The organism is Bradyrhizobium sp. 482_C4_N1_8 (genome assembly GCF_052075965.1).
Classification (GTDB): Bacteria; Pseudomonadota; Alphaproteobacteria; order Rhizobiales; family Xanthobacteraceae; genus Bradyrhizobium; species Bradyrhizobium barranii.
On record NZ_CP197231.1, the window covers coordinates 1799660 to 2254618 of the forward strand.

Genomic DNA, 454959 nt, shown 5'->3' on the forward strand with positions numbered 1-454959 from the left:
CAGCGCCCAGTCGCGGCCGAGATGCAGCGCATGGACGTTGGAGGAGAGCAGCTTCTCCTTGCCCTTGTACTGCTCGCCGATCAGCTGTTCGATCAGCTTCGGGTCCATGTCGAGCAGCGCCGAGAGGCTGCCCAGATAGATGATGTTCTTGAACAGCTGGCGCTGGCGCGGATCGGTGTAGGTCGAGTTGGTGATCGCGGTGAGCGGCACGCCGATCACAGTGATGTCGTCGCGGAATTTGGTCGACGGCATCGGCTTGGTGGAATCGTAGAACAGATAGCCGCCGGGCTCGATGCCGGCGATGTCCTTGTCCCAGGTCTGCGGGTTCATCGCCACCATCATGTCGACGCCGCCACGGGCGCCGAGATGGCCGTCTTCCGTCACCCGCACCTCGTACCAGGTCGGCAGGCCCTGGATGTTGGAGGGGAAGATGTTGCGGGGGGAGACCGGAACGCCGTGACGCAGGATCGCGCGCGCGAACATCTCGTTGGCGCTGGCCGAGCCCGAGCCGTTGACGTTGGCGAAGCGGACGACGAAGTCGTTTACGCTGCTGAGCGGCTTTTTGTCGGACATGTCGAACCTGCGTAAGTCATCTCGATGAAATATTTCTGCATGTCCCAGGCTCCGGTGGGACAGCGCTCGGCGCACAGCCCGCAATGCAGGCAGACGTCCTCGTCCTTGACCATCACGCGCCCGGTCTTGAGGTCGCTGGAGACGTAAAGGTCCTGGTCGGGATGTGGCGAGGGCGCCTTCAGGCGCTGGCGTAGGTCGCTTTCCTCGCCATTATCAGTGAAGGTGATGCAGTCCATCGGGCAGATATCGACGCAGGCGTCGCACTCGATGCAGAGCGAGGTCGAGAACACGGTCTGGACGTCGCAGTTCAGGCAGCGCTCGGCTTCGCCCAGCGCCAGCTTGACGTCGTAGCCGAGCTCGACCTCGGTTCGGATGTCCTTCAGCGCAATCACCTTGTCGCGATGCGGAACCTTGAAGCGCTTGTCGTTGGAGATGTCGTTGTCATAGCTCCATTCGTGGATGCCCATCTTCTGCGAGGAGATTTGCACCTCCGGCAGCGGCCGTTCGGTGATGTCATCGCCCGAGAGCATCTTGTGGATCGACAGCGCGGCGTCGTGGCCCTGCGCCACGGCCCAGATGATGTTCTTCGGGCCGAACGCGGCGTCGCCGCCGAAGAACACTTTCGGATTGGTCGAGACGAAGGTCTTCGGATCGACCTTGGGCATGTGCCATTTGTCGAACTCGATGCCGCAATCCTGCTCGATCCAGGGGAAGGCGTTCTCCTGGCCGACCGCGACCAGCACGTCGTCGCAGGGAATGGTTTGATCGGGGTCGCCCGAAGGCACCAGATTGCGGCGGCCTTTGGCGTCGTATTCGGCTTTGACGTGCTGGAAGGTGACGCCGATGAGCTTGCCGGCGACATGCTTGAATGCCACCGGCACCATGTAGTTGAGGATCGGAATGTCCTCGTGGATCGCGTCTTCCTTCTCCCAGGGCGAGGCCTTCATCTCCTCGAAGCCGGAGCGCACAATGACTTTCACGTCTGCGCCGCCGAGGCGGCGCGCGGTGCGGCAGCAATCCATCGCGGTGTTGCCGCCGCCGAGCACGATCACGCGCTTGCCGATCTTGTCGATATGGCCGAATGACACCGAAGACAGCCAATCGATGCCGATATGGATGTTGGCGGCAGCCTCTTTCCGGCCCGGAACATCGAGCTCGCGTCCGCGCGGTGCGCCGGAGCCGACGAAGATCGCGTCGTATTTCTCCGCGAGCAGCGCCTTCATGCTCTCGATGCGGTGGCCGCCTTTGAATTCGACGCCGAGATCGAGGATGTAGCCGGTCTCCTCGTCAATGACCGAATTGGGCAGGCGGAATTTCGGGATTTGCGTGCGCATCATGCCGCCGGCCTCGGGATCGCCGTCGAACACGGTGCAGTGATAGCCGAGCGGGGCAAGATCGCGCGCCACCGTCAGCGAGGCGGGGCCACCGCCGACGAACGCAACGCGCTTGCCGTTCTTCGGCGACGGACGCGGCAGGCGCTGCCTGATGTCGTCCTTGAAGTCGGCGGCGACGCGCTTGAGGCGGCAGATCGCCACCGGCGTTTCCTCGACGCGTCCGCGACGGCACGCCGGCTCGCATGGACGATCGCAGGTGCGTCCCAGAATTCCGGGAAACACGTTCGATTTCCAATTGATCATGTAGGCGTCGCTGTAGCGGCCTTGTGCGATCAGTCGGATGTATTCGGGAACCGGGGTGTGTGCAGGACAGGCCCACTGGCAATCGACCACTTTGTGAAAGTAGTCGGGGGCCGCGATGTCGGTCGGTTTCATTCCTACCCTGTCCGCACAGGCCCAAAGACCCGGCGGCCTTTTCTTGAGCTTGGCGAACGCTAATGCGCGTCGATCTGGTTTATGAATGACGTCATTGGGTTAGCTTATTAGAATCATTCCGAAGTACAACGGCAAATTTATGCGATCACCTGCTTTCATAGGTGCTGCGCGCGCTCAGCATTAACGGCCGCACGCAAGGTGCGTGCGGTGCAATATGTTGCGTTGCGGATGGCCGCTAGCCGGACGCGATATCGCTCTTCGCGAGATCCCACATCAGGCTGTAAGTGCCGACGGAGACAGGAAGCGGGAAGGGCGATGCGGCGGGGCCGGTGAAGCGTTCGGCAATGACCGCGGAGACCGCGCCGACATGCGTGCCGTCGATCAGCACGAACCAGTCGCGCGCGCCCTCATTGCGCACCGCTGGAATGTCTGCGGTCGCGCCCGACAATTCCGGCTCGCTTTCGAGCAGATGCATCGAGATGATGCCCTCGCGCTCCCCGGGCGTCAGCTTTTCGTGCAGTGCATCACGCCATGTCCCGGCATTGTCGGCGCTCGGCCGCAGCCGCACCAGCCCGAGTGCTGCGCCGCGACCGGTGCCCTTGCTGATGGTGATGCGCGCGACCACGCGCAGCATGTTCTTGAAATGCGCCATGGTCCGCCGCGACCATTCGGTCTGGTTGGCGAGGCGGGCCCGGTAGGCGGGACTGTCGAGCACGTCGAGCGTCGCGGTCGAGTACAGCGAGAGATATTTGGGATTGGCAGCATGCGCGACATAGCGCCGCGCCTCCAGGAAACCCTCGATCGCGACGCGCTCTTCCAGATGCTCGCGATCGTACCAGCGATTGAAATCGGCCTCATCTGGAACGTCGATGTTCATCGACGTCAGCAGCATGCCTTGCCCGGCGAGCGGCATTGTTCTTGTCCTTCCCATTCAGACCCTCATGGCGAGGAGCCACGAAGTGGCGTCGCGAACCATGAAGGCCCCACTGCTAGATCCGGGCCTTATCCTTCGAGACGCGTTCCTTTTGGAGCGCTCCTCAGGATGAGGAGATCGATCTAGCGCGCGGCTTTCGACGCGAGATCGGCGATCGACTTCATGACCGCGTCCCGCACGCCGGCATCATAGAGCGAATGTCCGGCTTCTTCCACGATCCGAATCTCGGAACCCGGCCAAACTTTCGCAAGCCGCTCGGATGTCTCAGGAGGGCACAACAGATCGTAGCGGCCCTGCACGATGATGCCGGGAATGCCAGCGAGCTTGCCGGCGTTCCGCAACAGCTGGTCGTCCGTCATGAAGCTGTCGTGGACGAAATAATGTGCCTCCATGAATGGCGTCGCAGGCAGCGTGCGCCACACGTTCAGCGATGCGAGGTCCAGCCCCGTCTTGGCCGCCTTGTGCTCAGACAGGACGCGTTCGGTGTCGTGCCAGGCCCGCGCGGCGGGACCATGCAGGGCCGGATCGGCATCGAGGATGCGGCGCCAATAGGCGTCCACCGGGTGTGCGCGCTCATCGGGCGGCAGCACGCTGAGAAAATCCTCGTGGAGCGCTGGATAGAATTGCGACAGGCGCGACGTGAAAGCGGTTTCGACCTCGGCACGGGTGCCCAGGAAGGTTGCGCGGAGCGCAATGCCGGAGATGCGGTCGGGATGGGCCTCGGCATAGGCCAGCGCCAGCGTCGCGCCCCAGGAGCCGCCGACCACCATCCAGCGGTCGAAGCCGAATTTCTCGCGGATCTTCTCCATGTCCGCGATCAGATGCGCCGTCGTGTTATTTTCCCGCGATCCCTTGGGACGGCTGCGGCCGCAGCCGCGCTGGTCGAACAGCACCGCGCAGAAGCGTTCGGGATCGAACAGCTTGCGATGGTCGGGTTGGCAGCCGCTGCCGGGCCCGCCATGCAGATAGATGGCGGGGATGCCGTCAGCGCGGCCGACGCTCTCGACATAGAGCTCGTGGCCGTCGCCGACGTCGAGCATGTCGGAGGTCAGCGGCGCAAAGGGATCGGCACGTTTGGCGGATGCGGCCGCGTCGGCGTCAGGCATCATTCCCGGATTCCAGAGTGCCGCCGGCGAAATTGCGATAGAGGAAGCGGTTGGTCTCGCCCTCGGCCTCGCGCTCGGCCTGCTTGAAGATGGTCTCGTGCAGCGGCGACAGCGCGCAGGCGGGATCGGTGTTGGCGGCGTCGCCCGTCAGCGCAAAGGCCTGGCAGCGGCAGCCGCCGAAATCGATCTCGCGGAATTCGCAGGTCTTGCACGGCTCCTTCATCCAACCGGTGCCGCGATAGCGGTTGAAGGCGTCCGAGTTCTGCCAGATCCAGGCGATCGAATGATTGGAGCGCACGGATTCGAAGTCGAGCCCGGTGATGCTCTCGGCGGCGTGGCAGGGCAGCACCTTGCCGGCCGGCGAGATGTTGAAGAACTGCCGGCCCCAGCCGCCCATGCATTTCTTCGGCCGCAGCGCGTAATAATCGGGAACGACGTAGTCGATGGCGAGCGTGCCCTTCAGCCGCTCGCGCGCCTCCTCGACGATGCGGGTGCATTCGTCTAACTGCGCCACGGTCGGCATCAGCGCGGCGCGGTTCTTCAGCGCCCAGCCGTAATATTGGACATTGGCGACCTCGAGCCGGTCGGCATCGAGATCGATCGACATCTGGATGATGTCGGGGAGCTGGTGCAGGTTCTGCCGGTGCATCACCGCGTTCACGGTGAGCGGCAGATCGAGCTCGCGCGTCCATTTCGCCACTTCGAGCTTCTTGCGATGCCCGTTCTTGTAGCCGGCGACGCGGTCGGCGAGACCTTCTTCAACGCCCTGGAAACTGATCTGCACATGGCAGAGCCCGGCATCCGCCAGCTCGCTCAGCCGCTCGCGCGTCAGCAGCACGGCCGAGGTGATCAGATTGGTATAGAGGCCGACGTCGCTGGCATGCTTGACCAGCTCGACGAGGTCCTTCCGCGCCGTCGGCTCGCCGCCGGAGAAATGCACCTGGAGCACGCCGATCTCGGCGAGCTCGCTCAAGACCTTCTTCCACTCCTCGGTCGTCAGTTCCTTGCCGGAGCGGTCGAGCTCGACCGGATTGGAGCAATAGGGGCATTGCAGCGGGCAGCGATGCGTGATCTCGAGCAATACGGCGAGCGGAATGCCGAACGTCTCCGCTGTCGAGCGTTGCTTCTCCAGCACCGCGAGGCTGTCGCTGATGTCGGGCGGAAGATTGCCGAGCAGGTCGCTCATGACGTCTTCTCCCGGGCCTCGGTGAGGAAGCCCTTGTCGGCGAGATCCTGCAGCATGACGATGATGTCCGCCAGGATCGCTTCGCGCGGCGCGGCGTATTTCGCGGCCAGCTGGTCGGCGACGTCGCCGACATTGCGCTCGCCATCGCAGAGCTGCAAGACCTCGACCGCGATCTCGTCGGGCGCCAGCACCCGTTCCGGCGCCAGGATCACCCAGACCTTGCGCGTCTCGTCATATTTCAGCTTGGCATGCCGCGGCAGCACCGGGCGGCTTGCCTCGCTGACGCTGATGTTCCGCGGCCCGGCCATTGCTCTGATCCCTCAGCTCGCTTTGGGCACGAAGGCGCCCGGCGGAATGTGGCCCTCGACATAGGCGTGCTGGAGCGCATCGAGCTGCACCCACAGCACGTTGGTCTTGAAGATCAGCGCGTTGCAGACGGAGGCGCGCTGCTCCGGCGTCGTGGCATGCGCCTTGACGTAGTCGAGCGCGAAACCGGCATCGCGCGGCGCCTGCGCTAAGCGTCGCTTGAAGTAGCTCATGATGTCGGGATTGACGAAGTCGTAGTGCTCCAGCATGCCGGAGATGCGCTCCTCGTGCAGGTTCGGCGCGAACAATTCGGTGAGCGAGGAGGCGATCGCCTCCAGCGGGCTCTTCTCGCGGCAGTAATGGACATAGGCTTCGACCGCGAAGCGCGTCGCCGGCAAGATGCCTTCGGTCGATTCCACATAGGCCGTGTCGAGGCCGAGGCCTTCGGTCAGCTTCAGCCAGCGCTCGATACCGCCCTCGCTGCCGACGTCGCCGTCATGGTCCTCGATGCGGTGGCGCCATTCCAGCCGCGTAGCGCGGTCGCGGAAGCGCGAGATCACCACGGCGTCCTTGATCGGGATCGTGCTCTGGTAATAGTAGCGGTTCAGCGCCCAGGCCTGCACCTGGCCCTTGTTCAGCTTGCCGCCGTGCAGCAGCTTATGGAACGGATGCAGGCTGTGATAGCGCGTAGCCCCGATATGGCGCAGCGTCGCCTCAAGCTCCTCGGCCGAGTTGAGCCTGATGTCCTTGCCAACAGAGAGCGCGGTCATTCCAGTCAGTGACGCGGCATTCACAGCACGATCTCCGTTCCGTCGGCGGGTATCCGCCAGCCCGCGGCCTCAAGCGCTTTACGCTCCGGCGTATCGGGCAGCAGCGCCGGATTCGAGTTATTGATATGCAGAAACATCTTCCTGTCGAGAGTGAGGTCGGCGAGGCGCGCGATCGCGCCATCGTGACCGGACATCGCGACATGGCCCATGCTCTTGCCGGTCTTGTGGCCGAGCCCGGCCTTGATCATCTCGTCATCCTGCCAGACCGTGCCGTCAAAGAACACCAGTGCTGCGCCATCGATCTCGGCCTTGAGCGCATCGGTCACCTCGGCGCAGGCGGCGATGAAGTAGAAGCACTTGCCGGTTGATTTGTCCGTGATCTTGAGTCCCAGCGTATCGCCGTCGCCGGTCTCGCCGCCGGGATGCGCCTTACCTTCCAGATACCAGGCCGACTTGCCGGGCACCGCGAAGGGCAGCACCTCAAGTCCTGAGCGCGCGCCATCAGGCAGCCGCGGCTCGAACGGCTCGTGGATGGAAATCGGCTGGCGCTGTACGTTCTTCTCGTTCAGGACGTTGAAGATGCTGTTGCTCTTCAGGATCGCCAGCACCTTCTGATGCGCATAGACCGTGAAGGGTGAGCCCTCGCGCATCGACAGCAGGCCCGCGACCGCATCCACCTCGCTGTTGGTCAGGATCACGCCTGCAACAGGTGTATGGCGCAGCGCGCCGGCCTTGGGATGCAGCTGCGGCGTGGCGTTCAATTGCTGGCGAAGATCGGGGGAGGCGTTGATCAGGAACCAGTGCTCGCCGTCGCCACTGAAAGCGACCGAGGCTTGGGTTCTCTGAAGCTCCTGGCCATTTTCACGGGCCGCCCGGCAGCCCTCACACCCGCAGTTCCATTGCGGGACTCCGCCGCCGGCCCCGGCGCCCAGGACGACGACGCGAAGCATAATACGTCTCCTGGAGGGAACGTCGCGAGGTGGATCTCAGGCCGACACGGATGCCGACAAAGTTCGTGTCTTCCGGAAACCGATCGTGACCGAAAGATCCACCTGCGCAGAAACCACCAACCGCTTACTTGCGGGTGGCGCTCACATACATGTTGATTTCCATGCCACAGGGCACTTCGACGATCTTCGGGGCTTTCCAAGCCATTTTGGCTCTCCATTTTCACGAATTCGGACGTATCCGCCCAACGGTTAAAGTAATGCGAGCGGAAAACTTCGCTAGTGAAATCTTCCCGAGAAAGCCATGTTGCGCCGCGAAAATGATGGTGGAACATCACTTCCCGTGATGCTGCCTTGCGCGTGGCGCATTCGGTCGCGAACCCTGTCCTGATAAAGCAGTTGTGAGTGCAGTGCAGCTTTCAATCCGGTACAGGCCTCCCAATTTGGACTCTCGTGATGCCCAGATACTTCTTCAACACCCGCATCGGCGACGAATTGATCGTGGATCCCGACGGAGAGGACCTGCGTAACCCCGATCGCGCCTGGGAGGTCGCCCGCCAGATGATCCTGGAGGTGGTGAAGTCGGAGGGCGCCCAGCCGGCGCTCATGGAGGCCGTCATCGAGGTGACCGACGACGACGGGGAGATCGTGCTCGAATTCCCCTTCACCGAGGCCCTGCTGGACATCCCGGATCAGTCCGCGACCAGGCATTGAGGCCCCCGCGCGCTCCCCTGTCATTGCGAGGAGCCCTTGCGACGAAGCAATCCAGATTGTCTCCGCGGAGGGATTCTGGATTGCTTCGCTGCGCTCGCAATGACCGGGAATGAGGCACCACCCGGCGCCAAGCCCGCTCTTCCTCCCCGCGAAATCCGCATGGCTTTGCCGCGTTCCCGGCGCTAAAAGACGCCGGTTAAACGGAGCAAACCATGCAAGATCTCTGGCGCCTGTCGGCCGCCGACCTCGCTACCCTCGTCAAATCCAAAAAGGTCTCCGCCAGGGAGGCGGCCAAGGCCGGTCTGGCCCGCCTGGACGCCGTCAATCCCCAGCTCAACGCGGTGATCGACCACCGGCCGGAGGACGTGCTCAAGCAGGCTGATGCCGTCGATGCCGCCATCGCCAGGGGAGACGATCCCGGTGTGCTCGCCGGCGTGCCCGTCACCATCAAGGCCAATGTCGACCAGGAAGGCTTTGCCACCACCAACGGCCTGAAACTCCAGCGCGACCTGATCGCGCGCGAGGACAATCCGGTGGTCGCCAATTTCCGCAAAGCGGGCGCCATCCTGCTTGGCCGCACCAATTGCCCGGCCTTCTCCTATCGCTGGTTCACCACCAATCTGGTCCATGGCGACACCAAGAACCCCCGCGATGCCTCGCTGACCCCGGGCGGCTCGTCCGGCGGCGCCGGCTCGGCGGTCGCGGCCGGCATCGGCCATATCGCCCACGGCACCGACATCGCCGGCTCGATCCGCTATCCCGCCTATGCCTGCGGCGTGCACGGCCTGCGCCCGACGCTCGGCCGCATCCCGGCCTTCAACCCGGCGCTGCCGGAGCGTCCGATCGGGCCGCAGATCATGGCCGTCTCGGGCCCGCTGGCGCGCACGGTCAACGATCTCAGGATCTCGCTCGAAGCCATGTCGGCCCGCGACATCCGCGACCCCTGGTTCGTGCCGGCGCCGCTGGAGGGCCCCGCGCGGCCGAAGCGCGCCGCGCTCTGCCTCAACCCGGACGGGCTTGCGACCAAACCGGAGGTGAAGGCCGCGGTGACCGACGCCGGCAAGCGGCTGGAGCGCGCCGGCTGGACTGTCGAGGTCATCGAGAACACGCCGCCGATGCGCGAGGCGGTCGAGTGGCAGAGAAAACTCTGGCTTGGCGACGGCTATGAGGCGCAGCTGGAGATGGCTGAGCGCGAAGGCGATCCCGGTGCGCTGGCCTGCCTGCGCGGCAATCGCGCCAAGGTCACGCCGATGGACCAGGCGGACTACGCCAAGGCGCTCACGCGCCGCGCCACGCTGACCCGCGACTGGATGCTGTTCTTCGAAAAATATGCCGTGGTGCTCACGCCGGTGTCCGGCGAGTTGCCGTTCCCGGATCATCTCGACCGCAAGGACAACGAATCCTTCGAGCGCGTCTGGGAGGCGCAGATGCCGCAAATCGCGACCCCGTTCATGGGACTGCCGGGCCTGGTGGTCTCCACCGGTCTGGTTGGCAAGGCGCCGGTCGGCGTGCACATCGTGTCCGGCCGCTATCGCGAGGATCTGTGTCTGCTCGCAGGCGAAGCGATCGAGGCGGGCGGCGTGCCGCCGTCGCCGATCGATCCCGTGGGTTAGCGATGTCTGTGATCTACGACTTCAAGGCCAACTCGCTTCTCGGCGAGGAGGTGCCCATGCGCCGTTTCGAAGGGCAGGTGCTCTTGATCGTCAACACCGCGAGCAAATGCGGCTTCACACCGCAATATCGCGGGCTCGAGGATCTCTATCGCGACCTCTCGCCGCGCGGCTTCTCGGTGCTCGGCTTTCCCTGCAACCAGTTCGGCGCGCAGGAGCCGGGGCCGGCGAGCGAGATCCAGTCCTTCTGCTCGACCAACTACGACGTCACCTTTCCCCTGTTCGAGAAGATCGACGTCAACGGCGCCCATGCGCACCCTCTGTATGAGTACCTGAAACGCCAGCAATCCGGCCTGCTGGGCGCCTCCATCAAATGGAATTTCACCAAATTTCTCGTGGACCGTGCCGGCAAGGTGATCGCGCGCTACGCGCCGACCGCACGGCCGGAAGGACTGCGGAATCAAATCGAGACCCTGTTATGAGCGAGACAATCATGAGCGACGAATTTCCGGACCGCCTGTCGGTCGACCCGAACAGCCCCTATTACAACGCGGATATTCTCTCGCGCGACGTCGGCATCCGCTTCAAGGGTGTCGAGAAGACCAATGTCGAGGAGTACTGCATCAGCGAAGGCTGGGTCCGCGTCACCGCCGGCAACGCCAAGGACCGCCACGGCAATCCGCTGACGATCAAGGTGCATGGTCCGGTCGAGCCGTATTTCAGGGATAAGAAATAGTTTCTAAGCGCGCCGTGCTCTCTCCACCCGTCATTGCGAGGAGCGCACACTCTCTCCACGTCATTGCGAGCGACTTGTCCGCCATAGCTCGAAGAGCGACGGCGGAAGCGAAGCAATCCAGAATCTTTCCGCCGTGACAGTCTGGATTGCCTCGTCGCTTCGCTCCTCGCAATGACGAAAGTAAAAGGCCAACCCCATGTCCGTCCGCATCGTTGACGTCCGCGAGATCACGAAGCCGATCTCTTCGCCGATCCGCAACGCCTATATCGACTTCACCAAGATGACGACGAGCCTCGTCGCCGTCGTCACTGACGTCGTCCGCGACGGCAAGCGCGTCGTCGGCTACGGCTTCAATTCCAACGGCCGCTACGGGCAGGGCGGCCTGATCCGCGAGCGCTTTGCCTCGCGCATCCTGGAGGCCGATCCGAAGTCGCTGCTGAATGCGGCTGGTGACAATCTCGACCCCGACAAGGTCTGGGGCGCGATGATGACCAACGAGAAGCCGGGCGGCCATGGCGAGCGCTCGGTCGCGGTCGGCACCATCGACATGGCGGTGTGGGACGCGGTGGCGAAGATCGCAGGCAAGCCGCTGTTCCGCCTGCTCGCCGAACGGCACGGCGTGAAAGCAAATCCGCGCGTGTTCGTCTACGCCGCCGGCGGCTATTACTATCCCGGCAAGGATCTCTCGATGCTGCGCGGCGAGATGCGCGGCTATCTCGATCGCGGCTACAACGTCGTGAAGATGAAGATCGGCGGCGCGTCGATCGAGGACGACCGCACCCGCATCGAGGCGGTGCTGAAGGAGATCGGCAAGGACGCGCAGCTCGCGGTCGATGCCAACGGCCGCTTCGATCTCGAGACCGGCATCGCCTACGCAAAAATGCTGCGGGACTATCCGCTGTTCTGGTACGAGGAAGTCGGCGATCCCCTCGACTACGCGCTGCAGGCCGCGCTCGCCGAATTCTATCCGGGCCCGATGGCCACGGGCGAAAACCTGTTCAGCCACCAGGACGCGCGCAACCTCATCCGCTACGGCGGCATGCGCCCGGATCGCGACTGGCTGCAATTCGACTGCGCGCTGTCCTATGGCCTCTGCGAATACCAGCGCACGCTGGAGGTCCTGAAAACCTACGGCTGGTCGCCGAGCCGCTGCATCCCCCACGGCGGCCACCAGATGTCCCTCAACATCGCAGCCGGCCTCGGCCTCGGCGGCAACGAGAGCTATCCCGACCTGTTCCAGCCCTACGGCGGCTTCCCGGATGGTGTGCGCGTCGAGAACGGCCACATCACCATGCCCGACCTGCCGGGCATCGGCTTCGAAGGCAAGTTCGATCTCTACAAGGAAATGAAGGCGCTGGCGGAGTAGGATTGGGCTCGACGGCCGCGCCGACACTCTCCGTCATTGCGAGCGCAGCGAAGCAATCCAGAGTCTTTTCGCAGAGGCACGGCTGCAAGCTTCTCGTCTGGTACGAACTGCACGCGACAATGACCGATGCGATTGTACGTGAGAAGCAGATCAAGGGTGGCAGCAGAGCGAAGAAGCTTGCGCTGATCGAGAGCGCCAATCCGGACTGGACGGATCTCTACGAGACGCTGATCTGACGACAGGGGGAGTGGCGGTAGTAGGCGAGAGGGCGCCACTCATCCCGTCATTGCGAGCGTAGCGAAGCAATCCAGAATCTTTCCGCGGAGGCAGTCTGGATTGCTTCGTCGCATGTGCTCCTCGCAATGACGGCGGAGGGACCTTGGTCACTGCACGCCCTCCACCCGTGACAACAACATCGGCTGCAGTGCACCATACATCAGCGTGCGCCACAGCCATTCGATCGGGCCGTATCGGCAGTGGCGCAGCCACCATGCGCTGAACAGCACCTGTCCGACGTAGACGGCGATGCCGATAGCGAGGGCCTGGGTGATGCCGAGCCGTCCGAACAGGCCAAGGCCGTAGCCGTAGAAGATCCAGCCGAAGATGAGCGATTGTGCGACGTAGTTGGTGAATGCCATCCGGCCGAGCGGCGCGGCCCAGCCGAGCAGCCTCTTGCCGCGTCCGAAACTGGCGATGAAGAGGATGGCGGCACCATAGCCCAGCGCCAGCAGGATGTTGCCGAGCGGCTCGATGCCGACGTAAAGCAAGGCCGCGCCGAGACAGATAGCCGGAAGCGCGATGACGAGCAGGCCGCGGGCATTTTGCAGAATGCCGCTCCGCCAGGCCAGCGCTCCGACGAGAAACAGCCCGATCGTGCGCAAGAAGACGAACGCGTGCAGGGACGCGATGAGAGGAATTTCGCGGAGACGAAACGCCAGCACGTCGAGGAAGCCGCCCGTCGCATAGATGCGATTTGCATCCATGACGTCCCGCCAGATCGCGGTCCTGCCGGGAAACAACCCCGCGGGCGGAAAGGCCTGCATGGCCAGATACAGCGCGAGAGACGCCAGCGCGGCGAGCGTCAGCAACCAGCGCGGGCCAAACAGGAACGGCAGCACGATGAATCCCGCCAGTGCATATTCGGTGAGGATATCGCCGTTCCAGATCAGGCACAAATGAATGACGCCGAACACCAGCAGCACAGCGAGCCGCCGCAGGAGCAGGAAAGTGCGGCGCTCGCTGTTCGCGAGCCGGTCGAATTGAATGGCAAGGCCTGCGCCGAACAGCAGCGAGAACAGCGCAAACGCCTTGAGCTCCACGGCCTGCGTCAGGATCGTTTCGACGGCGCGATCAACCGGCGAAGCAAGCGTCCTGGCACCAAGAAACTGCTCGAAGATCGAAATGCGAAATTCCATGACCACGTTGATGGCCATGACGCCGAACAGGGCAATGCCCCGCAGCACGTCGATGGCGTCGATCCGGTCCGAGGGGCTTATTGGCCGAGGAGATGCGGCACCATCGGATGTCATGGAAGAATTCCAATTGTAGCTCGACGATGCGTGGCGCGGGGCGAGATGCCTGCCACACGCTCCGTCATTGCGAGCGCAGCGAAGCAATCCAGAATCTCTCTGTGGAGGCAGTCTGGATTGTTTCTTCGCAAGAGCTCCTCGCAATGACGATGTGGCGAAAGTCTGCCATCCCTTACGAAATTTCGCTCCTCACACGCGTTGCAGCAGCGGCCGCAAGCTGCGGATGTCGGTCACAGCCTCAATCTCATACACCGACTTGATCAACCGCTCGGCCTTCTCGCCGCCGACCACTGGGGCAATCAGATCGCGCGCCTTGTCGATGACCTCGTCGCGCGTCATCGGGTTGCGCGGCGTGCCGCGCACGGCGGTGACGCGCTCGGAGAGGCGGCTTCCATCAGTGAGCTCTATCTCGACGACGGCGACGCGCACCGGCAATAGTTTGGCCAGCTCCTCGTCGCGCACCAAATTCACCTTGGCGCGCTCCTTCAAAACCGCCGCGTCCTGCAAGCGCGGCTTGTCGTGCGCGGCGTGGAACGAGGCGGTCTTGTCGAGCAGCATCACGGCGACCATGTGCTGGAGACAGATGTCGGGGATGTCGCGGTTGTCCACGACCTCGGCGACCGACGGCGCAAGACGTACGGTGACGCGCTTGACCTCTCCGGCCTCGAACGCCTGCTTGCTGCGGATGGCGTAGACCGCATCGAGCGGTCCCTGGATCGGTGAACCCACCGTCCATTTCTTGATGTCGGTGCCTGCGATCTCGTAACGCTCGCCAAGCTTCTCCACGAGTTTTCCGGTCGCTGCCTTCGGCGCATAGGCCAGGAAGTAATTGTCTGGCCCTGAGAACACGTCGTCGACGCCGTTCCAGTCCGAACGCACCAGCAGTGCCGACGTCACGCCGTTTCGGGCCGGCATGCCGGCGAACACAAACCCCTTCTCGATATGGTCGACGTCGCGCCGCCACACGATGAAGCCGGAGGATTGCTGCGCGGCATAGTCGAGCACCCAGCGCATCCGGTGCGCGTCGAAGCCGGCGACGCTAGCCGCCGCAGCGGAAGCGCAGAACGTACCGGAAATGCTGTGCGTGCTCAGCACGCTTTCATAGCTGAAATCGGCCCCGCCCATCGCCATCACCACGCGCGTGCCGACGTCATAGCCGAGCGTCACCGCACGCAGAAAATGGGCGCCGTCGATTCCGAGGTGTTCGCCGAGCGCAAGTGCCGCGGGCACAGTCGAACTGCCGGGATGCGAGCGCGACGGGCTGTGCGAATCGTCGGTCTCGTCGGCATGCGCCATAACGCCGTTGGCAAGCGCAGCTTCGACTGGCGACGCGGTGAGCGATGTGCCGGCAATGGTCGATGTCCCCTGCGCAGCATTGGCGCGAATGTAGCGCTGCGCCGCCTGACCGGGCGGCAGCTCCGATCCTGATATCATCGACGCCAGCGTGTCGAGGATGTGGTGCTTTGCTTGTTCGACGACTTCGGGCGGCAGCGCGCGGGTTTTCGCAGCGCTCATGTAGTCGCACAGCGCCGTCATTTCTGGCCCGGAGCCAGATCCCTCCGCGAAACTGCGCGCGGGCGAAAGCGAGAGGCCGGTTGCCGCCGCTGCGGTCAGGCTGAGAAAGTCGCGTCGTTTCATGGTGTCCCGTCTTTGGTGCAGGAACTGATGAAACGGATAGCGCCTGGGATAGCGGTATGTCCAGTAGCCGCCGCGCTCCGCTGTCATGCCCCGCGCAGGCGGGGCATCCAGTACGCCGCGGCGGATGTGGTCAGAGCGAGTTTCTCCAACGCCGGCCTCTGGAATACTGGATCGTCCGCCTTCGCGGACGATGACACCGCAATTGTCCCTACGACAGCCGCATGTCCAGCAGCCTGCGCCCCTCGCCCTTCAGCAGCTTCTTCACCGCGCTCGACGCCACGACCTCGCCGTCATTGGCGTAGGCTTCGTGGTTCTTCTCGATGTCGTCGAGGCGGTAGAGGTAGTTGACCATCACGCCGGCGGACTCGCGCGCGCCTTTCGGCGAGAGGTCGCCGAGCCAGTTGATGCGCTCGAGCCGTGCGCCGTTGCCGAGATGGAAGCGGGCGACGGAATCGATCAGCTTGCCCTTCGGCGTGCGCGCTTTCAGGAAGTAATAGGCCGCGAGCGGCTCGATCACGGTGCGGAGCAGCGTCGTCGTCTCGGGGTTCTCGAACCATTTGGGATCGTCGAGGCGCTTCAGCACCTCGCGGTCCTCGTCCGAGAGCGGCAGGTCCCTGTCCTGCTTCACCCATTGCATGAAGCCCGGCACCGGCGACAGCGTCACGAAGGTGTCGAGTTTTGGCGTCTCGCGGCGCAGCTCTTCGACCACCTGTTTGATCAGGAAGCTGCCGAAGGAGATGCCGCCAAGCCCGCGCTGGGTGTTGGAGATCGAATAGAACACCGCGGTGCGCGCACGCTCGATCGGCAGATGCTGGCGGTCGACCGCCAGCAGCGGCGCGATCGCACCGGGGATCGTCTCGGTCAGCGCCACCTCGACGAAGATCAGGGGCTCGTCAACCATGGCGGGATGGAAGAAGGCGTAGCAGCGCCGGTCGACCGGATCGATGCGGCGGCGCAGGTCGTCCCAGTCGCTGATCTCGTGCACGGCTTCGTAACGGATGATCTTTTCGAGGATGTTGGCCGGGGTCGACCAGTCAATCCGGCGCAGCACGAGAAACCCCCTGTTGAACCACGACGAGAGAAGGTGCGAGACGTCGCGATCGAGCGCGGCGAGATCGGTGTGACCGTTCATCATGCCGAGCAGATCGGCGCGCATGTTGACGAGATCGCCGGTGCCGCCCGGCGCGCGGTTGAGGCGGCGGATCAGCTCCTGCCGGCGCGGCTCGGAGGCGAAATGCAGCGAGCTCGCGTCTTCGTCACTGGGACTGGCGCGCCATTTTTCGATCGCCTTGGACAGGCGTTCGCGATCGGGGCCGAAATCGCGCACCAGGGCTTCGAAGAAGGCGCGGCGTCCTGCCGCATCCAACTCCTGGTAGATGTCGAGCACCTCACGCGCCATGGCGGTGCCCGAAGCTTCGCCACGACCGGACAGCAGCGCACCGCAGAGCTCGATCAGCCCGTCGGCATCGTGCTTGGCGTCGGCGGAATCCCCGCGGCGCAGCAGCGTGCGGCCGCGATCGGAGATGGTGGCGAGCAGGTCTGAGAAGAAGGCGTTGGCCATCTGGTCGTTTCGATTCCGGTTTGTGCGCTGCGGAAGCTTACACGGGATTTAGGCGGAAGCCGATCACAATCAAGCAGGGGAATTTTGTATCTTTCGTGGTGCCATGCGCCACCAGGAAAGCTGTCATGCCCCGCGAGGCCGAGAGTGCCACCAAAGCTGTCATGCCCCGGCTTGACCGGGGCATCCAGTACGCCGCGGCCTCTCGGCTCAATCACGGCCGTCTCTGGAATACTGGGTCGCCCGGTCAAGCCGGGCGACGACACCGTGACTATTTCCCCGCAAACTCCGTCGGCGTCCGCCCAGTCACCTGACGGAATGCTGCCGAAAACGCCGGCACGCTGGCATAGCCGAGCTGGGTGGCGAGCTGCTTCACCGACACATTGGGGTCGGTCGACAGCCGCTGGATCGCTGCCGCAACCCTTGCGCGCTGGCACCAGCTCTTGAAGCTCAATTGCGTCTCGGTCGAAAACAGCCGCGACAACGTACGCGCGGAGGTTCCGACCTCACGCGCCAGCGTGTCGATGTCGTGCAGGCCGGTGGGATCGTCGAGCACGATCATCGCGGCGCGCCGGCAGCGCGGCTCATGCGGCAGCGGCACGAAGGTCGCGGAATCCTCCGCCTGGTGCAATTCCAGCATCACCAGGCGGACCAGCAGCTCGGTGCGCTCCTCGGTGTTGCGCGCGTCGAACAGCGCGAGGATCGCCTGGTTGAGCAGCGGCGATACCCGCACCACGAATTCCTTGGTCAGCCCCTCATAGCGTTGTTCGCGCTTGAGCCAGGGCAGGTCGAAATACAGCGTGCGCATCTCGATGTCGGCGAGCAGGTCGAGGGCATGCTCGAGCCCGGCCGGCACCCAGACGGCGCGGTCCGGCGGCACCAGCCAGCGCCCCGCGGGCGTCGTCACCTGCATCGTGCCCTTGGCGGCATAGATCAGCTGCGCCTCGCGGTGCATGTGCAGATCGATCCGCATGCCCTTGGGATAGTCGCGGGCGACGAGGTGCACACCCGCTGGCGAGCGATGGTTGCTCCGGACCTCCCGCAGGATTGGCGTTTCCAAGACAGTCATTGGCAGCATCCCGTCATGGCTCCGACATATAACCCATTTCGGAGCAGGAGAGGATTCGGAATGAATAGTCCCAGCCGGGTGATCAGTTTCGTCAACGCAGGCCATTTCATCGACCATTATGCGATGCTGATTTTCGCCGCCGCCGTGATCATCATGGGGCCGGCGCTCGGCATGGCCTATTCGGAACTTCTGCCCTATGCGACGCCGGGCTTCGTCGCCTTCGGCGCCGGCTCGCTGCTCACCGGCTGGCTCGGGGACCGCTGGAGCCGCCGCCACATGATGCTGATCTTCTTCGTCGGCATCGGTGCTTCCATGATCTCGGTCGGCTTCGTGCAGACCCCGGCACAGCTCGGCGCGGCGCTGTTCGCGATCGGCATTTTTGCCTCGATCTATCACCCCGTCGGCACCGCGATGATCGTGTCCTATGCCGACCGGCTCGGCCGCGAGATGGGGATCAACGGCGTCTGGGGCAATCTCGGCGTTGCCTCCTCCGCGCTGGTGACCGGCGTGATCGGCCAGTATCTCGGCTGGCGTTTTGCCTTCATCGTGCCCGGTGTCGTCACCATCCTGATCGGCATCGCCTTTGCGATGATGGTCGTGCATGAGGACCGCAAGGGCTCGAAGCAGGCGGCAGCTCAAGCGCGCGTGGCGAAGAAAGACATGTGGCGCGTGATCCTGTCGCTGCTGATCGTCGTGATCGCGATCTCGACGACGTTCAACGCGGTTACCGTCGCGCTGCCGAAGCTGTTTGCCGAGCGGCTCGCGGATTTGACAAAAAGCCCGGCGCTGCTCGGCGTCATCGCGGCCTGCGTCTACGTGTTCGGCGCGATGACCCAGTACACGATCGGCCGGCTGCTCGACCGCTACTCGCTGAAGACGGTGGCGCTGCCGCTGTCCTTCATGCTGGCGCCGTTCCTGTATCTCGCCGCGAACCTGTCCAATCTGCCGCTGATCCTGGTCTCGATCGGCATCGTCATGGGCGCGTTCGGGCAGGTCACGGTGAACGATGCCATGGTCGGCAAATACACCAGCGAGGAATGGCGCTCGCGCGCCTATGCCGTGCGCTATTTCATCGGCTTCACCGCCGCGGGCGCCTCCGTCGGCCTGGTCGCCTGGCTCTATGAGCAGGGCGGCTTCGTCACCATGCTGCACGCCTTCGCTGCCCTGTGCCTGCTCGCGATCGCCGCCGCGATCATCCTGCCGCGCGAGATCAGGACGCCGCAGCCGGCGTGAGGGATTGCCGAGAGACGGGCGCCTCTCGCCCCATCGTCATTGCGAGCGTAGCGAAGCAATCCAGAATCTTTCCGCGGAGGGACTCTGGATTGCTTCGCTGCGCTCGCAATGACGGGGGATGGACCGGCGCATCGTGCACCCCGCCCACAATGCCATTCTGCCGGTGTTTTGCCCGACGGGTCAAAGCACCGGAACGCTCAAATGCCATCAACGCCGTTCTACTGTGCATGGGGTTGTTTTCGACTTTTTTGTTTGTCGGCAGCCCGCCTCCGCGGAAAAACTACGGTTTCACCTCGGCCGCCGTCTTTGCCTTCGGCGCCTTCTTCGACGTGCGCCAGTTCTCGAAGCGCTGCACCACCACGAAGAAGGCCGGCACGAACAGCACCGCAAGGCAGGTCGAGGCCAGCATGCCCGAGAACACGGTGATGCCGATCGACTTGCGCGCGCTGGCGCCGGCGCCGGTCGCGATCACCAGCGGCACCACGCCGAGGATGAAGGCGAACGACGTCATCAGGATCGGCCGGAAGCGGGCGCGCGCCGCCTCGATCGCGGATTCCAGCACCGGCTTGCCGTCGCGGTTATGCAGCTCGAGCCCGACCTCGACGATCAGGATCGCGTTCTTGGCCGACAGCGCGATCAGCAGGATCAGGCCGATCTGGCAATAGAGGTTGTTGTCGATCTTCAAGGCGTTGAGGACGAGCATGGGCCCGATCAGCGATAGCGGCACCGCGAGGATCACCGAGATCGGCGCGTACCAGCTCTCGTACTGGCCGGCGAGCACGAGATAGACCAGCAGCATGGCAAGGCCAAACACCCAGTAGATCTGGTTCGAGACGGCCTTCTCCTGATAGGACATCGCGGTCCACTCATAGCCCGTGCCCGGCGGCAGCGTCTTGTCCGCGATCTCCTCCATCAGCTTCAGCGACTGGCCGGACGAGTAGCCCTGCGCCGGCAGGCCGACGATGGTCGAGGAAGGGTAGAGGTTGTAGAGGCTGATCAGCGACGGACCGGTGGCCGGCGTGATCGTGGCGACGGTGCCGATCGGGATCATGTCGCCGTTCGAGTTGCGTACCTGCATGTTGGCGATGTCGCGCTCGGTGACGCGGAATGCCGGATCGGCCTGGGTATAGACCTGGAACACGCGTCCGAACTTGTTGAACTGATTGACGTAGGACGAGCCGAGATAGGTCGACAGCGCCGCGAACACCTGATCGGTGGTGACGTGCAGCGTCTGGGTCTTGATGCGGTCGATCTCGACGTTGAACTGCGGCACCGACGAGCGGAACGAAGACGATACGCGCTGCAGCGCGCTCTGGCTCTGGGCGTTGGAAACCATCGCGCCGGTGATGGCCTGGAGCTTTGCAAAATCGCTGTTGCCGTCGCGCAGCTCGACCTGCATCGAGAAGCCGGCCGCGTTGCCGATGCCCTGGATCGGCGGCGGCGGCAACACCAGGGTGCGTGCCTCCATGATGGTCGCGAGCTTGTCGTTCAGCCCGTAGACCAGCGAACGCAGATCTTCGCCGGGCCCTTTGCGCGCCGACCAGTCCTTCAGGATGATGTAGGCGACGCCGGCATTGGCGAGGCTGGCGCTGTTGTCGAGCGCGGAGATGCCGGCGATGGTGATGACCTGCTGGACACCAGGCGTGTCCTTGATCAGCTCGCTCGCTCTGTCGAGCACCGTCTGGGTCCGCTCCAGCGCGGCGCCGTCGGGCAGTTGCACGGCGGCGATCAAATAGCCCTGGTCCTCGATCGGCAGGAAGCCGGTCGGCACCCGCGACAGGCCGTAGCCGCCGATCCCGATCAGCACCAGTGCGAATGCGACCGAGATCGTGCTGTTCCTGCACAGCACGCCGATGAGGCGCGTGTAGCCCCGCTCGACACGGTTATAGACGGCGTTGAAGCCGCGGTAGAAGAAGTTGCGCTGCTCCGGCGGCACCGTGGGCCGCAGCCAGAGCGCGCATTGCGTCGGCTTCAGCGTGGCCGCGTTGATGGCGGATAGCAGCGCGGTCGCCGCGATCACCAGCGCGAATTGCGAATAGATGCGCCCGGTGAGGCCGGCGAGGAACGAGGCCGGCAGGAACACCGAGATCAGCACCAGGGTGATGCCGACGATCGGCGCGAACAGCTGGTCCATTGCCCTGATCGCGGCGTCGTGGCCGTTCATGCCCTGCTCGATGTTGTGCGCGGCGCCTTCGACCACGACGATGGCATCGTCGACGACGATGCCGATCGCGAGCACGATCGCGAACAGCGTCGACATGTTGATGGTGAAGCCGAGCGCCGCCATCGCCGCGAACGCGCCGATGATGGTGACGGGCACGGTGGTCGCCGGCACCAGCATTGCGCGCCAGTCCTGCAAGAACACCAGGATCACGACCAGCACCAGCAGGCCGGCCTCGATCAGCGTCATGTAGACCTCGTGCACCGAGGCTTCGACGAATTTGGTGGTGTCGAACGGCGTGTCGTATTTGATGCCTTCGGGGAATCGCTTTGCAAGCTCCGCCATCTTCTTCTCGACGGCCTGCTCGACCTGGAGCGCGTTGGCGCCCGGCGACTGGAACACGCCGATGCCGGTGGCCGGCTGATTGTTCAGCGAGAAGATCTGGCTGTAGGTCTGCGCGCCCAATTCGACCCAGCCGACGTCGCGCACGCGCGTGACGTCGCCACTGGTGCCGGTCTTGACGATGATGTTCTCGAACTGGGTGGTGTCGTCGAGCCGGCCGTTGACGTTGAGCGTGTACTGGAACGCCTGTCCCGGCGGCGTCGGCGGCGCGCCGACCTGGCCGGCCGAGACCTGCTGGCTCTGCTGCTGGATCGCCGTGACGACGTCCGACGGCATCAGTCCGCGGACCTGGAGCTTGTTCGGATCGAGCCACACCCGCATCGAATACTGGCCGGCGCCGAACACCGTGACGTTGCCGACGCCGGGCAGGCGCGAAAGCTCGTCGCGGATGTTGATGGTGGCGTAGTTGCTCAGATAAAGGCTGTCGAACGTCTTGTCCGGCGAGGTCAGCGTCACGAACAGCAGGATCGAGGTCGACTTCTTCTGGACGGTGACGCCCTGGTTCTGCACGGAGGATGGCAGTTGCGACAGCGCGCTGGAGACGCGGTTCTGCACCAGCACCTGTGCGAAGTTGAGGTCGGTGCCGATCTTGAAGGTCACGGTCAGCGTATAGGTGCCGTCGGAGCCGCTGTAGGACTGCATGTAGAGCATGTCCTCGACGCCGTTGACCTGCTGCTCGATCGGCAGCGCGACGGTGTCGATCACGGTCTTGGCGCTGGCGCCCGGATAGCGCGTGGTGACCTGCACCGTCGGCGGCACCACGTCGGGATATTGCGCGACCGCGAGGTTGAACAGCGCGACGCCGCCGATCAGGATCATCAGAAGCGCGATGACGTTCGAGAGGACCGGCCGCTCGATGAAGAATTTCGAGATCATGGCTGGCGCCCCCTCACTTGGCAGACGCCTGCGGCTGCTCGATCTTCGTCAGTTGCGGATCGATCTTCTGACCCGGGATCACGCGCAGCAGCCCCGCGATCACCACGCGGTCGTCCGGCTTCAAGCCGCTTTCGATCACGCGCAGGCCGTTGTCGACCTGACCGATCTGCACCTTGCGCTGCTCGACAATGTTGTCGCTATTGACCACCAGGAGATAGCGGCCGCCCTGGTCGCTGCCGAGCGCGGTGTCGGGGACGAGGAGGGCGTTCTTGTCCTGGTCGAAGGGCACCCGGACCCGGACGAAATAGCCGGGCAGCAGCGCTCGCTTGTCGTTGGGCAAGACGCCGCGTACCGCGAGCGTGCCCGTTGATGTATTGAGGGTCGGCGAGACGTAGTCGAGGTGGCCTTCATGCGGATAGCCGGTCTCGGTCTGGAGGCCCACCTGGATCGGCAACTGTTTGAGGTCGGCCACGGTCAGCCCGCGACGGGCCGCTTCGGCGCGGATGCGAAGGACGTCCTGCTCACTGACCGTGAAGTTCACCCAGATCGGATCCAGCGCGACGATGGTTGCGAGCTGGGTCGGGGAGGAGACGCCGACGAGCTCGCCGATCGAGACCAGGTGCGCGCTGACGATGCCGTCGAACGGCGCGCTCACCTTGGTGTAGCCGTAATTGACCTCGGCGAGCCTCGTATTGACCTGGGCCTGCTGGAGACTGGCCTGGGCGTTGTCGCGGGTGGATGTCGAGGTGTCGAGCGTCGCCTGCGAGACAGCCTGGCGCTGCACGAGGTCGACCTGCCGCTTGAAATCGGCCTCGGCCTGCTTGAGCGTGGCCTGCGCACCGACCTCGGCCGCCTGCGCCTGCTCGAGCTTGAGCTTGTAGGTCTCAGGCTCGATTAAGAAAAGCTGGGTGCCCTGCTTGACGAAGCTGCCGTCCTGATAGTCGATCGATTGCAGGAAGCCCTGCACGCGCGCCACCAGATCGACGCTCTTGACCGGCGCGGTGTTGCCGGTGGCTTCGACATAGCGCGTCACGGCCCGCTGTACCGGCGTGGCGACGTCCACCTTCGGCGGCGGCGGCGCCACGAACGTGTTCTTGTCCTCGCAGCCGGCGAGCGCCACCACGGCCGCCGCGGCAACGAGTGCCCGCCCGACATGTCTCCACGCTCCGTTCCGTTGTGCGAGATCAGCGGGATTCGCGCAGGTCATTCGGTGGCCCCCGATTATTGTCTGTCGGTGTGGCAGGCTACCAACAAATGCCCGGCCGTGGAACACCATAGCCATGGCGGTCACCAGCCTTACACTGTAAACGGCGCAGTGGCCTTTGACAGGTTTGTCATGGCAAACCGCTCTTCATCGGGTGCATGATCGACCAGAATTGTGTCAAAGGCCGAGTGACGGAAACGAAACGGTCGAGAAGCAGAGAAGAAAAGGTGAGGAGAACATGACATGCCCACGTCGCTCCAGGCGGCCCTTGCCGGCCTCGTTTTCGCAGCGGCAGTCGCCATGCCCGCGCTAGCCGATGGCCTGAAGGACGAGATCGCGCCGACCGGCAAGCTGCGGGTCGCGATCGCGATCAGCCCGGCGGGCGGCGCGTTCTGGTCGACCAAGACCGAAGCCGGCTATGCCGGCGTGCCGGTCGACCTCGGCAAGGAGATGGCCGGCCAGCTCGGCGTACCCGTCGAATATGTCGTGCACCAGAATTCCGGGCAGATCACCGACGCGGCGTCGAAGGGGACCTGGGACGTCACCTGGCTGCCAAAAGATCCCGAGCGCGAGACCAAAATGATGTTCGGCCCGATCTACGAGGTCGCGGATGCCACCTACATCGTCAAGCCCGGCTCAGCCATCACCAACTTCGCCAGCCTCGATCAACCCGGCATCAAGGTCGCGGCCGTCAACGCCACCACGACCATGCGCGGCGCGATCGCGCATCTGAAGAATGCGAAAGCCACGGGCTATCAGACCTATGACGAGATCTTCGGCCTCCTGAAGAGCGGCGAGATCGACGCCTTCGCGCTGTCGCGCGACCAGCTCAACAAGATGGCGCAGAAGATCCCGGGCACGAAGGTGCTGGACGAGACCTTCAAGAAAACGGTGACGGCGGTGGCCGTGCCGCTCGGTCACAGCCAAGCGCTGGCGTTCGTCACCAAGTTCATGAACGAGGCGGTGACGAACGGCGCCTTGCGCAAGGCCTATGACAACAATGGCCTGAAGGACACGCCGATCCGGACGGAGTAGCGGCAGCGGCTCCATGGCAAGCGAGATTCAGATCCGCGCTTTCTTGCTGGCCGATGCGGCCGCCGTGCGCGAGCTGTTCATCCAGGTCAATCGCCTGTTGGCGCCGGTGCATTTGGCGGAGGCGTTTGAAGGATACATCACCCGCTCCCTCGCGGAGGAGATAGATCGTCTCGCCGATTATTATTCGGGTCGGAGCGGCGGTTTCTGGGTCGCCGTCGATGACGATGAAATCGTCGGCATGTTTGGACTGGAGGCCTCTGGCGAACGCGCGATGGAGTTACGGCGCATGTACGTTGCTCCCGGCGCGCGGCGCCGGGGTATCGCGCGAAAGATGCTGGCGTTTGCGGAAGAGGAGTGCCGCCGCCGCAATCGTCCGCAATTGCAGCTGAGCACGTCCGAGCTTCAGCAGGATGCGCTGGCGCTGTATCGAAACGCAGGATACGAGAAGGTGCGCGAGGAGATCGCCGATGCCGCCAGCAACAAGACATTGGGCGGCGGCATTCGTCGCTACCATTTCACCAAGCGGCTCTGACGGCCATTCCAGGCTCTTCGCCTGCTGTTACGACTGGCCTCACGGCTCCGCGGTGCGAATGCCTGCGGGGCTCACCTGCAGCTTGAGTGTGGACGTCCTGGTCAGCGCCTTGCCGTCGAACGAGAACGCGATCAGCTCGTTCTCGACCATGCACTGCGCCACGACATGTTTTGAGTCCTTTGACCACACCATGCCCTGACACCAATGGCCGATCTTGGCCTCCGCCACCGGCGTGAGGTCGGTGCCCGAGATCTTGTAGACTTTGAGCAGGCCGAAATCGTTGAAGAAGGGCGAGGCCGATGGCTTGTTCGAGCCGTTCATGACGGTGACGGCGACATGGCTGCCGTCCGGCGACATCTTCACGGCCTCAGGTGTCTGTCCAACGGTAACCGTCGTGACGACGCGGATCGGCTTGGCGGTCATGTCGATCAGACTGATCGTGTCACTGTCGCCGCTGCTGGCACCGACATTGCCGACGACGGCCACCGCGCTGCCGGTGAGGTCGATGTCGTAGGGGCGGATGCCGGCGGAGAGGTCGCGCTTGGTGTATTCGACCTTGGTCCCGTCCACGCTCAGAAGCGAGATCTTGCTGTCGCCGTCGCGGGTGACCAGCGCGGTGGCTCCGTCGCGGGAGAACACTACATGGCTGGGGCCGGACTTGGCATCGCCGAGTTGAATCTTCCCGCCTGCGGTCAGCGTATTGCCGCTGATCGCGAAGACCGAGACGGTGCCTTCGCTGCGGTTGGCAACCAGCGCCAGCGTGCCGGCACGGTTGATCGAGACGCCGGCGGCGCCTGGGCCGGCCTGCAATGTCGCGAGCACCTTTGGCGGGGTGGATTTGAGGTCGATCACCGAGAGCTTGTCGTCGGGGACCGTCTTGGTCGTGTCCGCGGGATCGAGCTTCATCGCACCCGTGACCAGCGCAAGCGAGCCGTCCGGCGCAATCGCGACGCTCGGCGGCGGCCCGACTACGCTGGCGGGTGCCGGGACCTCGCCCAAAAGCTTCAGCGCGCCATCGGCGAGATCGATGACGCTGACCGTGTCCGGCAGCGGCTGCTTGCGCACCACGGCATTGCCGTTCTCCAGCATCATCTTGCCGTCATTGGCGGTGACGACGATCTCGGCATGAGCGGCGAAATTTGCAAAGCCGGCAAAGGACGTTGCGACCAGAGCCGACGCGACATCGCGCGTGCGCCTGTGAACAGCGGCTTTCATGTTTCCCCCTGAGACTTTGTTCTTGTCCGGCAAAGCTAAATGCAACCGGGGGCATTGCGCAACAATCTGAACGCGATCATTTTTGCCTTCGCCCTTGGAATAAAACGGCAAGACGCGCTTCGGTACGGCCGAAGCGGGTGGCTGCATAAAAAATTATGCCTCGACCACTGCGCAAAGTGTCTCGTGCGTCAAACTGACACGGCTCTGTCACTCGCGATGTTTAGAACATTTCTGATCGTAAACATCCTCATTTCCGGGGCGTCAAAAAAAATGAAATCGAGACTACTGACGACGGCTGCGATTGTCGCGGCCGCGAGCGCGCTCGCGTGCACTCTTCCCGTCCTTGCGGACGACTTCGGCCGTGACCGCGATCACGGGCATGATCAAGGTCGCGACAACGATCACGACCGTGATCATCACCGTCATCCGCATGACATCCACACCGAGACGCCGATCAAGCATCTCGTGATCATCTTCAACGAGAACCGCTCGTTCGATCATTACTTCGCGACCTATCCGAACGCGGCCAATCCGTCGGGCTCGATCCCCTTCGTGCCGAAGCCGCATACGCCGAAGGTCAACAATCTCGCCAACGCGCATTTGCTGGTGAACAATCCGAACAACAGCGCGGCCAACGGCACCGGCGCGACGGATCCGTTCCGCCTCGACCGCACTCAGGCCAACACGCGCTCGCAGAACCACTCCTACACGCCCGAGCAACAGGCCGTGGACAACGGCAAGGAAGACCTGTTTCCGAAATTCACCGGCCGCGGCACCGCCGGCGGCGCCGGTGCGTTCGGCACCAACGGTCAGGTCATGGGCTATTTCGACGGCAACACCACCACCGCCTTCTGGAACTACGCCCAGCACTTCGCCATGAGCGACAATGCCTGGACCGACACTTTCGGTCCGTCGACGCAGGGCGCGCTCGCGGTGATTTCCGGCCAGACCAATGGCGCGCAGAACATCGTCGGCACCTCGGCGTCGATCGCCGACGGCCAGGGCGGCCTGACGCTGATCGGCGACACCGACCCGGCCTACGATTCCTGCTCGAGCACGAGCAGCACCGTGCTGATGACAGGCAAGAACATCGGCGACCTGCTCAACGACGAGCGCATCAGCTGGGGCAGCTTCATGGGCGGCTTTGACCTGACGCTCAAGAATGCCAACGGCACCACCGGCTGCGCGCGCACCACGTTCTCCAGCAACGTGAACGGCACGATCGTGGACTACAGCCCGCACCACGCCTGGTTCCAGTACTACAAGTCGACCGCCAACCCGACCCATGCGCGGCCGAGTTCGGTCGATGCGATCGGCCACACCTACGAGAAGGGCGGCAAGACCGTCGATCCGGCCAACCACGCCTACGACCTCGAGGACTTCTACGCCGCCGTGAAGGCCGGCAATTTCCCGGCCGTCTCCTACATCAAGATGTCGGCCTACCAGGACGGTCACGCCGGCAACTCCGATCCGCTCGACGAGCAGGTCGGCAATGTCGAGCTGATCAACTTCCTCCAGAAGCAGCCGGAGTGGCGCGAAACCGCGGTCATCATCACCTATGACGACTCCGACGGCTGGTACGACCACCAGTACGTTGCGCCGAAGACCGCCTCTTACGATCCGACCGCCGATCAGGTCAACGGTCCGGGCCTGTGCGGCCTCGGCCCGCAGAAGCAGCCGGCACCGAAGGGTCTCTCCGGCAAGCCGGTGAACGGCCGCTGCGGTCCCGGCACGCGCATTCCGTTCATCGTGGTCTCGCCCTACGCCAGGACCAACCACGTGAGCAGCACCTACATCTCGCAGGCGTCCGTGGTGCGGTTCATCGAGGACAACTGGCTGCGCGGCCAGCGTATCGGTGGCGGCTCGTTCGACGCCAGCTCCGGCTCGATCATGGACCTGTTCGACTTCGATCAGGATCACAGCCATGACTACCGGACCGACGCGCTGTTCCTCGATCCGACCTCCGGCACGGCGATCACCAGCCCGCCGGACGAGCACCACCACCACTAGTCCAACGGGACGCTTGATGAACAGCCGCACCATGTGGCTCCTCGGCGCCGGCCTGCTTTGTCTGGCCGGCGCCGTCTTTGCGGCCGGGACGCAGGGACTTGCGGAGACGAGCCAGCTCGGCGCGAACCCGAATCCGGTTCGCCCCATGCGCCCGCCCGTCGCGCCATTGTCCGCGATGGCGCAGCTCGGCAAGGAGATCTTCTACGACGCCTCTCTGTCGTCGTCCGGCGCGCTGTCCTGCGCATCCTGCCACAGCCCGGATCACGCCTACGGCCCGCCCAACGACGGGCCGGTGATGCTCGGCGGCGCCGCCCTGTCGCGGCAAGGCGCGCGCGCGGTGCCGTCGCTGACCTATCTCGATCGCCACCCCAATTTCAGCATCGGCCCCGACAAGGGCGACGACGACAACGTCATCGATCTCGCGCAGATGGCTGCAATCGGCCAGCAGGCTGCGCGGACGACGAAGACGGCCGGCGGCAGCGGCGCATCGGCGAACATCGTGCCGCAAGGCGGCCTGTTCTGGGACGGCCGCGCCGACACGCTCCAGGACCAGGCGCTGTTCCCGCTGCTCGACCCCAACGAGATGGACGGCGGCAGTGCCGAGATCGTCGCGGACAAGCTGCGCCGTGCGCCTTACGCCAATCGCTTCGTCGAGCTGTTCGGCGCCGGCGTGCTCGGAAATCAGCGACTCCTGATCGCGGAGGCGATGTTCGCGGTTGCGCGCTATCAGGTGGAGGAAGTCAGCTTCCATCCCTACACCAGCAAGTACGACTACTGGCTCGAGGGCAAGGCGCGGCTGTCCGAAAGCGAGCTGCGCGGCCTGCAGATGTTCAACGACCCCGACAAGGCCAATTGCGCCGGCTGTCACACCTCGGCGCCGACCCGCGACGGCCTGCCGCCGCTGTTCACCGACCACCAATACGAGGCGCTCGGCGCGCCGCGCAATGCCGCGCTCGCCGGCAACCGCGATCCCAACCATTTCGATCTCGGCGTCTGCGGCCCGCAGCGCACCGACATTCCCGAGCAGACGCAATATTGCGGCATGTTCCTGACGCCGACGCTGCGCAACACGGCGACGCGCCACGCCTTCTTCCATAACGGCGTCTTCAGTACCCTCGAGCAGGTCCTGGATTTCTACAATTTTCGCGACACCAATCCGGAAAAGGTTTTTCCGCGCGGCGCCGACGGCGCGGTGCGGAAATACGACGACCTGCCGCAAAAATATCATGCCAATGTCGACGTCACCGATCCGCCCTTCGATCGCCACCCCGGCGACAAGCCGGCAATGACGGAGCAGGACGAAGCCGACATCATCGCGTTTCTGAAGACACTGACGGACGGCTACAAGCCGGAGAATTAGAGTGCCGACGAATTAGAGTGTCGACGCATGATTCCGGGATGCGGATGCGGCGAAAAAGTCAGTCATCGCCTGCATGAACACTCCTGCCGCCGTGTCGGATCGCGTGGCCGTATTCAAAAGAACTCAAGCGAAGGAAAGTGATTGACCAGTCTGTCCCAGAGCGAGGACGGCGGCCGTGGCTGCCTTTTGGCATCCTGGAGGGACAGGCACCGCGGTGCCAGTCTCATTCCATAATAGAGGTTCGCTCCAGAGAGGCTCTGACCGCCCTGTATGCTGACAGTCGGATCGAAATTATTCCTTATCAAGTCCGTCGTTTGCTCCACGGAGCCTGCCGCTGAATTGTCATAGGCCGCGACGTATTTCGTCGACGCCTTGAGAACCCGCTGTCCCTGGCAAACGTATTCCCCGTTTTCCAGATAACGTTTCACTTCCCGATCGCAGGACTCGCGGCGGAACAGCTCCTCCGCGATGATTGATAGATCTTCAAGTGAGATTTCCAACACCTGAACGTCATCAAGCTCGAGCTTTACAGCTTCTGCCAATTTTGCATCGGTATGTGACTGAATCGAACGCACGACTTTTGAGTCGAGCGAATACTGTGTCTTTCGTAGCTCCGAAGTGACCTGGGTCGCTGAAGATGAAGTACGAGTGACGCCGACCAGCCGATCCGGCGAGACTTCGCACAGCATGTCGTAATCCTGGCCGTTCGGAGAGACATGATAGATGGAGCCTGGAGCGCGCAGGAGGACCGGTGGCGTTATCGGGTGAAAGCCGATAGCGGTGATTGCTTCGTTGAGCTTATTTGGGGGCGTGCGTAGATGTATCGCGGCCACGGATGCCAGTGGTGCGATGCTCACGATCGCGACTAATGCCCCCCACTTGACCAATGGGCGCATTGGAATTCTCCGCCGATTATCCGCAACAATAGTGTCCGCAGGGGCGCGCGCACGCGTTGGCCGAATCTGCAGGAACAGTCGTCGTGAGTGCGGCGAGAGTGAAAACAAAAAGCAGTGCTGCGAACTTCATGGCCTGTCCTCCTATGGATTGACAGATGTTCGCTCGGCTTGACGTCCGGAAACCCGCAACGCTTTGGCGCCGGGACGCGAGACATCTCCTTGCAAAACTACGCCCGGCATGGGGTCGCTGATATGAACTAGCTCACACTCTATCTATAATTGTGCTGAGTCTCGCGGGGCGTCGCCCTTCTGTATGTCCTCAGCGCCCCTTGATCTCCGAATATTTCACCATCGCGCGCTCGAACTTGCGGTTGAACAGCCACATCGCAGCGAGGATCTCCCGGAAGCTGGCCGAGTTGCGCGCCCGGTCGGCCTGTCCAAACGCGAAGATGCTGTTGTTGCGCAGGTGCTTCATAATCGTTGGACTGGACACCCTGTAATTCAGGAGATCGCCGGACTTGAGCGCGGACCGCGTCGGGGTCGGCACGATCTGGATCAGCTCGAACAGCTTCATCTGGTCGATCGGGTCGGGCAGTGTCTTCACGATTCCCGGAATCTCCGGGAAGACCTCCGCATGCGCGTTCATCAGGCCGTCGCGCACGTTGGTCCAGTGGTTGAAGCGATAGTCCGTGCCGCGGGCGCGCGCCTCTTCCTTGTCGTCGCGGGCGCTCAATTCGGGGTCGGCCGCCGCGATGTCTCCCTTGATGGCCTCCCATTTTCTGCGGCCGTTGCGGTCCTCGGACGGGCCGGTCTGGAAGCTGCCCATATAGGTGTTCGAGCGCCCGTTGCGGACATTCTGCTTGCCGTTGGTCTCGGCGAAGAACAGCCCGAGGCTGATCCGGCCCGCAGCTTCGGCGTGAGCCGGTGCAAGCCCCTTGGCGCGCGCGATCGCTGTGGCGAGATCGACGACGTCCTTGAACGGCGTCGCCGAGTTCTGCGCGCCCGCGGGCGGCGCCTCCATGACGTCGAACAGCTTTGAATATTCGTCGATCAGCGGCTCGATGTCGGCGTCGAAATAGGCCGGTGGTATCTCGAACTTGTTGGGCTTGCCGATCCGCGACGGCATGGCGTCGGTGAGATCCTTGTAAGCACTGATGACAGCGACGCGCGCCAGATAGAGCGCCTGTCCCGGCAGGTTCGGCAGCGGTTCCTTCGCCTCGATGTGTCGGCGCCGCTCGGCAAGGATGGATTTGAAATCGCCGAGCGCGCGATCATAGGTGGCGAGCGCCTCCGATTGCTTCGCGTTAGGCGTTTGTGCGTGGCTGACTGTGAACGTCGTGAGGATCAGCCCAAGCACCGCCAGGGCTATGGCGGCGTGACATCGTCGTCCCATGGCCGGTTCCCATGTGCCGGAGATTCGTCGGTCACGGGATCGTAAACATCAAACGCGCGGACTGGCGAGTTGCAAATCACGCACAGTCCGGGTTCTCCGACCTTACGCTGTGGCCCGGTACTCCGGCGCCGTCGCCAGGAACTTCGCATAGGCATCCGCATCCGGCGGCTGGAAGTGTCCGGCGAGCCCGCCGCGTTTCTGGTTCTTGGCGCCGATATCGGCCATGAGCTCGTCGAAATGGCGATAGTGATAGGGCGCGACGCAGAGGCCGCCATAGACGCCGGCGGCCGGCCGTTCGACCCGCTTGAAGTGCAGCATCATCTCGACATTGTCGCGCATCGCTTGCGCCGTCGGCTGGTTCGCGAGCTGTCCGTCGGCATAGCGCACCAGCCAGTTCGCCGCCAGATCAGCACAGAGAACGGTGCAGAACGACGAGTTGAAGCCGACGAAGCCCATCTCCGGCAGATCAGGGTTGGCGATCAGGCGGTAGAGCCGGTACTGCCCGTCCGCATCGACAAGTTTCTGCCGATAGGCCTCGGGCAGGAACGGCACGCCGAGCTTGTAGCCGATCGCGAGCACGGCGACGTCGGTCGCGACGCGCTCGCCGCCGCTCATCACGATGCTGTCGCCTTCATAGTGGTCGAAGCTGCCGAACACCGCCTTGATGCGGCCGTCGGCGACCATCGGGTAGAAGTCCGGCGTTGCGATCGGCACCGAGCAGTTGACGCCGTCCTCGATCCGCTCCTTCGGCACCATCTTGCACCGGTTCAGCTTGAGCTGCGCCTTCAGCAGGCTCTCCAGCCCGCGCCAGTTCGCCCAGATCAGCGGCGCGGCGATGCGGTGCGCGAGCCGTGCCATGGAGCTCGCGCCCCAGCCCGGAAACATCTCCTCCTGCGCGCGGATGTAAAGGATGCGCTTGAAGTTCACGAGCCCGCCGATGAAATAGGGAATGCGCCACACCGGCTCGCGCATCACGATGGTGACTTCGCGCGCGCCCGATTTCACCGCGTTCACGGCGATGTCGGTCGCCGACTTCGAGCCGCCGAGCACGACGACGCGCCGCCCTTTCGCCAGCGTCGGATCGCTGTATGTCGACGAATGCAGGATCTGGCCGCCCTGCGCCAGAAAGCCGTCCTCGCCCGGGCAATGCAGCTCGCGCGGCTCGTTGAACTGCCCGGTGCAGACCGCGACGAAATCGAAATTCTCGTTCGTGGTCGCGCCGTCCTTGCCTGATAGCGTGAGCGTCCAGCCCGGTTTGCCATCGGCGCGGCGCTCCATGCCGGCGACCCCAGTGTTGAGGCGCAGCATGTGATCGAGGCCAAAGTTTTTCGCATAGTCGCAGAGATAGGCATGGACCTGCGGCCCGGTGGGCCATTCCGGATAACTGTCCGGCATGGCGCGATCGGTGTAGCGGTAGAGCTCCTTCGGGCTCTGGGTCTGCACGTCAGGATAGGAGCGGGCCGGCTCCCAGACGCCGCCGAGATCGGCACTGCGCTCGACGATGGTGACGCGGTGGCCGTGGCTGGAGAACGCCTTTGCGGCGGCGAGGCCTGAGACGCCGGCGCCGATCACGCAGACATGCTTGGGGCTGACCATGGGATTCCTCGCGATCAATGTGTTTCGGGCGCAAGCGGCCACGTTCGGCCGCGATGCGCGGCCGGCGGACCTGCAAGCAGATGAAAGTGGACGGGGAGGCCGCTGCCTAGTCGTTGGCCTCGGGCGGCAGGAAGTCGACCTCGTGCAGCGCCGAGATGCGCACGACCTCGGCGGGGTCGGTCAGATTGTGGAGCTGGTTGAACAGCGCCTCCAGCTTCTGCATCGGCGAGACCCAGAACAGCGCGCGGCACGGCTTGTCGGACTTGTTGAAATAGCCGTGCGGTATGCCGCGCGGCATGCGCACCAGATCCCCGGCATGGGCCTTGACCCATTGGCCGTCGAGCTTGAGGTCGAGCGTGCCTTCCTGCACCAGGATGAACTCGTCCTGGGTCGGATGGATGTGCACCGGCACGAACTGGCCGGGCTCGCTGTTGGTCTCGAACGCGAAGGTGGAATCTGTGACGGCCTTGGGAAAATAGACCTGACCAAGGATGTTCCAGCTCTTGCCACCATAGCCCGTGCCAACAGCGGTTATGCCCTTTTCGAGTGCAGTCATGGCTCGCTCCTCATGGATTCCGGCGAGGATGGAGCTTCGACCCGTCGACGGTCGGTGTCTATCCGCTAAACGAATCCGGACGCGACTGTTGCCGTGCAGCATGATGATTTTGCGACGCGGCCCTTTCCGCGTTCGAGGAACCATTATAGGCTTAAAGCAATTCCGTGACGCGAAGCGTGGTCGATGATGTCCGCAGCCGTGCTGGAAATGACCGCAAGAACGTCTGCAGCCGAACGGCTTGCGGACTTCGCCCGCGTCACCACGGACGATGTCGACGAAGCGGCAGAGCAGATCGGACGCATCTTCTGCCCGCACAATCTCGAGCCGGTACGGCCGCGCGGACCCGGTTTCTCCGCCCGGCACAATTGCGCGGCGTTCGACGGCTTCTCCATCAACTATGTCGCCTATGGCGGGTCGGTGAGCATCGATCCCGGCTGCCTCGAGCGCTTCTTCCTGGTGCAGGTCCCGCTCACCGGCACCGCCCGCATTCGTGCCGGCGTCAGCGAAATCGATGCTGCGCCGGGCCGGACGGCGTCGCTGCTGTCGCCGACCATCCCGACCCGGATGATGTGGAGCGACTGTGCGCAGGCGATCCTGCTGCTCGACCGTCGCATGGTCGAGCAACGCGCTGCGTCGCTGTCGGGCAGGGCGGCCGGCCCGGTCGAGTTTGATGCCGCGATCGACCTCGACGCACCGGCGGGGCAGGCCCTGCAGACCAGCCTTGCCGAGCTGATGCTGCTCGCCGAGCGTCTCGGGCCGTCCGGCAGGCTTTCACCGGTCGCGATGGCCGATTGGCGCGAGGTGCTGCTCGATCATCTCCTCAATGGCCAGCGCCATGGCCTGTCGGATGCCATCAGGAGGTTCTCGGGGCAAGCCGAGCGTTTGCCGCGTGCACTGCGCGCCGCGCGGGACCATCTTGCGGAAAATGCCGGTGAGCCGCTCGACCTCGCGCAGCTCGCCTGCGCGTCCGGGATCGGCGTCCGCGCGCTCCAGCTCGGCTTCCGCCGCCACTTCGGCGTGTCGATCTCGGAGATGCTGCTCGACATGCGCCTCGCTGCTCTGCACGCCCGGCTCGCGCAGGCTTCGCCAGATGTCTCCATCACCGAGATCGCCTTCGATCTCGGCTTCACCCATCTCGGCCGCATGGCGGGTGCCTACCGCGAAAAATTCGGTGAGACGCCGTCGGCAACGCTGCGGCGAAGGATGAGCTAGCGAAAAGCGCCGCGCTTCCCGATCAACCTTTGTCGAAAAGCGAGCGACAAGGACAATGCATCATCATCTAAACATCGTCGCCTGGTTGACGTCACCCCAGCAATACTCGCCGTCGCAGTCCTTGAACTTGTCATTGATGGACCATTCCAGCATGCCGCCCCGCGTTGGAATTCGCACAGTCACGTTTCGCTTGTCGTCCCACAATGTCAGGAAGTGCGGTGTGAAGCTCGTCTCCGTATATGTATAGAGAGCTGAGTTATCCCTCAGAAGCCTTTCTTGCCAGACGCCGGCTGCAATTCGCTCGATGGTGCTTTTCGGGAGGTCATAGCGCTTGATGGAATCGAGGTATTTCTTCGATCCCGTGTCTTGGGCAATTGATATTTGTAGTGGCCATCCAAGCAGGATCGACGACATGATCGATGTCGCTCCCAGGATGAGAGCGACGGTTGCAAACCAGGACAAGACCTTCACCTGGAGCCGCGCATTTTGCGCAAGAGGATTGGCGTTGGCAGTCGTCCCAATCTCTAAGTTGACGACGATGAACATCAGCAAAATGAAGAACATCAGGCCAGCCATAGCGTAACCTGCGACTTCGGGGGCTATCGACAATGCCGCTGTCGTCGCGACCGCGACCACACCGCTTGCTCCCAGTGCCCACTTATAGGTGTTCGGCGTTTGCTCTTTGAATTGTTGATTTGCGACGTCCGCCATGGGCTGGTCCTCGAATGATGTCAAGTAGGGCTTAGGTCTTCAAAACGTCTGGCGTCTGAAATGGTAGGTTGTCCGGGGCAGACAATATTCCGGCCGCCCGCACAGGTTGCAAGAGAATTGTGCATAAGCCATCGTTGGCTCGGTCCGGCCGGCCAGCGGAAACCTACGTCTTCCGCGATCGAGTCGCGCCGTCTTCCAATGCCTGCCTGCGTAAAAAGCCCTCAACATCCGCCTGCACCGAGTACGGCGTCGGGATCGGATCGCCCGCGGCGTCAACGGCGGTGTCGAGGGAGCGGCGCAGCATGCGCGCGAGCTCGGCTTTTCGGTACGGCTTTGCCAGAAGCGGCGCGCCCATGGTGGCACGCCCCTGCGCGTGCAGCGAATCGTAGGCATAACCCGACGTCAACAGCACCCGCAGCGAGGGCCGCGCGGCCACCATCTGTTCGGCGAGCTCGCGTCCGTTGACGCCGCCGGCCATCACGATGTCGGTGAAGAGCAGATCAAACGGCGCGCCGTCGGCCACGATGGCGAGCGCTTCGGTCGCGTTGGCGGCGGAGATGACCTTGTAGCCGAGGCTTTCGAGCTGGACGGTGACATATTGGCGGACGTCGCGATCGTCCTCGACGCAAAGGATGGTTTCCGTGCCGCCCACGACCTTGCGCTCGTCATAGCCGGCCGGACGGAGCGTACTGGTCTCGGCCTTCGGCAGGTAGATCGTGAAAATCGTGCCGCGGCCTTCTTCGGACGTGACCTTGATGCCGCCGCCGGACTGCTTGACGAAACCGAACACCATGCTGAGGCCGAGCCCGGTGCCCTTGCCGACATCCTTGGTCGAGAAGAACGGATCGAAGATGCGTTCGAGAATGGCTTGCGGAATGCCCGTGCCGGTATCGGCGATCTCGATCTCGACATAGTCGCCGGCATAGCCGGCGCCCACCGCGACGGCCTCGCGCACGCCGAACACCACGTTGCGCGTCGTCAGCGTGAGCTTGCCGCCATCCAGCATCGCGTCGCGTGCGTTGATCGCGAGGTTGAGCAGCGCCGCGCTCAGTTGGCCGCGGTCGGCGAAAGCCAGCCAGACGTTGCGGTCAAGCCTGGACACGATCTCGATCTTCTTGTCGAAGGTCGCCAGCAGCAGCTTTGCCACCTCTTCGAGCAGCTCGTTGACGTCGATCTCGGCCGGCTGGAGCGCCTGCTTGCGGGCAAAGGACAACAGGCTCGACGTCAGCGCGGCGCCGCGATCGGCCGCTTCGCTGATCAGCTTGGTGATGGTCGCAAGCGGCGGGTCGTCCTTCACGGCGTCGGCGAGGATCTCGATCGTCCCCGTGATCACGGTGAGCATGTTGTTGAATTCGTGCGCGATGCCGCCGGTGAGCTGGCCGACCGCCTCCATCTTCTGGGCCTGGATCAGCTGCTCCTCGGCGGCGCGCTTCTGGGTGACGTCCTTGACGAAATTGTTGATGATGGTGCGCCCGCCGAGCTGGAGCGCCGTGCTCGACGCCTCGATCAGGATCTGGTCGCCGTTCCGATGCAGCAGCGTCGCTTCGAACCGGATGCCGATCGGCGTATCCGACAGTTCCGGCAAAAGCCGCATCATGCGTTGCCTGAAGCCGTCGCGGAGCGACTCGGCGATGAGGAGGTTGACGACGTCGGCGCCGAGCGCCTCCTTGCGCGTCCATCCGGTGAGGGCCTCGGCCTGGACACTCCATTCCAGGACGATGCCGTTCGCATCGGTCTGAACGAAAGCGTCGAGCGCGGTCTTGATGACGGCCTGGGTCATCTGTGCGCTGGCCTGGGCCTGCTCGGCCAGTTGCGCGGCGGCGCGTTTGTCCTGCGCCGTTTCGATCGCGCGCGTGCACAGCCGTGCGAGCAGGACCGCGACGGCGCCGCTTACCAGCAAAGCGACGACCTGGGCCAAGCCGAACCCGGTCCCGGCATAGGAGGCGAGGAGGGCCGCGGCGGTCACGGCGACCTGCGCGGCCATCGCGAGTGTCAGAAGCGGTCTGAGTTTCATGGTCTCACACCAGCGACGTCAATCGCGGGACCCTCGCGTTCGCGCTGTAGATTGCTCCGGCTTCACGTCAGCTACAGGCTCCGCGAGCCTGCGTCGAGGGGCAATTTCCGGCGGGGCGCCGGCGTTCCTCGCGCTCAACCTGCCGGCGAATCGGTCTGGCGCAGCGTCGTGACCCAGATCACACGCGCGGCCTGCTGGGTCGGGTTGTCGAACATGTGCGGCACGATGCTCGGAAAGCGGAAACTGTCGCCGGCCTCGAGCAGATGAGCCTGGTTGTCGAGCCACAGCCGCAGGCTGCCGGACAGGATGTACCCGGCCTTCTCGCCGGTGTGCTGCAAGAAGTCGGTGCCGGACGAGGCGCCGGGGTTGAGCGTCAGCTCGTAGAGTTCGAGCTGGCCCTCGTCTGCCGGCGTCAGCGCTTCCTTGACGACGCCGCTGGCGGTGAGCCGCAACAGGCGCCGGCTGTTCTTGCGCACGATGTAGCGCTGCACGTCGGCGGGATCGGTGGTCTCGAAGAAATAGGAGATGGGAACGTCGAGCGCGATGCTGAGCAGGCGCAGCGTCCGTATCGACGGCATGGCCCGCGCGCGTTCGAGCTGGCTGATCATGCCGTTGGAGAGCCCGGTCTTGGTGGCGACGTCCTGGATCGAGAGGCCGGCGCGCTGCCGCAGCAGCCGCACGGTTTCGCCGAGCCGCTGGTCGACCGCATCGTCAGCCTCGATCGCCGGGGCGTCCTTCGGGCTGTTGGTCTCGCCGCGACCATCCATGTCGCTCTCCCATGCATTGCCTCGCCGCCGGAATGGCCGGCGGCGTGAAAAGGTCGCGCATCCTAGCAATGTGATTGACAGCTGTATTTAGTCATGATGAACTTTTGACTGAAAAATTTAGAAGCACTAAAGCCCACTCCTGTCCCTTTGCCGGGTCTCGGGGGCGCGGGAGACGGTGCCGTGTGCGGGAACGGAGACTGGTCATGGCAGACAGCACCGGCAAGTTCGGCGTTGGCGGACTGCGTCATCTCGGCATTCCGAATCGCCGACAATTCTTCCAGCTCGGCGCGGGTGCCGCGGCGGGATGGACCCTTGCAGGCAACGCCTTTGCGCAGAGCGAACGCCCGACCAATCCGCCGGACAAGCCGCGCAGGCAGGTGATCGCGGCGCTGTCGCAGGAGCCGACCGTCTTCCATCCGCTGATGCCTGGCATCGAGGTCGATCAGGGCATCTGGTGGCAGGTGTTCTCGCCGCTCTGGTTCATCGAGCCCGATGGCAAGTTCGTTCCCGACCTCGCGCGCGAAGTCCCGACCATCGAGAATGGCGGCCTGTCGGCCGATGGCCTGACCTGGAAGATCAAGCTGCGCAGCGACGTGAAGTGGCATGACGGCAGGCCGTTCACGGCCGAGGACGTGAAGTTCTCGCTGGACCTGATCAACAATCCCGACTTCCGCGTCCGCAACCGCGTCGGCCACAACCTCGTCAAGGACATCAAGGTCGTCGCGCCCGACGAGATCCACTGGCGGATGGAGGCTCCCTATTCGCCCTACATGTCGATCCTGTCGCTCACCTTCATCGTGCCGAAGCACATCCTGGAGAAGCTGTCGGATCCGAACGCCTCGCCGTTCCACAATGCGCCTGTCGGCACCGGGCCGTTCCGCTGGGGCGAGCGCGTGCCCGGCGACCACATTCAATTGAATGCCCACGCCGGCTACCACGGCAAGGGACCTTACGTCGAACGCGTGGTCTTCAAATACATCCCCGACCTCACCGTCCTCTACACCCAGTTCCGCACGGGGCAGGTCGACTACACCGGCCTGCAAGGCATTTTGCCGAATTTCGTGCAGGAGGCGAAGACGCTGAAGGGCCGCAAGATCTTCGTCTCCGCGACGTCGTCGGTGGAGCACGTCGCGCCCAATCTCGAATTCGGCCCCTTCGCCGATCGCGCGGTGCGCGAGGCGCTCTACCTTGCCATCAACAAGCAGGCGATCATCGATGCGCTGAACTACGGTCTGCCGACGCAGACCGAGAGCTTCGTGCCGCAACAGGCCTGGTCGTTCCAGCAGGGCCTGCCGCAACACAAATACGATCCGGCCAAGGCCAACGCGTTGCTCGACGCGGCCGGATGGACCCGGGGCTCCGGCGGCATCCGCGAGAAGGGTGGGGTCAAGCTCGAATTCACCAACTCGACGACGTCGGGCAATGCGGTGCGCGAGCAAACCCAGCAGCTCCTGATCCAGGACTGGCGCGCGATCGGCGCGGCGATGCGGGTCAACAACATGCCGGCCGCCGTGATCTGGGGCGATTTCTGGCAGCAGTCGAAGTTCAATTCGGTGCTGGTGTCCGTGAACTTCATGCTCGGCAGCGACCCCGACGTGACGCCGCGCTTCGGCTCCGGCGCTATCCCTGCCAAGGGCGGCCGTGGCTTCAACACCTATCAGTACAACAGCGCCGAGGCCGATCGTCTGCTTGCCGAGGGCGCCAGACAGTTCGATCTCGCCCAGCGCAAGACGACCTATGGCGATCTGCAAAAGCTGATCCGCAACGACCTCGCCATCCTGCCGCTGTTCCAGGGTTTTATCGCCGAGGGCGTGAAGGAGGGGCTGCAGGGCTTCCGTCCCAACATCAACACGTCCATCAATTGCTGGAACATCCGCGAATGGTACTGGGCCTGATGCCTCAGGCTCGCTGGATCGCCTGAGATGGCCCGTTACGTCGTCAACCGCCTGGCGCAGGCGATCATGCTGCTCGTGATCGTCTCCGCGATCGGGTTTGCCATCCTGCATCTGGCCCCCGGCGGTCCGCTGTCGCAATACGCGGCGTCCGCGCAGATGACGCAGGAGGACCTCGACCGCGTCACGAGGCAGCTCGGCCTCGATCGCCCGTTGCCGATCCAGTATCTCGACTGGTTCGGCCGTATGCTGAGAGGCGATTGGGGCAAGTCCTATCGCGACGGCGAGGCGGTGCTGTCTGTGATCTCCTCCCATCTCGGCGCCACGCTGGAGCTGATGGCGACGGCGACGATCATCGCGGTTTTGCTCGGCTGCTGGATCGGCGTGCTAGGCGCGCTGCGCCGCTATTCGCTGTTCGATACGCTGGCGACCGTCGGCGCCATGATCGCGCTGTCGATCCCGACCTTCTGGTTCGGCCTGGTCACCATCTACGTGTTCTCGGTGAAGCTCGGCTGGCTGCCGGCCGGCAATCGCCAAACGGTCGGCGATGGCTCCTTCCTCGACCTGCTGCATCATCTGATTGCGCCGGCGCTGGTGCTGGCGCTGGTCGAGACCGCGATGTGGGGTCGCTTCATGCGCTCCTCCATGCTCGAGGTGATTAACCAGGACTACATCCGAACCGCGCGCGCCAAGGGCATGCCGGAATTGCGCATCCTCACCGTGCACGCGCTGCGCAACGCCCTGCTGCCGATGATCACTGTGGCCGGCCTCCAGTTTCCGACGCTGCTCGGCGGTGCGCTGGTCGCCGAGACCGTGTTCACCTGGCCCGGCATGGGCCGGCTGTTCCTGGATTCCATCGGCTACCGCGATTATCCCGTGGTGATGGGCATCCTGATGTTCTCGGCGACCATGGTGCTGATCGGCTCGCTGCTTGCCGACATCCTCTATGCCGTCGTCGATCCGCGCATCCGGGTGGGCTAGGAATGACGGCTGCGACCCTCTCGACCGCTCAGCTCGCGCCCGGCCAGGCCGCATGGCGGCGCTTTCGCCGGCACCGGCTTGCGCTTGCGGGGGCTGTCATCATTCTGGTTCTCGTCCTCGGCTCGGCGTTCGGTCCCTATCTGCTGCCGTTCGACGACACCCATATCGACATCATGAAGCGGTTCGCGCCGCCCTTGTCGGGTGCGCATATCCTCGGCACCGACGAACTTGGCCGCGATGTGCTGGCGCGACTGATGATGGGCGGACGCGTCTCGCTCACGATCGGCATCGTCGCGATGGTGATCGCGATGGCGGTGGGAATCGCCGTCGGCGCCTTTGCCGGCTTCTATGGCGGCGTGGTCGGCGCGGTCCTGATGCGGCTGGTCGACGCCGTGCTGTGTTTCCCGACGATCTTTCTCCTGCTGGCGCTGGCGGCGCTTACCGAGCCCGGCCTGATCACCACGACCGTCCTGATCGCGGCGACCGCCTGGATGTGGGTGGCCCGCGTCGTCGAGGCCCAGGTGCGCTCGCTGCGAGAACGTGAGTTTGCGGTTGCTGCGCTCGCCTTCGGCTCGTCGAACCTGCGGATCATGTTTCGCGAGCTCGTGCCCAATGCGATCGCGCCAATTGTGGTCGCGGCGACGCTGAACGTCGCCAAGGCGATCCTGCTGGAATCCTATCTCAGCTACCTCGGCTACGGCGTCCAGCCGCCGGCCGCGAGTTTGGGCAACATGCTCAACAACGCGCAGATCTATCTCACCAGCGCGCCGTGGCTTGCGATCGTGCCGGGCGTCGCCATCACGCTCGCGGTGACGAGCTTCAATTTCCTCGGCGACGGCCTGCGCGACGCGCTCGATCCGCGAATGAATATCCCATGACGAGCCTGCCCCCGAGCCGACTTGCTTCGATCGAACTGAATAGCTGGAGTGTCCCATGTCCCCGCCGCTCACCCGTATAAACAGCGACGAACGCCTGCCGGCGCAGGTGGACGTCGTCGTCATCGGCGGCGGCGTCATCGGCGTGTCCGCGGCCTACCATCTGGCAAAGAAGGGTCTCTCCGTCGCCCTCGTCGAGAAAGGCCATGTCGGCGGCGAGCAGTCGAGCCGCAATTGGGGTTGGTGCCGCCAGCAGGGCCGCGCCCGTGAGGAGATCCCGCTGGCCCGCGAGGCGCTCCGGCTGTGGGAGGACATGCAGAACGACGCCGGTGTCGATGCCGGCTTCCGCCGCACCGGCGTGCTGTTCCTGACCAAAAGCAAGGACGAGCTGGCCAGTTGGGAGCGATGGGCCGCAACGGCGCGCGAGATGCAGGTCCACTCGACCGTCCTGACGCCGGCGGAAGTCGCCGAGCGCCTGCCCGGCAATTCCGAGAAATGGGTCGGCGGTCTGCACACGCCGAGCGACGGGCGCGCCGAGCCGTCGATGGCCGTGCCCGCGCTCGCCACCGCTGCACGCAAGCACGGCGTGACCATCCACCAGGGCTGCGCTGCACGCGGGCTGGAAACGCAGGGCGGACGGGTCAGCGCCGTCGTCACCGAGAAGGGCACCATTCGCACCCAGTCCGTGCTGCTGTCGGGCGGCGCGTGGTCGTCGCTGTTCTGCCGCCGTCACGGCATCGAGCTGCCGATCGGTCTCGTCAACGCCACCGCATGCCGAACCACGCCGGGACCGGAGATCACGTCCGGCGCGCTCGGCACCGACTTCTACTGTATCCGTCGCCGCCTCGACGGCGGCTTTACACTGGCGCTGCGCGGCCGCGGCACGGTCGAACTGTCGCCAGACCTGTTCCGCTACGCGCGCACCTTCTGGCCGACCTACCTGCATCGCAAGAACGGGCTGAAACTGTCGTTCGGCAAGTCGTTCTTCGACCAGATCGTGCGCGGCACGAGCTGGAGTTTGGACAAGCCGTCGCCGTTCGAGACCGAGCGTGTGCGCGATCCGGCGCCTGACATGTCGCTGGTCAACGCGGCGCTGGCTTCGCTGATCAAGTCGAATCCCGAATTGAAGGACATCGAGATCGCGGAAGCCTGGGGCGGCACGATCGACTGCACGCCGGACACCATTCCTGTGATCTCGCCGGTCGATGCCTTGCCCGGCTTCTTCCTCGCGACGGGCTTCTCCGGCCATGGCTTTGGCATCGGTCCTGCGGCCGGCAAGCTCGCCGCCGACATCGTGACCGGCGCGACGCCGCTGGTCGATCCCGCGGCCTACAGCCACAAGCGCATGATCGACGGCCGGCGTCTCGCGCCGGTCAGCCCGTTCTGAGAGTGCTGGTGGCATGACGGTTCTCTACAAGGCCAACATGGTTCGCGGCGCCGAATGGGCGCGCTTCTTCGCCGAGCGCGCGCCCGATGTGTCGTTCCGGCTCTGGCCCGACATCGGCGATCCCGCAGAGGTGCGCTACCTGGTGGCGTGGGTACCGCCGGACGACATCGCGACGACCTTTCCCAATCTCGAGCTGGTCTTTTCGGTCGGTGCTGGCGTGGATCAGTTCGATGCCACAAAACTTCCACCGCACATACCGCTCGTCCGCATGCTGGAGCCCGGCATCGCCGAGACCATGGTGGAATACGTCACCATGGCCGTGCTCGCCCTGCATCGCAATCTCCTGCACTTCATCAGCCAACAGAAGGAGCAGGTCTGGCGCGAGATCCGGATCACGCCGGCCAAACGTCGTCGTGTCGGCGTGATGGGGCTCGGCCAGCTCGGCCAGGCCGTGCTCGACCGGCTCAAGGCGTTCGACTTTCCGCTTCTCGGCTGGAATCGTTCGCCGCGCGCGATTGAAGCCGTCACCTGTTACGCCGGTACGGACACCTTGCCAGAGTTTCTCGCGCAGGCCGACATTCTCGTCTGCCTGCTGCCGCTGACCGACGAGACCCGCGGCATCCTCAATGCCGATCTGTTCGCGCGCCTGCCGCGCGGAGCAGGGCTCGTCAATGTCGGGCGTGGCCCGCATCTCGTCCAATCCGATTTTCTCGCGGCGCTCGACAGCGGCGCACTGTCCGGTGCGGTGCTCGACGTTGCCGATCCCGAGCCGCTGCCGGCCGGCCATCCGTTCTGGAGCCATCCGCGCATCCTGCTGACGCCGCACAATGCCAGCATGACGACGCCTGATACGGCCGTCGATTTCGTGCTCGACGTCATCGCGCGCCACCGCCGCGGCGAAGATCTGCCGGGGCGCGTCGATCGCAGTCGCGGCTATTAGGGCAATCGCATGAGCACCGGCGCAAGCAGGCCTGATCCGATCGTTGCCGAAGCGCAGGCGCCCGTGTTGTCGGTCGCGGGCCTGACCACGTCCTTTCTGCGCGAGCGGCAATGGATTCCCGTCGTCCGCGACGTGTCGTTCGATATCGCGGCCAAAGAAACCGTGGCGATCGTCGGCGAGTCCGGTTCGGGCAAGAGCGTCACCGCGCTTTCCATCATGCGGCTCATTCCGAAGGAGAGCGGCCGGGTCGAGGGGCGCGTCACGCTCGCGGGCCGCGATCTGCTGACGCTGTCCGAAGCGAGCATGACGGATGTTCGTGGTAACGATGTCGCCATGATCTTCCAGGAGCCGATGACGAGCCTCAATCCGGTGCTCACCATCGGCTTCCAGATCGCCGAGGCGCTGATCCAGCATCGCGGCCTGTCGCGCGCGGCGGCGGAGGCCGAGACCATCCGTCTGCTCGATCGCGTCCGCATTCCCGCGGCGGCATCACGCTTCCACGAGCATCCGCATCGTTTCTCCGGTGGCATGCGCCAGCGCGTGATGATCGCGATGGCGCTCGCCTGCAAGCCGAAGCTGTTGATCGCCGACGAGCCGACCACGGCACTCGACGTCACCATCCAGGCGCAGATCCTGGAGCTTCTGAAGGAGCTCCAGCAGGAGGAGGGGATGTCGATCCTCTTCATCACCCACGATATGGGCGTGGTCGCGGAGATCGCGGACCGTACCGTGGTGATGTATGGCGGGCAGGCGGTCGAGACCGATGCGACCGCGCGCATCTTTGCTGCGCCCTCGCATCCCTATACGAGCGCGCTGCTCGCGGCCGTACCGCGCCTCGGCTCGATGGGCGGGCGGACGCGGCCGATGCGGTTTCCGATCGTCGACAAGGTGACGGGCACCTCGGACGAGCCGACGGAGACACCTGAAACGGTCTCAACCGCCGAGCGGCCGCTGCTCGAAGTCTCCAACCTCACCACACGCTTTCCGATCCGCTCCGGCTTGTTCGGCAAGGTTTCGGGCCGCGTCCACGCGGTCGAGAACATCTCCTTCACCCTGCGCGCCGGCGAGACGCTGGCGCTGGTTGGCGAATCCGGTTGCGGCAAATCGACGACAGGCCGTTCCATCCTCAAGCTGACGGAGCCGGACAGCGGCACCGTCCTGGTCGACGGCCAGGACGTCCTCGCCATGAACGCCCGGACCTTGCGCGACTTCCGCAAGCAGATGCAGATCGTATTCCAGGATCCGTTCGCGAGTCTCAATCCGCGCATGTCGGTGGGGACGGCGATCGCAGCGCCGCTGCTCGCCAACGGTCTCGCGACTGCCTCACAGGCACGAGACAAGGTGGCCGATCTGCTCGTACGCGTCGGCCTGACCGCGGATATGGCCGCGCGCTTTCCGCACGAATTCTCAGGCGGCCAGCGCCAGCGCATCTGCATTGCGCGCGCGCTCGCGCTCGGGCCGAAGCTAATCGTTGCGGACGAAGCGGTCTCCGCCCTCGACGTCTCGGTCAAGGCGCAGGTCGTCAACCTGATGCTCGACCTCCAGGCCAGCATGGGCCTTGCCTATCTCTTCATTTCCCACGATATCGCGGTGGTCGAACGCATGAGCCATCGCGTCGCGGTGATGTATCTCGGCGAGATCGTCGAGACCGGCCCGCGCGCAGCCTTGTTCGGCAATCCGCAGCATCCCTACACAAAGAAGCTGATGGCCGCGGTGCCCGTGCCCGATCCATCGCGCCGCGGCACGAAGCGCGAGACCTCGAACGACGAGATCAGAAGCCCGGTGCGCGCACCGGATTATCAGCCGCCGGTCCGGCAGTATCGCGAAGTCTCGCCCGGCCACGTCGTCCAGGTCTGGGGCGAGGAATGGTCGGCCTAGCGGCGCAAAGGCGCGCAGCGGATGCTTTCCAGAACGCACGATAAAATCGTGCCATGATCTGCCGCACACGTTAACGGTGTTGTCCTTCGCGATGCCAAGCCTGTGAAATCGTGCTGAAATCACAATGAATTCACCTCGTCGCGACGGAGTGCGACCGGCTGCCACAATCTATATGCTAATCCGGCGAAGCTGGACCGTCGGTCGTCGATCTCCGATAATGCATCGACTCGGAAAGGCCGACGCAGACGTGCCTTTCACGGATGGAATATTGATAATGACACAAGCAGGCGTCTACGGGCAGAGGCTCGGGCGGGGCCTTCACGTGAAGGAAGCTCCGGTTCTGATCACGCGCTCGCTGCGCAGCGCGGAGCTTGCGGTCACCGAAGTCCGCAATGACAAGCCGACGTCCGAACTTTCCGGCTCGTTGCCGGCTGAAGATGCTTACCTCGTCAGCCTGAAACTCCGCGACTATCCCGCTTGCGAATGTTGGGAGGAAGGCCGCTACGTCACCAGGGAGGATATTCGTGCGGGCGCGACCTATCTGTACGACCTCAAGCGCGACCCGCGCTATGTGATCGACAAGCCGTTTCACTCGCTCTTCTTCTATCTGCCGCGCTCGGCCCTTCACGACATGGCAAGGCAACCCGGCGCGCCGCGCATTGGCGAGCTCAGTTACGAGCCCGGTGTGGGCCATGACGACGGGGTCATCCGTCATATCGGCGCCAGCTTGCAGGAAGCACTGCGTCGGCCTGACGAGACCAACCAGCTTTTCGTCGATCACATGATGCTCGCGCTCACCGCCCACGTCGCCCAGACCTATGGCGGGCTGAAGCCTGTCGCAGAGCCTAACCGTGGTGGCCTCGCGCCATGGCAGGTGAAGCGCGCCTGCGACCGGCTCGACTCCGATCTCTCAGGCAAGGTCGCGTTGGAGCAGATCGCGACCGAGCTCGGCCTTTCGGTCAGCCACTTTTCACGTGCATTCCGGATCTCCACCGGCCTGCCGCCGCATCAATGGCTGCTGCGCCAGCGCGTGAAGGCGGCCACGCAGCTGATGACCGTCCGCAACCTGCCGTTGTCCGAGATTGCGATCTCGGCCGGATTTGCCAATCAAAGCCATTTCACGCGGGTGTTCACCCAGATGGTCGGCGTCAGTCCGGGCGCATGGCGCCGCGAAACCCATGGCGGGCGGGACGAGTAGAGCGTTTTCGCGTCAAAATCAGAATCCAAATCAGTGCCGCTTCGCCAGCGAGATCGCCATCTGACGTGGCGCAACGCGGGACAGCTTGCGAACTCACGGCGCCTGTCAGTTCGCGCTTCTGCGCTCCCGCGTATGCAACGATGCAAACTTAGTCCTCCTGAGATCGTGACTGGATGGAGCGACAGGGAACAGGAGTATGTGAACAGTCTCATAGTCCATCACTCTCTTTTCGAGCTAACTCTCCCCCAAGAAATTGCTGCACCCAGAGCTGACTGACAGACACGGGTGAGATGCAATGCCTGCGAAGCCGCGAGCTCGCAGCTTTGGACTGGCTCTCGTCTTGGTTACGAGCAAGCCAGCCCCATCACTCAGCCACATCTTTTGGAAATTGGAATCAAGGGCATCGCGAAGCGCGTCCACGCAGCTTCTAATCGGGGTCGGCCGGTAGGCTGCTACTTATTGAGGAGCCCCCAATGAAGATAGGCAACGCAGTTTTCAGCGCATTTTCCCTAACGAGGTACGCCGGTAATCTTGGGATCGCCCGTTCCAGTCTTATCAAGTCGGCCCATCTCCTCGAAAGAATTGGGCTAGCAGCCGTTGGGGCCTCTTGCGGCCTCTATGTGGGTGCGACCCTGTTGCGTCAGAAAGGCGGGCTTTTTGAAAGCGGCTGGATCGTGCTGCTAACAATGCTCTACGGAGCTCTCAGCTATTATGTTGGAATTGATTTGTCCCGGTCTGTCGCTCGGAGGTCGATTTCGAGCACCTCGGAAGAATACAACGGCTCTGAGGTTGCTGAGATCATGAGTGCGGCCGGTACGTTCGGCGCGGCGATTGCAGCAACTCTGTCCGTCAGCATCCTTGTCCTTGATCAAAGCCTACCCAATGCGCTGATAGCGTTTCTCGCCGGCTGTTGGGTCGTTGGGTCTTCGCTTCAAGTTGCGGCGGGAACGATGGCGCGCAACTACGTAGTGCCCAAGGATGAAGAATGAAGACAATTGTGCTCACGGAAAAACGTCTGCTTGGCGTCGTGATGTGGGCACCAGTGCCAGTGCTGACGTCAGGTCTGAAGGCGAGTGGTTGACGGCTCATCGCAACTTCTGTCGTTCAACGCTGCGTGCAGACGATTTTTAGTAGCGCGACCGTTTGCATCGAGCAATGTCCTTGCTTGGAAGCGGCATCGGTACTGAGCAACCTAAGTTATCGCGCAACAAACAAGACGTGCCATCATGGTGGCGTTGGGATATTGTCCCCGCGCCGTGGTCCAAAATTCTGCTAACCGCCAACCGCACGATCGGTGGAGCCAATGCAGATTGCGGAGTGGCTCGAGAAGCTGGGGCTTGGACAATACGCAGAGCGTTTTGTCCAAAATGGGATCGACATGGGCGTCCTTCCCGAACTGATGGCCGAGGACTTCGATAAGCTCGGAGTCCTGCTTGGCCATCGCCGCAAAATGCTGCGTGCCATTGCCGACCTCGATCCAGCCGCGTTGATCGCATCGCCGGCTCCTCCTCACGACGCCGAGCGGCGTCACCTGACCGTTATGTTTTGCGACCTGGTCGGCTCGACTGCGCTCTCCGCGCGTCTCGATCCCGAGGATATGTGGGAAGTGATCCGGGCCTACCGCGCCGCCTGCGCGAGCGTCATCGCTGCTTATGACGGCAGGATCGCCAGGTTCGTCGGTGACGGCATACTGGTCTATTTCGGCTATCCCCGCGCCCACGAGGACGATGCGGAGCGCGCAGTGCGAGCGGGCCTCGACACCATCGCTGCGGTCGGGCGACTGAGGACGGGCGCCACCGAACGGGTTGAACTGCGGATCGCAATCGCGACCGGGCTTGTGGTGGTCGGCGACCTCATCAGCGGCGATGCGTCGGAGGAGCACGCAACGGTCGGCGATACACCAAACCTTGCAGCCAGGCTTCAGAGCCTGGCGGAACCGGGAGTGGTCGTCGTCGCCTCGTCGACGCGGCGGCTGCTTGGCGATCTCTTCACTTTTCGCAATCTCGGCCGTCGCGAGGTCAAGGGGATAGCCGAACCCATCGCGGTCTGGGCGGTCGAGGGGGCGGCCGCATCGGAAAGTCGCTTCGAGGCGGTCCGCGCGGCGCGTTCGATCGGCTTTGTCGGTCGCAGGGAGGAGATCGAATTCACGCTCTCGCGCCAGCGGTTGGCATGGCAGGGGCAGGGCCAGATGGTGTTGATCTCCGGCGAAGCAGGCATCGGCAAGTCGCGCATCGTCGCAACGCTGTGCGAAAATCCCGCGTTGGGGGCGCACCGCCGGGTGCGATATCAGTGTTCGCCCTACCACACCAACAGCGCGCTTCATCCCTTTGTCGCGCAGCTGGAGCGCGCAGCCGGTATCCGCTCGCACGACACGCCGGGGCAAAAGCTCGACAAGCTTGAGGCAATGCTGGCGCTTGGAACGCAACAGGTCGCCCGGGCGACACCGCTCATTGCGGCTCTCCTTTCGATTCCAACCGGCGACCATTATCCGCCGCTTGGTTTGAGCCCGGCGCAGCAGCGGCGACAGACATTTGCCTCGCTTCTCGATCAGCTCGAGGGGTTGGCGCGAGAGCAACCCCTGCTGGTTATCTGCGAGGATATGCATTGGGCCGATGCCACGACACTTGAACTGTTCGATCTCGGGGTCGACCGGATCAGGGGACTGCCGATACTCATGCTCATGACAACCCGGCCAGAGTTCGAGCCCTCCTGGTCGGGCCTCGCCAACGTCAGCCTGTTGCGGCTCGACCGGCTCGACCGGCAGGACACGCGTGCGCTGGTCGAGCAGGTGACCGTTGGCCGCCAGCTGCCGCGCGAGATGATGGAGCAGATCATCGACAAGACGGACGGCATCCCGCTATTCGTCGAGGAACTGACCAAGATGGTGCTGGAGTCCGGACTGCTCGTCGAGGATTCCGGACGCTATCGCCTCGATAGTCCGCTCCCGCCGCTCGCTATTCCCGCGACGCTGCAGGATTCGCTGATGGCGCGGCTCGACCGGCTGGCTCCCGTCAAGGAGGTAGCGCAGATAGGCGCCGCCATCGGCCGCGACTTTTCATACGCGCTGCTAAGATATGTGACAGGACGCGATGATCTGACGCTGAGCGCTGCGCTGGGGCAACTCGAAGAGGCGGAACTGCTGGTGCGTCGCGGGACACCGCCCGACGCAAACTATAGCTTCAGGCACGCTCTCGTTCAGGAAGCGGCCTATGAAGGCCTGCTCAAGAGCAAACGGCAGGTGCTTCACAAGCGGATCGGCGATGTCCTGCGCGAGAAGTTTCCCGTCGTTGCCGAGACTGAGCCGGAAGTTCTGGCACACCACTTCACCGAGGCGGGGCTGAGCGAGATCGCCCTCGAATGGTGGCGCAAGGCGGGCCAGCAAGCGCTGAAGCGCTCGGCCTATTCCGAGGCGATCGCGCATCTCGGCAAGGCGATTGCGTCCGCCGATGAGGTGACGGATGATCCCCGCCGGATGATGAGCAGGCTGCATCTTCAAATCGAGTATGGCCGTGCATTGCGAGGCAGCCTCGGCCATAGCGCTCCCGAAACGGTAGCCGCATGGACGCGTGCCCGACAGTTCGCTGCCGACATCAATGATCCCGTCGAACTCGCGCCGGTCCATTCGGGTCTTTTCAATGCTTGCCTGACACACGGCGAACTCGCTCCGATGCTGGAGCTGGCGGATGCCATCAGGAGCGCCGCCGACCGACGACCGGATTCACCGGTGGCCGCCGTCGTTGCACATTGGACGGGCGGGGTCACCTGCTGGTTCGGCGGTGACTACTTGAACGCGAGGATGCATCTCGAGCAGGCACTCGAGATCTATGGTGCCGAGCCGGATCCCGCGACGTTCAGGGCTTCGGCACTGGATCTCCCGTTCGTGATCATGAGGTTTCTTGCCCTGGTGCTTTGGCCGCTTGGCAAGATCGCGCGCGCACGCCGCCTCGCCGCCGAAGCGGTGAGTGCTTCGGGAGAAAAGCGGGCGCTGTCCCAGGCCAACGCGCTGGTTCATCGCGCTGTGTTCGACGGACTATGCGGAGGCATGTTGCAGCAAACGGAGACGATCCTGGCGCTCGGTCTCGCGCGCGACCACACGATGCCGTTGTATGTGGCCGCCGGCACCTATCTGAATGGCCTCGCCAAGTGGCGTGCAGGCGACCAAATGACCGGACTGACGGAAATGCGTCGCGGCTGGACTTTGCTGCACGAGAATGACTGCTATCTCTGTGAGCCGTTTTGGGGGATGCATGTCGCCTTGGCGAACGCAGCGTCGGGCCAACTCGAAACCGGGCTGGAAATCTTGAGCGAATTGATCGCGTGGACCGGGCAATCCGGCCAGCATTGGCTTGATGCCGAGCTGCATCGCGCCCGCGGCGAGCTTTTGTCGCGTCTTGATCCTTCGGACGAAGCCAGTGCCGAAGCTTCCCTCAACCGAGCGCTTGAGATCGCACGACACCAGCAGACGAAGACTTTCGAGCTGCGCAGCGCCCTTGGACTTGCTCGCCTGCACAAGAGAAATGGCCGAGCAGGCGGGGCATCCGAAATGCTCGCTCCCGTGCTGGCCGAATTCGATGCGGAGCGAAATCTTTCTGAAGTCGTGGAAGCGAAAGAGCTGGTCGAGCAAGTGCATTAGGCACGTGCCGTTTGCCCCCAGTCTGGGGACAGGGAATGACAGTCAGGAATTCACGTGCACGAAATCCCGCAGCAGCGGATAGATCTCGTTATTCCACCGCTTGCCCGAGAACACGCCGTAATGGCCGACGCCGGCCTGCATGTGGTGGACGCGGCGATAGGCGCGCACACCGGTGCAGAGGTCTTGCGCGGCGAGCGTCTGGCCGATCGAGCAGATGTCGTCCTTCTCGCCTTCGACCGTCATCAGTCCCATGCGGCTGACGGCCTTGGTGTTCACGGGACGGCCACGGTGCATCAACTTGCCCTGCGGCAACAGGTGCTCCTGGAACACGTCACGCACGGTCTCGATGTAGAACTCGGCCGGCAGGTCCATCACGGCGAAATATTCGTCGTAGAAGGTCTTGATGCTCGCGGCCTTCTCCTTCTCGCCCTTGGCGATATGGTTGGCGAGATCCATGTGCTGCTTGATGTGGCGCTCGAGATTCATCGAGACGAACGCCGTGAGCTGCACGAAGCCGGGATAGACCTTGCGGAGCGCGCCGCGGCATTGCACCGGCACGTAGTTGATCAGGTTCTGCTCGAACCAGTCGATCGGCCTGCTCTTGGCGAACTCGTTGACCCTGGTCGGCTGGATGCGCGTGTCGATCGGGCCTGCCATCAGCGTCAGCGTCGCAGGCCGCGAGGGGTGGTTGCCCTCGCACATGACCGCGGCGGCCGCCAGTGCCGAGACCGAGGGCTGGCAGATCGCGACCATGTGCGGACGCGGGCCCAATTGGCCGAGGAAGTCGATGAGATGATCGGTGTAATCGTCGAGCCCGAAGCGGCCTTCGCGGCGTGGAATGTCGCGCGGATTGTGCCAGTCGGTGATGTAGACGTCGTGATCCTGCAGCAGCGTTTTCACGGTGCCGCGCAGCAGCGTGGCGAAATGGCCCGACATCGGCGCCACCAGCAGCATGCGCGGCTGCTCCGGCACGCCGTCCTTCCTGAAGTGCAGCAGCGAGCCGAACGGCGTCGCGTAGGCGACCTCCTCGGTGACGCCGACCTCACGGTTGCCCACCATCACGCTGTCGATGCCGTAGGCTGGACGGTGATAGGTGAGGGTGGAGCGGGAGATCAGCTCCAGCGCGGCGGAGAGCCGGCCGACGACCTGGTCCGATAGGCCCTGCGGCACCAGATTGAGGAATCTGAGCGCGGACGAAGCTCCCGCCCGCCACGGCGCGGTGAGGTCCATATGGTTCTGAAAGGCCTGATAATACATCGACATCATACTGAAACGCCCACCCTCCCGTGCTGTCATGCAATATCGAAGCCAAACGGGAGCCCTACCGCCCTCAAAACTGGCACATCGCTTGCTCCTCCTTTTGCGGGAAGCACAGGTCATGAGCACTCCCGCGGGCCGGGCGGCGTGCAAGTCACAGGCGTAGGGAATGGGCCATATGGCGAAGGCGACACTGACGATCAGCAGCAAGAACTATTCGTCCTGGTCGCTGCGCGGCTGGCTGCTGACGAAATTTTCCGGGCTCGATTTCGAGGAGATCGTCACCGCGCCGGACGATGCGTCGGCGCGCGCTGAAATCCTGCTGCTGTCGTCGTCGATCCTGGTGCCGTGCCTGCGCCACGACGGCGCCGTGGTCTGGGATACGCTGGCGATCGCCGAATATCTCAACGAGGCGATGCCGGATGCCGGTCTGTTGCCTGATGACCGCGTCCAGCGGGCGCATTGCCGCTCGATCTGCGGCGAAATCCATTCCGGCTTCACGACATTGCGCGCTTCGCTGCCGGTCAATCTGAAGGGGCACTTCCCCGGCTTCAAGATCTGGTCGCGCGCGCAGGCTGATATCGACCGCGTCTGGTCCATCTGGCGCGACTGCCTGGAGAAATCAGGCGGTCCCTTCCTGTTCGGCGCGAGGCGCACCATGGCGGATGCGATGTATGCCCCCGTGGTGACGCGCTTCGTGACCTATGACGTCAACCTCGAGCCGCCGCTGAAGGCCTATGCCGATACCATCATGGCCATGCCCGAGATGAAGGAATGGATCGCGGCGGCCAAGGACGAGCCGGCCGAGATCGAGGAGCTCGAGGTCGAATATTAGGCAGGCTTGGCGCCCGCCTGCCTGTTTTGGGAGCGAGGCCCGGGCTGCCGCACCCGGCAGCCATGTCTTTGAAGCCGTTAACTTTTAGCACCCGTGGCCGGCTCGGGCCGGCCCATATGCTGCGCAGATATTGTATACGCGTGCGGGCTTGTTGCGACATCTAGCCGTGAACAGCCGCGTACACGGCGTTTCGGCTGATTCGGACGTGATTCGTTCGGGCCGCGTTCCGTTCGTTAAGGCAGAGCGCGGCCCCGTTGCATTTTGAGACAGACGCCGCTCGTCAGGCGAAGCCCGAGTGCTTGGCGCGCGGCACGCGCCAGCCGATGACAGTGGCCTCCACCGGGACGCCGGCCGCGTCGTTCTGCCAGCGGCCCTCGACATAGCGGCAGGCGAACGGCAGTTGATACGTTCCGCTGTGGTCCTCGCACAGCACCTCCACCGGCAGGCCAGGTGGCGGTTCGCCGGCGCCATCGAATTCCGCCAGACGTCTATCGCGCGTTGCCATTCCAAAAATCTCCCCTAATCAAAGTCGCGGAAAGAGCGCCCACTTTCTTCCGCGCACGGTTCACTGATCCCCGTCCAAGGGAACAAGCCAAGCTCAACGCGAGAATGCGGTACGAGTGTGGTAGCCTCCGGCGTCGGCGAGCAAAAAGCGCACATTGCCGTGATTGATTTGGACGAGGAACCTGCATGCTGCTTCGAAGCGCCGACGTCTGTTTCGCGATGTTGTTGCTCGCCCCGCTGGCGATTGCGCCGGTCCGCGCGCAAGACGTGCCCGGCATCGAGATCTGTACCGTCGAGAAGACCATGGAGCGGCGCACGAGCTGCCTGCAGAGCAACGTCGACTTCCTGCAGAAGACGATCACCAAGCTGACGCTCGATCATCAGCAGAAGCACGATGCCGCCAACCGCCAGATCGACGCGCTGAAGACGCTTGTGGCCGGCCTGCAGAAGACGCTGGCCGATCTCCAGGCTGCACAGGTGAAGATCGCGGACGATCTGAAGAAGAAGCAGGACGCGCCGCCACCGAAGGATGCGGCGAAATAGGCGTCGCCGTCACGCCACGCGGTAGCGCTCCATCACGCCGCGATCGGGCTCATAGCCGAGCCCGGGTCCCGAGGGCACCGCGACCTGGCCGGTGGCATCGACATCGGCGCGGCCGCCCCAGAGGCACGCTTCGCGTTTCAGATAGAACATCTCGACCAACCCGTCGTCGCGCGTCGCCAGCAGGTGCAATGTCGCCAGCAGGCCCGGACCGAAATACGGGGAGTGCGGGACGATTTTGACGCCGAGCTGATCGGCGAGTGCGGCGACCTTCAGAAATTCCGTGATGCCGCCGACCTTGGTCACCGACGGCTGGGCGTGGCTCACCGCGCCTGCATTCATCATCTGGCGGAATTGATACTCCGTGCAGGCGTTCTCGCCGGCGGCGACGCCGAGCCCGCCCTTGCGGCGGACCTCGGCGAGTGTGGCAAAATCCTCCGGCGGCCAGACCGGCTCTTCCAGAAACATCGGCTGCGCGTCCTCGCACGCCTTCGCGAATGCGATCGCCTGCTCGCCTGTGAGCGGGCAGTTCATGTCGACCATCAGCGGGATGCCGGGCCCGATGGCCTCGCGCGCGGCAAACACCGCCGGCGTCGTGGTCTCGTGCAGCTTGATGGCGCCATAGCCGAGCGCGAGCGCCTTCTTGCATTCGCCCGTGATGTTCTCAGGCGAGCCGATTCGCAACAGGCTCGCATAGGCGGGGATGTTCGAGCGCTTGCTTGCTCCGAGCAGGCGATGCAGCGGCGCGCCCTCGATCTTCGCAGCCAAGTCCCACAGCGCGATGTCGAGCCCTGATATCGCGAACATCGTGATGCCGTAGCGGCCGAACAGATGCAGGTTGCGCTGGATCTGTTCCATCACCGCCGGAATGCCGGCGGCATCGGGAACCTTCAGCCCGCGGGCCTGCGGCGCGATCATCTCCTCGACGGCGCATCGCGTGGTGCGCGGGGAGACATAGGCAAAGGCATCGCCCCAGCCGGTCAGTCCGGCATCGGTCGTGACCTCGACCAGCACCATGTCGAGCGCGGAGATTGCGGACGCGCCCTGGCGAAAGCTCGCGACACCGGCGTCATAGGGGATGCGGATATGGTGCGCCCGCACATCGGTGATTTCCATGACGCGGTTCCTCTTTCTGGTGAGCGGTTGCAACGAGTGTAGCTGCGAATGCCGGGGCGTTGCCAGTGGCTATTCCGGAACTATTCTCATGCGAGGACAGCAATGCCGATCAAGCGAGGCGGTGGCCGTCAGCGCATCATCGCCAGGCTTCGAACGAGGGCCCTTGACGCATGAACCCAGCCCAGCGCGCGCTCTGGTATATCGAGAGCCATCTGGCCGAGCCGATGACGCTCGACGAGATTGCTGCGATATCTGGCGTGTCGCGGTTCCACATCGTGCGGGCGTTTGCCGCAGCCACCGGGCTTCCGGTGATGCGCTACGTGCGCGCGCGGCGGTTGACGGAAGCGGCGCGCAGTCTTGCGAACGGCGCGCCGGACATCCTGTCGCTGGCGCTGGAGGCCGATTACGGCTCGCACGAAGCGTTCACCCGCGCGTTCCGCGACCAGTTTGGCACCACACCCGAAGCGGTGCGGGCGGCAACGTGCCTCGATAAACTCAAGCTTCAGGAGCCGATCCTCATGGACTCCACCATGCTCGATCATCTGGTCCCGCCGCGTTTCGAAACCGCGAAGGCCTTCCTCGTCGCCGGCCCCGCCGAGCGCATCTCCTGCGACAACGGCGCCGCCATTCCGGGACTGTGGCACCGCTTCCATCAGGAAGTCGCCGACATTCCCGCGCGCGTCGGCCAGGGAAAATCTCAAGTCGCCTATGGCGTCTGCTGCAACGGCGATGATTCCGGCAATTTCGACTACATCGCCGGTGTCGAGGTCGCCGATTTCTCCGACCTGCCGCGCCGCTTCGGTCGCATCCGCATTCCCGAGCAGCGCTACGCGGTGTTCACCCACACCGAGCACGTCGCCTCGATCCGCCGCACCGTCAACACGATCTGGAATCAGTGGCTGCCGGCGTCCGGCCTGAAGGCCGCGGATGCGCCGAACTTCGAGCGCTATGACGAGAAATTCGATCCCGCGACCGGCAATGGCGGCTTCGAGATTTGGATACCAGTGCGGGAGTAAGCACGATCCGGACCCGAAGGGCCGCGTTCGCGCAAAGTGCGCAGCGGTTTTCCGAAGAGATCATGCTCAAACGAGACCTAAGGCGCGATATGTCATCGCGCTTTACGTTGCAACGCTGGCATACCATCCCGCTTGCTTGGCAAGCCCCGGCGACTTTGTCATAACCGCAGGCAAATCTTGCGTGTGGGGCCCGTGCCGGACATCCCGTGCAAGCCATAACAAGCAGCCGGGAGGGTCCCCATGACCAACGTTCGCGTTCTCGCCACCGACCTCGAATTTCCCGAAGGGCCCGTGGTGATGCCGGACGGCTCGGTCGTGCTGGTGGAGATTCGCGGCCAGCGCCTGACCCGAATCCATCCCGACGGCCGCAAGGAGGTCGTCGCCAAGGTGCCGGGCGGCCCGAACGGCGCAGCCCTCGGCCCCGACGGCAAGATCTACATCTGCAACAATGGCGGCTTCTCCTGGATTCCGACCGGCAAGATGATCATGCCCGGCCCGCAGCCGGACGGCTATCTCGGCGGCTCGATCCAGCGCGTCGATCTGCAATCGGGCAAGGTCGAGACCGTCGTGACCAAATGCGGCGAGCACGATCTGCGCGGGCCGAACGACCTCGTCTTCGACAAGCACGGCGGCCTCTGGTTCTCCGATCTCGGCAAGCGCCGCGCCCGCGAGATGGATGTCGGCGGCATGTATTATCTCAAGCCCGGCATGACCGAGATCGTCGAGGTCGTGCATGGCGTTCTGCCGGCCAACGGCATCGGCCTGTCGCCGGACGAGAACACCGTCTACATCGCGGAGACGCCGACGGGGCGGCTCTGGGCCTACGAGCTCTCCGCGCCCGGCACGCTCAAGCCGCGCGAGGTGATCTATCGCGGCGAGCGCGGCAAGCCGATCTGCGGCCTCGGCGGCTACCAGATGTTCGACTCGCTCGCGGTAGAGGCGAACGGCAATGTCTGCGTCGCCACCCTGGTCTCCGGCTGCATCTCGGTGATCGCGCCTGATGGTACGCTGGTGGAGCAGGTCCCGACCGGCGACCGCGTCACCACCAACATCGCCTTCGGCGGCGAGGGGCTGAAGACCGCCTACATCACGCTGTCGGGCAAGGGCGAGCTGATCGCCATGGACTGGCCGCGCGGCGGTTTGCCGTTGAACTTTCTGAATAAGTGATTGTATCTGAGCAGCCGTGCCGATGCGTCGGTCGTCATTCCGGGATGCGTGCGCCAGCACGCAGGCCCGGAATCCATAACCCCGAGCGGTGATTATGGATTCCGGGCTCGCGACGTCGTCGCGCCCCGGAAGGACGGCAGTCATTATGGAGAGAGAAATGCCCTGGCCTGATCCCGTCACCCTGCGTGGGCAGCACGCCCGTCTCGAGCCGCTGTCGAAAGAGCATCGCGAGGGGCTGGTGGAGGCCGTGAAGGACGGCGAGCTCTACACGATCTGGTACACCGCGATCCCGACGCCGGAGAACGTGGCCAAGGAGATCGACCGCCGCTTGGGCCTCCAGGCCGCAGGCTCGATGCTGCCGTTCACCGTGTTCGATGCCGGCGGCAAGATCGTCGGCCAGACCACCTATATGAACATCGATGCCGCCAACCGCCGCGTCGAGATCGGCTCGACCTGGTATGCGAAGAGCGCGCAGCGCGGGCCGCTCAACACGCAGTGCAAGATTCTGCTGCTGACCCACGCCTTCGAGACGCTGAACTGCATCGCGGTCGAATTCCGCACGCATTTCTTCAACCATCAGAGCCGCCGCGCCATCGAGCGCCTGGGCGCCAAGCAGGACGGCATTCTGCGCAGCCACCAGGTCACGCCGAACGGTACGCTGCGGGACACCGTGGTTTACAGCATCACCGCCGCCGAATGGCCGACGGTGCGGACGCATTTGAACTATCAACTCAACGACAAGCCGCGCTGAGCGGCCGAGGCACCATGGACAGATTCGATTATGTGATCGTCGGCGCGGGCTCCGCCGGCTGCGTACTGACCAGCCGGCTCAGCGAAGATCCGAACGTGAGCGTCTGCGTGCTCGAGGCGGGCCCGAGCGACTGGCATCCCTACATCCATCTGCCGGCGGGCTTCATCAAGACGTTCCACATGAAGAGCATCAACTGGGCCTACCAGCAGGAGCCGGGGCCCTACACCGGCGGGCGCAGCATCTATGCGCCGCGCGGCAAGACGCTCGGCGGCTCGTCCTCGATCAACGGCCACATCTACAATCGCGGCCAGCGGATGGATTTCGATACCTGGGCGCAGATGGGCAATCGCGGCTGGGGTTATGCCGACGTGCTGCCTTACTTCAAGCGGCTGGAAAAGCGGGTCGGCGAGGGCGAGGACACCTATCGCGGCCGCGACGGCAACCTCACCGTCACGACCATGGAGTGGCGCGATCCGCTCTGCGAAGCCTTCATGGAAGGCGCGGTCTCGCTCGGCATTCCCCGCAACCCCGATTACAATGGCGCTAAGCAGGAAGGCGTCTCCTACTGCCAGCGCACCATCGACAAGGGCCTGCGCGTCTCCGGCTCGACCGCGTTCCTCAAGCCCGCGATGAAGCGCCCGAACGTGCATGTGCACACCCACGCGCACGCGACCGAGATCATTTTTGAAGGCAAGCGCGCCGTCGGCGTGCGCTACACCAAGGGCGGCCGCGGCGGCACGCCGGTGGAAGTGCGTGCCAACAAGGAAGTGATCCTCTCCGGCGGCACCTATAATTCGCCGCAGCTGCTCCAGCTCTCCGGAATCGGCTCACCCGATCTGCTCGGCGCGCACGGCATCGCGGTGCGCCACGCGCTGCCGGTCGGCGAAGGTCTGCAGGATCATTACGCCCCGCGCACCGTAGCGCGCGTGAAGGACATCAAGACCATCAACGAGCTCCGCCGCGGCTTCTCGCTGTGGATCGAAGCGCTGAAATGGGCGACCGCGCGCCGCGGCCTGCTCTCGCTCTCGCCGACCATGGTGTATTGCTTCTGGCACTCCGGCGAGAGCGCCGACAGTTCCGACCTCCAGCTCACCTTCACGCCGGCGAGCTACAAGGAAGGCGTGCAGGGCCAGCTCGAGGACGAGCCCGGTATGACGGTCGCCTCCTGGCAGCAACGCCCGGAGAGCCGCGGCTATGTCCGCATCCGCTCATCTGATCCGTTCGCGCCGCCGATCATCCAGACCAACTATCTCGACGCCGAGCTCGACCGCCGCGTCATCGTCGGCGGCATGAAGCTCGCGCGCAGGCTTTTGAAGAGCGCGCCGCTGTCGCCCTATTACGCCTACGAGGATTTCCCGGGTCCGAACATCAACACCGACGACGAATTCCTCGCCGCCGCCACCGAACGCGGCACCACCACTTTCCACCCCGGCTGCACCTGCCGCATGGGCCCGGCGGACAGCACGTGGGCGGTGGTCGACGACCAGCTCCGCGTCCACGGGTTGGAGGGCCTCCGCGTCATCGACGCCTCCGTGATGCCGCGTATGATCTCGGCGAATCTCAACGCCTCCACCATGATGATCGCGGATCGTGCCTCGGACCTGATCCGCGGCAAGCAGCCGATGGAATCCGCGCGGATTCCGGACGCGGCGGTAGCGTAGGCACAGCTACGTAGGGTGGGTTAGCGAAGCGTAACCCACCACTTCTCTCGATGCGGAAATAAAAGAGGTGGGTTACGCTGACGCTAACCCTAACCCACCCTACGGTCCCTGAGAACGGACTGAAACATGATCGATTATGGTGAAGCCAAGTTGCTAGCAAGAAATACCGTGGCGGCCATTGCCGCAAAGGTTTGCGATGAGTTTGTTGTGCTTGATGAGTTTACCAAAGAAGTAGAGGAGGGATGGCTCTTCTTCTATGATTCGAAGGAGTTTGTTGAAACGGGCAACCCTAGTTCAACTCTCGCCGGGAATGGTCCCATACTGGTTCGTCGAAATGGAGAAGTCAGAATTCTCCCGAGCGCCAGTTCTTGGCAGGTAGCGATCAAAACCCCTGATGAAAGCTCGTAGCCCATAGGATGTGGTTCGCTTCGCTTTACCCACCCTGCGGTCGCTAATTATGAGAAGCGGCTATGTCGAACGCCAGAAAGAGATCGGGCTACACCCGGAAAGATCTGCGCGAGGTCAGCGAAAATCCGAGGCTGAAAAAAGCTGATATCGCCAAGGTCCAGCCATTCTCCGAAGTCTTCCCTGATCTCAGTGCATCTATCCGAAGGTCCCGTAGCTCGGGTGGAGCGAAGCGCAATCCGGGATAGCTGTATCGATCTGCCTGCATTCCCCGGATTTCGCTGCGCTCCGTCCGGGCTACGATCCCTGCGCATTTGGACGACGTCATTTGAGCACAGAGCACAATCGTCCTCTCACAGATGCCGAGCGCGATCTTGCGCGCTGGATGCTGGAGCATGGCACGGAAGAAGCCAGGCAATATCTGGATCAGCTCAAGCTGGCTGAGGTCACGCCTTGGAGATGTCGATGTGGATGTGCCAGCATCAACTTCCAAATCAAGGGACATGCTGAAGCGCCGCCCGGCGCTGAGATTCTCGGTGAATTCCTGCTGAACGATGGTGATCACCAAAGTGGAATATTCATCTATTCGAGTGGTGGCTTGCTGAAGGGCATCGATGTGTATGGCTTGGCAGGCGATGCGCCGTCTGTGTTACCGCGACCCGAAAACCTGTCTCCCTTCAAGCCTGGCAATCCGCTGCGCACGTGAAGGGGAAATCGGCAATGAGTATCGCGGAATGATGACCTTTGATCGTGTAATTGCTGCGCTTCGCAGCACTGGTGTGCAGGCCGAGGTGCTGAACGAAATTGATAGCCGAGCCATCGTGATCAGGGTGCTGGAGCGACTCGGTGTCGACGTGACGAGCCGCGCGCCGTGGGATCAAGCCACATCCGAAGGGAGGCAAAGGCCCGATGGTTGGGAGCTCATTCCGAAATACGTGGGGACGAACCAATGTTTGATGTTTCTGGAAGGCGCCCGATCGATTTGGAAATTTTCGTGTGGTGCGGACCTGCTTCGGGTTCTGGAGGACTGTCCGGCGCTCGAGATTTATGTCTGTGACGAGGAGGCGAGCTATCTCCTTTGCAGCAATCACCATGACTTTGTCGTGGGCTGGGGTGCAGCGCTGCCATGGGTGGCACGATGTTGAATGTGGACGAAGAAATCTTGTTGAACCAACTGGCGCAGGGGGTCGCAAGCGATTCGGAGGGGGACGCTTGGTTCAACGCGCGGAGCAAGGACGACAAACGCAGGCTGCTTCGTGGCTTAAGTAACTTCATATTGCAGGCAGGGCCGAAGCCAGACGATGTGGCAGGTGCAATTGCCGAGTCGCGGCTGAAGCGGACGCTTACTCCGTGTGTCTTGATCGCGATGCCTAACCTCAAGATTCAATTGGCGAAGCTCTCGACGCTACCAGAGTTTGAGTTGCCTCGAGTGTTTCGGCTCCTCATCAAGTTGCTCGCAGCCGCAGACAACAGGCGTCGCAGGGAACGGCCACTGGATCTCGTAAACCATTGGTGGCACCGCGACTTAAGCGACCCGGAGGTTGTGAATGAGATCAAGCGAGCCAAGGGGGCGTAGCCTCGGTTACTCGCCGCGTGTTGGGCTACGATCTTCTCAAGTTTGCCCGTCGGGCAAAACACCCCGCCACCCGTCAATCCCTCCTCGCAAAAAGATTCCACTTTACCGAAATTCGGAATTGCGGCATACATCGAAACAGCCCGGCCCGAGGAAGAGGGGCGGTTCGCGAGTCGTTCGAAACGCGGGCCGGGTTGCGGTGGACGCGGCAGCGTCGGGCGCGAGAGGCTAAGGGCAGGGCGGATTGCTCTCCGTGAGCCCTGAGGCTTCGTGCGGACGAGCGGCGCTGTGTGCGTACGGCAAAACCGTGTGGTCCTGGCCGTCGCTGCTACGGTCAAGCTCTTGCGGATGCGGCATTTGCGTCAACCGGCGCGGTGTCGGCGACTTTCGCAGGGGTGAGGGAGGCCAGAACGAACTCGGCTCCCGGGAGAGCACGGCATACGCCGTCCGACCACTGCGCAGGGAAGGCCGTGTGTTTGGCTTCACCTGTATGCCGCTGTGCAGTTCTTCTGCGTGTGCTTTCGCACAGCGGACCGTGGGTGCCAGCCGGCACCCGGCCTTCCCTGCGCCCTCTTTCCTGGAGGGCGTGACGGAGACAGCAAAGCTCGGGCGAAATGCGCCGCGAGGATGCTGCGGTGTGTCTGCGCTCGCAATGACGATGTGGAGAGCGTGCGCTTTCCCTCTTTCCTCGAGCGCGGGCTCCTCGGGACATTCACCCTTAAATTGCAGGATGCGCCTTGACGTAGTAGAAACAGCAGATGCGCTTCATCTCAATACTCTGCTTCTTGATCCTCACGATCTCTCCCTGCTTTGCCCAGTCTCCCCGGGCTTCCGCAGAGGTGACGACCCTGATCAGCCAGGAACCTCTGCTCGCGGTGCTCGATCATGACAATTCATCCGCGCTTTCGCTGGTGACCCTGTTCAGGAAAGTTCACGCCGCGCAAAAGCTGCTGCAGCCGTCGGTCGCCGACGGCCCGACGCGGGCGAGCGATTTGTCTCAATTCAGTGGGACCTACGCGCAGTTCGCTGCCGTGATGTCCGCCGACATCACGCGTATCACAGCGGGACTCGGCATCGATTGGGAAAAGGAGATCCTGAAAACCTACGACCCGAAGTCGGCCAAAACGGACGCTGGCAAGACGCTGCGGCTGAATGGCAATGTTGCGCGCGTGTTTAACGAGAAATGGCTCGGTTCCAGCGACGGATTGTTCTTCCTGTCGGGTGTGGTCAATCGGATGGACCGCCGCGATTTCGATTCCGCGCATTGCGGCGAATTGCGCTTCATCTACCGGCTCGGCTACGAAGTGAGGATGAACGGCAAGACTTACGCGTCGCGCATGCCGTTCACCGTGAACATGGTGTTCAGTTACGCGGATGACGGCAGGAATTGCCAGGACGTCGCCTCGCTCTGGCGCGTCGCCGGGATCGATGCTGACGATCCGGCAGTGGTTGCCCAACGCCTGCTGCAGGGGCCGCTGGATTTTTCGCGACTCATCTTCAAGCAGATGGAGATCAATGCGCAGGTGGTGCGCTTCCCATCAGACCTCGAAAACATGGAGAACCGCAAATTCGCCGGACAGGCGATCTACTGGATGCGGATCTTCGCGCTGAGGGATGGCAAGTTTCAGCCGACACGGCTGGAAAATACGCCTGATGTGCAGGCAATCCTGAAGGATCCCGCCAAGCAGAAGCAGTTGCAGGACTATCTCGCCGGCCACATCGCCGAGATCGACAACGGCACCTTCAGGATACCGGAGAGCCTGGAGGCCGACATCGCACTGAGTTTTTCCACTGCCGGCAGCGCGCGCATGGCCAATCGTCCCTTCGATCTCGCAATCGGCAGCGAGCAGGCGGCACGGATCGTCGCGGCGGCGGGTGTCCCCGGGAGGTCACCAAAATTCGTGCAATCCGGCGCGGGTCTGCTCGAACGCCTGAACACGTCGTCCTGCATGGGCTGCCATCAATCATCCTCGACCGCCGGATTCCATCTTCTCGGCGTGGACCGGTTCGATTTCGGCCGCGACGCGGACGCGATCAGGAGCGCGCTTGACGGTAACCAGTTGCAATTGCCGTTCTCGCCCCATGTCTACGCGGAACTTGTTCGCCGCAAGGACTATGTCGAGCGGGTTTCGCTCGGTCAGGCGCCGAACAGTTTTCGCCCGCATCCTTCGGCGCCCCCGGCGGCCTGGGAAAGCGGAAATCCGGCCTATGTTGTCGCCGGTGACAACATGCCGTGCCCTTTGAATGCGGATCTGGCGCAGGCCGCGAAATGGAGCTGCAATGCCACGCGTAACCTCACTTGTCAGGCGTTGGTGACGAACGCTGCGACTTCCTCCAATCTCGGCCAATGCGTGCCCGCGGCACAGAATGTCGCCGCGGGTTTGAGCTGCCGCTCAAACGTCATCGAGGACTCCACAGCGAAGACCGCCGCCAACAACCCGCTCGGCTTCAACCTGCGCGCGTTCAGCGACCGCGTCAGCAAGGAAGAACTCGTCTACAAGCTGTCGGAAGGAAAATTGAGCGGCTACGGCTACAACTGCCGTCCAACGAAGATCGGCGTGCCGCTGGGCCGCGTCACGCGTCCCTGCAAGCCCGAGGAGGCGTCGCTGGCGGTGATCCGGCCGGGCAGCGTGCCCGAGGAAATCTGCGCGATCGTCGGAGGCAAGGGCTTTGAGCAGATGGCCAAGGGATATTTCGACAGCGGCATTTTCGCCGCTGGCGTCGGCCGCGGCCTCCTGAACACATGCTCGCCGTCGCGGTTTTGCCGCGAGGACTATATTTGCCAGCAGATGCCGGATTTTGTCACGAGTGCAAGGTTCAACGTCAGGGCCCCGGCGTTGAATAACTTGAGAAGCCGAAAGATCGGGTTCTGTACCCCAACCTATTTCGTTTATCAGCTCCGCCTTGACGGTCATCCGAATCCGAGATGACGCGGGGAAGCGCGGCCCAGAGTAGCGGTAGGAATTGCGGTCAGGTTGTCTCTGCGCGCTTGCAGATCAAACCTCCCTCCGGCTCAAAAACGCCAGCCGCTCGAACAGGTGCACGTCCTGCTCGTTCTTGAGCAGCGCGCCGTGCAGCGGCGGGATCAGCTTGCGCGGGTCGCGTTCGCGCAGTTGCTCGACGCTCATGTCCTCGTTGAGCAGCAGCTTGAGCCAGTCGAGCAGCTCGGAGGTTGAGGGCTTCTTCTTCAGACCGGGCACCTCGCGCACTTCGAAGAAGATGCGCAGCGCTTCCTCGACCAGGCGCTTCTTGATGCCGGGGAAGTGGACGTCGACGATGCGGCCCATCGTGTCGGCGTCGGGAAACTTGATGTAGTGGAAGAAGCAGCGGCGCAGGAAGGCGTCCGGCAGCTCCTTCTCGTTGTTGGAGGTGATCATCATGATCGGGCGCTGCTTCGCCTTGATCGTCTCGCCGGTCTCGTAGACATGGAATTCCATGCGGTCGAGCTCGAGCAAGAGGTCGTTCGGGAATTCGATGTCGGCCTTGTCGATCTCGTCGATCAAGAGCACCGGGCGCTGCTCGGCGGTGAAGGCGTCCCACAGCTTGCCGCGCTTGATGTAGTTCCTGATGTCGGAGACGCGGGCATCGCCGAGCTGGCTGTCGCGCAGGCGCGACACTGCATCGTATTCGTAGAGGCCCTGCTGCGCCTTGGTGGTGGACTTGATGTGCCAGGTCAAAAGCGGCGCGTTCAGCGCCTTCGCCACTTCCTCCGCCAGCACGGTCTTGCCGGTGCCGGGCTCGCCCTTGATGAGCAGCGGGCGCTCCAGCACGATCGAGGCATTGACGGCGACCTTGAGATCGTCGGTCGCAACATAGTCCTTGGTGCCGGTAAATTTCATCGCGCGTCCTTGTTGGTCGTCGGCCGGGCATCGCCCTGGTCCAACAAACGGAACGGCCGCTCATGGCGGCCGTTCCTGGTTCGGTCAGGCTTTCAGACCCGTTTTATCAGCGAAAGGATGACGAGCACAATCACCGCGCCGATGGTGGCATCCACGATGGCGCCGACCGTGCCGGTGGCCAGCGCAATATGCAGTTGCGGCAGCACCCAGCTCGCAACCAGCGCGCCGATGATGCCGACGACCATGTTGCCGATCAGGCCAAATCCCGCCCCATGGACAATCTTGCCGGCAAGCCAGCCGGCGATCGCGCCAATGATGAGCGCTGCGAGAATTCCCATTGCAAACGTCCCCAAAACAACCCCGTGAGACGGTCAATTCTAGAGCAAAAAGCCGACCGGTCCAGCGTCCCGCGGCGGGCTCGGCCCCTTGACGTTCGCCCCCCGACGGGCAATCTGTCACCCATGTTCCTGCAATTCTTCACTTCTCTGCGCGATGCGCAGGTCCCCGTGACGCTGCGCGAATACCTCACGCTGATGGAGGCGCTCGACGCTGATCTGTCGGACTACTCGGTCGAGAATTTCTACTATCTGTCGCGCACCTCGCTGGTGAAGGACGAGCGCAACCTCGACAAGTTCGACCGCGTCTTCGGCACGGTGTTCAAGGGGCTGGAAAGCCTGCTCGACGCCATGGAGAAGGCGGAGATCCCCGAGGAGTGGCTGAAGAAGCTCGCCGAAAAATACCTCAGCGAGGAGGAGAAGAAGCAGATCGAGGCGATGGGCTGGGACAAGCTCATGGAGACGCTGAAGAAGCGGCTCGAGGAGCAGAAGGGCCGGCACCAGGGCGGCTCGAAGTGGATCGGCACCGCGGGCACCTCGCCGTTCGGCGCCCACGGCTACAATCCCGAAGGCGTCCGCATCGGCCAGGAGAAGAACCGCAACAACCGTGCCGTGAAGGTGTGGGACAAGCGCGAGTTCAAGGATCTCGACGGCAATGTCGAGCTCGGCATCCGCAACATCAAGGTGGCGCTGCGGCGCCTGCGCAAATTCGCGCGCACCGGCGCGCCTGATGAGCTCGATCTCGACACCACGATCCGTGAGACCGCCAATCACGGCTATCTCGACGTGCACATGCGGCCCGAGCGGCGCAATGCGGTGAAGCTGCTGGTGTTCTTCGACATCGGCGGCTCGATGGATTCGCATATTGAGCAGGTCGAGGAGCTGTTCTCGGCGGCGAAGAGCGAGTTCAAGCACATGGAGTATTTCTACTTCCACAACTGCCTCTACGAAGGCGTGTGGAAGCAGAACAAGCGCCGCTTTACCGACCGCACGCCGACCTGGGATGTGCTGCACAAATACCCGCACGACTACAAGGTCGTGTTCGTCGGCGACGCATCGATGTCGCCTTACGAGATCATGGTGCCCGGCGGCTCGGTCGAGCATGTCAACGAGGAGCCCGGCTCGGTCTGGCTCGACCGCATCATCCGCACCTATCCGCATACGGTGTGGCTCAATCCGGTGCAGCAGAAGCACTGGGACTATTCGGAATCGACCACCATCATCAAACGCATCTTTGCCAACCGCATGTACCCGATCACGATCGAGGGGCTCGAGGGTGCGATGAAGGAATTGACGCACTAGCTGTACGCGCCGTCAGTCCGGACGGCCGCGCAGAGGCCGACAAGAGGGAGAACCACATGCCCCAGACCATCACCCGCGGCATCAAGGCGCTGATCGACGAGGCCAATGCCGAGATCGAGACGCTCAACGCCAAGGAGGCCATCGAGATCTCCAAGAACGGCGATGTCGTCATCGTCGACATCCGCGACCCCCGCGAGATCGAGCGCGACGGCCGCATCCCCGGCGCGTTCGCCTGCACCCGCGGCATGCTCGAATTCTGGATCGATCCGCAGAGCCCCTACGCAAAACCGATCTTCCAGGAAGACAAGAAATTCGTCTTCCATTGCGCCGGCGGCATGCGCTCCGCGCTCGCGGCGAAGACCGCCAAGGACATGGGCCTGAAGCCCGTCGCCCACATCGCCGGCGGCTACGCCGCCTGGCGCGATGCCGGCGGTCCGGTGGAGCAGTGGGAGCCGAAGAAGAAGGGGTGAGAAGTGCTGCGCTGTCGCGTCAATCTCCGCTGTCATTCCCCGCGAAGTGGGGAATCCAGTACGCCGCAGCGTCTCGACTCAATCACAACCGCCTCTGGAATACTGGATCGCCCGGTCAAGCCGGGCGTTGACAGCGGAGTTTGATGCGCATTGCTTCAACTTCGGAATGACAAGAAAGACCTCGCATGACCGTCACCGACCCCCTCGTCTCCACCGAATGGCTCGCCGCCCACATTGGCGACGCCAACGTCAAGATCCTCGACGCCAGCTTCAAGCTGCCGGGCGTGCTGCCGCTGCCGAAGGACGACTATCTCGCCGCGCATCTGCCGGGCGCCGTGTTCTTCGACGTCGACGCGGTGTCGGATCATTCCAACCCGCTGCCGCACATGTATCCGAGCGCCGAGCAGTTCGGCCGTGACGCAGGCCAACTCGGCATCTCCAATGCCGACACCGTCGTCCTCTACGATGCCGGCGGATGGGTCGCTGCGCCCCGCGCCTGGTGGATGTTCCTGGCCTTCGGCCACAGCAATGTACGCATTCTCAATGGCGGGTTGAAGAAGTGGCGCGCCGAGGGGCATCCGGTCGAGAGCGGCGAGGTAAAGCCGAAGCCCGCGACGTTTAGGGCGAGCTACGACTCAAAACGCGTGCGCAGCATGCAGCAGCTGATCGCCAACGTCGAAAGCAGCGCAGAGCAGGTGATCGACGCACGCGCCGCCGACCGCTTCGAGGGCCGCGCGCCTGAGCCGCGCGCGGGCATCCGCTCGGGCCACATCCCCGGCGCGCGCAATGTGCCCTACAATCAGCTGTTCGATGCCGCGACCGGCGAGATGAAGCCGCTCGACGATCTCCGCGCCGCCTTCGCGAACGCCGGCGTCAGGCTCGATGCGCCGATCGTGACGAGCTGCGGTTCGGGCGTGTCCGCCGGCGTGTTGACGCTCGCACTCTATCGCCTCGGCATCACCGACACCGCGCTCTATGACGGCTCGTGGTCGGAGTGGGGCCAGGCCGGCGGCCCGCCGGTCGCGACCGGGCCGGCGTAGCCTTACTGGCGCGTGCGCGTGGCCGTTGTCGCCAGCATCTGCTGCTGGCCGAACGGATCATAGCTCTGCCGCAACTGCTGGGGCGGAGGACGCTGCACCATGCGGTGCCGCTTCTTCGCCTTCGCCTGGCGCTTGGCCGCCTTGCTGTCCGGGGCGCTGCTGTCCGCCTTCGCGTCTCCCTTGGTGTCCCCCTTGGCCTTCGCCGGCGCATCCTTCAAGGCCGGCGCCGCCGGATCGTTCAGCGCGGCCACCTTGGCCGGGGCAATGTCGGGCGCCGGGGAGGCGAGGGCCGCACCGGGATCGGGATCGGCCGGCGCCGGTTCGCTGGCGGTCACGGCAGGCGTGGGCTCGGGGATCGATGCCGTTGTGTCGGCCGGGGTGAGTGTGTCGGCAGGAGCCGGCGCGATGGCTTCCGTCGTGGCCTCGGCCTGCACCGGCTCGGCGGCCGGAGGCGCGGCCTCGGTGACCTGCGGCGGCACGTTGGCCTCGGTCGTCAGGGCGGCCACCTGTTCGGGCTCGTTCACCGGCAAGCCGATGGTCGGCACCCGGTCGCGCAGCGATGGCGCGGGCTCGGCGGCCGCCTCCGGCTCGGCGCGGAGCGCCGCTAGCACCGGCTGGGCCGGCTCTGGGCTTTGCGCAAACACCTTTTCCTGCGGGCCGTTCCGCCAGGAGGGGTTGCTGACATACTGCTCGTGGGTGGCCCGCAGCAGCGCGGCGGCACCTAGGCCGAACACCAGGATGGAGGTTGACAGCAGGATCGCGGCAAACAGGAAGCGAAAGCCGGGAAGCATCGGACGGGTTACGAATTTCCGCCCCGGCGGGTGGCGGCCGGGACCCAAGAGCCATCTGAACGCGGTGACGGTACTGATTGCCGTTCGCCACGCCGGGACAGAAGCTCAAAGCGGAGGCGAATCAGGCTGATTCGAACATATCGCAACGCCTCCGCGCCGTTCCCTTAAATTCGGGGCCGGAGACTCCGGCAATCTACAGCTCGATGCGATTTCCGCCCCGTGATGCAACGGGGCAACTGTGTGTGCCTGCATCACAAATCGCTAACTCGGGCACAAATCAGCCTGTAATGTCTTGAATGTGCCGCTATCTTCGGTCATCTGGCCGTTAACGGTCCGGATGGGCTCGGGGACTATACAAGAGCGATGATGATCAAACATTTTCTGACGATATGCGCTGCCGCAACAGTCGCTGCGGCGGGAACCTCGCTCGCACAGGCTCAGAGCTATCCGGTCCAGCAGGCGCCGAGCTATGGCGCTCCGGCCGAATATCGCCCCGGCGACCGCACGCCGAATTTCGACTCGCTAGACGATGAAGACGACGCGATGCCGCAGGCGTCGCTGCCGCCGCTTGGTCCGGCCGACGATCCGCGTTACGGCCGCCCGGCTGGTCCTCCGCCGGTCTATTCCGCCGCCCCGCCGCAGGGGCCGGTGATGTCGCCCGATGATCCGCGCTATGGCCGTCCGGCTGGCGCTCCGCCGGTCTATTCGGCGGCGCCGCCGCAGGGTCCCGTGATGTCGCCCGACGATCCCCGCTACGGCCGCCCCGCTGGCCCGCCCGCGGTGATCTATGCCGATCGCCCGGGTCAGGCACCCGGCAGGGACGGCCTGCGTCCGCCGGAGGCCGTTGGCGGCCCCGCCGCGACCGGAACGGTTCAGTCCGGCCAGCCGCCCGTGGGCAACGATGGCCGGCCGATGGCGATCGCTTCGCTGCCGCCCGAGGAGCAGCCCGACGCTGCTCCCGCGCAGTTGTCGCCGAACCTGCGCCGCCAGGAAGTCTCGCTGGCGACCAAGGAGCCGGCTGGAACGCTCATCGTCGATACCCCGAACACCTACCTCTACTACGTGCTCGGAGGCGGCCGTGCGATCCGCTACGGCGTCCGCGTCGGCCGCGATGGCTTCACCTGGACCGGCGTGCAGAAGATCACCCGCAAGGCCGAGTGGCCGGATTGGCATCCGCCGACCGAGATGATCGAGCGTCAGCCCTATCTGCCGCGCTTCATGGCCGGCGGCCCCGGCAATCCGCTCGGCGCACGCGCGATGTATCTCGGCTCGACCGTCTACCGCATCCACGGCACCAACCAGCCTTCGACCATCGGCAAGTTCGTGTCGTCGGGCTGCATCGGCATGCTGAACGAGGACGTCTCCGACCTGTTCGACCGCGTCAAGGTCGGCACCCGCGTGGTGGTGATGCCGGGTGGCCCGCCGCCGGGAACGGCGACCGCCTCCGCTGCGCCGACGTCGGGCGCTGCCGGTCCGGCTCCGATGGCTGCCCAGGCTGGCCCCGTCCCGGGCACCCAGCCGACGGTGGTGCCGCCGCTGCCCGCGCCGGTCACCGTGCGCTAAGCGCTTCGAAACAGCTCAAATCGCGAAGGGCGTGCCGTCGGCACGCCCTTTTCGTTTCAGGCCAGCTTGCGCGGCAGCTCGCGACCCCCGGTGAAGGCGTCGATCGCCTCGACCATCTGCCCGTAATGGATGCGCAAGCCGTCCTCGGTGGCGTAGCCGAGATGCGGCGTCAGCACGAGATTGTCGAGCTTGCGGAAGGGATGGTCGACCGGCAGCGGCTCGACCGAGAATACGTCGATGCCGGCGCCCGCGATCTTCCGCTGCTGCAAGGCTTCCAGCAGCGCCTGCTCGTCCACGATCGGGCCGCGCGCGGTGTTGACGAGGAAGGCCGTCGGCTTCATCCGCGCGAGATCGGCAGCTCCGACCAGTCCGCGCGAACGATCGCTCAGCACCACATGGATGGTGACGATATCGGCCTTGGCGAACAGCTCCTCCTTGGTGGCGTAGCCGACGCCGGCCGCCGCGCACTTCTCCGGCGTGAGGTTCGGGCTCCAGGCGATCACGTTCATGCCGAACGCTTTCGCAATACCCGCCATCTTGCTGCCGAGCTTGCCGAGCCCGACGACGCCGAGCGTCAGTCCCTCGATCTCGACACCGGCAAAGCTCTGCCAGGGCTCGCCGGCATGCATGCGCGCGTTCTCGCGGCCGATGCCGCGGGTCAGTTCGAGGATCAGGCCCATGGTCAGCGGCGCGGTCGGATCGCGGGAGTATTGCGTGCCGCCGATGGCAACGCCTTGCGCCTTCGCAGCCTCCATGTCGATCGAGGCGTTGCGCATGCCGGAGGTCAAAAGCAGCTTCAGCTTCGGCAGCGACGCGAACTGGTTCTTGGGGAACGCCGTACGCTCGCGCATCGCGCAAATGATCTCGAAATCGGCCAGCGCGCTCGCCGCGGCCTGCTCCGAGGCAAAGGGATGGCTGAACACGGTGACGTCGACGCGGTCGGACAGTTTTTGCCAGTCGGCGACGTCGAGGGCGAGGTTGAAATAGTCGTCGAGAATTGCACAGCGCAGCCGCGTCATCAGCTTTCATCCATGGCGAGAGGTGACGGCGCCAGGCGGGGAGCGCCATCGTCGGAACCTGGCCATGGTTGCGCGCAATCACGCCTGCGCGCAAGCAGCTGACGTGTTCAAAAATCCGATAGGAGAGAAGGGCTCAGAGGTCGCGGGGCTTGAGGCGGAACGGCGTATCCATGCCGTGCTTGGCGCGCCAGGCGGGGCCGGGCCCACGCATGTAGTGCAGCTCGGGGCGGTAAGGGTTGAAAGCGGTGGCGAAGAAGCGCTTCCAGAAGCCCTTGATCTCCGTGACGAGTCCGGAAGCGCTACCGGCTCGTGCCGGAACGGCGATGGAATTGGTCTCGATCAGAGCCATGATGCGGCCTCGCTGTTCTCCCCGTCGCTTCTGCCGCGGGTGGCGTCTTTTTCGGCGCCATGACGAGCTTTGGCCCACTTTATTAAAAAATGGTTTCAATTGTCCGGATCGGCGGCCGGATGGTGTCCATTCCGTATTGATCCGTGGTGAACGGAGGGAAAACATTGCCCTTTGGGGGCGGGATCGTTACATCGGCGGCAAGCAAATTTCCTCAAATCGAAGGTTTCACGGGACCGATGGCGCGCCAGTTCATCTATTTCATGCAGGGCCTGACCAAGAGCTACCCGACCCGGAAGGTGCTCGATAACATTCATCTGTCGTTCTACCCGGACGCCAAGATCGGCGTGCTCGGCGTCAACGGCTCGGGCAAGTCGACGCTGCTCAAGATCATGGCCGGCCTCGACAAGGAGTATAACGGCGAGGCCTGGGTCGCCCAGGGCGCCCGCGTCGGCTATCTCGAGCAGGAACCGCATCTCGATCCGGCGCTCTCCGCGCGCGAGAACGTCATGCTGGGTGTCGCCAAGCAGAAGGCCATCCTCGATCGCTACAACGAGCTGGCGATGAACTATTCGGAAGAAACCGCCGACGAGATGACCAAGCTGCAGGACGAGATCGAGGCCCAGGGCCTCTGGGATCTCGACAGCAAGGTCGACCAGGCGATGGACGCGCTGCGCTGTCCGCCCGACGATGCCGATGTGACGAAACTGTCGGGCGGTGAGCGCCGGCGCGTCGCGCTGTGCAAACTGCTGCTCGACCAGCCCGAATTGTTGCTGCTCGACGAACCGACCAACCATCTTGACGCCGAGTCCGTGTCTTGGCTGGAAGGCCATCTGCGCAACTATCCCGGCGCGATCCTGATCGTCACCCACGATCGCTACTTCCTCGACAACGTCACGAGCTGGATTCTCGAGCTCGACCGCGGCAAGGGCATTCCCTACGAGGGCAACTACTCGTCCTGGCTGGTGCAGAAGCAGAAGCGGCTCGAGCAGGAAGGCCGTGAAGACGCTGCGCATCAGAAGACGATCGCGCGCGAGCAGGAATGGGTCGCGTCCTCGCCGAAGGCGCGTCAGGCCAAATCCAAGGCGCGCTACCAGCGCTACGAGGATCTGCTCAAGCAGGCGAGCGAGAAGCAGACCCAGACCGCGCAGATCATCATCCCCGTCGCCGAGCGGCTCGGCGCCAACGTGGTCGATTTCGAAACGCTCAGCAAAGGCTATGGCGATCGCCTTCTGATCGACGATCTTACCTTCAAGCTGCCGCCTGGCGGCATCGTCGGCGTGATCGGCGCCAACGGCGCCGGCAAGACCACGCTGTTCAAGATGATCACTAAGCAGGAAACGCCGGACAAGGGCACCATCACGGTCGGCGAGACCGTGCATCTCGGTTATGTCGACCAGTCGCGCGACGCGCTCGACGGCAACAAGAACGTGTGGGAGGAGATTTCCGGCGGCAACGAGCTGATCCTGCTCGGCAAGAAGGAAGTGAACTCGCGCGGCTATTGCTCGTCGTTCAACTTCAAGGGCGCCGACCAGCAGAAGAAGGTCGGTGCGCTCTCCGGCGGTGAGCGCAACCGCGTGCATCTTGCAAAAATGCTGAAGTCCGGCGCCAACGTGCTGCTGCTCGACGAACCGACCAACGATCTCGACGTCGACACGTTGCGCGCGCTCGAAGAGGCGCTGGAAGATTTCGCCGGCTGCGCCGTCATCATCAGCCATGACCGCTGGTTCCTCGACCGCATCGCGACCCACATCCTGGCCTTCGAAGGCGAGAGCCACGTCGAATGGTTCGAAGGCAACTTCCAGGACTACGAGAAGGACAAGATGCGCCGCCTCGGCCAGGACAGCATCATTCCGCACCGCGTGAAGTACAAGAAGCTGACGCGGTGATGAGGGCATGATGCGGCGGGCGCTCATAGCTGCGGTGATCGCTATCATCTGCGGCCTGTCGCCCGCCCGCGCTGCCGACGCCGCCTTCACGCAGTTCATCGCCTCGCTCTGGCCGGAGGCGCAGGCCGCCGGCGTGTCGCGCGCGACATTCGATGAGCAGACGCGCGGGCTCGAGCCTGATTACAAGCTGCCCGACCTGATCCTGCCCGGACGGCCCGCGACCGGCGCACCGTCGCAGGCCGAGTTCGTGCAGGTGCCGGCCGACTACGTCAAGGAAGCCTCGATCGCGCGGCTTGCGGGCGAGGGGCAGCGGCTGCTGCAAAAATATCGCCCGGCGCTGAGCGAGATCGAGAAGAAATCCGGCGTGCCGGCCACCATTATGCTCGCGATCTGGGGCCGCGAGACCGATTACGGCCGCTACACGCTGCCTTACGATCTCGTGCGCGTGCTGGCGACGCAGGCCTATGTCGGGCGACGCAAGGACACCTATCGGAATGAGTTCATCCTGTCGCTGAAGATCCTCGGCGAGGGCGTGGTGACGCGCAAGGACATGCGCTCGTCCTGGGCGGGTGCCACCGGGCTCACACAATTCCTGCCGTCCGAATATTACAAGCACGGTGTCGACTTCGACGGCGACGGCCGCATCGACATCTGGCATTCGGTGCCGGATGCGCTGGCCTCGGCCGCGCAGCAGCTCGTCAACAAGGGCTGGCAGAGCGGTGTGCGCTGGGCTTACGAGGTGCAGGCGCCGGCCAAGGTCGATTGCACCAGCGGCGTGCCCGAGGTGACGAAGCCGATCGGCCAGTGGCTGCGCGAAGGTTTTGTGCCGGTGCGTGGCGAGAAGCTGAGCGCTGCTGAGCAGGCGCAGCCGGCCTCGCTGCTGCAGCCGGAAGGCATTTACGGCCCGTCGTTCCTGACGACGAAGAACTACTTCGTCATCAAGGAGTACAATTTCTCTGACCTCTACGTGCTGTTCGTCGGCCATCTCGGCGACCGCATGACGAGCCCGCTGCCGTTCGCGACACAATGGGCGGCCTCCAAGCAGTTGCGCACCAAGGACGTCGAGACCATGCAGCGCGGGCTCACGCGCGTCGGGCTCTACAAGGACAAGATCGACGGCAAGGCCGGGATGCAGACGCGCGCGGCGCTCGGCGCCTACCAGAAGTCGGCAGGCCTCAAGGTCGATTGCTGGCCGAGCGAAGAGGTGCTGCGCTCGATCCAAGCGGCGCGGTAAACGGCCTTAACTCTTCACCAAAGAAAAAAGCCCGGCCGAGGTGCTCGGCCGGGCTTCGATCGCGGCACGGATGCGCCATGCGATCGGATCTTGCGATCAGATCAGTAGCAAACGCGAACCGGGCGGATGACCCAGCCGTAACCGTCCCAATAGCGCTGGCGCTGCCAGTAGCAGGGCGCGGGCGGCGGGGGCTCGGCAATGTAGACCGGTCCGCCATAGGCGGGACGGCTCGACGCGATGGCGCCGCCGACGATGGCGCCACCGATCAGGCCGGCTGCGATGCCGGCGCCGACGCCGTCATGGGCCTTCGCGGACGGAGTGGCGGTCACCAGCGAACCGGCGATCGTCGCAACCGTGAGGGCGGCAACAAAAGTCTTCTTCATGCTCTTGGCTCTCCTGGGAGATGGACGTCCCTTGTTAGGAGCGCCCGGGTTTCAAAGGTTCACGCACACTCTGATGAAATCGACCGTGCAGCTAGGAAGCGCGCAATTGGTCAATCCACGGTAAACGCGCACGGAGCTGTGACGAGAAAAAGCGGTCTTTTTCAGGCCCGGAGATGAACGGCGCATCCGTAGCGAACCTGTTCAGCGCGCCTCAGCCACAGACTCTGACGCGGCGGGTGCGCCAGGCGTAGCCATCCCAGAAGCGCTGCCGCTGCCAGACGCAGCCGTCGCCGTAATAGTCGTCGGCGACATAGCCGGGACCCGGCGCGTAGTAGCGGGGGGGGTAATAGCCGGGGCCATAGGAGTAGCCCGGACCGGGTCCGTAATAATACGGAGACGCCAGCGCGCCGCCGACAATGGCGCCACCGATGATCCCGGCGGCCACGCCGGCGGCGACACCACGCTGAGCGTGGGCCGGTGTCCCGGCCGTGAGGGCCAGGGTGGCGACGGCGGCGACCGTCAGTAAGAACTTCTTCATTGGCGTGACCTTTCGCACGAACAGGTGGGAACTCTTTGGGGGGTAAAGTTCCATACTTCGTTTGAATGATCAATGAACGGCACCTTCGCTGAGGGCGACCAATTAATGGATCGCAGGTCCGCGAGGGAGACGACGATGGGCAACGCGATGATGAATACTTTGATCGCTGCCGGGGTCATTTTCGCGATTGGCTATGGCTGGTTCGCCCATCTCCAGAACCGCGGCCGGCGCTCGCGCGCGGGTGCTGGCGGTGACGGAGGAAGTAGCGGCGACGGCTATTCAGCGGCCAGCGACGGCTTCTCGCTGGGGAGTTGGTTTTCCAGCGACAGCTCGGGGAGCTCGAGCGACAGCTGTTCCAGCAGCGATAGCGGTAGCAGTGGCGGGGATTGCGGAGGTGGCGGCGATGGTGGTGGAGGCGGTGACTAGGTCCGCCAAGATATTGATCCAGCACAACTCCCTATTTTAGAGCCGTTCTAGGCTGTTTCCGGGCTAGTTTGGAATAGCTTCAAATACCGGTTTTTCCCTTTGCATCCGGACGGCCCCTTAAATATCGATGATGACGCATCACCGAAGGGCCTGCCGCTTCCATGATCGTTTGTTCCTGTAACGTGCTGAGCGATGACGACATCCGAGCCGCGGTCGCCGAGTCCGACGACGCCGTACGTCATGCCAAGCAGGTCTATGGATGCCTCGGCTGTAGCGCCGAATGCGGCCGCTGCGCCCGTACCATCAAGACCATCATCGACGAAACGCTTGGCCCCTGCGCCAAGTCCTGCTGCTCGGGCTGCCCGCACAGCCACACCGTGGCCGCCAATGACGAGACGGCCGAGCTCCCCCGGTTCGCCCTCGCGGCCTGCTGAAAACTTCCGCAATTTCGACTGAGCTTTCCCCGGCTGCGTCCCCGTGGCCGGTTGCTCTCGTCCTTAAACTGATTTAGAAGCGTTCTAAAGTCGGTTAGGGCCGATTTGGACGCAAGATTTGGAGTGCATCATGCAGGGCGACGCAAAAGTCATCGACTATCTCAACAAGGCGCTGCGCCACGAGCTGACTGCAATCAACCAATACTGGCTGCACTACCGCTTCCTCGATAATTGGGGCCTGCGGGACATGGCCAAGGTCTGGCGCAAGGAGTCCATCGAAGAGATGGAGCACGCCGACAAGCTCACCGAGCGGATCCTGTTCTTCGACGGCTTCCCGAACATGCAGGTGCTCGACCCCCTGCGTATCGGCCAGAACGTCAAGGAGATCATCGAGTGCGATCTCGCCGCCGAGATGAGCGCGCGGGCGCTCTACCAGGAGGCCGCCGGCTATTGCAACGGCGCCAAGGACTACGTCACCCGTGACCTGTTCGAGAAGCTGATGAGCGACGAGGAACACCACATCGATTTCCTCGAAACCCAGCTCGACCTGATCGGCCGCATCGGTCTCGAGCTGTACACGCAGAAGCACGTCGGTGGGCTCGAGGGCGAGGGGCACTAAGCTCCGGCACCGGCTCTCTCCTTCGTCATGGCCGGGCTTGTCCCGGCCATCCACGTTTGGCCGCGCGACGAAGACGTGGATGCCCGGGCCTTCGCCTCGCCGAAGCGGCTTCGGCTACGCAGGCGGGACTAGCCCGGGCATGACGGTTCTTTCGAGCGGCGAACGCTCTCACCTACAACTGCGTCTTGTAGCGCTCTTCCACGATCTCCTGGCTCTCCGGCTCCCCCAGGCCCGTCTGGTCGTGAATGACCTGGCCGATGCTGGGCATCACCGAGCGCTGCACCTTCTCCGGTGACCACAGCTTCGAGCGCATCAGCGCCTTGCCGCAGTGGAAATAGACTTCGCTGACCGCGACGTTCAAGACCGCGCGCGGCGGCTTGCCGAATTCCACCATCGATGCGAGCAGATCCGGATCGGCCGAGAGCGTGCCGCGTCCGCCGACGCGCAGCGTCTCGTCGATGCCGGGGACGAAGAACAGCAGATGCACGAAGCCCGAGCCTTCGACGACGTTGCGAAAACTATCGATCCGGTTGTTGCCGGCACGGTCGGGCATCAGCACCTGGTTGGGGCCAGCGACATGGACGAAGCCAACCCCTCCGCCGCGCGGCGATGCATCGACGCTGCCGTCGACGCCTGACGTTGCAAGCACGCAGAACGGCGACATCTCGATGAATTTCTTCGCATGCGCATCGATCGCGGGACGCGCCTTTGCGATCACGCGTGGGCTCGGCTTGGCATAGATGGTGGCGAGGTCTTCGGCGCAAAGATCGGTCACGAAGGTCTCCCTGATTGAGGGCGACAAGATAGCATTCTCCGGCTCGATCGCTATCCCCGAAATAGCAGGTGCGGCCCAGTGTAGCCACGGCATGACGCAGGTGGCGTAGACCAGAAATTTCGCTTATAACGGGTGTCGTACTTTGTTGCTTTTCAAGCGAGGAATTCGTCATGGCCCCAACGCAGGCAATGCGGGTGGCGGGCGATCGGCCACGCCGTCGCAAGCATGTCCCGGGACAATTGATCGTTCGGTTGAAGCCGGCCGCTGCCCGGCAGATCGCGGCAGCCTCGCTTCAGGCGACAACGTCACGCGCGCTGATGGCTGCAATGCCCGACGACGTCAGAGGTCCGATCGATTTCCTGCGCGACAATTTCGGGCTTCAGTCGATGAAGCCGCTGTTCGTGGTCGGCGACGATGAGGCACCCGCGCAGCCCCAGGCGATGGCTTTGGCCGCGGTTCATCGCTCGATAGCACGCTCCGCAACGGCGCCGCCGCGGGAGGCGCTGGCCGGATTTCAGATCGTGCAGTTGAAGGACGGGAAGGTAGATGCAGGCACCCTGAAGCGCCTGCGCGCCTCCAGGGCGGTGGATCTGGTCGAGCCCGTTCCCAACCGGTGGCTCAGTGCCGCCGCCGATCCCATGAAGATCCGGCAGTGGGGCCTTCGCGCCATCAGATGGTTCGATCGACCGCGGCCAGGTGCGGGGCGGGTTCATGTCGCTGTGCTCGATAGCGGTGTCGACGCCGGACATCCCGATCTCGTGGACGCGATCGAGGAATATCGGCACGACGGCAACGGACCGCGTGATTTTCTCGGTCATGGCACCCATGTCAGCGGCACGATCGCGGCCGTGGTCAATAACTCGGTCGGTATCGCAGGCCTGGCCAATTGCCGGTTGCACTGCTGGAAGGTGTTCGACGATCCCAAGCGCGCAGGCGACGACGAGAATTTCAACTTCGATTTCTACAGCAAGGCGCTCGTGGCCGCGCTCGATTCCAACATCAAGGTCATTAACCTCAGCATTGGCGGCGAGGACCATTCAAAGACGGAAGCGACGGCCTTCGCCGAACTGATCGATGCCGGCGTCGTCATCTCCACCGCGATGGGGAACGAGTTCGAGGACGGCAATCCGAAGGAATACCCGGCGGGCTACGTGGACACGATCGGAGTTGGCGCCGTCGACGAGTCCCATCGGCGCGCTTCGTTCTCCAATACGGGGAAGCACATCAAGCTGGTGGCGCCGGGTGTCAACATCCTGTCGACGGTGCCCCGGGTGAAGGCAAGCTTCGCCGACCATACCAGCTACGATTCCTGGCCCGGGACGTCGATGGCAACACCGCATGTGACGGGCGCCGCTGCACTCGTCTACATCAACAAGACGAAATCCAGGGCGGCCGGGCTTGCGGTCGCCGGGCGCCTGATCGCGACTGCGACCAAATTGCCGGCGATGCGAGGCAAGGATTTTACGCCGGAATACGGCGCCGGCCTGCTGGATGTTGCCGCTGCGCTTGGCCGCGTGAAACCGGCGAGGAAATCGGGCAGGAAGGCTGCCAAGAAAACTGCCAAGAAAACTACAAAGGCGAAGCCGGCGAGAAAGGGACGAAAATAGATTCCGCGCCCTTGATCGGGTGCCGCGAGCGGCTAGCTTTGCATCATGTCCGTGCAATTCAAATTCCACGACCATGTCGATCAGCGCCGGCGGCGCATGATCATCAAGACGCTCGGCGATGCCGGCTACGCCGCCGAGAGCCTGTTTCCGGGACAGAAGCGGCAAAACCTAGCCGCGATCTTCACCGTCGCCGAGGCCGACGCCAAATCCGTTCGTGCCGCGCTCGACGATTTCGGCGATGACATCGAATATGTCGAGGCCTCGCCCAAGCGAGACCTCAAGGCCTGAGCGGTCTACACCGCATCGGCCGGCACGAAGCAACTGATGATGATGGCGCCGCGGTGGTGGACGTACCACACCACGGCCTGGCCGACCGGATTGCCGCGATCGCGGATGATGGCGCGCTCGGGCACCTCCATCCACTGTCCCTCGATCGGTACCCAATAGGTGCCGCCTCGCACATCGTAGTCGGTGCGATGGCCGTCGGAGATGTCGCAGCAGGGTACGCCGTTCGGCGCGATCACGCTCTTGAACCAGGCGCGGATGTCGGGCGGCACATGGTCGTATTGGCCGTTGTCGAACGCGAACGCGGCGCTCGTCTGCGCCATCGTCGCGGCCAGCCAAACGCACAGCGCGAGCCTGTGCATGCGATCCTCCGTCGCGCTCGATTCGTATCGTTGATGTGATTAAGCCCGAGCTGTCAGCGCAATGCATGCTCAAATAATATGCGGCGTGAGAGGCGCCGCATATGATGCATTGCGGTATGATCGGCCAGCCAGACGCACAGCGCGAACTTGCGCGTACGATCTTTCCTATCCCGTCTCGAGCGATGCAAGCAGCGATTTCGGCGCGACATTGCGCCATGCCATCGCGAGTGCGCTCCGCAACGTGACCTGATCGATCTTCGCCAGCTTCACATTCGTGCTGCCGCTCCTGCCCCAGGCGCCGGGGACCGGACGAAACATCTCCGGTTCCGCGTCGATGAGCACGGCCTGCTGGTTGGGAGTGAGCTTCACCATGCCCCATTTTTCATCGGGATAGCCCAGCGTCGCGAACACGCGCTTGCCGACGCGAAAGTCGGCATGGCCGTGATGTGCGCCCTCGATGACGCCGGGAAGCGTCAGCGCAGCCTTGCGAAAGCGAGCGTTCGACATGCGGTCTTGCTGCTCGTCTCACATCGTCCGCTGCGGCGCGGTTTGCAGCAATTGCCTGACCTGCTCGACGTAGAATTTCGCGTTGCCGGTGGTGCCGTGGCCGCGCGTCTCGGTGCTCGCGGGGATCAGATACAGCTTGCCGTTCTTGACCCGCTTCATCGCGGCGTCCGTGATGCCGGTCTCCGGCGGGTTGCGCTCGTCGTCGGCGGAGTTGATCAGCAGCAGCGTCGCCTCGATCTGCTCGAGCTTGTCGCCGGCATTGTAGTCTTGCGAGGAGCCCCACTGGTAGAGGAAGTCGTTGGCATCGGACGTGATCGGTGTCGCCAGCCGTTCGTCGACGATCTTGTCGGCCTTGGCCGCGGTCGGCGCCTGCTGCTGATAGGCGAGCGTGCCGCCGATGCTGGCGATGCCGTAGGCGGTGATGGCATATTTCATCATGCGCGGCTGGCTGGTGTAATTGCCGCCATTGTAGTCGGGATCGTTGCGGATGGTGTCGAGCATGATCCGTCGCATCATCCAGTTGCGCGAGGCCATCTCGGTCGGCTGCGAGGCCATCGGCACCAGCGCGTCCATCTCCTGCGGATATTTCTCGCCCCACAGCCAGGTCTGCATGCCGCCCATCGAATTGCCGATCACGAGCCGCAGATGCTTGACGCCGAGGCCTTCCTTCACGAGGCGATGCTGCGCCTCGACCATGTCGTCGTAATTGTATTTCGGGAAGCTCGTCTTCATGCCGTCGGACGGTTTTGACGATTTGCCGTGGCCGATCGCGTCGGGAATGATGATGTAATATTTGGACGCGTCGAGCGGCTGTCCCGCGCCGAACAGTTCGCCGGCGAAGGCGGGCGACAGCATGCTCGCGCCCGAGCCGCCGGTGCCGTGCAGCACCAGCACGGGCTGGCCAGAGGGCTCGCCGACGGTGGTGTAGTGCAGCTTCAATTCCGGCATGGTCTCGCCGGTGTGCAACTTGAAGTCCTTGGCGATCCAGTCGCCTTGCTTCGGCGCCGGATAATCGGCGGCCATAACCGGCGTTGCGATGGACAGCAGGATGGCCGCTAGCGCAGCGCAAGACGTTTTCATGTTTCTCTCCCCATGCGGCTCATGGTCGGCCGCGTTGGACGCGATCTTATCAGCTGGTCACGGAGGATCGAGACCGGACCCATCATCGCCCCCCGAAAAACATTCCCCGATGGTGCGGCGCGCAAGGGGAATAATTGCGGATCAGATATGGCTGGTCCTGCCTATGACACGGCTGCGCCCGGGATGTAGGATTTCGGCCTCGCCGATCGTCCTCAGGGGAACACCGCTACGGGAGAGCCTGCATGTGCCGCAACATCAAGACGCTGTTCAACTTCGAGCCGCCCGCGACGGAGGACGAGATCCACGCCAGCGCGCTCCAGTTCGTGCGCAAGCTTTCCGGTTTCAACAAGCCGTCGCAGGCCAATGAAGAGGCCTTCGAGCTTGCGGTCGCGGAAGTGTCGGAGGCTGCGCGAAAGCTCCTGACTTCGCTGCACACCCATGCGCCGGCGCGGGACCGTGAGATCGAGGCGGAGAAGGCCAAGGAACGTTCGCGGCTGCGGTTCGGTTAGGCGGTCCTGCGTCCATTCCGTGATCTGGCTCACGGTGAGAGCGGCCTCAACTTGCGATGATGTCTGCCGGGGTTTTGACAGCCCGGAGCACGACCATGAGCCGCCCCCTTATTCCTCTCAGAGCAGGTGCCGTCACCTTCACCGTGCTGTGGACCGCATGGATGATGTGGTGGAGCGGCTCCTACAGCAGCGTCAACCTCGTCATCCTGACGCTGCTCGGCACGCTGGTCGGCTATCTCTGGTACCGCGCCATGCGCTGGCAGTTCGAGCGCATGGGCATGCTGCCGCGCAAGGATGAGTCCTCCGGGGCGTCGAAGCAACTTCCGCCGGGTTAGTCCTTGTGGCCGTGCTTCTTCTTTTTCTTCTTCTTCCGGTGATCATCGCCTTCGCCGTCGTCGGCCTCGTCATCGACGATCGCCTCTTCAACCTCATGCACGGCGGCTTCCAGCGCCTCGCGCTCGGCGGCTTCACGCTCGCGCTGGCGGCGGCGCTCGTCCCAGGCGTCGAAGAGTTGATCGAGCCACGGCAGCACCTGTTCGATCGACGGCAGCTGGCCGGGCGGTCCGGGCTCGCCGCGTGGGCCTTGCGGCCCCGCCGGCCCGGCCGCGCCCCGAGCACCGGCTTCGCCGGGCTTGCCCGGCAGGCCGGCCTTGCCCTGCGCTCCGGCCTTTCCGGCCACCCCGGGTTTGCCTTGTGGTCCCGGCTTGCCGCGCTGGCCGTCCGGCCCTCGCTTCCCCGGATGACCCTGCGGTCCCGGCCGTCCCGGCTCGCCCTGCCGCCCACGCGGCCCCTGCCGTCCCTGATCGTCTGCCACGCCACTACTCCCTCTAAGGAAGCAAGCTACTTAGCGGCGTTTGACGACAGCAGCAATTCCGCCCGCGCATCGCGACGGGCTTGATCAACATCAATCGACAGCAGGAGACACCGTGTCATTGGATGGCGCGGAGCCACAACCTTGCGAGGAGCGACCCATGCGCGCAGCGTGGAAACTATTCTGCATTTCGACAGTCATCCTCGCGGCAGCGCTCGGCCTCGCTCATCTGCTGGTGCCCGATATCGTGCCGGGCGCGTTCGCCGAGGAGCCGCAGGCGGCATGGGCGGTCTTGACCGCCTTCATGCTCCGCGCCATCGAGATGATCGCGGCCGCGGTCGCGACCATCTCGCTTGCGGTTCTTGCCGGCGGAACGATCCAACTTGCGTGGTCGCGTGCTAGTCGTGATACGCGGGCACGTCGATGCCGGACGCCGCATAGATCCTGATCTTGTTGCGCAACGTGCGCACCGACAGGCCGAGCACGCGCGATGCGCGCGTGCGGTTGCCGTCGCAGCGTGCGAGCGTCTGGAGCACGAGCTCGCGCTCGACCTCGTCGACGGTCGCGCCGATCAACAGCGGAACGATTTGGTTAGGGGCAAGAAATTGCGCGCCCGGTTCGGACGCAGCGACATGAACAGTGGTCATCAACACACCTCCCGATCAACGCCCGCTTCCATCTTTGGAAGCGATCGAGAACCAACGGCCCCCTAGCCGTAGATCTACGGTGGGCGGGTTTGGTTAACGAGTGGTTAATCGCGGACGATCGCACCAATTGACCTTGGGATTGCCGCGAAGGTGCCGCGATTGGCACGGGATGCATAGCGATGCGGGCCGATTTTGCGCGCCCGCTCACACCGTCCGATACCCACCGTCCACCATCACGATCGTCCCCGTGACATAGGCCGACAGATCCGACGCCAGGAAGATCGCGGGGCCCACGATGTCCTCGGGCTTGCCGGTGCGCGCCAGCGGGGTGTGATCGACGAAGGCCTGCACCAGCGCCGGATTGGTCGCGCGCACGTTGGCGTTGATGTTGGTCTCGATGAAGCCCGGCCCGATCGCGTTGACGCGCACGCCTTCCTTGCCGAGCTCGGCCGCGAGCGCCTTGGTGAAGCCGAGCACGCCGTGCTTCGAGGTCGTATACGCCGCCGAGCTCGGTGTGCGCAGATGCACGAAGGACTGGATCGAGCCGATATTGACGATGCGGCCCTTGGCGGCCCGCAGCGGCGCGAGGAACGCCTGCGTCACGTTGAAGACGCCGTTGAGGTTGAGCGAGATGATGTCGTTCCAGTCCTTCGCCACCGTCTCCGTGTCCGCGGTGAAGGCGTTGCGGCGGGTGATGCCGGCATTGTTGACGAGGATCGAGACCCGCCCGACCTTGTCGGCGACCTGCCTGGCGAGCGCAAAGCAGTCGTCACGCTTCGTGACATCGAGCGCAAAGCTCTCGGCGTTGCCGCCGGCCTTGCGGATCTCCTGCGCGGCCTCCGCGACCGTGTCGGCGTTGACGTCGAGCAGCACCACTCGCGCGCCCTCGCGGGCGTAGCCGGCCGCGATCGCCCGGCCGATGCCGGATCCGGCGCCCGTGACGACGGCGACGTGGTTTGCGAGCAATGCCATGACAATTTCCTCCCGGATTCGTTTCGAAGTTTCATGAAAGGCTAACTCGAAATTAAGGGGTCGGAAACGGCCGCCTTGGCATACTGATCTTCATTGCTAAACGTTGCGCGCATGATGGGACGGCTTGAATCCTGGAAACTCGCTCTCGAACGCCTGCGGTCGGCGCAGCCGGCCGACTGGGCCGAGGCAGGCCGGCTCGTCGCCGAGATCGTGCGCATGAGCACGGATGCCACGCTGCGCCAGGCTGCCGAGCAGGCGCTTCCGGTGTTGCGCCAGGCCGTGGACAATGACGATCACAGCGTCACGCTGGCGGCCCAGCGCCGCGTCGGCGTGATCCTCGAGGTCGTCCATGATCTCACCGCGCCACGCTTCGGCCGCCGCAACGCCATGCCGAAGAAGCTCTCCAGCGAGGATCGTGCCCGCAGGATGCTCGGCCTGCCGCTCGCCGTGCAGCTCACCTGCGACGACATCAACCAGGCCTATCGCCGCGCCGCCAAGGGCAAGCATCCCGACCAAGGCGGAAGCGCGCAAGCCTTCATCGACCTCGCCGCCGCGCGCGACATCCTCATCCATCCCGGCGCGCACAAGGACGCGTGAGAGCGCGCTGTCGCTGCACCTCGCCGGTCCGCTCTGTGCAGGCCATAAAAAGAGCGGGCAAGAACGCGTCGCGCCCTTGCCCGCTCGTCGATCCGCCGATCGAAATCTTACCAGGTGCAGTGACCGCTCTTCAACGCGTGATCCTTCAGCACGAGTGCGTCGACGAAGGTCGGCACCGTCGTGCTGACGCGGGCGTAGTCGGAGGGCCACGGCGCGGTCGGGATGCTCTCGTCCCAGATCTGGCAGAAGCCGGTGTCCTGCCAGCGGATCAGGTGATAGCTGGCTTCGGCAGGGCTCGCGGCGACGAAGGCAGTGACGGCAAGACCCGCAGCAACGCACAGCACGGAAATACGACGCATGATCAGCTCCTCAAATGAAAGATGTGATGCACCTCCCGACAATGACGGGGAGGGATGGTGTGGGACGTTTTTGGGGATGCGCCCCGGACAAGTTGTGAGTAGCTCCGTCGGCTGATCAGGTTCAAAGCGTGCGCGCATGAAATGCGCCATTTGAGCCGGAAAAAACCAGCGCGCGCCCGCAAAGGAAAAGGGCGGGTCGCTCGCGCGGCCCGCCCTCAAGATCAAATTCGTCGCGTGACGCTCAGAGCGTGCAGCGGCGCTCCGAGCGCAGCTTGATCTGGAGATCCGAAGCCGCGGTGAAGGTCGGGACCGGCTTGCTGACGACCTTGTAGGTCGAAGCGCCCCACTGGAACGGCTTGTACTTCAGGTCCTCGTTCCAGACCTGGCAGATGCCGGTGTTGTCCCAGCGGATCACGTAATAGCCGGCTGCTGCTGCCGACGCCGGCACGGCAAACACGGAAGAGGCGATGCCGGCAACGGCACAGAGGGCGAGAACGCGACGCATGAAAAATCTCCTTGTGGGGATGTGTGACCCGAAAATCCGTGCGGTAAAAGCAGGTCCTTGGCAAGCCGAGGGGCCGCCGTTTCACGGATATGTCAGAGGGAGCCGTGCACTTGGTTCGGCCGAGTGCCTGGCAAGACACATGCGCCAAGACACATACGCTAAGCGTGGTTCACTTCGCCAGTGACGCCACCGCCTCGATCTCGATCAGCATTTTCGGGTCGGGCAGGGCCTGCACCACGCACGTGGTGCGCGCCGGATAGGGCGGCGGGCCGAACGCGCCGGCATAGAGTGCGTTCATCGCGGCGACGTCCGAGGCGCGCGTGAGCAGCACGTTGACCTTGACGAGATCGCGGACCGTCGCGCCGGCCTCGTCCAGCACGCGCTTGATGTTGACGGCGACGTTGGCGAACTGCGCCTCGAAACCGTCCGGCAGCGCGCCATTGCCGTCGAAGCCGGGAATGCCGGAGACGAACAGGAGATCGCCGACACGCGTGGCAAAGGACAGCGGCGGCGCCTTGACGTGCGGCGGGGGTGCGAAATGCTGGATCGACATGGGATCACCTCGGATGGAACGGTCGCGTCGTCCGCACGAGCGTAGCGACATGCGGGGGAGTTGCAATCGGCATTGGGGAAGGCGGGTAAAACAAAAACGCGAAAACAACCCCATGCACAGTAGAAATCGTGAGTGTTTCAAATTCGGTATAGCCGAACAATTCGCTTGCTCCGTCGGGCAAAACAGGGGCAGGATGGCATCATGGCGGTGGTGTCGGTAGGCGGTCCCAAACTCCGCCGTCATGCCTCGCGACCCGGCTACGCCAAGGCTTCGCCGGGGTCGAGGTTCAGGGGCGCCGAAGCTTTAGCGTAGGCGGCAGGCGGGGCATCCAGTACGCTGCGGCTTCTCCGCATCTCATTGCCGTCTCGGCGTACTGGATCGCCCGGTCGAGCCGGGCGATGACGGTTGAACGCGCTGCTGCATCTCGCGTCCCACATCGCTCCATCATGTTGCCGCCGCGATCCATCGGATACATTCGCTGCGTCTGATTCGAATCCTCCCTTGAAAAATAGCCCCCGGAGACGCCCCATGAAGCTCGCTACCACCTTCCGCGCCGCGCTGGTCGCCATTGCCGCTCTGGCCGGCCTTTCGACCTCGGCGCTGGCCGACGGCGGCACCGTGGTGCTGACGATCTACAAGGCGGGCTGGATCATCGGCGGTTCGGGCGGCTCGGGCGTGCTGAACTTCCGCGGCCGCTCCTATTCGCTCTCGACCGGCGGCCTCGACTACGGCCTCGTCTTCGGTGGCTCCAAGACCGTGCTGCGTGGCCGGGTCTCCAACATCAACCGCCCCTCCGACGTCTCCGGCGTCTATGGCGCGGCCGGTGCCGGCCTCGCCGTCGGCCGCGGCGCCCGCGCCATCGTGCTGACCAACCAGAAGGGCGCGGTGCTGGAGCTGTCGGGCTACCAGACCGGCCTGATGGCGAATGCGGATCTGAGCGGGCTCGCGATCACGATGCGGTAAAACAGGTACGTAGGGTGGGTTAGCCTTGCGGATGCGCGAAGCGCGTCCGCTGGGCGTAACCCACCTCTTTCGTCTCCGCTGTGACAGAAGTGGTGGGTTACGCTGCGCTAACCCACCCTACGAATTACGCCCGCTCACCGCCGCATGAATCCGCTCGCAATGCGCGACGAGATTGGCGTGCGCATCGACGAAGGCCTTCAGCGGCGTCGGGATCGGAAAATAAAAGATGTTGGCGATGAAGCCGTAGATGCCGGCGTCGATGCTGGTCGGCGCCGCGCCGTGGACGAAGCCTGCCGTAGGCACGATCTCGGCCAGCACTTGCAGATCGGCAAGCCCCCGCGCGTAAGCCTGCTCGGGCGTGTAGCGGCCGATGCCCTGGAAATAATAGCGCTGCGAATTATACGCCTTCGCCTTCTCCAGTCCCTCGGCATCGAGTTGCGGATGCTGCGCGATGAAGGCGTCGCGGAATGCCGGATAGAAGCGATCGTCCTTCCAGCGCGAATACGACATCACCCAGTAGAGATCGTCCAGCATGCGGGTGACGAGATGATTGGTCCGCCGTGCGTCCGGCGACAGCGCGGCATCGATGCTCAGACGATATTTGGCGATCGCATGCGCAATGATTGTCTCGCTGTCGCCGATGGTCTCGCCGTCGTCGACGACGTAAGGCAGCTGCCCGCGCGGCGCGGCAGAGGCATCGAAGAGATGCTCGTGCACGAACGGCTGGCCTGCGAGCTTCAGGAACGCGTAGACCTTGAGGCCGTAGCCGTTGTTGTCGGCGACGCCGAACAGTTCCGGGTAGGAATAGAGCGTCAGCATGGTTGTTCCCTTCAGCGCGATGGCACCTTGGCGTGTTGCTCCGTCGTGGCCGCTTGCGCGGCCTTGCTGGCGCGGATCATCAGGAACGCGCCGGAAGAGCCAGGCAGCTGCCAGCGCCCGTCGATTTCGGTCGCCTCGGCGTTCACCGTGCCTTCGTAATGGACCGTGTCGTAGCCGTGGCCGGGCGGCTCGTAGTGTTTGACGAACGAGACCGCGTTGCCGGAGCGCTGACCCGCGATCGAGGCGTTGTGGGTGCGGAGCGGGCATCGCGGGTTCGAGCAGGGCTCGGTCACGCTTCCGGTGAGCGCGCCGCCGGTTTCGACCAGAGTTGCGGTGAAGGTGACCATTCCGGTGCTCGGTTGAATGTAGCTGCCATCCCAGACGCCGGAGAGATCGTTGCTCATGCGGTGCCTTCCTGGGATGATGCGGGCCGGTTGATATCAGGCTCTTCCATCTCAAGTCGTATCGCCGGAGCGACGGGCTGGCAACAGTCCTTGCGCATTGTGCGCAGCGTCATTCGATCGGAGGACGCCCGGCGTCGCCCGTTCGACGTATGGGATCGGAGATGTACCGGTTCTCGGTGAGAGGCGCGGCCTCTATATGCCGATCGATGCGGCGGTGAACACCGCCAGCTGCCCATCGAACGCCCGCCGGAACGCAGGCCGCGCTTCGCCGCGGGCGACGTAGGCTGAGAGGTCGGGATATTCCTCCAGCAGGCGAGATGCGTTCAACCGGCGCAGCACCGTCACCATCATGAGATCGCCTGCGCTGAACGCGCCGTCGAGCCACTCGGCCCCGCCGAGGCGACGGGACAATTCGCCCAGGCGGACACGGACGCGATCCTTCAGGACCGGCAGCCGCTCCTCGTACCAGCCCTTGTCGCGCTCGAACAGCATCGTCATCCCGAACTCGACGATCGGCGGCTCCAGCGTGTTGAGCGCGGCAAACATCCATGCGATCGCGCGGCTCCTCGCATTCGCATCTTTTGGCAACAATCCAACGTGGCGCTCGGCGATATGGAGCACGATCGCGCCCGACTCGAACAGGACGAGATCACCGTCCTCATAGGTCGGAATCTGCCCGAACGGATGCAGCGCAAGATGGGCAGGGTCCTTCATCGCCGCGAACGACACGAGGCGGACGTCGTAGGGCAGGCCCACTTCCTCCAGCGCCCAGCGAACCCGCATATCGCGCGCCTGTCCCTTGCCGCGGTCGGGCGAGTTTTCAAAGGCTGTGATGGTGGGCATCTGGCGGCTCCGGGGTGATCGGCGTTGCATTCAAAGGACGAATGGTCGGCTCGGGTTCCGACAGGGGCGCCTTAAAAAGACCAGCGCCCGTGTCGGAACACCGTCCCGCCGCTCGTCCTTGGAGCGATGGTCGCGCGTCCGGTCCAAGACGAAAGGATACAACTTCATGACGTCAATCACGCCATTCCTCTGGTTCGCCAACAATGTCCCGGAAGCCGTCGCCTTCTACAAAGCGGTGTTCCCCAACGCTGAAGTCGAGACCGTCAGCGACTTCATGGCGGTGTTCGAACTCGAAGGCCAGCGCTTCCACGCGCTCAACGGCGGCCCGCAATACCGCTTCACCGAGGCGGTCTCGTTCTTCATCAGCGTGGAGACGCAAGCCGAGGTCGACTACTTCTGGAGCCGCCTCACCGCCGACGGCGGCGAGGAATCCCGCTGCGGCTGGCTCAAGGACAAATTTGGACTGTCCTGGCAGGTGATCCCGTCGGCGCTCGGCCGCTACCTCGGCGATCCCGACCGTACCAGAGCGAACCGCGTCATGCAGGCGATGATGGAGATGCGGAAGATCGTCATCGCGGACCTCGATAGGGCGAATGCGGGGTGAGGGGCTGACGGTGTCGTAGGGTGGGCAAAGGCGTGCTCTTCGCGCGCCGTGCCCACCGTTCGTCCGGATTTGTGGAGAGATGGTGGGCATGGCGCAAGAGCGCCTTTGCCCACCCTACGAAGCCAGCGATCCGCATCGCCAATTCGTCTTGTATCGCTATACTGCCGACCATCAGCAGGATGGTGCCCCCATGGGAAACGAATTGGAAGGCAAGGTTGCTGCCGTGACCGGAGCCGCGTCGGGCATCGGGTTGGCGAGCACTGAAGCAATGCTGGCCGCGGGCGCGCGCGTGGTGATGGTCGACCGCGACGAGGCCGCGCTGAAGGCGCTCGGCAACAAGCATGGCGACGCCGTGATCCCGCTGGTCGTCGACCTCCTGGATCCCAAGGACTGCGCATCGTTGCTGCCGCGCGTCCTGGAGAAGGCAGGCCAGCTCGACATCCTGCATGCGAATGCAGGCACCTATGTCGGTGGCGATCTGGTCGATGCCGACAATATGGCCATCGACCGGATGCTGAACCTGAATGTCAACGTCGTGATGAAGAACGTGCACGACGTGCTGCCGCACATGATCGCGCGCGGGAGCGGCGACATCATCGTCACGAGTTCGCTGGCGGCGCATTTTCCGACGCCCTGGGAGCCGGTCTATGCGTCGTCCAAATGGGCGATCAACTGCTTCGTCCAGACGGTGCGGCGCCAGGTCTTCAAGCACGGCATTCGCGTCGGCTCGATCTCGCCCGGCCCGGTCGTCACCTCACTGCTCGCGGACTGGCCGCCCGAGAAGCTGCAGGAAGCCAGGGACTCGGGCAGCCTGCTGGAGGCCAGTGACGTGGCCGAAGTCGTGATGTTCATGCTGACGCGGCCGCGCGGCATGACCATTCGCGACGTGGTCATGCTGCCCACCAATTTCGATCTTTAGTGTGTAGGATGGGTAGAGCGCAGGCAACGGTGTCGTCCCGGCGAAGGCCGGGACCCATACCGCGGAATCTATCGGTTACGGCCGGTAGAAGTACCGAACCACGAGTCTTCGCCAAACCGTGGCCTGTGGTTATGGGTCCCGGCCTTCGCCGGGACGGACGGCTGAGTTTGGAGCGCCAGCGCCAATCCACACTACGCTGCGATCCAGGCAGCGAGCTCGCGCCACGGCTCCAGCGTCCAATGCCCTGACGCGGCACCGGACGGCGAGGGCAGCACGAAAACCTCCGGCAAACCTGCATCGCGCGGCTGACGCCCCAGCGCGATCCCGCTCGACGGCCTGCCGTAAAACAGGCTCGCCGCCTTCTTGCTCGTGAACGCAATCGCGCGCGGCCGATACTTTTCGATCTTGGCCCTGAACCCCGGCACGTCGATCGTTTCAGTCGCGATTTGGTAATCCATCCCGGTGCCCGACTTGGAGAGATCGGTGAAGCCGATCCCAAGCTCGATCAGCGCAGCGAACTCGCCCGGCTGATAGCGTCGCGGCGTGATGCCGGCCTCATGGATCGCGCGCCAGAAGCGGTTGCCGGGATGAGCGTAGTAGTGCCCGACCTCGGCCGAGCGCGTAGAGGCGGCGGTGCCGACGAAGACGAGAAGGAGGTTGGGACGGAGAAGGTCGGGGAGGCGGTGGGGAGCGACTTCAGGCAAACCGCGGGTCCATCTGTGATTGTGGCAAACCGTAGCAAAACTGATAGATGTAAGAGTTGAAAGAAGCACGAATGGACTTTAAGCGCCTTACCGATCGTACAAGCGCTTTGCGCTGCAAGAAGGGGGATGCCATGGACTGGAAGTCGGCAAAGGGAAAGGAAGGAGGATCCGTCGAGATACCGAAGCGCTGGCTTCTTCTGCACTACTACGAGGCCTTGAATATCTTGTTCAGGATGGAAAACGCATTGCGCGTTTTTGTCTACGTCGTTTTGAAGAATCGATACGGAGAGAAGTGGACAGAAACTGCCTTGCAAACTGTTGATGAAGAGCAATCAACAATCGCCGCCGTCGCGAGCAAGCGCGTGGCGCAGGCTAAGGGGTACGGCTATCTCGGCTATGAAGTGAGCTCTCCCTTGATGTATCTCAATAGTGGAGAGTTAACACGAATCATCACGTCGGACACCTATTGGGATCTGTTCAAGCCTCATTTCCGAGGAAAGCGGGAGATCATAAAGACAAAACTTGATGAGATTGGCACTGTACGAAATTCACTGGCGCACTTTAGGCCGGTCAAACATGACGACATCGAATTGATCAAGCAGAATGTAAATCACGTATTTGTTGGTATTGAACAATATCTAGTCGAGATGACGCAGGCAGATAGAGTGGTTCCTACGAACACTGAGGCCGAGTGGTACAGAAATCTATCTTCGATTGGATCAAGTACCTGCAAGGTGCGGCTGTTTCAGGATAGATCGGACCGCTGGATTCGGGTCGAGGTCGATTATGCTTCTGCTATCCTGCAAACTTCTAACGGCGTTCAATTCCGCAGTTTTCAGGTGACGAATCTAACTTCTCCCCAGATTGTCGAGAGCTTTCCAAAGCTGTTCGCTTTCGTGACGTTTATGACTGAGTACGTTCCGCATGTTCGAATGTCGGCGGATATAGTGCCTAGATTTGGGAAGCAGGTCTCGCTGATTTTCAGTAAAGCGATTCTCGTTGCCGCCCACGCTGAGGTGGGCAATCTCCTGAAGGAATTGTTGACAAAGATCGATACCGAAACTGAGCTGATTCAGCAGGACAACTTGGCGCGAGGGCATGTTGTCGACTCCGTTAGCGCCTGGTCGTTTGTTCAGAACGATGTATGGAGTACCAGCACGACGAACATGAAAAATGAGTTCAGGAATAGTGATCCTCCAGAGTACTGGGGTGACATGAGTTCGTATCGTGGCGACTTTATTGCTGGGGCGACAAAATATCCGTGGATGCCATCTGACATCTCAAGTGAGGAGGATTTCGTCTTTTGAGGTGGCTCGAAGGGGACGAAAAGAAGGCCGGGCTTTCGCTCGGCCTTCTGACGACAACAAAGCATATTCTCGGGTTCTTGCAGTCTAGAGCACCCGATTGCTCTCCTTCACCTTCTCCGCATCGAGATACACGCTGCTGCCCATCTCCTTGAACTTCGCGCTCATCTTGGCCATGCCGTCTTCGGCAGTGCCCTGCATCGACATGCCGATCGAATTCGGATCGTTCAGCGTCGCCGCATAATCCCGCACATCCTGGGTGATCTTCATCGAGCAGAATTTCGGCCCGCACATCGAGCAGAAATGGGCGACCTTGTGGGCTTCCTTCGGCAGGGTCTCGTCGTGGAAGTTCTTGGCGGTATCAGGATCGAGGCCGAGGTTGAACTGGTCGCTCCAGCGGAAGTCGAAACGGGCGCGGGAGAGGGCGTCGTCGCGGAGCTGGGCGGCCGGGTGGCCCTTGGCGAGATCGCTGGCGTGGGCGGCGATCTTGTAGGTGATGACGCCCACCTTGACGTCGTTACGATCGGGCAGCCCGAGATGCTCTTTCGGCGTGACGTAGCACAGCATGGCGCAGCCGAACCAGCCGATCATGGCGGCGCCGATGCCCGAGGTGATGTGGTCGTAGCCCGGCGCGATGTCGGTGGTCAGGGGCCCGAGCGTGTAGAACGGGGCTTCGCCGCACTCCTTGAGCTGCTTGTCCATGTTGATCTTGATCTTGTGCATCGGCACGTGGCCGGGGCCTTCGATCATGACCTGGCAGCCCTTGTCCCACGCGATTTTAGTCAGCTCGCCGAGCGTTTCGAGTTCGGCAAACTGTGCGCGGTCGTTGGCGTCCGCGATCGAGCCGGGACGCAGGCCGTCGCCGAGCGAGAACGAGACGTCATACTTGCGCATGAGGTCGCAGATCTCGTCGAAATGCGTATAGAGGAAGCTCTCCTTGTGATGCGCCAGGCACCACTTCGCCATGATCGAGCCGCCGCGGCTGACGATGCCGGTGACGCGGTTGGCGGTGAGGTGGATGTAGGACAGGCGCACGCCGGCGTGGATGGTGAAGTAGTCGACGCCCTGCTCGCACTGCTCGATCAGCGTGTCCTTGTAGAGCTCCCAGGTCAGCTTGACCGGATCGCCTTCGCACTTCTCCAGCGCCTGGTAAATCGGCACGGTGCCGATCGGGATCGGTGCGTTGCGCAGAATCCATTCCCGGGTGGTGTGGATGTTGCGGCCGGTGGAGAGGTCCATCACGGTGTCGGCGCCCCAGCGGATCGCCCACACCATCTTGTCGACTTCCTCTTCCACCGACGACGTCACGGCGGAGTTGCCGATATTGGCGTTGATCTTGGTGAGGAAGTTGCGGCCGATGATCATCGGCTCCAACTCAGCGTGGTTGATGTTGCAGGGGATGATGGCGCGGCCGCGCGCGATCTCGCTGCGGACGAATTCCGGGGTGATGAAGGCAGGGACTTCGGCGCCAAAGCTTTCGCCGTCGGCCAGCGCGGCCTCCGCGCGATCGAGCTGTTTTTTGCGGCCGAGGTTTTCGCGCTCGGCGACGTAGATCATTTCCTTGGTGATGATGCCGGCGCGGGCGAATTCGAGCTGGGTGATCTTGTGGCCGTCGAGGCCGCGCAGCGGCTTGTGGTGCGCGGTGAAGGCCTTTGCGGCATGCGAGGCGCCGACGTTGCCATTGTCCTCCGGCTTGATATCGCGGCCCTGATACTCCTCGACGCCGCCTCGCTCCTTGACCCAGGCGAGACGGTTGCGCGACAGGCCGGCGTTGACGTCGATGGTGACGGTCGGGTCGGTGTAGGGGCCCGAGGTGTCATAGACCGGCAGGTTCGGCTCGCCGGCACCTTCGGAGAGGATGATCTCGCGCAGCGGCACGCGGATGTCGGGCGCAGCGTCCGGAGACGCGAAGATTTTTCGCGACGAGGGCAGCGGGCCGGTGGTGACGGCGGGGACGGTCTTTTCGGGGTTGGAGCGGATGTTCATGGGATCCTCCGGTTTAATTCTGTTGTGCGTGCGTTTGAGCGACGGCGGTGAATTCTTGCTCCGTCATTGCGAGGAGCCCTTGCGACGAAGCAATCCAGACTGTCTCTGCGGAGAGACTCTGGATTGCTTCGCTTCGCTCGCAATGACGGGTGGAGAGAGCGATGCGCATCATGCCGCCTCCAGCGATAGGCCGAGCCACTGCCGCACCCGCGCGTCCGGGTCGGCGTTTTGCGTGACGTCGCTGACGACGGCGATGGAATCGGCGCCGGCGGCAAAAATCTCCGCGGCGTGCTCGAATTTGATGCCGCCGATCGCGACCAGCGGGATGCTGCCGATCCGCTTCTTCCATTCCGTGATCTTTGGAATGCCCTGCGGTTCGAAGCGCATCGATTTCAGCGTGGTGAAGAAGATCGGACCGAGCGCGACATAGTCGGGCTCTGCGGCAAGCGCGGTCTCGAGCTCCGCGTCGTCATGGGTGGAGACGCCAAGCGACAGGCCGGCCTCGCGGATGGCCTTGAGGTCCGCGTCCGCCAGGTCCTCCTGGCCGAGATGCAGATATTTTGCGCCGGCGACGACGGCCGCGCGCCAATAGTCGTTCACGACCAGCTTGGCCTGCGTGTCCTCAGTGATCGCCAGCGCGTCGGTGACGATCTGGAGCGCGTCGGCGTCGTTGAGGTCTTTCGCGCGCAACTGGATGGTGCCGACGCCGAGCTTGGTCAGGCGTTCGACCCATTTGAGGCTGTCGACGACGGGATAGAAGCGATCAGGATACGGCATGCCAGAATGGTGTCCCAACGACAGGGGTGGAGGGGGAGGCGAAGTCGCGGGCGTTCATCAGCCCGGCTTCGTAGGCGGTGCGGCCGGCATCACAGCCGAGACGGAAGGCGTTGGCCATCGCGACGGGATCGGCGGCTTTTGCGATGGCCGTGTTGAGCAGCACGGCGTCGTAGCCGAGCTCGAGCGCCTCGGCCGCATGTGACGGCGCGCCGATGCCGGCATCGACCACCAGCGTGATATCAGGCAGCCGTTCACGCAGCAGTTTCAGCGCGTCGCGGTTGGTGATGCCTTTGGCACTGCCGATCGGCGCGGCCCAGGGCATGACGACCTTGCAGCCGGCATCGACCAGGCGGTTCGCGACCGAGAGATCCTCGGTGCAATAGGGGAACACCTCAAAGCCGTCCTTGATCAGGATGGCGGCGGCCTCAACCAGGCCGACGACGTCGGGCTGCAGCGTGTCGTTGTCGGCGATCACTTCCAGCTTGATCCAGGACGTGCCGAACAGCTCGCGCGCGAGTTTTGCGGTGGTCACGGCCTCGCGCACGCTGCGGCAGCCGGCGGTGTTCGGCAACACGCTGACGTCGAGCTCACGGATCAGATTCCAGAACGCGTCCCCGGTCTTGCCGCCGGCGGCTTCGCGGCGCAGCGACACCGTGACGATGTTCGAGCCGGAGGCACGGATCGCCGCCTGCATGATCGCAGGCGAAGGATAGAGCGCGCTGCCGATCAGCAGGCGGGAGGGGAAGGTTTTGCCGTAGAAGGTCACCATGTCCAAGGTGTCTCCTCAAGTTCAACTGTCGTCCCCGCGAAGGCGGGGACCCATACCGCGTGATTTCTCTTGGGGCACGTGGGGAGAGACCGGCCGCCATAGCCGCTCCCTGTGGTTATGGGTCCCCGCCTTCGCGGGGACGACAAGTGGAGAGAGCGTGCCATCATCACCTCACCCTCCCTGCCGCGGCGTGATGATCTCGATCTCGTCGCCGGCCTTGAGGTGGGTCTCGGCCCAGCGGCTCTTCGGCACGACGTCGTAGTTCAGCGCGATCGCGAAATGGGTGCCCTCATAGTCGAGCTCGCTGAGCAGCGCGTCCACGCTGGCCGAGTTCACCTCGCGCTGCTCGCCGTTGACGATCACCCGCATTGCATCACCTCATTGTCGATCTGGCCGCGCTGGACGTATTGCAGCGTCAGCTCGGCGAGCGCCGGGGCGATCAGGAAGCCGTGGCGGTAGAGGCCGTTGACGGCGATCCTCTCGCCACGAATGCCGATGCGCGGCAGATTGTCGGGGAAAGCGGGCCGAAGGCCGGAGCCGAATTCGATGATCCGAGCCTCGCCGAAGGCCGGATGCACGGCATAGGCCGCGCCCAGCAGCTCCAGCGCCGAGCGCACGCTGACGCCGGTGTCCTCGGCCTCGATCGAGGTCGCGCCCAGCATGAACAGATTGTCCTCGCGCGGGATCACGTAGAGCGGCCAACGCGGATGGATCAGCCGCACCGGGCGCGCCAGCCGCACCTCGCCGGTCTCGATCAAAATCATCTCGCCCTTGACGCCGCGCAGCTCCGGCTGCTCGTCGCGCGCGCCGAGGCCGCGACAGTCGATCACGATGCCGTCGAGGTCTTTGGCGCTGACGTCGCTATCAAACTTGATGGTGCCGCCGGCGGCGCGGATGCGCTCATGCAGCTTCGGCAGCACGCGGCGCGGCTCGACATGGCCCTCGGTCGGGAAGAACAGCGCGTCGCGGAAGCGGCCCTCCAGCGACGGCTCGAGCTCGGCAAGGCTGGCCGCATCGAGCCGGCGGTGGCCGTCGGTCATCCGGGCAAAACGCTCGAAATCGTTGCGCTCGCGCGGGTGGGCGACGACGAGCGAGCCGTTGAAGGGGGTGTCCGGCAGCTCGCGCCGCCAGATGTCCAGGGAGCGCTGGCCGAGCCTGGAGATGATGGGTTCCGCGACCTCCGCCTCGCACCAGGGCGCGAGCATCCCGCCGGCCCAATGGCTGGTGGAATCGGTCATCGCGGCGTCACCGCGCTCGTGTAGCGTCACGGCATGGCCGGCCTGCGCGAACAAAAGCGCCTGCCAGGCACCTGCAATGCCTGCGCCGATGATGGATACCGGGGAATCCGATCGCTTGGTGGTCTGCAACATCCCTGTCCCTTCGCCGGCATGACCCGGATCAGGTTCAAAGGGTCACCGCGGTCCTGGGCCTTCTGACCCATTTAGCGGTATCTCAGCTCCTCCTCGGAGCACCCCTCGGAACGGCTCTAATGTATGCCAGCGGGACGGGGTGGTCAACGCGCTAGCCACAGGGCTGACATTCCGGCGCGGTCCGCCGGACCGAACCCCGGGTGCGCAATTGCGCACCGGGGAAGCTCGAGATTCCGGGCTCGATGCTTCGCATCGCCCCGGAATGACGCTGGCTAGTGGTTGGGAACCTCCTGCGCCCGCGCATTGCTGACGCGCTGGGCCAGCTTCTTATGCGGCGCCATCCCGAGCATCGGCTGCGGATTGCCGTTCGGCTCGAGCCAGGTGTCGTTGCTGGCCTGCTGCACCATTTCCTGGCGCTGCCGCTTTGCAACGTAGTAATAGCCGCCCGCGAAATAACGCACGGCTCGGGCGTGGTCGCCATTGGCGGCGCGATAGGCGCCGGCGAGGTATTTGACGGCGTAGGTGAGGTTGGTGTTGGGATCGCGCAGGCCGGCGGCGTCGCCGGTGTAGCCGACCCCGCGGGCGGTCGCGAGCTTGATCTGCATCAGGCCGATGGTGCCGCCGCGACCGATCAGGCCGGGCTGATAGCGGCTCTCGCGCATGATGACGCGATGCACCAGCGCTTCCGGCACGCCGTTGGCGCGGGCATGGGCCGCGACCATCTCGGCATACTCGGCTTCGCCCGCGAATGCGGCCTGCGGCAACATCAGCCCGGCCGCAACGAGCGCGGCAATACGCAAAATTTTCATTGAATTATTCCTCGGCAGAACGAACCTGCACCCGTGCGCGTTAGGCCGTGGGAACACGGCGATGATGTGGCGAAACGCCGCCAGCGGCGATTTTCGCGGGGCCGTCGTTTTTACGACTCAAACCCAGGTTAGGATTGCACTTGGCGATGTGCGTTACGCGACAGCAGGTCTGTCTATTCGTGCATTCGCCCAAAAATCGCTATTCAAAATTCGGGAGAACGTCCATGACCCGAGCAGACATCGGCGACATCCCCAAGCAGAACCCCTGTGCGCAATGTGGGGCACCGATCCCGTCTCCGGACTGGATCGAGCCGGGCGAAGGCCGCGTTTCCTATCTCTGGAAATGCCACGCCTGCGGCTACCGCTTCGAGGCGGTGGCGATCTTCGAGGAGCACCCGATCGAGCATCCGCCGCTCGCCGCCTGAGGCGTGCCTTACGCCGCCCGCCGCGGCTGCTGCCACACCGGCAATTGCATCCGTACGATCAGCCCGTGCGGCGCGCGGTCGTGCAACGACAATTCGCCGCCATGAGCGATCGCGATCGCGCGCGCGATCGACAGGCCGAGCCCGAAGCCGGTGTGCTCGTCCATGGTGCGCGCGTCATCGCCGCGCGCGAACGGCTCCAGCATCTCCTGCTTGCGCGCATCCGAGATGCCGGGGCCGTCGTCCTCGACGTCGATGACGAGCGTGGTGCCGGATACGTCGAGGCGGATCGTCACTTCGGCGCCGAAGCGAACCGCGTTCTCGACGAGGTTGGTGACGCCCCGATGCAGCTCGTCGGGCCGCGCGGCGGCCGTCGCCGAAGCGGGGCCGTCATAGTGCACGACATGGCCCATGTCGCCGAACTGGTCGGCGATGACCTGGAGCGTGCTCGCGATGTCGACCAGCGTCACCGCCTCGATCTTGCGGTCGTTGCGCAGCAGCGACAACACGGATTCCAGCATCGAGCGCATCTGGTCGAGATCGATCAGCATGCGCCTGCGGTTGCCCTCGTCCTCGATGAACTCGGCGCGCAGGCGCAGCCGGGTGATCGGCGTTCGCAGGTCGTGGCTGATCGCCGCCAGCATCCGGGTGCGATCCGACATCAGCCGCGCGATCCGCTCATGCATGCGGTTGAGCGCGCGCGCGACCGAGCGGATCTCCTCCGGGCCGCGCTCGGGCAGCGGATCGGCCGCCCCGTCCAGGCTGAAATTCTCGGCGGCCCTGGCAAACGAGGACAGCGGCGCGGCCAGCGCGTAGGCCGCCCACAGGCCGAGCATCGTGACGCTGATCAGCGCGAACAGCAGCGTTATCATCCAGGGGCCGCCCCAGAACCGCGGCGGATGCGGGCCCTGCTCGACGCGACCTGCGATCACACTGCCGTCGGGAAGCTCGACCGCGACGCGGTGCACGCCGAAGTTCGGGGTCAGCGCGATCACCTCGTACTGATGGCCGAGATGCCGGCGCACGTTGCGCAGATGCGGGCCACCGCTGTCTTCGGCGACGGAGAAGGTCCCCGGCGCGAGGAGCTCGATGCCGGCATTCGGAAACGCACGCACGATATTGGCGAGGATGCGCGGCCGCTCGCTCGCATCCGTGCCGTTGAGCAGCAGGGCCGCGTCCGCAAGCTGATGGGCGGCGTCGGGCGGCGGCTCGGCCCGGTCCGGCCGGCTGATCAGGAAGCTGGCGGTGAGGATCAGATGCAGCGCGACGATCGACGCCACCACCAGCGCGGCGATCTGTCCACCGATGCTTTTGAGGTGGAAGAAGCGGAACGGCGTCATGACGACCGCTCCACTAACTGCTCAGGGTCGCCGCGACCGCTTCGTTGCCAGCTGCTTCAGTCCCGGCCGCTTCGGTTCTGGGCGTGAACAGATAGCCGCCGGAGCGCACCGTCTTGATGATGGTGGGATCGGCCGGATTGGGCTCGATCTTGCGACGGATGCGGCTGACCAGCACGTCGATCGAGCGTTCGAACGAGCCGGTGTTGCGCCCTTGCGTGAGGTCGAGCAGGCTGTCGCGCGACAGCACGCGGCCGGGCCGTTCGCAGAACGTCCGTAGCAGATCAAACTCGGCGCTGGTCACCGCGACGCGCGCGCCTTCCGGATTGCGCAATTCGCGCAGGCGCAGATCGATGCGCCAGCCCTCGAAGACGAGCGTGGAGGCGCCCTCGATCGAGCTTGCCGCCTGGGCTGCGACCTGGCGGCGTAGCACCGCGTTGATGCGCGCGAGCAGCTCGCGCGGGTTGAACGGCTTTGGCAGATAGTCGTCCGCGCCCATCTCGAGGCCGACGATGCGATCGACGTCCTCGCCGCGCGCGGTCAGCATGATGATCGGCGTCTGCGCCTCCGAGCGTACCTTGCGGCACAGGCTCAGGCCGTCCTCGCCGGGCAGCATGACGTCGAGGATGATGAGGTCGACCCTGTGATCGGCCAAGGCACGCGACATCTCCCGGCCATCGCTCACGGTGGTGACGTTGCAGGCGTTGTTGCGCAGGTACTTTGCAATCAACGTCCGGGTTTCGCGGTCGTCCTCGACGACCAGGATGTTGGGATTGGCCATGCGCTTTGTTTGTCCAAGATTCGGGCCAAAAGGCGAAGATTTTTGTTTCGGATTGTTTCTGACTGTCCGGGCGCAACAGCAGGCAATACCCGGGCAGGGAAGCGGCAAGGTCTCGTTAAGGCCGCTAACCATACCGTGGCGGTGTCGCTTACGAAACCCCGCAAAAGCCACGGAGCCATTATGACCTCGATTTCGGCGGCCTCCGCCGGTAACTACCAGTCGCCCCTGCAGCGGCTTCAGCAGCAATTGCAATCGGACGTTTCCGACGGCACGATCTCGTCGTCGGACCAGTCGGCGCTCTCGACCGCGCTGACCGACATCGACACCGCCTTGCAGTCGAGCCGATCCAGCGATCAGTCGAGTGGCACGCGTCCTTCCAAGGACGAGATGAAGTCGAAGATCGACGATCTCATCGCCAACGAAGTGTCGAACGGGACGCTGACCTCGGACCAGGCGGACGAACTGAAGAACGTGTTTCAGTCCGCTTTCGCCAAGGGGCCAGGCGGCGCCGGCGGTCCCGGTGGTCCGGGTGGTCCCGGTGGTGCGGGCGGACCGCCGCCCGGTCCGCCGCCGGATGACAGCTCGTCGGATTCGTCCTCGACGGACTCGACCAGCAGCACGTCGACCAACACGACCACGGCGGACATTCTCCAGCAATTCCTCCAGGCGCTCCAGCAGTCGCAATCGTCGAGCGCGTCCTACGGCGCCAGCGGCAGCTCATTCGGCGGTTCGGATTTCTCCGCACTTCTGATCGACTTCAAGAGCTGACCTGAGCGACGCAGGTCGGCGCGTTCCTCGCCGCGATCGTGCTTCACCCAGGGCGCATGATCGTCGGCGGGGAACTGTGCATCAGGAACGTTCCTCATCGAACGTTCCTGAGTGACGCAGGAACTTTCGTCGCAGCGCAGCGCCATCATCGCGTGACGAAATTGCCGCAGAAAAGGAACTGCGGATGATCGCCGCTGTTCTCTCCGCATAAGCTTTCTGCTGAAGGAGAGGACAACAATGTTGATGAAATCGATCGCCGCCGGCCTTGCCGGCACCGCACTGCTTGCGACCGTTGCGTTCGCGCAAAACCCGACGGCCACCACCGACAAGGCGGCGCCCGCGGCCACCACCACCACAACGACGACGACGACCGCGTCGGGCGAGTGGCGTGCCTCGAAGATGTCGGGCCTGAAGATCTACAACGACGCCAACGAGAACATTGGCTCGATCAACGACCTGCTGATGGACAAGAGCGGCAACATCAAGATTGCCGTGATCGGCGTCGGCGGCTTCCTCGGCATGGGCGAGCATCTGGTCGCCGTCCCCTACGAGAAGCTGAAGTTCGTCAACGAGGCCGTCGCCTACACCGGCACCGGCGCGAAGCCTGCGGCGACCACGACCACTGGCGCTGCGACCGGCACCGAGAAGACCACGACGACCACGACGGCTACGACCGCCTCGTCCACGTCGAAATGGTATCCGGACCACGCCGTGTTCAATGCCAGCAAGGACGAGCTGAAGAACATGCCCGAGTTCAAGTACTCGGAGTAATGCTGCTCACGTGACGGCCGAAACGAGGCGCGCCCGGTTTTCACCGGGTGCGCTGTCGTGTCTTTCGTCTTTCACCTCGCCCCGCTTGCGGGGAGAGGTCGGATTGCATCGAAGATGCAATCCGGGTGAGGGGGAGTCTCGACGAGCCCAACTGGCGCCGTCCCCGCGGAGACTCCCCCTCACCCCAATCCTCTCCCCGCAAGCGGGGAGAGGGAGAAGACGTTCAGTGCGTCACCAGCGGGCAGCCGCCCTTGTCGAGGGGACGGAAGGCTTCGTCGCCGGGGACGGTGGCGATCAGCTTGTAGAGGTCCCACTCACCCTTGGACTCCTCCGGCTTCTTCACCTCGAACAGATACATGTCGTGCACCATGCGGCCGTCGATGCGGATCTTGCCGTTCCTGGCGAAGAAGTCGTTGACCGGGGTTTTGCGCATCTGCTCCATCACCTTCGGCGCCTCGTCGGTCTTGATGGCCTCGATCGCCTTCAGATAGTGCATGGTCGCCGAGTAGAGACCGGCCTGGATCATGGTCGGCATATGACCGACCTTCTCGTTGAACCGCTTCGAGAAGGCGCGCGTCTCCTCGTTCATGTCCCAGTAGAACGCGTCGGTGACGATCAGGCCTTGCGTCGCCTTGATGCCGAGCGAATGGGTGTCGGTGATCTCCTGGAGCAGCGCGATCATCTTCTGGCCACCCTGAACGAGACCGAATTCGGCCGCCTGCTTCAGCGCGTTGGTGGTATCGCCGCCGGCATTCGCCAGCGCGACCACCTTGGCCTTGGAGGCCTGGGCCTGCAGCAGGAAGGACGAGAAGTCCGAGGAATTGAGCGGATGGCGGACCTCGCCGAGCACCTTGCCGCCGCTCTCCTTGACCACGTTGGCGGCGTCGCGCTGCAGCGCCATGCCGAAGGCGTAGTCGGCGGTGACGAAGAACCAGGTGTCCTCGCCGCGCTTCACCATCGCCTTGCCGGCGACATTCGACAGCGCATAGGTGTCGTAGGTCCAGTGCACGGTGTTGGGCGAGCAGGCGACGCCGGTGATATCCGATGACCCGCCGCCGGAGTTGATGTTGATCTTGTTCTTCTCGCGCGTCAGCGCCGAGATCGGCAGTGCCACCGAGGATGTCGGCACGTCGAAGATCGCGTCGACCTTGTCGTTGTCGTACCAGTTGCGGGCGATGTTGACGCCGACGTCGGGCTTGTTCTGGTGATCGGCGGCGACCACCTGTACCGGCTTGCCCGCGACCTTGGCGCCGTAATCGGCAACCGCCATCTCGACGGCGGCGAGCGAGCCCTTGCCGGTCGCGTCCGCATAGAGGCTCGACATGTCCGTGAGCACGCCGATCTTGACGACGTCGTCTGAGATCTGCGCGTGGGCCGTGCCTGATGTGGCGGCGAGAGCAAGACCGGCCGCGACGGCGGCGATGAGTTTTTGCATATGTTTCTCCCTGTGTTGTTGTTTGGGTTTTGTTGCGGGGACTGTTCTAGCGACAATCGGTCGCGGGGGCAAAGCCGGGGATGTGTGAGGTGGCGTGAGAAATAAGTAGGGGGCTGCGGTGTTCTTACCCTCTCCCCTTGTGGGAGAGAGTGGCTCGCCGCGTAGCGGCGAGACGGGCGAGGGGTCTCTCTCCGCACGTACCCATCTTGCATTCGTACTTGCGGAGGTAACCCCTCATCCGGCGCTTCGCGCCACCTTCTCCCACAAGGGGAGAAGGAAGAAAGACGCCTTTCAGGCGCTGCTGCCCTTGAGCCGTTCGTTGCGCCGGCGCAGGCCTTCCAAAGTCGCGAGGAGGATGACCGATACTGTCGTCAAGATCACCGCCGCCGCCGTAATGGTCGGACTGATGTTCTCGCGAATGCCGCTGAACATCTCGCGCGGCAGCGTGCGCTGCTCCGGGCCTGCCATGAACAGCACGATCACCACCTCATCGAAGCTGGTCGCGAAGGCGAACAGCGCACCCGACGCCAAGCCGGGCAGGATCAGCGGCAGGATCACGCGGCGGAACGCATAAAGCGGCGAGGCGCCGAGTGAGGCGGCGGCGCGTGCCAGATTGGTGTCGAAGCTTTGCAGCGTCGCGCCGACCGTGATCACCACAAAGGGCGTCGCCAGCGCGGTGTGGGCCAGGATCAAGCCGAGATAACTGCCGGTCAGTCCGATCGGCGCGAAGAAGAAATACAGGCCGACCGCGGTGATGACGCCGGGCACGACGACCGGCGACAGCACGAAAGCCAGCACGAGCGGTTTGAACCGGCTCTTCCACTGCGCCAGCCCCAGCGCAGCCAGCGTGCCAAGCACCATCGACAGCAGGGTCGAGGCGACGCCGATGATCATGCTGTTCTTCAGCGAATTCATCCAGCGCGGCGAATTGATGAAGTCGTCGTACCAGCGCAAGGAGAGGCCCGGCAGCGGATAGGTGAGGTACGAGCCCGAGCTGAAGGACAGCGGCATGATCGCAAGGATCGGCGCGATCAGGAAGATGAACACCAGCGTGGAGATGACGATGGTCGCGGTCCACGCGATACGCTGGCTGGGCGTGCGGAGGGAAGAATGATCGCTCAATTCTTCATTCCTCCCGTGACCTGCTGCCCCTGCACCAGCTTGCCGTAGACGAGAGCGAGCAAAAGAGTGGCCAGCAGCAGCACCGCTCCCAACGCCGAAGCAAGGCCCCAATTGGCCGTCTCGGTCGTGTAGAGCGCGATGAAGTAGCTGATCATCTGATCGGCGGCGCCGCCGACGAGGGCCGGTGTGATGTAGTAGCCGAGCGCCAGGATGAAGACGAGCAGGCTTCCCGCGCCGATGCCGGGCAGGGTCTGAGGCAGGTAGATCCGCAGGAAGGCAGTGGTCGGTGGCGCGCCGAGCGAGGCGGCGGCACGCATGTACGCAGGCGAGATCGCTTTCATGCTGCTATACAGCGGCAGGATCATGAACGGCAGGAGAACGTGGGTCATGGCCACGCAGACACCGAAGCGGTTGTAGATCAGCCGCAACGGCTCGTCGATGATGCCAAGCCAGTGCAGGCTGTCGTTCACGACGCCCTTGCTCTGCAACAAGACGATCCAGGCGCAGGTGCGGACCAGAAGCGACGTCCAGAACGGCAGCAGGACGAAGATCATCAGCAGGTTCGACCGGCCCGGCGGCAGCGTTGCCAGTAGGTAAGCGACCGGGAAGGCGAGGATCAGGCAGAGTACCGTGACGCTGAAGCTGATGAGGAAGGTGCGGGCGAAGACGTTGCGGTAGATCGCCTGGTCTGATGCGGCCGCGACGATCGCACCATCGACGTTCCGCGTCAGGTCGAGCGCCGCCAGCAGATAGAATCCGGTCACCGGGCCACCGGCATCCTTGATCGTCGTCCAGGTGGCCCGTTCGCGCCAGGCCGGGTTGATCTTGCCCAGTGTCTCCCTGGCGGTGCCGGGCTCCGGCTGCGCCTTCAGATTACGTGCCGTGCTGGTCAGGATCGTACGAAAACCGTTCAGGGCGTAATTGAGCCGCTTGGCCGCGATGGCGATGATGCCGGAAGCGCGCGCCGCCAGGATGTCGCTTGCCAGCGCTGCAAAGGCCTTTTCATCCGGCAGGTCCTTGCCTTCCCAGCTGGCGAGAGCAGCGATGGTTTGCGGCAGAACCTGACGCACCTCGCGGTCATCGACCGCGCGCCACAGCATGCCGGCGATCGGGCCTGCGAAGGTGAAGAGCAGGAAGACGAGAAGCGGCAGCACCAGCGCCAATGCCTTGACCTGACGTGTCCGCTCCGCACGCCGCAATCGGCGCTTGAGCGGCACCTCGGTCGACGCATTGGCGCCGGTCAGGAGCGAGGCCGTCATTGGTCGAGCCTGGTGGGGCGCGCTATTTCGCGGCCCATTTGTTGAAGCGCTCGGTCAGGCGGTCGATGTTCTCGAGCCAGAAGCCAACGTTGATCTCGACCGCGTTCTTGATGTTGTCAGGCGCTGTCGGCAGGTCCTTGAGAACGGCGGGCGCGAGGAGGGCGGCTGCGTCCTTGTTCGAGGTGCCATAGGCGATGTTCTGCGACAGCTTTGACTGGTTCTCCGCCTTGCCCGCGAAGTCCAGGAACTTGTAGGCCGCGTCCTTGTTCGGGCTGCCCTTCAGGATGACCCAGCTGTCGAGGGTGAAGAGCGCTCCGTCCCATACGATGCCAAAATTCTTCTTGTCGTTCTTGTTCGCGGTGTCGATGCGGCCATTGTAGACCGAGGTCATCGCCACCTCGCCGGAGGCGAGCAATTGCGGCGGCTGGGCGCCGGCCTTCCACCAGACGATGTCGCCCTTGATGGTGTCCAGCTTCTTGAACGCGCGCTCGACGCCCTCGTCGGTCGCCAGCACCTTGTAGACGTCCTTCGGTGCGACGCCGTCGGCCATGAGGGCGATCTCCAGCGTGGTCTTCGGGCCCTGACGCAAGGCGCGCTTGCCCGGAATCTTTTTGGTGTCGAAGAAGTCGGCCCAGCCGTTGGGGGCGTCCTTCAGCTTGTCCTTGTCGTAGCCGAGAACGAAATCGTAGAGGATGGCGCCGACGCCGCAGGGATTGACCGACGGCGGTATATAGGCGGCCTCGCCGCCGATTTTGGAATAATCCATCTTCTCGAACAGGCCTTCCTCGCAGCCGACCGCGAGTTCGTCGCTCTCGACCTGGACGAGGTCCCAGGTGGCGGCACCACCCTGCACCTTGGCGCGCAGCACGCCGACGCCGCCGTCCCAGGACTCGTCGTTCATCGCGACGCCGGCTGCTTTCTTGAACGGCTCGAAATAGACCCTCTTCTGGGCATCCTGATAGGCGCCGCCCCACGACACGACGGTGAGGTCACGCGCCTGCGCGACCGTGGCCAGCGCGGCGCTGGCGCTGAACGCCACGGCGAACCCCAGAGCAATCTTGCCAGTCTTGCGCTTCAGCATGGTCCTTGTTCCTTCTTCATCTGCGTTGCGTTGAGGTTGATCGATGCCGGTCCGGATCAGACGGGATCGAGGGCCAGGCAGTCCTCGGGACGGAAGGTGATGAATACGCTTTCACCAGATCTTAGACTGCCATGTCTCAATCCGTCATGCGTCCCCGGCTGAAGCTTGACCATGAACTCCCCGTTGCCGGCGACATCGAGCACGGCCAGTGCGTGGTCGCCGAGATAGATGGTGTTCTGCACCTTCGCCGGCAGCCGGTTCGGTCCCTCGCTGGAGGTGCCGTCCGGGATGATGGCGATCCGCTCCGGCCGCACCGACAGGGAGGTCGACGCGCCCGCGCCGGATACATTGACCGCCCGTGCGGTCACGGCGCCGCCACCAGCCAGCGTGACGCGGCAATAGTCCTTCTCGATCGTCTCGACGGTGCCGGACAGCACGTTGTTCTCACCGATGAAGTGAGCGACGAAGCTGTTCACCGGATGCTCGTACAGCGCGTCGGGCCGGTCGATCTGCTGCACGATGCCGTCGTTGAACACGGCGATGCGATCCGACATGGTGAGCGCTTCGCTCTGATCGTGGGTGACGTAGACGACGGTGATGCCCATCGTCTCGTGCAGCTGCTTGATTTCCAGTTGCATCTGCTCCCGCAGGCGCTTGTCGAGGGCGCCCAGGGGCTCGTCCATCAGCACGAGCTGCGGATTGAAAACCAGCGCGCGGGCCAGCGCCACGCGCTGCTGCTGACCGCCGGACAGCTGCCCGGGCCGCCGGTGCGCCAGGGTTTCCATCTTGATCATGCGCAACGCCGCGTTGACGCGTTCCTGCGCCTCGGCCTTGGCCGTGTTGCGAACGGATAGCGGGAAGGCGATATTCTCCGCGATCGTCAGGTGCGGGAACAAGGCATAGTTCTGGAACACCATGCCGATGTCGCGCTTATGCGGCGGCACGTTCTTGATCGGCCGTTCGGCGAGGTAGATTTCGCCATGGGTTGGAACCTCGAAGCCGGCCAGCATCATCAGCGTGGTCGTCTTGCCCGAGCCCGACGGACCGAGCAGGGTGACGAACTCGCCCTTCCTGATTTCGAGATCGAGGTTCTTCACCACGAGGTGCTCGCCATCGTAGGTCTTCTGAATGCCGGAAAAGCGCACCAGCGCCGGCGCAGGCGTGACCATGCCGGCTTCCATGTTGTCCTCGCGTTGTCCCCTGCAGTGCTGTCAGCACCTCGTTCGAGGTTGCGAGAAACAGCTTAGCATCCTCCGACGAGAATGCCAGCGGCGCAAGCGACGCGCGCGGGTCCGGCGAGTGAAGACGCGCTACATCCCCGACAGCTTCGTCACGTAGACGTTCAGCGAGCCGCCGGCTTCGGCGACGATGCGCAGCGTCTTGGAATCGAAGGCGATGTCGGCGAGGGTCAGGCTGTCGATCTTGGCGTCGACCTTGAGGCCATCCTCGCTCTTCTGGTAGTCGGCGATCGCGGCCGCGATCTTCTCGCGCGCATTGGCGGCGATCGGCTTCAGATCGAGCGTCGCCTTCTGCACCAAGGCCTGCTGCATCTGCGGCACCACCGCGCGTGCGGCCGCGCCGAGCAGGCCGAAGGCGGCCTCGGATTCCACCGCGAGCTGGATGTCGGCGAGCCGCAGCGTCTGCTGCGCCTGGTCGAGCATCGGCCGGCCCCAGATGTGCACGGTCGCTTCGGCGCCGAGACCGAGCCAGCTCTTCTTCTCCTTGGCACGCACCAGCAGCGAGATCAGGAGACGATCGCCTGACGGCACCACGTTGACGCCTTTCACGGTGACGTCGACCGGGCCGGAGCCGTCCTCGGGATAGGTGTGGCCGACCATCTGCGCCGCGATCAGCTTGTTGATCTCGGTGAAGGGCACGTCGATCGGCACGCCGATGTTCACGCCGGTGCCGGTCGGCGGCACGATCGAGATCTTGTCGGGGAAGGGACAGTCCGGCTTGGTCGACGTCGAGGTCACGCGCGTCTCGAGCTCAAGGCCGAGCAGCAGCGTCACGTTCTGCGCGTCGACGCGCGGCTGCGCCGCGATGGCACGGGTCGGTTTCATCTCGAGCCAGAGCGGCGGCAGCGAGGCCGAGGAGCCCGAGCCCTGCAGCGGGATCGAGCGGCAGGCCTTGGCCCATTGCAGCTTCGCATTCTCGCGCAGCGAGGGATCGTTGCGGATGCGCTCGGAGACGATGTTGATCTGCTCGCCGACATTCTTGTCGATCAGCGGCTTCACCTGCGCCGGCACGTTGACCTTGGCGCCGGAGACGTTGAGGTTGGTGTCGCCGAGATTGACCTGGGCGCCGAGATTTGGCTCGAGATGCCAATTGGCCGCGAGCTTCGGGCGCGAGGTGACGACCACGTTGCCCTTGATCTCGGCGCTGGCGTTCAAATTCTTGATGTTGACCGCGCCGATCCGTTTCGCTGCGTCGCCGCCGAGCACGCTGCCGAGCGCGTCGCCGAGCGCGCCGGTGGCTTTCGACGACAGCGAGCCCGTCACGTTCAGCTTGCCATTGAGCGGCGTCGAGATCGTCAGCACGTCCTTGTCGCCGGCAGCCGCCATCGGCCCGCGCACGGCGGACCAGCCGATGTCGGCATTCTCCAGGATCTGCGAGATTGGATTATCGGCCTTGCCGGCGAAATTGCGCGGCGCGGCTTTCTCGGCCTGTTCGCGGATCGCCGATATCGCGATCGCCACCGGCGCCACCACGATCGAACTCTTCGCGACCGGCGGCAGCGGCGGCAATTGCGCGACCGGCGGCGCAGTCGTCGCCGCGCGCGGCGACAGCCAGTCCATCGCCTTCAGGCTGACGAAAAACGACGCCGCGAGCACCGCCACGGCGATCAGGACAGTCTTCAAGTTCAGCGTCAGTCGCATCAATCCCCCAAGCCACCCAGGGTCGGAAGTCTACAGGGCAGGCGAGGGGGGCGCTAGAGCGCACCGGTGGGGTGGAATTGGGGCGAACAGATTAACGGTTGCGGCAGCATCGGTGCCGCGCATCCGTCATCGCGCACCTTAGCTGCGCCGCGGGCGGCGAACCGCCCTCACATTGCCGCGATCGCCACCGCCGCAGAAGAAGCGGTCGCCGCCGTCGGACTCCAATCCTGACACCATCGTCCCGGCGGGCAGGTCGAGCTGCTCCAGCACCTTGCCGGTCTCGGGATCGATCCGCCGCAAATCGCTTTCCTCGCCCTCCCAGGTGCCATGCCAGAGCTCGCCGTCGACCCAGGTGACGCCGGTCACGAAGCGCTTGCTTTCGATGGTGCGGAGGATCTTTCCCGTCTCCGGATCGACCTGATGGATCTTGCGCTCGCGATACTGACCGACCCACAGCGAGCCCTCCGCCCAGGCCAATCCGGAATCGCCGCCGCCGCCCGGGGCCGGAATCGTGCTGATCACCTTGCCGGTGGCGGCGTCGATCTTCTGGATGCGATCCTCGGCGATCTGGAACAGGTGCCGGCCGTCGAACGCCGTCCCCGCATGCGCGGCGACATCGATGCAGCGTGCGATCTTGCCGTTGGCCGGATCGACCGCATTCAGCTTGTCGCCGGATGCGAACCAGACATGGGTGCCGTCGTAGGTGACGCCATGCACGGCCTCGACACCCGCAAAAGGTCCGTACTCCCTGACGATCTCGGCGGCGGAACGCTTCATGTGCTTGATCCCTCTGATGTGATCCAACTTACGCCTTCAGGAGCGGTCCGGGGAGTAACAAGCCTGTCGGGAAACCCGGGACGGGCGGGGTCATCCAGCGCCGTGCCCGGCCGTGTCCGAACGATTGCACCTTGTTCGACCGCGCCAGCTCTTCGAGGGCCCGCTGCACGGTGCGGGCGCTCGTCCCCAGCGCCAGCGCGAGCGCCGAGCTTGACCAGGGCTCGCCGTCGGAGAGGACGGCGAGCACCGCGGCGTGCTTCTCCTCGACGGGACGTGCCAGCACGAGGACGTCGCGCGTCTTGCGCGGCGCCAGCACAAAACCCTGCTTCGTCGCGCTGATGTCGGCCAGCGGCTTGAGCTGGGTGCGGAGCCGCCCGATCTCCACGCGCAACCGCGCGCGATGCGATTCGTCGGCGTGCTTCGCCCGGAACGCGCCTGATATCAGCGCCTCTCGCGAGACATCGGCGGGCCATGCCTGCGCCAGGAGGCGGGCGAGCGCGAACAGCACCGGGCGCGTTCCGAGCGATACGACGCGGCCTTGCCTGCGCAGGGCATGATGAAAGGTGTCCACGACGAGCGCCGTCGAGGTCGCCAGTCTCTCGACCTCCCCGAGCAACAACGGATGCTCGCTGCCGCGCGCGATCAGGCGCGCCGCCGGCGTGTCGAGGATCAGGTTCGCGTTGTCGACCTCGGCCACGAGCGCCGGGATCTTCGCCTGCCGCGCTGCGTGAGCCGCGCGGTTGAGCGCCGCGCGCGCATCTTTCGCTCTCAGTCGTCTGATGGCGATGCCGGCGACCACGAGCTCGCGGACGACCTGAGAGGCAGGCGGGAGCGGGGAGGGGCTGAGCTCGGCCAGCGTGCGCTCGGCTTCGTCGAGCTGCCCGACGAGGAGGAGGCGGCGCGCCTCGATGTGGCCTGCATGAGCTGCATTGGCGAGATCGCCGTGCTGTTCGAGCGTCGCGCGGGCCGCTGCGAGCGTTTTCACCGGCCAGCTCAGGTCGCGCGAGACGAGCGCGATCTCGGCTTCGGCCACCACGCATCTTGCGCGCGCCACCGCCTCTCTCGGACCGAACGCGCGCGCAGCGCTCCGCAGCAGCGTCTTCGCCTTCGCGAGATCGCCGAGCTGCGCCATCGCGATGCCGCGTAGCGCCAGCGACGGTGCATCGTTGCGCAGCGCAACGCGGTTCAGCGCGCCGAGCGGATCGCCGGCCTCAAGCGCGCGCGCGGCGGCCGTGATCAGCGAGTCCATTCAAATCCCGCCACACTTGTTACTCCCTCCGCGCAACCGCTTGGTGCCAGAAATCGTTGACGACCGACAATGTGCGGTGAGGGTCGAGCGGTTCCGCGTCCGTCGTAGCGCGACGCGGAATGACCGCCCGGGCAAGAGGAATGGAGAGCCATGATGACATCAGCAGACAACGCAGGAACTAACGGACAGGCCGCCATGCAAACACCGCCGGTGGTGTCGCCGCAGGACTGGGAGGCCGCCCGTCAGCAACTGCTCGTGAAGGAAAAGGCGCATACCCGTACCCGCGACGCCCTCGCCGCCGAGCGCCGGCGCATGCCGTGGATGGAAGTCACCAAAACCTATGCGTTCGAGGGGCCCGGCGGCAAGATCAGTCTGGTGGATCTGTTCCAGGGCCGGCGGCAGCTGATCGTCTACCGGGCCTTCTTCGAGCCGGGCGTGCTCGGCTGGCCCGATCAAGCCTGCCGGGGCTGCTCCATGGTGGCCGACCAGGTCGCCCATGTCTCGCATCTGAACGCCCGCGACACCACGCTCGTGTTCGCCTCGCGCGCGCCCCAGGCCGACATCATCAGGCTGAAGCAGCGGATGGGCTGGACCATGCCCTGGGTCACCGTCACCGACAGTTTCGACGCCGATTTCGGCGTCGACGAATGGCACGGCACCAACGTGTTCTACCGCGACGGCGACCGCATCTTCCGCACCTACTTCATCAAGAGCCGCGGCGACGAGCAGATGGGCGGCACCTGGAACTATCTCGACATCACGCCGCTCGGCCGCCAGGAGGTCTGGGAGGACTCGCCAAAGGGCTATCCGCAGACGCCGACCTACAAATGGTGGAACTGGCACGACAGCTACGCGGAAGGCGCTGCGCCCGACAAGAAATGGGTCGAGATCTCGACGGCCGGCGAGAAGGCCTTTCGCGACGAGGCCGCGGAAGGCCGTGACTAGTCCCGCCAACGTGGCCACCGGCGCGAGCCGCGATGGCGTGGTGGCCGCACGCCACCTCGCCAGATGGCTGGCTCTGGCGGCGACGCCGACCTTCGCGATCATGGCCGTGCTGACGGCCGTGCTCGGCGGCCCGGCGGACATGCTGTGTGCCGCCGGGTACGGCTCCGTGCTGAGTGGGATGGTGCCGATGTATCTGCTGATGAGCGCGTTTCATTCAGCGGCATGGCTGAGGCTGATCGCGGAGCGGCGGCGGGCGCGGTAAGCGGTAAGCGGCTTCCGCCGGTGTGAACGCCTCGTCCTTCGAGACGCGCGCAAGAGCGCGCTCCTCAGGATGAGGCTAACTAGCGCTTCGTAGGTTAGTGCAGGTCCTTCGAGGAAAACCTCGAGCCGCGCACTCCGCCCTCATCCTGAGGAGCCCGCCGCGGGTGGGCGTCTCGAAGGATGATGAGATCCGCGCTTTGCCAATTCATGCAGCTCGGCAAAATCTCCGCGCATGAAGGCTTCCTTCTTGGCGCGGCTCCATTTCTTGAGCTTGCGCTCGCATTCGATCGCGTCGGTAATCCGGTCGAACCATTGCGAGAAGACCAGGGTCACGGGCCTGCGTGACTTCGTATAGCCGCCGAACGTGCCAGCGTTGTGCTGCGCGATTCTGAGCTCAAGCTCGGTGCGCGTCGTGCCGATGTAATAGCTGCCGTCGACGCATCTGAGAATGTAGAGGTACGCGCCTTCTGTCATCGTGCCCGCCCCATCCTTCGAGACGACCGCTTCGCGGTCTCCTCAGGATGAGGCTAACTGGCATCCATGACGTGGTGCAAGCACTGTGGACAGATTTGCGGCCACGCACTCCGCCCTCATCCTGAGGAGCCCGCCGGAGGCGGGCGTCTCGAAGGATGCGCCGCAATCGCATCGCAAACCAAAATGCAGCGGTGCACCGTGGCCCGCTACTGTGAACCCGATGTCGCCTGCAGATACGCAACCACCCTAGCCGCGTCCTCCGCGGAGACGCCGCCATAGGGCTGCATCTTGTTGCCGGACACGACCTCATCCGGCTTGACCATGAAGCGGGTCAGCTTGTCCCGGTCCCAGACGAAGCCGGCGTCCTTCATCGACGGAGAGTAGTTGTAGTCCGGCAGCGAGCCGGCCTTGCGTCCCACGATCTTGCTGAGATTGGGACCGAGGCGATTGTCGCCATCCTTCACCGAGTGGCAGGTGCGACAGGAATTGTTGAAAGCCTGCTGGGCCGCCTCGTCGTTCGCCGGCTGCTGGGCGAGCGAAGGGGGCGCTGACAGGAGCAGCGTCAATGCGCCGGCACCAACGATCGAGCGCAGCCATGGACCTGGCGACCTTTGCAGGCGTGATCGCATCCGCGCCTCCGAACAGTGCTTCTCCAGGCGAGGCCGCCCGGAGAGCATGATGCAAACGAAAACGGCCCCGGTGGGTTCCGGGGCCGTTTGCGTCACAATGTCCTGTCGCGTTAGCGCGTTGCGGCGCCGAGATCCGCGCGGCGTTCCGTCATCGGCAGCACGATCACCTTGGTGCCGACGTTGACGCGGGAGTAGAGGTCGGTGACGTCGTCGTTGGTCAGGCGGATGCAGCCGGACGAGACGTGCTTGCCGATCGTGTCGGGGGCGTTAGTGCCGTGGATGCGGTAGATGGTGCCGCCGAGATACATGGCGCGCGCGCCGAGCGGGTTGCCGGGGCCGCCGGCCATGTGGCGCGGCAAATAGGGCTGGCGGGCGATCATTTCCGGCGGCGGGGTCCAATCCGGCCACTCGGCCTTCTTGGTCACCGACTGTACGCCGGACCAGGTGAAGCCGTCGCGGCCGACGCCGATGCCGTAGCGAACGGCCTGGCCGTTGCCGAGCACGTAATAGAGATAGGTGTTGGGCGTATCGATGATGATGGTGCCCGGCGCCTCACGCGTCGCATAGGAGACGGTCTGGCGGCGGAAGCGCGCCGGCATCTCGACCGCATCCTGATCCTCGGACGGCGCGGCCTGGTAAGGCGTCGCCTGATAGGGCTGGTAAGGCTGCGGCGCGGCCATCGGCGGCAGCGGCTGGAAGAAGGGGAAGAGCTGCACGGGCGCAGCCTTCACCGGACCGGCAAATGCGATTGCGGAGATCGCGACGGCGCTGAGCGCAACGGCGCACGAATACGTCTTGAACGTGTCCAGATTGATCATTGATCGCCCCTGTTTGATCGGTGTTTCTTGACCACCGCGGCACCGTTTCGGTGCTCCGTTGCCCAAATCACTAACGACAAAACGTTTCGGGAGCTTTGCGCGGAAAACCGAAAACGGTTTCATGGCGGAAAGGATTTGTTTCATGACGGTTTCGTGGCGGCGCGGACCCGTTAACCAACAAAACAGCGGGCCGACACTTCTGTGACGTCACACGCCTGAAATATCCGTGGTTGATGGTCCTAAGCCGAGAATCATCAAACTCTCGGGATTTCCCCATGCGGGTATTAATCGCGACTGACGCCTGGCATCCGCAGGTTAACGGTGTGGTCCGGACGCTGACCTCGCTGGCGAATGCGGCCAAGGCGCTCGACGTCGAGATCGACTTCCTCACCCCGGACGGCTTTCGGTCCTGGCCGCTACCGACCTATCCGGGCCTGCGCATCGCGCTGCCGAGCGGCAAGGAGATCGCGCGGCGGATCGAGAAGGCCGCGCCGGAAGCGCTGCACATCGCGACCGAGGGGCCGATCGGCTGGGCCGCGCGCGCTTATTGCCGCCGCAACCGCCTTGCCTTCACCACCTCCTACACGACGCGCTTTCCCGAATACATCTCGGTGCGGACCGGTATCCCTGATGCCGTCGGCTATGCCGTGCTGCGCCACTTCCACGATGCCGCCGCGATGACCATGGTGGCGACGCCTTCGCTGCGGCAGGAGCTCTCCGAGCGCGGCTTCAAGCGGCTCGGCTTCTGGACGCGCGGCGTCAACACCGAGCTGTTTCATCCAGACAGCCCGGCCAAGCTCGATTTGCCGGGCCCGATCTTCATGACCATGGGCCGCGTCGCGGTGGAGAAGAACCTCGAAGCGTTCCTCTCGCTCGACATGCCCGGCACCAAGGTCGTCGTCGGCGACGGCCCGCAGAAGGCGGCGCTCGAAAAGAAATATCCGGATGCCGTCTTCCTCGGCGAGAAGAAGGGCGCGGATCTGACCGCGCATCTCGCCGCCGCCGATGTCTTCGTCTTCCCGAGCCTGACCGACACGTTCGGTGTGGTGCAACTCGAGGCGCTCGCCTGCGGCACGCCGGTGGCGGCGTTTCCGGTGACGGGCCCCAAGGACGTCATCGCCGATCATCCGATCGGCGCGATCGACCATGATCTGCGTACCGCGTGCCTCCGCGCGCTCACCATGTCGCGCGAGACCTGCCGTAACTTCGCGCTGGAGCGTTCCTGGGAAAACAGCGCGCGGCAGTTCGTCGGAAACCTCACCTCACTTCAGCCCAGCCGCATCCTGCGCGCCTCGCCGGTCATGGCGCGGCGGCCGGTGCGCGGCTGATCTGCAACGTTTGACCCACAGCGAGAACCTCATCGATGGCTAAGATCATGAACCTTGACGGCACCCAGCAGCTCGACCTCACCCGTGGCACGGTTGAGCAGGCCTATGACCGCTGGGCGCCCGTCTACGATCTCGTGTTCGGCGGCGTGTTCGCCAAGGGCCGGCAGGCCGCGATCGCGGCCACCAACAAGATCGGGGGCCGTGTGCTCGAGGTCGGCGTCGGCACCGGCATCTCGCTGCCGCTCTACGCGCCGCATCTGCGCATCTTCGGCACCGACATTTCGGAAGCGATGCTCGACAAGGCGCGCCAGCGCGTCACCGAGGGCAATCTGAAGAATGTCGAGGGCCTCGCGGTGATGGACGCCGAGAAGCTCGAATTCCCCGACAATTCCTTCGACGTCGTGATGGCGCAATATGTCGTCACCGCCGTGCCGAACCCGGAAGTGGCGCTCGACGAATTCGCCCGCGTGCTGCGCCCGGGCGGCGAGCTGATCATCCTCACCCGCGTCAGCGCCGATACCGGCATGCGCCGCTTCATCGAGCAGAAGCTCCAGCCGGTGGTGCGTCCGCTCGGCTTCCGCACCGCCGAGTTCGCCTGGTCGCGTTATGCGAAGTGGCTCTCCGGTGCCAAGGGCATCGAGCTCGCCGAGCGCCGCCTGATTCCGCCGCTCGGCCATTTCTCGCTGGTGCGCTTCCGCAAGGTCGACGTCGCCAAGGCAGCCTGACCGTCACTCCTTATGGTGAGGAGGCGCGTAAGCGCCGTCTCGAACCATGAAGGCCCGTGCTGATGCAGCTCGGCCTTCATCCTTCGAGACGCGCGTTCCGCGCTCCTCAGGATGAGGGGAGAGAGTAACACGTGCGTCATCGCGCCGCTGCACATCGTCACATGACAAAATGATGATGTCACACGGCCTACATCGAATCCCTGTAAATCCTGAACCCGAAAGCATTTTGGGGGAGAGCATGATCAAGAATTATCTCGAGCAGCTGCGGATCCAGCGCTGGGACGACCATCGCTACTATCACCACAGCCGCATCAATCAGAGCCTGCACTTCGTCAGCGCGCTGAGCTTTCTCTTCGCCTATGTCTGGCTGTTCGTCGATCCCATGATCTCGGCGCTGGTCGGCTGGCTGGTGTCGATGACCTCGCGCCAGGCCGGTCACTTCTTCTTCGAGCCGCACGATTACGACCACATCAACCAGGCGACGCACGAGTACAAGGAAGACATCAAGGTCGGCTACAACCTTCAGCGCAAAGTGGTGCTGATGGCGATCTGGGCGCTGTCGCCGCTGGTGCTGGTTGTCGATCCGACGCTGTTCGGCCTGTTCACGCCCTGGGCGAGCGCGACCGATTTCATGCGGCAGGTCGCCAAGATCTGGCTGGTGATCGGCGGCGGCGGTCTGTTGTTCCGCACCGTGCACCTGTTCTTCATCCGCGATGTCGAGACCGGCCTAGTCTGGATGACCAAGATCCTGACCGATCCCTTCCACGACCTGATGCTCTATCGTAGCGCGCCGCTCGCCCTGATGCGCGGCGAGCTGATGGATCCCGGCCTGCACCTCAACCCCGAGCACACGCTGGGTTTGATCTCCGAGCCCACGCTCGAAGAGCAGCACGCCTGAGCGCGCTGTTCTCACACAACACTCCGATGTCTGATGGTTACGTCATGCCCGGCCTCGTGCCGGGCATCCACGTCTTGGGGATACCTTTAAAGTGACTCAGCGGAGCCCAGCGCTCTCTTCACCTCGCCCCGCTTGCGGGGAGAGGTCGGATTTGCGCGTAGCGCAAAGCCGGGTGAGGGGGGCTCTCCGCGGGGGGGCTGCTAGTGGATCGTTGATCAACTCTCACCGCATGCGCGGAGACTCCCCCTCACCCCGACCCTCTCAGCGCGAGCGTAGCTCGTCGCGGCCCCGCATCCGCCTTCGCCAAGGCTTCGGCGGACAAGGGCGGGGCGAGGGAGAAGGGCGGGCGGTGATCGGGGTTAAGAGTGAGAAAGCCTCAGCGCCCGAAACGCTTGGCCAGCATCTCTTTCAAAATCTGCCGCTTGATATTCTTGTTGGTGAGCACGCCGTCGTGCCACCAGAAGCCGTCGGCTTTCATCTTCTCGGCGGCGCGAACGAACCGCTCGGCGACCTCGGTGAAATCGGCGTCGGTGTAGTTCAGGCTGAAGATCAGTCGGCCAGTGCCGACCCAGCTCAGCGACAGGCCTTCGGCGCGCAGATAGTATTGCAGCATCCAGTTGTAGCGGGACGGGGTGGTGTATTTCACCGTCCAGATCGACGAGAAGTTGGCGAACCGCACCGGCAGGTCGGCGTCGGTCATCATCTGGTTGAGCTTTTGCGCGCGGCCGTTCCAGGTAGCGTCCAGCCCATCATAGATGGCACGGAAGTTCGGGCTGGCGAGGCGGCTCAAGAACTCGTCCATCGCCGTCATGACGTAGGGGTGCGAGTTGAAGGTGCCGCGGGCGAAGCAGATATCGGCGGGACGATCGTCGCGGAAGCGGCGCATCAATTCCTTCTTGCCGCAGACGACGCCGACCGGCAGGCCGCCGGCAAGGCTCTTGCCGTAGGTCACCATGTCGGCCTTGACGCCAAAGTACTCCTGGGCGCCGCCGGCGGCGAGACGGAAGCCGACGAAGACCTCGTCGAAGATCAGCGCGATGCCGCGCTCGGTGCAGACTTCGCGCAGCTTCTTGAGCCACTCGGTATACGCCGCGCGGTCAAAGTTGCCGCCGCGGGAGGAATCGACCAGCGAGGAATCGCCGGGCGCGTTGCCGTTCGGATGCAGGCCCTGCAACGGATTGACCAGGACGCAGGCGATGTCCTTGCGCGTGCGCAGCACGTGCAGCGTCTTCTCGGACATCTCGGCGAGGGTGTAGGTCTCGTGCGCGGGAATGGGGTTGCCGACGCCGGGCTGCACGTCGCCCCACCAGCCGTGATAAGCGCCGGCGAAACGGACGAGATGGGTGCGCTTGGTGTGGTAGCGCGCCAGCCGCACCGCCTGCATCACGGCCTCGGTGCCGGACATGTGGAACGAGACCTCGTCGAGGCCCGAGATCTGGCAGAGCCGCTGCACGTTCTCGAGGATGACGGGGTGGTAGGGGCCGAGCACGGGTCCGAGTGCATGCGCGCGCTTCTCCGAGCCCTCGATGCACTCCTTGTAGAAGTCGTTGCCGAAGATGTTGACGCCGTAGGATCCGGTGAGGTCGTAGGAGGTGTTGCCGTCGACATCCGTGACGGTGACGCCGCTGGACGATTCCATGAAGGTCGAGGTGCCCAGATGCTCGCGGACGAGGCGCGAGAACTGGAACGGCACGCGGTAGGTTTCGGTGAAGTGCAGGTCGGAGATCTTTTCCGCCGCTTCCTTCGTCATCGCGCGGCCCTTGGGGTAGCGCTCGGCGTAAAGGCTGGCGAGGCGGAAGAAGGCGTCCTTGCGCTGCTGCACCACGTTATCAGGCGCGCCGTCGCAGCCGAAGTACTTGTCGCCCTCGAACTCGTAGAACGGGAGCAGCTTGGCCACCCGGCGCGACATCTTGGAGTGTCCGGCGAGCGACCGGTGCTTGGCGCGGGACAGTTCGATCCGCGCTTTGATCTTCGGGAAGGCGGCGGCAGCGGACGCTGCGGCGGCCACGGAAAATGAGAGAATCGGGAGTGTCGTTTCCATGACAACAAGCGCTAATACTGCGAGCTGACAGATTCATGACAGTCAAAGCCCTCATTGCCTCTTTCACCCAGCAGGAAGACCTCAACTTCCTGTTGACCAACCGCATCCCCCGCGCGGCCCTGACCCGCTTCATGGGCCGATTCTCCAAGATCGAGAACCCGCTCGTCAGGGACTTCTCGATCGCGCTGTGGAAGCTGTTTTCCGACCTCGATCTATCGGAGGCGCGCAAGACCCACTTTAGGAGTCTGCACGATTGTTTCACCCGGGAACTCAAGCCGGGGCTGCGGCCCTTTGATCCCGACCCCTCCATTGTCGCCAGCCCCTCGGACGGCATCGTCGGCGCCCATGGCCGGATCGCCGACACCGAGCTGTTCCAGGTCAAGGGCGCGCCCTATTCGCTGCTCGACCTGCTCGGTGACTCCGCGCTCGTGGATCAGCACCGCAACGGAAGCTTCGTCACGCTGCGGTTGACCTCGAGCATGTATCACCGCTTCCATGCGCCCTATGATGCACATATCGAGCGCGTCACGCTGATCCATGGCGACGTCTGGAACGTCAACCCGATCGCGCTGAAGCGGGTCGAGCGTCTGTTCTGCAAGAACGAGCGCGCGGTGATCCGCACGCATTTGTCGACCGGCGAAGCCGTGACGCTGGTGCCGGTCGCCGCGATCCTGGTCGCGAGCATCCGCCTGCACTTCCTCGACATGGTGCTGAACGCGCAGACTCGCGGCCCGGTCAATTTCCCCTGCGACGTCAACGTGACCAAGGGCGAGGAACTCGGCTGGTTCGAGCACGGCTCCACCATCATCATCCTGGCGCCGGGTGATTTCAACTTCTGCGACGGCATCGGCGAGGGCACCCGCATTCGCGCAGGTCAAGCGCTGTTGAAGAAGAACTAGCCTTCAATCCGCCGCGTCGGCAGCCTATATCGTCGGCGGGCCGATTGGATCGACACGGAATGTTGTGATGGCGCGGGCGCCGGTGATGGCGGCGGGTGGTATTGTGCTGCGGCGTGGCGCACCGCCGCTGGTTGCGGTCGTGCGCCAGCGCAAGCGCAACGAATGGGTTTTGCCCAAGGGCAAGCTCGACGACGGCGAGACGCCGAAGGAAGCCGCGCACCGCGAGGTGCTGGAAGAGACCGGCCACGATGTGGCCATCCACGAATTCCTCGGCACGCTCGTCTACCAGTCGGGAGGGCGCTCCAAGGTCGTGCATTTCTGGCGCATGGAGGCCGAGGGCGGTCCCGTTCGCAAGCTGATGAACGACATCAAGGCGGTCGACTGGCTCACGCTGGAGGATGCGCTCGCGCGCCTGTCGCGTGAATATGAGCGCGCGTTCCTGGTGCAGGTCGGTCCGATCGCGCTCGCGGCGGCCGGGCTTGAGCCTACGCCGGTGCCCGAGCCGGCGCCAGCAACCGACGACATCGATGTAGCTTTGCAGACGCTGACGCCCGCCGAAGCCGCGTCAGTTGGCGAGCTGCCTCATGGGCTGTTGCAGAAGGTGAAGGCCTGGCTGCGGGGAGAGGCGTAAATTGTCTTCACGCTGCTCTGCTCGCGAGTTTGGAAACATCCGCGAGCTAGCAAGTTTGTGGGAGCCTTAGTTCCCTCCAAGTCGTCATTGCGAGTGCAGCGAAGCAATCCAGAGTCCCTCAGCGGAAAGATTCTGGATTGCTTCGCTTCGCTCGCAATGACGGAGGAGAGGGCCGCGCACTCGACGTCGGCCCTCATGGTGAGGAGCGCGCACCGCGCGCGTCTCGAACCATGCGGCCCGACTGTGGCCTCGCCCTTCGAGATGCTTGCTTCGCAAGCTCCTCAGGGTGAGGGGAGGCACCGTTCACCGCCGCTCTTTCTTCTCCTTCGGAGCGGGCGCCGGTCTGCGCGGTGCTGCGGGACGTTGCGCGGCGGGGAGGCGCTGCTGGAATCCGCCCTGGCGCTGGATGCCGCCTGGCTGCTGAGCCGCGGGCGGCTGGCCCGGCTGCAATCCGGTGCGCGGCGTTTGCGGCTGCGGCGCCGTGCCCGGCTGTGACGGCACGACTCCGCCGGGCTGCGCCGGGGTCTGTCCGTTTCGCTGTGGCTGCGTCTGCAACGCGCCGCCGGGCTGCGTGCCTTGTCCAGTACGCGGCGCACCTGCCGGCTGTCCCGCACCTTGCTGCTGACCTGGTTGCTGCTGGCCCTGCTGCTGCTGGCCTCGCTGCTGCTGACCCTGGCCCGCGCGCGGCGTACCCGGTTGCACGGCGCCGCCTTGTCCTTGCCGCTGCGGCGGCTGCGCGCCCTGGCGGCCCGGCGTGCCCGGCTGCTGCTGGCCCGGACGGTTGTTCTGGCCGGGCTGGCCGTTCGGCCGCTGCGGCTGCTGACCGGGTGCTGTCGTCGGCCGCAATTGCTGCTGCTGCGGTGGCTGGGTCGGCCGCGGAATGCGGCTGATTGCGGTCGGATTGGCACGGCGGAAGTCGCGCTGCTCGGTGACGATCTGCCGGCCCGTGGTCTGCGCCAGATGCACCTGGCTGACGAAGCCGCGGTCGCGCGTGATCTGCTGCGGAGCGATCGTGATCGGCACGGCGGCAAAGCGCATGCCGCCTGTGCCTCCGGCGCCCGGGCGGATCGCAAAACCGCTTGCGGCCTGCGTCAACGCGCCGAGTCGCGTGCCGCTGGTGCGATCGTTGACCTCGATGTGGCCGACCCGGCCGTCGGCGTCGGGATAGAGCTTGATGTTGACGTTATTCGCAGCACTGGCCGCCGCGCCTTCGGGAACGTCGACGACGCCGGTGGTGCCGCGGATGCCGAGCGTTGCGGTCGGCGTTGCGATCTTCATGTCGCCGGTCTTCGCCACGGCTGCCGCAACGAAGGCAACGGTGCCCTTGCCGATGTCGAAGATCGCCGAAATTTGCTTGCCGCCGTCCTCATAGACGTAATTGTCGATGGTGATCTTGGCGCTGGCGGAGAGGTTGAACGTGGTGGCGTCGTTGAAGGTGATGCCGAGCGAGGAGTTCGACGAGGTCTGCACGACGTCGTTGAGATAGATGTCGTCGCGCACGCGCAGCGGATACGAGTTCTTGTCGCGGACCCCCCGTCACGGTCGCGACGTTGCCGATCGGCTCGACGGCAGCGGGTTGCGCGTCCGTGGCGGGCGCAGGTGAAGCCGACGGCGTCGGGGACGGGGTGGGATTTGGCTGCGCTTGGGGCTGGGCCTGCGCAAGCTCGATTGCATCGGATGCGAGCGCCACGCTCGCGCCGGCCAGCGGCAACGCCAGCAACGGAAGCGCGAAGACGAAGCGGCGCCAAGCCACCATTGATGTCACGAGGAAGTCCCGGTGAGAGCGCGAGGCGAGATCGGCCGATATCAGCCGGGGTTAGCTGAATGGCGGATGAACATGTGTCGCATGGACGGGGCGAACGTTCAAACGGCGCTCTCTCCCCTCATGGTGAGGAGCGCGCCCTTGCGCGCGTCTCGAACCATAGAGGCCCAGCTGTTGATTCGGGCCTCGCCCTTCGAGACGCCTGCTGCGCAGGCTCCTCAGGGTGAGGGGATAGAGTTTGCTTGCTTGTGGCGCAGTGTCTCTCGGATCGTCATGGCCGGACTTGTTCCGGCCATCCACGCCTTGACGCGCGGTACTGAGAACGTGGATGCCCGGGCCTTCTCCTCGCCGAAGCGGCTTCGGCCGCGCAGGCGGGACAAGCCCGGGCATGACGATCATTGTGCACCTGTCGAGGATGACATCGTTGATGTCAGCTCACGCGCTTCCAGGTCTGGCCGCCGCAGAACATGCCGCCGAAGGCGCAGCCCTGCACGCGCATCGCATTCGGGCCCTTCATCGCGATCATGGAGTCGTAGTTGCGGCCGGAGTCGGGATCGTGGATGCGGCCGCTCCACTTCGCGCCGTCGGGCTTCATGTTGATCAGGATGCGCTCGTTGGACTTCACGGCGTAACCGCAGAGATTGGCGCCGCACTGTTCGACGCGGACATTGCCCTTGTTCTCTTCGGTCGCCCAGACGCCGATCGGCGTATTGGCGGCTTGCACGGGCGCGGCAGCAACCGGCGCCGGAGCGGGCGCGGGAGCAATCGCGACCGGTGCGGGCGCGGCAACGGGAGCCGTGACCGGCGCGGTGTTGTCGTAGCCGGCGGCCGGAGCGGCGGCAACCGTCGTGGCGGGCGCCGCGGGGGCGGCGACAGCAGGCGCTGCCGGCGCGGTCGCCTGCAGCGGCGCCTGTTGCACGGGCTGCTGCTGCACCGGAGCCGGCGCGGGCTGCGCGGTCGTCGTGGACGGAGCTGGCGTGGTGTCGTCGTCGTCCTTGGAGCCGCCGAGGCCCTTGAGGTTGATGTTGTTCAGCTTGATCGGCTTGTCCGACAGGCCCGGTGCGACGATCGTCACGCAATCGAGCGAGGCGCAGTTGGGCGGCGTCTCGATGCGGATGTGCTGGCCTTCGATCTGGAACGCAATCGAATTGCCGGCATGCGCGGCGGCGGTCGAAGCGAGGAAGAGCGCGGTGGCGGCGATGGTGAGCTTGTTCATGGCAACCTCTGAAAATTGTGCCGGTCTGAACTGGTGTCGCTGGTGGATGAAGCGTGGTTCGATCCTACGCCGGGCCTGTCCCGCCTTCTGTGATGGACGTCACAACGGACCGCGTCGGCTGGGTGAGGCAGCGCACATTCAGCGGCAAGTCAGCCCGCGTAACCTCGTCGCGACACAGAGGGAGGCACCGATGAAGCGGCTTGCGACATCGCTTGGCACATTGATCGCTTTGGCGGCGATGGCGTCGTCAGCCCAAGCCGGTTCCTACACCTTCTCGATCGGCGGCCACCGGTTTCATGTCGAGGCGCCGCGGAATTGCCGGTCTGCTTCCTGCGTGTCGGTTTCATCCAATCGCAGGTTCCGGCCGACGAACGACGTCGACACGACATCTGCTCCGCCGCCCGCGGTCGCGCCGTCGCAACCGGCTTGTCCGGCAGCTCCGGTCAGGCCGGCGCCAGCGGCCGTCGTCGTGACACCGCCCGCGCCGCCCGCCCCCGTCATGGCCGCTGCCACATCGCAGCCCGTTGTCTTGCCGCCGCCAAGACTCGAGGCGCCGAGCCCCGATCCGCCGAGAGTTGAGCTGCCGCGCATGGATCCGCCGAAGACCGTCCTGCTCGATCCGCCGCGCATGGAGGCGACGGCCGTCGCTCCGAGGCCCGACGAGACTTCATCGATCGCCCAGGTCAGCGATAACGAGCCGGCTTATTCGCCGCTCGGCGAATGGGAGAGCGCCGGCGCCAAGGGCACGGTTCGCATCGAACGCTGCGGCGCCGCGCTGTGCGGCTATGCGCTGACCGAAGCCTTGAGCCGGGGCGAAAGCGTGCTCGTCAACATGAAGCCGAAAACGCACGAGGCCTGGACCGGCAGCATCTACAGCCGTTCCAGCGGCAGCACCTATTATGGGACGATGACGCTGACGGCTTCCGGCAGGCTCCGCGTCGAAGCCTGCGCGCTCGGCCACTTCTGGTGCTCCGGCAACGACTGGACGCGCGTCGAGGAGCGGCAGCAGAAGGTGATCACGACATCACGGCAGTGGGGCGCAAGGTCGTAGCGTTTCTTTTACCCTCCCCTCCAGGGGAGTGTGGCAGCTTGCCCCTGTCCAATTTGTAATCGTCCTGCACCGAACCTGCTTCTCGCTTGCACGCGACCGATGGCTGATGACGCATGCAAGGAGAGCCAACATGAAACGTTTAGGCCTCATCGCCGCGCTGCTGATCGGCTGCGCGATCCCAGCCCACGCCGACACCGACATCTGGAACAACATGCTGAAGCAGCAGCGCGGCGACGATGCGCTGCATGTCGACAGCGCGTTCTGCGACGCGCAGCTCGGCGCGCCGCAGAACGGCACGGTGACCTCAGCGCAATACAAGCGCTGCATGCGCATGCGGGGCTGGCGCTTCAGTCATACGGATCGCGAGAAGGACGACGGCTATCCCGATCCCGATAATCCCGGTCTCGTCTGCCACGACTTCAAGATCGGCGGCGTCACGGGATCGTCCTGCTCGAATTTCTGAGCACGGCAATAGGCTCGACGGCCGGATGATCCGGCGCCGCCGGGCAATCCCGTGATGCGGTCGGTGATGTCTCTAGATCATGCCGAGCACGATGGCGCCGACAAAGGCCATGGCGAGGCACGCGGTAACAACGCTCAGTCTCCCGGCGAACGTCATAAAATCGCTCCCGCTGTTGCCCCCGTGCGAGCGCATTATAGTTAACAGAGAGTCTCTTTCCGAAAAAGTCAGCCTTGCTTCCGCTGCTGCCGGGCGGCGTATGCGTGTGCGCGCCGGTATGGTTAAAGAACACTAAAATCAACACGTTGAAGAGTCTTTAAGTAAATTCACCGAACGTACGTGCATGACGCGCGGAGTTCGTTTGTATCTCGTCGGCTCCATCGTCCTTGTTTCGCTGGCGGGTTGCGGACGCGGCTTTTTCCAGGCCGAACGTGAACCGTGGCGGGCCGAGGCCGAGGCCGCATGCCTGAAATCGGGCGCGGTGAAAGAGGGGCCGGATCTCGTCCGCATCGACCCGATCTCGGGCCCCGGCATGTGCGGTGCCGAGTTCCCGTTGAAGGTCGCTGCCATCGGCGAAGCCTCGAGCAGCTATGGCTTTGCCGACGAGGAACTGCGCCCGCCGGGGAGCATCGGCAACCAGCCGCGGTGGCCGGTGACGCAGCCGCGATCGAACCCTCCGCAGAGCCAGAACTATCCCTCAGCCTCCTACCCGCAGCGGTCGAACTATCCCGAGAGCGCGGTGCGCCAGCCCTCCGGCTATGGCAACGCGGCCGGCCCGATGTCGCTGAACGCGCCCGGCGTGGCACAGCAAGAGGACGAGATCGACCTGCCGCCCGAAGGCACCGATGCCGCGGGCGCCGCACGCTACATGAATGCGCCGAGCTATCCGGCGCGGCCGGCGCCGTACTCGCAGGCGCCCGCGCAGCAACCTTTGCCGCGTCTTGGTCCGGCGCAGGGCAATCCCGTCATCGCCGTCGGCCCCGTCGCGATCAAGCCGACCGCGACGCTCGCCTGCCCGATCGTGTCCGAGCTCGATCGCTGGCTCGCCGACACCGTGCAGCCATCGGCGATGCGCTGGTTCGGCGCCCGCGTCGTCGAGATCAAGCAGATCTCCGCCTATTCCTGCCGTGGCATGAACGGCAACTCGCACGCCCACATTTCCGAGCACGCCTTCGGCAACGCGCTCGACATCGCCGCCTTCGTGCTCGCCGACGGTCGCCGCGTCACCGTGAAGGACGGCTGGCGCGGCATGCCGGAAGAGCAGGGGTTCCTGCGCGACGTGCAATCGGGCGCGTGCGCGCATTTCACCACGGTGCTCGCGCCGGGCTCGAACGTCTATCACTACGATCATATCCATGTGGATCTGATGCGCCGCGCCAGCCGCCGCCTGATCTGCCAGCCCGCCGCCGTCTCGGGCGACGAGGTCGCCGGCCGCGCCCAGCAGCGCAACCCTTACGCCGGTCGGCGTGATCCCTATGTCACGGGCTCGCTCGGAACGCGCAAGAGCGCGACGCGCAAGCAGGAAGAGGACGAGTACGCCGACGAGTAAGATGACCGCCGATATCGTCCGCTATCTCACCCATCCGCAGGTGCAAATCGATCCCGCCGTGCCGGTGCCGCAATGGGGCCTGAGTTCGGTCGGTCGCGCGCGCGCCGAAGCGCTGGCGAATGCGGGCTGGCTCGCGAGCACCACGCAGATCGTCTCGAGCGCCGAGCGCAAGGCGATCGAGACCGCGGAGATCATCGCAGGCCGCCTCGGACTCATGATCGAGATCCGCGAGGCCATGCATGAGAACGACCGTTCGGCGACCGGCTTCCTGAAACCGGCCGAGTTCGAGGAGGTCGCCGACCAGTTTTTCGCGCAGCCACATCTCAGCGTCCGCGGCTGGGAGCGCGCCGTCGATGCGCAGGCGCGCATCGTGCGCGAGACCGAGGCGGTGCTCGCCCGCAACCGTCCCGGCGATGTTCTCTTCGTCGGCCACGGTGCCGTCGGCACGCTGCTGTTCTGTCACCAAGCCGGTCATGCCATCGATCGCGTTCACGATCAGGCGGCCGGCGGCGGCAATTGCTTCGCATTCACCCGGGAGGGGCGCCGCGTCCTGCATGGGTGGCGCAAGATGGAAGAGATCGGGGCCTAGCTCCGGGGTGCCGGGCAGTCACTTCGAGGCCGGCTTCGACGGTGCGGGGACCAGCCCCATGCACCGCTGCACCTCGCCCGGAACGTTGTAGGTCCGCATGATATGGCGGCTGTCGCGCAAGCCGGTCGCCTCACGTTGCACCACGAGCATCCAGAGCGCCTGGCCGGCTTCCATCACCAGCTTGCGCCTCGCCGGTTGCATCGAGGTCGGCGTCTCCGCGTGCGCGTGCGCGGCGTCGAATTCGCGCAAGCGCGCAAGGCTCTGTTCGAGTGCACTGCCCATCCGTCCAAGCGCTGAGGCCTGTTCCTGGACGATCTCGTAATGGAGGATATCGACAGGCGGGCGAAGATCACGGGACATGGCGCTTAATATAGTGCCGCGGCAGCGGCCTGCGCAACGCGTGGCCCGCTGCTGCTACGTCGCGCGGTACGCCGCCAGAAACATCCGCGTCGCGCTGTCGACGACCTCGGTCATGCGCTCTTCCGAAGGCGCGGGCGCGGCCTGGAAAACGAACGGCAGGAAGAGCGAGGCCTTGCACAGCTCCATGAACTGCGACGCGGCAAGGTCGCAATCGTCGATCTTGAGATCGCCGGAAGCGACATGGATTTTGAGATATTCGGAGAGCCGGTTGATGGTCTTGTCCAGCACGCGCAGATAATAGCGGCGGCCCACGTCAGGCATGCGCTCGGCGATCGCCATCACGGTGCGGATCGCCGAACCGCCGCCGGGCCGGCACAGCAGATGGATATAGGCCCGGCCAAAATCCTTCAGCGTGGTCTCGGCGTCGCGCGCGGGATCGAAATTGAAAACGACCTGGCCGTGCTGGAGCGCCTCCTGCTCGAGGATGGCTTCGAACAGCGCGCATTTGTCGGCGAAGTAGACGTAGAGCGTGCCCTTGGAGACCTGCGCGGCGCGCGCGATCTCGCCCATGCTGGCGCCGTCGAAACCGAGATCCATGAACACCTTGCGGGCTCCGTCCAGGATCTGGCGGCGCTTGGAGCTGTCCTCCTCCTGGACGACGTGGAGATGTTCGCGGCCGGCTACAACCATTGGTTCAGCGTCTCGGAAGGTTTCTGGATCGGGCTCGACCCATGAAACCCAAATAAAGGATTCGGGCCAGTAGGGTCCTGCCCGGGAATATTATCTATGTTGACCGAACCGTTCGGTCAATGATATTTGGGATGGGCGAGAGGGAACCGGCCGCAGGACGGCCGTCCCTGGTCGCTGCTTTTTTGTTGGGGAGGCCTTTATGGCCGTATCGAGAGACCAGGCTGCGCGTGTCCTTCGCCAGGAAGCGGTGGAGACGACGCCGGGGCAGGCCGGCAGTGAAGCTGCGACCGAGAAATCCGTCGCCCTTGCCGAGCAGTTGCGCTCTCATGTGGCCGAGGAAACCAAGCGCCGCACCAATGAGGCGCCGGAGACGCCCGTGACCGACAAGCCGGCTGCACCCGCTGCCGCCGACGCGCCGAAGCCCGGCAAGCGCAAATTCGTCCTGATGGGTGTTGGCCTCGTGCTGGCGCTCGCGGCCGGGAGCTATGCCGGCTACTACACGCTGGTCGGCCGCTTCTACGTCGCCACCGACGACGCCTATGTCCGCGCCAACAACACCATGCTGGGCGCGCGCGTTGCCGGCCACATCTCTTCGATCCTCGCCGGCGACAACACGACCGTGCGCGCCGGCGACGTCGTCTTCCGCATCGATGACGGCGACTACAAGATCGCGGTCGATGCCGCCGCGACCAGGATCGCGACCCAGCAGGCCACCATCGATCGCATCGGCCGCCAGATTGCAGCGCTCGACAGCCAGGTTGCACAGGCCAAGGCGCAGCTCGTCTCGGCCGAGGCGGGCCTCAAGCGCGCCGATCTCGATTATGAGCGCCAGCAGGCGCTGAGCAGCAAGGGCTTTGCTTCGCGCGCCACGTTCGAAAGCTCGGAAGCCGGACGCGACCAGGGCGCCGCCGCGGTCAAGGCCGCCCAGGCCGCCTACGACGTCGCGGTCAGCAATGTCCACGTCACCAAGGCGCAGCAGGCCGAAGCGCAGGCGCAGCTCGCCGAGCTCAAGACCTCGCTCGCCAAGGCCGAGCGCGATCTCGCCTTCACCGCGGTGCGCGCGCCGGTCGACGGCACGTTCTCGAACCGCCTCGTCAGCGCCGGCGACTTCGTCGCGGTCGGCCAGCGCCTCGGCAACATCGTGCCGCTCGACGACGTCTATATCGATGCCAATTTCAAGGAAACGCAGCTCAAGCGCATCCGTCCCGGCCAGCCGGTGACAATCAAGGTCGATGCCTACGGCATGCGCAAGTTCTCCGGAATCGTCGACAGCATCGCAGCGGGCGCGGGCTCGGTGTTCACGCTGCTGCCACCCGACAACGCCACCGGCAACTTCACCAAGATCGTGCAGCGCGTGCCGGTCCGCATCCGCGTGCCGAAGTCGGTGGCGAAGCAGAACCTGCTCCGCGCCGGCATGTCGGTGTATGCGACCGTCGATACCAACAAGGGCGCGGCCGACGCCGACAGCGAGATCGATCTCGACGATCCCACCGCGATCCACCCGCAGTAGCCACAAATCGAGCGCTGCGAGGTCAGACCATGGCCAACGCCACCACCGCCTCACCCGCCATGATGGCGAACCCCGACTCGGAGCGCATCGCGCCGAAGCGGCTGTTCGCCTTCATCATCATGGTGTTCGGGATGTTCATGTCGATCCTGGACATCCAGATCGTCTCGGCGTCCCTCAGTGAAATCCAGGCCGGCCTGTCGGCAAGCTCCAGCGAGGTCGCCTGGGTCCAGACCGCCTATCTGATCGCCGAGGTGATCGCGATCCCGCTGTCGGGCTTTTTGTCGCGCGCTTTCGGCACGCGGCTGCTGTTCGCGATCTCGGCCGCGGGCTTCACGGCCTCGAGCCTGCTCTGCGGCTTCGCCACCACGATCGAGGAGATGATCCTCTGGCGTGCCCTTCAGGGCTTTTTGGGCGCCGGCATGATCCCGACCGTGTTCGCCTCGGCCTATACCGTATTCCCGCGCTCCAAATTCCACATCGTCGGTCCCATCATCGGGCTTGTTGCGACCCTGGCTCCCACGATCGGCCCGACGGTCGGCGGCTACATCACCGATCTGATGTCGTGGAACTGGCTGTTCTTCATCAACGTCGTGCCCGGCATCGGCATCACCCTGGGCGTGCTGGCGCTGGTCGATTTCGACGAGCCGCATTTCGAGCTGCTCGACCGCTTCGACTGGTGGGGCCTGCTCTTCATGGCCGGCTTCCTCGGCACGCTGGAATACGTGCTGGAGGAAGGTCCGCAACATGAGTGGATGCAGGACACGTCCGTTGCGATCTGCGCCTGGATCTGCGCGATCTCGGCCATCGCCTTCTTCTGGCGCGTCTTCACCGCGGCCGAACCGATCGTCAATTTGCGCACCTTCTCCAACCGCAATTTCGCGATCGGCTGCGTCCTGCAGTTCTGCATCGGCATCGGCCTCTACGGCCTGACCTACATCTATCCGCGCTATCTCGCCGAGGTGCGCGGCTACAGCGCCCTGATGATCGGCGAGACCATGTTCGTCTCCGGCATCACCATGTTCCTGGTCGCGCCGCTGGTCGGCCGTCTCATGGTGAAGGTCGACATGCGCTACATGATCGCGTTCGGCCTCGTCGTGTTCGCGATCGGCTCCTACCAGATGACATGGATCACGCGCGACTACGATTTCTACGAGCTGCTGGTGCCGCAGATCCTGCGCGGCATCGGCATGATGTTCGCGATGGTGCCGACCAACAACATCGCGCTCGGAACGCTGGCACCCGACAGGGTGAAGAACGCCTCCGGCCTGTTCAACCTGATGCGCAATCTCGGCGGCGCGGTCGGCCTTGCCGTCATCAACACCGTGCTCAACAATCGCACCGACCTGCACATCACCCGCCTTCAGGAGCGGGTGACCTGGGGCAATGCGACCGCGACCGAAACCCTGACCATGTTCATGCAGAAATTCCAGGGGCTCGGCGATTCCACGCTGATGGCGATGAAGCAGCTCAGCCAGATCGTGCACCGCCAGGCCGTGGTGATGAGCTTTGGCGACGCCTTCTTCGCGCTGACGCTGTTTTATCTCGGCCTCAGCCTGCTGGTCACGCTGCTGAGCAAACCGGCATCGATGACCGGTGGCGGCGACGCGCATTAGGCAAGCGGCTTACGAGGTGTCATCGCCCGCGGAGGCGGGCGATCCAGTACTCCGCGGCGGAAGTTGTGTGAGCTAACTATCGCCGCGGAGTACTGGATGCCCCGGTCAAGCCGGGGCATGACAGCGGAGATTGAGGCGGCGGTGATGCCGGACCAAGGCGCCACGCACCAAATTGCAACACTCGTCCGTGATCTTGCGGGAGCCCCGTTGCAAACCGGAAACGATACATCTATAAAGCGCACCTCATTGAAGCCAACCGGGGAGGGATTTGCATGATTTCGTCGCATTCGCAGATCGTACGCCCGCGCTCGATGATCGCCTGGTTCGGTATGTACGCGGCCTGTTAGAGGCCCCTTCCGCCAGATTCGATCGGGTCACGAGTCCCGATCTCTCCACTTCCCAAGTCAAAATCAGTTGTGAGTGACGCCGGTCAGCCCTCCGTGGCGGGCTTGCGTCCGTCGATGGAGCCGGCCCGCGCCGAAAGCGGCCGGATAATGTCATGACCTCTCTGTCAAAAAGGCCCGCAGCCATACGCGTGGTGCTGCCCTTCGTATTCCGGCACTGGCTGAAGCAGCCCGGACGCGGCCTGATCGTGGCCGGCGGCCTGCTGGGCGCAACCATCGCCGACCTGTTCATGCCGGTATTCTCCGGACATCTGGTCGATGCGCTGACGCGCGGCTCGTCCGATCCCGACGCGCGCCGCGCGGCGCTGGTCGCGTTCGGCGCCATCGTGGCGCTCGGTGCGGCCTCCGTGGTGCTGAGGTTGATCGGTCTCCAGGCGATCGTTCCGTTCACGCTCAAGATCATGTCGGATGTCGCCCAGGAGGCCTTCACGCGCGTCCAGCGCTTCTCGACCGACTGGCACGCCAACTCCTTTGCCGGCTCCACCGTGCGCAAGATCACCCGCGGCATGTGGGCGCTCGACCTGCTCAACGACACCATCCTGATGGCGTTGGCGCCGTCTCTGCTGGTGTTAATCGGCTCCATGGTCCTGATCGGCCTGCACTGGACGTCGCTCGGCGCGGTGATCGCGGTGGGCGCGCTTTTCTACGTCGCCATTACCGTGCTGTTCTCGACGCGCTACATCGCGCCGGCCGCGCGCGTCTCCAACGCGTGGGACACCAAGGTCGGCGGTACGCTGGCGGACGCGCTGACCTGCAACGCCGTGGTGAAATCCTTCGGCGCCGAAGCGCGCGAGGATACGCGGCTCGCCCGCGTCATCAACCGCTGGCGCGTGCGCGTGCGGCGGACCTGGTTTCGCTACAACTACACGGCCATGGCGCAGCTCTCGCTGCTGCTATGCCTGCGTGCGTCCGTGATCGGCGGCTCGGTGCTGCTGTGGATGTCCGGGCACGCCTCGCCCGGCGACGTCACCTATGTGCTGACGAGCTATTACGTCATCCACGCCTATCTGCGCGACGTCGGCATGCACATCAACAACCTCCAGCGCTCGGTCAACGACATGGACGAATTGGTGGCGATCCATGGCGAGCCGATCGGGATTGCCGATGCGGCCAGTGCGCGGCCGATCGCGATCGAGGCCGGCGAGATCGTGTTCGACGACGTCACGTTCCACTATGGCGGCCACCGCGCGCCACTGTATGACGGACTGTCGGTCACGATCCGCGCCGGCGAGCGCGTCGGCCTGGTCGGCCGCTCCGGCTCCGGCAAGACGACCTTCGTCAAGCTGGTGCAGCGGCTCTACGACGTCTCCGGTGGCCGCGTGCTGATCGACGGGCAGGACATCGCGCTCGCTACGCAGCAATCGCTGCGCAGCCAGATCGCGATCGTGCAGCAGGAGCCGATCCTGTTCCACCGCACGCTTGCGGAGAACATCGCCTATGGCCGGCCCGGTGCCAGCCTGGAGGCCATCGAGCATGCGGCGCGGCTGGCGAATGCGCACGACTTCATCCTGCGCCTGCCGAAGGGCTACGGCACGCTGGTTGGCGAGCGCGGCGTGAAGCTGTCGGGCGGCGAGCGGCAGCGCGTGGCGCTGGCGCGCGCCTTCCTGGCGGACGCGCCGGTGCTGATCCTGGACGAGGCGACCTCGAGCCTCGATTCGGAATCGGAGGCGCTGATCCAGCAGGCGATGGAGCGGCTGATGAAGGGCCGGACCTCGATCGTGATCGCGCACCGGCTGTCGACGGTGCGCAGCCTCGATCGGATCCTGGTGTTCGACCGCGGCGAGATCGTCGAGCAAGGCACCCATGCCATGCTCGCGAGCAAACCAGGGGGCATCTATCGCGGTCTGTTCGAGCGCCAGGTGGTGGAGCTCGGGCGCATCGCAGCGGCGGAATGAGAGGCGCGCGGCAGCGGGACGCAAGTCCCGCGGTCACGCCGTTAAGGATGGAATGAGATGAAGGACCTGACGCGCGGCTCCATCGTGAGCCACATCCTGAGCATGGCGCCTCCGATCGTGGTCGGCATGATCACGATCATGATCTGTCAGCTCGTCGATCTGTATTTCGTCTCGGGTCTGGGCGAGGCGGCGATCGCCGGCGTCGCGGCGGCCGGCAATGCGGGCTTTCTGGTCAATGCGCTGATGCAGGTGCTCGGCGTCGGCACGGTTGCGCTGATGGCGCATGCCGTGGGGCGGAAGGACCGCGGCGACGCCAATCTGGTCTTCAACCAGTCGGTCGTCCTGTCGGTGCTGTTCGGGATCCTGACATTGGTCGCGGGCTTCGCGCTGTCGCGCCCCTACATGCGCGCGGTTGCAGCCGACGAAGCTACGGTCGAAGCCGGTACCGTCTATCTGCTCTGGTTCATGCCGGCGCTGGCGCTGCAATTCGCCACGCAAGTGATGGCGTCCGCATTGCGGGCGACCGGCATCGTGCGGCCGAGCATGCTGGTGCAGGCGCTGGCCGTGGTCATCAACATCGCGCTGGCGCCGGTGCTGATCACGGGCTGGGGCACCGGACATGCGCTCGGTGTGGCCGGTGCCGGCCTTGCCAGCTCGATCGCCGTCTTCGTCGGCGTGCTGATGCTGCTCGGCTATTTCCTCAAGCTGGAGCGCTACGTCGCGTTTCACCCCGAGCAATGGCGGCCGCAGCTGCGGCAGTGGAAGAGAATCCTCAATGTCGGCCTGCCCGCCGGCGGGGAATTTGCGATGATCTTCATCATCATGGCCGTGGGCTATTACGTGCTGAGCATTTTTGGCCCGGCGGCGCAGGCGGGGTTTGGCATCGGGACGCGTCTCCTCGGGCTGATCCAGATGCCGGCGCTCGCCATCGCCCTCGCAGCAGGGCCCATCGCCGGCCAGAATTTCGGCGCCGGCAATGGAGCACGTGTGCGGGAGACCTTTGTCAAGGCGTCGCTTATCGCGACCGCCGTGATGATTGTCTTCATGATCCTCGCGCAGTTCGCACCCGGTCTGTTGCTTGCCGGCTTCTCGAGGGATCAGGAGACGATGGGGGTTGCGTCGCTGTTCCTGCGCCTCGTCTCGCTCAACATGGTGGCGCAGGGGCTGATCTTTACCTGCTCCAGCATGTTTCAGGGGCTTGGCAACACCAAGCCGGTGTTGTGGACCTCGGCGACGCGGGTTCTCACCTATTCCGTGCCGTCGATCTGGCTCTCGACGTGGCCGGGCTTCCGGATGGAGCATGTCTGGTATTTGTCGATCGCGACGACCACGCTACAGGCCGCCCTGAGCGTGTGGCTGTTGCTCCGGGAGTTCAGAAAGCGTCTTGCGCTGCCGGCACAGGAGAAGACCGCGAAGCCGGCAAATCCCGAGCCGGTTGTGCCTCCCATGCGCGAGCCCGCGTAGCAGATCGAACGGACGCGCGCTTGTCGCCCACCCACGGCTCCGGCTAGTTTGCCGCGCCGTGGGTGGGCCGCGAATCTGCAAGGGACTGCAATGACCGAGGTGTTGAACGAGCAAGGACGAGCGTCCTGGCTCTCCGCGATCTGGGCGGCGCGCTACCGCACACCGGCCCGCTTCGTTGCGCTGGTCGCGTTGCTGCTGCCCTGGAGCACCACCGGCGTGACTTTTGCGCTCGTGCCGTGGCTGATCGCCTTTGCTTTCATCGACCTTCGCGAGCTCCCGCGCTCGCTGCTGCGCCCGATTTGCCTGCTGCCGATCGCGCTGTTCGTGCTGGCACTCGTCGGCACGCTCTGGTCGGTTGCGCCCTGGGCCGAGCGGCTGCACGCGCTCGGGCCGCCGGCAAAACTGCTGGTGATCCCGCTGCTGATCTACCAATTCGAGCGCTGGCCCTACGGCAAATGGGTTTTTGCGGCGTTCCTGGTCTCCTGCACGCTGCTCATGCTGTACTCCTTCACTGTTGCGATCGATCCCAGGCTCTCGCTCAAGCTCTATCTGTCGCGCGGGCCCTACCAGGTCGAGAGCGGGATTGCCGTGCGCAACTATATCGACCAGAGCCAGGAATTCGCGCTCTGTGCGATTGCGCTGGTGTACCCGATCGTGACGCTGGTCCAGCAGGGCCGCGTTCGGATCGCGGCGTTGTTCGCCGTATTGGCGCTCGGCTTCCTCGCCAACATGATGTTCGTCGTGGTCTCGCGCACGGCGCTGGTGACGCTGCCGGTCCTGCTCGTGGTGTTTGCACTGCTGCATCTGCGCTGGCGGGCGGCGCTCGTCGCCGGCGCTGCGACGGCGTTGATCGCCGTAGCGCTCTGGGCCGTCTCGCCGCATCTGCGCGCGACCGTCGGCAAGTTCCAGAGCGATTACGAAAGGAGCCTGGAGGCCGACAACAATTCGATCAGCGGCATGGGCTCGCGTCTCGAATACTGGCGGAAGTCCCTGAGGTTTATCGCCGACGCGCCGCTGATCGGCCACGGCACAGGCTCGATCCGCGGTCTGTTCGCCGGCGTGGCCGCCAATCCGCACGACGACCCGCTGCGCGGCGAGATCGTCAGCAACCCGCACAATCAGACCCTCAGTAATGCCGTGCAGTGGGGCGTCGTCGGCGTGCTGGTCCTCTACGCGCTGTGGATCGCGCACCTTCTGATGTTTCGCGGCGAGGGACTGGCCTGCTGGATCGGCATGTTGGTTGTGGTGCAGAACATGCTGTCCTCACTGCTCAACACGCATCTGTTCGATTTCACCTCGGGCTGGATCTACGTGCTCGGTGTCGGCGTCGCCGGCGGCATGGCGCTCGCCGCGAAGAGGATGCAGATCTAAAGCGCTGCAAGGCTGTTCCGGACGAGGGTGAGGCCCGACAGGAACAACAGGCCGAGCACGACATCGCCAAAATGCTTGTCGTTCAGTGCGTGATAGACGCGGGCGCCGGCCCAGGCGCCGATCAGCGTGCCCGGGAAGGCGACCAGCGCGAGCCAGACCACCTTGAATGCGACGAGGCCCGACGCCGTCTGCAACACCAGCGCGGTCGCGAGCACGGTGAAATTGAAGAGCTGGAAGATGCCGCGCCGCTCGTGCTTGTTCCAGCCGCGGATATTGGCCCAGAGGATCGGAAGCGGCCCGGACAATCCGGCGAGGCCGCCGAGAATGCCGCCGGCAAAGCCGATCGCGCCGTCGGCGATGCGGCCACCGAACGTCACGGCGAGGGGCCTCTTGTTGAGATAGAGAGCGGTCGAAAAGATCAGGATCAGCACGCCGACGCTCAGCTTGAACACTTTTGGATCGGCGGAGGCGATCAGCATGGTGCCGAGCGGCACGCCGATCAGCCCCCCGATCAGGAACGGCCAGACCAGCGACAGGTCGAAACTCTTCCACATCGACGGCAGCGTCGAGGTCTGCGCGATCACCGAGCAGATCAGCACCAGCGGCACCGCGAGCGAGGGCGGCAGGACGTAGAGCCAGATGCCGAGCGCCATCAGCGCGGTCCCGAAGCCGGCCAGTCCCGAGACGAAGCCGCCGGCCAGCGCGCCGAACAGCAGCAGCGCATAAGTGAGCGTTTCCAACAGATTGTCCTTGTCGCAATGGGCGATCCCGAACTGTTGATCGCCAACGCCCGCATAGCACGGCTGCGGCCGTGCAGGTCAATTCCAAAACCGCACGCAAGCGTGATCCTCAACCGCGGGCATTCGCCAAAGGCAGGCCTACATGATGACCATACTTCAATCCGGGGGCCTGCCCGACGCCATGATGCGCTCTCATTGGCCTTTCCCCGAACGAGATGATGGAGAACGACCATGACCCGCACGAAGATTGCCGTTGCAGCCGCGCTGCTGTCTGCGGCGGCCCTGATGCCGACGATGGCGCAGGCGCAGTTCTCCGAACCCGCGGCCTATCAGGCCGCCCATCCCGACCGCGATGTGCTGAACGGCGGCCAGCTCACGCCTGCGGCGCGCGCGGCTCGTGGCGAGACAGTGGCACCGAGCGAGGCCTATGCGGCTTATTCGTCAGGCGTGACGCCGGTCGTTCGCCCGCGCCACCGCCGTCACCACCAATAAGAAGAGTCTAGACGATCTGCCTGGTGTCGGCCGGCCTGTGCAGCGCGCCGACCAGGATGCGCAGCGCTTCCGTCAGTTCCGATCGATTGCGCGCGGCGCCGAGCGAGACGCGCGCGGCATGCGGCGGTGTTCCGTCCACAGTGAAGGCTTCGCCGGCGACGACTGCAAGTCCGTTCCGCAACAGATGCGCGGCGACGTCGGGGCGGCCTTCCGGCAGCCGCAGCCAGAGATGGTGGGCGGCGGGCTTGGCCAGGAACTGAATGCCTTTCAGCGCGCGCTGCGCAAGCTGCTGGCGGCCGATCGCCTCGTTGCGGATGGCGGTGATGATGCGATCGGCGATGCCGGTCTCGATCCAATGCGTCACCAGCGCGACCATCAGCGGCGCCGGCATCTGCACGGTGGCCTGCAAGCCGGCACGCATGTCCCGCTGCGCGGCGTTGTCGGGTGTCACGAGATAGGCGACGCGTAGCGCCGGCGCGATGCATTTCGACAGCGTGGTCGCGAGATAGGTCCGCTCCGGAATGAGGTTTGCGATCGGCGATGCCGAACGGTCGAGCAGCCCGTAGGCATCGTCCTCGATCAGCGTCATATCGGAATCGCTGATGATCTTTGCGATGGCGTTGCGCCGTTCGGTGGACAGCGTCGCGGTGGTTGGATTGTGCAGCGTCGGAATGAGATAGACGGCCTTCGGCCTGTGCGCGCGACAGGCCTTCGCCAGCGCATCGGGCAAGATGCCGCCATCATCCATGGCGATACCGACGAGCTTGACGCCGAGCCGCGCCGCGGCGGCCTTGATGCCGGGGAAGGTGAGCGCTTCCGTCAGCACGACGTCGCCGGGCCGCGCGAGCTGAGCGAGCAGGTTGAACAGGATCGTCTGCGTACCGGGAAAGATCACGAGCCTGTCGGCGTGCGCGTGCGGAACCCGTGCACGCATCCAGCGGGCCGCGACCTCGCGCTCATGCGCGCTGCCGCCGGGCGGCTGATAGTTGAGATGCGCCGTCAGGCCTGATTGTGCGCGGATGGCTTCCATCCCGGCAATGATCCGCTCGTCGAGTTGCGCTTCGAGCGGATGCGGCGGCACGTTCATCGAGAGGTCGATCGCGACCGGATGCGGCAGGTCGACCGCGCGGCGCGCGCTGGTCTCGGATACGAATGAGCCTTGTCCGACACGGGCTTCCATGATGCCGCGGCGCCGCGCCTCGGTGTAGGCACGCGTCACCGTGGTGAGGTCGATGCCGAGGGCCTTGGCCAGCGCGCGCTGCGTCGGCAGCTGCTGGCCGCGCACCAGCCGGCCCGCGGCGATGTCGGCCTCCATGGCCTCGACGATGCGCTGGTAGCGCGGCCCGCTCAGCTCCGAGATTGTAGGGGTCCAATCCATGCAATTTAGGCCCATATCCTTTGAATGTATGGATACAAGATATTATTGTATGGATCAGCGAAAAGGAAGAGGTGCTGTCATGGCAACCGGTTCAGTCTCTCTCACGAAGGCGATGTGGCGCGGCTTCTTGGGCAAGTGCCCGAACTGCGGCGAAGGACACATGTTCGGCCGTTTCCTGAAAGTCGCGGACAGCTGCGACCATTGTGGCGAGGAGCTGTTTCACCAGCGCGCCGATGACTTCCCGGCTTATCTGGTGATGGTCGTTGTTGGTCACCTCGTCGTGCCGGCGATCCTCGCGGTTGAGACGGCCTACGCGCCGGCGGTCTGGCTGCAACTGGCCGTGTGGTTGCCGGTGACGCTGTTCGCTTCGCTCGCGCTGCTGCAGCCGACCAAGGGCGCCATCGTCGGCCTGCAATGGCAGATCGGCATGCATGGTTTTGAGGCGGGCAAGCTGCGGCGCGAGGCCGTCGCGCCCGTCCTCGTGAAGGCGAACACCCGCGCGGCCTGAGAGGCCGCAGCGTTTACATCGCGCGCGCGGCCGCTACACTCCATCGTAGAAACAAGAACGATGGAAACGCCGATGGCCGCACGCGCGAAGACTTTTCTGCTCTGTCATGGCGCATGGTCCGGCGGATGGGCCTGGAAGAAGATGCATCCGCTGATGGCGCAGGCCGGCCACCGCCTGGTGGCGCCGACCTACACCGGGCTCGGCGAACGCGCGCATCTCGCGAGTCCCGCGATCGATCTGGATACGCATATCCAGGACATCCTCAACGTCATCAAGTTCGAGGACCTCGACGACATCGTGCTGCTCGGCCACAGCTATGGCGGCATGGTCGCGACCGGTGTTGCCGACCGCGCGCGCGAGCGCGTGGCGCAGCTGATCTATCTCGACGCCTTCGTGCCGCGTGACGGCCAGTCGCTGTTCGATCTCAACGAGGGCGGGCGCGAGCCGATGCGCAAGGCGGCTGCCGCAGGCGACGGCTACCGCATCCCGCCGAATCCGCCGCCGCCCGATACGCCGCAGGCCGATCTCGACTGGCTCAATGCGCGCCGCATCAACATGCCGATCAAATGTTTCGAGACCAGGCTCAAGCTCGAACACGGCGAGCCGGCGATCCCGCGCAGCTACATCTATTGCAAGCGCATTCCGCCGGGCGATGTGTTCGGGCAGTTCGCGAAGCGCACGAAGAACGAGGAGGGCTGGCGCTATTTCGAACTCGATGCCAGTCATGCGCCGAACGTGACAGCGCCCGAGGCTTTGATGGCGGTGTTGGAGAAGATTGTGGCCTAGTTCACCCTCGTCATTCCGGGCTCTCGCTTCGTCGCGCCTCGGAATGACAACGGTGAAAAATGGTGAGGGGTCCGATGCGGTCAGCATCGAACCCCTCGTTGCAAGATATCAGCCGGCCTGTAAGCCGGGTTCTGTAAGGCACCGTCCGCTTGCGCGAACGATACGTGACGGCCATTCCTCTGGGACCATGTTTGCACATGGCCTCGAGCAACCTACCCGGACGGCGGGCCTGACATCGCCCCGCGGCGTTATCGCTTGCGCGAACAGCCCGCTACGCCGTCCCTATTCGGTTTTGCTCCCGGTGGGGTTTACCATGCCGGCTCCGTTGCCGGAGCCGCGGTGCGCTCTTACCGCACCTTTTCACCCTTACCTGCCTACGCAGCTTGCGCTGCTACGGCACGGCAGGCCCGAGGGCTTGCCGCGCCAGAGCCCCGAAGGGGCGTCGGCGGGCGGTTCGTTCTCTGTGGCACTTTCCCTGGGGTTGCCCCCGCCGGACGTTATCCGGCACCGTATGTCAAGGGAGCCCGGACTTTCCTCCCCGGCGGCCTTTCGGCACCTGCCGGAGCGGCCGTCCGGCCGACTGACCGGCTACGCATGGGGCATTTGTGACGGTTCCGTCAAGCAGAGATCGCCGCGCAAGCCGGCTGCGAATAATTTATCCTGAACATGTCGTTGGGCGTGGGCCCAGTTCGACTGGATGCCGGCAATCCAGCCGAGCAACAGGAGTTAAGCGATGCAGTATTTGCTGCTGATCTACCGGAACGAAGCTCAACAGAGCAAGATGGACCCCGCAGATTACCAGAAGCTGTTGGCGGAGTATTCCGCCTACACCCAGTCCATCGTCCAGAGCGGCAACTTCAAGGCCGGCGACGGGCTCCAGCCGACCTCGACTGCGACCACCGTTCGCGTTCGCGACGGCAAGGTACTCGCGACCGATGGTCCGTTCGCCGAGACCCGCGAGCAACTCGGCGGCTATTATCTCGTCGAGGCGAGAGACCTCGACGCAGCGATCGCGATGGCCGCGCGGATTCCCGGAGCCAGGGACGGCTCGATCGAAGTCAGGCCCGTGATGATCTACAAATGATCTCGTCCCCTGATATCGAATAATTATCCCGAGGATGTCGTTTGATGTTGGCCCCGTTCGACTGGATGTCGGCAATCAGGCCGAACAACAGGAGTAAGCCATGCAGTACCTACTGCTGATCTACCGGAACGAAGCGAAAATGATCAACATGTCCCCCGCGGACCGTCAGGCGCTGTCGGCGGAGTACGGCACTTACACGCAGTCCATCGTCCAGAGCGGCCATTTCAAGGCCGGCGACGGGCTTCAGCCGACCACGACGGCGACCACCGTGCGCGTGCGCGAGGGCAAGACCCTGACGACCGACGGTCCCTTCGCGGAGACTCGCGAGCAGCTCGCCGGCTACTATCTGGTCGAGGCCAAGGATCTGGACACCGCCGTCGGACTGGCTGCTCGGATTCCCGAGGCCAAAGAGGGATCCATCGAAGTCAGGCCGGTCATGATCTACAAGTGATCTGTCCTGCCGACATCGCTCGGATTTTTCGCGACGAGGCGGGGCGGGTGCTTGCCACGCTGATCCGCCTCGTCGGCGATTTCGATCTCGCCGAGGACGCGCTCCAGGATGCCTTCGCGGTCGCGCTGGAGCGCTGGTCGGCGGGCGAGGTGCCCGATAATCCGCGCGCCTGGCTGGTCAATGTCGGTCGCAACAAGGCGATCGATCGCATCCGGCGGCAGGCCGTGTTCCGCGGCAAGCAGCGGGCGCTCGTGCATGAGCTCGAGTTCAACGCGCAGGCGCCCGACGAGCCGACAGCAACGCTCGATGACGATATGCTGCGGCTGATCTTCACGTGCTGCCATCCAGCCTTCGCCATCGAGGTCCAGGTCGCGCTGACGCTGCGCACCGTCTGCGGGCTGTCCATGGCGCAGGTCGCGCGCGCCTTTCTCGTCGGCGAGGATGCGATGGCGCAGCGCCTCGTCCGCGCCAAGCAGAAGATCAGGCTCGCCGGCATTCCTTATGAAGTGCCCGAGCACGCCGCGCTTGCGCCGCGGCTCAACGGCGTGCTCGCCGTGATCTATCTCGTCTTCACCGAAGGCTATGTTGCGACCTCGGGCGCGGATTTGATGCGGCCCGATCTCGCGGTCGAAGCGATCAGGCTCGGCCGGTTGCTCGACCGGCTGATGCCGGATCGCGCCGGGATCAAAGGCCTGCTCGCCTTGATGTTACTGCACGATGCGCGCCGTGCCGGGCGCGAGACCACAGCCGGCGACGTCGTTCTGCTGGAAGAGCAGGATCGTTCGCTCTGGAATTGTGTGCAGATCGAGGAAGGTCTGCGTCTCGTGGACGACGCGCTCCGCGTGCCTGGCCGCCCGCAGCCCTATGCTGTGCAGGCCGCGATCGCCGCGCTGCATGCCCGTGCGCCGAGCTACGAGCAGACCGACTGGCCGCAGATCGCTGGCCTCTACGAAGTGCTCTTGCGCATCAATCCGTCGCCGGTGATCGAGCTTAACCACGCCGCCGCAGTCTCGATGGTCGACGGCCCGGCGCGCGCGCTCGATCTCGTCGATGCGACCGCCGCGCGCGGCGGGCTTCGTGGCTACGAGCTGTTGCCCGCGGTGCGCGCGGATCTGTTGCGACGGCTTGGGCGCAAGGACGAAGCGCGCGAGGCGTATGTCGCCGCGACGGCGGCGACGCAGCTGGAGCCGCTACGGCGGCTGTATGCGCGACGGATGCGGGAGATGGAGTAGTCGCCACACATTCCGTCATTGCGAGGAGCGAAGCGACGAAGCAATCCAGACTGTTTCCACGGAGGCAGTCTGGATTGCTTCGCTGCGCTCGCAATGACGAACGCCATTACTTCGCCGCGACTGCCGTCGCATCCGCCGGCAGGCTCGCGAGCAACGCCTGCAATGTCGACAGCGTCGAGTGATCCGCGACACCATCGAGCCGCGCGGGGCGGAAATGGCGCTGGAAGGCGGTGACGACTTCCATCGTCGCGGCGTCGTATTTGCCGGTCAGCGGCACGCCGTAGCCGTATCGGGCGAGCGCCTGCTGCAGGCTCAGCACCTCGTCGCTGATGGTGCCGAGCATCAGGCTCTCGCCGCGCACGACCGGCGCGGGCGTCACCCAGTGTCCGACGCCGGAATTGGCCAGCGAATGCCACGGAAATTTCTCGCCGGGATCCTTCTTGCGCGCTGGCGCGACGTCGGAATGGCCGAGCACCCGGTGCGCGGCGACGTTGCGGCGAAGCATGATGCCGCGGCACAACGTGATCACGGCGGCGATCTGGCGCGACGGATATTCCGGATAGCCCCAGTCATGGCCGCGATTGATGATCTCGATGCCGATCGAGCAGGAGTTGATGTCGTCCTCGCCGGCCCAGGACGAGACGCCCGCGTGCCATGCGCGCTTGGCCTCGGGCACGCATTGCACGATGCGGCCGTCCTCCAGCACGACGTAATGCGCCGACACTTCGGTGCCCGCCGTGCACAGCCGCGCCAACGCGCCCTCGACGTCGGGCATGCCGGTGTAGTGCAGCAGGATCATATCCGGCTGCCGTCCCTTGTTGCGGTCGCCATGGTTCGGCGAAGGGATGATGTCGGAGACGATCGAGGAATCCGGCTCGAACGTCCGCGTGTTCGCCGCGGCCTTGGGAACCGGGAGAACGCGTTGACGTTTCGAATCAGATCCAGACGGCGTGGAAGGACCGGACGACATAGACAGCTCAAGTCGGACAGAGAGTGGGCCAAGCCCTTCTCTTTACTATTCCTTTACCCTCCGCCGCGCGCAATCGCGCGGCGCGGTTAATGGATGCATTTTGGCGCATGTGTGTGGATGGAGCATCACCGATGCGTCACCTTTTCGACTTGTAACAAGCCGATCAACGCTTTCTTAACGCTAAGGGCCGTTACTGAGGATTGAAGAGCCGACCCGCGTCCGGAGGCGGCCAAAGCGTATTTTGGCTCGAAATCCCATGGCTGCCCGACAAATTCCACTGGGAACACTGGGTTTGCGGCCCGGGATGACCGGGCTCGGTAACCATGCTGGACGAGGGTTGGGTCGTGGAACCGCCGCGACGCGGAATTATTCGAGGCGTAATGGACTCGCTCGTCCCAGATCTCGCATGGACGCTCTGCGGGTGTGGCGCATGAGCTCGGTTCCGCACATCCCCGTTCTTGGCCGTGAGGCGGTCGATCATCTCGCGCCGCGCGCGGGCGGGATCTATATCGACGCCACCTTCGGCGCCGGCGGCTACAGCCGCGCCATTCTCGACGTGCCGGGAACCCGGCTGATTGCGATCGATCGCGACCGCACGGCGATCGCCGGCGGGGCCGAGCTGGTCGAACGCTCCGCGGGCCGGCTGACGCTGGTCGAGGACCGCTTCTCCAATCTCGCCGAGGTCTGTGCGGCGCAAGGCGTCGATGCCGTCGACGGCGTCGTGATGGATGTCGGGGTCTCCTCGATGCAGCTCGACCAGGCCGGCCGCGGCTTCTCCTTCCGTCTCGACGGTCCGCTCGACATGCGGATGGGGCAGGCGGGGCCGACGGCGGCCGACATCGTCGCGCGCGCCTCGGAAAGCGATCTCGCCGACATCATCTATCTCTTTGGTGAGGAGCGGCAGTCGCGCCGTATCGCCCGCGCCATCGTCGCCGACCGGCAGGAGACGCCGTTCACGACAACGCGCGCGCTCGCCGATCTCGTCGGCCGGGTCGTGCGCTCGAAACCCGGCGATATTCATCCGGCGACGCGAACGTTCCAGGCCCTGCGCATCTTCGTCAACGAAGAGCTCGAGGAACTCCAGACCGCGCTCGCTGCGGCCGAGCGCGTGCTCAGGCCGGACGGCCGCCTCGTGGTGGTCTCGTTCCATTCGCTGGAAGACCGCATCGTCAAGAATTTCCTCTCCGAGCGTAGCAAGACAGGCGGCGGTTCGCGGCATCTGCCGGAAGTGGCGCAAACCGCGCCGAGCTTCCAGCTGCTGACGCGCCGGCCGGTGATCGCTGGCGAAGAGGAAGTCGCCCATAACCCACGCGCGCGTTCCGCAAAACTGCGTGCCGCCGAGCGCACGTCCGCGCCCGCGCACGACGACGGCGAGACCTCGTCCTGGCCAAAGCTCGCCGACGTGATGAGGGGTGGCTAGCGCATGCGCTTCATCCACCTCCTCGTCATCGGCGCGCTGATCTTCGCGGCGGCCTATGTCTACCGGATCAAGATGGACTCCACGGCGCGCACCGAAAAGGTGCTGCGGCTGCATGCGGAGATCCGCGAGCAGCGCGATGCGATCGCGGCGCTGCGCTCCGAATGGGCCAAGCTCGATGCGCCCTTGCGCCTGCAGGGCCTGTCCGACCGGCATCTGCCGCTCAAGCCGGTCAACGGCACGCAGTATGACTCGCTGAAGAACCTGCCGGAGCGTCCGCCGCGGATGTTCAGGCCGGGCGAGCCGGATCCGATCGGGGCCATGCTCAACACCATCGAAGCCGCGAGCGATCCGGATACGGTGACGGGCTCCGTGCCTCAGCCCGAGGACAAGCAATGAGCGCTGTGACCCCGGCCAAGCCAACTCAAAAGCCGCCCGAGCCCTGGCGGCAGCGGCTGATCCGCAGCCTGCTCTACGGGCGCAACGTTGACCGCGCCGCGAAGGCGCGCGCGCGCGTTGGCCTCGCGATGATCGCCTTTACCTCGGTCTACGTCCTGATCGGCGGCCGGCTCGTGATGTTCGCGATCGGTGCCGACGCCCACAGCGCGCGCCGTGCTGCCGCGCAAGAGGTGGTCGCGACCGCGCGGCCCGACATCGTCGACCGCAACGGCGCGATCCTCGCGACCGACGTCAAGGCGGCGAGCCTGTTCGGCGAGCCGCGCCGCATCATCGACAAGGACGAGGCGATCGAGCTTCTGACTGCGACCGTGCCTGACCTCGACGAGGCCGAGGTGCGCGAGCGCCTGTCGGCGCGAAAGGGTTTTGTCTGGCTCAAGCGCGAGATCACGCCGAAGCAGCAGCAGGACATCCACAAGCTCGGCATTCCCGGCATCGGCTTCCTGCGCGAGAACAAGCGCGTCTATCCGACCGGCAACGAGGTCGCCCACCTCATCGGTCTCGTCAACATCGACAACCAGGGCATCGCCGGCATGGAGAAGTGGCTCGACAATCAAGGGCTCGCCGATCTCCACCGCGCAGGCTTTGCCACCGACCGGCTGCAAAAGCCGATCGAGCTGTCGGTCGATCTGCGCGTCGAGCACGCGCTGCGCGACGAGCTCTTGAAGGCCAAGGAGAAGTACCACACCAAGGCCGCCTCCGGCATCGTCTCGAATGTCAAGACCGGCGAGATCGTGGCGATGGTCTCGCTGCCGGACTTCGACCCCAACAATCCGAAGGAAGCGCACGACCCCGACCGCATCAACCGCCTGACCACGGGCGTCTACGAGATGGGCTCGACCTTCAAGGCGTTCACGCTGGCGATGGCGCTCGATTCTGGAAAGATCAATTTGAACTCGTCGTGGGATGCACGCGGAAACCTGCACTACGGCAAGTTCACCATCCACGACAGTCATTCGCTCGGACGTTTCATCAACACCAAGGAAGTGTTTTATTACTCCTCCAACATCGGCGCTGCGCGGATCGCGCTCGGCCAGGGTGTCGAGGCGCACAAGGCGTTCCTTGCCAAGATGGGCCAGTTGACGCGGCTGCGCACCGAGCTGCCGGAGAGCGCAGCTCCGCTGGTGCCGCGCCGCTGGAGCGAGCTGAACACGGTCACCATCGCGTTCGGCCAGGGTCTGTCGGTGGCGCCGCTCCAGGCGGTGATGGGCATCAACGCGCTGATGAACGGTGGCTACCTGATTCCGCCGACCTTCATGAAGCGAAGCGAAGCTGAAGCGGCGGCGATGGCCAAGCGCGTGATCAAGCAAGAGACCAGCGACAAGATGCGGTATCTGATGCGGCTCAATGCGGAGGTCGGGTCGGCGAGACAGGCAGACGTCAAGGGCTATTATGTCGGCGGCAAGACCGGCACGTCCGAGAAAGTCATCAATGGCCGCTACGCCAAGAAGCGGGTGCTCAACTCCTTCACGGCGATCATGCCCTCCGACAATCCAAAATATCAGATCCTGATCATGCTGGACGAGCCGCAGGCGCTGCCCGAAACGCATGGTTTCATCACCTCGGGCTGGAACGCAGTGCCGACCGGCGGCAAGGTGATCGAGCGGATCGCGCCACTTCTGGGCATCGAGCCACGGTTTGACCTGCCGCCGTCCGACCGCCTTATTCTTGCAGCATCCAGGACAACCCAGTAATCAACGGGGGTGGGCCGTCGCCGCTGCTGAGTCGGGGCTTTTCCGAAGATCCGGCTTTCCGGACGGCATGTCGACTGGAAGACCATGAAGCTGCGCGACCTCCTAGGTCAGGACGTTCCAGGCAATGATGCCGCAATCGAGCCCGCTGTCGCGGCGCTCGATGTGACCGGCGTTGCGCTCGACAGCCGTGTGGTCAAGCCCGGCGATCTCTTCTTCGCCCTCGCGGGCAGCAAGACCGACGGCGCGCGCTTCGTCGATGCCGCGATTGCAGCAGGCGCGGTGGCGATCGTCGGCGACCATGCACCTGATGGCAGCAAGGTGCCGTTCGTCACGGTGGCCAATCCGCGCCGCGCGCTGGCGCTGGCCGCGGCCAAATTCTTCCCCGCACAGCCGGCGACCATCGCGGCGGTGACCGGCACCAGCGGCAAGACCTCGGTCGCCGCGTTCACGCGCCAGATCTGGGAGCGGCTGGGGCATGCCTCCGCCAGCATCGGCACCATCGGTCTCGTCTCGCCCAAGCGCACCGTCTACGGTTCGCTGACGACGCCGGATCCGATCGCGCTGCACCGGCAGCTCGATGAGATCGCGCGCGAAGGCGTGACGCATCTCGCCTTCGAGGCGTCCTCGCACGGGCTCGACCAGTACCGCCTCGACGGCGTGCGTGTCTCCGCCGGCGGCTTCACCAATCTCTCGCGCGACCACATGGATTACCATCCAACCGTCGCGCATTATCTTGCAGCAAAACTCCGCCTGTTCCGCGAACTGGTCCCGGCGGATGGGGCGGCGGTGATCTCCGCCGATCATGATTGCTCGGCGGAGGCAATCAATGCTGCCAGGTCGCACGGCCTGCGCGTGATGGCGGTCGGCCGCAACGGCGACGGGGCAGGCGAGGGCATTCGTCTCGCCGGGGCCGAGGTCGAAGGTTTTTCGCAAGTCCTTGCCGTCGAACATCGCGGCAAGCGTTATGCGGTCCGGCTGCCGCTGGCCGGCGAATTCCAGATCGAGAACGCACTGGTGTCGGCCGGTCTGGCGATCGGTACCGGCAGCGATCCGGCCAACGTGTTTGCGAGCCTCGAACATCTCGAAGGCGCCAAGGGTCGGCTCGAGCGCGTCGGCGAGCGCAACGGTGCGCCGATCTTCGTCGACTACGCCCACAAGCCCGACGCGTTGGAGAAGGCGTTGCAGGCTTTGCGGCCTTACGCAAAACGCCGGCTGGTCGTCGTGTTCGGCGCCGGCGGCGACCGCGATGCCGGCAAGCGCCCGATCATGGGCGAGATCGCGGCCGAAAACGCCGACCGCGTCATCATCACCGACGACAATCCGCGCAGCGAGAAGCCGGAAGCCATTCGCGCAGAAATCCTCGCGACTGCAAAAGGTGCCCGCGAAATCGGCGACCGTGCCGCGGCGATCCGCACCGCGATCGAGGAGTTGGAAGACGGCGACGCGCTGCTCGTCGCCGGCAAGGGCCACGAGACCGGGCAGATCGTCGGCGGCGAGGTGCTGCCCTTCAGTGATCACGAGGCGGTCGCCGCCGCATTAGCGTCGAGGGATGCATGAGCGCGCCAATATGGACGGTTGCCGAAGTGGCGCGTGCGCTGGGCGCTGCGGGATCATTTCCGGACACGCCGATCGAGTTCGTCACCCAGGACAGCCGCCTGGTGAAGCCGGGCTGCCTGTTCGTCGCGCTCAGCGGTACGCCGAGCGGCGGCTTCATCTCGGCCTTCGCCAGCGCGCGCGACGGCTGGGAGTTCGCCGACAAGGCGGAAGCTTCGGGCGCGGTCGCGATGATCGTGCCGCACGAGATCGCCAGCATCCGCATTCCCCAGATCGTCGTCAAGGACACGCTGATCGACGGTCTCTGGGGCCTCGCGCGCGCGGCACGCGCGCGTTTCAACGGACCGGTGATCGGGCTCACCGGCAGCGCGGGCAAGACCAGCACCAAGGAATTCCTCGCGGCCTACCCCGGCGCCTATGCCAGCCCATCGAGCTTCAACAATTTCTGGGGCGTGCCGCTGACGCTGTGCAACGCCAGGCCCGATGCCAGCCTCTGGGTCGTCGAGATGGGCATGAACCAGACCGGCGAGATCGCGCGGCTCAGCGAGCTGACGCGGCCGACCGTCGCGCTCGTCGTCAACGTTCAGCCGGTGCATCTGGAAAAGCTCGGCTCGCTCGAAGCCATCAGGCGCGAGAAGGTCTCGATCGCGCTCGGCCTGCCCGAGGATGGCGTGCTGGTGCTGCCTGCCGGGATCAAGGCGCCGGACTGGAAGGGCAAGGTGGTACGGTTCGGCGAGAAAGCCGAGGTGCACGAGGTCGCGCACGCGCCGCATGGCGAGAGCTGGCAGGTCGTGGCCGCGCTCGGCAAGAAGGAGATCGCCTTCAGCCTGACGCCGGGCGCACCGCACCGCGTGCAGAACGCGCTCGCTGCGCTCGCCTCGATCCGCGCCGCGAACCTCGATGCGGCGACGCTCGCGATCAAGCTCGACCGGGTCGGCATCATGACCGGCCGCGGCGTCGAGCAGGCGATCGGCGGCGTCACCGTGATCGACGACAGTTTCAACGGCAATCCGGCCAGCGTGGCTGCTGCACTGCAAAGCCTCCAGGCGCGCAACGTGACCGGCGGCCGTCGCATTGCGGTGCTCGGCGACATGCTGGAACTGGGCGATGACGCACCAAACTACCACACGGCCCTCGCCAAGCATCTCGACGGCATCGACGGCGTCTACTGCGTGGGTCCCTTGATGCGCCATCTGTACGACGTGTTGCCGGCGGGCAAGGGCCTTGGCTGGCACGACGACCCCGCCACGCTGAAGCCGGGTGAGGTCGCAAATCTGCTGAGGGCAGGCGATGTCGTGGTTGTCAAGGGCAGCAAGAAGATGTTCTGGGTCAACAAGTTTGTGCCGGGCCTAGTGGCCGCCTTGCAGGCAAAGGCGTAAACTGCTTGGAAGGCGCTGTTCCCGAATCCCACCTTTTGCGGCGCGAAGCCGTCCGTTTTCCCAGAGGTCGCCCGACCCCATGAAGAAGACCCGCGAATGCGCGTGAGGCAAGTCAAGGCCAACACCAGGGCCGCGTGCAAAGGCGCCATAGGACCGTCTGAATGTTTTACTGGCTGATCGAGCTCTCCAACACATTTCCCGGCTTCGGTGCCGTTCGCACCTTCCTGAACGTCTTCCGCTACATCACCTTCCGCACCGGCGGCGCCGTCGTCACCGGCGCGCTGTTCGTGTTCCTGTTCGGGCCCTGGATCATCGACCATCTGCGCATCCGTCAGGGCAAGGGCCAGCCGATCCGGACCGACGGCCCGCAATCGCATCTCGCCAAGAAAGGCACGCCCACCATGGGCGGGCTGATGATCCTGTCCGGTCTCACGGTCGGCACCGTGCTGTGGGCCAATCCGCTCAACCCCTATGTCTGGATCGTGCTGGCGGTGACGCTCGGCTTCGGCTTCGTCGGCTTCTATGACGATTACCTCAAGGTGACCAAGCAGACCACGACGGGCTTCGGCAGCAAGCTGCGCCTGCTGATCGAGGCCGCCATCGCGCTGGTCGCCTGCTATGCGCTGGTGCGATTGAACCGCGATCCCGCGTCGACCGCGCTGACGATTCCCTTCCTCAAGGACACCGTGCTGCATTTCGGCTGGTTCTTCGTCGTGTTCGGCGCCTTCGTCATCGTCGGCGCCGGCAATGCGGTGAACCTCACCGACGGTCTCGACGGCCTCGCCATCGTGCCCGTGATGATCGCGACCGCGAGCTTTGCGATGATCGCCTATCTCGCCGGCAACGCGGTGTTCGCCGACTATCTCCAGATCAAATATGTCGCGGGAACCGGCGAACTCGCGGTGCTCTGCGGCGCGCTGCTGGGCGCCGGTCTTGGGTTCCTCTGGTTCAACGCGCCGCCGGCCTCGATCTTCATGGGCGACACCGGCTCGCTCGCGCTCGGCGGCATGCTCGGCGCAATCGCGGTCGCGGTGAAGCACGAGATCGTGCTCGCGGTGATCGGCGGCCTGTTCGTGCTGGAAGCGGTTTCCGTCATCGTGCAGGTGGTGTCGTTCAAGCTCACCGGCAAACGCATCTTCCGGATGGCGCCGATCCATCACCATTTCGAGCAGCTCGGCTGGACCGAACCGCAGATCGTGATCCGCTTCTGGATCATCTCGGTGATGCTGGCGCTCGCCGGTCTGTCGACGCTGAAGCTGCGGTGATCGATCGATGATCCCGGTCACATCCTTCGCCGGCAAGACGGTCGCGGTGTTCGGCCTCGGCGGCTCGGGGCTTGCGTCCTGTCACGCGTTGAAAGCGGGCGGCGCCGAGGTGATTGCCGCCGACGACAATGCCGAGAACGTCGCCAAGGCCGCGCAAGCGGGTTTCATCACCGCCGATTTGCGCAATGTCTCCTGGGCGAATTTCGCGGCGCTGGTGCTCGCGCCCGGCGTGCCGCTCACCCATCCCGTGCCGCACTGGAGCGTGCTGAAGGCGCGCGAGGCGGGCGTCGAGGTGATCGGCGATATCGAGCTGTTCTGCCGCGAGCGTCGCCGTCACGCGCCCAACGCGCCGTTCGTCGCGATCACCGGCACCAACGGCAAGTCGACCACGACCGCGCTGATTGCGCATCTCACAAAGGTCGCCGGCTACGACACCCAGATGGGCGGCAATATCGGCACCGCGATCCTGTCGCTGGAACCGCCGCGCACGGGCCGCGTCCACGTCATCGAGATGTCGTCCTACCAGATCGACCTCACGCCCTCGCTCGATCCCTCCGTCGGTATCCTGCTCAATGTAAGCGAGGACCACATCGACCGTCACGGCACCCTCGCGCATTACGCTGCGGTGAAGGAGCGCCTTGTCGCCGGCGTGCAGGCAGGCGGCACCGCGATCGTCGGCGTCGACGATGGCTTCTGCCGCGACATCGCCGACCGGCTCGACCGCGCCGGCAAGAACGTGGTGCGGATCTCCGTCAAGAACCCGCTGGCCTCCGGAATCCATGTCGAGCACGGCACCATCGTGCGCACCGCGGGCGGCGCGAGGAGCGAGGTCGCAAAGCTCGGCGGCATCGGCTCGCTGCGCGGCCAGCACAACGCGCAGAACGCGGCCTGCGCCGCCGCCGCCGCGCTCGCGATGGGCATCAGCCTCGATGTGCTGCAGAACGGCCTGCGCAGCTTTCCGGGCCTCGCGCATCGCATGGAGCAGGTCGGCCGCCGCGGCAACGTGCTGTTCGTCAACGACTCCAAGGGCACCAATGCGGATGCCACCGCGCATGCGCTGTCGTCCTTTTCGGAAATCTTCTGGATCGCCGGCGGCAAGCCCAAGGCCGGCGGCATCACTGGCCTGACCGGCTTCTTCCCGCGCATCCGCAAGGCCTATCTGATCGGCGAGGCCGCGCAGGAGTTTTCGGGAACGCTGGGCACGCAGGTGGCGCACGAGATCAGCCAGACGCTGGACATCGCCGTCGAGCACGCCGCGCGCGATGCCGAAGCCTCGGGCCTCGCGGATGCAGTGGTGCTGCTGTCACCCGCCTGCGCGTCCTTCGACCAGTACCGCAATTTCGAGATCCGCGGCACCAAGTTCCGCGAGCTGGTACAGGCGCTGCCGGGTGTGAAGCCGGTGGTGTAGGGCGCGGCTACTCCTTGCTCCGCTGTCGTCGCCCGGCTTGACCGGGCGACCCAGTATCCAGAGGCCGTGCTTGAGCCGAGGGGCCGCGGCGTACTGGATGCCCCGGTCAAGCCGGGGCATGACCACCATTTGTGGTCGCGTTGTGCGCTATCTCCAAAGTTATCGATCTCCTTAACCCCCCGGTAACCAACCTCGGCGACCAATGGACCGACCTCTGTCCGAAAGCGGCCGCCCATGCTCTCCCGTGAAGAACGCACCCCCTTTTCCGAGTGGTGGTGGACCGTCGACAAGCCGCTGATGGGCGCCATCCTGGCGCTGATGCTCACCGGCGTGATCCTGTCGCTGGCGGCGAGCCCGCCGGTTGCGACCCGCATCGGGCTCGATCCCTTCCACTTCTTCAGCCGGCACGTGATGTTCCTGGCGCCGTCCTGCCTGGTGCTGCTCGGGGTGTCCTTCCTGACGCCGCGCGCGATCCGCCGCTCGGCCCTGATCATCTTCGCGGCCAGCATCATCCTGATCGTGCTGACGCTCGCGATCGGCCCCGAAGTGAAGGGATCGCGGCGCTGGATCACGCTGCTCGGCGTCAACATCCAGGCCTCCGAAGTTGCAAAGCCGTCGTTCGTCGTCATCGCCGCCTGGCTGTTCGCGGAATCGACCAGGCGGCCGGAGATGCCGGCGACCTCGATGGCGCTGGTGCTGCTCTTGATGCTGGTCTCGCTGCTGGTGATGGAGCCCGACTTCGGCCAGACCATGCTGATCCTGATGGTGTGGGGCTCGCTGTTCTTCATCGCGGGCATGCGCATGATCTGGGTGTTCGGCCTGGCGGGCGCCGCCGCGGCCGGTCTGTTCAGCGCTTATCTGTTCGTCCCGCACGTCGCCGGCCGCATCAAGCGTTTCATGAATCCTGCTTCCGGCGACACCTTCCAGGTCGATACCGCCATGGAAGCCTTCTACAACGGCGGATGGTTCGGGCTCGGGCCCGGCGAGGGCATCGCCAAGCGCAGCCTGCCGGACAGTCACACCGACTTCGTGTTCGCGGTTGCCGCCGAGGAGTTCGGCATCATCCTGTGCCTTGCGATGCTGGCGCTGTTCGCTTTCGTCGTGATCCGCACGCTGTCGCGCGCCTACGCCAATGAGGACATGTTCTCGCGCTTTGCGGCGTCCGGCCTTGCGATCCTGTTCGGCGTGCAGGCCGCGATCAACATGTCGGTCAACCTCCAGCTCATCCCCGCCAAGGGCATGACGCTGCCCTTCATCTCCTATGGTGGCTCCTCGATCGTGTCGCTGGCCTATGGTGTCGGCATGATGCTGGCGCTGACGCGGCTGCGCCCGCGCACCGAAGTCGAGGCAAGCGGCCACGCCGAGGCGATGCGCAGTTACGCGTGACCCTCTCGTGTCCCGGACAAGCGTAGCGAAGCGGAGCGCAGAGCCGGGACCCAGAATGCCGCGCCCATGGGCCCCGGTTCGGCGGCGCGCTGCGCTGCGCCCGGGGGCGCGAGCACGGTGTCGCTACGCTCGCAATGACGGCGGAGGGCTTGTAAAAGGGGCACCCATGGACACTTCCCCCCTGATTCTTCTCGCCGCGGGCGGCACCGGCGGCCATTTGTTTCCGGCCGAGGCGCTCGGCGTCGAGCTGATCCGGCGCGGCTTTCGCGTCCGCCTCGTCACGGACGAGCGTGCCCTGCGCTATAGCGGGCTGTTCAGCAAGGACATGATCGACGTCGTCTCGAGCGAGACCGCGCGTGGCCGCAATCCATTGCAGCTCGCCTATGCCGGCCTCACGCTCGCCGCCGGCACGCTGTCCGCCTACGGCCTGATCAGGCGATTGAAGCCCGTCGCCGTCGTCGGCTTCGGCGGCTACCCGACGCTGCCGCCGCTGGTCGCTGCAAAGTTTGCGGGCGTGCCCAGCATCATCCACGACGCCAATGCGGTGCTCGGCCGCGCCAACCGGTTCCTGGCGAGCCGCGTCCGCGCCATCGCGACGTCGTTGCCCGGCGTGCTCGACCGCGATCCGGCGCTGGCAGGCAAGACCACGACCGTGGGCACGCCGATGCGTCCGGCGATCCTCGCCGCAGCCGCCGTGCCATATGTCGCGCCTGAAGCGAACGGACCGCTGCGCCTGCTCGTCGTCGGCGGCAGCCAGGGTGCGCGCATTATGGCCGACGTCGTCCCCGGTGCGATCGAGCGCCTTGAGCCTGCGCTATGGAGCCGGCTCGTCCTGACCCAGCAGGTGCGCGACGAAGACATGGCGCGCGTGCGCGCGGTCTACGACAAGCTCAAGATCAATGCCGAGCTCGCGCCGTTCTTCACCGATCTGCCGGCGCGGCTCGCCTCCAACTATCTGGTGGTGTCGCGTTCAGGCGCCGGCACGGTCGCCGAACTCGCCGCGATCGGACGGCCCTCGATCCTGGTGCCGCTACCCGGCTCGATCGACCAGGACCAGTTCGCCAATGCCGGCGTGCTGGCCAAGGTCGACGGCGCGATCCGTATCCCGCAGACCGAGTTTACCTCCGACCGGCTCGCCGCCGAGATCTCCGCCTTCGCCGCCGAGCCCGCGCGTCTTGCCTCCATGGCCGCAGCCGCGAAGAGGGCGGGGCGGCTCGATGCGGCCGAACGGTTGGCCGATCTGGTGGTCAAAGTCGCGGGAATCTGACGCGAAAAAGCCCTTGTCTTGGCCTTCCAAAGCGGGGCATCCAGTAACAACGGCGCGGCTGATTTGGCCGTGACCTTCGCCAGATGCCGCCTTTCCGGCGGCGAGGTCAGGGAACAGAGCATGAGACTGCCGCGCGAGATCGGACCCATCCACTTCGTCGGGATCGGCGGGATCGGCATGAGCGGCATCGCCGAGGTGCTGGTCAATCTCGGCTATGTCGTGCAGGGCTCGGACGCCTCCGACAATTACAATCTCGACCGTCTGCGCAAGGCGGGCGCGAAGGTCTCGGTCGGCCACAAGGCCGAGAATGTCGACGGCGCTGCGGTCGTCGTCGTGTCCACCGCGATCAAGCGCGACAATCCGGAATTGATGGCGGCGCGCGAACGGCGCATTCCCGTGGTGCGCCGCGCCGAGATGCTGGCCGAGCTGATGCGGCTGAAGAGCTGCGTCGCGATTGCCGGCACCCATGGCAAGACCACCACGACCACGATGGTCGCAACGCTGCTCGATGCCGGCGGCCTCGATCCCACCGTGATCAATGGCGGCATCATCAATGCCTATGGCTCGAATGCGCGCCTCGGCGCCGGCGACTGGATGGTGGTCGAAGCGGACGAGAGCGATGGCACGTTCCTGAAGTTGCCGACCGATGTTGCGATCGTCACCAATGTCGACCCCGAGCATCTCGATCACTTCAAGACCTTCGAGGCGGTGCAGGACGCGTTCCGGCATTTCGTCGAGAACCTGCCGTTCTACGGCTTCGCCGTGATGTGCATCGACCATCCCGTCGTGCAGAGCCTCGTCGGCAAGATCGAGGATCGCCGCATCATCACCTACGGCGAGAATCCGCAGGCCGATGTGCGGTTGCTTGACCTCACTCCGATGGGGGGTGGCTCGAAGTTCAAGGTCGCGTTCCGCGATCGCAAGACCGGCGCCGTGCACGAGATCGCCGATCTCATGTTGCCGATGCCGGGACGCCACAACGCCTCGAACGCGACGGCCGCGATTGCGGTCGCGCGCGAGCTCGGCGTGTCGGACGAGGCGATCCGCAAGGCGATCGCAGGCTTCGGCGGCGTCAAGCGCCGCTTCACCAAGACCGGCGAGTGGAACGGTGTCACGGTGATCGACGATTACGGTCATCACCCCGTCGAGATCGCGGCAGTGCTGAAGGCGGCGCGGGAATCCAGCAACGGCAAGATCGTCGCCGTGGTGCAGCCGCATCGCTACACTCGCCTGCAATCGCTGTTCGAGGAATTCTGCACCTGCTTCAACGATGCGGATGCGGTGATCGTCGCCGACGTCTACGCCGCCGGCGAGACGCCGATCGACGGCATCGACCGCGACCATTTCGTCGCCGGCCTGCGCGCCCATGGCCACCGCGAGGTGATCGGCCTGCCGGCAGCGCCGGAGCTCGCAGGTATCGTCAAGGGCCTGGCGAAGCCGGGCGATCTCGTCGTGTGCCTTGGCGCCGGCAACATTACGCAATGGGCGTATGCGCTGCCCAACGAATTGAAGGCGTTGGGGTAGGCGCTCTCATGAGAGTCTCACAGACCGCCACACGGCACACTGCGCTCCCTCCCCCCTTGCGGGGGAGGGTTGGGGAGAGGGGTAAGCCCCGGGCGCTGGCGGACAACGTCACACGGCGCAATCTCAATCCAGCTCGCATGTCGGTCAGCGCACCATGAGCTTCCCGGACATCACGCCCGAACTCAAAGCCGCAATGCCGCAACTTCGCGGACGACTGCTCGCCAACCAGTCGCTCGCCGAGCTCACCTGGTTTCGCGTCGGTGGTCCCGCGCAGGTGCTGTTCACGCCGGCGGACGAGGACGATCTCGCTTACTTCCTCGCGCATCTTGCGTCCGACATTCCCGTCTATGTCGTCGGCGTCGGCTCCAACCTGATCGTGCGCGACGGTGGCATCGCGGGCGTGGTGATTCGGCTGGCGCCGCGCGCCTTTGGCGAGGCGAGCGCGAGCGGCGATGTCGTCACCGCTGGAACTGCCGCGCTCGACAAGCGCGTGGCGGAAGTGGCGGCCTCCGCCAATATCGGCGGGCTCGAATTCTATTTCGGCATTCCCGGCACCATCGGCGGTGCGCTGCGCATGAATGCGGGCGCCAATGGCGGCGAGACCAAGGACGTGTTGATCGAGGCGACCGGCGTTGCGAGGGACGGCAGCAAGCACGTGTTCTCGAACGCCGACATGAAGTTCGTCTACCGCAACAGCGGCGTCGACCCCTCCATCATCTTCACCTCCGCGCGCTTTCGCGGCGAGATCAGGGATACTGATACGATCCGCGCGCGCATGGCGGAGGTGCAGACCCACCGCGAGACCGCGCAGCCGATCCGCGAAAAGACCGGCGGCTCGACCTTCAAGAACCCGCCCGGCCATTCCGCCTGGAAGCTGGTCGACGCCGCCGGCTGCCGCGGCCTGCGCGTCGGCGGCGCGCAGGTCTCGGAGATGCACTGCAATTTCCTGATCAACACGGGCGATGCCACCGCGCACGACATCGAGACGCTGGGCGAGACCGTGCGCGAACGCGTGAAGGCAAACTCCGGAATTGAGCTACATTGGGAAATCAAGCGGATTGGAATTCCCGACTAACCTGGACAAGCGACGAGAGAACATGCGCATCACCATCCTCTTCGGCGGCTCCAACCGGGAGCGTCTGGTTTCGGTCGCCTCAGCCCAGGCGCTACATCAGGCGCTGCCCGAGGCCGATCTCTGGTGGTGGGACGTCGAGGACAAGGTGCATGTCGTGCAGTCGAAGCAACTGCTCGAACACGCCCGTCCGTTCGAGGACGAGTTCAAGCCCGGCACATCAGGCATTCCGCTGGGGCAGGCGCTCGACCAGGCCAAGACGGACGGCCGCGTGCTGGTGCTCGGCCTGCATGGCGGACGCGCGGAGAACGGCGAATTGCAGGTGATGTGCGAGGCGCGCGGCGTGCCTTTCACCGGATCGGGCTCGGCCTCCTCGCATCTCGCCTTCGACAAGATCGCGGCCAAGCATTTCGCCGCGCTCGGCGGCGTGACGCCGCCGGCCAACGTCGCGCTGGACAAGATCGACGAGGCCTTCACCGAATACGGCCGGCTGATCGCAAAGCCGGCGCGCGACGGCTCGAGCTATGGCCTGATCTTCGTCAACGCCAGGCAGGATCTCGTCGCCGTCCGCAATGCGGCGAAGCACGAAGACTATGTGATCGAGCCCTACATCGCGGGCGTCGAGGCAACCTGCGGCGTGCTGGAGCGCACCGACGGCTCGATCATGTCGCTGCCGCCGATCGAGATCATTCCGGGCGAGGGCAATTTCGACTACGCCGCAAAATATCTCCTGAAGTCGACCCAGGAGATCTGCCCCGGCCGTTTTGCGCCCGAGATCACCGCCGCGCTGAAGGAGCAGGCGATGCTGGCGCATCGCGCGATGTCCTGCACCGGCTATTCCCGCTCGGACTTCATCGTCTCCGACAGGGGCCTGATCTATCTCGAGACCAACACGCTGCCCGGGTTGACCAAGTCCTCGCTCTACCCCAAGGCGCTGAAAGCCGAAGGCATCGAGTTCGTCGACTTCCTGCGCGGCCTGGTCGAGCTCGCCGGGCGGGGCGTGAGAAAATAATTAGGACTGGTTAACGGCCGAACCGGCGAAATGGCCGGTTTTGGAACCCAAAACCGGTAAAATGCCGGACATCGCGGCATAAATGCCTCACATGCCTGGGCAAAACGCATCCCGCGTTAACGAAGTTTACCTTTTGTTTACCAGGACGTCCGAAGGTTAACGCTGGCGGCGCATATGACGCTTTGGCTGCCGGCGCGTGGGCTGTTGCGGGTGATGTCACCTCCAGCGAACGCTTTGAAGGGGAGAGGTTTTCTTCTTCTGAAGACCAGCACCCGGCCCGGCAAGTCCGAGACGTCATGTTCGCCAGGACCCGCGCGATGTCGCGGGCTAACTGTTGACGAGCTCGTGCAATGGATGGTGCAGGAAGCCTCACTCGGTCGTTTCTGAGATCGCTGAGGCCCCAAGCTGACCTGAAGGCGGCCGCTATCGGAGCGGTCGTGCTTCTGCGCGAGTGGGTACAGGATAAGCGCGACCAGAAGCGCGCTGTCGCCCAGAACAAGATCAGGTCCAAGACCAAGGCCAAGCCCGTCGTCGAGCGCGAGCCGCCGCCGCGCGTGGTCGCGCTGGTCGAGCGCTATGCGCCGCGCCGGATCGGGATCACCATGACCGTTCTGCTGCTGGTCGGAAGCTGCGGCTTCGGCATTGTCAGGGGCGGCCACCTCCAGGATTTCATCGCCGCAGTCAGCGACACCCGCAACGCGCTGGCCAATTCCGCGGGCTTCCGCATCACCTCCGTCGTGATCAACGGCCGCAAGCAGCTCAGCCAGGACGAGATCCTCGCGGTCGGCGGGGTCAGCGGCCGCTCCTCGCTGCTGTTCCTCGACGCCGACGTCGTGCGCGACAAGCTCAAGGCCAATCCCTGGATTGCGGATGCGACCGTGCTGAAGCTCTATCCGGGCCGGCTCATGATCGACATCACCGAGCGCCAGGCATTCGCGCTGTGGCAGGAGGCCGGCCGGCTCTCCGTCATCGCCGATGACGGCGCGGTGCTCGAGCCTTACGTCTCGCGCCGGTTCCTGTCGCTGCCGCTCGTGGTCGGCAAGGGCGCCGACACCCAGGCGCGCGATTTCCTGGCGCTGCTGGCGCGCTATCCGCAGATCAATTCGGTGACCAAGGCCGCGATCTATGTCGGCGAGCGGCGCTGGAATCTGAGGCTCAAGGATGGCCTCGACATCCGTCTGCCCGAGCAGGACGTCGGCAACGCCCTCGCGATGCTGTCCAGGCTCGACAAGGAGGACAAGCTGTTCTCCCGCGACATCGTCGCCGTCGACATGCGCCTGCCCGATCGCCTGGTGGTGCAGCTGTCCGACGACGCCGCCAAGGCGCGCGAGGACCTGTTCAAGGACAAGAAGAAAAAGAAGGCCGGGGACGCCGCATGACCGGTCTTGATCGCACCCAGACCCCGAAGACGCGCCCGATGCCGCACAAGCGCGGCGGCATCGTCGCCTGCCTCGATATCGGCACCAGCAAGATCGCCTGCATGATTGCGCGGCTGAGGCCGTCGGCGCCGAGCGAAGCCCTGCGCGACCGTACCCACGCGGTGGAGCTGATCGGTTACAGCCAGATCCAGTCGCGCGGCATGAAGGCCGGCGCAGTGGTCGATCTCGCCGAATGTGAGCAGGCGGTGCGCCAGGCCGTCGGGCTGGCGGAGAAAATGGCCAAGGTGCGGGTCGAGTCCGTGCTGCTGTCGGTCTCGGGCGGGCGCCTCTCCGGCCAGCTGGTCGAAGCCGCGGCCGACATCCGCGGTGGCGCCGTGACGCCGGCCGATGTCAGCCGCGTCACCTCCACCGGCATGCGCCACGCCACCGGCGAGGGCCGGACCGTGCTGCACGCGCTGCCGGTCGGCTACACGCTCGACGGCGTCAAGGGCATCCGCGATCCCCGCGGCATGGTCGCCCATCAGTTCGGTGTCGACATGAACGTCGTCACCTGCGAGGCCACCGTTGCCCGTAATCTGATGCTGGCGGTGGAGCGCTGCCACATCAATGTCGAAGCCATGGCGGCGAGCCCCTATGTGGCCGGCCTGTCGGTGCTGACCGACGACGAAGCCGATCTCGGCGCCGCCGTCGTCGAGATGGGCGCGGGCACCACCACCATCGCGGTCTATTCCGGCGGCCGCTTCGTGCATGCGGCGGGCTTTGCGGTCGGCGGGCAACACATCACGATGGATCTCGCGCGCGGACTCTCCGCGACCATTGCCGATGCCGAGCGAATCAAGACGTTATATGGGACCGTCATCACCGGCGGATCGGACTCGCGTGAGCTGATGTCTGTACCGACAGCCGGTGACGAGCAGGATCTGCCGCAGATCGTCTCCCGCGCGACCATCGCCAACATCGTCAAGCACCGTGCCGAGGAAGTCTTCGAAATGGTTCGGGACAAGCTGAAGGATTCGCCCTTCGCCTCAGAGCCCAACGGCCGCGTCGTGCTCTCCGGCGGCGCCTCGCAGCTCACCGGACTCGTCGAACTCGGCACACAGATTCTCGGCCGGCCCGTGCGGGTCGGACGTCCGCTCGGTTTCGGCCGGCTGCCCAACGAGGCGAAGAACGCCGCGTTCGCGGTGCCGGCCGGGCTCCTCGTCTACCCGCAATATGTTCATCACGAGCATGTCGAACCGCGGCATACGCGGCAGCAGGTCAAGACAGGGACGGGCGGTTATTTTGGAAAGGTCGGACGATGGCTACGCGAGGGCTTCTGATGAACCGGTTCCGCAACCTTCGCATTTCACCAACTCCCGCGGCCGCCGGCCGGGGCGAACCCACGCGCGCGTGATCGAGAGGCAAACATGACCATCAGCATCAATGTTCCTGATATTCACGAATTGAAGCCCCGGATCACCGTGTTCGGCGTCGGCGGCGCCGGTGGCAACGCCGTCAACAACATGATCACGGCGGGCCTCCAGGGCGTCGACTTCGTGGTCGCCAACACCGACGCGCAGGCGCTGACGATGTCGAAGGCGCAGCGCATCGTGCAGATGGGCACCGCGGTCACGCAAGGCCTCGGCGCGGGTTCGCAGCCGAACGTCGGCGCGGCGGCGGCGGAAGAGGTGATCGACGAACTGCGCGACCATCTCTCGGGCGCCAACATGGTGTTCGTCACCGCCGGCATGGGCGGCGGCACCGGCACCGGCGCTGCACCCGTCATCGCCAAGACCGCGCGCGACATGGGCATCCTCACCGTCGGCGTCGTGACCAAGCCGTTCCACTTCGAGGGCGGCCGCCGCATGCGCACCGCCGAGGCCGGCATCAACGAGCTGCACAAGGTCGTCGACACGCTCCTGATCATCCCGAACCAGAACCTGTTCCGGGTCGCCAACGAGAAGACCACCTTCGCCGACGCCTTCGCGATGGCCGACCAGGTGCTTTACTCCGGCGTTGCCTGCATCACCGACCTGATGGTCAAGGAAGGTCTGATCAACCTCGACTTCGCCGACGTTCGCGCCGTCATGCGCGAGATGGGCAAGGCGATGATGGGTACGGGCGAAGCTTCCGGTGACAAGCGCGCGCTGACCGCCGCTGAAGCCGCGATCGCCAACCCGCTGATCGACGATAGCTCGATGAAGGGCGCCAAGGGCCTCCTCATCTCGATCACCGGCGGCAAGGACCTCACCTTGTTCGAGGTTGACGAAGCCGCGACCCGCATCCGCGAGGAAGTCGATCAGGACGCCAACATCATCGTCGGCGCGACCTTCGACGAAGCGCTCGACGGCCTGATCCGCGTCTCGGTCGTCGCCACCGGCATCGAGCAGGCAACGATCGCCCGCAACACCCAGGCCACCAGCGCCCCGGTCGCGAACGCGGCGCCGCAGCAGATTCAACAGGTGCAGCAGGCTCCCGCTGCTCCGGCCGCCGCTGCCGAGAGCCGTCTCGCCGATCTGACCGCGCGTCTGCGCGCCGACAATCAGCGCATGGCCGAGCGCGCCCAGAAGCTGGAAGCCCAGATCCCGGCCGCCGCCCCGACCGCGCCGCGTCAGAATGTCGAGCGCGCCGCGCTTGCCGCCATCGCGGCTGCCGTTGCCGAGGTCCCGCAGGCGCCCGCGCCGATGCAGACCTATGGCGACGTCACGGTACGCCCGATCGCGCAGAAGCCGACGCTGTTTCCGGAGCCTGACATGGCCCCGGTCGCGATGCAGGAGCCGATGACGCCGGAAACCTTCATCCCGCCGCAGGCCGAGCGTGGGCCGGTCCGTGCACCGCGGATGCCGCGTATCGACGAACTGCCGATGCCGGCCCAGGCCGAGCTTCGCCAGGCCCGCGGCGAGGTTGAAGAAGAGACCCCGCAGAAGACCCGCCTGTCGTTGCTCCAGCGCCTCGCCAATGTCGGCCTCGGCCGCCGCGACGAGGAGAGTGAGGCGCCGGTCGCAGCCCGCACCGCCGGTCCCGCGATGCCGCCGCTGCCCGATCGCCGGCCCCAGAAGAGCGTGGCGCAGCAGATCGCGGCGAGCGAGCCGGTATCGGAGTATGCCCGCCGTCCTGCGCCTCAGGGCCTGGACATGCATGGCCGCCCGGCGCCTGTTGCGCCGGCGCCACAGGGTGACGACCATCTTGATATCCCGGCCTTCCTGAGGCGTCAGGCGACCTGAGGATTGTTACAATAAGGCCGACGAAAAAAGGTCCCGGCGGGAAGCTTGCCGGGACCTTTCCTTTGGTCCCGTGCATGCCCGGATTGCGGGATCAAACAACTGATTTTAAATCATTAATTACGCATTTGGTGGTTCAGTAAAACTGCCGATAACGGTCCCAAACTCCGGCGCAATTTGGTTAAGCCTTGGCGCGAATACGGCAGGTTTGGGGTAACAATCGGTAAAAAAGCGTGAGTTGGCGCTGTTTGAGGCTGTGACTATGGTTTGCCGTGACTTGGGGATACGGAGATTCGCAACCGTCGGCACTGGCCGGCCAAGCGGGCCTAGTATAAGTCGCAGTGGGTCGTAGTGGGGCGGATTCCTGATGAAATTTAGCCGGCAAACAACGCTTCGTGCGCAAGCCACCGTGGCCGGCGTTGGCGTTCATTCCGGGCTTCCCGTCACTCTCACGCTGGGGCCTGCGCCCGTCGATGCGGGGTTTGTTTTTGTCCGCACCGGCCTCGAGGGAAGTGACCGTGAGATTCAGGCGACCGCCGACCAGGTGATCGCGACCGACTTCGCCACCGTCCTCGGCGATCGTGACGGCCCGTTGGTTTCCACCGCCGAGCATGTGCTTGCCGCGCTGCGGGGCATGGGCGTCGACAACGCCACCATCGAGATCGACGGCCCTGAAGTGCCGATCATGGACGGCAGCGCCGCGGCCTTCATTGCCGCGATCGACCAGGCCGGCATCGTCAGCCAGCCGGCACAGCGCCGCTTCATTCAGGTCTTGAAGCCGATCTCGGCCAAGGTCGGTGACTCCTTCGGCGAGATCCGGCCCTACGCCAACGGGTTCCGCGTTGATATCGAGATCGACTTCACCAATCCCGTCATCGGCCAGCAGAGCTACGGCTTCGATCTGAGCCCGGAGCGCTTCCGCCGCGAAGTCGGCCGCGCCCGGACTTTCGGCCTGATGTGCGACGTCGCCCGGCTCTGGAGCGCGGGTTACGCACTCGGCGCCTCCTTCGACAATACCGTCGTGTTCGACGACGAGCGGCTGCTCAACACCGAGGGCCTGCGCTACGCCGACGAATGCGCCCGCCACAAGGTGCTGGACGTGATCGGCGACCTCGCGCTGGCCGGCCTGCCGCTGCTTGGCGCCTACCGCTCGGTGCGTGGCGGTCACAAGCTCAACCACGCTGTCCTGACCGCGCTGCTCGCCGACCGTACCGCCTGGCGGGTGGTCGAGGGCGAGGCCGTCCGCCGCACCACGCGTCCCGTGGGCGAAGTCGGTCGCGGCATCGTCGGCGGCCGGATCGCCGCGGCCTACGGGCCGGACGTGTCCTGACGAGACCTGTCGCCACTGGCGTTCTGTTGCCGCCTGCGTTTGGCGGCAGCTTTCCCCGGGAAACTCCTGGTAACGATGATCGGCTAGGATTGCGGCGCGTTCGCCTTAATCCGGGCGAAATGCCTGCCTATCCGGTTGGTTCGAGATCGTTTTTCGGTTACACGGCGTGGTCGCATGGCAGGCGCCACGGCTACATTTCGCGCCCATGACGGGGTTCATGGGCTGGCGGACACCGCATCACAGGGCGTCAGGGCTTAAATTCATGTCGGCACAGCGTATGACGCGCGGATATCTCTCGGTCTCGCCTGGAGTTCGCGGGCTGCTTCAAGCCGCCACCTTCGTGGTGCTCGCGCTGCCGCTGGCCGGCTGCGGCACCGGCGCGCTCTGGGACAAGTTCACCGCCAAGGACGACACCTTCACCGAGGAGCCCGCCGACAAGATCTATAATGAGGGCCTGTACCTCATGAACGAGAAGAAGGACATGAAGGGGGCGAACAAGAAGTTCGAAGAGGTCGACCGCCAGCATCCTTATTCCGACTGGGCCCGCAAATCGCTGCTGATGTCGGCCTATGCCTCCTACCAGGGCGGCGACTATGACGGCTGCATCGGCGCCGCGACCCGCTACGTCACGCTGCATCCCGGCAGCCCGGACGCGGCCTATGCACAGTACCTGATCGCCGCCTCCCACTATGACCAGATCCCGGACATCAGCCGCGACCAGGCCCGCACCGAGAAGGCGATCGCCGCGCTGGAAGAGGTGAACCGCAAATATCCGAACTCGGAATATGCGACCTCGGCCAAGGCCAAGATCGAGGGTGCGCGCGACCAGCTCGCCGGCAAGGAAATGAATGTCGGCCGCTATTACATGCAGAAGCGCGACTACACGGCGGCGATCAACCGCTACAAGGCCGTCGTCACGCAGTACCAGACCACCCGCCATGTCGAGGAGGCTCTGTTCCGGCTCACCGAGGCCTATATGACGATCGGCATCGTCGCCGAGGCGCAGACCGCAGCCGCGGTGCTTGGCCACAATTTTCCTGACAGCCGCTGGTACAAGGACGCCTATAATCTTGTAAAATCCGGGGGTCTCGAGCCGAGCGAGAATCAGGGTTCCTGGATGAGCAGGGCCTTCAAGAAGATAGGCCTATAGTCTCGGCTAGGAAATTTGATTCCATGCTGGCGCGTCTGTCGATCCGTGACATCGTCCTGATCGAGCGGCTCGATATCGAATTCGCCACCGGACTTGCGGTTTTGACCGGTGAGACCGGTGCGGGCAAATCCATCCTGCTCGATGCCTTTGCACTGGCGCTCGGCGGCCGCGGCGACGCCGGGCTCGTGCGCCATGGCGCGGAGCAGGGGCAGGTCACCGCCGTCTTCGATATCCCCAAAAATCACCCCGCGACGAAGATTCTGGCCGAGAACGGCCTGGATGATACCGGCGAGATGATTCTCCGCCGGGTGCAACTCGCCGACGGCCGCACCCGCGCTTTCATCAACGACCAGTCGATTAGCGTGCAGACGCTGAAGGCGGTCGGTGGCGCCCTGGTCGAGATCCACGGCCAGCATGACGAGCGTGCGCTGGTCGATGCTGCCACCCACCGTCGCCTGCTCGACGCCTTCGCAGGTCTCGAAAAGGACGTCACCGCGGTCGAAGCGCTCTGGGACGCGCGCCGTACGGCCAGCGCCGCGCTGGAAGAGCACCGCGCCGCCATGGAGCGCGCCGCGCGCGAGGCCGATTATCTGCGCCACGCCTCTGACGAGCTGAAGCAGCTCGCGCCCAAGGAAGGCGAGGAGACCTCGCTCGCCGGTCGCCGCACCACCATGATGCAGGGCGAGAAGATCGCCTCCGATTTGCGGGAGGCGCAGGAAGCCGTCGGCGGCAATCATTCGCCGGTCGCCTCCCTGTCGGCCGCCGTGCGCCGGCTGGAGCGGCGCGGTGTCAACTCGCCGGCGCTGGTCGAGCCCGCCGTGAAGGCGATCGACGTCGCGATCAACGCGCTGGAGGAAGCCGACCAGCATCTCCTGGCCGCGCTCGCCGCGACCGACTTCGATCCGGGTGAGCTCGAGCGCATCGAGGAGCGGCTGTTCGCGCTACGCGCCGCCTCGCGCAAATATTCGACGCCGGTCGATGGCCTCGCTGCGCTTGCCGCCAAATACGCTGCCGATGTCGTCCTGATCGATGCCGGTGCTTCGCGGTTGAAGAAGCTGGAGCAGGCGGCGATCGAGGCCGACGCGCGCTATGCCGCTGCCGCCAAGAAATTGTCGATGGCGCGGCAGAAGTCGGCGGACAAGCTCAACAAGGCGGTCAACGCCGAGCTCGCACCGCTCAAGCTCGAACGCGCCAAGTTCATGACGCAGGTCGAGACCGATGAGGCCGCGCCGGGCCCGCAGGGTTTCGACCGCGTCGAGTTCTGGGTGCAGACCAATCCCGGCACCAAGCCGGGTCCGATGATGAAGGTCGCTTCCGGCGGCGAGCTCTCGCGCTTCCTGCTGGCGCTCAAGGTCGTGCTGTCCGACCGTGGCTCGGCGCCGACGCTGGTGTTCGACGAAATCGACACCGGGGTCGGCGGTGCGGTCGCGGACGCCATCGGTGGGCGGCTCGCGCGGCTTGCCGGCAAGGTGCAGGTGATGGCCGTGACCCACGCCCCGCAGGTCGCCGCCCGTGCCGGCCAGCATCTGCTGATCTCCAAGGACGCCCTCGACAAGGGCAAGCGCGTCGCCACCCGCGTCAATGCGCTGGCCGCCGACCACCGCCGCGAGGAGATCGCCCGCATGCTCGCCGGCGCCGAGATCACGGCCGAGGCGAGGGCGGCCGCCGATCGGCTGCTCAAGGCGGCGAGTTAGACTTTGTGTCCCGGATGCGCGTAGCGCGAGCCGGGACACGGAATGCCGCCACACAGGCCCCGGCTCTGCAGCGCACGGCTCCGCGCTGCGCAGCGTCCGGGGCACGAGACCAACCGCCTTTACCCTCCCGCCCGCTCCGTCGTATCCAAGCACCATGGCAAGAGCAGCAAAATCCAAAGCAAGGCCGCTTCGCGACGTCGCCGACCTCACCAAGGCGCAGGCCAAGGTCGAGCACATGCGGCTCGCACTCGAACTCGAAGAGCACGACAGGCGCTACTATCAAGACGACGCGCCCACCGTGACCGACGCCGAGTACGACGAGTTGCGCCAGCGCTTCAACGCGATCGAAAAGCGCTTTCCGGATTTCGTCAGCGCGGAGTCGCCGTCCCAGAAAGTCGGCGCGGCACCGTCGGGTCGCTTCAGGAAAGTCCGGCATTCCGTTCCGATGCTGTCGCTCGACAACGCGTTTGCCGAAGAGGACGTCCGCGACTTCGTCGGCCGCATCGTGCGCTTCCTGAAGCTCGACGACGACAAGGTCGATTTCTCGGCCGAGCCGAAGATCGACGGCCTCTCGATGTCGCTGCGCTACGAGGGCGGCGAGCTCGTCACCGCGGCGACCCGCGGTGATGGCGCCGAAGGCGAGGACGTCACCGCCAACATCCGCACCCTCGAAGACGTGCCGCAGAAGCTGAAAGGCCGCAACGTCCCTGACATCTGCGAGGTGCGCGGCGAGGTCTACATGACCAAGAGGGCCTTCCTGACACTCAACAAGAAGCAGGTCGAGGCCGGCGAGGCGCCGTTCGCCAATCCGCGCAATTCGGCCGCAGGCTCGCTCCGGCAGAAGGACCCGACCATCACCGCCTCGCGCCCCCTGGGCTTCTTCGCCTATGCCTGGGGCGAGATGAGCGCGATGCCGGAGGGTACGCAGAGCGGCATGATCGGCTGGTTCGAGCGCTGCGGCTTCAAGACCAATCCGTTGACCAGGCTCTGTCATTCCGTTGAGGAGCTGCTCGCGTTCCATCATTCGATCGAGGAGCAGCGCGCAAAACTCGATTACGACATCGACGGCGTCGTCTACAAGGTCGACCGCATCGACTGGCAGGAACGGCTCGGCTTCGTCTCACGCACGCCGCGCTGGGGCATCGCGCACAAATTCCCGGCCGAGCGCGCCGTGACGGTGCTGCGCGACATCGAGATCCAGGTCGGCCGCACCGGCTCGTTCACGCCGGTCGGCAAGCTCGAACCGGTCGGCGTCGGCGGCGTGATCGTGCAGAACGTCACCCTGCACAACGAGGACTACATCAAGGGCATCGGCAACAAGGGTGAGGTGCTGCGCGAGGGGCGCGACATCAGGATCGGCGACACCGTCGTGATCCAGCGTGCCGGCGACGTCATCCCGCAGGTGGTCGACGTCGTCCTCGACAAGCGGCCGAAGACGGCCAAGGAATTCCATTTCCCGACGAAGTGCCCGTGCCCGCTGCACACCGACGTCACGCGCGAGGAAACGGCGGCCGGTGAAGAGGGCTCGCGCGCCCGCTGCACCGGCGAGTTCGCCTGTCCCTATCAGAAGATCGAGCACCTCAAACTGTTCGTGTCGCGGCGCGCCTTCGACATCGACGGTCTTGGCGAGAAGCAGCTCCAGTATTTCTTCGACGAGGAATGGGTGAAGGAGCCCGCCGACATCTTCACGCTGGAGAAGCGCAACGCGAAGCTGAAGCTCGAGGAGATCGAGGGCTACGGCGAAACGTCGGTGCGCAACCTGTTCGGCGCCATCGAGAGCCGGCGCAGAATCGCGCTGGAGCGCTTCGTCTTTGCGCTCGGGATGCGTCATGTCGGCGAGACCACGGCGCTGGCGCTCGCACGCGGCTATGGCTCGTGGGACGCTTTCCACGACGCCTGCCTCAAGGTCGCCAAGGGCGACGAGGAGGCGATGGCCGAGATGGACGCGCTGGACCAGATCGGCGACACCGTGATCAAGAGCATCGCCGACTATTTCGGCGAGAGCCACAATCGCGGCATCGTCGAACGGCTGACCAAGGAAGTCGAGATCATCGACGCCGAGAAGCCGAAGAGCAACTCCGCCGTCGCCGGCAAGACGGTGGTGTTCACGGGATCGCTGGAGAAGATGACGCGCGACGAAGCCAAGGCGACCGCGGAGCGTCTGGGGGCGAAGGTGTCAGGCTCGGTGTCGAAGAAGACCGATCTCGTCGTCGCCGGTCCCGGTGCGGGCTCCAAGCTCGCGGAAGCCAACAAGCACGGCGTCAAGGTGTTGACCGAGGACGAGTGGCTGACGCTGATCGGGGAGTGAGAGGGGCGCGCTCGTGCCACTCACTCCGCTGTCGTCGCCCGGCTTGACCGGGCGATCCAGTACTCCGAGACGGCTGTGATAGAACCGATGGGCCGCGGTGTACTGGATTCCCCGCTATCGCGGGGAATGACACCGAGATTGGTGCGAGGCCAATCGCCCCTCTCACATCATCCCCGTCTCTTCCTCTTCCGCCTGCTCGATCAACTCCTCGCTCACCACCACCTCGCGGCGAGGAACGACGAAGATCATCATGCAGGCGCAGAGCAGCGAGATCGCCAGCACCGCGGAGGTCAGCGGCAGCGTGGTGGCGGAGTGGCCGCCGAGATAGGCGCCGAATTGCGACATCAGCGCGCCGATGCCCTGCTGGAGGAAGCCCATCGCGCCTGATGCGGTGCCGGCGGCTTCAGGGCGGATGCTGATGGCGCCGGCGGCGGAGTTCGCCATCACGAAGGCATTGCCGACCATCACGATCATCTGCGTGCCGAATAGCCAGCTCGGAGCCTCGTTCCAGCCGGTGAAGCTCCAGAGCAGGTTCAACAGGCTGCCGCAGAGTTGCAGGCCGAGCCCGAACCAGATCAGCTTTTCCAGCGAGTGTCGCGGCGCGAAGCGCACGCAGAGCAGATTGCCGACGAGATATGCAAAACCTGTTGTCGCGAACCAGGCGCCATATTCGGCGCTGGTCCGGCCCATCTGCGTCACCACGATGTAGGGGCCGCCGCCGGCGAAGGTGAAGATAATCTGGGACGCCAGCACCTGGCACATCACGTAGCCGATGAAGGCGCGGCTCTTGATCAGGGTGCCGACGTCGCTGCGAAAGCCGCCGCTGCCGACCGCGCGATCGCGGCGGGTCTCGGGCAACGCGATCGCGATGCCGATTGCGACCGCGATCGCGGCGAAGGTGACGGCGTAGAAAATGGCCCGCCAGCCGAATGCGGTCTCGATCAGGCCGCCGGTGAGCGGTGAGACCATCTGGCCGATCATGAGCGCTGCGATTACGAGGCTGATCATGGAGGCGACGCGGTCGCGCTCGTAGATATCGCGGATGATGGCGCGGCTCACCACCATGCCGGAGGCGCCGCCGAGCGCCTGGAAGAAGCGCGCTGCGATCAGTTGCGGCAGGGTTTCGGCGAAGATGCAGGCGATGCTCGCCGCGACCATCAGCGCGAGGCCGCCAAGCAGCACCGGACGCCGGCCGAACCTGTCCGACAGCGGTCCCATGATGAGCTGCGACAGTGCGATGCCGACCATGTACAGGGACACCGTCATCTGCGCGATCGAGATGTCGCGGCCGAACGTCGTCGCCAGCACGGGCAGCGCCGGAACCAGGATATAGAGCGAGATCGGCGCGATCCCGGTCATGACGACCAGCAGCAGCAACACCACGCGCGAGGTCGCGATGTTTTTCGTCGCCGCGTCCGGCGGCCTGCTGATCATGCCGTGCATAGTCGTCCGTCTTTCGAAGTCGAATCGACTGTAGCGTGCTCACGCAAGACGGATATCGGCGTTTCGGAATGCGGCTATTCGGATTTCGGGACGGTTGTGATAACAGCGTGTGGAGACCGTTATCCTACGGGTGCGTGTGCTGAGATGTTGTGCGGTCGTGCCACATCTTCGGTGTCATTCCCCGCGAAGGCGGGGAATCCAGTATTCCAGAGGCCGTAGTGATTGAATCGAGAGGCTGCGGCGTACTGGATGCCCCGCCTTCGCGGGGCATGACAGCGAGTGTGAGGTGAGAGCGTTGCGCAAATCGCGTAGCGCCATGCATCTCCGGCGCGAGCTTACGCCTTCAGCTCGGCCGTCGCCTGATCGAGCCAGGCCTTCGTCGCTTCGTCCAGTGCCGGCCGCACCTCGGCGCGGACGCGCGCGTGGTAGGCATTGAGCCAGTCGAGCTCGTCCTTGCCCAGCATCGCGACATCGATCAGCCGGCGGTCGATCGGTGCCAGGGTCAGCGTCTCGAACGCGTTCATCGGTTTTTCCGCGCCCTCGATGTCGGCGGCGACCACCAGCTCGAGGTTCTCGATGCGGATGCCGAAGCCGTCGGTCTTGTAATAGCCGGGCTCGTTGGAGAGGATCATGCCGCGCTTCAGCGGCGTCGTGCCGAGCTTCGAGATCCGCGCGGGTCCTTCGTGCACACTGAGATAGCTGCCGACGCCGTGGCCGGTGCCGTGCTCGAAATCGACGCCGGCGGCCCAGAGATATTGCCGCGCCAGCGTGTCGAGCTGCGCGCCGGTGGTGCCGTCGGGAAACACCGCGCGCGCGATCGCGATGTGGCCGCGGAGCACGCGGGTGAAGCGGTCGCGCATCTCGCCGGTCGGCTCGCCCACGGCCATCGTGCGGGTGACGTCGGTGGTGCCGTCTTCATATTGCGCACCGGAATCGATCAGCAGCAGATCGCCCGGCGCGATGCGCCGGTTGCTCTTGCGGGTGACGCGGTAGTGCACGATGGCGCCGTTCGGACCGGTGCCTGATATGGTCGGGAACGAGACGTCCTTCAGCGCGCCGGTGTCGCGGCGGAACGTCTCGAGCGCCTCGACCGCGTCGATCTCGGTCAGCTTGCCGCTTGATGCCTCGCGATCGACGAAGGCGAGGAAGCGCGCCAGCGCCACGGCATCGCGGCGGTGCGCCGTCCGTGTGCCCTTGATCTCGGTCGCGTTCTTGACGGCCTTGAGCAGCGCAATCGGATCGCTGCCGCGCACCGGCTTGCCGCCGGCGCTTGCGATCAGCCGGCTGAGCGCGTCGGCCGCGGTGGCATTGTCGAGTGCGATCGCGGCGCCGCTCTTGGCGAGCGCCATCAGCGTCGGTGCCATCGCATCGGGCTCGCGCACGTCGGCGGACTGCTCCAGATGGTCGCGGGTCAAATTGGAGAGTTTTCGGTGGTCGATGAATACGGTCGGCCGGCCGTCCTTCGGCACCAGCGCGTAGGACAGCGGCAAAGGAGTATGGGCGACGTCGGCGCCGCGGATGTTGAAGGTCCAAGCCACGGCGTGGCTGTCGGAGAGCACCAGCGCGTCGACGCCGAGCTTGGCGATCTCGCTTTTGATTTGCGTGATCTTCTCGGCCTCGGCGACCCCGGCATTTTGCAGGCTGTGCACGGCGACCGGGGCCAGCGGCGGCTGCGGCCGGTCCTGCCAGATCGCGTCGACCGGGTTGCTGTCGACCGCGACCAGCTCGGCGCCGGCCTTGGCGCAGGCGGCGGCGAGGCGCTCGGCTGCCGAAGAAGTGTGCAGCCACGGATCAAATCCGAGGCGGTCGCCGGCTTTCAGGTGCGTCGATACCCAGCTCTCCGGCGGCGGATCGATCAGCGATTCCACCGCCCAGGCCTTTGCGTCGACCTGCTTGGCCGCCTGGATCGTGTAGCGGCCGTCGACGAAGATCGCGGCCTCATGCGTCAGCACCACCGCCAATCCTGCGGAACCGGTAAAGCCGGTCAGCCAGGCCAGCCGCTCTTCCGAGGGGGGCACATATTCGTTCTGCTGCTGATCGGCGCGCGGAACGACGAAGCCGGTCAGCTTGCGGCGGGCGAGTTCTTCACGGAGCGCGGCCAGGCGCGCCGTCAATGCGACGCCGGCCTCGGGCTCCTCGAATGTCTGGAAGTGTGCTTCGAACATGGCTCAGTTTAGGATCATGCCGATCAGTCCGCAATGTAGACGCATTTGGGGTCGCATCTGGCACGGACCGTGCTTGAAAATGGTCCATTCGAATTGAGTGGAGTAGAGGATGCAGCAGTTGCGCTTCGTCCGGATAACAGGGAAATTCGAGCGGGTGGTTCATCTCAACGGCGAGGGGACACACGATGCCAGCGTTCATGTTTGAGAAGATTTCGCCGCCGGCCCACCGCGCCCCGGCTGCAACGACACCGAAGAAGCCGCGCGGCCTCATCAGCCAGATGATCGACCGTTTCGCCGAGCGCCGCGCCAGGCGTGCCTTGCAGGGTAAGCGCGCGACACGTCGGGACGAGAAGCCGGCGGAGTAGGGCGGTGTCGTAGGGGGCACCGCCGTCGCTCTTCGAGCTATGGCGGACAAGCCGCTTTGCCCACCCTACGGCGCCTACGCTGCCTTACCCCATCTTCCGCAGCAACAAACTGCTCCACCCCTCGATCCGCACGTGCCGCAGCGGCACGAGGCCGCGTGCGCGGTAGGCGGCGATCACGGCGGGGGCCTGGTGGGTCAAGAGGCCCGAGAGGATGACGCGCGCGCCGGGCACGAGGTGCCGCGCCATCGGGCCGGCCAATTGCCTTAACGGATTGGCAAGGATGTTGGCCAGGACCAGGTCGAACGGGCCGCATCTGGCAAAGTCCGGTGCGGCAAATCCGGTCGCGCGGATCACCCGCACCTGGTTGCCGACGTGGTTCAGCGTCGCGTTCTCGGCCGCCACCCGCACCGATGGCGGGTCGATGTCGGAGGCGAGCACCGCGCGATGCAGCGCCTTCGCGGCGGCGATGCCCAGCACGCCGGTGCCGGTGCCGAGGTCGAGCAGATTCCTCGGCCGGGAACTCTTCAGGACGTGGTCAAGCAACAGTAAACAGCCGCGGGTGGTGCCGTGGTGGCCGGTGCCGAAGGCGAGCGCTGCCTCGATCTCGATGGCAAGCTTGTTCGGCGCGACGTGGTCGCGGTCGTGGCTGCCGTGCACGACGAAGCGCCCGGCCGGCACCGGGATGAGATCTTCGAGGCTCGCCTTGACCCAATCCTTGGCTTCGACAATGTCGAAGATGAGCGTTTCGGCGATCTCGTTTCCTGCCGAAGTTACAATGAGTTCCCGCAGCCATGCCTGATCGGGCGTCTCGGCGAAATGGAGCGTGACGTCCCACTGTCCGTCCGGCCGCTCAAAGGCGGCGACCGCCGCGTCGCCGTCAAAAAAGACCTCCGTGAGCACGTCGACGACGCGCTTGGCCGCGGCCTCGGTGCCGATCGAAAAGCAGGCGCGATGAGTGGGAGAAAGCTGCATTCTAGGGTTCCGTCAGTTCAATTTTTGGGACTTTTGTTCCCAATTTTCCGCATAACTTGCAGGTTCCGATTTAACCTGACTGCAGGTTGTACCCCGTACATTTCCGGGTGTTGGATTCAGCCAACGCATCTTGGAATTGAAACGGAGGCGAGTCTTGAAGAGCATGGTTTTGAAGTTCTGGTCGGACGAATCCGGTGCAACCGCGATCGAATACGGCCTGATCGCAGCGGGCATCGCGCTGGCGATCATCACCGTGGTGAACAGCCTGGGCACCAGCTTGAACGACAAGTTCGGTTCGATTAGCAGTTCCTTGAAGTAATTTCCGCCTCCCATTTCCTGGCGGGGGCTGTTTTTCTTTAGAGGCTGTTACCTGACGATCGCCCGCACGGGGAGTTGCCCCCGGCGGGCGAGGTCGTTTTGGGGGCACCGGAATGCCCACAGGCCCTCCACCCGTTTCCCCAAAGTTGTCCACGGCTTTATCCCGCCACTCATCCGCAGCTTTTGCACCGCCTTGTACGGGGCGCGCCGGGCCTGCCGCGCGCAGGCGACCCACTGCTTTCTCACAGCCTTGCCAACAGCCTGTCCACAGCCCTTTCCACAGACCTATCCACGGCTTCCGAACAGCGAGCGGTGATCCCTCAAGATCGCCTGTGCGGCGTTGTGGCCTGGGGCGCCGGTGACGCCGCCGCCGGGGTGAGCGCCGGAGCCGCAATGATAGAGGCCCTTCAGGGGACCGCGATAGTCGGCATGGCCCAGCATCGGCCGCGCCGAGAACAGCTGGTTCAGCGTCAGAGCGCCGTGGAAGATGTCGCCTCCCAGCAGGCCGAATTGCCGTTCGAGGTCGAGCGGGGAGAGGATCTGGCGGCCGAGCACGCTTGCCGCAAAGCCGGGTGCGTATTTGTCCACCGTCGCGATCATGAGATCGGCGACCTCCTCGCGATGGTCGTCCCAGGACTTTCCGTCGGGCAGTTCGGGCGCGACGTGTTGGCAGAACAGGCTCGCGACGTGTTTGCCCGTCGGTGCGAGCGTGTCGTCGAGCGTGGAGGGGATCAGCATTTCGACGACAGGCTCCCGGCTCCAGCCTAGCGCGCGCGCGTCGAGATAGGCGCGGTCCATGTAGCCGAGGCTTGGCGCCAGGATGATGCCGGAGGTGAGGTGATCGCCGTCGCCCGGGAGCGTGGTGAAGGAGGGCAGGCGGTCCAGCGCCACGTTCATGCGGAAGGTGCCGGAGCCGTTCTTCCAGTGCCGGATGCGCGCGAGGAAGTCCGGGGGCAGGGCGTCGGCCGCGATCAGCCGCGTATAGAGCAGCTTTGGATTGACGTTGGCCGCGACATATTTCGCGCGGATCGTCTCGCCGTTGTCCAGCACCACGCCGACGGCGCGGTCGCGCTCGACGATGATCTCGCGCACACCCGCATCCGTGTCGATCGTGACGCCGCGGCCCTGCGCGGCGCGCGCCATCGCCTGCGTGATCGCGCCCATGCCGCCGATGGCGTGGCCCCAAACGCCCTTCTTGCCGTTCACCTCGCCGAAGGCGTGGTGCAGCATCACATAGGCCGAGCCCGCCGCGTACGGACTGGCATAATTGCCGACGATGGCATCGAAGCCGAACAGCGCCTTGACCAGATCGTGCTCGAAGCGCTCGTCCAGCATCTCGCCGGCCGAGCGGGTGAAGAGATCGAGCAGGCTGCGGCTTTGCTCCAGCGTCAACCCACGCAGGATGTTGGCACTCTGGATCGCGTTCACCACTTCGCGGATCGCGTTCGTGCCAAAACCGTCGAGCAGGTTCGGCGGCGCACGCAGCACGAACTGCCGCAGCACGTCGGCGATGTCTTCCAGTTCGCGCGAGAACCCGTCGAGCGCGCTCGCGTCGCGCGTGCTCAGCCGCGCGACGGACTCCTTCGTCCGCCCCTCGCCGGTGAGCAGATAGCTGCCGTCGGGCGCGGGCAGAAAATTCTGGGCGCGCCGCTCGACGATCCGCAGGCCCTGTTCAGTGAGGCCCAAGTCGCGGATCACCTGCGGATTGAGCAGGCTCACCGTGTAGGCCGCGACCGAGTTGCGGAATCCGGGGTGAAACTCCTCCGTGACCGCGGCCCCGCCGACCACCTTGCGGCGCTCGACGACGCGCACGCGCAGGCCCGCCATCGCGAGATAGGCCGCGCAGGTGAGGCCGTTATGGCCAGCGCCGATGATGATGACGTCGGTTTCGCTCATGAAGGATTCAAAATGTTCCGCGGTCTTTCCGGGATGGTCCGAAGGACCAGACCCGGAATGACATCTGTATATCAAGCAATCGTCGCTGCAACATCACGAGACCCTTTATTGCCCGTTCATGCGCCCTGTGCTCCATTGCGCGCGTCCGGCGCCCGCCGGGGTTTGAGCCGGAGCTTCCATGGATTCGATCGTGCAACCCGCCGCCACGGAGCAGCCGTCCTCGTCGCGCAACCGGCTGCTGCTGACGGTCTACACCGCCGCGATCTTCGTCAGCGCGCTGCTGCTGTTCTCGGTGCAGCCGCTGTTCGCCAAGATGGTGCTGCCGCGGCTCGGCGGCTCGCCGGCAGTGTGGTCGGTGGCGATGGTGTTCTTCCAGTCGCTGCTGCTGGCGGGCTATGCCTATGCGCATCTCTTGATGCAGATCAGGAATCGCATCGTTCCGGTCGCGGTGCATCTGGTTTTGCTGATCGCAGCCTTCGCCACGCTGCCGCTCGGCGTCGCCACGGCCTACGGCGATCCACCGGCCTCCGGCTATGCGTTCTGGCTGCTCGGCCTGTTCGTGGTCTCGATCGGCCTGCCGTTCTTCGCGCTCGCAGCCAACAATCCGCTGCTGCAGGCCTGGTTCGTCCGCACCGGCCATCCTGCCGGACACGATCCCTATTTCCTCTATGCATCCTCCAACATCGGCAGCTTCCTCGCGCTGTTGTCCTATCCGTTCCTGCTGGAGCCGATTTTCACGCTGCACACGCAGAACCGGTTCTGGACCCTTGGCTATGGCCTCCTGATCCTCCTGATCGCCGCCTGCGGCGTGCTGCTGCTGCGTTCGCCGAAGCTGGCCGTGGTCGACGCAAAGACCGAGGACGTCAATGCGCCGGCGCCAGGCATCGTGACGCGGCTGCGCTGGATCTTCCTCGCCGCAGTGCCGTCCGGCCTGCTGATCGCCGTCACGGCACACATCTCGACCGACGTCGCGGCGGCGCCGTTGCTCTGGGTGCTGCCGCTGTCGCTGTATCTGCTCACCTGGGTGGTGGTGTTCCAGTCGCGGCCGCTGCTGCCGCACAAATGGATGCTGATGCTCCAGCCGGTCGCGATCGCGGGCGTCATCGTCCTGCTGGCGTTCGGCGGCGAACAGAATCTGCTGCTGACCCTCGGCGGCCACCAACTGTGCTTCTTCGTCATCGCCATGGCCTGCCATGGCGAGCTGGCGCGGACACGGCCGGCCGCCAAATATCTCACGGGCTTCTATGTCGCGCTGTCGTTCGGCGGCATGGTCGGCGGCCTCTTTGCCGGCCTCGTTGCTCCATTCACCTTCTCCTGGATCGCCGAATACCCGATCCTGGTCGCGCTCGCCGCGCTGTGCCGGCCGCCGGCGAACGAGCGGCTGGCGGGCATCGTTAGATGGTACTGGCTGGCACTCGCCGTGCTCGCGGTGGCGCTGGTCGCGCCGTCTTACATGACCGGCGATCTCTCGACCTGGTTCGAGGATCATCGCGTCTGGGTCGCGGGGGCCGTCGGCGTGCTCGCGGCACTTCTGGCGCTCGCGCTCAACGCCAGCCGCTGGAAGATCTTCGCCACCGCCGCGCTCGCGCTGGCGTTGATCCGCGTCTATCCGGCGGACGAAGGCCGCGTCACGACGGTGCGCAGCTTCTTCGGCGTGCACAAGATCGTGGTGACGCCCGGCGGCTACTTCCATGTGCTGATGCACGGCACCACGATCCACGGCGCCGAGCGCTTCCGCAACAATGACGGCACGCCGGTCGTCGGCCGGCCCGAGCCGATCACCTATTACCACAAGGACGGCGGTATCGGTCAGGCCATCACCGCGATCCGCGAGCGCAAGGGCGCGCCGCTGAAGGTTGCGGCAATCGGCGTCGGATCGGGCACGCTCGCCTGTGCCGCCGAGCCCGGCGAAAGCTGGACCTTCTTCGAGATCGACCAGTCCATGGTCGACGCGGCGAGCGATCCGAAGAACTTTCGCTACATATCGAGCTGCATGCCGGGCCTGAAGCCGGTGATCGGCGATGCTCGCCTCACCTTCGCGAAAGAGCCCGACGGCGCTTATGACCTGATCATCGTCGACGCCTATTCGTCGGATGCGATCCCGATTCATCTCGCCACCGAAGAGGCGATGGGTATCTACAAGGACAAGCTGGCGCCGCACGGCGCCGTGGTGATGCACGTCTCCAACCGGCACCTCGATCTCGAGACCGTCGTGGTCGGCATCGCCGATGCCAACGATCTGAAGAGCTGGGTCTTCAACGAGGATTCCGGACGCGACGGGGACTACATCTTCTCGACCGACGTCGTCATCTCCGCGCGCGAGGAGGCCGACGTCGGCCGGCTCGCCTCCTCCAAGTCATGGGAGCAGACCGAAGCCGACGACCGGGTGCGGGTCTGGACCGACGACTATTCCAATATTTTGGGCGCGCTGTACCGGCGTCTGCGGGATGGGGAGTAGGGCTGCTACGACACCATCGCGCGCCGCGGACGCTGCGCAGCGCGTAGCGGTGCGCTGCAGAGCCGGGGCCTACGTTTCTGGGTCCCGGCTCTGCGTCGCGTTATTTCATGCCGCGCCGCGTCCGGGACACGAGATCGAGCGCTACGGCACGACCGGCGTTCCCGCCGGCAATGCAATTCCCTTCTCGCCCGCGACTTGCCGCAGCAGGTCCGGCCTGTCCGAGATGATGCCGTCGACGCCGAGCTCGATCATGCGCGCCATGTCCTCGCGCTTGTTGACGGTCCAGACCACGATACGCAGTCCGAGCGTGTGTGCCTCCGAGACGACCGCCTCGGTTACATCGCCGAAATAGGGCGACCAGACCGTGCCGCCCGCAGCCTTGATCGTCCGCGGCAGCGAGCCGCCGTGATCGGCCGGGCTGAAACCCGCCGTCCAGTTCGTCGCCTTGTCCAACGCCACCGTCTGGCCCGAGCCGCGCTGGAGCGTCAGGTAGACCGTCGGAATCGTGGGCGCCTGCTGCTGGACGAGCAACAGGGTCCGCCAGTCGAACGACTGGATCATGACGCGATCGGAAAATCCTTCGGCCTCGATCAGCTGGAGCAGCTTTGCGACAAAGCCTCGCGGATCGAGCGACTCGTCCGGATGGTTTGGATCGATCTTGGTCTCGATGTTGAAACGCACGCGCGTGTTGCCGGCCTTGCGCACCAGCGCGAACAGCTCGCCCAGGGTGGGAATGCGTGTCCCTGGCACGGCCCGCTGGTCGGGGAATTGCTTCGCGTAGGAACTGTCGGGCCGGATCTGGCCGACGTCATAGGTCCTGACGTCGGCCAACCGCAGCTTCACGAACGGTGTACCGGGCGCGGCGACATAAGCGCCGCCTGCATCGCGCGCGAGGTCGGGATTGAGCCCGCGTTCATGCGACACGACGACCTCGCCATCCGCGGTCACGCCGGCGTCGAGCTCCAGCGTGTCCACGCCCATCGACAGCGCGTTGGCGAAGGCCGGCAGGGTGTTTTCCGGCAACAGCGCGCGCCCGCCGCGATGCGCCTCGAGATCAAAGGCCATGGCTTGTCCCGCAGTGAGAACCGAGAGCACGATCAGGATTGTCGCGGCACGTGACGGCATCAAGGTTCGCAGCCCAGGTGAAAAGAGGAGCTTATGAAATCTTCGCCCGGTTCGTCCAGCTTCGTGGTCGACAGGTGCTTGACGGCGGCCGGGGAAGGCGGAAACTGGCTCTCAAAAAACAACGGTTCAGGGAGCCATTCATATGCGGCTTATCTTCATCGCAACGATGGCGATTCTCATGGTCGGACAGGCGCTAGCCAAGGATGTGCTCTCGGGTGCGAGCCTCTACGAAGATGTGGCGCGCTATGCGTCCTTCGGTCTGCACCGCTTCGGCTCGGCGGGCGATCGCGCGACGGCCGACTGGATCGCCGGCGAGATGAAGCAGGCGGGTTTCGAAATCAGCTTCCAGCCCGTCGTGCTCGGGCGGCAATATGTCGTCGAGCGGGCCAGCGCTGAAGCTGCCGGCATCTCTGTCGAGGCGACGCCATTCTGGTGGCCGCCGGAGGACAAGGCCAGCTTCCATCTCGCCGCGCCGCTCGCGCGCGATGGCGATGTCACCGGCAAGATCCTTCTGCTCGATCTGCCGTTCGATCGCGGCGCCTATCTGGGGCCGACCCATCGTACGGCGATCGCGGAAGCCGCGGCAAGGAAGCCGGCGGCCATCCTGCTGATGATCGGCAACCCCGCCGACGACCGCTTCGCCTATAACGTCACGCAGGAGGATGCGCCCTGGCCGGTGCCGGTGATCGTGGTCGGCGCGGCGTCGCGAGCGGTGTTCGAGCGCGCGCTCGCCTCAGGCGCGCGCGTCACCTTCGACGTCAAGGGCCATTACGAGCGCGATGTTGTTGGCCGCAACGTCATCGCCGAGATCGGGGCCGGCCGTGGGCCGGTCATCGTCGTCTCGACGCCGATGACCGGCTGGTACTCGTGCGTCTGCGAGCGCGGCCCCGGCATCGCCAACTTTCTCGCGCTGGCGCGCACCGTCGCCGCCGAGAAATGGCCGGCGCATCTTGTTTTCATCGCCACCGCCGGCCACGAGATCGGCCATGGCGGCATGGAACTGTTTTTGAAGCACGGAGCGCCGGCACCGAAGGACACGCTGGCGTGGATTCATTTCGGTTCGTCGAACGCCTGCTATGCCTTCGCGGAAGGCGCCCGCACCGATCGGCCCGAGCAAGAGCGTTATCTCGTGCTGAGCAAATCCGCCGTCGCACTGACCGACGAGGCTTTTGCGAATGTCGAGGCCAAGCGCCTGGTGACGGAGAAGCAGGCGGTCGGTGAGCTGCGCGATGTGCACGCGGCGGGCTACGCCAATTTCCTCGGCATGGCTGGGCGCCATCGGACGTTTCATACGCCGTCGGACGATCTCGCCGCGACCGGGCCCGAGATCCTCGAGCCGGTCGCGCGTGCCTTCGTCGATGCTGTGCGAAAGATCGTCGAACGCGGCAACGCCGCGTTTCGGTAGCGTCAGTTCTGATAGTAACCGCGCGGCTGATAGTATTGCCGGGGCTGTGGCTGATAGTAGCCCTGCTGGCCGTAGCCTTGATTGTAGTACTGCTGCGGCTGCTGCTGCTGCTGATAGACCTGTGCGTCATACAGCGGGCGGCTAGCCGAGCGCGGCGCGGGATAGCGCGTGCCGGTGTCGCTGCCGTCGGCCGGGTAGATGTAATTGTCGTCCTGCGGCATGTAGCGGCGGGCGGGCTGCGCCGGCGGTGCGAGATTCACGGGATCGCCTGAGGTGGCGTACTGCTCTTCGGCCGGCTGCGGCGCGCGGGCCACTGCTGTGGGGTTGCGGCCGCGCGGGTTGCGGGCCAGAGCCACCTGGGCCGAGCCGGTCAGCGTCACCGTGGTGTTGAGCACGCCCTGCTGCTGCACCAGCGCATAGAGCGTCGAGGCATTCTGACGCGACAGTCGCACGCAGCCGTGCGACGCCGGCGAGCCGAGGCGGCTGACCGAGTCGGTGCCGTGGATGGCGTGCCCGACCTTGGTGAAGAAGATCGCGTGCGGCATCGGCGCGTCGTCGAATTCCTTGGAGTAGTGATCCTCTTCCATGCGAAAGGCGCGGAAGGCGCCGCCCGGCGTTTCGCGCGAGGGGATGCCGGTTGACACCGGCCAGCGATAGCGCGCGACGCCGTCAACGGCGACGGTCATCTGCTGATTGTCCTTGTCGACGGTGATCTCGACCTTGGCCTGGGCGGCGCCCGCGCTCAAAAACATCAATGAGGAAAAAGCGATGAAAAAAGAACGCATCTGGAAACGCATTTGAGTTCTGGCCTCCGGCCTGTTCACGCTAGGCGCCGCGGCTCTCCGTCCCCCGGCGTGCAATATGCCTGCAATCCGGCTTTCGTTCCAGCGGGCTGCCCCTCCATCGTTAACGCGATGCCGGGCGTAAGCAAGGCCGCTTTGTGCCGCGTGGCTGGCGGCGGCGCTGACATTTTCGCGAGCGTGCCGAGCAGTCACAACGCCGACAATTCGTCACAAAGGCGCAACCATTCGGCCGCTTCAGGCGTTGATCGTGGCTGCCCTCGACGGGCGGCTTCCGCTGCCCTTTCCCCTTTAATTCCCTTGGGACCGAAGATGAACAAAGCCCGTATCGCCGCCGCGCAATTGCCGGCCGGTTTGCCCATCCGCCTGCTGTTCGCAGCCACCGCCATCCTGCTCGCGCTGTTGTCGCTGCCGCAACCCGGCCACGCCCAGGGCATCGTGCGCGGCGCCCAGGAAGGCTCCTATGAAGGCAACCGGATCGCCGGGCCTGTCGGTGGCGTGGTTGGCGGCGCGGTGGGCGCCGGTGTTGGAGGGGCCGTCGGTGCGGTGGAGGGCGTGTTCGGTATTCCGCATCACCGCCACTACCGCTGCCGCGGCTACTATGACGGCTACCATCGCTTCCACTGCTACAGGTAAGTCCACCATCGTCATTCCGGGGCGCCCGAAGGGCGAGCCCGGAATCCATTCATCCACCAACTCTGCCGCCCGATGGATTCCGGGCTCGCGACTTCGTCGCGCCCCGGAATGACAGCTCAGTTCTTCAGCCGGTACCCGGTGCGGAAAATCCACCAGATCACGGCGAGGCAGATCACCAGGAACGCCGTCGTCATGCAGATGCTGACGGACACGCTGACATCCGCAATCTCGTAGAAACTCCAGCGGAAGCCCGAGATCAGATAGACGACCGGGTTCAGCAGCGCCACCGTGCGCCAGCCTGCCGGCAGCATGTCGATGGAATAGAAGCTGCCGCCGAGGAAGGTCAGCGGCGTCACCACCAGCATCGGGATCATCTGGAGTTTTTCGAAGCCGTCGGCCCAGATGCCGATGATGAAGCCGAACAGGCTGAACGTCACCGCCGTCAGCACCAGGAAGGTCAGCATCCAGACCGGATGATGGATGTGCAGCGGCACGAACAGGCCGGCGGTGGCGAGAATGATCAGGCCGAGAATGATCGACTTCGTCGCGGCGGCGCCGACATAGCCGAGCACGATCTCGCCATAGGAAATTGGCGCCGACAGGATTTCGTAGATCGTGCCGGTGAATTTCGGAAAGTAGATGCCGAAGGAAGCGTTGGCGATGCTCTGCGTCAGCACCGAGAGCATGATCAGGCCCGGCACGATGAAGGTGCCGTAGCTGACGCCCTCGACCTGGCTGATGCGCGAGCCGATCGCGGCACCGAACACCACGAAATAGAGCGAGGTCGAGACGACAGGCGAGACGATGCTTTGCAGCAGCGTACGCCAGGTGCGCGCCATTTCGAACAGATAGATGGCGCGGATGGCGCGATGGTTCATGACGTCCTCACGAGGTCGACGAAGATGTCCTCGAGCGACGATTGCGTCGTGTCGAGATCGTTGAAGCGGATGCCGGCGTTGCGGAGGTCGCTGAGCAGGCTGGTGATGCCGGTGCGCTCGCCCTTGGTGTCGTAGTCGTAGACGAGCGTCGCGCCGCCGTCGCAGACGTCGAGCTCGTAATGGCTGAGGCTGTCCGGCAGCGTCGTGACCTTGCCCTGCAGATGCAGCGTCAACCGCTTCTTGCCGAGCTTCTCCATCAACGTCGCCTTGTCCTCGACCAGCACGATCTCGCCCTTGTTGATGACGCCGATGCGGTCGGCCATCTCCTCGGCTTCCTCGATGTAGTGCGTGGTCAGGATGATGGTGACGCCGGATTGCTGCAGGGTGCGCACCACCTCCCACATGCCCTTGCGCAGCTCGACGTCGACGCCGGCGGTCGGCTCGTCCAGGAACAGGATCTGCGGCTCGTGCGACAGCGCCTTCGCGATCATCACGCGGCGCTTCATGCCGCCGGAGAGCGTGATGATCTTGTTGTCCTTCTTGTCCCAGAGCGAGAGGTCCTTCAGCACCTTCTCGATATGGGCGGGGTTCTTCGGCTTGCCGAACAGGCCGCGGGAGAAGCTCACCGTCGCCCACACGCTCTCGAAGGCGTCGGTGTGCAATTCCTGGGGCACGAGGCCGATCAGCGAGCGGGCCTTGCGGTACGACGTCTGGATGTTCTCGCCGCCGACGAGGACCGTGCCTTCGCTTGGGTTGGCGATGCCGCAGATGATCGAGATCAGCGTGGTCTTGCCGGCGCCGTTGGGGCCGAGCAGCGCAAAAATCTCGCCGCGCTTGATGTCGAGATTGACGTTCTTGAGCGCCTTGAAGCCGGACCCGTAGGTCTTCGACAAATTGGCGACGGAAATGATGGAGGACATGATGGCCGCAGGGCTGAAAGGTAAAGACTGGGGAGGGGGAGGCTGGAACCGTCCGGGGAGGAGGTCAGCGGAGCCCTGAAATAGGAATGCACTTGCCCGGCCGCAATTGGCCGGAGAAAAATGGTCTCAAAACAGCCCCTTCGGTGGCAGGTTCCGGGCAAGTGTTGCGCGAGGGTCACGACTTGTGGCTAAGATTGCCGCTCACGCGCCTCTTTGTTGCGTCTGCGAGCAGGCCGTGGCTACGATTCCGGCCAATCGCAAAGCGTATCGTCCCCAGGGAAAACATCGAGATGAGACCGAACGGCCGTCACACCGCCGGCGCCAGCCAGTTGCCCGCCCTCCGTGTGTGGGCGATCTGCCTGCTCCTGCTGTCAGCTGTTGCCATTAGCCCGACCACCGCCAGGGCGGCGCCGAGCCAGTCCGCGGCCGCGACCACCCATGTCTACCTGCTCCGCGGCGTGCTCAACATCTTCTCGCTCGGGCTCGATACGATCGGCTCCCGCCTCCAGGCGCAGGGCGTCCAGGTGACCGTCGCGAACTTCGTGTCCTGGTCCTCGCTCGCTGATGAGGCCGCGGCCAACTACAGGGCCGGTCGCGTCAAGACCATTGTCCTGGTCGGCCATTCCTCCGGCGCGACCGCGCTGCCGGACATGATCGCCAAGCTCAACCAGCTCGGGGTGCCCGTGAAGCTCGCGATCGGCCTCGATTCCGTATTCAAGACCAGGCTGTCGACCGGCGCCGAGCGCTACATCAACATCTATATCGGCGATGGTCCCGGTGAGCCGGTGCGCGCCGCGGCTGGCCTCCGCGGCAAGCTCGACAATGTCGACGTCCGCGGCACCGGCGTCGGCCACATCTCGATCGACAAGAACGAGGCGATCCAGCGCCGCGTCATCGGCGAGATCGACGCCGCCATCTTGCGCTCGCGCGCCCCGGCAGGTCCGGTCGCCGAACCCGGCGCACCCAGGGCCCCGCGGCAGGCGCGCTCGGCGGCGGCGACGGCGCCGGCCAGGAACTGAGGGCGCGTCGCGCCCGCAGCACCGCGTGATGCCGCCTAAGCGGCGGTCACGCGGACCGGCATGCTCTCCAGCCCGCGCAGGGAATTGTTGAGCGTGCGTTTCGGCTCTGCCGTGAGCTCGATGGTCTTCACGCGTCTTGCGAGCTCGCCGAAGATCAATTCGCCTTCCAGACGCGCGATCATCTGGCCGACGCAGGCGTGAATGCCGGCGCCGAAGCCGACATGTCCGGTCGCACTTCGTTCGACATCGAAGCGGTCGGGTTTGTCCCACCGCGCCGGATCGCGGTTGGCGGAGGCCATGAACAGCAGCACCTTGCGGTGCGCGGGGATCACGCCGCCGCCGATCTCGACATCGCGCGAGGTGGTGCGAAAGAATGTCTGCACCGGTGAGTCGTAGCGCAATCCCTCCTCGAAAGCGTTGCGCGCCAGCTCCGGCTTGTGGTGCAGCTTGCGATATTCATCCGGGTGCGTGGCGAGTGCCAGCAGGGTGTTGCCGATGCCGTTGACGGTGGTGTCGATCCCGGCGGTGAGGAACGGCCGCACCAGATGCGTTGCTTCGTGCTCGGTGATCTCGCCGTCGTCGGCCGCCTGGTAGATCATCATGCCGAGCCCGTCGGGCTGCAACGCGTCCCGGGCGCAGCATTCCATGATCCAGCTCTGTGCGGCGAGGCCCGCCTTGCGCGATGTGGCCAGCATTTCGTTCTCCGGGCCAAAGCTGTCGAACACGAAGGTGCTCCAGGCGAGCAGCTTCTCGCGGCCATCCGGCCGGATGCCGATCGCATCCGGAAACACTTTCATGGGATAGGCTTCCGCAAGATCGGCCACGGCATCGAAGGTGCCTTTGTCGATCAGCTCCGAGACCTTCCTCTCCGCCTCCTGCTGAAACGTCTCGCGCAGCTTCCTTGCGACGCCCGGGGACAGGGTGCGGCCGAGGACGCGGCGGCCCTTGTCATGATCGGGAGGATCGATCTGGAGTGTCAGCGGTTTCGGCAGGGCAGGATTCATCCCGTGAAGCCCGACACCCTCGCCGCTGATGAACGTCTTCCAGTCCTTCAGGGCCGGCTCGACTTCGGCATAGCCTGCCATGGCCCACACGCCATACCGCTCCAGTGCGAACGCAGGCCCGAGCGCGCGCAGCGCTTCATAGGCGGGATAGGGGTCCATCAGGAAGTCAGGCGCGAACGGGTCGACCGGACTGGATGCAATGCCGCTCATGGTCAGCTCCCGGCCGTTATTGCGTGGTCAGCGGACACTTGCCTTCGCTCTCCGAGCGGAATGCGTCCTCGCCCTTGATCGTGGCGACGACCTTCAGCAGGTCCCAGGCCGAATTCGACTCCTCGGGCGCCTTGACCTGGAGCAAATAGAGCGGGTGGATATTGCGTCCGTCCTTGCGGATGTAGCCCTTGCCGAACAGCGGATCATCGGTCGGCATCTCCTTCATCGCCGCGACGACGGCCTTGCCGTCCTTGGCGCCGCCGACCTTGTCGACCGCCTTGAGGTAGTGAATGACCGAGGCATAGACGCCGGCCTGCATGTCGTTGGGATAAGCCTTCGAGGGGATGCGCTCGGCGAAGCGTTTGGCGAAAGCCCGCGTGCCGTCGTTCAGATCCCAGTAGAACGGGTTCATGATCTGCGCGCCCTGCGCAAACTTCAGTCCGAGTGAGGGAAGGCCGTTCATCCCCAGGATCAATCCGACCAGCTTGTGGTCCTTGGTCAGCCCGAACTCGGCGGCCTGCTTCATCGAGGTGATGGTATCGTCGCCGGCATTGGCGAAGCCGACGACGTTCGCGCCCGAAGCCTGGGCCTGGAGCAGGAAGGAGGCGTAGTCGGCCGTTCCCAGCGGATGCCGCACGCTGCCGAGCACCTCGCCGCCGGACGCTTTCACGGCCTCCGCGGCCTGCCTCTCCAGATCGTGACCGAACGCGTAGTCGGCGGTGATGAAGAACCACTTCTCGCCGCCTTGCTGCACGATCGCCTTGCCGAGGCCGCGCCCATAGGCATAGGTGTCGTAGGTCCAGTGCACGGTATTCGGCGTGCATTTCTCGCCGGTGAGCAGCACCGTGCCGGCCCCCGATCCGACGAAGACCTTGTTCTTCTCGGCACTCATGCCGGCGACGGCGAGCGCGATCGACGAGTTGGGGATATCGAAGATCGCGTCGACGCCGTCATTCTCGTACCAGCGCCTGGCGATGCCGATCCCGATGTCCGTCTTGTTCTGATGGTCGGCCGCGACGACCTCGACAGGTTTGCCGGCGGCCTTGCTGCCATAATCCTCGACCGCCATTTTTGCGGCGACGACCGAGCCGATACCCTGATAGCTCGCGAACGGACCGGATTGGTCGTTCAGGATGCCGATCTTCACGGCATCCTGGGCAAAGCCCGGCGCGGCAACCAGCATCGAAGCCAAAATGCACAATTTGTGCAGGAATTTGCTGTTCATTGTGTCCCTCCCATATGCGGTCTTGGTGCCGCTAAATAATAGTTATATTTTATAGCTATTTTTGAGAGTGTCAATTCGGCTGTGGCCGCCGCGGATGAGGATCATGAGTTCGAGAACCGTAAGACCCGGGTTGAAGTCCGATCAGCAGCCGGAGAAATCGCTGGACCTGCGCGCGCTCCGGCGGACGCCCGGCTTCATGCTGCGCCTCGCGCAATTGAAGTTTTTCGAAGGCTTTTACGAGGAGTTCGCCGCGTTGGGCCTGACCCCGGCGACCTATGCGATCTTCGCCGTCATTCGTGACAATCCCGGCGTGCCGCCGAGCAGCCTCGCCAGCCTGCTTCGGCTGCGCCTGCCGAACCTGATCAAGATCCTGAATGAGCTTGAATCGTCCGGCTTCATCAAGCGCAACCGCTCGAAGGCGGACCGCCGTGCCGTCGAGCTGATGCTGACGCCGAAGGGCGCAAAGCTCATTGCCGAGGGGGCAAGGCTGACGGAGCCCTACAACGAAAAGATGCTGGCCCCGCTCAGCGCGGCCGAGCAGCGCATGCTGCTGGAATTGCTGAACCGGCTCCTGCCGCTCTAGGGGCGGGCTCTATCGCTTCCTGACCAGCTTCAGGGGACGACCGGTCTTCTGAATGCGGGGCTTGATCGCAACGCTCTGCGCGTCGGGCGGGTTCAGGAAGCGGACGAGCATCGTTCTCAGATGCTCTACGCTCTGCTTGATATCCAGCTTCGGATTGCGGATCGGCATGGCGCGTGATCCGTCGACGAGGGCGATCAGGATGTTTGCCGTCGCGTCCGGATCGAGTCCCGGATCCACCCGTCCCCGGTCTTGCGCCTGGCGCAGGAAATCGCTCCACATGCGGCGGACCGCCCCGGTGTGGCGTTCGATGATCTCAGCGAATTCGGGATTGCGGGCGGCCTCCGCGAGGCCATCCAGATTGAGGATCTGGGCGGGACGAAATCGCAGGCTGGATTCCTCGATGTCGACGAGCAGCGCCTCGATCACGTCCGGGGCGGCCAGAATTTTTTCGAACTTTTCGGCCGACCGCGCGAGACCGAGGTCGATCATCGCCTCGATGATCGCCTCCTTGCTCGCGAAGTAGTGATAGAGGTGGCCCGGACTGATGCCGGCTTCGGTGCAGATATCTGTCGTGCTAGCGCCGCGGAAGCCGTCCCTGATGAAGCAGCGGATCGCCGCGCCGAGGATTTCCCCGCGCTTCTGCTCATGCTTGACGGGGTCGACTTTCCTCAAACCGGACATCTCCATTCACACTCGCCCCGTTTAGCACGACGATCCGCCACGAGAAAATCAAAATTAGAGAGTTCCATCTATTTATGTTGACGGATGTTGCGAGGCGTGAGAAGTGATTATTAGAGCGATCTCTCTAATAAGCTGCCGATGCGGGAATGGGACTATGCGCTTTCCACGGACGGCCCTGATGGGTGCCGCGCTTGCGCTCGGAGGGTGTGCGACCGCGCCGCTCGAACAGGCCGGCTCGCTCAGGAGCTACGACCGGATGTCGGAAGCGAACGGGCTGGTGACGCGATCGAAGATCCGCGTGAACAAGCAGGATGTGCTGGCGGCGAAGACGATCCGGATCGCATCGACCGTCTTTCCCGCGCGCACCGATGTCGTGTTGAACGAAAAGGAACGTCGCCTGGTTGCGAACGCCATCAGCCGCGAGCTGTGTCTCCGCTTGAGCGAGCGCTTCCGTATCGTCTCATCCGATGACGACGCCGATCTCACGGTGCAGGCGACGGTGACGCATGCCGCGCCGACCAGCCCGACCGCCTCCGGCGCATCGAAAGCCCTGTCGATAGCCAAGACCGTTGCGCTTCCCGGCGTGCCCGTACCGGTGCCGAGGCTTCCGGTCGGGCTCGGCAGCCTGTCGGTCGAGGCGGAAGCGCGCGATTTTGCAGGATTTCAGAAGGCGGCCATGGTCTGGGCGCGCGGCGCCAACTCGATTACGAACTCTCCGCGGGTCGCCAATGAGGGCGATGCCTACGATCTCGCCGCCGATTTCGGCACGGACTTCGCAAAACTGGTTACGACCGGAGAGTCGCCGTTCGGCGGCATCCCCGCGCTGCCGCCGATGGACAGCATTCCCGTGCGGCTCGGCGGTGCGCCCAAATATGTCGCCTGCGAAGCGTTCGGACGGTTTCCCGGCATCACCGGCATCGCGGGGCAGGGGCTCGGCCTGCCGCCGGCCTGGACCGATTCCGGCGCCAACGAGAGCCCGGCCAACAATCCGGCCCCGCCGCCTGTGCCCGGAGCGAATTCAGAGCAGGCGCTGACACAGTGATGCGGCTGCGCGCCCCGCAACATCCGAGCTCGACATATTGGTAGCCGATCAGAGTTGATGACATGCTGACATCCGGAATAACTCGCCCTTCCCAACGCGCTTTGCGCCAAAGCGCAGCGCGTGACGATGCGCGCGCGAGCAGCGTTCCCCTGTTCACGGCCGATGAGGCGTGGAGCCGGACCAACGCAGATCGGCATGCAGTCGACGAGAGGGATGACCAGGACTCGATGCTCGAGCCCGGCTTCTGGATGACGGCCCTGGTCGCGGTCCTGCCCACGGTCGCCGGCTGCCTCTATCTCGTCCTGACCCAGGGATGAGGCGCGCAGCGAGCGCGGCACCGGGGACAAGCGATGCATTCACGATATGAGTTGGCGTGCTGCCAGCGAAGGTCCGTCTTCGGCCGCCGCAGATCTCTGGCGGCCTTGTCCGCCGTCTTGACGCTTTTGCTGGCGGGATGCGCATCGAGCGGGAATTTGCCTCCTGTCTATCATCCTCCGCGTCCGCCTGGTGCCAAGGCGGTGCAGGAGGGCGTCAGGAAGGCAGCCGCCGAAGTCAAGCTGACCGGGGGACTCGAGACATCCGCCGTCCGTCCTACCGACCACGGGCCGGCGTCGTATTTCGTCTGCCTGAGGCAGCGCGGTGGTCCGTCCGATAGACACCCGGCCTATTCGGTCTTTTTCGACGATGACGCCTACAAGGGAATCCAGAGCTCGGTGATCCTCGACGCCTGCGAAGCCCAGCCATGGGTTCCCTTCAACTGATGCCGGGGATGTAAGGGGCAGAATGAGAACCTCGACCGACGGGCGTCACGGGCCCGGTTCCGTGCCCCAAAATCCACCCAATCGGTGGTCACTAAGCCCGCGGAGGAGGCCTTTGCCTCCCATGGCGGGACTGCTGGACGGATGATCGATTTGAGGCGGCTAGTCGTGCTGGCAGCGGTTGCGCTGCTCGCCCTAGGCACCGGCATGGCCGTTGCCTCACCTGCGAAGCCGAAGCGCCCCGCGGTCGCGACCGCTGCGCCGCCGCCTCCCGCTCCGCCGGTCGAGCCGCTGCCGCCGCCAAAGATCTACCTGTTCCGCGGCGCCATGGGGCCGATCTTCTCGACCGGCATGGACCGGCTCAGCGAAAAGCTGACGAAGGCCGGCTTCTCGGCCGACGTCTATGAATTCACCATCTGCCGATGGATCGGCGATCGTGTCATCTCCAGCTACAAGGAGAGCCCGGCGCCGATCGTGCTGATCGGCCACTCCATGGGCGGGCTGTGCTCGGTCGTGATCTCCGAGATGGCGGCCAAGGAGAACATCCGGATCAGCCTCGTCATCGCCATCGATTCCGCGCATGCGACCGGCGACGTGCCGCTCAATGTCGAGCGCTTCATCAACATCTTCCTCTCCGACAGCGTGCTCGGCGGCGGCGACGTCGTGGCCGTGCCCGGCTATCGGGGCCATTACGCGAGCTACGACCTCAAGGAGAACAGCCGCGTCTCGCACATCAACATCGAGAAGTCGGACGACATCCATCGCCAGATCATCGAGATGGTGACGCAGCTGCCACGCATCCCCGCGCAGAGCCAGGCCGATGCCGTGCCGCTGCGCTATCTCGTGCCGCCGAACACGCCGGTGGAATTGTGGGACAGCGGCGTGCGGGTGCCGGTGCGCACCGGCGACACCCTGGAGAGCATCGCCGCCGCCCGCCGCGTGCCGCTGTGGACGCTGGCGCAGAGCAACTCGCTGGCGGAGAACGCGCCGCTCACTCCCGGCCAGTCCATCATCGTCCCGCGCCACCTGACGCCGCCGGAGCCTGTGGCCGCGATGGCGGCGCCGGCGCCGCCGCCGCAAGGGCGGAAGTAGTTGATCCACAACTCGTCATGGCCGGGACAAGCCCGGCCATGACGTCGAGTAGCGATTACACGTTCGTCCCGTGGATCGCGTCGATCACGGCGTCCGTGACTTCCTTCGTCGTCGCCTTGCCGCCGACATCGGGCGTCAGCACGCCGGCCGCGCAGACGCGCTCGACCGCCGACATCAGCCGCATTGCCGCGTCCTTCTCGCCGAGATGCTCGAGCATCTGGACGCCGGTCCAGAAGGTCGCGACCGGGTTGGCGATGCCCTTGCCGGTGATGTCGAACGCCGAGCCGTGGATCGGCTCGAACATCGAGGGGAAGCGGCGCTGCGGATCGATGTTGCCGGTCGGCGCCACCCCGAGGCTGCCGGCGAGCGCGCCGGCAAGATCGGAGAGGATGTCGGCGTGGAGGTTGGTCGCGACGATCGTGTCGAGGCTCTTTGGATGCAGTGTCATGCGCACGGTCATGGCGTCGACCAGCATCTTGTCCCAGGTGACGTCGGGGAATTCGGCCGCAACTTCGGCTGCGATCTCGTCCCACATCACCATGCCATGGCGCTGCGCGTTCGACTTGGTCACGACGGTCAGGAATTTGCGCGGGCGTGACTGCGCGAGCTGGAAGGCGTAGCGCATGATGCGGGTGACGCCGACGCGGGTGAACACCGCGACCTCGGTGCCGACTTCTTCCGGCAGGCCCCTGTGCGCACGGCCGCCCATGCCGGCATATTCGCCTTCCGAGTTCTCGCGCACGATCACCCAGTCGAGATCGCCGACGCCGACATTGCGCAGCGGCGAGGCGACGCCCGGCAGGATCTTGGTCGGGCGCACATTGGCGTATTGGTCAAAGCCCTGGCAGATCGGCAGGCGCAGGCCCCACAGCGTGATGTGGTCGGGCACATCAGGCGCGCCGACCGCGCCGAAATAGATCGCGTCGAATTTCTTCAGCTCGGCAAGGCCCTCGGCCGGCATCATCACGCCGTGCTTCTTGTAATAGTCCGAGCCCCAGTCGAACGTCTTGACGTTGAAGGCGAGGTCGCCGCTGCGTTTTGCCAGAGCCTCCAGCACGCGGATTCCGGCCGAGATGACCTCGGGGCCGATGCCGTCGGCGGGAATTGCTGCGATCGAATGGGTGCGCATGAAGATGCTCCGTTTGAGATGTCAGTGGGATTGCGGGACGGGTTCGACGGGCGCGGTCTGCGCGCGCGACAATAGCAGGGTCAGGACCGCGGAGAGAACGAGCAGGCCGCTGACGAAATAGAGTCCGCCGACAAAACTGCCGGTCTGCTCCTTGATCCAGCCGATCATGGCGGGTCCGACGAAGCCGCCGAGATTGCCGATCGAGTTGATGGTGGCGATCCCTGCTGCGGCCGCGGGGCCGGACAGGAACAGCGTCGGCATGCTCCACAGCGGCGGCTTGGCCGAGGAGATGCCGATGTTCACCAGCGCCAGCGCCACCAGCACGGTGACCACGCCGGTTGCAAGCCCGGCAAAGGCGAGCCCCACGGCCGCGAGCAGGCAGGCGAGCACGACGTGCCAGGTGCGCTCGCCGGTGCGGTCCGAATGCCGCGCCCACAGCACCATGGCGACGACGGCGGCGGTTGCCGGCAGCGCATTGAGGAAGCCGACCTGGAGCGTGGACAGGCCGAACTGCTTGATGATCTGCGGCGCCCAGACGCCGAGCGTGTAGAGGCCTGCCGAGGTGCCGAAATAGATGAGCGCGAGCGCCAGCACGCGCGGATCGGCGAGCCCGCGCCAGATGCTGTGGCTCGCGGTCGCGGCCTTGCTGGTGGTTTCCGCATTCATGACATCGACCAGCCATCGCCGCTCGTCGTCCGCGAGCCATTTTGCCTTTTCCGGGCGGTCGGTGAGGAATGCCAGCACAACGAAGCCAAGCAGCACGGCCGGCAGCGCCTCCAGCACGAACAGCCATTGCCAGCCCTTGAAGCCGAACAGGCCATCCATTTCCAGCAGCGCGCCGGAGACGGGCGATCCCAGTACGGTCGACAGCGGCGCCGCCGCCATGAATAGCGCGGTCACCGCGGCGCGCTGGCGCGCCGGGAACCAGTAGGAGAGATAGAGGATGATGCCGGGGAAGAAGCCGGCTTCGGCGACGCCGAGCAGGAAGCGCAGCACATAGAAGCTGGTCGGGCCCTGCACGAAGGCCATCGCGGCCGACACGAGGCCCCAGGTGATCATCACCCGCGCGATCCATATCCGCGCGCCGACCTTGTGCAGGATGATGTTGGAGGGCACCTCGAACAGGAAATAGCCCCAGAAGAAGATGCCGGCGCCGAAGCCGTAGACGGTGGGCGACAGGCCGATGTCCTTGTTCATCGTCAGCGAGGCGAAGCCGATATTGACGCGGTCGATGAAGGCCACGAAGTACAGCAGCATGATGAAGGGAACGATGCGCCAGGTGATCTTGCGCAGCACGCGCGTCTGAATCTCGCTCGCCACCCTGGCCTCCTCGAGTTCCGGTTTGTTGTTGTATCGGCGGACCCGGAGGTCCACGCCGGCAACGAGCCTAGGCGGGGGAAGGAGGCATACTCAATTGGCGCTGGTTTATACAAAAAAATGATATAATCCTCGCCTGGCGAGACGAGAGGACCTTGGATGGAATTGCATCAGTTGCGATGCTTCGTGGCGGCGGCCGAGCGGCTGCATTTCGGCCATGCGGCGCAGCAGCTCCAGATGCTGCCCTCCGCGCTCGGCCGGCAGATCAGGCTGTTGGAAGAAGATCTGGGAACGCGGCTGTTCGCACGGACCACGCGCGCGGTGTCGCTGACGGAAGACGGTTCGACGCTGCTGCGCGATGCCCGCGCCATCCTCGCCAAGGTCGAGGCGGTTGAGAGCAATCTGCGCAACCGCTCGCGTGCCGGCGCCGCGCGGCGGCTGCGGGTCGGCGCCATCGACAGCGCGGCAGCGGGATTGCTGCCGCCGCTCTTGCGCGATTTCCGCGACAAGCATCCTGAGATCGCGGTGCAGCTGCTCGAAGACAAGACCGTCCGGCTGCTGCCGAAGATTTTGACCGGCGCGCTGGATCTCGCCTTCGTCCGCCCGCCCGACAGTGCGGACAAGCGGCTCGAATTCCGCGATCTGCTCCAGGAGACCGCGATCGTGGCGTTTCCGCAACGCCACCCGCTCGCCGAGCGCAAGTCGATCACGCTGGCGCAGATCGCCGACGAGGCGATGCTGGTGCCGGACCGCCGCTCGCGGCCACACAGCCATGACCTCACGATCAAGCTGTTCGAGCAGGCCGGGCTGACGCCGCGCATCGTGCAGGTCGCCGACGAGAAGCAGACCATCATCCATCTGGTGGCAACGAAGCTCGGCGTTGCGATCGTGCCGCGCTGGACCACGCGGATGGCGGTATCAGGCGTGCGCTTCGTGCCGCTGCGGCCGAAGCAGAGCGGCCCCATCGGCCGGCTGCCGCTTGCCGCCGCATGGCTGCGCGGTTCGCGCGACCCGGCCCGCGATGCCATGCTGGCGGTGCTGGAGGCGCGCCTGCGCAGCTATGCGCGGGAGGCGTGAGCGGCTATGACATTGGCCTGGCGAGAAGGTGGGACGCGATGACTGCACAGAAAGCTTCGAACGAATTGCGGGTTGCCATCGCAGGCCTGGGCTCGATCGGCACCAAGATCGCGACCGCACTCGATCAGGGCATCGAGGGGCTGACGCTGTCCGCTGTCGCCGTGCGTGATCCCGCCAAGCATCAGGCGTTTCTGGGCGGCCTGCGTCGTGCGCCATCCGTGCTGCCGATCGATCAGCTCGGTGACGCCGCGGATATCGTGGTCGAATGCGCGCCGAGCGGCCAGTTGCGCGCGATCGTCGAGCCCGCGGTGAAGCGCGGCAAGGCCGCCGTCGTCGTCAGCGTCGGCGGACTGCTCGACAATTTTGATCTGGTCGATCTCGCCCGCGCCAATGGCGGCCGCATCATCGTGCCGACCGGAGCGCTGATCGGGCTGGACGCCGTCAACGCCGCCGCAATCGGCACCATCAACTCGGTGAAGATGGTGACGCGCAAGCCGATCGACGGTCTGAAGGGCGCGCCCTTCATCGTCGAAAACAACATCGATATCGACAATCTACGCGAGCCGCTCAAACTGTTCGAGGGCACCGCGCGCGAGGCCGCAAAGGGCTTTCCAGCCAATCTCAACGTCGCGGTCGCGCTGTCGCTCGCGGGCGTCGGGCCGGACCGCACCTCCGTGCAGATCTGGGCCGATCCGACCGTGACGCGCAACGTTCACCGCATCGAAGTCGAGGCGGATTCGGCGCGCTTCTCGATGTCGATCGAGAACATCCCGTCGGAGAATCCCAAGACGGGCCTGATCACGGCGCTCTCCGTGATCGCGCTGCTACGCAAGCAGCGCGCCACGCTTTGTGTCGGGACGTAACCTCTACGCGCCCGTGACGCGCCAGATCACGTTGCCGACGTCGTCGGCCATCAGCAGCGACTTCTTGTCGGGTCCGATCACGACGCCAACCGGACGGCCGTAGGATTCCTTCTCGTCCGGGGACAGGAAGCCCGACAGGATGTCGCGACTGGGGCCGGAGGGCTTGCCGTTTTCGAACGGGATGAACACCAGTTTGTAGCCCGAGAGAGTGCTGCGATTCCACGAGCCGTGCTGGCCGATCACCATGCCGTCGGGGAAGCCGGGCAGGGTCCCTGCGGGCATCCAGCACAGGCCGAGCGAAGCGGTGTGGCCGCCGAGTGCGTAGTCCGGTTGAAGCGCTTTGGCGACCATCGCGGGATCCTGCGGCACGCGATCGTCGACCGTCTTGCCCCAGTAGCAATAGGGCCAGCCGTAGAAGCCGCCGTCGCGCACCGAGGTGAGATAGTCCGGCGGCGTCTCGTCGCCGAGACCGTCGCGCTCGTTGACGACGGTCCAGAGCACGTTCGTATTGGGCTCCCACGCGAGTCCAACCGGGTTGCGCAGTCCCGCACCAAAAATGCGATGCGTGCCGGCGGCGAGATCGAGCTCATAGACCGCGGCGCGGCCTTCCTCGACCTTCATGCCCATCTCGGCGATGTTGCTGAGCGAGCCGACACCGGCATAGAGCTTCTTGCCGTCGGGGCTTGCGAGCAGGCTGCGCGTCCAATGGCCGCTCGGCTTGAACGTCGTGAGCCGCTTGCCCGGCGCGGTGATGCGGTCGGCATTGGCGACATAGGGGAAGGCCATCACGCCGTCGGTGTTGCCGACATAGAATGTGTTGCCGACCAGCGCCATGCCGAAGGGCTGGCTGAGGTTCTCCATGAAGGCGCCGCGCACTTCGGCGACGCCGTCGCCGTCCTTGTCGCGCAGGAGCGTGATGCGGTTGGCGCTGACTCCGAGCGCTGCGGCGCGCCGCATCGTCGCCTGCATCGCATAGTGAAACACCGACCTCGGCGCGCCCGCAATCTGCGTCGCCTCCGCGATCAGCACGTCGCCATTCGGCAGCACCTCGATCCAGCGCGGATGGTCGAGCCCGGTTGCGAACGCATTGACCTTGAGCCCGGGGGCGACCGTCGGCTTCTGGCCCTCGCTCCAGCCCCTGGCCGTCGGCATCTTCAAGGTCGGCAGCGCCCCCTGCGGCTTCGCTTCGGGAATCGCCGGCGCCTGGCCCCAGGCCGGCGCGGGCGCGGTGCCCGACAGCCGCCGCCATTGCAGCGCGGCACCGCCGATCAGCGCGACGAACTGCGCGAAGATGCTGGAAAAGGTCATGGAAATCCCCTGTTGAACGTACGGCACAGTCCAACGACGGATCGCCCAAAGCCCCGCGCGGGCTCAGACCTTATCGTCGACCTCTCCAGATCCACGATGGGATGTCGTCGTGCCTTTTTGCGCGCGCATCCAACTGGGTAGCGGCAAAAAGGTCAACCGTTACGGAACTCGATCAGCGCCTATTCCCGAGGAATGGCAGCCGACCAAATTTGCATGGAGAGGAAAGTCAGCGGCCGATGTGCCGGTCCAGCCGCCGGCGCGAGCCTCTGCTGCTACGCTAGGCACGCCCAAAGAACTGACTAATTTTCGGTGCCATTGCCCGCCGCGCGCCGTGACGACATCTCCAGGCATGCAACTGTTTAACCATCCGTTAACCATAGCTATTCATGATACTGCCCGTGTATATGTGTTCGCGACGAGCTTGAACTGCATGGCGCAGCGTGGTTCCAGAGCGCCAGTTGGAGGGGATGAGGGCATCCTGAGCTTTCCCTCACCGCTGGCACCAGACAAGGGAGCAACAGCTCTCGATCTGGTATATCAAGCGGCCGATGTCTTCCGCGATATGGAGAAGCACGCCCGCGAGACCGAAGCCCGTGCCCAATCACTTTGCACGAGCGCCATAGAAAGATTGCGGCTGGCCGAAGGGCGAGCGGAGGCCGCCGAGCGGGCACAGCGTGAACTCACCGTAGCCACCCAAACTAAGCTGCAAGATGCTTGCCGAGCGCTGGAGCAAGCCCAGTGCTGCATTGAAGCTCAAAAGGATAAGTTGACGGCCGTAGAGCTTCGCGCCGAAGTTGCGGAAGCCGAAGCGCGACAAGCCAAGGAAGCGCTCGCGCTCGTTGAAGAGGCCATTCGCAAGCGTCTGCTTTGCGCAAACCCGCATGCCGATGGCAGGTTGGCAGCGGTAGCCTGATCGATTGCGACTGCAATGACTCACTGGGGGCTACCGCGCGGGCAGGCGCGGAGCGGGCGAACTACCCCTGCTGCAAGCCTGGCGGTAGCCACCTCCTTTAGCATTTGAAATCGGCTGGGATTGGGTTCGATCCAAACAGGGGCTGGTGCAGCCTGAGAGGCTCATTTTACTTGCGGGACAAGACGCCGCGTGACCCGCGCGCCAATCCAAATGACAGAGCCAAACGATAACGAACTATTAACCATGTTGGGCTATCTGGAGAATTGGGCATTCGGGGCGCGTGTGCTGGCTTGCGGGCCAGCCGGTAGCGTAGGCGTGGACCCATGGCCCTTGACCCGGAAGAACTCGTCACCCTGACAGATCACGGCTCGATGAAACTGCGCGCGGCAGTATCGCGCGCGATGACGTTGCCACCCAAGGAACGCAAGCGGACGACAATCGTCCGCGAGGGTGAACCGGCGATCCTGCATTTCGAGCAGATCAAAAACCTTGCGGCGCGGTGGAACGCACGGCTCGCGCCAATCGACTGACTAGTTTCGCTGTGCTGGTGTCAATCGAGCCCCGAGCCCCCAAAAGAGGCGGCCCGTGCACGGCCTCGTCGACCCTCGGTAAGCATGAGTTTGATGCCGGTCGCCGCATGCGGATTACCGTTCGTTGCGACCTGCGTCCGCGAGCGCTGCCGAGATCTCTCGCAATGAGCGCCGACCGCCCCTGAGCGGCACCCGCGCGACGCTTGGCTTCCGCTGCCCCGTTAAGATTTCATTAACCCTACGAGAGCAAGTCTTTTGGCTGGGGCCGGGCGGATCATTCGCAAGGAAAATCCCATGCCAAATCTGGAAGGGGCAATTCGCGAGCGCGCCTACCACCTCTGGGTCGCCGATGGGCAACCCGACGGAAAGGCGGAAGTCCATTGGATGCATGCTCAATACGAAATTCTCGAGGCGTCAGTCGCAAACCCTGCTGTGGCTGACATCGCAGTGACAAAGCCCGCCAGAAGGGTGCGATCCCCGAAAAAGCAAAACTCGCGCTGACGGGTCCAGCGCGAGGACGTGCGCCATTCGCAATTCGGTCGGCGGGCTGCCGGTCGTCGTTAGAAATGACATCCAACGATGCGGGAATTGGCAGCCTCGCTAACCCAAATTTCTTCGAGAGGAACAGACAACAACACCTAGACTATTCGTCGGGTCGGCAGTTCAATTGGCATTGGTTGATCGAGTCGGTTTCTCGCACCATCCAGCGCCGAGAGCGCCGACGTGACCAGAGCCCATGGCAACCAGTGTCCGACGGGACCAGCGTCCATAAGGCCAGCGTCAAAGAGGCCAGGGTCCAGAAGGCCAGCGTAGAGCGAGCATCAACCCTGCAAGCAGCCCGCCAAGTCTGCTCGCAGCCCAACTTGGCAAGACACGGCAAGGCCTTTGCCAGCGAAGAGCCTTTGAGGCTTTTGGGACCATCGGTTACTCCGATGGTCCCTTTTCATTGTGGTGCCATTGGCGCGAGACATCGGGCGGCTGTTGCTTCCGCGTTCACCATGCAATCGAGCGAGGAACGCTATTTGATCGTCGCGTGCACAGTGATTACCGACATGCCAGAAGCTGTCGGTCCCTGCCCCGTCGCTTTGATGGCAAAGGTATCGCTACCCTTATATTTAGCCTTCGAACGTAGACAGGTTGAGCCTTCTCAGCTTGCCGTGTGACGGCTTTTGAGAGATGTCCGAGCCACTCACCGTGCCGCGCATCTGGATTGGAAATTGGCAACTTCCTCCGGACGTGAGGTCAATGTCGGCCGTCGAGTTCTCGCCCCAATCCGCTAGTGTGCCAGAGATTGAGCATTCAGAAACGGCCGCCGCCCGAGATACAGACAGTAGGCTTGGACAGCTAGCGATGAGCGCCAACGCGGCGACCTTTGACAACTGCATAATAGGCTTCTCCGTAGCGTTGTCAGTTTACGGACATCACTCCTCTGGAACCCCGGCTAGGGCTAGGCCGCATGCCCTCGCAGACCCGCTCTCGTCCTGCGAGATATTTCGTATCGTCGCTTGCTTGGCTGACAAGCAAGCGACTGATGGTAAAGCTTGGATCGAGCGCAAGTCCGACACTAGCAGTAACGTCGTGCAGAGAAAGCGGAACGCAGCGACCGCGCCTTCAGGACGCTTCACCGCGGCGACAGGAACGGAATGATCATCGGCACGCGACGGCAATAGGCGCCGTAGGCGTCTTCGCCGAGCTCCTTGGACAGAAACACCTCTTCCATCCGGCCCTTCTGCCACATGCCGAGCGAGATCAGGATGGCGCCGAGGATCGTCGTTACGAGGCCGATCGCGATGCCGGTGACGAGCATGCCTGCAATCAGTCCCGTGTAGATCGGGTGACGCACGATGCCGTAGGGGCCAGTGTCGATAACGCGGTGGTCTTCCTTGTGGGTGATGGTGTTGGACCAGAATTTTCCGAGATGCAGCCGGCCCCACCAGGCGAAGGCGATGCCGGCGGCCGAGAGGACCGCGGCGATGTAGATGCCGGTGTTGCCGAGCACCCAGAGCGGCTTCCAGCCCAGGACCTGTGCAACCCACGGCGTGTACAGGATTCCGCCGACCAGGATCGGCAGGCGATAGCGCTGCGACTCCAGCGTCATGACCTGCTTCTGGGTGCGGCCCTGCCAGAACGAGGCGCCGACCCAGCTGGCGAGAAAGGCGAGCCAGATCAAGGCCAGGAGTTCGGTCGGCCAGGTCGTGGTCCAGCCACCCCAGGCCACGGAGAGAAGCTTGCTGAAATCGAAGGACATGAAGGTTCTTTGCGTTTGGGCGGAGGCCTTAGCTCGCGCGCGAGGAAAGCGCGTGATGCTCGATGGCGCCGGAGGGCCGCTGGCCGTTGCGGGCGAGCAGATGGGTGATGGTTTCGCGCAAGACCGGTTCGATCGGGCGCGGCGCGTAGCCGAGCTCGGTGCGCGCCTTGCCGATCGAGAGGTCGCTCGCGGCAAGCGCGATGCGCACGCCCTCGGCGGTGCCGTTGGGCGGCCGGCGCGTGATGCGATCGGAGATGGATTCGAGCATGATCGCGGAGAGCTCGGCGATCTTGCCGGGCACGACGACCGGGAACTGCCGGCGGCCGCTCATCGCCGACATCATCCGCAGGATGTTGCCGAGCGGGACGCAGTCGCCGCCGAGGATGTAGCGCTGGCCGATGCGGCCGCGCTCCATGGTCAGCACAAGGCCCATCGCGACGTCGCGGACATCGACGAGATTGACCAGGAAGTTGAGATGCGGCTGCACCTTCTTCTGGAGGAAGTACCACAGCATCGCGGTCGGCGGCGTCAGGTTGTGGTCGGCGGCACCGATCGGCATGGTCGGCGTGCCGATCACGAGCGGAAAGCCCGCGGCCGCCGCCTTCGCGGCGTGGTGCTCGGCGAGCGACTTCGACCGCGTATAGGCGCCGGGCATCGCATCGGCCGGCTGCAGCGCCTCTTCTGCGGCAACGCCGTTGAGGTCGGAATAGGGGAACAGGATCGATTCCGTCGAGCAGTGCAGGAAGCGCGACACGCCGCGCCTCATCGCCGCGGCAAGCACGATTTCGGTGCCGCGGCAATTGACGTCGTGGAAGTCCTGCTTGTTGGCGACCCACATACCGGGCAGGCCGGCGAGGTGATAGACCTGATCGACACCGGCGATCGCGGCGTCGACCGCGGCGCCATCCAGCACCGAGCCGTGGACGTGTTCAACGTCGGCGTTCGCCGCGGCCGGCGCACGGACATCGAGAACGCGTACCCGCTGCCCACGGGCGCGGAGCGCTTCTACGAGATGATGTCCGATGAAGCCGCTGCCACCGGTAACCAGTACGAGAGCCATGCAGAAGGTTTGCTGTTTCGCTTCTAGAGCTATCGGGTTGAAAGGGAATTGGTCGGAACAGGCGCCAAAATCGCGGCAAGGTCGCGACGGAAGCCCAGTGCAATGAATAATTTCGCCATGACAAACATCGGTCCAAGCAGGAAATGCGCGGGGTGGTCGACCATCGACGGCTGCCGTTCCTCGAAAACCCTGTGGCCCACGATCTGCGCTGCGACGCCAGATCCGATCAGCACCGCAAAAATCGACCACATCATGACGATCGAGGCCTGATTGCCGATTGCGGTTGCGACCGAAAGCAGCACGGTCATCGCGGCAAGGATGCCGAGTCCAATCCCGGCGTCCAGCATCAGCCAGTAAACCAGCACCGGCAGGGCCGCAACCACGGCCAGGCTCACCTCGATCCCGAAGATGGGAAAACGCACGAGGGTGAGCGGCAGCACGGCGCCGGTGAAGAGCAGGAGGATTCCGACCACGTGCATCGCGCAGTTCCAGGGATCGCGATGATATTCGACGTAATCGGCCAGTTGGCGTTGAAAATAACCAGCCATCTCGGTCTCGTGCAGCATGGGGTCGGGGAAGGGCGAGAACTGGCTATAGCACCTGATAGGGCAGTGCACAAACCGGCTCGCGTGTCGCGCAAAGCATGGCTGTTGCGCTTTCGACAGGCCGCAAAACGGTTGGAACTTCAAAGAGTTCCGTCAGGGGAAGCGATCTTGCTCAGCGCTTCTTGGCGGGCTTTTTCGCCGCAGGCCCGGGCGCCGCAGCCGGATGCGCAGGCGCCTCCTCCGGCACCTTGGCATAGGTCAGGATTTGCAACTGACCGTTGACCGCCGAGGTCGGCTTGGCACGGTCGAGAAACTGCTCCTCGCCGAGGCCGATCGGATGCAGCCGCTTGGTCGAGATCTTGAACGTGTTCACCAGGACGTCACGGATCGCATCGGCGCGTCGCTGGCTCAGGATCGCATTGGCCTCGCGCGTTTTCGCATTGGATTCGACATGGCCGACGATCAGGAACGTGTACGGCAGCAGCGAGGAGTTAACCAGCGCGTCCGCGATGCGGCCGACGGTCTGATAGGACGCCGGCTGGATGATCGGCGTGTCGGCGTCGAACTGGATCTGCGCGTTGAAGGCGGGCAGGTTGGCGAGGTCAGGCGCGATCAGCGGGCGGTTCACCGGACCCGGATCGTTCTTGATCCTGGCCTTGGCGCGCTCCATCACCTGCTGCTTCAGCGCGGGAAGGTCGACCTCGGCGGCCTGTTCGAAATGGTTCAGCTTGCCGACAATGTCGTCACGGGTCGGCGCCGCCGTCTGCGCGCTTGCTGCGCCCGCGAGCAGGGCCAAGACCACGACCAGCGTGATGGCGATTCCGTTCGCGCGCATCACCGATACCCCGCGTCGTCGACGGCCTTCAGGCAGTTGTTGCTGATGCCCTTGGGCGTCGAGACCAGGCAGGGGATCGACTTGCTGGTCTCCTTGGTCGAGCCGCCGCAGACCTTGACGATCTCGCGCTGGCAGGCGTTCGCCACCGTGACGCGCGCGGCGACGCGCTTCTGGATGGCATCGAAGGCGCCGAGATAGTCGCTCTGGCATTGCTGGGAGAGCACGTCGCGGTTGCGGGACAGGCACTCTTTCAGCCGGGTCGAGTCCGGGTTGACGCCGCGGCAATTGGCGACGATTTCCGCGCCGCAGCTCTTGGCCAGGAGCCCGATCGAATCGCCAAAGCTCATGGTCTCCGCCGCCGCTAGCGACGGCATCCCCAATGCCAGCAAGATCAGTGTGATGGAGCCCCGGACCATGGGCGCATCTGATACGGGGAAGTTCGCGGTGGTCAAGGGGCGTTCGGGCGAGAACTGTCGAACGTCCGGCCAGTGCGGCGAACAGTCCTCACTCGGCCTCAGGGAGGGGCGGCCATTCGATCAGGGCGACCGTGTGTTTCCTGAGGTCGTCGGCCACAGCAGGGTCGGCCTTGAGCTCGTCCAACGTCCGCGGCGGGGGAAGCTGGCGGCCGTCCGCGCTCAGCTCCTGCGCATAAAATGCGAGCGCCTCGGGCGCACTCTCCAGGGCCTCGTCGACGTCGTCGCCGCCGGAAATGCAGCCCGGCAAGTCCGGAAACCACAAGCTGACGGCGTCGTCCGGGTCGGCGTCCTCGATGATGGCGACGTACTGAGGCATATCAGGCGTCACGCCCGCTGCACAAAACTGTCCACGACCTTCTTCTCGCCGGCCTTGTCGAAGGCGATGGTGAGCTTGTTGCCGTCGATCTTGGTGACGCGGCCGTAGCCGAATTTCTGGTGGAAGACGCGGTCGGAGAGGGAAAATTCCGAGGTGGTGCCGGTGGATTTGGCGACCAGCTCGCCCTCGATCGTCATCGGCCCGCGGCGGCGTGAGGAGAAGCTGCCGAAATCCGGGCCGGATGAGGAGGAGAACGACGAGGCTTGTTCCTCGAAGCCGCCTTGGCCGCCGCCACTGCGTCCACCGCCCCGGTTCCGGTTGGCCTGGGCGCGCTGCCAGCCCGGGGTCGAATAGGTGGAACCGAACGCCTCCATGTCGTCGAAACGCGAGGCGCCGTAGCCGCCGGTGCCGCCCCAGGCCGAGCCGCCCTTGGATTCCGTGATCTCGACATTGGCGGACGGCAATTCGTCGAGGAAGCGCGACGGGATCGTGGTCGACCAGGTGCCATGGATCCGGCGGTTGGTCGCAAAATAGATCTTTGCGCGGCGCCTCGCGCGGGTCAGGCCGACATGGCCGAGCCGGCGCTCTTCCTCGAGGCCGGCACGGCCCTGTTCGTCCAGCGTGCGCTGGCTCGGGAACAGGCCTTCCTCCCAGCCGGGCAGGAACACGTTGTCGAATTCGAGACCCTTGGCCGAATGCAGCGTCATCAGCGACACCGCGTCTTCCTCGGCGCCGCCGTCGCGATCCATCACCAGCGAGATGTGCTCCAAAAACCCCTGCAGGTTCTCGAACTCCTCCATCGAGCGCACCAGCTCTTTCAGGTTCTCCAGCCGGCCCGCGGCGTCGGCCGATCGGTCCTTCTGCCACATCTCGGTATAGCCGCTCTCGTCGAGCACGATCTGGGCGAGATCGGTGTGCGCGGTGACCTCGCGCTGGGCACGCCAGCGGTCGAACTGGGCGACGACGTCGCGCAAGCTTCCGCGCGCCTTCGGCTTCAGCTCGTCGGTCTCGACCACCGCGCGCGCCGCCTCGAACAGCGGGATGCGGCGCTTGCGGGCGTGGTCGTGCAGCATCTGCACGGTGGCGTCGCCGAGGCCGCGCTTGGGCACATTGACGATGCGCTCGAAGGCGAGATCGTCGGCAGGTGAATTGATGACGCGCAGATAGGCCAGCGCATCGCGGATTTCGGCCCGCTCATAGAAGCGCGGGCCGCCGATCACGCGGTAGGGCAGGCCGAGCGTGACGAAACGGTCTTCGAATTCGCGCATCTGGTAGGAGGCGCGCACCAGGATCGCGATCTCGTTGAGCTTGTCGCCCTGGCGCTGGATCTGTTCGATCTCCTCGCCGATGCCGCGGGCTTCCTCTTCCGAATCCCACGAGCCGGTGACGGTGACCTTCTCGCCGTCATGGTCCTCGGTGCGCAGTGTCTTGCCGAGCCGGCCTTCGTTGTGCGCGATCAGATGCGAGGCGGCGGCGAGGATGTGGCCGGTCGAGCGGTAATTGCGCTCGAGGCGAATGACCTTGGCGCCGGGGAAATCGTGGTCGAAGCGCAGGATGTTGTCGACCTCGGCGCCGCGCCAGCCATAGATCGACTGGTCGTCGTCGCCGACGCAGCAGATGTTTTTGACGTGGGGCATCTGCTCCCTCGCCCCGCTTGCGGGGTCGCGACGAGCTTCGCTCGCGCTGAGAGCGTCGGGGTGAGGGGCCGTCTCCACGAGTTCAGTCTGCGGAGAGTCCCCCTCACCCGCATCGCTTTGCGATGCGGCCTCTCCGCGCACGCGGGGAGACGCGAAGGAAGAAGCCGTCGGCGCCTGCGACAGCAGCCGCAGCCACAGATATTGCGCGACGTTGGTGTCCTGATATTCGTCGACCAGGATGAATTTGAAGCGCTGCTGGTACTGCCGCAGGATGTCCGGATGCTCGCGGAAGATCCGGATGTCTTCCAGCAGCAGGTCGCCGAAATCGGCGGCGTTCAAGATCTTCAGCCGCTCCTGGTAGCTCGCATAGAGCTTGCCGCCCTTGCCGTTGGCGAACACGGCGGCTTCGCCTGACGGCACCTGCGACGGCGTCAGGCCGCGGTTCTTCCAGCCGTCGATCAGGCCGGCCAGCATGCGTGCCGGCCAGCGCTTGTCGTCGATGTTGTCGGCCTGCAAAAGCTGCTTGAGCAGCCGCACCTGGTCATCGGTGTCGAGCACCGTGAAGTTCGACTTGAGCTGCGCCAGCTCGGCATGGGTGCGCAGGATGCGGCCGCCGATGGAGTGGAAGGTGCCGAGCCACGGCATGCCTTCGACCGCATGGCCGAGCATCTGGCCGAGCCGATGCTTCATCTCGCGCGCGGCCTTGTTGGTGAAGGTCACCGACAGGATCTCGGCGGGGCGGGCGCGGCCCTGGCTGAGGATGTGGGCGATGCGCGTGGTCAGCACGCGCGTCTTGCCGGTGCCGGCGCCGGCCAGCACCAGGACCGGGCCGTCCAGCGTCTCCACGGCGTCGCGCTGCTCAGGATTGAGCCCGGACAGATATTTCGGGCCCACGGAGGCGCGCGCACGCGCGGCGATGCCGCCGGCTGCGGGCTGGTGGTCGGGTACGCTTGTGATCTTGCTCGGCTCGGTCATGCGAATCATTGGCCCCACGATGGCACCGCGGGGTGGTGGAAGGGAGCCTTCTTAACAGGGATTGCTGCCTATATGGGGCGTCGGGGCAAGGTTTTCCACGTGCGCGGCGGGCCGATTTGTTCCCTCCGCGAGGGCGAATTTCCAGCTTGCGTGGGCCGGAACCATCGTTCCCGCGTCGAGATTGTCTGGACAGGTGGCGCGGCCAGCCGCGCCGACGCAGACAGACATCAAGACGAGGATTTGACCATGCTAGGCTGGGTTGTGACGTTTCTGGTTATCGCACTGATCGCCGGCATCCTGGGCTTCGGCGGCATCGCCGGCGCCTCGATCGAGATCGCCAAGATCATCTTCTTCATCGCGGTCGTGCTGTTCCTGGTCTCGGCCGTGGTGGGACTAGCGCGCGGACGAAGGATATAGGTGTGATCCTCATGGTGAGGAGCGCGGAACGCGCGTCTCGAACCATGAAGGCCCGACTGTGGCCTTGCATCCTTCGAGACGCCCGCTTCGCGGGCTCCTCAGGATGAGGGGTTAGAGCGAGCTGTTCAGCTACCGCTTCGAGGGCATCGCCACGTTCCGGCCGATGCCCTCGGGCCGCGGCAGGGCGCCGTGGGCGCCGACGACGGCTGCGATGCGCTGCCGGATATCGGGCGGAAAGGCCGCCACCTTTCGCGAGCCCATGTCGATGTGGAGCGACATGTTTTCGGAGGTCGCCGACAGCCAGCCTTCGGTCGCGTGCCGCAACTCCTGGAACGTATGCAGCCGCTTGTCGTCGGCTTCGAGCAGCCAGACCGACACCTGCACGGGATCGCCAAGGTGGATTTCGCGCAGATACCGCACATGGCATTCGGCAGTGAAGGTCGAGCCGCCTCGCTCCTTCATGTAGCCCGGCCCGATCCCGAGCTGTAACCACATCTGGTCGATCGCGCGGTCGAACATCACGTTGTAATAGGCCATGTTGAGATGGCCGTTATAGTCGATCCATTGCGGCTCGATCTGCATGATCGACGAGCGGAACGGCTCGGCAGCGGCGGTCTCCGGCATGTGTCTTTCCTGCTATGCGCGCGGTCGCTTGACTTGACCGGTCAGATGTCCTTTGCCACGGTTCTTCTGTCGGGAGGAATGTCCGTGGGTACGACCATCACCAATAATCCGCCGCGGGTTGAGCCGAAAGCCCTCGCAAGCGCGCTGGAGCAGCTTGCCGCACGGTTCGGCAACCGCCTCATCACCTCGCAGGCCGTTCGCGAGCAGCACGGCCATACCACCACATGGATCGTCAACCAGCCGCCGGACGGCGTGGTGATGGCGCAGGAGACCGCCGACATCCAGGACGTGGTGCGGATCTGCGCCAAGAACCGCGTGCCCGTCATCGCCTTCGGCACCGGCACCTCGCTCGAGGGCCAGGTCAACGCGCCCGCCGGCGGCATCTCGATCGACCTGCGCGACATGAACAAGGTGCTCGCGGTGCACGCCGAGGACCTCGACTGCGTGATCCAGCCCGGCGTCACCCGCAAGGCGCTGAACGAGCATCTGCGCGACCAGGGCCTGTTCTTCCCCATCGACCCCGGCGCGGATGCTTCGCTCGGCGGCATGGCCTCGACCCGCGCCTCCGGCACCAACGCGGTGCGCTACGGCACCATGCGCGACAGCGTGCTCGCTTTGAAGGTCGTGCGCGGCGACGGCGAGATCATCACGACAGGCACGCGCGCCAAGAAATCTTCTGCCGGCTACGACCTGACGCATCTGTTCGTCGGCGCCGAAGGCACGCTCGGCATCATCTCCGAGCTGACCATTCGCCTGCGCGGCATCCCTGACACAATCGCGGCCGGTGCGGTGTCGTTCGAGACCGTGCACGGGGCATGTCAGGCCGTGATCCTGGCGATCCAGACCGGCATTCCCGTGGCGCGCATCGAGCTGCTCAACGCCGCGCAGGTGAAGGCCTGCAACGCCTATTCGAAGCTGACGCTGCCGGAAACGCCGTTGCTGCTGATGGAATTCCACGGCAGCGAGGTCGAGGTCGGCGAGCAGTCCAAGGCGTTCGGCGAGATTGCAAAGGATTGCGGCGGCGGCGATTTCTCCTGGACCACCAAGCCGGAGGATCGCACCAAGCTGTGGCAGGCGCGGCACGACGCCTATTGGTCGGTGAAGGCGCTGCGTCCCGGCGACAGCATCGGCGTGGTTGCAACCGACGTTTGCGTGCCGATCTCGCGGCTTGCCGATTGCGTCGGCGAGACCGAGGAAGATCTCAAGCGCCTCAACCTGCTGTCGCCGATCGTCGGCCATGTCGGTGACGGCAATTTCCACTGCTCGCTGGTCTGCGACACCAACGATGCCGACGAGATGGCGCGCGGCGAGGAGTTCATGCATCGCCTGGTCGAGCGCGCGCAGGCGATGGACGGCACCTGCACCGGTGAGCACGGCATCGGCCAGGGCAAGCAGAAATATCTCAAGGCGGAACTCGGCCCCGAAGCGCTCGACGCGATGCGGGCGCTGAAGCAGGCGCTCGATCCGCTGAATATCTTCAATCCCGGCAAGATCGTGCCGGAGGCATAGCGCGCCGTCCGCTGCGTCGCGGTCGCGGAACTTTCGGCAGTCAGGCCGGTTCCAATTCCGTCAATTTCCGATGCCTCGATGGCGCGGCTCTGCGGGAGGATGCGATGTTGCGACCTGTCATTGGAATTGCCGTGATGGCGCTTGCCTGCATGCTGGCGGGCACGGCTCTGGGCAAGGGCGGGCACGGTGGCGGCCATGGTGGTGGGCACGGAGGCGGGCATGGCGGCGGCCATCATGGTGGCGGCCATCACGGCGGCGGTCATCATGGTGGTGGTCATCATGGAGGCGGCCATTTTGGTGGTCATGGCTTCGGGCACGCGCATGGCGGCGGGCATCATGGCGGGCCCCGCTTCGCAACTGGCGCGCGACATCGCGGCCCGAACTTCGGCCAGATCCGCAATGCGGCCGTCCGTCCTGCGAATTTTCGCAACGCCCTCAACGTGCATTCCAGCGCCTTCCGCAACGGCCGTCTGATCAGCAATCCGGCCGCGCGAGCCCAGATCGCAGCGGCGGCCGCACTGGCCGGCTGGCACGGCGCCAGCAGCGGGTGGTGGCAACATGCGGGCGGCGGTTATGGCTGGGTCGGACCGCTGTTCTGGCCGTTCGCCTACAACGATCTCTACGACTACACGATCTGGGGCGACGGTCTCGGCTTCTGGGGCTACGGCTATCCGGACATCTATGCCGGCATCTTCGGGCCCTACGGCTATGACGGTCTCTCGGCCTATCTGCCGCAGCGGCCGGTGGGACGGCGCCAGGCGCGCGGCGTCCCGCTGGATCGGCTCTGCGGCAGCGACCGCCGCGAAATCGTCGGTCTGCCGATCGACCAGATCGCCGCCGCGGTGCAGCCGACCGAGGCGCAAGGCGCAAGCCTCGACGAACTCGGCAATGCCTCGATCCAGGCGTCCGAGATGATCCGCGCGTCCTGCCCGTCGCAGGTCGCGGCGACAGCGCCAGGTCGGCTGACGGCGATGCAGCAGCGCATCGAGGCGATGGAGAAAGCCGTCGATCTCGTTCAGCCCGCGCTCGATCGATTCTACGGCTCGCTCACCGACGAGCAGAAGGCGCGCTTCAATGCGCTGGCCGAGGATCAGCGTCGTGCGACGGCTTCCAGCAACACCGGGGGATCGCTGATCCAGAATTGCGCGACGCCTGCTGCGCTCGATTGGCCCAGCACTGACATCGACGCGAGGCTTCATCCCAACGACACTCAGCGCGCCGCGCTACAGGTGCTCCAGGATACCAGCGCCAAGGTCAGCGCATCGCTCAAGGCGGCCTGCGAGCCCAGCGACGTGATGACGCCGCCGGCGCGAATGGCCGCGGTTCGCAAGCGGCTCGACACGATGCTCGACGGCGTCAAGTCGGTTCGCGCAGCGCTGGAGGATTTCTACGCCACGCTGAATGACGAGCAGAAGGCGCAGTTCGAGGCCATCGGACCACGTCGGACGTCCTGACTGCATATCGATAATGCGTGGCGGAAAAATCGCCTCGCCGATCTCGATCGGCCTCTCTATGCTGGGCGAGGCGGGAGCGCGGAACTACGGCGGCTGGAAGACCATTGGTGACGGGGCGATGAAGTGGTTCGCGAAGCAGAAGCCGGCGGACATCTGGGACGAGACGATCGAAGGACCGCTCGGCGACATCGAGGCCGCCGAGCGCATCCGCGCGATTTGTGACGCCGCAGCCGCGAGCGCGGCCGGTTCGGCGCGCAACGACACGCGCGAAGGTGAGCGCTATGAACGCGCGGCCAAGGTGGCGATGGAAATCGCGATGAAGATCTCGGATGGATTGATGCGCGACGCCGCCGTCCATCGCATCGTCGATCTCTGCATGACAGCGAACGACCTCAAGACCGCGCAGATCCTGTTTCGCGCGATCCATGCCAGCTGGATCCGTGAGGCGATACAGCGGGATCATCCGACCCTGGCCTAGAGGCGTGTACTCGTAAATCCGGTGTGCCCGGCAACGAGCCAAGTGCCATCGAGCTCTCCGGGCGTCATCGAAGCTGGTGACAAGAAGGCGAATTCCCGCTCACCGGTGGAATTGATCCTCTGCCGGGGTTAGATGGCCGCCTCGGTCTGCGCGTCGAAAACATGAAGCCTGGAAGGCCGCATGGCAACGCGCAGCCTGTCGCCCACCCTCACCCTCGCGGTCGGCTCGACGCTCGCCACCATGATACTCTCGCCGACCTTCATATCGAGCAGGATTTCCGAGCCGAGTTGCTCGACCACCTCAATCACAGCATCGAAGCATGAGTGGCCGAGATCAGCGCTACCCGCCACGGTAAGGTCCTCCGGCCGCACGCCGAGCATGACCTCGCGTCCGATATGGCCGCGCAGCCGCTGCGCGGTCTCGTCCGGCAGCTTGATGCGCAGGCCGGAGTTCTCGGCAATCAGCGATCCGTTCGCCTCGGTCACCGTAACGGCGGCGAAATTCATGGCCGGGGAGCCGATGAAGCCGGCGACGAACTTGTTGGCGGGCTGATTGTACAGTTCGAGCGGCTCCCCCACTTGCTGGACCACGCCGTCTTTCATGACGACGACCCGGTCACCCAGCGTCATGGCCTCGACCTGATCGTGGGTAACGTAAATGGCGGTGGTGCCGAGACGGAGATGCAGTTTCTTGAGCTCAACGCGCATCTGTACCCGCAGCTTGGCATCGAGGTTCGACAGCGGCTCGTCGAACAGGAACACGCGGGGGTGACGCACAATGGCACGACCCAACGCCACGCGCTGGCGCTGGCCGCCGGACAGCTGGCGCGGCTTGCGCGTTAGCAATTCACCGATGCCGAGGATGTCGGCCGCCTCCCGCACGCGCTTGTCAATCTCGGGCTTTTCGAATTTGCGCATCTTCAGGCCAAACGCCATGTTGTCGTGCACGCTCATGTGCGGGTACAGGGCGTAGTTCTGGAACACCATGGCGATGTCGCGGTCCATCGGCGCCAATTCATTGACCACGTTTCCGTCGATGGAAATGTCGCCGGAACTGATCGCTTCAAGCCCGGCGATCATTCTCAGCGTCGTGGTCTTGCCGCAGCCGGACGGTCCGACGAACACCACGAACTCCTTGTCGCGGATCTGCAGATTGACGTCTTTGACAGCGTGCACGCTGTCGTAGAACTTGTTGATCCCCTTGAGGACGACCTGGCCCATTCGCTCCACCCGCCTTCCGCATGCCCACTTTCCTGATGATCCGGGGTGCTGTCAGCCCTTCACCGATCCAGTCAGTCCTGCGACGTAGTGCTCGACGAAAAACGAATAGGCGATAGCAACCGGAATCGATCCGAGCAGGGCGCCAGCCATCAGCGGTCCCCAGAAGAATACATCGCCGCGGATCAGCTCCGATGTGACGCCGACCGGCACGGTCTTCTGTCCAGGCGAGGACAGGAAGACAAGTGCGTAGATGAACTCGTTCCACGACAGGGTGAAAGCGAAGATGCCGGCCGAGAGGATGCCCGGGATCGCCACCGGGATGACGATGTAGAGCATGGCCTGCCAGCGCGAGGCGCCGTCAATGCGCGCGCATTCCTCGAGCTCCTTGGGCACCGCCTTGAAGTAGCCCATCATGAGCCAGGTGCAGAACGGAATGAGAAAGGTCGGATAGGTCAGGATCAATGACCAGGGCGTGTCACCCAGCCGATAGTTGCGGATGATCTCTGCCAGCGGAATGAAGAGCAGCGTTTGAGGCACCAGATAGGTGATGAAGATGCCGGTGCCCAGGCTGCCTGCAAATGGAAAGTTCAGCCGCGAGAGAGCATAGCCGGCGAACACGCCGCACACGAGCGAGATGGCGGTTGACGCGAGCGCGATGAACGTCGTGTTCCACAGCCACGATGCAAACAGCGTCTCCTCGAACAGGTACCTGACATGGTCCCAGGTCGGGTTCCAGGTCCAGAACGGATTGTAGTTGATCGAATTCCAGGGTCGGTAAAGCTCGCCGTCCGGCCGCACCGAAGTGATCACCATCCAGTAGAACGGGAACAGCAGGAAAAGCAGGAACATCGCCATGGGGACGTAGAAGAACGCCCACTTTCGCCACCTTGCGCCCTCGATCATGGCTCAGCGGACCTCCACGCGGCGGATGTAGAGAAGTTGGATGATGACGACCAGAAACAGGACCGGAAACATGGCGAGCGAGATGGCAGCGCCCTCGCTTAGGAGGCCGGTGCCGATGCCGATCTGATAGGCGTAGGTGGCGAACAGGTGCGTTGCATTGGCTGGTCCGCCGCCTGTCATCACATAGACGATCTGGAAGTCGGCGAACGTCTGAATCACCGAGAACAGCACCACGACCATGGTCACGGGCAGCAGCAGGGGCCAGGTGATGTGCCAGAACCGCTGCCACGGCCTGGCACCGTCTATGGCGGCGGCCTCGCTAAGTTCGGGACTGATGGTCTGCAGGCCGGCGAGCAGGCTGATGGCGAAGAATGGCACTCCGCGCCAGATGTTGACGATGATGATCGAGATCATGGCGAGGTCTGGATCGCCAAGCCAATTGATCCGACCGCTGATCAAACCGAGATGGTAGAGGAGCCAATTGAGGACGCTAAATGTCGGGTCGAACATCCACTTCCAGGCGAAAGTCGAGAGCACGGTCGGGATGATGAAGGGCAGCAGGATGAAAGCACGGGTGAAAGCCTTGCCGCGGAAATTCCGGTTGAGCAGCATGGCCAGCCACAGCCCGAGCGCCAGCTTGAAGACGGTGGTTACGCCCGTATAAAGAAACGTGTTGTAGACGGAGGTGCGAAAGATCCCGTCATTGAAGATCTTGTAGAAGTTGGCGAGGCCGACGAACTCGCCTGGAACGCCGACGCGCGAGTTGGTCACCGACAACAAGATGCCGCGCAAGAACGGATAGGCGATGAACGTACCGAGCAGCGCCAGGGTCGGCACCAGCAGCACGAATGCGAGCCAACGCTCGTCCTCAAGCAGCCGGATTCTGGGCCGCGGCGCCTGCGGCATGTAGACTTGGGTCTCGGCGATCGCCATCTCGCTTCACCTCTAAGCGCACGCCAACAGACGCGTCATGCGAAACTTTGATCGCGCCGCCTCACAGAGAGACGGCGCACCGTACAAGTCCGAGACGCGGGGCGCGCGGCAGCCACTTCGCAGCCGTGCGACGTGCTGCGCACGTACTTTCAAGAATAGACCTTCTTGAGTTCGACTTCCGCCCATTTCACGGAATCCTCCGCCGGAGCGCCCTGGATCGCTTTGGCGTACATATCTGTGATGATGTATTTGGTGAGCACTTCGGCAGCCTTCTTGCCTGATGAGGGCAGAGGGTACCCGGGCGTCTGACCCAGGAGGCCGGCGATCTTGAAGGGCGCCATGACCTTGTCCTCTTCCCACAACTTGTGTTTCTCCCATTCGTGGGTCGGCGGTGTCGCGAAACCTTTCTGGGAGACGAACCAAGGCTCGTAGTTCGCCTTGGTATGGACCCACTTCAACAACGCCTTCGCACCGTCCTGATTCTTCGAATAGTTCGGAATGACGTGAGAGAAATAGGTGTGCATGGCGAATTGGCCGGCCGGGCCTTTGGGCAACGGCGAGTGCTGGATGTCGGTCTTCAGCTGTGCGCCTTTTTCAGTAATATATTTGTCGGGGTTGCGCAGCGATTCGATGTAGATCGAAGCGCCGTTGAGGGTGGCGCAGATGGTTTGCGACAGGAACGCACGGTTGTTGTTGGTGTCATCCCAGGCAAGCCCGCCCTCGTCGTGGGCTTCCTTCCAGAAAGCCGTCATGAACTTGACGGACTCGATGACCTCTTTCTTGTTGATGTTGACAGTCTTGCCGTCCTTCTCGACCTCGGTGCCGCCCCACGACCACATGTACGGGTAACTGAACGTCGGCGCGTCACCGAACGTGTGGCCGAGCGTCTGACCGATCGGCCGGCCCTGGGCCTTGAGCTTCTTGCCAACCTCGCGATACTTCTCCCAAGTGTCCGGGAAGGTCGATGAGCCGATCTCATCGAACCAGGATTTTCGGTAGGCGATCATGGCGCCGACGATGGTCCACGGCAAAGAGATCCATTTTTGGCCGTCGGCGGAGTTGGACTTGCACAGATCATAATAGCCATCTTCGGCCTCGCTCACACGACCTGCGATGTCGGACAGGTCGATGACGCTCTCCGAATAGATCTGCGGGTGGTTGTTGAAGAGCATGATGATGTCGGGACCTGAGCCCGACTGGATCGCCGAGGTGATGCGCGGCTGCAGGTCGTTGCCATTCACAGTCTCAAGATTGATCTTGATTCCCAGCGCCTTCTCGGCAGCAGGCAGGAGCTCCTTGCGCAATAGCTGATCGGAAGCTGGCACGAAGTCATTCCAACGCAGCCAGTGTACCGTGGTGCCCTGTGCAAAAACGGGAGCCCTGCCAGTGGCCAGGATGCCGGCCATGCCGCCCACAAGCGCCGTGCCGCCCTTGAGGATGTTACGTCGGGTTACCGTCGTCATGCATTCCTCCCTCGGTGTGTCTGAGCTAATATCCTTTGGCCAGTCTAACGCCGGCTTGGAGTCTCTTTCAGTCTATCGCGCCTCCGTGGCCCAACGCATGCGCCCGCGACAACGTCCGCAATGTATTGGCTCGATGATCATTTGGTGGCGTTCCACTTGCAGCGCCGGGGTGGCGAGTTCGCCGCGAACCAGGGGGCGTTCTTCGCGGAGCAGCGGCGCGATTGCATCGCACCCAATCGTAACGGCGATACGATCGGCGGCCTGGATCATGTCGGCGCTGCAGCCAGCGCTTGAACCCTACCGTCATAACGATCCCTCCCGCGCAGCGACGGTATAGCCGCGGCCAAGCGGGTTTTCCCCGTCTTATATGAAGTTCGGTACCGGAAGCTGGCGCGACATCATTGTCGCCCGTCGCAGCAGGAAATCAAGTGCTAGCTTTGACGCGGCGGCCATGGTCTTACTCCGCGAACTGGCCGGCGACCAAAAGTATCGCTCCCTTTTGGGGCGGCGGACCGAGTGAAGGCGGTGGTTATTTCGCCAGCTTGCGCACGGCTTCATCGACGCTGTGGAAGACGTGTTCGCGGGGCAGGGCGTCGAACAGTCTGAAACGTTCGAACGCGTTCTGCGCGCGCACCGATTCCAGCCGCGCCAGTGCGACGGTGACGCCCTGTTCGCTGCACGCCTTGAAGACGTCGAGCAGGATCTGCGCGGCGGTGAAGTCGATCTCGACCATGCCGCTCGCCTCCAGCACCAGCAGTTGCGGCGTCGAGGTGCCGAGCACTTTGGCCACGTCGCTGCGAAAACCCGGCGCGTTGAGGAAGGACAGCGGCGCCTGGAGCCCGATCACGGCGACGCCGGCGATGCGCTCGCCGGTGATGTGCGGATGCGCCGGCCACCAGATCGTGGTGCCCGGCACGCGCTCGAACTCGACGAGCCGCGCGCGCGTCGTGCTCCAGATGCCGTGCAGCAGCGACAGCACGATGCCGAGGAAGGCGCCCTGCTGGATCGGCAGCACGATGATCAGCGCGGCAGTGGCGACGATCAGCAGGAACTCGCTGAACGATTGCCGGTAGATCATGGCGATCTGCTTCACCCGGATGATCCGCAGCGCCACGAACAGCAGGATGCCGCCGAGCGCGGCGTCCGGAACGTGCTGCAGCAGCCCCGTCCCGAACGCGAGCAGCGCCAGCACGATTGCCCCGGCCGCAAGGCCCGCGAGCTGCGATTGTCCGCCGGTCTCGGCGACGATCCCGGTTCGCGGCGGGCTGGCATTGACCGGAAACGCGCCGAACAGGCCGGACAGCACGCTGCCAGCGCCCGCACCGAGGAAATCGCGATCGACATCGGCAGGCTTGTCGGGATCGGACGGGAACGACCGCGTCGTCGCGGCCGTCTGCACCATCACCACGACCGTGATGACGAAGGCGAGCGGCACCAGGCGCACCCACAGCTCCGGTGCAAGGTCAGGCAAGGTCGGTCGCGGCAGCGTGCCCGGCACCGCGCCGACGACGCTGACGCCCTTGCTTTCGAGGCCGAGTGCGATTGTGGCCAGCGTCGCGGCGACGAGCCCGATCAGCGCACCCGGAATTTTCGCGCTGACCCTCTCGGCGATGAAGACCACGGCGAGCACACCGAGCCCGATGCAGAGCGTGAACGGGTTGGTGCGGCCGAGTTCGGTCGCGAGCACGCCGATGCGTTCGAGTGTCGGCCCGCTTGGTGATGGAAGCCCGAGCACGCCCGGCAGTTGCGAGACGATGATGTGGACGGAGATGCCGGCGAGGAAGCCGACCATCACCGGCACGGACAGAAGATTGGCGATGCCGCCGAGGCGGAAAGCGCCGCTGGCCAGCATCATCGCGCCGACCATCAGCGCCAGCGCGATCGCAAGCCCCTGATACTCAGGCGAGCCGGTGGCAGCGAGCGCGGCAAGTCCGCCGGCGAAGATCGGCGTGATCGTGGAATCCGCGCCGCAGGACAGGAAGCGGTTGCCGCCGAGCAGCGCGAAACCGAGCGAGCCCGCCATGAACGCGAAGAAGCCGATCTGCGGCGCAAAACCACCGAGCCGCGCCGTGGCCATCTGCTCTGGGATCGCAATCGCCGCCAGCGTCAGTCCCGCCATGAGGTCGCCGGGCAGGGAATAGGACGCGAGTGACCGGAACAGCGGCCATGAGTTCTTGGCGGGCGCGTCGTGCGGCATCGATATGGAATCCCCGAAAAGGCTGGCGTCGCTCAGACTACAGCATTTCGCGAATGTCCACGATCTGCGTGTCTCGGACGCGGCGCAGCACGTAGTGCTGCGCCGCAGAGCCGGGACCCATCGTGCTACGCCGATTGCTGCCGCGTGGGCCCCGGCTCTGCAGCGCACCGCACCGGACGATGCGTCGCATCGCCGGGAGCGCTGCGCTGCGCCCGGGGCACGCGAGTTGCTGGCCGCTCACCATCAACAGAAATGTCCGCAGGCAGGGCCTGCGGACATCCATTCGCTTGGTGAACTGGGGCTCAGTACCTGCCGCGGTTGTAGTCGCCGCGTCCGTAGCCGCCTCCGCCACGGCCGCCCATGCCCATGCCGAGACCAATCCCGACGCCAATTCCGACGCCCACGGCTTCAGGTGGCGGGCCAGGGGGTGGCGCGCGCTCGTAGATCACTTCGTCGGGCGGCGGCCGGCGCGGCTTCGGCGGCGTCTCGACCACCTTTCGCTTCGGCGGGGTATCGTCGACGCGTTTCTTGATGACGGGCGCCACCGCCGGATTGACCGGCGTTGCCGGTGTCGACGGCGCCGAGCACGGGCAGGTCGGGGCCATTGCGACCGCGACCGGAGCAGGGGCCGCTGCGGCCGCGACCGGCAAGGCATAGTTGCGGTTCTGCACGCGGAGCAGCAGCCGGCGCGCAGTTGCGGCGAGATCGCTGTTGTCCCAATTCGCCAGATAGGCCTCGAACGAAGCGCGCGTGTTGATGGCGGTGGCGCGCTCCCAGGCCAGCATCTGACGCCGGCGCTCCAGGATCGTGCGCAGACGCGGCGTGTAGGAGGCCTGTGCGTAGAGCTCGACATAGGCCTGATACGCCTCGACGGTGTCGTCGGCGATCACCAGCTCATAGGCAGCCTTCGGCTCCTTGCCCTGCAAATCCTTGCGCCAGTCCGCGACGCTGCGCGTGCCGCTGGCGAGTGCCATGGCGGATGCGCCCGGGAGAGCAGGCTGTCCGCCGCTGCTTTCGCCGCCGAAGAACTTGAAGTCGGTCGTCAGCGACGAGCTTTCCCACGGGATCTGCCGCCCGTCGGTCGATTGCGCCACGGCGATGCGGATGCGCTTGAACACTTCCTCGATCGGCAAATTGGGCTGCTTGGCAACGGTCAGCGCCGCCGTGGTGTAGGGGCTGTCGACGCCGGAGCCGTCCTCGGCTTCGGCGCCGGGCGAGGTCGAATAGGAGATGAAGGAGCCGGGCGCGCCGGCTTTGGTGTCGACGATCGCAAGCCCGTGGCCAGCGCCGCTGAGCGCAGGGAACGGATTGTTGCGGCATGCATCTAACATGAAGATGCGTGCCCGCGTCGGCAGCGCGCCGAGCGTGTTGAGCAGATCGTTCAGCCGCACGCCCTGGAGTGGAATGTCGGCCTCGCGCTTGGGATCGAGATCGACCGGCACCAGATAGTTCTCGCCGTCGATCTGGAGGCCGTGGCCGGCATAGAACACCAGTGCGACGGTGTCTGCGCCGCTGGCGCTGACCTTGCCGGCGAAATCGGAGATTGCAGCGCGCATCTCGTTCTGCGCCAAATTGGCCGCCGTGGTGACGGTGAAGCCGGCATTGCCGAGCAGCTCCGTCATGCCCCTGGCGTCGTTGGCTGCGTTGGGCAGCTCCGGCACGGTCCGGTAGGCCGATTGGCCGATCACGAGTGCGAGCCGCGCCTCGGCGTCGGCGTCAGTCGGCGTTATCAACTGCGTGAGCGCGACAAGGCTGGAGGCAAGAAACAAATTGCGAAGGACCGGACGGCGCATGGTGTCACCTCCATCGGCAATGCGCGCGATGATGTCATCATTCCTAGGTCGCCGCCACGCGTCTGTCTGTGCACTGGATCACGCTGCAAGCTGCGGCAAAATGGGGCAGGGCGTCTGCCGGAGCCGCCGGGGCATCGCTCGGGCGGCATCCATGTGAATTGCGCATTGATCCATGCACCAATTGGATTGATCCGTGCTGCTGCGCGAAGCGTCCTGTCGCACATCGGCCCCGAGGCCGATCCGATCGAGAATCCCGGACAAACATGGTTGTTTTGACGGCGCCGATGCCGTCGATGTTCGCAACCCGCCGCTTTGCGACGGCCGGCTGCAACCCTTGCCTGCCCCGTCGCTTTGGCCATACAGTCCGCGCAACAGGCCGTGGCAGCGATCTCGGCCGTAAGCAAGAATATTCGGGGAGAGACCGCGCCATGACCATCGTGCCTGTGAGCCGTCGCACGTTCATCAAGTCGTCGACGGCGGTCACCGCCGGCCTCGTTCTCTCTCCTGCCATCATCGGTCGCGCCGAAGCGGCGACGCTGAAGCTGAAATGCTCCTCCTCGCTGCCGAACGATCCGAAATACGCCAACGGCCGCGTCTACTATGACAACCTCGTCAAGAACCTGAAGGGCAACGGGCTCGGCGAGCAGGTCGAGGTCGCCTTCTTCCCGGACAACCAGCTCGGGCAGGAGATCGACGTCATCAATTCGGTGAAGCTCGGCGTCATCGACCTCATGGTGTCGGGCTCGTCGATCTCGGCCAACCTGGTGCCGCTGGTCGGCACCTTCGACCTCGGCTTTCTGTTCTCGAGCTTCCCGCAGCAGACCAAGGCGTTCGATTCCGGCGCCGCCAAGCCGATCGAGGACGCGCTGCTCAAGAGTGGCAACATCCGCATCATCGCCTGGGCCTATAATTTCGGCTCACGCAGCGTGCTCGCGAGGAAGCCGGTGAAGACGCCGGAGGATCTCGCCGGCCTCAAGATCAGGACGCTGCCGAATCCGGTGATCACGGAATGCCTGCGCCTGATGGGCGCCGCCGCGACGCCCCTGGCCTTCGGCGAGATCTACACGGCGCTCCAGGCCGGCGTGCTCGACGGGCTGGAGCACGATCCGCCGACGATTCTGGCCAGCAAGTTCTTCGAAACGGCAAAATTCTACTCACTGACGCAGCACAATTTCTCGCCGCTCGCGATCTACTTCAGCGACGTGACCTACAACCGCATGGATCCGAAGCTGCGCGAGGGTTTCCTCGATGCCGCCAAGAAGGCCGCGGCCGATACGCGCGCCCATGGGCTTGCGGTCGAGAAGGAGGCGCTGACGGCTTTGACCGAGAAGGGCGTGACGGTGGCCGAATGCGACCGCGAAGCCTTCAAGAAGCGCGTCGCGCCGCAGCACGAGAACTTCATCAAGGCGCGGCCGGAGTCCAAGCCGGTCATCGACATCATCCGCGCGACGCAAGCTTGAGATGACCAAGTCTGAGATGGCGTTGACAGCCGCCGTGCCCCTCTCGGGCGGCCGCCACGGGAGCATTACGCTGCTGCTTCGCCTCAGCGACGCGATTGCGGCCATCCTCCTGGCCGCCGATCTCGTGGTCGTCTGCGCGTCGGTGCTGCTGCGCTTCTGCTTCAATGCGCCGGTCGAATGGTCCGACGACGTCGCGCGCGGCCTGATGGTCGGCTCGGCCTTCTTCGGCGCGGCGAGCGCGCTGGCGCGCGGCGAGAATGTCGGCGTGTCCTTCTTCCGCGATCTGCTGCCGGTGCGGCTGCGCACGCTGGTGGATGCCGCGAGCGCGCTTCTGGTCGTGCTGATCTCCGGCTATGTCGCCTACAACGCGATCAAGCTGGGATCATTGACTTCAGGCCAAACCACCGGGTCCGGCCTGCCGCTGGAGCTGACCTTCTACCCGATGGGCATCGGCGCGCTGTTCATGACGGTGTTCGCGATCGACCAGCTCTGCGCGCGGCCGCTGCCTGACATCGTCAGGGGCCTCGTTGCGGTCGTCATCGTCAGCGGCCTCTATCTCGCCTGGGATTATCTGTCGCCGTCCACGGTGCCGTCAGCGGGTACGCTGATGTTTATCGGCTTCTTCGCAACCCTGTTCGGCGGATTGCCGATCGGGTTCGCGCTGGCGCTGGCCGCGCTGATCTTCATCTGGGTCGAGGGCGCGCTGCCCGGCGTGATCTTCGCCCAGCAGATGGCGCGCGGCATCGACAATTTCGTGCTGCTCGCGATCCCCTTCTTCATCCTCGTCGGCTACCTCATGGAAGCCAACGGCATGTCGGTGCGCCTGATCGAGCTGTTGCAACGCGGTGTCGGCCGTATGCGCGGCGGACTCAACGTCGTGATGGTGGCGTCGATGGTGCTGTTCTCAGGCATATCCGGTTCGAAGATGGCCGACGTCGCCGCGGTCGGCTCGGTGCTGATCCCGGCCGCACGCCGCTCGAAGCAGAATCCGGGCGGCGCGGTGGCGTTGCTTGCCGCATCCGCGGTGATGGCGGAAACCATTCCGCCCTGCATCAATTTGATCATCCTGGGTTTCGTCGCGAACCTGTCGATCGGCGGCCTGTTCGTCGCTGGCCTCCTGCCGGCGGCGCTGATGGCGCTGGTCCTGATCGCGGTGTCCATCATCTTCGGCAAGCGGCCGGCGGATACCGAGGACGTTGCGCCGCAGATGCCGGTGTCTGGCCTTTGGAGCGGCGCGATCGCCTCGTTCGGCCTGATCTTCATGATCTTCTTCGGCTTCAAGAGCGGCTTTGCGACGGCGACGGAGATCTCCGCGTTTGCCGTGGCCTATGCGCTCGTCGTCGGCAGCGTCGTGTTCCGCGAGCTCACCTTTAAGTCGGCCGCACACAGCTTCGTGCAGGGCGCGACGCGTGCGGGGCTCGTGCTGTTCATCGTCGCCGCCGCGCAGTCGCTGGCGTTCACGCTGACCCTGCAGCAGGTGCCGCACGCGGTCGGCGACTTCATGTTGGGATTGTCCAAGACATCAGGGACGTGGCTGTTCATCCTGCTCGCGATCGGCGTGCTGATCGTGATGGGCTCGGTGCTGGAAGGCGCTGCCGCGCTCATCATCTTCGGGCCGCTGCTGCTGCCGGTGGCCGTGCAGCTCGGCGTCGATCCCCTGCATTTCGGCGTCGTGCTGGTCATCGCGATGGGCATCGGCCTGTTCGCGCCGCCGCTCGGGCTCGGACTCTACGGCGCATGCCTGATCGGCAACGTGCCGATCGAGCAGACGGTGAAGCCGATCATGGGCTATCTCGGCCTGTTGTTCCTCTGCCTGCTCGTCATCGCTTTCGTGCCATGGCTCTCGACCGCACTGCCGCGGGCATTCGGCTACTGAAGGAGTCTTGTCGTGAAAGTCTTGCTGGCTCACACGCCGGAGATGCGCCGCAATTACTACGGCGACCGCAGCCTGAATGGCCTGCGCGCGGCCGCCGAGGTGATCCTGCACGAGAGCGACGACACGCTGGACGCGGTTACCCTCGTGCGCGCGGCTGGTGATGCCGACATCATCGTCGCCGATCGCATGACGGAAGGGCGCGGCGAGATCTTTGCGCAACTGCCGCGCCTGCGTGCCTTCGTCCGCTGTGCCGTCGACATCCGTAATGTCGACGTCGATGCAGCCTCGAACGCCGGCGTGCTCGTGACCCGCGCCGGTCCGGGCTTCGTGCAGGCGGTGGCCGAGCTTGCGATCGGCTACATGGTCGATCTCTCCCGCGGCGTGTCCCGGGCGACGGCGGATTACCAGGCCGGCCGCAGGGTCGAGGCGCGGATGGGCCGCCAGCTCGCCGGCAGCCGGATCGGCATCATCGGCTATGGCAGCATCGGGCGCTATCTCGCCGAAATCGCCAAGGTGATGCGCATGGAGGTGCTGGTCTCCGATCCCTTCGCTGATGTCAGCGACGGTTCGATCCGGCAGGTCAGTCTCGACGAGCTTCTTGGGGCTTCCGACTATGTCGTCTGCCTCGCCATCGCCAACGAGCAGACCGAGAATTTGATCGGCGAGGCGGCGCTGGCGCGCATGCAAAAGGATGCTGTGTTCATCAATCTCTCGCGCGGCAATCTCGTCGACGAGGCTGCGCTGGCACGCGCGCTGCGCGAAAACCGCATCGCCGGCGCGGCGATGGATGTCGGCCGCGCGCCCGACCAGATGCCGAGCCCGGAGCTGGCGAGGCTTCCCAACGCTATCGCCACGCCACATGTCGGCGGGCTGACGCCGCAGGCGATCGAATACCAGTCGCTTGAAACGGTGCGGCAGGTCGAGGCGATCGTCAAAGGCGAGGTCCCGCAAGGCGCCGTCAACGCGGAGTGCTGGACGCGCCGGCCTTGATGACTTTCTAGCCGACAGCACAGCTCTCTCCGTTCCCTCCCCCCTTGCGGGGGAGGGGCAGGGAGAGGGGTGCCGCACGGGGATTCCTTCCGTCGCGCACCGAGCGGTGCATCGTCGGCAACAAGCACCTTTTCCTGGGCGACCCCTCTCCCCAACCCTCCCCCGCAAGGGGGGAGGGAGCGCACCTTTTTCGTGGCGCTAGTCGGGGTTAGCCTAAAGCCGATCCACCGCCCTGAACGTCCCGTCCTTCTGGATCACGGTCAAGAACACCTTCGGCGGCGCGTCGGTCATGCGCGCGCCGACGGTGACGATGCTGCCGCTGATGTCGAAGCGGCCGACGTCGTTGATGGCGCGCAATAGGCTCGCGCGGGTCGGCTGCGGCCCGGCCTTCTCCAGCGCCGCGGCCGCGAGGCGGCCGGAGAGATAGCCTTCGAGCGACACGAAGTCCGGTGTCAGCGTCGGGTCGAACGCCCTCTGCGCCGCCTGGTAGTCGGCGACGAGCTTTTGCGAGCGATCCCAGGGAAACGGCACGACCTGCGAGACGATGACGCCTTCGCCGTCGGGGCCGAGCTCTCTGGCGAGCGCATTGGCGCCGACGAAGGAGATGTTGACGAAGGTCGGATGGAAGCCGCTGCGATGCGCGAGCTTAATGAACTCCGCGCAAGGGCCGTAGGTCCCGACCATGACGACGGCTTCGGGCTCGGCGCGCTTGATCATGCGCCAGGCCGCGCCGACCGCGCGGGTGTTGCGCTCGAAGGTGCCTTCGGCGGCGAGCTCGAGGCCGCGCCTGGCGAGTGCGCGCTTTACGCCGGCGAGACCGTCGCGGCCGAAGGAATCGTCCTGGTAGAAGATGCCGATGCGGGTGAAGTGGCGATCCTCGGTGAGGTGCTTGACCCAGGCCTCCGCTTCAGCGCCATAGCTTGCGCGAATGTTGACGACGTTCGCAAGCTCGAGGTCGCGCAGGAATTCGGCACCGCTGAACGGACCGATGAAGGGAATGTTCCTGGTACTGGTGATCGGTATCGTCGCCATCGCGGTCGGCGTGCCCACCGCGCCGATCAGCGCGAACACCTTGTCGTCCTCGATCAGCCGCAGCGTCTGCGCCACCGAGCGGTCGGGATCGTAGCCGTCGTCGCGGCTGATGAGCTGGAGCCTGCGGCCGTGGACGCCGCCCTTTTCGTTGATCTCGGTGAATGCCGCGACGATGCCTTGCCGCATCCGCTGTCCGAGCGCGGAGGAGGGGCCTTCGAGCGCGGCCGCCTGGCCGAACAGAATCGCATCGTCGCTGACGCCGACCTCGTCGCCTTTCGCTGCAGGATTGGCCGCGGCGAGTAGCGCGACGGCCAGAGCGACGCAGGCCGCTGATCGCGATCGTGTCATGAGGATGTTTGCCGGATAAGGGAATACCTGTCGGAAACGATAGTCCCGTCGCCCTGAACAGCTCGCTAACCCCCGATGTAACGGTGCTCCGTAAGAGTCCGGGGAAAAGCGGCAAAATGCTCGCACAATGGCCCCTGCTTGCAGGCCAATCGTTAACTAAGCCGCGCAATCTGCGACGACCCGGTTCTGAAATTGTGCGGTTCTTAACCCCGATCCTTGTCCGATAGCAGTTCCGGCAGCTCAACCAGAAGTGGGTTGCCGCGCCGAGGGGGACTTGCGGGATCAAGATGGGCGGTCGGGGTCAGAACGATCAGGATCGGGAACGTAGGACCGGATGGTGGCGCGCCGCGCCGCTGCTCGGACTCTATCGCCCTGCGCTCGTCGCAGTCGGCGTCGGTCTCCTGTTCTCGCTCGTGGGCGCCGCCGCCGTGGCGCGATGGGAAAACCGCGTCAACAAGATCGAGTTCGAGAACGCCGCCGAAACCGAAGCCATCGTCATGCAGAACGGCATGAGCGAGTACATCTCCAGGCTCGTCGCGCTGCGTACGCTGTTCGAATCGACCAACGAGGAAATCACCCGCAGCGAATTCGAGACGTTCAGCTCCCGGCTGTTCGAACGTCATCCCGGCATGCTGCGCATCTCCTGGCTGCCGCGCGTCAACCGCAAAGAGCGCGCCGAATACGAGGCCGCCGCGGCCACGGACGGCGTGTCCGGCTATCGCATCAAATCGCTCCAGGGCGAGACCTTCGCGACCGCGCCGCAAGCCGATGAATATTTCCCGGTGTTCTACTCGACCCAGCCGAAGACGTCGTCGGTCTACGGCATGGATTACGCGACCGTTCCGGAGCGCCGCGCAGCCCTCGAGCGCGCGCGCGACAACGATCGCGTCGCCGCCATTCGCACGCGCCTCTACGAGCCGAAGGAGGGCGGCCGGCAGCCCGACGTGCTCGTTGCCATTCCCGTCTACGCCAAGGGAACCTCGCGCGAGGCGGTGGCGGACCGGCGCCGCAATCTGGCGGGCTTCGTCGTCGGCGTCTTCGACCTGCCGCTGCTGATCCAGTCCATTCGCGTGACCACGGGAGCAAGCCCCGCGGTCAGCGTGAACGTCTATCCACCCTTCACGGGGCAGATCGTCAGCCTGGAACAAACCCTGCCGGACTATGCGTCGGCCGCCACGTCGATGCGGGACGTCGCCCGGGCGCTGCACTGGTCGGGCAGCCTCAAGATCGGCGATACCGACTGGCAGGTGCGCGCCATGCCGACGGCCGGAGGTTCGCTGGAGACGGCCTACGACCGCGCCGTTGCCGTCATCGTCGTCGGCATGCTGCTGACGCTGTCGCTCGCGACCTATCTCATGCTCGCAAGCCGCAGCTCGCGGCGGCTCTCGCTGGCGAACCGGCGGGTGCTGGAGCTCGCCCAGACCGATATCCTGACCGGGCTGCCGAACCGCGCCTTCTTCCTGACCCGGCTCGACATGATGAACAGCCAGTTGAGCGTGCGGGGCCTGCCGTTCGCGATCCTGATGCTCGATCTCGACCGCTTCAAGAACGTCAACGACTCGCTCGGCCATGGTGCGGGCGATGCGCTGCTGCGCCAGGTGGCGCTGCGGCTGAGATCTGCGCTGCGCGCCACCGACGTGCTGGCGCGGCTCGGCGGCGACGAGTTCGCCATCATCCAGGAGGCTTGCGACGATCAGCGGACTTGCGCGACCGAACTCGCCGCGCGGATCGCGAAGCTGGTCGCCGAACCGTTCCTGCTGCCCGGCCATCGCGTCGAGATCGGCACCAGCATCGGCATCGCGATCGCACCGGACCACGGCAGCGACCAGGAGCAGTTGCTGAAGAAGGCGGACCTCGCGCTCTACCGCTCGAAATCGGCCGGCCGCAACTGCTTCACCATCTACGACGAGGCGATGTCGGCCGAGCTCGAGGCTCGCAACACGCTGGAAGGCGATTTGCGCGATGCCATCGCGCAGTGCCAGCTCGAAGTGCACTATCAGCCCTTTATGGACGTCGCCAGCGGTGGCCGTCGCGGCTTCGAGGCGCTGGTGCGCTGGCGGCATCCGAGCCGCGGCCTGATCCCGCCGGACCAGTTCATCGGGCTTGCCGAGGAAACCGGGCTGATCGTGCCGCTCGGCGAATTCGTGCTGCGGCGCGCCTGTGCGGACGCCGCCGCCTGGCCATGCGATCTCATGGTTGCGGTGAACCTGTCACCGATCCAGTTCAAGGAAGCCGAGCTGTTCGAGACGATCTGCGCAGCGTTGGCAGATTCCAGCCTTGCGCCGCAGCGGCTGGAGATCGAGATCACCGAATCCGTGCTGCTGGAACGCGGCGTCGAGAACCTTGCCTTCATGGAGCGGCTGAAGCACATCGGCATCGAGCTGGCGCTCGACGATTTCGGCACCGGCTATTCGTCGCTCAGCTATCTGACCACGTTCCCGTTCGACAAGATCAAGATCGACAAGTCCTTCATCCGCAACCTCACGCATCAGCCGCGCAGCTCCGCGATCATCGCCTCGATCGTGACGCTCGCACGCGGCCTCGATATGTCGGTTACCGCCGAAGGCGTCGAGACACGCGAAGAGTTCGAGCGGCTGACCGCGCTCGGCGTCAATTTTGCACAAGGCTATCTGTTCGGACGCCCGCAGCCGGTCGACCAGATCGAGTTCGACGCGCCCGTCCGGGCTTCGCAGCGCGACGCGGCCTGAGCGCGGGCCTGGCAACATTTGAACATATACGAGAGGTCGTCATGCCCGGGCTTGTCCCGGGCATCCACGTTCTTTGTTCCGCGTAGCGAAGACGTGGATGGCCGGGACAAGCCCGGCCATGACGATGTGGCAACTTCTGCGACCCGCCAAGAAACACATTCGTGAAAATCGCTTGACCCAGACGGCCCTGGATGGTCGGTAGCACCATCTAGGGATGAAATAAGCACAACATGCGGCTTCCGTTCTTCTACGGCTGGGTCGTGGTCGCGGTGACCTTCGTGACCATGGCGATCGGCGTCAACGCGCGCACCGCGTTTTCGCTGTTCTTTCCTCCCATCATCTCGGAATTCGGCTGGGAACGCGGCGTCACTGCCGGCGCATTCTCCTTCGGCTTCGTCGTGTCGGGCATCGTCAGCCCGCTGATCGGCCGCCTGATGGATCGCGCCGGCCCGCGCGCGGTGATGGAGCTCGGTGTTGTGCTGATGGGCGGCGGGCTGCTGCTCGCGCCACTCACCAGCACGCCCTGGCATCTCTACGTGACCATCGGCGTCATGGTCGGCGCCGGCTCGGTGTGTCTCGGCTATTCCGGCCAGTCGCTGTTCCTGCCGAACTGGTTCATCCGCAAGCGTGGCTTCGCCATCGGGATCGCCTTTGCCGGCGTCGGCATCGGCTCGGTGACGCTGCTGCCCTGGGTGCAGCACATGATCGAAGAGACCGGCTGGCGCACCGCCTGTACCGCGATGGGACTGCTCATCCTCGTCGTGCTGGCGCCGATCAATCTGTTCCTGCACAAGCGGCCCGAAGACATCGGCCTTCAGCCGGACGGCGATGCCACGCCGGCGGCGGGCGCGGCGACACCGGTGTCCAACATCGTCGATCCCGTCTGGGTCGGCACCGACTGGACGCTCAAGCGGGCGGTTGCGACCGCACGCTTCTGGTGGATCGCGCTCGGCTATTTCAGCGGCCTGTACATCTGGTACGCGGTGCAGGTGCACCAGACCAAATTCCTGCTCGACATCGGCTTCAGCCCGGGTGTCGCGGTGTGGGCGCTCGGCATCGTCAGCCTGCTCGGCATTCCCGGCCAGATCCTGCTCGGCCACGTCTCCGACCGGATCGGGCGGGAATGGGTGTGGGCGATCAGCTGTGCCGGCTTTGCGATCTGCTTCGCGGCGCTGATGGCGCTGAAATTCCAGCCGTCGCTGTGGCTGGTCTATGTCATGGTGTTCGCGCAAGGCGCGCTCGGCTACGGCCTCACCTCGATCATGGGCGCGGTGGTGTTCGAGATCTTCCAGGGCAGGCACCAGGGCAGCATTTTTGGAACGATCATGCTGGCGGCCCTGGCCGGCGGCGCGGCGGGTCCCTGGCTCACGGGTTTCCTCTATGATCGCACCGGCGACTACACGCTCGCCTTCGCCATCGCCATGGTCGTGAGCGGACTGTCGGCGCTCGCGGTCTGGCAGGCCGCTCCACGCAAGGTGCGGGCGGTGGCCGGCCGGCTGCACAAGCTCAAGCCCACAAGCGCGGCCGAATAGGTTCCGAATGCATCGGATTGCCTTCGCAGCTTTCGCGAGCCGTTAAACATGTCGCGTCTTGGCCGGACGCGACCTGGCTGCAAAAACGTCTTGGACACCATCGCGGCGCTAGCCTCGGCCCCCCTTGCCATCTTCCCGATGCATCCGGGTCCAACGATGTCCGCCGCCGATTGTCCCATGACAGAAATTCCGGACGTGCTGCTGGCTGCGCTCGAATGCGCCGACGGCGGCATCGTCATCGTCGATGGCGCGCGTCGCATCACGCATTTCAATGCCGGCGCGGAGCGGATCTGGAAACTCGCGCGCGCCGAGGTGCTCGGCCGCGACGCCGAACTTCTCACGCTCAAATGCCTTCGGGCCGATCCGGTCGCGGAGTTCCGCGACGAGATCAGCCTCGTGCGGCGCGACGGCACCCGGATCCGGGCGGCCATCTCGCTGTCATCCGTCACGCGTGGCGGCGTCACCCATCACGTCGTGTTCGCGCGTGACGTCACCGCGGAGGCCGAGCGCCGCGTCAGAATCGGGCTTCTCCACGCCGTCTCCGACCAGACCAACCGCGCGGTGCTCATCACCGACACGGACCAGAACATCGTCTACGTCAATTCCACCTTCGCGACGCTGTTTGGCTACACCAGCGAGGAGGCCGAGGGCCGCCGCGCCGGCGCGCTGATCGCCGGCCGCCACACCGATCGGAAGGCCGTCGCGAAGCTCGTCAAGCGCCTGATGACCGGCGGCCGCCGCGGCGAAATCGAGACGCTGGTCTACAACAAGGGCGGCGAGGAGATCTGGGTCTGCGCCCGTATCGACGTCTTCCGCGACAAGAAGGGCCGTGCCAGGCACATCTTCGCGCTACTCGAGGACATCACCGAGACCAGGCAGCTGCGCTCGCTCCAGCAGCTCATCATGAGTGCGCTGGCCGACGAGGTTCCGATCACCGATATCGCCGACAGGCTGTGCCGAAGGGTCGAGGAGATCGCGCCTGACGTGGTTTGCTCGCTGCTCCACGTCGATGCCGCAGGCCTCGTCCATCCGCTCGGCGGCCCCAGCCTGCCCGAGGACTATTCGCGTGCGCTGGACGGCATCGCGATCGGTCCGAATGTCGGATCCTGCGGCACCGCGGCCTTCTACGGTGAACCGGTGCTGGCCGAAGATCTCGACACCGATCCGCGCTGGCAGCCCTACAAGACGCGTCCGCTCGAAGTGGGCCTGCGCGCCTGTTGGTCGACACCGATCAAGGCCAAGGACGGCCGGGTCATCGCCACCTTCGCCTTCTATTTCCGTGAACCGCGCGCGCCGAGCAACTGGCACCGCCGTATCGTCAACGCCTGCGTCGACCTCGGCGCCTTCGCGATCGAGCGCAAGGAAGCGCGGGCCGAGATCGCGCGGCTCGCCTATCACGACATTCTCACCGGGCTGCCAAATCGCGCGCAACTGCGGCACCTGATCACCACGGCCATCGATGCCTGCCCGACCGGCAGCCACGTTGCGCTGGCCTTCCTCGACGTCGATCATTTCAAGGACGTCAACGACACGTTCGGCCACGCCGCGGGCGATGAGCTGTTGATCCAGCTCGCGCAGCGCCTGCGCGAGCAGATCGGCCCCGAGGACATGCTGGGACGGCTCGGCGGCGACGAGTTCGTCATCCTGCTGCCGCAGCGCAATGCCGAGAGCGCCGAGCGCGTCGCGGCCGGGGTCGCGGAGGCGCTCGCCGCGCCGCTGCGGCTTGGCTCCAGGCAGCTGCAGATGTCGGCGAGCATCGGCATCAGCCTCTATCCCGACCATGCGACCGACATCGACACCTTGATGCAGCAGGCGGATGCGGCCATGTACATGGCCAAGCAGGCCGGCCGCTCCACCCATCGCATCTTCAGCGCCGAAATGAACGGGCTCACCGAGCAGCGCCTGGCGCTGATCGCAGCGCTGCGCCGCGCCATCGCCGAGGGCGCGCTGACCCTCAGCTACCAGCCGCAGATCCGCAGTTGCGACGGTGCCGTCCACGGCGTCGAGGCATTGGCGCGCTGGCATGATGCCGTGCTCGGCGACGTCTCGCCGGCGAAATTCATCCCGCTCGCTGAGGAGTGCGGCCTGATCGAGCAGATCGGCCTGTGGTCGGTGCGTGAGGCCTGCCGGCAGATGGCGGACTGGCGCCGCGCCGGGCTCGACATTCCCAGCGTGTCGGTGAACCTGTCGCCGATCAATTTCCGCAACGTTACGCTGGCGGCGCGGCTCAAGGACATCCTCGCCGAATACGATCTGCCGCCGGACGCACTGATGCTCGAGATCACCGAGGGCACGTTCATGCGGGACAGCGTTGCCGCGCTGGAGACGATGAACGCGATCCGCGAGCTCGGCGTCGGGCTTTCCGTGGACGATTTCGGCACCGGCTATTCCAGCCTCAGCCGGCTTGCGCATCTGCCGATCCGCGAGCTGAAGATCGACCGCAGTTTCATGCGCGACATCGAGAGAGACGCGGGCGCGCTCGCGGTCGCCACCGCCGTGGTGCGCGTCGGACAGGGCCTCGGCATGACCGTCGTCGCCGAAGGCGTCGAGACCGAAGGCCAGCGCAAGACGCTGGCCGAGCTCGGCTGCGACGTCGTCCAGGGCTTCCTCTACGCGCCCGCGCTGCCGCCGGTCGTATTCGAACGCTGGCTGATCGAGCACTGCGCCGAGCAGACGAGGGCGATGCTGGGGCGGATCGATGTTACGCCGGCCGGTCGCGACGTGGTGAAGCGGTCGGCATAGTCGGCTCCAGGGCGTTCGCGCACAATCCGGCAGTCATCCCTTTCAACGGGTAGCTCCAGCCCCGGCTGATGATCGGCTGGTCGGATTTTTGTTTCTGGATATTACTAATTGCCGATTGGCAATATCGAGCAACCGGCGCGGCGCCCTGCCAAATGCTCCGCGCCAGCTCCCGTTCCTACCACCGCGCAACCAGGCAAATCCAACTGCCAGGGCGAACTCAGGACTGGATGGGACTCGGGGCAACGTCACCTCGGGTCCGCCAAAAGCACGGAAAGCCACCATGACCTCGATTTCTGCGCTCTCCTCCAATCACCACCGCTCATCACCGTTGCAACAATTACAAGACGAGCTGCAAGCGGAAGTCAGTTCCGGCACGATCGATGCGTCGGATCAGTCGGCGCTGTCGGCCGCGCTCAGCAGCATCGGCTCCGCGTTGCAGTCAACCGGTGCAAGCGATCAATCCGGCGGCGGGACATCTTCGCCCGACGCCTTCGCGTCGAAGATTAATGGCCTCATCCAGCAGCAAGTGTCGGCCGGCAAGTTGACGGACGAGCAGGCCACCGAGCTGCAAGGAATTTTCAAGGCGGCGCTCTCGCATGGACCGCACGGAGCGGGTGGACCGCCGCCGGACGGGCCACCGCCATCCGGCGAGCCTCCCTCGGTGAACGGCACGGACGACTCGTCAAGTGGCAATTCGACGGCAGAGCTGCTGCAGCAGTTTCTCCAGCAGCTGAAAAGCTCGCTTGCGGACTCGACATATAGCGCGACGAAAGCAGGCGATACGACCAATGCGAACGATCCGTCGTTGTCCGGCGTCCTGATCAACGATCGGATCTGATATCGGCGGCGCGCCGCGCTGACTCGGTTCGCCGCATCGAAACCAGGGCCCGCCATGAATGCGCGCGCCCTGGTCTCACGTTGGCTCAGCGAGCGATCAGTAGTCCCAGAACACCGGCACCCAGCGAAAGGCGTCGCCGGCGACCGCCACATGGCCGACGGACGGGAACGGCATGTGGGTCGCCACCAGCATCTCGCCGCTCGCGGCAATCTCTCGCAACAGACCGACCCGAACGCGCGCCGCCTCCTCGGGGTCGTGTTCGAAACCGTTGTGCCAGTCGGGTTGATCGAATCCGACGGCAAACACGGCGTCGCCGGCGAACGTCAGCCCGTCGCCGCCGGATGCCACGCGAACCACGCTGTGTCCGGGGGTGTGACCGCCGGTGCGACGAACGACGACGCCCGGCGCAACCTCGTGCTGCTCATCGAACTTCCGCAGCTGACTTCCGTACTCCTTGACGAACCGCTTGGCGGTCGCCCGAAGCGCGTCCGGGAAGCCCGGCGGCATGGCGGTGTGGGAAAAATCGGGCGCCTCCCAGAATTTGACCTCGGCGGCCGCCACGTGGATCCGCAGGTCTTTACGCAGCCGCTCCTTCACCCCGTCGACGAGCAGTCCGCCAATGTGATCCATGTGCAAGTGGGTCAGCACCAGATCGGTCACGGACGAAAGATCGATGCCGGCGGCCTCCAGTCGCTTGATCAACTGGCCGGCGCGCGGCAAGTGCAGATCCGGGTCGGACCCCAGTCCAGCGTCGATGAGGATGGTCTTGTCGCCGCTGCGGACCACGACCGCATTCAACGCCCAGTCGAAAGCGTCCTGCGGCAGGAACATGTCGTGCAGCCAGGTCGCCCGGACGGCCGGGTCGGCATTGTGCGCCAGCATCGTGGTTGGCAGCGGCAGCACGCCGTCGCTGACCACCAGCACGTCGATCTCGCCGACCTTCAGCGCGTAGCGCGATGGAACGAGCTCTTCCGGCTTCGATGTCGCGGGGTATGAGGTGTTGTGCAGGTTCATGTTGGTCTCCTGTTTCAAGGTAGGGCTCCCGGCTGGTCTTGGTTGAGCAGGCCGCGCAGCCAGGGAGGTGCGGCCGTGATCGTTTCGTGCTTCTAGAGGCTCGTCACACGCTCCGGATCGGCCGAGGCGAGCGCTGCGGCACGCTCGGCGCGGGGCGGGTAGATCCAGACCGTGTTGATCTCCTGCTTGGTCTTCTTGGCGACGTCGCCGACCATCTCGACCTTGCGCTCCCAGCCGCGCGTGAACAGCGCGCCGGCTTCGCCGAGATCGAGGCAGGTGACGTAGGCCTTCTGGTGATACGGCCTGGTCGGGACGCGCAGGAGTTCGGCTGCCGCATTGTTGCCGGCAAAGGCGCCCATCCGCGTGGCGTGCTGGCAAGACATCAGCGCGTAATTGCCCTCGTCGTCGCACGCGGCTCGCGCGGCATCGCCGGTGGCGAAGACACCGGCGATGCCGGGCACGCGCAGATCGCGGTCCACCAGCAGCCGGCCGAAATTGTCGCGCTCGGCGGGAATCTGCGCCGTCAACGGCGCGGCGCGAATACCGGCTGCCCAGACCACCGTCTCGGTTTCGATGTGTTCGCCGGTCGACAGCGTCACGCCGGATTTGTCGAGCGAGGCAACGCCGGTGCCGAGCCTTGTCTCCACGCCGAGCTTGCGCAGCGCTTGCTCGATGACCGGGCGGGAGCCTTCGCCCATGTCGGGAGCGATCGCGCCGTTACGCTCGACGATGATCACGCGCGTCCTGGCGTTTTGTCCGAAGATGGCGCGCAGGCGCGCGGGCAGCTCGGTCGCCGCCTCGATGCCGGTGAAGCCGCCGCCGGCGACCACGACCGTGTCACGTCCATTGACGGCCGGCCGGTCGGCGAGGCCATGCAGATGCTTGTCGAGGGCAACCGCATCGTCGAGCGAGTCGACGCTGAAGCCGTGTTCGGCAAGGCCGGGGATGTTGGGTCGGAAGAGGCGGCTGCCGGTAGCGATCACCAGGCGGTCGTAGGACAGGGTCTTGCGGGTGCCTTTGGGAGTCGAGATCTGCACCGTCAGCGCCTCGGTGTTGACAGTCTCGGCGCTCCCCTGGATGTAATCGACGTCGATCGCCTTGAGGACATCGAGCAACGGCGCCGTCAGGGTTTCCGGCTTCGGCTCATAGAGCCGAGGGCGGACCACCAGCGTCGGCTCGGGTGCGATGAGCGCGATCTCGAGCTCTTCCGGCGAGACGCCCTGAATGTCGCGCAGGCGAGCGGCGGAGAGGGCGGCGTACATGCCGGCGAAGCCGGCGCCAATGATGAGCAGTCGCATTTGGTTCACTCCTGGATTTGGTTCTGGGTTTGTTGGTTCGAAACGCGCGCCATCGCCGCCGCTCGATGCGAGCAGTGCCTGTTGCGAGCGATGATGACGCGAAGAGGTGAGACGGAGACCGCCTGGTCCTTACGGCGCGGCGCAGTTGGGCAGCGAGGACAGCAGCGCAGGGCCTTCACATCCTGCGCGGCAAATTCGCGGGCCCGATGGCCAGCCGCGCAGGGCGACCGGCAGCGCAGGTTTGTTGGTCCAGCCCCGATCGATCAGGATCGACGTCGAGACCTTGGCGTCTTGTGCGATCTGTGGCGGCGCCTCATCGGCCGTCGGCGAGGTGAAACGCACGGTCAGTGAAAGCCCGTACATGAGCGCCGTCGAGACCGCCTTCCGTCGTGGCGCGATTGCAAACCGTTTCCTGTCCATCGTTTGTCTCCGTCCCCATGATGTGACGTTGCGATGTTTAGCCAACCGGATCGTCGACTGCGCCAGAGCGATTGCCGTCCCTGTCGAGAGATTGCTGCTAACGGACGCGCCTGCGCCAATCGCCCGGCGCCTAGCCGGTTAGCGGCGCCGAGGCCCGGCGTATTTCCCGAAGCGGCCATGCCTTGTCCGATCCTGCCGCAAGCAGGCCCACGTTTTCACAAACGCACGATTGGGGGCGGACGGCGAGTTGTCGGAGAATCCAACGCCGGTCGGATGACGGTCCGGTCGCGAGCCTGATATCGGCGACCCGGGCTAGTTCGGCGACAATCCGGTCCTACGCCTGAGATCCGTGATCGCGCGCAGAAAACTGTCGGCCGGCGTCGTCTCCGGATCGATCAGGCGGTGCAGGCGAAAGCCATCTTCCAGCGCCAGCACGACGGAGGCCATCCACGGCGGATTCAGCGTGTCGTTCCTGCCGTTGCTCTTCAACGTGGCCTCGACGATGTCGGCCACCAGCTTGCGCCGCGCGCGCAGCCGCTTGGCAAGCTCCGGGCGGCGCTTCTCGGCGCGCGCGACGAACAGGATCATCTCCATGTGCAGAAGGGGCGAGCGGCCGAGCGGGTCTTGCCGGCTGCGATCCATCGTCTTCAGCGCCGCGATGAAATCGTCGAGATTGTCGTGCTGCGCGAGGATGTCGAGGTTGCGCCGGATCGACTGCTCGACATGATCCTCGAGCATGGCGATGATCAATTCGTCCTTGCTCTTGAAGTTGGAATAGAACGCCCCACGGGTGAAGCCCGCGGCGGCCGCGATCGCCTCGATGCTGGCGCCGCCGATGCCGTCCGCCTCGAACACGCGCGCGGCCGCCTCGAACAGTTTGTCGCGCGTGTCGTCCCTGGTCGGCCTGGTTCTCACCCTTGACATCGGCGCAGGTTAGGGCAGAATGCAACTCGATACAACAATGTATCGAGTTTATAATCTTGGGGATGGTTACGCCGCGCGCGCAAGGGGGCTGCCGGCGTATTCGTGTCATGCGGCAACCGATTGAGGTCACCATGAACGAGCAAGTGCAACCCGCAGGCGGACCGCTGTTCAATCCGCTGTCGCCGGACTTCATCCGCGATCCCTATCCGCACTACGACCGGCTGCGCACGATCGAGCCGATCCATGTGACGCCGTTCGGCCAGTTCGTCGCCAGCCGCCATGCCGACGTCAGCTTCGTGATGCGCGACAAGCGCTTCGGCAAGGACTTTGTCGAGCGCTCCAAGCGCCGCTATAGCCCTGCCATCATGGACGAGCCGGTGTTTCGCAGCATGAGCCACTGGATGCTGCAATCCGATCCGCCCGACCACACCCGCCTGCGCGGCCTCGTCGTGAAGGCCTTCACCGCCCGTCGCGTCGAGGACATGCGGCCGCGGATCCAGGCGATCGTCGACCAGACCATCGATGCGGTGATCGAGCGCGGCCACATGGACCTGATCGAGGATTTCGCCTTCCGCCTGCCGGTCACCATCATCTGCGACATGCTCGGAATCCCCGAGGATCATCGCGAGACCTTCTACAACAGCTCGCGCGATGGCGGGCGGCTGCTTGACCCCGTGCCCCTCACGCCGGAAGAGATCGCGAAGGGCAACGCCGGCAACATGATGGCGCAGATGTATTTCCAGCAGCTGTTCGAGCTGCGCCGCCGCAATCCCGGCGACGATCTCACCACCCAGCTGGTGCAGGCCGAGGAAGACGGCCACAAGCTCACCAACGAAGAATTGACCGCCAACATCATCCTGCTGTTCGGCGCCGGCCACGAGACCACCGTCAATCTGATCGGAAACGGCCTGCTCGCGCTCCATCGCAATCCGGATCAGCTCGCGCTCCTGAAGGCGCGGCCCGAGTTGATGGTCAACGCGATCGAGGAATTCTTGCGCTACGATTCCTCGGTGCAGATGACCGGGCGCGTGGCGCTGGAGGACATCGCGGATCTCGGCGGCAAGAGCATCCCCAAGGGCGAGACCGTGCTCTGCCTGCTCGGCTCGGCCAACCGCGATCCGGCGGTCTACCCTGATCGCCCCGACCGGCTCGACGTCACCCGGCCCAACGTCAAGCCGCTGTCGTTCGGCGGCGGCATCCATTTCTGCCTGGGCGCCCAATTGGCGCGCATCGAGGCCGAAATCGCCATCGCGACGCTGTTGCGGCGGCTGCCGGATTTGCGCATCGACGACGTCGAGAACCCGGAATGGCGCCCGACCTTCGTGCTGCGCGGCCTGAAACGCCTGCCGGCAAGCTGGTGATGGCCGGCGGCGCTGCATCTGCGAGCGCCGGTCCTCATCCTGAGGAGGCTGCAAAGCAGCCGTCTCGAAGGATAGCCGCGGGCGCGGGGGCCTCTATGGTTCGAGACGGCGCTTAGCGCGCCTCCTCACCATGAGGGTCTCCCGCCAGCGTTAACCTCCGCGCGCAACAGTCGCTGTGACTTCGCCACACTTCCCCTTATATAAGGGGCTGTTCCGGCGCGCCTGAGGCCCTCAGGTTCGGCCCGGGCCGATTTGGCCGAGGGGAGACCCGTGCAGACGACGCTGCTCGGATTGGCGATTGCCTTCATCATTGCGCTGCTGACCGCGCTGATCGGGCCTTACTTCATCGACTGGAACCAGTTCAGGCCCCAGTTCGAGGCGGAGGCGGGCACGATCATGGGCGTGCCGGTGCGGGTGGCGGGCGAGCTGGATGCGCGGCTGCTGCCGGCGCCGACGCTGCGGCTGCGCTCGGTCACCTTCGGCGGCAACAACGATCTCGGCCGCCTGCGCGCCGACAAGCTCGACGTCGAGTTCAGCCTGAGCTCACTGATGCGCGGCGAATGGCGCGCCACCGAGCTGACCGTCAACGGCATGGCCGTGGATCTCGGCCTGGATGCCAAGGGCCGGGTCGATTTGCCGTCCACCGCGAGCGGCACCTTCAACCTGGCCTCGCTTGCGATCGAGCGGCTGAACCTCACCGGCCGCATCGCCCTGCACGATGCCGCCAGCCGCTCGACGCTGGAATTGAACGATATCACCTTTTCCGGCGACGTGCGCTCGCTGGCCGGCTCGGTCCGCGGCGACGGCAGTTTCACCGCCACCGGGGTGCGCTATCCGTTCCGCGTCTCCTCCGGCCCGAGCGCCGACGGCAGCGCCACCCGTCTCCACCTCAACATCGATCCCGGCGAGCGCGCGATCTTGGCCGATCTCGAAGGCGTGCTCGCCTTCGACAACCGCCTGCCGAAATTCGACGGCGCGCTGACGCTCGCTGTGCCCCCGGTCAAGAAGGCGGGCACGGCGGGGCCGACACCCTGGAAGCTCACGGCAAAGCTCAAGGCCGATCCGGCCGGCGCCAAATTCGATCAGATCGACGCGAGCTTCGGCGCCGAGGACAATGCGCTCAAGTTTGGCGGTGTCGGCGATGTCAGGTTCGGCGCCTCGCCGCTACTGCGCGCGGTGCTGTCGGCGCGCCAGGTCGATGCCGACAAGCTGGCGGGCAAGGATGATGCCGAGCCGCAGCGCGTCCTGCCGGCGCTGCGCGCGGGCCTTGCGGCGATCCCGCAGGCGCCGATGCCGGCGCAGATCGAGTTCAACTCCGACCAGATCATGCTGGGCGGGCGTCCGCTCCAGAACATCACGGCGGAGCTTCAGACCGACGGAAGGTCCTGGACTTTCCAGCGGCTCGAGCTGCGCGCGCCCGGCATGACGCAGCTCTCGCTCAACGGCGCAACGCCCGGCGCCGACAGCTTTAGCGGCCGTCTCAGCGTCGAGTCGTCCGACCCCGATACGCTGGTGGCCTGGCTCCAGGGCCGCAGCGAGATCAACCGCCGCAGCACGCGGCCGTTGCGCCTTGCCGGCGACGTGACCATCGCCGCCAACCATCTCGCCGTCGACAGGCTGAAGGCCGAGATCGAGGGCGGCGCGGTGGAGGGCCGCATCGCCTTCGTCCAGACCGGCGCGAGCAAGGGCTCGCGGATCGACGCCGAGCTCAAGGCCGACCGTCTCGACCTCGATGCCGCCGCAAGCTTCGTGCGCGCGCTCGCGGGGCCACAGGGCGAATGGCCGGAGGAAGCCAAGCTTGCGCTCGATGTCGGCCGCGCGATGTCGGCCGGACAGGAGCTGCGGCCGTTCACGGCGAAGCTCGGCTACGGCCCTGCGGCGCTGTCGCTGGAGCAGTTGCGCTTCGGCCAGGCGAGCGGGGTGACCACGGAAGCAAGCGGCAGCTTCGACCGCGTTCATGCCACCGGCAAGCTCGCGCTGAAATCCTCGGCCAATTCGCTGCGTGAGCTCACCGCGCTGCTCGAGCCGATCGCGCCTTCGGTGCGCGCACGGTTCGACGCCATCCCGTCATTGCCCGGTGCGACGCGGCTGAAGCTCGACCTCAGCCTCGACAAGAACGCCGACCATGCCGATCGCAGCGACGCGCGCGCCGTGCTCGATCTCGATGCGCCGCAGCTCAAGGCCACAGCGACGCTGGCCGGGCAGACGCCGGTAGCGGCGGTCAACGGCATCGACATCGACATCGACCGCTTGCGCAACAGCGACTTCACGCTGGACTCGAAAATCTCGACGCCGAAGGCGGGCGCATTGCTGGCGCTGCTCGGCCTCGATCGCGTCGCTGCCGCGGGCGAGGGCCCTTCGCAGTTCGAAGGCCGGTTGAGTGGCGCGTGGCGCCGGCCGTTGCAATTGAACGCAAAGCTCAGTGGCGGCGGACTGGATGCGGATGCGCAAGGCAGCATCGAATTGTCGGACCCCAGTTCGTTCCAGCCGAAGGCCAGCGTGAATTTGCGCGTGCGCAATGCCAATCTGGCGCCGCTGTTCGGGACCAGCCCGGCGGACAAGTCAGTGCAGAGCGTCAACCTGTCCTCGCGCGTCGGCCTCTCCGGCAACCGCCTGACCTTCGACGATCTCGACAGCAGCGCGGCCGGCTCGCATCTGCGCGGGCATCTCGCGGTGACGCTCGATCAGGAGAAGAGCGTCGATGGCGAAATCGGCCTCGACGCGCTCGATCTTGCGCCCGCGTTCGCGATGGCCATCGGCGCCGCCGGACATGATGCCGGCGATCCCCTGAGTGCGGGGCTGCTCGGCGGCTGGCGCGGCCGCATCGCCTTCCAGGCCCTGCGCGGCACCTTGCCTGACGGCATCGAGCTGCGCCCCGTCGGCGGCACGATCCGGAGCGACGGCCAGTCGCTCGCGCTCGACGCGCTCAAGGGCGGTGTCGGCGGTGGTGAGATGTCGGCGAGCTTCGACGCGCGCAATGGCGCCAATGGCGTTGCGCTGAACGCACGTATCGAGCTGCGCAATGTCGATGCGGCGGCGCTGCGCTACCGCGATCTCGCATTGCCCAAGGGACGCGCCTCGGTGCAGATGGCGCTGACCAGCCAGGGCCGCAGCGTTGCGGCGTTGACCGGTGCGCTCGCCGGCAATGGCACGGTGACGCTCGAGGCCGCGGAAATCAGCGGCCTCAATCCGCGCGCCTTCGAGATCGCCATCCGCGCCAGCGACGGCGGCCAGGTTGCCGACGACAACAGGCTGCGGCAGCTCGTCGAGCCTGCGCTGTCGGCCGGTCCGATCGCGGTCGCCTCGGCGCAGATCCCGTTCACGATCCGCGACGGGCGCCTGCGCGTCGGCGCGACACCGCTGGAAGCCAAGAACGCGCGGGCCATCGTCTCCGGCGGCTACGATATTCCCGCCGACCAGGCCGACATCCGCGCCAGCCTGACGCCGATCATGACCGGACTTTCGGGCGCGCCGCCGGAGATCCAGTTGTTCGCGGCGGGTCCCCCCGACAGGCTCAACCGCACCGTCGATCTCGCGCCGCTGTCGTCCTGGCTCGCGGTGCGCACGATCGATCGCGAGACGCGCCGGCTGGACGCGATCGAGCGTGGCGAGCCGCCGCCGGCGACTGCGGCGCTGCCGACGCTGGTCTCGCCCGATCCGGTGCCCGAGCCGTCGCTGACCGACGTGCCGTTGCCCGGCCGCGATCCGCGCCGCGCGCCGCCGAAGCCAAAGGCCGCGCCGACGCCGAAGGCGCCGCAGGCCGCCCCCGCGGTGCCGAGCCCGCCACTCACAAGCCCGCCGCTCGCGAGCCAGCAGATCGCCCCGCTGCCGCCGCCGATCGAGGTGAGGCCGGCGCCAGGCCCGCCGCCCGCAAAACCCAAGCCGAAGCCACCGCTGGTGCTGACGCCGTCGAATCCGTGAACGCGGCAGCCTGTTCGGCAAGCGCTGGCCCTTGCCCGCCGGTAAACCCATTCCCGCGCATTTTAACGAATTTTGCTCGGCAAAACTGATCTGCCGACTTTACTGGATTCTCGCGTTTGATCTCTAGTGTCGGTTCCCAGAGGAATTCGGCGTCCTGCCCGCACAAGCAGGATGGCTAACCAAGAACTGGGGTAACGAGATGAACGGGGCAAAATCGCTTCTGCAGGATCTGGACGACGCGATCGCGCGCGGCACCGACGAGAGCCGGGCGAAGGCGTTGTGGCATGCGACCGACATCCTGATCACCGGCCGCTACAGCGACGACGAGATCAGCATGTTCGGCGAGGTCATCGGACGGCTTGCCGACGAGATCGAGGTCGCCGCGCGGGCGCAGCTCTCGGAACTGATGTCGGCCTGCGACCATGCTCCGCTCAATGTTATCGAAAAGCTCGCCCTCGACGACGAGATCGACGTGGCCGGTCCGGTGCTGCGCGACTCCAGCCGTATCGACGAGAAGATGCTGGTCGAGAGCGCCATGACCAAGGGCCAGGCGCACCTGCTTGCGATCGCCCAGCGCAAGTCGATCGGCGAAGCCGTCACCGACGTGCTGGTCAAGCGCGGCGACCAGGCGGTCGTGACCTCCGTCGCCAAGAACGAGGGCGCGCGCTTCTCCGGTTCGGGCCTGCTGCACATGGTCAGGCGCGCGGAGGGTGACTCGATCCTCGCCGAGCAGCTCGGCCTGCGCAAGGACGTGCCGCGCCACATCTTCCAGCAGCTCATTTCCAAGGCGTCGGAAGACGTCCGCCGCCGCCTCGAGCACGAGCGGCCCGAGATGATGGCGCAGATCCAGAGCTCGGTGACCGACGTCACCGGCGATCTGCAGTCCAAGTTCGGTCCGTCCTCGCGCAGCTATTTCGTCGCCAAGCGCGTGGTGACGACGCAGTACCGCCAGGGCAACCTCAACCAGGACTCGATCTCGAACTATGCGCGCCAGCACCGTTTCGACGAGGTGCAGATCGGCCTGTCGCTGTTGTCGTCGCTTCCGGTCGACGTGATCGAGCGCGCGATGATGGACCGCAATCGCGAGATACTTCTGGTGCTGTGCAAGGCGCTCGACTTCTCGTGGGACACGACCATGTCGCTGCTGTTCCTCGGCGCCAAGGATCATCTGATCACGGCGCGCGAGCTCCATGACAGCGAGCGCGAGTTCGGCAAGCTCAAGATCGAGACGTCGCGCAGCATTCTGAAGTTCTACCAGTCGCGCAAGACCGGCGCGGGTGCCGATACGGGCCGTCAGCCCGAGCTCCAGGTGCACTGAGCCAGAGGGGAGTATTTGCCATGTTGCCTCAATTCGGCACCGCAATTCGCAAGAACAAGAGCCTGCCCGTCGATGCCGGCGGTTCGGCTCCCGAGAAGGCTTCCGTCGACGCCGCCTGGCTCGTGCTTGAAGCCGCCAACGATCTCGGCGATCACGCCGCGATAGCGGCCTGCCGCCGCGTCATCGACGCCGAGCTCAACGGCACGGTTGCCGGCAGCGCGGATATCGATCTCGTGCTCGGCTATTTCAGGTAGCGATGATCACCAGCGTCTAGTGCGCCATCGCGATTTCGCCGGACACTTGCTCGCGCCTTGCATCGATGCGTAGCAGCACGACAACGACTGCGCCCACCAGCGCGCAACCCGCCAGCAACAGAAGACCTGCGGTAAAACTGCCGGTTAAATCCTTCAGATAGCCCATTGCGTAAGGACCGGCGAAACCGGAAAGATTTCCAAGCGAGTTGATCGCGGCGATGCCGGCGGCAGCCGATGCTCCCGTTAGAAAGCTCGCCGGCAGCGGCCAAAACATCGGGGGGACCGCGGAGACGCCGATCTGTGCGAAGCAAAGCAATGCCATGACAAGGACGGAGTTGGAAACGAGACCTGCCACTCCGATGCCCACCGCTGCCATCAACAGTGCCGCGGCGACGTGACCCTTTCGTTCCATGGTCCGATCGGAATGACGACCAAGCAGCACCATGCCCGCGGCCCCGAAAATAAAGGGCAGCGCTGCGAGCAAGCCGGTCTGGGTATCGCTGACGCCAAAACCCTTGATGATGGTCGGCAGGAAGAACGCCACGCCGTAACTTGCAGCATTCAGGCAGAAGTACACCAGAGCGCACAACAAAATGCGGTAATCGGTGAGCGCCTGACCCAATGACAGGTGTTCGACCTTCTCCTTGTTTCGCTTCTCGGTGGCCTGCACGTCTTCCAGCCAGGCAATCTCGTCTTGTTGCAGCCAGCGGGCCTGGCGCGGAAAATCGGTCAGATAGAGCAGGACGCAGATGCCTACCACGACCGACGGCAGCGCCTCGAGAATGAACAGCCACTGCCAGCCTTCCAATCCCCAACCGGTCACGCCGAGCAGAAGTCCGGAGATGGGCGACCCGATGATGGACGAAATCGGGATCGCCAGCATGAACAGGCTGATGACCCGAGCCCGGTAAACCGCCGGGAACCACAGGGTCAGATAGAAGATGATGCCCGGAAAGAATCCCGCCTCGCAGGCGCCGAGCAGCAACCGAAGAGAGTAGAAGACGCCCGTCGTCGGTATTCCCGTTGCTGCCGATATCGATGGGATGAATGCGAAGGCCGCCGAGACGATCCCCCACGTAATCATGATGCGGGCGATCCAGACGCGCGCGCCGACTCGTTCCAGGAAGATGTTGGAGGGGACTTCAAACAGGAAATACCCGACGAAGAACAAGCCCGCGCCCAGTCCGAACGCCGCTTCACTTAAACCCAGCGCCTGGTTCATGTGCAGCTTGGCAAAGCCGACATTGACGCGGTCAAGATAGGCCACGAAATAGCAGACGATCAGGAACGGTATAAGCCGCCACATAACCTTGCCAATGACACGCTTCTCGACGTCTTGCATGGCAAGGCCTCCCGCTTGATCACCGGAACCCGCTCAACATCCGGGCGGCGTTGCGAAACAATGACGGGTGCGAACGATGAGTGCAAACGGCATTTTGACGTTCAAGCCAAAGTGACAGTCGTGCTGTCATGCTCGAAGCTGGACGAGAGACGAAGCACGCGACACGCTCCATCTAACGCTCGGGGGCGGCCGAGGCATCGGCCGCCCGCCATGATGATCGCGAACATCATCTTATTTTGCCATCGCCGTCGTGGCCAGCTTCTCAACCTCCTGTTGGACGAACACGAAGCGCCAGAATGTCTAGGCGTTCGCGCCGCCGTCGACGGTCAAGGTCGAGCCGGTGATGTATTTTGCCTTCGGGCTCGCCAGGAATGCCACGGCATTCGCGATGTCATCCGTCGCACCATACCGGCCCAGTGCCATGAACTGTTTCAGCGTCTCCGCGGTCGGGCCGTGCGCCGGATTCATGTCGGTGTCGATCGAGCCCGGTGCCACGAGGTTGACCGTGACGTCCCTCGGGCCAAGCTCCCGCGCCAGCGCCTTCGTGAATGCGGTTAGCGCCGACTTCGACGCCGCGTACACGCCGAGCGCCGGCGAGGGCACGCGGTCCGCAAAATAGCTGCCGATGGTGATGATGCGGCCGCCCTTGCCAAGGTGCGGCAGCGCCGCCTTGCTCGCGGCGATCGGCGAACGCACGTTGACGTTCAGCATCGCGTCGATGTCGGCGAGCGAGATGTCGTTGAGGCCGCCCAATCGCAGAATGCCGGCATTGTTGACCAGGATGTCGAGCCCGCCCAGCTCCTTGACGGTCTTGTCGACCGAAGCCTGAACGGCAGCGACATCGGCGCTGTCGGCCTGGATCGCTACGGCTTTCCGGCCCGTCGCCTTGATCGCGTCCACGACCTTGGCGGCGATCTCCGCCGACTTCTCGTAAGTAATCGCGACATCGGCGCCTTCCGCGGCGAGCGCCTTCGCGATGGCCGCACCGATACCCCTGCTTGCGCCCGTCACCAGGGCCCGTTTTCCTGCCAGTGTCATGTGATCTCTCCAATTCTGTAATGATCGACACAGAATATGTGGAGTCTTGATTGCCGCGGTCAAGTGAATTATGTGTTGATCATTACAGAAAGACGGGCGATGGCAGGTCGGCCACGGGAATTTGATCGCGACGCGGCGTTGGAGGCCGCCATGCTGCTGTTTTGGCGCAAGGGCTTTGCGGCAGCCTCGATGCACGACCTCTGCGACGCCATGGGCGTCCGCTCGCCCAGCCTCTATGCGGCCTTCGAAAGCAAGGAGGCACTCTACCTTGCCGCGATCGAGCATTACGTCGAGACCCAGGGCCAGCCGGTCTGGGACCGGCTTGCGGAAGGCGCGACCGCGCGCGCCGGCATCGAGAATCTGCTGATCGGGGCGGCCGAGACCCTGCCGAAATCCCGGAGAGCGCCGGCCGGCTGCATGGCCGTGCTGGGCGCCGTCAGCGACGAATGGCCGGCAACGATTGCCCGCGAGATCAAGAAGGCCCGGCTCGATATGCTCGGCAATTTGCGCGGGCGGCTGGAGGCTGCGGTCGCGAGCGGCGAACTGCCTGCCGCAACCGACATCGATGCGCTGAGCCGGTTCTACCTCAGCGTCTTCGAAGGCATGGCGATCCAGGCCAAGGACGACGCGACGCCTGAGGAGTTGAGAGGCGTAGCGAAGGCGGCCATGGCGATGTGGCCGGGCGAGCGGTAGCTCGCGGCCTGTACGATGGGTAGAGCGCAGCGAGACCCATCGTTCCATCCAGGCGTGTTGATGGGTTTCGCTCCGCTCTATCCATCCTACGAGCTGGGCCGAGAGATTGATCTATCTCAAGACCGTATCCGAAACGCGGGCCCAGCTTACATTCGGAAGGCAGCGATACGTCCAGACAGGCGGGAGGTGAAGCATGTACCGGCATATTCTCATTCCGACAGATGGGTCGGAGCTAGCGGAGCACGGCGTGGCGCATGGGTTGGCGCTGGCGAAATCCCTTGGAGCCAAGGTATCTCTAATCTTCGTTGTGGAGCCGTTTTCAGAAATGACAGGGCGGTTCCGTGAAGCAGTCGCAACATATGCCGAGCTGCGCAAGGAACAGGCCACGAGCGCGTTGGATCGCGCGGCAAATGCGGCCAAGGAGGCCGGCGTTTCCTGCGAACCGATTCAAGTGGAGAACGGGCAACCCCATCAAGCCATCATCGCAGCAGCCGAGAATAAAGGTTGCGATCTCATCGTGATGTCATCCCATGGCCGCAGCGGACTCTCCATGCTTCTCATCGGTAGCGTGACAAACAAGGTGCTGGCACAGGCGAAAACTCCCGTACTGATTTGTCCGTGAATGTGCGGATCTGCTGACAGAGTTCTCGCTCGCCGCGAGGACTAGAAAACTCAACGGCCGCATAAACCGCCTTGTCTGCTTTCGTCATCTGCGGGCCTTACCTGCCGGTCAGGCCTTGTCGGCCCGGCACCCGGGTAGCCGGTGACAGTGCACTTAACTCGAAGCCGGGGACCCCGTGCGCATCAATTGAATGCACTGTCATCGCAATTGCGGCGACGGCTAGAGCCTGTCGATCCGAAATGCGCGAGTCTCGACCGTGGCGCGGACACGCGCATTGCACGCAGCTGTGATCGTGGAACCCCGCCGCGGATGTAACGACGGACGCTCCCCTCCGAATAGCCCGTAGCGGACGCTTCGTTCGCCAATAGATGGATGCGCAATCCGGGGAGAAATCGTCGCATGATGGGATTCAACGTCGCGGAGAATGGTGGAGGCTCTTATCGTCCGCTCGCCATTCTGCGCTGGGTCATGGTGGTCATATTCGTATCGTTTGGAATGCAGAAATTCACACTGCAATCCGCACAGGGTATCGCCCAGTTCATCAGCCACAGCCCGTTCATCTCCTGGCTGTCGGTATTCGGCCTGAGGGGAGAGGCCTATGTTCTCGGTGTCGCCGAATTCGTGATCGCGGCGCTGCTCGTGGCCGGCAGCTTCAGTCCGGTCTTGTCGGCGCTGGGTTCGTTCATGGGCATGATGACCTTCGCGATCACGTGGTCGTTCTTCTTCACGACGCCGGGCGTCGTCACATGGAGCCTGTCAACCGATCCGATGGCGTGGAATCTGGCCGGCGAGTTCCTGTTCAAGGACATCGTCCTGCTGTGTGTGTGCGTTGTGCTGTTTCTCGCTTCGTTGCCGCAGTCGGTTGTCCGGCTCCGCACCGGCGGAGCCTAAAGCGGCTTTGCGATAGCCCGTAGGACGGGGAGAGCACAGCGAAACCCATCACGCTTCAACGCGCCCGGAAGCAAGGATGGGTTTCGCTTCGCTCTACCCATCCTGCGAGACGCATCTCACCGCCGAGCGCGGTAAATCACGACATCATTGCCATGACGCGTCGTACTCTTCTCGAGGATGTAATTGGCCTTCTCCAGCACGCGGCGGGATGCGCCGTTGCTGACATAGACAAGGCCGATGAGAGACGGCAGTTCGTGGTGCGACAGCCCAATGTCCGTCAGCGCGATTGCGACCTCGCTCGCAAATCCGCGGCCCCAGAACTCGCGCTTGAATGCGTAGGCAATCTCGATCTCGTCGATTTCGTCCACGAGGATGTGCCGGATGCCCGCTCGCCCGGCGAAGGCGCCGTCCTTCGTTCGCAGCACCCACAGCCCAAAACCGTGCTGGTCCCAATGCGCCATGTTGGTCGCGAGATAGGTCTTGGTGACCTCGGGTGCACGCACGCCGCCGAGATAGCGGGACACCTCGGCATCGAGATGCAGCGTGACGAGGTCGTCGAGGTGGTCTTCGCGAAGCCTCTCGGCGGTCAATCTGTCGGTGCTGAAGCGGTCCATGGAGACTGATAGCCGCTTTGGCGGCCGGTCGTCGATCGCTTTCGCGATGCGACACCGCACGCGTCAGCAGCGGCTGGACCGCTTGGACTCCATGTCGCGCCCGGGTTCTGCCTTTGCCGCGCTGAGCGCCGCGGCCAGCTCGTCGATATGGTAGGGTTTCGGCAGAATCTGCAGACCCGCCAATTCGGCGTCGTGAACTGCGGCTTCGGAGTATCCGCTGGTCAGAAGCACGGGTATGTCGCTTCGCCTTCTCTTGATCTCCCGCGCCAGCTCGACCCCATTCATGCCACCGGGCATCATGACATCGGAAAAGACGAGGTCGACGGCGCGGCCGTCGGCCAGGGCACCGAGCGCGGCCGCGCCACTCGCCGCGTGCGTGACCTCGTAACCGAGCTGGCCCAGCATCTCGCTCACCAGCGCGGCAACCTCGTCATCGTCTTCGACCAGAAGGATGCGGCCATGATTGCTCTTCTTCGGCCGCACCATGTTGAGATCGATCAGGTGTCGCTCCCTGGAAGGAGTGCTGAGCGATCGCGGCAAATAGAGTTCGATGCTGGAGCCTCGGCCGACTTCCGATCGAATGCGGACCGTCCCCCGCGACTGCGTCGCGAATCCATGGACCTGGGCGAGCCCGAGCCCCGAGCCCTTTCCGACCTCCTTGGTCGTGAAGAATGGTTCGAAAACGCGTGACAGGATCTCCGGACTCATGCCGACACCGGTATCGACGACGGACAGGCGCACATAGTCTCCGGCGATCTGCTCGTCATTCAGATCGGGCAGATTTTCCCCGCGCACGAGAATCGTGCCGCCATTGGGCATGGCGTCGCGGGCGTTGACGGCGAGGTTGAGGATCACGAGTTCGAGCTCGCCGGGATCGACCTCCACCGGCCAGAGCGTGTCCGGAAAATCGAACTCGACATGGACGTCGCCTCTCAGGCTTCGATCGAGCAGTTCGCGCATGCCGCCCATCTGCGAGGCGACGTCGACGGGCTCCGGCCGGAGCGTCTGCCGGCGGGAGAACGCGAGAAGCTGCCTGGTCAGGCTGGCCCCGCGCTGGGCGGCCTGGACCATCCCGTCCATGAGCCGGCGGCGACGGTCCGGATCGGTCTGGCGGTCGAGCATGTCGAGGCCGCCGGAGATCACCATCAGCAGATTGTTGAAGTCGTGCGCCACCCCGCCGGTCAGCTGTCCGATGGCTTCGATCTTCTGGGCTTGCCGAAGCGTCTCCTCGACCCGGGCACGCTCGTCCATCTCGACGCGCAATTGCTCGACGGCTTCCGCAAGGGCCCGCGTGCGCTCGACCACCAGCGTCTCGAGCTCCTGAGCCGCCTGTTCGCGCGCCGCGAACAGAGCCCGGATTTCGTATTGGCGCCGCCGCGCGCGCAGTGCCGATTGAACGGCGCTGGTCAGCGTCATTGGCTGAACCGGCCGCTCGAGCAGCGAGACGTTACGGAGAAGCGCGACAATGCTGCGGCGCCAGGCAAGGACGGCCGGCTGCTCGCGATGGCTGGTCAGGACGACGAAGGGCAGGTCGGACCAGGGCGGTTGGCTCTCGATCCATTGTGCCAGCGGCGAGGTGTCTTTCCCGAACAGAGCTTCCTCGGCAACGAAAACGGCGCCGACGCCGGCTGCCATCTCGCTGACGAGTTCGGGCAGACTGCGGCAGCTGGTCGCTTCCAGGTGCGAACTCCGGAACAGCTCGGCGGAGGCAAGTCCGTCGCGCCCGATCGGAGCAAAGACGAGAACATGGTGATCTCGCTCAACGCTCATTCAACCGACCCTTCGGGCTTAGGTGCCCCGGTATAATGCGGATTGCCGGAAAAGATGCCGCTGAACTCCCTCAGGGGCGGGCCGAGCGTGATGCCGGCGCTGCTAAGCCGAAATTCCCGGATGGTATGCTCGTGTCGGCCGCTGCGCTTCTTGACGACAGACAGAGCGCGCCGCACCGTTCCGCCGACCTCGAAATAGCGCAGCATGACCACGGAATCGCTGAGATAGCTGATGTCGAGAGGCGTATCCATCGGACCGACGAGGCCATGCTGGGCGAGGACCAGGATGGTCAGCACACCCTGCTGCCCCAGGTAGCTCAAGAGTTCGTGCATCTGCAGGATGAGAAATCGCTCGTCGGGCATCGCGGCCAGATAGCCGTTCAGACTGTCGATGATGACGAGACGGGCATTGTCGGCCTCGACGCTCTTTCGCACGTTTGCGGCGAACTCACCCGGCGACAGCTCGGCGGGATCGATCTGCTGAAACCGGACAAGCCCCGAATCGACGTGTTCTTGCAGGTGCAGGCCAAGTGTCCGGGCGCGCGCTTCGACCGTGCCGCGGCCTTCATCGAACGCGAAGAACACCGCGTGCTCGCCACGTTCGGCCGCCGCGATCGCGTAGGTGAGCGCAACCGATGATTTGCCCACGCCGGCGGCGCCGATGAGCAGCGCATTGGTGCCGCGCTCGAGGCCGCCTCCCAGGAGCTGGTCGAGCTCGGCGTTGCCGCTCGGGGTGAAGTCGCCGACGAAGGTCTTGTGATGTTCGGCCGCCACCAGGCGGGGGAATATCTGCAGGCCGCCTCGCTCGATCGTGAAATCGTGAAACCCGCCGCGAAACCGGATGCCGCGCATCTTGATCACGCGGAGCCGGCGCCGCTCGGCGCCGTAATCGATCGCGACCTGTTCGAGCATCACCACGCCGTGCGCAATGGAATGGAGCTGCAAATCGTCCTGAGATGACGAAAGATCGTCGAGCAGGACCACTGTGCAATTGCGGTTGGTGAAAAAATGTTTCAGGGCCAGCACCTGGCGCCTGTAACGAAGCGGGTTCTGGGCAAGCAGGCGCAGTTCGGACAGGCTGTCGAGCACGACGCGGTTGGGATTGACCCGCTCGACTTCCCTGAAGATCAGGCCGGTCGTCTCGCTCAGCTCCATTTCGGCGGGATGAAACACCGTGAGCTCGCGCTCCGGATCGAGCGTCGTCTCCGGCGGAACCAGTTCGAAGATGTCGATGCCGTCCAGCGTCCAGCCGTGCCGCTGCGCCACGACGTCCAGCTCGCGCTTGGTTTCGGACAGCGAAATATAGAGCACGCGCTCTCCGTCCCGCACCCCCCTCAGCAGGAACTGAAGCGCGATGGTGGTCTTGCCCGTGCCGGGCTGCCCCTCGTAGAGATACATCCGGTTGGCGTCGAAGCCGCCACCCAGGATGTCGTCCAGCCCGGCGCTGCCGGTCGATATTCTGGACAGCTCTCGGGGCGCACTGTCCGTAACAGTGCTGGATGGACTGCTCATTGATCCCCTTTGACGCTTCGAGAGAAGGGCGCCACCGCCCCTGCGCGAGTCCCAGGGCTCGCGCCCGGTTAAGCCGAACGGCCTTGGAACGAACTCTCAGATCGGCGCCGGGTTCCCTGCTGATGGGGTGGCGGTCGGCCCTGATCACGACGCCGATCCAGCCCGAAGACGGTACCGCACCGCCACTCGCAGGACGGAGAAGGTCGCGAGCCGGATGTCACTGAAGCCGACGATGCCATCGTGCTCCTGTGTTGCCCGACGGGTCAACCGATCCTCAGTTCGCAGCCCGGCGCGTCAAGCGTTCGCAGTCAAGTCGCTGCTTGATCTGAATCAAACAGGCGGATGACAGCCGCACCATAAGGCGACTCTAGGGACTGGTGACATGTTGGTGTGCGCAATGAGTCCGACCTGGTACGTCACCTTCGAAGTGCAACGGCGAGGCGTTCTGCCGAGACAACGAAGTCCGCGCGAGACGAAGACCTTCGCGACTGAACATGAAGCCAAGCTGTTTGCGCGCGCCAAGCGCGATGAGGGACTTTCCGTCTTTGCAGGCACGATCAACCCGCACCTGCCGAAGCGGGTGATCCCATCCTCCGGCATCGGCGCGTGGCTTGCTGACGAACAGGACGGTGCTGGAGCGCACGGCACTTCAAAGACTGACTAAGCACTCTTCTGTGCACAGCGATGGCGCTTGGGTGTTGCCATTTTGATACGAGCCCAAAATCCCCTCGCGCGTAAACTTCAGGATGTTCGCAAGCTTTATGCACGCCAGCCTGCATTAGGGCTCGCTTCTGACGAAAGAAATTTGAGCAAAGGGGACGAAACGATGAAGAAAAAGCTTTCGATCGCGGCGATCGGCTTCGCTGCGCTGAGCATGGCGGCTCCGGCCATGGCGGCCGATATGGCCGTCAAGGCGCCGCCGCCGGCACCGGTGGTGGCGGTTTACAACTGGACCGGATTTTACATCGGCGCCAACGGAGGCTGGGGGCAGAGCCACGGTTGCGTCGATTTGATAACGCCCGCAGGCAACGTCGCAAGTGGTTGCGCCGATCGCTCCGGAGGCCTCGTCGGTGGACAGATCGGGTATCGCTGGCAGACCAATCAGTTCGTGCTCGGCCTGGAAGCTCAGGGTGATTGGGCCGAGATCAAGAACACACGCGTCAGCGTGATCGATCCGTTTATCTCGACCACGGGCAAGACCGATGCGATCGGGCTGTTCACGGCTCAGCTCGGTTGGGCATGGAACGCCTCACTGCTCTACGTGAAGGGCGGCGCCGCCGTGACGCGCAATCGCTTTGACATCTTCAACAACGTCACAGGCGTCGGCCTCGCCTCGGCAGGTCACACGCGCTGGGGCGGTGCCCTGGGTGTTGGCTGGGAGTATGGCTTCAGCCCGAACTGGACGGTCGGTGTCGAATACGACCACCTCTGGATGGGGCGTGACAACACCTCCTTCGCAGGCGTGGTCACACCCGGTGGGTTCACCCTCACCGGCAGCGGTGTCACCCAGGATATCGACATGGTCACGGTTCGCGTGAACTATCGCTTCGGCGGTTACGGCGCGGCGCGCTATTGATCCAAAGTCCTCCCAGTGAACTCAGGCCCCGGCATCGACCGGGGCCTTTTTCATGGGGAGCGAAAGCAAACGCGCGGATGTCCGGCATCAATTCCTGCGGTTATGTTTGCCAGTAATGATGAGGCACCGGAGGAGGCCTTGCGTCGCCTCCATTTGATTTGTTGATTTTGGTTCGGACCGAACGCGTCCAGTCGTATGGTGGCGCAGTCGAGGTGGGAATCCCGGGAGGATGCCATCTGCTCCTGTTTTGCCCGACGGCGCAACCGGCACGCCGTAGTCCGTAGCCCGGATGGAGCGTAGCGCAATCCGGGAATCCTCGCATCAGATGCGCTTTCCCGGACTTCGCTGCGCTCCATCCGGGTTACGTCTGTTTCCTCGGATGCATCAACGACTTCACTGACGTCACCGATCACGAGCCCGACAATCCCCGTCTACTGTGCATGGGGTTGTTTTCGCAATTTTAGTTTGGAGAGGGCGCTACCCCGCGCCGAGCGCGACCGCGACGTTGTAGGTCAGAAGGCTCGCGGCATAAGCCAGCACCAGCATGTAGAAGAAGGTCACGGCCATCCAGGTCCAGCTGCCGGTCTCGCGCCGGATCACCGCGAGCGTGGATGCGCATTGCGGGGCGAAGATGTACCAGGCCAGCATCGACAGCGCGGTGGCGAGCGACCATTTCGTCGCCAGCACCTGGCCGATCTGCTCGGCCGCTTCCTTGCCGCCTTCGATCGCATAGACGGTGCCGAGGGCTGCGACCGCGACCTCGCGCGCCGCCATGCCCGGGATCAGCGCGACCGCGATCTGCCAGTTGAAGCCGACGGGGGCCAGCAGCGGCTCGAGCGCCTTGCCGATGATCGCGGCGAGGCTGAAGTCGATCGCGGGTTCGGTGGCGCCCGCGGGCGGCTGCGGGAACGAGGCCAGAAACCAGATCAGCACCATCATCGAGAAGATCGTGGTGCCGGCGCGATGCAGGAACATTTTCGCCCGCGTGTAGACGCCGATCGCGATCGATTTCAGCCGCGGCATCTTGTAGTCCGGCAGCTCCAGCATGAACGGCGCCGGCGCATAGTCGCGCAGCATGAAGAACTTGATCAGGAACGAGACGACCAGCGCGCTTGTGATGCCGGCGGCGTAGAGGCCGAACATCACGAGGCCCTGGAGGTTGATGAAGCCCCAGACGTCCCTGGCCGGAATGAAGGCAGAGATGATCAGCGTGTAGACGGGAATGCGCGCCGAGCAGGTCATCAGCGGCGCGATCAGGATCGTGGTCAGCCGGTCGCGCTTGTTGTCGATCACGCGCGTCGCCATGATGCCGGGAATGGCGCAGGCAAAGCTCGACAGCAGCGGAATGAAGGCGCGGCCGTGCAGGCCGGCGCCGCCCATGATGCGGTCCATCAGGAACGCGGCGCGCGCCATGTAGCCGAAGTCTTCCAGCAGCAGGATGAACAGGAAGATGATGATGATCTGCGGCAGGAACACGATGACGCTGCCGACGCCAGATATCACGCCGTTCTGAAGGAAGCTCTGCAGCAGGCCGGCGGGCAGGGTGGCGTGCACGAATTCGCCGAGCGCGTCGAAGCCGTTGTTGAGCAGGTCCATCAGCGGCTGTGCCCAGGCGAACACCGCCTGGAACATCACGAACAGGATGAGAGCGAGCACGATCAGGCCGCCGACCGGATGCAGCACGACCGCATCGATCCGCGCGGTCCAGGTGTCGGGTCTAGCAGGCAGGCTGACGCAGTCGGCGATGATGCGGTCGGCCTCGCGCTGGGTGGCGCGCAGCTCGGCGACGCTGAGCGCGCTCCAGCTGTTCTCCCGCGGCTCCGCGGCGAGTTTCGCCGAGATCTCGTCCGTCAGCGCCAACAGGTCGGCCGTGCCGCTCTTGCGCACCGCGATCGAGGTGACCACGGGCACGCCGAGCTCCTTGGCGAGCCGCTCCACGTCGACGGTGATGCCGCGGCGGCTCGCGATGTCGAACATGTTGAGCACGAGGATCATCGGCCGGCCGGTGCGCTTCAGCTCCAGCAGCAGGCGGATGGTCAGGCGCAGATTGGTCGAGTCGGCCACGCACAGCACGAGGTCGGGCACGGTTTCGCCGGACGCCTTGCCGAGCACGAAGTCACGAGTGATCTCCTCGTCCGGGCTGCGGCCGCGCAGCGAGTAGGTGCCGGGCAGGTCGACCACCGAGACCTGGCGTCCCAGGGGCGTGACGAAGAAGCCTTCCTTGCGCTCGACGGTGACGCCGGGATAGTTCGCGACCTTCTGTCGGCTGCCGGTCAGCGCGTTGAACAGCGACGTCTTGCCGCTGTTCGGCGTGCCCACCAGGGCGAGATGCAGCAGAGGAGCTTCCATGGGATCAGATTTCCGGTCGCTATCTAGGCGACAATGATGGCCATGGCTTCACGACGGCGGACCGCAATCGTGATGTTGTCGACACGGACGGCGATCGGGTCGCGCCCGACCAGGCCCTCGTGCAGGACCTCGACCCGGGCGCCCTCGACGAAGCCGAGCTCGATCAGCCGGCTCTCGAGCTCGATGTCCGAGAGCGCGGAGCCCGCATCCCCGGCGGAAAGGTGTTGGATGATGCCGATATAGCCGCGCTGGGCCAGGCCCAGCGGCATCCGCGAACGCGTGTCATTGGTGTCGGTCATGCCCTGTATTTTCAACGCAGGGCAGTGAGGTCAAGCGCGCGGGTCGGCTGAAACTGCACCTTAGAGTGATTTTAAAGTGCAGAACCGCGAGGCGCCGTTGGGGGACGCCCAACGGCTACTGGGCCGGGACCTTTTCCGGCTGGATGGCGGCCATGGCGCGGCTCTTGAAGTAGTCGAGGACGAACAGGCGGATCGCCGAGGACAGATTGCCCTGCTGGCGGTTGCCGTCGATCTCGCCGACCAGCTCGGACAGCGTCATGTTGCGCAGGCCCGAGATCTCCTTCATGCCGTTCCAGAACGCCTCTTCCAGGCTGACGCTGGTCTTGTGGCCGGCGACCACGATCGACCGTTTCACCACGGGCGACTTCATGACTGATCCTCGCGATCGATCTGATGCTGGTCCAGATGCGCCTTCGCCTGGTCCGCGCGTGTCTCCTCCGCCGACCGCTCCGCCTTCGTGCGGCCGAACTTCGCCCGGTTGACGTCCGCCTGCTTCGCCGTGGCTTCCCGCTCGGCGCGCTTCCTGAAACGATTCAGGTTGATGACGTTCCCCATGCCGCGTCTCCATCATCCGCTCCTCTTCTGGCAGGATGAAACATTCAGAAACTGGGTGCCGTGTTGCGCCCTATGAGACTTGATCGCCATTCGCTCGTCCTCGTCAATTGGCCCCTCGGGCCATCAAACGATGAATTAGCCCCGTCAAAGGGCAGAGAGGCCTGCGTAGCACGCCGCCTCGCCACAACATTGACGGTAATCAAATCCCGGCCCTTAGGCCTTATATTTATGAGCCCCAGGGCACCGTATCATTACGGATGACTATCGGAATTCGGAATTCATCCAGGCCGCGTCATTTTCTCCGGCTGCACCAGCCGGTCGAACTCGTCGGCCGAGACGAAGCCGAGCCGCAGCGCCTCCTCCTTCAGCGTGGTGCCGTTGGCATGCGCGGTCTTCGCCACCTTGGCGGCGTTGTCATAGCCGATCTTCGGGGCGAGCGCGGTCACCAGCATCAGCGAGCGCTGCATCAGCTCCCTGATGCGCTTTTCGTCGGCGCGGATGCCGCTGACGCAATGTTCAGTGAAGGAGCGCGCGGCGTCCGCCATCAGCCGGATCGAGTGCAGCATGTTGTAGGCGAGCACGGGCTTGTAGACGTTGAGCTCGAAATGGCCCTGGCTGCCGGCGACTGTGATCGCAGTGTGATTGCCGAACACCTGGCAGCACACCATCGTCATCGCCTCGCACTGCGTCGGGTTGACCTTGCCGGGCATGATCGAGGAGCCCGGCTCGTTCTCCGGCAGGATCAGCTCGCCGAGGCCCGAGCGCGGGCCCGATCCGAGCAGGCGGATGTCGTTGGCGATCTTGAACAGGCCTGTCGCGACGGAATTGATGGCGCCGTGCGCCAGCACATAGGCGTCGTTCGAGGCCAGCGCCTCGAATTTGTTGGCGGCGCTGGTGAAGGGCAGCTTCGTAATCCCAGTAACGTGCTTTGCGAACAGTCTTGCGAAGCGCGGCTTGGAGTTGAGGCCGGTGCCGACGGCGGTGCCGCCCTGGGCCAGCGGATAGAGGTCCTTCACCGCGACCTTGAGGCGGGCGATGCCGCTTTCGACCTGCGCGGCGTAGCCGGAAAATTCCTGGCCGAGCGTCAGCGGCGTGGCGTCCTGGGTGTGTGTCCGCCCGATCTTGACGATTTTTGCGAACTCCTTCTCCTTCTTGCGGAGCGCGCGCAGCAGCTCGCCGAGGGCAGGGACGAGATCGGCATTGATGCGGCTTGCGGCCGCGATGTGCATCGCGGTCGGGAACGAGTCGTTCGACGACTGGCTCATGTTGACGTGATCGTTGGGATGCACCGGCTTCTTGGCGCCGAGCTCGCCACCGAGCAGCTCATTGGCGCGGTTGGCGATGACCTCGTTGAGATTCATGTTGCTCTGCGTGCCCGAGCCGGTCTGCCACACGACAAGCGGGAAATGATCGTCCAGCTTGCCCTCGATCACCTCGCGCGCGGCGCGGATGATGGCGTTGGCCCGGCGCTGGTCGAGCAGGCCGAGCGCGAGGTTGGATTGTGCGGCGGCGAGCTTGACGATGCCGAGCGCATGCACGAGCTCGATCGGCATGCGGTCGATGCCGATGCGGAAATTCTGGCGCGAGCGTTCGGTCTGCGCCCCCCAATAGCGATCGGCGGGGACCTCGATGGGACCGAAACTGTCGGTCTCGGTGCGGCTGGCGGGGCGGGCAGTCTTCGAGCGAGCAGTCTTCGAGCGAGCAGTCTTGGCCATGAGCACATCCATTCTGCGGCACGGAATGCCGTGCAGCCTCTTCATGTGCTCTTCTATATCGGCAGTTTGGCCGGGCGCGACCGTTTCGCGCCCAACCTAGATCATTTCTTGCGGAAACGATCGAGCCGCACCACCTCGGCGCCGCCCTGGTTCGGGGCGGTCGGCTCCTCGGCACTTTCGGCCGGCTCACTGGCAGGCGCGGGCACTGCGACGGCCGACGGCGCGGGAGCGGCCGGCAATGTCTCGGATGAGACCTCGGCGACATCGGAGGTGTCGAACTGGAGGCCGAACTTCACGGACGGATCGAGGAAGCTCTTGATCGCGCTGAACGGCACGATCAGCCGCTCCGGAATGCCGCCGAAGGACAGGCCGACCTCGAAACGGTCCTCGAGCACGGTCAGATCCCAGAACTGGTGCTGGAGGATGATCGTCATCTCTTCCGGGTATTGCGCCAGGAGCCGCGACGACAGCTTCACGCCCTCGGCCTTCGACACGAAGGTGATGAAGAAATGGTGCTCGCCCGGCAGTCCATGGGACGCGGCATCGGTCAGCACCTTCCGCAGCACGCCGCGCAGCGCGTCGCGGGCCAGCACATCGTATCGGATATGATCGGTCGCCATGGTGGTCCTGTTGCATTCCAGGAGTTGGGCCCTGCCGGCCCGACTCGCCAAGCCGCAATAGTACCGCGCCTGACGGGTCAGCAGGAGTCCCCGCCGGGAAGGAAATAAAAATAAGAGGTAAGTGGAGGCTTCTGTTGCCAGGTGCCTCCGAACCCCGCCTAACGGAGCTTAACCCGTTAGGACTTTAAGATGGTCTTTCAAACTGCGTTACGCAGCCTGAGCAACCGGAGCAAAGTTGTCGTTGGCAACTATTGCAGTAGCCCGATAACGGCGGAACAATACCGGGAAAAAGCACGCCCTTTACGCCCTCGTCGATCCTATTTCGCCCCCGCCAAAACCCGCTCTGGGTGAGCCCGCTGGTGGGCTTTGGTGGAGGCGCCGGGTACCGCCCCCGGGTCCGAATGGTTTATTGCGACGACCGTTTATTTCCATAGCCGGCGAACCGGCACCCCCAATATAGGGGGCAAAGGTTTCAAATGACAGGTGTTTCGAGCGGCGATCCCACGGTTCCCTTTGGATAGGTTCCGGCCGGGCCTCGGTATGATCTTGGCCCTGGGACGGCCAGCGTTCTAAGCTCCTGACATGTCCACGGATTCAGCACCGGCCGCCCAAGAGCCGGACCATCCAGCCGCCCACGCTCCTCCGCCCGGCCTCGTCGCGCTGTTCCTGGCCTTCGCCCGGATGTCGCTGGCCGGCTTCGGCGGGGTCCTGGTGTTTGCCCGCCACGCCATCGTCGATCAGCACCGCTGGATGACGGCGGACGAGTTCAACGAGACCTTTGCGCTCTGCCATTTCCTGCCCGGGCCCAACATCGTCAACCTGTCGATGGTGTTCGGGTCGCGGCTGCGCGGCATCGCCGGCGGCGTTGCCGCCTTTACCGGGCTGTTGCTGCCGCCGACGGTGATCATGACCGTGCTTGCGATCATCTACGCCCGGTTCGGCGATGTGGAGGTGCTGCGCCGGATCCTCGCGGGCATCTCCTGCGCGGCGGTCGGGCTGCTGATCGCGGTGGTCTTTCGCATGATGATGCCCCTGCTCAAGCGGATGGACGTCGTCGTGCTCATTCTCATGCTCGGCGTGTTCGTTGCGATCGGCGTGCTTCGCCTGCCGCTCCAGGCGGTGCTGCTGGTCGCGATTCCAATCAGTATCGGCGTCACATATTGGGTGCGGCGGAAGGTAGCAGCATGAACAGCGAAAACCCGATCTGGGCGCTGATCTCCACCTTTGGTCTAATGTCGCTGTTCGCAGTCGGCGGCGCTGCGGCGGCGGTACCGGAGATGCACCGCATCGCGGTCGACGTGCATCACTGGATGACCGAGAAGCAGTTCGCCGACGCCTATGCGATCGCACAGCTCTCGCCAGGTCCGAACGTGCTTATCGTCACGTTAATCGGCTATGCCGTCGCCGGCATCCCCGGCGCGCTGGCGGCGACGCTGGCGATGTGCCTGCCAACGGCGCTGCTTGCCTATTATGTCAGCCGTCTGCTGAGCCGGCCCAGCCAATCCCGCTGGCCCGCCTTGATTCAGACTGCACTGGTTCCGCTATCGATTGGATTGATGGCAGCCAGCGCCCTGATCCTGGCCCAGTCGACCGATCGCACCTTTGCTGCGCTGCTTCTGACCGCGGCGGTTGCAGTGCTCGCGTCCGTCTCGCGCATCAATCCACTCTGGCTTCTGCTCGCCGGAGGCCTGATTGGTTTTGCTGGCATTGTGTAATGAAAATCGCTAGGCAGTGATCCGGGCGGGGGATCCTTTTCCAGCCGATTAGAACAACAGTGCTCGTGACTTAGGAGTCGCGGAGGAGACAAGCATGGCCGACACGATGGGCCACTCGGCGACTGCCACCCGAAACACCTCGGTGGCGATCGGCTTCTGCCTGCTGGCGATCGCGCCGCAGATTTTCGAATTCATCTGGTCGATCGGGACGATCTTCGGCTGGGGTGCCGGGCGCGGCCCACTGCAGGTCGTAACCGGCCATGCGACGGCGCTGCTCGCCGGCGCGCCCAGTGCAATATTCGGATCGTTCGGTGCCGGCACCAAGAAGGCATCATCCGATGTGCTGCTGGCCCTGATCTATTCCTATCCACTGTTTGCAGTGGCGATCCTCACGCTGTTCATGACGATCCGGTCGGCGCAGGATTATGTCGGCGGCGTCATCCTGATGGCGCTCGCCCTGTTCGCGCTGTGGGCGTCGAGCGATCTGCAGGGCATGCGCGGCTTCTCCTTCGGCGCCGGCACGGCACCGCGGATGTTCGGTGGATTGCTGGTGGCCTTGTCGGCCGGCATCGCCTTGACCGGCCTTCTGACCGATGGGCCGGCGATGGCCCATTATTCCTGGCGCGGGCCGCTGTTCGTGATGGTCGCGATCCTGTTTTTCGCGCTGGCGATCCGGCCGCTCGGCCTCGTGGTCACGGCCTTCGTGAGCTTCATGATTGCAGCGCTGGGCTCGCATGAGACGCGCTGGCTGGAGGCCGCCATCGTCGGCGCCTGCCTGACGCTCGGCTGCGCAATCCTGTTCCCGTACGTGCTCGGGTTGCCGATGCCGATGTTCCCGCGTTTCCTGGTTCAGTGAGGGTGTAATGGAGCTCTTTGCCAACCTCGCTCACGGTTTTGCCGTCGCGTTCTCTCCGATCAACCTGCTGATGTGCCTGATCGGCGCCCTCGTGGGCACGCTGGTCGGCGTGTTGCCGGGCATCGGCACCATCGCGACGGTCGCGATGCTGCTGCCGATCACTTTCGGCCTGCCGCCGGTCGGCGCGCTGATCATGCTCGCCGGCATCTATTACGGCGCCCAGTATGGCGGCTCGACCACGTCGATCCTGGTCAACATACCCGGTGAGGCGACCTCGGTCGTCACCGCCATCGACGGCCACCAGATGGCCAAGCAGGGCCGCGCCGGCCCGGCGCTGGCGATCGCCGCGATCGGCTCGTTCTTCGCCGGCTGCGTTGCGACCGTCTTGATCGCCGTCCTCGGCGCGCCGCTCACGAAGCTCGCGCTGGCGTTCGGTCCGGCCGAGTATTTCTCGCTGATGGTGCTCGGCCTGATCTTCGCGGTGGTGCTGGCCAAAGGCTCGGTGCTGAAGGCGATCGCGATGATCGTGTTCGGCCTGCTGCTCTCGATCGTCGGCTCGGACATCGAGACCGGCGCCTCGCGCATGGCCTTCAACATTCCGGAGCTCGCCGACGGCCTCGGCTTCGCGACGGTGGCGATGGGTGTATTCGGCTTCGCCGAGATCATCCGCAATCTCGACGCCGGCGCCGAGATGAATCGCGATCTCGTGCAGCAGAAGATCACCGGCCTGATGCCGACAAGGAAAGACCTGACCGACTCGGCGCCTGCGATCCTGCGCGGCACGGTGCTCGGCTCGATCCTCGGCATTCTGCCGGGCGGCGGCGCGGTCATCGCGTCGTTTGCCGCCTATACACTCGAGAAGAAGCTCGCCAAGAACCCGTCGCGGTTCGGCCGCGGCGCGATCGAGGGCGTGGCGGGGCCGGAAAGCGCCAACAACGCTGCGGCGCAGACATCGTTCATTCCGCTGCTGACGCTCGGCATCCCGCCGAACGCGGTGATGGCGTTGATGGTCGGCGCGATGACCATCCATGGCATCGTGCCGGGCCCGCAGGTCATGCAGAAGCAGCCGGATCTGGTCTGGGGCATGATCGCCTCGATGTGGATCGGCAATCTGATGCTGATCATCATCAACCTGCCGCTCGTCGGAATCTGGGTGCGGCTGCTGCGCGTGCCTTACCGGCTGATGTTCCCCTCGATCGTGATCTTCTGCGCGATCGGCATCTACTCGGTGAACAACGCACCGGTCGACGTCATCCTCGCGGGCGTCTTCGGTCTGGTCGGCTACTGGCTGATCAAGCACGATTTCGAGCCGGCGCCGCTGCTGCTCGGCATGGTGCTCGGACCGCTGATGGAAGAGAACCTGCGTCGTGCGCTGCTGATCTCGCGCGGCGACTGGAGCGTGTTCCTGACGCGTCCGTTGTCGGCGGTGCTGCTGGCGATCGCGGCGTTTCTGCTGATCCTCACGGTCCTGCCCGTGCTGCGCGCCAAGCGCGATGAGGTGTTCACCGAATCCGAGAACTGACCGCGCCTGCGTCGTCGCGGCGCCCTGCGTCCGCACGCCGCATTCGGAAGTCCAATCGACTTGTGTGACCGCTTCGTGAAATGAAAATGCCGGCCCTGTGGCCGGCATTTTTGTTTTACGTCCGAGGGGATCGAGATGACTTCCATTCGCGCGCTTGCGGGCGCATGTGCTGCGGCGTTCGCATCGTTGTGCGGCTTTGTCGCACCGGCGGAGGCGCAGACCTATCCGACGCGCAGCATCACCATGATCGTGCCGTTCGCGGCCGGCGGACCGACCGACGTGATTTCGCGCATCGTCACCGGGCACATGGCGCAGACGCTCGGACAGAGCATCATCATCGAGAACGTGGTCGGCGCCGGCGGCACCACCGCGACCACGCGCGCTGCGCGCGCGGCCAATGACGGCTATACGCTCATTACCGGGCATATGGGCACGCATGCCGCCTCCGTGCCGCTCTATCCGAAACTCGCCTACCACCCGGAAAAGGATTTTGAGCCGGTCGCGCTGCTCGCGGGCACGCCGATCCTGATCCTGGCGCGCAAGGACTTTCCGCCGAAAGACCTCAAGGAGTTCGTCGCCTACTTGAAAGCGAACGCCGAGAAGGTCAACGCCGCGCATGCCGGCGTCGGCTCGGTCTCGCACGTCTCCTGCGAGCTCCTGCACTCGATCCTCGACGTCAAGCCGGTCGGCGTGCCCTTCAACGGCACGGGCCCCGCGATGAATGCGCTGGTGGCCGGACAGGTCGATTACATGTGCGACCAGATCGTCAATGCGGTGCCGCAGATCAATGCCGGCACCATCAAGGCCTATGCGATCGCGACGGCCGAGCGCAATCCGTCGCTGCCGAACGTGCCGACGACGGCGGAGGCTGGCCTGCCTGCCTTCCAGGCCCAGGCCTGGAACGCGATGTTCGCGCCGAAGGGAACCTCGCCCGCGATCATCGCGAGCCTGAATGCCGCCGCCATCAAGGCGCTCGACGACGAGACGGTGAAGAAGCGCCTGCTCGAGCTCGGCAGCGTCATTCCGGGGCCCAAGGACCGGACGCCGGAGGCGCTGGCGACCCTCGTCAAGAACGAGATCGCGAAGTGGACCCCGGTGCTCAAGCCGGCAACTTAACGAGCACTTTCAAGCCGATAGGCGAGGGGCGGGACGCAAGTTCCGCCTCTTGTTGTTTGCACCGGGAACAGTCACTTTTCGGGGTATAATGGGCTTAAACAGCGAATCGCTGCTGTCGTAGCGCGGGGCGCGCCGTTAAGTTCGCCGCCTCCCCAAAGGCTCAATGGCACATGCACCAGTATCAGGACCTGCTCGAGCGGATTCTTTCAGACGGCGCCGAGAAGACCGACCGGACCGGCACCGGCACGCTGTCGGTGTTCGGCCATCAGATGCGCTTCAACCTGTCTGCCGGCTTCCCGATGCTGACCACCAAGCGGCTGCCGCTGAAGGCGATCGTGCATGAGCTGTTGTGGTTCCTGAAGGGCGACACCAACATCAAATATCTGCGCGACAACGGCGTCACCATCTGGGACGAGTGGGCCGATGCCAATGGCGATCTCGGGCCGGTCTACGGCCGTCAATGGCGTTCCTGGCCCACGGCCGACGGGCGCAGCATCGACCAGATCGCCAATGTCATCGACATGATCAAGCGCACCCCGGACTCGCGCCGGCTGATCGTCACCGCCTGGAATCCCGCCGACGTCGAGAAGATGGCGCTGCCGCCCTGCCACCTGCTGTTCCAGTTCTATGTCGCCAACGGCAAATTGTCGTGCCAGCTCTATCAGCGCTCGGCCGACGTCTTCCTCGGCGTGCCCTTCAACATCGCTTCCTACGCGCTGCTCACCATGATGGTGGCGCAGGTCACGGGATTGAAGCCCGGCGACTTCGTCCACTCGCTCGGCGACACCCATCTCTATTCCAATCACCTGGAGCAGGCGCGGCTCCAGCTCACGCGCGCGCCGCGGACGCTGCCGGTGATGCGGATCAATCCCGATGTGAAGGACATCTTCTCCTTCCGCTACGAGGATTTCGAGCTCGTCGGCTACGACCCGCATCCGCACATCAAGGCGGAAGTCGCGGTCTAACGCAGATGTCGTTGACCATCCGCCGCGTGCGCGCCGGTGAAGCCGGGCTGGTTCTTGCTCTCATCCGCGAGCTTGCCGAATACGAAAAGCTTTCGCACGAAGTCGAGGCGACCGAGGCGATGATTGCGGAAGCGCTGTTCGGCGAGCGTCCGCAGCTCTATTGCGCCATTGCCGAGTGGAACGGCGAGCCCGTCGGCTTTGCGGTCTGGTTCGTCAATTTCTCTACTTTCAGCGGCCGTCACGGCATCTATCTCGAAGATCTCTATGTGCGGCCGTCGCATCGGGGCAAGGGCCTCGGCAAGGCGCTGCTGGTCTATCTCGCCAGGGAGTGCGTCGACAACGGCTGGTCGCGGCTGCAATGGGCGGTGCTCGACTGGAACGCGCCGTCGATCGCGTTCTACAAATCGCTCGGCGCCGTCATGATGGACGACTGGACGCTGTGCCGCGTCACCGGCCCCGCGCTGACACGACTTGCAGGGAGCGCGTCCTGATGGAGATCATCTTCGTCGTAGCGATCGCGGAGAACGGCGTCATCGGCGCCGGCAACGGGTTCCCGTGGCGATTGAAATCCGACATGGCGCGCTTCAAGGCGCTCACGATCGGCAAGCCCGTGATCATGGGCCGCAGGACCTTCGAAACCCTGCGCCGGCCGCTTCCTGGCCGTACCAACATCGTCATCACGCGCGATGCGGATTATCGCGCCAATGGCGCCATCGTCACGACATCGGCTGCCGATGCGGGCGCGGTTGCGCTTGGCGATGCCCTGCGGCGTTCGGTCGCCGAGATCGCGGTGATCGGTGGCGCCGAGATCTACCGGCAATGGCTCGATCGCGCCGATCGCCTCGAAATCACCGAAGTGCATGCGCGCCCCGAAGGCGACACGCATTTCGACATCGACAAGGCAGAGTGGGATGAGGTTGAGCGCATCCGGCATCCTGCCGGACCCGACGACAGCGCCGACTACTCCTATGTGACATATCGTCGGCGGGCGGGCAATTAACCGCATTCGTCAATGTTTACATTGACTTTTTCGTGCCCGAGCATAGCTCGAGGGACAGCCCGGGCCGCGTTGTAAGGGACTTGCCTGTCCCCTATAAAGCCGGACCGGACAAAGCGGGCGGGGGCGATTTTCACCCTGCCGAGGAGAGCGTCGAATGCCGTGGAAGAATCAGGGCGGTGGCCCATGGGGCTCGGGTCCGAAGGGACCATGGGGCAACGGCCCGCAACCGGTCGGGCCAAGGCCGCCGGATCTGGAAGACCTTCTGCGGCGCGGCCAGGACCGCCTCCAGCAGATCATGCCGGGCGGCTATTTCTCCGGCATCGGCATCACGCTGATCGTCCTGCTCATCATCGCGTTCTGGCTGCTGTCGGGCTTCTTCCGGGTGCAATCCGAAGAGCTCGGCGTCGTGCTGCGCTTCGGCAAACATGTCCGCACCGTGCAGCCGGGTCTGAACTATCATCTGCCCTATCCGATCGAAACCGTGCTGCTGCCGAAGGCGTTGCGCGTCAACACGATCTCCATCGGCATGACGCTGATCGACGATCCGGCGCGACGCGGCCGCTCCATTCGTGACGTGCCGGAAGAGAGCCTGATGCTGACCGGCGACGAGAACATCGTCGACGTCGACTTCACCGTGCTCTGGCGCATCAAGCCGGACGGCGTCGGCGACTTCCTCTTCAACATCCAGAATCCCGAAGGCACCGTGAAGGCGGTCTCCGAGAGCGCGATGCGCGAGGTGATCGGCCGCTCGCAGATCCAGCCGATCCTGACCGGTGCGCGCAACGTCACTGAACAGGGCGTGCAGGAGTTGATCCAGAGGACTTTGGACAGCTACGGCGCCGGTATTCTCATCAGCCAGGTGCAGATGCAGAAGGTCGACCCGCCGGCGCAGGTGATCGACGCGTTCCGCGACGTCCAGGCGGCGCGCGCCAATCTCGAGCAGTTGCAGAACGAGGCGCAGACCTACGCCAACCAGGTCGTGCCGCAGGCACGCGGACGTGCGGCGCAGATCACGCAGGCCGCCGAAGGCTACAGGGAGCAGACGGTCGCCGAGGCCAAGGGCCAGAGCTCGCGCTTCCTGAAGGTTTACGAGGAATACAAGAAGGCGCCCGACGTGACGCGTGAACGGATCTATCTGGAGACGATGGAGCGCGTGCTCGGCGGCGCCGACAAGCTCGTCTATGACGGCGGCCCCTCGGGCCAGGGCGTCGTGCCCTATCTGCCGCTCAGTGAGTTGACAACCAAGCGGCCGCCTACCACCGGTCAGCAGTCGAGCGGAGGCAACCGATGAGGTCTCCGGTCACAGGTATCGTCACGCTGCTCGCCCTCCTGCTCGTCGTGATCGTCGGCTACATGTCGCTGTTCACGGTGCAACAGACCGAGCAGACCATCGTGCTGCAGTTCGGCCGTCCCGTCGACGTCGTCACCGCGCCCGGCCTGCACTTCAAGGCGCCGTGGAATTCGGTGATCAACATCGACAAGCGGATCCTCGATCTGGAGAACCCGTCGCAGGAAGCGATCGCGTCCGACCAGAAGCGGCTCGTGGTCGACGCCTTCGCGCGTTACCGCATCAAGGACGCGCTGCGCTTCTACCAGAGCGTCGGCTCGATCCAGGCTGCCAACATCCAGCTCACCACGCTGCTGAACGCGGCGCTGCGCCGCGTGCTCGGCGAGGTCACCTTCATCAACGTGGTGCGCGACGACCGCGAGAAGCTGATGCAGCGCATCCGCGACCAGCTCGATCGCGAGGCCGACGGCTACGGTATCCAGGTCGTCGACGTCCGGATCCGCCGCGCCGACCTGCCGGAGCAGAACAGCCAGGCGGTCTACCAGCGCATGAAGACCGAGCGCGAGCGCGAAGCCGCCGAGTTCCGTGCGCAGGGCGGCCAGAAGGCACAGGAGATCCGCTCCAAGGCCGACCGCGAGGCGACCGTGATCGAGGCGGAAGCCAAATCGCAGGCCGAGCAGATCCGCGGCGTCGGCGACGCCGAGCGCAACCGCCTGTTCGCGGAAGCCTACGGCAAGGACGCCGACTTCTTCGCCTTCTACCGGTCGATGACAGCCTATGAGAACGGGCTGCGCGCGAACGACACCCGCTTCCTGCTGCGGCCGGACTCGGATTTCTTCCGGTTCTTTGGTAACCCGTCCGGCAAGACGGCGACCGAGACGCCGGCGAAGCCGTGAGCCAGACAGAGGGCGGCAGTTCTGCCGCCCTTCGTCCAGACAAGAACAGCACTACGGGAGGTTCCATTCCGATGAGGTCCATTGCGTTCGCCGACTTCCTCATCGGCTTAGGCATCCTGTTCGTGCTGGAAGGCTTGATGTTCGCGGCAAGTCCGAACTGGATGCGCAAGGCCATGAAAAGCGCCATCGCCACGCCGGACAATATCCTGCGGGCGGTTGGGATCGGTTCGGCCGTGGCCGGCCTGGTCTTGATCTGGGTTATGCGCCGTCCGATTTAGGCGTCACGCCAACGCCAAAGTGAAGGCGAGAGACTGGTTTTCGCCGTATTATCCGGGTCTTGAGGCCCGTTAAGCTCCGCGCTTGCGCCGTCCCCCCGTTCGAGCGCAGTCTTGGAGGCGAATCCTTGGCGCCTGATCCTTTTCTCTGGAGATACCAATGACCGCTGCCACCATTGCCCCGACCCGCTTGCGCTTAGGGCTGGCCGCGCTCGCCGTCAGTGCATTCAGCGCGTTCGGCACGCCGGCCCTTGCGCGTGGCCCGGACGGGATCGCCGACGTCGCCGAGAAGGTGATCGACGCGGTCGTCAACATCTCGACCTCGCAGACCGTCGAAGCCAAGGGCGGCGGCGGCGGCAGCAACACCATGCCACAACTGCCGCCCGGCTCGCCCTTCGAGGAGTTCTTCGACGACTTCTTCAAGAACCGCCGCGGCCCCGGCGGCGGCAGCAAGGGCGGCGAGCGCGGTGACAACCCGCCCCGCAAGACCAACTCGCTCGGCTCCGGCTTCATCATCGACACCGCTGGCGTCGTCGTCACCAACAACCACGTCATCGCGGACGCCGACGAGATCAACGTCATCCTCAACGACGGCACCAAGATCAAGGCCGACCTGGTTGGCGTCGACAAGAAGACCGACCTCGCCGTGCTGAAGATCAAGCCGCCGAAGCCGCTGGTGGCAGTAAAGTTCGGCGACTCCGACAAGCTGCGCCTCGGCGACTGGGTGATTGCGATCGGCAATCCGTTCAGCCTCGGCGGCACGGTGACGGCCGGTATCGTCTCGGCCAAGAACCGCGACATCTCCTCGGGGCCGTATGACAGCTATATCCAGACCGACGCCTCCATCAACCGCGGCAATTCCGGCGGTCCGCTGTTCAACCTCGATGGCGACGTCATCGGCGTCAACACGCTGATCATCTCGCCCTCCGGCGGTTCGATCGGCATCGGCTTTGCGGTGCCATCGAAGACGGTTGTCGCCGTGGTCGACCAGCTCCGCCAGTTCGGCGAACTGCGCCGCGGCTGGCTCGGCGTGCGCATCCAGAGCGTCACCGACGAGATCGCCGAGAGCCTCAACATCAAGCCCGCGCGCGGCGCGCTGGTCGCCGGCGTCGATGACAAGGGCCCGGCCAAGCCCGCCGGCATCGAGCCCGGCGACGTCGTCGTCAAGTTCGACGGCAAGGACGTCAAGGATCCCAAGGATCTCTCCCGCGTCGTCGCCGACACGGCGGTCGGCAAGGAAGTCGATGTCGTCGTCATCCGCAAGGGCCAGGAGGAGACCAAGAAGGTCACGCTCGGCCGTCTCCAGGATCCCGACAAGGTGCAGGCCGCGGTCAAGACCGACGAGCCGGCGCCCGAGAAGCCGGTGACGCAGAAGGCGCTCGGTCTCGATCTTGCCGCGCTCAGCAAGGATTTGCGCACGCGCTACAAGATCAAGGACAGCGTCAAGGGCGTGGTCGTCACCAATGTCGACGCCAATTCGGACGCTGCCGAGAAGCGCCTCTCCGCCGGCGACGTCATCGTCGAGGTTGCGCAGGAGGCCGTCTCCAGCGGCGCCGACATCCAGAAGCGGGTCGACCAGCTCAAGAAGGACGGCAAGAAGTCCGTGCTGCTGCTCGTCTCCAACGCCGACGGCGAATTGCGGTTTGTGGCGCTGAGCGTGCAGTAGTCGCGGTTCAATCCAGTAGGGTGGGCAAAGCGAAGCGTGCCCACCATCTTTCCACCATTGCGACAAGAGTGGTGGGCACGGCGCAAGTGCGCCTTTGCCCACCCTACGGCCGCTGGGCGTGCCGCAAGTGCTGACGACGGGAGAGGCTAAGCCTCCACGAACTCGTCCCGCCGATACCCCTGAGCATAGAGCAGCGCGGTGAGATCGCCATGGTCGATCCGCGCGGCAGCCGCAGCCGCGACCGCTGGCTTGGCGTGATACGCCACGCCCAGTCCCGCCGCCTGGATCATCGCGAGATCGTTGGCGCCATCGCCGACCACGACCGAGTCGATGTCGTCGAGATCGAACGACTCCATCAGGTCCACCAGCGTCGCGAGTTTTGCCGCGCGGCCCAAAATCGGCTCCTTGACCTCGCCGGTGAACTTGCCGTCGCGGACGACGAGCTCGTTGGCGCGGTTCTCCTGGAAGCCGATTTTTGCGGCGACCGCGCGCGTGAACAGCGTGAAGCCGCCGGAGACGAGACAGGCATAGGCGCCGTGGGCGCGCATGGTCGCGACCAGTTCGCGGCCGCCCGGCGTCAACGTGATGCGCTTGGCCAGCACCTCGTCGACCACGCTGGCGGGAAGGTCCTTCAGCAGCGCGACGCGCTCGCGCAGCGCCGGCTCGAACTCGATCTCGCCGCGCATCGCGCGTTCCGTGATGGCCGCCACGTGGGCCTTCATCCCGACGAGATCGGCGAGCTCGTCGATGCATTCCTGGCCGATCATGGTGGAATCCATGTCGGCGAGAAAAAGCTTCTTGCGCCGGAAGCCGACTGGCTGCACCACGATGTCGATGGGAAGGTCGCCGCGAAGCTCGCGCAACCGCTGTTCGATGGCGTGACGGTCGCCTTGGAGGTTATCCTGCGCGCCGAAGGGAATGTCGACCGCAACCCCGTCGAACAGCCAGTGCGCAGGTTGCGCCTGGGGCAGCACGGCGCGGGCGCCGTCGACGATGGTGCTGTCGAGCGCGGGATTGTCGGGATTGCAGATCAGCGTGGCGACGAGGGACATTTGAGGTTTTCGTGAGCGAGGGACAAGTCAGCAGAAGACATGTTGGCAAGGCCGTGCTTATCGCAGGCCCGACCGCCAGCGGCAAGTCGGCGCTGGCGCTCGAGCTTGCCCTGAGTACGGGCGGAATCGTCATCAATGCCGATTCCATGCAGGTCTATCGTGACCTCCGCATCATCACCGCGCGCCCCACACATGGCGAGGAAGGACGCGCGCCGCACCGTCTCTACGGCCACGTCGATGCGGCCGTGAATTTCTCGGCCGGCGCATGGGTGGTCGACGCGACGAAGGCGCTGGAAGAGGCGAAAGCCGCAGGCCGCCTGCCGATCTTCATCGGCGGCACGGGCCTTTATTTCAAGGCGCTGACGGCGGGCCTCTCGGTGGTGCCGCCGATCCCCGCCGAAGTCCGCGACGACGTGCGCGCGCGGCTGGAGCGGAACGGCGTCGAGGCGCTGCATGAGGAACTTGCACGCCGTGATCCGCGCGCCGCCGAACGATTGAACCTGCGCGACCGCACCCGGATCGCGCGCGCGCTCGAAGTGGTCGAAGCGACGGGCCGTTCGCTGCTCGACTGGCACCATGAAGGCCAGCCGCCGCTGCTGCCCAAGGACAGTTTTCGCGCGGTGTTTCTCGCCCCCGAGCGCGACGAGCTCTATGCCCGCATCGATGCCCGTTTCGACGCCATGCTCGGTGCCGGCGCGTTGAGGGAGGTGGAGTGGCTCGCCGCCAGACATCTCGATCCGCTGCTGCCGGCGATGAAAGCCCATGGCGTGCCGGCCCTGATCCGGCATCTGCGCGGTGAGATCGGCCTGGACGATGCCGCCACGATCGGTCGTGCCGACACCCGCCACTACGCCAAGCGGCAATTCACCTGGTTCCGGCACCAACTGCCCGAGTTCGAATGGGTGAAGCCGGAGGAGGCGAGGGGGTGGCTTGCCGCCATCGTGAATGCGGCCCGAGACCCCGGCTGACGCGCTTTTGTACCCGGGTTCCCGAATTTACCTCTCGCCGAACCCTGGGAACACCGCTACATTGCCAAAATCGCGCGGGAACGGTCGCATTGCCTTGACATCCGGGCTTTGACCGTTATGTTTCGCGCAACCTTTGGGAAGCTGAGCGCCTGCAATGCGTAACATTATTACCAAACTCCTTATCGCCGTCGTACCCAGGCACACCGCCGGGGGTGGCTAGCTGCCATCCACAGACAGGCGGTGTGCATGGGCCCTCTTCGGGGCCTTTTTTATTTCCCGAACCCGACACGAACGAAGCCGCTGACAACAGCGCATCCGGAGCAAGACAATGAGCGACAAGAGCCACGATCCGAACCAGATGACCGGCGCCGCGATGATCGTTCGCGCGCTCATCGATCATGGCGTGACCGACATTTTCGGCTATCCCGGTGGCGCCGTGCTTCCGATCTATGACGAGATCTTCCAGCAGAGCGAGGTCCAGCACATCCTGGTCCGCCACGAGCAGGGTGCGGGCCACGCCGCCGAGGGCTATGCGCGCTCGACCGGCAAGCCGGGCGTTGCGCTGGTGACCTCCGGTCCCGGCGCCACCAACATGGTGACGCCGCTGACCGACGCGCTGATGGACTCGATCCCGCTGGTCTGCATCTCCGGCCAGGTGCCGACGCATCTGATCGGCAACGACGCGTTCCAGGAGTGCGACACGGTCGGCATCACGCGGCCCTGCACCAAGCACAATTGGCTGGTGCGCGACGTCAACGATCTCGCCAAGGTGCTGCACGAGGCCTTCTATGTCGCGACCTCCGGCCGTCCCGGCCCGGTGCTCGTCGACGTGCCCAAGGACGTGCAGTTCGCGACCGGCACCTATCATCCGCCGCGCAAGTCGGACGTGCACCGCTCCTACGCGCCGCGCGTGAAGGGCGACGCGACGCAGATCCGCAAGGCCGTGTCGCTGCTCGCCAACGCCAAGCGCCCTGTGATCTACAGCGGTGGCGGCGTGATCAATTCCGGCCCCGAGGCGACCAAGCTCCTGCGCGAACTGGTCGAGGTCACCGGCTTCCCGATCACCTCCACGCTGATGGGCCTGGGTGCCTATCCGGCGTCGGGCAAGAACTGGCTCGGCATGCTCGGCATGCACGGCACCTATGAAGCCAACATGACCATGCATGATTGCGACGTCATGCTGTGCGTCGGCGCGCGCTTCGACGACCGCATCACCGGCCGCGTCGACGCGTTCTCGCCCGGCTCGAAGAAGATCCACATCGACATCGATCCGTCCTCGATCAACAAGAACATCCGTGTCGACGTGCCGATCATCGGCGACTGCGGCAACATCCTCGGCGATATCCTCCAGGTGTTCAAGGCGGAAGCGAAGAAGCCCGACATCAAGGCCTGGTGGCAGCAGATCGCGCAGTGGCGCGCCCGCAACTCGCTCTATTACAAGAAGAGCAACGACGTGATCCTGCCGCAACACGCGATCCAGAGCCTGTTCGAGGCGACACGCGGCAAGGACACTTACATCACGACGGAAGTCGGCCAGCACCAGATGTGGGCGGCGCAGTTCTTCGGCTTCGAGGAGCCGCATCGCTGGATGACGTCGGGCGGTCTCGGCACCATGGGCTACGGCCTGCCGGCCGCGGTCGGGGTGCAGGTTGCCCATCCGGACAGCCTCGTCATCGACATCGCGGGCGACGCCTCGGTGCAGATGACGATGCAGGAGATGTCGACGGCGGTGCAGTACGAATTGCCAATCAAGATCTTCATCCTGAACAACCAGTACATGGGCATGGTGCGGCAATGGCAGCAGCTGCTGCACGGCAACCGGCTATCGCATTCCTATTCGGAGGCGTTGCCGGATTTCGTCAAGCTCGCGGAAGCCTATGGCGGCGTCGGCATCCAGGTGCACAAGCCCTCCGATCTCGATGGCGCCATCCAGGAGATGATCTCGGTCAAGCGTCCTGTGCTGTTCGACTGCCGCGTCGCGGCGCTCGAAAACTGCTTCCCGATGATCCCCTCCGGCAAGGCGCACAACGAGATGCTGTTGCCCGAGCAGGCGAACGACGAGGCCACGGCAAAGGCGTTCGCCGGCGGCAAGGCGCTGGTGTGACGTCATGTTCGACCTGACGGAGCTCGAGCGCGCACATGCGATCGTGGGACAGGCGGTGCCGGCGACGCCGGCACGCGGGTGGCCGCTGCTCGCCGAGCGCCTCGGGACGCAGGTCATCGTCAAGCACGAGAACCACACGCCGATCGGCGCCTTCAAGGTGCGCGGCGGTCTCGTCTATCTCGAACGACTGAAGCGCGAGCGGCCGAACACACCCGGCATCATCTCGGCGACGCGCGGCAATCACGGCCAGAGCCTGGCCTTTGCCGCGAGCCGCCACGGCGTGCCGGCCGTGATCTACGTGCCGCGCGGCAACTCGGTCGAGAAGAACCGGGCGATGAGGGCGTTTGGCGCCGAGCTCGTCGAGCATGGCGAGGACTTTCAGGCGGCCGCCGAAGAGGCGCAGCGGCGCGCCCAATTTACCGGCCTGCACATGGTGCCGTCGTTTCATCCGGATCTCGTGCTCGGCGTCGCCACCTATGCGCTCGAACTGTTCCGGACGGCGCCGGATCTCGATGTTCTCTATGTGCCGATCGGGCAGGGCTCTGGAATCTCCGGCTGCATCATGGCGCGCGATCTCCTGGGCCTGAAGACCGAGATCGTCGGGGTGCAATCGACCGAAGCGCCGTCCTACGCGCTGTCGTTTGCGGCCGGCAAGGTCGTGACGACGAAGACCAGCAACACGCTGGCCGACGGCATGGCAACGCGCATTCCCGACGCAGACGCGTTCGCGCTGATCCGCAAGGGTGCCGCGCGCATCGTGCAGGTTTCCGACGACGAGGTCGCCGCCGCGATCCGCGCCTACTGGACCGACACGCACAATCTCGCGGAAGGCGCCGGTGCCGCCGCGCTCGCCGCGGCGCTTCAAGAGAAAGCTAAACTGTCAGGCAAGCGCGTCGGTCTCGTGCTGTCCGGCGGCAATATCGATTTCGATCTGTTCCGCAGTTGGGTCGGGACAGAGGCGCCAGCGATGGCGTGACGGAGAGACAAGAGGGGACGACCATGAACCAGCCGGCATCCGCCTATTTCATCGAGGACCGCCACGATCCCAACGAGACGCATACGCTCTCGGTGCTCGTGCAGAACGAGCCGGGCGTGCTCGCGCGCGTTATCGGGCTGTTCTCCGGGCGCGGCTACAACATCGAAAGTCTCACCGTCTCGGAGACCGAGAGCCAGAAGCACCTGTCGCGCATCACCATCGTCACCACGGGCACGCCGATGGTGATCGAGCAGATCAAGCACCAGCTCGACCGCATGATCCCGGTCTATCGTGTCGTCGACATGACCCTGACCAAGCGCTCGATCGAGCGCGAGCTTGCGATGGTGAAGGTGCGCGGGCAGGGCGAGCATCGCGTCGAGGCACTGCGGCTGGCGGATGCGTTCCGCGCCCGCGTGATCGACGCCACCACCGAGAGCTTTGTGTTCGAGATCACAGGCAATACGGACAAGATCAACCAGTTTATCGACCTGATGCGCCCGCTCGGCCTTGTCGAGGTGTCGCGCACCGGCGTTGCCGCGATTGGCCGCGGGCCTGAGGGGATGTGAGCCATGCTGGCGCGCGACTGGTACTATAACGAGCGCAACCGGATGGGGATCGAGCCCGCCGTGGCTTCGATCTACGACGCCCATGACGATGCCGATCTGCGGGCGCGCGCCGCGCTGAAAATGCTCGGGGTGCAGCGCGGCTGGCGCATCGCGGATATCGGCTGTGGCAACGGCGTGCTCGCGACCGAAGCGGCGCTGATGGGTGCCGAGGTGGACGCCATCGATATCTCGCCGGCGATGCTGGCGCTCGCCGAGATCTACGCCCGCGACCGTAAGGCGCCCGTGCGCACACAGTCCGCCGGCTTGCTCAGCTTCGCCTACCGCCCGGAATCCTACGATCTGATCGTCAGCGAGTTCACGCTGCACCATCTGCCGGATTTCTGGAAGGCGGTGGCGATGTCGCGGATCTACCGTGCATTGAAGCCGGGCGCGAGCTTCTATCTGCGCGACATCGTCTACGCCTCGATGCCCGACGCCATCGAGCGCGACGTCGAGCAATGGGCCGACTTCCATATCAAGAACCACGATTTTTCGCGCGAAAGCGTCGTCACGCACATGCGCGACGAATATTCCACCTTCGGCTGGGTGATGGAACGGATGCTGATCGATGTCGGCTTCACGCTGGTCTCGGTCGACTACCACGCGCCCATGCACGGCACTTATCTGCTGCGGAAACCGAAAGCCGGCGAGCAAGGCTAGAACAGAACAACAAACAGGGCTGCACGACAAAGCAGAACCGAGAACAACAATGAAGCCGGCCGATATCCTCATCGCCATTCTGGTGGCGGTCATCTGGGGGCTTGCCTTCGTGGCGAGCCGGATCGCGCTCGACGAACTTTCGCCGGAGCTGATGACGGCGATGCGCTTCACCATTGCCGCGGTGCCATGCCTGTTCATTCCCAAGCCGAAGATCGCCTGGTCGCTGCTGATCGCGATCAGCTTCACGCTGTTCCTCGGCCAGTTCCTGAGCCAGGCCTATGGCATCGCGCACGGTGTGCCGGTGGGGCTCACCAGCGTCGTCGTACAGAGCCAGGCGCTGTTCACCATCGGCTTTGCCGCGATCGCATTCGGCGAGCGGCCGACGCCGGTGCAGACCCTTGGCATCGTCGTCGCCGCAGTCGGCCTGCTCTTGATCTGCGGTACCGTCGGTTACGATTTCAGCGTTGGTGCCTTCGCGGTGCTGATGATCGCCCCGATTTGCTTTGCCGTCGGCAATCTCCTGCTGCGCGGCGCCCGTGGCGCGCCGATGTTCGACCTGTTCGCCTGGCTCTGCCTGACCGCCGCCGTGCCGCTGTTCGCGCTGGCGCTGGTCGTCAACGGGCCGGCGCCGACCTTCCAGTCGCTGATCCATATGTCGCCGACTGGCCTCGTCTGCCTGCTGGCGATCGGCGCCATCTCGACCAGCATCGCCTATTGGCTGTGGGGCCGGCTGCTGCGTGACTATCCCGCAGCGCAAGTGGTGCCGTTCGCGCTGCTGGTGCCGTTCGTCGGCTCGGCTGCTTCCAGCATCGTGTTTGGCGAGAAGTTCGGCCCGTTGCGGCTGGCCGGGATGCTGACGGTCATCGGCGGCATCGCGGTGATGGTGCTGGCGAGACGCCCGCAGCCGCTGCCGAAGACCGCGTGAGGTGAGCATGTCCCAGTCGCTGCTCTATGCCTTCATCATCTTCGCCCTCGTGATGTTCTTCACGCCGGGGCCGAACAACATCATGCTGCTGTCGTCGGGACTGACTTACGGCTTCCGCCGCACCATCCCGCATATCGCCGGCATCACGATCGGCTTCGCCTTCATGGTCGGCGCCGTTGGCCTGGGGCTCGGCACGGTGTTTCTGGCCTATCCGATCCTCCAGACCATCCTGAAATATGCCGGCGCCGCCTACTTGATCTACCTCGCCGCGGTGATCGCCTTCTCGGGGCCGGCCAAGCCGGGCGAGGAGGACGGCCGTGGCCCGATGACCTTCTGGGGCGCGGCGATGTTCCAGTGGATCAACGCCAAGGGCTGGGTCATCGTGATCGGCACCATCACCGCCTATGCGGCGATTGCCCAGTTCCCGATCAACATCGCGATCCAGACCGTGATCAGCCTGCTCGTCGGCACGGTCTCGACGGTGGTCTGGGCCCTGTTCGGCACTGCACTACGACCGGTACTGACCTCCGCGCGGCTGGTCCGCGCCTTCAATATCGTGATGGCGCTCCTGCTGCTCGCCTCCCTCTACCCCGTTTTCATGGATGCATGATGTCGCGGATTTCCATGCAGAAACGGGTTTCCCTAGGGGCTGAAAATGCTCTAGACAGCCCCCGAAATCCGCAAATTTCACCCTTCGGACACTGACTATCGGCCGATTCTGGCCCTGAACGAGGAAACGACTATGCGTGTTTATTACGATCGCGACGCCGACCTGAACCTGATCAAGGGCAAGAAGGTCGCCATCGTCGGCTATGGCAGCCAGGGCCACGCCCATGCGCTCAACCTCAAGGACTCCGGCGTCAAGGACGTCGCCATTGCGCTGCGCAAGGACTCGGGCTCGGTCAAGAAGGCGGAAGCCGCCGGCTTTAAGGTGATGGAAGTCGCCGACGCCGCCAAATGGGCCGACCTCGTCATGATGCTGACCCCGGACGAGCTCCAGGGCGACATTTATCGTGAGCACCTGCACGACAACATGAAGAAGGGCGCCGCCCTCGTGTTCGCGCACGGCCTCAACGTCCACTTCAACCTGCTCGACCCGCGCGCCGACCTCGACGTGCTCATGATCGCGCCGAAGGGCCCCGGCCATACGGTGCGTTCGGAATATCAGCGCGGCGGCGGCGTGCCCTGCCTGATCGCGATCGCCAAGGACGTCTCGGGCAACGCCCATGACCTCGGCCTCTCCTACGCCTCCGCCGTCGGCGGCGGTCGTGCCGGCATCATCGAGACCACCTTCAAGGAAGAGTGCGAGACCGACCTGTTCGGCGAGCAGGTCGTGCTCTGCGGCGGCCTGGTCGAGCTGATCAAGGCCGGCTACGAGACCCTGGTCGAAGCCGGTTACGCCCCGGAGATGGCCTATTTCGAGTGCCTGCACGAAGTGAAGCTGATCGTCGACCTGATCTATGAAGGCGGCATCGCCAACATGAACTACTCGATCTCCAACACCGCGGAGTACGGCGAGTACGTCACCGGTCCGCGCATCGTCACCGCGGAGACCAAGGCCGAGATGAAGCGCGTTCTCGCCGACATCCAGGGCGGCAAGTTCGCCCGCGACTGGATGCTCGAGAACAAGGTCAACCAGACCTCGTTCAAGGCGACCCGCGCCAAGCTCGCCCAGCACCCGATCGAGGAAGTCGGCGCGAAACTCCGCGACATGATGCCCTGGATCAAGAAGGGCGCGCTGGTCGACAAGAGCAAGAACTGACGGGTGCGCCGTCATTCCGGGTTCGCGACTTCGTCGCGCCCCGGAATGACGAGCGAAACACAAACTTCGCTCGCCAAACCAAATTTTAAACCTTCTCGACTACATCGGAGCGAGATCGCGAACGGCGGTCTCGCTCCTTTCATCTCGCGCGAAGCATTGCTGCTTCATTCAAATTCTTCGCGAGCTGACGTGCCCTCTGAGCACGAAGAACTGACGCTTAAACCACATTCTTGGTCTCGCGTCGTTTTCATGACTTCTCCAGAATCTCGCGATCGCCAAAACCCCAGCGTCTTCAGAGTCAAGGATTCGGCTCTTCATCCGCATCTTCAGGGCGCACTCAATCTCATGTCGCGAAGCTCGCGCGCCGCTTCATCTTAAGAATCGACACCCGCGACGTCCCTTTGAGCGTTGGGTGGCATTGCGCTGACACATCCTTCTCTCCATGATCGCGGGAACTTGAGGGGAGGGGTCTATGCGATCTGTCGTCATCACCGGCGCGTCCACCGGCATCGGCTGGGCCATTGCGAAATTTCTGATCGGGCGCGGCTACCGCGTCTTCGGCAGCGTCCGCAAGCAGGCCGACGCCGACCGGCTCAAGGGTGAGTTCGGCGCGAACTTCACGCCGCTCCTGTTCGACGTTACCGACGAGGCCGCCGTGCTCGCCGCTGCGCGCCAGGTTCGCGAGGCGCTGGCTGGCGACACGCTGGCGGGGCTCGTCAACAATGCCGGCATTGCGGTCGCGGGGCCGGTCCTGGAATTGTCGGTCGACGATTTCCGCCGCCAGATGGACATCAACGTCATCGGCCCGGTCATCGCGACGCAAGCCTTTGGGCCGCTGCTCGGCGCGGACCCGTCGCTGAAGGGGCCGAAGGGCCGGATCGTGATGATCAGCTCGGTCGCCGGCAAGAACGGCAATCCGCTGTCGGCGCCTTACTGCACCTCCAAGCACGCCATCGAAGGGCTATCCGAGAGCCTGCGGCGTGAGCTGATGCTGTTCGGGATCGACGTCATCATCGTCGCCCCGGGCGCAGTGAAGACGCCGATCTGGAGCAAGGCCGAAGAGATCGATCTCTCCGTCTATCAGAACTCGCCCTATCTGCCGGCGCTGAACAAGGTCATGGCGTTCATGATGGACCTCGGTGCGAAGGGCCTGCCGGCCGAGCGGATCGCCGAAATCGTGTTCGAGGCGCTGACCGCCGCGAGCCCCAAGGTGCGCTACCAGATCACGCCGGATCCGTTGCGCCATCTGGTCGGCGCATTGCTGCCGAAACGGACGGTTGATCGCATCATCGCAAAGCGCCTGGGGTTCCTGCCGCAGGGCTGATCGACGTTCAGCTCGCTTCGGCCGTCCGTCGGCGGGGGTGGGCGGCCATCGCGATCAGCCGCAGCGCCATCACGGCGAACAACGGAATGAGGAAGGCGGCATAGAGCGGCATCGCCTGCACGCGCTTGCCGAACGACACCATGAACTGGAACCAGAGGTAATAGCCGCCCACGAGGTGCAGCACGCGCCAGGCCTGCGGCCCGAGCAGCGCGGCGGTGCGGTCGAACGAGGTCGCGCTCATGGCGATGATGAATGCATAGCCGATGCCGCCGAAGACGTAGGAGGCGGCCGAGGTGGCCCCCACAAAGCCGGCCGGATCCATTTTGGCGAACGCGACGATCGCGCCTGCGTGGATGGCGTGGGAGGCCGCAAAGCTCAGGCCCAGATCGCGGCGGTTGCGGCGCTGCCAGCGGGTCCAGGCGTTCGGCCACAGCCGGGCGAGCGCCGCTGCACTGAAGGCAAGGCAGAATAGCAGCAGCGAGCTTCGCGCCGTGAAACGGATCACCATCCGCACGCCCTCGACCTCGAACTGCCGCATCGACGCGATCCACAGGCTGAGCGCGATCAGGCTCAGGGTGAGAACGGCGAGCAGCCGCCAGCCCTCAAACCAGTTTTGACGTTGTGACATGGCGGTCTCCTCCCTAATGTAAGCATCGATTACATTTCAGCCTGGCGAAATCGTCAACGGTGTAATCGGTGCTTACATTCACGTTCGGGTGATGCTAGGAAGCACCATGCCCGCCCGACAGCCGTCCAAGCCGCGCACCCGCCGCCAAACGCCGGAAGCCCGGCCGTATCATCACGGCGACCTCCGCCGCGTGCTGATCGATGCTGCGTTGCAACTGGCGGCGGAGGGTGCCGAAGTCTCGGTGCGCGAGGCCGCACGCCGGGCCGCGGTTTCGCCGGGGGCGCCGTTCCGGCACTTCCCCAACCGCGACGCGCTGATGGCGGCGGTGGCCGGGGAGGCGCAGCGGCGCTTTCGTGCCGAGATCGAGGTGGCGCTGGGCCAGGCGCCGGCCACCGACCCGCTCGGCCGCTTCCGCGCCTTCGGGCTTGCCTACCTGCGCTGGGCGATGCGCAACCCCGCGCATTTCGAGATCATCTCCACGGGGCGCTACTTCGCCCATGGCAGCTCCGCGGAGCTGACACGCGACAATGCCGAACTGATCGCTCTAACCGAACGGATGCTGGCAGACGCGGCGGAGCAGGGCCTGCTGCGGTCGGCCGACCTCAAGCGCATCCAGATCGCCGGCCGCGCCCTGGTCTACGGCTTTGCCTGGATGAACCTCGACGGCCACTTTCCGCGCTGGGGGGTGGAGGAGGGCGAGACCGAGCGGATGGCGGAAGGGGTGATCGACCTCTTCATCGCGGGGATCGCGAAGTCGGGCCGCGGCTCCTGAACTGACTGACCCTCATGGCGACGAGGCTCGTAGCGCCGTCTCGAACCATGCAGGCCCACCCTTCGAGACGCCTGCTTCGCAGGCTCCTCAGGGTGAGGGGATGGAGTTGGCCGTGCGGCTGTTCGCCGCCTGCTAACATTAAGCGAAGGTCGGACCGCGACACGCGTTGCTTGTCCGTGACCATTCAATTACAGTTTTATGACACGGTGCAGGCTTCCGGCTGCGCCGAACGCCGCAGGCCGGCCCGACGGCTGGGTATTCATCGTGCCGGACCAGAAGTTGCGTGCCGTCGATGGCGTCCGCGCCGAATCCAGGTCCTTCTGCCACCACCGCCGTGCTGGCGAGCGTTGCCGCGCTCGGCATCTGGCGCCTGCTTGCGGTTGCCGCGCCGCATCTTGCCGCCCTCGCGCTCATGTACGAGACCGAGACCGATTTCGGTTCGCGGCTTTCGTTCGTGCTCGCCTGGGGCATCCTCAATTTCTTCTGGATCACGCTCTTGCGGCGGCCGGCATTGTCGGGCGCGCTGTCGCTGACCATGGTCGTCGTGCTGGTGCTGCTGTCGCGGCTCAAGCACGACGTCGTGCAGATGACGGTCAACTTCATCGACCTGATGATGATCGACCGCGACACCGTGGCGTTCCTGTTCACGATCTTCCCGAACCTGCGCTGGTCGGTGATCGGGGCCGGCCTCGTCACGCTGCCGCTGATGTATGCGCTGTGGTGGCTCGATCCGTTTCGCATCCGCCGCCTGCCGGCGTTCGCGTCCACGCTCGCCTGTCTTGCCGCACTGGTCGGCTATTCGCTCTATCATCCAGACGAGGCCTGGCGCGGCTATTACGACGACGGCTATCTCTCGAAATTCTTCCGCTCCGGCGTCAGCGCGGTCTCCGATTTCGCGCAATACGGTTTCATGGAGTCGGCCGCCTCGACCAACGAACGGCTCAACATGCCGCTGGTGGATGCCTGCCACCCCGCGGGCCGCCGGCCGAACATCATCATGGTCCATGATGAATCGAGCTTCGACATCCGCGCCGCCCAGGGCATCAAGGTGCCGCCGCGCTATGGCGATCATTTCAAATCCTTTGACGGCAAGCAGCGCACGTTCCTGGCCGAGAGCAATGGCGGGCCGAGCTGGTTCACCGAATACAACGTGCTCGCTGGCCTCTCCTCGCGCTCGTTCGGCCGCTTCGCCTATTTCGTGACGCGCATCGCCTCAAACCGCGTCGAGCGCGGCCTCCCGCTGGCGCTGCGCCGCTGCGGCTATGACACGCTATCGCTCTATCCCGCCTATGGCGGCTTCATGGGCGCGCGCAGCTTTCAGGTGACGACCGGCGTCGAACGCTTCCTCGACTCGAAGGATCTCGGCGCCAAGGACGTCGAGCCGGACTCCTTCTTCTACGACAAGGCGCTCCAACTGATGGGCCAGCAGCCGCCGAACAAGCCGCTGTTCACCTTCATCTATCTCGGCGCCAATCATTTCCCCTGGGAGACGCGCTTCCGCCCCGACCTGCTGCCGAACTGGCGCGCGCCGGGCAATAATGTGGCGTCCATCGACGAATATCTGCGCCGGCAAGCGATGAGCGCCGAGCAGTACAGAGCGTTTGTCGCGGGGCTGAAGAAGAATTTTCCCGGCGAGCCCTTCCTGATCGTGCGCTACGGCGATCACCAGCCCGAGTTTGCGCCGAACCTCCTCGAGCCCGGGCTCGACGAGGGCGCGCTCGGCAAGAAGCTCGACGCCTACGATCCGCGTCTCTACGCGACTTATTACGCGATCGACGCCATCAATTTCGAGCCGGTGAAGAGCGAGGCCGTGATGGACACGGTCGACGGCCCCTATCTCCCGCTGGTGATTCAGGAAGCCGCCGGCATTCCGCTCGATCCCTCCTTTGCCGAGCAGAAGCAGATCATGCTCCGCTGCAAAGGCATCTTCTACGGCTGCAAGGACGGCGCCGAGGCGCGGCGGCTCAACCGGCTGCTGATCAATGCCGGGATCATCCGGGGGCTGTAGTCGGCCTACCGCTTGCCCACCTTCTCCCACAGCCATCTTGCCACGACATCCGGCGACGAATTCGCGTCGTTGCCGCTGGCGCGCAAATTGGCCTCGCGCATTGTGGCGATGTCGATCTTGCCGAGCAGCGGCTTGAGCGCAGCCTGCAATCGCTCATCGCCGGCCCGCTTCGGCGCCAGCAGCAGGATCGCGTCGTAGGGCGGGATCGCGTGCCTGGGATCGTCCAGCACGACCAGATCGTACTTCGCGATCAGTCCGTCGCTGGTGTAGCCGGCGATCACGTCGACCTCGCCGCTCGCGACGGCCGCATACATGAAATCCGGCTGCATCTGGCGCTGGGCGCGGAACGAGAGGCCATAGGATTTTTGCAGCGCCGCCCATTCCGGGCGCGAGAAGAACTCGTAGTCGCCGGCGATGGACAGGGTCGGTGCATGCGCGGCGAGATCGGCGATGGTGCGGATGCCGAGCGTTTCGGCGCGCTTCTTCGGCATCACCAGCGCATAGGCGTTCTCGAAGCCGAGCTCGCCGAGCAGGGTGATGTTGTCCTTCGCGAGCGCCGTCTTGAGCTCCGCCAACAACTCCGCGCGCGGCTTGATGTCCGTGCGGTGCAGCTGGTTGGCCCACAGCGTGCCGGAATAATCGACATAGAGATCGATGTCGCCGGCCTTGAGCGCCTCGAAGATCACGCTGGAGCCGAGACCCGACCGCGCGGTCGCGGAGAGGCCGGCGGCCTGGAGGCGGTCCCTGAGCAGGGCGGACAGCACATATTGCTCGGCGAATGTCTTGGCGCCGACGACATAGCTCTGCGACGAGCGTCCCATCGTCGGCACCAGCGTTGCGAGGACCAGCGCCGCGATCCCGATGCCGCCGAGCGCGGCAGGCAGGCGGCTGCGGTGGCGCAAGCCGCTCTCGATCAGGCCGAGCAACTGATCGACGGCGAGCGCGAGCAGGGCCGAGGCAAAGCAGCCGAACAGCACGAACACCCAGTTCTGGGTCTGAAGCCCGGCAAAAATGTAATTGCCGAGGCTGGTCTGCCCGATCGGCGTTGACAGGGTCGCGGTGCCGATCACCCACACTGCCGCGGTGCGGATGCCGGCCATCATCACCGGCAGCGCCAGCGGCAGCTCGACCATGATGAGCGACTGCCGCGCGGTCATGCCGACGCCTTTGGCGGCTTCGATCAGCGCGGGATCGATGCCGTTGAGGCCCGTGATACCGTTGCGCAGCACCGGCAGCATCGAATAGAGCGCGAGCGCCAGCATCGCCGGCAGGAAGCCGAAAGCCGAGAAGGAGATTCCGAACCAGGCGAGTGTCAAGGACGCGGCCAGCAGCAGCAGCGGATAGAACAGCGCGAGCAGCGCCAAGCCGGGCACCGTCTGCACGATGCTTGCGAGCGCGAGCAGGATAGCGCGCGGCGCCGGGCGGTTGCGCGTCAGGATCGCCAGCGGCAGGCTGACGGCGAGGCCGAGCGCGAGCGCGGCGAGGCTGACCCGAACATGGTTGCCGAGATAGTCGGGCAGATGCGCCAGCGCCTCGCCCCAGCGCGGATCAGCGAACAGGCTCATGCCGCACCGCTCTGTGGCAGTAGCGCGTTCAGCCGCTCGACCTGGCGTCGCGGCGTGCGCAGCAGCTCCAGCACATAGGCGTCGCCGCTGTTCGAGAGCTCCGCGGGCGTGCCCTGCGCCAGCAGCTGTCCGCTGCGCATCACCGCGATGCGGTCGGCGAGCAGGATCGCCTCCGTCATGTCATGGGTGATCATGACCGTGGTCAGGCCGAGCTTGCGATGCAGTTCGCGAAAATCCTCGCCGAGCGCATCGCGGGTGAGGGGATCGAGCGCGCCGAACGGCTCGTCCATCAGCACGATGCGGGGCCGTGCCGCGAGCGCCCGCGCCACCCCGACGCGCTGGCGCTGGCCGCCGGAGAGCGCCTCGGGCAGGCGATCGCGATGCGCGCGACGGTCGAGTTGCACGAGCTCGAGCAGCTCGTCGACCCGCGCGGTGATGTCCGCTGCCGGTGCGCCCAGCAGCCTTGGCGTGATCCCGATATTGTCGGCGACGCTCAGATGCGGAAACAGCCCGCCGCTCTGGAAGACGTAGCCGATCCGGCGCCGCAGCGCGACCGGATCGACGGCTTGCACATCCTCACCCTCGACCGTGATCGTGCCGGCATCGGCCTCGATCAGCCGGTTGGCGAGCCGCAGCAGCGTGGTCTTGCCGGAGCCGGAGCCGCCGACGATGGCCAGAAATTCGCCCTCGGCGATGTCGAGCGACACGTCGTCGACGGCCGTGAGCGAGCCGAAGTTCTTGCTGACGTGGGAATAGCTGATGGCAGGTTTGGAAGGCATTCGACGCGGCTCACTCTTCCTTACCCTCCCCTGGAGGGGGAGGGTCGCTCGCGCGAAGCGCGGGCGGGGTGGGGTGATCTCTCAACACGGGCGGTGTTGGACGTGGAGGGACCGTCACCCCACCCCGGTCCGCATTCCGCTTCGCTTCATGCGCACCGACCCTCCCCCTCCAGGGGAAGGTGAAGGAGGCGACGGAGCCCATGCGTAGCACGCTTGGCGGCTCGATTGAACTTGGCCGCGCGAGCGGCTAAGGCATCGGGCCAAGTTCGGAGGGAACACATGACGACGCCCACGGCAGTGGCGCTGGAAGACGCCAAAGTCGCGTTCCGGCTGGGGGACGACCGGGTCTATACGGCGGTGGAGAAGGCCCATCTTTCGGTCGCGCAGGGCGAGTTCGTCGCCATCGTCGGGCCGACCGGCTGCGGGAAATCGACGCTGCTCAACGTCGCGGCCGGCCTGCTCAAGCCCGCCGCCGGCAGCATCAAGATATTCGACCGGCCGCTCGCGGGGCTGAACCGGGACGCCGGCTACCTGTTCCAGGCCGATGCGCTGTTCCCCTGGAAGACCGCGATCGACAATGTCGCGATCGGGCTCGAGATCGCGGGCACGCCCCGCGCCGAGGCGCTGCAACGTGCGCAAAAATGGCTGACGTCCGTCGGCCTCGGCGCCTTCGCCAACCGCTATCCGCACATGCTCTCCGGCGGCCAGCGCAAGCGCGTGGCGCTGGCACAGGTGCTGATCCGCGACCCCAAGATACTCCTGATGGACGAGCCGTTCGGGCCGCTCGATGCGCAGACCCGCCAGGTCATGGGCAATCTGCTGCTCGACCTCTGGAATGCCGACCGCAAGGCCGTGCTGTTCGTCACCCATGATCTCGAAGAGGCGATCGCGCTCGCCGATCGCGTCGTGATCATGTCGGCGGGGCCGTCCTCGCGCATCATCGGCGACTGGCGCGTGAGCTTGCCGCGTCCGCGCGATATTTTCGAGGTGCGGCTGGACAAGGAGTTCCATGCGCTCCACCGCGAGATCTGGAGCGTGCTCAAGGACGAGGTGATGAAGGGCTACGCGCAATCGACCCAAGCGGCGGAGGCGATCTGATGTCGCGCGTGACGCTGCTTGCGCTGCAAGTCCTGGTCGCCGTCGTCTGCCTCGCACTGTGGCAGCTCTTTGCGACCGTGCCGGTGTTCGGAAAAATCCTGTTGCCGCCGTTCTTCTTCTCCAACCCGGTCGACGTGTTCAGTCAGATCGTCAAGTGGTTCTCGTCGGGCGTGATCTGGAAGCATCTCGGCATCACGTTGACGGAATCGATTCTGGCGTTCGTGATCGGATCGCTCGGCGGCGTGCTGGTCGGCTTCTGGTTCGCGCGCCAGCCATTGGTTGCCGCGGTGTTCGATCCCTACGTCAAAATGGTCAACGCGCTGCCCCGCGTCGTGCTTGCGCCGATCTTCGCGCTGTGGCTGGGCCTCGGCATCTGGTCCAAGGTCGCGCTCGGCGTGACGCTGGTGTTCTTTATCGTGTTCTTCAACGTCTATCAGGGCGTCAAGGAAGTCAGCCGCACCGTGCTCGACAATGGCCGCATGCTCGGCATGAGCGAGCGGCAGCTGATGCAGCACGTCTATTGGCCGTCGGCGCTGTCGTGGATGTTCTCCTCGCTGCACACCTCGGTCGGCTTCGCCGTGGTCGGCGCGGTCGTCGGCGAATATCTGGGATCGGCGGCGGGGCTCGGCTATCTGATCCAGCAGGCCGAAGGCATCTTCGACGTCGCCGGTGTGTTCGCCGGCATGTTCGTGTTGTCGGCCTTCGTCATCCTGATCGACTTCGGGGTGACGCTGGTTGAGCGCAGGCTGCTGGTCTGGCGCCCGACCGTGGACGGGCGGGGGTAGGCCGCCTCGTTTGGCTGCTGACGTTTATGTGATTGACCGCCCGGAATAGAACGCGCGGCCATACGTCATACCCCCATGCAACCACCTGCATGGGAGTTCAGGATGCCCCCCTCACAGTTCCGCCGCGCCGTAGCGGCTCTTGCAAGCAGATGCCGATGGCCCAGGCCCGGCCTCGGCACGGCGTTCCTTGCCGCGCCAATTCTGGTCGCGTCCGTACTCCCGCTGCTCGTGTTCGCGCATGAATCCCATCCGGCCGCCGCGCCGGCCGCGGTGGGCACGGAGGAGCGTGCGTTTCTGGAAGAAAACGAAGCGGCGATGACCAAGATGATGAACGACATGGCGGCCAAGCCGACCGGCGACATCGATCGCGACTTCGTCGCAATGATGAGCCCGCATCATCAGGGCGCGATCGACATGGCGGTCATCGAATTGCGCTATGGCAAGAACGAGCAGCTGCGGCGCATCGCCCAGGAAATCATCGTCGACCAGATGCAGGAGATCGCGGCCATGAAGCTCGCGATCGGCGAACCGGCGACTGACACCACGCCCGCCCCGACCCAACCGCCCTCAGCTCCCAACACAACCGTTCATCATCATCCGGGCATGCAGATGGATATGTCCACGGGAATGAAGAAGTAGGAGCCGCAGATGACCACGTCACGAAGCATGATGATGAAGAGCATTTTCCTGGCGGCCACGATGCTTGCGACCGGTTCGGTCGCGTGGGCAGGGCAGGCACCGGGCGCGTTGTCCGCTCCCGATATTCCGGTGAGCCACCACGACCGCGTCTACGCCGCAGAGCAGTTCTCGAATACGGTCTCGGTCACCGATCCCGTCGACAACAAGCTGCTTGGCGTGATCCGGCTGGGCGACCCGCAACCCGGCAATTTCAGCCCGCTCTACAAGGGGCAGGTGCTCGTTCATGGCATGGGCTTCTCGCCCGATCACAAGACGCTCGCCGTGGTGTCGATCGGCTCGAATTCGGTGAGCTTCATCGACACCGCGACCAACGCGGTCAAGCATATCACTTACGTCGGACGATCGCCGCACGAGGCGTTCTTCACGCCGGACGGCAAGGAAGTGTGGGTCACCGTTCGCGGCGAGAACTACATCTCCGTCATCGATCCAATCAGCTTCAAGGAGAAGACCCGCATCACGACCCCGAACGGGCCAGGCATGCAGATTTTCTCGCCCGACGGCAAATACGGCTACATCTGCTCGTCGTTCAATCCCGAGACCGACGTCGTCGCGGTGGCCGAGCACAAGATCGTCGCCACGGTGAAGCAGGAGAGCCCGTTCTGCCCGAACATCGCGGCGACGCCGGATGGAAACCAGGTGTGGTTCACGCTGAAGGACGTCGGCCGGACACAGGTGTTCAACGCCAGGCCACCGTTCAACGCGATCAAGACGATCGATACCGGGCCGATCACCAACCACGTCAACTTCGCGCACACCGCCAAGGGCACGTTCGCCTATGTCACCATTGGCGGCCTGAACGAAGTAAAGGTGTTCCGCACCGACGATTTCTCGCAGGTCGCAACGATCCCGGTCGGCAATCTGCCGCACGGCGTCTGGCCGTCCGGCGATGGCACACGCATCTATGTGGGGCTGGAGAACGCCGACGCGCTCGCGGCCATCGACACGGCGACCAATAAAGTGGTCGGGAACGTTCCGATCGGCCAGGCGCCGCAGGCGATCGCGTATGTTCCAAATGCCGCGCCTAACCCTGATGACCGCCAGAATTTGCAGGCCCTCGGCGTCGCCGGCCAGGTCGCTCATCTCACGCTTACGTCGAAGGACGGTGCAAAGGACGGCATGGCGCCGACCAGTGTGTCGCTGTTCGATCAAGGCCTGATCCAGATCTTGCAGGCTTCGGTGACGGGACTTCAGCCCAAGCAGAAATATGTGCTTGCGCTGGCGGAGCACGGTGATGGAAGTGGCCCATTGCAGCCGCTCGCGGCGTTCATGACCAACCCGGCCGGATCCGCTATCGTCAATGTGGCCGGCCCGATCCGGCAGATCGTCGACCAGTCGGCCGCGACTGCAAAGCGCTATCTGGTGATTGCGGCCGGCGATGCTGCGACGCCCGGCGAGGCGGTCCAGATCGAGGCGCAATGACATCTCGCCTGACGGCAAGGGAGAGCAGGCGGAGCGCTTCATGAAGGACATGCTGGTTCAGGTCGAGCCACTGATCCCCGCGCTCCGCCGTTATGCGCGCGCCCTCGTGCGCGACCGCTCCGCGGCCGACGATCTGGTCCAGGATTGCCTGGAGCGCGCCGTCAGCCGTTGGCATCAGCGGCGCGACGGCAGCGTGCGTGCCTGGCTGTTCACCATCCTCCACAATCTGGCGGTCAGCCAATTCCGCCAGGCCAAGGCGCGAGGCAGGCATATGCCGATCGACGATGCAGGCGAGCAGGAACTCGTCAGTGCGGCAGCCCAGGAGCAAAGGTTGATCTATCAGGATGTCCTGAGCAAGCTGGCAAAACTCCCGGATGAGCAGCGGGCCGTGTTATTGCTTGTTGCGGTCGAGGATCTTTCCTACGCGGACGCTGCGGCAGTGCTCAACGTCCCGATTGGTACGGTCATGTCACGACTATCGCGCGCGCGGGAGAGGCTGCAGCAGGAGATGGACGGCGTTACGCCCAGAAATGTCGTGGCCTTGCGGAGCTTGAAATGAACCAGCGGCCGGTCACCGAAGATGACCTCCACGCCTATGTGGACCAGGCGCTCGAGCCCGAGCGTCGCGCGGAGATCGCATCCTATCTGGACAATCATCCTGACGTCGCCGCGCGCGTCGCGGCCTTCGCCGCCCAGCGCGAGCAGTTGCGCGGCGCACTGGCGTCAATCGCCGATGAGCCGCTGCCGGCAGAGTTGAACTTGTCGCACATCATCGAGGGCCGGAAGCGTCGTCCGCTACGGGTGTGGGGTGCGATCGCTGCGGTGTTGCTTCTCGGCATCGGCGGTCTCGGCGGGTGGACCATGCGCAGCGTCTTGCAGGAGGGCTCGAACGGACTGTCCTCGTTGGCGCAAGAGGCCGCCTACTCCTATAACGTCTTTGCACCGGACCGCGTGCGGCCGGTCGAGATAAAGGCGTCCGACAGCGCTGAGCTCACGCAATGGGTCTCCAGGCGGCTGAAGCAGCCGGTCAAGGTGCCGGACCTCTCTGTCTCAGGCTACAGGCTGATGGGCGGTCGTCTGGTTGCGACGTCGCACGGCCCGGCCGCGATGTTCATGTACGATGACGATCGCGGCGACCGGCTTGTCGTGCTGACGCGTCCGATGAGCAACCGCAATCTGGATACGCCGATGATGCCGCAATCGACCGGCGATGTCGCGGGCTTCGTGTGGGCGGATGGCGGCATGGGTTACACGCTCGTCGGCCAGCTTCCGGGAGACACCCTCAAGCCGATCGCGAACGAGATCCGGAAGCAGACGCGCCCGATCTAGCCTCGAAACTGACGAAATGGGCCCGCACGGCAGTGCGAGCCCGAACGTTCAACCGGCCCGAGTTGCGGGCAGCCTAGTCCAGCAGCTTGGTGTCATCGGGCGCCTGCGGCGGCGTCTTGATCGCGATGGCCTTGACCTGTCCGCTGATCGGCTTGGTGCCGCCATGCGGGGTGCCCTTGGGGATGATGACGAGGTCGCCGGGTTTCACCGTCACCTCCTTGTCGCCGAGCCAGATCGTCCCGGTCCCGTCGAGGATGTACTGGATCTCGTTGGTGTTGGGATGCATGTGCTTGGGCACATTGCCGACCTGGATCGAGATGGTGGCGCCGTCGGCGCTGGCAAACATCTTGGAACGGTAGCCGACATTGTTGGCGGGCCCGAGCGCGTCGCCTTCCATCTCGCCGGTATGGATGATCTGCGCGGTGACGTTCTCCGCGGCCAGCGCCGGCCGGAGCAGTTGGTTGGCGCCGCATCCGGCGGCAAAGGCGGCGGCGATCGACAGCCCGATTGCAAGGCGATTCATGGATGATCCTCCCCATCAAGAATTGTTCTTGTCTGAGCATGTTATTGCGCCGAAAGGCCAATGGCCAGTGCCACTTAAGCGGTGCTTCTCAAGCCAGTCCCGCTGCTCTATGGTGCCGCCGGCCGAATGGAGGAAACCAATGAAGAACACGATTGCCAGGCTCGCCGGCGCGCTGCTCGCGCTGACGCTCACCACCGGTCTTGCCGCGGCGCAAAGCAAGGTGACCATCGCGATCGGAGGCGGCGCCTGCCTGTGCTATCTGCCCACGGTGCTGGCCAAGCAACTCGGCGAATACGAGAAGGCGGGCCTCAATGTCGAGCTCGTGGACCTCAAGGGCGGCTCGGACGCGCTCAAGGCCGTGCTCGGCGGCAGCGCCGACGTGGTCTCCGGCTATTTCGACCATTGCGTCAACCTCGCCGCCAAGAAGCAGGAGCTTCAAGCCTTCGTGGTCTATGACCGTTATCCCGGCCTCGTGCTGGTGGTCTCGCCGTCGCACACGAACGAAATCAAGTCGATCAAGGATCTCGCCGGCAAGAAGGTCGGCGTCAGCGCGCCCGGCTCCTCGACCGACTTCTTCCTCAAATATTTGCTCAAGAAGAACGGGCTCGATCCCGCCGGCACCGCCGTGATCGGCGTCGGCCTCGGCGCCACCGCCGTGGCCGCGATGGAGCAGGGGCAGATTGACGCCGCCGTGATGCTCGATCCCTCCGTCACCGTGCTCCAGGGCAGCCACAAGGATCTGCGCATCCTCAGCGACACCCGGACCCAGAAGGACACGCTCGAGACGTTCGGCGGCGAATATCCGGGCGGCGCGCTGTACTCGACCGTGGCCTGGATCAACGGCCACGAGAAGGAAACGCAGGCGCTCACCAACGCAATGCTGGCCACGATCGGCTGGATCCATTCGCATTCGCCGGAGGAGATCATGGCGAAGATGCCGGACGAGATGGTCGGCAAGAACAAGGAGCTTTATCTCGCCGCGCTGAAGAACACGATCCCGATGTTCTCCGAAACCGGCAAGATGGACCCGAAGGGCGCGGACGCGGTGCTCGCGGTGTTCAGCGTCGGCTCGCCCGAGGTGGCCGCCGCCAAGATCGACGTCAGCAAGACCTTTACCAACAAGTATGTCGATCAGGCCAAGAAGACCACGGGGAATGCCAAATAACTGACGCGAAGGCATTGTAATCAGCTGTCATGACGTCATTGGTCATTCATCGCGTCACGACGCTTGATCTTGCCGTGCGGCCAATCGCCTGGCCGTTCGCCGAAGAGCGCCGCGCCGAGATTGCGGCGCATTTCGCCGAGAAGCAGCGCGAGCGGCCGAAGATGTGGAACGGCCGCGTCCTGCTCGGGCGCGATGCCGTGTTCACGGACGGCCATCTCGCCGCGACCTATTTCGAGACGGATTTCGCGAGCTTCCTTGCCTGGCGCGACTGGGGCTTTCCCGACAAGGCCGTGTTCAACGGTTTTGGCATGGGCGCGCTGCGCGCCTCCGACGGCGCCTTCATCATGGGCGAGATGGCGCAGCACACCGCCAATGCGGGCCGCATTTATTTCCCCTCGGGCACGCCCGATCTGGACGACGTCAGTGACGGCGCGCTCGACATTCCCGGCAGCGTCATCCGCGAACTCGGGGAAGAGACCGGCTTGACCGCGGCCGACTACCGGGCCCAGCCGGACTGGCACTGTGTCGTCACCGGTCCGTCGATTGCAATGATTCAAATTATCAACCTGGACATGCCGGGTGACGTGGCCCGGGCCCGGATCGAGGCCAATCTCGCCCGCGAAGCCGAACCGGAGTTGTCGGCCATTCATCTCGTGCGCGGGATGAGTGATCTCACGCCGACCATGCCGCGATTTGTCACGGCCTTTATCGAGCAGCAGTTCGCGTCGCGCTGAAGCGCGAGGCTTGACATCGCTGCCCCCAGCCCATGTGATGGGCCAAAAAGCAAAAGCAAGAAGACTGCAATGCACAATCGTCCAGGGAGGTTTTGATGCGCCTGCGCATGGCTGCCCGCTTGGTACGTGGGCTGTTGGTCGCGATATCAGCGACGGGCTTGATGGCTTCGGCTCAGGCTCAAGAGAAGAAGATCAAGATCGGCGTTGTTTTCGACCTGACCGGGCCTCTCGCGGGCGGTGGATCTGAGCTCGGCTATATCGGCGCAAAAATTATTCTCGACCATTTCGCCAAGACCGGCGTCGAGGGCTACAAGATCGAGGCGGTCTACGCCGACGCGCAGAGCAAGCCCGACATCGCCATCAACGAATCCGTCCGTCTGCTCGAGCAGGAGAAGGTGGACATGGTGCTCGGCTTCTTCTCGTCGGCGCAATGCGTGCCGGTCGCTGCCCGCGTCGAGCAGCTCAAGAAGTTCATGTGGATGACGACCTGCATCTCGTCGGCCGTGTTCAACGACAAGGGCTACAAATACGTGTTCCGCCCGCAGGCGAGCGGCGACCAGTTCGGCATGATGACGATGGATTTCATCGCGCAGAATGCCAAGGCGAAGTTCGACAAGGAGCCGAAGGACCTGCGCGTCGCCATCATCCACGAGGATGGCGCCTATGGCGTCGACGTCTCCAGGGGCAATGAGGCCGGCGCGAAGAAGGCGGGCTTCAACGTCGTGATGAAGGAAGGCTATTCGGCGACGGCGCCCGATCTCTCCGCGCTGGTGACCAAGCTGAAGCGTGCCAAGCCCGATGTCATTTTCCACACCGGCTACAACCCTGACATCACGCTGTTGCTGCGCCAGGCCCGCGAGCAGGGGCTGAAGTTCGGCGCGCTGATGGGCCATGGCGCCGGCTACGGCGTCTACGAGAAGCTGAAAGAGGGGATGGGGGTCGACGCCACCTACATCTTCAACACCGACCCGATATCGATCTGGCTCGCCAACCAGAAGACCATGGATCCCAAGCTCCCGCCCGTCATCAAGATGGTCGGCGAGGAGTTCGACAAAATCAGGCCCGGCGTTGCCATCCGCTCGGCGCATGTCGGCATCGGCGCGTCCAACACTTACGTGTTCATGAGTGATGTGCTGCCGCGCGCGATCAAAAAGTATGGCGGCGTCGATCCCGACGCGCTGCGCAAGGCCGCGCTAGACACCGACATCCCCGAAGGCGGCACGATGCTCGGCTTCGGCGTCAAGTTCTACGGCGAGGGCACGCCGATGGCCGGGCAGAACGAGCGCTCATTCCCGGTCGTGATCCAGTACATCGACGACAAATCCTCTGTGGTGTGGCCCAAGAGTCAGGCGCAGCGCGAGGCCGTGCTGCCGCTGCCGAAGGGCACCACCTACAGCAACCAGTAGCGGCGGAGCAGGGCGGTGCTGGAAGTCAGCGGGCTGGTGAAGCGGTTTGGTGGCTTCACCGCCGTCAACAACGTGTCGTTTCGGGTTGATCAGGGCGAGATCCTCGGCCTGATCGGCCCCAACGGCTCGGGCAAGAGCACGATCTTCAATATGCTCTCCGGCACGCTGGCGCCGACATCCGGCTCGATCCTGTTCGGCGGCGCCGAGATCGCGGGCCTTGCGCCGCACCGGATCATCAACAGCGGCATCGGCCGCACCTTCCAGATTCCGCGGCCGTTCCGACGCCTGACAATCTTCGAGAATGTCGCGCTGGCCGGGTTCTACGGCCAGGGCCGCCACAGTCGTGCCAGGGCGGAGGAGGCGGCCGAGCGGTCACTTGCGATGGTGGGCTTGCCGACCGATCGCCATGCCAGCGTCGATGGACTCGGGGCGGCCGGCCTGAAGAAGCTCGAATTGGCGAAAGCGCTTGCCACCGCGCCAAAACTGCTGCTCGCCGACGAGAGCCTCGGCGGTCTCGACGAGACCGAGATGGACCAGGCGGCGGACATGCTGCGCAACATCCGTGACGAGCTCGGCATCACCATCATCTGGGTCGAGCACATCATGGGCGTGCTGATGCGCGTCGTCGACCGCGTGATGGTGCTCGACCACGGCGAGAAGATCTCGGAAGGGTTGCCGAGCGCGGTTGCCGGCGACCCGCGCGTCATCGAGGTCTATCTCGGCACCGATGCCGAGACCACGCAGGCCGCGGCGGCGGAAGCGCGCCGCCGCTCGGGAGGCTAGACGATGCTGGAGCTTCGTTCGGTCAGCGCGGGTTACGGCACGTTCCAGGCGCTGTTCGACGTCAATCTCGATGTAAAGGCTGGCGAGGCCGTCGGCGTCATCGGTCCGAACGGCGCCGGCAAGACCACCCTGATGCGCGTCATTTCCGGCCTGATCCGTCCCACGCGCGGGTCGATCAGGATGGAGGGCGTCGACGTCGTGGCGACGCCGCCGCACAAGATCGTCAGCCTCGGGATCGCCCATGTGCCGGAGAACCGGCGGCTGTTTCCGCAGCTCACGGTCGACGATAATCTCAAGATGGGCGCCTTCATGAAGGAGGCGCGCGGCCACTATGCCGAGCGGCTGGATGTCGTGTTCGACCTGTTTCCGCGCCTGAAGGAGCGCCGCCACCAGATGGCCGGCACCATGTCCGGCGGCGAGCAGCAGATGTGCGCGATCGGCCGCGCGCTGATGTCGAATCCAAAACTTCTGCTGCTCGACGAGCCGTCGGCGGGGCTGGCGCCGGTCGTGGTGCAGCAGGTGTTCGAGCTGGTGAAGCGGATCCGCGCCCGCGGCCTGACGGTGCTGATCGTCGAGCAGAACGTGCAGCAGGTGCTGAAAGTGGTTGATCGCGCCTATCTGATCGAGGCGGGCACGATCCGGGCATCCGGCACCTCGGCCGAGATGCTGGCGAGCGACACGGTCAAGGAAGCGTATCTCGGGGTATGAGGTTCATGCAGGCATGCAAGCTTTTTTGGGCATTTTCGACATCTATCTGCTGGAGGCCGTGATCAACGGCATCCTGCTCGGCGGCGTGCTGGCACTGCTCGCGCTCGGGCTCAACTTGATCTTTGGCGTCATCGACGTGACCTGGATCTGCTACGCAGAGCTGGTGATGATCGGCATGTACGCCATGTATTTCATCGTGCAGTATTACGGCCTCAGCTACTTCATCGCAGCGCCGTTCACCATTTTGCTCGTCGCGATCCTCGGCGCCGCGCTGCACTACCTCGTGATCGCGCCGCTGCTCACCGCGCCGCCGATCAACCAGCTGCTTGCGACAGGCGGGGTGCTGTTCGTGCTCCAGAGCTTTGCCACCGTCGCCTTCGGCATCGACTTCCGCAATCTCGGCATCCGCCTGCCGGTGCTCGCCTTCGGCGACATGAATTTCAGCTACGCGCGGCTGCTATCCTTTCTGGCCGCGCTGGTCGGCATGGTCGCAGTGTACCTGTTCATGACCCGCACCTTCACCGGCACCGCGATCCGCGCCATCTCCCAGGATCGGCAGATCATGGCGCTGATGGGCGTCGACACGAAGAGAATGTATCTCATCACCTCCGCGCTCGGCGGCGCGCTGGCTGGGCTCGCCGCTTGCCTGCTGGTGCTGCAATATGACGTGCATCCCTTCGTCGGCCTCTCCTTCGGACCGATCACCTTCCTGATCTGCGTGCTCGGGGGGCTCGGCAATTTCATCGGCGGCTTCATCGCCGCCTTTGTGTTCGCCGAGATCATATCGCTCGGCGGCCTGTTCTCCGACCTCGAATGGGGCTACGTGCTCGCCTTCGCCTTCTTCATCGTCATGATGTTCATCCGGCCCGCGGGCCTGCTTGCGAGGCGCCGATGATGGGGCAGGGCCGGCTTGTGGCGTGGGCAATCGGGCTTGCAGCATTGATCGCGCTGCCCTTCCTCTATCGCGACCCCTATCATCTGCACATTCTGGTGCTGATCCTGATCTGGTCGTTCGCCTACACGTCCTGGTCGATGATGGGACGGTTCGGCCTGGTCTCGCTCGGCCATGGCGGCTTCATGGGGATCGGCGCCTATGTCACCGCGCTGCTGTGGAATCACCTGGGCTGGTCGCCCTGGATCGGCATTCCCATCAGCATGGTTGCGGCGGGTGCGCTGGCGCTGATCGTCGGTTACCCCTGCTTCCGCTTCCGCATCACCGGACATTATTTCGTGCTGGTGACGCTGGCGCTGTCAGGCATCGTGCTCCAGGTCATCACGGCCACGCGCGACTATACCGGCGGCTCGCTCGGCTATACGCCAAATCGCGCCTCGGGCAACAAGCTGCTGGCGCTGCAATTCGACGACAAGACGACCTGGTATCTGATCGCGCTCGGGGTCTGGCTTTTCGGCATCGTGGTCTGGCACTGGGTCGACCGCAGCATGGCCCGCTACGCGCTCGAGGCGATCTCGGAGGACGAGGATGCCGCGGCCGCCGCCGGCGTCGATGTCACCGCGGAGAAGCTGAAAATTACGTTGCTCAGTGCGGTGATGACGGCGCTCGCCGGCGCAATCTACTGCCAGTACCAGATGTTCATCACCCCCGACACCGTCAGCGGCATCGCGGTGTCGCTCCAGATGGTGTTCGCGGCCATCGTCGGCGGCCTGTTCGTCTCGCTCGGCCCGACCTTTGGCGCTGTCATCACCATTCTGCTGGCCGAAACCCTGCGTATCGGCTTCGGCACCAAGGCGGTCGGTTGGGACAACCTCGTCTATGGCGTGCTGCTGGTCCTTTTCATCATATTCCTTCCCAAGGGCATCCTTGGTAGCCTGCTCGACCGATTGAAGCCGCAACGCAAGGTGCCCCGCGCTCATGAGCAAGAAGCCGTCCAAATCGCTCGCCCAGGAACTTGACAGCTACATCACGCCGTTCCGTTACGACGGATCGGGCAAGTTTCACCTCAAGGATTACAAGACCAACGAGAAGGGCGATCTCGACAAGGAGAAGGCGCAGGAGATTCTCGACGCCAACAAGAAGCGGATGATCGAGTTTCAGGAGAAGCTCTACGCCCAGGACCGCTGGTCGGTGCTGATCGTGCTCCAGGCCATGGACGCCGCCGGCAAGGATTCTGCGATCAAGGCGATCTTCGAGGGCATCAACCCGCAGGGCTGCGAGGTCCATGCTTTCAAGGCGCCGAGCACCAAGGAGCTCGATCACGATTTCCTCTGGCGCCACGCGATCGCGCTGCCCGAGCGCGGCCATATCGGCATCTTCAACCGCTCCCATTACGAGGAGTGCCTGGTCACGCGGGTGCATCCGGAGATTCTTGCCAAGCAGAAGCTGCCGCAAAGGCTCGTCACCAAGAACATCTGGAAGGAGCGGTTCGAGGACATCTCCGCCTTCGAGCGCCACCTCAGCCGCAACGGTACGGTGGTTCTGAAATTCTTCCTCAATCTATCCAAGGAGGAGCAGCGCGAGCGCTTCCTTGAGCGGCTCGAGGAACCGGCCAAGCAGTGGAAGTTCTCGATGGACGACATCAAGGAGCGCGCGCTGTGGCCGCGCTACCAGGCGGTCTATCAGGACATCGTCCGGCATACGGCAACGTCGCACGCGCCCTGGTATGTCGTGCCGGCCGACCACAAATGGTTCGCGCGCGTCGTGATCGGCTCGGCGATCGTCGCGGCGCTCGAAAAGCTGGACCTGCGCTTCCCCCGCGCCGACAAGGCCTCGCTTGCCGAATTCGACGAGGTGCGCAAGGCGCTGGAGCGGGAGGGGAAGGGAGGCAGGAAGCCCGCAAAGTGACCGCCCGTGAGACCAGCAACCAGAAGAACGTCAACTTCGCGCTTCAGGGCGGCGGCGCGCACGGCGCCTTCGTCTGGGGCGTGCTGGACCACGTGCTCGAGGACGGCAGGCTCGCCATCGAGGCGATCAGCGCTACAAGCGCGGGCGCGATGAATGCGGTGGTGCTGGCCTCAGGCATGGCCATCGGCGGAGCCGAGGGGGCGCGGCAGAACCTGCATGCGTTCTGGTACGAGGTCTCGCGGATGGATCAGGTCTATGACCTGTTCTCGCCACTCAACCAGTTGATCCAGGCCCTCAAGCTGCCGCCGGAATATCACCCTGTCCATGCTTTCATCCACACGCTGACGCACACGGTGCCGCCGAACCTGCTCAACCCCCTCCACTTCAATCCGCTCCGGTCGTTGCTGCTACGCGTGGTCGATTTCGATCGGCTCAATTCATCGCCGAACGCACCGCAGCTATTTCTCAACGCCACGAATGTCCGCACCGGCAAGATCAAGGTGTTCCAGACGCCGCTGCTCAGCGCGGAGACCGTGCTCGCCTCGGCCTGTCTGCCGCCATATTTCCAGGCGGTCGAGATCGACGGCGAGCATTATTGGGATGGCGGCTATCTCGGAAATCCCGCGATCTTTCCGCTGATCTATCGAAAAGGTAGCCAAGACGTCATCATCGTGCAGGTGACCGCGATCCGGCGTGACGAACTGCCGGCGAGCGCCGCCGACGTTCTCCATCGCATCAACGAGATCAGCTTCAATTCGTCACTGATGCGTGAGATGCGCGCGATTGCCTTCGCGACCCGGCTGATCGATAATGGCGAGCTCGATCGCAACACGCACAGCCGCATGTTCATGCACTGGATTGGAAACGACCAATTGATGTCGCAGCTCGGAACGGCCACGCAGTTCCATCCCGAATGGAGCCTCTTGTGCCGCCTGCGTGACGAGGGGCGCGAGGCCGCGCGAATCTGGCTGACGCAAAACTTTGACTGTATCGGCAGCTCGTCGACGGTTGATTTGACTGAAATGTTTCTCTGATTTCGAGGTTGTCGTGTACAAGCCTGCTGTCGTCGTTTCCCTGTTCGCCGCGCTCTTGATCGCCGGTTCCGCGCGCGCCCAGACCTATGGGGGCGATGCGCCGGTCTGCCTGCACGTCTTCGGCGAGTTGGAGGGCGAGCGGATGGACTGCATTTCTCCTCGTTCGCCCAGTGCCAGGCAAGCGCGCAGGGGCGTCCGGCGACATGTCTGACGAATCCGTATTTCGCGCAGGCGCCGTCGGCGAGGACAGGGCGGCGCGTTCGCTAGCGGCAATCCCTAGGGTAGGCAAAGCAAAGCGTGCCCACCAATCTTCATCCGGCGAGAGGTGGTGAGCACGGCGCAAGAGCGCCTTTGCCCACCCTACGATCTCAGCGCGAGCGAAGCTCGTCGCGTCTGAGCAAGCCGACCCTCAATACCCGCGGCCCCACCAGTAGCAGAAGCGCTCGATATTGGCGGGAAGGGCGGTCTCGTAATTCGCCCATTTCTCGTATTTCGGCAGCTTCACTTCCTTCATCGCGGTGTCGAAGCATTTGCCGGCATCAGCGGCCTTCTTCACTTCCGCGGACAGATCTTCCATGTAGGCGATGTCGTCCTCGACGTCCTTCTTGGTGCCGAAGCGGCCGCCGGCATAGGGATGGCCGGGGATCATCCGCTCCCAGTCGAGCGAGGCCAGCTTCTTCAGCGAGGCGATATACTCGATCGGCGAGGCGTTGTCGGGAATGTTGCGGAACTGCACGGACTCGATCGGCGCGAAGTCGACGACGAAGACGATCTTCTCCTTCGGCAGCCGCATCACCAGCGAATTGTCGGAGTGGTTGCGGCCGACATAGTTCAGCTCCAGCGTGGTGCCGCCGAGCGTGATGCTCTTCTTGTCGTCGATCACCTGGTCCGGCATCACGACATCGGCGAGCAGCGAATTCTGCTTCTTCAGCTCGAGTAGGCGCTCCTTGGTCCGCCGGTGCGCAATGAAGGTGGCACCGAGATCCTTGAAGGGCTGGCCGCCGGCGATGTGATCGTAATGGTGATGGCTGTAGATGACGTATTTGATCGGCTTGTCGGTGACGGCCTTGATGGCGTCGATATAGGGCTTTGCCGGACGCAAATACGAGATCGGGTCGGTCGCGATCACGCCCTGCGGCGTCACGATGAACATCGACTGATGACCGCCATAGCGGAAGACGTAGACGTTCTCGGTGCCGTCGACCTTCTTGGTCGAGGTCTGCGGAGGGGTCTGCGCGAAGGCTGATCCAGTCAGGAGGGCCGCGACAGCGGTGATGCAAAGTAATGCTTTCATGTCTTGCTTTCTGGAAATGGATGGAATGCGGAAGGCGAATGGACTCTCTGACACAAACGCGGCGGGAGGGAATTTATTCCCTGATCCACTGCGATCAATCTATCGCGGTGGAGGGAACACGTCCTCAAATGTGATACCGGCACCATTGATCCTGCTTGACAGTTTTATGTCGCGGGAGGAGCATGCCGTTGGTCGCAAACAAGCGACGCGTCGTCCACCTCAAGAGCAAGGGGAGGTCTATGACACCACCTCCGCAGATCCAGCCGCGTTAAGTGCGATGGAGCTCGTTCGGACTATCGCATAGCGGCAGAAACCGCGAACGGCACGCCGGGTAAAGGTTTAGCGGGCTGCATCAGTGAGGCAAAGCCCCTACCTACCCGGCGCTGTATTTTGCATCACACCGATCGTGTCGGATGGCCGTGATGCGGCCGCCATGACAGGCGCTTTGACATCCTGCTTTCTCCTCCTCCTCGCCGTCATTCCGGGCCGACTCCCGGAATGACGGGAGGATTTTGTTGTGCGTATCGCACTCGGTTGATGTCCGGCCGCGCGGAGCCGACGGTTCCCGTTCCTGCGCTGCGGCAAATGCCAAGAGAATGTCGCCTCGTTGGCCAACTTCCGACACAGCGCCGGGGCGAATAGCGTCGATACGACATGGCGCAGTGCTTCGGCGGCGACAGTCCCGACTCCGCCGGCGCATGCGCTTTTCCAGGGAATCCTCGTGTCGCACAAGCTTGCCCCGGCGTTCCTCGCCGCTCTCTTCATCGCGATCTCATCTCTTTCCACCGTTCGCGCCGAGCCGCCGGCCGCCAATAGAGCTGCCGCACTGTCGTCGGAGGAAGCCAAGCGGGCGCTGGAGACGCTCCAGGACGACAAAAAACGTGCGCAGATGATCGATACGCTGCGCGTGATCGCGAATGCGCCCGGTCAGCAGCAGCCCGTGCCCGCGGCGCCCGAGCTGAAATCGCCGATCCCGCTCTCGGCCGACGGCCTTGGCGCACAGCTCCTTCTCACGGTGTCGGAAGAGATCGGCGAGATCTCGCGCGAGATCGCCGACGTGGCGCGGACGCTGACGCATTTCCCCGCCTTCTATTACTGGATCGTACGGACCGCCAACGATCCCGTCGCCTACAACCTCCTGATCGAGATCGCGTGGAAGCTCGCGCTGGTGCTCGGCTGCGCCATTGCGGCGGAGTGGGTGATCTTCCGCGCGATCCGGCGGCCGGTCGCCTTCCTGGAAGGACGCGTCCCGCAAACCGCGCGCCTGCCGGCGCAGGTGCTGCCCATCGCCGATCCGCCGTCATCGGTCGCCGATGTCACGCCCGCGCCCGAACTGCACAAGCGCCGCCACAGTCTCGCACGTGTCTGGCAATTGCTGCTGCGGCTGCCCTTCGTGCTCGGGCGTCTCCTGCTCGAGCTGCTCCCCGTGTTCGTTTTCATCGGCGTCGCAACCGCACTGCTCGGCACGGAGATCGGCGATCCCGCAACCGTTCGCCTCGTGATCCTCGCCGTCGTCAATGCCTACGCGTTCTCGCACGGGCTCATCTGCGTCGTCCGCGCGCTGGCGGGGCCGTTTGGCCTCGTTCCGGTTCGGGCAGAAACCGCGGCCTATATCGAGATCTGGGCGCGGCGCATCGTCGGCGTCGGCGTCTCCGGCATCGCCTTCGCCAATGTGGCGCTGCTGCTCGGCCTGCATCGTGCCGGCTATGCCGCGCTGCTGCGCATGGTGTTGCTGGTCGTGCATCTCTTCGTCGTCGTCATCATCCTGCAATGCCGCCGCCAGGTCGCCGAAGCCATCCGCGCGCCGGCGGAGCGGCAGGGGATCGCGGCGCGCCTGCGCAACCGCATTGCCGGCGGCTGGCACTATCTCGCCATCGCGCTCGACCTCGCGCTGTGGGCGGTGTGGGCGCTCAACATCCGCAATGGCTATTCGCTGCTGCTGCAATATTTCGTCGGCACCGTTGTGGTGGCGCTGATCACGCGCGTCGCCATCATGGTGACGCTGAGCCTGATCGACCGCGGCTTCCGCATCAAGCCGGAGATCCTCCAGCGCTTTCCGGGCCTCGAGATCCGCGCCAACCGCTATCTGCCGCTGTTGCGCAAGATCGTATCCAGCGTGATCGCGTTCATCGGCTTCGTGGCCGTGCTCGAAGTCTGGGGCGTCGACGCCATCGTCTGGTTCTATGGAGGCCAGATCGGCAGCCGGCTGATTTCGGCGGTGGCGACCATCGGCATCGCTGTGCTCATTGCTGCCGCCATCTGGGAAGCCAGCAACGCGCTGCTGGACCGCCAGATCAATACGCTGTCGCGCGACGGGCACTACGCCCGCGCGGCGCGCCTGCGCACCTTCCAGCCGATGCTGCGAACGGCGCTGCTCTGCCTGATTGCCACCGTGGTCGGCCTTACCGCGCTGAGCGAGATCGGCGTCAACGTCGCGCCGCTGCTGGCCGGCGCCGGCATCGTCGGCATCGCCATCGGCTTCGGCTCGCAAAAGCTGGTGCAGGATCTCATCACCGGTCTGTTCCTGCTGCTGGAGAACACGGTCCAGGTCGGCGATAACGTCAGCGTCTCCGGCCTCTCTGGCGTGGTCGAGAACGTCTCGATCCGCACCATTCGTCTGCGCGCAGGCGACGGCGCGGTACACATCGTGCCGTTCAGCGCGGTGACGACCATCACCAATGCCAGCCGCGGCGCCGGCAATGCATCCGTCAGCGTCAATGTCGCCTACAAGGAAGACACCGACCGCGCCGGCCAGATCCTCAAGGACATCGTCGAGGAGATGCGCCGCGAGCCGGAGTTTCGCGCGGCAATTCGCGGCGATCTCGAACTGTGGGGCATCGACAAGGTCGATGGTGCCATGGTGTCGATCGTCGGCCAGATCCGCTGCACGGAGGCCGGCCGCTGGCCGGTCCAGCGCGAATTCAACCGCCGCATGAAGCTGCGTTTCCAGCAGAACGGCATCGAGGTCGCGTCCCCGGTCCAGACCATCCTGATGCAGATCGCGCCGCCGGCTGATGGCGCCGCCAATCTGGCCCCGCGGCGGGCGGCTGGTTAGCGCTCGGCATAATTTCCAGCTTGCCTCTGCCCGCCCGGCAGCGTTCACTCCGGCCCCAGCCCGCTGACAACATGCGGGCGATGAAAAAGGGTGGATGGAATGCAGGGGCTGTGGGCCGGACTACGCGGTCATGTGATCGTCATTTGCGCGTTGATCGGATCCGCGGCGTGGGCCGTACCGGCGGGCGCCCAGCCGTTCCCGTCGCGCCCGATCACCCTCGTGGTGCCGTTCGCGGCGGGCGGCCCGACCGACACGCTGGCGCGGATCCTGTCCGAGCGGATCGCCGCTCAGCTGCACACAACCGTCGTGGTCGAGAACGTGGCCGGTGCCTCCGGCAGCATTGCGGGCGCCCGCGTCGCGCGCGCGACGCCTGACGGCACGATGATCACGATCGGCCATTGGGGCACGCATGTGCTGAACGGCGCGATCTTCAAGCTGCCCTATGATGTGATCGCCGATTTCGAGCCGGTCGCGACGATCGCGATGGGAACGCAGCTGATCGTCGGCCGGAAGTCGCTCGAGGCCAACAATCTGAAAGAGATGATTGCGTGGCTGAAGGCCAGCCCCGGCAAGGCGACTGCTGGCACGGCTGGTGCCGGCACGGGCGCGCACGTCGCAGGCGTCTTCTTCAAGGAGAAGACCGGCACCGATTTCCAGTTCGTGCCTTATCGCGGCGCCGGACCCGCCATGATCGATCTCGTCGCAGGCCAGATCGACATCATGTTCGATCAGGCCTCGAACTCGCTGCCGCAATACAAGAACGGCGCGATCAAGGCGTTCGCAGTGACGTCGCCGACGCGGCTCGCGTCCGCGCCTGATATCCCGACCGTCGACGAGGCGGGCCTGCCCGGTCTCTACATCTCCTACTGGCACGGCATCTGGGCACCGAAGAACACGCCGAAGGAGATCGTCACAAAGCTCAACGCGGCCATCGTCGCGGTGCTTGCCGATCCCGTTGTCAAGCAGCGTTTCGCCGAATTGGGGCAGGAGATTCCGCCTGCCGACCAGCAATCGCCTTCGGCGCTCGGCGCATTCCAGAAGGCGGAGACCGAGAAATGGTGGCCGATCGTGAAGGCCGCCGACATCAAGCCCGAGTAGTCCTGCTGCGTTGACCTCTTCTCGCGCGCAAATGCCGGCTTTTCGCGAAATCTCGCTGCGGTGCGAGATCACAATCGAGCCTTGAGTCTCTACGTCCTTGATCTCAGGTGAGCACTGGCCGACAATGCTTGCCCTTCAATAAGAAACTCCCTGGGGGAATTCGTGAATAGACCTGCTCGGGTCAGCGCCCATTCGACATCATCCGACCCCGCTCACGGCATGACGCTGCTGCGCGATCCCTTGCTCAACAAGGGCACCGCCTTCACGGAAGCGGAGCGCGACGCGCTCGGCCTGCGCGGCCTGCTGCCGCCTTGCGTGCTGACGATGGAGACCCAGGTCGAGCGCGTGCTGACCAATCTGCGCACGCTGCCGACGGACCTTGAAAAATACGTCGCGCTGAATGCGCTGCATGACCGCAACGAGGCGCTGTTCTTCCGCGTCGTCGTCGACAATATCGACGAGATCCAGCCGATCATCTACACGCCGACGGTCGGGCTCGCCTGCCAGAAATACGGCCTGATCTTCCAGCGGCCGCGCGGTATGTTCATCTCATCGCGCGATCGCGGCCAGATCGCCGAGATCCTGAAGAACTGGCCCTATCCGGCCAAGCTGATCGTCGTGACCGATGGCGAACGCATCCTCGGGCTGGGCGATCTCGGCGCCAATGGCATGGGCATCCCGGTCGGAAAGCTCTCGCTCTATTCCGCCTGCGCCGGCGTGCATCCCGAGCATTGCCTGCCGATCGTGCTCGACGTCGGCACCAACAACGAAGAGCTCTTGAACGATCCCTATTATCTCGGCCTGCGCGAGCGGCGGCTCACCGGCGAGGCCTATGACAGCTTCGTCGACGAGTTCATGCAGGCCGCGCGAAAGACGTTTCCGGGCGTGCTGATCCAGTTCGAGGATTTCGCCAATCACTCGGCGTTCAAGCTGCTGCACAAATATCGGGACGAGGCCTGCGTCTTCAACGACGACATCCAGGGCACCGCGGCGGTGGCGCTCGCCGGCCTGTTCTCGGCGCTGCGCGTCAATGGCGGCAAGCTCAGGGATCAGCGCATCCTGTTCCTCGGTGCAGGCGAGGCGGCAACCGGCATCGCCGATCTCGTCGTCTCCGCCATGATGGCGGAGGGAATTTCCGAGGCGGAAGCTCTCCGGCGCAACTGGCTGGTGGATTCCCGCGGCCTCGTCGTCGGCGGCCGTGACGGCCTCTCTGGCCATAAGCTGCGCTATGCCCATGCCGGCCAGGCGCCGATCGCCGATTTCCTCACCGCGATCAAGACGCTGAAGCCGACGGCGATCATCGGTGTCGCCGCGGTCGGCGGCGCCTTCACGCCCGAGGTGCTCAAGGCGATGGCCGCGCTCAACGAGCAGCCGATCGTGTTCGCGCTCTCCAACCCGACCTCGAAGGCCGAATGCTCGGCCGAGGATGCCTACCGCTATACCGAGGGCCGCGCACTGTTCGCCTGCGGCAGTCCCTATGATCCCGTGACGCTCAACGGCCGCACCTTCGTGCCGCGCCAGGGTAACAACTCCTACATCTTCCCCGGCGTCGGCCTCGGCGTCATCGCCAGCCGCTCGCGCCTGGTGACGGACGAGATGTTCATGGCGGCCGCCCATACGCTCGCTGATTGCGTCGGCAAGGAGGACCTCGCGCAGGGCAGCCTCTATCCGGCGCTCCCTCGCATTCGCGAGGTCTCGGCCCGCATCGCCGTTGCGGTGGCAGACGTCGCCTACCAGCGCGGTCTCGCCGACGGCCCCGCTCCCAACGACGTGAAGGGCCTGATCCAGTCCCAGATGTACGAGCCGCAGTACTGACTGCTTCCACATCGTCATGGCCGGGCTTGTCCCGGCCATCCACGCTTTGCCGCGCGGGACGAAGAACGTGGATGCCCGGGACAAGCCCGGGCATGACGGCATAGCAACACCATTTCAGGTGGAATCGCCGTTGCGCGGCGCGGCCGCATATGCGACGATCTGTAGCGTTACAAGAAAACTCAATCCGCAAGGTCAGATGCCATGGACGATCGTTTGCCCGAACTGGGCGACCTCGAGCACGAGGTCATGCAATTGGTTTGGGCCCATGGTCCCGTTACGGCCGAGGTCGTGCGCGAGCGGCTGTCGCGGCGTCTGAAGGAATCGACCGTCCGCACGGTGCTGCGCCGGCTGGAAGAAAAGGGCTACGCTCGGCACACCGTGGACGGACGCACCTATGTCTACCACGCTGCAGAAGAGCGCGCGCGGGTCGCGGCCAAGGCGGTGCAGCGTATCGTCGACTGGTTCTGCAACGGCTCGATGGAGGAAGTCCTCGTCGGCATGGTGGACAATGCGATGCTCGACCAGCAGCAGCTGCGTACACTGGCCGACCAGGTGGCCAAGGCGAAGAAGGCGAGGGGAGTGAAGAAAGAATGATCGCAACTCTGGCTGAGGCGGCGCTACGCTCCTTCGTGCTGGGAGGCGTCGTCTGGTTCGGTCTCAACCTGTTTCGCGTGCGCAATCCGCACGTCCACATGACGGCGTGGGTCGTCGTGCTGCTGGCATCGCTGGCGATGCCCTTCGTTATGCATTGGCCGACGCTGACGATCACCCGGATGCCTCTGCCGGTATCCGTGCCGGATGATTTCCTGCCGGCCGACGTCTCGATGCTGGAGGCCCCGCAACCCGCGCTGCCGATTCCGCCGGGCGCGGCTGTCGTGGCGCCGGCAAAAGCTGCTGTATCGATCAATTGGTGGCTGGTCGCCACCATCGTCTATGCCGGCGTCGCCGGCGCGTTGCTGCTGCGGCTGGCCATCGGTCTCTGCCTGACCTGGCGTCTGGCACGCGCGGCAAGGCCGATGAGCGGCCCGCAGCTGATCGACGCCGACGTGCGCGTCAGCCGCGAGGTCGGCGGTCCCGTCACGTTCGGCTCGACCATTCTGGTGCCGCCGCAGTTCTCCGGTTGGGATGCGAAGAAGCGCCTCGCGGTGCTTGCGCATGAGGGCGCGCACGTCGCCAATCGCGATTTCTATGTCCTGCTGCTCGCCTCGCTCAACCGTGCAGTGTTCTGGTTCAGTCCGTTCTCGTGGTGGCAGCTCGCGCACCTTGCCGAGCTCGCCGAAATCATCAGCGACGCCGAGGCGATCGAAGTCATCGACGACCGGTGGTCCTATGCCGAAATCCTGCTCGATGTCGCAACTAGCGAAAATCCGCGGCCGGTGGAGCTCGCGATGGCGCGGGTATCGACCGTGCGCGCACGCGTCGAGCGCATCATCGCGGCCGCCGCCATGCCCGTCGCGGTCGGCTGGCGCAAGCGGCTGTGGATCGCAGCCGCGATCATTCCGGCTGTGATCGTGTCCGCCGGCATGATCGCCTATCGCACCCCGGATCCCGTGCCCGTCGCCGCGGACACCGGCGAGGTGCCGGCCCAGCATTACCGCCCCTTCGTCAATTTCTACGCCATGGGTCCTGCCTCGGTGTTCGCCATCTTCCGCGAGGGCGACGACCTCTACGGCCAGCTCACCGGACAGCGCAGGCTGCGCCTGACGGTTGGCAGTGACGGCACCGCGGCCTACGCGGCCTCGTCCGGCGAGATCACGTTCCCGCTCGATGCGGAGCGCCGCTCCTCTGAGCTGACGCTGCGCATGAACGGCCGCGATATCCGCGCGGTTCGCGTCGCCGAGATGCCGACGGCGGCCGTCGACCCCGCGTCGCTCGATCAATATGTCGGCTGGTACAGAATCGCGCCGAACCGCGTGCTCACCCTGCGGCGTGACGGCGATCGTCTCTGGTTGCGTGAGACGGGACAGGGCGCAACGCAGGTCCTCGCCGAGGGCGCCGACGCCTTCTCCTTCCGCGGCGACCATCTCTTGATCTTCCTGCGCGACGAGCAGTCAAAGGTCGCACGCGTGCTGGTCCAGAGCGCGATGTTCGGCGCGCGCCTCGCGCCTCGCGTCGATGCGGCGGTGGCGCAGGCGGTCGAGGCGGACTTCACGCGCCGCCTTGCGGAAGTTCCTGACAGGTTCAGGGAGCAGGTCCCAGTCGCGGGCGGCAAGGAGATGATCTTGCGCGGGATCGAAGACCTGCGCGCCGGAACGCCGAACTACGATCGCATGAGCGCGCCGCTCGCGGCCAAGGTCCACCGGCAGCTCAATGAAATGCGCGAGGCGTTCCAGGCGCTCGGCGTGGTGGAATCGATCTTCTTCCGCGGCGTCGGCCCCGGCGGCTATGACATCTATGGCGCGAAGTTCGAGAACGGCACGGCAGAATTCCGCCTGATGATCGAGCCCGACGGCAAGGCCGGCGACGTGCTGTTCCGGGCCGACGGCAATGACGAACTCGGCGGCATCGTCTCCTGTTCGGAGGAGGCGAGCGTGCGCGGCCGCGCCGGCACCTCGCCGATCAGGATCATGGTCTATAACGAGATGGGCGACGACATCCAGGTCTTCAATCTCGACGCCGATGGCAATCGCAGGATGCAGAGCACCGTCAGGCCCAACGTGTCCTGGGCGTCCACGACCACCGTGAACAATCCCTGGGTGATTGCCGACAAGTCTGGGCGGTGCCTCGAGGTCCTGCTGCCGGGGCGGCAGACCCGCTTCCACAATGTCGAAGCGTCGAACATCGGCGCGCGGCCGGGGCGCGCGGCGCGCCGCGCCGTTCCGATCGCCAATGGCGAGGAGATGCTGCGCCGCTATATCGAAGGCGTCGGCAAGGGCCAGCCGGACTACGAGCGCATGACGTCGGAGGTGGCCGACATCACGCGTCAGCAGCTTCCGTTCGACCAGGCGATCCTGGCGAGGCTCGGCGCATTGCGCGCGGTTTCGTTCCGTGGCGTCACCGCGCTCGACAGCGACATCTATGTCGCCCAGTTCGCCAACGGCTCGGCGGAATGGCGCATCGGCGTCAGGAACGGCACGATCACGAAGATCGCGCTCGGACCCAATTTCTAGCGGTTCACATCTGCCGCAGGAGTGCCTGCTCAGATTTGTTGTGCTTCTGCGGAGACTGCGGAATGAGACTCGTCGCATCGATGTGGGCGATTCCAGTTGGGCTGTGCCTGTTGGGGACCGCGTTCGCCGATGACCTCGCGACGCCGGGCGATGCGAAAAGCCTGGGATTCTCGGCCTCGCGTCTGGCGCGGATCGCGCCGTGGTATCAGGCGCGCTTCGATTCTTTCTCGCCGTCGGACGGCCTTTTGCCCGGCGCCGTCGTCGCCATCGCGAAGGGCGGCAAGCTCGCCTATTTGCAGGCCATCGGATTTCAGGACCGCGCCAAGACCGTCCCGATGAAGACGAATTCCATCTTCTGGATCGCCTCGATGTCCAAGCCGGTGGCCAGTGTCGCCGTCATGATTCTGGTGGATGAGGGCAAGCTCGACCTCGACGCGCCCGTCTCGCAATATCTGCCGGAGCTTGCGAACATGCGGGTCGCTTTCCAGAAGGCGGACCCGGCGACAGGCGAAATGGAGTACGGGCTCGGTCTGCCAAAACCAGCAAAACGTGCGATGATGGTTCGCGATCTGTTGCGCCATACGTCTGGCCTGATCTATCCGGAGCTCGATTTTGCCTACCCGGAACGGGGCCTTGCCGACGCAAGCGCCGACTTCGGGATCCGGACGATCCATGGGCTCTACGGCTTGAGGGCCGTGCGGAGACGCGACACGACGTTGGCGGAATTCGTGTCGAGCCTGGCCCGCCTGCCGCTCGCGCACGAGCCCGGCGAGGTCCATGAATATGGCTGGAGCGCCGAAGTGCTGAGCCGGGTCGTTGAAGTGGCGTCCGGTCAGCCCTTCGATCAGTTCCTGGAGAGCCGCATCTTTGGGCCGCTGCATATGGTCGACACCGGCTTCTTTGTACCGAAGGAGAAGCTCGATCGGCTCGTCGATTCTCCCATGCCGGAACGGCCGCCGATCTGGGATGTCACGACGCCGCCAAAGTTGTTTTCCGGCGACGGCGGACTCGTATCGACCGCGCCCGACTATCTCCGCTTTTGCCAGATGCTGCTCAATGGCGGCGAGCTCGATGGCGTGCGCGTGCTCAGCCCGCATGCGGTGAAGCAGATGACGACGAACGCACTGCCATCGGGTGTCACCATCTTCGGAGGTGACGAGGTTGGCGCCCGCGCGGGAACAACCTTCGGGCTTGGCTTCGCCATCCGCGCCGATCCGGTCCAAAGCTGGATACCGGGAGCGGTTGGAAGCTTTTCCTGGGCTGGACATTGGAGCACGTATTTCTGGATCGATCCGGCCGAGCAATTGATCGGCGTACAGATGGTCCAGGCGACGCCCGGCAGCAAAGGGCGCCAGGCGGTGCTGTATTCGGGGATCAATCACCTCGTCTATGGCGCATTGACGATTCCCGAGTCGACCGCCGTCCCGCCGGCTGCGCCGGTGACCCTGAGCCCGGAAGCGCTCGCCGATTATGCCGGAACCTATGACTTCGGCGCCACGGTGAGCTCGCGTGACAGGCAGGGCCTGGCCGATGGCAAAACCGGATGGCTTGGAATCGGGAATTTCGTCGCCATGGAGCAGGAGGGGCTGAGGATCAACAAGCCGAACCCTGGCGGCGGCCCCGCAACCAAGGCCGGTGTGACGGCGGGTGACCTCATCACTGAAATTGACGGCGCGCCGCTGAGAGGCCTCGCGCTCGCCGATGTCCTGGCCAAGCTGCGAGGGCCAGCCAACTCGACGATCAAGATGAAGCTCGTCCACAAGGGGCAAGACGGCGTGAACGACCTCAGTGTCGTGAGAGCCGACCGCCGTGTCAATTCGGTCCGGCTTCAGGTTCGCGTCGCGGAAGGCAAGCTCGTCGCGGAAGCGACGGGGGTCTGGCCGGTCCTCGAATTCGAGAAGGGCAAGGCGACCGCGTTCGTGGCGACATCAAGCAACGAATTCACCGCAGCCGACGAAGATCGTACCCGGATCGCTTTCGTCAGGGACGCCGCGGGCAAAGTCTCTGGGCTCATCTTGAATCCTGGGCCTTGGGAGCAGCACGCGGCGAAGATCGCGCTCGGGCCGAATTTCTAGGCCTCTCACGCGCGTCCGCCGGGCAGCGGATGCGCGCTTGTTCTACCGAGATAGTGCAGCGGCGTTTTCAATCCCGGCTTGCGCAAGCCGATCTCTAGTGTTACGGTCTGTAGCATTGCGGTTCGTAGTCCGCACGCGGCAACATCGCGCTGCCGTCGGGTGGCTCGGAGAATTGGGCGTTCGCCATGAGCAATTCTGCAAAGGCTGAAGCGGTGCTGGCGCTTCATCGGTTCGGGATGGGGCCGCGACCGGGATCACTTGCGGCTGTCGGGACCGACCCGCGCGGCGCGTTGATCGCAGAGCTCGATCGGCCGCTCGCATTGAGCGCCGCCGCCAGCCTTCCCACCAGTGCGAAGGCCTATCGCACAGTGGCCGATGCCAATGCACGGCGAGCCGCGCGCGCCAAGCAGGCGCAGCAACAGGCCAAGAAGCAACAGGTGGCTGCGGTGCCAACTGCTCCGGGTGACCAGGCTCAGGCGCAGACTGAGGGGCAAGCGCCAGCACAGGGCCAGGAGAAGGATGCTGCCGAGATGGCGGCCAAGCAGGCGGCCGACGCCGTTCCCGATCCCGGCCGTCCGATCTACTTGCAGGAAGCCAAGCTGCGCATCGAAGCCGCGCTCGCCGCCGACATCGGCTTCGCCGAGCGGCTGGTGTGGTTCTGGTCCAATCATTTCTGCATCTCGGCCTACAAGATCCAGAGCATGTCGGGTGCTTACGAGCGCGAGGCCATTCGCGCAAATGCGCTCGGCCACTTCGTCGATCTTCTGCTGGCGGTCGAAGGCCACCCGGCGATGCTGTTCTATCTCGACAATCTGGGCTCGATGGGCGCGAACTCGATCGCCGGCATCAACCGCAGCCGCGGCCTCAACGAAAACATTGCGCGTGAGATCATGGAATTGCACACGCTGGGTGTGCGGACCGGCTACACTCAGGACGACGTGATCAGCTTCGCCAATGTGTTAACGGGATGGACGCTTGTTCCTCCTGGAGACAATCCGGAGCACGGCGGCGAATTCACCTTCAACCCGCGGCTCCACGAGCCCGGCGGGCAGACGGTGCTCGGCAAGCGTTACGAGCAGGAGGACGCCGAGCAGGGCCGCGCCGTGCTGCGCGACCTTGCTGCACATCCGGCGACCGCGACCCATGTCGCAACCAAGCTCGCACGGCATTTCGTGGCCGACGAGCCGCCTCCGCCACTCGTCGAACAAATGGCGAAGACGTTCCGCGACACCGAGGGCGATCTCAAGCAGGTCGCGATCACGATGGTCTCGTCGGACGACGCGTGGCGCGGGTCGCCGTCAAAACTGAAGCGTCCGAGCGAATGGGGCGTTGGCATGGTGCGCGCGACGGGGATTACGGTCGTCGACCCCACGCGTTTCACGGCGGGCCAGGAGCTGCTCGGCGAAGGGCTGTGGCGGCCGTCGGCGCCCAAGGGCTATCCGGATGACGAGGCAAGCTGGATCGACGGCATTGGCCGGCGGCTCGACATCGCCAACAATTTTGCCGAGCGCGTGGCGGCCACTGCTGATCCGCAGGGGATCATCGAGGACGTCTTCGCATCGCAGATCGCGTCCGAGGTGAAGCAGGCGGTCGGCCGCGCCGAGAGCCGGCAGCAGGCGCTGGCATTGTTGTTCATGTCGGCGGATTTTCAGAGGAGGTGAGCATGGGCTTCGTCAATCATTTGCCCACGCGGCGCGAGCTTCTGGTCGGCTCCGGTGCGCTGTTCGCGTGGAGCCAGATGCCGCGGATCGCACGCGCCGAAGGGCGCGATCCGCGCCTTCTCGTCGTCGTCTTGCGTGGCGCGCTCGATGGTCTCGGTGCGGTCGCGCCGGTCGGCGATCCCGATTGGGTCGGCTTGCGCGGCGATCGCGCGCTAGTGCTGGACGGCAAGCCGCCGGCGCTGCCGCTCGATTCCTTCTTCGCGCTCAACCCGGCGATGCCGAACCTGCACCGGCTCTACAAGACCGGCAAGGCCGCAATCGTCCATGCCGCCGCGACGCCCTACCGCGAGCGCTCGCATTTCGACGGCCAGGACGTGCTGGAGAGCGGGTTCACCAAGCCCGGTGCCACCGCATCGGGATGGCTCAACCGCGCGCTGCTCGCGATGGAATCGGGTGGGCGCGTCGATCCGCGCGGCAGCCGTGCGCTCGGCATCGGCTCGGTGACGCCGCTGGTGGTGCGCGGCTCGGCGCCCGTCATGACATGGGTGCCGCAAAAACTGTTACCGGCGAGCGAGGACACGCAGAACCGCCTGCTCGATCTCTACCAGCACACCGATCCAAAGCTTGCGACCGTGCTCCAGGCACGCATGAAGCTCGCCTCGCTCGGCGGCGCGCCCGGCACGGGCGATCCGATGTCGGACGATCCGACATTGATGCCGCCCGGCATCGCGCGCGTGCGCGCCTACTTCGCCGAAGCCGCCGGAACCGCCGCGCGCTATCTCGCCAAGCCCGACGGCCCGCGCGTCGGCGCGATGGGCTTCGTCGGCTGGGATACGCACATCGCGGAAGGCGCAGCGTCAGGCCAGCTCTACAATCTGCTCGGCGCGCTCGACGGTGCGTTTGCCGCGATCGAGAGCAACATGGGCGAGGTGTGGGGCGAGACGGTCGTCGCCGTCGTCACCGAGTTCGGGCGCACCGCGCGCATCAATGGCACGCAGGGCACGGATCACGGCACGGGCACGGTCGCCTTCCTCATTGGCGGCGCGCTCGCCGGCGGCCGCGTGATCGCGGACTGGCCGGGCCTCAAGCCGGCGCAACTGTTCGAGGATCGCGACCTCAAGCCGACCACCGATCTCCGCGCCGTGCTGAAGGGCCTGCTCAGGGATCATCTGCGTGTCGAGGAGAAGGTGCTGGCGGATGCGGTCTTCCCCGGCAGTGCTGACGTCAAGCCGATGGGCGGCCTCGTCGGCTGACGGCGCGGCCTGCGCAACCGGATCGGGTCCATGATGTGCACACTGACGCAACGGGAACTCGACTTTCTCGCCAGTCTGAAAACCGGCTGGCGGCGGCTCTATCGGCGCGAGCTGATGCGGCTCCTGAAGGGTGACACCGAGGCGAGCGACGCGCAGCTGGAGACGCGCCCGATCGTCTGGCGTGTTGTATCGGGTTAGTTTTTCGCGAGTCTGGCTCGACTTAGGACACGCCACTGTGGTGGAATCGCCACAGCCGGCGCGAAACGGTCGTGGCCCTAAGCCTGCTTTCCTTCAGCCAAGGTTCTGCCCTCATTGCCCGCCGAAACTCCGGGTAGTTCGGAGGGCGCATCATGTCTCGCATTGCAAGTGCCGAAACTGCCCGAATTTCCCTCGCAAGCTCATGCCGGTTGCTGCTCGCCATCGTCGGTGCCGCATCGCTCGCCGCCTGCGCACAATCGCCGGTCGGCCGCCAGAAGGCCGATCTTGGCACCAATCGGCAGGCTGCGGTCCAGCGGCCCCATAGGGTAGCGGCCTTGCATCCGCGTCCGATCAGCCGGGTACGCGTCCCCGACCGTGACGCAAAGCAAACCGCTTCGCACGGCGTTGCCAGCTTCTATTCGGACACGGAGACCGCGAGCGGCGAGAGGTTCGACAAGAACGAATTGACCGCGGCGCATCCCAGCCTGCCGTTCGGCACCAAGCTGCGCGTCACCGATGTCTCCTCAGGCCGCTTCGTGACCGTCAGGGTCAACGATCGCGGGCCCTATGTTCGCGGGCGCGTGGTCGACATCTCGCCGTCCGCGGCCGAGGCGCTCGGCATGGTCGACAAGGGCATCACCAATGTCCGGCTCGACGTGGTGCGATAGAGCGCGATTGATTGACTTGAGCCGCCCCGCTTAACCGAGTGTTAGTCGCCCTGGCGCACCATGAGTGCCCAAACAAGTCGGGGCTCCAATTTGGAGTCCTCGGGGGAGGCGGCGTTTGAACACGATCCAGTATCTCGAAGATCAGGCCGCGCGCGCCGAGCGGCTCGCCAAACGGATCACGGATACGCTGACGATCGAAAAGCTCCTGACCTTCGCCGGCGAACGCCGCCGCGAAATCGAGGTCATCGCCGGCAAGTATCGGCGCGCCTGATAAACCATGCACTGGACGCATTCGCCCTCGCTGCGAGGCGCGGAACTTCTGTTCGTCTCTGGCGTCATGTCAATGATGAATGTGGAGGAGTAAAGTCATGGGTTTTGGACGAGGTGCTTTGCTTTGGCTGCTTGGCGTGCCGCTGCCGATCGTTCTGCTGCTGGCATTGTTCTGGCACCACTAGAGCACGATCCGGAAAAGTATGGAGCGGTTCTCCGATAAGATCACGCTCACACAATAATGCTGCCACACGAAAGGCGCCGCGGAAGCGGCGCTTTTTTTGTTGTTGCCTGCGATTTGAAGCGTATCAATGAGAACGACGCGCGGTCAGGTCAGCTATGGCTCTCGACGAAGTCGCTGAGATAGTCGGGAAGCCGGACGCCATCGATGTCGCAGCGCGCCTTGATCTCGCCGGCGATTTCGGTCGAGATGTCCTTCATCCAATGCTCGAGCGTGTTGAACGAGATCACCTTGATCGGATCGTTGAAGCAGCCGGCGACAAGCTCGCCAATCGTGGCTTCAAGATCGCTTCGTTCGATGCGGATTTCAGTCGCCTTGTCGCGGCGATCAATCACCACGAACAGGGTCTGGTCTGCGCCATAGGGCACGACCGCGGATGGTACGCCGGCTTCAAGCATCTTGGGGCTCTCGTCTCGACTTCCGATCCCGGTTAACGGGAAAATCCGGTAGAAGGTTCCTGCCTCATGAAAAGCTTGTCGCGCGCGTGCAGCTTCCGCGTCTGCACGCAATCAGAGAAATTCTCTCAACCGCGATAGCTCGATGACGTGCTCGGGCGAGAGGATATCGGTGACCAGCGGCGGCTGCGCAATCGTGTGAATCTCATAGAGATGCCTGGTCGTGGCCGGCTTCTCCATGAAGGCCGATATGCACTGGTCGAGCGTACCTTCGCTTATCGGATAAGAATCCCTGTCCGGTCGGCGCTGGTTCGCAAGCGACGGCCATTTATGCAGGGCTGCAGGCGCTCCGAAATCGACCTTTGAATCCGCAACCACGTCTCCCATCGTCTCGCCTCACGCAACAAAAATAGCCCCAACACGCGGATCTGCGTGCCAGGGCCCACACCTATCGCTGCATCTTAATGCCAAGCGCTTAACGCAGCAGCCGGGAAAAGGTTCCCGGCCGCCTTGTCGCAAATCAACTCGCGGCCGCCGCGATTCTGTGGCCCGGGCTGGCATGATCGTGGCTATCCTCATCGCCGCGGCTGACTTCCGGCGGAAGCCCGGCGAAGCGCCGCAGGGCTTCGGCCATCTGCACCCGGCCTGCTACACCGGTGATCACCACGTCGACCATCGCAAAGGACGAGTGGAAATGGCCGCGCGCCCTGAGCTGCTCGACCGGGACGCCGGCGGCCGCCATTGCCTCGGCATAGGCGATGCCCTCGTCGCGCAACGGGTCGAATTCACAGGTGACGACCAAGGCCGGCGGCAGGCCGGCGACGTTGCCGCGCAGCGGCGAGACGCGCGGATCAGTGCGGTCGGCCGGTGAGCAGTAGAGGTCCCAGAACCAGTACATCAGCGGGCGCGTCAGGAAATAGCCGGTTGCATTGTCGTTGTAGGAGGGCCGGTCGAAGGTGCAATCGGTGACCGGGCAGACCAGGAGCTGGCCGGCGATGTCAGGCCCGCCGCGATCGCGCGCAAGCTGGCAGGTGACGGCGGCGATGTTGCCGCCGGCGCTCCAGCCCGCGACCAGCACCGGGCCCGGCCTGCCGCCAAGCTCGGTCGCGTGCTCGGCGATCCAGCGCGTTGCCGCATAGCCGTCCTCGGCCGCGGTCGGGAAACGATGCTCGGGCGCATGGCGATAGCCGACGCTGACGAACATCATGCCGGTCCGCCGCACCAGATCGCGGCAGAGCGGCTCGTCCGATTGCTCGTCGCCGAGCACCCAGCCGCCGCCGTGGAAATAGACCACGACCGGATGGGGCCCCGGCGTTGCCGGCTTGTAGATCCGGTAAGGCAGCGGGCCGTCCGCGCCGGGCAGCGTGCCCTCGACGATTTCGCCGATCGGCCGTCCCGCGGGCCGGCCCTGGTTGAACTCGTTGACGAAGGCGCGTGCGCCGAGCGCGCCCATCGACTCGATCGGCGGCAGGTTCAGCGATGCGAGCAGGTTCAGCACCAGTCGCACATCCGGCTGCAGGCATACCACCTCGCCGTCGTTGCATTGCGCGGCGCCGTTGGGGCCGGTCAGCTTGAAGCCGAGCATGCCGCGGGCCGTGACCTCGTCGCAAATGCTGCGATAGGGGCCGACGCCGCCGGTGTAAGGCATCAGGCCCTGCACCTTGCCGGGCACGTTGGCGCCCGTGTACCAGGTGTTGGCGAGCCGGTGCAGGGTCACCATCGAACAGTCCGTCATGTGCCGGCCCCAGCCGGCCTGCGCGGTCTCGGTCGGCTCGATCGTGGTGAAGCCGGCGTCGCGTAGCGCAGCGATGCGGTCGACGACCCAGTCGACATGCTGCTCGATCGACACCGCCATGTTCGACAGCACCGACGGGCTGCCGGGCCCGGTGATCATGAAGAAGTTGGGGAAGCCCTCGACCGTGAGCCCGAGATAGGTCTGCGGCCCGTGCGCCCAGACATCGGTCAGCGACTTGCCGCCGCGTCCTGTGATCGGATGTACGGCGCGGATCGCGCCGGTCATGGCGTCGAAGCCGGTCGCGAACACGATGACGTCGACGTCGACGCTGCGCTTGGCCGTCGTGATGCCGCTCGCGGTGATCGCCTTGATAGGCTCCTGGCGCAGATTGACCAGCGTGACGTTCGGCCGGTTGTAGGTCGCGTAGTAATTGGTATCGAGGCAGGGGCGCTTTGCGCCGAAGGGATGGTCGTGCGGCATCAGCGCCGCCGCCGTCTCCGGATCCTTCACGGCAGTGCCGATCTTCTCGCGGATCAGCTCGCCGATCAGCGCATTGCCGTTGAAGTCGACGCCCTGGTCGGCCCAGAGCTGCGTCAGGATGTGGACGAGGTCGCCGGCTGCCCAGGCACGTTCGAACCGCTCACGACGCTCGGCATCGCTCAATTGCCAGCTCACGACGGTCTGCTGCGGATAGGGCACGCCGGTCATCGACTGTCGCGCCTGCTCGCGATAGGCCGCGCGGTCGCTCTGGAAAATATCCATGCGATCGGACGGCGAGGGGCCGTTGTGCGCCGGCAGCGCGAAGTTTGGTGTGCGCTGGAACACGGTCAGATGCGCGGCCTGCTCGGCGATCAGCGGGATCGACTGGATGGCTGACGAGCCTGTGCCGATCACCGCGACGCGCTTGCCGGCGAGATCGACGCCGTCATGCGGCCAGCGCCCGGTGAAATAGACTTTGCCCTCGAAATCCTTGACGCCGTCGATCTCCGGCGGCTTCGGCGCGGAGAGGCAGCCTGTGGCCATGATGTAGTGGCGGCAGGAGACCGGCGTGCCGCTGCTCGTGGTGAGCTGCCAGCGCTCAGTCGCTTCGTCCCATTTGGCTTCCGCGACCTTGGTCTTGAAGTGGATATCGCGGCGCAGATCGTAGCGGTCGGCGACGAAGCCGAGATAGCGCAGGATCTCGGGCTGGGTCGCGTATTTCTCCGACCAGGTCCACGCGTTATCGAGCTCCGGATCGAAAGTGTAGCTGTAGTCGATGGTCTGGATATCGCAGCGGGCGCCGGGATAGCGGTTCCAGTACCAGGTGCCGCCGACATCGCCGGCTTCCTCGAGGGCGACTGCCGTAAGGCCGGACTTGCGCAGGCGATGGAGAAGATAAAGGCCGGCAAATCCGGCGCCGACCACGGCAACGTCGACTTGTTGGGCTGTTCCACTCGCCGCTTTGGACTCACGTGCGGCGACCATTGCGTCTGGCATGGTATTCCTCCCGTGTCTTTTGTTTTGCCGGCAGGCTATCGCCGCAGGCTTGGCTTGTCATCAGGACAGGTACAATCTTCGGTAGTCGTTTGCGGCGCCATCGTGGCCGCGCGAAGGTTGCGGCGATACACGCACCGCGATGCACAACCGCCGGGATTGTCCGGGCTAATCAGACCACATCCTTCTGTGTATGCTTGCGGTTACAAGCCACGCGTACCGACCGGACGTCATGACAGAGTTGAGCGAGCGGACGAAAGCCAACATGGACGTCGTCCTGGAGCAGACGTGCCGCCAATTGCCGCACGGCGGCGATCACGACAGCCGCAGGTTCATCGCCGAGCGCCTGATCGAGGCGGCGCAATCGGGCCATTCCACGCTTGGTGAGCTCGGCATCGTCGCACGCCGCGCGCTGGCGGAGATCGTCGCTAAGGGCGGTTAGCCGGCGCCGCCGAGCTTGCCTCATCGCGGGCCGCAGACGTAACCTGTCAGGGAACCTTTTGGCGCATCGAGATCCCCCAGGATGCGGCTCCAGTTTGCGCTCGTTGTGGCGTCTTCACTCCTCTGCTGGGACGGTGCTGCCGTCGCTCAGGCGGTCGGGCAGTTTCCGTTCGCGCTGACGCGTGAAGGACAGATGCTCGGCGCCGTTGAGGGCGAGGTGGCGTCGTTCAAGGGGCTGGCTTATGCGGCGGCTCCGGTCGGCGCACTGCGCTGGCGTCCACCGCAGGCAACGGCCGAGAACCCCGAGATGCGCACCGCCTATGAGTACGGCGCGCCGTGTCTTCAGCCCTCGCTGCCTGATACGAGCGAGGACTGCCTCACGCTCAATGTATTCCGTCCCTTCGGCGTCGACGGCCCGCTGCCGGTGATGGTCTTCATCCATGACGGCGGCTTCATCAGCGGCACCGCGAACGATCCGCTGTTCGACGGTGCAAAGCTCGCGCAAGCCGGTCTCATCGTGGTCACCGTGAATTATCGTCTCGGCGTGCTCGGCTGGCTCGCTCATCCCGCGCTGTCGGAAGGTGGCTCCGGCAATTACGGCCTGATGGACCAGATCGCGGCGCTGCATTGGGTGCACGACAACATCGCGGCCTTCGGGGGCGATCCGAACAACGTCACCTTGTTCGGCGGCGGCGCAGGCGCGACATCGATCGCGCTGCTGATGCTGTGTGCGCAATCGCGCGACCTCTTCCAGAAAGCCATTCTGCAATCGCTGCCCGGCCGCGCGCGCCTGCGCCCGGTGCAGGAGGCGGAGGCCATGGGCCGGCAATTCGTGGCGGCGCTTGGGCAGCAGGCGGATTTGCGCATCGTCGCGCCGGCGCGGCTGCTTGCGGCCGAACAAAAACTGCTCGCCAAATCCGAGCGCAGCTTCGCGCCTGCGATGGATGGAATCCTGGTGCGCGAAGATGTGGCCACTGGATTTGCGGCGGGACATGAAAGCCGCATTCCACTTATGATCGGCTCGAATGATGACGAGACACGTTTCGACGGCGAGCGGGAGATCAAGGAGACGCTGGCGTCCTCGGGCGAGAGCAGCGATGAGCTGCGCCAGCTCTACCCTGACATCGCCAGGCCATCGGAGCGCGCAGCCAGATTCTACACCGACAAGGTTTTCTCCGAGCCGGTCAGGCTGCTTGCCCGCCTCCATGCGGCAACCGGTGCGCCAACGTTTCGCTATCGCTTCGCTTACGTGACCGAGGCCCGGCGCACAAATCCCGACGAAGGGCACGGGCGCGAGTTGCAGTTCATCTTCGGCGCGGAAGGCGTGCCCGGCGCGGGACCGCTCACATGGGGGGATCGCGAGGTCGCGACCCGCATGCGCGGTTACTGGATCAACTTTGCGAAGACTGGCAATCCCAACGGCCCGGACCTGCCGCATTGGGACGCGGCCGCAGGCCGCGATCGCCTGCTGCTGATCACGAACGATCGCATCGCGAGCGGAGACGACCCCTGGTCGGATCGCCTGGACCGGCTTGCAAGTGAGAGCAGAAAATGAGTTGGGCTTAGGCCGCGAGCTCGACGCGCGGCGCCGGGCTCAGCCGGTGTTCTTCCAAATGGTCCATCGCGCCGTCCTTCTCGACGGCGTAGAACTGGTGGCCGTCCTTGGACCTGTAGGCGGCGCGAACGACGCCGCGGCGGCCCTTGTCACTGTTGACGACGTCCCCCAGCGCAAACTTCTTCATCTCACGTCTCGCTTGTCTTCAGGCCGATTCCTTCGGCCACGGCCGGATTGTGAGCGGCAAATCGTTAACGACTTGCTAACCATACCGGTTTGCCTATGCTCGCCGCCGTTCGCGCGGGCAGCTCGCACGCGCATGTTGTCAACGAGACGAGCCGGCATCCATGACGCGATTTCCAACCTTCTTCCTGTCGCACGGCGGCGGCCCCTGGCCCTTCATGGAGGACAGGCGGGTGCAATACGCCAAGACGGCCGCGGAGTTCGGCCGGCTGCCGCAGCTTCTCCCCGAGAAGCCCAAGGCCGTGCTCGTCATCACCGGCCATTGGGAGGCCGACGCCTTCACCGTGTCGACCTCGGCGCATCCGCCGATGGTGTACGACTATTACGGTTTCCCCGAGCATACCTATCACCTCAAATATCCAGCGCCGGGCAAGCCCGAGCTCGCCGCGGAGGTGAGGGCGCTGCTCAAGCACGCGGGCCTCGATTGCCGGGAGGATCCCAATCAGGGTTTCGATCACGGCACCTTCGTGCCGCTTGGCCTGATGTATCCGAACGCGGACATGCCGATCGTGCTGCTGTCGCTGAAGTCCAGCTACGATGCGGCCGAGCACATCAAGGTCGGACAGGCGATCGCATCGCTCCGCGACGAAGGCATCCTGATCGTCGGCAGCGGGCTCACCTATCACAACATGCGCGGCTTCAACCGGCCGGAGTCAAAGCCGGTCTCGTATGATTTCGAGGCCTATCTGAACGAGGCGATCAGCAACCCGGATGCGGCGCGCCGCAATGCGATGCTGGTCGACTGGGAGAACGCGCCGAGCGCGCGTCTCGCGCATCCCCGCGAGGACCATCTGCTGCCGCTGATGGTGGCGGCAGGTGCCGCCGGCAGCGACGTTGGCAAGCGCGTCTTCGTCGACGAGGTCGCGAACGTCGCGATGGCGTCGTATGTGTTTGGATGAATCGTAGGGTGGATTAGCGCAGCGTAATCCACCATCGAGCCGCAATGAAGGTGGTGGATTACGCTGGCGGACTGCGCTTCGCGCAGCCGCGGGCTAATCCACCCTACGGGGTTCCGACTAAAAATGTCGAAAACAACCCCATGCACAGTAGAACGGCCCAGCAAATAGAATGGCTTAGCAGAGTACTTTTGCCGGGCAGGATACGCGAGCGGTATTTCGACGGGTTTGACACGTCGGGCAAAACAGCGGCAAAATTCGATCATGGCACCGCTCTCGCTGAAGCACAGCGATTCACGGTATTTGCGAGGAGTCCGCTTTGGGTTCGTTGCGCCATTGAAGGTGCGAGTCTCCGCCGCGATCAGGCGGCAGCTGTGGTGTCCGAGGCACAGTTCTCCAACAACTGGCTTCCAATCGGGAGGCCTGTCGATTTTGTCTAGACGGACAGTGCTAGTGCCGGCTTACTCTTGATTGTCCGAGTCTGGAAATACTTCGGTTTCAGGATTATCGACGCCTCTGATGACGCTGCATGTCACGGTCAACGACGCTCAGACTGGCGCCCCCCGCTGTGACGTGAAGGCGGTCATCGCCGTCGTTGGACTTGCGATCGAGGCCAGAATAGCCGGCGCGCCAGCGATGATCGCTGAAGGTGACCGGACCGCCTTTGACTTGCGTGACGCCATCAGACATGGCGCGCGCGGCATTATCAGTTTCGGAGTGTGCGGCGGGCTAGATCCGAAGCTCCGACCAGGTAACATTGTCATCGCCTCGTCGGTATTTGCCGCGAAAGATGAAGCTTATCCAGCTGACCTCCCCTGGGCCGAGGAGCTCCTTCGGATGATCCCGGGTGCCAGCTACTCTGCGATAGCTGGTGTCGCTTCCCCGATGACAAGTCTTGAAGAGAGACGGGATTTCCATGGCATCACCGGGGCGGTTGCCGCCGATATGGAGTCGCAGATCGTCGCTCGAATTGCTTCCGAACTCAGAATTCCCTTTGCCGTCTGTCGTGTTGTTCTAAACCCTGCTCATCGAAAACTTCCGAGGGCAGCGCTCATAGATATTGGGCCCGCAGGTAAGCCAGAACTGCGCAAGATTGGACGTTCGCTTGTTCAAGACCCGGGGCAACTCCCTGGTCTTAGCCGGCTCGCCGTTGACTCCGTCATGGCGGTGATGGCTTTGCGCAGCGCCAAGCGACGACTCGGAGCTCACTTTGGTTTCCCGCACCTGTGTTCACGAGACCGAGTCCCCATTCCAACGCGTGCACTTGAAACGATAGCCACACGCGCCTGATCCTGCAGCAGCGCGCTCCCGATCTCAGACTCCAGGCTTGTCCAGGTCCGAGATGGTGTTTGAATCTGCACGCCGGCGCAGGAAGACGTTACTCACCGAAAGAGCCGGCGCGGCCAAAATATCCGCCAGCGCGTTCCAGGAAAACGTTGGCCGAGGCGCGCCCGCGTGGCACGAAGTCTGCTCGGCCGCTCGTCCGAAGCAGCCTCGTCGTCTCATAAATCGCCAGGCGAGCGGGTTCCAGTCGCGCCAAACCTGCTCGGCCCTTTGGGATAGCAAGCCCGAGACGATTTCCGGCGCAGGTCCGAAGACCTCAGGCAGTTTGCTCGACAAACTGTTGTCCGACAGAACGTCCCATCTCGAAAATCCGCCCATGATCGGAGATGAAATGGCGAACACCACGCGACCAATCCGCGCCTCCCGTGCCGGGAAAGAACACATTGGGCAAGGTTCGACGATTGAATACAAGGTGCAATCCGGCAAACGCTTTTGTCTTAGAATCTTCTGCGCCTCTGAAAGAGCCACGAGTTCCGCGTGTCGGGTCACGTCGCATTCCGATGAAACGTGGTTGGTCGCTTCTGCGATGACCTGTCCTCGAAACGCGATTACGGCGCCGAATGGCAGCTCTCCTTGCTTCACCCCTTGCCGGGCGAGTTCGAGGCATCTTTCCATCATTCGCAGATCTTGGACGTCAGCTTCTGATCTACTCATAGGCGCCCCCTTGGGAACGCGAGATCGGTGTTGAGAATGCGTCTGTCGCTGCCCCTTCATATTACGGCGGCGCCGTAGCGACGAAGAATGTTTCCGGCGCCGCTACGGAGGCGGCTCCTGCGGCCTGGCATATTGGCAATTAAGCAGCGAGCTACAAACAGTCTGACTTGATCTGGATCAAGGACCGTTACCTTTCAGGTACCGCACGGACCACACGATGATCGATTGTCTATGTCCGCTCCGGGGCCCCTCGAAAACAGACATCCCGGATTTTATGGGTACGCGCGCCAATCCGCTCTACGCAGCTTCAACCTCACCCATACCTCAGCTTCATGAACAGGATACCGCCGGCGAGCACCATGGTGATGGCGTTGGCCGCGACCAGCGGGGCGTCGCCAGAGAGCAGGCCGTAGATGAGCCAGAGCGCCAGGCCCAGCACCATGACCAGGAACATGCCGAGCGAAATGTCGCGCGCCGAGCGGGTCTTCCAGACCTTGATGAACTGCGGCGCGTAGGCGACGGTGGTGCAGGTTGCGGCGGCAAAGCCGATCAGCTTGATCGCGAAAGGGTCCATGCCGGCTCTATAGCATGGATTCGGTGGTGATCATGAGGTCCGGCGCGCCGCCATGAGATCGCGATAGAGCACGGCATAGTCGCCGGCGCGGTTGCGCCAGGAGACGTCGGTCGCAAGGCCGCTCAATTGCAGCCGGCGCCAGGTCGCCTTGTTGTGGAAGGCGGTGTTGGCCTTGCGCAGCGTGCCGGTGAGGGTCTCTACGGTGACGGGCGCGAACTTGAAGCCGGTCGCGTCGCGGTCCGATGTGTCGGCCCCACCGATGTCGACGATGGTGTCTTCGAGGCCGCCGACGCGCGACACGATCGGGACGGCGCCATAGCGCAGCGCGTAGAGCTGGGTCAGGCCGCACGGCTCGAACCGCGAGGGCACGATGAGCGCGTCCGATCCGGCCTGGATCAGGTGCGCCAGAATCTCGTCATAGCCGATCACGACGCCGATCCGCCCGGGGTTCGCGCGGGCGACGGCCTGATAGCGATCCTGGAGATCGCGATCGCCGCTGCCGAGCAGCGCGAGCTGCATTCCGTCGCCCAAAATGGTCGGGATGGCCTCGAGCAGGAGATCGAGCCCCTTCTGCCAGGACAGGCGGCTGATGACGCCGAGCAACGGCGCCTCGTCCGAGGAATCGAGATTGAACTGTTGCTGAAGCACCGCCTTGTTCGCGGCGCGGAATGTGAGGTCGTCCGCGCCGAAGCGGTAGGCGATGTGCGGATCGGTTTGCGGATTCCACACGTCGGTGTCGATGCCGTTGAGGATGCCGCTCAGCACATCAGCGCGTTCGCGCAGCAGGCCGCCGAGCCCCATGCCGCCTTCATCGCTCTGGATCTCCTGCGCATAGGTCGGCGATACCGTCGTGATGCGATCGGCGAGTTGAAGCCCCGCCTTGAGGAAGCTGATGCCGCCGAAATATTCGAGGCCGTGAACGTCGAACGCCGCCGCCGCGGGCAGGCCGATCGCGCTTGTCAGCGTGCGATCGAACTTGCCCTGATAGGCCATGTTGTGGATGGTCATCACGGTGCCGGGGCGCGGCCCGCCGTCATAGTGCAGATAGGCCGGCGCGAGCCCCGCCTGCCAGTCATGGGCATGGACGACATCCGGCACGAACGCGGGCACGAGGCCGTGGCCGATATCGGCCGCGATACGCGACAATGCCGCGAAGCGCACGCCGTTGTCCGGCCAGTCGACGCCCTCAGGGGTGACGTACGGATTGCCCGGTCGCGCGTAAAGATGCGGCACGTCGAGCACGAACAGGTCGAGGCCGTCATGCGAGCCCGCGAGCAGGCGGCCCGGGCCGCCGAAATAATCCGGCCAGCGCCGGATTTCGCCGGCTCCCCCCAGCATCCGCATCACGTCGGGATAGCCCGGCATCAGCGTGCGCATCTCGACGCCGTGCGCCTTCAGCGCAAGCGGCAGCGCGCCGGCGACATCCGCGAGGCCGCCGGTCTTGACGATCGGGTAGACTTCGGAGGCGACCGCGAGGACGCGAACAGGCGTCATGTATTGAGCCTGTCGAGCATTGTCTGGGTGATGAGCGAGATGCCCTGCTCGGTGGTGCGGAAGCGCTTGGCGTCGAGCTCCGGGTCCTCGCCGACGACGAGCCCCTCGGGGATTTCGACGCCGCGGTCGATCACGACGTTCTTCAAGCGAGCGCCGCGAGCGACGTTCACGTAGGGCATGATCACGGCGTTCTCGACAGTGGCGTAGGAGTTGACGCGCACGCCGGTGAACAGCAGCGAGCGGCGCAGCGAGGCGCCGGAGATGATGCAGCCGCCCGAGACCAGCGAGCTCACGGCCTGGCCGCGCCGGCTCTCCTCGTCATGGACGAACTTGGCGGGCGGCGTGATCTCCGCATAGGACCAGATCGGCCAGGCGCGGTCGAACAGGTCGAGCTCCGGCACGACGTCGGTGAGGTCGATATTGGCCGCCCAATAGGCATCGACCGTGCCGGCATCGCGCCAGTAGGCGCGGGGATCGCTGCCCGAGCGTACGCACGAGGTCGAGAATTGATGCGCGATGGCGCGGCCGTTCTTGACGATATAGGGGATGATGTCCTTGCCGAAATCGTGACTGGAGTTCGTATCCTCGGCGTCGCGCTTGAGCTGGTCGAACAGGAATTTCGTATCGAACACGTAGATGCCCATGCTGGCGAGCGAGACGTCTGGCTTGCCCGGCATCGGCGGCGGATCCTTGGGCTTCTCGAGGAACTGCTGGATCCAGCCGTTCTCGTCGACATGCATGATGCCGAAGCCGGATGATTCCGCGCGCGGCATTTCGAGGCAGCCGACCGTGACGTCGGCGCCGCTGTCGACATGCTGGCGCAGCATCACCTCGTAGTCCATCTTGTAGATGTGATCGCCGGCGAGCACCACGATGAAGCGTGCGTTGTGCGACTCGATGATGTCGATGTTCTGATAGATCGCGTCGGCCGTGCCGACATACCACATGTTCTCCGAGACGCGCTGACTGGCCGGGAGGATGTCAAAGCTCTCGTTGCGTTCGGGGCGGAAGAAGTTCCAACCCATCTGAAGGTGCCGGATCAGGCTGTGCGCCTTGTACTGGGTCGCGACCGCGATCCGGCGGATGCCGGAATTTACCGCATTGGACAGCGCGAAATCGATGATGCGGGACTTGCCGCCGAAATAGACCGCGGGCTTGGCGCGCCGGTCGGTCAGTTCCAGAAGCCGGCTGCCGCGTCCGCCGGCCAGGACGAACGCCAGCGCCTGACGGGCAAGCGGCTCGGGTCTCGCGGCACTCATGTCATCCTCCCACACCTCTGGCGCTTTGCGAGAAGCCTCCCGGCCGCGCACATTGGAACCGATAGTAACGGTACGAATAGTAAATCGGGAAGGTGCTTGTTGGTTGCGAACGCCCGGGAAGCTTAATGCTTTGCTGTGGCCTGTGGCTCCGTCGCACCGGTGTCATGTCCGTGCGGGCGCTGGCGTTGGCCGGACCACAATCGAGGCATGCGCTTGTATTCTTGTGCGGTGCACGCAATGCAGGCTGTGACTTTCGGAGGCTTTGACTTGGGGCAAGGATGCCCGATCATGGCCTTGCGATCCTTTTCCAAACGAACGTCAGACAGGGAGCAAGACGATGAGTATCTGGAAAACGGCGATTGCCTGTTCGCTGGCGGGCGCGGTGATGGCCAGCCAAATCGAGCAGGCGGCAGCGGCTCCGCTGCCGACCAACGTCGCGACCATGAAGGCTGCCGTTGGTGACGATGTCACCCCGGTGTATTGGCGCGGCCGTGGCTGGGGATGGGGCGCAGGAGGCCTCCTCGCCGGAGCAATCATCGGCGGTGCCATCGCGAGCAGCGCGCCCTATGGTTACTATGGCGGCGGCCCGTATTACGGCGGTTATGGTGGTTATGGCTCGGGCTACGGGTATGGCTACGCTCCGTCCTATGGCTATGCGCCGGCCTATTACGGCGGCTACGGGCCGAGCTATGGGTATGGCGGCTACTACGCGCGTCCCAGCTACTACGGCTATCGAGCCTATCGTCCATATTACGGCCCTCGCTACGGCTACTACCGGCCGTACCGGGCCTATGATCGCGGATATTGGTAAGGACCCTGCGCGGCTAGAGCGAGAGCCACACGATCAGGCTCATGCAGGCGAAATGCGCGAGCACGATCGCGGCGAGATGCAACGGGCCGGCCTTGAGGCTGGACTTGCGCATCCCGCCGCGCCCCGCGCTAGTTTGACCCCGCGGCCGCGGCTGTAAAGCTGCGGTCGACGGCTTTGCTCACGTCGAGCGTCTTCGGCAGGATGCCGTAGCGCGTCGAGCGGTCGGAGGCTTCCTGCACCTCCCTCACCACGTTCTGGTCGATCACGATCGGGCTGGTGCGCTGCGCGGTGTAGGCCGACAGCAGCACGTCCTCCGGCAGTTTTGTCAGTTCGGCCGTGCTTTTGGCGTATTCGCCAAGATGATCCAGCGACCATAGCCGCGCCTTGTTCAGCCGCTGCACGAGGTCCTGCACCGCCGCGCGCTTGGTGGCGATGGCGTTGTCGGAGGCCACGATGAAGGTGATGGTCGGCGTCAGGCCTTCGCCGTCAGCGATCACGCGGGCCTTGTCCTTCAGCGTTGCGAACGAGACATAGGGCTCCCACACCGCCCAGGCATCGATCGAGCCGGCGACGAGTGCGATCTTGGCGTCGACCGGGCCGAGCGGCGCGAAGGTCGCGTCCTCCAGCTTGATCTGCGCTTTCTCCAGCGTCGCGTCGATCAGGAACTGGCCCCAGCCGCCGCGCGTGCCGGCGAGGCGTTTGCCCTTGAGGTCGGCGGCCGACTTGATCGGCGAATCCTGGCGCACGAGGATCGCTTGCGTCTTCGCATCCGAACGCGTGCCGCCGATCGCCTTGATCGGCGCGCCGGCCGCATAGACCGAGAGAAAGGAGAGATCACCGGTGTAGCCGACGTCGAGCGCGCCGGCGTTCAGCGCTTCCAGGATCGGAGCGGCGGCAGGGAATTCCGACCATTCGATTCTGTAGGGCAGATCCTTTGCATAGCCGGAGATTTCGAGCAGCGAACGGTTGCCGCCCTTCTGGTCGCCGACGCGCAGCACGACGGTGTCGGCCGCGAACGAGGCGGCCGCGGTCGACAAGGTGATGGCTGCGGCGAACAGCGATGCTGCGAGCCGGCGTGTGATGGAATGGTCGTCGAAGTTGATGCTCATGTAGCCTGTCTTGTTGCTTTGCCCACGACGCGTGAGCGAGCGATGCAGCGAGACGATCAAGTCTATGACGGCGCGATGCGCAGTCAATGAAATGGCTATCCGTATTGCAGATGCGTCAGGCAATGACGTTTCAGCGCAGCGCCGCTTTCGAGAACGCACCGCGTGCGCGGCGGGTGATGCGCAAGAATGATGCAGTCTGCGGAGTCGCGGCGCATCCTTGCAAGATGATGCAGCAACGAAAATCGTTTCATCGCTGTCCCATGCGCTGATGGAGAGAATGACCTCGCTTCGCGTCACATTCGAAATTCCATTTCATTGACGATGCGGCGGGCGCGCCGCATGATTTGCGCATCGCATCAAAGCGGCGCGGGAAGCGTCGGCGAAAATTATTCTCTCAACGCAGCTCCACATGGAACATGCGCAACGCGAGATGTTGCGTGAATGGCGGAGCTGTGCCAGCGCAGGAGTGGGGACTGATGGGCAACGACAACAAGCGCAGCGGGTCGGGCCTCGACCGGCGTCATTTGCTGCAGGCGGGGCTTGCAGCGGCGTTGGCCGCGCCGCTTGGTGCCTTTGGTGCAGCCCAGGCCTTTGCGCCACAGGCGATCGCACCCGGTGTCGACTTGTCGGAGTTTCCGCTGTGCCGGACGGCCGCGGATGGCCCCGTCCTCACCGGCGCACCGCGCAAGCTGAAACTGTCGTGGAACGCGGGCGCGGTCTGTCTCGCCCCGGTGCCCGTCGCCATCGAGCACGGCTTCTTCCAGAAGCACAATCTGGACATCGAGCTCATCAACTATTCCGGCTCGACCGATCAGCTGCTCGAGGCGATCGCGACGGGAAAGAGCGATGCCGGGCTCGGCATGGCGCTGCGTTGGCTCAAGCCGCTGGAGCAGGGCTTTGACGTCAAGATCGCCGCCGGCACCCATGGCGGCTGCATGCGCGTCCTGACCCGCGCCGACTCCAACGTGAGCAAGCTCGCCGACCTCAAGGGTAAGATCGTCGCGGTCGGCGACCTCGGTGGCCCCGACAAGAACTTCTTCTCCATTCAGCTCGCCAAGCTCGGTATCGACCCGGTCAAGGATGTCGACTGGCGCGCCTATCCCGGCAACCTGCTCAACGTCGCCGTCGAGAAGGGCGAGGTGCAGGCCTTCCTGTCCTCCGATCCGCTCGGCTATCTCTGGCTCAAGGACACCCAGTACAAGGAAGTCGCCTCCAACCTCGACGGCGAATATCGCGACAAGAGCTGCTGCATCCTCGGCCTGCGCGGCAGCCTGGTGCGCGAGGAGCCGCAGGTCGCGCGCGCCCTGACGCAGGCGCTGCTCGATGCCGCGATGTTCACCGCGCAGAACCCGACCGTAACGGCGAAGTCGTTCCAGCCTTACGCGCCGAAGACGGCGTCGCTCGCCGATATCGAGGGCATGGTGCGCTACCACACCCATCATCATCATCCCGTGGGTGAGGTGTTGAAGCGCGAGCTCAAGGCCTATGCCGACGATCTGAAGAGCGTCCAGGTCTTCAAGCAAAGCACCGATACCGCCAAATTCGCGGAGCGCATCTATGTCGACGTATTCGCTGTCTGACGGCCTCGCCTCCGGCGCGCCGCGCCTCTCGCGCGCGCCGGTTCTTGCAAGCTGGGTCCGGGAATCCGGCGTCGGCATTCTCGCCAGCGTCGCGTGGATCGCGTTTGGCCTGTCCTGCCTGTGGTGGGAGGATGTCGGCGACTGGTCGCGGACGCACTCGCTCGGCATCGCCGCCTTCATCGTTGCCGCAATCGCCTTGTTCGGCACCGTCGGCGCCGACTACCTCGGCTCCGCCGGGAAGGCCTTGCGCCAGCGCGCGCCCTGGCTCGTGGCGCTCGGCGCATTCCTGACGCTGTGGGAAGTTGCCACGGCAAAATTCGCCTGGCTGCCGCTGCCGTTCTTCCCGCCGCCGCAGTCGATCATCGAGGTCTATACCGACGATTTGCCAAAGCTGCTCGACAGCGTCTCCGCCTCGGTCAAGCTCCAGCTTGGCGGCTATCTGATCGGCGCCACGGTCGGCTTCCTGACCGGCGTCTCGATCGGCTGGTCGCGCGCGGTCGGCTATTGGGTGCATCCGGTGCTACGCTTCATCGGCCCGCTGCCGGCGACCGCCTGGCTGCCGATCGCCTTCTTCACGTTCCCGTCGAGCTGGAGCGCCTCGACCTTCCTAATCGCTCTGGCGACCGGCTTCCCGGTCACCGTCTTGACCTGGTCCGGCGTCGCGAGCGTCAGCAACGCCTATTACGACGTCGCACGCACGCTCGGCGCAAAGCCGTCCTTCCTGGTGCTGAAGGTCGCGATCCCCGCCGCACTCCCGCACGTCTTCGTCGGCCTGTTCATGGGCCTCGGCTCGTCCTTCGCCGTGCTGGTCGTGGCCGAGATGATCGGCGTCAAGGCCGGGCTCGGCTGGTACCTGCAATGGGCGCAGGGTTGGGCCGCCTACGCCAACATGTATGCGGCGCTGATCGTGATGTCGCTGCTCTGCTCCGGCGCCATCACGCTGCTGTTCGCCATCCGCGATCGCCTGCTGGTCTGGCAGAAGGGGACCGTGAAATGGTAGCCGCAACCGCACTGGCCGAAATCGAGTCCCCGCCGGCCGCTGGCGCCGCGCTCGACATCGAGCAGGTCAGCCACGCCTTCGACATCGATGGCACTGAGCTGCCTGTTCTCAGCGACGTCAGCATCTCCGTGGAGCCGGGCGAGTTCGTCGCGCTGCTCGGCCCCTCCGGCTGCGGGAAGTCGACATTGCTCCGGCTCGTCGCCGGCCTCGACAAGCCCAAGGCCGGAACGCTCCGCGAGGATGAGGTGCGCATCACCCGCCCGCATCCCTCGCGCGTGGTCGTGTTCCAGGATCCGACCCTGTTTCCCTGGCGGTCGGTCTGGGACAACGTCGCCCTGGGCCTCGAGGCCCAGGGCATCCTTAAGAGCCAGGGGAAGCGTGTGGATGACGCGCTCGATCTCGTTGGGCTGTCGTCGTTCCGCAATGCCTATCCGCATCAGCTCTCCGGCGGCATGGCGCAGCGCGTCGCGCTCGCCCGCGCGCTCGTGAACGATCCAAAGATCCTGATCCTCGACGAGCCGCTCGGCAAGCTCGACTCGCTGACCCGCATCACCATGCAGGCCGAGCTCGTCTCGCTCTGGCAGCGCAAGGGCTTTACCACGCTGCTGGTGACGCATGACGCCGAGGAGGCGCTGGTGCTCGCCAACCGCGTCATCGTGTTCAGCGATCGCCCGGCGCGCGTGAAGGCTGACATCCGTGTCGACCGGCCCTATCCGCGCCATCGCGGCGATCCATATCTGGCGGATCTGCGCCGTCAGATTCTTGGTCTCCTGGGGTTAGACGCCACATGGTAACGTCCGTAGCCAAGGGCCGGGCTGCCCATAGCGAGCCCGACTACATCGCGCGCGCCGAGGCGCTGGCCGAAGGCTTTGCTGCGCGTGCAGCCGAGCATGATCGCGCCGGCAGCTTTCCCTTCGCGAATTTTCGCGAGCTCTCCGAGGCGGGCCTGCTTTCGCTGACGGTGCCGGCCGTTCATGGCGGGGCCGGAGCGGGCGCACGATACGCCGCGCGGGTCATCGGCATCATCGGCAAGGCCGATTCCTCGACCGCGCTGGTGCTGTCGATGCACTACATCAACCATCTGGTGATGGGGCGCAGCCCGACCTGGCCGGCGAAGCTGTCGCGCAAGCTTGCGCGTGAGAGCGTCGAGGGCCTCGCGCTCGTCAACGCGCTCCGCGTCGAGCCCGAGCTCGGCTCGCCCGCGCGCGGCGGCCTGCCGGCGACGATCGCGCGGCGCACCGAGACCGGCTGGCGCCTGACCGGTCACAAGATCTATTCGACGGGGTCGCCGATCCTGAAATGGTATCTGGTCTGGGCCCGGACCGACGAAGCCGAGCCGCGCGTCGGCCAGTTCCTGGTGCCGGCTGGCCTGCCGGGCACCCGCATCGTCGAGACCTGGGATCATCACGGCCTGCGCGCCAGCGGCAGCCACGACGTCATCTTCGACGACGTCGTGATCCCACTCGATGCCGAGGTCGATGTCCGCAATCCCCAGGAGTGGCATGCGCCCGACATCGCGCAGGCGACGGTCCACACGGTGTTCGTCGCCGCGATCTATGACGGCGTTGCCCGCGCCGCGCGCGACTGGTTCGTCTCGTTCCTGAAGCAGCGCGTGCCCGCCAGCCTCGGCGCGCCGCTTGCGACCTTGCCACGGGCGCAGGAGATTCTCGGTGCCATCGAGGCCAGGCTCGCAGTCAATGCACGGCTGATCGAGACGTTCGCCCGCGACTTCGACGACGGCGTCGATCTCTCCACCGGCGAATCCAACGTCATCAAGCTGACGGTGACCAACAACGCCGTCGCCGTGGTCGAGGATGCACTATCGCTGACCGGCAATCACGGCCTGTCGCGCACCAATCCGCTGGAGCGGCACTATCGCGATGTCTTGTGCGGCCGCGTGCACACGCCGCAGGACGATGCCACCCGCACCGGCCTCGGCCGCGCCGCATTGGGCCTCTAGCTTTCAGGAAAACAAACAGGGAGACGATCATGTCGATCGAGTTCATCGGCTTCATCAGCAACAACAATTCGTCCGAAACCGTCGTCCGCGAGGGGCCGGTCCTCAACCCCACCCACATCGAGACGGTGGCCAAGGCGCACGAGAATGCCGGCTTCGACCGCGCGCTGCTGGCGTTTCATTCGACGACGCCGGATGCGCTCCAAATCGCCCAGCACGTGCTGGGCGTCACCGACCGCCTCAACGTGCTGATCGCGCAGCGGCCGGGCTTCACCGCGCCGACGCTGCTGGCGCGCCAGTTCGCCGTGCTCGACCAGTTTTCGCGCGGGAGGGTCGCGCTGCATGTCATCACCGGCGGCAACGCCACCGAGCTGCGCCAGGACGGCAACACGCTCGACGACAAGGACGAACGCTACGCCCGCACCTCCGAGTTCCTCGATGTCCTCAAGCTCGAATGGACCAGCGACAAGCCGTTCACCTACAAGGGCAAGTACTACCAGGTCGAGAATGCGTTCTCGCAGGTGAAGCCGTATCGCCCCGAGGGCATCCGGATCTATTTCGGCGGCGCTTCGGATGCGGCGATCGAGGTCGCCGGCAAGCATGCCGACACCTTTGCGCTGTGGGGTGAATCCTATGCGCAGGTGCGCGACGTCACTTCCCGCGTCCACAACGCGGCGGTTCGTCAGGGACGGCCGACGCCGCGTTTCAGCCTCTCGGTGCGGCCGATCATTGCCCCGACCGAGAAGCAGGCCTGGGAGAAGGCGGAAGAGATTCTGGCACGTGCCACCGCGCTCCAGGACAAGACCGGCTACCGCAAGCCCGCCGACGGCCATGCCACGGCCGGCGCGCGGCGTCTGCTCTCGCTTGCCGACCAGGGCAGCCGCATCGACAAGCGGCTCTGGACCGAGATCGCCAAGCTCACGGGTGCCAACAGCAACACCACCGCGCTGGTCGGCACGCCCGAGCAAGTCGCCGAAGTCTTCGGCGACTATTACGATCTCGGCATCAGCCACTTCCTGATCCGCGGCTTCGATCCCCTGATCGACGCCATCGAATATGGCCGCGAGCTGATCCCGCTGACGCGCGAGCTGGTCGCCAAGCGCCAGGCCGTTCGCGGCGAGGCTGCGGAATGATCCGCCTCATGCTGGCCGGTGCGCTGCTGTTCGGCTCGTTGGAGCTCGTGGCGGCGCAAAACACACTGCGCGTTGGCGACCAGAAGGGCAATTCGCAGGCCGTGATGGAAGCGGCAGGTGTGCTCAAGGACTTGCCTTACAAGATCGAGTGGAAGGAGTTTCCGGCGGCGGCACCGCTGCTGGAGGCGCTCAGCGCCGGCGCGATCGAGACCGGTATCGTGGGCGATGCACCCTTCACCTTCGCCGCCGCCTCCGGCGCGCCAGTGAAGGCGATCGCCGCGATCCGTCAGACCCGCGAGGGGCTCGCGATCCTCGTGCCCGAGAATTCGCCGATCAAGAGCTTCGCGGACCTGCGCGGCAAGAAGATCGCGACGGGTCGCGGCTCGATCGGCCATCAATTGATCCTTGCTGCGCTCGAGAAGAACGGCTGGAACGCAAGTGATGTGCAGATCGCGTTCCTGGCGCCGTCCGATGCCAAGATCGCCTACACGCAAGGCTCGGTCGATGCCTGGTCGACGTGGGAGCCGTATGTCAGCCAGGAAGAGGTGCTGTTCAAATCGCGCCGCGTCATCACCTCGGAGGGTCTGACGCCGGGGCTGAGCTTCCAGGTCGCGCGGCCCGACGCGATCCGCGACAAGCGCGCGGAGCTGACGGACTTCATCCGCCGCCTCACGGCGGCGCGGGCGTGGTCGCTGAGCAACGTCGACAGCTATGCCGCGACCTGGGGCAAGCTGATGAACATCCCGACCGCCGTGCCGCAGAACTGGCTGTCGCGCGCGAAGATCCGGATCGCGCCCATCGACGACGGCGTGGTCGCGGACGAGCAGAGCACGATCGACCTCTATTTCCGCTGGGGCCTGATCAAGCAGAAGCTCGATGCGGCCGAGATCGTGGATCGGTCGTTTGCGGACGCGATCGCCAAGGCGGGGTTGTAAGCCACTCGTGAACCGGACGCGGCGCTTTCCCTCTCCCCTTGTGGGAGAGGGTGGCTCGCCGCGATAGCGGCGAGACGGGTGAGGGGTATCTCTCCGCGTACTCACCTCTCACTATTGAGTTCGCGGAGAGATACCCCTCATCCGGCGCTTCGCGCCACCTTCTCCCACAAGGGGAGAAGGGGAGTAGCGTACGCCGGGTTACCCTCGAAACATTTCTTCTGCGTTCCTCACCGCCGACAACAGCCCCATTGCTATTTACACCGCCTCCCTTGCACCGCGCCGCATCCCCGCAAAAATCAGATAGACGACCACATCGGGAGACCGGCTATGGGCCTGCAAGAAACAAAAATCGAATCGCTTCCCTTCGTCACTGCTGAACTCAACTACCTCGCGCCGGTTTCCGGCAAGCCGCGCACCTATGCGTTCGATCCGCCGCCGGGCGAGCCCAAGAGCACGTCGTTGCCGGAGCCGCATCAGGTCCCGATCTTCGATGCGCGCCTGATCGCGGACAATTTCTCGCTCGATCGCGAGGGCTTTGCGCTGGTGCGTCACCCGACGCAAGTGAAGGACTTTTACAACGACGAGGAAATCCGGGCGGTCTATTATCCCGCCGTCGAGGCGTTCCTGCGCGCGACGCTGAAGGCCGACCGGGTCGTCATCTTCGATCATACCGTGCGCAGGCGTGTCGAGGGGGCGGCGGATATTCGCGACGGCGGCCCGCGCCAGCCTGCGACGCGCGTCCATGTCGACCAGACCGCCGTCTCCGGCGCCAACCGCGTGCGCGAGCATCTGCCCGACGAAGCCGACGCGCTTTTGAGGGGGCGGGTGCAGGTGATCAACCTCTGGCGGCCGATCCGCGGACCCTTGCGCGATTCACCGCTGGCGATGGCAGACGGCACGACCGTCGCGCCCGACGATCTCGTCGCCTCCGATCTGATCTATCCCAATCGCCGCGGCGAGACCTATTCGGTGAAATACAATCCGAACCACCGCTGGTTCTATTTTCCCGAGATGGCGCCGGACGAGGCGCTGCTGCTCAAGTGCTATGATTCCGCAACCGACGGCCGCACCCGCTTCGGGCCGCATACCGCCTTCGTCGATCCGACCACGCCGGCCGATGCGGCGCCGCGCGAAAGCATCGAGGTCCGCACGCTGGTGTTCCATAAACAGTAACAATGTGTGATGGCACTGCCGGGCGCGCCCGGCAGTGTTCCTGGAACTTACCGGAACAAATCGACGTTTGCAGCGCCGGGCAGGGCAACCGGGAGCGGTGCCGTGCGAACGCAGACGACGTTATTCTTCAGTCTGGCCACTTTTTCGCTTTCTGCATTTTCTGTCGCGCAAGCCGAAAGCGGGCTTGCCTCATACTACGGTTACGGAAAAGCCGGTAAGGGCGGCGAACTGACCTGCGCTCACCGCACGCGCGCGTTCGGCAGCGTGCTGACGGTGTCCTACGGTGGCCGGTCGATTCAGTGCCGCGTCAATGATCGCGGCCCGTTTATCCGCGGCCGGATCGTCGATCTCTCGGTGCCGGCGGCCAAAGCGCTCGGCATGATGAGCGCCGGCGTGGTGCGGGTCTCGGTGGAATAGGCTGGCCGTCGCGCTATAGTGCCGCCCAACGCAAGGCTAAGGGGGGTGCTATGGCCAGGATTCGGGTGGGGCTTGTCGGCTGCGGCTTCGTGTCGGAGCTGCACATGTATGCGTTCCGCCGCGTCTACGGTGTGGATGTCGAGGTCGCGGCGGTCGCGGCGCGCGGCGATCATGTCGTTGAATTCGCCGGCCGCCATGGCATTCCGCGGGTCTATCGCAGCTTCGCCGAACTGATCGCGGACCGCGAGCTCGATGTCATCGACATCTGCACCCCGCCCAATCTCCATGCCGACATGATTGTCGCCAGCATGCAGGCCGGCAAGCACGTGATCTGCGAAAAGCCGTTCGCCGGCTATTTCGGCCGTGCAGGCGACGCGCAGCCGATCGGCAAGCATGTGCCGAAGGCGCTGATGTACGAGCGGGTGCTCGCGGAGATGGACGCGACGCGGGCCGCGATCGAGCGCACCGGAAAACTCTTCATGTATGCCGAGGACTGGATCTACGCACCGGCGGTGACCAAGACCGCCGAGATCATCAGGGCGACCAAGGACAAGATCCTGTTCATGAAGGGCGAGGAGAGTCATTCCGGCTCGCACGCCGCGCATGCCGCGCAATGGGCGATGACCGGCGGCGGTTCGCTGATCCGCATGGGCTGCCATCCGCTCTCGGCTGTGCTTTATCTCAAGCAGGTGGAGGCCAGGGCGCGCGGCGAAACCATCCGCGTCGCCAGCGTCACCGGCGACGTCGGCAACGTCACGGCCGTCCTGAAGCCCGAGGAGCGCACTTACATCAAGGCCAATCCGGTCGATGTCGAAGATTGGGGCACGCTGACGGCGACCTTCTCCGACGGCACTAAGGCGACCGTGTTTTCCGGCGACATGATCATGGGCGGCGTGCGCAATCTGATCGAGACCTACACCTCGGGCGGTTCGCTGTTCGCCAACATCACCCCGAACACGCATCTGATGAGCTACCAGACCAGCGAGGAGAAGCTCGCCAGCGTCTACATCACCGAGAAGGTCGACCGCAAAACCGGCTGGCAATACGTCTGTCTCGAGGAGGAGTGGACGCGCGGGTACTTGCAGGAGATCCAGGACTTCATGGAATGCGCGGCGAGCGGCAGGCAGCCGCTATCGGACCTCGCACTGGCGTATGAGACGATCAAGGTGAACTACGCGGGCTACTGGGCCGCGGAGGAGGGACGGCGGGTGGTGTTGTAGGCCGCGAGCGGAGCCGCAGTTCACCTCGCCCCGCTTGCGGGGAGAGGTCGAAATTCGCGCGTAGCGCGGATTCCGGGTGAGGGGGACTCTCCGCGAGTCTCATTGTCACCGCCCCCGCGGAGACTCCCCCTCACCCCAACCCTCTCCCCGCAAGCGGGGCGAGGGGGCCAAGTCCCGCCGCGGCCGCAACTGCCCTCACGCCCCGTAGGTCGAACCCTTCGGCAGCGGAAACACCGGGTCCTGCGTGCGGATGTTGGTCGGCCACACCACCGAGATGCGCTCGCCGGCGTTCTGCATCACCACTGGCGTCGAGCGCTCGTTCTGGCCCGACAGCGGCGTGCCCGGCGGGAAGAACTTGACGCCGTAGCCCTGGATGGTGCCGCCGGCGGGAATGTCGACGTCGAGCGCGGCCTTGCGGATGGCCTCGGGATCGAAGCTGCCGTATTTCTCCTTGGCGACCGGCAGCACGTTGTTGAGCAGCACCCAGGTCTGGTTGAAACCCATCGAGCAGTGTGGCGGCACTTCGGTCGCGCCGGTCTTGGCCTTGTAGCGCGTGACCATGGCGTTGGTCAGATCGCCGATGCCCGGTGCGAGCTTTGCGGGATCGAGCAATTGCGCCGGCACCGGATCGATGTTGCAGAAATTGTCGATGTCGGCGCCGAAGGTCGCGCGCAGCTTGTCGAGCTGGCTGTAGCCGGCGCCGGCGCCGAACAACATCTTGAAGCGCAATCCGCTCTCGCGCGCCTGGCGCAGGAACAGGGTGATGTCGGGGTTGTAACCGGCATGCGAGATCACGTCGGCCTTGGCGCGCTTGATTTTCGTAACGAGCACCGAGAGGTCGGGCGCCGAGGCGGAGTAGCCCTCGCGCAGCACCACCTGGATGCCGGCCTGCTTGGCGTAGGCCTCGTCGGCCGCCGCGACGCCGACGCCATACGGGCCGTCCTCGTGGATCAGCGCGACCTTGACGTCCTTCGGATCCATACCGAGCTTGCCTTGCGCATGCTCGGCGAGGAAGCTCGCGAAGGCCTGGCCATATTGGTCGGAATGGATCTGCGCTCGAAACACGTATTGCAGGTTCTTGTCCTTGAACACGGCGGTCGAGACCGCGGTCGTGATCCAGAGGATCTTCTTCTGCTGCTCGACCTTGGCCGCGAGCGGCACCGCATGCGAGCTCGCATAGACGCCGTTGATGATGTCGATCTTCTCCTGACTGATCAGGCGTTCGGCCTCGTTGATCGCAACGTCGGGTTTGCTCTGGGAATCCGCGGCGACCGGAGCAATCTTGGTCTTGCCGCCGACACCGCCTTTCTCGTTGACGAGATCGATCGCGATCTGCGCGCCGATTGACGAGGCGACCGAGCCGCCGGCGGCGAAGGGGCCGGTGAGGTCGTAGATCAGGCCAATGCGCAAATTCTCGGCTTGCGCCTGGGCCCGGGTCCAATCGAGGCTGAGTGCAGCGGCGGCGGCCGCAGTGCTCTTCAGCAGCTGCCTGCGTGAAGTCGGCATCCTATCCTCCCTCAAAACCCGTCTGTTGATTGGTCTTGTTATTTTTTTGCGAATTATGGGGAGCGGGACGATGGAAAGTCAACATGGCGAAAGGTCGATAGGCGGGTGCTGGCGCAGAACGCAACTGCGAAGACGGACTGCATCGAGCGATCTGCCCGATCTCAGTTCGTGTCGGAGCGCATGGCCTCGAATACCGCAAAGCCTGCACCGTCGAGCAACGGCACCACCCTCGCCAATCGGAATCCGGCCTGCTCCAGCAGGGATCGATATTCGGCGTCGGTGCGCTCCATGCCGGAGACATTGACCAGCATCTCCATGTCGATATGGAGTACGCGCATGGCGTCGCGATGATCTGGCTCGATCCGTCGTTCGATCAGCAGAACCCGAGCATGTCCTGGCATTGCCACGCGAACATTTCGCAGGATCGCCAGCGATTGATCGTCGTCCCAATCATGGATGATCTGCTTCAGGATGTAGGCGTCTGCGTCTGCCGGAATGGTTTCGAAGAAGCTCCCGCCGATGATCTCACATCGGTTCCTGCCTCCAATCGCCTCCAGAGAAGCACCGGCTACGACATCGGGAAGGTCGAACAGCACGCCTTGCATGGTCGGGTGATCGGCCAGAATCGTTGTGAGCGTGAAACCATGTCCGCCGCCTATATCGACGATGCGGCCTATCCCGTGAAAATCGTAGTGCTTGAGAAGCGCATTGGCCAACCGGGCGGAGCTGGTTGTCATCGTCGCGTTGAAAATCGCGGAGAGCTCGGCGTCCTCGCGCAAATAGTCGAAGATCCCCGTCCCGTGTGCGTGATCGAAGGCATGCTGGCCGGTCTGTACGGAGTGCAGAAGATGGCTCCAGGATTGCCAGTGCGACTCGCTGAGCCATAGCCGCACCACAGGACAGATCGAAGCCGGGATATCGGCGCGGAGGGTAGACCCAAGCGGTGTCAGCGCAAATTGCCTTGGAGACGTCTCGTCGAGCAGGCCGGCACCGGCCAGGAAGCGAAGCAGCCGGTAAAGGGTCGGAGCATGGCTCCCGGTCGTTGTCGCCAGATCGTCGCAATGGCGCGGGCCTGCCGCCAGGTGATCCGGAATGCCAAGCTCGACGGCAACGCGCAGGGCCTGCGAAATGCGGTACCCACCGATCAGCCTGAAGATCTGGGCGAAATCTTGAGGTGCGGGAGATTGTCCGGGAGAGATGCTTGCGTCCATCTGAGATGCTCCGCTTCATCACCGGCGGGGTACATGGCGGAGGTTGCGGCAAAACGTCAACGTGACCCAAGGTCGCTACGGGCCGGCCGCGGCGCAGCATGTTTTCTGAAGGACAAAGATTCTTGAAGGCAAGGAAAAGCCCACCGCTCGCGAAGGAGCGGTGGGCCTGATGCCGGGACGAGCCGGTTACTGCGACAGCTTCACGAAGGCGGGAAACTTCAGCTTGCCTTCCGCGATCTTCTCGGGCCAGACCACGACCTGCTTGCTGTCCTGCCACTGGAAGACGAGGCCGGACACGGTCGTGGGACCGGACTTGATGCCGTGGGTGAACTCGTCGTCCTTGCCGTAGAACTGGATGCGGCCGATCGTGCCCTCGTAGTCGGTCTTCTCCAGTTCAGCGACCATCTTGTCGGGATCGGTCGAGCCTGCGCGCTTGATCGCGTCGGTGATGAAGTAGACCTCGTCATAGGCGGTGTAGCCGGTATAGGCCGGCGGCGTGCCGAACTTGGCCTTGAAGGCGGCCGCGAACGGCTTCGTCTTGGCGGTCACGGCGACATCGGGCGTCGCCACCGCGAGCGACGGCACGCCGTCGGCGGCGCCATTGGTGTCCTTCCAGAAGGTCGGGCTCAGCGCCTGCGCGCTGATGCCGAACATCGGGATCGGCACCTGCTGGTTCTTCCACTGCACCGTCGGCTGCACGCCGACATGCGAGATGCCGGTCACGATCACGTCGGGCTTCTTGCCCTCGATGTTGTTGAAGATCGGCGTGAAGTCGGTGGTATCGGGCGAGAAGCGCACATGCTCCACGACCTTCAGGCCCGCCTTGGGCAGGCAGGCCTCGTAGCCGACGTCGAGCGGCTTGGTCCAGGCGGCGTCCTCGCTCATGATCGCAACCGTCTTGAACTTGAGCTTGTCGACCAGGAGATCCTTGGCGGCGTCGCAGACGAGCTGGGCCTGGGCCGCCGAGGTCAGATAGCCGTGGAAAGTGTACTTGTTCTTCTCGTAGTCGTTGTGGATCGCCTTGGTGATCTCGTTCGAGGCGGCGCCCGGCGTGATCAGCGGCATCTTCAGCCGCGCCGCCCAGGGCTCGAGCGCGAGAACGACTTCGGAGATATAGCTCGCGATCACCGCGGAGACCTTGTCCTCGCTCACCGCGCGCTGGAACGCGCGCACCGAGTCGGCCGACGAGCTCTTGTTGTCATAGGTGACGATCTCGACCTTGCGGCCGAGAATGCCGCCCTTGGCGTTGATCTCGTCGGCAGCGATCTGCGCGCCGCCCGGGGTCGCAGCACCAGCGATCGACTGCACTTCGGCGATGACGCCGATCTTGATCGGATCGTTCGACTGCGCATAGGCGGGCGCGGCGAGGCACAGGGCCAGCGCCGAGGCGAGAAGGAAGCTGCTGCTTGGATTCGTCGATGGTCGCATGGTCGTTTCCCTTTGCTTGTTTTGTTATTGATACGCGCGAATTAGAGAAAATCGGCGCCGGCTTCGCTCGCGAAGCGGCCGGGATCGCCCTCCCAGACGATGCGGGCGTGCTCCAGCACATAGACGCGGTCGGCATGCGGCAGCGCGAAGGTGACGTTCTGCTCGCCGAGCAGCACCGTGATCGCGGTGGTCTGCCGCAGCTTCGTCAGCGCCTTGGACAATTGCTCGAGGATGACGGGAGCGAGGCCCAGCGTCGGCTCGTCCAGGATCAGGATCTGCGGCTGCATCATCAACGCGCGGCCGATCGCGAGCATCTGCTGCTCGCCGCCGGAGAGCGTTTGTGCCATCTGGCCCTGGCGCTCCTTCAGGATCGGGAACAGCTCGAACAGCCAGGCGAGCTGCGCGGCGCGCTTGTCGTCGGAGAGATGCTGGCCGCCGAGATCGAGGTTTTCGCGCACGCTCATCTCGCCGAACAGCTCGCGCGATTCCGGGCATTGCACGAGGCCACTGCGCGCGATTTTCGCAGGGCTCGTGCCGCGCAGCTTGGCGCCGCTGCGCACGATCTCGCCGCTATAGGGCATGAAGCCGGAGATGGTGTTGAACAGCGTGGTCTTGCCGGCGCCGTTGAGGCCGACGACGGAGACGAACTCGCCCTCGTGGACGTGGATCGAGACGTTCTCCAGCGCCTGCGCCTTGCCATAGAATACGCTGACATTCTCGACCTGGAGCAGCGGCACCTTGTCCTTGAAGCTGGTCTCGGGCCGCGCATGGGTCTCGATGGCGCCGCCGAGATAGACCCGGCGCACCGTCTCGTTCTTCATGACGTCGTCGGCCTTGCCCGTGACGATCTCCTCTCCGAGATACATCGCGAGCACGCGGTCGACGAGCGCTGCAACGCTCTTGACGTTGTGGTCGACCAGCATCACGGCGCGGCCCTCGTCGCGAAAGCTGCGGATCAGGTCGGAGAAGACGTCGACCTCCGCCCGCGTCAGCCCGGCAAAGGGTTCGTCCACCAGCACGACCTTCGGGTCACGCGCGATCGCTTTCGCAAGCTCCAGCCGGCGGAGGTCGGCGAAGGGCAGCGTCGGCGGGCGGCGGTTCATCACGCTGCCCAACCCGACGCGGTCGGCGATCCGTTTGGCGCGCTCGACCAGCGCCTTGTCCGGGAACAGCATGAACAGGCTGTCCGGCAGCAGCGCGACCATGATGTTCTCCAGCACGGTCTGCCGGTTCAGCGGCCGCGAGTGCTGGAACACCATGCCAAAGCCTTTGCGCGCGATCTTGTGCGCGGGCAGGCCGGCGACGTTCTCGCCCTCGAAGATGACCTCGCCCGATGTCGGGCGTTCGATGCCCATCACGCTCTTCATCGCGGTCGACTTGCCGGAGCCGTTCGGCCCGATCAGGCCAAAAATCTCGCCGGCGTTCACCTCGAAGCCGAGGTTCTTCACCGCCGTCAAACCACCAAAGCGTTTTGTCAGGCCGCGGACGTCGAGCACGGCCCGGTTTGCGATCATATCCATCACGAACGCGCCTCACGCGAGAGGGCCGCTCCGAGGAAGCCGCCGGGGAAGAACAGCACGACGAGCAAGGCAACCGCCGAGACGATGAAGGTCGCGAGCTCGCCGGTTGGCCTTAAGAATTCGCCGGCGACGATCAGGAAGATCGCGCCGAGCGCGGCGCCAAGCACGGTGCGCCGGCCGCCGAGCACGGCCGAGACGATCACGTTCACGCCGACCGCGACGTCGACGACGGTGCCGACCGAGGCGGTGCCGAAATAGAACACCAGCAGCGCTCCGGATAAACCAGAGAAGAACGCGCTGACGATGAAGGCGGCGAGCTTGTGCTTGACGATGTTGAAGCCGAGCGCGCCGGCCTGCACCGGATCCTGGCCGCTGGCCTGGAGCACGAGGCCAATCGGGGATTGCGACAGGCCGTAGAGGATAGCCGCCGAGATCGTCATGAAGCCGAGCGCGATCCAGTAATTGGCGCCGGCGTTGATGGTGATGACGTCGGGGATGGTCAGGCCGATCTCACCACCGGTGAGATCGGCGAACACCACGATGAAATTCTGCAGCATCAGCACTGCGACCAGCGTGGTCAGGCCGAAATAGGGCCCGCGGACCCGGAGCGCCGGCAACGCCAGCACGAGGCCGGCGATGACGGAGGCGAGCGCCCCTAACACGATGCAGAGATAAACCGACCAGCCGTACTGGGCGTTGAGAATGCCGGCGGTGTAGGCGCCGACGCCGATCAGGAAGGTGGGCCCGAAATTGACCTCGCCCGCGAAGCCGAACAGCAGGTCCCAGGCCATCGCGAACACGCCGAAATAGAACGCGACGGTGAGCAGGCCGAGCACGTAGCCGGAGACGTAGAGCGGCAGCGTTGCCGCGACGATGACGAGCGCGACCGAGATGAAGAACAGGCGGGAGGTGAAGAAGGTGGACATCTCAGCGCCTCCCCAGAAGGCCCTGGGGCCGGATATACATCACGAACACGAGCAGCAGCAGCGCCGGAATGGTGCGGTAGGCCGGCGAGACCAGGTAGGCCGTCAGCGTCTCGAGATAGCCGACCACGAAGGCCGCGATCAGCGAGCCGGAGACGCTGCCGAGACCGCCGAGCACCACGATCGAGAACGCGCTCGCCGTCAGCGGTCCGACGCTGTAGGAGCTGACGCCCAGGAACATGCCCAGCAGCACGCCGGCGATGCCGGCGAGGATGCCGTAGATCGCCCAGACCACGATGTAGATGTTGGTGAGCTCGAGCCCGAGTAGCGTCACGCCGCGCGGGTTCATCGACGCCGCCAGCACCGCCTTGCCGGTGCGGGTGCGGTTCACGAGCAGCCACAGCAGTCCGATGACGAGGCAGCACACGATGGCGGTGAAGATCTCGTTCTTCGGCGTGCGGACGCCGAGGATCTCGACCACGCCCTCGACGATCGGCAGCACGGTCTTGGCGTTGTTGGTGAAGAAATAGGCGATCAGCTCCTGGATCATGATGCCCCAGAGCAGCGTGCCCGTGAGGACGAAGATCTCCTTCTCCTCATTGGGGATGCGCCGGGAGTCCTGAATGGGCTTCACCACCGCGAAATAGGTCGCAAAGGCGGTGAGGAGGGCGACGGCGACCCCGATCAGCGCACCGGCATAGGTGCCGACGTTGAGGATGCTGGCAGCGGCCCAGGCCGCCACCGCTGCGGCCACCATGATGGCACCGTGGGAGAGGTTGAGCACGCCGGAGACGCCGAAGATCAGGGTGAAGCCGGTGGCACCGAGAGCGTAGAGAGCGCTGATGGCAAAGCCATCGATCAATATCTGGAAAGCTCGCATCTATGATTGGCCGGGTGGCAGCCGAGCTGCCGCTTTGAGGAAAGGTGCTGCGGAGAGCCGCATGCGGAAGCTCCCGGGAGGTGGTCCCGGGAGCATGTCCTGCTAGTTGCTGAGCTTGATGAAGCTCGGGAACTTGACGTCGACCTTGGCGACGTCCTTGGGCCAGACCGCGCTCTGCTTGCCGTCCTGCCATTGCAGCATCAGCCCGGTGATCAGGCCCTTGCCATATTTGATCGAGTGGGTGAACGGATCGTCCTTGCCGTAGAACTGGACGCGGCCGATCGTGCCTTCCCAGTCGGTCTTCTCGAGCGCGGCGACGAGCTTGTCGGCGTCGGTCGAGCCGGCGCGCTTCACCGCGTCGGCGATGTAGTAGACCTCGTCATAGGCGGTGTAGCCGGCATAAGAGGGATAATTGCCGAACTTCTTCTTGAAGTTCTCCGCGAACGGCACCGATTTCGGCGTCACCGCGACGCCGGGCCCGGAGACGCCCTGATAGAGCACGCCTTCGGCCGCCTGGTTGGTGTCCTTGCCGAAGGTCTCGTTGGTTGCCTGCGAGGAGATGCCGAACATCGGGATCGGCACCTGCTGGTTCTTCCACTGCACCGTCGGCTGCACGCCCACATGGGAGATGCCGGTGATGATCACATCGGGCTTGGAGCCCTCGATCTTGTTGAAGATCGGCGTGAAGTCGGTCGTATCGGGCGAGAAGCGGATGTGGTCGAGCACCTTCAGCCCGATCTTGGGCAGGCATTCCTCGTAGCCGATGTCGAGCGGCTTGGTCCAAGCGGCGTCCTCGCTCATGATGACCGCGGTCTTCATGTGCATCCTGTCGACGAGCAGGTCCTTGGCGCCGTCGCAGACCGAGAGCGCCAGCGCGGCGGAGGTCAGATAGCCGTGGAAGGTGTACTTGTTCTTCTCGTAGTCGACGTGGACGCTCTTGCTGATCTCGTTGGAGGCGGCACCCGGCGTGACGAATGGCGTCTTCAGCCGCGAGGCCCAGGGCTCCAACGCCAGCACGACCTCGCTGATATAGCTGGCGATGACCGCGTTGACCTTGTCCTCGTTCACTGCGCGCTGGAACGCACGCACTGAATCCGCCGACGAGGAGTGATTGTCGTAAGAGATGATCTCGATCTTGCGGCCGTCGACGCCGCCATTGGCGTTGATCTCGTCGGCGGCAAGCTGCGCGGCCTGTGGAATGGAGGCGCCCGCGATCGCCTGCGCTTCCGCGATCACGCCGATCCTGAGGGGATCGGCTGCAAGTGCCGCGCCTGACGCTGCCATCATCGCGCCTGTCGCGGCCGCACCGAGCGCTATTCGCAATGCAACAGAGAGTCGTTTTTTCATGTTGTTCTCTCCCTTTGAACAGGCCTCTTGTGAGCCATTATGTCGCAACTATAACGGCGACGGCATTCTCGGCAAGTGAAACCGCGTTCAGGATTGGTAGAGACGGACTAAAGTCTAGCGCTGCGCAAATTGCGGGCAGGATAGCCGCGAGACACCCATGACGCGCGCAGGCATGCAGATTCTGTCGGCGGGCATGCGTGAGCGTTAAAGCCTTGGAGCGTGCAGTAGCCTACAAGACGAGCACCGATGCCGGTTCAGCGCGCTTGCAGCAGTGATGGATCGAGCGGCCTCAATCGGGCCGGATCGAATGGCGACAAGTCACCACGCGTCGCATCCTTGGCGATCAGCTGCGCCAGCGCTTCGCCGGTGGCGGGCGCATTGAGGATGCCCCAGACATTGTGCCCGGTCGCAACATAGAGGCCTTCGCTCTGCGGCACCTTGCCGATCAACGGCAGGCCGTCCTCAGTCACCGGTCGAAAGCAGGCCTGCTGCGCGATGATCTTTTCGGGACGAAACAGTGGCGACAGCCGTTCGCACATGATTTGCAGGCGCGCGATCGCATCGACGTCCGGCGTTACGGCCGCCGGATCGAGCGGCAGCGGCGCGATGTCCGAGAGTGCGGTGATATGCGTGCTGCCATCGGCGCGTGGAAAGACCTCGATCGACACGGCGCTGCCGTCCTCGTCATACTCCAGGAACAACGCATCGGCCGGAACGTCGGGGCCGATGTCGTACACGATGCTCGGGCTGCGCTGGCCATAAACGGCGGGCAGGCGCATCCATTGCGCGGCGAGCAGCGACCATGGTCCCATCGCGATCACGACGGCGTCCGCCTCAACGAGGCTGCCTTCGACCTCGACACCCTTCGCGGTCGTCCCATTCGCGTCGCGCGCGATGCCCGTGATGCGGCCAACGCGAAGCTTGGCGCCTTGCGCGACTGCCGCGTTCATCACGGCCGAGGTAAATTTGCGGGGATGAACGATCGCAGTCGTCTCAGTCGTACCGATGCGCTGTGCGATGACGACGCCGTTGGCGAGCCAGCCGAGCGCGGATGGTGCATTCCGGCGCGGATCCCCGTCGGAAGCAACAAAGCCGCTAAACGCGGTCATCGGGCGATAGCCCCAATCGCCGGCGATCTCCTGCGCCAGCTGCGCGTGAAGCGCAAAGCTTCGCCGCGCGAGTACGTCGAGCGGCGAGCCGGCGCACCAGTCACGCGCCAGAAAGCCGCCGGCCTTGCCGGAGGCGGCGGCCGCGACCTCGGTCCGTTCGACCACGATGACCTCGATGCCGTGGCGCCGGAGAAACAAGGCGGTGCAGGCCCCGATCACGCCGCCGCCGCAGATGATGACGCGCATGGCTTGTTCCTTGGATAGTGCTGCGCTGATGTGCGCAACATCGCCTGTTCGGCACGATCATTCAGGCCAAGATTGCCGCTTCGCCGCTAGAGGTGCAATTCTGTCGTATATCGAATGTCGTCACTCAACGATCATGCGAGCGTCATAAAGAATCACAAAAGCGTCATGCCGCAAGCCGCCAATGGAGCAGGCGCTGGGGCGAACACTCTACGGGGAGGGTAAACCATGGCGCTCAGATTCCGCAGCATCGACGGCTCCAACAACAATCGTGCGGATCCCACCTTGAACCAGGCCGACACCGACTTTGCTCGGCTGGGGCCGGCAAATTTCGTCGATGGGGTCAATGAAATGACGCCAGGTCCGAATCCGCGCGAGATCAGCAACATTGTCGTGGCGCAGGCGGATATTGGCGATGGCGAGGAAGGCCCGCATCTCGTGGATGACGCCGGCGTCGCGCTGTCAGGCATGATGTATGCGTGGGGCCAGTTCATCGATCACGATCTGGATCTGCAGAAGGAGGGCACAGGCACGGATGATATCTCGATCAAGGTCCCGGCTGATGATGAGTTTCTGCCGCCCGGCAGCATGATCCCGTTGACGCGGGTGGCGATCGATCCTGCGACGGGGGTCACCGGGCATCCGGCAGCCGCGATCAATACGGTGACGGGTTGGCTGGACGGATCGCAGATCTACGGTTCCGACGCGGCCACTGCAGCGAGCCTGCGAACGGCCGACGGCCATATGAAGGTGTCGGCGGGAGACAATCTCCCGATCGTCGAGACCGAGCACGGCAACGTCTTTGCGGCCGGTGACGTGCGGGCGCAGGAGAATCCCGACCTGACCGCCTTGCAAGTCTTGTTTGTGCGCGAGCACAATTACCAGGTCGATCGACTGCACGAGGACCATCCGAACTGGAGCGGCGACAAGCTATACGAGACGGCCAAGGCCATCACCACGGCCGAGATGGTCAACATCACCTACAACGAGTTCCTGCCGCATCTGTTGGGCGAGGACGCCATCAAGCCGTACCAAGGCTATGACCGCACGGCAGACGCGCGGATCACCGAAGAGTTTGCCGGTGCGGCCTTTCGCTTCGGTCACTCCATCGTCTCCGACGAGATCAGTGCGACCAGCAATCTGGGTGCCTTTACGTCGGAGCAGACGCTGGCGCAATCGTTCTTTGAAGACACGGCGACTTTCAAGGCGACTGGAGCGGATGGCCTGCTGCGGCATCTGTCGGGGGACCTGGCCAACCCGCTGGACGCTCACATTGTCGATGGCTTGCGAAACCTCCTGTTCGATCCTCCGGACGGCATGGATCTGGCAGCGATCAATATCCAACGCGGCCATGATCTTGGGCTGGGTACACTGAACCAAACCCGGGAGGCGCTGGGGCTTGCGCCTTACACCAGCTTCGATCAGCTCAGCTCTGATCCGGCGACGGCAGCAGCGTTCGAGAAAGCCTATGGTTCGATCGATGCCGTCGATTTGTGGGCCGGTGGATTGGCTGAGGATCATGCGCCAGGAGCCGTCATCGGGCCCACCTTCGGCATAATCATCGCCGACCAGTTCACCGCTTTGCGCGACGGCGATCGCTACTACTTCGAGAACCAGGGTTTCGATAAGCAGACCCTGAATGAGATAAAGAACACCACGCTGTCGGACCTCATTCTGCGCGACACCGATACCACTGCGATGCAGAGCGATGCCTTCGTCGCCACCGAGCGGCACAGCGGCACGCTGGGCGGCGTAGACCCGACCGGAGAAAAGGCTGCAGCAGGCATGGCGCAGCTTGTGGTCGGATCTCCCGGCAGGGATACCCTGACCGGCGGAGATCTGGATGACACGCTGGTCGCCGCGGCCGGCCGCATGACCATGACCGGAGGTGCCGGTGCCGACACATTCGAATTCGACCTTGGTGTTCTCGCAGGTAAGCACAACACCGCGGTCATCACCGACTTCGATCCCAAACAGGACAAACTGCAATTTTCGAACGACGTTCACGTCACGAAATCATCTGACCATCATGGCGGAACCCTGTTGCAGGTCGGCTCCGAGACCATCGACCTGCTGGGCGTAAAGCCGTATGAGATGCATCATCACGAATGGGGATAATGCTGGGTCGCTTCAAACGAGCGATACAGCATCATTCGGCGCCGGCGAGGCACGCCGGCGCCGTGTCGTGATCCTGTTCGTCCCGCGTCAGCCTGGGCCGGCGCCTTGCGTCGCCGTGTACACGGCGTAGAGCGACTGGCTCGCGGCCATGAACAGGCGGTTGCGCTTGGGGCCGCCGAAGCAGACATTGCCGCACACTTCCGGCAGGCGGATGCGACCGAGCAGCTTGCCCGCCGGCGACCACACCGTCACACCGCTATAGCCGACGGCGCGCCCGGCGTTGCTGGAGGACCAGACATTGCCGTTGACGTCGCAGCGCAGGCCGTCGGGCCCGCACTTCACCCCGTCGATCACGCAGTCGCTGAACTTCCTGGGGTTGGAGAGCTTGTTGTCGGTGCCGACGTCGAACACGAAGATCTCGCCGTTGCCGCCGGGCCCGGTGTCGCCCGGTCCCTTGCCGGTCGAGGCGACGTAGAGCTTCTTGTAGTCCGGTGAGAAGCACAGGCCGTTGGGATCGGGCACCTGGTCCTCGGTGACGACGAGGTCGATGCGGCCCGAGGGATCGATGCGATAACAGTTGGTCGGCAGCTCGCGCTTGCCCGGCACGAAGCCGGCCGGCTGTCCGATCCGCGGATTGAGCTTGCCGCCTGCGTTGCTCGGGCCGCCCGCGACGTCGGGCTCGCCTTCATAGAGCTGGCCGCCATAGGGCGGGTCGGTGAACCAGTAGCTGCCGTCGGGATGCGCGGCGACGTCGTTCGGCGAGTTCAGGCGCTTGCCCTGATAGGAGTCCGCGAGCACCGTGGCCGTGCCGTCATGCTCGTAGCGCGTGACCCGCCGGGTCAGGTGTTCGCAGGAGAGCTGACGGCCCTGGAAGTCGAACGAGTTGCCGTTGGAATTGTTGGAGGGCGTGCGGAACACGCTGACGCGGCCGTCGTCCTCGGTCCAGCGCATCTGCCGGTTGTTGGGGATGTCGCTCCAGAGGAGATAACGGCCCTGCGCGCTCCAGGCCGGGCCCTCGGCCCACAACAAGCCGGTGTAGAGGCGCTTGATCGCGGTGTTGGGCTGCGCCAGATCGTCGAAGGACGGATCGACGGTGATGATGTCGGGGTCCGAGAAATAAGTCGTCGGCGCGCCGTTGGGGCCGAAATCGCGCGGCGGGGTGGTGATCGTCGTTGGCGGTGCGGCAGGTCCGGTCTGGGCCAGCGCGGGGCCGGCTACGGTCGCCGCAGCGCCGAGCGCAAGTCCCCGCACGAGTGTTCGTCGTGAAAGCGCAGCATCCTGGTCACGCTGCTCTGGGCGTTTCATCGCGTCCTCCCGGTTATGTTCGGCTGGCCGGTTGATCCGGCCGAGCGGGCGGAGGTTAGTCCGGTCCGCGCCCGGTTGCGAGGGGCAGGTACGCATCCTCCGCGCGATGGCAGGCTTGGGAAGGCTGGAACGCGGCGGCATTGCGGCGAGGCGAGGGCAGAAGCGGCAATTGGTCCCGGTCTCGTCGTTCGGGGCCTGTCGTCGGGCTTTGCGCGGTCAACCGGTGCGGCTTTTAGGACCTGTCAAGCCTTGACCTCACGCGCGATGATGGCAGAACGTTTCCGGGGTATCAGCCGGAGTTCATTGTGTTAGCCGTTGTCGCACTGGTCATTGCGCTCGCCATCGCGTTCGCCGCCGGCTATTTCACCCGCGATCTCGCCTCCCGCAAACGACGCGCGGAGGCGCGCCGCTGGCGCGAATATACCGAGCCGGGCTGGCTCCGCGCCGCCGCACCCGCCAACACCAACGAGGCCGCCCCCGTCGCCACCGGCGAGCTCGGCCAGATGCTGGACCGTTGGGAAAGCAGGGCCCGCGCCCGCCGCGCCGGATAGCCCGGCCGGCGATCAGGCCGGCACTCCACCCGCATTCCGATGAGCGACTTGTCCGCCTTGGCTCGAAGAGCGAAGGCGGAAGCGATATCCGGGACGGCTGATCCCGCAGATCGCTCCGTTTCCGATCACTGCAATCCGTCAAGCTGCCCCCCAAGACAACAGGAGCGCGGTGAGCGTTGTCGCCGCGTGTGCATTTGTGCGGAGTCCGCGCTCGCGGCGACGCGATGGGCCCGTGGATCGTGCGTGCGATGAGAAGGTCGGCGATCCAGCCGCTGGCTTTCCAACAGTCATTGGACGCGCGCTGCCCGGCTTTCATGTAACGGACATATCATTATGCAACATGAATTATGATATCAGGTAAGTTTTCCTAAAATCGGAATTTTCACGCCGTCCTCGCGGTGCTGATCCCCGGAAATCCTGCCTCGTGAATTCTGGATTCTCCGTCCGCGAGCAGGACGGCAACAAGGAAGAACAACCATGACCGATACACTCACCGCCGGCTCCATCGCATTCACCGGCTTCAACGCGGACGGCGACGACAGCCTCGCCTTCGTCTCGTTCTCCGACATCAAGGCCGGCACCGTCATCCATTTCACCGACAACGCATGGAACGGCTCAAGCTTCGCCTCGGACGAGAACGTCTGGAGCTGGACCGCGACCAGCGACGTCGCCGCCGGCACGATCATCACCATGAGCGGCCTCGGTGCCGGTGGCTCGGCGGCATCCAACGTCGGAACCGTGGCGTTCGACACCGCCAATGCGCGTGACATCGCCGACCTCAACGAAGTCGTCTACGCCTACACCGGCAGCGCGACTGCGCCGGTGTTCCTGACCGCGATCACCAATGCCGTCTTCAACGCCAGCCTCGGACGCGGCACGCTCAACGGCACCGGCCTCACCCAGGGGGTCGATGCCAAGCAGCTGAACGGCAGCCCCGACATCGCCGCCTATGTCGGCGACCGATCGAGCCTTGCCAGCATCGACGACTACAAGGCCAACATCTACGCCACGGCCAACTGGGTGCTGCAGGGTGGTAACGGCGACCAGAGCCATGACGGCACCGCCCCCGACCTGCCGTTCTCGACCCAGGCCTTCACCGCCGACCCGACCGCGCAGAAGATCGAGTTCGCCTCCGTTACAGCGAGCGTCACTGAGGGCGATAGCGGCGATACGGTGGTGACGCTGACGCTGAACCGCACCGGCTCGACCTCTGGGGTCACCACCTTCTCCGGCACACTGGCCAACATGTCGGGCATGTACGGCTACGCGGACGCCGACGATTTCGGCGGCACATTGCCGGCGTTCAGCGGCAGCTTCGCCGATGGCGCCTCGACCGCGACCGTGACGTTCCATATCAGCGGCGACACCACGTACGAGCCGGATGAACACTTCTTCGCCCTCCTCGATACGGTCGCGAGCGACAGCGGCCTTGTCTATATCGGCGACAAGGCGACGGCCGACGCCACCATCGTCAACGACGATCCGGTCCAGTTCTTCGGCTTTGCCGAGAACTCGCTGACAATTTCGCAATCGGAAGGCAATGCCGGCGACGTCAAGACCTTCACCTTCGTGGTCGAGCGGACCCACGGCACCGACGGCGATCTTTCGTTCAGCGGCGTGATCTCGTCTGGCTCCACTGACGCTGCTGACTTCGGCGGCACGGTGCCGTTGACGTTCTCCGGCGTCATCAAGGCCGGCGAGAGCACGGCCACCGTCACGATCACCACCACCGGCGATATCACGCTGGAAGGCAACGATAGCTTCAGCCTGCATCTGACCAATGCAAGCTCCAGCAACGGGACCACCATCGTCAACACCTACACCGACGCCACCGGTATCATCGTCAACGATGATCCGCTGCACATCGGCGCCGGCGAGAGCGTCACCTCGCCGCTCACCCTCGCCGACGGCGACCACCTCACGGTCGACCAGGGTGGCGTGCTCGCCGTTCCGGAGCCGCAGGACGGTAGTGAGGTCAGCGCGATCCTCTGGTCAGGCGGCACGGTGACCGTCGACAATGCCGGTGGCATCGGTGTCGATGGTACGAACTATCACGTGACGAGCGCCAACGGCGTGACCGGCTCCTTCACGTTCAACAATGCCGCGACCGGCGCCACTCGGGGCAGCATCGGGGTTCGCTACCTCGGTTCCGGGTCGGCCGTCACCGTGAACAATGCCGGCCTGATGAATGGCGGCGTCGGCTACGCGCTGGATTTCACCGACGTTGGCAAGGTGTCCACGGTGATCGTCAACAACCTCGCCGGCGGCATCATCACCAACAGTCAGGCCAATGCCGACGTGGTGCGCGGCGGCGCCAACATGGTGCTCAACAATTCCGGTATCATCCGGTCGGTCGCGAATGACGCTGCCAACGGATATTATGGCGGCGATGCGGTTGACTACAGCGGCAGCGCCGGCGGGGTCGTGCACAATTTTGCCGGCGGCGTGATCGAAGCGTCCCGCCACGCCATCACCAACAAGAAGGGCATCACCGTCATCAACGATGCCGGCGCGACCTTGTTTGGCCGTAACGGCTCCGGCATCAATATCGACAACGATGCGACCGTCGCCAATATCGTCCATGTCACCAACCGCGGCACGATCGTGGGTGCGTCCGCCGGATACGATGACAGCGACGGCGATGCGATCGACACCGACGGTCTCGTCAATCTCGACAATTATGGCCTGGTCCAGGGCATCGGCGCCAACGGCTATCACAACGGCGAAGTCAACGTCTCCGAGGGCGCGGCCATCGGCGGCGGCGTGATCAACAACTATGCCGGCGGAACCATCTACGGCTATGGGCGCGCCATCCAGGTCGACGATTCCAGCAACGGCGCGGCGCTCGGCGCGACGACGATCTACAATGAGGGCGTGATCCGGGGCGACGGCCATGGCCCGGAGGGTGTCGATCCCGCCGACGCGGCGGCGATGAACGCCCGGATCGTCGGCCGGGAGGCGATCGACATCCTCGGCAGCTTCGCCGACACCATCACCAACAAGGGCACCATCGTCGGCGGCATCTTCACCGACAGCAGCGACGACACGTTGAACAACAGCGGTCTGATGGTGGCGATGGGCGGTCCCGCGGTCGATCTCGGCGACGGCAACGACAGCTTCACCAACAGCGGCATCGTCTCCGGCGACGTGTTGCTGGGCGCCGGCGACGACACCATCAACCTCGTCGCCGGCTCGACCATCAGCGGCACGCTTGACGGCGGCGATGGCACCGACACGCTCTATCTGTCGGGCAACGGCCTGGGCACACTCTCGAACCGGGTGACCAATGTCGAGAGCCTGGTCGTCGCCGGCGGCATCTGGACTGCGGAGTTGAACGGCGACGGGATTCGCCTTCCGCTGGCCCGGTCATGGAGTGCGGATGCAGGACAGAGCGGCTATACCTCGATCACAGTGAAGAGCGGCGCGACGCTCGGCGTTTCGCGGTCCGAGCTGCTCGAGATGGGCAGCGCGGCCGGCCAGGAGAAAAACGACCATCTCGTCGTCGAGGCCGGCGGCAAAGTCGGTGCTCTTGTCGGTGCCGTACAACTCGGGACCGGTTCCACCACGATCGACAATGCGGGAATGATATCCGGCATTTCGATGGGAACGGACTCGGGGAAGGCCACCTTCGTGGTCAACAACGCAGCCACCGGACTCATCAGCGACAGCGTCTCCGGTCCCGGAGACCTCAATGGCGGGAGCCTGACGATCGTCAACGATGGCACCATCTCCGGCGCCAAGGCCATCGACCTGGAGAATACCCGCAACGGTTCGGTCAAGATATTCAACCACGCCGGCGGGATCATCTCGGCGATCGCCAACCAGGACGTCATCCGTGGCGGCACCGGCACCGCGATCGAGAATGCCGGGACGATCAGGTCCCGCGGCGATGACGGCCAAAACATCACGGGTGGTGACGCCATCGACTACAAGAAGAACGGTGGCGGCGCGGTTCACAACCTCGCTGGAGGCGTGATCGAAGGGTCGCACCATGCCGTGACCGGCAAGGTCGGCATCACCGTCGTCAACGACGAAGGCGCGACGATGATCGGCCGCAATGGTTCGGCTGTGAATATCGACAACAATGCGTCCGTCGCCAATACCGTCTATGTGACCAACCGCGGCACGATGATCGGCGCGTCCGCCGGTTACAGTGACAGCGACGGGGACGCCATCGACACCGATGGTCTGGTCAAGCTCGACAATTACGGCCTGGTCCAGGGCATCGGCGCCAATGGCTATCATAACGGCGAAGTCAACGTCTCCGAAGGAGTCGCCATCGGCGGCGGCGTGATCAACAACTTTGCCGGCGGCACCATCTACGGCTACGGGCGCGCCATCCAGGTCGATGATTCCAGCAACGGCGCGGCGCTCGGCGCGACGACGATCTACAATGAGGGCGTGATCCGGGGCGACGGCCATGGCCCGGAGGGCGTCGATCCCGCCGACGCGGCGGCGATGAACGCGAAAATCCTCGGCCGCGAGGCGATCGACATCCTCGGCAGCTTCGCCGACACCATCACCAACAAGGGCACCATCGTCGGCGGCATCTTCACCGACGACGGCGCCGACACGTTGAACAACAGCGGTCTGATGGTGGCGATGGGCGGTCCCGCGGTCGACCTCGGCGACGGCAACGACAGCTTCACCAACAGCGGCATCGTCTCCGGCGACGTGTTGGCGGGCGCCGGCGACGACACCATCAACCTCGTCGCCGGCTCGACCATCAGCGGCAGCATCGATGGCGGCGAGGGCAGCGACACGATCAACCTGTCCGGCACCGGCAACGGAACGCTGGGCAAGGCGACCGGTGTCGAAAAGCTCGATGTGCGGAGTGGCGCCTGGGCCATCAACAGTGATGCCAGCTACGCCAACGTCACGGTCGAAAGTGGTGCCGGCCTCGTGGTGCACGGTACGGTCACGGCGGTGACGGTGGAGCAGGGCGCCGAACTCTCCGTTTACGGCAGCGCGAACGGCGCGACCGTTTTCGGCGAACAGGCGATCCAGACTGGCGGTGTTACGACCGGTACGACGATCGGCGCGGGCGGCGAGCAGCGCGTCATCGATGGCGCGTCGGCGAGCGACACCACCATCGAGGGCGGCACCCAGCATGTCTACGGCTCCGCCGACGACACCGTGATCGACGCGGCCGGCCTCCAGCACGTCCATGGCAGTGCCACCGACACCATCGTCAACAGCGGCGGCGAGCAGAACGTCTATGCGGCTGCAACCGCCACCGGCACGACGGTGAATGCCGGCGGCATCCAGATCGACTGGGGCAACGCGGTCGCCACCACGATCGACGGCGGCAGCCAGTATGTCTACGGCACGGCGGCCGATACGGTCATCCTGTCCGGCACGCAGTACGTCGAGGCCGGCGGCGCCACCTACGGCACGATGATCGGCAGCGGCGGCACCGCTCACGCCTTCGTCGGAGCCTCGGTTCACAACGTGACTTTCGCAGGTGCTGATGCCACGCTGGTGCTGGATCACGCCTCCGACTTCAGCGGCTTCCTCTCCGGCTGGCAGGACGGCAACCATCTGGATCTCTCCGATATCCAGTTCGCCGCAGGCACGACGTTGGCCTACACCGCCAATGCCGGCAACAGCGGCGGCAAGCTGACGGTGTCGGACGGCTCGCATACGGCTTCGCTGGCGCTGCTCGGCCAATACACGGCGGCGGACTTCGCGCTGTCCTCCGACGGCCATGGCGGCACCATGATCAGCGATCCCGGCGCCGGGGTCCAGCAGAGTGCGCTCGCGTTGCCGCACGCGGCGTAAGGATCGGTCGGGATCGGTGAAGCGGATGCGCCGGGTGCCAGTTGGCGCCCGGCCTTCCTTGCGCCCTCTCTGTTGAGGGCGTGAAGCGGAGAGCAAGACTCGGGCGGACCACGCCGCGAGCGGGTGGGTGTGTGCCTGCTGTTTGGCATGCAGAGCTGATGCCGCCGCGCGCGTTTATCTATCTCCGTCACCCTGATGAAGTGGCCGCTTCTTCAGAGGCCCTCGAAGGGCGGCGTCCCCGCGGCACCAGCTCGGCCGTGCATCCTTCGAGGCTCCTCGTGTGCTGCTTCGCACCGCACGCCTCGCACCCCCAGCGACAACCGCTTCGCGGTTGTCGCTGGGGGTGACGGGGCCGATGTGGTCGTCATTGCGAACCAATGGGCGAGGCGCCACGCCCCCTGCAATCAGGTCAGTCCTCCTGACCATCTTTTGGCGTTGCGGTTGCTGCCGTTTCTCGTCTAGAAACGGCGCATCGAGCCTCCCGGCAACCAACCGTCAACGGTTTTGACCGAGGATTTGAGGGCTCAAAAGGGTCTGGCAATGCTGATTCGCGGCCAAATCGATGGGATTTCGGGGGAGGTGGCTCTGGCCGCCGCCACGATCCCGGCCGCGCTGCTGCCCACCCTCCTGATTGGCGGCCTTCTTCTTACTTGCCCCTGAGGGCCGGCTGGGCGCCATGCGCCTGGGCGCTCAGGGGTTGGTCGAGATCACCGGACACCTCAAGCGCCCAGCAGACTGACGGCGCAAAAAGCTCAAAAGGAATTTTGCAATGGCCCCCGTGAACAAGTCCGATAAGGACCGCGTCATCATTTTCGACACCACGCTGCGCGACGGCGAGCAGTGCCCCGGCGCCACCATGACGTTCGAGGAGAAGATCGAGATCGCCGAGATGCTCGACGACATGGGCGTCGACGTCATCGAGGCCGGTTTCCCGATCACCTCCGAAGGCGACTTCCAGGCCGTCAGCGAGATCGCCCGCCGCTCCAAGAACTCGGTGATCGCCGGCCTGTCGCGTGCCAACCCGAAGGACATCGACCGCTGCGCCGAAGCGGTGAAATTCGCCAGGCGCGGCCGCGTCCACACCGTGATCGCGACCTCGCCGCTGCACATGCGCGTCAAGCTGAACATGACGCCGGAGCAGGTGATGGAGCTCTCGATCGCCAACGTGACCCGCGCCCGCAACCAGATCGACGACGTCGAATGGTCGGCCGAGGACGCCACCCGCAGCGAGATGGACTATCTCTGCCGCATCGTCGAGGCCGTGATCAAGGCCGGCGCGACCACCGTCAATATCCCCGATACCGTCGGCTACACCACGCCCGAGGAATATGCCCGTTTCATGCGCACGCTGATCGAGCGCGTGCCGAACTCCGACAAGGCGGTATTCTCGGTTCATTGCCATAACGACCTCGGGATGGCCGTGGCGAATTCGCTGGCCGGCATTGCCGGCGGCGCGCGGCAGATCGAGTGCACCGTCAACGGCATCGGCGAGCGGGCTGGCAACGCTTCCCTCGAGGAAGTCGTGATGGCCATCAACGTCCGCAACGACGTGTTTCCGTGGTGGAACAAGATCGACACCACGCAGCTGACGCGCGCCTCGAAGGTCGTGTCGGCCGCAACCTCGTTCCCGGTCCAGTACAACAAGGCGATCGTCGGCCGCAACGCCTTCGCCCATGAGAGCGGCATCCATCAGGATGGCGTGCTGAAGGACGCCTCGACCTACGAGATCATGCGGCCCGAGATGGTCGGGTTGAAGCAGTCGTCGCTGGTGCTCGGCAAGCATTCCGGCCGCCACGCCTTCGTGCACAAGCTGGAGGAGATGGGCTACAAGCTCGGCGCCAACCAGCTGGAGGATGCGTTCACGCGGATGAAGGCACTGGCCGACCGCAAGAAGGACATCTACGACGAGGACATCGAGGCGCTGGTCGACGAGGAGATGGCGGCCTCCCACGACCGCATCAAGCTGACCTCGTTGACCGTGATCGCCGGCACCCATGGCCCGCAGCGCGCGACCATGAAGCTCGACGTCGACGGCCAGATCAGGATCGAGGAAGCCGAAGGAAACGGGCCGGTCGACGCGGTCTTCAACTGCATCAAGGCGCTGGTGCCGCATGAGGCAAAGCTCGAGCTGTATCAGGTCCATGCGGTGACCGAAGGCACCGACGCGCAGGCCGAAGTCTCGGTGCGGCTGTCCCATGACGGCCGTTCCATGACGGCACGCGCAGCGGATCCGGATACGCTGGTGGCCTCGGCAAAGGCCTATCTCGGCGCGCTCAACAAGATCGTCATGAAGCGCCAGCGCGATACGGTGACGACGGCAGCGGCGAGCTGACGCTTCATCCTCTCCGGTTCATCGGCAAACGCGGCGCCCTCGGCGCCGCGTTTTTCGTTTGGCACACGATCCCGTTATGCGGGGGTGCATCGCAATAAATATGTTATTAACATGTCATGTTAACATTCCATTAACCGGCAGCGTCGCGCGCCCTTGCTGCTGGAGAATTTGGAATGCCCCTTTCCGCTGGTTCGATCGCCTTCACCGGTTTCAACGGTGACGGCAGCGATAATTTGTCCTTTGTCGCCCTGACCGACATCCCGCAGGGCACTGTCATCAATTTCACCGACAGCAACTGGAACGGCTCCGCCTTCGCAACCGGCAGCAACGCCGAAAGCACGATCGCCTGGACCGCGACCGGCGCGATTCCCGCCGGCACCGTCATCGACATCAACAACATCGGCAAGGGCACGTTCGGCACCAGCGCCGGCTCGGCCACTTTCACCAATGCCAACAATACCGGCCTGTCCAACGATAGCGAGGTCGTCTACGCCTATGTCGGCACCTCGACCGCCCCGACCTTTCTCGCCGCGATCTCCAATGTCGGCTATGCGACCTCAGACGGCACGCTGACCGGCACCGGCCTCGTCGCCGGCCAGACCGCGGTCAGCTTCACCGGCGGCCTCGATATCGTCGGCTATAACGGTCCGCGCTCCGGCTTCGCCAGCTTCGCCGACTACCTCGCCGCGATCGGCAACACCGCCAATTGGGCGACCCAGAACGGCAGCGGCGACCAGAGCACCGACGGCACCACGCCCGACGCGCCGTTCCCGACCACCGCCTTCACCGTGGCCGCGCCCGCCACGCAGACGATCTCGTTCTCGTCTCCGAGCGTGTCGGTTGCCGAGGGGCAGAGCGGCACCAAGACCATGACTTTCACCATTGCGCGCACCGGCGGCACCACCGGCGTGCTCAGCTTCTCCGGCAGCTTCGCCGCCGGCACCACCGATGCGGCCGATTTCGGCGGCACGCTGCCGGCCTCGACCTTCAGCGGCAGCTTCGCCGACGGTGCGTCCTCGGCGACCATCACCATCACGATCTCCGGCGACACCACCGCGGAGCCCGACGAGAATTTTACGCTCACGCTCACCAGCGCCAGCAATCCGGGCGCGGCGGTTACGATCGGCACCGCGACGGCGACCGGCACCATCGCCAATGACGACGGCACTCTCGTCTCCGGCAACTCGTCGAACCCGATTACGCTGGCGAACAACGATCATCTGACCGTCCTCGCCGGCGCGACCCTGTCGGGCTCGACCCCGGTCACCTGGATCGGCGGCAGCACCTCGCCCGGCGCGGTGGTCGACAATTTCGGCACCATCACCGGCACCAGCCGCGCGATCGCCACCAGCGGTTCGACCAGCGGCAGCTTCACCATCAACAACAAGGCCGGCGCCACCATCACCGCGACCAAGGATGCGGTGAAGATCTCGAACCTGGTCTCGGGCAAGAGCGGCACCTTCACCGTCAACAACGAGGGCACGATCTCCTCGACGGGGACCGGCAGCAATGCCGGCCAGGCGCTCGATCTCGACGACATCAATTCGAGCGGCGCCAATACCGTCATCAACAACGCGGCAACCGGCGTGATCTCGGCGGCCGATGCCGACGCGATCCGGCCCGGCGCCAACGCCACCATCAACAATTACGGCCAGATCGTCAGCCACAATGCCTCGGCGGCCTCGTCCGGTAACGACGCGATCGACTTCCAGTCGGTCAACACCGGCGGCGTGGTCAACAACTATGCCGGCGGAATCATCGACGGCGCCCGCCACGGCATCACCGGCGACCAGCCGATCACCGTCAACAACGACGGCACGATCACCGGCCGCAGCGGCTCCGGCATCAACATGGACAGCGCGGCTAACACGACGACAACAGTGACCAACCGCGGCACCATCACCGGCACGGCGGTCGGCGGTGCTGACGCCGACGGCGTCGATGTCGACGGTCTGGTCTCGATCGACAATTTCGGGACGATCGCGGCGGTCGGCCTGACCAGCGGCGCCAACGGCCTCAACGAGGCGCTCGCGATCGGTGGCGGCTTCGTCCACAACGAGGTGGGCGGCCTGATCATCAGCGATCAGCGCGCGATCACCGTGGACGACAGCAATGACGGCAGCGCCTTCGGCGTCATGACCATCATCAACGACGGCACGATCCGCGGCAACAACGGCGAGGCGATCTCGATCGTCGGCACCTTCGGCGACACCGTTACCAACACGGGCGGCATTTTCGGCAGCGTCGCCACCGACGGTGGCAACGATACGCTCACCAACAGCGGCTCCATCATCGGTGACGTCTCGATGGGCGCAGGCGACGACAGCATCAATCTCGCCACCGCTTCGATCGTCACCGGCACGATCGACGGCGGCGACGGCGTCGACACGCTGGTGCTGTCGGGCAGTGGCTCCGGTTCGCTCCTTGGCACCGTCGTCAATGTCGAGAAGCTCGACGTCAAGAGCGGCGTCTGGCGGATCAAGGATGCGTCCGGCTATTCCGACATCCAGGTCGAGAGCGGCGCGGCGGTCGTGCTGGAGGGCTCGGCCAATGGAATGGTGGTTGCCGCGGGGGCCGCGCAGCTGGTGTTCGGTCTGGCCTCGAACTCGGTGATCTCGGGCAATCAATACATCCAGATCGGCGGCTCGGCCGACGGCACGACGATCGAGGCCGGCGGCGACCAGGATATCCTTGGCGGCGGTATCGCGACCAACACCACCGTGGACGGTGGCACCCAGAACGTCTTCGGCGTTGCAATCCAGACCACGGTCGCGAATGGCGGCTTCCAGCACGTTCACAACAATGCTTTCAACACCATCGTCAATGCCGGGGGTGAGCAGAACGTCTACATCGACGGCAGTGCGACCGGATCCACCATCAATGCCGGCGGCATCCAGATCGATTGGGGCTTCACGATCATCACGACGATCAACGGCGGCGGTCAGTACGTGTTCGGCTCGGCGAGCCTCACGACGATCAATTCGGGCCTGCAGGCCGTCGAGAGCGGCGGCACGGCGTCGGACACGACGATCCATGGCGGCGGGCAGGACGTCTATCTGGGTGGAACCGCGATCAACACCACCATGGATGGCGGCGTCCAGTCGGTCTATGGCGGCACGGTGGTCCAGACCACGATCAGCAATGGCGCCCTCCAGTATCTCCACGGCAACGCGTCGATCACGACGGTCAACGCCGGCGGCCAGCAGAGCGTCTACGCCGACGGCACGGCGACCGGCACCACGATCAATGCCGGCGGAGTCCAGGTCGATTGGGGCGCCGCCAACGCCACCATCGTCAACGGCGGCGTGCAATATGTGTATGGCAGCGCAACCGGCACGACGGTCCTGTCCGGCACGCAGCACGTGCAGGCCGGCGGCAGCGCTGATGACACCACGATCGGCTCGGGCGCGCTTGCCTTCGTCCATGCGGGCGGCACGATCGACGACGTGATCTTCGCCGGTCCCAATGCCTCGCTGGTGCTGGCCCAGGCGTCGGCCTTCACGGGAACGATCTCCGGCTGGCAGGACCATGACAGTCTCGATCTCGGCGACATCCTGTTCAGCGACGGTCTGACCTCGATGGCCTATGCGCAGAACAACGACAACACCGGCGGCACGCTGACAGTCTCCGACGGCACCCACGTTGCGACGCTGCACTTGCTCGGTCAGTACAGCGCGGCCGACTTCGCCCTATCGTCGGACGGGCACGGCGGCACCCTGATCACCGATCCGGCGGTCGCGCAGCAGGCCCAGCTCGCGCCGGCGCTGCACGGCTGAGGTTGCGAGAGGCGGCAGCGGCGATGGCAGGGTTTCCCTGCCATCGTCCTGCGTGAGCCAGTCCAGCAGATTTCGCCTCCGGATACCGCATTTTTGCAAGCCGCCCCCTGCTAAGGGGCAATGGCGCCTGTGCCCGCTTCCCTATAATCCTGCCTTCAAGTCTTGAATCTAGGGCTTGGGGGCGACGGTTCGTGCCCCACCAAAAAACGTGCGGGAGGAAGCATGCGGAAACTCATTTGGGCTGCGGCATCGGTTGCGGTCTTGACCGGGGCGTTGGCCCTGACCGGGCCGGCATCGGCCCAATCGCCGATCATCATCAAGTTCAGCCACGTCGTCGCCACCGACACGCCGAAGGGCAAGGCGTCGGAGAAGTTCAAGGAGCTCGCCGAGAAGTACACCGGCGGCAAGGTCAAGATCGAAGTCTACCCGAACTCGACGCTCTACAAGGACAAGGAAGAGCTCGAGGCGCTCCAGCTCGGCAGCGTGCAGATGCTGGCGCCGTCCAACTCCAAGTTCGGCCCGCTCGGCATCCGCGAATTCGAGGTGTTCGATCTGCCTTACATCCTTCCGGACCTGAAGACGCTGCGGAAGGTGACGGAAGGCCCGCTCGGCCTCCGGCTGCTCAAGCTGCTGGACTCCAAGGGCATCACCGGCCTTGCCTATTGGGACAACGGCTTCAAGCAGATGAGCGCCAACAAGAAGCTGGTCACGCCCGCCGACTACCAGGGCGTCAAGTTCCGCATCCAGTCCTCGCGCGTGCTGCAGGCCCAGTTCAAGTCGCTCGGCTCGCTGCCGCAGGTGATGGCGTTCTCGGAAGTCTATCAGGCGCTGCAGACCGGTGTCGTCGACGGGCAGGAGAACACCTGGTCGAACATCTATACGCAGAAGATGCACGAGGTGCAGAAGTACATCACCGAGACCAATCACGGCTACATCGGCTACGTCGTGATCGTGAACAAGAAGTTCTGGGACGATCTGCCGGCCGACATCCGCGAGCAGCTGTCGAAGGCGATGAAGGAGGCGACCGACTTCAACAACGCGCAGTCGCAGAAGGAGAACGACGACGCGCTGGCGGAGATCAAGAAGAGCGGCAAGAGCGAGATCATCAAGCTCACGCCGCAGCAGGACGAGGCGATGCGCAAGGCGATGGAGCCGGTCTACAAGGACGCCGCAGGCCGCGTCGGCCAGCCGCTGATCGACGAGTTCCTCAAGGAATCGAAGAGCACGACGAACTGATCAGGATCGACCATCAATCAAGGGGCTTCCGTGCAGCCTGCGCGGAGGCCCTTTTTGTTGCAAAACATTTCAGTCTGCATCTGAATGGACATTCAGGGGAGTTACATCTTCGTAAGAACGCTCTCTCTGTCCAAGTTGTAAGTTGCGCGTCAGCCGTCCGGCGCTCATCCTCACCGGCATCCTTCCAGAGGAGGTCCGTATGAGGAAGTTCACCATCGCCGCCATCGCCGTGCTCAGCATCGCCGGCTCGGGCGCGGTCTATGCCCAATTTCATCGCCCGTGGATGGAGCACTTCCGCCACGTCCGCATGAACCCGGAGGACCGTGCCGCCTTCGTCGACGCGCGGATCGCCGCCGTCCATGCCGGGCTGAAGCTCAACGCCGACCAGGAGAAGCTGTGGCCGCCGGTCGAGGCCGCCGTGCGCGACTTCGCCAAGCTGCGCATCGACCGCGCCAACGCACGGATGAATGCCGGCCCGGGTGACGCCGGCAAGAACGCCGACAAGCCCGAGGATCCGGTCGCCCGCCTGCGCCAGCGCGCCGAGGACATGGGCGCGACCTCCGCCGCCCTGAAGAAGATCGCCGATGCCGCCGATCCGCTCTACAAGACGCTCGACGAGGGCCAGAAGCGGCGCCTTGCCGTGCTGACCCGCCACCGCGGTCCGTTCGGCGGCGGTGGGGACGGCCCGTCCCGACACTTCATGGAACGGGGCATGGACCGCATGATGGAGCGCGGCATGGACCGCTTCCACGGCGACCGTTTCGACCGTGACGGCGGCCCGGACCGGGATCGCGAGGGCCGGCTCTGAGCCTCCCCGTATTTCCCGAGGAATTAACCCCGGGATTGGCCTTGGCGAAGCCGCTGGAATCCAGCGGCTTTTCGCATTTTCGGGCCTGTGGAAGAACCTTGGAAAACATGCGCCACATCGCTTGCCATACCCGGATCGCTTTGCTAAACGACCGGCCTCGCAAGGCATTGACCGCCTTTCGGGCGCATAGCTCAGTTGGTAGAGCAGCTGACTCTTAATCAGCGGGTCCCAGGTTCGAGCCCTGGTGCGCCCACCATATAAATCAAGCACTTAGCATCTGGCTTGGTATCGTAGGCGACCTCGTTTTACAGGTCGTTTTACAGTTTTGTTCTCGCTTCGAGCTTGAGTACCGCAGCTTCTGCAAGCTGAATGTCGCGACCAAGATAGTGCGCGTCCAGAATGGCCTCGACGTCCTTTAACGAGTGGCCGGTCACAGCCGCGATCTGCGGTACGCTCGCGCCAGCGATCGCCAGCCGAACCACTGCGGTGCCCCTCAAATCGTGAAACGTCAGGTCGCCAATGCCCGCCCGTTCGCAGGCCTTTGCCCACGATGTTCGAAAGCCGTCGGAAGTCCAGGGCCGGCCGAGCGTGTTCGTCAGGATAAGAGGTCCCCGACGCTGCGTGGTGTCGAGCAGAGCTCTCAAGGGAGTGCCGGCAGGCATCACTACGCGGCGCCCGCCTTTCGACTGGCGGAGACGAATATGAGGGCTCTCGTAGGCTGACCAAGGTAAGCGCAAAAGGTCGCCTTGTCGTTGACCGCTCCATAAAGCCAAGATCAGCGCCAACCTGATCTCTTCAGATGCAACTGATAGAACTGCGGCAATGTCCTGCTCGGTCCAGATCTTGTCTCGGCGGTCTGCGACGTAGAGCCGACCACCACGCTCGCAAGGATTGCTCGTGATAATGCCGCGATCTTTCGCGAAGGACAGAATGCGCGCCAACACCGTCCAGGCGAGATCAGCCTTGCGCGGCGTGTTGGCGAATTTGTCGCGCCAGCCTTTGAAGTCGCCGCGAATCCTGTGATCGGCGAGAGCGGCGATCGGCAGGTCAGCGAATTCTTCTTCAATGAGTTTGATGTACCTCAGATAATCGCGGCGAGTGGACGCTGCGATCTTGGTGAATTCCGGTGCCGCCTTGTATCGCGCGATGATTGACATGAAGGTGCCGCCGCGTGGCTGCCGTAAGTTCGAATGCGCCTCATGGTATTGCTGGACGAAATCAGGGGTGCCTGGTTCTGCCTTGATCTGGGGGCCGCCGCGATAGGCGTAATAGTACGTCTTTGGTTCGCCGCTTGAGAGCGTCACCTTTACTTTATGAATCCCTTTGAGATTGACGCGCACGCTTTGCTCTCCACTCGTCCAGCGCGGATGTCGCAACGTCCGGAGTTTGAGTTCTGAGTAATCCACTCAGCGAGTCTAACGCGAGATCGATCGCTTTCAAGTCCCATCGCGACGTGCCAGAAAGAGCAGAGGGTAGTCTTCCGATTTTTACCCAGTTCGAGAAGGTGCTGACTGACAGACCACAGTATGAGGCAGCTTGGTCACGCGACACCAGGCGCTGGCCAATACCGCCCCGAACAGAATCCATCGGAATTATCCAGTCGTGACAGCACCACGCCGAGGTAATTGGAAGATCGCACTTTCGCTGGCTGGCGCAACTGCAAGCACCGGCACGGAGATCAAGCTGCAGCCTTGTAGGAATGCGATCACGCAAGAAGAATCAAGCCAGATCAGGCGGCTCACATTGTCTTGAGATGCGACGAAATCCGTCGAGCGCCGAAGATGGCGATCCTGGATCGGCTCACTCTCCCCGCCGCTGTCTCACTGATTCTGATTTGGGTGCGCGTGCGGCTGTCGCCGCATCGGGCTCTCGTGTTGGGGTGGACGGCCCCCTTCCGCCGGTGTGCGTGGCAGGATGGGGGCGTCGATGACCTCAAACGAAGGAGCCGTCCGTGGCAATTGTTCGAATCGGTTTGGACACGTCTAAAAGCGTATTTCAGCTACATGGCGTTGACGGGATGGAGCAACCAGTCTTGCGGCGCAAGTTGAGGCGCGGCCAGGTTCTGGAGTTCTTCCGTCGTTTGCCGCCAGCGTTTGTCGCGATGGAAGCTTGTGGCGCGTCGCATTATTGGGCGCGGGAGCTGCGATCGCTCGGACATGAGGTCGCGATGATTCCGCCACAATATGTCAAGCCGTATGTGCAGCGAGGGAAATCCGACGCTGCAGACGCCGAGGCGATTTGCGAGGCGGCAAGCCGGCCAAAACTGCGCAAAAACTGCGTGCCGGTCAAAAGTCCTGAGCAGCAGGGCGCGCAGATGCTGACGCGCGTGCGGGCTCAGTTCATCAGTAGGCGCACCCAGCTCGCCAATTCGATCCGCGGCTACGCCGCTGAGTTCGGCTTTACCGCGCCCAAGGGGCTTTCGCGGCTTCCGCAATTGCTGATCGACATCAAGGCTGATGCGACGGTCCCGGACCTGGCGATAGAGTTGATAGAGGCGTTGGCTGCAGAACTGGCGCGCGTCGATGATCAGGTCGTTACTCTCGATAAGAAGCTCACGCAAATCCATCGGAGCAACGAGATGAGCCGAAGACTGGCAACCATTCCAGGAATTGGGCCAATCGGTGCGACGCTGCTGTGCACGGCACCGTGCTTTGCTCGGTGATGAGAACGCCGGTTGCGCTCCCGCCCAATTCACGCAGGGATAGGAGAGTGCCATGGGACGACGCACACAATCCCACATTGACGACAATCTGAACGTGGAAAGAGCCCGCATCATAGCGGAGCTGGAAGATACGCAGCCAGGACCGCAGCGTGATCTTCTAGAACGCAGACTGCGCCAGCTCGAAACCGCTTCTAATATAGACGAATGGCTGACGTCGTCAGGTCTGCAACCCCCTGAGTAATAAGGCCGTATCAGGCCGACCGGGCGCGTAGGCAGCGGATGCAAGAGTACCGCGCACATATCATGGGCCTCGACGGGCATATCGAGCTTCGCATCGTTCTAATGTGCGAGGACGAAACCGAAGCCAAGAAGCGCGCCAGATCCTTGGCTGACGGCTTCGACGTAGAGCTGTGGTGTCAAGAGCGAAAGGTCGCGGAATTTAAGAGTGAGTAGCGGCGCCTCGGTCGGCGGCCCTCCGTTGTGCCCGTCACGCCATCCACCGCAATCTGTAGCGGCTTGCCTGTCCATCGTGACCGGGCGCATCCTCACTCGCATGGCCGTGGGGACGAGGCGAAGTCATTGCAAAGGCGTTGCCGGATGATGTGCGTGATGCGCGGAGCCGACAAAGAGGATCGCGGCGGCAGCGTGACCACGATGACCCTCGCCGTTACTCCCATGATCGTGCGGCGTCCCTCCGGCTGACGCTCCGTTTTCCAGTAGCATCAATGGAGGCGACTAATGAAGCCGATAGGACCGCTTGCAGCGACCGTCGTTTGCGCCGCTCTGATACTGCCACGCTTAGCCACCGCCCAAACGGCACCGGCAATCTCTCCCTCGATCACCACGCCGGACAAAGTTGAGACACGCCTCGGTACGCTCGATTTCAAGGACGGCATGCCCAGCCCAGCGACGCTGGCGAAGGTCTACGACAACCTCGACTTCACCCATGCCTTCGAGGCATTCGTGAACACCTTCCAAGGCGTGAACGCCGCCGCCGCCCGCAAAGGTGTTCTCGATATCGGGATCAAGGACAACGAGATCGCCGTATTCGGCAACCTGATGGACGCCAAGTCGCTCTTTATGACGGCGAACGCGGACACCGTCTATTTCTTCGGTTTCATCGACTTGAGCAAGGGGCCTATGGTTTTAGAGACGCCGCCGAAGGCGCTCGCCACGATTGATGACATGTGGTGGCGCTGGGTCACCGATTTCGGCCTCCCCGGTCCTGATCGTGGAACGGGCGGCAAATACCTTCTGCTGCCGCCCGGCTACGATGGCCCGGTCCCAGAGGGCGGCTTCTATGTTGCCCGCGCGCGGACCACCCGCGTCCTGATCTTGGGGCGCATGTTCATGGAGAACAACGATCCCAAGCCCTCCGCCGAGCTGATCCGAAAATTCACCAAGATCTACCCCTATGAAGCCGGAGGCGTCGGCACACCCATCGCCGAATTCCTTGACGGCAAGGCCAAACTTGGCCGTGTCACTGAACCGCCGCCGACTGTGTTCCACGAAGTCAGCGGCAAGGTCATGAACACCGTTCCGCCCAACGACTGGACCTATTACGAAATGCTCAACCAGATCGTGCAGGACGAGCCAGCCACCTCGCTCGACCCCGAGCTGATGGGACCGCTCGCTGCCATCGGCATCATCAAGGGCAAGCCGTTCGCGCCCGATGCACGGATGAAGAAAATCCTGACTGAGGCGCTCGCGCTCGCCAACGCCACCTCGCGCAGCCTGCTCATGCATCCGCGCAATCCCACCTGGTTCTACTATCCCGGTTCGGCGTGGTTCAACCAGCTGTTCATCAGCGGTTACGAGTTCGAGACGCCCATTCCAATGATTGAGGGGCCGATCCGGGGGGAAATGCAAATTCCTGAAGCCGCCAAACCCTTCCCGCCCACCGGCTTCCGCACGCTGGATGCGCGCACCAGTTTCTTCTATGGCGTCACCGGCATCACGCCCGCGATGGCGATGCGCATGACCGGCATCGGCTCGCAGTACCTGTTCACGTCACTGGATGCCGACAAGAATTATTTCGACGGCGCCAAGACCTACAAGGTGGCGCTGCCGAAAGGCATTCCCGCCGAGAAATTCTGGTCGTTCACGCTTTACGACAACCAGACGCGCTCAATGCTCGACACGCCGCAGCGCTACCCCCGCGCTGGTAGCCAGAGCTACCCGTCACCCGCCGCCGAACCCGACGCCGATGGTTCAACAACGGTCTACTTCAGCCCAACCCAGCCAGCGGGGATCAAGCGCGGCAACTGGATCCAGACCGATCCCACAAAGGGCTGGTTCACGATCCTGCGCTTGTACAGCCCGCTTGAACCGTTCTTCACGAAGGACTGGCGACCGAGCGAGATTGCGGTGGTGAAGTAGCCTTGTGGATCACGCGCGGGTTGTCCAAAAACGTGAACCCGGAGAGCGATGCGGTGAGACGCGAGCGCCAGAAGCAGGGGCGCTGACAGTCAGCCTCCGCAGCGAGCGGACGCGACGAGCGGCCTCATGGTCGTGACCCTCGTCCAGTGCGGTCGCTCCGTTCTGTCGAATGCAGGAGGCAAACAGTCGCCTTTTCTAGCCGGTTCCGCGCCTTGGAAGTCGGGCCGTTCGCTCGGCCTGCGCTTCTGCCGACAAGTCCATCCGCTTGCGAATTCCGATGATGTCACGGATCACCTCGGCCTCGGCGGCTGTCGGCAACCGGCTGAGGCGGAAGCAGCCCTCGCTGTCACCGTCCTGCGTCACCTGTCCATTGCAGCGGGCTGATTTCATCTTCCGGCGCGACGACAAGCTGCCAGCATTTGCCGTCGCCCCATGTCGAGATGTAGCAGCCGGGACGACCACGCAGGGTCCATAAGCCATCGTCATTCCGCCGCAGGACAGACGGCGAGGCATGCAGGGCCTCGAACAGTTCAACGAGTTGAGCCTTGTCCCGGTCGGCCTCGTCGGCGGTGCGATAGGTGTTGATCATGCGCGGTTGCTTTCGCTGTTGGAGGCGGGCCGAGATGTCTGCGCCAGCACCCATCTCGGCCCTCGCGACGGCTGACCTTGTGCCGGGATTGGCCCGTCGCGGTCGGGAGCGCCGAGCAGCCGATGCCCGGCAGCGCGATCTTGTGGTAGTTGTGCGCAGGACTGTCCCAGAGAGTGAAGCCAGTCCTGCGCTGCGCAGCCTCCCAGACGTTGGCACGAGCCGGTGCTGCGCATCTCGCTCACCGCCGCCACGGCCACGAAAGCCCCGGCGATGTTCCGAGCATTTCGGTGGTGCGCGCCGTGGTGATCAGCCTCAGACCAAGCAGCGCGAGCGGCGAGATGTCGGCACGATGCTCGACCGGCAAGTTTTGCGCCTGCGCCTGCCACACCAGCGCAGCTTCCTGCCTTTCAATGTCGAGTAGGTCGCCCTGTGCCTCAGCCTCGCGCCGCTGCCTCTCCTCATGGCTCAAGCTGGCAGCATCATCGGCTTCGGCGTCGATTTCTGCATCGAGCCGCTGGATCAGTTGATCCTTGAACGTCCATGCGAACAATGCGACCGCGTCAGGCGCTTCGGCGTATGCAATGGCTCCCGGCTGCGCGTTGTAGACCGTGCTCTGCATCTGCTGCGTCTGCCAAACGATGTCGCGGTCGTGTTCGATCAGCAACGACACCGGCGGTGCTCCGCGCTGTGCCAGTACTTCGATCTGTTGCCTCATCTTCGCCTTAGCATGGCTCGACGGGAACGGCGCGGATCGGATGCGATGCAGATCGGCGCGCAGCTCGCGGGTTCGACGGCGCAGCCGTTCAACGCCGGAGGGAACATCTTCGCCCTTTTGCAACTTCGGCATCTCGGTTTCATGATCCTGCAACACCACGCCAGCGGGTTTGCCGACCTTCAACCAATCCTCGCAGGCAGCCAGCGCCTGCGAGGCCGCATGCCATGCCTGTGTCCGCGCTTCAGTGCGCTCCCGAAGCCGTTGCAGATCGTCGGTCAGCTTGTCGACCAGCCGCTGTTGTGCGACGACGCGGGCGTCGGTCGGTGCCAAGTTGTGGCCAAAATCTTGCGGATGGCCGACAAGCTCCTTCAGCCGATTTTCGGCCTCGATGCGCTCCATGGACAACTGCCGCAGTTCTTCAAACGGCGGAATGAGCCGATGAGCATCAGCGGCGCGAACGCGCAATGCACGGAGCCTGTCTTGGGCGGCGACCGGCAGCCGCTCGATCACGTCGTGCTGCGGCGGTCCTGGCGGCAGTGAAAATGATGTTGGCTCGGTCACACCGATGATCGGCGCGGGTGTGAGTGCGGTTGGTCCTGCCATTTGTCGCCTCCATGATGATGATCGAGCGGATCACATCAGAGGGGCTGGGCCATGAATACGGGTTGCCGACAATACCCGTCTGATCGTTCGCTCGCTCACCACCCTGCCGCCGCCGCATTTCAAGACGCACCACATCAGTGCGTTGATGTGCCCGGCAAGCCTCGGTGGACACGCCTCTTCGACGTAGTCCCTGCGCCAAGCGCATTCGCTGTAGCGGGCGAGTTTCTTGTGCAACCATTCCGCCGCCTCACGATGGCTCAACCCGCCGCAGTGAATTTCCGCCGCCGCTCGCAAAAACCAATCGCGCACCCTCAAATACAGCAGCGTCATCGGCAGACGATGACCAGGACCGACCGGCACGGCATCGCCAAATATCGATGGGCGATGGGGCTTCATGATGCTGCGTCCTCAAAGTGCGCGCTTGGGCTGCCGATCAGCTTGCGCAGCGTCCGCAGCGCCGCCGCCTCGATTTCAGCGTCTGGTGCGCTCCGCCAGCACCGATTGCACACGCCGCTGGTCGATACGACGCCGCCCGACACTCCGAGCAAAAATGCGGCGGGCCGGACGGTGCTGCCAAATTTGGTGCGGCAACAAATGCAGATCGGGCCTCGCGTCGGCGCGGCGTAGTGGAAATTGCGGATTGCATCACGCAAGGACGGCTCTCGCGCAAGTCTGCGATCACCGGCCCCGATCAGGTGCGTCACGACGACGTTGGAGCGCAACTTGCGCAAACTGGCGGTATCAGCCCGCCGTTGCTGTCGCGATGTCATGGTGTTTCCTCGCTCTGTTTGCTCACGACGCGCTGGATGCCTTGCGCCTGAAGTGAGCCATGTCCGCTCTACGTTCGTGTCGGCCCATGTCTCCTCCCTGATCGCTCCTGATGCTCGTGACGCCTGCTCCACCTCGACGGTGCCAGGTGGAGCGGGGCCGCTCCACCGCTCCACCATGCTCCCCCCTAAAGGGGTGGAGCAGGTGGAGCAGTGGAGCACACCCCCGGTGCTCCACCTTGCTTGTTCCACCTTTGCTCCACCTTGAAAAGCGGGGTGGAGCAGGTTCAGTCGTCCATCTCGCCGGGCACGACGTACGACCGTTCCCGTCGGGTGGCATCCTTGCGGCGCTCGACCGCGAGTACGCCGTTGCTCATCCATGTTTTGACAATCGCCTTGATACGTTTCTTGTCCGCTTCGATGTCGAGACCGAGCACATCGGCGACGATCTTGCCGATCCAATCGCCGGATTGCGGGTCGCTCCGGTATTCGCCCTTGGCTGCCATCAGGCGAACGCGCATCATGTCGGCGGTCGTGACGCCCTCGAACAGGCCGGGCATCGTCCACGCCTCGACGGTGGCGACATTGTCCCCATTCGACAGATCGACGGGAACAAGGCGATACCAATCAGCGCCGCCGAGCGGGCCGTAGTTTGCTTTGCCGCCAGTTGCATGGAAGTAGGCACGCCGATCGCCGACGCGCCCCTGATGGGCCTCTGCCTCACTCATAGGGTTGAGGACACGCACCGAGCGGGCCGCGTTGACGGCTGCGCTTGCGCCGCGTGTATCCGAGACGCCAGCCTCTGGCTGACCGCCCTGAACGGGCTTCCTGATATGGTGGACGATCTCAACGGCCATGTCCTCCGCCGCCGCGATCTGCGCAAACTGCTTCATGACCGCATTGATGGCGCTGTTGTCGTTTTCCGCAACGCCGTGTGCGCCGACCAAAGGATCGATGATCAGGACATCGTAGAACCCAGAAGCCCGAACGCTTGCAGGCAGGTCACCGAGCACGATGCGGCCGCGTTCCATCGACGCAGCGATGATCGGGTGGTCAAGTCCGGACTGATAGAACAGCCGACCTTTAAGCTCTTTGGGATCGATGCGGTGATGCTGGCAGACCGCGAAGACCCGCCGCAGTATCTCGTCCTTGGGTTCCTCAAGGTTGATGTAGAGGACTTCAAGCGGCGCGGGGACAGTTTCACCGAGCAGGTTGCGACCGAGTGCCATCGCCACGCCCTCGGCAATCGCGAGCGTGCTTTTGCCGACACCACCATCAGCGACGGTCATGGATACTGCGCCACGCAAGTAGTGCTTGCCATAGATAAATTTGCGACAGGGGAGCAATGCTGGATCACCGAACACGGAGCTGGGTTCGATCACATTGACGTTCGGTCGCGCTGGCTCATCGCCGTCATGATCGAGCGCTTGAACTTCGGGATGGACGAGCCTAATGGTCATCACGATCTCCACTTTGGTCGGTGGTGGTCTAGCTGCAAGAAATTCCGTAAAGAGAACGCCGCTGCTTCGCCAAGCAACGGCGTCTTTCATGTCACGGTGGTCGCGATGCGGCGTACACGCGCGCGACGGCGCAGCGCAGGCATTGGCTTTGCTGGGTGGCTGGGATAACGTTCGATCGAGCAACGGACATCGCCAATACCTCTGGCGTTGATCTCCCCTTGCTCCGGAGGGCCGGAACGGGGGCAACCGTTTGCGGCCTTCAATCTATTTGAACCTCAGCGACGTGCGAATGTCCACCGCCCTGGGTGGCATGACGGCGCCTTCGGTTGGTCCTGCGTCCCTATTTGACTGCCACCCGTATCGCGATGGTCTTACGGCCTTCGAGGCGGTGCGCGTGATAGCGATGGAAGCCGTCCAACACCTCGTAGAGGCCACGCCGATACTGGATGACTTCAATCGGCGGGAAGATGTCGCCTCGACGCAATGCGCGGCGATACTCGGCGACTTCGACCGATCCAGCCGGCCATTGCGCCGCCCGATGATGACGTTGCCAAGGCGTGTGTTAGGCATAGCCAAGCCACTCGCGGACAATTTGAACAACGCTGCTCTCGACAACCTCGCGGCCGTGTTGCTCGACCACGGGCGCGAGCGTCTTCAGCGCGGCAGGCAGGACGAAGCGCAACGTCCCATCGAGATCGAGCGCGAGCGGGTCGCCGTGATCGAGCCGCAAGAGCAAGACATGCGTCTCGTGCATGATTGTGGCGGCAGTGAACAGGTCATCTTCCGTCATTTTGATGCTCCCCTTTTTGCGGAACGCACCGCGCGTCGGTAGTCGCAGCAGCTTGGTCAGGCCCGCTCCAGAACGATAGGGTGTGGTGATCATCCAAATTGTGCCATTTGGTAATCTACCGAATGGCACCTTGACATATGCTCCATCCATTTGCAAATATTCCTGATCGGAGCGCGCCATGGCGACACTCAGTCAGTTGGTTACCGCAATAGCCGACGCGGAAGGGATCGATGCGGAGCGCGTCACCGCAATCGCACGCGCCATACGCGAAGAGAGGCTCGTCAAGACTTCCGGACGAGGAACGTCAGCCGCGCAAATGTCAGAACCGGACGCAGCGAACCTGTTGATCGCCGTGAACACGGCCGACACGGCGCGCGCTGCACCTGCTGCCGTGAAGGAATATCGGGCGCTGCAAACGCGGCGCGGATCGGGCCAGTTCGGCGACGCATTGGAGGGCCTGATCTCGGCAGCCAAGCAGGAAGTCCTGGCCGACTACATTACCAAGACGGTCGCGCTGTTGGGCACGCGCGGTCACGTCCTCGGGCGAAGGCGTTTCCCCAACGAGACATATAGGATCGAGATCGAATTCGAGAAACCCGTCCCTTCGGTCTCGGTCCTATTCGGAGTTGGGCTCCAAAGTGGCCGATGGGATCACATTGACTTTCGCGATCGGTGGCAACCGACAAGCGAGGCCCATGGTGACCGTAGAGAACGAACAATGATCACCTCGCGGACAATTCTTGCTGTCGCAAGCGTGCTTCGCAACCTTGGAGAGAGCGCATGATGAGGGGTGAAGGCGAAATCGCTGACGATCTGCTTGAAGGCGCGGAAGCAATCGCGCGCTACATGTTCGGCACGGGCACGGCCACCAAGCGTCGGCGCGTCTACCATTTGGCAGCCACATCGGACCTGCCGCTGTTTCGGCTCGGCGAAATCATTTGTGGCCGCCGCAGCACGTTGCTCGCCTGGATCGCCGAGCGCGAGCAGGCCGCCGCTGCGCTGGCCAAGGCCAAGCAACGCCCGATTGCCGCCGCCGCTGAGGAGTGACATCGGCCGCGCTGCGAATTGAGGGGGTGACGGCCGGTTCAAGATGACGCCGATCGACTACGGCAAAATGCCCCTCTAAAGCCCTGGAAGTCCTATCGAAATTAGCCTTTTGATGGGGCCAATCTCAGGTGGTCCAGGATAGCGATTTCTAGTAAAAAGGACGGGCCCCGATGGGCAGCAAACCGGCGACGTACCGCCTCCGTGATCTGGAGATGGCCATTGTCGGCGCGCAGCGCGCAGGGCTCACCGTCGTGCGGGTCGAAATCGACAAGCAGGGCAAGATCGTCATCCACGCTGGCAAGCCGCCGCCCGATGCAGCGGGCGGGCGCGACCACCAAGAGGGCAACGAATGGGACGTGCTGCTGGCAAAGGGTCAAAGCGATTGAGAGGGCGGCCTGGAGGCCGACTGCCGCGCTTCACCAGGGGCTACATTGACGACTGTGGCCATCCACGGCACTACACGCGCATCCCCGGCGTCAAGCCGGTGGCGCTACCGGGGCTGCCGTGGTCAACCGAGTTCATTGATGCGTTGGACAAGGCGCTGGCGTCCCGCAAGGCGCCTGAGAAGGTTGAGATTGGCGCGTCGCGCACGGTGCCTGGCACGGTCAATGCTGCGATCGTGCTGTACTACACAAGCGCGCAATGGCAATCGCTTGCCCCCGGCACCAGGCCCGGCCGTAAGTCGTCGCTTGAGCGCTTCCGCAATGAGCATGGTGAAAAACGGCTGCGCATGCTCGCCCAGCCACATCTGCAAGCCTACATCAACACGCTTCAGCCCGGACCTCAGCGCAACATGTTGCAGGCGGTGAAGCACTTCCTCGACTATTGCGTCACCGTGCATCTGATCCCGACCAATCCCGCCACAGGGGTGACGCGCGTCAAGCGCAAGGGCGGTTCGTTCTTCGCCTGGGGTGAGGAGCATTACGCCAAATTCTGCGGGCGGCATCCTGTCGGCACGATGGCGCGGCTGGCGCTCGCGCTCTACGTCAACCTTGGGGTCCGCAAATCCGACGTGGTGCGGATCGGGCCGCGCGACGTGCATGATGGCGTGCTGACCGACTTCACGCCGCAGAAGACCAGCCGCAGCACCGGCATGAAGATCAATGTGCCGCTGATGCAGGAGACCAGGGACATCATTGCGGCGACGCCGCTGACCGGCACCGAGACCTACCTCGTGACATCGTTCGGCAAGCCGTTCACGGCGAACGGGTTCGGCAACAAGATGCGCGAGTGGTGCGACGAGGCAGGCTTGCCGGAATGCTCAAGCCACGGCCTGCGCAAGCTGTGCCTGACGCGGCTCGCCGATTACGAGGGGCCCGATGGCCGGGTGCTGGACGTGCGCGACTTGCAAGCGATCAGCGGTCACAAGGATCTGCGCGAGCTTCAGGTTTACATTGAGAACGCCGACCGCAAGCGCCGTGCGAAGCGCGCCATCGCGCAGCTCGAAGAGGCTCAGAAACGAGGGCGCGATGAAGTCGCTGGCGCAGAACAAACCGTGGCGAAAACTGAGAAGTGAATTTGTCTAGTTGTGGTGGCTGAATTTGTCTAATCGGCAAAAAGCGCTGAGAGATCAAGGGCCCTTTTCAAGGGTGGTGGGCCCGGCAGGACTCGAACCTGCAACCAGACCGTTATGAGCGGTGGGGCTAGCGTTACCCTCGCATCGGGCAGGGCTCTTCTTCAACGGTTCGGCCAAAAGGCACTTTTGCGCGCGAAATGCACCAAAACTCGTTGCCCTCACCCGTAACCCTTTGAAATCACGTCAAATGCGAACGCCCTCCGAGCGCACCACAATCCCCCATGCAATTACGTTGCTAGAGCGGATTCTCTGTTGGTCTAGGCTCCGAGTGAGACTAGCCGCAAGCTCAAACAACCGGGTGCCGCGTCGCCTGCATCGACGGCCGCACATCGAAGCTGGCGAACCATGCGGCGCATTTCGGATGGCGCGAGCGCCAGCCGAAGTCGGGGAAGCGCAGATCAAGATAGCCGAAGGCGCAGGCGAAGCTGATTGTGCCGATGTCGACGCGCTCGCCCGTGGGGGCAGCCCTCTCAATCGCGGAAATCGAGGTTTCGACCTTGTCCAACTGGCCATCGAGCCAGGGCTGCCAGAGCTTCTCGGGAGGACGGACCGCTAGCTCGTAGCGCGAGAGCAGCGCGGCGGCCAGAATGCCGTCGGCAGTGCTCTGATCGCCCAGCGCTCGCCAACGTTGCGCCTGCGACTTCGGAAACATTTTTCCGCCGGCGAGGTCATTGAGATATTCGCAGATAACGCGGCTGTCAGCGAGGGAGGTCCCGTCATCCAGCAGCATGGTCGGCACTTGGCCCAGTGGGTTATGCGCGATGATGGTCTGATCGCGGTTGATTGGATGCGCTGCGCTGGAAAGCTGCTCGATGCGGTCGGCAAGGCCAAGCTCGTGCGCCGTGACTAGCACCTTGCGGACGTATGGCGAAAAGGGCGAATAATAGATCTTCATGGTTACGCCTCATCTTGTTTTACGTTGGCGAGTTCAAGCCCGGCGATGTAACCGAAGGTCAAAGCTGGGCCGAGTGTGATCCCGGCACCCGGATACGCGCCGGCCATGATCGAGTTCATGTCGTTGCCGGAAGCGAACAGCCCCGGAATGGGACGGCGATCGTTGTCCAGCACACGGGCCTTAGCATCTGTCTTCAGACCGGCGGCCGTCCCGATGTCGCCGGGGAACACGCGCACCGCGTAGAACGGCGGTGTCTCGATCGGCCCGAGGCACGGGTTTGGCTTGTGCGCGGGATCGCCGAGATAGCGGTTATAGGCGGTGCTGCCTTTGCCGAATGCGGGATCGTTGCCGCTGGCGGCGGCATTGTTCATCTGGTCGATACTCCCGGCAAGATTGGCTGCATCGAGGCCGAGCTTGCGTGCCAGCTCGTCCACCGTGTTGGCGGCAACGAGATAGCCGCTGTCGAGGAAGCGCGAAAGCGAACGTGCGGCCGGCCGCACTAGGCCGAGACCGTAAGTGCGTAGGAAGCTGGCGTCGCAGACGAGATAGGCCGGGATCGTCGGCTCGCTCTCGTGAGCGCGATGCATGGCCTCGACGAACTCGTGATACGAGGTTGCTTCGTTGACAAAGCGCCGGCCGGCCTGGTTGACGGCGATCACACCCGGCTTCTGGCGGTCGAGGATGAGATGGGGGAAGCGGATCTCGCGGCCGTCAGGGTTGCGCATGACCGAGACCGGCGTCCAGAACGCGTTGCCGACATTGTCCGTCTCGATCGATGCGCCGGCCTCGCGTCCGAGTTTGAGGCCGTCGCCGCTGTTGCCGATCGGGGCCATCGAATAATGCTGATCGGCATTTGGCAGCATGCCGGCCCGCATCGCGGCGTTCGCGGGAAAGCCGCCGGTCGCGAGCACCACGCCCCGTCGCGCACCGATGCACAAGACGTGTCCATCGCGCTCGACTTCGAGCCCAATGACACGCGGCCCGTCCAGCAACAGCCTGGTTGCGGCCGTTCCTGTCCGCAGTGGGATATTTCGATCGAGTGCGGATTTCAGCAGCCGCGCCGCGAGCGCGTTGCCCATCAGCAGCCTTGTGCCGCGTGGGTAGCGCAGGCGGTCGAGGCCGTAGCGCAGCAGCAGCTTTGTGGAGTCGCGAAAATTGGCCCAGGAGGAACGGATGCCGAGCAGGCTGTCGATGTCCTTGCGCCCGACCATCATGCCGCCGAACACCAGGAATTCGGCGATCGGATTCCGCAGCATATTGAAATGCTCGCCGAGCTCGCGGCCATCGAACGGAGCTGGGTCGATGGTGCGGCCGCCGATCGATGCTCCCTCCAAGTTCGACTGGTAGTCGGGTGACACGGCGCGCGGGATGAAGCGCAGGGCGGTGTTGCTCTCCATGAAGCTGACCATGCGCGGGCCGGCGTCGAGGAAGGCGTCGATCATGTCGCGACGCATGCGATTGCCAAGGATGGCCTGGAGATAGGTGAGCACCGCCTCCCGGCTGTCGTCGACCCCGACCTCGCGACTGTGCGGGTTCATCGGAATCCAGACCGCTCCGCCGGACACCGCCGTGCTGCCGCCGATGCTGTCGGTCTTCTCAACGACGAGAACGTCGAGGCCGTGATGTGCCGCGGTGAGGGCCGCGGCCATTCCGCCGGCGCCGGAGCCGACGACTACGACGTCGTGCTCTTCATCGAAACCGGGCGAAAACTGAGCTGCTGACATGTCTAGATTCCCAGGCCACCGCCAAGCGATTTGCCGCCGTCGACCAGCAGGATCTGACCGGTGATGAAATCCATGCGCGGCGAGGCAAGGAAGGAGACGGCGTTGGCGATATCCTGCGGCCGTCCAGCCTTTCCGGTCGGCTGAAGGGCAAGCTGCGCCGCCAGGCGTTCGGGTGTGAGCGCCGCCAGAATCGGCGTGTCGATCAGTCCGGGCGCTATGGCGTTGACCAGGATGCCGCGCGGCGCCAGTTCCATCGCGGTTGCGCGCGTCAAGCCGACGACGGCGGCCTTCGAGGCCACGTAGTGGGCATGGTTGCGTGCGCCGAGAAAGGCGCGGGAGGCGATGTTGACGATCTTGGCGCCGGGCTGCATGCGCGCGGCGGCCGCCTGGGATAGGCTGAAGAGAGCGATGAGGTTGATCTCGTACATGCGGCGGAAGTCCTCCGCCCTGAGATCGAAGAACGCGCGCTCGTCGAAGATGCCGGCGTTGTTGACGAGGGCCGACAGTGGACGTTCCCCTGCAATCAGCGATGTGACCGCATCGTGCTGACGCAGATCGACGGCGGCTGCGCGTGACGTCACATTGGCCGTGGAAATTTCGGCGGCGCAGGCTTCGGCCGCCGCGCGATCGAGGTCGACGACGAGGACCTCGAATCCGTCCCGGGCCAGTCGGGCTGCGATCGCGTTGCCGATGCCGCGCCCGCCGCCGGTCACGAGTGCAAGTGGTGGCTGGGTTGAAGGATCTGTCATGGTTTCTTCTCCATGTTTTTTGAATTGGCGTCGGCACGCGCGAAGTCGGCCCCGTGGCGGTGGGTCAGGAAGCCGGCGGTGAGTCCGCCGTCGACTTCGAGCACGGCGCCATTGACGTAGGAGGCTTCGTCGCTGAGCAGGAACGCGATGGCCGACGCGATCTCGGCGGGTTGCGCCAGCCGGCCGAGCGGCGTGCGATCCAGCATGACGTCGTTGAGAAAGGCGGCGGGAATGCCGTCGCGGATCATCGGCGTGTCGACGCCGTTTGGCGCCACCGCATTCACGCGCACGCCGCGATGGCCCCATTCCACCGCCAGCGTTTTGGTGAGGCCGACCAGTCCCCATTTCGACGCCGCGTAGTTGGCCCGGCCCGGCTGACCGCCCTTGGCGGTGATGGAGGCGATGGTAACGATCGCGCCGTGACCTTGCGCGAGCAGCACCTCGCCGACGGCGCGGCAGGTGTAGAAGACGCCTTTCAAATTGATGTCGAGCACGTCAGAGAACGTCTTGTCGTCCATCGTTTCCGCGGCTGCAGCACGGGCGATACCTGCGCAAGGGATGGCGCCGTCTAGCCGGCCGAGTTGTCGTATGGCATCCGCGACGAAAGCGCTGGTCGCGCCTGCGTCGCGCGTGTCGAAGGCCTGAACGACCACCCGTGCGCCTGCGGCCTGCAGTGAAGCCTGCAACGCCGACAGGCCTGCCGGGTCGAGATCAGCTGCCGCGATGTCCGCACCCTCGCCGGCGAGCTGATGAGCGACGGCCTCACCGATCCCGCGTGCGGCTCCGGTTATGAGATAAGCCTTGCCGACGAAGCGTCCGGGTCGAGAGGCCATGATCAGCTCCCGAGATAAGTGCGCTTGATCGCTTCGTTCTGGCGCAACGCATCGGATGCGCCTTCGAGCACGATCTCGCCGTTTTCGAGGACGTAGGCATATTGCGAAGTGGCCAGCGCGACGGCCGCGTTCTGTTCGACCAGGAGGATGCTGAGGCCATCGGCGTGCAAGCGGGCGATTATGTCGAAGATTTTCTGCACCAGCACGGGCGAGAGGCCGAGCGAAGGCTCATCGAGCAGGAGCAGCCGCGGCCGTGCCATCAACGCGCGGGCGATCAGCAGCATCTGCTGCTCGCCGCCGGACAGCGTGCCCGCCTTCTGCTTCAGCCGCTCGCGAAGCACCGGGAAGTAGGCGAAGACGCGATCGAGATCGCTGCGGACGCCCGCGGGGTCGCTGCGGCCATAGGCGCCCATGTCGAGGTTCTCGCGCACGCTCATGTCGCGGAAAACCTCGCGGCCTTCCGGCACCTGGGAGATCCCGGCCTTGACCACGTGATGGGATTGCAGGCGGTTGAGCGGCCGACCCTGGAAGTGGATGGAGCCGCCGGTCAACGGCACCAGCCGCGAGATAGTATTGAGCGTCGTGGTCTTACCGGCCCCGTTGCCACCGAGCAGGGCCACGATCGAGCCGGCGCTCATCTTGAGGCTGACATTGCTCAGGGCCTGAATGCGTCCGTAGGCGGCCGAAATGCCTTTGATTTCGAGCAGGTCAGGCATGGGCAGCCTCCTTGCCGAGATAGGCCTCGATCACGGCCGGATCGTTGCGCACCTGCTGCGGCGTTCCCTCGGCGATCTTGGTGCCGAAGTTGAGCACCGTGACGCGATCCGAGATCGACATCACGAGCTGCATGACGTGCTCGACGATCAGCACCGTGAGCCCGTCCGTCCTGACGAGGTCGGTGAGCAGGCGATCGAGGGACGTGATTTCTCGGTTGCGTAGGCCTGCGGCAGGCTCGTCGAGCAACAGGAGACGTGGCCGGATCGCAAGCGCGCGTGCCAGCTCAAGCAGTTTCTGGTGGCCGAAGTCGAGATTCCTGGCCTTGTGCTCGCGATAGGGGCCAAGGCCGGTGCGTTCGATGACGCTCTCGATGTGGCGCATCACCACCGGCGGCTTTGCCTGGAGCCAGTCCCTCAACGAACCGCCACAATGGACGTGCGCGCCGATCATGACGTTCTCGAGCACGGTCAGTTCGTTGAAGAGCTCGAGATTCTGAAACGAGCGAGCGATGCCGCGGCCGGCCATCTCGGAGGCCGGCGCCCGGGTGATGTCCATGCCGTCGAACACGACCCGGCCGGAGGTCGGCTGATAGAAGCGGGAAATGCAGTTGAAGGTGGTCGACTTTCCGGCGCCGTTAGGGCCGATCAACGCATGGATGGTCCCCTGCGCGACGTCGAGGCTGAAATCACTGACCGCGACAAGTCCGCCGAACCGGACGGTGACGTTCTCGACCTTGAGCAGGGCGTCAGGCACGGGCGAACCTCTTCAAATTGTCGCCGACGAATGCGAACAGGCCGCGCGGTGCAAACATCATGAAGACGATGAGGATCAGTCCGTAGATGATCTCCTGGTAGGAAGGGGCCTGGCGCAGCAGCTCGGAGATCAGGCCGAAGACGATCGCGCCGCCGATCGCGCCGGAGAAGGAGCCGAGCCCGCCGACGACCACCATGGTGAGCACCAGGATGGTGGTTTGGAAGCCGAGGCTATCAGGATGGATGTAGGTCGAATAGATCGCGAACATGGCGCCGGCCACGCCCGCGAAGAAGGCTGAGAGTGCAAAGGCTGCGAGCTTGGTGGTCCGGACCGGCACGCCCATCGCAAGTGCGGCGACCTCGGACTCGCGCACGGCCCGGAAGGAACGCCCGAGCCGTGATCGTGCAATCACGACCGTCGCCCAGATCACCAGCATGGTGATGGCGAGCACGACGGGGTAGGCCTGTCTGTCGCTGATGATCTCGAAACCATACAGGCTGGCCGGTGGAATGCGCAGGCCGTTCGGCCCGCCGGTGACCGGCGTCCAGCTCAGGAATACCCATTGCATGGCCTCGCCGAATGCAAAGGTGGCGAGCGCCAGGTAGATGTCGCGCATTCTCAGCGCGAGCGTCCCGATACACAGCCCGACCAGCGCGGCGACGAGACCCGATGCGAGGACCGACAAGGGGAACGGCCAGCCGAAGGCGGCGTTGGCAAGACCGCTGGTGTAGATGCCGATACCGTAGAAGGCCGCCTGCGCGAGCGAGAACTGGCCGGCTTCGCCGATGACGATGTGCATTCCGAGACAGAGCACGGTGAAGGTGAGCAGCAGATTGGCGAGGTAGATGACATAACCGCTGGAAACCATCGGCAGCACGATCAAGCCCGCTAACGCCGCGAGAAGGCCGATGATGCGCATGGCGGCTCAGACCTTCTTGATCACGATGCGGCCGCCGAAAAGGCCTTGAGGCCGCAGGATCAGCACCAGCATGATGGCAAGGAACGGAGCGAGGGTGATGGCGCGCGACGATACGAACAGCCCGACCAACTGCTCGACGATGCCGATGATGAAGCCGCCGACCACGGCGCCGGGCAGGCTGGCGAAACCGCCGACGATCGCGGCCGCGAAGCCGAGCGTGACGACCGTGCCCATGTCCGCCGTCATCAGCAGCTTGGGTGAAATCAGCAGCGCTGCGATCGCCGAGATCGCGCCTGACAGGCCCCAGATGATCGTGTGGATCCGGTTGAGATTGACCCCGACAAGCTGAGCCGCTTTGGGATTCATGCCGACCGAGCGCATGGCGCGGCCGAGCTTGGTGTAGCCGAACATCCAGAAGAAGGCCGCCATGACGGCGATTGCGGTGCCCAGAATCACGAGATCGAGCCGGGTCACGCTCGCCTGTCCGATCATCAGTGAATCGGTCGAGACCAGTGCGGGAAACGAGCGCGGCGTGTCGCCAAAGCCGGTCTGGCGCACGAGGCCCTTCAGCACATAGGAGAGACCGAGCGTCGCAATCACGAGGTTGACTGGACTACCGCTCGCATGGGCGACCTGGGCGAGGACGACGCGGCGGAACAACGCCGCTCCGGCGAACGCGACGACGATGGTCATCGGGATCGCCGCCCAGGCCGGCACCGCGCGAAACACGAGCAAATAGAGCGCGATATAGCCCGCCGCCATCAGCATCTCGCCTTGCGCGAAGTTCGGCACCTCGGACGTCCTGAAGATGATGACGATCGCGAGCGCCAGCAGCGCGTAGACGCTGCCGACGACGAGGCCTGAGGCGACGCCCTGTTGCAGGAAAAGGAGGGCGAGTTGCAAATCCATGAATGCGCCGTTCGAGAACCGGGTTGGGGAAGAGGATGCGAGGCCGCGCGGATGGAGCGCGGCCTCGAGCGGTTCAGCCCTTGAATTGCCAGCGGCTGGTATAGACGCCGGGCTGCAGTATCTGGTTCGTGCCGTCGAACTTGATGAAGATGGTCGACTTGTTCGCAGCGCGCTCCTGCGGGCCGAATACGACGGGCCCGGCCATCACGCCGCTGTCGAAGTTCTGCTTCTTTAAGGCGTCGAGCACCCTTTCGCGCGTCGGCTGCGGACCGGCGTCCTTGAGGGCGTTGACGATGCTCATCGCGGAGGGAATGCCGTAGGGCATATAGGCCTGCGGGTGGTCCGGCTTGGCGGCAAGGTCGGGGTAGGCCGCCTTGTACATGTCGTAGACCCATTTGATCTTCGGTCCGCCAGGCAGGTCGGCCAGGACGTCCTGCACGTAGAAGTTCTTCAGCGCGTCCTTGCTACCGACATTCTCTGCGAGCTGCGACAGGTTGGCCGTACCGGTGACGGACAGGATGATCGGCTTGTTGAAGCCGAGCTCGTAAGCCTTCTTGATCAGCAGGGCGGCGGGGCGCGCATAGGTGACGATCGCGATCGCGTCCGGATTGGCGGCGCGAAGCTTGAAGAACGGCGCGGTGACGTCGGTGATGGTTGGGCTGATCGATTCGACCAGCAGATCGACCTTGTGCGCTTCCGCGTCGGCCTTCGATCCTTCCAGGTTCCATACGCCATAGGCGTCGTCGTGGTTGATGTAGGCGATCTTCTTGGCGCCAAGGGTTTTTGCCGCGAAATCGATGATCGCTCCTCCGACCGCATATTGCGAGATCGAGAAGGCGCCGAAGATGTAGTCGGTCGGCGGATAGAGCGCCCCGTCACCCGAGGCATTCAGCATGATCAGCGGAATCTTGGAGCGGACGACATAGTCCTTTGCGGCGACGACCGCGGCCGAGCACGATCCGCCATTGAGTAAGAACACCTGGTCCTGCTCGACGAGCTTCTTCACCGCGGCGACGAGATCGTTGGCATTGCAGCGGTCATCTTCGAGGACCACCTCGATCTTGCGGCCGTTGATGCCGCCGTCCTTGTTGATCTTGTCGTAATACATTCGCGCCGCGTTCGCGACGTCGAAGCCATAGGCCATGTTCGCTCCCGACAGCGGTGCGAACATGCCGATCTTGATGGTCTTGTCGGTGATGCCTGGTTCCTGCGCGAAGCTGGCTACCGGCAGGCTCATGGCGGCAAAACATGCGGCGGCCAGTGCGGCTAGCCGGCCGGGTGCTCTGATCGACATTCTTGTTCCTCCCCTTTTTTGTTGAACCCGTTATTGCATCCGGTAGCCGCCGTTGACGTCGATGGTGACGCCGGTGATGTAGGACGCGCCCGGCGAGACCAGGAAGCGCACGGCTGCCGCGACATCGTCGGGCGTGCCGAGCCGTCCCAGCGGAATCTGGGCCGAAGCCTTCTCGTCGTCGGCGGGATCGAGCGACAGACGCAGCATCGGCGCGTCGATCAGCCCCGGCGCCACCGAGTTCACGGTGACGGTCCGCGGCGCAAGCTCGCGCGCCAAAACCTTGGTGAGACCAAGCACAGCTGATTTGCTAGCGATGTAGGACGCGCTGGACCTGTAGCCGCCGAGCTGGGCCGCAACGGACGACAGTGTCACGATGCGTCCGCCGCCGACGGAGGCGGGCAGGCGGTTTGCGAATTCCCGGCAGCACAGAAACGTCCCGGTCGCGTTGACGTCCTGAGTCGTCTGCCATTCGGTAAGGTCCGTCTCTGCGACGAAATTGCGCGAGCCGTCGGGCCGCAGCATCAGGACGCCAGCCGCGGTCACCATGACGGCGATATCGCCCAATGCATGCTGGGCGCGATCGAACGCCGCCTTGACCTGCGTCTCGTTCGAGACGTCGGCGACAATGGCGATGTGGCCGGTGCCGGCGAGTTGCGGCAGCAGGCCGTCGAGTGCGTCCCGGCTGCGGTCGAGAGCCACCACCCGCAGGCCATCTTCGGCCAGCGCTCGGCAAATAGCCGCACCAATCCCGCCGCTCGCCCCTGTCACGAGGGCGGCGCGCCGCTCCTTACCATTCACGCGTTTCGCTCCCCGGTCTCTTGATTGGATACAATCCAATGGTAATTGTGAAGCAAATGTCAACAATATTGCATTGATCGCGACAATATTTTATCCAATCTTCATCTTCGCATGTGGATGAGGCCCTGTGACCAGCGCATCGGATGTCACTGAATTGCTGCGTGAGCGCATTCTGTCGGGCGATGTGCCGTCAGGCTCGCGGCTGCAGCAGATTCCGCTATCGGAAGCCCTTGGCGTCTCACGCACGCCGCTGCGTGAGGCGCTTGCGCAACTCGCGAAGGAAGGACTGCTCATCTACGAACCGAACCGCGGTTACGCGGTAAGGGCGTTCTCAACGGCCGAAATCAGCGCGGCTTTCGAGGTGCGCGCGCGGCTGGAGGCGCTGGCGTGTGGCATCGTAGCGAGACAGGGCGCCTCAGTGGAGGTGCTCGAACGGCTGCGCGAATGCGTTGCCGAAGGTGATCGCATTCTTTCGAAGGGTGTTCTAGATCCACACGATCTGATCCCCTATCGCCGTATGAACGTCGATTTTCACGAGACCATCATCCAGACCTGTGAGAACCCCTTCGTCAGCAGTTTCGTGCGGCAGTGTCACAACGTTCCGATGGCGTCAGACCGGGTTTTCATTTGGGAAGATTATCAGGTCATCGCGCGCTCCCACGACGATCACCATCGGATCCTAGATGCGATCGCTAAGCGTGAGGCCCAGCGCGCGGAGAACTTGATGTCGGAGCACATCCACTTCGCGCTCCTCGTTCTGCGCAAGAAGCTCGAAGAAGATGGCCGGGCCGCGCAATTGCACGACGACCGAAAGTAACCATCGAAACAGCGCCTTCGTCCGTACGTTGGTAGCCAACGGTAGTCCTGGCCCCGCGCATCGCGCGTAAAGTGACCTCACCGGTGGTGTATCGCGCCGATTGAGGCGATGGGTGCGCATGAGGAGCAATCGGGAAGCTGCTTTTAGTTTCGGCTTCTCATGGCGGGGCTGCCGCATGCGATGGACGGGAGAGCGCCCTACACCTTCGTATCGTTCCGTCACCCCTCTAGATGCCGGACCATTACCTACGTTCAATTGAGCTGCTTATCGTGATCGTCTTAGGCTGCATGCGTTGAAAAGGCGCACAGGCTCATCAAGTGCGACAGTGAAAGAGGATGATCGACGAACAGCTGCGATAAAGCCAAGAGGAGACTACGATGCTCAACTGCTCCGAAAGCATTAAATCTGGCAGTGCCGCACGATGCGCAGTTTGTGAAGGCAAGTTTGGTCTCGTCCGGCGCTACTCGTGGCGAACGCCTCTTTGTTCCAAGAAGTGCGTCGATCGCTTCAGAGCTCGCAGGGAAAGTGACCGCCATTGGGTGGGCTGGCTCCAGATCACCTTCAACCAGCTGCCAGAGAACCGCGCGAGGGCTTTGTGATGGTTCAGATCTCACAACGAGGCAAGGCATATTTAGAGACAGCACGGACTTTGCTCCGCGCAGCCCAAACCATGACCGACTCAGCGATTGCGGGCCAGCTTAAGGCCCTTGCCGACGACTACGAGCGGCGAGCTGAGAAAGCTTCGCATGTTGATGCGGCCAAAGCATTCGCCCGATCGGCTGCTAGCGCTGAACGCGAATGGCGTGCATGACCGGGTGGGTAGCTTCAAACATGTTCCTCGAATTCTGTACCATTGAAGCGCTGAACCTGCGCCCCGGCTCCAAGGAGCTGGAGGCATTCAACGTCGAGCGTGTGCGAGGCTACCTCGAGTGCAATCTCAGCTGCAAGAAGAAGGAAGTGATCCACGCGCTAGGCCTGCATCTGCGCACGGTGGCCAAGGCCATCAAGATCATCCGGGCAAATGCCCATCGCAGCGATGGGGCTCTCCAGTCGTGATCAGGGTCATCGCCGTGCTCTGCAGTCTCTCCTCTCCGGCACATTGCCACGAGCAAACCGTCACCACCTCGGACTTCGCCGACGTCTCGATGCAGTCCTGCCTCATGGGCGCGCCGCAGCTCGCCGAGTGGATGAAGCTGCATCCGGCAGAACGCCTGGCGGGTTGGCGCTGCGTGATCGGCAAACAGGATGGCAGGGGAGCTTAGGGTGGAAAGGCGCGTCCCCGGATGCGTTGAACCGCTTGAAGGCTGCGATTACTGACTGGGACCGTTCGATAGCCACGAAGGCCCTGCCGATCGAGTAGGTCCTTTTTTTGCGTTGCATGAGTCTGGAAGTGGCCCATACGTCGATAAGATTCTCAAAGGCACCATGCCTTCCGTTCTGCCAGTAGAGCAACCAATTCAGTTTGATCTAGTGATCAACGTGAAGACTGCCAAAGCACTCGGCCTCACCGTGCTGCCCTCGCTACTTATCTGCCAATCAGGGGATCGAATAGAGCCGCCGTTTGCTCTCGGCGTCAGTCCAGTTGTGGCCCATCAGCGAAGTAACTGCAGCTCTCATTGAAGTCTGCTTGGTCGGGCATAACGGACAAGATTTGTTCAGGTTGAGCTCTTCGCATTTCGACCCAAGGCGGACATTGCAGGCGGAGCTTATCGTCATGGCGCGGGCCTACTGTGCCGGTTGTCGAATCGCCATTTTATCGGAGGCTTCCGCCAAAGATTTGGGACATCTCGGCTTGGCGATTGTGCCGCTGCAAGACCCCTGGGCGCTTAGGCAGCTTCATCTTTGTGCGCGCGATTTCTCCGCGCTCACGCCGCACGCCGGTTTGCTCGCACAACAGCTTATGGAGCCGAACGTCGCTATCCCTTAAGCGCTTCCGGGCGTCGCTCGGTCGGGTTCAAGGCGGCGATGGCCGCCTCGAGATTGAAGCGGCCGATCCGCGCCTCGCCCGATGGCGCCGAGAAGAGTGGCTCCGGCGCCAAGAGCTGCCGTCGCGGTGTCAGCCGGGCTTTCGTACCGCCGTCCCTTGATTGTTATCGCTTATGAACCGCCAGCGCCCATCCGCGCCGCGGCGCACGATATCGCACGCCGTGCCTTTGAGGTGCACCTTCTTGCCGTCGCGACCCGTGCCATCGATCCACCAGTCATACACGAGCTGGGCGATATCGTCGGCGACGAACACATGGCGCATCTTAGTCACGAGTGGCACGCCGGGCTTGACAAAGCGCTCGAGTCGGACGGCGATGTCTGCGTGACCAGTGACGGCTCGCCCGTCATCCTCGACGAACACGCACTTCGGGTCGAACATTTCAATCAACGCGCTGACCTTGCCGGACTTGAGTCGCTCGATCCGCGACGGGACAACGCCTTCGGGTTCAGTAGGGAGTGGAAAGGACTCGGACATCAGGGATCTCCTCTTCGGGTTGTTGAACCACAATGCGGGACGAAATTTTCCAATTGCCGGTATGTATGATTCCGATTGCAGCTTCGGCGAATATGCCGTCGCACGTCGCAAGTAAGCTCGCTGGCTAGACGCCATAATTGGTCATTTGCGATGGGTGGGTTCGACAGGACCGAAGGAAAAGAATTACGCCGCGTCGATGGCAATCGATTCAATAACTGATGGTCATTAGACATCGAGTTCGCGTTCCTATTTTCGTCTCGCCTGCAAGGGAATTGGGAAAATTGGGTTATAGTGAAATACACAACGAGATTATTTGCCGAATTTCTTGCGGTTACCTTCGTGGGAGGAATTGGGCTTGCGGTCGATACCACGGGTATATCTCTTATCCTGTTTCCCGAGATAGCCGCTTTAGCGTATGATGTATTCACGCGCCCCCGCGGAAAATGGGCAAGCCAACCAATCAGACTGATTGCTACCCCTACGATCACCGCGATCCTGGGGGTGATGATTACTCGCCACTGGGAATACAGCGCCCTCGCAGTAACTGTTGTTGCCCTCCTGAGCCTATTTGTTATTAAACTGCTCCGATCGAACATCGGAGCTGCGATCTCTGCCGGCGTGCTTCCAATGGCCCTCGGCGTGATGAGTTGGGGTTACCCCGCCGCCATTCTCGCGGGACTCGCCGTACTCGCCATTGCGTTGACGTTCTGGAAGCGCCTTGATCCCGATAGTTACCTATCTGAGGGGGGCAAGGAGAGCCGGATTATTGAGACCGCCGAAACTCCGCCGAGAGATCGGTTCTGGATCTTCGCACTGACGGCATTCGTCTTCGCGCTGGGAGCCGTGGCTCAAACAACGGGATTGCGCTTCCTGTTATTCCCTCCGCTGATCGTCGTAGCCTATGAGTTATTTGGTCACCCGGACCTTCCTGGCTGGATGTCACGGCCGGTATTGTTTCCTCTCGTATGTTTCCTGACCGCATCCGTCGGCTTACTCTTGAGCACGGGCTTTCACACAGAATTTTTGGGCGTGACGGTTACCATGCTTTGCTCGATTGCTATTTTACGGATGTTCAAAGTCCATATGCCGCCAGCCCTCGCCGTTGGTTTAATACCGTTCGTCATCGTCCATCCCACCTTTTGGTATCCGATCTCGGTGTTCTTGGGCGCCGCCGCACTAATCGCGGCCACCGGAACATACAGCTTTATTACTAGTAGATATTTCCGCTAACGCTTCATGCTGAACCATCAGATTGCCGGTCAGTGTCTCACGTTGTTTTCGTGGGGCTGCAATCCTATTACGCTCAGAAGGCTTACTCATCCGCGTTGCCCCTTGAGTCGGCTGCACCGGACCCGAGGCCATCAAATCGGACGGCGGCGGGAGTGGCGTTGCCGGGCTTGCCGTGGCCGCTGGTCGATCGCCTGTAACGAAAATGACGTCCATCGCTTTTCTTCATCATTTTCCGTTTCTGGTTGCCCCGACCCCGCGCAATCCTTGCTGTTCTCGCGCGACATCTACGAAGTTCTCAGAACTCACCGAGCGAAGTTCGCGACGTCGTTTGTGCAAACACGACGGCATTGATTGCCGATTCAGCGACAGAACATTGGTAGTGCGAGCGTCTCTGTCTTTCCACGTTTGTCCCACTTACTCATATCATCCCCAGATCACTATGCCTGGAAAAGGTGCCCAGCAAAATTTGACAAACTTCGAAGCGATTTCGCTCGGACTGGAACCGTTAGGTGTCGTTACGAATAACTCTTGTTCGACAGTATAAAGGCTGAGAGTGCCGCTCGATATTCGGGTAGCGACGTGGGCGACGCGCTTCTCATCGCGGAACGAGTTGAGGTCTGAATCGCCCGGCGGCGCGGACACGCTCCGCTCGTTAGCGGCGTCTTCGGGCTAAAATGCGAAAAACTCAGCGCGAGGAAATCTGATTCACTCCAACCCATTAGGCTAAACCCAGAACGACGTCTCGCCACTTCGCGATGGGCCATGTGTGGGCGGCTCCGGGTTGGCAAGAAGAATTTTAACTTTGCAGCATTGGTCGTAACAACCATGAGTTCGGCCAGTTAGCGACGCGGCCGCAATAACGATCGTCTATCGACTCTATGGCTAGAGGTGATTTCCCTCGCCGACTTTACAAGGTCATCTTCCAAAGCATCGTCATACCGAAACTTTCAGTGCCGCCACCGAGACGCGATGCCGGATTGAAAAGCCAGGAGGCTCGAGTTGCAAAGCAACGAAGTAAACGCAGTCGCAGCAAATGGAAAAGAGGCCGCCTATTTCGGTGTGCCGTGGGAAGATGCTTATGGATACGCGCAGGCGATCAAGGTTGGTGACACTATCCATGTCTCCGGCCAGCTCAGCCACGACGAGAAGGGGCACCTGATCGCGCCTGCTTCTCTCAACGAAACCGGCAAGCCGGCCGAGTTCTCGATGATGGAACAGCAGATGCGCGCAACCTACGCCAATGCCGTCAAGCTTTTGGCGCGCTTCGGGGCAACGCTGGACAACGTCGTCGAAGAGACGCTCTATGTACTCGATGTCGACGCTGCATTCAGCGCCGCGGGCAAGGTGCGCAAGGATGCATACGGCACGGCACGACCCCAGTGCGCCAGCAACTTGATCGGTGTGACGAGACTAGCCTTTCCTGAACAGCTCATCGAGATCGCCTTCAAGGCTGTGCTGTCGGGAGCAGAAGCGAAGCGGCGGTGATAAATCCCCGATATCCGGAGTTAACGAAATCATGACACAAGGACCTGGAACCGCGAGGGCAACGCCCGACATCCCGATCGAGCCGAAGGATTGCGCCTTGGTGCTGGTCGATCAGCAGGCCGGACTTGCTTTCGGCGTGGGATCGATCGATCGCCAAATGCTTCTGAACAACGTGATCGCTCTGGCGCGCACTGCCACCGTTTTCGGCATGCCGATCGTGGCGTCCACGTCCGCCACCAAGGTCTACAGCGGTCCCCTGATGCCCGCGATTCAAGCCGCGATTCCCGAAGTCGTGGCGATCGACCGCCGCAACATGAACATGTGGGAGGACGACGCTGCGCGCGACGCGATCGTGGCGACTGGACGGCGGAAACTGATCTTTTCGGGGCTGCTAACAGAAGCTTGCGTGACTTTTCCGGTGCTCTCCGCGCGCGCGGCGGGGTACGAGGTACACGTCGTCGGCGACGCTTGCGGCGGGCTCACTCCGGTCAGTCACGATCTGGCGATGCGACGAATGGAGGCAGCGGGGGCGAAGCCGACGTCGTGGATCCAGCTCCTTCTGGAACTCCAGCGCGACTGGACCCGCGCCGAGACCTATGACGGGGCGCGGGCGATCGTGGAGGCTCACGGCGGCGGATACGGTATCGGCCTGGCCTATGCGCGGGATATGATCAATCCCGCGTAAGAAACGCGCCGATTATCCGTCGGAGTTGTTCCTGCGCCCCGAGCGCTGGCGCATGGGGTTAGGTTCACAGCGTAGGAAATCGTACTGCGAATATTTCATCCTGAGATCCATTTGACAGGAACTCTACGATGACCAATGTCAATGCTAATGCTAGCAACGGTAGTGTAGGTATGCGGCTCCTGCTTTCATTTTTCATTGTGGTGCTGATGTCGTTCGGTGGGTACGCCGCTTTCGTCTCCGCTCCCGCGACACGGGCCAACGCGAAAATCCAACTCGATCGTGAGATCGAAGTTGAAGATCTCGCATTCTGTGAAAAGCTCGGAATACGCGCTGACACGAGCGGCTTTGGTGTGTGCAGCCAACAGCTCGCGCTTGTTCGACAAAAGCAAGCCGACCGGGACAGTGCCGCAGCTGCAGGTCTTCCCTAAATTAGCGGACGCGAAGTGGACGGCCATCTCTGGGAGCCCGACCTGAGGCGAGGCTTGCGCTCAGCCCCCTACGAAGTCGGCCAGAAGCGCAGCATCGTGACTACGCCCTTCCTTCAGCTCGTCCCAGTCGGCGAAACGCCCGATCAAGACACCGTTTACGAGTTCAAGAAGGTGACCAACGAAGAGCCGAAGCGCGCGCTTCCCGTCGAACTACCTCGCGACCGACGGCTAGGGGCAGCCAGGTGTTTATCCTGTCGCAATTGAGGGACTGGAAAAGATAAAAGCACGGCATTTTCCAACGCCTGCACGAAACCTCCAAACGACAAGGACGGACGGCTCGGGTTGGCACGCGCAACTTCGATTGGTCCAAGGACGACAACTGGTTTAGAAGTCTCTCTGCAGACGCAGCTGCTGGCATTCCTCGCTACAGCATCACGCGGCGCGGCGACAATAACGATCGTCTATCGGTTTTATGGCGCGAAGTGATTACCTTTGCCGGCGTTGCAAGGTCATATTAGTCGGTGGCGGATAGGCATGTTTAACACGAACTGGATCTACCCTGAAGATTCAAGTCGGCAGCCTCGCAATTGCTGTCGCTGTGGCCGCCACGGCCTACTGGTCTGCTGTGCCCATCAATGGCACGTCGATCAAGGCGGCGGTACCAGCCGTGACGATGGACGTGCGCTCTCGGTGCGATGTCGTACGCGTATCCCACCTATGGCTCGTATTGCAGCTATCCGACCTATGACTATCCCGGCTTCTCTTACGTCTGGTGGTGACTACAACTGGTAGCGACGCCAAAGCTTGGCAGCGTGCGGCTCCCTCGTGAGATGGAAGTAGCCATGGAAAAAATGAGGATGCATGCCGAAATGAACAATCCTGCCGAGCCTCGGCCGGTCAATCCACGGGCTGTCGCATGAGCAATCTAGCGAACTGGCTATACCTTATCGGATCACTGTGCTTTGTTCTTGGTACAGTGATCAACATGCTTCCAGTTTGAGGAAGACCAACATGTATTTGAGAGATTTTAGGCGTTCCTGGGTCATGCGTACATCGCTCTTGGGTCGTGTGTCACGAGCATCGCCATGAGTACCGGTGATGCGCAACTGGACGAGAGATGAAGGAGGGCTCTTCGGTTCGGCAATCATCTCAAGCCACCGCAAGCTGTTTGCGGTCAAGAGCCGTGATGGTGAGCGTTGCGGAGAAGCCAGGACACGGTTCCGACGGGCACAGTCGAGAGAGGCGAGCGCAAGTAAACCACTGCAGAAGTGTCGAAGACCGATTTGGGCGATGTCAGAACTGGGGGAACGCTTCCTTCGGGATCAGCTCGGGGGATGCCTGGGCCGTTCCGAGCGACGTCCGGCATGTGGGCGGCGCGAAGCTCGACCAGGCTGTCATATGGAACGTGAGAGCCTGTGCTCCGTTGCGGCGATGGCGCGAAGGGAGAAACCACAAGCGGCTCCAACCGCTAGGGCGAGAGTACCGCTGCGGAGCCCAGGGTCGGAGCAGCCCGTAGGTGCGAAGAGCCTGCAATGGAGCTGGAGCGAAGGGGCTGCGTTGTTCAGCGTTTCATTAGCTAACTGGAAACGGGAGAACTGTTGGTGGACAAGGCAAAGCCGGGCAAGACCACTAAGCGCTCAAATCTCTGGCGACGCGCCGCCACCGTTCATCAACCGCTGCGGCGGGCTTAAGATCGGAGTTAGATGATCGGTTTGCGCAGCACTTCCTCTCGCTACGGCGCCGGCGCGCAGGCCTTCCATTGGCTGACCGTCATGCTGGTTCTGGCCGCATATGTGCTCAGTAAGGGCGACGGCTATTCACTCTATTCCGCCGCGGCGGACGGGCTCCGCAGGATTCACGAGACGCTCGGGCTGCTCGTCTTCATTGTCGTCGTGCTGCGGCTGCTATGGCGGCTGATCGACCGCCCGCCGGCGAAGCAACCTATGTCGCGATGGATGACTGTAGCCGCGAAGCTCGTCCAGTTCGCGCTTTATGCGCTCCTCATCGCGATTCCAACGACGGCGGTGCTCGGTACCTGGCTCGAGGGGATTCCCGTCACCCTTCCCGGATTCGACATCGCCCCCCAGATCGCCAAGGCGCATGGACTGGGGCAGCTGATCATGAAAATACACGCCACTCTCGGCAACGTCATCCTCTGGGTTTCCGGCGTGCATGCAGCGGCGGCTCTCTTCCATCACTTCTATCTTCGCGACGAAGTCTTTCGGTCGATGGCTCCGGGCGCATGAACGATTAGATCGAATTAGTCCGAGCTACTGCGGCGAGGCGTTATTCCTCTGAAACTGGCGAGGTGGCCGGCAGAATCACTCGGTTTCATGTCGCGCTGCCAAACCCGATAATTGCATTGTTGCACCAACACTCTTCCTGCCTTTTCTAATCATCCCCATCCGATGCCGCTCGAAACGGCCTCATTTGTTGAGGACGGCGGTGGTACATCATTTCATTCAATCGGAAGCGATTTCGCGTGGTGCTCACATGCTGCGCACCACGTTTGGTGCCGCTATCGCTTGCTTTCTCGAAGATTCGACCGTCGTCGAGGTAATGCTCAACCCTGACGGGCGATTTTGGAACGACCGGCTGTGGAGTAGCTTGGCAGATACGGGAGAAATGGTGCCCCCTCCAGACGGGGAGCCCATCGTCCGATTGGTTGCCCACCATGTCGGTGCCGAAGTTCACGCAGCCAGCCCGCGTGTTTCGGCCGAACTTGCTAGGGACTGGAGAGCGTTTCGAGCGACTTTTGCCGCCGATAGCTGCGGCTCCGGTGTTCGCGACCCGAATGCCTACGGTCGCGGTGTTGACATTGGATGACTGCGTGGCAACAGGCGTTATGACCTCGAGGCAAGCCGCTGCTTTGAAATGCGCGGCCGAAGCGCGCAAGAAATCTTGTGACCGGCGGCACCTTCAGAGCCAAGACGACGCTGATCAGCGCATTGCGAGCTGAGGTAGACAAGGCTTCAGATCCAGTTGTTCTCATCGAAGACACCAGAGAGCTCCAATGTCCATGGCATGGTGTTCTCCCTCGAATCGTCGCAATCCGAATAAATCGTAACCGCTGAAATCACTCACCCCTTTTTGGATCAGCAAGGCCAGGTCAGTATCACCCACAATCCAACGCGCGGCGTCGTCGGCGGCCCTGAACTCTACAGCCCGGATCAAATGTTGCCGATGACGTGACGAGGTTGCCGCACGACTATGGGTCAGAGCTCAGCGCTGGTGACGACAAAACTGCTAGCTGCCGTTCATCGTGATCTAAGAGCATATGCCGAAGTGCTAAAACGAGAGGTGGTCATCCGCTTCCTTGCAAAGCACCCCACACGGTTTCGCGACGGTCGCCGTGCGTTATACCGGGGCGCCGCTCGCGACCTTCGGTGTCGCAGCTGTCAGGCGACCTCCTCGATCACGAGCTCTCTTCCGTTGAAGGAGATCGCGTCACCGTCGCGCTTGCCCTCCAACTCAACATAGATCGGGGACTGGGTGGAGATGCCCATGATCTCGCTGCCGTCGCACACAAACTTGCCTGTCGACACGACAATAGCAAAGGCCGCCGTTTAGCTTCACCACTGAGCCTTCCTCGAACTCGCTCTTAGGCCTGTAGTCGATCGCCGCGAGTTCCTCGATTATGTCGGAGTGCGAGTGAACGGTGTCGTCGAATGATTCGGAGAGGTCGGTCGCGAGCTCTGCTTGCGCTTGCTCGATCGTCTTCTTCGATCGGCCCACCTCAGCGCGTTGAGAACTGAGGTCGTCAGCGAGACCGCAGCGACGAGAACCGAATAATACCAGGCGGCAAGCCCAGTGAAATGGAAAGCGGTGGGGGCGGTGACCACACCTAAAGCGCCGTCCATCCAGAGATGCAGCCAATTAGGGATGACCGGGACGAGCCCCGTCGTGTGGTCCGTGAGAGCCGGCAGCAGTAGTGTCGTGGCGCGGGTCACCACCGAAAGCCACAGCCCGACAGGACCGCCTTTGCCTAGCTTCAGCAGGAATGGCGCGACCATCAAGACGATGATAACAGGATAGTCGATTAGGTAGGTGTGGATGGATTTTGCGATAAAGCGAAAGGGCATGGCGTAACTCCTGCATGCTGGGCTGCTCGATCGAGTTCTTGGGGCATCGAGAGCAGGGGCTGCGCACACGAACGGCGGATCGACCGCTTTGTGAACGATAGGACGCGTGCTGCCACCAAGTATCGATGAGATGGATAAGGAGAGTATTCCGGCCTGCGCGCCGTTAGAAATGTTAGATCGTTATCGTTTTCATTCTCTCCGGCACCCGCGTGTAAAGCTTTCCGACGCTAACGCCCCCGTGCAGGAGGTGAGAGCAAGCGATCGAGTAGGAACCTCTTCCATTAGAACGCTCCCGGTTTGTCATCCGAACTGACGCCTACGCAGCGCCGGCGGAGCGAGAGCCTTTCGTCCCATCGAATGTTTGAGTGAATCTTGCTCTGAGCCCGTGTTCACAGTTCGTCCAAAGTAGCGTGAATCTGCGCATTGTTCTTGCCATGACCCAATTGCTCGGGGACGCCGTCCTCTTCGATCTGATACGAACGAAGACGCGTTTCGCTTCTGACCGATGGTTTGAAGGGGCGGTCTCTAGTGCGTCCGGAAGGTTCGAGTGAAGCTGCTGCGGCTCTGTTACCCTGCGTCAAGTGCACCTAACTCGATGGACCATACATTGGTAGCCGGCATTCCGCATGCGAAGACGGTCAGATGGACATAGGCGAGTCACCAAATGTGCGGGTGGATCTCGCCATGAATGCCGAGCCAACCCTGCCGATCTTGCGCGGGGTTTGAACTCTGAAGTCCGCCGTGCGACGTGATGCCATGTCGGTGCATGCGTTCGCTATCGGCGGGTCATTCAATTGCGAAAAGCGCTCCACCCATGCTTTTTGCAGAAGTCAGACTGCGACGTCGAGCGGCGACAGGCGCATGTGTCGGCCAATGGCGGCGAACGCGACCGTGACGACGGCGCTGCCGACGAACACGAGGCAGCCGCCTAGGCTCGACGCGCCGAGCACCTTGGTTTTGCCTCGCGCGCAGCCGGCCTTAGGCTCGGATCCGCTAGGCTGTGGTGGGGCAGGATCAGGGACGCGCTGCTCACGACCTAATCCTGAGTTAGGTCGCGCGATTCGCGGCGTGAGCTCATTGAACAGCAGCCCGAAGCCGCGCCGCCGTGTCTCGTTTGCGGATCACTCCTTGCAACATCAATCCAATCTCAGGCAAACTTGTTCCCAAGAACCTTTCTCGGGTGCGTCTGGACTTTGGCGCTACGCTCGCATCACATGACATCTCCGAGGATCCTCGGAGATGGTCGTTGCGACCGGGTAAAGTTCAGATCGAGCCAGCCAGCGCAACCACGGGAAAGTCCATCTGGGGATCGAACACGTTATTGAGAAAGTTCGTCAGGGAGTACATGGCCACGAGTGCGACCATCTCGATGACGTGTGCATCCGTGTAGCCGGCATCGCGGACGGCTTTCAGATCGGCGTCACTGACCTTGCCACGGGTCTCGATGACTTTGCGCGTAAACTGGATGGCGGCGTCCCGCTTCGGGTCGCTAGCATGGCCTTTCCGAGCGAGAATGATTTCATTGGCCGGCAGCTTGGCCATATGATCGGCCGTAAAGCTGTGGACTGTCAGGCAGTAGTTGCAGCCATTCACTTCGGAGACAGCGAGGCCGATGCTGTCACGCGTCTTCACGTCGAGCGCCTTGTTCATGGAGCCGAGCAGGGTGGCCCATGAGTTGAATGCGATTGGGCTTGCCGCGAAGGTTGCCATCGTATTCGGGGTGAACCCGATGCTTTTGCTGAATATATCGAGGGTCGATTTCGAATCGACCGGCACCTGTTCCGGCTTTAGAGCCGCAATTCTGGGCATCACAATCCCCGCAAGTTACTGGTTCACCAATTAAACGAGATCCAACACATCGGCGACAGGACGGCGCGGCTTCTGTGGCCAGTTTCCCGGACGCCGCGCCTCTACGGGCAACAGCATGACCGATACCTCGTCCTTGGTCAGTCCGAACTCGCGGAGCGCTGCGTCGGCATCAAAACCGATCATCGGCGTCGAACCCAAGCCTAGGGAGCGGACCGCATAATTCATCGCCGTCGCCAAAGGTACGTACTGCCTCGTCGCGCTGGCGCTGCGGGTGCTCCATGTACAGGTCGCGCGCGGGGATTTCCCAATCCAACACCATATTTACCCGCATGATGCCCGCTTCCACCACCGACGCCAGACGCTCTGGCACTGCGCTGGAATCGGCCAATTCGTACCAGCTCGCGAATTTTCGTGTCGCTCAAGGTGGCGGCAGTGTCATAGTACTTAGCGGCGCTGCCGCTCAGGATGCATTCGATGACCGCGTTGGTCATTGTCATTTCGTTGGTCATGTGATCGACCCCAGCTTGCCCTGGGTTACCCGATGAAATCCGCGACACTGGTGCACTGGTGCAGGGATCCCCATTGGTCGCAGCGCAGGACGAAATTTTCCAATCGCCGGTATGTATAGTTTCCATAAGGGCGGGGAATGCCGCTGCGACAGTCCTCGCTGCCATTTGTAAATCATGGCAAATTGGGCAGGCCGGCGATGGCTTCACGCCGCGCGGCGCGCCGGTAATAACGATTGTCTATCGATTCCATAGCGAGAGGTGATTTCTTAGTCGAGGTTCGACCGCCAAGGTGTGAGATCGCTGTCACAGCAACCCAAAACGAGACCGCGAATGACCAGTCCTAAAAACCAGAGACGGGAGCATGTCGCTACGAGGCGCAGCGGTTTGTAGAGCGTTGTAGCCGTGGCGTTATCGATGCAGAACCATGCGCGCGAGAGCTCGGGTGGGAAGCGACCCGCCGGCGCATGGTGATCGCGGCCTGGGTGCTTGCGTCGTGGATGGCGTTCATCGATGGGACAGCGCTGCCGGAGCTGGGTACCCGACCCGGAATTCCTTCCAGTCATCGCTTTAATAGACGTCTCTTGCGAATGTAGTTTTCATCTGTCGCCTTCTTACAGTTTTCGATACGAGATCCTTCGTTGCCGCATGCATCTCGCGGCCAGAAGGCGTGCCTGTCGCCGTTCGCGACCAGAGGTGACGTGACGCCCAAAACATGTGCCTGACAGGCGATGTTGCCAGCTGGAATAGAGGGCGCGAACGGTCAGGCGCACACTCAGGAAAACGACTGGTCAAAGTCTGGACCTACCGCATTCAAGCCTCTACGGAATTCAGTCCGGCTTCGCGATATCGTTTCACCTTTCCTGCGACGCCTACCATCTTCCATCGGCCTCCTCTTCGGAAGCGGCGCCTATTGCTTGGTCTGAACCGCAGCACATCGCGATTTTGGAGCCGCCGACTATCCCTAACGGTTATTCGTCAACGACCACCATTCCAAACTTGAATTGTCGTTTTCCAGAGCGCGCTGTCACCATGCAAGAAACATACGTGGACCTGTACCGCGAGGGGTACCACTTGGGGGAGAAATTAAAATGGACGATGAAGTCTCGAGGGGGCGCCCGGAGAGTACGCCGATCGAAGCCTCCGCAGGGACGTTGAGCGGCTTTCGCACGCTGGACATCCGAACCGACCGGCTGATTTCCTCGTGGCTCCGAGATGCCGGCGTTCCTGGCGGCGCCCTGAAGGCGAACGAACCTGCCCCCGATTGCCTTCTCCCTGAGGCAAATGGAACGCTCGTTTCATCCTTTGAATTGCGACAAGCTGCGCCGTTGATCGTCACCTTCATTTACGGGACTTGGTCTCCATTGTGCGCAGCTGTGCTACGCGCTCTTCACGGAGCCACCTTCGGCATCCGCGCTGTCGGCGCTAGAGCAATTGCCATAACGCCCGAGACTGGACACTTGCCGCGCAGTTTCAAACGCGCTCACCAACTCGATCTGGAAATCCTCTCCGACCTAGATCTTGGGGTAAGCCTTTCGTTCGGACTGTTGTCCGTGGTGCCGGCGCATTTAAAGCGCCGTCTCTTGCGGCACGGCTTTGATCTCTCCGCGCTCCATGGCTTCTCCTTTTGGATGTTGCCAATACCTGCCACCTATGTCCTCGACCAACGAGGGATCATCCGTCGAGCGTTTGTCGGGCCGGACTTCATCACGGGAGCGGCGACCGAAACAGTGCTTGCTGCCATGTCCGAATCGGATGGGCCCAAGCCTCGCCCTTAGAGCCTGACGGGAAATGACGCGAGTCAATTCAAGTGGTCACGCGTGGGGGACTGCAACTGCGACGCGGCCGGGCTTGTCCCGGCCATCCACGACTTCGCGTCACTTCAGCAAACGACGGTTGGATGTCCGCGACAAGCTCGGACATGAGGAGGCGGGACCGGGGTCCGTTATTTGGATCAAGGCGCCTGCACCTTGTGCATCAGCCTTGCGAGCATTGTCTTTGTTCGACGCAGGGGCAGATGCACGGCGAAGTTTGTCCAACGCACTCGTCCAGTCGCAAACACGAGCAACCTTGATAAAGGCGTCAAGTGCCGGCGAATACTGCCTCCCAGCCACGGCCAAGAGCTGCACCTCGCGCCGGACGGGGTCGCCCTCAATTGGAATAGCGGCGAGCGACGGCAGCCTGGGAGCGTGTTCTGGCACCAGGATGGCCCCAAGACCGGCGGACGACATTTGCTGAAGATGGCTTTCCTGAGCGCTCCTGTGCACAACTTTAGGGCCTGGATGGTCGGCAAAACAAGCCTGTTTGAATCGGCCTGCGACGTCGCATCCGACCCTTTCGAGAAATACCGCCTCATGCAAGTCTTGGGGCGGGATAACGGTTTGCCTCGCCATCGGATGTTTCTGAGACAAGGCGAGCACGTACCGCTCCTCGAACAGCCGCCAGCGGTCGATACGCTCAGGTAGCTCCACGGCGTCACCGACGAGCGCGGCATTGATCTCGCCATCCAAAAGCATTGCAACGAGCCCGTTGGCATCCGTCTCGTGCAAATCGACTCGAAGGTCAGGGATGGTCCTGGCGAGCTCCAAGAGCAATTCCGTGATGAGTGCGGCGGAGACTGACGGCACCAGCCCGATCTTGAGCGGGGCGATTGTCTTCTTTTGATAGCCTCGCGCCTGAAGCCGTACGGCCTCCGTGGCGGCAAATATTTTCTCCAGCATGGGCAGAATCATCTTGCCCAACTCGGTGAGCTGGGTGAAGTGACGTTCACGGTGAATCAGCGCGCCACCGAGTTCTTGCTCCAGCTTGTGAACGGCCTTTGTCAGCGCCGGCTGGGTCACATTGCATTGCTTCGCGGCTCGCGTAAAATTGAGTGTCCTTGCTAGGGCTAAGAAATATCGCACCTGATGAAGCTGGAGCTGCATACTCATACTCGAAAGATTTGCCGCGATTCGGACCGTTCCAGTTCGTTGCCATAGACCATCGCCGACATCCCTCTTATGGCGATGGCCGTGAGGTTTATGGTCTCCATCGTTCTCTTCCCGGCAGGACTTGTTACCTAACGCGACGCCAAGCTGCGGAGTCACTTTGTGCGGCAAAGGATAGAACAGGGTCCCGTCATCCTTCTTGGCGCTGGCGATATAGAAGTAGACGCATTTGCTCTTTTACTCTTACTTTTGCGGTCGGAGCTCTTCGCTCATGATGATTGAAATTGTATGTGCCCACCCCATGGCATAACGATTGGTGTCATTGACGCTCACATCGGCGCCATTAGGCGATGCAGTTGACGCTCGGATACGCCCATCCTTGTTCTCAATGACGCTGCCGTGCGACTGATGTTCTTGCAAAGAAATAGAGCGGCTTGGTCGCGGAGTTAAGTGCAGTTCTTGTTACGGCGTTCTCATTCTTGCGGATTTGTTGAGTGAGTATTTCGCGGCGCTTGCGTCTGTAGTGTGTCCAACACCTCAGTGGTCTGGACCGCTGGATCAACCGAAGTAGGCTCGAAGGATCCGCCGTGCTTTAGAGGTCAGGATCGGTTGCGCTAACTCGGACTGCGAAAGTGGCTCTCAACGACGGCTTTCGCTGAGGTTCCGACACGTTAGTCATATCCGTGGTCAAGGAGCACGGTTTGCACTTCGCCAAGTTGACCTTCGGCGCACACGTTGACCGGCCGTAACGAACGCAATCAGCCACAGACCGAAACGCACCCGTCCAAATCGGCGAATGTCACGGGGAGCTTGGAGACGAGCTGATACTCAGGACTTTCATCGACTTAGCGGCATTTTTTCCGTCGCAGGTGAGCCCATCCTAAAGTCGTCTCCCCGAACAACCACTATTTCCGCTGGCGCATTCACGAAAGCCCGCCAGCTATTTCAGCGCTCGTTAAGGCGACGGGCCTGAGCACATATGGATCGAAATTCGCGACTCTGTGGCGGCGATCGTCCCGTCGAAATTCGTGAGCTCGCTGACATAGGCTTTATTGAATACTCCAACGACAGCCGGGATCATGCCGACGCTTGAGCTCGAAGTTCAGCTCGATGGCTTGAGCCTTTCCATGGTTGAGGGGCAGCTGTCATTTTGAATTGTGAAACCAAAGCGGGCCCCTGCGCCTTCCAGATCGCCACATCTCATTGCATCAAGCCTGCTCAAGGGCGAATTTCATAGTCGGTGTGAATCGGTCACGGGGCGATGGGCGCGTGCTTGAAATCGCAAAACTCCAAGAGTCATATCAACATTCCGTAGCCGTCCGCTCCGCTGCTGACCCGCTGCAGGATGTTCATTCACGCCGCCTGATTTGGCTGTCCAGGCAGCCTGAATTGAAAAGTTGTGCCCTGAGGTTGGTCGGCGGTGGCCCGCAGTTGTCCTCCATGTGCTTCAATGATGGAGCGGCAGATCGATAGACCCATCCCCAAGCCGCCGGGCTTCGTCGTGTAAAAGGCCTCAAAGATGCGCTCGAGGTCCAGTGAGCTCAGACCTGGACCCGAATCCCGCACTTCGACGAGCACGCCGTCCGGCTTGCCCTTACCAGTGGTGATCACCAACTCTCGCGTTCGCTCGCTGACCGAGCTTAATGCTTCGACGGCGTTGATGATCAGGTTCATGATCACTTGTTGCAGCTGGACCCGATCCCCTTGAATGAGCGGCAAGCCCTCCACGAGGTGTGACTGCACCGAAATGCCATTCCTCGCGACTTCGCCACGGGTCAGGGCTATGACCTCGAGGATTGCTCCGTTGATGTCCACGTCTTCCTTGCGGAGAGGTGCTTTCTTAAATAGCGCGCGCATGCGGCCGATGACTGCGCTGGCGCGATTGCCGTTTGCAAAGATCCGGTTGAGAGCCTGTCGAGCTTTCTCCAGATCTGCCGGTTCGTTGCTCAGCCAGTGCAAGGCCGCAGAGGCATTGTTGAGCGCCGCCCCGATCGGTTGGTTGACTTCATGGGCAATCGAAGCCGAGAGCTGCCCCAGTGTTGAGACTCGGTTCGCGTGCACGAGCTCCATCTGCACCTCGCTGTAACGCCGCTCGCCTTCGCGAATTTCCTGCTCGGCCCGCTTGCGCTCGGTTAAGTCGACCACGAAGGCCACGCCCTGGTCGTGACGCCCACCGAACGTGGCTGCCCCGACCAGCACCGGCACGCGGCCCCCGCTTTTCAGGAAATACTCCTTCTCATAGGGTTGCGTGATTCCGGTCGCCTCCAAATCCGCCACACGTCGGTCGTCGGCATCGCGCCATTCGGCGGGCGTCAGATCCCGCCAGCGCAGTTGACCGGAGATGAGATCGTCGCGGCCGTATCCGATGATGCGGAGAAAAGCTTCGTTGGCATCCATGATCCGACCGTCAGGATCCCAGACAAAGATGCCGATGATGTTGGCATCCACGAGCCGCCGAATCCTCGCCTCACGCTCAGCTAGATCGCGGTACAGGCTGGCGTTCTCTATTGAGATAGCCGCCTGGGAAGCGAGTAGTGTGAGGACCACCATTCGAGCAGGAGTAAACGCGGCGGTCGTAAGGTTGTTCTCCAAGTACAGCATCCCAATCAACCTGGTCTGCTTAAGTATCGGCAGGCAGAGCACTGACCGTGAGCGGCGGTCGCGAATATAGCCATCCGCTGAAAATGAGCTCTGACTGGACGCGTCGTGCAGGAGAACGCATTCTTTTGTCCGAAGGACGTAGTGAAACACAGACTTCGGTAGATCTGCGGCCGTGACGGGTGCCTGTCTCAGGACCACGTTAACGTTGTCACTGCCGGTTGTGGCCTCTGCTTCTATTTGGTACTCGTCGCCTCGCGGAAGAATCAAGAGACCTCGATCGGCGCCCGCGTGTTCGATTGCCAAACTCATGAGGGTGTTGATTAACTTGTCGAAAACGATCTCGCCTGACACTGCTTCCGAGACTCTGATTACGGTAGCTAAATCGAGCTGCTCGATGGGTGTCACTATCGTCGCCGTGGAATCCGGGATCGACTTGTCCACATTGAGGTGCGGATAAAGCTCCTCGAGTTGGCGAACCTTTCCGTCGGCTCCCCAGCGCAGGTAGCAGGCCTGCGCGGCCCGCAAATAGGTCGCCGCGATCTTCTCGTGACCGCGCTTCGCGTAGAAGCGCCCGGCAATCTCATTGGCAATCGCCTGGTTGTGCACGAACCCGTATTTGTGAGCCGCGCGGATGGCCTTGTCGTACAGCGCCTGAGCGTTCAGTACCACGCCCTCAATGCGGGCGATCTCGGCTCCGACCAAGGCAGCGCGGTCTTCGAAGGTTTCGGGGTTGACCTCCGCCCACGCTTGGAGCTGCCGGTGGTGGTCCAGCACAGAATCGAAATGCCTCGGTCTCTGCTCGGGTGTGGCGTGATCCCACACCGCCGCATGCGCCAGCGCGCTATAGAGTCGATACTCCGCTGACTCGAACATTGCCGCCGACGTCCAAAGCAGCGGTTCTGCGCGCAGCGAGGCGTCGACCGCCGACGCAAGGTCTCCGGCTAAAAAGTGCGCTTGCAACTTTCGCGTCCAGTAGTAGAACTCGGCGAGCAACAGATCGGGGCTGATGGCCAAGCGGCGTTCGGTATCGAGTTCGCTGTATCCCTCATGATCCAGGCACCCGAACGTAGCAGTCAGCCCGCGCAAGGTGAGGATCAAGCCGAGTTGTGCTCCGAAGCGCTCGATGACCAGGCCGAAACGCACCCGCCTAGCAAATGCCAGGCCGTTCTCGCATTCCTTTTGCACTTCCGCGAGTGGATCCCCGGCGGCGAGGCCAACCGTGACGGTCAGCAGCTCGCACTCGGCTGTCATATACTCGATCGAGAAGATGAGCTGGCGATTACGTTCCCAAGTCTCTTCTTCTAGAAGGGCTCTGCCGGCCCTGAGATACTTGAGCGCCGAGTCGTATGCTGTCGAGAGTTTCGCGCGCCGGCCTGCGATCAAATTCAGTGCTGCGACGCGCTCGCGATCCTCGACAAAGGTGATGAGGTGGGAGCCCCGGTTGAGTTGATTGACGATCTCAAATATCGCCTCCTCACGTTTTTCAGCGGGCGTGTGCTCGGCGAGGAGTATTCCGATGCGTAGGTGGGCCTCGGCACGCAGCTCCTTCGGGATAAGCGAGTAGGCCGCTTCCTGCACGCGGTCGTGCAGGAAGCCGTAGGAATTGTCCGCACGAAAGATGAGGCCCGAGCGCACGGCTTCCCAGAGATGGTCGTGCATGTCCTCGACCGAGCCCTGATACCCCATCCGCAGCATCTCGAACTCTGCACTGTTGCCCATGCAGGCGAACTGCTGGAGTACCTTCTGCGTCTCTGGCGGAAGGCGCTTCAACTTCTCGACCATCAGCTCTACAACATTGTCCGTGAAGCCTTTGGCACGAATACGGAGCAGGTCCCATACCCAACGCCGCTCGCGGTAGTCGAATGTCAGCAGGCGATCGTCCGCCAGAGTGGAAATGAACTGGATTGCGAAGAACGGGTTGCCCGTGGTCTTTTCGTGAATCAAGTCTGCCAGTGGGGCGGCGCGCTCCAGTTGGCAGTGAAGGGAGTCCACAAGCAGTTTACCTAGATCGTCGCGACTGAGTGGTGTGAGAACGATCTCCTGCACTGCCCCTCCGGCCTGACGGATCGCTTCTAGCTTACGTACCAGCGGGTGGGCGGCATTGACCTCGTTGTCCCGATACGCACCGATGAGCAGTAGGTGCTGCAAATCGTCGCGGGTCAACAGATCTTCGAGGAGGTCGAGTGTGGCAACATCCAGCCACTGCATGTCATCGAGGAAGAGCGCGAGCGGATGTTCAGGTCGCGCAAACACGCCGATGAACCGTCGAAATACGATCTGAAGACGTCTCTGCGCTTCCTGCGGTGGCAACTCGGGCACTGGCGGCTGCTCGCCGATGACATACCTCAATTCCGGGACGAGATCGACGAGGAGCAGTCCGTTCGGACCCAGCGCCTCACGAAGTGCGTCTTGCCATTTGCGCAGGTCTTCCTCGTTCTGGCTGAGGAGCCGCCGGATGAGGCTCTGAAGCGCCTGGGCCAGCGAGGCATGCGGAATGTCGCGCTTGTACTGGTCGGATTTGCCTGACGCAAACAAGCCGTGTGGCGGCACGAGCGGTTTATGAAGCTCATTGACGACCGCCGATTTGCCGATGCCGGAGTATCCGGAGACGAGCACAAGCTCCGCTCGGCCACCGCCAACGATGCGGTCGAAGGCGGTGAGCAGAGTGTCAACCTCGCGGTCCCTCCCGTACAGCTTCTCGGGGATCAAGAGGCGATCGGGGGTGTCGCGAGCGCCAGGCGCGAAGTCATCAATCCACCCCTGGGACTCCCATTGGGACAGGCAGCGCCGAAGATCGCTCTCAACTCCCACCGCTGTCTGATACCTCTCCTCCGCGGTCTTGGAGAGCAACTTCATCGTGATCGCGCAGACCGAGGCCGGCACGGTTCCCACCCGCTCACTGGGTGCGGCTGGTTGTTTCGCGATGTGACAATGCACCCATTCCATCGGGTCGGAGGCCGTGAATGGAAGACTCCCGGTCAGCATTTCGTAAAAAGTCACTCCGAGCGAGTAAAGGTCGCTCCGTGAATCGATCGAACGGTTCATTCGTCCCGTCTGCTCGGGCGCCATGTAGGCGAGCGTTCCCGAGATGAACTCGGGAGGTTCGGGCAACTGACGCTCGCGCGGAAGTTGGGATGCAATCCCGAATCCGGTGAGCCACGCGTTGCCGGCGTCGTCGACGAGGACATTCGCAGGCTTGACATCCTTATGTATGAGGCCTCGTTGATGGACTTGACCGAGTGTTCTTGCCAACCCAATGGCGGTGCTAAGGAAGCGAGTCAGGTTGAGCGGCTGCCCCCGGTCACGCGCAAGAATCCGATCCAGCGGCTCTCCGCCAGGGTCCTTGAGTAAGAGGATCGTCCGCTCTTCGTGACGAGCAATGGCCAGAGGTGTGGCAGCCCACGCGATATCGAGTTCGGCTGCGAACGAGTATTCGTGCATGAGCCGCTTGATACTCTGAGGCGATGGCTGTTCGAAGAGTGCGATAGCCAGGACTGGCGAGGGGTCGTCGTGCTTTCGGCCGCGGTAAAGGGTAAAGTCCGCGCTTTCCCGCAGGGGCACCAGCACGTACCCCGAGATAGGTGACATTCTTTTTGCCACGGCATCACGACCTCGAATGATCATTTGGGCAGGACGCTAGAAAGGTGTCAACAGGGACGAAATATCAATGGCGCGACGGCCGTAGAGTTGGTTCTGTTCGGCTTAGAACGGTAAACTGCGCTTATCCCCCCGCGATCTTCACGCTCCGTCGAACGTACGCGCTATCCTCGTTCTCGTCGCCCCCATCATCTGGCTCTTAGTCCCGCTATCGGAAATGAGGCGGCGAGTTTCCGCGAAGCCCGTTTTCTCAGAACTTGAAGACGCGCTGCCGCCGCTCCAGCAGATAGCACGCCCGCTTAAGACAGCCTCGCTGCCCAACTATTGTATGAGGGAACGAACTTGCTGCCCCATCGTTTACTAACTCTTTCGCGCAAAGGAGGTTGAAAATGGCAACCAGCGTGACAGATAGTGGCTTGGCAACAAGCACGATGATTTTGGATGGCGACTTCGACAAAATCGACTTCCGAGGAGAACTCGTCGACGGGCACCTCGTCGCGAAAGGAATTCTTGCAGACCAAGCGGCGATGGATTCTATGCCAGTAGGGATATACGTTCTCGAAAAGGATGCCACTGTCGTCAAATGCAACAAAACTGCAATCGCGGGCTGGGGACGCACGCCGTCTCTAGGAACCTCGGAAAAGTATTGCGGGTCACACCTTCTTCGTTACCCCTCAGGAGAAGTGATGCCGCACGAACTTTCACCATCTTCCATGGTGATCAACAACAGCGGCACCGTTCGAAACGCCGATGTGATTTGCGAGCAGCCCAACGGTAATCGTCTTCTGGCGCTCGTTAATGTCTTCCCAATTCGCGACGATGAGGACGAGGTGATCGGAGCCGTCAACATTTTCCGTCACAATACCAGCAAGACTGTTCCTGGCTTACTCTCAGAGTCTGCAAGTAGTTCTAACTCTGAGACCTGTGAGGGGAAAGAGTGAAGCTCGCCCTTCGCCGCTTCGGGCTGGACTAGGACCTTGATAGGTCGTTTCTGGGTGTGGGGTACCAGAAGCCCAATGTTTGGTTATGTCCGCCGCAACGCGGCTGACGGCATTTTAGGCCCCGAAGATTTGCGACGTTTGCCAACTAGGCCGCGCCTATACTATTGCGCGCGCTATACTTTGCAATGGAGCTATTTGTGCGATCGAACGAGCGACGCGAACGAGAGCGTGAGATGCGTGCCGCTGGACGGCTGCCCCCGGGACAGTCGCTGACGCTCAAGTGGCCGGTGCTGCATGTGGGCTCGGTGCCGGTGTTTGCTCCCAGGACGTGGGATTTTCGCGTGTTCGGCTTGGTAGAGGAGCAACTGCGGCTTTCGTGGGAAGAGCTATCCAATTTACCGCAGAGCGACGTATTCGCGGATATGCACTGCGTCAACGGCTGGAGCCGGTTCGACAGCCATTGGGGAGGATTGCTCGCCACAGAATTGATGAAGCGAGTGAAGTTGCGGCCAGGGGCCCGGTATGTGATGATTCATGGTGAGAACAACTACACGGCAAACCTGCCAATCTCGGATTTTCTGCGCCCGACGACGATGTTGGCCCTGCGGCATGGCGGCGAACCCCTTTCGCCTGAGCATGGCTACCCATTGCGCCTCGTCGTGCCAAACCTCTATGCGTACAAGAGCGTGAAGTGGGTGCGCGGGATCGAGTTGTTGGATCGCGAGTCGCCGGGCTTATGGGAATTTAACGGATATCACATTTACGGCGACCCGTTCAAAGAGCAACGATCTTCGGGCTGAGCATCGGGACGCTGGAGATATGAGTCGGTGTCAAGTATGGTTGCTCGAACCCAATCTTTAGGCTATTTCACCTGCAGGCACCGGCAGCTGATTGAGCGGTCATGACGGACTTTCATCCGATTTGCCGCGCCGCAGAGCCGATTCGACGCATGCGAGCAGAACCTCCTCGTCGATGGGTTTTGTCAGGTAGCAAACGACGCCCCGACCCAGAGCCCGAGCTCGCGCGCTGTCATCGGGGTAAGCCGTGATGAGAATTGTTGGTATGTCATAGCCAGATCCTACCAAGCGGCTATGCAGTTCAGTCCCAGTCATGCGCGGCATGTGGACATCAACGATCAAACAGGAGGTATGGCTGACGTTGGGAGACGCCAAAAAATCCACGGCGGATGGGAAAGCCTCAATCGTGAAACCTATTGCCTGCATGAGATCCGCTAATGCCGCGCGAGATTGCTCATCATCATCGATGATCGAAATCTGAATTTCGCTAGACATATCCCCGCCCTCACTGCTGGGGATGGGGTCCGCCGCATTTCGCGTTTCGTGTCCATCTCAAGACGCGCACTGCGCGGCTATCCAATCAATCGCACTGTAACGACAAGAGGCTGGACTGGCGATTATATTGTGGACGGGCGATGCCACACTTCGGAATAATCGTTGATATACTTTGGAATAATTGATGCAGAACTTCTGAATAGTTCAGCCCGGTTTGGGCCACGTCCGAACGCGCGCCGATGCCAAGTCGTTTGCGCTCGACGCGGAGCGGCGCCCTTCCGGCAACCGATTAAGACCATCAGTTGGTTCGCGCAAACAACAACGTTTTCGCGGATGGTGCCACGGGCCATCACGAAGCGATTAGGACCGCGGCGACTTTATGCCAAGCGTCTCCGCTATTTTGACAAGCTCGGCGAACGATTGCGCACCCATCTTCTGCATCACATGGCCACGGTGCGCCTTCACAGTGATCTCGGCTATGTCTAGCTGGAAAGCGACCTGCTTGTTCTTTAAGCCAGTGGTCACGAGAGCCAGAACCTCTCGCTCGCGTTGGCTCAAACGCTCGAGACGCGACTTCAGGTCCGTGAGCCGCTGCTCGGCCTTCCGTCGCGTCCGATCGCGTTCCAGCGCGATCGTCACTGCATCCAGCAAGTCTTGATCGCGGAACGGCTTGGTCAGAAAATCCACAGCGCCTGCTTTCATCGCCTTGACCGACATCGGAATGTCGCCGTGGCCGGTCATGAAGATGATGGGAATGGAAGCGTTCATTTTCGACAGCTCGGTTTGAAAATCGAGACCGCCCAAGCCCGGCAATCTGACGTCAAGTACGAGGCAGCTCGCCACCGGTAACAATTCGTCTTCAAGCAGCTCCGCGGCCGACCCAAACAACTTGACCTTGAAGCCGACCGAGTTCAACAGACCTCCGAGTGAGTCGCGGAAGTCCTCGTCATCGTCGACAACGGCGATAGTTGGCTCCTCGGCTACCGCACGCTTTTGAATAGAATGCTGCGCCACGAGATACTCTCCCAACTTCAAAATATCACCTTCACGAAGGCCGTTCAACACGTGACACCGCGCGAGTTCCAGCGTGGAACGCCCTGGTTCGTTGCCGCGAGACGTTCGCCAGGTCGATGGCCCTCAGCACCCTGCTGTAAGCCGGCCGATGAAATCCCTGTTCATCTTCACGCTCTATTAGCAGCGACAGATTTACCGAACGCTCTTAGGATCGCTCTGTGGTCTTTCGGCGGGGCCGTTCCCCTTGCGCCGCTTCAGCTTTCGGTCGCTTTGTTGAACTTGTGCGGCGGACTTTCTGCTTTCGTTGCCAAGATTCTTCCGGCTCGTGGAGCCAATATGGCAAAGTCAGTCTTAGCCGGTTGCCAGTGGGCTATGGGAGCATCGAGTCGGCCAGATCTCCGAGTTTCCGTCGTTAACGCGTTCGGCGGTTTAAAGACCGAAATGATCCGTTGACGTGCGACACCATGCTCACCACTAAGCTCGCGAGAACGGATGCCGCCAGGGCCGCCACTCGTAGATGCATGTCTTCGTCAGGCTTGTGAGCTGCTTTCCTAGCGCACACCGAAAGCCGATCGTCCTCATCGCAATGTGAGGCGGAGATGTCCACTTTCTGAAAAGCAAAGCTGGTCGCGACGTCGCAGGTCATTCTTATGTCATAGGGGGAGCCACGCTTCGGCGGTAATCCGCGGGGGCAATTCCCGTCGCCTTCCGGAACGCCGTGGCGAACGCGCTGCGACTGCTGAAGCCTACCGCCAGACCGATTTCCGTCATCGAGCCCGCGCGGTTTGCCAGCAGCAACTTGGCGTGCTCAACACGACGGTTGGTCTGGTACCGATGTGGCGGCATTCCGAGAGATTGTTTGAATACCCGGCAGAAATGATACGGGCTCAGACGAACGAGCTGCGCCAACGCGACGATCGGTATCCGCTCATTGAGATGTTCCTCGATATAGGCGGTGACGATTCGTTGCTGCCACGGTGCAAGGCCACCTTTGAGTTGCGGTTGAATGCTGGGCGTTCCGGAAGTGAAACGCACGACTTCATGTATGAGCAGAGTACCGAGACTTCCGAAGTAGATTGGGTCACCCGCGGAGCTCTCGACGAAAGTCTTCAGCTTGAACGCGGTGTGCCATAGCGTTTCGTCCTCGAATAGTAGGCGTGGAGCGTCCGTTAGGTCGGTGATGCCATGCTTAGAGAGAGCCTTCAGCTTTTCAGGTTCGAAGTAGAAGTACATCAGCCGCATCTGCGACCCGCGCGGCTCGTGCCAATCGTGAAATTCGCGGCCAGCCGGCACAAATGTCAGCTTCCGCTCGAGGTTCCGGAGCGCTGATCGCGGCAAACCTTCCACAAATGTCTCTCCGTCGCGGCGCTCCCCCTTCTCGTACATTACGAGCATGTGCATTGGAGCACGATAATGATGTTGGATTGCGCTTCGGCTGGTGGATTGCACAGATTCGGCGGCCATGCCGTGCCCTGTTACGGTGAGGCGTGCCACAGCCTCGCAAGGAGAGATTTCAACGACAGGATGGATCGCATTCGCCGCGACGAGACCGTCCAATTGGCGAGCTGGATCAAAAGTGGAGAATTCATGGTCGCCTCCAATGATCGGGGATATCGGAAACAACACTTGTGATCTTGAACGTTGTTGCAGATATTCGGGGCCATGCCGCGAATAGCGTGGCTTCGGCAAATTCTCGCGTAAACCGACTTGCTGGAGTTGGCCTCGCAGCGTCGAGGGCGAAAGTGGTGGGAGGCCGTTTGCCATCGCGTCTCTCGTTCGTTTGAATTGGAGTTGTGCCGTCAACTGGTCATCATCGGCTAGGCGCATGGGGTCGAACTCCGGATTCCTATTAAGGATTTCGTTCATCTATTCCGTTGCGCGATTGCGGTGCCCGTGCTGAGGGCCCGCATCAGGCCGAGCGGCAGTTTCCTTCGCCCGAAAGCTGCTACAAGCCATGCGAGGTGAGCTTGCCCTGCGACACGCAAGTCCTCAATTGCACTCGCATTTGTACGTCTGACAGGAAGGGCGAAGCCGGGTTAGACTTTGGCCGAGCCGGGCTGCGACTTTTGGATATCCCGGCTTCGACTTATTTGGCGCGGAGCGTCACTTCGCCGGTTCCGACGCGCACGCGGACCGAGTTTGATCAGGTCTTCCTCAATGTCGCGCGCGCATGCTACAAGGCGCCTGTCATAAGGCCGGAAGGCCGGCCGCCGGTCCCGCCCGCTACGACTCTTCTTCCACCGCCTGTTATTCGGCCTGCAATATTCGCTCTGACGCAATTGTGGTGTAGCTTCGCCTTTTCTGCGCCTAGTCTGGCCTGAAGCTAATCGATTTTTCCACGCCCCTAAATGAAGCCAATACATCGTCGGCGATGTGGTGAAGATCTGGCGCCCGCATAGAGCGGCGTCGCGGCGGAAGCGCCCGCCTCGCCCTTAGAGCCTGACCGGAAATGACACGAGTCAACTCAAGTGATCACGCGTGGGGGACTGCAACTGCGACACGGCCGGGCTTGTCCCGGCCATCCACGACTTCGCGTCACTTCAGCAAACGACGGTTGGATGTCCGCGACAAGCTCGGACATGAGGAGGCGGGACCGGGGTCCTTTATTTGGATTAAGGCGCCTGCACCTTGTGCATCAGCCTTGCGAGCATTGTCTTTGTTCGACGCAGGGGCAGATGCACGGCGAAGTTTGTCCAACGCACTCGTCCAGTCGCAAACACGAGCAACCTTGATAAAGGCGTCAAGTGCCGGCGAATACTGCCTCCCAGCCACGGCCAAGAGCTGCACCTCGCGCCGGACGGGGTCGCCCTCAATTGGAATAGCGGCGAGCGACGGCAGCCTGGGAGCGTGTTCTGGCACCAGGATGGCCCCAAGACCGGCGGACGACATTTGCTGAAGATGGCTTTCCTGAGCGCTCCTGTGCACAACTTTAGGGCCTGGATGGTCGGCAAAACAAGCCTGTTTGAATCGGCCTGCGACGTCGCATCCGACCCTTTCGAGAAATACCGCCTCATGCAAGTCTTGGGGCGGGATAACGGTTTGCCTCGCCATCGGATGTTTCTGAGACAAGGCGAGCACGTACCGCTCCTCGAACAGCCGCCAGCGGTCGATACGCTCAGGTAGCTCCACGGCGTCACCGACGAGCGCGGCATTGATCTCGCCATCCAAAAGCATTGCAACGAGCCCGTTGGCATCCGTCTCGTGCAAATCGACTCGAAGGTCAGGGATGGTCCTGGCGAGCTCCAACAGTAATTCCGTGATGAGTGCGGCGGAGACTGACGGCACCAGCCCGATCTTGAGCGGGGCGATTGTCTTCTTTTGATAGCCTCGCACCTGAAGCCGTACCGCTTCCGCGGCGGCAAATATTTTCTCCAGCGTGGGCAAAATCATCTTGCCCAACTCGGTGAGCCGGGTGAGGTGACGTTCACGGTGAATCAACGCGCCACCGAGTTCTTGCTCCAGCTTTTGTACCGCCTTTGTCAGTGCCGGCTGGGTTATATTGCATTGCTCCGCAGCCCGCGTAAAATTGAGTGTCCTTGCTAGGGCTAAGAAATATCGCACCTGATAAAACTGCAGCTGCATACTCATACTCGAAAGAGTTGCCGCGCTTCGGACCGTTCCGGCTTGTTGCCATAGTAGGCAGGGGCGATGGCTAAGCGGCTTGTCGCGGAGTTTCCGCGGAAACAGATATTGTGGGCGAGCTCGGAACTGTCGACCCGCGTCTTGCGGATAGTGTTCTTACCGATGCTGTCGCCTAATAACGTCGCCGTTGCGTAGAACATCATAGGCGCGACCAGTTAAGTGTCAGGGTTTGCAGAGGGATCGGTTCGACCATCTTCATCAGACGTTGTTCTCTGCTCATTTAGGATCTCCTAAGGGCTTAGTTCTGGACCGCTGGAATGGGGGCCGCTGCGAGCGCGGCATGCTCACGCTCGTCAAGGAGGTTCCCACCTTCTGCCCAGGCCGCACCGTCCGAGCTATAAAGCAGTACCAAGATTTGCAATTATCCTGGCCCACGACTAGGTCACCAGCTCAATTCGAGGGTCCGAAACACATGCCCGACCGTCCGAATCTTGCATCGCCTCGATCCGATCTCGATGTGCTGATGGCAACCTTGGATGTCGACGTCATTGGGCTCATTGAGTGTTTGGTCAGTCCAGGTTGGCGCCTGTCATTTGGGAGCGCAGTCGCACCGGCTATCCACTACAATCTTTCCGGGACCGGACGAATGGTTGTGAGTGGTTTCTCCGCATTTCCTCTGGTGCCTCACACCCTTGTCATCACACCGGCCAAGAAGCCGTTTCACATCGAGGTCGATGACCCGACAGCGGCCAAGACAGTGAATGTGGTGGACGCGCAATGGGATCCCCAGTTCGGCGAGCGTGTCCAGCGATTCGTCGCCGGGGACGTGGATCCGATGCTCATGCTGATCTGCGGGTACTTTCGCGCCAGTTACGGCTCGTCGATCGATCTCTTTGCAAGCCTTTCCACGCCGATTGTCGAGCGCTTCGAACCCGCCGATGAGTTGGGGCCAAAGTTGCAGGCCGCGTTGGCAGAAATCAGCGGCCGGCAGGTTGGAATGCAGGCGATGACGACCGCCATCCTGAAGCAGGTACTCGTCACGCTTCTCCGTCGGAGTCTGAATTCAACCAGCGTTTGGCTCGAACGCTTTTCAATCTTACACGACCGTCAAATCGCTCTTGCGTTCGCCGACATGCTGGCGCGGCCATCGGCCGATCACTCCGTCCTGTCCTTGGCGCAGAAGGCCTGCTTGAGCCGATCCGCATTCATGGCACGCTTTGTGCGCGCGATGGGATGTTCGCCAATGGTCGCGCTCCGGCGAATACGGATGAAGCGGGCGGCCGATATGCTCGCGGCGAGGACATTTTCAGCTGAGCAGATTGCGCGGGCAGTCGGCTATAGGAGCTACAGCAGCTTTCTCCGCGCATTTCGTCAAGTGCATGGATACGCTCCGCAAAAATCAGAAGTAGCTGGACCGAACTCCGATTGAAGATGCGGCGAGGTGGTGACAGCAGCCGCAGTGGGCAAGGCCGCTGCGCTGCGATCGCATTGCCTGCGACGGTGCCGGTTACAGGACCACTCACGGCGGATGCTGAGGCCGATCGACATAAGGCGGAGCCAGTATCTGAGCACATCGAGGAGGACCAACGGCGCATTAAGCGCTTGATCCGGTCCATGATCGGCTTCAAGTCGATGACCTGTGCCCCGACGATCCTTTCCAGCGTCGAGATGTGTCCACATGATGTGCAAAGGAGAAGCGAGGCACACTTTCACTCCAGCAATTCGGGCTTCCGGAACACTCCCGTCTCCGAGACAACTGTCATCGTGATGGGTTGGCAGCAGAATCGACGCGCAAGCTTAGCCGCTCTCGTGCCGCGGCACTTCGCGTGCTTGGCAAAAGCCAGTCCATTACTGCGTTCGAAATGCGCTCGGAACGGCTATCGTCAAGCTGATAGACGCCGCCGTAGGCGAGACCTGGACTGGCGCATAAGCACTTCAACCAGCAAACATTCGGCGTCATGCAGACGCGCCTCCTCCGATGTGAGTGCAAACAACTCGACAAACTGATCCGGCGTCGTGTCGTCGCCAACGCGACGCAGATCATCAGGCAACTGATCTATCAACCGTTCCAGGATGTCTCAGATCTCACAGTCAGCCATCTGGCACTCCTGGAGCAACTCCTTGGTGCTCTCGACAATAGTTCGCCTGAAATCTGTAGGTCGTTGGCTGGGACGACGTCGCAAGGCTTTCTCTCGTGGGGGCGGGCCGAGTAGTTGGGCGTCGTCCACGGTCCGGTGCGTCGGACGCTCGCGTCTTCAGCTGTCTTATCATCTGCCTCACCACGCGATGGAGATATCGAATCTCTAGGCGCCGACTGGCATCGAAACGATAACTGACGGTAATTTGCGAAATCGTCTCCGGCGTGATGCGATACTCATCGGCTCGCCGACGGCATGGTCCTTCGTCGCGAGAAGCATTCGGAAGTAAGCGAATTCCCTGCCTGCGAGTTGGCTTCGAGGAGATCGGAAATTTGAAGCTGAGCTTCACCGCCTACAGCAATCCTGGTAATTTCCTGCGCATCGCCGCAAAGCTGCTGCCTTGGCTCTGGGGGTCGACAGCCTTCGCCTTCGCACTTGGTCTCTTCGGAATATTCGCCGCGCCACCCGACTACCAGCAAGGCGAGACAGTGCGCATCATGTACATTCACGTCCCTGCGGCGTGGACAGCGATGCTTGCCTTTACGCTCATGGCCGTATCTGCGCTTGGATCCTTAGTTTGGCGTCATCCGCTTGCCGATGCAATGCAAAAGGCGGCTGCGCCGCTTGGCGCAGCTTTCACCTTCATCTGCCTCGTCACGGGCTCCCTCTGGGGCAAACCTATGTGGGGCACATACTGGGTCTGGGACGCACGGCTTACCTCCGTGTTGGTTCTGTTTCTCATCTATCTCGGTCTGCTCGCGCTCTGGCAGACCATTGAGGACCCGAGTAGGGCGGCACGGGCAGCTTCGATCATGACCCTGGTGGGGTTCATCAACATCCCGATCGTGAAGTTCTCGGTTGATTGGTGGAACACTCTCCACCAGCCAGCGTCGGTATTTCGGATGGAGGGCTCGGCGATTGTTGGCTCCATGTTATGGCCGCTAATTGTTATGGCGCTCGCATACACGCTTTTGTTGGTGACTCTCCAGGTAATGGCCGTCCGCAACGAGATCATGCGACGCCGAGTCCGGCGGCTTGCGATCACGCTGGCGGCTGCGGGCGAACCCGCAACGGCTCGCATGTTGCCTGCCAAAGTGGCGTTCTGAGCAGATCATGATGCAGCATGGCGGATTCATTGCGGCAGCTTTTCTGGTGACGAGCACCGTGCTAGCCGGGATGATCGCGGCGGTCCTCATCGACTATCGCGTTCAGCTCCGTACCCTGCGTCGCTTTCTACTTGATCATTCGGATCCGCGCGGCCGTATGAGCAACATCCCCGCCTCGATTCAAGTCCCAGCGAGCGCCACGGCCCCTCGACGCGCACTGGGCCGCCTGTGGGTGATTATCCCGCTTCTGGTCTTCTTCGGAATTGCGGCATTACTCCTGGTGCGGCTCGGCGCCGGAGACCCGTCGCTCGTGCCCTCGGCTCTGATCGGCAAGCCAGCGCCGCACTTTGCGCTGGAGCCACTCGATGGGCTTTCGACGTCCGGTCCACCTGGCTTGTCGAGCGCCGATCTGCGGAGAGGGCACGTGACCATAGTGAACGTGTTTGCGTCATGGTGTGTCGAGTGCCGGGAAGAACAAGCGGCGCTGATGGCGTTGGCGAACGACCGGGAGCTGCAGCGACAGGGGGTGAAGCTTACCGGCATCGTTTACAAGGACGATACCAGAAGTGCGCTAGCCTATCTCGCCGTCAACGGGAACCCTTTCGCGCAGGTTGGCACAGACCGGTCCGGTCGAACGGGGATCGATTTCGGCGTCTACGGCGTCCCCGAGACCTATGTGATCAAGGGCGATGGCACAATCGCCTATAAGCTGGTTGGTGGCATCTCGGACACAAGTCGATCTGCTTTAATGGCGGCAATTGCCGAGGCGGAGCGTCCATGACGACCACCTTGCAGGCTCCGCATCCCCGCGCGACCGATACAAAAAAGCGTGTTCTCGCTTCGGCAGCGTGGGATTCCGTCCACTTACATTATTCAGCAGTGATCGATCTGACCATGGAAGCGACACACCCAGAAGCGGTCCGAGTTTCAAGGGCGGCGGATGGCCGACGATGTGGCGCGTTACGCAGTGTAGAAAGCGGACGGAGGACTTGAAACATGGTGTGGGCCGTCTTCGCAATGATGACTTCCGCAGTCGTGCTAGCGCTGGTCCGGTCTCTCTCTGAGCGTTGCGAGGGCTTTGGCGCTCACGATTCCGATGTGACCTTCTATCGCGACCTTCTAGCCGAGGCGGATGATGACGTCCGCTGCGGACTGGTAGCACCAGAGGATGCCGTGGCGACGCGTGCCGAGATCGAGCGCCGAGTGCTCGCGTCACTCAACTCAGCGTCGGAGAGTCGGCCGGGTGCGCCGCAGAGTCGACGGCCGAGACGCGCCGCGGCGGCCTTGGCTATCGTCGTAGTACTGCCGCTCGTTGCGCTTGCGTCGTACCTCAAGGTCGGCGCTCCCAACCAGCCTGACATGCCAACCGTATCGAGGCGGACGGGTAAGGACTTCACCCTCGTTGCCGCGGCTCCTGACATCCATGCTGGCGAAGCCCAGGCTGACGTCGCCGAACTTCCTCCGGAGCAGCGGGGTGACGCGATCCGCGGGATGGTAGAAGGTCTCGCCGAGAAGCTCTCGAAGAACGGCCATGATATTCAGGGATGGCTGCAACTGATTAGGTCTTACATCGTATTGGGTGAACGTCAGAAGGCCGTGGCGGCGATCGCAAGCGCGCGTGCGCAGTTAGTAGGCGATGCGCAAGCGCCGGCACGCATCGATGAACTCGTCAGGCAGCTTGGTTTGAAGGAGTAGATCTTGACCAGAAAGGGGAGGCGCCTCGTTATCATCAGCGCAGCAGGCTTCACTTTGGCCATCGCGGTAGGGCTCATTCTGTTTGCATTGCGCGACAGTATCGTCTTCTTCTACGGGCCGACCGAGATGGCCGAAGAGGCGCCGCCGCGAGGAACCCGTCTGCGCATCGGTGGCCTGGTGAAAAGTGGCTCACTTGCTTATGGTGGATCGGCGACTGTCGTCTTCGCGGTGACCGACCTGAAGCACGACATCATGGTCAGCTACACCGGATTGCTGCCGGATCTCTTCCGTGAGGGGCAGGGCGTCGTGGCCGAGGGCACGGTGGAGGGGCCAGGCCTCTTTCATGCCGATACCGTGCTCGCCAAACACGACGAGCGATATATGCCGAAGGACGTAGCCGACAAGCTCAAGCAACAAGACTCTTGGCGCAACGAAAGATCCGCGCGAGCGCAATAGCGTCGCCTTCACGAAGCATCGCAGCCGATGGGATCGAAAGAATGATCGTCGAAACCGGACATTACGCGCTCGCTCTGGCTCTCGCCGTCGCGCTGGTTCAGTCAATTCTGCCGCTCTGGGGGACCCGCAGCGGTGATTCTGGACTCGCTTCCACTGCAGTCCCCGCGGCGATCACCCAATTCCTATTGCTGGGATATGCCTTCGCGGCACTAACTTACGCCCATGTGGTGTCCGACTTCAGTCTCGTAACAGTCGCCGAGAACTCGCTGACCACCAAACCACTTGTATATAAAATCGCCGGCGTCTGGGGTAATCACGAAGGATCCATGCTGCTTTGGGTTCTGATCCTCGCGGTCTTCGGAGCAACAGTGGCGTTTCTCGGGCGCGGTATGGCGAGGGAACTGCACGCCAATACGCTAGCGGTCCAAGGCTGGATATCCGTTGCTTTCCTCTGCTTCATCCTGTTCACGTCCGATCCCTTCATGCGACGGTTTCCGGCGCCCTTCGAAGGTCAGGACCTCAATCCGCTGCTTCAAGACCCGGGCCTTGCGATACACCCGCCGCTCCTTTACCTCGGTTATGTCGGGTCCTCGATCGTGTTCTCGTTCGCGGTGGCGGCGCTGATCGGAGGCCGGCACGACGCCGCTTGGGCGCGCTACGTTCGACCTTGGATACTGATTGCCTGGATCTTTCTGACGCTTGGTATCGCCATGGGCTCGTACTGGGCCTATTACACCCTAGGCTGGGGCGGGTTCTGGTTCTGGGATCCGGTCGAAAATGCGTCGCTGATGCCCTGGCTCGCGGGTACCGCGCTCCTGCATTCGGCTGCCGTCATGGAGAAGCGCGAAGCCCTCAAGATCTGGACACTGTTCCTTGCGATACTTACTTTTTCACTGTCGTTGCTCGGTACCTTCCTGGTGCGCTCAGGGGTGCTGACATCCGTCCATTCCTTCGCCAACGATCCGGCGCGCGGAGTTTTCATTCTGGTCATCCTGACCGCGTTCATCGGCGGCTCCCTCGCGCTTTATGCTTGGCGCGCACCCTCCCTGAGCCAGCGTACTCTCTTCGCACCCGTGTCACGTGAGAGCGCGCTCGCAGTCAACAACCTGTTGCTTACCGCCTGCTGCGCTACGGTGCTGACCGGCACGCTCTATCCGCTCGCGCTCGAGGCTTTGACCGGAGACAAGATCTCGGTAGGCGTACCGTTTTTCAATTTGACGCTCAGTCCGCTTGTAACGCTGATCGTTCTGCTGATGCCGCTCGGTCAGTCGCTCGCTTGGAAGCGAGGCGATTTGCTCGGCGCAGCGCAGCGGGTCACGGTCGCTGCCTTCGGGGGCCTCATGGCAGCCCTTGTGCTCGTGTCTGTCATCCGCGGCGGCCCCATCCTCGCCGCGGTCGGTCTCGGACTCTCCGTCTACCTCATCGTCGGTTCGTTCACCGATGTGGCGTCGCGTGTCTGGGCACGTGGGCAGCCCGCTCGGGTGATGCTGGCCCGAGGAATCGGGCTGCCGCGCTCAGCCTGGGGCGCGGCGATCGCTCACGCAGGCTTTGGCGTAACACTCATGGGCTTGGCGGCGACCGGTTGGGGCGTGGAGCGGATCGTGGCCGTCAAGCTGGGCCAGGGGATCGATCTAGGCCCTTATCAAGCCACTATCGAGAATCTTCGATCGCGACAGGGCCCGAACTATTCCGAAGTCCTGGCCCATACCGTCATCAGCAGGGGCGACGCAACCGTGGCCACCGTCGAGCCCGCCAAGCGTAGTTTTCCCGCACGACAGACCACTGTCACCGAGGCAGGCATCGTGACGTTGGGTTTTGGCCAAATCTACATTTCGCTCGGGGACCAACACCCCGATGGTTCGATCGATGCGCGCATATTCTGGAAGCCGCTCGTGACGGCCATCTGGATCGGAGCTGTCATCATGGCGTTCGGAGGGATCGTGTCGTTGTCCGATCGACGCCTTAGAATCGGCTTCGCGCGCCGCGTGGCGAGCGTCCACGCCGCCGCCAACCCCGCAGCACCGCAGCCCGCCGAATGACTTCGCTTCGTCGCGTTCTCCTGCTTTCGATCTTAATTGCGGGCTTCGCGCCCAGCTTGGCAAGGGCGGTACAGCCAGACGAGGTCCTGCCCGACCCGAAGCGTGAGGCGCGCGCGCGGACTATTTCCGCCGGGTTGCGCTGCCTCGTCTGCCAAAATCAGTCGATCGACGATTCGAATGCAGAGCTCGCGCGAGATCTCCGACTGCTGGTGCGCGAACGCCTTAATCTCGGCGAGAGCGACGAGCAGGTCCGCGCCTTTCTGGTGCAGCGTTACGGAAACTTTATCTTGCTGAAACCACCACTCGAGTTGGAAACAGCCCTCCTTTGGGGAATGCCGGCTTTGGTGCTCGTAGCGGGCGGGATTGCTTTCCTGTTCGGATTGCGCCGTCTCCAATCCACGCCGGAGGTGCCCTTAAGCCAAGCCGAGCGGGATCGGCTCGCGACTGTGTTGGACGCCGATACTCCGCTATAGGCATCTCCTGATGGTCAAGCCATCTTACCTTCGGAGCGGAGTCGTTCTACGGCCCCCCGAACCAAATCCTTTACTCTGCATGCGCTCGTCATTCTCCCGCGCCGCGAAGTGCTGCAGCCGCGGCAATTGGGGCGAGGGCGATGGATGCGAGCCCGAGCGCGCAGAGGACCAGAAAGGGCGTCAGAAAGGGCACTGTGCCATGCTCCGCCGCGGAGACACCGAAGATCAGCACCGGTACGCCTAGCGGCACGACGAGGATCGACAATAAAAGACCGCCGCGCCGCAGCGTGACGGTAAGGGCTGCACCGATCGCTCCCAGAAAGGTGAAAGCCGGCGTACCAACCAACAACGTCGCCGCCACCGCCCGGAGCGCCGGGCCGTCCAAATCCAACATCAGGCCAAACAAAGGCGAGAGCACAACGAGCGGCAGCCCCGTGACAAACCAGTGGGCAACGCACTTCACCAGAACAATGAGTTCTAGGGGCGCCGGGGACAGCAACATCTGGTCCAGCGAACCGTCCTCGTGATCCGCCTGAAACAGACGGTCAAGGCCCAATAAACTCGCGAGGAGCGCTGATATCCACAGAATGGCTGGACCGATGCGCGATAGCAAGCGCAGGTCGGGTCCGATCGCGAAAGGCACGACCGTCACGAGACTGAGAAAGAAGACCAGGCCGAGAACCCCGCCTCCACCGATGCGGCGCCCCAGCATGAGGTCGCGAAGAAAAACGACGAGGAGAATGCGGGTCATAGGCCCCGTCCGGCGTTGCCATCGCGTTGAGACCGCTCCGGGGAAATCGGAAGAGCGAGGTGACGTCTTCGCGCCCGACCGTGAAACAGAAGGCTACGGCGGTGCCGACCGCACCCCAACGGGACGACCCTCACCTCGCTCCGAGCCTGACTTGGATTGTCTCCGGCAGACCGAGCGGTTCGTGGGTCGCGGCGAGGATCAATCCTCCGCTTCCGAGATGGTCGGCGACAATCCCCTTCAGCAAGGAACGTGCGTGCCGGTCGAGTGCGGTTAGCGGCTCGTCGAGAAGCCATAGAGGGCGATCGGCAATCAGGAGCCGGGCCAATGCGACACGGCGACGCTGTCCCGCGGAGAGATAGGCGACAGGCAGATCGAGAACGCGGGCTAACTCCATACGGTCCAGCGCCTCTAACGGGGTTACCCGACCTCGCCCCAAAATTCCCAGGCCGATCTTGAGGTTTTCGCGGGCGGTCAACGCCGATTTCAGCCCGTCGAGATGGCCCACGTAGTGGAGGCGCTCTGCCAGGGGCGCCGTATCCGTTGCTTCGGACTCCACCCATGACATGCGGCCGGATCCCAGTGGCAAGAAGCCGGCGATCGCGCGCAATAGTGTGGATTTGCCCACGCCATTGGGACCTGTCACTTCGGCGATTTCGCCCGAGTCCAGTCGCAAAGACACCCCGCCGAACACCATGCGCTCGCCGCGCACGACGGACATATCCTCGATCAAGAGATGGCACCGCCGCGTGATATCTATATTCATTTCCGGTTGTCCGTTGCCTCGTTCGGATCGTTTTCGAACGCCCGCTTGGAGGGCTCGTCGAAATGAACGATTCTGGAACAGCGTGCTCGAACGAGAGGCGGCGCCGCAGGCGAGAAGCGCTCAGGATGAGGAAGTTCAGTTCTTCGCGGCAGCCCACCAGGAGGATGCGAGCCCGATTGTGAACGATGGCAGCAAGATGTGCCACGCGATCACCCGCGCAAACTGGCAGCCTGATAGAAGGACTGGACGGGGGCGCATCACCTCTTCTATCCGGAAGCGTGTCAAAAAGACGTGGGTATGCCGTCGAACGGCTTTCTTTGGATGGTTCATCGTCCCAACTTGGCCGCCTCCGCCGCAACCTGAGACTCGCGACGCCTTCCCAGCATGATCTGCGCCCTTCGGGTAGCCGACGCCCCTTCGGCAGGCGCTCGCGAAGAGGGCGCTCCCAAGCACGGCTCTCAGGCAAGAGAGAGGGTGTCCCAAGTCTCAGCGAGCGCAGCTGCGAGCTCCGCTATGTGGGTATTCCCGTGATATGGCGACGGCGTGATGCGCAGACGCTCCGTCCCGCGGGGAACGGTCGGATAGTTGATCGGCTGGATATAGATGGCGTGCCGCTCTAGAAGACGATCCGCTGCCGCCTTGCATAATTTCGCATCGCCGACGATCACAGGCACGATGTGGGTAGCGTTCGGGAGGACCGGAAGACCGGCGGCTTGGAGCGCTCGTTTCGTTGCAGCGGCTTGGCGTTGGTGTGCTTCGCGCTCTGCAGACGAGTGCTTCAGGTAACGAACGGACGCACGGGCCGCGGCAGCAATTGGTGGAGGGAGTGCCGTCGTGAAGATGAATCCGGGTGCAAAGCTGCGCACCGCGTCGCAGATCGATCTTGACGCCGCGATATAGCCGCCAACGCAGCCGAATCCCTTGGCAAGGGTCCCCTCGATTACGGTCACGCGATGCATTACGCCATCGCGCTCGCTAATCCCGCCCCCGTGAGCGCCGTAGAGACCGACGGCGTGAACCTCGTCGAGGTAGGTCATCGCGCGATACCTGTCCGCAAGGTCGCAGATGGCGCCGATCGGCGCCACATCGCCATCCATCGAGTAAACGGACTCGAACACGATAAGCTTGGGGCGGTCTCCCGCCTCGCGCAGCAAGGCCTCAAGGTGACCGAGATCGTTGTGGCGGAAAATCCTCCTTTCGCAATTTGACTGGCGGATGCCTTCGATAATCGAATTGTGGTTGGATGCATCAGATAAGACGACGCAGCCCGGGATCAGCTTGCCGATCGTCGAAATGCTGGCCTGGTTCGATACGTAGCCGGACGTGAAGACGAGGCTCGCTTCTTTGCCATGCAGATCAGCAAGCTCGTCCTCTAAATCAACCAAGGGCGAATTATTTCCGGCGATGTTGCGCGTTCCACCCGCTCCTGCGCCGCACCGGTGTGCCGTCACGGTCAGCGCGCTTACGACCTCCGGATGCTGCCCCATGCCGAGATAGTCATTCGAGCACCAAACCGTGATCTCGGTGACGGTTCCGTCAGACCGGCGCCATTTGGCGGCTGGGAAACGGCCGGAGATGCGTTCGATGTCGGTGAAGACGCGATAACGCTGCTCCTTGTGCAGGTGCTTAAGAGAATCGTGGAAATGACGTTCGTACGCTTCGGCCGCACAACTGTTGTCGTCCGTAGCAATCGTCCCGTTGGCCGATGTCGACTCTCTTTGCCCCGGCACTATGTCCGTACAAAAATGTCTACTACCGACGCTTCCGTGCGTCGGATGCCTTGCTTGCCACTTTGTCGATACGTCCAGATCGTCCATCTCAATCTTCCCTGACCGTCGCTCGACTATAGCTCCTCACGCAGAGCACTTCGCGCCTCTCTCAGTTATAATTTGCAAAACCCTCGGTTATGGTCGGGCGCCGCCGCCTGAGGCAGCTCACATATGGCCTACGTCTGGGTCCGCTTCCGGAAACCTACGCCCGTTTCGGTGCAACTATTAGTAATCAGATCCTAAGGAACGGGGGCGAACTGTCACTTGAGATTGGCGGGAGCGAGCGGCTCGCTTGAAAACTCGTTGCGAGCGAATCGCTTTTGTGTCACGGCCTCGGCTTCAAAGGCTTGAATGGTGCACACGGCGTGGCCAGTCACAAACGTCATCGCGAGATTGCACCGGCCGGATCAGCAAGATTGGCGATGGTTCGTCGCCGAGGCGACGCGGCGTCACGACTTCCTATTCCAGATTATAGTTGACTATCCTGGCGGTGACGCCGAGCGCGTCGATCGCGTGCAGATAAGCGCACTCCCCGCGCTTGCCGAAATCGTGCTCGCCCTCGATCTGGATGTGGTCGAGCGGTGGGTCAACTCGAAACGCTCGATCTTGGCGCGCTGCATGTCGGCCGCGCCGTTGGTGACCAGCGCGAGCTTGACACCGAGCGCCTTCAGCCGGTCGACCTTCTCATGCGCGCCGGGGAAGCCAACATCTCCTCCTCGCGGTAGGTGGTGAAGCGGCGGCGAGATCGTCGGGCAGGGCGCGGTGCCCGCTTGCGGCGAGCGCTGTGAAGCCGCCTTTCACCGTCAGCCGCCGCGCCTCGCCGAGCTTGAGTCGCCAGGCGGCCGCCGCATTGGCCTAGTAGTTTCGCGCAAACGCCAGCTTCGGTGGCAGCGGTGCAAGCTCGGATGCGAACTCGGTTGCGATTGTGCTCCGGGTGATCTCGGGACGGCCATAGCGCGACAGGATGGTGTTATCCACGTCGATTAGCATAGCGCGGGGGAGGTGCTTTGCGGTCATGGCCATTTCACTTCCGGCGGCAACGACGACAGGATCGAATCCACATTGCCGCCGGTCTTCAGCCCGAAGATGGTGCCGCGGTCGTAGAACAGGTTGAACTCGACATAGCGCCCGCGCCGGATCAATTGCTCCTCGCGATCCTGTGCGGTCCAGGCATCAGCGAAATTGCGCCGTACCAGTGTCAGATAGACCTTCAGGAGGGCGCGGCCGACGTCCTTGGTGAAAGCGAGGTCGGCGTCCCAGTCCCCGCTGTCATGCCAGTCATAGAAGATGCCGCCGATGCCACGGGCCTCTTTGCGGTGCGGTAGATAGAAATACTCGTCGCACCATTTCTTGTACTTGTCGTAGTCGGCGACGCCGTTCGGACCGTTGCAGACCTCCCGCATCGCGGCGTGGAAGGCGATCGTGTCCGCGTCCTCCTGCGTGCGTCGCCGGTCGAGCACGGGCGTAAGGTCGGCGCCGCCGCCGAACCAGGTTTTCGTCGTGACGACGAAGCGCGTGTTCATATGCACCGCGGGTACGTTCGGATTGCGCATATGCGCGATCAGCGAGATGCCCGACGCCCAGAATCGCGGATCGTCCACCGCGCCCGGGATCTGCGCGCGAAACTCGGGGGCGAACTCGCCATAAACGGTCGAGCAGTGCACGCCGACCTTCTCGAACAGGCGGCCGCACATCATCGACATCACGCCGCCGCCGCCCGCCGCGCCTGAGTGGTCAGTGCGCTGCCAGGGCGTGCCGACGAAGCGGCCGGCCGCACCCGAATAGAGCTCTCGCGGCGCGTCATCCTCGAGCCGCTCGAAGCTTGCGCAGATGTCGTCGCGCAGCGATTCAAACCAGCTCCGCGCGCGTGCCTTGCGCTCCTCGATCAGCGTCACATCCATGGTCGACATTCCAGTAGTCTCGCCATTAGCCGTGCGGACCGCAATAGGTGCAGCTCGCGTTGCAACTGTCGTGATGGATGCTGGCGCGGGTCAGCCGGCCGAGATGCGCAGGGCGTTCCCAGACGAAACGCGAGAGGTCTTTAGCGTCGGGGTGCCCAGCGCCTCGATCTTGTTGAGGTCGAGCGTCAGCCGCACGTCTTCGATCGCATGCTGGAGGAGGCCGAAATCGGCCACCATGCCGGTCAAGGGATCCGGCATGCCGCGGAAACTCGCCTCGGATTGGAAGAAATGGCAGTGGATCTCTCCTTGCCGCGCCAAAGGCCGTTCCCGACAGCGTATGGGCCGCCTTGAAGCAGAATGATTTCGTCAATTCCCACATTTTGTGAATGTCAGCCCTATCTAATGCCGCGCGTCTTGTTGTTCGTGACATTGGTGTTGCCTCTTCGTGAGGACGCGGCCGGAAAACTGGTTTGGTCGTTTTCGAAGGATCGGTTGCCAATCTGCAACTAAGAAAGTCAATGGCCCCATCCGCAGATCACAAGGATACTAGCGCATCAGTGAATACTGGAAATGGCATTCACGCCGGCAATCCTTTGTCACTGCGGCATGCGCTGCGAGGGGCCAGAGGCTTCCCATGATCAAACATCGATAGTTAGAGAGAACGTCATTCCCGGCGGGCATTAATTTCATGATCCTTCGTCGCTTTTGCATCAAGGCACCCACGTCTAATCTAACCTGTGCGCAGTTAGCGAGACCACCTGCTGCACGAATGCCGTCGTTGCCTTGTTCGGCGACACACAGCTGGTCAGAGGAGAGAGATCATGAGACGTACAGTACTCGCACTTTCCGCCGTCCTCGGCGCTAGCGCTTTGGCAACTGCAGTCTTCGCGCAGCAACCGCAGCTTCCACCACCCGACGATTGGCATGCTACCGGTCGCTATCTTCCTGAATACACAAAAGATGGAGACCTCATTCTGCCGAAGAACTTTCACGAATGGGTCTATGTTGGTTCGCCGCTAACGCCCAATTTTCTAAACCCTCCCCAAGCAAACTTCCCTGAATTTCATAACGTATATATCGAACCTGGCTCCTACGAAATCTACAAGAAAACGGGAGAATTTCCCGAAGGAACGATCTTCGTGAAGGAGCTGCAGCTCATGTTGCCCGCGACTGAAAAGGACGGTTCGAGAGCCGAGCCATCGGGGCACGGATTCTTCCCCGGTCCCTTCAACGGGGCGGATGTGACTGTCAAAGACTCCAAGAGATATCAGGCCACCAATGGCTGGGGCTACTACAACTTCAACCACCATGAGCCCAAGGCGGCGACTGCCAAAGTCCGCCCGATCGAGGAATGCGCCTACTGCCACATCGCGAGCGCGAAACGAGATGACGTATGGACGCAGTTCTACGTGTTGCTCGACCAGGTACCGGTACCGCCAGGTCCGTCTAAGAAAAAATGAGGAAACCTGCGATGAAATTCCTCGGAAGTGCGGCCGTAGCGTCTGCATCGTTCATCGTCGTGATCGTCGGGTGTCTTGTCTCGCAGTCCGCAAATAGCCAGCCCGCTGCTGCGCAAGAACAACTCGTTGATGCGACGGGCAACATGCATATCCCGAAGAACTATCGAGCCACTTACGAATTCCTCGGGAGCTGGTCTGTTGCAGGTGACAAGGGAGCCAAAGAGATGCACGTCGTCTACGCGTCGCCAGGATCTGTCGCTGCCTATCGCACCACCGGCAAGTTCTCCGATGGTTCGATACTCGTGAAGGAAGTCTACGACGCGGCCACTTCGGATATGACGACTGGAACGGTCAGCCATCAAGACCTTCTCAAAGGCTGGTTCATGATGGTGAAGGACAGTAAGAACAGCCACCCCGATAATAAGCTATGGGGTAACGGTTGGGCTTGGTCGTGGTTCGACGCGAATAACCCGGTGAAAACGACCTCAACGGACTTTCGATCAAATTGTCTAGGCTGCCACATCCCTGCCAAGGAGACAGACTGGATCTATGTGCAAGGCTATCCCGTACTGAAGAAGTAACGGGCAGTGCGTTGCGGCTAGGGACGCGCCCGACGACCAGGCGTGTCCCTAGTGATCGGTAGCCAACTTCGTTTGAATGTTACCGGTCGCGGGTAAGGCTGGATGCGGAAGAAAGGGTAGAGTCATGAAGTCTGGCAGAAAGCTCGACAGACGTGTTTGTGGTTCGATGATGATCCTTGTGGCGTCGTTTTTGGCACCACAAGGAAGCCTGGCGGCCGATCCAGCTGCCGGAAAAAAAATCACAAAACTATTTCTTGAGTCGGGCCAAGTGGACCTCGAACGAGAAGTGGTGACGCTGCCGCTCCGTCGTGGGCGTCTTTCTTCGGGAGAAGCCGTTTGGTTCGTGCTTACCGACGTAAGTAATTTTGATACGTCGAAAAAGATGGGGCTCACATGGGCGCCTAGTCTCACGAACGCCAAAGACCTGACGAGCACACGGGTTGCGGAAATGGACGACTCGGGTAATTTCACGTTCAAATCGGGCCGGGTTGATTTCTCGCCGTCCCAAAGCTTGGTAGGCGGAGAAGCGCCCAAATTGTTTCCTCCTAAAACGGCCCGAGCCGGGTCTGTTGGGGATGCGCACTACAGCCCATTGGTTCGTGTGACGAACAAGGAGGACATTGTCTTCAATGCTCCGGTCATCGCGTTCAATGTCGGGCCCGAGAAAATCTCATTCTGCAACGGCAGTCCTGATTACTCTGTCGTGACCGACTCCGTGGCAAGCATCTGTCCTGATAAGGGTACCGTTGACTTGAAACTTCGGTTTGGCTTCGCGGACGGTAAACACCTGCGTTATCTTAGTTTTGACGCCAACTCCGAGGAGTCAGCGACGCTGGAGTCGTCCACTTTTGCGCCAGCGGAAAGCGACATTCTTCAGAGCGGCGCGACTGAGGTGATCTATACGATTGTGAACGGCAAGATGGGTGTGAAAGATCCGGACCGCCAGGGGATCGAGAGCGCCCTCAACGGAGAGGGCCCCTCACTCGACATCCTCGCGCACTTCACGGAGATCAGCGCCGGATACTCTCCGATGTGGGATGTGCGATTGGCCGAGTGGACCAAGGAGGCTATCTCTAAGGATCAACGGAAACTGATTACTGACGGTGACGATCTCGAAGCCAAAAGCGCGTCAGGCTTACTGGTGAGCCCTGCGGGGGGGCCAGTGAAGACGACGGGGAACCTGGTGAATTGTCCGGTCGTAGGATTCACCAATGAATGATCTCCTGGCCACACAATTGCGCTTCCCTTGTCCATTGGGGCGCAATCGGTGTCTCGGCCACTGACGCTCCGCTCCCAAGTTGATGCGAATTTGATGAGCACCCGCTCGGGCCCGACGCCTCTCAGTCCGTAAGCGTCGATGATCTGGTCGGCCCTGGCGATCGATGCTGCGACATTGAAGGACAGGTTGGGATACTACAAGGCCGAGCGACTGGGCCGCAGGGGCGCATCGTGTCTGTAGTGTTGAAGAGCGCTTCGAAGCTATCTGCAGAGCCCTCGATGATTGAGAACTTTGAGGTTCGCGCGTCGTCCTGCGAGCGCTGTTGGTCTCTGTGCGACGACCTCGCATATTGGCGGCCCACGTGCCAATGCTAGAACTTTGAAGGCCGCGCGTCGGTGTCAAGTGCAGACCGTGCTTCGTTCGTCGGTCCAGTATGTCTGCCGTGGTTCTCGCCCACGCGGCTTCGCGGAGATAGGACGCTTCACCGTTGATAGAGATCGCCACCGAAATGCTGCTGGAGATCGGTGCGGCCGCTTACAGGCACGCGTCCTATAGAGCCGGGCGTAGTGAACCCGCAGCGAGTTCGGAAGCTCAGCATGGTCGCGCTGCAAACGCGCTACGTAATCGGCGAACGTGCCGCAGATCTCCGCCGGGTAGCGGTGTGCCCAGGTTGCGGCTGACATAATCCTTCACGGAATGACAATGCGTCGCCGCGTCTTGGTACAGCGCACGCGCGCTTCTCTCGGCGGCGAGGTCGCAATCGATAACTTCCTGACGTTATGACCGATCTGCAAGGGGTCGAGCATCTGCATTTGGGAAGGCCTTCGAGGAAGATTACTCGGTCGGTGATGCGGTCAGCGTACTGCATCTCCTCGATCGGCTCTTTGCGCCAGACCTTGGCCATGTCCGAGAGGCCCCAATTGGCGAGCAGCCGGTAGTGCAGCCAGTACTGGTTGATGGCAGTGAGCTCGTGACGCAGTCCCTTGTTAAGGTGCTTGATGACTTTGGGGCGCCTTGCGGATGAACTCCAACGCTTGAGGGACGCTGCTGAGGAAGAAACAAGCAATCCGGCATCCCGGGCACGAAACCGAGAGGCACCAATCCAGCAAATCCAGGAAAACTAGGGCGCCGCGGGCGCGACGTTGAGCTCATCCATCCAGCGCGTCATCCAAGATCCCGCGATGCGGGCAGCCAGCCTGACAGTCTAATGCACATTCCCTGCACGCCTCGTCGATAATCGTCTTGATGGTGCGCGCGCAGCGGCCACATTCGGCGCTGCAGCCCAGGCAATCATAGATCTGTTTGGCGTTGCGCAGCGTGTCATCGGCCATGTTCACGGCATGGCGAACATCGTGGTCGCTGAGGACATTGCAGGAACAGACGATCATGAAACGCGAAAAAGAGCTTCAGTGATGCGGTGTCATCGATATGGGACAGCGCCGGGCACGTTGGAGGTTCCGAACAAGGCGGAGATGATTGAGTGGGGCACTACATGGGAAGTCAGCGTTGACTTTGTTTCATGGAGATCAACAGAAATATGTATGATCACTCGCGACGACCGCTAGCCGCAGAGCCGACGGAGGACAGGGAACGCCGTTCCGTGCCGGCCAAAGATTGACGCTCTCGGTTAGCGTAGATGACACATCTGGAATCTGTCGGCCTCGAGTAGCAGCCACCACTGCGTTCCGTGCATTACTGAAGACCTCCTCGATCCCCTTCGAAGAATCGATCTGCGTAAGAAGAGCGGTCATCAGCTGACTATGCTTTTCATCCGGGTCTTCGACAACTTGGCCAGGCGCTGCTGAGCTGATGATCAGCGCGTTCTCACTCGTTTGAATGGCTGCAAGTCCGTGTGAATAAGTCCTGAAGCGTCGCTCGTAAGGATTGCGGCGCGAGGCCTCAATGACTGCGGCCCTGACGCGTACGCCGGAGGTCTTGAGTTGCGAAAGGAGACGGTCAATGCTTACGCCTTGGCGACGGACATCTTTTTCACTCCAGATCTTCGCATCGACTGGGATTAAATAATTCTGTCCGTCAGATTGGATGCCGAAACCTCCAAAATAGACTAGTGCAATTGAGTGCAAATGTGCTCGTGCCCTTAGTTGATCGATTGCGCGGGTCATGTCGAGGCGCGTCGCATTGTCAATGGCGTCGACGAGAAAGCCGCCCTTGCGAAGAGCATTTGTCAAACTTTCCGCATCGCGTGCCACTTGGGGAAGAGGGGAGCCGGCATCGGGATAGGTTGAATTGCCAATTACCAGAGCTAGCCGATTAGTATCGAGTGGTGCGGATTCACCCGGCCAGATGGGCGCGCTCATGGGTCGAGGCTTCTCCAACCGCATTGTCTTGTCGAGACCGGGCGAGAACAAGCCGAGCAGGACTGCAACGCCGAGTAGCATTTTGGAAACGGTCATTTCATTATAACCTCCAGTGCACCGAGGAAATGCTCCTCTCCGTAGGATGGCTTGGCGCCGCCAACATCCGCGTCACGGTCGCACCGACGTGCCGCCGTTGCGTCCTTCAAATGCGTCGCGCCGTCCAGTGGCCTGAGCATCGCGCCGGTCCCGAGTGGCCGCTCCAGGTCCCCTGACCGGACGTCGCGAACAATTTGCCCGCGCCCGTGGCATATTTGTCTTGGACTGTCACGGAAGCGCGAACCGCGCCGGATTTTGCGACGTGACCTCGAAATCTCACGAGATTGGGATGCGTGACAATTCCGTTGGTCACATCGACAGTAAAGCTATAACTGGAATCGCAGGTTCCTCTTTGCGTCACGAAGACGAGGTCCCAAGATCCGTCGTAGGCCGAGCGTCCGTATGCTGCTGGCCCAAAGACAATGAAGCAGCTCGACGCTGCGATAAGAAGGGAACGCTTTGTCACGACAGTTCTCCTAACTAGTTGAAGCGCACATCCAGCGGGCGATGCCTGCTGCCGAATCCGTCGAAAATGCCCCGAGAATGACATGCGTATGACCGAGGAACGCGAAAATCTCCCAAGTACATGTTGGCTAGCGGCGGCTTGAGGGAGCCGCACGCCGCCAAGCGCTGGCGTCACCACCAGCCGTAAGAGAAGCCGGGATAGTAATAGGTGGGATAGCTCGAATATGAATTATGGATCGGATAGCCACGGTACGTATTATAGGTGGGATAGTCCCAGTACGAAGGGTTCGGATAATGCCGTCGCACCCGATAGCGCACGTCCGTCGTCACGGCTGGTATTGCTGCCTTGATCGACGTGCCATTGATCGGCGTGGCAGACGATGTGGCCGTCGCGGCCTCTGCGCTAGGAACAGCAATTGCGAGCGCAATCGCCAGGCTGCGGACTTCAACCTTCATGGTAGCTCCGTTCGTGTTAAACCACCCGACGATGATGCCCTTGCAGCGCCGGCCAGGGAAATCACCTCTCGCCATAGAGTCGATAGACGATCATTATTGCCGCCGCGCCGCGTGATGCTGCAGTGAGAAATGCCAGCGGCGGCATCCGCAGAGACTGGTTGGAATCTGGAAATTGTGATGCGCGTCGCCGCCGCTCGGCTGCCTGCGCTGGAGATCGCCGCCAGGTCGGCGGCGTGTCCGAGGTCCCCGGCAATCTCATGCCCGGCATCAAAGCGGCTTGTTCGATTTCGGCGACGGTTCTTCGTCTCGCGGTTGAGCTGCGATATCGGGAAACAAGCCGGGGTTAGCGCGCCGTGGGTCGGTGACGCGTAACTGCCGAAAGCAAAAGTGGAAGAGCGCTTTGCCATTGGAGCATCATAGTAAAGAGTCGACGGTCCATCGATTCGAGCCGGCGAAGCCCAGAAATAGGGCGCAGCACATCGCGGCGAACACGGAGTAGTCGAATGGCGACTTGATCCCAAACGAAATCGCCATGGCTGAACCAAACAGGAGGAGCAGGCCCGCGCTGCCGAAAGCCGCCCATCGCACCGCGAGTCCGAGTACCAGCGTAACGCCAAATAGAAATTCCAGAACCGTCGCGGTCGCGCCGAGAAAGGGGATCATCCATGCCGGTGCGAACGAATTTACCTTGGCCGCGTAGCCCAAAAACCGTTCGAATGTTCCCCAGGAAACTCCGCGCTCGCCCGGATTGCCGTAGAGCCCGAGCCGGTCGCTGACCGACAATAGGAACGAGATCCCGAGCGCCGCGCGGCTTCCCAGCGAAAGAAAATCCAGGGCAAGAGGTGCTCGTTGCTCGGCGGATCGCAGCTTGAGGATGGATTGGCCAGTGCGCAGGACGCTGTGAAGCGGTCCGGACGACATCTTTCTAAGCGTGCGCCATGCCATCGGCGTTACTCGACGAAATCTGCGACAGTGGTACCAATTGATCGCAGCACGGGACGAAAGTGTCCAATAGCCGGCGCGTATAGTTTCCATGGCGGCGCGGAATCGCGCGCTGACCGTTCTCACTGTTATTCGTAAGGCAACGCAAGTTGCGCCGGCCGCGACGGCATCCCCCGCGCTGCGAGCGAACAATAACGATCGTCTAGCGATTCCATGGCGCGAGGGGATATCCGGAAGAGCGTCGTTCGCATCTTGCGTCGGAGTACATGCCGGCGCGAACGGTTGATGAAGGGGAAGTGAGTTAGCGTCGATCATGTTTTGATTGTACGGTTCCGCCGAAACGCGGATTGTTGAATGGCAAGTAAGTCAACGATTGATGAGGTCGGACAGCTTGAAGAAGATCGAAACCAACAAGCGCGAGGGGGATCGCCGCCGCCAAGCGTGCTCATCCCCTCGCGAGCATCGAGGCACGCGCCAAGGCGCCCGCTCCACCGCGCGGCTTCGTCCGCGCGATCAAGGCAAGGCATGCCGGCGGCCACTATGCGTTGATTGCTGAGATCAAGCAGGCCTCACCATCGAAGGGCCGCATCCCGCGCCGATTTCGATCCGCCTGCCCTGGCAAAGGCCTATGCGGCCGGGGGCGCGGCCTGCCTCTCGGTGCTGACCGATACGCCTTCATTCCAGGGGCATCTCGATTTCATGCTCGCGGCGCGCGCGGTGACCAATCTGCCGGTGCTGCGCAAGGATTTCATGCTCGACACCTATCAGGTGGTCGAAGCCCGCGCTCACGGCGCCCTGATCTCTACCGACTACAAGACGGACGAGGCGGGACTTCGCTGTGGCTTCGCGGATTATCTCGAACACAACAACGGGGCGGGCGGCATTTGACTTAGAGTTGTTTCCCAATACAACGGCCTGCCCAAGATGACCGTCCAGCCCTAGATCTTGGCCATTGCAGACAGGCGGTGGTTCACGGTCGTGTCCAATAGCGAGGATCCGATCCGCATCCTCCTTGAGCTGATTTGGACGCGTCTGCGCAACCATTTTCAGCAATACATCCCTATGGGCGACACGTTGCGGCTGGAACGGCTGGCCTATTTCTTTCTGGCGCGGAGTGCGCCGACGCCTAATCGTCGGGCCCATCGCGGTTTTCGAACAGGATTCGTTCGGCCGCGCCCGCAAGATCATCATATTGGCCGCTTCGCAGCGACCACATAAACGCGCCGAGTGCAACGGCGCCGAGCGCGAGCGCAACGGGAATCAGGAAGAAGTAATCCGTCATCGAACTTTCTCCGTCGCGGGCGTCTGCGCGGAGATATCGAACGCCGGCGGGCCCGAGCGCGGTTCCTCCCGCGAGCCCCAGCCGTGCAGCCGCAGGGCATTGGCGATCACCAGCAGTGACGAGGCTGACATCGTCACTGCCGCCACCAATGGTGTCACATGGCCGAGGATCGCGACGGGTACTGCAAAGGCATTGTAGCCGACGGCGAGGATGAGATTTTGGCGCACGAGTCTCTGTGTATGGCGCGCAATGGCAATGGCTTGCGGTACCGCCAGCAGGCTCTCGCGCAGAAAGACGAGATCGGCGGCATTGCGTCCGACATCGGCGGCGGTGGCCGGAGCCATGGAGGCATGGGCAGCGACGAGGGCCGGCGTATCGTTGAGGCCGTCACCGACCATCAGCACGCGCTGTCCCGCTTCCGACAGGTCGACGATGTGTTTCGTTTTGTCAGCAGGGGAGACGCCCGCACGATAGGGAAGTCCGAGATCAGATGCGAGATGGCGCACCGGTTCGCCGCGATCGCCGGACATGATCTCGACGCGGCATCCTTGATTGGAAATGGCGAGCACGGCCTCGCGGACATCCGGGCGAAGATCGCTGTCGAACTGGAAGGCCGCGCGCAGTTGCCCGTTCTCGGAGAGTACAACGCCGGCTGTGCTTGACTGTTTGGCTCCATCCGTCAGCGCCCAGTCGGCCCGGCCGAGCCTGTAGATCGTCTTGCCGATGGTGGCCTGCATTCCGGAGCCCGGCTGCTCTGAAATATCGTTCAGTGCCACCGGCGTGATGGTGTTGTCGCGTCGTACGGCGGCGAGTGCACGGGAGTAAGGATGGCGTGAATGGGCCGCGATGGATGCGGCGATCGCAAGCGCTGCTGGATTGATGGCTTTGCGATTGATGAGCCGCAGCCGATCCATGGTCAGCGTTCCGGTCTTGTCGAAAATCACGGTGTCGACTTCCGCGAAGCGCTCCAGCGCGCCGCCGTCCTTGACCATCACACCACTTTCGAACAGACGCCGCGCGGCGACGACCTGCACCATAGGCACGGCAAGGCCGAGCGCGCAAGGGCAAGTGATGATCAGCACCGCGACGGCAATGGTGGCCGCGCGATGCAGGTCGCCTTCGACAATCATCCAGCCGATGAACGTCAGCAGCGTCGTGAGATGCACGACCGGCGCATAGAGCCGCGAGGCGCGGTCCGCGACACGCCGGTAGACCGAGCGCCCAGCTTCGGCCGCTTCCATCATTCGCACCATTTCGGCGAGGAATGAATCCTTCGAGGCAGCCGTGGCGACGATGGTAAGGGGGGCGGTTAAGTTCAGCGTTCCCGCGGACAGCATCGTGCCCGGCGAAACCGGTTGCGGCAGGCTCTCGCCGGACACCAGCGCGCAGTCGATCTCGGATTGTCCTGTTTCGACCCGGGCATCGACCGGCACACGCTCGCCCGCCGCCAGCAGGATGTGCATATGCGGCTGGATCTCGTTCACCGGCAGATAGGCATGCGTACTGTCGTCCTGCACGACAAGTGCGCCGCGCGAGGACAGGCGGGCCAATCCTCGGACGGCGGTTCGTGCGCGCTCGCGCATCATGTGATCGAGCGTGCGGCCGATCAGCAGGAAGAACAGCAGGGAGGTTGCCGCGTCGAAATAGGCGTGTGATTCGTGATTGAACGTCTCGTAAAGGCTCATGCCAAAGGCAAGCAACACGCCGATGGAAACGGGAACGTCCATGTTGGTATGGCCATGGCGCAGAGCCCGCCAAGCGGAAGAAAAGAATACGCGGCCCGAATAGATCAGCGCGGGAAAGGCGATCAGCGCGGAGATCCAGTGGAAGATGTCGCGGGTTGGAGCGTCCGCGCCGGACCATATCGACACCGACAGCAGCATGATGTTGCTGCCCGCGAAACCCGCCACGGCGAGCGCGCGGATCAACTCTTTCAGCGTCTCGTCCGTCTGGTCCGGACCGGCATCGTGAAGATGTGCGTCGTAGCCGATCTTGCTGAGTGTCTCGATGAATGGTGAGGGCGGCTTGTCGGACTGCCAGCGGATCGCGACGCGCTTGGTGGAGAGATTGACGCGCGCCTTTTCCACACCGGGAAGTGCGCCGAGCGCGGCTTCGACTTTCTGGATGCAGCCGCCGCAATGAATGCCCGGCACCGAGAGATCGGTCTGGCGAACGCCGTCGCCGACCAAGCGGCTCGCGAGCAGAACTTCCTCATTCGCGGTGTGAGGATCAGACGTGGCAAGAGCCAGCTCAGCGCCAGGTGCGCAACAACTCATCGGCACTCCGTTTCCGCCCGCCGCCGGCAATTCGCCGGCGGCGTGTCGCTATATCGCGGCTTCGTCCACCACCGCGCGATAGGCATGCCAGGTGCCGTGCCCGAGCACAGGAAACACGATGATCAGGCCCAGCATTCCAGTGGCGAGAGAGACCAAGAACAGTGCAAGCACAATGACGCCCCAGGTCAGCATCACGGGCAGGTTGTTCCAGACCAGCGCCATGCTCGAGCCCATGGCAGTGAAGGCGTCAACGCGCTTGACGAGCATCATGGGAATCGAGAACGCGCTGATCGAAAACGAGAACGCCGCGAACAATCCGCCGACGGCCCCGCCGACAATCAGCGTCGCCCAGCCAACCGGCGTGGCGAATAGCATCGGTGCGATGTGTTCGAGACCGGGAAACGGCACCAGGCCAAAGAACAGGGCGTAGATAATCACCGCCGCGCGTATCCATGTGATCATCAAAAGGCACAGCAGTACGCCCGCGAACAGAATCTGGCCGCCGCATTGCGGCTTGACGAAAATCATGGTCGAGAGGCTGACGGGCAAGCCTGCGGCAAGGCGGCGGCTTTTTTCATACAGGCCGATTGCGAGGATCGGGCCTACCACCATAAAACCCGCGAATGCGGGAAACAGGATGTAGTCCCAGCCTAGGCGAAACAAACCACCGACGATGGCGACGGATGTGAGAAAGATCAGCAGGCCGTAGCAGAAGCTCATCATCGGCTGCACGGTCAGGTCATACCAGCCGTTCGCAAGCCATATGAAAGCATCGGCGGGAGCAAGCGAGCGATGCCAACGGTTTTTGGTGGGAAGCGGAGGCATGACGGTCGGGATCATGGTCATGTCGATCAGTCTATCGTGCTTTGGCTGTTGTGGTCGGTTTGGATGAACACGACGAGGCCGCCGCGCTGAAGCTATTGGTGCGGTTGCCTTCGCCGTGCTGGAGATGAGCGACGCAATCCGGCTGAGAGGACACAGCCACGTAAAGCAGATGCGCATTGGCGGCGACCAGCACAATCAGACCGAGACCGATCGACAGCAAGACGATTGATTTCGCCTTCCATCTGTCAGGCGATGCCGCCATCCCATTCATTGGTTGGGCATCCTCTGATCGACCAAGTATAGCGCGAGGATCTTGCGATCGATCGGCGTCAGGCGGCCTTCCCATGACGGCATGTGGCCCTGCCGTCCGTTCCATAGTGTGTCCGTGATCGTCTGCGAGTCGCCCCCATAGATCCAGAACTTGTCGGTCAGGTTGGGTGCGCCCACGTCGCTGTTGCCTTTGGCGTCCTCACCATGACATGCGGTGCAATTGGCAACGAAGATCTCCTTGCCGGCGTCCACATCGCCAGGCCTTGCCGTCTTCGCGGCGGATGGATCGGAGAGCGAGTGCACAAAGGCCACCACCTTGTCGACATCGGCCTGCTGAAGGATATGGTCATGACCGAAGGCAGGCATCTGCGAGGTGCGGCTGTCGGGATGCGACGAGTTGATGCCAACGCGGATGGTTTCGGCAATGGCTTCGGGAGCGCCACCCCACAGCCATGAGGTCGTAGTCAGGTTTGGGAAGCCGTGGCCGCCCTTTGCGTTGCGCCCGTGGCACACGGCGCAATTGTCACCGAACAGGGTACGGCCGGTCTGGCGCACGATCTGCATCAGCGCCTTGTCAGCCTGAATATCCTGATAGCTTTTGGCCTCAATCTGCTGGGTCCATGCGCTGCGGCCTAGCGCCGCCCGTTTCAGCGAGTCCTGCACGATGTTGCGCTGGTCAAGGCCGAGCAGGCCTTTGGTGTAGCTGACGCCGAGTGGCCATGCGGGCAGCAGCACCCAGCAGCCGACGGAAAAGAGAAAAGCGATCAGCAGGAAAAAGTACACCGCGCGCGGAACGGGCGTGTTCAATTCCTTGATGCCGTTCCACTCGTGTCCGGTGGTCAGATAACCGGTGTAGTTGTCGCGTTCTTCTACCGCCATGGCCCATCCTCATTGCGCAGGACCGACTTCGCGGCGCGATCGAACGCTTTTCTGTTCGACGGCCAATAGGCATAGACAACTGTGATGATTGAGAGTGCGATCAGATAGAACAATCCGAACGACTTCGAGAGCCGCACCAGTGTAGCGTGTTCGAGATCCATGATCACCTCACAGCGTTCGTGACGGATTTGTGCGCCGCGTCGGTCAGGTGGCCTAGCACCTGGAGATAGGCGACCAACGCGTCCATCTCGGTGAGCTCGCCAGGCTTGCCGTCGAACGCGCGGACGTTCGTGGCCTTGCCATAGCGTTGCGTGACGCCATCAACATAGGGGGAGTCCGGAGCGGCTTGGCCGTAAGCGTCTCTGCTCGCATTCGCAATCATCTCGTCGGTGTAGGGCACGCCGACGGCGCGCTGGGCCTTCAGGTGCGCGCCGAGATCGTCGGTGCGCAACGTCGTTTTCAGCAACCACGAATAAGCGGGCATGACGGAAACTGAAAGAACGTCGCGCGGATTGTTAAGGTGGGCGACGTGCCATTCGTCGGAATACTTGTTGCCGATGCGCGCGAGGTCCGGTCCCGTACGCTTCGAGCCCCACAACATCGGATGGTCGTATTTCGATTCGACGGCGAGCGAGTAGGGCCCGTAGCGTTCGATTTCATCGCGCAAGGTGCGGATCATCTGCGAGTGACAAGCGTAGCAGCCCTCGCGGATGTAGATGTTGCGGCCCGCTAGTTCGAGCGGGGTGTAGACACGCATGTCGGGCGCGTCTTCCACCGTTTGGTGGATGGTGAAGAGCGGTGCGATTTCCACGAGACCGCCGATGCTCGCCACAAGAATGATGCCGAGCGTGAGTCCGATGGCTTTGCGTTCGAGCCGATAGTGCAATCCGAACATGCGGCTTACTCTCCCGATTCAAGGACGGTCGTGCCGCCGAG

The 454959-nt window shown here is 63.8% G+C and carries 414 protein-coding genes, 1 tRNA gene, 2 other RNA genes, 7 pseudogenes and 1 riboswitch (2 of these 425 only partly in view); of the genes and pseudogenes, 233 read left to right on the forward strand and 191 right to left on the reverse strand.

Annotation, left to right across the window (positions count from 1 at the left end; translation table 11 throughout):
* The 9 genes from AB7Z56_RS08460 to pqqA form a co-directional block, all read right to left on the reverse strand.
* Positions 1-573 carry the start of a 2-oxoacid:acceptor oxidoreductase subunit alpha gene (locus tag AB7Z56_RS08460; RefSeq protein WP_063981420.1) on the reverse strand. Its footprint begins 1275 nt before the window's first position, so 573 of the gene's 1848 nt are visible here — the first part of the coding sequence; its start codon is at positions 571-573; its stop codon lies off the left edge, out of view.
* Positions 543-2342, reverse strand: coding sequence for an FAD-dependent oxidoreductase (locus tag AB7Z56_RS08465; protein WP_063981421.1), 1800 nt, complete (start codon positions 2340-2342; stop codon positions 543-545). The genes AB7Z56_RS08460 and AB7Z56_RS08465 overlap by 31 nt, the downstream gene beginning before the upstream one ends.
* Before the next feature lie 235 nt (positions 2343-2577).
* Positions 2578-3255, reverse strand: a complete 678-nt coding sequence (locus AB7Z56_RS08470) for a DUF4286 family protein (protein ID WP_063981422.1) — start codon at positions 3253-3255, stop codon at positions 2578-2580.
* 143 nt (positions 3256-3398) lie between these two features.
* Positions 3399-4385, reverse strand: coding sequence for a prolyl aminopeptidase (gene pip, locus AB7Z56_RS08475; protein WP_063981423.1), 987 nt, complete (start codon positions 4383-4385; stop codon positions 3399-3401).
* The gene (gene pqqE / locus AB7Z56_RS08480) at positions 4375-5568 is read right to left on the reverse strand and encodes a pyrroloquinoline quinone biosynthesis protein PqqE (RefSeq protein ID WP_063981424.1); all 1194 of its coding nucleotides are present in this window, start codon (positions 5566-5568) and stop codon (positions 4375-4377) included. The genes pip and pqqE overlap by 11 nt, the downstream gene beginning before the upstream one ends.
* Positions 5565-5876 (reverse strand): pyrroloquinoline quinone biosynthesis peptide chaperone PqqD, encoded by a 312-nt coding sequence (pqqD, locus tag AB7Z56_RS08485; RefSeq protein ID WP_441256185.1) that lies wholly within the window; start codon positions 5874-5876, stop codon positions 5565-5567. The genes pqqE and pqqD overlap by 4 nt, the downstream gene beginning before the upstream one ends.
* Positions 5877-5888: 12 nt before the next feature.
* Complete coding sequence (gene pqqC / locus AB7Z56_RS08490; RefSeq protein WP_175618535.1) at positions 5889-6644, reverse strand: pyrroloquinoline-quinone synthase PqqC; 756 nt, start codon at positions 6642-6644, stop codon at positions 5889-5891.
* Positions 6645-6664: 20 nt separating this feature from the next.
* Entirely contained in the window at positions 6665-7594 is a 930-nt protein-coding gene (gene pqqB, locus AB7Z56_RS08495) for a pyrroloquinoline quinone biosynthesis protein PqqB (RefSeq protein WP_063981426.1), read from the reverse strand.
* A gap of 124 nt (positions 7595-7718) precedes the next feature.
* Entirely contained in the window at positions 7719-7799 is an 81-nt protein-coding gene (pqqA, locus tag AB7Z56_RS08500) for a pyrroloquinoline quinone precursor peptide PqqA (RefSeq protein WP_007595659.1), read from the reverse strand.
* A 248-nt stretch (positions 7800-8047) separates the two neighbouring features.
* Between pqqA and AB7Z56_RS08505 the strand changes: the two genes are divergently transcribed.
* The 6 genes from AB7Z56_RS08505 (at position 8048) to AB7Z56_RS08530 (ending at position 12253) form a co-directional block, all read left to right on the forward strand.
* Entirely contained in the window at positions 8048-8305 is a 258-nt protein-coding gene (locus AB7Z56_RS08505) for a DUF6894 family protein (protein ID WP_063981427.1), read from the forward strand.
* A gap of 212 nt (positions 8306-8517) precedes the next feature.
* Positions 8518-9918: an amidase family protein gene (locus AB7Z56_RS08510; RefSeq protein ID WP_063981428.1), complete on the forward strand. Its 1401-nt coding sequence runs from the start codon at positions 8518-8520 to the stop codon at positions 9916-9918.
* A 2-nt stretch (positions 9919-9920) separates the two neighbouring features.
* Complete coding sequence (locus tag AB7Z56_RS08515) at positions 9921-10397, forward strand: glutathione peroxidase (RefSeq protein WP_063981429.1); 477 nt, start codon at positions 9921-9923, stop codon at positions 10395-10397.
* Positions 10394-10651: a DUF3297 family protein gene (locus AB7Z56_RS08520; RefSeq protein WP_015684132.1), complete on the forward strand. Its 258-nt coding sequence runs from the start codon at positions 10394-10396 to the stop codon at positions 10649-10651. Before AB7Z56_RS08515 ends, AB7Z56_RS08520 begins: the two co-directional genes overlap by 4 nt.
* Positions 10652-10847: 196 nt before the next feature.
* On the forward strand, positions 10848-12017 hold the full coding sequence (gene tarD, locus AB7Z56_RS08525; protein ID WP_063981430.1) for a D(-)-tartrate dehydratase: 1170 nt from the start codon (positions 10848-10850) through the stop codon (positions 12015-12017).
* Between the two features lie 35 nt (positions 12018-12052).
* On the forward strand, positions 12053-12253 hold the full coding sequence (locus AB7Z56_RS08530; protein ID WP_371498107.1) for a hypothetical protein: 201 nt from the start codon (positions 12053-12055) through the stop codon (positions 12251-12253).
* 147 nt (positions 12254-12400) lie between these two features.
* Here the strand turns inward: AB7Z56_RS08530 and AB7Z56_RS08535 are convergent, their stop codons facing one another.
* From AB7Z56_RS08535 to AB7Z56_RS08550, 4 genes are all read right to left on the reverse strand, one after another.
* A complete protein-coding gene (locus AB7Z56_RS08535) occupies positions 12401-13546 on the reverse strand; it encodes a DUF418 domain-containing protein (protein WP_063981432.1) in 1146 nt (381 codons plus the stop codon).
* 189 nt (positions 13547-13735) lie between these two features.
* Positions 13736-15184 carry an MmgE/PrpD family protein gene (locus tag AB7Z56_RS08540; RefSeq protein WP_063986129.1) on the reverse strand — a complete coding sequence of 483 codons (1449 nt, stop codon included), beginning with the start codon at positions 15182-15184 and terminating at the stop codon, positions 13736-13738.
* 208 nt (positions 15185-15392) lie between these two features.
* A complete protein-coding gene (locus AB7Z56_RS08545; RefSeq protein WP_063981433.1) occupies positions 15393-16745 on the reverse strand; it encodes a malonyl-CoA decarboxylase in 1353 nt (450 codons plus the stop codon).
* Positions 16746-17013: 268 nt separating this feature from the next.
* Positions 17014-17820: an AraC family transcriptional regulator gene (locus AB7Z56_RS08550; protein ID WP_371497412.1), complete on the reverse strand. Its 807-nt coding sequence runs from the start codon at positions 17818-17820 to the stop codon at positions 17014-17016.
* 51 nt (positions 17821-17871) lie between these two features.
* Here AB7Z56_RS08550 and AB7Z56_RS08555 point away from each other — a divergent pair, with 51 nt between their 5' ends.
* Positions 17872-19044, forward strand: a complete 1173-nt coding sequence (locus tag AB7Z56_RS08555; RefSeq protein ID WP_063981434.1) for an MFS transporter — start codon at positions 17872-17874, stop codon at positions 19042-19044.
* Between the two features lie 280 nt (positions 19045-19324).
* On the opposite strand, the gene AB7Z56_RS08560 is transcribed toward AB7Z56_RS08555, so the two are convergent.
* Positions 19325-22483 carry an efflux RND transporter permease subunit gene (locus AB7Z56_RS08560; protein WP_283017519.1) on the reverse strand — a complete coding sequence of 1053 codons (3159 nt, stop codon included), beginning with the start codon at positions 22481-22483 and terminating at the stop codon, positions 19325-19327.
* 13 nt (positions 22484-22496) lie between these two features.
* Positions 22497-23690 (reverse strand): efflux RND transporter periplasmic adaptor subunit, encoded by a 1194-nt coding sequence (locus tag AB7Z56_RS08565; RefSeq protein ID WP_063981436.1) that lies wholly within the window; start codon positions 23688-23690, stop codon positions 22497-22499.
* Between the two features lie 240 nt (positions 23691-23930).
* On the opposite strand from AB7Z56_RS08565, the gene AB7Z56_RS08570 reads away from it, so the two are divergent.
* Together AB7Z56_RS08570 and AB7Z56_RS08575 are read left to right on the forward strand one after the other, a co-directional pair.
* The gene (locus AB7Z56_RS08570; protein ID WP_283017518.1) at positions 23931-24722 is read left to right on the forward strand and encodes an ABC transporter substrate-binding protein; all 792 of its coding nucleotides are present in this window, start codon (positions 23931-23933) and stop codon (positions 24720-24722) included.
* Between the two features lie 13 nt (positions 24723-24735).
* Complete coding sequence (locus tag AB7Z56_RS08575; protein WP_063981438.1) at positions 24736-25254, forward strand: GNAT family N-acetyltransferase; 519 nt, start codon at positions 24736-24738, stop codon at positions 25252-25254.
* 39 nt (positions 25255-25293) lie between these two features.
* Here the strand turns inward: AB7Z56_RS08575 and AB7Z56_RS08580 are convergent, their stop codons facing one another.
* Positions 25294-26469, reverse strand: coding sequence for a beta-propeller fold lactonase family protein (locus tag AB7Z56_RS08580; protein WP_063981439.1), 1176 nt, complete (start codon positions 26467-26469; stop codon positions 25294-25296).
* A 270-nt stretch (positions 26470-26739) separates the two neighbouring features.
* Between AB7Z56_RS08580 and AB7Z56_RS08585 the strand changes: the two genes are divergently transcribed.
* Positions 26740-28479, forward strand: coding sequence for a phospholipase C (locus AB7Z56_RS08585; RefSeq protein WP_166102303.1), 1740 nt, complete (start codon positions 26740-26742; stop codon positions 28477-28479).
* Positions 28480-28495: 16 nt separating this feature from the next.
* Complete coding sequence (locus AB7Z56_RS08590) at positions 28496-29839, forward strand: cytochrome-c peroxidase (RefSeq protein WP_063981440.1); 1344 nt, start codon at positions 28496-28498, stop codon at positions 29837-29839.
* A gap of 113 nt (positions 29840-29952) precedes the next feature.
* Here AB7Z56_RS08590 and AB7Z56_RS08595 read toward each other — a convergent pair whose 3' ends face one another.
* From AB7Z56_RS08595 to AB7Z56_RS08610, 4 genes are all read right to left on the reverse strand, one after another.
* Positions 29953-30735, reverse strand: coding sequence for a hypothetical protein (locus tag AB7Z56_RS08595; RefSeq protein WP_063981441.1), 783 nt, complete (start codon positions 30733-30735; stop codon positions 29953-29955).
* Between the two features lie 319 nt (positions 30736-31054).
* The gene (locus AB7Z56_RS08600) at positions 31055-32128 is read right to left on the reverse strand and encodes a hypothetical protein (RefSeq protein ID WP_063981442.1); all 1074 of its coding nucleotides are present in this window, start codon (positions 32126-32128) and stop codon (positions 31055-31057) included.
* A gap of 102 nt (positions 32129-32230) precedes the next feature.
* Positions 32231-33742 (reverse strand): flavin-containing monooxygenase, encoded by a 1512-nt coding sequence (locus AB7Z56_RS08605; RefSeq protein WP_187387947.1) that lies wholly within the window; start codon positions 33740-33742, stop codon positions 32231-32233.
* An 88-nt stretch (positions 33743-33830) separates the two neighbouring features.
* Positions 33831-34280, reverse strand: coding sequence for a cupin domain-containing protein (locus AB7Z56_RS08610; RefSeq protein WP_063981444.1), 450 nt, complete (start codon positions 34278-34280; stop codon positions 33831-33833).
* 186 nt (positions 34281-34466) lie between these two features.
* Here AB7Z56_RS08610 and AB7Z56_RS08615 point away from each other — a divergent pair, with 186 nt between their 5' ends.
* On the forward strand, positions 34467-35492 hold the full coding sequence (locus AB7Z56_RS08615) for an AraC family transcriptional regulator (RefSeq protein ID WP_084795337.1): 1026 nt from the start codon (positions 34467-34469) through the stop codon (positions 35490-35492).
* Between the two features lie 63 nt (positions 35493-35555).
* Here the strand turns inward: AB7Z56_RS08615 and AB7Z56_RS08620 are convergent, their stop codons facing one another.
* The 3 genes from AB7Z56_RS08620 to AB7Z56_RS08630 all read right to left on the reverse strand — a co-directional run bounded on the left by AB7Z56_RS08620 (position 35556) and on the right by AB7Z56_RS08630 (position 38984).
* Positions 35556-36203, reverse strand: a complete 648-nt coding sequence (locus tag AB7Z56_RS08620; RefSeq protein WP_187387948.1) for a hypothetical protein — start codon at positions 36201-36203, stop codon at positions 35556-35558.
* A 163-nt stretch (positions 36204-36366) separates the two neighbouring features.
* Positions 36367-38217: an ATP-binding protein gene (locus AB7Z56_RS08625; protein ID WP_063981447.1), complete on the reverse strand. Its 1851-nt coding sequence runs from the start codon at positions 38215-38217 to the stop codon at positions 36367-36369.
* A 134-nt stretch (positions 38218-38351) separates the two neighbouring features.
* Positions 38352-38984 (reverse strand): cupin domain-containing protein, encoded by a 633-nt coding sequence (locus AB7Z56_RS08630; RefSeq protein WP_063981448.1) that lies wholly within the window; start codon positions 38982-38984, stop codon positions 38352-38354.
* Between the two features lie 203 nt (positions 38985-39187).
* On the opposite strand from AB7Z56_RS08630, the gene AB7Z56_RS08635 reads away from it, so the two are divergent.
* The 9 genes from AB7Z56_RS08635 (at position 39188) to AB7Z56_RS08675 (ending at position 52768) form a co-directional block, all read left to right on the forward strand.
* The gene (locus AB7Z56_RS08635) at positions 39188-40879 is read left to right on the forward strand and encodes a peptide ABC transporter substrate-binding protein (protein ID WP_441256186.1); all 1692 of its coding nucleotides are present in this window, start codon (positions 39188-39190) and stop codon (positions 40877-40879) included.
* A gap of 27 nt (positions 40880-40906) precedes the next feature.
* Positions 40907-41857: an ABC transporter permease gene (locus AB7Z56_RS08640; RefSeq protein WP_441256187.1), complete on the forward strand. Its 951-nt coding sequence runs from the start codon at positions 40907-40909 to the stop codon at positions 41855-41857.
* Positions 41858-41859: 2 nt separating this feature from the next.
* Positions 41860-42735 carry an ABC transporter permease gene (locus AB7Z56_RS08645; RefSeq protein ID WP_063981451.1) on the forward strand — a complete coding sequence of 292 codons (876 nt, stop codon included), beginning with the start codon at positions 41860-41862 and terminating at the stop codon, positions 42733-42735.
* Between the two features lie 55 nt (positions 42736-42790).
* A complete protein-coding gene (locus tag AB7Z56_RS08650; RefSeq protein ID WP_063981452.1) occupies positions 42791-44119 on the forward strand; it encodes an NAD(P)/FAD-dependent oxidoreductase in 1329 nt (442 codons plus the stop codon).
* A gap of 13 nt (positions 44120-44132) precedes the next feature.
* Positions 44133-45059 (forward strand): 2-hydroxyacid dehydrogenase, encoded by a 927-nt coding sequence (locus AB7Z56_RS08655; protein ID WP_063981453.1) that lies wholly within the window; start codon positions 44133-44135, stop codon positions 45057-45059.
* A 9-nt stretch (positions 45060-45068) separates the two neighbouring features.
* Entirely contained in the window at positions 45069-46937 is a 1869-nt protein-coding gene (locus AB7Z56_RS08660) for an ABC transporter ATP-binding protein (RefSeq protein WP_094184520.1), read from the forward strand.
* A 274-nt stretch (positions 46938-47211) separates the two neighbouring features.
* On the forward strand, positions 47212-48135 hold the full coding sequence (locus AB7Z56_RS08665; protein WP_063981454.1) for a helix-turn-helix domain-containing protein: 924 nt from the start codon (positions 47212-47214) through the stop codon (positions 48133-48135).
* Positions 48136-48608: 473 nt separating this feature from the next.
* Positions 48609-49124: a hypothetical protein gene (locus AB7Z56_RS08670; protein WP_063981455.1), complete on the forward strand. Its 516-nt coding sequence runs from the start codon at positions 48609-48611 to the stop codon at positions 49122-49124.
* 314 nt (positions 49125-49438) lie between these two features.
* Positions 49439-52768 carry an adenylate/guanylate cyclase domain-containing protein gene (locus tag AB7Z56_RS08675; protein ID WP_441256188.1) on the forward strand — a complete coding sequence of 1110 codons (3330 nt, stop codon included), beginning with the start codon at positions 49439-49441 and terminating at the stop codon, positions 52766-52768.
* A 42-nt stretch (positions 52769-52810) separates the two neighbouring features.
* Here AB7Z56_RS08675 and AB7Z56_RS08680 read toward each other — a convergent pair whose 3' ends face one another.
* Positions 52811-54034 (reverse strand): polyhydroxyalkanoate depolymerase, encoded by a 1224-nt coding sequence (locus AB7Z56_RS08680; RefSeq protein ID WP_187387949.1) that lies wholly within the window; start codon positions 54032-54034, stop codon positions 52811-52813.
* Positions 54035-54203: 169 nt separating this feature from the next.
* Here AB7Z56_RS08680 and AB7Z56_RS08685 point away from each other — a divergent pair, with 169 nt between their 5' ends.
* Positions 54204-54860: a glutathione S-transferase family protein gene (locus AB7Z56_RS08685; protein WP_063981456.1), complete on the forward strand. Its 657-nt coding sequence runs from the start codon at positions 54204-54206 to the stop codon at positions 54858-54860.
* A 280-nt stretch (positions 54861-55140) separates the two neighbouring features.
* Here AB7Z56_RS08685 and AB7Z56_RS08690 read toward each other — a convergent pair whose 3' ends face one another.
* On the reverse strand, positions 55141-55365 hold the full coding sequence (locus AB7Z56_RS08690; protein ID WP_041953164.1) for a hypothetical protein: 225 nt from the start codon (positions 55363-55365) through the stop codon (positions 55141-55143).
* A gap of 185 nt (positions 55366-55550) precedes the next feature.
* Here AB7Z56_RS08690 and AB7Z56_RS08695 point away from each other — a divergent pair, with 185 nt between their 5' ends.
* Entirely contained in the window at positions 55551-55907 is a 357-nt protein-coding gene (locus AB7Z56_RS08695; protein WP_063981457.1) for a hypothetical protein, read from the forward strand.
* 9 nt (positions 55908-55916) lie between these two features.
* On the opposite strand, the gene AB7Z56_RS08700 is transcribed toward AB7Z56_RS08695, so the two are convergent.
* Entirely contained in the window at positions 55917-57020 is a 1104-nt protein-coding gene (locus AB7Z56_RS08700) for a mandelate racemase/muconate lactonizing enzyme family protein (protein ID WP_441256189.1), read from the reverse strand.
* A gap of 170 nt (positions 57021-57190) precedes the next feature.
* Here AB7Z56_RS08700 and AB7Z56_RS08705 point away from each other — a divergent pair, with 170 nt between their 5' ends.
* The 9 genes from AB7Z56_RS08705 (at position 57191) to AB7Z56_RS08745 (ending at position 66523) form a co-directional block, all read left to right on the forward strand.
* Positions 57191-58036, forward strand: coding sequence for an AraC family transcriptional regulator (locus AB7Z56_RS08705; protein WP_063981459.1), 846 nt, complete (start codon positions 57191-57193; stop codon positions 58034-58036).
* Between the two features lie 240 nt (positions 58037-58276).
* A complete protein-coding gene (locus AB7Z56_RS08710) occupies positions 58277-59203 on the forward strand; it encodes an SMP-30/gluconolactonase/LRE family protein (protein WP_063981460.1) in 927 nt (308 codons plus the stop codon).
* Between the two features lie 157 nt (positions 59204-59360).
* On the forward strand, positions 59361-59954 hold the full coding sequence (locus AB7Z56_RS08715; protein ID WP_028147003.1) for a GNAT family N-acetyltransferase: 594 nt from the start codon (positions 59361-59363) through the stop codon (positions 59952-59954).
* Positions 59955-59968: 14 nt separating this feature from the next.
* On the forward strand, positions 59969-61615 hold the full coding sequence (locus AB7Z56_RS08720) for a GMC family oxidoreductase (protein WP_063981461.1): 1647 nt from the start codon (positions 59969-59971) through the stop codon (positions 61613-61615).
* Between the two features lie 126 nt (positions 61616-61741).
* Complete coding sequence (locus AB7Z56_RS08725) at positions 61742-62023, forward strand: YrhB domain-containing protein (protein WP_084794987.1); 282 nt, start codon at positions 61742-61744, stop codon at positions 62021-62023.
* 325 nt (positions 62024-62348) lie between these two features.
* Entirely contained in the window at positions 62349-62726 is a 378-nt protein-coding gene (locus AB7Z56_RS08730) for a hypothetical protein (RefSeq protein ID WP_084794989.1), read from the forward strand.
* 28 nt (positions 62727-62754) lie between these two features.
* A complete protein-coding gene (locus tag AB7Z56_RS08735) occupies positions 62755-63165 on the forward strand; it encodes a hypothetical protein (protein ID WP_063981463.1) in 411 nt (136 codons plus the stop codon).
* A complete protein-coding gene (locus tag AB7Z56_RS08740) occupies positions 63147-63596 on the forward strand; it encodes a DUF5958 family protein (RefSeq protein ID WP_283017515.1) in 450 nt (149 codons plus the stop codon). Before AB7Z56_RS08735 ends, AB7Z56_RS08740 begins: the two co-directional genes overlap by 19 nt.
* A gap of 755 nt (positions 63597-64351) precedes the next feature.
* Complete coding sequence (locus tag AB7Z56_RS08745; RefSeq protein ID WP_187387950.1) at positions 64352-66523, forward strand: hypothetical protein; 2172 nt, start codon at positions 64352-64354, stop codon at positions 66521-66523.
* A gap of 66 nt (positions 66524-66589) precedes the next feature.
* On the opposite strand, the gene AB7Z56_RS08750 is transcribed toward AB7Z56_RS08745, so the two are convergent.
* Entirely contained in the window at positions 66590-67432 is an 843-nt protein-coding gene (locus AB7Z56_RS08750) for an AAA family ATPase (RefSeq protein ID WP_063981465.1), read from the reverse strand.
* 92 nt (positions 67433-67524) lie between these two features.
* A complete protein-coding gene (locus AB7Z56_RS08755; RefSeq protein WP_063981466.1) occupies positions 67525-67770 on the reverse strand; it encodes a GlsB/YeaQ/YmgE family stress response membrane protein in 246 nt (81 codons plus the stop codon).
* Positions 67771-67893: 123 nt separating this feature from the next.
* On the opposite strand from AB7Z56_RS08755, the gene AB7Z56_RS08760 reads away from it, so the two are divergent.
* From AB7Z56_RS08760 to sseA, 3 genes are all read left to right on the forward strand, one after another.
* Positions 67894-69069, forward strand: a complete 1176-nt coding sequence (locus AB7Z56_RS08760) for a vWA domain-containing protein (protein WP_028156289.1) — start codon at positions 67894-67896, stop codon at positions 69067-69069.
* Positions 69070-69125: 56 nt separating this feature from the next.
* A complete protein-coding gene (locus AB7Z56_RS08765; protein WP_028152329.1) occupies positions 69126-69539 on the forward strand; it encodes a rhodanese-like domain-containing protein in 414 nt (137 codons plus the stop codon).
* Positions 69540-69724: 185 nt separating this feature from the next.
* Complete coding sequence (gene sseA, locus AB7Z56_RS08770; protein ID WP_063981467.1) at positions 69725-70579, forward strand: 3-mercaptopyruvate sulfurtransferase; 855 nt, start codon at positions 69725-69727, stop codon at positions 70577-70579.
* A 2-nt stretch (positions 70580-70581) separates the two neighbouring features.
* Here sseA and AB7Z56_RS08775 read toward each other — a convergent pair whose 3' ends face one another.
* Positions 70582-71370: a hypothetical protein gene (locus AB7Z56_RS08775; RefSeq protein ID WP_063981468.1), complete on the reverse strand. Its 789-nt coding sequence runs from the start codon at positions 71368-71370 to the stop codon at positions 70582-70584.
* A 366-nt stretch (positions 71371-71736) separates the two neighbouring features.
* Between AB7Z56_RS08775 and AB7Z56_RS08780 the strand changes: the two genes are divergently transcribed.
* A complete protein-coding gene (locus AB7Z56_RS08780) occupies positions 71737-72933 on the forward strand; it encodes a L,D-transpeptidase family protein (RefSeq protein WP_063986134.1) in 1197 nt (398 codons plus the stop codon).
* A gap of 56 nt (positions 72934-72989) precedes the next feature.
* Here AB7Z56_RS08780 and AB7Z56_RS08785 read toward each other — a convergent pair whose 3' ends face one another.
* Both AB7Z56_RS08785 and AB7Z56_RS08790 read right to left on the reverse strand, forming a co-directional pair.
* Entirely contained in the window at positions 72990-73952 is a 963-nt protein-coding gene (locus AB7Z56_RS08785; protein ID WP_063981469.1) for a D-2-hydroxyacid dehydrogenase family protein, read from the reverse strand.
* Between the two features lie 133 nt (positions 73953-74085).
* On the reverse strand, positions 74086-74301 hold the full coding sequence (locus AB7Z56_RS08790; RefSeq protein WP_028152324.1) for a hypothetical protein: 216 nt from the start codon (positions 74299-74301) through the stop codon (positions 74086-74088).
* A 236-nt stretch (positions 74302-74537) separates the two neighbouring features.
* Between AB7Z56_RS08790 and ettA the strand changes: the two genes are divergently transcribed.
* Together ettA and AB7Z56_RS08800 are read left to right on the forward strand one after the other, a co-directional pair.
* Positions 74538-76187: an energy-dependent translational throttle protein EttA gene (gene ettA / locus AB7Z56_RS08795; protein ID WP_166102215.1), complete on the forward strand. Its 1650-nt coding sequence runs from the start codon at positions 74538-74540 to the stop codon at positions 76185-76187.
* Positions 76188-76194: 7 nt separating this feature from the next.
* Complete coding sequence (locus tag AB7Z56_RS08800; RefSeq protein WP_063981471.1) at positions 76195-77421, forward strand: lytic murein transglycosylase; 1227 nt, start codon at positions 76195-76197, stop codon at positions 77419-77421.
* Positions 77422-77522: 101 nt separating this feature from the next.
* Here the strand turns inward: AB7Z56_RS08800 and AB7Z56_RS08805 are convergent, their stop codons facing one another.
* Together AB7Z56_RS08805 and AB7Z56_RS08810 are read right to left on the reverse strand one after the other, a co-directional pair.
* Positions 77523-77804: a hypothetical protein gene (locus AB7Z56_RS08805; protein ID WP_063981472.1), complete on the reverse strand. Its 282-nt coding sequence runs from the start codon at positions 77802-77804 to the stop codon at positions 77523-77525.
* A 211-nt stretch (positions 77805-78015) separates the two neighbouring features.
* Complete coding sequence (locus AB7Z56_RS08810) at positions 78016-78342, reverse strand: hypothetical protein (RefSeq protein ID WP_063981473.1); 327 nt, start codon at positions 78340-78342, stop codon at positions 78016-78018.
* Between the two features lie 135 nt (positions 78343-78477).
* Between AB7Z56_RS08810 and AB7Z56_RS08815 the strand changes: the two genes are divergently transcribed.
* The 3 genes from AB7Z56_RS08815 to bfr (AB7Z56_RS08825) all read left to right on the forward strand — a co-directional run bounded on the left by AB7Z56_RS08815 (position 78478) and on the right by bfr (AB7Z56_RS08825) (position 79821).
* Positions 78478-78768, forward strand: a complete 291-nt coding sequence (locus AB7Z56_RS08815; protein WP_063986135.1) for a hypothetical protein — start codon at positions 78478-78480, stop codon at positions 78766-78768.
* 161 nt (positions 78769-78929) lie between these two features.
* Positions 78930-79202 (forward strand): (2Fe-2S)-binding protein, encoded by a 273-nt coding sequence (locus AB7Z56_RS08820; protein ID WP_063981474.1) that lies wholly within the window; start codon positions 78930-78932, stop codon positions 79200-79202.
* Positions 79203-79332: 130 nt separating this feature from the next.
* Positions 79333-79821, forward strand: coding sequence for a bacterioferritin (gene bfr / locus AB7Z56_RS08825; RefSeq protein WP_014492874.1), 489 nt, complete (start codon positions 79333-79335; stop codon positions 79819-79821).
* Between the two features lie 172 nt (positions 79822-79993).
* On the opposite strand, the gene AB7Z56_RS08830 is transcribed toward bfr (AB7Z56_RS08825), so the two are convergent.
* Positions 79994-80596, reverse strand: a complete 603-nt coding sequence (locus AB7Z56_RS08830; RefSeq protein ID WP_028156299.1) for a pyridoxamine 5'-phosphate oxidase family protein — start codon at positions 80594-80596, stop codon at positions 79994-79996.
* Between the two features lie 170 nt (positions 80597-80766).
* On the opposite strand from AB7Z56_RS08830, the gene AB7Z56_RS08835 reads away from it, so the two are divergent.
* Positions 80767-82203: a S8 family peptidase gene (locus AB7Z56_RS08835; protein ID WP_084794991.1), complete on the forward strand. Its 1437-nt coding sequence runs from the start codon at positions 80767-80769 to the stop codon at positions 82201-82203.
* Positions 82204-82248: 45 nt separating this feature from the next.
* Positions 82249-82491, forward strand: a complete 243-nt coding sequence (locus AB7Z56_RS08840; protein WP_028156300.1) for a hypothetical protein — start codon at positions 82249-82251, stop codon at positions 82489-82491.
* Between the two features lie 5 nt (positions 82492-82496).
* Here the strand turns inward: AB7Z56_RS08840 and AB7Z56_RS08845 are convergent, their stop codons facing one another.
* From AB7Z56_RS08845 to AB7Z56_RS08855, 3 genes are all read right to left on the reverse strand, one after another.
* Positions 82497-82850, reverse strand: coding sequence for a hypothetical protein (locus AB7Z56_RS08845; protein ID WP_028152315.1), 354 nt, complete (start codon positions 82848-82850; stop codon positions 82497-82499).
* Positions 82851-83015: 165 nt separating this feature from the next.
* Entirely contained in the window at positions 83016-83357 is a 342-nt protein-coding gene (locus AB7Z56_RS08850) for an MmcQ/YjbR family DNA-binding protein (protein ID WP_063981476.1), read from the reverse strand.
* Positions 83358-83375: 18 nt separating this feature from the next.
* Positions 83376-84437: an alpha/beta fold hydrolase gene (locus tag AB7Z56_RS08855; RefSeq protein WP_063981477.1), complete on the reverse strand. Its 1062-nt coding sequence runs from the start codon at positions 84435-84437 to the stop codon at positions 83376-83378.
* Positions 84438-84679: 242 nt separating this feature from the next.
* On the opposite strand from AB7Z56_RS08855, the gene AB7Z56_RS08860 reads away from it, so the two are divergent.
* Complete coding sequence (locus tag AB7Z56_RS08860; RefSeq protein ID WP_063981478.1) at positions 84680-84946, forward strand: DUF2277 domain-containing protein; 267 nt, start codon at positions 84680-84682, stop codon at positions 84944-84946.
* Between the two features lie 95 nt (positions 84947-85041).
* Entirely contained in the window at positions 85042-85281 is a 240-nt protein-coding gene (locus AB7Z56_RS08865; protein WP_028152311.1) for a hypothetical protein, read from the forward strand.
* Here the strand turns inward: AB7Z56_RS08865 and AB7Z56_RS08870 are convergent.
* The 4 genes from AB7Z56_RS08870 to AB7Z56_RS08885 form a co-directional block, all read right to left on the reverse strand.
* Positions 85278-85760, reverse strand: coding sequence for a collagen-like protein (locus tag AB7Z56_RS08870; protein WP_283017514.1), 483 nt, complete (start codon positions 85758-85760; stop codon positions 85278-85280). The genes AB7Z56_RS08865 and AB7Z56_RS08870 overlap by 4 nt on opposite strands.
* A 222-nt stretch (positions 85761-85982) precedes the next feature.
* Positions 85983-86105: a hypothetical protein gene (locus AB7Z56_RS08875; RefSeq protein ID WP_256376470.1), complete on the reverse strand. Its 123-nt coding sequence runs from the start codon at positions 86103-86105 to the stop codon at positions 85983-85985.
* Between the two features lie 50 nt (positions 86106-86155).
* Positions 86156-86404 carry a helix-turn-helix domain-containing protein gene (locus AB7Z56_RS08880; protein ID WP_063981480.1) on the reverse strand — a complete coding sequence of 83 codons (249 nt, stop codon included), beginning with the start codon at positions 86402-86404 and terminating at the stop codon, positions 86156-86158.
* A gap of 204 nt (positions 86405-86608) precedes the next feature.
* Positions 86609-87376 carry an SDR family NAD(P)-dependent oxidoreductase gene (locus tag AB7Z56_RS08885; protein WP_063981481.1) on the reverse strand — a complete coding sequence of 256 codons (768 nt, stop codon included), beginning with the start codon at positions 87374-87376 and terminating at the stop codon, positions 86609-86611.
* A 111-nt stretch (positions 87377-87487) separates the two neighbouring features.
* Between AB7Z56_RS08885 and AB7Z56_RS08890 the strand changes: the two genes are divergently transcribed.
* Positions 87488-87973, forward strand: a complete 486-nt coding sequence (locus AB7Z56_RS08890) for a hypothetical protein (protein WP_063981482.1) — start codon at positions 87488-87490, stop codon at positions 87971-87973.
* Between the two features lie 107 nt (positions 87974-88080).
* On the opposite strand, the gene AB7Z56_RS08895 is transcribed toward AB7Z56_RS08890, so the two are convergent.
* The 3 genes from AB7Z56_RS08895 to AB7Z56_RS08905 form a co-directional block, all read right to left on the reverse strand.
* Positions 88081-88332 carry a hypothetical protein gene (locus tag AB7Z56_RS08895; RefSeq protein ID WP_063981483.1) on the reverse strand — a complete coding sequence of 84 codons (252 nt, stop codon included), beginning with the start codon at positions 88330-88332 and terminating at the stop codon, positions 88081-88083.
* Between the two features lie 241 nt (positions 88333-88573).
* A complete protein-coding gene (locus tag AB7Z56_RS08900) occupies positions 88574-88837 on the reverse strand; it encodes a hypothetical protein (protein ID WP_063981484.1) in 264 nt (87 codons plus the stop codon).
* Positions 88838-89006: 169 nt separating this feature from the next.
* Positions 89007-89390, reverse strand: a complete 384-nt coding sequence (locus AB7Z56_RS08905; protein ID WP_038941868.1) for a RidA family protein — start codon at positions 89388-89390, stop codon at positions 89007-89009.
* 528 nt (positions 89391-89918) lie between these two features.
* Here AB7Z56_RS08905 and AB7Z56_RS08910 point away from each other — a divergent pair.
* Positions 89919-90353, forward strand: a complete 435-nt coding sequence (locus tag AB7Z56_RS08910) for a hypothetical protein (protein WP_063981485.1) — start codon at positions 89919-89921, stop codon at positions 90351-90353.
* A gap of 117 nt (positions 90354-90470) precedes the next feature.
* On the opposite strand, the gene AB7Z56_RS08915 is transcribed toward AB7Z56_RS08910, so the two are convergent.
* From AB7Z56_RS08915 to AB7Z56_RS08925, 3 genes are all read right to left on the reverse strand, one after another.
* Positions 90471-91172, reverse strand: a complete 702-nt coding sequence (locus tag AB7Z56_RS08915; RefSeq protein ID WP_063981486.1) for a glutathione S-transferase family protein — start codon at positions 91170-91172, stop codon at positions 90471-90473.
* Positions 91173-91183: 11 nt separating this feature from the next.
* Positions 91184-91576, reverse strand: coding sequence for a hypothetical protein (locus AB7Z56_RS08920; protein WP_063981487.1), 393 nt, complete (start codon positions 91574-91576; stop codon positions 91184-91186).
* Between the two features lie 192 nt (positions 91577-91768).
* Positions 91769-92419: a glutathione S-transferase family protein gene (locus tag AB7Z56_RS08925; RefSeq protein WP_063981488.1), complete on the reverse strand. Its 651-nt coding sequence runs from the start codon at positions 92417-92419 to the stop codon at positions 91769-91771.
* Between the two features lie 166 nt (positions 92420-92585).
* On the opposite strand from AB7Z56_RS08925, the gene AB7Z56_RS08930 reads away from it, so the two are divergent.
* Entirely contained in the window at positions 92586-93023 is a 438-nt protein-coding gene (locus tag AB7Z56_RS08930) for a VOC family protein (protein WP_063986137.1), read from the forward strand.
* 190 nt (positions 93024-93213) lie between these two features.
* The gene (locus AB7Z56_RS08935; RefSeq protein WP_283017513.1) at positions 93214-93942 is read left to right on the forward strand and encodes an SDR family oxidoreductase; all 729 of its coding nucleotides are present in this window, start codon (positions 93214-93216) and stop codon (positions 93940-93942) included.
* Positions 93943-94133: 191 nt separating this feature from the next.
* On the opposite strand, the gene AB7Z56_RS08940 is transcribed toward AB7Z56_RS08935, so the two are convergent.
* Positions 94134-94646 carry a mismatch-specific DNA-glycosylase gene (locus AB7Z56_RS08940; protein ID WP_063981489.1) on the reverse strand — a complete coding sequence of 171 codons (513 nt, stop codon included), beginning with the start codon at positions 94644-94646 and terminating at the stop codon, positions 94134-94136.
* A 71-nt stretch (positions 94647-94717) separates the two neighbouring features.
* On the opposite strand from AB7Z56_RS08940, the gene AB7Z56_RS08945 reads away from it, so the two are divergent.
* A complete protein-coding gene (locus AB7Z56_RS08945; protein WP_354095471.1) occupies positions 94718-95953 on the forward strand; it encodes a Swt1 family HEPN domain-containing protein in 1236 nt (411 codons plus the stop codon).
* Positions 95954-96037: 84 nt separating this feature from the next.
* On the opposite strand, the gene thiC is transcribed toward AB7Z56_RS08945, so the two are convergent.
* The 6 genes from thiC to AB7Z56_RS08975 all read right to left on the reverse strand — a co-directional run bounded on the left by thiC (position 96038) and on the right by AB7Z56_RS08975 (position 101661).
* A complete protein-coding gene (gene thiC, locus AB7Z56_RS08950; RefSeq protein WP_063981491.1) occupies positions 96038-97936 on the reverse strand; it encodes a phosphomethylpyrimidine synthase ThiC in 1899 nt (632 codons plus the stop codon).
* A gap of 168 nt (positions 97937-98104) precedes the next feature.
* Positions 98105-98713 (reverse strand): thiamine phosphate synthase, encoded by a 609-nt coding sequence (locus AB7Z56_RS08955; RefSeq protein WP_063981492.1) that lies wholly within the window; start codon positions 98711-98713, stop codon positions 98105-98107.
* Positions 98700-99482 carry a thiazole synthase gene (locus tag AB7Z56_RS08960; protein WP_063986138.1) on the reverse strand — a complete coding sequence of 261 codons (783 nt, stop codon included), beginning with the start codon at positions 99480-99482 and terminating at the stop codon, positions 98700-98702. Before AB7Z56_RS08960 ends, AB7Z56_RS08955 begins: the two co-directional genes overlap by 14 nt.
* A gap of 171 nt (positions 99483-99653) precedes the next feature.
* Positions 99654-99851 (reverse strand): sulfur carrier protein ThiS, encoded by a 198-nt coding sequence (thiS, locus tag AB7Z56_RS08965; protein ID WP_063981493.1) that lies wholly within the window; start codon positions 99849-99851, stop codon positions 99654-99656.
* A complete protein-coding gene (locus AB7Z56_RS08970; RefSeq protein ID WP_283017510.1) occupies positions 99842-100852 on the reverse strand; it encodes an FAD-dependent oxidoreductase in 1011 nt (336 codons plus the stop codon). The genes thiS and AB7Z56_RS08970 overlap by 10 nt, the downstream gene beginning before the upstream one ends.
* A riboswitch (TPP riboswitch) is annotated at positions 100840-100968 on the reverse strand. Its footprint overlaps the gene before it by 13 nt.
* A gap of 156 nt (positions 100969-101124) precedes the next feature.
* Positions 101125-101661 carry a lytic transglycosylase domain-containing protein gene (locus AB7Z56_RS08975; protein WP_063981495.1) on the reverse strand — a complete coding sequence of 179 codons (537 nt, stop codon included), beginning with the start codon at positions 101659-101661 and terminating at the stop codon, positions 101125-101127.
* Positions 101662-101885: 224 nt separating this feature from the next.
* Here AB7Z56_RS08975 and AB7Z56_RS08980 point away from each other — a divergent pair, with 224 nt between their 5' ends.
* Complete coding sequence (locus AB7Z56_RS08980) at positions 101886-102086, forward strand: hypothetical protein (RefSeq protein ID WP_063981496.1); 201 nt, start codon at positions 101886-101888, stop codon at positions 102084-102086.
* A gap of 8 nt (positions 102087-102094) precedes the next feature.
* Here the strand turns inward: AB7Z56_RS08980 and AB7Z56_RS08985 are convergent, their stop codons facing one another.
* Entirely contained in the window at positions 102095-103423 is a 1329-nt protein-coding gene (locus tag AB7Z56_RS08985) for an ATP-binding protein (RefSeq protein ID WP_063981497.1), read from the reverse strand.
* 13 nt (positions 103424-103436) lie between these two features.
* Entirely contained in the window at positions 103437-104201 is a 765-nt protein-coding gene (locus AB7Z56_RS08990) for a response regulator (protein WP_063981498.1), read from the reverse strand.
* Between the two features lie 180 nt (positions 104202-104381).
* Between AB7Z56_RS08990 and AB7Z56_RS08995 the strand changes: the two genes are divergently transcribed.
* Both AB7Z56_RS08995 and AB7Z56_RS09000 read left to right on the forward strand, forming a co-directional pair.
* Positions 104382-104969, forward strand: a complete 588-nt coding sequence (locus AB7Z56_RS08995; RefSeq protein ID WP_063981499.1) for a hypothetical protein — start codon at positions 104382-104384, stop codon at positions 104967-104969.
* A 237-nt stretch (positions 104970-105206) separates the two neighbouring features.
* Positions 105207-105740 (forward strand): PRC-barrel domain-containing protein, encoded by a 534-nt coding sequence (locus tag AB7Z56_RS09000; protein ID WP_063981500.1) that lies wholly within the window; start codon positions 105207-105209, stop codon positions 105738-105740.
* A gap of 223 nt (positions 105741-105963) precedes the next feature.
* Here the strand turns inward: AB7Z56_RS09000 and AB7Z56_RS09005 are convergent, their stop codons facing one another.
* The 8 genes from AB7Z56_RS09005 to AB7Z56_RS09040 all read right to left on the reverse strand — a co-directional run bounded on the left by AB7Z56_RS09005 (position 105964) and on the right by AB7Z56_RS09040 (position 115542).
* Positions 105964-107175, reverse strand: coding sequence for an ABC transporter substrate-binding protein (locus AB7Z56_RS09005; protein WP_028156330.1), 1212 nt, complete (start codon positions 107173-107175; stop codon positions 105964-105966).
* A gap of 291 nt (positions 107176-107466) precedes the next feature.
* A complete protein-coding gene (locus AB7Z56_RS09010; protein WP_063981501.1) occupies positions 107467-108297 on the reverse strand; it encodes an ABC transporter permease in 831 nt (276 codons plus the stop codon).
* Complete coding sequence (locus AB7Z56_RS09015) at positions 108294-109556, reverse strand: ABC transporter permease (protein WP_441256190.1); 1263 nt, start codon at positions 109554-109556, stop codon at positions 108294-108296. The genes AB7Z56_RS09010 and AB7Z56_RS09015 overlap by 4 nt, the downstream gene beginning before the upstream one ends.
* Before the next feature lie 22 nt (positions 109557-109578).
* Positions 109579-110637: an ABC transporter substrate-binding protein gene (locus AB7Z56_RS09020; protein ID WP_063981502.1), complete on the reverse strand. Its 1059-nt coding sequence runs from the start codon at positions 110635-110637 to the stop codon at positions 109579-109581.
* A gap of 56 nt (positions 110638-110693) precedes the next feature.
* A complete protein-coding gene (locus tag AB7Z56_RS09025; RefSeq protein ID WP_063981503.1) occupies positions 110694-111818 on the reverse strand; it encodes an ABC transporter ATP-binding protein in 1125 nt (374 codons plus the stop codon).
* A gap of 129 nt (positions 111819-111947) precedes the next feature.
* A complete protein-coding gene (locus AB7Z56_RS09030; RefSeq protein WP_063981504.1) occupies positions 111948-113516 on the reverse strand; it encodes a DUF4403 family protein in 1569 nt (522 codons plus the stop codon).
* 138 nt (positions 113517-113654) lie between these two features.
* Entirely contained in the window at positions 113655-114293 is a 639-nt protein-coding gene (locus AB7Z56_RS09035; protein WP_063981505.1) for a Vgb family protein, read from the reverse strand.
* A gap of 28 nt (positions 114294-114321) precedes the next feature.
* Positions 114322-115542: a hypothetical protein gene (locus AB7Z56_RS09040; protein WP_063981506.1), complete on the reverse strand. Its 1221-nt coding sequence runs from the start codon at positions 115540-115542 to the stop codon at positions 114322-114324.
* 150 nt (positions 115543-115692) lie between these two features.
* On the opposite strand from AB7Z56_RS09040, the gene AB7Z56_RS09045 reads away from it, so the two are divergent.
* Positions 115693-116487 carry a DUF899 domain-containing protein gene (locus tag AB7Z56_RS09045; protein WP_063981507.1) on the forward strand — a complete coding sequence of 265 codons (795 nt, stop codon included), beginning with the start codon at positions 115693-115695 and terminating at the stop codon, positions 116485-116487.
* The gene (locus AB7Z56_RS09050) at positions 116480-116749 is read left to right on the forward strand and encodes a hypothetical protein (protein ID WP_063981508.1); all 270 of its coding nucleotides are present in this window, start codon (positions 116480-116482) and stop codon (positions 116747-116749) included. The genes AB7Z56_RS09045 and AB7Z56_RS09050 overlap by 8 nt, the downstream gene beginning before the upstream one ends.
* 140 nt (positions 116750-116889) lie before the next feature.
* Here the strand turns inward: AB7Z56_RS09050 and AB7Z56_RS09055 are convergent, their stop codons facing one another.
* The 3 genes from AB7Z56_RS09055 to AB7Z56_RS09065 form a co-directional block, all read right to left on the reverse strand.
* Entirely contained in the window at positions 116890-117222 is a 333-nt protein-coding gene (locus AB7Z56_RS09055; RefSeq protein WP_063981509.1) for a GIY-YIG nuclease family protein, read from the reverse strand.
* A gap of 206 nt (positions 117223-117428) precedes the next feature.
* Positions 117429-117851 carry a c-type cytochrome gene (locus AB7Z56_RS09060; protein WP_063986139.1) on the reverse strand — a complete coding sequence of 141 codons (423 nt, stop codon included), beginning with the start codon at positions 117849-117851 and terminating at the stop codon, positions 117429-117431.
* A gap of 110 nt (positions 117852-117961) precedes the next feature.
* Positions 117962-118669, reverse strand: coding sequence for a L,D-transpeptidase (locus tag AB7Z56_RS09065; RefSeq protein ID WP_063981510.1), 708 nt, complete (start codon positions 118667-118669; stop codon positions 117962-117964).
* Positions 118670-118944: 275 nt separating this feature from the next.
* Between AB7Z56_RS09065 and AB7Z56_RS09070 the strand changes: the two genes are divergently transcribed.
* The 3 genes from AB7Z56_RS09070 (at position 118945) to AB7Z56_RS09080 (ending at position 121620) form a co-directional block, all read left to right on the forward strand.
* Complete coding sequence (locus AB7Z56_RS09070; RefSeq protein ID WP_063981511.1) at positions 118945-119997, forward strand: glycosyltransferase family 4 protein; 1053 nt, start codon at positions 118945-118947, stop codon at positions 119995-119997.
* A 35-nt stretch (positions 119998-120032) separates the two neighbouring features.
* Positions 120033-120722 (forward strand): class I SAM-dependent methyltransferase, encoded by a 690-nt coding sequence (locus tag AB7Z56_RS09075; RefSeq protein WP_063981512.1) that lies wholly within the window; start codon positions 120033-120035, stop codon positions 120720-120722.
* A 238-nt stretch (positions 120723-120960) separates the two neighbouring features.
* Positions 120961-121620: a hypothetical protein gene (locus AB7Z56_RS09080; RefSeq protein ID WP_014492925.1), complete on the forward strand. Its 660-nt coding sequence runs from the start codon at positions 120961-120963 to the stop codon at positions 121618-121620.
* A gap of 376 nt (positions 121621-121996) precedes the next feature.
* Here AB7Z56_RS09080 and AB7Z56_RS09085 read toward each other — a convergent pair whose 3' ends face one another.
* Complete coding sequence (locus tag AB7Z56_RS09085) at positions 121997-123661, reverse strand: aminotransferase class III-fold pyridoxal phosphate-dependent enzyme (RefSeq protein WP_063981513.1); 1665 nt, start codon at positions 123659-123661, stop codon at positions 121997-121999.
* A gap of 35 nt (positions 123662-123696) precedes the next feature.
* Between AB7Z56_RS09085 and asd the strand changes: the two genes are divergently transcribed.
* A complete protein-coding gene (asd, locus tag AB7Z56_RS09090; RefSeq protein ID WP_063981514.1) occupies positions 123697-124560 on the forward strand; it encodes an archaetidylserine decarboxylase in 864 nt (287 codons plus the stop codon).
* Between the two features lie 67 nt (positions 124561-124627).
* Complete coding sequence (locus tag AB7Z56_RS09095) at positions 124628-125191, forward strand: NUDIX hydrolase (protein ID WP_063981515.1); 564 nt, start codon at positions 124628-124630, stop codon at positions 125189-125191.
* Between the two features lie 303 nt (positions 125192-125494).
* Here AB7Z56_RS09095 and AB7Z56_RS09100 read toward each other — a convergent pair.
* Positions 125495-126947: pseudogene (locus AB7Z56_RS09100) on the reverse strand (FecR domain-containing protein).
* A gap of 436 nt (positions 126948-127383) precedes the next feature.
* Positions 127384-128169: a DUF2147 domain-containing protein gene (locus AB7Z56_RS09105; RefSeq protein WP_283017507.1), complete on the reverse strand. Its 786-nt coding sequence runs from the start codon at positions 128167-128169 to the stop codon at positions 127384-127386.
* A 190-nt stretch (positions 128170-128359) separates the two neighbouring features.
* Between AB7Z56_RS09105 and AB7Z56_RS09110 the strand changes: the two genes are divergently transcribed.
* The 4 genes from AB7Z56_RS09110 (at position 128360) to AB7Z56_RS09125 (ending at position 131818) form a co-directional block, all read left to right on the forward strand.
* Complete coding sequence (locus AB7Z56_RS09110; protein WP_063981518.1) at positions 128360-129220, forward strand: DUF2147 domain-containing protein; 861 nt, start codon at positions 128360-128362, stop codon at positions 129218-129220.
* A 130-nt stretch (positions 129221-129350) separates the two neighbouring features.
* On the forward strand, positions 129351-129683 hold the full coding sequence (locus tag AB7Z56_RS09115; protein WP_063981519.1) for a hypothetical protein: 333 nt from the start codon (positions 129351-129353) through the stop codon (positions 129681-129683).
* A gap of 340 nt (positions 129684-130023) precedes the next feature.
* Positions 130024-131229, forward strand: coding sequence for an extensin-like domain-containing protein (locus tag AB7Z56_RS09120; RefSeq protein WP_063981520.1), 1206 nt, complete (start codon positions 130024-130026; stop codon positions 131227-131229).
* Between the two features lies 1 nt (position 131230).
* Complete coding sequence (locus tag AB7Z56_RS09125; RefSeq protein WP_063981521.1) at positions 131231-131818, forward strand: histidine phosphatase family protein; 588 nt, start codon at positions 131231-131233, stop codon at positions 131816-131818.
* Between the two features lie 18 nt (positions 131819-131836).
* On the opposite strand, the gene AB7Z56_RS09130 is transcribed toward AB7Z56_RS09125, so the two are convergent.
* Both AB7Z56_RS09130 and AB7Z56_RS09135 read right to left on the reverse strand, forming a co-directional pair.
* On the reverse strand, positions 131837-132178 hold the full coding sequence (locus AB7Z56_RS09130; RefSeq protein ID WP_063981522.1) for a DUF6665 family protein: 342 nt from the start codon (positions 132176-132178) through the stop codon (positions 131837-131839).
* A 54-nt stretch (positions 132179-132232) separates the two neighbouring features.
* Positions 132233-132868 carry a TetR/AcrR family transcriptional regulator gene (locus tag AB7Z56_RS09135; protein ID WP_063981523.1) on the reverse strand — a complete coding sequence of 212 codons (636 nt, stop codon included), beginning with the start codon at positions 132866-132868 and terminating at the stop codon, positions 132233-132235.
* Between the two features lie 199 nt (positions 132869-133067).
* Between AB7Z56_RS09135 and AB7Z56_RS09140 the strand changes: the two genes are divergently transcribed.
* The 5 genes from AB7Z56_RS09140 to AB7Z56_RS09160 all read left to right on the forward strand — a co-directional run bounded on the left by AB7Z56_RS09140 (position 133068) and on the right by AB7Z56_RS09160 (position 141125).
* Entirely contained in the window at positions 133068-134378 is a 1311-nt protein-coding gene (locus tag AB7Z56_RS09140) for an HlyD family secretion protein (protein ID WP_063981524.1), read from the forward strand.
* A gap of 29 nt (positions 134379-134407) precedes the next feature.
* Entirely contained in the window at positions 134408-135991 is a 1584-nt protein-coding gene (locus tag AB7Z56_RS09145; protein ID WP_063981525.1) for a DHA2 family efflux MFS transporter permease subunit, read from the forward strand.
* A gap of 499 nt (positions 135992-136490) precedes the next feature.
* Entirely contained in the window at positions 136491-138290 is a 1800-nt protein-coding gene (locus AB7Z56_RS09150) for an ABC transporter ATP-binding protein (protein ID WP_063981526.1), read from the forward strand.
* A gap of 57 nt (positions 138291-138347) precedes the next feature.
* The gene (locus AB7Z56_RS09155; RefSeq protein WP_063981527.1) at positions 138348-139754 is read left to right on the forward strand and encodes an MATE family efflux transporter; all 1407 of its coding nucleotides are present in this window, start codon (positions 138348-138350) and stop codon (positions 139752-139754) included.
* A 90-nt stretch (positions 139755-139844) separates the two neighbouring features.
* Positions 139845-141125 carry an O-antigen ligase family protein gene (locus AB7Z56_RS09160; protein WP_063981528.1) on the forward strand — a complete coding sequence of 427 codons (1281 nt, stop codon included), beginning with the start codon at positions 139845-139847 and terminating at the stop codon, positions 141123-141125.
* On the opposite strand, the gene AB7Z56_RS09165 is transcribed toward AB7Z56_RS09160, so the two are convergent.
* On the reverse strand, positions 141122-141865 hold the full coding sequence (locus tag AB7Z56_RS09165; protein WP_063981529.1) for a sulfite exporter TauE/SafE family protein: 744 nt from the start codon (positions 141863-141865) through the stop codon (positions 141122-141124). The two genes, AB7Z56_RS09160 and AB7Z56_RS09165, sit on opposite strands and share 4 nt — an antisense overlap.
* 231 nt (positions 141866-142096) lie before the next feature.
* On the opposite strand from AB7Z56_RS09165, the gene AB7Z56_RS09170 reads away from it, so the two are divergent.
* Complete coding sequence (locus AB7Z56_RS09170; RefSeq protein ID WP_063981530.1) at positions 142097-142357, forward strand: hypothetical protein; 261 nt, start codon at positions 142097-142099, stop codon at positions 142355-142357.
* Between the two features lie 7 nt (positions 142358-142364).
* Here the strand turns inward: AB7Z56_RS09170 and AB7Z56_RS09175 are convergent, their stop codons facing one another.
* Positions 142365-143735, reverse strand: coding sequence for a PLP-dependent aminotransferase family protein (locus tag AB7Z56_RS09175; protein WP_441256191.1), 1371 nt, complete (start codon positions 143733-143735; stop codon positions 142365-142367).
* A gap of 49 nt (positions 143736-143784) precedes the next feature.
* Between AB7Z56_RS09175 and AB7Z56_RS09180 the strand changes: the two genes are divergently transcribed.
* Complete coding sequence (locus AB7Z56_RS09180) at positions 143785-144243, forward strand: DUF983 domain-containing protein (RefSeq protein ID WP_080584009.1); 459 nt, start codon at positions 143785-143787, stop codon at positions 144241-144243.
* Positions 144244-144315: 72 nt separating this feature from the next.
* Positions 144316-145029, forward strand: coding sequence for an alpha/beta fold hydrolase (locus tag AB7Z56_RS09185; protein WP_063986140.1), 714 nt, complete (start codon positions 144316-144318; stop codon positions 145027-145029).
* A 104-nt stretch (positions 145030-145133) separates the two neighbouring features.
* Here AB7Z56_RS09185 and rnpB read toward each other — a convergent pair.
* Positions 145134-145613: RNase P RNA component class A (rnpB, locus tag AB7Z56_RS09190), an RNA gene on the reverse strand.
* Positions 145614-145762: 149 nt separating this feature from the next.
* Between rnpB and AB7Z56_RS09195 the strand changes: the two genes are divergently transcribed.
* From AB7Z56_RS09195 to AB7Z56_RS09205, 3 genes are all read left to right on the forward strand, one after another.
* A complete protein-coding gene (locus tag AB7Z56_RS09195; RefSeq protein WP_063981532.1) occupies positions 145763-146113 on the forward strand; it encodes a YciI family protein in 351 nt (116 codons plus the stop codon).
* Positions 146114-146213: 100 nt separating this feature from the next.
* Positions 146214-146564 (forward strand): YciI family protein, encoded by a 351-nt coding sequence (locus tag AB7Z56_RS09200; protein WP_063981533.1) that lies wholly within the window; start codon positions 146214-146216, stop codon positions 146562-146564.
* On the forward strand, positions 146561-147796 hold the full coding sequence (locus tag AB7Z56_RS09205; protein WP_371497445.1) for an RNA polymerase sigma factor: 1236 nt from the start codon (positions 146561-146563) through the stop codon (positions 147794-147796). Before AB7Z56_RS09200 ends, AB7Z56_RS09205 begins: the two co-directional genes overlap by 4 nt.
* Before the next feature lie 106 nt (positions 147797-147902).
* Here AB7Z56_RS09205 and AB7Z56_RS09210 read toward each other — a convergent pair whose 3' ends face one another.
* Complete coding sequence (locus AB7Z56_RS09210; RefSeq protein WP_175618141.1) at positions 147903-148766, reverse strand: N-acetylmuramoyl-L-alanine amidase; 864 nt, start codon at positions 148764-148766, stop codon at positions 147903-147905.
* 430 nt (positions 148767-149196) lie between these two features.
* Here AB7Z56_RS09210 and rsmH point away from each other — a divergent pair, with 430 nt between their 5' ends.
* From rsmH to ligA, 19 genes are all read left to right on the forward strand, one after another.
* Positions 149197-150186, forward strand: a complete 990-nt coding sequence (gene rsmH, locus AB7Z56_RS09215; protein WP_063986143.1) for a 16S rRNA (cytosine(1402)-N(4))-methyltransferase RsmH — start codon at positions 149197-149199, stop codon at positions 150184-150186.
* A gap of 3 nt (positions 150187-150189) precedes the next feature.
* Entirely contained in the window at positions 150190-150582 is a 393-nt protein-coding gene (gene ftsL, locus AB7Z56_RS09220) for a cell division protein FtsL (RefSeq protein WP_014492951.1), read from the forward strand.
* A complete protein-coding gene (locus AB7Z56_RS09225; RefSeq protein ID WP_071910386.1) occupies positions 150579-152333 on the forward strand; it encodes a peptidoglycan D,D-transpeptidase FtsI family protein in 1755 nt (584 codons plus the stop codon). Before ftsL ends, AB7Z56_RS09225 begins: the two co-directional genes overlap by 4 nt.
* Before the next feature lie 84 nt (positions 152334-152417).
* Positions 152418-153890, forward strand: coding sequence for a UDP-N-acetylmuramoyl-L-alanyl-D-glutamate--2,6-diaminopimelate ligase (locus AB7Z56_RS09230; RefSeq protein WP_063981535.1), 1473 nt, complete (start codon positions 152418-152420; stop codon positions 153888-153890).
* Entirely contained in the window at positions 153887-155266 is a 1380-nt protein-coding gene (locus tag AB7Z56_RS09235; protein ID WP_063981536.1) for a UDP-N-acetylmuramoyl-tripeptide--D-alanyl-D-alanine ligase, read from the forward strand. Before AB7Z56_RS09230 ends, AB7Z56_RS09235 begins: the two co-directional genes overlap by 4 nt.
* Positions 155267-155427: 161 nt before the next feature.
* A complete protein-coding gene (gene mraY / locus AB7Z56_RS09240; protein ID WP_014492955.1) occupies positions 155428-156531 on the forward strand; it encodes a phospho-N-acetylmuramoyl-pentapeptide-transferase in 1104 nt (367 codons plus the stop codon).
* 7 nt (positions 156532-156538) lie between these two features.
* Positions 156539-157939, forward strand: coding sequence for a UDP-N-acetylmuramoyl-L-alanine--D-glutamate ligase (murD, locus tag AB7Z56_RS09245; protein WP_063981537.1), 1401 nt, complete (start codon positions 156539-156541; stop codon positions 157937-157939).
* Between the two features lie 234 nt (positions 157940-158173).
* Positions 158174-159325: a putative lipid II flippase FtsW gene (gene ftsW / locus AB7Z56_RS09250; RefSeq protein WP_063981538.1), complete on the forward strand. Its 1152-nt coding sequence runs from the start codon at positions 158174-158176 to the stop codon at positions 159323-159325.
* Between the two features lie 166 nt (positions 159326-159491).
* Positions 159492-160592, forward strand: coding sequence for an undecaprenyldiphospho-muramoylpentapeptide beta-N-acetylglucosaminyltransferase (murG, locus tag AB7Z56_RS09255; protein WP_063981539.1), 1101 nt, complete (start codon positions 159492-159494; stop codon positions 160590-160592).
* Between the two features lie 120 nt (positions 160593-160712).
* Complete coding sequence (murC, locus tag AB7Z56_RS09260) at positions 160713-162116, forward strand: UDP-N-acetylmuramate--L-alanine ligase (RefSeq protein ID WP_063986144.1); 1404 nt, start codon at positions 160713-160715, stop codon at positions 162114-162116.
* Positions 162117-162270: 154 nt separating this feature from the next.
* A complete protein-coding gene (gene murB, locus AB7Z56_RS09265; protein ID WP_063981540.1) occupies positions 162271-163191 on the forward strand; it encodes a UDP-N-acetylmuramate dehydrogenase in 921 nt (306 codons plus the stop codon).
* Between the two features lie 22 nt (positions 163192-163213).
* The gene (locus AB7Z56_RS09270; protein WP_063981541.1) at positions 163214-164200 is read left to right on the forward strand and encodes a D-alanine--D-alanine ligase family protein; all 987 of its coding nucleotides are present in this window, start codon (positions 163214-163216) and stop codon (positions 164198-164200) included.
* 350 nt (positions 164201-164550) lie between these two features.
* Entirely contained in the window at positions 164551-165579 is a 1029-nt protein-coding gene (locus AB7Z56_RS09275) for a cell division protein FtsQ/DivIB (protein ID WP_063981542.1), read from the forward strand.
* Positions 165576-166898 (forward strand): cell division protein FtsA, encoded by a 1323-nt coding sequence (gene ftsA, locus AB7Z56_RS09280; RefSeq protein WP_063981543.1) that lies wholly within the window; start codon positions 165576-165578, stop codon positions 166896-166898. The genes AB7Z56_RS09275 and ftsA overlap by 4 nt, the downstream gene beginning before the upstream one ends.
* 87 nt (positions 166899-166985) lie before the next feature.
* The gene (ftsZ, locus tag AB7Z56_RS09285; protein ID WP_063981544.1) at positions 166986-168782 is read left to right on the forward strand and encodes a cell division protein FtsZ; all 1797 of its coding nucleotides are present in this window, start codon (positions 166986-166988) and stop codon (positions 168780-168782) included.
* 364 nt (positions 168783-169146) lie between these two features.
* Positions 169147-170109 carry a UDP-3-O-acyl-N-acetylglucosamine deacetylase gene (gene lpxC / locus AB7Z56_RS09290; RefSeq protein ID WP_063981545.1) on the forward strand — a complete coding sequence of 321 codons (963 nt, stop codon included), beginning with the start codon at positions 169147-169149 and terminating at the stop codon, positions 170107-170109.
* Positions 170110-170371: 262 nt separating this feature from the next.
* Positions 170372-171259 carry an outer membrane protein assembly factor BamD gene (locus tag AB7Z56_RS09295; protein ID WP_028147628.1) on the forward strand — a complete coding sequence of 296 codons (888 nt, stop codon included), beginning with the start codon at positions 170372-170374 and terminating at the stop codon, positions 171257-171259.
* A 23-nt stretch (positions 171260-171282) separates the two neighbouring features.
* Positions 171283-172953, forward strand: coding sequence for a DNA repair protein RecN (gene recN / locus AB7Z56_RS09300; protein ID WP_063981546.1), 1671 nt, complete (start codon positions 171283-171285; stop codon positions 172951-172953).
* Between the two features lie 154 nt (positions 172954-173107).
* Complete coding sequence (gene ligA / locus AB7Z56_RS09305) at positions 173108-175261, forward strand: NAD-dependent DNA ligase LigA (protein WP_063981547.1); 2154 nt, start codon at positions 173108-173110, stop codon at positions 175259-175261.
* 162 nt (positions 175262-175423) lie between these two features.
* Here the strand turns inward: ligA and AB7Z56_RS09310 are convergent, their stop codons facing one another.
* The gene (locus AB7Z56_RS09310; RefSeq protein ID WP_063981548.1) at positions 175424-176704 is read right to left on the reverse strand and encodes a multidrug effflux MFS transporter; all 1281 of its coding nucleotides are present in this window, start codon (positions 176702-176704) and stop codon (positions 175424-175426) included.
* Positions 176705-177039: 335 nt separating this feature from the next.
* On the reverse strand, positions 177040-178869 hold the full coding sequence (locus AB7Z56_RS09315; protein WP_063981549.1) for an aminopeptidase P family protein: 1830 nt from the start codon (positions 178867-178869) through the stop codon (positions 177040-177042).
* Between the two features lie 185 nt (positions 178870-179054).
* Between AB7Z56_RS09315 and AB7Z56_RS09320 the strand changes: the two genes are divergently transcribed.
* Positions 179055-179234: a hypothetical protein gene (locus tag AB7Z56_RS09320; protein WP_028147633.1), complete on the forward strand. Its 180-nt coding sequence runs from the start codon at positions 179055-179057 to the stop codon at positions 179232-179234.
* Between the two features lie 84 nt (positions 179235-179318).
* Here the strand turns inward: AB7Z56_RS09320 and AB7Z56_RS09325 are convergent, their stop codons facing one another.
* A complete protein-coding gene (locus AB7Z56_RS09325; RefSeq protein WP_063981550.1) occupies positions 179319-180206 on the reverse strand; it encodes a 50S ribosomal protein L11 methyltransferase in 888 nt (295 codons plus the stop codon).
* Between the two features lie 163 nt (positions 180207-180369).
* Here AB7Z56_RS09325 and AB7Z56_RS09330 point away from each other — a divergent pair, with 163 nt between their 5' ends.
* Positions 180370-180525, forward strand: a complete 156-nt coding sequence (locus AB7Z56_RS09330) for a Flp family type IVb pilin (protein WP_094183922.1) — start codon at positions 180370-180372, stop codon at positions 180523-180525.
* Between the two features lie 284 nt (positions 180526-180809).
* On the opposite strand, the gene AB7Z56_RS09335 is transcribed toward AB7Z56_RS09330, so the two are convergent.
* Positions 180810-182420, reverse strand: coding sequence for a phytoene desaturase family protein (locus tag AB7Z56_RS09335; RefSeq protein ID WP_063981552.1), 1611 nt, complete (start codon positions 182418-182420; stop codon positions 180810-180812).
* A gap of 178 nt (positions 182421-182598) precedes the next feature.
* On the opposite strand from AB7Z56_RS09335, the gene AB7Z56_RS09340 reads away from it, so the two are divergent.
* A complete protein-coding gene (locus tag AB7Z56_RS09340; protein WP_063981553.1) occupies positions 182599-184878 on the forward strand; it encodes a fused MFS/spermidine synthase in 2280 nt (759 codons plus the stop codon).
* A 141-nt stretch (positions 184879-185019) separates the two neighbouring features.
* Here the strand turns inward: AB7Z56_RS09340 and AB7Z56_RS09345 are convergent, their stop codons facing one another.
* Entirely contained in the window at positions 185020-186003 is a 984-nt protein-coding gene (locus tag AB7Z56_RS09345) for a glycerophosphodiester phosphodiesterase (protein ID WP_063986145.1), read from the reverse strand.
* A gap of 142 nt (positions 186004-186145) precedes the next feature.
* On the opposite strand from AB7Z56_RS09345, the gene AB7Z56_RS09350 reads away from it, so the two are divergent.
* Positions 186146-187408, forward strand: a complete 1263-nt coding sequence (locus AB7Z56_RS09350) for a hypothetical protein (protein WP_063981554.1) — start codon at positions 186146-186148, stop codon at positions 187406-187408.
* 2 nt (positions 187409-187410) lie between these two features.
* Here AB7Z56_RS09350 and AB7Z56_RS09355 read toward each other — a convergent pair whose 3' ends face one another.
* On the reverse strand, positions 187411-188193 hold the full coding sequence (locus AB7Z56_RS09355; RefSeq protein ID WP_063981555.1) for a L,D-transpeptidase: 783 nt from the start codon (positions 188191-188193) through the stop codon (positions 187411-187413).
* 327 nt (positions 188194-188520) lie between these two features.
* Here AB7Z56_RS09355 and AB7Z56_RS09360 point away from each other — a divergent pair, with 327 nt between their 5' ends.
* On the forward strand, positions 188521-188844 hold the full coding sequence (locus AB7Z56_RS09360; protein ID WP_063981556.1) for a hypothetical protein: 324 nt from the start codon (positions 188521-188523) through the stop codon (positions 188842-188844).
* Between the two features lie 116 nt (positions 188845-188960).
* On the opposite strand, the gene AB7Z56_RS09365 is transcribed toward AB7Z56_RS09360, so the two are convergent.
* Both AB7Z56_RS09365 and AB7Z56_RS09370 read right to left on the reverse strand, forming a co-directional pair.
* Positions 188961-189722: an ABC transporter permease gene (locus AB7Z56_RS09365; protein WP_028147642.1), complete on the reverse strand. Its 762-nt coding sequence runs from the start codon at positions 189720-189722 to the stop codon at positions 188961-188963.
* Positions 189719-190642, reverse strand: a complete 924-nt coding sequence (locus tag AB7Z56_RS09370) for an ABC transporter ATP-binding protein (RefSeq protein WP_028147643.1) — start codon at positions 190640-190642, stop codon at positions 189719-189721. The genes AB7Z56_RS09365 and AB7Z56_RS09370 overlap by 4 nt, the downstream gene beginning before the upstream one ends.
* Before the next feature lie 290 nt (positions 190643-190932).
* On the opposite strand from AB7Z56_RS09370, the gene AB7Z56_RS09375 reads away from it, so the two are divergent.
* Positions 190933-191661 (forward strand): hypothetical protein, encoded by a 729-nt coding sequence (locus AB7Z56_RS09375; RefSeq protein WP_166101856.1) that lies wholly within the window; start codon positions 190933-190935, stop codon positions 191659-191661.
* 35 nt (positions 191662-191696) lie between these two features.
* On the opposite strand, the gene AB7Z56_RS09380 is transcribed toward AB7Z56_RS09375, so the two are convergent.
* Positions 191697-192875: a cytochrome P450 gene (locus AB7Z56_RS09380; RefSeq protein ID WP_063981558.1), complete on the reverse strand. Its 1179-nt coding sequence runs from the start codon at positions 192873-192875 to the stop codon at positions 191697-191699.
* Positions 192876-192891: 16 nt separating this feature from the next.
* Positions 192892-194100, reverse strand: a complete 1209-nt coding sequence (locus tag AB7Z56_RS09385) for an ABC transporter substrate-binding protein (protein WP_063981559.1) — start codon at positions 194098-194100, stop codon at positions 192892-192894.
* A gap of 103 nt (positions 194101-194203) precedes the next feature.
* Between AB7Z56_RS09385 and AB7Z56_RS09390 the strand changes: the two genes are divergently transcribed.
* Complete coding sequence (locus tag AB7Z56_RS09390; protein WP_063986146.1) at positions 194204-194683, forward strand: MarR family winged helix-turn-helix transcriptional regulator; 480 nt, start codon at positions 194204-194206, stop codon at positions 194681-194683.
* A 9-nt stretch (positions 194684-194692) separates the two neighbouring features.
* Here AB7Z56_RS09390 and AB7Z56_RS09395 read toward each other — a convergent pair whose 3' ends face one another.
* Complete coding sequence (locus AB7Z56_RS09395) at positions 194693-195370, reverse strand: TetR/AcrR family transcriptional regulator (RefSeq protein WP_063981560.1); 678 nt, start codon at positions 195368-195370, stop codon at positions 194693-194695.
* A gap of 172 nt (positions 195371-195542) precedes the next feature.
* On the opposite strand from AB7Z56_RS09395, the gene AB7Z56_RS09400 reads away from it, so the two are divergent.
* From AB7Z56_RS09400 to AB7Z56_RS09415, 4 genes are all read left to right on the forward strand, one after another.
* Positions 195543-196406: a DUF3313 domain-containing protein gene (locus tag AB7Z56_RS09400; RefSeq protein WP_063981561.1), complete on the forward strand. Its 864-nt coding sequence runs from the start codon at positions 195543-195545 to the stop codon at positions 196404-196406.
* A gap of 62 nt (positions 196407-196468) precedes the next feature.
* A complete protein-coding gene (locus tag AB7Z56_RS09405) occupies positions 196469-196723 on the forward strand; it encodes a hypothetical protein (protein ID WP_063981562.1) in 255 nt (84 codons plus the stop codon).
* A gap of 156 nt (positions 196724-196879) precedes the next feature.
* Positions 196880-197167, forward strand: a complete 288-nt coding sequence (locus AB7Z56_RS09410) for a hypothetical protein (protein WP_063986147.1) — start codon at positions 196880-196882, stop codon at positions 197165-197167.
* Between the two features lie 141 nt (positions 197168-197308).
* The gene (locus AB7Z56_RS09415) at positions 197309-198256 is read left to right on the forward strand and encodes a LysM peptidoglycan-binding domain-containing protein (RefSeq protein ID WP_063981563.1); all 948 of its coding nucleotides are present in this window, start codon (positions 197309-197311) and stop codon (positions 198254-198256) included.
* A gap of 55 nt (positions 198257-198311) precedes the next feature.
* Here the strand turns inward: AB7Z56_RS09415 and AB7Z56_RS09420 are convergent, their stop codons facing one another.
* Complete coding sequence (locus tag AB7Z56_RS09420) at positions 198312-199385, reverse strand: tartrate dehydrogenase (protein WP_063981564.1); 1074 nt, start codon at positions 199383-199385, stop codon at positions 198312-198314.
* Between the two features lie 21 nt (positions 199386-199406).
* The gene (locus AB7Z56_RS09425) at positions 199407-200705 is read right to left on the reverse strand and encodes an MFS transporter (protein ID WP_063986148.1); all 1299 of its coding nucleotides are present in this window, start codon (positions 200703-200705) and stop codon (positions 199407-199409) included.
* Between the two features lie 156 nt (positions 200706-200861).
* Between AB7Z56_RS09425 and AB7Z56_RS09430 the strand changes: the two genes are divergently transcribed.
* Both AB7Z56_RS09430 and AB7Z56_RS09435 read left to right on the forward strand, forming a co-directional pair.
* Entirely contained in the window at positions 200862-201779 is a 918-nt protein-coding gene (locus AB7Z56_RS09430; protein ID WP_063981565.1) for a LysR family transcriptional regulator, read from the forward strand.
* Positions 201780-201817: 38 nt separating this feature from the next.
* Entirely contained in the window at positions 201818-202642 is an 825-nt protein-coding gene (locus AB7Z56_RS09435; protein ID WP_063981566.1) for an aspartate dehydrogenase, read from the forward strand.
* A 3-nt stretch (positions 202643-202645) separates the two neighbouring features.
* Here AB7Z56_RS09435 and AB7Z56_RS09440 read toward each other — a convergent pair whose 3' ends face one another.
* The gene (locus tag AB7Z56_RS09440; protein WP_354233162.1) at positions 202646-203950 is read right to left on the reverse strand and encodes a PQQ-dependent sugar dehydrogenase; all 1305 of its coding nucleotides are present in this window, start codon (positions 203948-203950) and stop codon (positions 202646-202648) included.
* Positions 203951-204299: 349 nt separating this feature from the next.
* Between AB7Z56_RS09440 and AB7Z56_RS09445 the strand changes: the two genes are divergently transcribed.
* From AB7Z56_RS09445 to AB7Z56_RS09455, 3 genes are all read left to right on the forward strand, one after another.
* Positions 204300-204863 carry a hypothetical protein gene (locus tag AB7Z56_RS09445; RefSeq protein ID WP_245328559.1) on the forward strand — a complete coding sequence of 188 codons (564 nt, stop codon included), beginning with the start codon at positions 204300-204302 and terminating at the stop codon, positions 204861-204863.
* A gap of 323 nt (positions 204864-205186) precedes the next feature.
* Positions 205187-205393 (forward strand): hypothetical protein, encoded by a 207-nt coding sequence (locus AB7Z56_RS09450; protein WP_063981569.1) that lies wholly within the window; start codon positions 205187-205189, stop codon positions 205391-205393.
* A 294-nt stretch (positions 205394-205687) separates the two neighbouring features.
* Complete coding sequence (locus AB7Z56_RS09455) at positions 205688-205894, forward strand: DUF2934 domain-containing protein (protein WP_441256192.1); 207 nt, start codon at positions 205688-205690, stop codon at positions 205892-205894.
* A 1120-nt stretch (positions 205895-207014) separates the two neighbouring features.
* Here AB7Z56_RS09455 and AB7Z56_RS09460 read toward each other — a convergent pair.
* From AB7Z56_RS09460 to AB7Z56_RS09490, 7 genes are all read right to left on the reverse strand, one after another.
* Positions 207015-207641, reverse strand: a complete 627-nt coding sequence (locus AB7Z56_RS09460) for a methyltransferase family protein (RefSeq protein WP_063981571.1) — start codon at positions 207639-207641, stop codon at positions 207015-207017.
* A gap of 28 nt (positions 207642-207669) precedes the next feature.
* Positions 207670-208701 (reverse strand): NAD-dependent epimerase/dehydratase family protein, encoded by a 1032-nt coding sequence (locus tag AB7Z56_RS09465; RefSeq protein WP_063981572.1) that lies wholly within the window; start codon positions 208699-208701, stop codon positions 207670-207672.
* Between the two features lie 29 nt (positions 208702-208730).
* Positions 208731-209267, reverse strand: coding sequence for an Mpo1 family 2-hydroxy fatty acid dioxygenase (locus AB7Z56_RS09470; RefSeq protein ID WP_063981573.1), 537 nt, complete (start codon positions 209265-209267; stop codon positions 208731-208733).
* A gap of 151 nt (positions 209268-209418) precedes the next feature.
* Positions 209419-210081 carry an OmpA family protein gene (locus AB7Z56_RS09475; RefSeq protein WP_063981574.1) on the reverse strand — a complete coding sequence of 221 codons (663 nt, stop codon included), beginning with the start codon at positions 210079-210081 and terminating at the stop codon, positions 209419-209421.
* Positions 210081-210497: a hypothetical protein gene (locus AB7Z56_RS09480; protein WP_063921531.1), complete on the reverse strand. Its 417-nt coding sequence runs from the start codon at positions 210495-210497 to the stop codon at positions 210081-210083. Before AB7Z56_RS09480 ends, AB7Z56_RS09475 begins: the two co-directional genes overlap by 1 nt.
* 88 nt (positions 210498-210585) lie before the next feature.
* A complete protein-coding gene (locus AB7Z56_RS09485) occupies positions 210586-210873 on the reverse strand; it encodes a type II toxin-antitoxin system HicB family antitoxin (protein ID WP_063981575.1) in 288 nt (95 codons plus the stop codon).
* 8 nt (positions 210874-210881) lie between these two features.
* Positions 210882-213494, reverse strand: coding sequence for an ATP-dependent helicase (locus AB7Z56_RS09490; protein ID WP_063981576.1), 2613 nt, complete (start codon positions 213492-213494; stop codon positions 210882-210884).
* Positions 213495-213731: 237 nt separating this feature from the next.
* Here AB7Z56_RS09490 and AB7Z56_RS09495 point away from each other — a divergent pair, with 237 nt between their 5' ends.
* Positions 213732-213902, forward strand: coding sequence for a DUF1328 domain-containing protein (locus AB7Z56_RS09495; protein WP_014493008.1), 171 nt, complete (start codon positions 213732-213734; stop codon positions 213900-213902).
* Between the two features lie 129 nt (positions 213903-214031).
* On the opposite strand, the gene AB7Z56_RS09500 is transcribed toward AB7Z56_RS09495, so the two are convergent.
* A complete protein-coding gene (locus AB7Z56_RS09500; protein ID WP_063981578.1) occupies positions 214032-214526 on the reverse strand; it encodes a thioesterase family protein in 495 nt (164 codons plus the stop codon).
* A gap of 84 nt (positions 214527-214610) precedes the next feature.
* On the opposite strand from AB7Z56_RS09500, the gene AB7Z56_RS09505 reads away from it, so the two are divergent.
* The 3 genes from AB7Z56_RS09505 to AB7Z56_RS09515 all read left to right on the forward strand — a co-directional run bounded on the left by AB7Z56_RS09505 (position 214611) and on the right by AB7Z56_RS09515 (position 217967).
* A complete protein-coding gene (locus AB7Z56_RS09505; RefSeq protein ID WP_038935153.1) occupies positions 214611-216035 on the forward strand; it encodes an FAD-binding oxidoreductase in 1425 nt (474 codons plus the stop codon).
* A 104-nt stretch (positions 216036-216139) separates the two neighbouring features.
* Positions 216140-217489 carry a Spy/CpxP family protein refolding chaperone gene (locus AB7Z56_RS09510; protein WP_354233163.1) on the forward strand — a complete coding sequence of 450 codons (1350 nt, stop codon included), beginning with the start codon at positions 216140-216142 and terminating at the stop codon, positions 217487-217489.
* 118 nt (positions 217490-217607) lie between these two features.
* Complete coding sequence (locus tag AB7Z56_RS09515; protein WP_063986149.1) at positions 217608-217967, forward strand: hypothetical protein; 360 nt, start codon at positions 217608-217610, stop codon at positions 217965-217967.
* Between the two features lie 128 nt (positions 217968-218095).
* Here AB7Z56_RS09515 and AB7Z56_RS09520 read toward each other — a convergent pair whose 3' ends face one another.
* The 4 genes from AB7Z56_RS09520 to AB7Z56_RS09535 form a co-directional block, all read right to left on the reverse strand.
* Complete coding sequence (locus AB7Z56_RS09520; protein ID WP_063981580.1) at positions 218096-219187, reverse strand: ABC transporter ATP-binding protein; 1092 nt, start codon at positions 219185-219187, stop codon at positions 218096-218098.
* Between the two features lie 51 nt (positions 219188-219238).
* Positions 219239-220090 carry a carbohydrate ABC transporter permease gene (locus AB7Z56_RS09525; protein WP_085399493.1) on the reverse strand — a complete coding sequence of 284 codons (852 nt, stop codon included), beginning with the start codon at positions 220088-220090 and terminating at the stop codon, positions 219239-219241.
* A gap of 3 nt (positions 220091-220093) precedes the next feature.
* The gene (locus AB7Z56_RS09530; protein WP_063981581.1) at positions 220094-221023 is read right to left on the reverse strand and encodes a carbohydrate ABC transporter permease; all 930 of its coding nucleotides are present in this window, start codon (positions 221021-221023) and stop codon (positions 220094-220096) included.
* Between the two features lie 149 nt (positions 221024-221172).
* Entirely contained in the window at positions 221173-222486 is a 1314-nt protein-coding gene (locus AB7Z56_RS09535) for an ABC transporter substrate-binding protein (RefSeq protein ID WP_063981582.1), read from the reverse strand.
* Between the two features lie 120 nt (positions 222487-222606).
* On the opposite strand from AB7Z56_RS09535, the gene AB7Z56_RS09540 reads away from it, so the two are divergent.
* Positions 222607-222780: a hypothetical protein gene (locus tag AB7Z56_RS09540; RefSeq protein WP_155257718.1), complete on the forward strand. Its 174-nt coding sequence runs from the start codon at positions 222607-222609 to the stop codon at positions 222778-222780.
* Between the two features lie 235 nt (positions 222781-223015).
* Here AB7Z56_RS09540 and AB7Z56_RS09545 read toward each other — a convergent pair whose 3' ends face one another.
* Together AB7Z56_RS09545 and AB7Z56_RS09550 are read right to left on the reverse strand one after the other, a co-directional pair.
* On the reverse strand, positions 223016-224683 hold the full coding sequence (locus AB7Z56_RS09545) for a SulP family inorganic anion transporter (RefSeq protein WP_063981583.1): 1668 nt from the start codon (positions 224681-224683) through the stop codon (positions 223016-223018).
* A gap of 302 nt (positions 224684-224985) precedes the next feature.
* Positions 224986-226476, reverse strand: coding sequence for a caspase family protein (locus AB7Z56_RS09550; RefSeq protein ID WP_063981585.1), 1491 nt, complete (start codon positions 226474-226476; stop codon positions 224986-224988).
* Between the two features lie 428 nt (positions 226477-226904).
* On the opposite strand from AB7Z56_RS09550, the gene AB7Z56_RS09555 reads away from it, so the two are divergent.
* From AB7Z56_RS09555 to AB7Z56_RS09565, 3 genes are read left to right on the forward strand one after another with little or no spacing between them, the layout of a single operon-like run.
* Positions 226905-227936 (forward strand): TRAP transporter substrate-binding protein, encoded by a 1032-nt coding sequence (locus AB7Z56_RS09555; RefSeq protein WP_028147675.1) that lies wholly within the window; start codon positions 226905-226907, stop codon positions 227934-227936.
* A 1-nt stretch (position 227937) separates the two neighbouring features.
* Entirely contained in the window at positions 227938-229812 is a 1875-nt protein-coding gene (locus tag AB7Z56_RS09560) for a TRAP transporter large permease (protein WP_245328563.1), read from the forward strand.
* Positions 229813-229824: 12 nt separating this feature from the next.
* A complete protein-coding gene (locus AB7Z56_RS09565; RefSeq protein ID WP_063981586.1) occupies positions 229825-230802 on the forward strand; it encodes an NAD(P)-dependent oxidoreductase in 978 nt (325 codons plus the stop codon).
* Between the two features lie 213 nt (positions 230803-231015).
* On the opposite strand, the gene AB7Z56_RS09570 is transcribed toward AB7Z56_RS09565, so the two are convergent.
* Positions 231016-232182, reverse strand: coding sequence for an ABC transporter substrate-binding protein (locus tag AB7Z56_RS09570; RefSeq protein ID WP_063981587.1), 1167 nt, complete (start codon positions 232180-232182; stop codon positions 231016-231018).
* Positions 232183-232469: 287 nt separating this feature from the next.
* Between AB7Z56_RS09570 and AB7Z56_RS09575 the strand changes: the two genes are divergently transcribed.
* The 4 genes from AB7Z56_RS09575 to AB7Z56_RS09590 all read left to right on the forward strand — a co-directional run bounded on the left by AB7Z56_RS09575 (position 232470) and on the right by AB7Z56_RS09590 (position 240002).
* Positions 232470-234890 carry a bifunctional diguanylate cyclase/phosphodiesterase gene (locus tag AB7Z56_RS09575; protein WP_441256193.1) on the forward strand — a complete coding sequence of 807 codons (2421 nt, stop codon included), beginning with the start codon at positions 232470-232472 and terminating at the stop codon, positions 234888-234890.
* A 230-nt stretch (positions 234891-235120) separates the two neighbouring features.
* A complete protein-coding gene (locus AB7Z56_RS09580) occupies positions 235121-236422 on the forward strand; it encodes an MFS transporter (RefSeq protein ID WP_063981589.1) in 1302 nt (433 codons plus the stop codon).
* Positions 236423-236578: 156 nt separating this feature from the next.
* Positions 236579-239164, forward strand: coding sequence for an EAL domain-containing protein (locus AB7Z56_RS09585; protein ID WP_063981590.1), 2586 nt, complete (start codon positions 236579-236581; stop codon positions 239162-239164).
* A gap of 280 nt (positions 239165-239444) precedes the next feature.
* The gene (locus tag AB7Z56_RS09590) at positions 239445-240002 is read left to right on the forward strand and encodes a hypothetical protein (RefSeq protein WP_063981591.1); all 558 of its coding nucleotides are present in this window, start codon (positions 239445-239447) and stop codon (positions 240000-240002) included.
* A 96-nt stretch (positions 240003-240098) separates the two neighbouring features.
* Here the strand turns inward: AB7Z56_RS09590 and AB7Z56_RS09595 are convergent, their stop codons facing one another.
* The 4 genes from AB7Z56_RS09595 to AB7Z56_RS09610 form a co-directional block, all read right to left on the reverse strand.
* A complete protein-coding gene (locus AB7Z56_RS09595; protein WP_166101732.1) occupies positions 240099-241016 on the reverse strand; it encodes an MBL fold metallo-hydrolase in 918 nt (305 codons plus the stop codon).
* Positions 241017-241108: 92 nt separating this feature from the next.
* On the reverse strand, positions 241109-242314 hold the full coding sequence (locus tag AB7Z56_RS09600; RefSeq protein ID WP_063981593.1) for an NAD(P)/FAD-dependent oxidoreductase: 1206 nt from the start codon (positions 242312-242314) through the stop codon (positions 241109-241111).
* 129 nt (positions 242315-242443) lie between these two features.
* A complete protein-coding gene (locus AB7Z56_RS09605) occupies positions 242444-242734 on the reverse strand; it encodes a hypothetical protein (RefSeq protein WP_063981594.1) in 291 nt (96 codons plus the stop codon).
* A gap of 312 nt (positions 242735-243046) precedes the next feature.
* A complete protein-coding gene (locus AB7Z56_RS09610; protein WP_063981595.1) occupies positions 243047-243658 on the reverse strand; it encodes a TetR/AcrR family transcriptional regulator in 612 nt (203 codons plus the stop codon).
* Positions 243659-243789: 131 nt separating this feature from the next.
* Between AB7Z56_RS09610 and AB7Z56_RS09615 the strand changes: the two genes are divergently transcribed.
* The 4 genes from AB7Z56_RS09615 (at position 243790) to AB7Z56_RS09630 (ending at position 250512) form a co-directional block, all read left to right on the forward strand.
* Positions 243790-245019, forward strand: a complete 1230-nt coding sequence (locus AB7Z56_RS09615; RefSeq protein ID WP_063986151.1) for a cytochrome P450 — start codon at positions 243790-243792, stop codon at positions 245017-245019.
* A gap of 270 nt (positions 245020-245289) precedes the next feature.
* A complete protein-coding gene (locus AB7Z56_RS09620; RefSeq protein ID WP_063981596.1) occupies positions 245290-248940 on the forward strand; it encodes an AsmA family protein in 3651 nt (1216 codons plus the stop codon).
* A 199-nt stretch (positions 248941-249139) separates the two neighbouring features.
* The gene (locus AB7Z56_RS09625; protein ID WP_063981597.1) at positions 249140-250258 is read left to right on the forward strand and encodes a DUF2336 domain-containing protein; all 1119 of its coding nucleotides are present in this window, start codon (positions 249140-249142) and stop codon (positions 250256-250258) included.
* A 20-nt stretch (positions 250259-250278) separates the two neighbouring features.
* Positions 250279-250512 (forward strand): hypothetical protein, encoded by a 234-nt coding sequence (locus tag AB7Z56_RS09630; RefSeq protein ID WP_063981598.1) that lies wholly within the window; start codon positions 250279-250281, stop codon positions 250510-250512.
* A 16-nt stretch (positions 250513-250528) separates the two neighbouring features.
* Here AB7Z56_RS09630 and AB7Z56_RS09635 read toward each other — a convergent pair whose 3' ends face one another.
* Together AB7Z56_RS09635 and AB7Z56_RS09640 are read right to left on the reverse strand one after the other, a co-directional pair.
* On the reverse strand, positions 250529-251854 hold the full coding sequence (locus AB7Z56_RS09635; protein WP_063981599.1) for an MFS transporter: 1326 nt from the start codon (positions 251852-251854) through the stop codon (positions 250529-250531).
* Positions 251855-252154: 300 nt separating this feature from the next.
* The gene (locus AB7Z56_RS09640) at positions 252155-252892 is read right to left on the reverse strand and encodes a 3-oxoacyl-ACP reductase family protein (protein ID WP_283017497.1); all 738 of its coding nucleotides are present in this window, start codon (positions 252890-252892) and stop codon (positions 252155-252157) included.
* A gap of 150 nt (positions 252893-253042) precedes the next feature.
* Here AB7Z56_RS09640 and AB7Z56_RS09645 point away from each other — a divergent pair, with 150 nt between their 5' ends.
* The 3 genes from AB7Z56_RS09645 to AB7Z56_RS09655 all read left to right on the forward strand — a co-directional run bounded on the left by AB7Z56_RS09645 (position 253043) and on the right by AB7Z56_RS09655 (position 255098).
* Complete coding sequence (locus tag AB7Z56_RS09645; protein WP_245328564.1) at positions 253043-253585, forward strand: TetR/AcrR family transcriptional regulator; 543 nt, start codon at positions 253043-253045, stop codon at positions 253583-253585.
* 193 nt (positions 253586-253778) lie between these two features.
* Positions 253779-254207, forward strand: coding sequence for a universal stress protein (locus tag AB7Z56_RS09650; RefSeq protein ID WP_063981602.1), 429 nt, complete (start codon positions 253779-253781; stop codon positions 254205-254207).
* Positions 254208-254606: 399 nt separating this feature from the next.
* Entirely contained in the window at positions 254607-255098 is a 492-nt protein-coding gene (locus tag AB7Z56_RS09655) for a YkgB family protein (protein WP_084794996.1), read from the forward strand.
* A gap of 116 nt (positions 255099-255214) precedes the next feature.
* Here the strand turns inward: AB7Z56_RS09655 and AB7Z56_RS09660 are convergent, their stop codons facing one another.
* The 3 genes from AB7Z56_RS09660 to AB7Z56_RS09670 all read right to left on the reverse strand — a co-directional run bounded on the left by AB7Z56_RS09660 (position 255215) and on the right by AB7Z56_RS09670 (position 258993).
* Positions 255215-255712, reverse strand: coding sequence for a GNAT family N-acetyltransferase (locus AB7Z56_RS09660; RefSeq protein WP_283017496.1), 498 nt, complete (start codon positions 255710-255712; stop codon positions 255215-255217).
* Between the two features lie 63 nt (positions 255713-255775).
* Positions 255776-257482 (reverse strand): ATP-binding protein, encoded by a 1707-nt coding sequence (locus AB7Z56_RS09665; RefSeq protein ID WP_063981605.1) that lies wholly within the window; start codon positions 257480-257482, stop codon positions 255776-255778.
* Positions 257479-258993 carry an ATPase domain-containing protein gene (locus AB7Z56_RS09670; protein WP_063981606.1) on the reverse strand — a complete coding sequence of 505 codons (1515 nt, stop codon included), beginning with the start codon at positions 258991-258993 and terminating at the stop codon, positions 257479-257481. The genes AB7Z56_RS09665 and AB7Z56_RS09670 overlap by 4 nt, the downstream gene beginning before the upstream one ends.
* Before the next feature lie 397 nt (positions 258994-259390).
* On the opposite strand from AB7Z56_RS09670, the gene AB7Z56_RS09675 reads away from it, so the two are divergent.
* Both AB7Z56_RS09675 and AB7Z56_RS09680 read left to right on the forward strand, forming a co-directional pair.
* Positions 259391-259657 (forward strand): hypothetical protein, encoded by a 267-nt coding sequence (locus AB7Z56_RS09675; protein ID WP_063981607.1) that lies wholly within the window; start codon positions 259391-259393, stop codon positions 259655-259657.
* A gap of 162 nt (positions 259658-259819) precedes the next feature.
* Positions 259820-260569, forward strand: coding sequence for an outer membrane protein (locus tag AB7Z56_RS09680; protein WP_063981608.1), 750 nt, complete (start codon positions 259820-259822; stop codon positions 260567-260569).
* 477 nt (positions 260570-261046) lie between these two features.
* Here AB7Z56_RS09680 and feoB read toward each other — a convergent pair whose 3' ends face one another.
* The 7 genes from feoB to ssrA form a co-directional block, all read right to left on the reverse strand.
* Positions 261047-262918 (reverse strand): ferrous iron transporter B, encoded by a 1872-nt coding sequence (feoB, locus tag AB7Z56_RS09685; RefSeq protein ID WP_063981609.1) that lies wholly within the window; start codon positions 262916-262918, stop codon positions 261047-261049.
* Positions 262919-262941: 23 nt separating this feature from the next.
* Positions 262942-263217 carry a FeoA family protein gene (locus tag AB7Z56_RS09690; RefSeq protein WP_063981610.1) on the reverse strand — a complete coding sequence of 92 codons (276 nt, stop codon included), beginning with the start codon at positions 263215-263217 and terminating at the stop codon, positions 262942-262944.
* A gap of 115 nt (positions 263218-263332) precedes the next feature.
* Positions 263333-263587 (reverse strand): ribbon-helix-helix domain-containing protein, encoded by a 255-nt coding sequence (locus AB7Z56_RS09695; protein WP_014493044.1) that lies wholly within the window; start codon positions 263585-263587, stop codon positions 263333-263335.
* Positions 263584-263772, reverse strand: coding sequence for a DUF4169 family protein (locus tag AB7Z56_RS09700; RefSeq protein ID WP_063981611.1), 189 nt, complete (start codon positions 263770-263772; stop codon positions 263584-263586). The genes AB7Z56_RS09695 and AB7Z56_RS09700 overlap by 4 nt, the downstream gene beginning before the upstream one ends.
* A gap of 278 nt (positions 263773-264050) precedes the next feature.
* Positions 264051-265499 (reverse strand): class II fumarate hydratase, encoded by a 1449-nt coding sequence (gene fumC, locus AB7Z56_RS09705; protein WP_028156440.1) that lies wholly within the window; start codon positions 265497-265499, stop codon positions 264051-264053.
* 89 nt (positions 265500-265588) lie between these two features.
* Entirely contained in the window at positions 265589-266107 is a 519-nt protein-coding gene (locus AB7Z56_RS09710) for an SspB family protein (RefSeq protein WP_063981612.1), read from the reverse strand.
* Between the two features lie 120 nt (positions 266108-266227).
* Positions 266228-266593: a transfer-messenger RNA gene (ssrA, locus tag AB7Z56_RS09715) on the reverse strand.
* 96 nt (positions 266594-266689) lie between these two features.
* Between ssrA and AB7Z56_RS09720 the strand changes: the two genes are divergently transcribed.
* The 12 genes from AB7Z56_RS09720 to AB7Z56_RS09775 all read left to right on the forward strand — a co-directional run bounded on the left by AB7Z56_RS09720 (position 266690) and on the right by AB7Z56_RS09775 (position 277406).
* Positions 266690-267295: a chromate transporter gene (locus tag AB7Z56_RS09720; RefSeq protein ID WP_063981613.1), complete on the forward strand. Its 606-nt coding sequence runs from the start codon at positions 266690-266692 to the stop codon at positions 267293-267295.
* Positions 267292-267822 (forward strand): chromate transporter, encoded by a 531-nt coding sequence (locus AB7Z56_RS09725; RefSeq protein WP_063981614.1) that lies wholly within the window; start codon positions 267292-267294, stop codon positions 267820-267822. The genes AB7Z56_RS09720 and AB7Z56_RS09725 overlap by 4 nt, the downstream gene beginning before the upstream one ends.
* A 94-nt stretch (positions 267823-267916) precedes the next feature.
* Positions 267917-268678 carry a tripartite tricarboxylate transporter TctB family protein gene (locus AB7Z56_RS09730; protein ID WP_063981615.1) on the forward strand — a complete coding sequence of 254 codons (762 nt, stop codon included), beginning with the start codon at positions 267917-267919 and terminating at the stop codon, positions 268676-268678.
* Positions 268679-268685: 7 nt separating this feature from the next.
* Positions 268686-270200 carry a tripartite tricarboxylate transporter permease gene (locus tag AB7Z56_RS09735; protein ID WP_028147708.1) on the forward strand — a complete coding sequence of 505 codons (1515 nt, stop codon included), beginning with the start codon at positions 268686-268688 and terminating at the stop codon, positions 270198-270200.
* Positions 270201-270335: 135 nt separating this feature from the next.
* On the forward strand, positions 270336-271316 hold the full coding sequence (locus AB7Z56_RS09740; RefSeq protein ID WP_063981616.1) for a tripartite tricarboxylate transporter substrate binding protein BugD: 981 nt from the start codon (positions 270336-270338) through the stop codon (positions 271314-271316).
* Positions 271317-271486: 170 nt separating this feature from the next.
* Positions 271487-272281, forward strand: a complete 795-nt coding sequence (locus AB7Z56_RS09745) for a thymidylate synthase (RefSeq protein ID WP_063981617.1) — start codon at positions 271487-271489, stop codon at positions 272279-272281.
* Positions 272282-272286: 5 nt separating this feature from the next.
* Positions 272287-272772, forward strand: a complete 486-nt coding sequence (locus AB7Z56_RS09750; protein ID WP_063981618.1) for a GNAT family N-acetyltransferase — start codon at positions 272287-272289, stop codon at positions 272770-272772.
* Positions 272772-273281, forward strand: coding sequence for a dihydrofolate reductase (locus AB7Z56_RS09755; protein ID WP_084794997.1), 510 nt, complete (start codon positions 272772-272774; stop codon positions 273279-273281). The genes AB7Z56_RS09750 and AB7Z56_RS09755 overlap by 1 nt, the downstream gene beginning before the upstream one ends.
* A 154-nt stretch (positions 273282-273435) precedes the next feature.
* Positions 273436-274572: an FtsH protease activity modulator HflK gene (gene hflK / locus AB7Z56_RS09760; protein ID WP_063981619.1), complete on the forward strand. Its 1137-nt coding sequence runs from the start codon at positions 273436-273438 to the stop codon at positions 274570-274572.
* Complete coding sequence (hflC, locus tag AB7Z56_RS09765; RefSeq protein WP_063981620.1) at positions 274569-275465, forward strand: protease modulator HflC; 897 nt, start codon at positions 274569-274571, stop codon at positions 275463-275465. Before hflK ends, hflC begins: the two co-directional genes overlap by 4 nt.
* 71 nt (positions 275466-275536) lie before the next feature.
* Positions 275537-275743: a DUF2065 domain-containing protein gene (locus AB7Z56_RS09770; protein ID WP_025038031.1), complete on the forward strand. Its 207-nt coding sequence runs from the start codon at positions 275537-275539 to the stop codon at positions 275741-275743.
* Between the two features lie 157 nt (positions 275744-275900).
* A complete protein-coding gene (locus tag AB7Z56_RS09775; protein ID WP_283017495.1) occupies positions 275901-277406 on the forward strand; it encodes a Do family serine endopeptidase in 1506 nt (501 codons plus the stop codon).
* A gap of 146 nt (positions 277407-277552) precedes the next feature.
* On the opposite strand, the gene serB is transcribed toward AB7Z56_RS09775, so the two are convergent.
* Entirely contained in the window at positions 277553-278458 is a 906-nt protein-coding gene (gene serB, locus AB7Z56_RS09780; RefSeq protein WP_063981622.1) for a phosphoserine phosphatase SerB, read from the reverse strand.
* A gap of 11 nt (positions 278459-278469) precedes the next feature.
* On the opposite strand from serB, the gene miaA reads away from it, so the two are divergent.
* From miaA to AB7Z56_RS09825, 9 genes are all read left to right on the forward strand, one after another.
* Positions 278470-279426 (forward strand): tRNA (adenosine(37)-N6)-dimethylallyltransferase MiaA, encoded by a 957-nt coding sequence (gene miaA / locus AB7Z56_RS09785; RefSeq protein ID WP_283017494.1) that lies wholly within the window; start codon positions 278470-278472, stop codon positions 279424-279426.
* A 328-nt stretch (positions 279427-279754) separates the two neighbouring features.
* Positions 279755-281530 carry an acetolactate synthase 3 large subunit gene (locus tag AB7Z56_RS09790; protein ID WP_063981624.1) on the forward strand — a complete coding sequence of 592 codons (1776 nt, stop codon included), beginning with the start codon at positions 279755-279757 and terminating at the stop codon, positions 281528-281530.
* Positions 281531-281534: 4 nt separating this feature from the next.
* Positions 281535-282506, forward strand: a complete 972-nt coding sequence (locus tag AB7Z56_RS09795) for a threonine dehydratase (RefSeq protein WP_283017493.1) — start codon at positions 281535-281537, stop codon at positions 282504-282506.
* A 23-nt stretch (positions 282507-282529) separates the two neighbouring features.
* Entirely contained in the window at positions 282530-283072 is a 543-nt protein-coding gene (gene ilvN, locus AB7Z56_RS09800; protein ID WP_014493064.1) for an acetolactate synthase small subunit, read from the forward strand.
* A gap of 3 nt (positions 283073-283075) precedes the next feature.
* On the forward strand, positions 283076-283771 hold the full coding sequence (locus tag AB7Z56_RS09805; RefSeq protein WP_071910524.1) for a class I SAM-dependent methyltransferase: 696 nt from the start codon (positions 283076-283078) through the stop codon (positions 283769-283771).
* A gap of 49 nt (positions 283772-283820) precedes the next feature.
* A complete protein-coding gene (locus tag AB7Z56_RS09810) occupies positions 283821-284696 on the forward strand; it encodes an EamA family transporter (RefSeq protein ID WP_085399723.1) in 876 nt (291 codons plus the stop codon).
* Positions 284697-284703: 7 nt separating this feature from the next.
* Entirely contained in the window at positions 284704-285306 is a 603-nt protein-coding gene (locus tag AB7Z56_RS09815) for a LysE family translocator (RefSeq protein ID WP_283017492.1), read from the forward strand.
* A 132-nt stretch (positions 285307-285438) separates the two neighbouring features.
* Complete coding sequence (gene ilvC, locus AB7Z56_RS09820; protein ID WP_283017491.1) at positions 285439-286458, forward strand: ketol-acid reductoisomerase; 1020 nt, start codon at positions 285439-285441, stop codon at positions 286456-286458.
* 472 nt (positions 286459-286930) lie between these two features.
* Positions 286931-287782, forward strand: a complete 852-nt coding sequence (locus AB7Z56_RS09825; RefSeq protein ID WP_283017490.1) for an SDR family oxidoreductase — start codon at positions 286931-286933, stop codon at positions 287780-287782.
* Between the two features lie 7 nt (positions 287783-287789).
* Here the strand turns inward: AB7Z56_RS09825 and AB7Z56_RS09830 are convergent, their stop codons facing one another.
* Positions 287790-288410, reverse strand: coding sequence for a hypothetical protein (locus AB7Z56_RS09830; RefSeq protein WP_283017489.1), 621 nt, complete (start codon positions 288408-288410; stop codon positions 287790-287792).
* Between the two features lie 106 nt (positions 288411-288516).
* On the opposite strand from AB7Z56_RS09830, the gene AB7Z56_RS09835 reads away from it, so the two are divergent.
* Together AB7Z56_RS09835 and AB7Z56_RS09840 are read left to right on the forward strand one after the other, a co-directional pair.
* On the forward strand, positions 288517-289182 hold the full coding sequence (locus tag AB7Z56_RS09835) for a TetR/AcrR family transcriptional regulator (protein ID WP_283017488.1): 666 nt from the start codon (positions 288517-288519) through the stop codon (positions 289180-289182).
* Positions 289183-289474: 292 nt separating this feature from the next.
* On the forward strand, positions 289475-291190 hold the full coding sequence (locus AB7Z56_RS09840) for a sulfatase-like hydrolase/transferase (protein WP_071910536.1): 1716 nt from the start codon (positions 289475-289477) through the stop codon (positions 291188-291190).
* A gap of 5 nt (positions 291191-291195) precedes the next feature.
* On the opposite strand, the gene AB7Z56_RS09845 is transcribed toward AB7Z56_RS09840, so the two are convergent.
* Together AB7Z56_RS09845 and AB7Z56_RS09850 are read right to left on the reverse strand one after the other, a co-directional pair.
* Positions 291196-292755, reverse strand: coding sequence for a glycine betaine ABC transporter substrate-binding protein (locus AB7Z56_RS09845; RefSeq protein ID WP_283017487.1), 1560 nt, complete (start codon positions 292753-292755; stop codon positions 291196-291198).
* A complete protein-coding gene (locus AB7Z56_RS09850) occupies positions 292752-293534 on the reverse strand; it encodes an ATP-binding cassette domain-containing protein (protein ID WP_283017486.1) in 783 nt (260 codons plus the stop codon). The genes AB7Z56_RS09845 and AB7Z56_RS09850 overlap by 4 nt, the downstream gene beginning before the upstream one ends.
* Positions 293535-293813: 279 nt before the next feature.
* Between AB7Z56_RS09850 and AB7Z56_RS09855 the strand changes: the two genes are divergently transcribed.
* The 6 genes from AB7Z56_RS09855 to AB7Z56_RS09880 all read left to right on the forward strand — a co-directional run bounded on the left by AB7Z56_RS09855 (position 293814) and on the right by AB7Z56_RS09880 (position 298864).
* Positions 293814-294632, forward strand: a complete 819-nt coding sequence (locus AB7Z56_RS09855) for an ABC transporter ATP-binding protein (RefSeq protein WP_283017485.1) — start codon at positions 293814-293816, stop codon at positions 294630-294632.
* Positions 294632-295417: an ABC transporter permease gene (locus AB7Z56_RS09860; RefSeq protein ID WP_063981635.1), complete on the forward strand. Its 786-nt coding sequence runs from the start codon at positions 294632-294634 to the stop codon at positions 295415-295417. Before AB7Z56_RS09855 ends, AB7Z56_RS09860 begins: the two co-directional genes overlap by 1 nt.
* A 102-nt stretch (positions 295418-295519) precedes the next feature.
* Positions 295520-296056, forward strand: a complete 537-nt coding sequence (locus tag AB7Z56_RS09865; protein ID WP_231143035.1) for a DUF305 domain-containing protein — start codon at positions 295520-295522, stop codon at positions 296054-296056.
* Positions 296057-296065: 9 nt separating this feature from the next.
* Complete coding sequence (locus AB7Z56_RS09870; protein ID WP_283017484.1) at positions 296066-297535, forward strand: YncE family protein; 1470 nt, start codon at positions 296066-296068, stop codon at positions 297533-297535.
* A gap of 40 nt (positions 297536-297575) precedes the next feature.
* Positions 297576-298094, forward strand: a complete 519-nt coding sequence (locus AB7Z56_RS09875) for a sigma-70 family RNA polymerase sigma factor (protein WP_283017483.1) — start codon at positions 297576-297578, stop codon at positions 298092-298094.
* A complete protein-coding gene (locus tag AB7Z56_RS09880; protein WP_283017482.1) occupies positions 298091-298864 on the forward strand; it encodes an anti-sigma factor family protein in 774 nt (257 codons plus the stop codon). The genes AB7Z56_RS09875 and AB7Z56_RS09880 overlap by 4 nt, the downstream gene beginning before the upstream one ends.
* A gap of 73 nt (positions 298865-298937) precedes the next feature.
* On the opposite strand, the gene AB7Z56_RS09885 is transcribed toward AB7Z56_RS09880, so the two are convergent.
* On the reverse strand, positions 298938-299387 hold the full coding sequence (locus AB7Z56_RS09885; protein WP_015684397.1) for a cupin domain-containing protein: 450 nt from the start codon (positions 299385-299387) through the stop codon (positions 298938-298940).
* Positions 299388-299526: 139 nt separating this feature from the next.
* On the opposite strand from AB7Z56_RS09885, the gene AB7Z56_RS09890 reads away from it, so the two are divergent.
* The 10 genes from AB7Z56_RS09890 (at position 299527) to AB7Z56_RS09935 (ending at position 308284) form a co-directional block, all read left to right on the forward strand.
* Positions 299527-300552: an ABC transporter substrate-binding protein gene (locus AB7Z56_RS09890; protein ID WP_071910550.1), complete on the forward strand. Its 1026-nt coding sequence runs from the start codon at positions 299527-299529 to the stop codon at positions 300550-300552.
* 29 nt (positions 300553-300581) lie between these two features.
* Entirely contained in the window at positions 300582-301286 is a 705-nt protein-coding gene (locus AB7Z56_RS09895; protein WP_283017481.1) for an NUDIX hydrolase, read from the forward strand.
* A 95-nt stretch (positions 301287-301381) separates the two neighbouring features.
* A complete protein-coding gene (locus AB7Z56_RS09900) occupies positions 301382-302692 on the forward strand; it encodes an ABC transporter substrate-binding protein (RefSeq protein ID WP_283017480.1) in 1311 nt (436 codons plus the stop codon).
* A 15-nt stretch (positions 302693-302707) separates the two neighbouring features.
* Complete coding sequence (locus tag AB7Z56_RS09905) at positions 302708-303475, forward strand: ABC transporter ATP-binding protein (RefSeq protein ID WP_028150401.1); 768 nt, start codon at positions 302708-302710, stop codon at positions 303473-303475.
* Between the two features lie 3 nt (positions 303476-303478).
* Positions 303479-304183, forward strand: a complete 705-nt coding sequence (locus AB7Z56_RS09910; RefSeq protein ID WP_028150400.1) for an ABC transporter ATP-binding protein — start codon at positions 303479-303481, stop codon at positions 304181-304183.
* A 13-nt stretch (positions 304184-304196) separates the two neighbouring features.
* Positions 304197-305078 carry a branched-chain amino acid ABC transporter permease gene (locus AB7Z56_RS09915; protein WP_063981643.1) on the forward strand — a complete coding sequence of 294 codons (882 nt, stop codon included), beginning with the start codon at positions 304197-304199 and terminating at the stop codon, positions 305076-305078.
* On the forward strand, positions 305075-306094 hold the full coding sequence (locus AB7Z56_RS09920) for a branched-chain amino acid ABC transporter permease (protein ID WP_247303890.1): 1020 nt from the start codon (positions 305075-305077) through the stop codon (positions 306092-306094). The genes AB7Z56_RS09915 and AB7Z56_RS09920 overlap by 4 nt, the downstream gene beginning before the upstream one ends.
* Positions 306054-306983 carry a polyphosphate kinase 2 family protein gene (locus AB7Z56_RS09925; protein WP_283017479.1) on the forward strand — a complete coding sequence of 310 codons (930 nt, stop codon included), beginning with the start codon at positions 306054-306056 and terminating at the stop codon, positions 306981-306983. Before AB7Z56_RS09920 ends, AB7Z56_RS09925 begins: the two co-directional genes overlap by 41 nt.
* Positions 306980-308017: a patatin-like phospholipase family protein gene (locus AB7Z56_RS09930; RefSeq protein ID WP_354095481.1), complete on the forward strand. Its 1038-nt coding sequence runs from the start codon at positions 306980-306982 to the stop codon at positions 308015-308017. Before AB7Z56_RS09925 ends, AB7Z56_RS09930 begins: the two co-directional genes overlap by 4 nt.
* Before the next feature lie 147 nt (positions 308018-308164).
* Positions 308165-308284 (forward strand): DUF3551 domain-containing protein, encoded by a 120-nt coding sequence (locus tag AB7Z56_RS09935; RefSeq protein ID WP_283018929.1) that lies wholly within the window; start codon positions 308165-308167, stop codon positions 308282-308284.
* Positions 308285-308426: 142 nt separating this feature from the next.
* On the opposite strand, the gene AB7Z56_RS09940 is transcribed toward AB7Z56_RS09935, so the two are convergent.
* A complete protein-coding gene (locus tag AB7Z56_RS09940; protein WP_283017477.1) occupies positions 308427-309311 on the reverse strand; it encodes an MBL fold metallo-hydrolase in 885 nt (294 codons plus the stop codon).
* Between the two features lie 721 nt (positions 309312-310032).
* Here AB7Z56_RS09940 and AB7Z56_RS09945 point away from each other — a divergent pair.
* From AB7Z56_RS09945 to AB7Z56_RS09995, 11 genes are all read left to right on the forward strand, one after another.
* Complete coding sequence (locus AB7Z56_RS09945) at positions 310033-312366, forward strand: mechanosensitive ion channel domain-containing protein (protein WP_283017476.1); 2334 nt, start codon at positions 310033-310035, stop codon at positions 312364-312366.
* A 99-nt stretch (positions 312367-312465) separates the two neighbouring features.
* A complete protein-coding gene (locus AB7Z56_RS09950) occupies positions 312466-313464 on the forward strand; it encodes a tripartite tricarboxylate transporter substrate-binding protein (RefSeq protein ID WP_283017475.1) in 999 nt (332 codons plus the stop codon).
* A gap of 162 nt (positions 313465-313626) precedes the next feature.
* Positions 313627-315279: an NAD-dependent malic enzyme gene (locus AB7Z56_RS09955; protein WP_404979436.1), complete on the forward strand. Its 1653-nt coding sequence runs from the start codon at positions 313627-313629 to the stop codon at positions 315277-315279.
* A gap of 201 nt (positions 315280-315480) precedes the next feature.
* Positions 315481-315873, forward strand: coding sequence for a BlaI/MecI/CopY family transcriptional regulator (locus AB7Z56_RS09960; protein ID WP_014493096.1), 393 nt, complete (start codon positions 315481-315483; stop codon positions 315871-315873).
* Positions 315870-318389 carry a M56 family metallopeptidase gene (locus AB7Z56_RS09965; RefSeq protein ID WP_354233165.1) on the forward strand — a complete coding sequence of 840 codons (2520 nt, stop codon included), beginning with the start codon at positions 315870-315872 and terminating at the stop codon, positions 318387-318389. Before AB7Z56_RS09960 ends, AB7Z56_RS09965 begins: the two co-directional genes overlap by 4 nt.
* A gap of 62 nt (positions 318390-318451) precedes the next feature.
* Complete coding sequence (locus AB7Z56_RS09970) at positions 318452-320464, forward strand: serine hydrolase (protein ID WP_354233166.1); 2013 nt, start codon at positions 318452-318454, stop codon at positions 320462-320464.
* 185 nt (positions 320465-320649) lie between these two features.
* Positions 320650-322125: a DUF1800 domain-containing protein gene (locus AB7Z56_RS09975; RefSeq protein ID WP_283017472.1), complete on the forward strand. Its 1476-nt coding sequence runs from the start codon at positions 320650-320652 to the stop codon at positions 322123-322125.
* 2 nt (positions 322126-322127) lie between these two features.
* Positions 322128-323378, forward strand: coding sequence for a DUF1501 domain-containing protein (locus tag AB7Z56_RS09980; RefSeq protein WP_259256473.1), 1251 nt, complete (start codon positions 322128-322130; stop codon positions 323376-323378).
* Between the two features lie 30 nt (positions 323379-323408).
* The gene (locus tag AB7Z56_RS09985) at positions 323409-323576 is read left to right on the forward strand and encodes a hypothetical protein (protein WP_166101541.1); all 168 of its coding nucleotides are present in this window, start codon (positions 323409-323411) and stop codon (positions 323574-323576) included.
* A gap of 152 nt (positions 323577-323728) precedes the next feature.
* Positions 323729-324244: a septal ring lytic transglycosylase RlpA family protein gene (locus tag AB7Z56_RS09990; protein WP_283017471.1), complete on the forward strand. Its 516-nt coding sequence runs from the start codon at positions 323729-323731 to the stop codon at positions 324242-324244.
* Between the two features lie 115 nt (positions 324245-324359).
* Positions 324360-324515 carry a hypothetical protein gene (locus AB7Z56_RS09995; protein ID WP_014493103.1) on the forward strand — a complete coding sequence of 52 codons (156 nt, stop codon included), beginning with the start codon at positions 324360-324362 and terminating at the stop codon, positions 324513-324515.
* Between the two features lie 332 nt (positions 324516-324847).
* Here the strand turns inward: AB7Z56_RS09995 and AB7Z56_RS10000 are convergent, their stop codons facing one another.
* The 3 genes from AB7Z56_RS10000 to AB7Z56_RS10010 all read right to left on the reverse strand — a co-directional run bounded on the left by AB7Z56_RS10000 (position 324848) and on the right by AB7Z56_RS10010 (position 328361).
* Complete coding sequence (locus AB7Z56_RS10000; protein WP_014493104.1) at positions 324848-325153, reverse strand: hypothetical protein; 306 nt, start codon at positions 325151-325153, stop codon at positions 324848-324850.
* A gap of 111 nt (positions 325154-325264) precedes the next feature.
* Positions 325265-325537: a hypothetical protein gene (locus AB7Z56_RS10005; protein ID WP_028156484.1), complete on the reverse strand. Its 273-nt coding sequence runs from the start codon at positions 325535-325537 to the stop codon at positions 325265-325267.
* Positions 325538-325670: 133 nt separating this feature from the next.
* Positions 325671-328361 carry a flavin-containing monooxygenase gene (locus AB7Z56_RS10010; RefSeq protein WP_283017470.1) on the reverse strand — a complete coding sequence of 897 codons (2691 nt, stop codon included), beginning with the start codon at positions 328359-328361 and terminating at the stop codon, positions 325671-325673.
* A 190-nt stretch (positions 328362-328551) separates the two neighbouring features.
* Between AB7Z56_RS10010 and AB7Z56_RS10015 the strand changes: the two genes are divergently transcribed.
* Positions 328552-328800, forward strand: a complete 249-nt coding sequence (locus AB7Z56_RS10015; RefSeq protein ID WP_014493107.1) for a hypothetical protein — start codon at positions 328552-328554, stop codon at positions 328798-328800.
* 81 nt (positions 328801-328881) lie between these two features.
* Complete coding sequence (locus AB7Z56_RS10020; RefSeq protein ID WP_354095483.1) at positions 328882-330354, forward strand: carboxylesterase/lipase family protein; 1473 nt, start codon at positions 328882-328884, stop codon at positions 330352-330354.
* Between the two features lie 7 nt (positions 330355-330361).
* Here the strand turns inward: AB7Z56_RS10020 and AB7Z56_RS10025 are convergent, their stop codons facing one another.
* Positions 330362-330541 carry a hypothetical protein gene (locus AB7Z56_RS10025; protein WP_441256194.1) on the reverse strand — a complete coding sequence of 60 codons (180 nt, stop codon included), beginning with the start codon at positions 330539-330541 and terminating at the stop codon, positions 330362-330364.
* Positions 330542-330701: 160 nt separating this feature from the next.
* Here AB7Z56_RS10025 and AB7Z56_RS10030 point away from each other — a divergent pair, with 160 nt between their 5' ends.
* Together AB7Z56_RS10030 and AB7Z56_RS10035 are read left to right on the forward strand one after the other, a co-directional pair.
* Positions 330702-331496, forward strand: a complete 795-nt coding sequence (locus AB7Z56_RS10030) for a DODA-type extradiol aromatic ring-opening family dioxygenase (protein ID WP_283017468.1) — start codon at positions 330702-330704, stop codon at positions 331494-331496.
* A gap of 516 nt (positions 331497-332012) precedes the next feature.
* Entirely contained in the window at positions 332013-332783 is a 771-nt protein-coding gene (locus AB7Z56_RS10035) for a phosphorylase family protein (RefSeq protein ID WP_283017467.1), read from the forward strand.
* A 24-nt stretch (positions 332784-332807) separates the two neighbouring features.
* Here the strand turns inward: AB7Z56_RS10035 and AB7Z56_RS10040 are convergent, their stop codons facing one another.
* From AB7Z56_RS10040 to glgC, 4 genes are all read right to left on the reverse strand, one after another.
* Positions 332808-333491, reverse strand: coding sequence for a nucleoside deaminase (locus AB7Z56_RS10040; protein ID WP_166343526.1), 684 nt, complete (start codon positions 333489-333491; stop codon positions 332808-332810).
* A 313-nt stretch (positions 333492-333804) separates the two neighbouring features.
* On the reverse strand, positions 333805-334065 hold the full coding sequence (locus AB7Z56_RS10045) for a SemiSWEET transporter (RefSeq protein ID WP_028150382.1): 261 nt from the start codon (positions 334063-334065) through the stop codon (positions 333805-333807).
* A gap of 30 nt (positions 334066-334095) precedes the next feature.
* Entirely contained in the window at positions 334096-335559 is a 1464-nt protein-coding gene (glgA, locus tag AB7Z56_RS10050; RefSeq protein WP_283017466.1) for a glycogen synthase GlgA, read from the reverse strand.
* On the reverse strand, positions 335556-336818 hold the full coding sequence (glgC, locus tag AB7Z56_RS10055) for a glucose-1-phosphate adenylyltransferase (protein ID WP_071910585.1): 1263 nt from the start codon (positions 336816-336818) through the stop codon (positions 335556-335558). Before glgC ends, glgA begins: the two co-directional genes overlap by 4 nt.
* A gap of 337 nt (positions 336819-337155) precedes the next feature.
* On the opposite strand from glgC, the gene AB7Z56_RS10060 reads away from it, so the two are divergent.
* Positions 337156-337629, forward strand: a complete 474-nt coding sequence (locus AB7Z56_RS10060; protein ID WP_283017465.1) for a hypothetical protein — start codon at positions 337156-337158, stop codon at positions 337627-337629.
* 128 nt (positions 337630-337757) lie between these two features.
* Here the strand turns inward: AB7Z56_RS10060 and AB7Z56_RS10065 are convergent, their stop codons facing one another.
* Complete coding sequence (locus AB7Z56_RS10065) at positions 337758-338738, reverse strand: ABC transporter substrate-binding protein (protein ID WP_283017464.1); 981 nt, start codon at positions 338736-338738, stop codon at positions 337758-337760.
* Between the two features lie 476 nt (positions 338739-339214).
* On the opposite strand from AB7Z56_RS10065, the gene AB7Z56_RS10070 reads away from it, so the two are divergent.
* From AB7Z56_RS10070 to AB7Z56_RS10110, 9 genes are all read left to right on the forward strand, one after another.
* On the forward strand, positions 339215-340318 hold the full coding sequence (locus AB7Z56_RS10070; RefSeq protein ID WP_283017463.1) for an ABC transporter substrate-binding protein: 1104 nt from the start codon (positions 339215-339217) through the stop codon (positions 340316-340318).
* Complete coding sequence (locus AB7Z56_RS10075; protein ID WP_283017462.1) at positions 340296-341318, forward strand: ABC transporter permease; 1023 nt, start codon at positions 340296-340298, stop codon at positions 341316-341318. The genes AB7Z56_RS10070 and AB7Z56_RS10075 overlap by 23 nt, the downstream gene beginning before the upstream one ends.
* Positions 341312-342112: an ABC transporter ATP-binding protein gene (locus AB7Z56_RS10080; protein WP_354095484.1), complete on the forward strand. Its 801-nt coding sequence runs from the start codon at positions 341312-341314 to the stop codon at positions 342110-342112. The genes AB7Z56_RS10075 and AB7Z56_RS10080 overlap by 7 nt, the downstream gene beginning before the upstream one ends.
* A complete protein-coding gene (locus tag AB7Z56_RS10085; protein WP_354095485.1) occupies positions 342106-343278 on the forward strand; it encodes an acyl-CoA dehydrogenase family protein in 1173 nt (390 codons plus the stop codon). The genes AB7Z56_RS10080 and AB7Z56_RS10085 overlap by 7 nt, the downstream gene beginning before the upstream one ends.
* Positions 343279-343307: 29 nt before the next feature.
* The gene (locus tag AB7Z56_RS10090) at positions 343308-344408 is read left to right on the forward strand and encodes an LLM class flavin-dependent oxidoreductase (RefSeq protein WP_283017459.1); all 1101 of its coding nucleotides are present in this window, start codon (positions 343308-343310) and stop codon (positions 344406-344408) included.
* Entirely contained in the window at positions 344405-345343 is a 939-nt protein-coding gene (locus AB7Z56_RS10095) for an ABC transporter substrate-binding protein (RefSeq protein ID WP_283017458.1), read from the forward strand. The genes AB7Z56_RS10090 and AB7Z56_RS10095 overlap by 4 nt, the downstream gene beginning before the upstream one ends.
* A 327-nt stretch (positions 345344-345670) precedes the next feature.
* Entirely contained in the window at positions 345671-346516 is an 846-nt protein-coding gene (locus tag AB7Z56_RS10100) for a CmcJ/NvfI family oxidoreductase (protein WP_283017457.1), read from the forward strand.
* Positions 346517-346618: 102 nt separating this feature from the next.
* The gene (locus AB7Z56_RS10105; RefSeq protein WP_071910599.1) at positions 346619-346933 is read left to right on the forward strand and encodes a septal ring lytic transglycosylase RlpA family protein; all 315 of its coding nucleotides are present in this window, start codon (positions 346619-346621) and stop codon (positions 346931-346933) included.
* Positions 346934-346983: 50 nt separating this feature from the next.
* Positions 346984-348153, forward strand: a complete 1170-nt coding sequence (locus AB7Z56_RS10110) for a Gfo/Idh/MocA family protein (protein WP_283017456.1) — start codon at positions 346984-346986, stop codon at positions 348151-348153.
* Positions 348154-348348: 195 nt separating this feature from the next.
* Here AB7Z56_RS10110 and AB7Z56_RS10115 read toward each other — a convergent pair whose 3' ends face one another.
* From AB7Z56_RS10115 to AB7Z56_RS10150, 8 genes are all read right to left on the reverse strand, one after another.
* Positions 348349-349659 carry an ABC transporter substrate-binding protein gene (locus tag AB7Z56_RS10115; RefSeq protein ID WP_283017455.1) on the reverse strand — a complete coding sequence of 437 codons (1311 nt, stop codon included), beginning with the start codon at positions 349657-349659 and terminating at the stop codon, positions 348349-348351.
* Between the two features lie 161 nt (positions 349660-349820).
* Positions 349821-350870 (reverse strand): methyltransferase, encoded by a 1050-nt coding sequence (locus AB7Z56_RS10120; RefSeq protein WP_283017454.1) that lies wholly within the window; start codon positions 350868-350870, stop codon positions 349821-349823.
* Positions 350871-351056: 186 nt separating this feature from the next.
* Positions 351057-352298 carry an ABC transporter substrate-binding protein gene (locus AB7Z56_RS10125; RefSeq protein ID WP_283017453.1) on the reverse strand — a complete coding sequence of 414 codons (1242 nt, stop codon included), beginning with the start codon at positions 352296-352298 and terminating at the stop codon, positions 351057-351059.
* A 41-nt stretch (positions 352299-352339) separates the two neighbouring features.
* Positions 352340-353818 carry an ATP-binding cassette domain-containing protein gene (locus AB7Z56_RS10130; RefSeq protein ID WP_283017452.1) on the reverse strand — a complete coding sequence of 493 codons (1479 nt, stop codon included), beginning with the start codon at positions 353816-353818 and terminating at the stop codon, positions 352340-352342.
* Positions 353818-354744: a branched-chain amino acid ABC transporter permease gene (locus AB7Z56_RS10135; RefSeq protein ID WP_283017451.1), complete on the reverse strand. Its 927-nt coding sequence runs from the start codon at positions 354742-354744 to the stop codon at positions 353818-353820. The genes AB7Z56_RS10130 and AB7Z56_RS10135 overlap by 1 nt, the downstream gene beginning before the upstream one ends.
* Position 354745: 1 nt before the next feature.
* Positions 354746-355621 carry a branched-chain amino acid ABC transporter permease gene (locus AB7Z56_RS10140; protein WP_283017450.1) on the reverse strand — a complete coding sequence of 292 codons (876 nt, stop codon included), beginning with the start codon at positions 355619-355621 and terminating at the stop codon, positions 354746-354748.
* Between the two features lie 102 nt (positions 355622-355723).
* The gene (locus AB7Z56_RS10145) at positions 355724-356908 is read right to left on the reverse strand and encodes an ABC transporter substrate-binding protein (protein ID WP_283018928.1); all 1185 of its coding nucleotides are present in this window, start codon (positions 356906-356908) and stop codon (positions 355724-355726) included.
* A 314-nt stretch (positions 356909-357222) separates the two neighbouring features.
* Positions 357223-358323 (reverse strand): NAD(P)/FAD-dependent oxidoreductase, encoded by a 1101-nt coding sequence (locus AB7Z56_RS10150; protein WP_283017449.1) that lies wholly within the window; start codon positions 358321-358323, stop codon positions 357223-357225.
* 225 nt (positions 358324-358548) lie between these two features.
* On the opposite strand from AB7Z56_RS10150, the gene AB7Z56_RS10155 reads away from it, so the two are divergent.
* Positions 358549-360438 carry a peroxidase family protein gene (locus AB7Z56_RS10155; RefSeq protein WP_283017448.1) on the forward strand — a complete coding sequence of 630 codons (1890 nt, stop codon included), beginning with the start codon at positions 358549-358551 and terminating at the stop codon, positions 360436-360438.
* Between the two features lie 87 nt (positions 360439-360525).
* Here the strand turns inward: AB7Z56_RS10155 and AB7Z56_RS10160 are convergent, their stop codons facing one another.
* Positions 360526-361743, reverse strand: a complete 1218-nt coding sequence (locus AB7Z56_RS10160; protein ID WP_283017447.1) for an SMP-30/gluconolactonase/LRE family protein — start codon at positions 361741-361743, stop codon at positions 360526-360528.
* 305 nt (positions 361744-362048) lie between these two features.
* Here AB7Z56_RS10160 and AB7Z56_RS10165 point away from each other — a divergent pair, with 305 nt between their 5' ends.
* The 7 genes from AB7Z56_RS10165 to AB7Z56_RS10195 all read left to right on the forward strand — a co-directional run bounded on the left by AB7Z56_RS10165 (position 362049) and on the right by AB7Z56_RS10195 (position 376483).
* Positions 362049-362294, forward strand: coding sequence for a hypothetical protein (locus AB7Z56_RS10165; RefSeq protein ID WP_028152088.1), 246 nt, complete (start codon positions 362049-362051; stop codon positions 362292-362294).
* A gap of 477 nt (positions 362295-362771) precedes the next feature.
* On the forward strand, positions 362772-368075 hold the full coding sequence (locus AB7Z56_RS10170) for a beta strand repeat-containing protein (protein WP_283017446.1): 5304 nt from the start codon (positions 362772-362774) through the stop codon (positions 368073-368075).
* Positions 368076-368844: 769 nt separating this feature from the next.
* Positions 368845-370407: a 2-isopropylmalate synthase gene (locus AB7Z56_RS10175; protein ID WP_063981681.1), complete on the forward strand. Its 1563-nt coding sequence runs from the start codon at positions 368845-368847 to the stop codon at positions 370405-370407.
* A gap of 173 nt (positions 370408-370580) precedes the next feature.
* A complete protein-coding gene (locus AB7Z56_RS10180) occupies positions 370581-374183 on the forward strand; it encodes a beta strand repeat-containing protein (RefSeq protein ID WP_354130163.1) in 3603 nt (1200 codons plus the stop codon).
* A gap of 222 nt (positions 374184-374405) precedes the next feature.
* The gene (locus AB7Z56_RS10185; protein ID WP_283017444.1) at positions 374406-375419 is read left to right on the forward strand and encodes a TRAP transporter substrate-binding protein; all 1014 of its coding nucleotides are present in this window, start codon (positions 374406-374408) and stop codon (positions 375417-375419) included.
* A 199-nt stretch (positions 375420-375618) separates the two neighbouring features.
* Positions 375619-376227 carry a Spy/CpxP family protein refolding chaperone gene (locus AB7Z56_RS10190; RefSeq protein WP_155794966.1) on the forward strand — a complete coding sequence of 203 codons (609 nt, stop codon included), beginning with the start codon at positions 375619-375621 and terminating at the stop codon, positions 376225-376227.
* Positions 376228-376407: 180 nt separating this feature from the next.
* A tRNA-Lys gene (locus AB7Z56_RS10195) sits at positions 376408-376483 on the forward strand.
* A 61-nt stretch (positions 376484-376544) separates the two neighbouring features.
* Here the strand turns inward: AB7Z56_RS10195 and AB7Z56_RS10200 are convergent.
* Positions 376545-377567 (reverse strand): tyrosine-type recombinase/integrase, encoded by a 1023-nt coding sequence (locus AB7Z56_RS10200; RefSeq protein WP_283017443.1) that lies wholly within the window; start codon positions 377565-377567, stop codon positions 376545-376547.
* Between the two features lie 611 nt (positions 377568-378178).
* On the opposite strand from AB7Z56_RS10200, the pseudogene AB7Z56_RS10205 reads away from it, so the two are divergent.
* Both AB7Z56_RS10205 and AB7Z56_RS10210 read left to right on the forward strand, forming a co-directional pair.
* Positions 378179-378862 (forward strand): annotated as a pseudogene (locus AB7Z56_RS10205) (IS110 family transposase); the annotation flags it as partial.
* Between the two features lie 765 nt (positions 378863-379627).
* Positions 379628-381268 carry a DUF1254 domain-containing protein gene (locus AB7Z56_RS10210; RefSeq protein WP_441256195.1) on the forward strand — a complete coding sequence of 547 codons (1641 nt, stop codon included), beginning with the start codon at positions 379628-379630 and terminating at the stop codon, positions 381266-381268.
* Between the two features lie 346 nt (positions 381269-381614).
* Here the strand turns inward: AB7Z56_RS10210 and AB7Z56_RS10215 are convergent, their stop codons facing one another.
* From AB7Z56_RS10215 to AB7Z56_RS10235, 5 genes are all read right to left on the reverse strand, one after another.
* Positions 381615-381857 (reverse strand): hypothetical protein, encoded by a 243-nt coding sequence (locus AB7Z56_RS10215; protein WP_441256196.1) that lies wholly within the window; start codon positions 381855-381857, stop codon positions 381615-381617.
* Between the two features lie 238 nt (positions 381858-382095).
* Positions 382096-383175 (reverse strand): hypothetical protein, encoded by a 1080-nt coding sequence (locus tag AB7Z56_RS10220; protein WP_441256197.1) that lies wholly within the window; start codon positions 383173-383175, stop codon positions 382096-382098.
* 30 nt (positions 383176-383205) lie between these two features.
* Positions 383206-383571, reverse strand: a complete 366-nt coding sequence (locus AB7Z56_RS10225) for a hypothetical protein (RefSeq protein ID WP_441256198.1) — start codon at positions 383569-383571, stop codon at positions 383206-383208.
* Positions 383568-383945: a hypothetical protein gene (locus AB7Z56_RS10230; RefSeq protein WP_441256199.1), complete on the reverse strand. Its 378-nt coding sequence runs from the start codon at positions 383943-383945 to the stop codon at positions 383568-383570. Before AB7Z56_RS10230 ends, AB7Z56_RS10225 begins: the two co-directional genes overlap by 4 nt.
* 284 nt (positions 383946-384229) lie before the next feature.
* On the reverse strand, positions 384230-385402 hold the full coding sequence (locus AB7Z56_RS10235) for an AAA family ATPase (protein WP_441256200.1): 1173 nt from the start codon (positions 385400-385402) through the stop codon (positions 384230-384232).
* Between the two features lie 289 nt (positions 385403-385691).
* Between AB7Z56_RS10235 and AB7Z56_RS10240 the strand changes: the two genes are divergently transcribed.
* The 5 genes from AB7Z56_RS10240 to AB7Z56_RS10260 all read left to right on the forward strand — a co-directional run bounded on the left by AB7Z56_RS10240 (position 385692) and on the right by AB7Z56_RS10260 (position 388755).
* Positions 385692-386234 (forward strand): hypothetical protein, encoded by a 543-nt coding sequence (locus AB7Z56_RS10240; protein ID WP_441256201.1) that lies wholly within the window; start codon positions 385692-385694, stop codon positions 386232-386234.
* Positions 386235-386370: 136 nt separating this feature from the next.
* Positions 386371-386976: a hypothetical protein gene (locus AB7Z56_RS10245; protein ID WP_441256202.1), complete on the forward strand. Its 606-nt coding sequence runs from the start codon at positions 386371-386373 to the stop codon at positions 386974-386976.
* Positions 386973-387239 (forward strand): DNA-binding protein, encoded by a 267-nt coding sequence (locus AB7Z56_RS10250; protein WP_441256203.1) that lies wholly within the window; start codon positions 386973-386975, stop codon positions 387237-387239. Before AB7Z56_RS10245 ends, AB7Z56_RS10250 begins: the two co-directional genes overlap by 4 nt.
* Before the next feature lie 170 nt (positions 387240-387409).
* On the forward strand, positions 387410-387625 hold the full coding sequence (locus tag AB7Z56_RS10255) for a hypothetical protein (RefSeq protein WP_441256204.1): 216 nt from the start codon (positions 387410-387412) through the stop codon (positions 387623-387625).
* Positions 387589-388755, forward strand: a complete 1167-nt coding sequence (locus AB7Z56_RS10260) for a tyrosine-type recombinase/integrase (RefSeq protein ID WP_441256205.1) — start codon at positions 387589-387591, stop codon at positions 388753-388755. The genes AB7Z56_RS10255 and AB7Z56_RS10260 overlap by 37 nt, the downstream gene beginning before the upstream one ends.
* Positions 388756-389101: 346 nt before the next feature.
* On the opposite strand, the gene AB7Z56_RS10265 is transcribed toward AB7Z56_RS10260, so the two are convergent.
* From AB7Z56_RS10265 to AB7Z56_RS10310, 10 genes are all read right to left on the reverse strand, one after another.
* Entirely contained in the window at positions 389102-389710 is a 609-nt protein-coding gene (locus AB7Z56_RS10265) for a glutathione S-transferase (protein WP_441256206.1), read from the reverse strand.
* Between the two features lie 2 nt (positions 389711-389712).
* On the reverse strand, positions 389713-391434 hold the full coding sequence (locus AB7Z56_RS10270) for an FAD-dependent oxidoreductase (protein ID WP_354244166.1): 1722 nt from the start codon (positions 391432-391434) through the stop codon (positions 389713-389715).
* Between the two features lie 2 nt (positions 391435-391436).
* Positions 391437-392183 (reverse strand): SDR family NAD(P)-dependent oxidoreductase, encoded by a 747-nt coding sequence (locus AB7Z56_RS10275; protein ID WP_441256207.1) that lies wholly within the window; start codon positions 392181-392183, stop codon positions 391437-391439.
* Positions 392180-393016 carry an SDR family NAD(P)-dependent oxidoreductase gene (locus AB7Z56_RS10280; RefSeq protein WP_441256208.1) on the reverse strand — a complete coding sequence of 279 codons (837 nt, stop codon included), beginning with the start codon at positions 393014-393016 and terminating at the stop codon, positions 392180-392182. The genes AB7Z56_RS10275 and AB7Z56_RS10280 overlap by 4 nt, the downstream gene beginning before the upstream one ends.
* A 2-nt stretch (positions 393017-393018) precedes the next feature.
* Positions 393019-393732 carry an ABC transporter ATP-binding protein gene (locus AB7Z56_RS10285; protein ID WP_354244158.1) on the reverse strand — a complete coding sequence of 238 codons (714 nt, stop codon included), beginning with the start codon at positions 393730-393732 and terminating at the stop codon, positions 393019-393021.
* On the reverse strand, positions 393725-394486 hold the full coding sequence (locus AB7Z56_RS10290; RefSeq protein ID WP_354244155.1) for an ABC transporter ATP-binding protein: 762 nt from the start codon (positions 394484-394486) through the stop codon (positions 393725-393727). The genes AB7Z56_RS10285 and AB7Z56_RS10290 overlap by 8 nt, the downstream gene beginning before the upstream one ends.
* Positions 394479-395405 (reverse strand): branched-chain amino acid ABC transporter permease, encoded by a 927-nt coding sequence (locus tag AB7Z56_RS10295; protein WP_354244153.1) that lies wholly within the window; start codon positions 395403-395405, stop codon positions 394479-394481. Before AB7Z56_RS10295 ends, AB7Z56_RS10290 begins: the two co-directional genes overlap by 8 nt.
* 6 nt (positions 395406-395411) lie before the next feature.
* A complete protein-coding gene (locus AB7Z56_RS10300; protein ID WP_354244150.1) occupies positions 395412-396314 on the reverse strand; it encodes a branched-chain amino acid ABC transporter permease in 903 nt (300 codons plus the stop codon).
* A gap of 73 nt (positions 396315-396387) precedes the next feature.
* A complete protein-coding gene (locus AB7Z56_RS10305; RefSeq protein ID WP_441256209.1) occupies positions 396388-397608 on the reverse strand; it encodes an ABC transporter substrate-binding protein in 1221 nt (406 codons plus the stop codon).
* Positions 397609-397638: 30 nt separating this feature from the next.
* Positions 397639-398406: an SDR family NAD(P)-dependent oxidoreductase gene (locus AB7Z56_RS10310; protein WP_354244147.1), complete on the reverse strand. Its 768-nt coding sequence runs from the start codon at positions 398404-398406 to the stop codon at positions 397639-397641.
* Positions 398407-398533: 127 nt separating this feature from the next.
* Here AB7Z56_RS10310 and AB7Z56_RS10315 point away from each other — a divergent pair, with 127 nt between their 5' ends.
* From AB7Z56_RS10315 to AB7Z56_RS10325, 3 genes are all read left to right on the forward strand, one after another.
* Entirely contained in the window at positions 398534-399223 is a 690-nt protein-coding gene (locus AB7Z56_RS10315; RefSeq protein ID WP_354244144.1) for a GntR family transcriptional regulator, read from the forward strand.
* Between the two features lie 831 nt (positions 399224-400054).
* Complete coding sequence (locus tag AB7Z56_RS10320; protein ID WP_354244142.1) at positions 400055-400279, forward strand: hypothetical protein; 225 nt, start codon at positions 400055-400057, stop codon at positions 400277-400279.
* A complete protein-coding gene (locus tag AB7Z56_RS10325) occupies positions 400276-400485 on the forward strand; it encodes a hypothetical protein (protein WP_354244139.1) in 210 nt (69 codons plus the stop codon). The genes AB7Z56_RS10320 and AB7Z56_RS10325 overlap by 4 nt, the downstream gene beginning before the upstream one ends.
* A gap of 794 nt (positions 400486-401279) precedes the next feature.
* Here the strand turns inward: AB7Z56_RS10325 and AB7Z56_RS10330 are convergent.
* Positions 401280-401684 carry a YybH family protein gene (locus AB7Z56_RS10330; RefSeq protein ID WP_354244136.1) on the reverse strand — a complete coding sequence of 135 codons (405 nt, stop codon included), beginning with the start codon at positions 401682-401684 and terminating at the stop codon, positions 401280-401282.
* Positions 401685-401975: 291 nt separating this feature from the next.
* Here AB7Z56_RS10330 and AB7Z56_RS10335 point away from each other — a divergent pair, with 291 nt between their 5' ends.
* The 6 genes and pseudogenes from AB7Z56_RS10335 to AB7Z56_RS10360 all read left to right on the forward strand — a co-directional run.
* Positions 401976-402914, forward strand: coding sequence for a hypothetical protein (locus tag AB7Z56_RS10335; RefSeq protein WP_354244133.1), 939 nt, complete (start codon positions 401976-401978; stop codon positions 402912-402914).
* Positions 402915-403913: 999 nt separating this feature from the next.
* Positions 403914-404399 carry a Rid family hydrolase gene (locus tag AB7Z56_RS10340; RefSeq protein WP_354244131.1) on the forward strand — a complete coding sequence of 162 codons (486 nt, stop codon included), beginning with the start codon at positions 403914-403916 and terminating at the stop codon, positions 404397-404399.
* Between the two features lie 31 nt (positions 404400-404430).
* On the forward strand, positions 404431-405084 hold the full coding sequence (locus AB7Z56_RS10345) for a hydrolase (protein ID WP_212102406.1): 654 nt from the start codon (positions 404431-404433) through the stop codon (positions 405082-405084).
* A 128-nt stretch (positions 405085-405212) separates the two neighbouring features.
* Positions 405213-405512 carry a hypothetical protein gene (locus tag AB7Z56_RS10350; protein ID WP_354265564.1) on the forward strand — a complete coding sequence of 100 codons (300 nt, stop codon included), beginning with the start codon at positions 405213-405215 and terminating at the stop codon, positions 405510-405512.
* A gap of 1703 nt (positions 405513-407215) precedes the next feature.
* Complete coding sequence (locus tag AB7Z56_RS10355; protein WP_441256210.1) at positions 407216-407758, forward strand: cytochrome b; 543 nt, start codon at positions 407216-407218, stop codon at positions 407756-407758.
* A 247-nt stretch (positions 407759-408005) separates the two neighbouring features.
* Positions 408006-408568 (forward strand): annotated as a pseudogene (locus AB7Z56_RS10360) (P-type conjugative transfer ATPase TrbB); the annotation flags it as partial.
* Positions 408569-408910: 342 nt separating this feature from the next.
* Here the strand turns inward: AB7Z56_RS10360 and AB7Z56_RS10365 are convergent.
* The 4 genes and pseudogenes from AB7Z56_RS10365 to AB7Z56_RS10380 form a co-directional block, all read right to left on the reverse strand.
* Complete coding sequence (locus AB7Z56_RS10365) at positions 408911-409057, reverse strand: hypothetical protein (RefSeq protein ID WP_354244123.1); 147 nt, start codon at positions 409055-409057, stop codon at positions 408911-408913.
* Positions 409058-409147: 90 nt separating this feature from the next.
* Positions 409148-409594, reverse strand: coding sequence for a hypothetical protein (locus AB7Z56_RS10370; protein WP_354244120.1), 447 nt, complete (start codon positions 409592-409594; stop codon positions 409148-409150).
* Between the two features lie 1263 nt (positions 409595-410857).
* On the reverse strand, positions 410858-411403 hold the full coding sequence (locus AB7Z56_RS10375; protein WP_212102412.1) for a carboxymuconolactone decarboxylase family protein: 546 nt from the start codon (positions 411401-411403) through the stop codon (positions 410858-410860).
* 30 nt (positions 411404-411433) lie between these two features.
* Positions 411434-411912, reverse strand: a pseudogene (locus AB7Z56_RS10380) (nitroreductase family protein).
* Between the two features lie 1088 nt (positions 411913-413000).
* Here AB7Z56_RS10380 and AB7Z56_RS10385 point away from each other — a divergent pair.
* Positions 413001-413687 (forward strand): peroxiredoxin-like family protein, encoded by a 687-nt coding sequence (locus AB7Z56_RS10385; protein ID WP_354244114.1) that lies wholly within the window; start codon positions 413001-413003, stop codon positions 413685-413687.
* Between the two features lie 99 nt (positions 413688-413786).
* Here AB7Z56_RS10385 and AB7Z56_RS10390 read toward each other — a convergent pair whose 3' ends face one another.
* Both AB7Z56_RS10390 and AB7Z56_RS10395 read right to left on the reverse strand, forming a co-directional pair.
* Complete coding sequence (locus tag AB7Z56_RS10390) at positions 413787-414833, reverse strand: LysR family transcriptional regulator (RefSeq protein WP_212454489.1); 1047 nt, start codon at positions 414831-414833, stop codon at positions 413787-413789.
* 1356 nt (positions 414834-416189) lie between these two features.
* Positions 416190-421025: a trifunctional serine/threonine-protein kinase/ATP-binding protein/sensor histidine kinase gene (locus AB7Z56_RS10395; protein WP_441256211.1), complete on the reverse strand. Its 4836-nt coding sequence runs from the start codon at positions 421023-421025 to the stop codon at positions 416190-416192.
* Positions 421026-421423: 398 nt separating this feature from the next.
* Here AB7Z56_RS10395 and AB7Z56_RS10400 point away from each other — a divergent pair, with 398 nt between their 5' ends.
* A complete protein-coding gene (locus AB7Z56_RS10400) occupies positions 421424-421975 on the forward strand; it encodes a PAS domain-containing protein (protein ID WP_354265568.1) in 552 nt (183 codons plus the stop codon).
* Between the two features lie 233 nt (positions 421976-422208).
* The gene (locus tag AB7Z56_RS10405) at positions 422209-422775 is read left to right on the forward strand and encodes a sulfite oxidase-like oxidoreductase (protein ID WP_354244105.1); all 567 of its coding nucleotides are present in this window, start codon (positions 422209-422211) and stop codon (positions 422773-422775) included.
* A gap of 99 nt (positions 422776-422874) precedes the next feature.
* Here AB7Z56_RS10405 and AB7Z56_RS10410 read toward each other — a convergent pair whose 3' ends face one another.
* The 4 genes from AB7Z56_RS10410 to AB7Z56_RS10425 all read right to left on the reverse strand — a co-directional run bounded on the left by AB7Z56_RS10410 (position 422875) and on the right by AB7Z56_RS10425 (position 427863).
* Entirely contained in the window at positions 422875-423267 is a 393-nt protein-coding gene (locus AB7Z56_RS10410; protein WP_212102504.1) for a response regulator transcription factor, read from the reverse strand.
* A gap of 360 nt (positions 423268-423627) precedes the next feature.
* Positions 423628-424281, reverse strand: a complete 654-nt coding sequence (locus AB7Z56_RS10415) for a response regulator transcription factor (protein ID WP_212102511.1) — start codon at positions 424279-424281, stop codon at positions 423628-423630.
* Positions 424282-424929: 648 nt separating this feature from the next.
* Positions 424930-426045, reverse strand: coding sequence for a helix-turn-helix domain-containing protein (locus AB7Z56_RS10420; RefSeq protein WP_441256212.1), 1116 nt, complete (start codon positions 426043-426045; stop codon positions 424930-424932).
* A 771-nt stretch (positions 426046-426816) separates the two neighbouring features.
* A complete protein-coding gene (locus tag AB7Z56_RS10425; RefSeq protein WP_354244099.1) occupies positions 426817-427863 on the reverse strand; it encodes a LysR family transcriptional regulator in 1047 nt (348 codons plus the stop codon).
* A 472-nt stretch (positions 427864-428335) separates the two neighbouring features.
* Here AB7Z56_RS10425 and AB7Z56_RS10430 point away from each other — a divergent pair, with 472 nt between their 5' ends.
* The 7 genes from AB7Z56_RS10430 (at position 428336) to AB7Z56_RS10460 (ending at position 435770) form a co-directional block, all read left to right on the forward strand.
* Complete coding sequence (locus AB7Z56_RS10430) at positions 428336-429292, forward strand: helix-turn-helix domain-containing protein (RefSeq protein ID WP_441256213.1); 957 nt, start codon at positions 428336-428338, stop codon at positions 429290-429292.
* Positions 429293-430333: 1041 nt separating this feature from the next.
* A complete protein-coding gene (locus AB7Z56_RS10435) occupies positions 430334-431107 on the forward strand; it encodes a heme ABC transporter permease (protein WP_212102334.1) in 774 nt (257 codons plus the stop codon).
* A 7-nt stretch (positions 431108-431114) separates the two neighbouring features.
* On the forward strand, positions 431115-431888 hold the full coding sequence (gene ccmD / locus AB7Z56_RS10440; protein ID WP_212102333.1) for a heme exporter protein CcmD: 774 nt from the start codon (positions 431115-431117) through the stop codon (positions 431886-431888).
* Between the two features lie 215 nt (positions 431889-432103).
* Complete coding sequence (gene ccmI / locus AB7Z56_RS10445) at positions 432104-432802, forward strand: c-type cytochrome biogenesis protein CcmI (RefSeq protein ID WP_354244093.1); 699 nt, start codon at positions 432104-432106, stop codon at positions 432800-432802.
* Positions 432803-432805: 3 nt separating this feature from the next.
* Complete coding sequence (gene ccmE, locus AB7Z56_RS10450) at positions 432806-433258, forward strand: cytochrome c maturation protein CcmE (RefSeq protein WP_212102331.1); 453 nt, start codon at positions 432806-432808, stop codon at positions 433256-433258.
* A gap of 41 nt (positions 433259-433299) precedes the next feature.
* Positions 433300-435297, forward strand: a complete 1998-nt coding sequence (locus AB7Z56_RS10455) for a heme lyase CcmF/NrfE family subunit (RefSeq protein WP_441256214.1) — start codon at positions 433300-433302, stop codon at positions 435295-435297.
* A complete protein-coding gene (locus AB7Z56_RS10460) occupies positions 435294-435770 on the forward strand; it encodes a cytochrome c-type biogenesis protein (RefSeq protein ID WP_354244087.1) in 477 nt (158 codons plus the stop codon). Before AB7Z56_RS10455 ends, AB7Z56_RS10460 begins: the two co-directional genes overlap by 4 nt.
* An 88-nt stretch (positions 435771-435858) precedes the next feature.
* On the opposite strand, the gene ccmB is transcribed toward AB7Z56_RS10460, so the two are convergent.
* The 6 genes and pseudogenes from ccmB to AB7Z56_RS10490 form a co-directional block, all read right to left on the reverse strand.
* Positions 435859-436521 carry a heme exporter protein CcmB gene (gene ccmB / locus AB7Z56_RS10465; protein ID WP_212102328.1) on the reverse strand — a complete coding sequence of 221 codons (663 nt, stop codon included), beginning with the start codon at positions 436519-436521 and terminating at the stop codon, positions 435859-435861.
* A 130-nt stretch (positions 436522-436651) separates the two neighbouring features.
* Entirely contained in the window at positions 436652-437278 is a 627-nt protein-coding gene (ccmA, locus tag AB7Z56_RS10470; RefSeq protein ID WP_441256822.1) for a heme ABC exporter ATP-binding protein CcmA, read from the reverse strand.
* A 464-nt stretch (positions 437279-437742) separates the two neighbouring features.
* The gene (hemA, locus tag AB7Z56_RS10475; RefSeq protein WP_354244081.1) at positions 437743-439101 is read right to left on the reverse strand and encodes a 5-aminolevulinate synthase; all 1359 of its coding nucleotides are present in this window, start codon (positions 439099-439101) and stop codon (positions 437743-437745) included.
* Between the two features lie 414 nt (positions 439102-439515).
* A pseudogene (locus AB7Z56_RS10480) lies at positions 439516-440076 on the reverse strand (HAD family hydrolase); the annotation flags it as partial.
* The gene (gene hemF / locus AB7Z56_RS10485; RefSeq protein WP_354244249.1) at positions 440067-440954 is read right to left on the reverse strand and encodes an oxygen-dependent coproporphyrinogen oxidase; all 888 of its coding nucleotides are present in this window, start codon (positions 440952-440954) and stop codon (positions 440067-440069) included. The pseudogene AB7Z56_RS10480 and the gene hemF, both read right to left, overlap by 10 nt.
* Positions 440955-441044: 90 nt before the next feature.
* On the reverse strand, positions 441045-441212 hold the full coding sequence (locus tag AB7Z56_RS10490) for a hypothetical protein (protein WP_441256215.1): 168 nt from the start codon (positions 441210-441212) through the stop codon (positions 441045-441047).
* Between the two features lie 563 nt (positions 441213-441775).
* Between AB7Z56_RS10490 and AB7Z56_RS10495 the strand changes: the two genes are divergently transcribed.
* The 3 genes from AB7Z56_RS10495 to AB7Z56_RS10505 all read left to right on the forward strand — a co-directional run bounded on the left by AB7Z56_RS10495 (position 441776) and on the right by AB7Z56_RS10505 (position 444214).
* Entirely contained in the window at positions 441776-442414 is a 639-nt protein-coding gene (locus tag AB7Z56_RS10495; protein ID WP_212102326.1) for a cytochrome P460 family protein, read from the forward strand.
* Positions 442415-442425: 11 nt separating this feature from the next.
* Positions 442426-442995: a cytochrome P460 family protein gene (locus tag AB7Z56_RS10500; RefSeq protein ID WP_212102325.1), complete on the forward strand. Its 570-nt coding sequence runs from the start codon at positions 442426-442428 to the stop codon at positions 442993-442995.
* Positions 442996-443119: 124 nt separating this feature from the next.
* Entirely contained in the window at positions 443120-444214 is a 1095-nt protein-coding gene (locus tag AB7Z56_RS10505) for a DUF7482 domain-containing protein (protein ID WP_354244074.1), read from the forward strand.
* A gap of 630 nt (positions 444215-444844) precedes the next feature.
* Here AB7Z56_RS10505 and bfr (AB7Z56_RS10510) read toward each other — a convergent pair.
* From bfr (AB7Z56_RS10510) to AB7Z56_RS10530, 5 genes and pseudogenes are all read right to left on the reverse strand, one after another.
* Positions 444845-445280: pseudogene (gene bfr, locus AB7Z56_RS10510) on the reverse strand (bacterioferritin); the annotation flags it as partial.
* An 82-nt stretch (positions 445281-445362) separates the two neighbouring features.
* Complete coding sequence (locus tag AB7Z56_RS10515) at positions 445363-445602, reverse strand: (2Fe-2S)-binding protein (RefSeq protein WP_441256216.1); 240 nt, start codon at positions 445600-445602, stop codon at positions 445363-445365.
* 138 nt (positions 445603-445740) lie between these two features.
* Entirely contained in the window at positions 445741-446628 is an 888-nt protein-coding gene (locus tag AB7Z56_RS10520) for a caspase family protein (protein WP_354265573.1), read from the reverse strand.
* A 636-nt stretch (positions 446629-447264) separates the two neighbouring features.
* Positions 447265-447549, reverse strand: a complete 285-nt coding sequence (locus tag AB7Z56_RS10525) for a hypothetical protein (protein WP_212102322.1) — start codon at positions 447547-447549, stop codon at positions 447265-447267.
* Positions 447550-447963: 414 nt separating this feature from the next.
* Entirely contained in the window at positions 447964-448494 is a 531-nt protein-coding gene (locus AB7Z56_RS10530; RefSeq protein ID WP_354265574.1) for a hypothetical protein, read from the reverse strand.
* 373 nt (positions 448495-448867) lie between these two features.
* Here AB7Z56_RS10530 and AB7Z56_RS10535 point away from each other — a divergent pair.
* A pseudogene (locus tag AB7Z56_RS10535) lies at positions 448868-449286 on the forward strand (indole-3-glycerol phosphate synthase TrpC); the annotation flags it as partial.
* A gap of 331 nt (positions 449287-449617) precedes the next feature.
* Here the strand turns inward: AB7Z56_RS10535 and ccoS are convergent.
* The 8 genes in view from ccoS to ccoN are tightly spaced (at most 48 nt apart) and all read right to left on the reverse strand, a layout consistent with a single transcriptional unit that may run on beyond the window.
* The gene (gene ccoS, locus AB7Z56_RS10540) at positions 449618-449773 is read right to left on the reverse strand and encodes a cbb3-type cytochrome oxidase assembly protein CcoS (protein WP_212102320.1); all 156 of its coding nucleotides are present in this window, start codon (positions 449771-449773) and stop codon (positions 449618-449620) included.
* On the reverse strand, positions 449770-452049 hold the full coding sequence (locus tag AB7Z56_RS10545; protein ID WP_354265575.1) for a cation-translocating P-type ATPase: 2280 nt from the start codon (positions 452047-452049) through the stop codon (positions 449770-449772). Before AB7Z56_RS10545 ends, ccoS begins: the two co-directional genes overlap by 4 nt.
* 48 nt (positions 452050-452097) lie before the next feature.
* On the reverse strand, positions 452098-452895 hold the full coding sequence (locus tag AB7Z56_RS10550; protein ID WP_212102319.1) for a DUF2189 domain-containing protein: 798 nt from the start codon (positions 452893-452895) through the stop codon (positions 452098-452100).
* Positions 452896-452905: 10 nt separating this feature from the next.
* Complete coding sequence (locus tag AB7Z56_RS10555; RefSeq protein ID WP_354265576.1) at positions 452906-453145, reverse strand: hypothetical protein; 240 nt, start codon at positions 453143-453145, stop codon at positions 452906-452908.
* Positions 453142-454023: a cytochrome-c oxidase, cbb3-type subunit III gene (ccoP, locus tag AB7Z56_RS10560; protein WP_354265577.1), complete on the reverse strand. Its 882-nt coding sequence runs from the start codon at positions 454021-454023 to the stop codon at positions 453142-453144. Before ccoP ends, AB7Z56_RS10555 begins: the two co-directional genes overlap by 4 nt.
* A complete protein-coding gene (locus AB7Z56_RS10565; RefSeq protein WP_212489327.1) occupies positions 454014-454184 on the reverse strand; it encodes a cbb3-type cytochrome c oxidase subunit 3 in 171 nt (56 codons plus the stop codon). Before AB7Z56_RS10565 ends, ccoP begins: the two co-directional genes overlap by 10 nt.
* A 2-nt stretch (positions 454185-454186) precedes the next feature.
* Positions 454187-454918: a cytochrome-c oxidase, cbb3-type subunit II gene (gene ccoO, locus AB7Z56_RS10570; protein WP_441256217.1), complete on the reverse strand. Its 732-nt coding sequence runs from the start codon at positions 454916-454918 to the stop codon at positions 454187-454189.
* Between the two features lie 5 nt (positions 454919-454923).
* Positions 454924-454959, reverse strand: partial view of a cytochrome-c oxidase, cbb3-type subunit I gene (gene ccoN, locus AB7Z56_RS10575; RefSeq protein WP_441256218.1) — the final stretch only. Its footprint extends 1623 nt past the window's final position; the window shows 36 of its 1659 coding nt (coding positions 1624-1659); the start codon falls outside the window, past its right edge; the stop codon is at positions 454924-454926.

Coding starts and splice junctions, on each gene's coding strand:
- AB7Z56_RS08540 (WP_063986129.1), bottom strand. CDS start 15,184: ATGAAACGACGCGACTTTCTCAGCCTGACCGCAGCGGCGGCAACCGGC.
- hflK (WP_063981619.1), top strand. CDS start 273,436: ATGCCGTGGAAGAATCAGGGCGGTGGCCCATGGGGCTCGGGTCCGAAG.
- tarD (WP_063981430.1), top strand. CDS start 10,848: ATGTCCGTCCGCATCGTTGACGTCCGCGAGATCACGAAGCCGATCTCT.
- AB7Z56_RS08755 (WP_063981466.1), bottom strand. CDS start 67,770: ATGGGAATTCTCGCAGCGCTCATCATTGGCGCGATCGCCGGCTGGCTT.
- AB7Z56_RS10455 (WP_441256214.1), top strand. CDS start 433,300: ATGATCGTCGAAACCGGACATTACGCGCTCGCTCTGGCTCTCGCCGTC.
- AB7Z56_RS09005 (WP_028156330.1), bottom strand. CDS start 107,175: ATGCAAAAACTCATCGCCGCCGTCGCGGCCGGTCTTGCTCTCGCCGCC.
- murC (WP_063986144.1), top strand. CDS start 160,713: ATGAGACTGCCGCGCGAGATCGGACCCATCCACTTCGTCGGGATCGGC.
- AB7Z56_RS09815 (WP_283017492.1), top strand. CDS start 284,704: ATGTCCCAGTCGCTGCTCTATGCCTTCATCATCTTCGCCCTCGTGATG.
- AB7Z56_RS08705 (WP_063981459.1), top strand. CDS start 57,191: ATGAACCCAGCCCAGCGCGCGCTCTGGTATATCGAGAGCCATCTGGCC.
- AB7Z56_RS09640 (WP_283017497.1), bottom strand. CDS start 252,892: ATGACACTGGCAGGAAAACGGGCCCTGGTGACGGGCGCAAGCAGGGGT.
- AB7Z56_RS09015 (WP_441256190.1), bottom strand. CDS start 109,556: ATGACGGCCTCGCTCCTGACCGGCGCCAATGCGTCGACCGAGGTGCCG.
- AB7Z56_RS10180 (WP_354130163.1), top strand. CDS start 370,581: ATGCCCCTTTCCGCTGGTTCGATCGCCTTCACCGGTTTCAACGGTGAC.
- AB7Z56_RS10120 (WP_283017454.1), bottom strand. CDS start 350,870: ATGGACGCAAGCATCTCTCCCGGACAATCTCCCGCACCTCAAGATTTC.
- AB7Z56_RS08465 (WP_063981421.1), bottom strand. CDS start 2,342: ATGAAACCGACCGACATCGCGGCCCCCGACTACTTTCACAAAGTGGTC.
- AB7Z56_RS09045 (WP_063981507.1), top strand. CDS start 115,693: ATGATGACATCAGCAGACAACGCAGGAACTAACGGACAGGCCGCCATG.
- AB7Z56_RS10265 (WP_441256206.1), bottom strand. CDS start 389,710: ATGAAGATCTATTATTCGCCCTTTTCGCCATACGTCCGCAAGGTGCTA.
- AB7Z56_RS08555 (WP_063981434.1), top strand. CDS start 17,872: ATGAATAGTCCCAGCCGGGTGATCAGTTTCGTCAACGCAGGCCATTTC.
- AB7Z56_RS09925 (WP_283017479.1), top strand. CDS start 306,054: ATGAGCAAGAAGCCGTCCAAATCGCTCGCCCAGGAACTTGACAGCTAC.
- AB7Z56_RS08625 (WP_063981447.1), bottom strand. CDS start 38,217: ATGAAACTCAGACCGCTTCTGACACTCGCGATGGCCGCGCAGGTCGCC.
- AB7Z56_RS09585 (WP_063981590.1), top strand. CDS start 236,579: ATGTCCGCCGCCGATTGTCCCATGACAGAAATTCCGGACGTGCTGCTG.
- hemF (WP_354244249.1), bottom strand. CDS start 440,954: ATGGATGTGACGCTGATCGAGGAGCGCAAGGCACGCGCGCGGAGCTGG.
- AB7Z56_RS09910 (WP_028150400.1), top strand. CDS start 303,479: ATGCTGGAGCTTCGTTCGGTCAGCGCGGGTTACGGCACGTTCCAGGCG.
- AB7Z56_RS09660 (WP_283017496.1), bottom strand. CDS start 255,712: ATGGACCGCTTCAGCACCGACAGATTGACCGCCGAGAGGCTTCGCGAA.
- AB7Z56_RS09310 (WP_063981548.1), bottom strand. CDS start 176,704: ATGCACGGCATGATCAGCAGGCCGCCGGACGCGGCGACGAAAAACATC.
- AB7Z56_RS09430 (WP_063981565.1), top strand. CDS start 200,862: ATGGAATTGCATCAGTTGCGATGCTTCGTGGCGGCGGCCGAGCGGCTG.
- AB7Z56_RS08805 (WP_063981472.1), bottom strand. CDS start 77,804: ATGAAGAAGACTTTTGTTGCCGCCCTCACGGTTGCGACGATCGCCGGT.
- AB7Z56_RS08935 (WP_283017513.1), top strand. CDS start 93,214: ATGGGAAACGAATTGGAAGGCAAGGTTGCTGCCGTGACCGGAGCCGCG.
- AB7Z56_RS08990 (WP_063981498.1), bottom strand. CDS start 104,201: ATGGCCAATCCCAACATCCTGGTCGTCGAGGACGACCGCGAAACCCGG.
- AB7Z56_RS09365 (WP_028147642.1), bottom strand. CDS start 189,722: ATGAACCATCGCGCCATCCGCGCCATCTATCTGTTCGAAATGGCGCGC.
- AB7Z56_RS09125 (WP_063981521.1), top strand. CDS start 131,231: ATGACCGCCGATATCGTCCGCTATCTCACCCATCCGCAGGTGCAAATC.
- AB7Z56_RS09095 (WP_063981515.1), top strand. CDS start 124,628: ATGGCGCGGGCGCCGGTGATGGCGGCGGGTGGTATTGTGCTGCGGCGT.
- AB7Z56_RS09440 (WP_354233162.1), bottom strand. CDS start 203,950: ATGACCTTTTCCAGCATCTTCGCGCAGTTCGTCGCGCTGATCGGCGGT.
- AB7Z56_RS10330 (WP_354244136.1), bottom strand. CDS start 401,684: ATGTCCGAGTCCTTTCCACTCCCTACTGAACCCGAAGGCGTTGTCCCG.
- AB7Z56_RS09040 (WP_063981506.1), bottom strand. CDS start 115,542: ATGGACTCGCTGATCACGGCCGCCGCGCGCGCGCTTGAGGCCGGCGAT.
- AB7Z56_RS09370 (WP_028147643.1), bottom strand. CDS start 190,642: ATGTCCTCCATCATTTCCGTCGCCAATTTGTCGAAGACCTACGGGTCC.
- AB7Z56_RS09170 (WP_063981530.1), top strand. CDS start 142,097: ATGACCCGCACGAAGATTGCCGTTGCAGCCGCGCTGCTGTCTGCGGCG.
- AB7Z56_RS09915 (WP_063981643.1), top strand. CDS start 304,197: ATGCAAGCTTTTTTGGGCATTTTCGACATCTATCTGCTGGAGGCCGTG.
- AB7Z56_RS10255 (WP_441256204.1), top strand. CDS start 387,410: ATGGGCAGCAAACCGGCGACGTACCGCCTCCGTGATCTGGAGATGGCC.
- AB7Z56_RS09745 (WP_063981617.1), top strand. CDS start 271,487: ATGCACCAGTATCAGGACCTGCTCGAGCGGATTCTTTCAGACGGCGCC.
- AB7Z56_RS08840 (WP_028156300.1), top strand. CDS start 82,249: ATGTCCGTGCAATTCAAATTCCACGACCATGTCGATCAGCGCCGGCGG.
- AB7Z56_RS09595 (WP_166101732.1), bottom strand. CDS start 241,016: ATGAACCTGCACAACACCTCATACCCCGCGACATCGAAGCCGGAAGAG.
- AB7Z56_RS10390 (WP_212454489.1), bottom strand. CDS start 414,833: ATGCAGCTCCAGCTTCATCAGGTGCGATATTTCTTAGCCCTAGCAAGG.
- AB7Z56_RS09355 (WP_063981555.1), bottom strand. CDS start 188,193: ATGCGTTCTTTTTTCATCGCTTTTTCCTCATTGATGTTTTTGAGCGCG.
- AB7Z56_RS08600 (WP_063981442.1), bottom strand. CDS start 32,128: ATGGGACGACGATGTCACGCCGCCATAGCCCTGGCGGTGCTTGGGCTG.
- AB7Z56_RS09225 (WP_071910386.1), top strand. CDS start 150,579: ATGAGCGCTGTGACCCCGGCCAAGCCAACTCAAAAGCCGCCCGAGCCC.
- AB7Z56_RS10100 (WP_283017457.1), top strand. CDS start 345,671: ATGGGCCTGCAAGAAACAAAAATCGAATCGCTTCCCTTCGTCACTGCT.
- AB7Z56_RS09535 (WP_063981582.1), bottom strand. CDS start 222,486: ATGACGACGGTAACCCGACGTAACATCCTCAAGGGCGGCACGGCGCTT.
- AB7Z56_RS09060 (WP_063986139.1), bottom strand. CDS start 117,851: ATGCGATCACGCCTGCAAAGGTCGCCAGGTCCATGGCTGCGCTCGATC.
- AB7Z56_RS09475 (WP_063981574.1), bottom strand. CDS start 210,081: ATGCGCGCGAACGGAATCGCCATCACGCTGGTCGTGGTCTTGGCCCTG.
- AB7Z56_RS08735 (WP_063981463.1), top strand. CDS start 62,755: ATGATGACCTTTGATCGTGTAATTGCTGCGCTTCGCAGCACTGGTGTG.
- ccoS (WP_212102320.1), bottom strand. CDS start 449,773: ATGACGGATTACTTCTTCCTGATTCCCGTTGCGCTCGCGCTCGGCGCC.
- AB7Z56_RS08960 (WP_063986138.1), bottom strand. CDS start 99,482: ATGGTGACCTTCTACGGCAAAACCTTCCCCTCCCGCCTGCTGATCGGC.
- AB7Z56_RS10500 (WP_212102325.1), top strand. CDS start 442,426: ATGAAATTCCTCGGAAGTGCGGCCGTAGCGTCTGCATCGTTCATCGTC.
- AB7Z56_RS10275 (WP_441256207.1), bottom strand. CDS start 392,183: ATGACAGATCCTTCAACCCAGCCACCACTTGCACTCGTGACCGGCGGC.
- AB7Z56_RS09020 (WP_063981502.1), bottom strand. CDS start 110,637: ATGCTGAAGCGCAAGACTGGCAAGATTGCTCTGGGGTTCGCCGTGGCG.
- AB7Z56_RS08650 (WP_063981452.1), top strand. CDS start 42,791: ATGTCCCCGCCGCTCACCCGTATAAACAGCGACGAACGCCTGCCGGCG.
- AB7Z56_RS10025 (WP_441256194.1), bottom strand. CDS start 330,541: ATGAAGAAGTTTGCGCTGGGGGACGTCGTCAACAGTGACAAGGGCCGC.
- AB7Z56_RS08695 (WP_063981457.1), top strand. CDS start 55,551: ATGCTGCTTCGAAGCGCCGACGTCTGTTTCGCGATGTTGTTGCTCGCC.
- AB7Z56_RS09630 (WP_063981598.1), top strand. CDS start 250,279: ATGTTGCCTCAATTCGGCACCGCAATTCGCAAGAACAAGAGCCTGCCC.
- AB7Z56_RS10045 (WP_028150382.1), bottom strand. CDS start 334,065: ATGGACCCTTTCGCGATCAAGCTGATCGGCTTTGCCGCCGCAACCTGC.
- lpxC (WP_063981545.1), top strand. CDS start 169,147: ATGAAATTTAGCCGGCAAACAACGCTTCGTGCGCAAGCCACCGTGGCC.
- AB7Z56_RS08905 (WP_038941868.1), bottom strand. CDS start 89,390: ATGTCGATCCAGCATTTCGCACCCCCGCCGCACGTCAAGGCGCCGCCG.
- AB7Z56_RS10150 (WP_283017449.1), bottom strand. CDS start 358,323: ATGCGCGTCATCATCTGCGGCGGCGGCGTGATCGGGGCCTGCACCGCC.
- AB7Z56_RS09275 (WP_063981542.1), top strand. CDS start 164,551: ATGGATGGTGCAGGAAGCCTCACTCGGTCGTTTCTGAGATCGCTGAGG.
- AB7Z56_RS10430 (WP_441256213.1), top strand. CDS start 428,336: ATGCCCGACCGTCCGAATCTTGCATCGCCTCGATCCGATCTCGATGTG.
- AB7Z56_RS10245 (WP_441256202.1), top strand. CDS start 386,371: ATGGCGACACTCAGTCAGTTGGTTACCGCAATAGCCGACGCGGAAGGG.
- AB7Z56_RS10410 (WP_212102504.1), bottom strand. CDS start 423,267: ATGTCTAGCGAAATTCAGATTTCGATCATCGATGATGATGAGCAATCT.
- ilvC (WP_283017491.1), top strand. CDS start 285,439: ATGCGTGTTTATTACGATCGCGACGCCGACCTGAACCTGATCAAGGGC.
- AB7Z56_RS10530 (WP_354265574.1), bottom strand. CDS start 448,494: ATGGCATGGCGCACGCTTAGAAAGATGTCGTCCGGACCGCTTCACAGC.
- AB7Z56_RS09330 (WP_094183922.1), top strand. CDS start 180,370: ATGGTTTTGAAGTTCTGGTCGGACGAATCCGGTGCAACCGCGATCGAA.
- AB7Z56_RS09295 (WP_028147628.1), top strand. CDS start 170,372: ATGTCGGCACAGCGTATGACGCGCGGATATCTCTCGGTCTCGCCTGGA.
- glgC (WP_071910585.1), bottom strand. CDS start 336,818: ATGAGTGCCGCGAGACCCGAGCCGCTTGCCCGTCAGGCGCTGGCGTTC.
- AB7Z56_RS09450 (WP_063981569.1), top strand. CDS start 205,187: ATGGCCCTTGACCCGGAAGAACTCGTCACCCTGACAGATCACGGCTCG.
- AB7Z56_RS09160 (WP_063981528.1), top strand. CDS start 139,845: ATGACCGAGGTGTTGAACGAGCAAGGACGAGCGTCCTGGCTCTCCGCG.
- AB7Z56_RS09150 (WP_063981526.1), top strand. CDS start 136,491: ATGACCTCTCTGTCAAAAAGGCCCGCAGCCATACGCGTGGTGCTGCCC.
- AB7Z56_RS09590 (WP_063981591.1), top strand. CDS start 239,445: ATGACCTCGATTTCTGCGCTCTCCTCCAATCACCACCGCTCATCACCG.
- AB7Z56_RS10015 (WP_014493107.1), top strand. CDS start 328,552: ATGCTTGCGGTTACAAGCCACGCGTACCGACCGGACGTCATGACAGAG.
- AB7Z56_RS08655 (WP_063981453.1), top strand. CDS start 44,133: ATGACGGTTCTCTACAAGGCCAACATGGTTCGCGGCGCCGAATGGGCG.
- AB7Z56_RS09270 (WP_063981541.1), top strand. CDS start 163,214: ATGCGCATCACCATCCTCTTCGGCGGCTCCAACCGGGAGCGTCTGGTT.
- AB7Z56_RS09600 (WP_063981593.1), bottom strand. CDS start 242,314: ATGCGACTGCTCATCATTGGCGCCGGCTTCGCCGGCATGTACGCCGCC.
- recN (WP_063981546.1), top strand. CDS start 171,283: ATGCTGGCGCGTCTGTCGATCCGTGACATCGTCCTGATCGAGCGGCTC.
- AB7Z56_RS10170 (WP_283017446.1), top strand. CDS start 362,772: ATGACCGATACACTCACCGCCGGCTCCATCGCATTCACCGGCTTCAAC.
- AB7Z56_RS08620 (WP_187387948.1), bottom strand. CDS start 36,203: ATGGCGGACGTCGCAAATCAACAATTCAAAGAGCAAACGCCGAACACC.
- pqqA (WP_007595659.1), bottom strand. CDS start 7,799: ATGGCTTGGAAAGCCCCGAAGATCGTCGAAGTGCCCTGTGGCATGGAA.
- AB7Z56_RS08790 (WP_028152324.1), bottom strand. CDS start 74,301: ATGGCTCTGATCGAGACCAATTCCATCGCCGTTCCGGCACGAGCCGGT.
- ftsW (WP_063981538.1), top strand. CDS start 158,174: ATGCTCTCCCGTGAAGAACGCACCCCCTTTTCCGAGTGGTGGTGGACC.
- AB7Z56_RS08570 (WP_283017518.1), top strand. CDS start 23,931: ATGCCCACGTCGCTCCAGGCGGCCCTTGCCGGCCTCGTTTTCGCAGCG.
- AB7Z56_RS08565 (WP_063981436.1), bottom strand. CDS start 23,690: ATGACCTGCGCGAATCCCGCTGATCTCGCACAACGGAACGGAGCGTGG.
- AB7Z56_RS10115 (WP_283017455.1), bottom strand. CDS start 349,659: ATGCCGACTTCACGCAGGCAGCTGCTGAAGAGCACTGCGGCCGCCGCC.
- AB7Z56_RS08515 (WP_063981429.1), top strand. CDS start 9,921: ATGTCTGTGATCTACGACTTCAAGGCCAACTCGCTTCTCGGCGAGGAG.
- AB7Z56_RS09865 (WP_231143035.1), top strand. CDS start 295,520: ATGCCCCCCTCACAGTTCCGCCGCGCCGTAGCGGCTCTTGCAAGCAGA.
- AB7Z56_RS09840 (WP_071910536.1), top strand. CDS start 289,475: ATGGCGTCCGCGCCGAATCCAGGTCCTTCTGCCACCACCGCCGTGCTG.
- pqqC (WP_175618535.1), bottom strand. CDS start 6,644: ATGACCGCGCTCTCTGTTGGCAAGGACATCAGGCTCAACTCGGCCGAG.
- AB7Z56_RS09315 (WP_063981549.1), bottom strand. CDS start 178,869: ATGTTCGAAGCACACTTCCAGACATTCGAGGAGCCCGAGGCCGGCGTC.
- AB7Z56_RS10185 (WP_283017444.1), top strand. CDS start 374,406: ATGCGGAAACTCATTTGGGCTGCGGCATCGGTTGCGGTCTTGACCGGG.
- AB7Z56_RS10125 (WP_283017453.1), bottom strand. CDS start 352,298: ATGCGACCATCGACGAATCCAAGCAGCAGCTTCCTTCTCGCCTCGGCG.
- murB (WP_063981540.1), top strand. CDS start 162,271: ATGAGCTTCCCGGACATCACGCCCGAACTCAAAGCCGCAATGCCGCAA.
- AB7Z56_RS08895 (WP_063981483.1), bottom strand. CDS start 88,332: ATGCGTCGTATTTCCGTGCTGTGCGTTGCTGCGGGTCTTGCCGTCACT.
- AB7Z56_RS08745 (WP_187387950.1), top strand. CDS start 64,352: ATGCGCTTCATCTCAATACTCTGCTTCTTGATCCTCACGATCTCTCCC.
- pip (WP_063981423.1), bottom strand. CDS start 4,385: ATGATGCCTGACGCCGACGCGGCCGCATCCGCCAAACGTGCCGATCCC.
- AB7Z56_RS08890 (WP_063981482.1), top strand. CDS start 87,488: ATGATGGGACGGCTTGAATCCTGGAAACTCGCTCTCGAACGCCTGCGG.
- AB7Z56_RS08725 (WP_084794987.1), top strand. CDS start 61,742: ATGATCGATTATGGTGAAGCCAAGTTGCTAGCAAGAAATACCGTGGCG.
- AB7Z56_RS09510 (WP_354233163.1), top strand. CDS start 216,140: ATGTTGCGACCTGTCATTGGAATTGCCGTGATGGCGCTTGCCTGCATG.
- AB7Z56_RS10075 (WP_283017462.1), top strand. CDS start 340,296: ATGTCGACGTATTCGCTGTCTGACGGCCTCGCCTCCGGCGCGCCGCGC.
- AB7Z56_RS10235 (WP_441256200.1), bottom strand. CDS start 385,402: ATGACCATTAGGCTCGTCCATCCCGAAGTTCAAGCGCTCGATCATGAC.
- AB7Z56_RS08715 (WP_028147003.1), top strand. CDS start 59,361: ATGCCCTGGCCTGATCCCGTCACCCTGCGTGGGCAGCACGCCCGTCTC.
- AB7Z56_RS10280 (WP_441256208.1), bottom strand. CDS start 393,016: ATGGCCTCTCGACCCGGACGCTTCGTCGGCAAGGCTTATCTCATAACC.
- AB7Z56_RS09985 (WP_166101541.1), top strand. CDS start 323,409: ATGATGTGCACACTGACGCAACGGGAACTCGACTTTCTCGCCAGTCTG.
- AB7Z56_RS10355 (WP_441256210.1), top strand. CDS start 407,216: ATGATCGGTTTGCGCAGCACTTCCTCTCGCTACGGCGCCGGCGCGCAG.
- AB7Z56_RS09940 (WP_283017477.1), bottom strand. CDS start 309,311: ATGAAAGCATTACTTTGCATCACCGCTGTCGCGGCCCTCCTGACTGGA.
- hflC (WP_063981620.1), top strand. CDS start 274,569: ATGAGGTCTCCGGTCACAGGTATCGTCACGCTGCTCGCCCTCCTGCTC.
- AB7Z56_RS09645 (WP_245328564.1), top strand. CDS start 253,043: ATGCTGCTGTTTTGGCGCAAGGGCTTTGCGGCAGCCTCGATGCACGAC.
- AB7Z56_RS09900 (WP_283017480.1), top strand. CDS start 301,382: ATGCGCCTGCGCATGGCTGCCCGCTTGGTACGTGGGCTGTTGGTCGCG.
- ftsZ (WP_063981544.1), top strand. CDS start 166,986: ATGACCATCAGCATCAATGTTCCTGATATTCACGAATTGAAGCCCCGG.
- rsmH (WP_063986143.1), top strand. CDS start 149,197: ATGAGCTCGGTTCCGCACATCCCCGTTCTTGGCCGTGAGGCGGTCGAT.
- AB7Z56_RS10020 (WP_354095483.1), top strand. CDS start 328,882: ATGCGGCTCCAGTTTGCGCTCGTTGTGGCGTCTTCACTCCTCTGCTGG.
- AB7Z56_RS10215 (WP_441256196.1), bottom strand. CDS start 381,857: ATGATCAACACCTATCGCACCGCCGACGAGGCCGACCGGGACAAGGCT.
- AB7Z56_RS09500 (WP_063981578.1), bottom strand. CDS start 214,526: ATGCCGGAGACCGCCGCTGCCGAGCCGTTCCGCTCGTCGATCATGCAG.
- AB7Z56_RS10080 (WP_354095484.1), top strand. CDS start 341,312: ATGGTAGCCGCAACCGCACTGGCCGAAATCGAGTCCCCGCCGGCCGCT.
- AB7Z56_RS09345 (WP_063986145.1), bottom strand. CDS start 186,003: ATGCCGTCACGTGCCGCGACAATCCTGATCGTGCTCTCGGTTCTCACT.
- AB7Z56_RS09035 (WP_063981505.1), bottom strand. CDS start 114,293: ATGAAGCGTTCCGCCGCCGAGATCGTCAGGGAGTACGGACCTTTTGCG.
- AB7Z56_RS09385 (WP_063981559.1), bottom strand. CDS start 194,100: ATGAACAGCAAATTCCTGCACAAATTGTGCATTTTGGCTTCGATGCTG.
- AB7Z56_RS09395 (WP_063981560.1), bottom strand. CDS start 195,370: ATGGAGATGTCCGGTTTGAGGAAAGTCGACCCCGTCAAGCATGAGCAG.
- AB7Z56_RS08505 (WP_063981427.1), top strand. CDS start 8,048: ATGCCCAGATACTTCTTCAACACCCGCATCGGCGACGAATTGATCGTG.
- AB7Z56_RS08800 (WP_063981471.1), top strand. CDS start 76,195: ATGATGCGGCGGGCGCTCATAGCTGCGGTGATCGCTATCATCTGCGGC.
- AB7Z56_RS09195 (WP_063981532.1), top strand. CDS start 145,763: ATGCAGTATTTGCTGCTGATCTACCGGAACGAAGCTCAACAGAGCAAG.
- AB7Z56_RS09335 (WP_063981552.1), bottom strand. CDS start 182,420: ATGAGCGAAACCGACGTCATCATCATCGGCGCTGGCCATAACGGCCTC.
- murG (WP_063981539.1), top strand. CDS start 159,492: ATGGACACTTCCCCCCTGATTCTTCTCGCCGCGGGCGGCACCGGCGGC.
- AB7Z56_RS10295 (WP_354244153.1), bottom strand. CDS start 395,405: ATGCGCATCATCGGCCTTCTCGCGGCGTTAGCGGGCTTGATCGTGCTG.
- AB7Z56_RS09790 (WP_063981624.1), top strand. CDS start 279,755: ATGAGCGACAAGAGCCACGATCCGAACCAGATGACCGGCGCCGCGATG.
- ccmD (WP_212102333.1), top strand. CDS start 431,115: ATGATGCAGCATGGCGGATTCATTGCGGCAGCTTTTCTGGTGACGAGC.
- ettA (WP_166102215.1), top strand. CDS start 74,538: ATGGCGCGCCAGTTCATCTATTTCATGCAGGGCCTGACCAAGAGCTAC.
- AB7Z56_RS08835 (WP_084794991.1), top strand. CDS start 80,767: ATGGCCCCAACGCAGGCAATGCGGGTGGCGGGCGATCGGCCACGCCGT.
- fumC (WP_028156440.1), bottom strand. CDS start 265,499: ATGGATGTGCTCATGGCCAAGACTGCTCGCTCGAAGACTGCTCGCTCG.
- AB7Z56_RS10145 (WP_283018928.1), bottom strand. CDS start 356,908: ATGATGGCAGCGTCAGGCGCGGCACTTGCAGCCGATCCCCTCAGGATC.
- AB7Z56_RS09875 (WP_283017483.1), top strand. CDS start 297,576: ATGAAGGACATGCTGGTTCAGGTCGAGCCACTGATCCCCGCGCTCCGC.
- AB7Z56_RS10210 (WP_441256195.1), top strand. CDS start 379,628: ATGAAGCCGATAGGACCGCTTGCAGCGACCGTCGTTTGCGCCGCTCTG.
- AB7Z56_RS10190 (WP_155794966.1), top strand. CDS start 375,619: ATGAGGAAGTTCACCATCGCCGCCATCGCCGTGCTCAGCATCGCCGGC.
- mraY (WP_014492955.1), top strand. CDS start 155,428: ATGTTTTACTGGCTGATCGAGCTCTCCAACACATTTCCCGGCTTCGGT.
- AB7Z56_RS09420 (WP_063981564.1), bottom strand. CDS start 199,385: ATGCGCACCCATTCGATCGCAGCAATTCCCGCCGACGGCATCGGCCCC.
- AB7Z56_RS09860 (WP_063981635.1), top strand. CDS start 294,632: ATGTCGCGCGTGACGCTGCTTGCGCTGCAAGTCCTGGTCGCCGTCGTC.
- AB7Z56_RS09360 (WP_063981556.1), top strand. CDS start 188,521: ATGAACAAAGCCCGTATCGCCGCCGCGCAATTGCCGGCCGGTTTGCCC.
- AB7Z56_RS09200 (WP_063981533.1), top strand. CDS start 146,214: ATGCAGTACCTACTGCTGATCTACCGGAACGAAGCGAAAATGATCAAC.
- AB7Z56_RS08885 (WP_063981481.1), bottom strand. CDS start 87,376: ATGGCATTGCTCGCAAACCACGTCGCCGTCGTCACGGGCGCCGGATCC.
- AB7Z56_RS10505 (WP_354244074.1), top strand. CDS start 443,120: ATGAAGTCTGGCAGAAAGCTCGACAGACGTGTTTGTGGTTCGATGATG.
- AB7Z56_RS08660 (WP_094184520.1), top strand. CDS start 45,069: ATGAGCACCGGCGCAAGCAGGCCTGATCCGATCGTTGCCGAAGCGCAG.
- AB7Z56_RS09235 (WP_063981536.1), top strand. CDS start 153,887: ATGAGCGCGCCAATATGGACGGTTGCCGAAGTGGCGCGTGCGCTGGGC.
- AB7Z56_RS09120 (WP_063981520.1), top strand. CDS start 130,024: ATGACGCGCGGAGTTCGTTTGTATCTCGTCGGCTCCATCGTCCTTGTT.
- AB7Z56_RS09610 (WP_063981595.1), bottom strand. CDS start 243,658: ATGTCAAGGGTGAGAACCAGGCCGACCAGGGACGACACGCGCGACAAA.
- AB7Z56_RS09180 (WP_080584009.1), top strand. CDS start 143,785: ATGGATCAGCGAAAAGGAAGAGGTGCTGTCATGGCAACCGGTTCAGTC.
- AB7Z56_RS09570 (WP_063981587.1), bottom strand. CDS start 232,182: ATGACACGATCGCGATCAGCGGCCTGCGTCGCTCTGGCCGTCGCGCTA.
- thiC (WP_063981491.1), bottom strand. CDS start 97,936: ATGAACATCCGCTCCAACCCCGAAAAGACCGTCCCCGCCGTCACCACC.
- AB7Z56_RS09560 (WP_245328563.1), top strand. CDS start 227,938: ATGACCAAGTCTGAGATGGCGTTGACAGCCGCCGTGCCCCTCTCGGGC.
- AB7Z56_RS10525 (WP_212102322.1), bottom strand. CDS start 447,549: ATGAAGGTTGAAGTCCGCAGCCTGGCGATTGCGCTCGCAATTGCTGTT.
- AB7Z56_RS09980 (WP_259256473.1), top strand. CDS start 322,128: ATGGGCTTCGTCAATCATTTGCCCACGCGGCGCGAGCTTCTGGTCGGC.
- AB7Z56_RS08575 (WP_063981438.1), top strand. CDS start 24,736: ATGGCAAGCGAGATTCAGATCCGCGCTTTCTTGCTGGCCGATGCGGCC.
- AB7Z56_RS09380 (WP_063981558.1), bottom strand. CDS start 192,875: ATGAGCGGCATTGCATCCAGTCCGGTCGACCCGTTCGCGCCTGACTTC.
- AB7Z56_RS10460 (WP_354244087.1), top strand. CDS start 435,294: ATGACTTCGCTTCGTCGCGTTCTCCTGCTTTCGATCTTAATTGCGGGC.
- AB7Z56_RS10225 (WP_441256198.1), bottom strand. CDS start 383,571: ATGAAGCCCCATCGCCCATCGATATTTGGCGATGCCGTGCCGGTCGGT.
- sseA (WP_063981467.1), top strand. CDS start 69,725: ATGACCGTCACCGACCCCCTCGTCTCCACCGAATGGCTCGCCGCCCAC.
- AB7Z56_RS09970 (WP_354233166.1), top strand. CDS start 318,452: ATGAGACTCGTCGCATCGATGTGGGCGATTCCAGTTGGGCTGTGCCTG.
- AB7Z56_RS09325 (WP_063981550.1), bottom strand. CDS start 180,206: ATGCAGCTTTCTCCCACTCATCGCGCCTGCTTTTCGATCGGCACCGAG.
- AB7Z56_RS08900 (WP_063981484.1), bottom strand. CDS start 88,837: ATGCGTCGCGTTCTCGCCCTCTGTGCCGTTGCCGGCATCGCCTCTTCC.
- AB7Z56_RS08680 (WP_187387949.1), bottom strand. CDS start 54,034: ATGATGTCGATGTATTATCAGGCCTTTCAGAACCATATGGACCTCACC.
- AB7Z56_RS10515 (WP_441256216.1), bottom strand. CDS start 445,602: ATGATCGTCTGTTCCTGCAATGTCCTCAGCGACCACGATGTTCGCCAT.
- AB7Z56_RS08760 (WP_028156289.1), top strand. CDS start 67,894: ATGTTCCTGCAATTCTTCACTTCTCTGCGCGATGCGCAGGTCCCCGTG.
- AB7Z56_RS09650 (WP_063981602.1), top strand. CDS start 253,779: ATGTACCGGCATATTCTCATTCCGACAGATGGGTCGGAGCTAGCGGAG.
- AB7Z56_RS09725 (WP_063981614.1), top strand. CDS start 267,292: ATGAACAGCGAAAACCCGATCTGGGCGCTGATCTCCACCTTTGGTCTA.
- AB7Z56_RS10085 (WP_354095485.1), top strand. CDS start 342,106: ATGGTAACGTCCGTAGCCAAGGGCCGGGCTGCCCATAGCGAGCCCGAC.
- AB7Z56_RS09075 (WP_063981512.1), top strand. CDS start 120,033: ATGGCTAAGATCATGAACCTTGACGGCACCCAGCAGCTCGACCTCACC.
- AB7Z56_RS10565 (WP_212489327.1), bottom strand. CDS start 454,184: ATGGATCTCGAACACGCTACACTGGTGCGGCTCTCGAAGTCGTTCGGA.
- AB7Z56_RS09400 (WP_063981561.1), top strand. CDS start 195,543: ATGGGTGCCGCGCTTGCGCTCGGAGGGTGTGCGACCGCGCCGCTCGAA.
- AB7Z56_RS08635 (WP_441256186.1), top strand. CDS start 39,188: ATGGCAGACAGCACCGGCAAGTTCGGCGTTGGCGGACTGCGTCATCTC.
- bfr (WP_014492874.1), top strand. CDS start 79,333: ATGCAGGGCGACGCAAAAGTCATCGACTATCTCAACAAGGCGCTGCGC.
- AB7Z56_RS08690 (WP_041953164.1), bottom strand. CDS start 55,365: ATGGCAACGCGCGATAGACGTCTGGCGGAATTCGATGGCGCCGGCGAA.
- AB7Z56_RS09625 (WP_063981597.1), top strand. CDS start 249,140: ATGAACGGGGCAAAATCGCTTCTGCAGGATCTGGACGACGCGATCGCG.
- AB7Z56_RS09795 (WP_283017493.1), top strand. CDS start 281,535: ATGTTCGACCTGACGGAGCTCGAGCGCGCACATGCGATCGTGGGACAG.
- AB7Z56_RS08785 (WP_063981469.1), bottom strand. CDS start 73,952: ATGACGCGGCTGCGCTGTGCAATTCTCGACGACTATTTCAACCTCGCC.
- AB7Z56_RS09920 (WP_247303890.1), top strand. CDS start 305,075: ATGATGGGGCAGGGCCGGCTTGTGGCGTGGGCAATCGGGCTTGCAGCA.
- AB7Z56_RS09575 (WP_441256193.1), top strand. CDS start 232,470: ATGGGCGGTCGGGGTCAGAACGATCAGGATCGGGAACGTAGGACCGGA.
- AB7Z56_RS10405 (WP_354244105.1), top strand. CDS start 422,209: ATGCGTGCCGCTGGACGGCTGCCCCCGGGACAGTCGCTGACGCTCAAG.
- AB7Z56_RS09115 (WP_063981519.1), top strand. CDS start 129,351: ATGAAACGTTTAGGCCTCATCGCCGCGCTGCTGATCGGCTGCGCGATC.
- AB7Z56_RS10060 (WP_283017465.1), top strand. CDS start 337,156: ATGAGTATCTGGAAAACGGCGATTGCCTGTTCGCTGGCGGGCGCGGTG.
- glgA (WP_283017466.1), bottom strand. CDS start 335,559: ATGACGCCTGTTCGCGTCCTCGCGGTCGCCTCCGAAGTCTACCCGATC.
- AB7Z56_RS08815 (WP_063986135.1), top strand. CDS start 78,478: ATGGGCAACGCGATGATGAATACTTTGATCGCTGCCGGGGTCATTTTC.
- AB7Z56_RS09520 (WP_063981580.1), bottom strand. CDS start 219,187: ATGGGCCAGGTCGTCCTCAAGGGGATCAACAAGTTCTACGACAGCGTG.
- AB7Z56_RS10520 (WP_354265573.1), bottom strand. CDS start 446,628: ATGACCGTTTCCAAAATGCTACTCGGCGTTGCAGTCCTGCTCGGCTTG.
- AB7Z56_RS08985 (WP_063981497.1), bottom strand. CDS start 103,423: ATGACGCCGTTCCGCTTCTTCCACCTCAAAAGCATCGGTGGACAGATC.
- AB7Z56_RS09950 (WP_283017475.1), top strand. CDS start 312,466: ATGCAGGGGCTGTGGGCCGGACTACGCGGTCATGTGATCGTCATTTGC.
- AB7Z56_RS09375 (WP_166101856.1), top strand. CDS start 190,933: ATGAGACCGAACGGCCGTCACACCGCCGGCGCCAGCCAGTTGCCCGCC.
- AB7Z56_RS09885 (WP_015684397.1), bottom strand. CDS start 299,387: ATGAATCGCCTTGCAATCGGGCTGTCGATCGCCGCCGCCTTTGCCGCC.
- AB7Z56_RS08970 (WP_283017510.1), bottom strand. CDS start 100,852: ATGTTGCAGACCACCAAGCGATCGGATTCCCCGGTATCCATCATCGGC.
- murD (WP_063981537.1), top strand. CDS start 156,539: ATGATCCCGGTCACATCCTTCGCCGGCAAGACGGTCGCGGTGTTCGGC.
- AB7Z56_RS09665 (WP_063981605.1), bottom strand. CDS start 257,482: ATGAGCGTTGAGCGAGATCACCATGTTCTCGTCTTTGCTCCGATCGGG.
- AB7Z56_RS08975 (WP_063981495.1), bottom strand. CDS start 101,661: ATGAAAATTTTGCGTATTGCCGCGCTCGTTGCGGCCGGGCTGATGTTG.
- AB7Z56_RS08880 (WP_063981480.1), bottom strand. CDS start 86,404: ATGACCACTGTTCATGTCGCTGCGTCCGAACCGGGCGCGCAATTTCTT.
- AB7Z56_RS08710 (WP_063981460.1), top strand. CDS start 58,277: ATGACCAACGTTCGCGTTCTCGCCACCGACCTCGAATTTCCCGAAGGG.
- AB7Z56_RS09000 (WP_063981500.1), top strand. CDS start 105,207: ATGTTGATGAAATCGATCGCCGCCGGCCTTGCCGGCACCGCACTGCTT.
- AB7Z56_RS08845 (WP_028152315.1), bottom strand. CDS start 82,850: ATGCACAGGCTCGCGCTGTGCGTTTGGCTGGCCGCGACGATGGCGCAG.
- AB7Z56_RS08860 (WP_063981478.1), top strand. CDS start 84,680: ATGTGCCGCAACATCAAGACGCTGTTCAACTTCGAGCCGCCCGCGACG.
- AB7Z56_RS09495 (WP_014493008.1), top strand. CDS start 213,732: ATGCTAGGCTGGGTTGTGACGTTTCTGGTTATCGCACTGATCGCCGGC.
- AB7Z56_RS08665 (WP_063981454.1), top strand. CDS start 47,212: ATGACACAAGCAGGCGTCTACGGGCAGAGGCTCGGGCGGGGCCTTCAC.
- AB7Z56_RS10375 (WP_212102412.1), bottom strand. CDS start 411,403: ATGCCCAGAATTGCGGCTCTAAAGCCGGAACAGGTGCCGGTCGATTCG.
- AB7Z56_RS09730 (WP_063981615.1), top strand. CDS start 267,917: ATGGCCGACACGATGGGCCACTCGGCGACTGCCACCCGAAACACCTCG.
- AB7Z56_RS08720 (WP_063981461.1), top strand. CDS start 59,969: ATGGACAGATTCGATTATGTGATCGTCGGCGCGGGCTCCGCCGGCTGC.
- AB7Z56_RS09185 (WP_063986140.1), top strand. CDS start 144,316: ATGGCCGCACGCGCGAAGACTTTTCTGCTCTGTCATGGCGCATGGTCC.
- AB7Z56_RS09735 (WP_028147708.1), top strand. CDS start 268,686: ATGGAGCTCTTTGCCAACCTCGCTCACGGTTTTGCCGTCGCGTTCTCT.
- AB7Z56_RS10110 (WP_283017456.1), top strand. CDS start 346,984: ATGGCCAGGATTCGGGTGGGGCTTGTCGGCTGCGGCTTCGTGTCGGAG.
- AB7Z56_RS08670 (WP_063981455.1), top strand. CDS start 48,609: ATGAAGATAGGCAACGCAGTTTTCAGCGCATTTTCCCTAACGAGGTAC.
- AB7Z56_RS09750 (WP_063981618.1), top strand. CDS start 272,287: ATGTCGTTGACCATCCGCCGCGTGCGCGCCGGTGAAGCCGGGCTGGTT.
- AB7Z56_RS09470 (WP_063981573.1), bottom strand. CDS start 209,267: ATGCTGCACGAGACCGAGATGGCTGGTTATTTTCAACGCCAACTGGCC.
- AB7Z56_RS10490 (WP_441256215.1), bottom strand. CDS start 441,212: ATGCCGGATCCCTTGACCGGCATGGTGGCCGATTTCGGCCTCCTCCAG.
- AB7Z56_RS10175 (WP_063981681.1), top strand. CDS start 368,845: ATGGCCCCCGTGAACAAGTCCGATAAGGACCGCGTCATCATTTTCGAC.
- AB7Z56_RS09175 (WP_441256191.1), bottom strand. CDS start 143,735: ATGGATTGGACCCCTACAATCTCGGAGCTGAGCGGGCCGCGCTACCAG.
- AB7Z56_RS09675 (WP_063981607.1), top strand. CDS start 259,391: ATGAGTCCGACCTGGTACGTCACCTTCGAAGTGCAACGGCGAGGCGTT.
- AB7Z56_RS09460 (WP_063981571.1), bottom strand. CDS start 207,641: ATGTCCTTCGATTTCAGCAAGCTTCTCTCCGTGGCCTGGGGTGGCTGG.
- ftsL (WP_014492951.1), top strand. CDS start 150,190: ATGCGCTTCATCCACCTCCTCGTCATCGGCGCGCTGATCTTCGCGGCG.
- AB7Z56_RS09405 (WP_063981562.1), top strand. CDS start 196,469: ATGCTGACATCCGGAATAACTCGCCCTTCCCAACGCGCTTTGCGCCAA.
- AB7Z56_RS09480 (WP_063921531.1), bottom strand. CDS start 210,497: ATGGTCCGGGGCTCCATCACACTGATCTTGCTGGCATTGGGGATGCCG.
- AB7Z56_RS08780 (WP_063986134.1), top strand. CDS start 71,737: ATGATCAAACATTTTCTGACGATATGCGCTGCCGCAACAGTCGCTGCG.
- AB7Z56_RS08645 (WP_063981451.1), top strand. CDS start 41,860: ATGACGGCTGCGACCCTCTCGACCGCTCAGCTCGCGCCCGGCCAGGCC.
- AB7Z56_RS08865 (WP_028152311.1), top strand. CDS start 85,042: ATGAGCCGCCCCCTTATTCCTCTCAGAGCAGGTGCCGTCACCTTCACC.
- pqqE (WP_063981424.1), bottom strand. CDS start 5,568: ATGAGCGACCTGCTCGGCAATCTTCCGCCCGACATCAGCGACAGCCTC.
- AB7Z56_RS09455 (WP_441256192.1), top strand. CDS start 205,688: ATGCCAAATCTGGAAGGGGCAATTCGCGAGCGCGCCTACCACCTCTGG.
- AB7Z56_RS10230 (WP_441256199.1), bottom strand. CDS start 383,945: ATGACATCGCGACAGCAACGGCGGGCTGATACCGCCAGTTTGCGCAAG.
- AB7Z56_RS10385 (WP_354244114.1), top strand. CDS start 413,001: ATGGACGATGAAGTCTCGAGGGGGCGCCCGGAGAGTACGCCGATCGAA.
- AB7Z56_RS09740 (WP_063981616.1), top strand. CDS start 270,336: ATGACTTCCATTCGCGCGCTTGCGGGCGCATGTGCTGCGGCGTTCGCA.
- AB7Z56_RS10550 (WP_212102319.1), bottom strand. CDS start 452,895: ATGACCATGATCCCGACCGTCATGCCTCCGCTTCCCACCAAAAACCGT.
- AB7Z56_RS08590 (WP_063981440.1), top strand. CDS start 28,496: ATGAACAGCCGCACCATGTGGCTCCTCGGCGCCGGCCTGCTTTGTCTG.
- AB7Z56_RS10545 (WP_354265575.1), bottom strand. CDS start 452,049: ATGAGTTGTTGCGCACCTGGCGCTGAGCTGGCTCTTGCCACGTCTGAT.
- AB7Z56_RS09350 (WP_063981554.1), top strand. CDS start 186,146: ATGCGGCTTATCTTCATCGCAACGATGGCGATTCTCATGGTCGGACAG.
- AB7Z56_RS08850 (WP_063981476.1), bottom strand. CDS start 83,357: ATGTCGAACGCTCGCTTTCGCAAGGCTGCGCTGACGCTTCCCGGCGTC.
- AB7Z56_RS09690 (WP_063981610.1), bottom strand. CDS start 263,217: ATGACCGACACCAATGACACGCGTTCGCGGATGCCGCTGGGCCTGGCC.
- ilvN (WP_014493064.1), top strand. CDS start 282,530: ATGAACCAGCCGGCATCCGCCTATTTCATCGAGGACCGCCACGATCCC.
- AB7Z56_RS09025 (WP_063981503.1), bottom strand. CDS start 111,818: ATGGAAGCCGGCATGGTCACGCCTGCGCCGGCGCTGGTGCGCTTTTCC.
- AB7Z56_RS10035 (WP_283017467.1), top strand. CDS start 332,013: ATGACGCTGCATGTCACGGTCAACGACGCTCAGACTGGCGCCCCCCGC.
- AB7Z56_RS10285 (WP_354244158.1), bottom strand. CDS start 393,732: ATGCCTGACCTGCTCGAAATCAAAGGCATTTCGGCCGCCTACGGACGC.
- AB7Z56_RS09515 (WP_063986149.1), top strand. CDS start 217,608: ATGAAGTGGTTCGCGAAGCAGAAGCCGGCGGACATCTGGGACGAGACG.
- AB7Z56_RS09490 (WP_063981576.1), bottom strand. CDS start 213,494: ATGATTCGCATGACCGAGCCGAGCAAGATCACAAGCGTACCCGACCAC.
- AB7Z56_RS08700 (WP_441256189.1), bottom strand. CDS start 57,020: ATGGAAATCACCGATGTGCGGGCGCACCATATCCGCATCCCCTATGAC.
- AB7Z56_RS09850 (WP_283017486.1), bottom strand. CDS start 293,534: ATGCCTTCCAAACCTGCCATCAGCTATTCCCACGTCAGCAAGAACTTC.
- AB7Z56_RS08585 (WP_166102303.1), top strand. CDS start 26,740: ATGAAATCGAGACTACTGACGACGGCTGCGATTGTCGCGGCCGCGAGC.
- AB7Z56_RS08910 (WP_063981485.1), top strand. CDS start 89,919: ATGAAGCTCGCTACCACCTTCCGCGCCGCGCTGGTCGCCATTGCCGCT.
- AB7Z56_RS09080 (WP_014492925.1), top strand. CDS start 120,961: ATGATCAAGAATTATCTCGAGCAGCTGCGGATCCAGCGCTGGGACGAC.
- AB7Z56_RS08995 (WP_063981499.1), top strand. CDS start 104,382: ATGACCTCGATTTCGGCGGCCTCCGCCGGTAACTACCAGTCGCCCCTG.
- AB7Z56_RS10305 (WP_441256209.1), bottom strand. CDS start 397,608: ATGTCGATCAGAGCACCCGGCCGGCTAGCCGCACTGGCCGCCGCATGT.
- AB7Z56_RS10130 (WP_283017452.1), bottom strand. CDS start 353,818: ATGGATATGATCGCAAACCGGGCCGTGCTCGACGTCCGCGGCCTGACA.
- AB7Z56_RS09340 (WP_063981553.1), top strand. CDS start 182,599: ATGGATTCGATCGTGCAACCCGCCGCCACGGAGCAGCCGTCCTCGTCG.
- AB7Z56_RS10000 (WP_014493104.1), bottom strand. CDS start 325,153: ATGCTTGAAGCCGGCGTACCATCCGCGGTCGTGCCCTATGGCGCAGAC.
- AB7Z56_RS09755 (WP_084794997.1), top strand. CDS start 272,772: ATGGAGATCATCTTCGTCGTAGCGATCGCGGAGAACGGCGTCATCGGC.
- AB7Z56_RS10220 (WP_441256197.1), bottom strand. CDS start 383,175: ATGGCAGGACCAACCGCACTCACACCCGCGCCGATCATCGGTGTGACC.
- AB7Z56_RS08560 (WP_283017519.1), bottom strand. CDS start 22,483: ATGATCTCGAAATTCTTCATCGAGCGGCCGGTCCTCTCGAACGTCATC.
- asd (WP_063981514.1), top strand. CDS start 123,697: ATGACAGTCAAAGCCCTCATTGCCTCTTTCACCCAGCAGGAAGACCTC.
- AB7Z56_RS08980 (WP_063981496.1), top strand. CDS start 101,886: ATGACCCGAGCAGACATCGGCGACATCCCCAAGCAGAACCCCTGTGCG.
- AB7Z56_RS09105 (WP_283017507.1), bottom strand. CDS start 128,169: ATGAACAAGCTCACCATCGCCGCCACCGCGCTCTTCCTCGCTTCGACC.
- AB7Z56_RS10040 (WP_166343526.1), bottom strand. CDS start 333,491: ATGAGTAGATCAGAAGCTGACGTCCAAGATCTGCGAATGATGGAAAGA.
- AB7Z56_RS09435 (WP_063981566.1), top strand. CDS start 201,818: ATGACTGCACAGAAAGCTTCGAACGAATTGCGGGTTGCCATCGCAGGC.
- AB7Z56_RS09155 (WP_063981527.1), top strand. CDS start 138,348: ATGAAGGACCTGACGCGCGGCTCCATCGTGAGCCACATCCTGAGCATG.
- AB7Z56_RS09805 (WP_071910524.1), top strand. CDS start 283,076: ATGCTGGCGCGCGACTGGTACTATAACGAGCGCAACCGGATGGGGATC.
- AB7Z56_RS10030 (WP_283017468.1), top strand. CDS start 330,702: ATGACGCGATTTCCAACCTTCTTCCTGTCGCACGGCGGCGGCCCCTGG.
- AB7Z56_RS10065 (WP_283017464.1), bottom strand. CDS start 338,738: ATGAGCATCAACTTCGACGACCATTCCATCACACGCCGGCTCGCAGCA.
- AB7Z56_RS08810 (WP_063981473.1), bottom strand. CDS start 78,342: ATGAAGAAGTTCTTACTGACGGTCGCCGCCGTCGCCACCCTGGCCCTC.
- AB7Z56_RS09055 (WP_063981509.1), bottom strand. CDS start 117,222: ATGACAGAAGGCGCGTACCTCTACATTCTCAGATGCGTCGACGGCAGC.
- AB7Z56_RS09895 (WP_283017481.1), top strand. CDS start 300,582: ATGACGTCATTGGTCATTCATCGCGTCACGACGCTTGATCTTGCCGTG.
- ccoP (WP_354265577.1), bottom strand. CDS start 454,023: ATGGCGGTAGAAGAACGCGACAACTACACCGGTTATCTGACCACCGGA.
- AB7Z56_RS09845 (WP_283017487.1), bottom strand. CDS start 292,755: ATGAGCCTGTTCGCTGATCCGCGCTGGGGCGAGGCGCTGGCGCATCTG.
- AB7Z56_RS10135 (WP_283017451.1), bottom strand. CDS start 354,744: ATGTCCACCTTCTTCACCTCCCGCCTGTTCTTCATCTCGGTCGCGCTC.
- AB7Z56_RS09485 (WP_063981575.1), bottom strand. CDS start 210,873: ATGCCTCAGTACGTCGCCATCATCGAGGACGCCGACCCGGACGACGCC.
- AB7Z56_RS08675 (WP_441256188.1), top strand. CDS start 49,439: ATGCAGATTGCGGAGTGGCTCGAGAAGCTGGGGCTTGGACAATACGCA.
- AB7Z56_RS10320 (WP_354244142.1), top strand. CDS start 400,055: ATGTTCCTCGAATTCTGTACCATTGAAGCGCTGAACCTGCGCCCCGGC.
- feoB (WP_063981609.1), bottom strand. CDS start 262,918: ATGGAAGCTCCTCTGCTGCATCTCGCCCTGGTGGGCACGCCGAACAGC.
- AB7Z56_RS09890 (WP_071910550.1), top strand. CDS start 299,527: ATGAAGAACACGATTGCCAGGCTCGCCGGCGCGCTGCTCGCGCTGACG.
- AB7Z56_RS08510 (WP_063981428.1), top strand. CDS start 8,518: ATGCAAGATCTCTGGCGCCTGTCGGCCGCCGACCTCGCTACCCTCGTC.
- AB7Z56_RS08925 (WP_063981488.1), bottom strand. CDS start 92,419: ATGCCCACCATCACAGCCTTTGAAAACTCGCCCGACCGCGGCAAGGGA.
- AB7Z56_RS08955 (WP_063981492.1), bottom strand. CDS start 98,713: ATGCCGTATCCTGATCGCTTCTATCCCGTCGTCGACAGCCTCAAATGG.
- AB7Z56_RS09550 (WP_063981585.1), bottom strand. CDS start 226,476: ATGCGCCGTCCGGTCCTTCGCAATTTGTTTCTTGCCTCCAGCCTTGTC.
- AB7Z56_RS09415 (WP_063981563.1), top strand. CDS start 197,309: ATGATCGATTTGAGGCGGCTAGTCGTGCTGGCAGCGGTTGCGCTGCTC.
- AB7Z56_RS08750 (WP_063981465.1), bottom strand. CDS start 67,432: ATGAAATTTACCGGCACCAAGGACTATGTTGCGACCGACGATCTCAAG.
- ccoO (WP_441256217.1), bottom strand. CDS start 454,918: ATGTTCGGATTGCACTATCGGCTCGAACGCAAAGCCATCGGACTCACG.
- hemA (WP_354244081.1), bottom strand. CDS start 439,101: ATGGACGATCTGGACGTATCGACAAAGTGGCAAGCAAGGCATCCGACG.
- AB7Z56_RS09880 (WP_283017482.1), top strand. CDS start 298,091: ATGAACCAGCGGCCGGTCACCGAAGATGACCTCCACGCCTATGTGGAC.
- AB7Z56_RS09720 (WP_063981613.1), top strand. CDS start 266,690: ATGTCCACGGATTCAGCACCGGCCGCCCAAGAGCCGGACCATCCAGCC.
- AB7Z56_RS09990 (WP_283017471.1), top strand. CDS start 323,729: ATGTCTCGCATTGCAAGTGCCGAAACTGCCCGAATTTCCCTCGCAAGC.
- AB7Z56_RS09855 (WP_283017485.1), top strand. CDS start 293,814: ATGACGACGCCCACGGCAGTGGCGCTGGAAGACGCCAAAGTCGCGTTC.
- AB7Z56_RS10400 (WP_354265568.1), top strand. CDS start 421,424: ATGGCAACCAGCGTGACAGATAGTGGCTTGGCAACAAGCACGATGATT.
- AB7Z56_RS10350 (WP_354265564.1), top strand. CDS start 405,213: ATGACCAATGTCAATGCTAATGCTAGCAACGGTAGTGTAGGTATGCGG.
- AB7Z56_RS09135 (WP_063981523.1), bottom strand. CDS start 132,868: ATGGTTGTAGCCGGCCGCGAACATCTCCACGTCGTCCAGGAGGAGGAC.
- thiS (WP_063981493.1), bottom strand. CDS start 99,851: ATGCGGGTGATCGTCAACGGCGAGCAGCGCGAGGTGAACTCGGCCAGC.
- AB7Z56_RS10160 (WP_283017447.1), bottom strand. CDS start 361,743: ATGAAACGCCCAGAGCAGCGTGACCAGGATGCTGCGCTTTCACGACGA.
- AB7Z56_RS09960 (WP_014493096.1), top strand. CDS start 315,481: ATGGACGATCGTTTGCCCGAACTGGGCGACCTCGAGCACGAGGTCATG.
- AB7Z56_RS08630 (WP_063981448.1), bottom strand. CDS start 38,984: ATGGATGGTCGCGGCGAGACCAACAGCCCGAAGGACGCCCCGGCGATC.
- AB7Z56_RS09695 (WP_014493044.1), bottom strand. CDS start 263,587: ATGAAGTCGCCCGTGGTGAAACGGTCGATCGTGGTCGCCGGCCACAAG.
- AB7Z56_RS08945 (WP_354095471.1), top strand. CDS start 94,718: ATGGACTTTAAGCGCCTTACCGATCGTACAAGCGCTTTGCGCTGCAAG.
- AB7Z56_RS09770 (WP_025038031.1), top strand. CDS start 275,537: ATGAGGTCCATTGCGTTCGCCGACTTCCTCATCGGCTTAGGCATCCTG.
- AB7Z56_RS09965 (WP_354233165.1), top strand. CDS start 315,870: ATGATCGCAACTCTGGCTGAGGCGGCGCTACGCTCCTTCGTGCTGGGA.
- AB7Z56_RS10140 (WP_283017450.1), bottom strand. CDS start 355,621: ATGCGAGCTTTCCAGATATTGATCGATGGCTTTGCCATCAGCGCTCTC.
- AB7Z56_RS09145 (WP_063981525.1), top strand. CDS start 134,408: ATGGCCAACGCCACCACCGCCTCACCCGCCATGATGGCGAACCCCGAC.
- AB7Z56_RS10345 (WP_212102406.1), top strand. CDS start 404,431: ATGACACAAGGACCTGGAACCGCGAGGGCAACGCCCGACATCCCGATC.
- AB7Z56_RS10370 (WP_354244120.1), bottom strand. CDS start 409,594: ATGCCCTTTCGCTTTATCGCAAAATCCATCCACACCTACCTAATCGAC.
- AB7Z56_RS08640 (WP_441256187.1), top strand. CDS start 40,907: ATGGCCCGTTACGTCGTCAACCGCCTGGCGCAGGCGATCATGCTGCTC.
- AB7Z56_RS09085 (WP_063981513.1), bottom strand. CDS start 123,661: ATGGAAACGACACTCCCGATTCTCTCATTTTCCGTGGCCGCCGCAGCG.
- ligA (WP_063981547.1), top strand. CDS start 173,108: ATGGCAAGAGCAGCAAAATCCAAAGCAAGGCCGCTTCGCGACGTCGCC.
- AB7Z56_RS09870 (WP_283017484.1), top strand. CDS start 296,066: ATGACCACGTCACGAAGCATGATGATGAAGAGCATTTTCCTGGCGGCC.
- AB7Z56_RS08580 (WP_063981439.1), bottom strand. CDS start 26,469: ATGAAAGCCGCTGTTCACAGGCGCACGCGCGATGTCGCGTCGGCTCTG.
- pqqD (WP_441256185.1), bottom strand. CDS start 5,876: ATGGCCGGGCCGCGGAACATCAGCGTCAGCGAGGCAAGCCGCCCGGTG.
- AB7Z56_RS10250 (WP_441256203.1), top strand. CDS start 386,973: ATGATGAGGGGTGAAGGCGAAATCGCTGACGATCTGCTTGAAGGCGCG.
- AB7Z56_RS09615 (WP_063986151.1), top strand. CDS start 243,790: ATGAACGAGCAAGTGCAACCCGCAGGCGGACCGCTGTTCAATCCGCTG.
- AB7Z56_RS10270 (WP_354244166.1), bottom strand. CDS start 391,434: ATGTCAGCAGCTCAGTTTTCGCCCGGTTTCGATGAAGAGCACGACGTC.
- AB7Z56_RS08855 (WP_063981477.1), bottom strand. CDS start 84,437: ATGAAAACGTCTTGCGCTGCGCTAGCGGCCATCCTGCTGTCCATCGCA.
- AB7Z56_RS09530 (WP_063981581.1), bottom strand. CDS start 221,023: ATGGCGATCGCCGAGACCCAAGTCTACATGCCGCAGGCGCCGCGGCCC.
- pqqB (WP_063981426.1), bottom strand. CDS start 7,594: ATGCTTCGCGTCGTCGTCCTGGGCGCCGGGGCCGGCGGCGGAGTCCCG.
- AB7Z56_RS09775 (WP_283017495.1), top strand. CDS start 275,901: ATGACCGCTGCCACCATTGCCCCGACCCGCTTGCGCTTAGGGCTGGCC.
- AB7Z56_RS08520 (WP_015684132.1), top strand. CDS start 10,394: ATGAGCGAGACAATCATGAGCGACGAATTTCCGGACCGCCTGTCGGTC.
- ccmB (WP_212102328.1), bottom strand. CDS start 436,521: ATGACCCGCATTCTCCTCGTCGTTTTTCTTCGCGACCTCATGCTGGGG.
- AB7Z56_RS10070 (WP_283017463.1), top strand. CDS start 339,215: ATGGGCAACGACAACAAGCGCAGCGGGTCGGGCCTCGACCGGCGTCAT.
- AB7Z56_RS09110 (WP_063981518.1), top strand. CDS start 128,360: ATGAAGCGGCTTGCGACATCGCTTGGCACATTGATCGCTTTGGCGGCG.
- AB7Z56_RS09230 (WP_063981535.1), top strand. CDS start 152,418: ATGAAGCTGCGCGACCTCCTAGGTCAGGACGTTCCAGGCAATGATGCC.
- AB7Z56_RS09070 (WP_063981511.1), top strand. CDS start 118,945: ATGCGGGTATTAATCGCGACTGACGCCTGGCATCCGCAGGTTAACGGT.
- AB7Z56_RS09390 (WP_063986146.1), top strand. CDS start 194,204: ATGAGTTCGAGAACCGTAAGACCCGGGTTGAAGTCCGATCAGCAGCCG.
- AB7Z56_RS10425 (WP_354244099.1), bottom strand. CDS start 427,863: ATGCAGCTGCAGTTTTATCAGGTGCGATATTTCTTAGCCCTAGCAAGG.
- AB7Z56_RS08930 (WP_063986137.1), top strand. CDS start 92,586: ATGACGTCAATCACGCCATTCCTCTGGTTCGCCAACAATGTCCCGGAA.
- AB7Z56_RS08550 (WP_371497412.1), bottom strand. CDS start 17,820: ATGCTGCCAATGACTGTCTTGGAAACGCCAATCCTGCGGGAGGTCCGG.
- AB7Z56_RS09605 (WP_063981594.1), bottom strand. CDS start 242,734: ATGGACAGGAAACGGTTTGCAATCGCGCCACGACGGAAGGCGGTCTCG.
- AB7Z56_RS09670 (WP_063981606.1), bottom strand. CDS start 258,993: ATGAGCAGTCCATCCAGCACTGTTACGGACAGTGCGCCCCGAGAGCTG.
- AB7Z56_RS08610 (WP_063981444.1), bottom strand. CDS start 34,280: ATGACTGCACTCGAAAAGGGCATAACCGCTGTTGGCACGGGCTATGGT.
- AB7Z56_RS10555 (WP_354265576.1), bottom strand. CDS start 453,145: ATGAATGGGATGGCGGCATCGCCTGACAGATGGAAGGCGAAATCAATC.
- AB7Z56_RS09975 (WP_283017472.1), top strand. CDS start 320,650: ATGAGCAATTCTGCAAAGGCTGAAGCGGTGCTGGCGCTTCATCGGTTC.
- AB7Z56_RS09700 (WP_063981611.1), bottom strand. CDS start 263,772: ATGGGGAACGTCATCAACCTGAATCGTTTCAGGAAGCGCGCCGAGCGG.
- AB7Z56_RS09130 (WP_063981522.1), bottom strand. CDS start 132,178: ATGTCCCGTGATCTTCGCCCGCCTGTCGATATCCTCCATTACGAGATC.
- AB7Z56_RS09680 (WP_063981608.1), top strand. CDS start 259,820: ATGAAGAAAAAGCTTTCGATCGCGGCGATCGGCTTCGCTGCGCTGAGC.
- ftsA (WP_063981543.1), top strand. CDS start 165,576: ATGACCGGTCTTGATCGCACCCAGACCCCGAAGACGCGCCCGATGCCG.
- AB7Z56_RS10095 (WP_283017458.1), top strand. CDS start 344,405: ATGATCCGCCTCATGCTGGCCGGTGCGCTGCTGTTCGGCTCGTTGGAG.
- AB7Z56_RS10300 (WP_354244150.1), bottom strand. CDS start 396,314: ATGGATTTGCAACTCGCCCTCCTTTTCCTGCAACAGGGCGTCGCCTCA.
- AB7Z56_RS08545 (WP_063981433.1), bottom strand. CDS start 16,745: ATGGCCAACGCCTTCTTCTCAGACCTGCTCGCCACCATCTCCGATCGC.
- AB7Z56_RS09445 (WP_245328559.1), top strand. CDS start 204,300: ATGCAACTGTTTAACCATCCGTTAACCATAGCTATTCATGATACTGCC.
- AB7Z56_RS10010 (WP_283017470.1), bottom strand. CDS start 328,361: ATGCCAGACGCAATGGTCGCCGCACGTGAGTCCAAAGCGGCGAGTGGA.
- AB7Z56_RS10495 (WP_212102326.1), top strand. CDS start 441,776: ATGAGACGTACAGTACTCGCACTTTCCGCCGTCCTCGGCGCTAGCGCT.
- AB7Z56_RS09635 (WP_063981599.1), bottom strand. CDS start 251,854: ATGCAAGACGTCGAGAAGCGTGTCATTGGCAAGGTTATGTGGCGGCTT.
- AB7Z56_RS10260 (WP_441256205.1), top strand. CDS start 387,589: ATGGGACGTGCTGCTGGCAAAGGGTCAAAGCGATTGAGAGGGCGGCCT.
- AB7Z56_RS10240 (WP_441256201.1), top strand. CDS start 385,692: ATGTCCACCGCCCTGGGTGGCATGACGGCGCCTTCGGTTGGTCCTGCG.
- AB7Z56_RS09140 (WP_063981524.1), top strand. CDS start 133,068: ATGGCCGTATCGAGAGACCAGGCTGCGCGTGTCCTTCGCCAGGAAGCG.
- AB7Z56_RS08535 (WP_063981432.1), bottom strand. CDS start 13,546: ATGACATCCGATGGTGCCGCATCTCCTCGGCCAATAAGCCCCTCGGAC.
- AB7Z56_RS09320 (WP_028147633.1), top strand. CDS start 179,055: ATGCCAGCGTTCATGTTTGAGAAGATTTCGCCGCCGGCCCACCGCGCC.
- AB7Z56_RS09030 (WP_063981504.1), bottom strand. CDS start 113,516: ATGCGACTGACGCTGAACTTGAAGACTGTCCTGATCGCCGTGGCGGTG.
- AB7Z56_RS09545 (WP_063981583.1), bottom strand. CDS start 224,683: ATGCCGCACGACGCGCCCGCCAAGAACTCATGGCCGCTGTTCCGGTCA.
- serB (WP_063981622.1), bottom strand. CDS start 278,458: ATGTCCCTCGTCGCCACGCTGATCTGCAATCCCGACAATCCCGCGCTC.
- AB7Z56_RS09065 (WP_063981510.1), bottom strand. CDS start 118,669: ATGATCAATCTGGACACGTTCAAGACGTATTCGTGCGCCGTTGCGCTC.
- AB7Z56_RS08595 (WP_063981441.1), bottom strand. CDS start 30,735: ATGCGCCCATTGGTCAAGTGGGGGGCATTAGTCGCGATCGTGAGCATC.
- AB7Z56_RS10395 (WP_441256211.1), bottom strand. CDS start 421,025: ATGTCACCTATCTCGGGGTACGTGCTGGTGCCCCTGCGGGAAAGCGCG.
- AB7Z56_RS08875 (WP_256376470.1), bottom strand. CDS start 86,105: ATGGTCGCGACCGCGGCCGCGATCATCTCGATGGCGCGGAGCATGAAG.
- AB7Z56_RS09580 (WP_063981589.1), top strand. CDS start 235,121: ATGCGGCTTCCGTTCTTCTACGGCTGGGTCGTGGTCGCGGTGACCTTC.
- AB7Z56_RS09655 (WP_084794996.1), top strand. CDS start 254,607: ATGATGGGATTCAACGTCGCGGAGAATGGTGGAGGCTCTTATCGTCCG.
- AB7Z56_RS09540 (WP_155257718.1), top strand. CDS start 222,607: ATGTATTGGCTCGATGATCATTTGGTGGCGTTCCACTTGCAGCGCCGG.
- AB7Z56_RS08685 (WP_063981456.1), top strand. CDS start 54,204: ATGGCGAAGGCGACACTGACGATCAGCAGCAAGAACTATTCGTCCTGG.
- AB7Z56_RS09835 (WP_283017488.1), top strand. CDS start 288,517: ATGCCCGCCCGACAGCCGTCCAAGCCGCGCACCCGCCGCCAAACGCCG.
- AB7Z56_RS08615 (WP_084795337.1), top strand. CDS start 34,467: ATGTCCGCAGCCGTGCTGGAAATGACCGCAAGAACGTCTGCAGCCGAA.
- AB7Z56_RS10005 (WP_028156484.1), bottom strand. CDS start 325,537: ATGGGAGACGTGGTTGCGGATTCAAAGGTCGATTTCGGAGCGCCTGCA.
- AB7Z56_RS08820 (WP_063981474.1), top strand. CDS start 78,930: ATGATCGTTTGTTCCTGTAACGTGCTGAGCGATGACGACATCCGAGCC.
- AB7Z56_RS09465 (WP_063981572.1), bottom strand. CDS start 208,701: ATGGCTCTCGTACTGGTTACCGGTGGCAGCGGCTTCATCGGACATCAT.
- AB7Z56_RS08915 (WP_063981486.1), bottom strand. CDS start 91,172: ATGCTGACGCTCTATTCCTACCCGGAACTGTTCGGCGTCGCCGACAAC.
- AB7Z56_RS08740 (WP_283017515.1), top strand. CDS start 63,147: ATGGGTGGCACGATGTTGAATGTGGACGAAGAAATCTTGTTGAACCAA.
- AB7Z56_RS09825 (WP_283017490.1), top strand. CDS start 286,931: ATGCGATCTGTCGTCATCACCGGCGCGTCCACCGGCATCGGCTGGGCC.
- AB7Z56_RS10420 (WP_441256212.1), bottom strand. CDS start 426,045: ATGGCAAACGGCCTCCCACCACTTTCGCCCTCGACGCTGCGAGGCCAA.
- AB7Z56_RS08775 (WP_063981468.1), bottom strand. CDS start 71,370: ATGCTTCCCGGCTTTCGCTTCCTGTTTGCCGCGATCCTGCTGTCAACC.
- ccmI (WP_354244093.1), top strand. CDS start 432,104: ATGGTGTGGGCCGTCTTCGCAATGATGACTTCCGCAGTCGTGCTAGCG.
- AB7Z56_RS10090 (WP_283017459.1), top strand. CDS start 343,308: ATGTCGATCGAGTTCATCGGCTTCATCAGCAACAACAATTCGTCCGAA.
- AB7Z56_RS08920 (WP_063981487.1), bottom strand. CDS start 91,576: ATGAGCAACGATCTCTCCGGCGTCTGGGATGGCAGCTACATTCAACCG.
- AB7Z56_RS09525 (WP_085399493.1), bottom strand. CDS start 220,090: ATGATCGAGGGCGCAAGGTGGCGAAAGTGGGCGTTCTTCTACGTCCCC.
- AB7Z56_RS08765 (WP_028152329.1), top strand. CDS start 69,126: ATGCCCCAGACCATCACCCGCGGCATCAAGGCGCTGATCGACGAGGCC.
- AB7Z56_RS09710 (WP_063981612.1), bottom strand. CDS start 266,107: ATGGCGACCGATCATATCCGATACGATGTGCTGGCCCGCGACGCGCTG.
- AB7Z56_RS09210 (WP_175618141.1), bottom strand. CDS start 148,766: ATGTCGTCCGGTCCTTCCACGCCGTCTGGATCTGATTCGAAACGTCAA.
- AB7Z56_RS09810 (WP_085399723.1), top strand. CDS start 283,821: ATGAAGCCGGCCGATATCCTCATCGCCATTCTGGTGGCGGTCATCTGG.
- AB7Z56_RS08470 (WP_063981422.1), bottom strand. CDS start 3,255: ATGCCGCTCGCCGGGCAAGGCATGCTGCTGACGTCGATGAACATCGAC.
- AB7Z56_RS09555 (WP_028147675.1), top strand. CDS start 226,905: ATGACCATCGTGCCTGTGAGCCGTCGCACGTTCATCAAGTCGTCGACG.
- AB7Z56_RS09830 (WP_283017489.1), bottom strand. CDS start 288,410: ATGTCACAACGTCAAAACTGGTTTGAGGGCTGGCGGCTGCTCGCCGTT.
- AB7Z56_RS10155 (WP_283017448.1), top strand. CDS start 358,549: ATGGCGCTCAGATTCCGCAGCATCGACGGCTCCAACAACAATCGTGCG.